General features: G+C 40.9%; 350 protein-coding genes, 3 tRNA genes, 1 rRNA gene, 1 other RNA gene, 3 pseudogenes, 1 riboswitch and 4 other annotated features (1 of these 363 running past the window's edge). Of the genes and pseudogenes, 282 read left to right on the top strand and 76 right to left on the bottom strand.

What is annotated here, in order from left to right:
• The 4 genes from NE664_04950 to NE664_04935 form a co-directional block, all read left to right on the top strand.
• A 16S ribosomal RNA gene (locus NE664_04950) occupies positions 1-111 on the top strand; the annotation flags it as partial.
• Positions 112-180: 69 nt separating this feature from the next.
• Positions 181-263 (top strand) — tRNA-Tyr (locus tag NE664_04945).
• Between the two features lie 1122 nt (positions 264-1385).
• Positions 1386-2639 carry a DUF4026 domain-containing protein gene (locus NE664_04940; protein ID MCQ4726010.1) on the top strand — a complete coding sequence of 418 codons (1254 nt, stop codon included), beginning with the start codon at positions 1386-1388 and terminating at the stop codon, positions 2637-2639.
• 744 nt (positions 2640-3383) lie between these two features.
• The gene (locus NE664_04935; GenBank protein MCQ4726009.1) at positions 3384-4001 is read left to right on the top strand and encodes a cytidylate kinase-like family protein; all 618 of its coding nucleotides are present in this window, start codon (positions 3384-3386) and stop codon (positions 3999-4001) included.
• 110 nt (positions 4002-4111) lie between these two features.
• Here the strand turns inward: NE664_04935 and NE664_04930 are convergent, their stop codons facing one another.
• From NE664_04930 to NE664_04920, 3 genes are all read right to left on the bottom strand, one after another.
• Positions 4112-4522, bottom strand: coding sequence for a hypothetical protein (locus tag NE664_04930; protein ID MCQ4726008.1), 411 nt, complete (start codon positions 4520-4522; stop codon positions 4112-4114).
• Between the two features lie 33 nt (positions 4523-4555).
• Positions 4556-5041, bottom strand: coding sequence for a YbaK/EbsC family protein (locus NE664_04925; GenBank protein MCQ4726007.1), 486 nt, complete (start codon positions 5039-5041; stop codon positions 4556-4558).
• A 159-nt stretch (positions 5042-5200) separates the two neighbouring features.
• Positions 5201-6280 carry a PTS sugar transporter subunit IIC gene (locus tag NE664_04920; GenBank protein MCQ4726006.1) on the bottom strand — a complete coding sequence of 360 codons (1080 nt, stop codon included), beginning with the start codon at positions 6278-6280 and terminating at the stop codon, positions 5201-5203.
• A gap of 207 nt (positions 6281-6487) precedes the next feature.
• Between NE664_04920 and NE664_04915 the strand changes: the two genes are divergently transcribed.
• A complete protein-coding gene (locus tag NE664_04915) occupies positions 6488-7684 on the top strand; it encodes a copper amine oxidase N-terminal domain-containing protein (protein ID MCQ4726005.1) in 1197 nt (398 codons plus the stop codon).
• 280 nt (positions 7685-7964) lie between these two features.
• On the opposite strand, the gene NE664_04910 is transcribed toward NE664_04915, so the two are convergent.
• Together NE664_04910 and NE664_04905 are read right to left on the bottom strand one after the other, a co-directional pair.
• Positions 7965-8477 (bottom strand): adenylate kinase, encoded by a 513-nt coding sequence (locus NE664_04910; protein ID MCQ4726004.1) that lies wholly within the window; start codon positions 8475-8477, stop codon positions 7965-7967.
• Positions 8478-8626: 149 nt separating this feature from the next.
• Positions 8627-9613 carry an MBL fold metallo-hydrolase gene (locus tag NE664_04905; protein ID MCQ4726003.1) on the bottom strand — a complete coding sequence of 329 codons (987 nt, stop codon included), beginning with the start codon at positions 9611-9613 and terminating at the stop codon, positions 8627-8629.
• A gap of 550 nt (positions 9614-10163) precedes the next feature.
• Between NE664_04905 and NE664_04900 the strand changes: the two genes are divergently transcribed.
• From NE664_04900 to NE664_04865, 8 genes are all read left to right on the top strand, one after another.
• Positions 10164-11228, top strand: a complete 1065-nt coding sequence (locus NE664_04900; GenBank protein ID MCQ4726002.1) for a TRAP transporter substrate-binding protein — start codon at positions 10164-10166, stop codon at positions 11226-11228.
• Between the two features lie 122 nt (positions 11229-11350).
• A complete protein-coding gene (locus NE664_04895) occupies positions 11351-11851 on the top strand; it encodes a TRAP transporter small permease (GenBank protein MCQ4726001.1) in 501 nt (166 codons plus the stop codon).
• Entirely contained in the window at positions 11851-13128 is a 1278-nt protein-coding gene (locus NE664_04890) for a TRAP transporter large permease (GenBank protein MCQ4726000.1), read from the top strand. The genes NE664_04895 and NE664_04890 overlap by 1 nt, the downstream gene beginning before the upstream one ends.
• A gap of 23 nt (positions 13129-13151) precedes the next feature.
• Positions 13152-14480, top strand: a complete 1329-nt coding sequence (locus tag NE664_04885; protein ID MCQ4725999.1) for a nickel-dependent lactate racemase — start codon at positions 13152-13154, stop codon at positions 14478-14480.
• Positions 14481-14530: 50 nt separating this feature from the next.
• Positions 14531-15235: an FCD domain-containing protein gene (locus NE664_04880; GenBank protein MCQ4725998.1), complete on the top strand. Its 705-nt coding sequence runs from the start codon at positions 14531-14533 to the stop codon at positions 15233-15235.
• A 20-nt stretch (positions 15236-15255) separates the two neighbouring features.
• Positions 15256-15912, top strand: coding sequence for an aspartate/glutamate racemase family protein (locus NE664_04875; protein ID MCQ4725997.1), 657 nt, complete (start codon positions 15256-15258; stop codon positions 15910-15912).
• Between the two features lie 320 nt (positions 15913-16232).
• Positions 16233-17627 (top strand): sodium-dependent transporter, encoded by a 1395-nt coding sequence (locus NE664_04870; GenBank protein MCQ4725996.1) that lies wholly within the window; start codon positions 16233-16235, stop codon positions 17625-17627.
• 128 nt (positions 17628-17755) lie between these two features.
• Entirely contained in the window at positions 17756-18592 is an 837-nt protein-coding gene (locus NE664_04865) for a deoxyribonuclease IV (protein ID MCQ4725995.1), read from the top strand.
• A gap of 545 nt (positions 18593-19137) precedes the next feature.
• Here NE664_04865 and glmS read toward each other — a convergent pair.
• The gene (gene glmS / locus NE664_04860; protein ID MCQ4725994.1) at positions 19138-20973 is read right to left on the bottom strand and encodes a glutamine--fructose-6-phosphate transaminase (isomerizing); all 1836 of its coding nucleotides are present in this window, start codon (positions 20971-20973) and stop codon (positions 19138-19140) included.
• A gap of 12 nt (positions 20974-20985) precedes the next feature.
• Positions 20986-22335 (bottom strand): phosphoglucosamine mutase, encoded by a 1350-nt coding sequence (glmM, locus tag NE664_04855; protein ID MCQ4725993.1) that lies wholly within the window; start codon positions 22333-22335, stop codon positions 20986-20988.
• A 320-nt stretch (positions 22336-22655) separates the two neighbouring features.
• Between glmM and NE664_04850 the strand changes: the two genes are divergently transcribed.
• Positions 22656-23543, top strand: coding sequence for a DMT family transporter (locus tag NE664_04850; GenBank protein MCQ4725992.1), 888 nt, complete (start codon positions 22656-22658; stop codon positions 23541-23543).
• Positions 23544-23571: 28 nt separating this feature from the next.
• Positions 23572-24510, top strand: coding sequence for a peptide-methionine (S)-S-oxide reductase MsrA (gene msrA, locus NE664_04845; protein MCQ4725991.1), 939 nt, complete (start codon positions 23572-23574; stop codon positions 24508-24510).
• 659 nt (positions 24511-25169) lie between these two features.
• Here the strand turns inward: msrA and NE664_04840 are convergent.
• The 3 genes from NE664_04840 to metG all read right to left on the bottom strand — a co-directional run bounded on the left by NE664_04840 (position 25170) and on the right by metG (position 30321).
• On the bottom strand, positions 25170-26180 hold the full coding sequence (locus NE664_04840) for a 3D domain-containing protein (GenBank protein ID MCQ4725990.1): 1011 nt from the start codon (positions 26178-26180) through the stop codon (positions 25170-25172).
• Positions 26181-27140: 960 nt separating this feature from the next.
• Positions 27141-27908 (bottom strand): TatD family hydrolase, encoded by a 768-nt coding sequence (locus NE664_04835; GenBank protein MCQ4725989.1) that lies wholly within the window; start codon positions 27906-27908, stop codon positions 27141-27143.
• Positions 27909-28359: 451 nt separating this feature from the next.
• Positions 28360-30321, bottom strand: coding sequence for a methionine--tRNA ligase (gene metG, locus NE664_04830; protein ID MCQ4725988.1), 1962 nt, complete (start codon positions 30319-30321; stop codon positions 28360-28362).
• 657 nt (positions 30322-30978) lie between these two features.
• Between metG and NE664_04825 the strand changes: the two genes are divergently transcribed.
• From NE664_04825 to phoU, 6 genes are all read left to right on the top strand, one after another.
• A complete protein-coding gene (locus tag NE664_04825; protein ID MCQ4725987.1) occupies positions 30979-31239 on the top strand; it encodes an HPr family phosphocarrier protein in 261 nt (86 codons plus the stop codon).
• Positions 31240-31393: 154 nt separating this feature from the next.
• Positions 31394-32338 (top strand): substrate-binding domain-containing protein, encoded by a 945-nt coding sequence (locus NE664_04820; GenBank protein ID MCQ4725986.1) that lies wholly within the window; start codon positions 31394-31396, stop codon positions 32336-32338.
• Positions 32339-32476: 138 nt separating this feature from the next.
• Positions 32477-33328 carry a phosphate ABC transporter permease subunit PstC gene (gene pstC, locus NE664_04815; GenBank protein ID MCQ4725985.1) on the top strand — a complete coding sequence of 284 codons (852 nt, stop codon included), beginning with the start codon at positions 32477-32479 and terminating at the stop codon, positions 33326-33328.
• Positions 33329-33380: 52 nt separating this feature from the next.
• Positions 33381-34238, top strand: coding sequence for a phosphate ABC transporter permease PstA (gene pstA / locus NE664_04810; protein MCQ4725984.1), 858 nt, complete (start codon positions 33381-33383; stop codon positions 34236-34238).
• Positions 34238-34987, top strand: a complete 750-nt coding sequence (gene pstB, locus NE664_04805; GenBank protein MCQ4725983.1) for a phosphate ABC transporter ATP-binding protein PstB — start codon at positions 34238-34240, stop codon at positions 34985-34987. The genes pstA and pstB overlap by 1 nt, the downstream gene beginning before the upstream one ends.
• On the top strand, positions 34987-35652 hold the full coding sequence (gene phoU, locus NE664_04800) for a phosphate signaling complex protein PhoU (GenBank protein MCQ4725982.1): 666 nt from the start codon (positions 34987-34989) through the stop codon (positions 35650-35652). The genes pstB and phoU overlap by 1 nt, the downstream gene beginning before the upstream one ends.
• 707 nt (positions 35653-36359) lie before the next feature.
• Here the strand turns inward: phoU and larA are convergent.
• Together larA and NE664_04790 are read right to left on the bottom strand one after the other, a co-directional pair.
• The gene (gene larA, locus NE664_04795; GenBank protein MCQ4725981.1) at positions 36360-37658 is read right to left on the bottom strand and encodes a nickel-dependent lactate racemase; all 1299 of its coding nucleotides are present in this window, start codon (positions 37656-37658) and stop codon (positions 36360-36362) included.
• Positions 37659-37871: 213 nt separating this feature from the next.
• Positions 37872-39320, bottom strand: a complete 1449-nt coding sequence (locus tag NE664_04790; GenBank protein MCQ4725980.1) for a nicotinate phosphoribosyltransferase — start codon at positions 39318-39320, stop codon at positions 37872-37874.
• 259 nt (positions 39321-39579) lie between these two features.
• Positions 39580-39817 (top strand) — a binding site (T-box leader).
• A 68-nt stretch (positions 39818-39885) separates the two neighbouring features.
• Between NE664_04790 and ileS the strand changes: the two genes are divergently transcribed.
• Positions 39886-43014: an isoleucine--tRNA ligase gene (gene ileS / locus NE664_04785; protein ID MCQ4725979.1), complete on the top strand. Its 3129-nt coding sequence runs from the start codon at positions 39886-39888 to the stop codon at positions 43012-43014.
• Between the two features lie 1179 nt (positions 43015-44193).
• Positions 44194-45018, top strand: coding sequence for a 3-methyl-2-oxobutanoate hydroxymethyltransferase (gene panB / locus NE664_04780; GenBank protein ID MCQ4725978.1), 825 nt, complete (start codon positions 44194-44196; stop codon positions 45016-45018).
• Between the two features lie 233 nt (positions 45019-45251).
• On the opposite strand, the gene NE664_04775 is transcribed toward panB, so the two are convergent.
• The 6 genes from NE664_04775 to serC form a co-directional block, all read right to left on the bottom strand.
• Entirely contained in the window at positions 45252-45806 is a 555-nt protein-coding gene (locus tag NE664_04775; GenBank protein ID MCQ4725977.1) for an XRE family transcriptional regulator, read from the bottom strand.
• A 477-nt stretch (positions 45807-46283) separates the two neighbouring features.
• The gene (locus tag NE664_04770; GenBank protein MCQ4725976.1) at positions 46284-47723 is read right to left on the bottom strand and encodes a TrkH family potassium uptake protein; all 1440 of its coding nucleotides are present in this window, start codon (positions 47721-47723) and stop codon (positions 46284-46286) included.
• A gap of 15 nt (positions 47724-47738) precedes the next feature.
• The gene (gene trkA / locus NE664_04765; GenBank protein ID MCQ4725975.1) at positions 47739-49091 is read right to left on the bottom strand and encodes a Trk system potassium transporter TrkA; all 1353 of its coding nucleotides are present in this window, start codon (positions 49089-49091) and stop codon (positions 47739-47741) included.
• A 116-nt stretch (positions 49092-49207) separates the two neighbouring features.
• Positions 49208-50458: a DUF1015 family protein gene (locus tag NE664_04760; GenBank protein ID MCQ4725974.1), complete on the bottom strand. Its 1251-nt coding sequence runs from the start codon at positions 50456-50458 to the stop codon at positions 49208-49210.
• 452 nt (positions 50459-50910) lie between these two features.
• Positions 50911-52086, bottom strand: coding sequence for a phosphoglycerate dehydrogenase (locus tag NE664_04755; protein MCQ4725973.1), 1176 nt, complete (start codon positions 52084-52086; stop codon positions 50911-50913).
• A gap of 21 nt (positions 52087-52107) precedes the next feature.
• Positions 52108-53196: a 3-phosphoserine/phosphohydroxythreonine transaminase gene (gene serC, locus NE664_04750; protein MCQ4725972.1), complete on the bottom strand. Its 1089-nt coding sequence runs from the start codon at positions 53194-53196 to the stop codon at positions 52108-52110.
• 558 nt (positions 53197-53754) lie between these two features.
• Here serC and NE664_04745 point away from each other — a divergent pair.
• The gene (locus NE664_04745) at positions 53755-53925 is read left to right on the top strand and encodes a hypothetical protein (protein MCQ4725971.1); all 171 of its coding nucleotides are present in this window, start codon (positions 53755-53757) and stop codon (positions 53923-53925) included.
• A 66-nt stretch (positions 53926-53991) separates the two neighbouring features.
• Here the strand turns inward: NE664_04745 and NE664_04740 are convergent, their stop codons facing one another.
• The 4 genes and pseudogenes from NE664_04740 to NE664_04725 all read right to left on the bottom strand — a co-directional run bounded on the left by NE664_04740 (position 53992) and on the right by NE664_04725 (position 58162).
• Entirely contained in the window at positions 53992-54207 is a 216-nt protein-coding gene (locus NE664_04740) for a DUF896 domain-containing protein (protein MCQ4725970.1), read from the bottom strand.
• A gap of 505 nt (positions 54208-54712) precedes the next feature.
• Positions 54713-55681, bottom strand: a complete 969-nt coding sequence (locus tag NE664_04735) for a 3-phosphoglycerate dehydrogenase (protein MCQ4725969.1) — start codon at positions 55679-55681, stop codon at positions 54713-54715.
• Between the two features lie 737 nt (positions 55682-56418).
• Positions 56419-57492: pseudogene (locus tag NE664_04730) on the bottom strand (collagen-like protein).
• A 172-nt stretch (positions 57493-57664) separates the two neighbouring features.
• Positions 57665-58162, bottom strand: a complete 498-nt coding sequence (locus tag NE664_04725; protein ID MCQ4725968.1) for a phosphatase PAP2 family protein — start codon at positions 58160-58162, stop codon at positions 57665-57667.
• Between the two features lie 169 nt (positions 58163-58331).
• On the opposite strand from NE664_04725, the gene NE664_04720 reads away from it, so the two are divergent.
• Both NE664_04720 and NE664_04715 read left to right on the top strand, forming a co-directional pair.
• Positions 58332-58586: a ferrous iron transport protein A gene (locus tag NE664_04720; protein ID MCQ4725967.1), complete on the top strand. Its 255-nt coding sequence runs from the start codon at positions 58332-58334 to the stop codon at positions 58584-58586.
• The gene (locus NE664_04715; protein ID MCQ4725966.1) at positions 58583-59764 is read left to right on the top strand and encodes a ferrous iron transporter B; all 1182 of its coding nucleotides are present in this window, start codon (positions 58583-58585) and stop codon (positions 59762-59764) included. Before NE664_04720 ends, NE664_04715 begins: the two co-directional genes overlap by 4 nt.
• Positions 59765-59881: 117 nt before the next feature.
• On the opposite strand, the gene NE664_04710 is transcribed toward NE664_04715, so the two are convergent.
• Positions 59882-60088, bottom strand: coding sequence for a hypothetical protein (locus tag NE664_04710; GenBank protein ID MCQ4725965.1), 207 nt, complete (start codon positions 60086-60088; stop codon positions 59882-59884).
• 261 nt (positions 60089-60349) lie between these two features.
• On the opposite strand from NE664_04710, the gene NE664_04705 reads away from it, so the two are divergent.
• Complete coding sequence (locus tag NE664_04705; GenBank protein MCQ4725964.1) at positions 60350-61969, top strand: recombinase family protein; 1620 nt, start codon at positions 60350-60352, stop codon at positions 61967-61969.
• A gap of 361 nt (positions 61970-62330) precedes the next feature.
• Here the strand turns inward: NE664_04705 and NE664_04700 are convergent, their stop codons facing one another.
• Positions 62331-63743, bottom strand: coding sequence for an SAF domain-containing protein (locus tag NE664_04700; GenBank protein ID MCQ4725963.1), 1413 nt, complete (start codon positions 63741-63743; stop codon positions 62331-62333).
• Positions 63744-64008: 265 nt separating this feature from the next.
• Between NE664_04700 and NE664_04695 the strand changes: the two genes are divergently transcribed.
• From NE664_04695 to lepB, 14 genes are all read left to right on the top strand, one after another.
• A complete protein-coding gene (locus tag NE664_04695; protein ID MCQ4725962.1) occupies positions 64009-65919 on the top strand; it encodes a sigma 54-interacting transcriptional regulator in 1911 nt (636 codons plus the stop codon).
• A gap of 275 nt (positions 65920-66194) precedes the next feature.
• Entirely contained in the window at positions 66195-67235 is a 1041-nt protein-coding gene (locus tag NE664_04690; GenBank protein ID MCQ4725961.1) for an alcohol dehydrogenase catalytic domain-containing protein, read from the top strand.
• Positions 67236-67265: 30 nt separating this feature from the next.
• Positions 67266-68540, top strand: coding sequence for a TRAP transporter large permease (locus NE664_04685; protein ID MCQ4725960.1), 1275 nt, complete (start codon positions 67266-67268; stop codon positions 68538-68540).
• A 31-nt stretch (positions 68541-68571) separates the two neighbouring features.
• Positions 68572-69606, top strand: coding sequence for a DctP family TRAP transporter solute-binding subunit (locus NE664_04680; GenBank protein MCQ4725959.1), 1035 nt, complete (start codon positions 68572-68574; stop codon positions 69604-69606).
• The gene (locus NE664_04675) at positions 69590-70267 is read left to right on the top strand and encodes a cyclase family protein (GenBank protein MCQ4725958.1); all 678 of its coding nucleotides are present in this window, start codon (positions 69590-69592) and stop codon (positions 70265-70267) included. Before NE664_04680 ends, NE664_04675 begins: the two co-directional genes overlap by 17 nt.
• A gap of 12 nt (positions 70268-70279) precedes the next feature.
• Positions 70280-70768, top strand: coding sequence for a TRAP transporter small permease (locus NE664_04670; GenBank protein ID MCQ4725957.1), 489 nt, complete (start codon positions 70280-70282; stop codon positions 70766-70768).
• A gap of 1 nt (position 70769) precedes the next feature.
• Positions 70770-71765, top strand: coding sequence for a 4-hydroxythreonine-4-phosphate dehydrogenase PdxA (locus NE664_04665; GenBank protein ID MCQ4725956.1), 996 nt, complete (start codon positions 70770-70772; stop codon positions 71763-71765).
• Between the two features lie 83 nt (positions 71766-71848).
• Entirely contained in the window at positions 71849-72685 is an 837-nt protein-coding gene (locus NE664_04660; protein MCQ4725955.1) for a ferrous iron transporter B, read from the top strand.
• A 581-nt stretch (positions 72686-73266) separates the two neighbouring features.
• A complete protein-coding gene (locus NE664_04655) occupies positions 73267-75594 on the top strand; it encodes an S-layer homology domain-containing protein (protein MCQ4725954.1) in 2328 nt (775 codons plus the stop codon).
• Between the two features lie 248 nt (positions 75595-75842).
• Entirely contained in the window at positions 75843-76715 is an 873-nt protein-coding gene (locus NE664_04650) for a radical SAM protein (protein MCQ4725953.1), read from the top strand.
• 18 nt (positions 76716-76733) lie between these two features.
• Complete coding sequence (locus NE664_04645; GenBank protein MCQ4725952.1) at positions 76734-77585, top strand: hypothetical protein; 852 nt, start codon at positions 76734-76736, stop codon at positions 77583-77585.
• Positions 77586-77590: 5 nt separating this feature from the next.
• Positions 77591-78721 (top strand): UDP-N-acetylglucosamine 2-epimerase (non-hydrolyzing), encoded by a 1131-nt coding sequence (gene wecB, locus NE664_04640; GenBank protein MCQ4725951.1) that lies wholly within the window; start codon positions 77591-77593, stop codon positions 78719-78721.
• 35 nt (positions 78722-78756) lie between these two features.
• Positions 78757-79227 carry a hypothetical protein gene (locus NE664_04635; protein MCQ4725950.1) on the top strand — a complete coding sequence of 157 codons (471 nt, stop codon included), beginning with the start codon at positions 78757-78759 and terminating at the stop codon, positions 79225-79227.
• A 262-nt stretch (positions 79228-79489) separates the two neighbouring features.
• A complete protein-coding gene (gene lepB, locus NE664_04630) occupies positions 79490-80074 on the top strand; it encodes a signal peptidase I (protein MCQ4725949.1) in 585 nt (194 codons plus the stop codon).
• Positions 80075-80365: 291 nt separating this feature from the next.
• Here the strand turns inward: lepB and NE664_04625 are convergent, their stop codons facing one another.
• On the bottom strand, positions 80366-80572 hold the full coding sequence (locus tag NE664_04625) for a DUF1858 domain-containing protein (protein MCQ4725948.1): 207 nt from the start codon (positions 80570-80572) through the stop codon (positions 80366-80368).
• Between the two features lie 72 nt (positions 80573-80644).
• Between NE664_04625 and NE664_04620 the strand changes: the two genes are divergently transcribed.
• The 3 genes from NE664_04620 (at position 80645) to NE664_04610 (ending at position 82748) form a co-directional block, all read left to right on the top strand.
• The gene (locus NE664_04620) at positions 80645-81223 is read left to right on the top strand and encodes a cyclase family protein (protein MCQ4725947.1); all 579 of its coding nucleotides are present in this window, start codon (positions 80645-80647) and stop codon (positions 81221-81223) included.
• Positions 81220-81816 carry a GyrI-like domain-containing protein gene (locus NE664_04615; GenBank protein ID MCQ4725946.1) on the top strand — a complete coding sequence of 199 codons (597 nt, stop codon included), beginning with the start codon at positions 81220-81222 and terminating at the stop codon, positions 81814-81816. The genes NE664_04620 and NE664_04615 overlap by 4 nt, the downstream gene beginning before the upstream one ends.
• A 188-nt stretch (positions 81817-82004) precedes the next feature.
• A complete protein-coding gene (locus NE664_04610) occupies positions 82005-82748 on the top strand; it encodes a DUF6198 family protein (GenBank protein MCQ4725945.1) in 744 nt (247 codons plus the stop codon).
• A gap of 111 nt (positions 82749-82859) precedes the next feature.
• Here the strand turns inward: NE664_04610 and NE664_04605 are convergent, their stop codons facing one another.
• On the bottom strand, positions 82860-84038 hold the full coding sequence (locus NE664_04605; protein MCQ4725944.1) for a PLP-dependent aspartate aminotransferase family protein: 1179 nt from the start codon (positions 84036-84038) through the stop codon (positions 82860-82862).
• 183 nt (positions 84039-84221) lie between these two features.
• On the opposite strand from NE664_04605, the gene NE664_04600 reads away from it, so the two are divergent.
• Complete coding sequence (locus NE664_04600; protein MCQ4725943.1) at positions 84222-85133, top strand: LysR family transcriptional regulator; 912 nt, start codon at positions 84222-84224, stop codon at positions 85131-85133.
• A 261-nt stretch (positions 85134-85394) separates the two neighbouring features.
• On the opposite strand, the gene ilvD is transcribed toward NE664_04600, so the two are convergent.
• The 4 genes from ilvD to NE664_04580 all read right to left on the bottom strand — a co-directional run bounded on the left by ilvD (position 85395) and on the right by NE664_04580 (position 90287).
• Positions 85395-87074 (bottom strand): dihydroxy-acid dehydratase, encoded by a 1680-nt coding sequence (gene ilvD / locus NE664_04595; protein ID MCQ4725942.1) that lies wholly within the window; start codon positions 87072-87074, stop codon positions 85395-85397.
• A gap of 62 nt (positions 87075-87136) precedes the next feature.
• Positions 87137-87895 carry an IclR family transcriptional regulator gene (locus NE664_04590; GenBank protein ID MCQ4725941.1) on the bottom strand — a complete coding sequence of 253 codons (759 nt, stop codon included), beginning with the start codon at positions 87893-87895 and terminating at the stop codon, positions 87137-87139.
• Positions 87896-88049: 154 nt separating this feature from the next.
• Complete coding sequence (locus NE664_04585) at positions 88050-89561, bottom strand: DUF445 family protein (protein MCQ4725940.1); 1512 nt, start codon at positions 89559-89561, stop codon at positions 88050-88052.
• Positions 89562-89615: 54 nt separating this feature from the next.
• Complete coding sequence (locus NE664_04580; GenBank protein MCQ4725939.1) at positions 89616-90287, bottom strand: redox-sensing transcriptional repressor Rex; 672 nt, start codon at positions 90285-90287, stop codon at positions 89616-89618.
• A 121-nt stretch (positions 90288-90408) separates the two neighbouring features.
• Between NE664_04580 and NE664_04575 the strand changes: the two genes are divergently transcribed.
• From NE664_04575 to NE664_04555, 5 genes are all read left to right on the top strand, one after another.
• On the top strand, positions 90409-92328 hold the full coding sequence (locus tag NE664_04575) for an ABC-F family ATP-binding cassette domain-containing protein (GenBank protein MCQ4725938.1): 1920 nt from the start codon (positions 90409-90411) through the stop codon (positions 92326-92328).
• Positions 92329-92349: 21 nt separating this feature from the next.
• Positions 92350-93024 (top strand): hypothetical protein, encoded by a 675-nt coding sequence (locus NE664_04570; GenBank protein MCQ4725937.1) that lies wholly within the window; start codon positions 92350-92352, stop codon positions 93022-93024.
• Positions 93017-95386 carry a homocysteine S-methyltransferase family protein gene (locus NE664_04565; GenBank protein ID MCQ4725936.1) on the top strand — a complete coding sequence of 790 codons (2370 nt, stop codon included), beginning with the start codon at positions 93017-93019 and terminating at the stop codon, positions 95384-95386. The genes NE664_04570 and NE664_04565 overlap by 8 nt, the downstream gene beginning before the upstream one ends.
• A gap of 8 nt (positions 95387-95394) precedes the next feature.
• Positions 95395-97170 carry a bifunctional homocysteine S-methyltransferase/methylenetetrahydrofolate reductase gene (locus NE664_04560; GenBank protein ID MCQ4725935.1) on the top strand — a complete coding sequence of 592 codons (1776 nt, stop codon included), beginning with the start codon at positions 95395-95397 and terminating at the stop codon, positions 97168-97170.
• 939 nt (positions 97171-98109) lie between these two features.
• A complete protein-coding gene (locus tag NE664_04555) occupies positions 98110-99249 on the top strand; it encodes an acyl-CoA dehydrogenase family protein (protein ID MCQ4725934.1) in 1140 nt (379 codons plus the stop codon).
• A gap of 613 nt (positions 99250-99862) precedes the next feature.
• On the opposite strand, the gene NE664_04550 is transcribed toward NE664_04555, so the two are convergent.
• From NE664_04550 to NE664_04540, 3 genes are all read right to left on the bottom strand, one after another.
• Entirely contained in the window at positions 99863-100576 is a 714-nt protein-coding gene (locus tag NE664_04550) for an SIMPL domain-containing protein (GenBank protein MCQ4725933.1), read from the bottom strand.
• A 587-nt stretch (positions 100577-101163) separates the two neighbouring features.
• A complete protein-coding gene (gene spo0A, locus NE664_04545) occupies positions 101164-101967 on the bottom strand; it encodes a sporulation transcription factor Spo0A (protein MCQ4725932.1) in 804 nt (267 codons plus the stop codon).
• Between the two features lie 437 nt (positions 101968-102404).
• Entirely contained in the window at positions 102405-102866 is a 462-nt protein-coding gene (locus NE664_04540) for a CYTH domain-containing protein (protein MCQ4725931.1), read from the bottom strand.
• A 121-nt stretch (positions 102867-102987) separates the two neighbouring features.
• On the opposite strand from NE664_04540, the gene NE664_04535 reads away from it, so the two are divergent.
• The 4 genes from NE664_04535 (at position 102988) to NE664_04520 (ending at position 107829) form a co-directional block, all read left to right on the top strand.
• Positions 102988-103551 (top strand): DJ-1/PfpI family protein, encoded by a 564-nt coding sequence (locus tag NE664_04535; GenBank protein MCQ4725930.1) that lies wholly within the window; start codon positions 102988-102990, stop codon positions 103549-103551.
• A gap of 237 nt (positions 103552-103788) precedes the next feature.
• Positions 103789-104319, top strand: coding sequence for a hypothetical protein (locus NE664_04530; GenBank protein MCQ4725929.1), 531 nt, complete (start codon positions 103789-103791; stop codon positions 104317-104319).
• 136 nt (positions 104320-104455) lie between these two features.
• Positions 104456-106558, top strand: a complete 2103-nt coding sequence (locus NE664_04525) for a glutamine synthetase III (GenBank protein ID MCQ4725928.1) — start codon at positions 104456-104458, stop codon at positions 106556-106558.
• Between the two features lie 344 nt (positions 106559-106902).
• Positions 106903-107829, top strand: coding sequence for a LysR family transcriptional regulator (locus tag NE664_04520; GenBank protein MCQ4725927.1), 927 nt, complete (start codon positions 106903-106905; stop codon positions 107827-107829).
• An 833-nt stretch (positions 107830-108662) separates the two neighbouring features.
• Here NE664_04520 and NE664_04515 read toward each other — a convergent pair.
• Positions 108663-110042 carry a Na+/H+ antiporter NhaC family protein gene (locus tag NE664_04515; protein ID MCQ4725926.1) on the bottom strand — a complete coding sequence of 460 codons (1380 nt, stop codon included), beginning with the start codon at positions 110040-110042 and terminating at the stop codon, positions 108663-108665.
• 401 nt (positions 110043-110443) lie between these two features.
• Here NE664_04515 and megL (NE664_04510) point away from each other — a divergent pair, with 401 nt between their 5' ends.
• The gene (megL, locus tag NE664_04510; protein MCQ4725925.1) at positions 110444-111637 is read left to right on the top strand and encodes a methionine gamma-lyase; all 1194 of its coding nucleotides are present in this window, start codon (positions 110444-110446) and stop codon (positions 111635-111637) included.
• Positions 111638-111970: 333 nt separating this feature from the next.
• On the opposite strand, the gene NE664_04505 is transcribed toward megL (NE664_04510), so the two are convergent.
• Together NE664_04505 and NE664_04500 are read right to left on the bottom strand one after the other, a co-directional pair.
• The gene (locus NE664_04505; GenBank protein ID MCQ4725924.1) at positions 111971-112342 is read right to left on the bottom strand and encodes a VOC family protein; all 372 of its coding nucleotides are present in this window, start codon (positions 112340-112342) and stop codon (positions 111971-111973) included.
• 22 nt (positions 112343-112364) lie between these two features.
• Positions 112365-113855: a hypothetical protein gene (locus NE664_04500; protein ID MCQ4725923.1), complete on the bottom strand. Its 1491-nt coding sequence runs from the start codon at positions 113853-113855 to the stop codon at positions 112365-112367.
• Positions 113856-113967: 112 nt separating this feature from the next.
• Here NE664_04500 and sfsA point away from each other — a divergent pair, with 112 nt between their 5' ends.
• The 4 genes from sfsA (at position 113968) to NE664_04480 (ending at position 117562) form a co-directional block, all read left to right on the top strand.
• Positions 113968-114657, top strand: a complete 690-nt coding sequence (gene sfsA, locus NE664_04495) for a DNA/RNA nuclease SfsA (protein ID MCQ4725922.1) — start codon at positions 113968-113970, stop codon at positions 114655-114657.
• Positions 114658-115044: 387 nt separating this feature from the next.
• A complete protein-coding gene (locus NE664_04490) occupies positions 115045-115179 on the top strand; it encodes a hypothetical protein (protein MCQ4725921.1) in 135 nt (44 codons plus the stop codon).
• A gap of 370 nt (positions 115180-115549) precedes the next feature.
• Positions 115550-116890 carry a Trk family potassium uptake protein gene (locus tag NE664_04485; GenBank protein MCQ4725920.1) on the top strand — a complete coding sequence of 447 codons (1341 nt, stop codon included), beginning with the start codon at positions 115550-115552 and terminating at the stop codon, positions 116888-116890.
• Between the two features lie 21 nt (positions 116891-116911).
• The gene (locus tag NE664_04480; GenBank protein MCQ4725919.1) at positions 116912-117562 is read left to right on the top strand and encodes a TrkA family potassium uptake protein; all 651 of its coding nucleotides are present in this window, start codon (positions 116912-116914) and stop codon (positions 117560-117562) included.
• A gap of 205 nt (positions 117563-117767) precedes the next feature.
• On the opposite strand, the gene NE664_04475 is transcribed toward NE664_04480, so the two are convergent.
• Positions 117768-118418 (bottom strand): Crp/Fnr family transcriptional regulator, encoded by a 651-nt coding sequence (locus NE664_04475; GenBank protein MCQ4725918.1) that lies wholly within the window; start codon positions 118416-118418, stop codon positions 117768-117770.
• Positions 118419-118509: 91 nt separating this feature from the next.
• On the opposite strand from NE664_04475, the gene NE664_04470 reads away from it, so the two are divergent.
• From NE664_04470 to rpoC, 4 genes are all read left to right on the top strand, one after another.
• Positions 118510-118782, top strand: coding sequence for a hypothetical protein (locus NE664_04470; protein ID MCQ4725917.1), 273 nt, complete (start codon positions 118510-118512; stop codon positions 118780-118782).
• 163 nt (positions 118783-118945) lie between these two features.
• Positions 118946-119269 (top strand): hypothetical protein, encoded by a 324-nt coding sequence (locus NE664_04465; GenBank protein MCQ4725916.1) that lies wholly within the window; start codon positions 118946-118948, stop codon positions 119267-119269.
• Positions 119270-120070: 801 nt separating this feature from the next.
• Entirely contained in the window at positions 120071-123952 is a 3882-nt protein-coding gene (locus tag NE664_04460; protein MCQ4725915.1) for a DNA-directed RNA polymerase subunit beta, read from the top strand.
• Between the two features lie 15 nt (positions 123953-123967).
• Entirely contained in the window at positions 123968-127537 is a 3570-nt protein-coding gene (rpoC, locus tag NE664_04455) for a DNA-directed RNA polymerase subunit beta' (protein ID MCQ4725914.1), read from the top strand.
• Between the two features lie 877 nt (positions 127538-128414).
• On the opposite strand, the gene NE664_04450 is transcribed toward rpoC, so the two are convergent.
• Positions 128415-129395: a copper amine oxidase N-terminal domain-containing protein gene (locus NE664_04450; protein ID MCQ4725913.1), complete on the bottom strand. Its 981-nt coding sequence runs from the start codon at positions 129393-129395 to the stop codon at positions 128415-128417.
• 342 nt (positions 129396-129737) lie between these two features.
• On the opposite strand from NE664_04450, the gene rpsL reads away from it, so the two are divergent.
• From rpsL to tuf, 4 genes are all read left to right on the top strand, one after another.
• The gene (gene rpsL, locus NE664_04445) at positions 129738-130154 is read left to right on the top strand and encodes a 30S ribosomal protein S12 (GenBank protein MCQ4725912.1); all 417 of its coding nucleotides are present in this window, start codon (positions 129738-129740) and stop codon (positions 130152-130154) included.
• A 214-nt stretch (positions 130155-130368) separates the two neighbouring features.
• The gene (rpsG, locus tag NE664_04440; protein ID MCQ4725911.1) at positions 130369-130839 is read left to right on the top strand and encodes a 30S ribosomal protein S7; all 471 of its coding nucleotides are present in this window, start codon (positions 130369-130371) and stop codon (positions 130837-130839) included.
• 143 nt (positions 130840-130982) lie between these two features.
• Entirely contained in the window at positions 130983-133073 is a 2091-nt protein-coding gene (gene fusA / locus NE664_04435; protein MCQ4725910.1) for an elongation factor G, read from the top strand.
• A gap of 281 nt (positions 133074-133354) precedes the next feature.
• Positions 133355-134548: an elongation factor Tu gene (tuf, locus tag NE664_04430; GenBank protein MCQ4725909.1), complete on the top strand. Its 1194-nt coding sequence runs from the start codon at positions 133355-133357 to the stop codon at positions 134546-134548.
• A 652-nt stretch (positions 134549-135200) separates the two neighbouring features.
• Here tuf and NE664_04425 read toward each other — a convergent pair.
• On the bottom strand, positions 135201-136382 hold the full coding sequence (locus NE664_04425) for a pyridoxal phosphate-dependent aminotransferase (protein MCQ4725908.1): 1182 nt from the start codon (positions 136380-136382) through the stop codon (positions 135201-135203).
• Positions 136383-136827: 445 nt separating this feature from the next.
• Between NE664_04425 and NE664_04420 the strand changes: the two genes are divergently transcribed.
• From NE664_04420 to NE664_04365, 12 genes are all read left to right on the top strand, one after another.
• The gene (locus NE664_04420) at positions 136828-137625 is read left to right on the top strand and encodes a GTP pyrophosphokinase family protein (protein MCQ4725907.1); all 798 of its coding nucleotides are present in this window, start codon (positions 136828-136830) and stop codon (positions 137623-137625) included.
• 3 nt (positions 137626-137628) lie between these two features.
• Positions 137629-138321 (top strand): metallophosphoesterase, encoded by a 693-nt coding sequence (locus NE664_04415; GenBank protein ID MCQ4725906.1) that lies wholly within the window; start codon positions 137629-137631, stop codon positions 138319-138321.
• Positions 138322-138336: 15 nt separating this feature from the next.
• Positions 138337-138780, top strand: coding sequence for a DUF3842 family protein (locus NE664_04410; protein MCQ4725905.1), 444 nt, complete (start codon positions 138337-138339; stop codon positions 138778-138780).
• A 66-nt stretch (positions 138781-138846) separates the two neighbouring features.
• The gene (locus tag NE664_04405; GenBank protein ID MCQ4725904.1) at positions 138847-139404 is read left to right on the top strand and encodes a manganese efflux pump MntP family protein; all 558 of its coding nucleotides are present in this window, start codon (positions 138847-138849) and stop codon (positions 139402-139404) included.
• Between the two features lie 479 nt (positions 139405-139883).
• The gene (gene nifJ / locus NE664_04400) at positions 139884-143420 is read left to right on the top strand and encodes a pyruvate:ferredoxin (flavodoxin) oxidoreductase (GenBank protein MCQ4725903.1); all 3537 of its coding nucleotides are present in this window, start codon (positions 139884-139886) and stop codon (positions 143418-143420) included.
• A 707-nt stretch (positions 143421-144127) separates the two neighbouring features.
• Positions 144128-144484, top strand: coding sequence for an arsenate reductase family protein (locus NE664_04395; protein ID MCQ4725902.1), 357 nt, complete (start codon positions 144128-144130; stop codon positions 144482-144484).
• A 101-nt stretch (positions 144485-144585) separates the two neighbouring features.
• Complete coding sequence (locus tag NE664_04390) at positions 144586-145029, top strand: ACT domain-containing protein (protein MCQ4725901.1); 444 nt, start codon at positions 144586-144588, stop codon at positions 145027-145029.
• Positions 145030-145051: 22 nt separating this feature from the next.
• Positions 145052-146293 carry a homoserine dehydrogenase gene (locus tag NE664_04385; protein ID MCQ4725900.1) on the top strand — a complete coding sequence of 414 codons (1242 nt, stop codon included), beginning with the start codon at positions 145052-145054 and terminating at the stop codon, positions 146291-146293.
• A gap of 6 nt (positions 146294-146299) precedes the next feature.
• Entirely contained in the window at positions 146300-147202 is a 903-nt protein-coding gene (gene thrB, locus NE664_04380; GenBank protein ID MCQ4725899.1) for a homoserine kinase, read from the top strand.
• 16 nt (positions 147203-147218) lie between these two features.
• On the top strand, positions 147219-148445 hold the full coding sequence (locus NE664_04375) for an aspartate kinase (GenBank protein MCQ4725898.1): 1227 nt from the start codon (positions 147219-147221) through the stop codon (positions 148443-148445).
• Between the two features lie 111 nt (positions 148446-148556).
• Complete coding sequence (locus NE664_04370) at positions 148557-149816, top strand: FAD-dependent oxidoreductase (GenBank protein MCQ4725897.1); 1260 nt, start codon at positions 148557-148559, stop codon at positions 149814-149816.
• Between the two features lie 247 nt (positions 149817-150063).
• Positions 150064-150489 (top strand): hypothetical protein, encoded by a 426-nt coding sequence (locus tag NE664_04365; GenBank protein MCQ4725896.1) that lies wholly within the window; start codon positions 150064-150066, stop codon positions 150487-150489.
• Between the two features lie 504 nt (positions 150490-150993).
• On the opposite strand, the gene hisC is transcribed toward NE664_04365, so the two are convergent.
• The 3 genes from hisC to NE664_04350 are packed head-to-tail and all read right to left on the bottom strand — an operon-like array spanning position 150994 to position 154594.
• Complete coding sequence (gene hisC / locus NE664_04360) at positions 150994-152067, bottom strand: histidinol-phosphate transaminase (GenBank protein MCQ4725895.1); 1074 nt, start codon at positions 152065-152067, stop codon at positions 150994-150996.
• A gap of 5 nt (positions 152068-152072) precedes the next feature.
• Positions 152073-153260, bottom strand: a complete 1188-nt coding sequence (locus NE664_04355; GenBank protein MCQ4725894.1) for a pyridoxal phosphate-dependent aminotransferase — start codon at positions 153258-153260, stop codon at positions 152073-152075.
• A complete protein-coding gene (locus NE664_04350) occupies positions 153260-154594 on the bottom strand; it encodes a glycosyltransferase family 4 protein (GenBank protein ID MCQ4725893.1) in 1335 nt (444 codons plus the stop codon). The genes NE664_04355 and NE664_04350 overlap by 1 nt, the downstream gene beginning before the upstream one ends.
• Before the next feature lie 163 nt (positions 154595-154757).
• Between NE664_04350 and NE664_04345 the strand changes: the two genes are divergently transcribed.
• From NE664_04345 to NE664_04285, 13 genes are all read left to right on the top strand, one after another.
• Positions 154758-157328, top strand: a complete 2571-nt coding sequence (locus NE664_04345) for a hypothetical protein (GenBank protein MCQ4725892.1) — start codon at positions 154758-154760, stop codon at positions 157326-157328.
• Positions 157315-158265, top strand: a complete 951-nt coding sequence (locus NE664_04340) for an ABC transporter ATP-binding protein (GenBank protein MCQ4725891.1) — start codon at positions 157315-157317, stop codon at positions 158263-158265. The genes NE664_04345 and NE664_04340 overlap by 14 nt, the downstream gene beginning before the upstream one ends.
• Positions 158237-159100, top strand: coding sequence for an ABC transporter permease (locus NE664_04335; GenBank protein ID MCQ4725890.1), 864 nt, complete (start codon positions 158237-158239; stop codon positions 159098-159100). Before NE664_04340 ends, NE664_04335 begins: the two co-directional genes overlap by 29 nt.
• Before the next feature lie 10 nt (positions 159101-159110).
• Positions 159111-160607, top strand: coding sequence for a hypothetical protein (locus NE664_04330; protein ID MCQ4725889.1), 1497 nt, complete (start codon positions 159111-159113; stop codon positions 160605-160607).
• Between the two features lie 3 nt (positions 160608-160610).
• Positions 160611-162392: a BatA domain-containing protein gene (locus tag NE664_04325; GenBank protein MCQ4725888.1), complete on the top strand. Its 1782-nt coding sequence runs from the start codon at positions 160611-160613 to the stop codon at positions 162390-162392.
• The gene (locus NE664_04320) at positions 162382-165099 is read left to right on the top strand and encodes a VWA domain-containing protein (protein ID MCQ4725887.1); all 2718 of its coding nucleotides are present in this window, start codon (positions 162382-162384) and stop codon (positions 165097-165099) included. The genes NE664_04325 and NE664_04320 overlap by 11 nt, the downstream gene beginning before the upstream one ends.
• 369 nt (positions 165100-165468) lie before the next feature.
• On the top strand, positions 165469-167037 hold the full coding sequence (locus tag NE664_04315; GenBank protein ID MCQ4725886.1) for a VanW family protein: 1569 nt from the start codon (positions 165469-165471) through the stop codon (positions 167035-167037).
• Between the two features lie 26 nt (positions 167038-167063).
• The gene (locus NE664_04310; GenBank protein MCQ4725885.1) at positions 167064-167549 is read left to right on the top strand and encodes an Lrp/AsnC family transcriptional regulator; all 486 of its coding nucleotides are present in this window, start codon (positions 167064-167066) and stop codon (positions 167547-167549) included.
• Between the two features lie 332 nt (positions 167550-167881).
• The gene (locus NE664_04305) at positions 167882-168691 is read left to right on the top strand and encodes a hypothetical protein (GenBank protein ID MCQ4725884.1); all 810 of its coding nucleotides are present in this window, start codon (positions 167882-167884) and stop codon (positions 168689-168691) included.
• Positions 168692-168701: 10 nt separating this feature from the next.
• On the top strand, positions 168702-169133 hold the full coding sequence (gene tsaE / locus NE664_04300) for a tRNA (adenosine(37)-N6)-threonylcarbamoyltransferase complex ATPase subunit type 1 TsaE (GenBank protein MCQ4725883.1): 432 nt from the start codon (positions 168702-168704) through the stop codon (positions 169131-169133).
• Positions 169130-169831 (top strand): tRNA (adenosine(37)-N6)-threonylcarbamoyltransferase complex dimerization subunit type 1 TsaB, encoded by a 702-nt coding sequence (gene tsaB, locus NE664_04295; GenBank protein ID MCQ4725882.1) that lies wholly within the window; start codon positions 169130-169132, stop codon positions 169829-169831. The genes tsaE and tsaB overlap by 4 nt, the downstream gene beginning before the upstream one ends.
• Positions 169832-169838: 7 nt before the next feature.
• The gene (gene rimI / locus NE664_04290; protein MCQ4725881.1) at positions 169839-170324 is read left to right on the top strand and encodes a ribosomal protein S18-alanine N-acetyltransferase; all 486 of its coding nucleotides are present in this window, start codon (positions 169839-169841) and stop codon (positions 170322-170324) included.
• Between the two features lie 7 nt (positions 170325-170331).
• A complete protein-coding gene (locus NE664_04285) occupies positions 170332-172743 on the top strand; it encodes an AAA family ATPase (protein MCQ4725880.1) in 2412 nt (803 codons plus the stop codon).
• Positions 172744-173283: 540 nt separating this feature from the next.
• On the opposite strand, the gene NE664_04280 is transcribed toward NE664_04285, so the two are convergent.
• Positions 173284-174456: a D-alanyl-D-alanine carboxypeptidase gene (locus NE664_04280; protein ID MCQ4725879.1), complete on the bottom strand. Its 1173-nt coding sequence runs from the start codon at positions 174454-174456 to the stop codon at positions 173284-173286.
• Between the two features lie 192 nt (positions 174457-174648).
• On the opposite strand from NE664_04280, the gene pheA reads away from it, so the two are divergent.
• The 4 genes from pheA to dnaB all read left to right on the top strand — a co-directional run bounded on the left by pheA (position 174649) and on the right by dnaB (position 179385).
• Positions 174649-175476, top strand: a complete 828-nt coding sequence (gene pheA, locus NE664_04275; GenBank protein MCQ4725878.1) for a prephenate dehydratase — start codon at positions 174649-174651, stop codon at positions 175474-175476.
• 14 nt (positions 175477-175490) lie between these two features.
• A complete protein-coding gene (locus tag NE664_04270; protein MCQ4725877.1) occupies positions 175491-177482 on the top strand; it encodes a DHH family phosphoesterase in 1992 nt (663 codons plus the stop codon).
• A complete protein-coding gene (gene rplI / locus NE664_04265; protein ID MCQ4725876.1) occupies positions 177483-177929 on the top strand; it encodes a 50S ribosomal protein L9 in 447 nt (148 codons plus the stop codon).
• A 106-nt stretch (positions 177930-178035) separates the two neighbouring features.
• The gene (gene dnaB / locus NE664_04260; protein MCQ4725875.1) at positions 178036-179385 is read left to right on the top strand and encodes a replicative DNA helicase; all 1350 of its coding nucleotides are present in this window, start codon (positions 178036-178038) and stop codon (positions 179383-179385) included.
• A gap of 709 nt (positions 179386-180094) precedes the next feature.
• On the opposite strand, the gene NE664_04255 is transcribed toward dnaB, so the two are convergent.
• Both NE664_04255 and NE664_04250 read right to left on the bottom strand, forming a co-directional pair.
• Positions 180095-180862, bottom strand: coding sequence for an aldolase/citrate lyase family protein (locus NE664_04255; GenBank protein ID MCQ4725874.1), 768 nt, complete (start codon positions 180860-180862; stop codon positions 180095-180097).
• Positions 180863-180879: 17 nt separating this feature from the next.
• The gene (locus NE664_04250) at positions 180880-181407 is read right to left on the bottom strand and encodes a DUF2148 domain-containing protein (GenBank protein MCQ4725873.1); all 528 of its coding nucleotides are present in this window, start codon (positions 181405-181407) and stop codon (positions 180880-180882) included.
• 295 nt (positions 181408-181702) lie between these two features.
• Here NE664_04250 and NE664_04245 point away from each other — a divergent pair, with 295 nt between their 5' ends.
• From NE664_04245 to NE664_04230, 4 genes are all read left to right on the top strand, one after another.
• Positions 181703-183115 carry an MATE family efflux transporter gene (locus tag NE664_04245; GenBank protein MCQ4725872.1) on the top strand — a complete coding sequence of 471 codons (1413 nt, stop codon included), beginning with the start codon at positions 181703-181705 and terminating at the stop codon, positions 183113-183115.
• 91 nt (positions 183116-183206) lie between these two features.
• Positions 183207-183905: a FadR family transcriptional regulator gene (locus tag NE664_04240; GenBank protein ID MCQ4725871.1), complete on the top strand. Its 699-nt coding sequence runs from the start codon at positions 183207-183209 to the stop codon at positions 183903-183905.
• Between the two features lie 316 nt (positions 183906-184221).
• Positions 184222-186201: a sodium-translocating pyrophosphatase gene (locus tag NE664_04235; GenBank protein ID MCQ4725870.1), complete on the top strand. Its 1980-nt coding sequence runs from the start codon at positions 184222-184224 to the stop codon at positions 186199-186201.
• A gap of 188 nt (positions 186202-186389) precedes the next feature.
• Entirely contained in the window at positions 186390-187061 is a 672-nt protein-coding gene (locus NE664_04230; GenBank protein ID MCQ4725869.1) for a DUF2461 domain-containing protein, read from the top strand.
• 639 nt (positions 187062-187700) lie between these two features.
• Here the strand turns inward: NE664_04230 and NE664_04225 are convergent.
• The 4 genes from NE664_04225 to NE664_04210 all read right to left on the bottom strand — a co-directional run bounded on the left by NE664_04225 (position 187701) and on the right by NE664_04210 (position 190381).
• A complete protein-coding gene (locus NE664_04225; protein ID MCQ4725868.1) occupies positions 187701-187877 on the bottom strand; it encodes a hypothetical protein in 177 nt (58 codons plus the stop codon).
• Complete coding sequence (locus NE664_04220) at positions 187874-188251, bottom strand: hypothetical protein (GenBank protein ID MCQ4725867.1); 378 nt, start codon at positions 188249-188251, stop codon at positions 187874-187876. Before NE664_04220 ends, NE664_04225 begins: the two co-directional genes overlap by 4 nt.
• Before the next feature lie 529 nt (positions 188252-188780).
• Positions 188781-189962 (bottom strand): diaminopimelate decarboxylase, encoded by a 1182-nt coding sequence (locus NE664_04215; protein ID MCQ4725866.1) that lies wholly within the window; start codon positions 189960-189962, stop codon positions 188781-188783.
• A gap of 47 nt (positions 189963-190009) precedes the next feature.
• The gene (locus NE664_04210; protein ID MCQ4725865.1) at positions 190010-190381 is read right to left on the bottom strand and encodes a tautomerase family protein; all 372 of its coding nucleotides are present in this window, start codon (positions 190379-190381) and stop codon (positions 190010-190012) included.
• Positions 190382-190569: 188 nt separating this feature from the next.
• Between NE664_04210 and NE664_04205 the strand changes: the two genes are divergently transcribed.
• From NE664_04205 to NE664_04160, 10 genes are all read left to right on the top strand, one after another.
• Entirely contained in the window at positions 190570-191577 is a 1008-nt protein-coding gene (locus NE664_04205; GenBank protein MCQ4725864.1) for a deoxyguanosinetriphosphate triphosphohydrolase, read from the top strand.
• A 106-nt stretch (positions 191578-191683) separates the two neighbouring features.
• Entirely contained in the window at positions 191684-193468 is a 1785-nt protein-coding gene (gene dnaG / locus NE664_04200; GenBank protein ID MCQ4725863.1) for a DNA primase, read from the top strand.
• Positions 193469-193537: 69 nt separating this feature from the next.
• Entirely contained in the window at positions 193538-194611 is a 1074-nt protein-coding gene (rpoD, locus tag NE664_04195) for an RNA polymerase sigma factor RpoD (protein ID MCQ4725862.1), read from the top strand.
• Between the two features lie 157 nt (positions 194612-194768).
• Positions 194769-195191, top strand: coding sequence for a copper amine oxidase N-terminal domain-containing protein (locus NE664_04190; GenBank protein ID MCQ4725861.1), 423 nt, complete (start codon positions 194769-194771; stop codon positions 195189-195191).
• A 2-nt stretch (positions 195192-195193) separates the two neighbouring features.
• Positions 195194-195889, top strand: a complete 696-nt coding sequence (locus tag NE664_04185; GenBank protein MCQ4725860.1) for a class I SAM-dependent methyltransferase — start codon at positions 195194-195196, stop codon at positions 195887-195889.
• Positions 195876-196679, top strand: a complete 804-nt coding sequence (locus tag NE664_04180) for a Nif3-like dinuclear metal center hexameric protein (protein ID MCQ4725859.1) — start codon at positions 195876-195878, stop codon at positions 196677-196679. Before NE664_04185 ends, NE664_04180 begins: the two co-directional genes overlap by 14 nt.
• Positions 196680-196691: 12 nt before the next feature.
• Positions 196692-198353: a nucleoside kinase gene (locus NE664_04175; protein MCQ4725858.1), complete on the top strand. Its 1662-nt coding sequence runs from the start codon at positions 196692-196694 to the stop codon at positions 198351-198353.
• A 32-nt stretch (positions 198354-198385) separates the two neighbouring features.
• Positions 198386-198728, top strand: an RNA gene (rnpB, locus tag NE664_04170) — RNase P RNA component class A.
• Positions 198729-199550: 822 nt separating this feature from the next.
• On the top strand, positions 199551-200552 hold the full coding sequence (locus tag NE664_04165; protein MCQ4725857.1) for a P1 family peptidase: 1002 nt from the start codon (positions 199551-199553) through the stop codon (positions 200550-200552).
• A gap of 568 nt (positions 200553-201120) precedes the next feature.
• Positions 201121-201546, top strand: coding sequence for a hypothetical protein (locus NE664_04160; GenBank protein ID MCQ4725856.1), 426 nt, complete (start codon positions 201121-201123; stop codon positions 201544-201546).
• Between the two features lie 625 nt (positions 201547-202171).
• Here the strand turns inward: NE664_04160 and NE664_04155 are convergent.
• Positions 202172-202546, bottom strand: coding sequence for a hypothetical protein (locus NE664_04155; protein ID MCQ4725855.1), 375 nt, complete (start codon positions 202544-202546; stop codon positions 202172-202174).
• Positions 202547-202808: 262 nt separating this feature from the next.
• Positions 202809-202991: riboswitch (cobalamin riboswitch) on the top strand.
• A 110-nt stretch (positions 202992-203101) separates the two neighbouring features.
• Here NE664_04155 and NE664_04150 point away from each other — a divergent pair.
• The 38 genes from NE664_04150 (at position 203102) to NE664_03965 (ending at position 240679) form a co-directional block, all read left to right on the top strand.
• Positions 203102-203872: a sirohydrochlorin cobaltochelatase gene (locus NE664_04150; GenBank protein ID MCQ4725854.1), complete on the top strand. Its 771-nt coding sequence runs from the start codon at positions 203102-203104 to the stop codon at positions 203870-203872.
• A gap of 8 nt (positions 203873-203880) precedes the next feature.
• Complete coding sequence (gene cbiD, locus NE664_04145; protein MCQ4725853.1) at positions 203881-205014, top strand: cobalt-precorrin-5B (C(1))-methyltransferase CbiD; 1134 nt, start codon at positions 203881-203883, stop codon at positions 205012-205014.
• Entirely contained in the window at positions 205011-205688 is a 678-nt protein-coding gene (cobI, locus tag NE664_04140) for a precorrin-2 C(20)-methyltransferase (protein ID MCQ4725852.1), read from the top strand. Before cbiD ends, cobI begins: the two co-directional genes overlap by 4 nt.
• Positions 205689-205690: 2 nt before the next feature.
• Positions 205691-206452: a precorrin-4 C(11)-methyltransferase gene (gene cobM, locus NE664_04135; GenBank protein ID MCQ4725851.1), complete on the top strand. Its 762-nt coding sequence runs from the start codon at positions 205691-205693 to the stop codon at positions 206450-206452.
• On the top strand, positions 206445-207440 hold the full coding sequence (locus tag NE664_04130; protein MCQ4725850.1) for a cobalamin biosynthesis protein: 996 nt from the start codon (positions 206445-206447) through the stop codon (positions 207438-207440). Before cobM ends, NE664_04130 begins: the two co-directional genes overlap by 8 nt.
• Positions 207433-208161 (top strand): precorrin-3B C(17)-methyltransferase, encoded by a 729-nt coding sequence (gene cobJ / locus NE664_04125; protein MCQ4725849.1) that lies wholly within the window; start codon positions 207433-207435, stop codon positions 208159-208161. Before NE664_04130 ends, cobJ begins: the two co-directional genes overlap by 8 nt.
• Before the next feature lie 11 nt (positions 208162-208172).
• Complete coding sequence (gene cobK / locus NE664_04120; protein MCQ4725848.1) at positions 208173-210158, top strand: precorrin-6A reductase; 1986 nt, start codon at positions 208173-208175, stop codon at positions 210156-210158.
• A complete protein-coding gene (locus tag NE664_04115) occupies positions 210130-211494 on the top strand; it encodes a cobyrinate a,c-diamide synthase (GenBank protein MCQ4725847.1) in 1365 nt (454 codons plus the stop codon). Before cobK ends, NE664_04115 begins: the two co-directional genes overlap by 29 nt.
• On the top strand, positions 211475-212569 hold the full coding sequence (gene cobT / locus NE664_04110; GenBank protein ID MCQ4725846.1) for a nicotinate-nucleotide--dimethylbenzimidazole phosphoribosyltransferase: 1095 nt from the start codon (positions 211475-211477) through the stop codon (positions 212567-212569). Before NE664_04115 ends, cobT begins: the two co-directional genes overlap by 20 nt.
• Positions 212569-213120: a bifunctional adenosylcobinamide kinase/adenosylcobinamide-phosphate guanylyltransferase gene (locus NE664_04105; protein MCQ4725845.1), complete on the top strand. Its 552-nt coding sequence runs from the start codon at positions 212569-212571 to the stop codon at positions 213118-213120. The genes cobT and NE664_04105 overlap by 1 nt, the downstream gene beginning before the upstream one ends.
• A 202-nt stretch (positions 213121-213322) precedes the next feature.
• Positions 213323-214078 (top strand): adenosylcobinamide-GDP ribazoletransferase, encoded by a 756-nt coding sequence (locus tag NE664_04100; GenBank protein MCQ4725844.1) that lies wholly within the window; start codon positions 213323-213325, stop codon positions 214076-214078.
• Positions 214079-214453, top strand: a complete 375-nt coding sequence (locus tag NE664_04095) for a bifunctional adenosylcobinamide kinase/adenosylcobinamide-phosphate guanylyltransferase (GenBank protein MCQ4725843.1) — start codon at positions 214079-214081, stop codon at positions 214451-214453. It abuts the gene before it with no gap.
• Complete coding sequence (locus tag NE664_04090) at positions 214450-214998, top strand: histidine phosphatase family protein (protein MCQ4725842.1); 549 nt, start codon at positions 214450-214452, stop codon at positions 214996-214998. The genes NE664_04095 and NE664_04090 overlap by 4 nt, the downstream gene beginning before the upstream one ends.
• Positions 214991-215962, top strand: coding sequence for an adenosylcobinamide-phosphate synthase CbiB (cbiB, locus tag NE664_04085; protein ID MCQ4725841.1), 972 nt, complete (start codon positions 214991-214993; stop codon positions 215960-215962). Before NE664_04090 ends, cbiB begins: the two co-directional genes overlap by 8 nt.
• Positions 215955-216980 (top strand): aminotransferase class I/II-fold pyridoxal phosphate-dependent enzyme, encoded by a 1026-nt coding sequence (locus NE664_04080; GenBank protein MCQ4725840.1) that lies wholly within the window; start codon positions 215955-215957, stop codon positions 216978-216980. The genes cbiB and NE664_04080 overlap by 8 nt, the downstream gene beginning before the upstream one ends.
• A 1-nt stretch (position 216981) precedes the next feature.
• Positions 216982-218466: a cobyric acid synthase gene (locus tag NE664_04075; GenBank protein ID MCQ4725839.1), complete on the top strand. Its 1485-nt coding sequence runs from the start codon at positions 216982-216984 to the stop codon at positions 218464-218466.
• A gap of 1 nt (position 218467) precedes the next feature.
• Positions 218468-218980: a cob(I)yrinic acid a,c-diamide adenosyltransferase gene (locus tag NE664_04070; GenBank protein MCQ4725838.1), complete on the top strand. Its 513-nt coding sequence runs from the start codon at positions 218468-218470 to the stop codon at positions 218978-218980.
• Positions 218977-219606, top strand: coding sequence for a precorrin-8X methylmutase (locus NE664_04065; GenBank protein MCQ4725837.1), 630 nt, complete (start codon positions 218977-218979; stop codon positions 219604-219606). The genes NE664_04070 and NE664_04065 overlap by 4 nt, the downstream gene beginning before the upstream one ends.
• Positions 219607-219876: 270 nt before the next feature.
• Positions 219877-220854 (top strand): TAXI family TRAP transporter solute-binding subunit, encoded by a 978-nt coding sequence (locus NE664_04060; protein ID MCQ4725836.1) that lies wholly within the window; start codon positions 219877-219879, stop codon positions 220852-220854.
• Between the two features lie 107 nt (positions 220855-220961).
• On the top strand, positions 220962-221381 hold the full coding sequence (locus NE664_04055; protein ID MCQ4725835.1) for a DUF1850 domain-containing protein: 420 nt from the start codon (positions 220962-220964) through the stop codon (positions 221379-221381).
• Between the two features lie 11 nt (positions 221382-221392).
• Positions 221393-223378 carry a TRAP transporter permease gene (locus NE664_04050; GenBank protein ID MCQ4725834.1) on the top strand — a complete coding sequence of 662 codons (1986 nt, stop codon included), beginning with the start codon at positions 221393-221395 and terminating at the stop codon, positions 223376-223378.
• A 151-nt stretch (positions 223379-223529) separates the two neighbouring features.
• A complete protein-coding gene (locus NE664_04045; protein ID MCQ4725833.1) occupies positions 223530-224075 on the top strand; it encodes a hypothetical protein in 546 nt (181 codons plus the stop codon).
• 11 nt (positions 224076-224086) lie between these two features.
• Complete coding sequence (gene mtaB / locus NE664_04040; GenBank protein MCQ4725832.1) at positions 224087-225379, top strand: tRNA (N(6)-L-threonylcarbamoyladenosine(37)-C(2))-methylthiotransferase MtaB; 1293 nt, start codon at positions 224087-224089, stop codon at positions 225377-225379.
• 159 nt (positions 225380-225538) lie between these two features.
• Entirely contained in the window at positions 225539-225778 is a 240-nt protein-coding gene (locus tag NE664_04035) for an IreB family regulatory phosphoprotein (GenBank protein ID MCQ4725831.1), read from the top strand.
• Between the two features lie 17 nt (positions 225779-225795).
• Positions 225796-226224 carry a Holliday junction resolvase RuvX gene (gene ruvX / locus NE664_04030; protein MCQ4725830.1) on the top strand — a complete coding sequence of 143 codons (429 nt, stop codon included), beginning with the start codon at positions 225796-225798 and terminating at the stop codon, positions 226222-226224.
• Positions 226225-226237: 13 nt separating this feature from the next.
• Positions 226238-226534 (top strand): DUF1292 domain-containing protein, encoded by a 297-nt coding sequence (locus tag NE664_04025; protein MCQ4725829.1) that lies wholly within the window; start codon positions 226238-226240, stop codon positions 226532-226534.
• 554 nt (positions 226535-227088) lie between these two features.
• Positions 227089-228759: a ribonuclease J gene (locus tag NE664_04020; protein ID MCQ4725828.1), complete on the top strand. Its 1671-nt coding sequence runs from the start codon at positions 227089-227091 to the stop codon at positions 228757-228759.
• Positions 228760-229493: 734 nt separating this feature from the next.
• Positions 229494-230255: a ribonuclease HII gene (locus tag NE664_04015; protein MCQ4725827.1), complete on the top strand. Its 762-nt coding sequence runs from the start codon at positions 229494-229496 to the stop codon at positions 230253-230255.
• Between the two features lie 9 nt (positions 230256-230264).
• Positions 230265-230630 (top strand): YraN family protein, encoded by a 366-nt coding sequence (locus tag NE664_04010; protein ID MCQ4725826.1) that lies wholly within the window; start codon positions 230265-230267, stop codon positions 230628-230630.
• Positions 230631-230632: 2 nt separating this feature from the next.
• Complete coding sequence (gene pgeF, locus NE664_04005; GenBank protein MCQ4725825.1) at positions 230633-231445, top strand: peptidoglycan editing factor PgeF; 813 nt, start codon at positions 230633-230635, stop codon at positions 231443-231445.
• Between the two features lie 2 nt (positions 231446-231447).
• Positions 231448-232761: a DUF512 domain-containing protein gene (locus tag NE664_04000; GenBank protein MCQ4725824.1), complete on the top strand. Its 1314-nt coding sequence runs from the start codon at positions 231448-231450 to the stop codon at positions 232759-232761.
• Positions 232762-232775: 14 nt separating this feature from the next.
• On the top strand, positions 232776-234101 hold the full coding sequence (gene der / locus NE664_03995) for a ribosome biogenesis GTPase Der (protein ID MCQ4725823.1): 1326 nt from the start codon (positions 232776-232778) through the stop codon (positions 234099-234101).
• Positions 234102-234707, top strand: a complete 606-nt coding sequence (gene plsY / locus NE664_03990; protein MCQ4725822.1) for a glycerol-3-phosphate 1-O-acyltransferase PlsY — start codon at positions 234102-234104, stop codon at positions 234705-234707.
• Between the two features lie 11 nt (positions 234708-234718).
• Complete coding sequence (locus NE664_03985) at positions 234719-235720, top strand: NAD(P)H-dependent glycerol-3-phosphate dehydrogenase (protein MCQ4725821.1); 1002 nt, start codon at positions 234719-234721, stop codon at positions 235718-235720.
• 225 nt (positions 235721-235945) lie between these two features.
• Complete coding sequence (locus NE664_03980) at positions 235946-237496, top strand: trypsin-like peptidase domain-containing protein (protein ID MCQ4725820.1); 1551 nt, start codon at positions 235946-235948, stop codon at positions 237494-237496.
• A 130-nt stretch (positions 237497-237626) separates the two neighbouring features.
• A complete protein-coding gene (locus NE664_03975) occupies positions 237627-238247 on the top strand; it encodes a stage V sporulation protein AA (GenBank protein MCQ4725819.1) in 621 nt (206 codons plus the stop codon).
• A 1-nt stretch (position 238248) separates the two neighbouring features.
• Positions 238249-238668 (top strand): stage V sporulation protein AB, encoded by a 420-nt coding sequence (locus tag NE664_03970; protein ID MCQ4725818.1) that lies wholly within the window; start codon positions 238249-238251, stop codon positions 238666-238668.
• A 1159-nt stretch (positions 238669-239827) separates the two neighbouring features.
• The gene (locus NE664_03965; GenBank protein ID MCQ4725817.1) at positions 239828-240679 is read left to right on the top strand and encodes a bacteriohemerythrin; all 852 of its coding nucleotides are present in this window, start codon (positions 239828-239830) and stop codon (positions 240677-240679) included.
• 562 nt (positions 240680-241241) lie between these two features.
• On the opposite strand, the gene NE664_03960 is transcribed toward NE664_03965, so the two are convergent.
• The gene (locus NE664_03960; protein ID MCQ4725816.1) at positions 241242-242510 is read right to left on the bottom strand and encodes a Zn-dependent hydrolase; all 1269 of its coding nucleotides are present in this window, start codon (positions 242508-242510) and stop codon (positions 241242-241244) included.
• Between the two features lie 733 nt (positions 242511-243243).
• Here NE664_03960 and NE664_03955 point away from each other — a divergent pair.
• The 16 genes from NE664_03955 to NE664_03880 all read left to right on the top strand — a co-directional run bounded on the left by NE664_03955 (position 243244) and on the right by NE664_03880 (position 265642).
• Complete coding sequence (locus NE664_03955; protein MCQ4725815.1) at positions 243244-243387, top strand: hypothetical protein; 144 nt, start codon at positions 243244-243246, stop codon at positions 243385-243387.
• A gap of 321 nt (positions 243388-243708) precedes the next feature.
• Positions 243709-244572, top strand: a complete 864-nt coding sequence (locus NE664_03950) for a hypothetical protein (GenBank protein MCQ4725814.1) — start codon at positions 243709-243711, stop codon at positions 244570-244572.
• A 328-nt stretch (positions 244573-244900) separates the two neighbouring features.
• A complete protein-coding gene (locus NE664_03945; protein ID MCQ4725813.1) occupies positions 244901-246940 on the top strand; it encodes a sigma 54-interacting transcriptional regulator in 2040 nt (679 codons plus the stop codon).
• Between the two features lie 262 nt (positions 246941-247202).
• Positions 247203-248393: a pyridoxal phosphate-dependent aminotransferase gene (locus tag NE664_03940; GenBank protein MCQ4725812.1), complete on the top strand. Its 1191-nt coding sequence runs from the start codon at positions 247203-247205 to the stop codon at positions 248391-248393.
• Positions 248394-248437: 44 nt separating this feature from the next.
• A complete protein-coding gene (locus tag NE664_03935) occupies positions 248438-249805 on the top strand; it encodes a Na+/H+ antiporter NhaC family protein (GenBank protein ID MCQ4725811.1) in 1368 nt (455 codons plus the stop codon).
• Between the two features lie 30 nt (positions 249806-249835).
• On the top strand, positions 249836-251014 hold the full coding sequence (locus tag NE664_03930) for an amidohydrolase (protein ID MCQ4725810.1): 1179 nt from the start codon (positions 249836-249838) through the stop codon (positions 251012-251014).
• Between the two features lie 148 nt (positions 251015-251162).
• Positions 251163-252359 carry a methionine gamma-lyase gene (gene megL, locus NE664_03925; GenBank protein MCQ4725809.1) on the top strand — a complete coding sequence of 399 codons (1197 nt, stop codon included), beginning with the start codon at positions 251163-251165 and terminating at the stop codon, positions 252357-252359.
• Positions 252360-252707: 348 nt separating this feature from the next.
• Positions 252708-253853, top strand: a complete 1146-nt coding sequence (locus NE664_03920) for an ABC transporter ATP-binding protein (protein MCQ4725808.1) — start codon at positions 252708-252710, stop codon at positions 253851-253853.
• Complete coding sequence (locus NE664_03915) at positions 253846-255429, top strand: ABC transporter permease subunit (protein MCQ4725807.1); 1584 nt, start codon at positions 253846-253848, stop codon at positions 255427-255429. Before NE664_03920 ends, NE664_03915 begins: the two co-directional genes overlap by 8 nt.
• Positions 255430-255824: 395 nt before the next feature.
• Positions 255825-258515, top strand: a complete 2691-nt coding sequence (locus NE664_03910; GenBank protein ID MCQ4725806.1) for a sensor histidine kinase KdpD — start codon at positions 255825-255827, stop codon at positions 258513-258515.
• Positions 258516-258529: 14 nt separating this feature from the next.
• Positions 258530-259177 carry a response regulator transcription factor gene (locus NE664_03905; protein MCQ4725805.1) on the top strand — a complete coding sequence of 216 codons (648 nt, stop codon included), beginning with the start codon at positions 258530-258532 and terminating at the stop codon, positions 259175-259177.
• A 555-nt stretch (positions 259178-259732) separates the two neighbouring features.
• Complete coding sequence (locus NE664_03900; protein MCQ4725804.1) at positions 259733-261487, top strand: potassium-transporting ATPase subunit KdpA; 1755 nt, start codon at positions 259733-259735, stop codon at positions 261485-261487.
• A gap of 15 nt (positions 261488-261502) precedes the next feature.
• The gene (kdpB, locus tag NE664_03895) at positions 261503-263557 is read left to right on the top strand and encodes a potassium-transporting ATPase subunit KdpB (protein MCQ4725803.1); all 2055 of its coding nucleotides are present in this window, start codon (positions 261503-261505) and stop codon (positions 263555-263557) included.
• A 14-nt stretch (positions 263558-263571) separates the two neighbouring features.
• Positions 263572-264222, top strand: coding sequence for a K(+)-transporting ATPase subunit C (kdpC, locus tag NE664_03890; GenBank protein MCQ4725802.1), 651 nt, complete (start codon positions 263572-263574; stop codon positions 264220-264222).
• 21 nt (positions 264223-264243) lie between these two features.
• A complete protein-coding gene (locus tag NE664_03885; protein MCQ4725801.1) occupies positions 264244-265137 on the top strand; it encodes a hypothetical protein in 894 nt (297 codons plus the stop codon).
• Between the two features lie 304 nt (positions 265138-265441).
• Positions 265442-265642 (top strand): hypothetical protein, encoded by a 201-nt coding sequence (locus NE664_03880; GenBank protein ID MCQ4725800.1) that lies wholly within the window; start codon positions 265442-265444, stop codon positions 265640-265642.
• A 542-nt stretch (positions 265643-266184) separates the two neighbouring features.
• Here NE664_03880 and NE664_03875 read toward each other — a convergent pair.
• A tRNA-Arg gene (locus NE664_03875) sits at positions 266185-266258 on the bottom strand.
• A 181-nt stretch (positions 266259-266439) separates the two neighbouring features.
• Here NE664_03875 and NE664_03870 point away from each other — a divergent pair.
• From NE664_03870 to NE664_03860, 3 genes are all read left to right on the top strand, one after another.
• Entirely contained in the window at positions 266440-267306 is an 867-nt protein-coding gene (locus NE664_03870) for an amino acid ABC transporter substrate-binding protein (GenBank protein ID MCQ4725799.1), read from the top strand.
• Positions 267307-267382: 76 nt separating this feature from the next.
• Positions 267383-268012, top strand: a complete 630-nt coding sequence (locus NE664_03865) for an amino acid ABC transporter permease (GenBank protein MCQ4725798.1) — start codon at positions 267383-267385, stop codon at positions 268010-268012.
• A gap of 9 nt (positions 268013-268021) precedes the next feature.
• Complete coding sequence (locus NE664_03860) at positions 268022-268744, top strand: amino acid ABC transporter ATP-binding protein (protein ID MCQ4725797.1); 723 nt, start codon at positions 268022-268024, stop codon at positions 268742-268744.
• Positions 268745-269491: 747 nt separating this feature from the next.
• Here the strand turns inward: NE664_03860 and NE664_03855 are convergent.
• The 4 genes and pseudogenes from NE664_03855 to NE664_03840 form a co-directional block, all read right to left on the bottom strand.
• A pseudogene (locus tag NE664_03855) lies at positions 269492-269593 on the bottom strand (manganese catalase family protein).
• Positions 269594-269869 (bottom strand): spore coat protein CotJB, encoded by a 276-nt coding sequence (locus tag NE664_03850; protein MCQ4725796.1) that lies wholly within the window; start codon positions 269867-269869, stop codon positions 269594-269596. It abuts the pseudogene before it with no gap.
• The gene (locus tag NE664_03845; protein ID MCQ4725795.1) at positions 269870-270184 is read right to left on the bottom strand and encodes a spore coat associated protein CotJA; all 315 of its coding nucleotides are present in this window, start codon (positions 270182-270184) and stop codon (positions 269870-269872) included.
• A gap of 336 nt (positions 270185-270520) precedes the next feature.
• Complete coding sequence (locus NE664_03840; GenBank protein MCQ4725794.1) at positions 270521-271615, bottom strand: Ldh family oxidoreductase; 1095 nt, start codon at positions 271613-271615, stop codon at positions 270521-270523.
• A gap of 272 nt (positions 271616-271887) precedes the next feature.
• Between NE664_03840 and NE664_03835 the strand changes: the two genes are divergently transcribed.
• From NE664_03835 to NE664_03795, 9 genes are all read left to right on the top strand, one after another.
• Positions 271888-273207: a DUF1576 domain-containing protein gene (locus NE664_03835; GenBank protein MCQ4725793.1), complete on the top strand. Its 1320-nt coding sequence runs from the start codon at positions 271888-271890 to the stop codon at positions 273205-273207.
• Between the two features lie 201 nt (positions 273208-273408).
• Positions 273409-273667: a binding site (T-box leader), on the top strand.
• Between the two features lie 96 nt (positions 273668-273763).
• Positions 273764-275422, top strand: a complete 1659-nt coding sequence (leuA, locus tag NE664_03830) for a 2-isopropylmalate synthase (protein ID MCQ4725792.1) — start codon at positions 273764-273766, stop codon at positions 275420-275422.
• 22 nt (positions 275423-275444) lie between these two features.
• On the top strand, positions 275445-276725 hold the full coding sequence (gene leuC, locus NE664_03825; protein MCQ4725791.1) for a 3-isopropylmalate dehydratase large subunit: 1281 nt from the start codon (positions 275445-275447) through the stop codon (positions 276723-276725).
• On the top strand, positions 276725-277219 hold the full coding sequence (leuD, locus tag NE664_03820; protein ID MCQ4725790.1) for a 3-isopropylmalate dehydratase small subunit: 495 nt from the start codon (positions 276725-276727) through the stop codon (positions 277217-277219). Before leuC ends, leuD begins: the two co-directional genes overlap by 1 nt.
• An 18-nt stretch (positions 277220-277237) precedes the next feature.
• Positions 277238-278311 carry a 3-isopropylmalate dehydrogenase gene (leuB, locus tag NE664_03815; protein MCQ4725789.1) on the top strand — a complete coding sequence of 358 codons (1074 nt, stop codon included), beginning with the start codon at positions 277238-277240 and terminating at the stop codon, positions 278309-278311.
• A gap of 655 nt (positions 278312-278966) precedes the next feature.
• The gene (locus NE664_03810) at positions 278967-279305 is read left to right on the top strand and encodes a zinc ribbon domain-containing protein (protein ID MCQ4725788.1); all 339 of its coding nucleotides are present in this window, start codon (positions 278967-278969) and stop codon (positions 279303-279305) included.
• A gap of 270 nt (positions 279306-279575) precedes the next feature.
• Positions 279576-280031 carry a MarR family transcriptional regulator gene (locus NE664_03805; GenBank protein ID MCQ4725787.1) on the top strand — a complete coding sequence of 152 codons (456 nt, stop codon included), beginning with the start codon at positions 279576-279578 and terminating at the stop codon, positions 280029-280031.
• Between the two features lie 327 nt (positions 280032-280358).
• Positions 280359-281321: a pyridoxal-phosphate dependent enzyme gene (locus NE664_03800; protein MCQ4725786.1), complete on the top strand. Its 963-nt coding sequence runs from the start codon at positions 280359-280361 to the stop codon at positions 281319-281321.
• 23 nt (positions 281322-281344) lie between these two features.
• The gene (locus NE664_03795; protein ID MCQ4725785.1) at positions 281345-282337 is read left to right on the top strand and encodes an ornithine cyclodeaminase family protein; all 993 of its coding nucleotides are present in this window, start codon (positions 281345-281347) and stop codon (positions 282335-282337) included.
• Between the two features lie 915 nt (positions 282338-283252).
• On the opposite strand, the gene NE664_03790 is transcribed toward NE664_03795, so the two are convergent.
• On the bottom strand, positions 283253-283813 hold the full coding sequence (locus NE664_03790) for a hypothetical protein (GenBank protein ID MCQ4725784.1): 561 nt from the start codon (positions 283811-283813) through the stop codon (positions 283253-283255).
• A 637-nt stretch (positions 283814-284450) separates the two neighbouring features.
• Between NE664_03790 and NE664_03785 the strand changes: the two genes are divergently transcribed.
• The 3 genes from NE664_03785 to NE664_03775 all read left to right on the top strand — a co-directional run bounded on the left by NE664_03785 (position 284451) and on the right by NE664_03775 (position 286137).
• The gene (locus tag NE664_03785) at positions 284451-285281 is read left to right on the top strand and encodes a YihY/virulence factor BrkB family protein (GenBank protein ID MCQ4725783.1); all 831 of its coding nucleotides are present in this window, start codon (positions 284451-284453) and stop codon (positions 285279-285281) included.
• Between the two features lie 81 nt (positions 285282-285362).
• Positions 285363-285785, top strand: a complete 423-nt coding sequence (locus NE664_03780; GenBank protein MCQ4725782.1) for a MarR family transcriptional regulator — start codon at positions 285363-285365, stop codon at positions 285783-285785.
• Positions 285786-286051: 266 nt separating this feature from the next.
• Positions 286052-286137, top strand: a tRNA-Ser gene (locus NE664_03775).
• A gap of 826 nt (positions 286138-286963) precedes the next feature.
• Here NE664_03775 and NE664_03770 read toward each other — a convergent pair.
• The 4 genes from NE664_03770 to NE664_03755 form a co-directional block, all read right to left on the bottom strand.
• Complete coding sequence (locus NE664_03770) at positions 286964-288265, bottom strand: lactate racemase domain-containing protein (GenBank protein MCQ4725781.1); 1302 nt, start codon at positions 288263-288265, stop codon at positions 286964-286966.
• Between the two features lie 26 nt (positions 288266-288291).
• On the bottom strand, positions 288292-289590 hold the full coding sequence (locus tag NE664_03765; GenBank protein ID MCQ4725780.1) for a TRAP transporter large permease: 1299 nt from the start codon (positions 289588-289590) through the stop codon (positions 288292-288294).
• 17 nt (positions 289591-289607) lie between these two features.
• A complete protein-coding gene (locus NE664_03760; GenBank protein MCQ4725779.1) occupies positions 289608-290123 on the bottom strand; it encodes a TRAP transporter small permease in 516 nt (171 codons plus the stop codon).
• Positions 290124-290187: 64 nt separating this feature from the next.
• Complete coding sequence (locus tag NE664_03755; protein MCQ4725778.1) at positions 290188-291261, bottom strand: DctP family TRAP transporter solute-binding subunit; 1074 nt, start codon at positions 291259-291261, stop codon at positions 290188-290190.
• Positions 291262-292072: 811 nt separating this feature from the next.
• Here NE664_03755 and NE664_03750 point away from each other — a divergent pair.
• A complete protein-coding gene (locus tag NE664_03750; protein MCQ4725777.1) occupies positions 292073-292762 on the top strand; it encodes a GntR family transcriptional regulator in 690 nt (229 codons plus the stop codon).
• Between the two features lie 502 nt (positions 292763-293264).
• On the opposite strand, the gene argH is transcribed toward NE664_03750, so the two are convergent.
• Both argH and NE664_03740 read right to left on the bottom strand, forming a co-directional pair.
• Positions 293265-294644 (bottom strand): argininosuccinate lyase, encoded by a 1380-nt coding sequence (gene argH, locus NE664_03745; GenBank protein ID MCQ4725776.1) that lies wholly within the window; start codon positions 294642-294644, stop codon positions 293265-293267.
• A 135-nt stretch (positions 294645-294779) separates the two neighbouring features.
• Positions 294780-296003: an argininosuccinate synthase gene (locus NE664_03740; GenBank protein MCQ4725775.1), complete on the bottom strand. Its 1224-nt coding sequence runs from the start codon at positions 296001-296003 to the stop codon at positions 294780-294782.
• Positions 296004-296215: 212 nt separating this feature from the next.
• Between NE664_03740 and argC the strand changes: the two genes are divergently transcribed.
• The 12 genes from argC (at position 296216) to NE664_03680 (ending at position 307221) form a co-directional block, all read left to right on the top strand.
• Positions 296216-297259 carry an N-acetyl-gamma-glutamyl-phosphate reductase gene (argC, locus tag NE664_03735; protein MCQ4725774.1) on the top strand — a complete coding sequence of 348 codons (1044 nt, stop codon included), beginning with the start codon at positions 296216-296218 and terminating at the stop codon, positions 297257-297259.
• Between the two features lie 15 nt (positions 297260-297274).
• The gene (gene argJ, locus NE664_03730) at positions 297275-298504 is read left to right on the top strand and encodes a bifunctional glutamate N-acetyltransferase/amino-acid acetyltransferase ArgJ (protein ID MCQ4725773.1); all 1230 of its coding nucleotides are present in this window, start codon (positions 297275-297277) and stop codon (positions 298502-298504) included.
• Between the two features lies 1 nt (position 298505).
• The gene (locus NE664_03725) at positions 298506-298766 is read left to right on the top strand and encodes a helix-hairpin-helix domain-containing protein (GenBank protein MCQ4725772.1); all 261 of its coding nucleotides are present in this window, start codon (positions 298506-298508) and stop codon (positions 298764-298766) included.
• A 13-nt stretch (positions 298767-298779) separates the two neighbouring features.
• On the top strand, positions 298780-300000 hold the full coding sequence (argJ, locus tag NE664_03720) for a bifunctional ornithine acetyltransferase/N-acetylglutamate synthase (GenBank protein ID MCQ4725771.1): 1221 nt from the start codon (positions 298780-298782) through the stop codon (positions 299998-300000).
• 18 nt (positions 300001-300018) lie between these two features.
• Positions 300019-300915, top strand: a complete 897-nt coding sequence (argB, locus tag NE664_03715) for an acetylglutamate kinase (GenBank protein MCQ4725770.1) — start codon at positions 300019-300021, stop codon at positions 300913-300915.
• 5 nt (positions 300916-300920) lie between these two features.
• Positions 300921-302102 carry an aspartate aminotransferase family protein gene (locus tag NE664_03710; protein ID MCQ4725769.1) on the top strand — a complete coding sequence of 394 codons (1182 nt, stop codon included), beginning with the start codon at positions 300921-300923 and terminating at the stop codon, positions 302100-302102.
• Between the two features lie 23 nt (positions 302103-302125).
• Positions 302126-303013: a fumarylacetoacetate hydrolase family protein gene (locus NE664_03705; protein MCQ4725768.1), complete on the top strand. Its 888-nt coding sequence runs from the start codon at positions 302126-302128 to the stop codon at positions 303011-303013.
• 20 nt (positions 303014-303033) lie between these two features.
• Positions 303034-303987, top strand: a complete 954-nt coding sequence (locus tag NE664_03700; protein MCQ4725767.1) for a 2-hydroxyacid dehydrogenase — start codon at positions 303034-303036, stop codon at positions 303985-303987.
• Between the two features lie 160 nt (positions 303988-304147).
• Positions 304148-304876 (top strand): ATP-binding cassette domain-containing protein, encoded by a 729-nt coding sequence (locus tag NE664_03695; protein ID MCQ4725766.1) that lies wholly within the window; start codon positions 304148-304150, stop codon positions 304874-304876.
• Between the two features lie 2 nt (positions 304877-304878).
• Positions 304879-305799 carry a SufD family Fe-S cluster assembly protein gene (locus NE664_03690; GenBank protein MCQ4725765.1) on the top strand — a complete coding sequence of 307 codons (921 nt, stop codon included), beginning with the start codon at positions 304879-304881 and terminating at the stop codon, positions 305797-305799.
• Positions 305800-305831: 32 nt separating this feature from the next.
• Positions 305832-306272, top strand: a complete 441-nt coding sequence (locus tag NE664_03685; protein ID MCQ4725764.1) for an NfeD family protein — start codon at positions 305832-305834, stop codon at positions 306270-306272.
• A gap of 16 nt (positions 306273-306288) precedes the next feature.
• Positions 306289-307221, top strand: a complete 933-nt coding sequence (locus NE664_03680; protein MCQ4725763.1) for an SPFH/Band 7/PHB domain protein — start codon at positions 306289-306291, stop codon at positions 307219-307221.
• Between the two features lie 1406 nt (positions 307222-308627).
• Here the strand turns inward: NE664_03680 and NE664_03675 are convergent.
• From NE664_03675 to NE664_03655, 5 genes are all read right to left on the bottom strand, one after another.
• Complete coding sequence (locus NE664_03675; protein MCQ4725762.1) at positions 308628-309965, bottom strand: butyryl-CoA:acetate CoA-transferase; 1338 nt, start codon at positions 309963-309965, stop codon at positions 308628-308630.
• Between the two features lie 120 nt (positions 309966-310085).
• Complete coding sequence (locus NE664_03670; protein ID MCQ4725761.1) at positions 310086-311207, bottom strand: 2-hydroxyacyl-CoA dehydratase family protein; 1122 nt, start codon at positions 311205-311207, stop codon at positions 310086-310088.
• Between the two features lie 12 nt (positions 311208-311219).
• Positions 311220-312485 carry a 2-hydroxyacyl-CoA dehydratase family protein gene (locus NE664_03665; protein ID MCQ4725760.1) on the bottom strand — a complete coding sequence of 422 codons (1266 nt, stop codon included), beginning with the start codon at positions 312483-312485 and terminating at the stop codon, positions 311220-311222.
• 16 nt (positions 312486-312501) lie between these two features.
• A complete protein-coding gene (locus tag NE664_03660) occupies positions 312502-313290 on the bottom strand; it encodes an acyl-CoA dehydratase activase (protein MCQ4725759.1) in 789 nt (262 codons plus the stop codon).
• 465 nt (positions 313291-313755) lie between these two features.
• The gene (locus tag NE664_03655; protein ID MCQ4725758.1) at positions 313756-314952 is read right to left on the bottom strand and encodes a cofactor-independent phosphoglycerate mutase; all 1197 of its coding nucleotides are present in this window, start codon (positions 314950-314952) and stop codon (positions 313756-313758) included.
• Between the two features lie 311 nt (positions 314953-315263).
• Here NE664_03655 and NE664_03650 point away from each other — a divergent pair, with 311 nt between their 5' ends.
• The 4 genes from NE664_03650 to NE664_03635 all read left to right on the top strand — a co-directional run bounded on the left by NE664_03650 (position 315264) and on the right by NE664_03635 (position 322263).
• On the top strand, positions 315264-315950 hold the full coding sequence (locus NE664_03650) for an ABC transporter ATP-binding protein (protein MCQ4725757.1): 687 nt from the start codon (positions 315264-315266) through the stop codon (positions 315948-315950).
• Positions 315951-315971: 21 nt separating this feature from the next.
• Positions 315972-318128 carry a hypothetical protein gene (locus tag NE664_03645; protein ID MCQ4725756.1) on the top strand — a complete coding sequence of 719 codons (2157 nt, stop codon included), beginning with the start codon at positions 315972-315974 and terminating at the stop codon, positions 318126-318128.
• Positions 318129-318142: 14 nt separating this feature from the next.
• Complete coding sequence (locus tag NE664_03640) at positions 318143-319423, top strand: ABC transporter permease (GenBank protein ID MCQ4725755.1); 1281 nt, start codon at positions 318143-318145, stop codon at positions 319421-319423.
• 1661 nt (positions 319424-321084) lie between these two features.
• Positions 321085-322263, top strand: coding sequence for a DUF819 family protein (locus NE664_03635; GenBank protein MCQ4725754.1), 1179 nt, complete (start codon positions 321085-321087; stop codon positions 322261-322263).
• Positions 322264-322460: 197 nt separating this feature from the next.
• On the opposite strand, the gene NE664_03630 is transcribed toward NE664_03635, so the two are convergent.
• Positions 322461-323516, bottom strand: a complete 1056-nt coding sequence (locus tag NE664_03630; GenBank protein ID MCQ4725753.1) for a nitronate monooxygenase family protein — start codon at positions 323514-323516, stop codon at positions 322461-322463.
• Between the two features lie 224 nt (positions 323517-323740).
• On the opposite strand from NE664_03630, the gene NE664_03625 reads away from it, so the two are divergent.
• From NE664_03625 to NE664_03570, 12 genes are all read left to right on the top strand, one after another.
• Entirely contained in the window at positions 323741-324196 is a 456-nt protein-coding gene (locus NE664_03625; protein ID MCQ4725752.1) for a MarR family transcriptional regulator, read from the top strand.
• Between the two features lie 27 nt (positions 324197-324223).
• On the top strand, positions 324224-325198 hold the full coding sequence (locus tag NE664_03620; GenBank protein ID MCQ4725751.1) for a ketoacyl-ACP synthase III: 975 nt from the start codon (positions 324224-324226) through the stop codon (positions 325196-325198).
• A 58-nt stretch (positions 325199-325256) separates the two neighbouring features.
• A complete protein-coding gene (locus tag NE664_03615; GenBank protein MCQ4725750.1) occupies positions 325257-325478 on the top strand; it encodes an acyl carrier protein in 222 nt (73 codons plus the stop codon).
• Positions 325479-325499: 21 nt separating this feature from the next.
• Complete coding sequence (fabK, locus tag NE664_03610) at positions 325500-326444, top strand: enoyl-[acyl-carrier-protein] reductase FabK (GenBank protein ID MCQ4725749.1); 945 nt, start codon at positions 325500-325502, stop codon at positions 326442-326444.
• A gap of 233 nt (positions 326445-326677) precedes the next feature.
• Complete coding sequence (fabD, locus tag NE664_03605; protein ID MCQ4725748.1) at positions 326678-327610, top strand: ACP S-malonyltransferase; 933 nt, start codon at positions 326678-326680, stop codon at positions 327608-327610.
• Positions 327607-328344, top strand: a complete 738-nt coding sequence (gene fabG, locus NE664_03600; protein ID MCQ4725747.1) for a 3-oxoacyl-[acyl-carrier-protein] reductase — start codon at positions 327607-327609, stop codon at positions 328342-328344. The genes fabD and fabG overlap by 4 nt, the downstream gene beginning before the upstream one ends.
• A gap of 12 nt (positions 328345-328356) precedes the next feature.
• Positions 328357-329592, top strand: coding sequence for a beta-ketoacyl-ACP synthase II (gene fabF, locus NE664_03595; GenBank protein ID MCQ4725746.1), 1236 nt, complete (start codon positions 328357-328359; stop codon positions 329590-329592).
• A 2-nt stretch (positions 329593-329594) separates the two neighbouring features.
• Positions 329595-330065, top strand: a complete 471-nt coding sequence (accB, locus tag NE664_03590; protein MCQ4725745.1) for an acetyl-CoA carboxylase biotin carboxyl carrier protein — start codon at positions 329595-329597, stop codon at positions 330063-330065.
• A 12-nt stretch (positions 330066-330077) separates the two neighbouring features.
• Positions 330078-330500, top strand: coding sequence for a 3-hydroxyacyl-ACP dehydratase FabZ (gene fabZ / locus NE664_03585; GenBank protein MCQ4725744.1), 423 nt, complete (start codon positions 330078-330080; stop codon positions 330498-330500).
• 15 nt (positions 330501-330515) lie between these two features.
• Entirely contained in the window at positions 330516-331862 is a 1347-nt protein-coding gene (locus NE664_03580; GenBank protein MCQ4725743.1) for an acetyl-CoA carboxylase biotin carboxylase subunit, read from the top strand.
• A gap of 207 nt (positions 331863-332069) precedes the next feature.
• A complete protein-coding gene (gene accD / locus NE664_03575; protein ID MCQ4725742.1) occupies positions 332070-332951 on the top strand; it encodes an acetyl-CoA carboxylase, carboxyltransferase subunit beta in 882 nt (293 codons plus the stop codon).
• The gene (locus tag NE664_03570) at positions 332944-333741 is read left to right on the top strand and encodes an acetyl-CoA carboxylase carboxyltransferase subunit alpha (GenBank protein MCQ4725741.1); all 798 of its coding nucleotides are present in this window, start codon (positions 332944-332946) and stop codon (positions 333739-333741) included. The genes accD and NE664_03570 overlap by 8 nt, the downstream gene beginning before the upstream one ends.
• 317 nt (positions 333742-334058) lie before the next feature.
• Here the strand turns inward: NE664_03570 and NE664_03565 are convergent, their stop codons facing one another.
• Together NE664_03565 and NE664_03560 are read right to left on the bottom strand one after the other, a co-directional pair.
• Positions 334059-335435, bottom strand: coding sequence for an MATE family efflux transporter (locus tag NE664_03565; protein ID MCQ4725740.1), 1377 nt, complete (start codon positions 335433-335435; stop codon positions 334059-334061).
• A gap of 249 nt (positions 335436-335684) precedes the next feature.
• Positions 335685-336488 (bottom strand): histidinol-phosphatase HisJ family protein, encoded by an 804-nt coding sequence (locus NE664_03560; GenBank protein ID MCQ4725739.1) that lies wholly within the window; start codon positions 336486-336488, stop codon positions 335685-335687.
• Positions 336489-336631: 143 nt separating this feature from the next.
• Positions 336632-336837: a binding site (T-box leader), on the top strand.
• Between the two features lie 78 nt (positions 336838-336915).
• Here NE664_03560 and thrS point away from each other — a divergent pair.
• The 5 genes from thrS to rpsT all read left to right on the top strand — a co-directional run bounded on the left by thrS (position 336916) and on the right by rpsT (position 340463).
• Positions 336916-338826 carry a threonine--tRNA ligase gene (gene thrS, locus NE664_03555; protein MCQ4725738.1) on the top strand — a complete coding sequence of 637 codons (1911 nt, stop codon included), beginning with the start codon at positions 336916-336918 and terminating at the stop codon, positions 338824-338826.
• Positions 338827-338870: 44 nt separating this feature from the next.
• Positions 338871-339005, top strand: a sequence feature (ribosomal protein L20 leader region).
• Between the two features lie 30 nt (positions 339006-339035).
• Positions 339036-339530 carry a translation initiation factor IF-3 gene (gene infC / locus NE664_03550; GenBank protein ID MCQ4725737.1) on the top strand — a complete coding sequence of 165 codons (495 nt, stop codon included), beginning with the start codon at positions 339036-339038 and terminating at the stop codon, positions 339528-339530.
• 39 nt (positions 339531-339569) lie between these two features.
• The gene (gene rpmI, locus NE664_03545; GenBank protein MCQ4725736.1) at positions 339570-339770 is read left to right on the top strand and encodes a 50S ribosomal protein L35; all 201 of its coding nucleotides are present in this window, start codon (positions 339570-339572) and stop codon (positions 339768-339770) included.
• A 30-nt stretch (positions 339771-339800) separates the two neighbouring features.
• The gene (rplT, locus tag NE664_03540) at positions 339801-340157 is read left to right on the top strand and encodes a 50S ribosomal protein L20 (protein ID MCQ4725735.1); all 357 of its coding nucleotides are present in this window, start codon (positions 339801-339803) and stop codon (positions 340155-340157) included.
• Between the two features lie 45 nt (positions 340158-340202).
• Complete coding sequence (rpsT, locus tag NE664_03535) at positions 340203-340463, top strand: 30S ribosomal protein S20 (protein ID MCQ4725734.1); 261 nt, start codon at positions 340203-340205, stop codon at positions 340461-340463.
• Positions 340464-340952: 489 nt separating this feature from the next.
• Here the strand turns inward: rpsT and sigK are convergent, their stop codons facing one another.
• Complete coding sequence (gene sigK, locus NE664_03530) at positions 340953-341621, bottom strand: RNA polymerase sporulation sigma factor SigK (GenBank protein ID MCQ4725733.1); 669 nt, start codon at positions 341619-341621, stop codon at positions 340953-340955.
• A 127-nt stretch (positions 341622-341748) separates the two neighbouring features.
• On the opposite strand from sigK, the gene gpr reads away from it, so the two are divergent.
• From gpr to NE664_03515, 3 genes are all read left to right on the top strand, one after another.
• Positions 341749-342735, top strand: a complete 987-nt coding sequence (gpr, locus tag NE664_03525; GenBank protein MCQ4725732.1) for a GPR endopeptidase — start codon at positions 341749-341751, stop codon at positions 342733-342735.
• Positions 342736-343078: 343 nt separating this feature from the next.
• Complete coding sequence (rny, locus tag NE664_03520; GenBank protein MCQ4725731.1) at positions 343079-344608, top strand: ribonuclease Y; 1530 nt, start codon at positions 343079-343081, stop codon at positions 344606-344608.
• Positions 344609-344797: 189 nt separating this feature from the next.
• Positions 344798-346378: a CAP-associated domain-containing protein gene (locus NE664_03515; GenBank protein MCQ4725730.1), complete on the top strand. Its 1581-nt coding sequence runs from the start codon at positions 344798-344800 to the stop codon at positions 346376-346378.
• Between the two features lie 109 nt (positions 346379-346487).
• Here the strand turns inward: NE664_03515 and NE664_03510 are convergent, their stop codons facing one another.
• A complete protein-coding gene (locus NE664_03510) occupies positions 346488-347498 on the bottom strand; it encodes a hypothetical protein (GenBank protein ID MCQ4725729.1) in 1011 nt (336 codons plus the stop codon).
• A gap of 173 nt (positions 347499-347671) precedes the next feature.
• Here NE664_03510 and NE664_03505 point away from each other — a divergent pair, with 173 nt between their 5' ends.
• The 37 genes and pseudogenes from NE664_03505 to NE664_03325 all read left to right on the top strand — a co-directional run bounded on the left by NE664_03505 (position 347672) and on the right by NE664_03325 (position 384217).
• Positions 347672-348319, top strand: coding sequence for a YigZ family protein (locus NE664_03505; protein MCQ4725728.1), 648 nt, complete (start codon positions 347672-347674; stop codon positions 348317-348319).
• A 357-nt stretch (positions 348320-348676) separates the two neighbouring features.
• Entirely contained in the window at positions 348677-348850 is a 174-nt protein-coding gene (locus tag NE664_03500; protein ID MCQ4725727.1) for a dihydroxy-acid dehydratase, read from the top strand.
• A gap of 23 nt (positions 348851-348873) precedes the next feature.
• Complete coding sequence (locus tag NE664_03495; GenBank protein MCQ4725726.1) at positions 348874-349785, top strand: 2-dehydropantoate 2-reductase; 912 nt, start codon at positions 348874-348876, stop codon at positions 349783-349785.
• An 804-nt stretch (positions 349786-350589) separates the two neighbouring features.
• Complete coding sequence (locus tag NE664_03490; GenBank protein MCQ4725725.1) at positions 350590-351318, top strand: YebC/PmpR family DNA-binding transcriptional regulator; 729 nt, start codon at positions 350590-350592, stop codon at positions 351316-351318.
• A gap of 556 nt (positions 351319-351874) precedes the next feature.
• The gene (locus NE664_03485) at positions 351875-352765 is read left to right on the top strand and encodes a LysR family transcriptional regulator (protein ID MCQ4725724.1); all 891 of its coding nucleotides are present in this window, start codon (positions 351875-351877) and stop codon (positions 352763-352765) included.
• Positions 352766-353253: 488 nt separating this feature from the next.
• Positions 353254-354348, top strand: a complete 1095-nt coding sequence (locus NE664_03480; GenBank protein ID MCQ4725723.1) for a cyclophilin-like fold protein — start codon at positions 353254-353256, stop codon at positions 354346-354348.
• A 33-nt stretch (positions 354349-354381) separates the two neighbouring features.
• Positions 354382-355137 (top strand): flavodoxin, encoded by a 756-nt coding sequence (locus tag NE664_03475; GenBank protein MCQ4725722.1) that lies wholly within the window; start codon positions 354382-354384, stop codon positions 355135-355137.
• Between the two features lie 25 nt (positions 355138-355162).
• Positions 355163-356215, top strand: a complete 1053-nt coding sequence (locus tag NE664_03470) for an alcohol dehydrogenase catalytic domain-containing protein (GenBank protein MCQ4725721.1) — start codon at positions 355163-355165, stop codon at positions 356213-356215.
• Positions 356216-356230: 15 nt separating this feature from the next.
• Entirely contained in the window at positions 356231-357838 is a 1608-nt protein-coding gene (locus tag NE664_03465; GenBank protein ID MCQ4725720.1) for a cyclophilin-like fold protein, read from the top strand.
• 41 nt (positions 357839-357879) lie between these two features.
• Positions 357880-359046, top strand: a complete 1167-nt coding sequence (locus NE664_03460; protein ID MCQ4725719.1) for a flavodoxin — start codon at positions 357880-357882, stop codon at positions 359044-359046.
• A 249-nt stretch (positions 359047-359295) separates the two neighbouring features.
• On the top strand, positions 359296-360015 hold the full coding sequence (locus NE664_03455) for a flavodoxin (protein MCQ4725718.1): 720 nt from the start codon (positions 359296-359298) through the stop codon (positions 360013-360015).
• A gap of 171 nt (positions 360016-360186) precedes the next feature.
• Positions 360187-361551, top strand: a complete 1365-nt coding sequence (locus NE664_03450) for an MATE family efflux transporter (GenBank protein ID MCQ4725717.1) — start codon at positions 360187-360189, stop codon at positions 361549-361551.
• Between the two features lie 141 nt (positions 361552-361692).
• Positions 361693-362364 carry a DUF4405 domain-containing protein gene (locus NE664_03445; protein ID MCQ4725716.1) on the top strand — a complete coding sequence of 224 codons (672 nt, stop codon included), beginning with the start codon at positions 361693-361695 and terminating at the stop codon, positions 362362-362364.
• Positions 362365-362624: 260 nt separating this feature from the next.
• Positions 362625-362738: pseudogene (locus tag NE664_03440) on the top strand (acetyltransferase).
• Between the two features lie 59 nt (positions 362739-362797).
• Positions 362798-363970 (top strand): iron-containing alcohol dehydrogenase, encoded by a 1173-nt coding sequence (locus tag NE664_03435; protein ID MCQ4725715.1) that lies wholly within the window; start codon positions 362798-362800, stop codon positions 363968-363970.
• A gap of 31 nt (positions 363971-364001) precedes the next feature.
• Positions 364002-364412: a cupin domain-containing protein gene (locus tag NE664_03430; protein MCQ4725714.1), complete on the top strand. Its 411-nt coding sequence runs from the start codon at positions 364002-364004 to the stop codon at positions 364410-364412.
• Between the two features lie 431 nt (positions 364413-364843).
• Entirely contained in the window at positions 364844-365635 is a 792-nt protein-coding gene (locus NE664_03425; GenBank protein MCQ4725713.1) for a C39 family peptidase, read from the top strand.
• Between the two features lie 392 nt (positions 365636-366027).
• Positions 366028-366399: a DUF3846 domain-containing protein gene (locus tag NE664_03420; protein ID MCQ4725712.1), complete on the top strand. Its 372-nt coding sequence runs from the start codon at positions 366028-366030 to the stop codon at positions 366397-366399.
• Between the two features lie 15 nt (positions 366400-366414).
• Entirely contained in the window at positions 366415-366741 is a 327-nt protein-coding gene (locus NE664_03415; GenBank protein ID MCQ4725711.1) for a hypothetical protein, read from the top strand.
• 9 nt (positions 366742-366750) lie between these two features.
• Complete coding sequence (locus NE664_03410; protein ID MCQ4725710.1) at positions 366751-367545, top strand: hypothetical protein; 795 nt, start codon at positions 366751-366753, stop codon at positions 367543-367545.
• 192 nt (positions 367546-367737) lie between these two features.
• Positions 367738-368139: a DUF3849 domain-containing protein gene (locus NE664_03405; GenBank protein MCQ4725709.1), complete on the top strand. Its 402-nt coding sequence runs from the start codon at positions 367738-367740 to the stop codon at positions 368137-368139.
• A 189-nt stretch (positions 368140-368328) separates the two neighbouring features.
• Positions 368329-369429, top strand: coding sequence for a DNA (cytosine-5-)-methyltransferase (dcm, locus tag NE664_03400; GenBank protein ID MCQ4725708.1), 1101 nt, complete (start codon positions 368329-368331; stop codon positions 369427-369429).
• 2 nt (positions 369430-369431) lie between these two features.
• Complete coding sequence (locus tag NE664_03395; protein ID MCQ4725707.1) at positions 369432-370097, top strand: antirestriction protein ArdA; 666 nt, start codon at positions 369432-369434, stop codon at positions 370095-370097.
• Between the two features lie 53 nt (positions 370098-370150).
• On the top strand, positions 370151-370489 hold the full coding sequence (locus NE664_03390) for a hypothetical protein (protein MCQ4725706.1): 339 nt from the start codon (positions 370151-370153) through the stop codon (positions 370487-370489).
• Positions 370490-370533: 44 nt separating this feature from the next.
• The gene (locus tag NE664_03385) at positions 370534-371457 is read left to right on the top strand and encodes a hypothetical protein (GenBank protein ID MCQ4725705.1); all 924 of its coding nucleotides are present in this window, start codon (positions 370534-370536) and stop codon (positions 371455-371457) included.
• A gap of 53 nt (positions 371458-371510) precedes the next feature.
• Positions 371511-372473, top strand: coding sequence for a DNA adenine methylase (locus tag NE664_03380; GenBank protein MCQ4725704.1), 963 nt, complete (start codon positions 371511-371513; stop codon positions 372471-372473).
• 15 nt (positions 372474-372488) lie between these two features.
• Positions 372489-372797 (top strand): hypothetical protein, encoded by a 309-nt coding sequence (locus NE664_03375; protein MCQ4725703.1) that lies wholly within the window; start codon positions 372489-372491, stop codon positions 372795-372797.
• Between the two features lie 15 nt (positions 372798-372812).
• The gene (locus tag NE664_03370) at positions 372813-372992 is read left to right on the top strand and encodes a hypothetical protein (GenBank protein MCQ4725702.1); all 180 of its coding nucleotides are present in this window, start codon (positions 372813-372815) and stop codon (positions 372990-372992) included.
• 101 nt (positions 372993-373093) lie between these two features.
• Positions 373094-374158 carry a hypothetical protein gene (locus NE664_03365; GenBank protein ID MCQ4725701.1) on the top strand — a complete coding sequence of 355 codons (1065 nt, stop codon included), beginning with the start codon at positions 373094-373096 and terminating at the stop codon, positions 374156-374158.
• A complete protein-coding gene (locus NE664_03360) occupies positions 374148-375038 on the top strand; it encodes a class D sortase (protein MCQ4725700.1) in 891 nt (296 codons plus the stop codon). The genes NE664_03365 and NE664_03360 overlap by 11 nt, the downstream gene beginning before the upstream one ends.
• A gap of 155 nt (positions 375039-375193) precedes the next feature.
• The gene (locus NE664_03355) at positions 375194-375493 is read left to right on the top strand and encodes a stalk domain-containing protein (protein ID MCQ4725699.1); all 300 of its coding nucleotides are present in this window, start codon (positions 375194-375196) and stop codon (positions 375491-375493) included.
• 22 nt (positions 375494-375515) lie between these two features.
• A complete protein-coding gene (locus NE664_03350) occupies positions 375516-375839 on the top strand; it encodes a CAP domain-containing protein (protein ID MCQ4725698.1) in 324 nt (107 codons plus the stop codon).
• A gap of 92 nt (positions 375840-375931) precedes the next feature.
• Positions 375932-381715: a SpaA isopeptide-forming pilin-related protein gene (locus NE664_03345; GenBank protein ID MCQ4725697.1), complete on the top strand. Its 5784-nt coding sequence runs from the start codon at positions 375932-375934 to the stop codon at positions 381713-381715.
• 60 nt (positions 381716-381775) lie between these two features.
• Positions 381776-382123, top strand: a complete 348-nt coding sequence (locus NE664_03340) for a DUF3852 domain-containing protein (protein MCQ4725696.1) — start codon at positions 381776-381778, stop codon at positions 382121-382123.
• A gap of 215 nt (positions 382124-382338) precedes the next feature.
• Positions 382339-383424: a nuclear transport factor 2 family protein gene (locus NE664_03335; protein MCQ4725695.1), complete on the top strand. Its 1086-nt coding sequence runs from the start codon at positions 382339-382341 to the stop codon at positions 383422-383424.
• Between the two features lie 25 nt (positions 383425-383449).
• Complete coding sequence (locus tag NE664_03330) at positions 383450-383851, top strand: pyridoxamine 5'-phosphate oxidase family protein (GenBank protein MCQ4725694.1); 402 nt, start codon at positions 383450-383452, stop codon at positions 383849-383851.
• A 57-nt stretch (positions 383852-383908) separates the two neighbouring features.
• Entirely contained in the window at positions 383909-384217 is a 309-nt protein-coding gene (locus NE664_03325; GenBank protein ID MCQ4725693.1) for a winged helix-turn-helix transcriptional regulator, read from the top strand.
• Between the two features lie 17 nt (positions 384218-384234).
• Here the strand turns inward: NE664_03325 and NE664_03320 are convergent, their stop codons facing one another.
• Entirely contained in the window at positions 384235-384555 is a 321-nt protein-coding gene (locus tag NE664_03320; GenBank protein MCQ4725692.1) for a helix-turn-helix transcriptional regulator, read from the bottom strand.
• Positions 384556-384665: 110 nt separating this feature from the next.
• On the opposite strand from NE664_03320, the gene NE664_03315 reads away from it, so the two are divergent.
• From NE664_03315 to NE664_03245, 15 genes are all read left to right on the top strand, one after another.
• Positions 384666-385292 carry a 4Fe-4S binding protein gene (locus tag NE664_03315; GenBank protein MCQ4725691.1) on the top strand — a complete coding sequence of 209 codons (627 nt, stop codon included), beginning with the start codon at positions 384666-384668 and terminating at the stop codon, positions 385290-385292.
• A 2-nt stretch (positions 385293-385294) separates the two neighbouring features.
• Positions 385295-386164 carry a Sir2 silent information regulator family NAD-dependent deacetylase gene (locus NE664_03310; protein ID MCQ4725690.1) on the top strand — a complete coding sequence of 290 codons (870 nt, stop codon included), beginning with the start codon at positions 385295-385297 and terminating at the stop codon, positions 386162-386164.
• 2 nt (positions 386165-386166) lie between these two features.
• A complete protein-coding gene (locus NE664_03305; GenBank protein MCQ4725689.1) occupies positions 386167-387024 on the top strand; it encodes a protein-ADP-ribose hydrolase in 858 nt (285 codons plus the stop codon).
• Positions 387025-387145: 121 nt separating this feature from the next.
• The gene (locus NE664_03300; protein MCQ4725688.1) at positions 387146-387667 is read left to right on the top strand and encodes a DUF4259 domain-containing protein; all 522 of its coding nucleotides are present in this window, start codon (positions 387146-387148) and stop codon (positions 387665-387667) included.
• 26 nt (positions 387668-387693) lie between these two features.
• Complete coding sequence (locus NE664_03295) at positions 387694-388539, top strand: DUF6045 family protein (GenBank protein ID MCQ4725687.1); 846 nt, start codon at positions 387694-387696, stop codon at positions 388537-388539.
• Positions 388540-388570: 31 nt separating this feature from the next.
• Positions 388571-388864, top strand: coding sequence for a DUF4314 domain-containing protein (locus NE664_03290; GenBank protein ID MCQ4725686.1), 294 nt, complete (start codon positions 388571-388573; stop codon positions 388862-388864).
• Between the two features lie 14 nt (positions 388865-388878).
• Positions 388879-389244, top strand: coding sequence for a hypothetical protein (locus NE664_03285; protein ID MCQ4725685.1), 366 nt, complete (start codon positions 388879-388881; stop codon positions 389242-389244).
• A 17-nt stretch (positions 389245-389261) separates the two neighbouring features.
• Positions 389262-389588 carry a hypothetical protein gene (locus NE664_03280; protein ID MCQ4725684.1) on the top strand — a complete coding sequence of 109 codons (327 nt, stop codon included), beginning with the start codon at positions 389262-389264 and terminating at the stop codon, positions 389586-389588.
• A complete protein-coding gene (locus tag NE664_03275) occupies positions 389524-390117 on the top strand; it encodes a hypothetical protein (protein MCQ4725683.1) in 594 nt (197 codons plus the stop codon). The genes NE664_03280 and NE664_03275 overlap by 65 nt, the downstream gene beginning before the upstream one ends.
• Positions 390114-391925, top strand: a complete 1812-nt coding sequence (locus NE664_03270; GenBank protein MCQ4725682.1) for a DUF87 domain-containing protein — start codon at positions 390114-390116, stop codon at positions 391923-391925. Before NE664_03275 ends, NE664_03270 begins: the two co-directional genes overlap by 4 nt.
• Positions 391926-391987: 62 nt before the next feature.
• Positions 391988-392323: a hypothetical protein gene (locus NE664_03265; protein MCQ4725681.1), complete on the top strand. Its 336-nt coding sequence runs from the start codon at positions 391988-391990 to the stop codon at positions 392321-392323.
• A 22-nt stretch (positions 392324-392345) separates the two neighbouring features.
• Positions 392346-393296, top strand: a complete 951-nt coding sequence (locus NE664_03260; GenBank protein ID MCQ4725680.1) for a C40 family peptidase — start codon at positions 392346-392348, stop codon at positions 393294-393296.
• 15 nt (positions 393297-393311) lie between these two features.
• Positions 393312-393665 carry a hypothetical protein gene (locus tag NE664_03255; protein MCQ4725679.1) on the top strand — a complete coding sequence of 118 codons (354 nt, stop codon included), beginning with the start codon at positions 393312-393314 and terminating at the stop codon, positions 393663-393665.
• Between the two features lie 18 nt (positions 393666-393683).
• Positions 393684-394400: a hypothetical protein gene (locus tag NE664_03250; protein MCQ4725678.1), complete on the top strand. Its 717-nt coding sequence runs from the start codon at positions 393684-393686 to the stop codon at positions 394398-394400.
• 21 nt (positions 394401-394421) lie between these two features.
• A complete protein-coding gene (locus tag NE664_03245; protein MCQ4725677.1) occupies positions 394422-394694 on the top strand; it encodes a DUF6103 family protein in 273 nt (90 codons plus the stop codon).
• A 20-nt stretch (positions 394695-394714) separates the two neighbouring features.
• On the opposite strand, the gene NE664_03240 is transcribed toward NE664_03245, so the two are convergent.
• Entirely contained in the window at positions 394715-395332 is a 618-nt protein-coding gene (locus tag NE664_03240; protein ID MCQ4725676.1) for a hypothetical protein, read from the bottom strand.
• A gap of 148 nt (positions 395333-395480) precedes the next feature.
• Between NE664_03240 and NE664_03235 the strand changes: the two genes are divergently transcribed.
• The 7 genes from NE664_03235 to NE664_03205 all read left to right on the top strand — a co-directional run bounded on the left by NE664_03235 (position 395481) and on the right by NE664_03205 (position 401857).
• The gene (locus NE664_03235) at positions 395481-396674 is read left to right on the top strand and encodes a HipA domain-containing protein (protein ID MCQ4725675.1); all 1194 of its coding nucleotides are present in this window, start codon (positions 395481-395483) and stop codon (positions 396672-396674) included.
• A gap of 108 nt (positions 396675-396782) precedes the next feature.
• Positions 396783-396998, top strand: coding sequence for a hypothetical protein (locus NE664_03230; GenBank protein ID MCQ4725674.1), 216 nt, complete (start codon positions 396783-396785; stop codon positions 396996-396998).
• 131 nt (positions 396999-397129) lie between these two features.
• Positions 397130-397540: a hypothetical protein gene (locus NE664_03225; GenBank protein MCQ4725673.1), complete on the top strand. Its 411-nt coding sequence runs from the start codon at positions 397130-397132 to the stop codon at positions 397538-397540.
• A gap of 65 nt (positions 397541-397605) precedes the next feature.
• Complete coding sequence (gene mobL / locus NE664_03220; protein MCQ4725672.1) at positions 397606-398967, top strand: relaxase MobL; 1362 nt, start codon at positions 397606-397608, stop codon at positions 398965-398967.
• A 12-nt stretch (positions 398968-398979) separates the two neighbouring features.
• Positions 398980-399837 carry an amidoligase family protein gene (locus NE664_03215; protein ID MCQ4725671.1) on the top strand — a complete coding sequence of 286 codons (858 nt, stop codon included), beginning with the start codon at positions 398980-398982 and terminating at the stop codon, positions 399835-399837.
• A 12-nt stretch (positions 399838-399849) separates the two neighbouring features.
• A complete protein-coding gene (locus tag NE664_03210; protein MCQ4725670.1) occupies positions 399850-400314 on the top strand; it encodes a hypothetical protein in 465 nt (154 codons plus the stop codon).
• The gene (locus tag NE664_03205) at positions 400283-401857 is read left to right on the top strand and encodes a DUF3991 and toprim domain-containing protein (GenBank protein MCQ4725669.1); all 1575 of its coding nucleotides are present in this window, start codon (positions 400283-400285) and stop codon (positions 401855-401857) included. Before NE664_03210 ends, NE664_03205 begins: the two co-directional genes overlap by 32 nt.
• Before the next feature lie 63 nt (positions 401858-401920).
• Here NE664_03205 and NE664_03200 read toward each other — a convergent pair whose 3' ends face one another.
• Positions 401921-402253 carry a helix-turn-helix transcriptional regulator gene (locus tag NE664_03200; protein MCQ4725668.1) on the bottom strand — a complete coding sequence of 111 codons (333 nt, stop codon included), beginning with the start codon at positions 402251-402253 and terminating at the stop codon, positions 401921-401923.
• 106 nt (positions 402254-402359) lie between these two features.
• Between NE664_03200 and NE664_03195 the strand changes: the two genes are divergently transcribed.
• The 7 genes from NE664_03195 to NE664_03165 all read left to right on the top strand — a co-directional run.
• A complete protein-coding gene (locus NE664_03195; protein ID MCQ4725667.1) occupies positions 402360-402920 on the top strand; it encodes a flavodoxin family protein in 561 nt (186 codons plus the stop codon).
• 189 nt (positions 402921-403109) lie between these two features.
• Positions 403110-404651, top strand: coding sequence for a type IV secretory system conjugative DNA transfer family protein (locus NE664_03190; protein ID MCQ4725666.1), 1542 nt, complete (start codon positions 403110-403112; stop codon positions 404649-404651).
• Complete coding sequence (locus tag NE664_03185; GenBank protein MCQ4725665.1) at positions 404576-405031, top strand: type IV secretory system conjugative DNA transfer family protein; 456 nt, start codon at positions 404576-404578, stop codon at positions 405029-405031. Before NE664_03190 ends, NE664_03185 begins: the two co-directional genes overlap by 76 nt.
• Positions 405024-405284 (top strand): helix-turn-helix domain-containing protein, encoded by a 261-nt coding sequence (locus NE664_03180; GenBank protein MCQ4725664.1) that lies wholly within the window; start codon positions 405024-405026, stop codon positions 405282-405284. The genes NE664_03185 and NE664_03180 overlap by 8 nt, the downstream gene beginning before the upstream one ends.
• Before the next feature lie 752 nt (positions 405285-406036).
• On the top strand, positions 406037-406231 hold the full coding sequence (locus tag NE664_03175) for a hypothetical protein (protein MCQ4725663.1): 195 nt from the start codon (positions 406037-406039) through the stop codon (positions 406229-406231).
• A 5-nt stretch (positions 406232-406236) separates the two neighbouring features.
• The gene (locus NE664_03170; protein ID MCQ4725662.1) at positions 406237-406491 is read left to right on the top strand and encodes a hypothetical protein; all 255 of its coding nucleotides are present in this window, start codon (positions 406237-406239) and stop codon (positions 406489-406491) included.
• 9 nt (positions 406492-406500) lie between these two features.
• Positions 406501-406506: the beginning of an ABC transporter substrate-binding protein gene (locus NE664_03165; GenBank protein MCQ4725661.1), read on the top strand. Its footprint extends 426 nt past the window's final position; 6 of the gene's 432 nt are visible here — the first part of the coding sequence; the start codon lies at positions 406501-406503; the stop codon falls past the right edge of the window.

The following is a 406506-nucleotide window of genomic DNA, read 5'->3' as shown; positions in this document are numbered from 1 at the left end:
AGTCGGTGACCTGACCTGCAAAGGGAGGAGCCGCCGAAGGTGAAGCCAGTGACTGGGGTGAAGTCGTAACAAGGTAGCCGTATCGGAAGGTGCGGCTGGATCACCTCCTTTCTATGGAGACATGGTTTAGAATACGCTGTTTATTTTTCAGAGTTTGACATAAGTGCAGACTATAATTTTGGATGGGTTCCCGAGTGGCCAAAGGGGCCGGACTGTAAATCCGCTGCATATTTGCTTCGAAGGTTCGAATCCTTCCCCATCCATTTGTTTAAAAGAACAGTACATTTTGTATTGTTCTTTTTTTATTGCTAATGAAATATGTGTTTTTATAAAATGAAAATAATACGCAATCATGGTGTGTTATTTTTGATATATCTGTATTATTTTATTTAAACGTATGGTTTGGATTATTACTTTAATATAATAATATTCATAGTTGTATAGCTTAGGCAAGAACATAAGGAAATACAGTATGCGTACATTGTTAGTAAATTATATATGATTTTTTCGGACGGAAGAATGTTTTTTATAAACGGAGATCAATTTATATTCAAAATATAAAAGGGAAAGTGCGGGCGTAGTACGCCGTATATTATTATGGAAAATCCATGCGTTTGTAAAATATGCTGTTTTTGTAAAAACAATTCGTTAGCTTCAGTTTACAAGAGCACACGCGGTTTTAACGGACGTTAGCGGCGCAATAGCTGTGTTAAAGCCGCTTGCCCTAGGAACCACTGCGCCTGCTCGTTTTGCCTTGATCTTGCGCCGCTAACATCTGCTAAAACTCTCTACCTCACAAGGAAAAAAATTTTTGCAGTTCAAGGCGCATATGCGCCGGCATAGCGGCTCCTATGACAAGCGTATGCAAAACAGAAATGCGGAAAATTTTTCCTTGTGTGGCGTGTGTGCCCTTGTAAACTGAAGCTAAGTATAAGATAAGATCATATGACTGCTTGTTTTGAAAGTTCAAAGAGGCTTATATTCAAAGGCATATAAAGAACTGAATTTTTAACAAAGATGTGTCGGCTGTGGCGCATGCCAATTTTCGTATTATTAATTTGAATAATCATGATTTAAGGGGAAATAAAAGGCGTTTGGGATGAGGAGGATTTATAAACATGAACCTATACCCCTATGAAAGTTTGTAAATCCGACATTGCTTTTACTGTTTCGTTAATTATTGAATACTGTTCGTATAAAAATTGTGCCTTAAAAATCAGCGGTTATAAATTCTTAACTTGATTAGGCGGGAAGACTATGTTATATTGACTTTAAAACTAAAATTTGTAAAATTGTTTGATAAATTAAACTTTGCCGTAAGTATGCGGAAACGATTTATAAAACTTCCGCCGCTTTTTAAACGGCATTACGAGGAGGCGCGGCGTATGGATGGAAAAGAGTTGTCATATATGATGGCTGTTCCGAAAAATGTTGATGATATTATGGATGCTGACGGTATATTTGAGCGGCTTGAAAATATTTCGGATGCGGAACTTATTTCAAGGAACGTTAAGCAAAATAAAGCTGAAATAGATGTGGTATATAAGGGCGTTAAATATACTGTGCAATTTTATGTAGTAGCGTTTAACATGCCTCAAATGTACAGGATACAGCATCTGTTTCCGGATTTGGACGCCGAAGCGGTCGAAAATACGGAAGTAGGCCTTGGATTTATTATGGAGTTTTCTGACAACTATCTTGATTCTTACCATTTGCAGCTTAAAATTATAGACGCCGCTGTGCCGGAAAAACTTGCGGTGTTTGACGACAGTTCGGAGAAAGTGCTGTCAGGCAAATGGGCGGCTATGGCGGCAAAATCCGTTGTTCCTCCCGCGCCTAGATATATTTATACAGTGCAGGCCGTGTTGGGGGAAAATGACAGCGTATGGCTTCACACGCACGGATTGAACAGGTGCGGAATAACGGAGCTTGAAATACTTGACTCTTCAAAAGATACATATAATATACATTATAATGTCATAGAAACAATGGCAAACAGGATGTTGGAGCTTGACGAGCCATTGGAAGAGATGGAGCCTATGTTTCTTGCAAGGCTCTCAAGAGACAATATTTTTGTTACGACGATTGTTCCGTGGGAAAAAGCTGTGGAGATGTATAAAGACGATATAATAGGCGGGAAAAAAGACAGGACGGAAGGGCACAGTGAAAATACGCATGTTATATTTGTATACAACTCCGAAGAGGACTTTAAAAGCGGCAATATACGACCTGTAACGGACTATACAAGAGAACTTGACGAGAACCTGATATATATGGTTACAAACGCCGAAACGGCAAGAATGGCGGCTTTAGCGCGGGAGCGTATCGAATATTTGTATAAAGCCGTTTTGAACGATGAAAACAAAGCACTTGTGAAAATAGCTTTAGACGTTGACGACGAATACAGGGATGAAAATAATTCAAAGGAACACATTTGGTTCCTGCTTAAAAGTTTTGAAAACGGCATGCTTACATGCGAATTGACCCAGGAGCCGTATTATGTAAGCGGTATGCATGAAGGAAGTACCGGAACATATGGCGTCAATGACGTAACTGACTGGATTATATATGCTCCCGAATATCGTATAACTCCCGACGATGTTTATCTTATGGAGCTTGAATGTGGGCGGGACGATTGATTTTAGCATGGGAAAAGTTTTTAACTGTACGCTTTATTCGTACAATGGGAATGAAAACGTTAGTTTTTGGCTATTCCTTCTTTTAATTATATAAAAAATGCAGGCGCTTTCTATATAGGAACTTGCGCCTGCATTTTTTATGCTTCAATGTTTATCTTAAAATTCACGCCGGTTGGGAAGGTTAAAACCTTCGGTTTTTTAAACTGAAAACGGGTTGGTTTTTCCGGCGTTTAATGAATTGTATTTTTCAAAAAATTTACTGAATAAAACAAAAAAGCAGCCTGGTATTCTTTTTGGCCAGGATGCTGCCGTGTTACAAATATTTAATTATTTGCTCAGCAGTAAATCAGTCGATAAGATATAAACATTCTTCAATTAATTCAGGTGTTATAATAACGTTCATAATTAACATCTCCTTTCCAAATTACAGTATATGATTTAAAAAATGAAAAATTACTGTTGACAGAAATTTTTCTGCCGGGCGTATAACGGAATAAATGACAAGGGGCTTTTTATTGCCCGGCGGTCAGGCAAGTTTGGTTTGAGTATCGATACTAACTTATCTGACATAATTAATATACCATAAATACATTAAGTTTACATAAATAATAAGTGAATTTTTTGTAAATTTTATTTTACTTTTCTATTGCGAAAATCACATAGTGAAAATAAAATTTATAAGGAATTTTATTTATGTTTGTGATATAATGAATATATCCTTAATTTTAGAAAGGAGTTTTATTTATGGATAAAATTATTATTACTATAGGAAGGCAGTACGGAAGCGGCGGAAAAGAGATTGGAGAAAAGATTGCAAAAGAACTGGGGATCCCTTTTTATGATAAAGAACTTTTAACGGCCGCCGCCAAAAAAAGCGGCATATGCGAGGAAATGTTTGAAAGCCATGATGAGAAACCGACAAGCAGTTTTCTGTATTCGCTTGTTGTGGGAAGCTATGCAAGCGGACAGACTCCTATGAACCATAAACTTTTTTTGGCTCAGTTTGACGCAATTAAAGAAATTGCCTCGCAGGGAAGCTGCGTGATACTCGGAAGATGTGCGGATTACGCTTTGGAGGACGATCCGGACGTTATTAACGTGTTTATACATGCGGATAAGGAAACCCGCATAAAAAGGGCTGTTAAATATTATAATGTTGAGGAGGGCAAGGCCGAAGACGTTATTAATAAAACGGATAAGCAAAGGGCAAGCTATTATAATTTTTATTCCGGCAAAAAATGGGGAAATACAGGCAGTTATGACCTTTCCGTAAACAGCGGATTTATAGGGATTGACAACACCGTTAAAACAATAATCGATTTTGTAGAAAAAAGGAAAGAATTTAAAAAATCTATGAAATAAGTTAATCTGAAATAATAGTACATAAAAAGGCGATTGCGGAACAGACCGTAAACGCCTTTTAATTTTATTTACGGTTTTTGTGCGGGAAGGCGCCCAAAGTTTATTACGGGCTATTCGATTATAAGATTATAATACTCTTTTCCGCTGTCTGTAAACGGCTTCGCATATACTCTTTTTCCAATAACGGACTGAAGTTTTTGAATATTTTCCAATTCGCCGCTTCCTAACTCCATATAACAGAAGGAGCTGCTTATGCCGTTTAATTCATCGTAAAAATCCGTTGCAAACAGACAAAATTCATCCAACAAAGCTTCAAACGGAATTTGCGCAATATTTTGGGGAGAGCCTTCGCTTTCACCGTACAGCTCGGGCTCATGTTCAAATACAAGTGATGAAACATAAATAATTTCTTCTTTATTATTAAGGTCGGAAGGGTTTTTTGTTGCATAAATACCGTCTTTAACTTTTTGATAACGGGAAGAATTATACTTATTCGGCGTAAAGTTTTTAAAATTTTTCATAATTAAATACCGTCCTGCAAGCACAGATAAATTTTATATCTCTTCAGTTTCCTGCCAGCCCTTGCATACGTCGATCCATTCTTTGGCCTTTGATAGGGCGAAAAGTTCGGCGCATGTAAGCTCTATAGCGGAATTGCTGCTTCCGCATGCGGGAAAAACGGTTGAAAACCTTTTTAAGGATATGTCTGTATATGTTGCCACATTTTCAGGCACGCCGAAAGGGCATACGCCTCCTATAGCGTGGGTTGTAAATTCCAATACTTCTTCGGGGGTAAGCATTTTGGCTTTTACGCCGAAAAATTCTTTATATTTTTTATTGTCGATTTTTGCGTCGCCTGCGGCACAGATTAAAATGCAGCGGTTATCTATTTTAAATGAAAGCGTTTTTGTAATGCGCGCCGGAATAACATTGGCGGCTTTTGCCGCAAGTTCGACGGTTGCGCTGGAAACCGGGAATTCTATAATATCGCTGTCACGGCCGAATTCGGCAAGGTATTTTCTCGCATTTTCTAAAGACATTTTTACCACTCCTAATTTAATGTTACATTTAAAACGGCATATAAATAAAAAAGTTTCGGGATTTTGAAAACAATATTCCTGTTTTTATGTCTATAAAAAAACCATATCAAAAATATACTGTTTTTTCAATAGTAATTTTGATATGGAATAATATTTTATTTAAATTTCAAGTTTCATATCGCCAAACTTTACCCATGCTTTTTTTCGCATAAGTTCGCTTATTGCAAGAGTAAGAACAGCAGGAAGTATGAAATGGAGGGAAATTATTTCAAAAAACAAAAGGGCGTGCGGCGTAGTGCCGCTCATTGTCTGCCAAGTCATTATCTGCCCTACAAGGCCGCTTGTTCCCATACCGCCTCCGGCAGGATTATTTTCCATTTTAAAAACGCATGTGCCGAGCGGGCCAAGTATTGCGCTTGCGAGAGTGGGGGCGATCCAAATGCGGGGATTTTTTACTATGTTCGGCACTTGGAGCATACTTGTTCCTATACCCTGTGCAAAGAGGCCGTCCCATCTGTTTTCTTTGAAGCTTGCAACCGCAAACCCAACCATCTGGGTTGAACAGCCTATTGTAGCCGCCCCGGCCGGAAGGCCGGATAAGCCGAGTATTATAGAAAGCGCGGCCGAACTTATAGGAAGGGTAAGCGCGCATCCCATAACAACCGATATTATTACACCCATTAAAAACGGCTGAAGTTCTGTTGCAACGTTTATTGCGCTTCCCAGCCAAGCCATGCCGTCTGAAAGCGGAGGGCCTACAAACACCCCTGTTATACTCCCGGCAATTATTACGGCCATAGGCGTTAATATTATGTCTATTTTGGTTTTGCCTGATATGACAAGCCCTGCTTCAACGCCGACTACTACTGATATAAACGCGCCTAAAGGGTCTCCTGCCCCTGAAAGGACTATGGCTCCGGTTTCGCTTAAAAGGGAGCCGTTAACAAATGCGGCGGCATTTGCTCCCATAAGCCCCGTAACTGCCGATGAAAGTATTATTAGACGCGGCGCCCCCATCGCATGGGCTGTGCCTATGCCTATTGCCATACCTGTACACACAGAGGCTATAGTTCCTATGTTTACAATAAAAGCTCCCGCATCCCCGCCTATTATTCCGCCTATCTGCTTTATAATAAGCCCTACAATAAGCGTGCAGAAAAGCCCGTGCGCCATTCCGTTGAGGGCGTCTATAAAATACCTTTTCAATATTTTCTGAAATAGTGTTTTCTGTGAGTCCATACCAATTCCCCTTATTATAATATATATATGTGTATATACATGTTGCCGGCGTATACTAGGGTATCATAATATTTAAGTATTATCAATAGGTTTTTACAACAATTTTTTTCTGTAACGCAATTATCATGAAAACGTAATATTCTTTTTATGACTAATTAGGTATGTTATGGTATAATAATAAATAAAAAGGTGGGAGATGGTAAAACAATGAAAAAACGGTTTTTAATTAAAAATATTATTTGCACAGCCGCCGCCGCGCTTGCGCTTGCTTCCATGGCATATGCAAAGGAAGCGGACGTATATGTAAACGGAATTAAGACCGAGTCCGTTTCACCGCAGTATAAGGATGAAATGACTTTGGCGCCTATTAGGACGATTGCAACAGGAATAGGCGCGGAAGTGACATGGAATGAAAATAAAATTATAGTTCAAAAAGGCGATCAAACTATAACTTTTATACCGGGAATTTGGAAAGCCTATATTAACGGCGTGGAAAAAAGAATTACTTATCCCGTATATATAGATAACGGGACTGCTTATGCCGAAGTAAATGATTTGGCAAGCGTTTTAAGCTGTAAAATCGTTTACTCCCAGGAGAAGAACAGCTATGAAGTTACGCTTCTCGGGGCGCAGTCACAGGCAAATGCACAGCGCCTTGAGGCCCCGAAACTTATTATAGAAGATCGCGATCCAAACATATTTTCATATCAGATAAAATCAGGCGGGGTTACGCTGGATAAGATTACCCCGTATAGGGCCGTATGGGATAACAGCGAAGAAGTTTTGAACAATATATACAGGGCTCAGTTGGAGGAGAAGTACAGATTTTCTTTTGAAGGGGCAAAACCGGACAGTGTTACTGTTAAGCGTGAAGAGCTTCTCGAATACAGCGAAACAGAACCGGAGATATATCCTTCCGACGTACAGGTAAAGGATATGGGAGATTATTATGAGTTTATCCATGAAACGGATACCGACGAGTCAAGGATCTATATTATAGACGCGTCATGGGGAAGCAATACGTTTGAATATATGTTTGTGGTTGACAATGTCAGGGTTATCGAGGCCCTTGAAGGTGTTGAGGAAATAATCGGCAAAAAAGATGTTGTCGACTATACTATTGCCGGAGGATATGTATACTACATTTCTGGAAAAGACAAAACGGAAATCCATGAGATGCTCCTTGACGGTACGGAAGATTGTGTTATCGAAACATTCCCGAGTGATGAAAGGATAACCGGAAGCACGAAAATAACGTCGGAATACGACGGTGAAGTTATTAAATACAGCCTTCAGGAAACCGGTATATATGGAGACAAGGACGATTCGGAATACAGTGTTCCGGAGAAAGCAAGGAATTACGAGCTTGATTTAAAAACCAAAGATCTGAGAAGGATTTATTAATGCAGTAAGTTAAAAAGAAAAACGGCGTTTCAGACAGAGCAATCCCCTGCAATTTGTAAGTGATAATACAATTTGCAGAGGATTTAATTTTCATCATATCCCGATTTTATATTTATAATGCGGGAAAGCCGTTAAGTTAATTTATTTTATCCGACAAGTTGGATATAATGGATGAGGTTTTAATTCGCTAATTTTTGAGGTTGGATTTTATCGTATGTATTTTATAAAAAACTTGAAAAATAGACGTAATTCCCGAAAACAGGAGCAGTCAAATTGGATTTTACAGCCGAATTTCAACGTTGTACGGTTCTCTTATTAAAATATAGTTGCAGTTATGCTTTTGACAAAGATTTAAACACCGTTCATTTTCATTTAATGCAAATTCTTTTGTATACCAATCGTCATTCAAGCGGCGTTCTATTTCATCGGCATGGTTTTTTATATCTGAAAAATGATTTTCAATATAGTTTTTATCCATAACAAGAAAATAACAGCGGATTTCATTTAAATATGTTTCTGAAAAACCGCATTTCCAGTCAAAAGGGATATAGCAGCCTTCAACGATTAGGTTTTGCTTGTTTTCGATTGCAGTTTTTATAATTTCGCGTACAATTTTCCATAAATATGTTTCCAATTCTTTGTCGTCTTCCGGCGTCAGTTCAGTATTTCCGCTTCTTATTAACCCCATTTTTAAAAGATCGATTGACAAGTAAGGATATTTGTATATTTCAAGGAGTTTTTGCGCAAGCAAAGTTTTTCCCGAATGGGATGTTCCGTCAATTAAAACAATCATTTAGTTTCCTCCTGCAATTTCATACTTTGTGGATTGAAGGGACGGAGATTAATACGGCATATTATGGAATGTATTTTTATTTAATATAATCCGGAGTACGGCGGATTTTAGAAATACGGCCTGAATTCGGTAAAGGCGGGATTATAGTTCTAATTTGCGCTGTATAAATAAATTCCGTTTTCCGGCTGTTTTTTGATTTTGCCTTCTGCAAGAAGGTAATCTATATGCGCAATCGTTTCGCCGACGGCGAACCATTTCTGGTGCATCGGAAACTCCTGCCAGTTGCGCCCGCGCATCGACCACTGCATGCGGCCGGCTGTGTCGTAAGCGTTTATACCCGGATTTTCACATATAATTCTGTAACATTCCGCAAGCCTTAATTCATGGTGTTTTAATATTTCTTTAATACGGACATAAAAATCCATATCGTTTTTACGATGGCCGGGAAGAGCAGTTTCAACGTCGATTTTTTCAATTTTTTTAAGGCTGTCGATATAATTTAAAAGCGAGTTTTCGACATGGCTCCAGAAAGTAATATTAGGGGTTATGTCGAAAAGTACATGGTCGCCAAGGAAAATCAGTTTTTCGCTTTCAAGATACAGGCACATATGGCCGGGCGTATGCCCCGGAGTGGATATGCATGTAAATTCATATCCGCCGACGTTGATTTTATCTCCGTCTTTAACCGTTACGGCTTCAAAGCTCTCATCAGGAGCAAAAGCGCGGGCAGGGTTTGTCTGCCTTAAAATAGGGATTTGATCGGCCGGGAACCCTTCCGATATGAATTTCCTGTCTATAGCGTCCCATGATTCCCCCTGAATAAAGTTAACAAAGTATTCGTAATCCGTCTTATCCATATATATATTTGCGCCTTTGGGCATAATTGCTCCGGCAAGCCCCACATGGTCGCTGTGAAGGTGCGTAAGGAACATTTCTGTTTTTTCCATATCTATTTCCAGTTCGTGGAGGCCTTCTTTTAAAGCGTTATAACATTCTTCGATATTAAACCCAGTGTCGATAATAAGATTTTTATCTTTTGTTTTAATAACGTAGCAATTCAGGTTTTTAAGCGGGTTATTTGGAAGCGGCACATATATTTTGTATATATCCGGATTTTTGTATATTTGTTCTGTCATTTTTAACCTCCTGAGTATTAATTAATTATATTATTTTATCATGATGAAGGACATACGTAAAGGAGAGAAGAAAATTTGGCCGGGAAACGGCAAAAGGAAGCGGGTTTATAGACGGAGGCCGGAAAATAAAGTAAAAATTCATAAAGATATACTTTATAGTAATATTTTTACTATAATTCAAGAGCCGTTTATTATTTGGGATTGTACTTGTGATCAAGTTAATTGAGGAACGCCAAATTCGTAAAAAATTAAATTGTAAATTTACTTAAATTTAACTTTTTATATTAAAAAAATAAGATTTAATTAAACTTGTTCACAACTTTAGTTGTCGAAGTGTGCTTATTGTAGGGATTTAAAAAAAATATACTGTTATTTTTGTCAAATAAAGGGAAAGTTGTAAACAAGTTATGTACAAGCGGAAAAAAATGACTTAAAATTTGATCAATACATAAGCCGATAAAGCGGCGGCAATCAACAAATCTGCCACACGCTTAAAGGCTTGATGTGATTAAATTGGGTAATTTTATATTATTTAAGGAGGGCAACATTTATGAAAAAGTTTATCGGCGTTTTTTTAGCGGCAACAATGGCGCTTTCATTAGCGGCTTGCGGCGGCGGCGACGCTTCAGCTCCTGCTGAAGGCGAAACAACACAGACGGAGGGAGAAGCTGCCGGAGACGGCGGTGAAACTGCCGAGGTAGAAAACACGGGTGAGGTTATTAAAATGAAACTTGCTAACCCTAACCCGGTTGGCGACGTTAAGGATCTTGCGGCTATCAAATTTGCGGAGCTTGCAAAAGAGAAAACAAACGGGCAGGTTGAAATAACGGTTTACTCAGGCGGACAGCTCGGCGACGCAAGGGATACAATCGAAGGGCTTGGGCTCGGCACAAACGAAATCGTAATTGAAAGTATGGGAACAACAGACGCTTACACTACTCTTGCCAGCATCGACGCCGTTCCGTATATGTACAGGGACTATGACCATTATGAAAAGGTTATGTTCGGAGATCTTGGCAAACAGATCAGGGAAGAAGTCGGCGAAGCCGGCGGATTTAAACTTCTCGGCGCAATGTACAGGGGCGCAAGGGTTTGTACGACAAAGAAACCTTTTACAACTCCGGAAGAGTTAAAAGGTTTAAAAATCAGGGTTCCTAACCAGCAGATTTACATAGATACATGGAATGTTCTCGGAGCGTCTCCGACGCCTCTTGCTTTAACGGAAACATTCACAGCTTTACAGCAGAACACTGTTGAAGCTCAGGAAAACGCTACAATCGAATCATATGGCTTTGGATTCTATGACGTTTGCGATTACCTTGTAAAAACTAACCATGTTTACTCAACGGACGTATTTATTTTCAACAGGGACTACTTCAACAACCTCCCAACAGATATCCAGGCAGCGCTTGAAGAGGCGGCTATGGAAGCTTCTGAATACAGAAATGAAATTTCTCTTACAAAAGAAGCTGAATATGAACAGATGTTTAAAGATAAAGGCGTAGAAGTTATAGAAATTGACGTTCAGCCGTTTATGGATAAATGCGAAGGCTTTGTTGATGAATATTATCCAGAATTAGCCGACTGGGCTAAACAGATTGCGGAAGTGCAGTAATTAGCATACGGCATCTTTTAGGTGTGAGGAAAGGGAATTTATATTCCCTTTTCTTTAACCTAAAAATGGATATTTATAAATTTTTTTAAATAATTATGCATAGTTAGGGGCGGGTGAGTTAAATGTTAAAGGCATATTCAAAGTTTATGTCTATACTGGAAAAAATCGCGCTTGTAATTGTCGGCGTTATGATGATAATTATGGTTGCGGTTATGGTTTATCAGGTAATACTTCGCTACTGTTTCAACAATTCTAATATTTGGTCTGAAGAACTTGCAAGGTTTTTATTTGTATGGGTAAGTTTAATGGGTTCGTTTGTAGCGGTAAGGCGTAACAGCCATCTTAAAGTTGAATTCATAGTTAACCTTTTAAAAGGCAAAGCAAGAAAATATTTTACTCTTATAATCGATATTGCAGTTATCTTATTTTTAATTTATTTGCTTCCGTTATCATATGAGCTTACGTTAAGCACATTTAAGAACATATCTGCCGGCCTTAAAGTTCCAATGGCTGTCGGATATGCGGCTATACCTGTAGGCACGGTGCTTATGATACTTGGAATGATTGAGCAGATACTTATTAAACTTGCAGGCAAAGAAGATGAAAGCGAGGCGGGCAAATAATGAATGTTGGTGCGTTACTTATTATATTACTTCTTGTCATGGCGCTTTTAGGCGTTCCAATCTGTTTTGCGATGGGAATTGCAACACTTGCGGCCCTTATTTTGGGCGACATGCCGGTTATCGTTTTGGCGCAGAAAACATTTACCGGAATGGACTCTGTCGCGCTTCTTGCAATCCCGTTTTTCATGATTGCCGGAAACCTTATGAGCGGCAGTATCAATAAAAAACTTATAGCTTTTGCAGATGCAACAATAGGCTGGGTTAGGGGCAGCCTTGCAATCGTTTCCGTAATTTCTTCGGCTATATTCGCGGCAATTTCAGGCAGCGGCGTTGCAACGGTTTCGGCTATCGGCGGCAACATGATCCCGGCTATGAAAAAAGACGGCTATCCCGGCGGGTTCGCGGCGGCTGTGTGCTCGGTTGCGGCTATATTGGGGCCTATTATCCCTCCGTCAATTTTCCTTATAGTTTACGGCAACGCTACGGAAACTTCAATCGGCCAGCTTTTTATGGGCGCTGTTTTCCCGGGAATCGGCCTTGCGCTTGTACTTGTCGCATATGTATTCCTTTATTCAAGGAAGCATAATTTCCCGGCACACGAAAAGTCAACGCCTAAACAGATTGCAAGGGTAACAATAGACAGTATTTGGGCTCTTGTAATGCCTATACTTGTACTCGGCACGATATTCCTCGGTATCTGTACGGCGACTGAAGCCGCGGCCGTTACATGCGCATACGCTCTTTTTGTAGGGCTTTTCATTTACAAAGATCTTCGTCCTAAGGATCTTGTTTCGATTTTTGCCGAAAGCGGCGTTACAACTGCTACAATACTTATACTTATCGGTTTTTCTAAAGTTTCAAGCTGGGTTGTTGTTGCAAGCGGACTTCCGGACGCCCTTGTTCAGGGGATGCTCAGCATAACAAGCAACAAATTTGTTATATTGTTCCTTATTAATATACTTTTGTTTATTGTCGGCATGCTTATGGATGCAAACCCTGCAATCGTTATGCTTACGCCGCTCCTTCTTCCGCTTATTAAGGAACTCGGCGTTTCAACAATACATTTCGGCGTTGTTATGGCGCTTAACCTTTGTATCGGACTTGTAACTCCGCCTGTAGGCACATGTATACTTTTGGGCAAGACAATTTCGGGAGAATCGCTGGAAAGCACCCTAAAGGCCGCGTTGCCTATGATTGGTTTAAGCATCGCGTTCCTTATGGTAGTAACATATGTGCCGGCGCTTACAACTTGGCTGCCAAGCGTACTGTCCAATTAATGGTTTGAAAAGAGGTTATTAATATGAATATTCCTAAAGTTATTAAGGCTGTTCAAAAATACAACCAGCCGCAGATTGACGACGTAAGGGGCGAAACAAAGCGGCTTTTGGATGAATTTGACCTGTCAAGGAAAATTAAACCTGGGCAAAGGATAGCTATAACATGCGGCAGTCGTGGCGTTTGGGGCCTTGTTGACGTTGTTGCACAGACGGTTGAAGAGGTTAAAAGGGTTGGCGGAATACCGTTTTTAATCCCAGCAATGGGAAGCCACGGCGGCGCCACAGCCGAAGGCCAAAGGGAAATGCTTTTAAGCCTTGGATATACGGAAGAAGCTGTAAAAGCTCCTATTATTTCGTCAATGGAAACGGTAAAAATCGGCGAAACTGAACTGGGAACTCCCGTATACGTTGATAAAAATGCTTATGAGGCCGACGGCGTTATAGTTATAAACAGGATAAAAAAACATACGGAACAGGAAAACAAAACAGAAAGCGGCCTTCTTAAAATGATGACGATAGGCCTAGGCAAACGTACAATGGCGGCCTATGTACATTCATACGGCGTTTGGGGGCTTATGAACATAATACCTGCAAACGGGAAGTTTGTTGCAAACTGCCCCGAAATGAACGTTATATGCGGCATAGCTCTTTTGGAGAACGCCCGCGACCGTGTAGGCTACCTTGAAGTTGTCGACAATAAAGATATACCGGAAAGGGAAGTCGAATTATTTAAGATGGCAAATGACATGTACCCCTTCCTTCCTTTCCAAGTTTGTGATATGCTTGTTATAAAACGGGGCGGCAAAAATATAAGCGGTACAGGTATGGACTGCAATATGATTGGCCGTTTCGGCGTTTGGGGACTTCAGGAACCTGAGAAATTTTATGCAAGCGGCTGCGAAACCCTCGGCCAGCCATATCCGCTTATAGAGATTATCGCGCTTTTGGATCTTACCGATATCAGCCACGGCAATGCAATCGGAATGGGGCAGGCGGATATTATCACAAAGAGGTATTTTAATAAAATAGATTACAAAGTAACATATACAAACGGCAAAACGACAACATTCCTTGATAAAATAAAAACGCCGTTTGTTGCCGAAACCGATAAAGACGCGGTTGAAGTCGGCCTCAGCTGCCTTAACGGCCTTATGGCGCTTGAAGGCAAAAAGACTGAGGATAATGTTAAATTCTGCGTAATCGACAGCACGTTGCATGAAGGCCAGTTCCTTGTTTCAAAAGGCTTATATGAAGAATTAAAGGAAAGGGACGATATAGAGTTTATCGGCGATTTCAGGCCTTTAACTTTTGACGAGGCCGGAACCCTTCTTGATAATCCTATATCACACTGATATTTATGGAAGAAGAGGAAAAAAAACTAACGCGCGGCGAAATATATGAAATGATAATTGACAAACTGGTTGAGATGATACAGGAAGGCAAACTGCGTCCTGAGGAAAAAATATTTTCGGAAAACCAGCTTTCAAAAAATCTAAGCGTTTCCCGCGCCCATGTAAGGGACGTTTACAGCGCGTTAAGCATACTCGGCATTGTTGAAAGCAGACAGGGCGAGGGAACATTTTTTAAATCGTCCGACAGTGAAATGGCGTATAAAATGCTGTTTATAATGATGCATATGGGAGCGACGTCTATTGAGGATATAATGGAAGTAAGGCAGATAATCGAAATAGGCGTTGCCGAAAAGGCCGCCGTGAACCGTTCAAGCAGGGACGTTTCCGACCTTTTGAACTGTGTAAGGCGTATGGAGAAGTGCGTTGACGAAAGCGAGCTGTCAAAACTTGACAGCGAGCTGCACAAAATAATCGCAAAAGCTTCCGGCAACACTCTTTTAACCGGACTTTCCCAAATAATATCAGGTTATACTATAAAGGCAATCAAAGAACACTGGAATTATATTGTCCATGACAAGGATCCTGCCGTTAAAAGGCGTACTTTTGAACAGCATGAAGAGCTTGTTAATGCGATAGTTAATAAAAAGCCTTATATAGCGAAAGTAATTGCGCAGGAGCACCTTTCATTTGTGGAAGGAAGCCTTGCCAGATACTGGCAAAAATCACAGTCAAAAAATAAAAGCGGGTTAAAGTGAAAGGAAAAGAGGGACTTAAATTGCATAAAATTGGCGTAATTAACACAAGCGCCGTAACTTTGGATACGCTTACGGCTCTTTTTTCGGAGATACTTCCAGGCGTTGAGATAATAAATATAGTTGACGACAGCCTTTTAAGGGAAGTTAAGGCTGTAGGCCATATAACTCCCGACATAATTGCAAGAATGGCGGGATATGCCCTTAACCTTGAAAAAATGGGCGTTGAAGCTATACTTAACCAATGCTCGTCGGTATCTGAAGCCGTAGATGTAATTGAGAAGATGATTTCTGTTCCATATATTAAAATCGATAAGCCTATGGCGGAGAAAGCCTGTAAGATCGGAAGAAATATTACGGTAATAGCGACAGTAAATTCGACAGTTAAGCCAAGCTGTGAGCTTGTTGAGAATACGGCTGTGGAAATGGGCAGGGATGTAACTGTTAAAAGGCGGCTTGTAGACGGCGCTTTGGATGTGCTTATGAGCCAGGGCGGAAAGGAAAAGCATGACGCTTTGGTTCTTAAAGCCATTGAAGAAGAGGCGGACGCCGCCGACGTAATAGTTCTTGCGCAGGGCAGTATGTACGGCATGCTGCCGCTTGTAAGCCATATAAGTGTGCCGGTGCTTGCAAGCCCGAGGATAGCCGTTGAATATTTGAAAGATATGCTGGACATTTAGCGGTATATGGCGGTAAATCTTAGATTCATGTTATTTGCTTTAAATGCAGATTTTGCTGAATAAACAGCATAACGCCGGTTTTTTGATAAAAGACAGGCTTATGTATAAATGCGGCCGTATAAGATATTTTTTGCCGCGGCAACACTCTTTTTCATAATTGACCGCCGTTTCGGATATTATAATCCGGAACGGCGGCATATTTTTTATAAAATATCTAACGTAAAAGCGATTGTTTTTATTGAAAAATAAATTGTTATGTGGTATTTTATTAAGATATTACCAAACTAAAGAATATATTTAAAGGAAGGATGAGGGAACGTATGTCAAGTAAACATACACACAAAAGGGGCGAGTGGAGCAGCAGTTTGGGATTTATACTTGCGGCTGCCGGTTCCGCCGTTGGATTGGGAAATATATGGAAGTTTCCGGGCAGGGCTTATAACGGCGGCGGCGGAGTATTCCTGCTTGTTTATATTTTGATTGTTGTTTTTATAGGATCTGTTGCAATGCTTGCAGAGTTTACAGTCGGAAGGAATACAAAAAGCAATGCGGTGGGAGCGTTTAAGAAACTCGGACCCAAATGGAGGATTGCCGGCTGGCTTGGAATTATAACGGGATTTATAGTTTCGTGCTACTATATACAGGTTGGAGGATGGGTGCTTGATTATATAATAGCTTATATAACGGAGTCACAGGCGGTTTATGCGGATCCGCTTAATTATTTTTATAATATGCTGGGACAAAACGGCTTTCCTGTGATGAGCGCTATCGTATATCCTGCTGTATTTTTAATTGTATGCGTTGTCGTACTTTTAAAAGGCGTTTCGGGCGGTATTGAAAAGTTTAATAAGGTTGCGATGCCGGGCCTTTTATTACTTCTTATAGTTCTTCTTATAAGAAGCCTTACGCTTCCCGGTGCGGAAGAGGGCATTAAATACATGTTCCATATTGATCTGAGCTATCTTAATGCAGGCACTGTTTTGTCAGCGTTGGGACAGGCGTTTTATTCATTAAGCCTTGGCCTTGCTATCATGGTTACATATGGCTCGTATCTTAAAAAAGAAGAAAATTTAGAGAGAAATGTTGGCATGATATGCTTTTTTGACACGTTTGTTGCCCTTACGGCTGGCTTTATCATTATACCGGCGGTATTTGCAACAGGAGTGGAACCGGGCATGGGCGGCGGATTTGCTTTTGCATCCCTTGCGGGCGTATTTGAACAGATGACAGGCGGAGCGTTTTTCGGAGCTTTATTCTATTTGCTTCTGCTTTTTGCCGCGCTTACGTCTGAAATTTCCATAATAGAAGGTACAGTTGCCTTTGTAAGCGAGGAATTTCACGTTGACAGGAAGAAAACCATAATCATTTTATCTGTTATAATGTTTGTAATCGGAATATTCTACACATTAAGCCAGGTTTATTTGCCTATAAAAGGAATTTGGTTCGATTTTGTAAACGGTATCCAGTATCCGTCCTTCGGAAACTTTATGGAATTTATTACCGACAGGTTTACAATGCCTCTCGGCGCATTAATATTCTGTATATTTGTCGGCTGGAGATGGGGAACAAAAAATGCCGTTGCCGAAGTTAGGCAGAACGGAATGTTCGAATTTAAGCTTGCCGGAGTTTGGAGCGTTATGGTAAAATTTGTAGTTCCGGTAGCTATATTTGCAATACTTGTATGCGGCCTTGTATTCGGCATGTCGATGAGTTAATTGATAAAAAAGCTGAAATGGTGTATCATAATAATATGGTACGCCATTTTTTGTTTGAAAGACGAATACGTTTTGTATTTCGTAAAAAATCGGCAAAACCATAAATATTAATGTATAAGGAGAAAAATATGTTAAAAATAGGATGCCATTTGTCATCTTCTAAGGGATTCTGTGCCATGGGTGCGGACGCTTTAAAAATAAATGCCAATACGTTTCAGTTTTTTACAAGAAATCCCAGGGGAAGCAAGGCGAAGGAGATTGATGCAAGCGATGTGGAGAGGTTTATCAAAATTGCGCATGATAATAATTTCGGAAAGATAATAGCCCATGCCCCATATACTATCAATCCATGTTCAAATAATGAAAAAACAAGGGAATTTGCATGGCAGACTATGGCCGATGATTTAAAGCGCATGGAGTATCTTCCTGGGAATTTATATAATTTCCATCCGGGAAGCCACGTTGGCCAGGGAAGCGAAGAAGGGATCAGGCTTATTTGCGAAACGCTTAATTCTATACTGTTTAAAGACATGTCGACAACCGTGCTTCTTGAAACAATGAGCGGCAAAGGTACGGAAATAGGGCGAAGCTTTGAAGAAATACGCGCAATAATAGACGGCGTTGAATTAAAAGATAAAATAGGCGTCTGCATGGATACATGTCATATACATGACGGAGGGTATGATATTGTAAATAACCTTGAAGGCGTGCTTGACGAATTTGATCGTGTTATAGGCATCGGCTATTTAAAAGCAGTGCACCTAAACGACAGCATGAACCCCGTCGGCAGTCATAAAGACAGGCATGCAAAAATCGGACAGGGGGAAATAGGCCTTAACGCTCTTGTCAATGTTGTTAACAACCCAAGGCTCCAAGGCCTTCCGTTCTGCCTTGAAACCCCGAACGAATTAGACGGATATAAAGCGGAGATTGAACTTTTGCGGGGATTTTATGCAGGCGGTTAATGCATGGTGATAAGGAAATAAGCGCTACGGCATGTTGCAAAGATATATGTTGAAGAGTTGGACAACTTTTTGGATAAGATAGGTTTACGGGAAGGAATATGTGGACAACATGAGCCCGTTATTGGTTACTGCTGTTTTTGGTTTTACATAGCGGGTATGGCCATTATGCAGATTCAGTTTACAAGGGGACACACGCCCACAAGGAGAAATTTTCTTCATTTCCGCGTTGCATATGCTTGCCATAGGAACCGCTGTGCCGGCGCATATGCGCCTTGAACTGCAAAAAAATTTTTCATTGTGAGGTCGGTGAGTTTTAGCGGACGTTAGCGGCGTAAGAGCAATGCAAAGAGGAGCAAGGCGCAGCGGTTGCTGCGGCAGGCGGTTTTAACACAGCCATTGCTCTGCTAACGTCCGTTAAAACCGTGTGTGCTCTTGTAAATGAAGCTAAGGCCTAAGGCCCGTATATAAATATGAATGGAAGAGTATAACAAATAACGGCCTGTATCGCATTTTAAATGCAATACCAGGCCGCTTTTTTATTTATATTATTCAACTGTTACCGATTTTGCAAGGTTTCGCGGTTGGTCAATGTCGGTACCGAGTTTTTTGGCAACATAGTATGCAAAAAGCTGGGTGGTAACGTTTGCTATTACAGGGGCTGTAACCCAACTGCTGCGCGGAACATATATAATGTCGTCAACTTCGTCCTTAAAGCCGTCGTTGCCTTCAAGGGCTATAGCGATAACTTTAGCCCCCCTGGCTTTAACTTCTTTAATGTTTGAAAGGGTTTTCTCAAACAAATCTTCCTGAGTAAGCATGGCAATAACAAGAGTGCAGTCCTCAATCATGGCGATAGGGCCGTGTTTGAGTTCTCCGGCGGCATAGGCCTCGCTGTGGAGATATGCGATTTCTTTAAGTTTCAGCGAGCTTTCCATACTCACAAGGTAGTCTAGCCCGCGGCCGATGTAGAACACATTTTTAGACTGTATATATTTATCGGCGAGTTTTTCTTCTATTATGCTTTTTTGAAGTACCTGTGATATTTTGGACGGAACCTGGCGGAATTCCTCTTTATATTTTTTAAATTCATCGGCGGTGATTTTTCCTGTTTCCATTGCTATATGGAAACATATAAGTTCCATAGCCATAACCTGCGCCGTAAACGCCTTGGTAGACGCAACGGAAATTTCAGGCCCTGCAAGTATATAAAATACGTCGTCCGCTTCCCTTGCTATTGAACTGCCCACAGTGTTGACTATTGCAAGCACACGCGCGCCGTTCTTTTTGGCAATCCGCAGGGCTTCAAGGGTGTCGGCCGTTTCGCCGCTTTGGGATACGACGATTAAAAGCGTATTCTCGTCAATTATAGGATCTTTATACCTGAATTCGCTTGCAACATCGGCAAATACCGGTATCCTTGCAAGTTTTTCTATTAAGTATTTCCCCATAAGCCCCGCATGGTATGCCGTGCCGCATGCAACAACATATATCCTGTTTATTTTTTCGAGATCTTCTTTTTTCAGGTTAATACCCTCGAGATCTATAAAGTCTTTGCTGTCGGGCATACGTTTTGACAAAATATCCTGAACAATTTTAGGCTGTTCGTTTATTTCTTTTATCATGAAATGTTCATAGCCGTCTTTTTCGGCGGCGTCAATATCCCAGTTGACTTTAAATATGTCGTGGTGTACGGGTTCTTTGTTGATATTATATATATCAACGCTGTCTTTTTTAACAACCGCGACTTCATCGTTGTCAACAAGGTAAACGTCCCGTGTGTGGTGGAGTATTGCCGGAATATCTGAGGATACAAAATTTTCGCCTTTGCCAAGCCCGATTACAAGAGGGCAGTTTTTCCTTGCGGCAATTATCGTATCCGGGTGATCCCTGCAAAGTATGGCAAGGGCGTACGCCCCTTCGATTTTGTTTAAAACCATGAATACGGAATCAAAGAAAGAGTTGCCTTGTTTATAGTAGTAATCCATAAGATGGGCTACGGTTTCTGTGTCCGTATCGGATACGAATTTGTAGCCCTTTGACGATAAATCTTCTTTAATATCCATATAGTTTTCTATTATCCCGTTATGAACGACCGCTATCAGTCGGTCGCCGCTCATATGCGGGTGCGAGTTTATGTCGCTGGGCGCGCCGTGGGTTGCCCAGCGGGTATGCCCTATGCCTACTGTGCCTTCAATAGGATTTTCTTCAAGCTTTTTTGCAAGGTTTACAAGCTTGCCGCGGGATTTAATCATATTTATTTTCGTACCGTTATGGACTGCAATCCCGGCGGAATCATAACCCCTATATTCAAGCTTGGTTAAACCGTCCATAAGTATGGACGGGGCCTGTTTGGAGCCGATATATCCAACTATGCCGCACATTTTAAAACCTCCTTACTGAAGCTTTTTTTCTATAAGCAGTGCAAGCTTATTTGCCTCATTATTCATCAATTCTATGTTTTTGCCTTCAATCATTACCCTTACAAGGGGTTCGGTTCCGCTTGTGCGTATGAGAACTCGGCCTTCCCCGGCAAATAATTCTTTTACTCTTTCTATTGCTTCGCGGATTTCCGAAACTTCCATAAAGGTGTTTTTCTTTGCATTATTTACGCGTGCGTTAACAAGCACCTGCGGAAGGGATTCCATAACCTTAGCAAGCTCAGACGCTTTTTTTCCGCTTTCCTTTAAAACGGTCAGGACCTTGATGGCGGTAAGCACGCCGTCGCCGGTTGTATTGTCGTCTAAAAAGATAATGTGGCCGGACTGTTCCCCGCCTATATTAAAGCCGCCGTTTATCATTTTTTCCAGAACATAACGGTCTCCTACGTTTGCCTGTTCGATATTAACGCCGTGTTTTTGGCCCATTAAAATAAAGCCCAGGTTACTCATAACAGTGCCTACAATCGTATTGTTTTTAAGGGTGCCGTTATTTTTCATGTAAAGCCCGCAGATTGCAAGAAGTTTGTCGCCGTCTATAAGTTCGCCGTTTTCATCAACCGCAAGACATCTGTCGGCGTCGCCGTCAAAAGCAAAGCCTATATCGGCCCCGTTTTCGACTACGAATTTTTTTAGATCCTCCATATGGGTCGAACCGCAGTTTTTATTTATATTTGTGCCGTCGGGGTCGTTATGGATAATACACATGGACGCCCCGAGGTTGAGTATGGAAATGGGGGCCGCTTTATATGCCGCGCCGTTGGCACAGTCGAGGGCGACTTTTATGCCTTTAAGGTTGGCTGTCGTTGATTTTGTAAGAAATTCTATATAGTCCTCAATAGCGTCGTCGCAGATTGATTTTGTGCCTACAAGCGCGCCTGTGGGCTGAGGGATACTGTCAAAACTATTAAAAAGCAAATCCTCGATTTCGTCTTCAAGATTATCGTGAAGTTTATATCCGTCTTTATTAAAAAATTTAATACCGTTGTATTCCACCGGGTTGTGGGATGCGGAAATAACAACGCCTGCATCCAGGCCGTACCGGCGTACCAGATAAGCGACAGCCGGGGTCGGTACAATTCCGGCAAGCACGGCGTGAGCGCCAACGGAACATATGCCCGAAACAAGTGCGCTTTCAAGCATATCGCCGCTTATACGGGTATCCATTCCTACAAGTATTCTGGGTGCATGGTCAGTTTCTTTGGTAAGAACATATGCGCCTGCGCGTCCGAGGCGGTATGCAAGCTCTCCCGTAAGGTCGGTGTTTGCAATGCCCCTGACTCCGTCTGTGCCAAAAAGCTTTCCCACAGAAATTCCTCCTTAAAATAAATATGTAAAGCTAACTAAACTATTATATCATTTAATGTTATCAGCGACAACAAATTTATTTATTTTATGCCGCCGCATAATTTTATATTGCATATGAAGCCAAATGTCGCCGTACTGCAACAATGTTTTGCGTATTTTAATTTTAAAAAGCGTAAAAAATAATTCTGTTTATTAATGCATGGCGTTTTGTATTGGGTTAAATGCCAAATATTCATTGAAAACCGACGCGTTTTAAATTGACGTTTTATTCCATGTGTTATATCATTCGGTTAATATGAATTTTAATTGGGGGGATTGCATTGGAAAACAGCAGGAAATACCTTATATATACCCACATTGCGATTGCTATGTTTGGTAGCGCAAGCCTTTTTGGGAAGCTTGTGCATCAGCCGGCTCTGGTAATAGTTGCGGGAAGAGTTTTTTTTTCGGCATTGGCTCTTGGCATATTCTTTGCATTTAAGCGGATTTCTGTTAAAATGGAAAGTAGGAAGGATTATATTTTAATGCTTCTTTTAGGCGTTATACTTGCGGCACATTGGATTTGTTTTTACAGGAGCATACAAGATTCTACAGTTGCCATCGCGCTTTTAACTTTTTCAACATGCCCGATATTTACAACTTTTATAGAGCCTTTTTTCTTTAGGCAGCGTATAAGGATCAGAGATATATTTACGGCTTTGGCAACGTTTGCGGGCGTCTTATTTGTCGTGCCTAAGGGCGATATATCGGGAGGCATGCTTTTGGGAGCTGTTGAGGGTATTTTTTCGGGTATAACGTTTTCTTTCCTTTCGATAATAGAAAAGATGTGTATTGTGAAATATAAAGGGTATGTTATATCTTTTTATGAGCAGTTTGTTGCTTTTTTTGCAGTGCTGCCGTTTGTAATGGTCACGGGAATAAGCGGCATGACCGTTATGGATTTAAGCATGCTGGTTATTTTGGCGCTTGTTTTTACTCTGCTTTCAAGAACGCTTTTTATAACGGGGCTTAAAGGAATAAGCGCCCAAGCGGCCGGAGTAATAAATAGTTTAGAACCATTATATGGAATTGTACTTGCAGCCGTGATATTGGACGAAATACCTTCGGCGGGAGAAATTTTCGGCGGAATTATCATACTTTCGACAGTGATGTATTCTTCATTTTCGACTGTAAGGGACAGTTCAAATGGTTTAGATGCAAAGGGATAGAATAAATAGTTTAAGAGGTGAGAATTAAATGGCAGTTATATATTTAGCGGGCGGATGCTTTTGGGGCACGGAACATTTTTTTAAACAGGTAAAAGGCGTTACGGGAACATCTGTGGGATATGCCAACGGAACGACGGAAAATCCCAAGTACGAAGACGTGTGCGCAGGGACGACCGGTTTCGCGGAAACGGTAAAGATTGAATATGATGAAAGATTGGCGCCGCTTTGGTTTCTTCTGGATCTGTTTTATATGACAATCGACCCTACGAGCCTTAACAGACAGGGCAACGATTTCGGAACACAGTATAGGACGGGAATTTATTATGTTAATGAAAACGACAGGGAAGTTATAGAAAATTCTATAAAAGATTTAGGCAAAAAGGTGGAAGGGAAAGTTGTTATTGAAGTAATGCCGCTTAAAGTGTTTTATGATGCGGAAACGATGCACCAGGATTATTTAAAGAAAAATAAATTCGGATACTGCCATATAGACCGCTCTCTTTTTGAACTAGCCAGAAATGCCGTGCCGGAAAGCAAGAACGGATATAATTACAGGCATGAACTTATGAAGCTTGAGCAGTACAATGTTACGCAGTATGGGGCTACTGAAAAACCCTACGGAAATGAATATTGGAACTGTTTTGACGACGGGATATATATAGATATTGTAAGCGGGGAGCCGTTATTTACTTCAAAAGATAAATTTTTCTCAGACTGCGGCTGGCCGAGTTTTTCAAAAACCATAAACGAAAAAGAAATAACGGAAAAGGCCGATTTAGGTTACGGCATGGAACGCACTGAAGTACGGGGTACGTCAAGCGGGGCGCATCTTGGGCATGTATTTGACGACGGTCCGGAGGAAAGCGGCGGGCTGAGGTACTGCATAAACAGTGCGGCGGTTGATTTTATACCGAAAAGCGAAATGGAAAACAGGGGATACGGTCGCCTTCTGTATCTTTTTGAGTAAGAATGTTTGATATTGCCTAAAGCAAGACATATTGTTTTGCGCATTGGGTGCGTAATTTGATAATACAAATTATATATCTTAACGGTTTTGTAAGATAATACGGACGTTTGATTTTGATCTGCCGACGAAAATCAATGCCGGCTGATTAAGGCAAAAGAATGGGTATTTAGTTTACAATGTTATCATAGATAAAACCGGTTTATAATCGGATACAGGATATGGATTCTCTCATAAAGGTTTGCCAAATCGTATTATTTTCTTAAGTTTTCATAGATCCGGTTTACAAAAGCACACACGGTTTTAACGGATGCCAGCGGTGCAATAGCTGTGTTAAAGCCGCTTGCCGTAGGAGCCGCGGTGGCTGCGCGTATTTGGATCTGCCCGTAAGCCGCCGACACTTTTCTCAACCCTTTAATTCCGTATGGAGAAATTTTTTGTTATTCAAGGCGCAAATATGCAGGCATGCCCGTAGGCAGGTATACGAACCGTGTGAGAATCATGGCGCGGAGCGTTCCCCACGGGGGAATCCGAAATTTTGGTTAGGTATTTGCAGCTCGGAAGAGCAGAAAAATTTATAATTTGGCGTGCATATGTTCTTGTAGACTGAAGGCAACTGCAAATAAAAAAACGGAAGGATTTAGCCCTTCCGGTTTTTTATTTTATTCAAGTATATAAACTGTAACATTGCGCCTTCCCCAACTGAAAGCTTCATTAACCGTATCATAGCAGAGGTCTATTTTATTGCCTTTAATTGCGCCGCCTATATCCGCCGCAACGGCATATCCGTATCCGGGTATATAAACTTCTGTGCCGAGAGGTATAACGTTCGGATCAACGGCTATAACGCCTTTGGTTGCAAAAGCCCCTGTATATGTGTAGTCGCTGCATCCGGCATCAAACCTTGTATAGCCCGTAGCGGTTACATTGAGGGCGCTTTTGTATGAATATCCCGCAATTTCGCCGCTTGCGGCTTTAGTTTCGGGTTTCTTTGTTTCTTTTACTTCCGGAACTTCGCCTGTGCCTATGTGGATTATTTCTTTTACGGGAGTTGCCGAAACGGTTTTTCCAATCTCTTCGGATTCGATAAGCTCCGCGCCTTTGTATGTGTTTTTAACCGTTATGGTTGCAACGCCTTCGCTTCCCGCCTGTTTAACTTCCTTTGTGCCTTTCGGAAGGGCGTCTGTTTCGACTGTTTCCGTTTCAAACGGTATATTTGTGGTTTCGGTTAAGACAACTTCTTTAATTGTTGAAAGCTTTATTTCAAGATTTTTGCTGATCCTTGTTGATTCGTCTACATTTTCGGGGATGAATGATGAGCCTATGGTTTTTTCGTAATCTTTAAGAAGCTCGCCTACAGTGTCTTTGTTTGTATAAACTATTCTGGGCGCATCGTCTATTACGATATAAACGGGTATTGCGCGTTCAATGTTTATTACGTCGTTATTTTTTAATTCGGCAGTAAGCTTTTTGGAGATTTCATCTTCCTCGCCTAAAGTTATACCGAGTTCATCGAGGAGTTCCCCGACAGTTTCTGCATTTGTAGTAACTTTTTCATCATAATCAAGGTCTATAACCTGAACTGTCTTTTCATCAGAGTAGGCTGAAACTGTTCCTGTGCAGATTATAAGCGCGGCAAGCACCATAATGAGCACTTTAAGTTGTTTTGTCATTATTTACCTCCTTAGAATATCCAAAACATAAACGTCTTTTGCGGATACCTTTTTAGTTATTTTTGACCATTTTTGCAAAGATTAATCACTGGCAGGAAAAAAGGATATATACTATATGCATATACCCTTTATTAATCTTTACTCCTAGTATATTAACACATTTGTAACAATTATGCAACAAAATCGGAAAAAAATTGCCCATACGATTAATTTTTGTTAATAATTAATGCTTTTGTCATGTATATAACGTATATAATGGGCGGTGTTATTATAATTTTAATAAATGAAAAAATTGCGATTTAGTAATAATCACAATAAAAAACGGAAGATTTTACATTGAAAAGAAATTTGTTTTTTTAGGCGGCATGGGAGAATATAAAGTTGGCTTTGGGATTAATTTTACAAAATTTTAATTGATATGCGGCAGAAATTTGAAGTCGGCAGTAACTATAATTATAAAGTTTTAAAAGGAATGATGAGGATACAAGGTGTGTTTTAAGTTGAGAGAAAGTTAATAAGGCCTTCGATTTACAAAGAAAATAAACGGCATGAAACGCATAAATGCGGCGATAATGACGTTATGCGTATCGGAATATATTCCGCACATGCTTTGCCGCATTGAAAAAACATGTATTTCCGGCACACAGACGACGGCATTTTGAATTTTTTGCGATTAATGGCCGCGTATTGATGATAAATTGAGGCATAGGTTGCTAGAAAGCAGCATAAATAAATACTGCCGGAATTGGATTTTTAAGATCTCCATACAGAAAAACGGAAGAAATTAAAACGTCATGCATGTGTGATTTTATAATTGAATGTGCGTGCATTAAATATAAACTGTGCGTGTTCAAAAGGAAAAATAAAAAACAGTACGGATGCAAGCAGTATTACAAACCGTACTGTACGCTTATATTTTTTACAGCGCGGATAAGAAAGGATTTATCCGCCGCAAATATTTCAGGCATTGGATATGTTAAAAAGCTTTACAGCGTTATTTTTTGTTATTTCCGCAACTTCCTTATGCGGTATATTTTTTATTTGCGATATTTTTTCCGCAATATATTCCAAGTACATCGAATTATTTCGTTTGCCGCGCATAGGCGCCGGGGCGAGATAAGGGCAGTCGGTTTCGATAACTATTTTTTCGATGGGTACTGCTTCCGCAACTTCAACTGTTTTTCTGGCGTTATTATATGTTAAAACGCCGCCTAAGCCAATATAAAAACCCATTTCGATGTAATCAAGGGCCATTTGAGCGCTTCCGCTGTAACAATGTATAACACCTTTTGAAACGCCGCTTGATTTTATTATGTCAAAACATTCCTGTGCCGCGTCGCGGCTGTGGATTATAACCGGAAGATCAAGTTCGTCGGCAAGCTCAAGTTGCCGTTTAAACCAATAACGCTGTTTGTCACGCGGTGAAGTATCATAATAATAGTCGAGGCCTATTTCGCCTATGGCAACTATTTTATCATTTTTAGAGTAATCCCTTAAAAGGTTTATATCGCTTTCGCATGTTTTTTTTGCATTATGCGGGTGTATGCCCACAGCTCCGTATATAAACGGGTATTTTTTTATCAGTTCCAGCGTTTTTTTTGCAGAATCGATACTTTCGCCTGAATTTAGGATTAAATCTACATTTTTATTATGCATTTCTGTTAAAAGCTCGTCACGGTCTTGGTCAAACCGTTCGTCGTCATAATGTGCGTGGCTGTCAAAGTACATAAATATAAAACCTCCTGTAACAAATAGCGGCTGTCAGCGGTAACGGAAACAGCGGAACTATTTTATAAATTATGAGGGACATTTTTCAAAGCGAAAAACAATATTGGTTTAATCAAAGAGTTATTTTGCACTTTGGCGGCGCCTAAAGCCGTAAGCCTGAAGAACAGACATGCCATGACTGCAAAATACAGCTTAAAATCAATAAGGCCGCCTTTAAATACATGTATTAATAACGCGTTTCTTTCGGTTTGGGACGTATATACGTCTTATCGGCTATATGCAGGAAGGACGCAGATATTTCTGCCGCTTTAATGCAAATTTACGGGCGGTTTCGTAAAATAACGGGAATCCATATCAGCAGTTCAGACAACAGGCCGCCGATACCGTAATAACGGCGGGCAGCCTGGTTTTTCCGTTTTATATCCTTGTTTAAACCTTGCGGGTTAAATAATTACCTGACTTCAAATCCTCCGCCGAACCCTTTGTCGTTGGAAACAAGGGATAAGTTTCCGTCGGCGTCCTCGGCACAGAGTATCATGCCGTGGGAAACTTCGCCCATCATTTTTCTTGGGGCGAGGTTGGCGACGACAACAACCTTTTTGCCTGCCATTTCTTCAGGGGTATAGTATTTTGCTATTCCGGAAAGTATTGTCCTTGTTTCATCGCCCATTTTAACTGTGTTTTTCAAAAGCTTTTTAGAGCCTTTCACGGCTTCGCTTGCAATAACTTCTCCGGTTACAAGCTGTATTTTGGCAAAGTCGTCTATGGTTATTTCGTTAAATTCCTCTTTGCCGTTTTCTTCTTTTGCCGTTTTGTTCGCAATGCTTTCGGCCTGTGCGGCTTTAAGCGCCGTTTCAAGTTCTTCAAGTTCTTTTTTCATATCGATGCGCGGGAAGAGCGCCGGGCCTTTCTTAACTGTCAGATCATGTGCCATAAGCCCCCATTTGCGTATTGAATCCCACTCCCTAAGCCTTTCGTCGTTTATATTAAGCTGCTGCCATATAGCTTTTGGCGCATTGGGCATAAACGGCTGAAGCATAATTGATATAATACGTATGCTTTCCGCCACGTTATAAAGCGCGCCTGCAAGAAGAGGAGTTTTTTCGGCGTCTTTGCAGAGTACCCATGGCTGTGTTTCGTCAATATATTTGTTTGTGCGGCGTATAAGAGCCCAAAGCTCGCTGAGAGCGTCGCTGAAGAGCATTTTATCCATATAGCCTTCAAATTTTTTAACTGTTTCGCCTGACGTTTTGATAAGGTCGGTATCAAATTCCGTAGAATCCTGTTCATAAGGCAGTGTGCCGCCGAAATATTTTTCAATCATGCCGACAGTCCTGGAAACAAGGTTTCCGAGGTCGTTTGCAAGGTCTGAGTTAATGCGCTGTATAAGGGCTTCGTTTGTAAAATTGCCGTCCTGGCCGAAAGCGACTTCCCTTAAAAGGAAATAGCGTATTGAGTCTAGGCCGTATTTATCTACAAGCACCTTAGGGTCCACAACATTTCCTTTGGATTTCGACATTTTTCCGCCGTCTATTATAAGCCAGCCGTGGCCGAACACCTGCTTTGGCAGAGGAAGATCAAGGGCCATAAGCATTGCCGGCCATATGATTGTGTGGAAACGGACTATTTCTTTTCCGACAAGGTGCACGTCGGCCGGCCAGTATTTTTTATAAAGCTCGTCATGCTCCGTGCCGTAGCCTAAAGCGGTGATATAGTTTGAAAGAGCGTCAACCCACACATATACTATATGGCCCGGATCAAAGTCCACAGGGATGCCCCATTTGAAAGAAGTACGGCTTACGCAAAGGTCGTCAAGGCCCGGTTTTAGGAAGTTGGAAATCATTTCTGTCTGTCTGGACTGAGGGGATATGAAGCCGGGGTTATTTTCTATGTGTTCAATAAGCCTGTCCTGATATTTTGAAAGCCTGAAGAAATAGCTTTCTTCCTTAACTTTTTCGACTTCGCGTCCACAGTCGGGGCATTTCCCGTCGACAAGCTGGCGCTCGGTAAAGAATGTTTCACATGGAGTGCAGTACCAGCCTTCATATTCGGATTTATATATATCGCCTTTGTCATAAAGAGCCTTAAATATTTTCTTTACTGCTTCAACGTGGTAATCGTCGGTTGTGCGTATAAATTTGTCATATGATATATCGAGATCCTTCCATAAAGCTTTTATGCCGTCGACTATTTTATCTACATACTGTTTGGGGGTTACGCCCTGGCTTGTAGCTATTCTTTCGATTTTCTGTCCATGTTCGTCCGTTCCCGTTAAAAACATTACGTCATAGCCCCTGAGCCTTTTATAGCGCGCCATGGCGTCGGCCGCCACAGTGCAGTATGAGTGGCCGATGTGGAGCTTGTCGCTTGGGTAATAAATAGGCGTTGTTATATAAAACTTCTCACCGTTCAAAATAATCCCTCCGTTTATAAATCTGCTGAATAAATGTGGTTAATCATGTTATGATAGGTATTATATCTAATTTAGCATAAAAAAGCAAAAAAATTTAAAAAAAGGCTTAGATTCGGTTTACAGGGGCATACACGCCACACAAAGAAAAATTTTCAAAATATCGCTGCTGCATACGCTTGCCATAGGAACCGCTATGCCGACGCGCGTGGCTTTGAACTGCAAAAAATTTTTCCTTGCAAGGCTGTGAAATTTTAACTGACATAAGCGGCGTAAGAGCAATGCAGCGACGAACAGACGCCGATGAGCCAATGTCAAATGGTTTTAACACAGCAATTTCGCCGTTAATATCCGTTAAAACCGTGTGCGCTCTTGCAAACTGAAGCTAATTTCCCGCTTAATATCTGCATGAGCGGTATTTTGTTTAACGGCGCCGCGGTTTTGAAAGCCGCCGCCGCGATGCGGTACGGTTCAGGCCGCATTATCCGTTTTGTTTTGCTTATTGCGGCGGCAAAGGCTGTGCGGGAACAATATTTAAGATTGCTTTTATTTTGATACATAGGGATTTTTGCCGTATTTTATAATTTTCATGATTGAAAAACATATGTACATATGTTAAATTATAATCACGGGGAGAAGAAATATAGGAGGTATGTTGAATTGGTTGAAAAAAGAGTTAAAATAGTTAACCCGAGCGGTATGCATGCAAAAGCGTCGGCGCATTTTATTTCCTTCGTTTTTAAATACAAAAGCGATATTAAAATTATAAGCGGCACAAAGGAAGCCAATGCCAAAAGCATACTCAACCTTATTATGCTGAGCCTTAATTACGGAGACGAAGTTATACTCAGGGCCGAAGGAAAAGACGAACAGCAGGCTGTCGATGAAATCTCCGCATTTATGGAAAATATGCGCGAGTAAGTAAAAATAATGTAAAATATATTTAAGTCCGTCAGGTTTTAAGCCTTTCGGGCTGTTTTTTATTTTTACAAATATTTTGCAATAAACAGCGTTTGGATTTTACAAGGCCGCATTATCATTGTCACTGTAAATAAACAAAAGGAGAATGATAAAAATGAAGAAAATATTAAGTGCGGTTTTAATGTTGTCAATGTGTACGGCGCTGTTTGCAGGATGTTCGTCAGGCAGCGACACACAGGCGTCTGCCGAAACGGATTCCAATACGCAGGCCGAAACTTCTGCCGATGGCGGCGATGAAGAAACCGGGGTCGGCGGCTTTGAAGGCGAAATTTCAGTTGTTTCAAGGGAAGACGGCTCAGGCACAAGGGGCGCTTTTATAGAGCTTTTCGGAGTTGAGGAAAAGAATGACGCCGGAGAAAAGGTCGACATGACTACTGAAGAAGCAAGCATTACAAACAGTACCGCCGTTATGATGACTACAGTGGCGGGCGATGAAGCGGCAATCGGTTATATTTCCCTCGGCTCGCTTAACGATACGGTTAAAGCGCTTTTAATCGACGGGGCTGAAGCAAGCGTAGAAACGATTAAAGACGGTACATATAAAATTTCAAGGCCGTTTAATATTGCAACAACAGACAATGTTTCGGAAACCGCACAGGATTTTATAAATTTCATTTTAAGCGATGAAGGTCAGGCTGTCGTTGAGGAAGCTGGATATATTTCAAACGGCTCGACGGGGGCGTTTGCAGGCGGAAACGTAAGCGGAAAAGTTGTTCTTGCCGGTTCTTCGTCGGTAACTCCCGTTATGGAAAAACTTAAAGAGGCTTATGTTGCGTTAAACCCAAATGTTGAAATAGAAGTTCAGCAGAGCGATTCTACAACGGGCATGAATTCTGTAATCGACGGCATATGCGACATAGGAATGGCAAGCCGCGAACTTAAAGACAGCGAAAAGGAAGCGGGGCTTAAAGATACGGTTATCGCAATCGACGGCATTGCGGTTATAGTGAACAATGAAAACCCAATCGGCGATATGTCAAGCGAAACTGTTAAAGCTATATATACAGGCGAAATTACGGACTGGAGCGAAGTACAGTAATCAAAGGTACGGGCCGCCTGCCTTTAAAGGCAAGCGGCCTGAATATTGTTTGTAAAGCCGGCGGCCGTGTGAAGGCGGGCTGGGTCGGTTTTGGCAAAACGGTCCTGAATAATATAAAAATATGCGCGGGGATTTTTTATGAATAAAGTGAATGAAAAAATAGCTAAATATATTTTCCTGATTGCCGCCTGCACGTCGGTTATTGCGGTGGCTGTAATATGCATTTTCCTTTTTGCCGGCGGGCTTCCGGCCATAGGGGAAATAGGGGCGGCGGATTTCCTTTTCGGCACGAAATGGAAACCCGGCAATAACATGTACGGGATACTCCCTATGATTTTAGGCAGTATATGCGTTACGGCGGGAGCGATAGCCGTGGGCGTGCCGATAGGTATTTTTACGGCGGTTTATATGGTTTATTTCTGTCCGAAACCGGTTTATAAAGTTATGAAGCCGCTGACTGAACTTATGGCCGGCATACCGTCGGTTGTATACGGTTTTTTCGGCCTTGTGGTTATGGTGCCGCTTATAAGGGAGGTATTTGACTGCAAAGGAAACGTAATGCTTACGGCGATACTTCTTTTGGGAATAATGATACTTCCTACTATTATAGGCGTAAGCGAAGCCGCCATAAGGGCGGTGCCGGGAAAATATTATCAGGGCGCGTTGGCTTTGGGCGCTACAAAAGAAAGAAGCATATTTTTTGCCGCCCTGCCGGCGGCCAAATCGGGAATACTTGCCGCCGTAGTGCTCGGCATAGGACGTGCTATAGGCGAAACAATGGCTGTGATAATGGTTGCCGGAAACCAGACGATGATGCCTAAAGGAATATTAAAAGGCGTAAGGACAATGACGGCGAATATAGTACTTGAAATGGGATACGCCGCCGATCTCCACAGGGAGGCGCTTATTGCAACGGGCGTTGTGCTTTTTACATTTATACTTATTATAAATCTTGTGTTTGCGGCGTTAAAAGAAAGCGGGGAGAGATAAAATGGATACGGCGGATACAGTCGGTGGCGTAAACTTGGCAAAGACGGCTAAAATGACAAATAAGCCCAAGGCGAAAAAAGATTTAATCAGCGTTCTCCTTAATTTACTTGTGAAGTTATCGGCTTTTTTAACGGTGGGAGCAGTCCTGCTTATAATAGGATATATAGTAATGAAAGGGGCGCCAAACTTAACGGCGGATTTATTTGCATGGGAATATACGTCGGATAACGGTTCATTGATGCCGGCGTTGGTAAATACTGTTTTTATGATTGTAATCGCGCTTATTATATCGGCTCCCATAGGTATTGCGGCGGCGATATTCCTTGTTGAATACTCGTCGCAGGGAAGCAGGCTTGTTAAAGTAATCAGGCTTACGGCGGAAACGCTTTCGGGAATACCGTCGATAGTTTACGGGCTTTTCGGGCTTTTGTTTTTTGTGACGGCGCTTAAATGGGGAATGTCGCTTATAGCCGGGGCATGTACGGTTGCGCTTATGATACTGCCGCTTATAATGAGAACGACGGAAGAGGCCCTGCTTTCAGTGCCTAAGGCGTACAGGGAAGGAAGCTTCGGGCTCGGCGCCGGAAAACTGCGCACAATATTCAGGATTGTTCTGCCTTCTGCCGTTCCGGGAATAATGGCGGGGATTATACTTGCCATAGGGCGTATAGTTGGCGAAACGGCCGCGCTTATGTATACTGCCGGCACTATCGCTGAGGCGGCAGGCGGAAAGGATTTCCTTTTCGATTCTACAAGAACCCTTGCGGTTCATATGTATAACCTTTCCTGCGAGGGGCTTTTTATAGATAAGGCATATGCCACGGCCTTTATACTTTTGATTGTTGTGATTGCGATAAACATGCTTTCTGGATTTATAGTTAAGAAATTTTCCAGGGACGGAGGAAAATAATGGATAAAATAACGGTTTCAAACCTTGATTTATATTACGGCGAATTTAAAGCGCTCAAAAACATAAACCTTAATATACCGGAAAAGGAAATAACTGCCTTTATAGGCCCCTCCGGATGCGGAAAAAGCACGCTTTTAAAATCAATCAACAGGATGAACGATATTGTGGAAGGGTGCAGGATAGAAGGTGAAATACTTTTAAACGGCGTTGATATATATAAGGATATTGACGTAAATATTTTAAGAAAAAGAGTGGGCATGGTGTTTCAAAATCCAAACCCGTTTCCCATGAGCGTATATGACAATATAGCATTCGGGCCGAGAACCCACGGCGTTAAAAATAAAAAAGAGCTTGACGCAATCGTTGAAAAATCGCTTCGTGACGCGGCTATTTGGGACGAAGTTAAAGACCGCCTGAAAAAAAGCGCGTTAGGCCTTTCGGGCGGACAGCAGCAGAGGATATGTATAGCCCGCGCCCTTGCCGTACAGCCGGAAGTTTTGCTTATGGACGAACCTACAAGCGCGCTTGATCCCATATCTACCCTTAAAATCGAAGATCTTGCGGCAGAACTTAAAAAGAACTATACCATTGTTATGGTTACCCACAATATGCAGCAGGCGGCGAGGATTTCTGACAAGACGGCATATTTTCATTTAGGTGAAGTAGTGGAATTCGGCGAAACGGAACAAATTTTCTCTATGCCGAAAAATAAACGCACAGAGGATTATATTACAGGGAGGTTTGGTTAATGAGAAAAAGGTTTGCACAGCAGCTTGAAATCCTCAACAGCGAAATGGTTGAAATGGGCGAGCTTTGCGAGAAAGCCATTAAAAACGCGGTACACGGCCTTGTGACCGGTGAAATGGGATATTCGAAGCTTGCGCGTCAGATGGCAGGAGAAATTGACGAAAAGGAACGATCGATTGAACAGCTCTGTTTAAAAATGATACTTCAGCAGCAGCCGGTTGCCGGGGATTTAAGGCAGATTTCCGCGGCGCTTAAAATGATAACGGACATGGAAAGGATAGGCGATCAGGCGGAGGATATAGCCGAAATAACACAGATGAACGATATTTCAACATGGGCTAAAAACGTGCCTGTCGCGCAAATGGCAAGCGTCGTTATGAAAATGGTTACGGAAAGTATCGACGCATATGTGGACAAGGATCTTGTTTTGGCAAAAAAAGTTATTGACGACGACGACACCGCCGACAGTTATTTTAACGAAATTAAAAACGAACTTATCGGCCTTATAACTAAGGACAGTAACTGCGGCGTTTATGCTATAGATTTGCTTATGATTTCAAAATACCTTGAAAGGATAGGCGACCATGCTACAAATATTGCGGAATGGGTTGAATATTCCGTAACGGGAATCCACAAAGGACAACACGACCAGTTGGGGCTTGTATAATTGCGCATACATGCTTTAGCTGATTTTTGATAAAGTGTATTGGCTGACGGTTACAATAATTCTTATATGCAATTTCCTCCAAATTTGCATGTTTACCCAATCCGCGGCCTATACATCTCGGGCTTTCTGTTTATTCTTCCTCCCAAGAGAATAAATACGAGGCCTTTTTTATTTGTACTGAAGCAGACGGTGCAAACGGAACTAACCGGAGTCTATGAGATTTGCTTTTATATTATAAATATGAGGTTTTGCTTTTTTCGCTTTGGATTTTTCAGATATCATGCATAATGGTTTTACGGATGCGGAATGGTAAGGACAGTTGCCGAGTTAAGGCCGCCATTAGCTGCTTAAAAGCAGTGAAAATGCGTGCCGAAGATGTGTTAAATAGTTTTGGGGCTATACTGTGCCGTTATGCCGGACTTACCCGTACATGCTTTGTAAACCGGGGTATAAATAATTTAAAATCGAAGGATATGTTAAAAATCAAATATGCTGACGCTGATTTGCGAAGTGTATAATAAATGAAAAGGCGTTTTATCCACGAGAAATTAACAGGATAAAACGCCTTTATAACTGGTATTACCTATTTTTTGTGAGAATATTACTTGCTTTTACAATCAGTATTCTTTACTTTGTAATCAGCCATACTTTGCTATAAAATGCACAGTCTAAATGCATGGTATGTACCGAACATATATTGCGCCCGTTTAAATGTTCATGCTTGCCATTGTGTTGGCGGCATAAGGCATTATGTATGTTGAAAGCTTTTCTTTACCGGTAAGCTTCTTGGCCAATTCTATGGCGTCTTCAACAGTTTCTGCCGTGTGAATGTCTGTTTTGGCAAACATTTCCGGCTTCATGCTGGATACAAGTATAAAATGGATTTGTGTCGCCACTTCAAAAAGCCTGAATCCCGTGAAACGTCCTATGCCGTAATTATCACGGAGATATATTTCCCTGTCAAGCATGTTGTCAAATTCAAAGGCGAATTTTTCGGTGTCGGGGTTGCCGAAACCTTCGCGGCATTCGGAAACAAGTATAAGAACGCCTTCTTTCGGCTTAATGGCGCCTATGGCGTTAAATACGGGTTTAACTCCCTGATAAAAGTTTATATCTTTTGGGTATCCGCAGGCAGAAGCTATTACGAGATCTGCTTGACGGTCTATTTTTACGCCGTCGATTTTTTTAACCAGCGCCGCCGCTTCCTCATGGGCTTTAATAACGTCGCCCGAGAAACATGCCGCTATTTTTTGTTCGCTGTTGACAACCGAATTTACTATGAAAGATATTTGTGCGAATTTTGCGGCTTCTATCATATCCATGTTAAGAGGATTGGTTTCGTCAAAAATACCGCAGGCGCAGGTTTCTATTGCTCCGCTTCCGGCCGGACCTGGTTTAAAATACATTTTATGGTTGTAGTTTATTGTGGAACGGCTTGAAATTCCCGGAAGTACGGTTTTCCTTCCGCCGCCGAACCCGGCTAAGAAATGGAAAACAACGCCGCCGACAAGTATCCTATGATCGCACGCCATAGCATGGGCATTAACCTGCATAACGTTTCCGTATGAAGAAACGCCGGTTTCCACAACTTCTCCGTCGCAAAGGTGGTTTTCTATCCGTATGCGTTTATAAAGATCCTCGCCGATAAGATTGATAAAATCTTCTTCTTCCTGAAGTCTGTGGGTGCCCACAGCGGCTATAAAAAGTATATCGCTGTCTTTAACGCCTATTTTATTGAGCTTTTCGACTAATATTTTGCATATAACGGCAGGTTTTGACCAAAGCCTTGTAACATCCGGAACAACTATGCATACTGTCTGCCCGGCCTTAACTATTTCTTCCAATTTAGGAGAGCCGATAGGGTTTTCAATGGATTTCCTTATTATTTCTTCCTCGTCAAGGCAAGGGATATCAACTTTATTTGGCTCAAGGACTTTTATTACATCTTCCTGAGGATATTCAAAGTCAATGTTTCCGTCGCCGTACCTGAAACTGTATTTAGCCATTTTGTTTCCCCCTTTGATAACAATAGACTGTAAATAAATGTAATAATATAATTCTATAATATCATTTGATAATTTTCATGTCAATTAATATATTCTCAGTATACTCGGATGCTGGAAGGAAGATAAAAAACGCCTTTTCAGGCGTTTAAAAGGTTTGTCGGTATGTTTTTATATTCGGTTTTCCATAAAGCGTAAAAGTTTTTTTAATACGCTTTATTTAAACTCCCTAATCATCCTTTCACGGAGAACATAAAGCTCCTCGGACAAATCGACAGGCACTGTGTGGGGGTTTGCCAAACGCCTATGCTCGTCCCAAAGGGTATTGAGCTCTTTTTGCGCGTATTCCCTGATTTCCATTGTTTTCGGCGAAGTATATACGCATTCGCCATTAACGAATACAGGTGTTAAAAGTTCCCTTAAATAATATGAACCGGGTTTGAGCTCCATCCTTTTCCATGTTGCCGTTTGGTCAAACAGCGTTAAAGGGTTGTTTTCGTCATAAGTTTCGTGTTCAAGGGTTATAAGGTCTGCTTTAATTTTATTTGTGGTTTTGTCATAAATCCTTATTACTTTTTTAATTCCCGGCAGGGTCACTTTTGAAGGATTATTTGAAAGCTTTATTTTAGGCACGAATTCGCCGGTTTCGTCAGTTTCGGCCGCAAGCTTGTAAACGCCGCCGAAAGCCGGACAGTCGTCGGAGGTTATAAGTTTTGTGCCGACGCCCCAAAGGGTTATTTTTGCTCCCTGAAGTTTAAGGCTTGCAATAAGGTTTTCGTCAAGGTCGCTGCTTGCGCTTATAATTGCGTCTTCAAATCCGGCGGCGTCGAGCATTTTTCTCGCCTGCTTTGATATATACGCAAGATCCCCGCTGTCAAGGCGTATTCCGTAGCCTTTAAGTGGATAGCCGGCTGCTTTCATTTCTTTAAAGCATTGTATAGCGTTCGGTATTCCCTGCTCAAGGGTATTGTATGTGTCCACAAGAAGAAGGCATGCGTCAGGAAACTTTTTTGCGTACGCCCTGAACGCTTCAAGCTCGCTTTGGAAACTCATTACCCAGCTGTGGGCATGGGTGCCCTTTACAGGCACGTCAAAAAGCTGGCCTGTAAGCACGTTGCTTGTGCCTACGCAGCCTCCTATAACGGCCGCCCTTGCGCCGTATGTGCCGGCGTCCGGTCCCTGCGCCCGCCTAAGGCCGAATTCCAAAACTGGATCTCCGCTTGCCGCCCATACAACCCTTGCGGCCTTTGTCGCTATAAGGCTTTGATGGTTTATTATATTTAACAATGCCGTTTCGACAAGCTGCGCTTCCATAATCGGCGCTTTTACCTGGAGTAGAGGTTCCATAGGGAAAACTACGGTTCCTTCCGGTATTGCCAGTATATCGCCTGAAAATTTGAAGTTTTTAAGATAGTTCAAAAATTCATCGTCAAATATGCCTAGACTTTTAAGGTAATTAAGCTGGCTGTCTGTAAATTTGAGATTTTTAATATATTCAATGGCCTGTTCAAGTCCACAGGTGATTGCAAAGCTTGCGTTTGAGGGATTTATCCTATAAAAAAGGTCAAAAACAACGGTTTTATTTTCCTGCGGCGAATTAAAATATCCCTGCATCATTGTAAGCTCATAAAGGTCGGTTAAAAGAGGCCAATTCTGAATATCCATGTGTATATACTCCTTTTTATAATATAAACATAACTATAAATAAATTAACAAACATTATACTCCGATTTTGCGGATATTTCAAACATATTTTTTAAAATCGCTTTCTGTTTTTAAATTCACCCCTTTACAAAAGAGGTTTAATAATATATAATCTAACGAACAGCATCAAGTTTTATCTTATTGCGGCAAATTCTCTTTGCCCGTCTGTTTTGCGAATAAAAAATCGGCGGCAAAACCGCCGTGACAAATATTTATATGTTAAAACGCAGTGATAAGGACAGTAAGCATTTTTCAAAAGCCAAAGCGAGGCGGGGAAGGTGGAAGCCCGCCGCAAGTAGGAAATGCCCAAAATCACCTTTTAGCGGCGCAGGCGAAATATTTAAGTAGCCGGCGACGGTTTTCCCTCCGTTAATCGGGCGGCGCTGTTTCGGCGCCTTCAAAGAGGGCATAATATATTTATGCCAATTCAGGTGGTACCGCGATCCCTCGTCCTGTATTTGCAGGACGGGGTTTTTTTATTGTTAATTAAGTTTTTAATATATTTATTATTTTAGGAGGAAAAGAAATGTACAGCAAAGTATCAACGAACCTTGACTTTGTGTCCAGAGAAAAGGCAATACTTGATTTCTGGAAAAAGAACGAAATCTTTAAAAAAAGTACCGAATTAAGATCCGGCGGCCCTAAGTTTACATGGTATGAAGGCCCGCCTACCGCCAACGGCAGGCCGCATATAGGCCATGTTATTACAAGGAGCGTTAAGGACATCATATTAAGATACAGGGTTATGAAAGGATATGATATTGTCCGCAAAGCGGGCTGGGATACCCATGGCCTCCCGGTAGAGCTTGAAGTCGAAAAAATGCTCGGCCTTGACGGCAAACCGCAGATTGAGGAATACGGCGTTGAGCCGTTTATACAAAAATGCAAGGAAAGCGTTTGGAAATATAAGTCCGAATGGGAGGACATGAGCGACCGCGTCGCTTTCTGGGCTGATATGGACTCCGCTTATGTAACGTACCACAATAACTATATAGAAAGCGTTTGGTGGGCGCTTAAAAAGATTTGGGACAAAGGCCTTTTGTACAAGGGACATAAAATCGTGCCTTACTGCCCTCGCTGCGGGACGGCTCTTTCAAGCCACGAGGTTGCTCAGGGATACAAAGACGTTAAGGAAATTTCCGCAATTGCAAAATTTAAAGTAAGGGATGCGGAAAACGAATATATACTCGCATGGACGACAACCCCTTGGACCCTTCCGTCAAACGTTGCCCTCGCCATGAACGAGAAGGAAACGTATGTTAAAATAAAAAAAGACGGCGAATTTCTCATACTTGCGGAAGCTCTCCTTAAATCTGTGCTGGGAGAGGACGCCGACTATGAAGTTGTTGAAACTAAAAAAGGCGCTGATTATGTGGGAGTGCGCTATTGGCCGCTTTTTGACTTTGTGGACGACGATGACAAAGGTTTCAGGGTTGTAACGGACGATTATGTTACGCTTACCGACGGTACGGGCGTTGTACACATTGCGCCTGCATTCGGTGAGGATGACGCCCGTCTCGGACGTAATTACGGCCTGCCTTTCCGCCAGTATGTGGACAGCCAGGGACTTTTTACAGAAGAAGTCAAACCATGGAAAGGCGTATTTGTTAAAGACGGCGACAAAATGGTGCTCGAATATCTCAAAGAAAAAGGGACTCTCTTTGCCGCTCTTAATTTTGAACACAGTTATCCGTTCTGCTGGAGGTGCGATACGCCGCTTCTTTATTATGCAAGGGATACATGGTTTATCGAAATGACAAAGGTAAGGGACAGGCTTGTTGCAAACAACCGTACAATAAACTGGTATCCCGACAATATAAAAGAGGGCCGTTTCGGAAAATTCCTCGAGAATGTTATCGACTGGGGATTAAGCCGCGAACGGTATTGGGGAACTCCGCTTCCCGTTTGGGAATGTGAATGCGGATGCCGCCATGTAATAGGCAGTATTGAAGAACTTAAATCAATGAGCGACGACTGCCCGGATGATATTGAACTTCACAAGCCTTTTATTGATGCGGTTCATATCAAATGTCCGGAATGCGGAAAGCAGATGACAAGGGTTTCGGAGGTTATAGACTGCTGGTTTGACAGCGGCGCAATGCCTTTTGCACAGTGGCACTACCCATTTGAAAATAAAGAGCTTTTTGAATCGCGTTTCCCGGCGGACTTTATTTCGGAGGCCATAGATCAGACAAGGGGCTGGTTCTATTCGCAGCTTGCAATATCAACTTTGCTTTTTGACAGCACGGATTATAAAAACTGTATTGTTTTGGGCCATGTGCTTGACAAAAACGGAATTAAGATGAGCAAGCATAAAGGAAATGTTGTGGATCCATGGTATATACTCGACAAGCAGGGTGCGGACGCTATCCGTTGGTATTTCTATGTCAACAGCGCTCCATGGCTGCCATGCCGTTTTGATGAGGATGCGGTGAGCGACCAGCAGAGGAAGTTTATGGGAACTCTTTGGAACACATACGCTTTCTATGTGCTTTATGCCGAAATTGACCAGTTTGATCCTACAAAGTACAGCCTTGAATACGACAAGCTCCCTCCGATGGACAAATGGGTGCTTTCAAAGCTTAATTCGGTTGTTAAATATGTTGACGAATGTCTTAACTCTTATAAAATTACGGAGCCGGCAAGGGCTATGCAGGAATTTGTGGACGATCTCAGCAACTGGTATGTAAGAAGGAGCCGCGAGCGTTTCTGGGGCAACGGCATGCCGCAGGATAAAGTTAACGCATATATGACACTTTACACTGTTCTTGTTACAATGAGCAAGCTTGCGGCGCCGTTTGTTCCTTATATAGTTGAGGACATATATTCAAACCTTGTAAGGACTTTTGACAAAAATGCCCCTGTAAGCGTGCATCTTGCTGATTATCCTTATGTTAAAGAAGAATGGATTGACAAGGAACTTGAGGCTAACATGGATACGGTTCTTCAGATTGTAGTGAAAGGGCGCGCCGCAAGGAATACTGCAAACATTAAAAACCGTCAGCCAATCGGCACAATGTATGTCAAGGCAGAAAAAGAACTTCCTGAAATGTTTGTAAATACGATAGCTGACGAGCTTAATGTTAAAAATGTTGTGTTTACACAGGATACGGACGCATTTGCAGGATACAGTCTCAAACCTCAGCTTAGGACATTGGGGCCTAAATACGGAAAACTTGTTCCGAAAATCGGACAGTTCCTCGCTTCATGCGATTCAAGTTCATATGTTGCCGAATTTAAAAAAGGAAATTCAATTACATTTGAAATTGACGGTACTGAAATTAACCTTGCCGAAAGCGATGTGCTTATTGAAACTACGGAAAAGGCCGGCTTTATTACGGAAGGCGATTTAAAGGTGACGGTTGTGCTTGATACGAACCTTACCGACGAACTTATCGAAGAAGGCTTTGTGCGTGAAATTGTAAGCAAAGTGCAGACAATGAGGAAAGAAGCCGGATTTGAAGTTATGGACAGGATAAATCTTTATTTTGCAGGCAATGACAAAGTTAAATGTATTGCCGAAAAGAACGGAGATATGATTAAAGGCGACGTGCTTGCCGACAGCATATCTTTTGACGGCTTAAAAGGCTATGAAAAAGAATGGAATGTAAACGGTGAAAAGGTAACGATAGCCGTAGAAAAAAACAATAAATAATAAACGGACGTATCGGCTGACTTCCATAAAAAAGGGAATCCCCCGTATAATTTAGTTATACGGGGGATTTTCTATTTGCAGAATACAGAAAATGAAGCGTATTGCCATTATAATACGGCGCAATAAATTCATCCGCTTTACTTATGACGACGCTTTCGGCTGTTTTTATAAAGACAAGGGTATCTGTTTTAAATATTGGATACGCTTTATCGCTATTTAAATTCTCAAAGGAGTTTTTTTCTATTTTTCTTCATGACGATTTATCCGCTCATGAACGTTATTATGTGAAAATCTGCGCTCATAATCGCATATTTGCTTCAGTTTACAATGGCGCACACGAAACGCGGGGAAAAATTTTCAACATTTCCGTGCCGCATACGGTTTGCATACTTGCCTGAAGGCATGCCTGCATATTTGCGCCTTGATTAACGAAAAATTTTATCCATGTGGAGTCAAAAAGTTAAGAAAGGCATCAGCGGTTTAAGGGCAAGGAGAAAGCATGCAGGCGTTGCCGGCGAGGCTTCAAATGCTTTTGACGCCTATATTATTCCGTTAATGCCCGTTTCCAACAGTGTATGATCTTGGAAACCGAAAATAAGTATTTTAAATATAAAACGTTTGATTTTATTTAGTAGTACGAATGTATAAAAATTGCATACAACGGCAAAAATCTTAGGGCGGAGGATTATGGCATCGGTATGATTAAGGAGTTGTTTTTATGTCGATATAGTGGATTTGACCAACTTTAAAACAGTATATACTGCATTTTTTGTTATATTATTGGTAATTTTGACTGTTTCATATTTTACTTTGTACGTGGCCAATGAAAAATGTTAAATTTTAAACAAAATTTTACAAAAATAATTTGAGTTAATTAAAAAACTTCGGCATAAATATCATTTATTTTTATCGTTTTGTGAGTTATAATGATAATAAGTCTGTTGCCTAAGGCTTACAAAGAGTGTGCATGCCGGGACGGATGTTCCGCTGCGCTTATCTTCATGCGGAAAAGCCGCATATTTCCTTTTTGCGTACAAGCCGCGGTTTAAAACAAAGGCGGATACTTGACGTATGTATATCGGAAAGCGCGGGATGTCCGCATTACTGTGTACAGGTTATGTGAGATAAGGCAAATGTTGGCTTTATATAGTTTTTTTATTTTCAAGGGGGAAATTTTAGATGAAAAAGAAAATCACAGTTCCAGAAATCATGGCAACAAAAGGCAGCGACAAAAAACTTTCAATGGTTACGTGCTATGATTACACATCGGCAACGCTTGTAAATGCATCTAAGGTAGATATGATTCTTGTAGGCGACTCTTTAGGCATGGTTATGCTTGGCTTAAAAGGCACTGTAGGCGTAACGGTAGACGATATGGTTTATCATATTAAACATGTTGTAAAAGGCGCTCCTGACACTTTTGTCGTAGGCGATATGCCTTTTGGCGCATACAACGGCGACATAAACAAGGCTGTTGAAAATGCAACAAGGATTTTCGCTGAAGGCGGATGTGACTGCGTTAAAATGGAAGGCGGCATGAACGCCGTTCCTTATATTGAAGCTGTTGTTAAAGCAGGTATCCCTGTAATGGGCCACATTGGTTTAACTCCTCAGTCCTCAGCTATGATGGGCGGTTTCAAGGTTCAGGGCAAGAGCAACGCGGCGGCTTTACATCTTCTTGAAACAGCTAAGGCTGTTGAAAAAGCAGGCGCTTTCCTTATCAACCTTGAAGGCATGCCATCCGGCGTTGCTAAGAAAATTACAGAAGAACTTACAATCCCTACAATGGGTATCGGCGCTGGCCCTCACTGCGATTCACAGGATCTCGTATGGCCTGATATTTTAGGAATGAGCGACTGGGTTCCAAAATTTGTTAAGAAATATGCTGATTTAAGGACAATCGTAATCGATGCCCTTGATACATTCGCTGATGAAGTTAACACAGGCGCATTCCCAACTCCTGAATATTCATATAACACAAAAGTCGAAGGCTTTGAAGAGTAATTAAAACTATAATAAATCCACATATTATTTAAAAACAGCATTAAAAAACGCTGTAAAAGGCTGCCTGAATTTTAGGCAGCCTTTTTTAATACATAATAATAATTATATTGAGTTATTTATTTCATTCCGTTAAATATATATTAGGCATACTGCGTAAGAGGTTAAGTGAAAGACGTATATATGCTTACGGATGTTTAGCGCTTGCGGGAAGTATATGTATTTTAAGCGTTATTTTAATATGAAGGCGGAGTTATACATATAAGCGCCGTAGCTTCTTCGTCGTTTGGGTTAAACGCCTTGTGTGGAATATTTTGGCGTATATAAATACTATCGCCTTTGTAAAGTTCTATATTTTCATCGCCGAGATCGATTATGAGCGAGCCGGAAAGCATGAGTATACATTTTTCGGCATTTGTATGCACAGAATAGTCGTCGCGGCTCCAGCTTTTTCCTTTTACCTTTATTTCTATTATTTCAAGCGCAACAGGCTCGATTTCACTTGAAGAAGTCGGAGTTAAGAATTCATAAACTATGTTGCTTTTAGGGAAAAGCACTTTTCTGCGCTGATCAACCCTTACTACAACGGCATGCTTTTCGGTGTCGTCAAGAAGCGTAAACATAGGCACCTGAAGCGCCGCCGATATTTTCCTGAGAGATGAAATAGACGGATCAACAATTTCCCTTTCTACTTGCGATATATAGCTAGAAGTAAGCCCGGTGGCATCAGAAAGGTCTTTAAGCGTAAGTTTTTTGCTTTTACGCGTTTCTCGTATTTTCTTTCCAAGCATAAAATTCTCCTTTATATTTAAACAATTAAGAAATACTTTATATTATAATTTGTCTATATACTAATAATAAACGTAAACAGCCACGATTTCAATATAAAAATAATAAAAAATTAAATTTATATGTCGAATTATGATGTTATGTATCGAGAATATTTATGCGAGTTAACATATTTATTAATTTATACTTTAAAATATTTAAGTGTGTATTTATTATATGGTTAAATTATTAAATAATACTTTATTTTTTAAGTGAAACTGTCAAAAATTATAAGGCAATTTGATATAAATTTTTTTTATGGCTTTACATGAATTTTATGGCAAAATATGGAATTAAAGGTGTTTTTATTGATGGAAATGGGCTTATATGTCTGTGGAATAAGAAAAGTTTTTGGAACTAAGGTATGTTTTAAGAGTGTAATGTTATTATGGGGCAAAAATAAAACGGACTGCATACGAAAGCAGCCCGTTTTTGGCTTATTAGTTTTTTTTCCAGGCTCCAGGCGAAAACAGAAGCAGAAGCGGGAAAATTTCAAGCCTGCCCGCCAACATGTCGAACATAAGCACAATCTTTGAAAGCGGAGAAAAAATGGAAAAATTTCCGGCAGGGCCCACAAGGTCAAGCCCGGGGCCGGTGTTGTTTATGGTTGCGACAACAGCCGTAAAGTTAGTTGTAAGGTCGTATTCGTCAAAACCGATTATGAGCACGGATATGCCAAGTATAAGCACATATGTTATCAAAAAGATATTGACGGACCTAAGCTCTTCATGAGGTATTATTTTCCCATCCATTTTAAGCACTTTAACACTGCGCGGGTGTATTAGGTATGAAAGTTCTTTTCCTACAGTTTTAATATAAATTATAACCCTTGAAACTTTAATGCCGCCGCCTGTGCTTCCGGCACAGGCGCCTATACACATTATAATAACCAGCACTGTTCTTGAAAACTGAGGCCATTCGCTGAAATTAACAGTGGAAAAACCTGTTGAGGTCATAAGGGACGAAACCTGAAATATTGCATGCTTTAAATGATACCAAAAATTGCCGTCGACAAGGTGAAGGTTTATTGTAATCAGGGCAACCGCTATAATCATTATAAAGAAATAGCATTGTACTTCTTCGATTTTGAATGCATCGCGCACGCGTCCGAAAAGCAGTACATAGTAAAAACTAAAATTAATAGCGAACAGGAACATGAATAAAGCCGTTACCATCTGAACATAAGCGCCGTAGCTTGCCATACTGTCGTTTAATATTCCGAACCCTCCCGTACCGGCTGAACCGAACGTAATACATATGGCGTCGAAAATAGGCATATTTCCAGCTGCAAGGACTAAAAATTCTATTATTGTCATTACAAAATAAATAGCGTATAGTATAAACGCCGTTTTTTTCATTTTAGGGGCGAACTTACCTATGGAAGGGCCGGGGCTTTCGGCACGCATCAGGTGTATTGTCTGTCCGCCGGCAAGAGGGAGGATTGTCAATATGAATACAAGCACTCCCATACCTCCTATCCAATGAGTAAAGCTGCGCCAAAACAGCAGGCATTTTGAAAGCGCCTCAACATCCGATAATATGCTTGCTCCGGTTGTTGTAAAACCTGATACGGTTTCAAATACGGCGTCTATAAAGTTCGGGATCTCACCGCTTATATAAAAAGGCAGGGCGCCGATAATGCTTAGGACTATCCAGCTAAGCGCTACGGTCACGAATCCTTCGCGTGCAAAAAAAAGGGAATTTTTCGGCTTTTTTCGCATCATGATATATCCGCCTATTAAACATGCGACGGAACATACCGCAAATATTACGCCTGTCCGTTCGCCGTAAACGATGGCGGTTAAAAGCGGAAGTATCATAAAACTGCCTTCAAGGAATATAACCCAGCCTATTATATAAGATATAATTTGAAAATTCATAATAACCTCTAAAAATTAAATAATATTATTAATATCTGTAAGCCCTTTGTGGGTTGTAACAACTATAACCTTATCACCGACTTTTATGCTGTCTTTGCCCGAGGGTATAATAAATTGTTTTCCTCTTTGTATACTGCATATAAGGAGATTATCCCGCGTTTTTAAATGTTCCAATGGCACGTCGGTTACTTTTGAGTTTTCGGCTACGATAAATTCAAGCGCTTCAACCCGGTTATCGCACATGCGATAAAGCGTTTCGATATTGCTCCCAAGGGAATTTTGTTTTGCGCGTACATAGCGTATTATGTGTTCGGCAGTTATATTTTTTGGATAAATAACGCTGCCTATAGGGATGCTCTTTATAACCTCTTCAAATGAAATATGGTTAATTTTTGTTATTAGGCGCGCATTAGATATATGGTTTACATAAAGCGACAACATAACATTTTCTTCATCCATATCCGTAAGCGATACAAAAGCGTCGGTTTTTTTAATGCCTTCTTCCATTAAAAGCTGCTGGTCCGTGGCGTCGCCGTAAATAATCATTGCTTCCGGCAACAGTTCGCTGAGCAGTTTGCAGCGGTTTAGATTATGTTCTATTATTTTTACTTTAAGCCGCGACTTTAAAAGTATTTTTGTAAGGTAATATGCTATTGTGCCTCCGCCGGCAATCATAACGGACGATATGCGTCTGTTATTAACGCCCGCCATTTGGAAAAACTGTGCGGACCTGCCAACGGGAAGTATAACCGAAATAATATCGCCCGCTTCAAGGCATGAATTTCCGTCGGGAATAAATACGCTGCCGTTATGCTCAAGTATGCATATAAGGGAATTCATGTTTATTTTTGAGGGAAGTTCCCTTATTTTAATGCCGCTTAATATTGAACTTTCGGGAATTTTGAACCTTATGAGGTTAACGCGGCCCTGTGAGAATGTATCTACGTCTATAACCGATGAAAACTGAAGAAGCCGCGCCGTTTCCTCGGCGGCCGCAAGCTCGGGATTTATTGACATGGAAAGCCCGAGTTCTTCCCGTATGAAGGCTATTTCCTCGTAGTATTCGGGACTGCGTACCCGCGCTATAGTTTGACAGTTTCCGGCTTTTTTGGCTATAAGGCAGCTTAACATGTTTATTTCGTCATGGTTTGTAACGGCGATTAAAAGATCGGCGTTTTCAACTCCGGCTTCTTTTTGTATATGATAGCTTGTGCCGTTTCCTATAATGCCTTTTATGTCGAGGGTTGCAGATATATTCTGCAGCCTGTCGCCGTCTATGTCTATCATAGTTATTTCGTGGCCTTCGTCATTGAGCTGTTCCGAAAGGGTATAGCCGACTTTGCCGCTTCCTACAACAATAATTTTCATTTTTTCCTCCGTTTAATCAAGGCTCTTTGTATGGCAATTAATTTTGGCCTGTATTAAGAAACCCTTTCAAATGAAAGGGGGTCATGCATAGAAATTTTATGGAAAAGTGCGGCGTTTTAGCCTTTTAGCGAGTGTATCAGCAGACCGCTCCTGAGCTTAGGCTCAAACCATGTGGACTTAGGAGGCATTATAAGTCCTTTGTCGGCAATTTCCGTCAGTTCTTCCATAGAAGTCGGGAACATTGAAAATGCAATTTTCATTTCGCCTAAGTCAACGCGGCGTTCAAGTTCTTCAATGCCCCTTACGCCGCCGCAGAAATCAATGCGGCTGTCTGTACGGGGATCTCCGATTCCGAGTATCGGTGAGAGAAGATTGTTTTGCAGTATGGAAACGTCGAGGGCGCCGACAGTATCGTCAGGTATATTTTCCGGATCCGCCGTTAAAATATACCACTTGCCGCCGAAATACATGCCGAATTGGTGGGGCATAATGGGTTTAAAGGATTTTCCGAAATTATACGGCATAATAAAAAACTTTTCCGTAACTTTTTCTATAAATTCATTTTCCGAAAGTCCGTTAAGATCTTTGACAAGCCTGTTGTATTCCATTATTTTAAGTTCGCTTTGAGGGAATATTACCGAAAGGAAGTAATTAAATTCTTCGCTTCCGTTATAGCCCGGATTTTCTTCCCGGCGTTTTAGCCCCACTTTAACAGCGGACGCCGCCCTGTGGTGTCCGTCGGCTATATAAAGGCACGGCACTTCCTTGAATAATTCGACGAGGTTTTCTATTGTGTCTTTGTCGTCTATTACCCAAAGCGTATGGCTTACTTTATCCCAACATCTGAAGTCATAGGCCGGCTCATGGCTTGATATCCAGCTTTCCGTTATATCTTTTATACTGCCGTTATCTTTATAAGAAAGGAATATCGGCCCCGTATTTGCATCGCATGCGTCAACGTGTTTTATCCTGTCTTCTTCTTTTTCGGCGCGGGTAAGTTCATGCCTTTTGATAACGCCGTTTATATATTCGTCTATCGGGACGCATGCGACAAGCCCTGTCTGGCTGTGTCCGTCCATAGTAAGGCGGTATAGATAAAGGCAGGGACTGCCGTCCTGTATTAGGAGGCCGTTTTTAACCATGCTTTCTAGGTTTTCGGCGGCTTTTTCGTATACTTCCGCGCTGTAAGGATCTGTGCCTAAAGGAAAATCCACTTCAGCCCTGTCAACATGAAGGAAAGAAAGGGGATTTCCTTCCGCCGTTTGTCTTGCTTCGGCTTCATCCATAACGTCGTAGGGCAGAGCGGCTATTTCCCGCGCTTTGTCGGCGGTTGGGCGTATAGCTTTGAACTGTCTTATTGTAGCCATTAAAAACACCTCTGAATTTAATAATTGTTTAATCCGTATTTACAGGCTGAAAATGCGGAAAGTACATAATATTTAATGTTTTCAGCCGTTTTGATTTAAGCCGCCGTACAGCAAATACGGCGGTTTATTAACATCTATTAAATTATAATACCATATAACGGTAAAAAATCCAATAAATAAAGGCTGATTTTATTAGCGGTTAAATTAAGAAGCCTGTTATATATCCGCATATGTTGCCGTAAATTTTGAAGGCTCCTGATAATGGAAAAACGACGGCAGCCGCGGGACATTTGATTTTGAGTCGGAGCACGGCGCATATTTTAATTATGAAACAAGTGGAAAAACTTTTTTACGAAAAAAAACCGGCTTAAAATGATTAAAAATGATTTTAAGCCGAGGTTATATTTACTTTATTTTACACATTCAAATACAAGCGTTAAATGATGTTGAAATTATTGTTCCCTTACAATCCTTGCTTTTTTAACTCCGGGAAGCGCGCGAAGTTCAGCCAGAATAGTGTCGTTTTTGCCGCAAAGGCTGTCGAGGTCTATAATTGTGTACGCCCATTCGCCTTTGGATTTGTTAATCATATTGTCAATATTTAAGTTTTCTTTTGCAAATATTGCCGTCATGGAACCAACCATGTTAGGTATATTCTGATGTGCGATGGTAATTCTTGCTTTGCCTGTATAAAGCGCCTCGCAGTTAGGGAAGTTTACTGAGTTTTTAATTGTGCCGTATTTAAGGAACGCTTTAATTTCAATAGCGGCCATTTCCGCACAGTTTTCTTCCGATTCCGGAGTAGACGCTCCGAGGTGCGGTATTGCAAGCACGTTGTCAAGGTTTAAAACTTCTTCACTTGGGAAGTCGGTTATGTATTTATCAACAACGCCGTCGGCAAGGGCTTTTTTAAGCGCCGCCGTTTCTACAAGGCCGCCCCTTGAGAAGTTCAAAAGCCTCGTACCTTTTTTCATCATGCCGAAAAGCTCGTCGTTGAACATATTTTTTGTGTCGGCGTTAAGCGGCACATGAACCGTTATGTAATCGCACTGCGTAACGATTGAAGCTATGCTGTCTGCAAGTTCAACTTCGCTTGAAATGCTCCATGCGGAGTAAACCGAAAGGAACGGATCGTATCCTATAACTTCCATGCCGAGGGCAACGGCGGCGTTTGCAACAAGCACGCCTATTGCTCCAAGGCCTATAACGCCGAGCTTTTTGCCTTTTATTTCAGGGCCTGCAAACTGTTTTTTGCCACTTTCGACAAGTTTGTCGATATTTTCTTTGCCTTTGAGGCTGTTTGACCATTCTATTCCTTCAACTATTTTTCTTGATGAAATTAATATAGCGGTTAAAACAAGTTCTTTAACTGCGTTTGCATTAGCGCCCGGGGTATTGAATACAACTATGCCGTTTTCACTGAATTTGTCGATAGGTATGTTGTTTGTTCCTGCTCCGGCGCGCGCTACGGCAAGAAGAGAGCCGGGAGCTTCATATTCATGCATTTCAGCGCTCCTTACGATTATGCCGTCGGGATTTTCCGTTTTATCCGAAATTGCGAAAAGATCCGGCGGAAGCTTTGCGAGGCCTTTTTCCGATATAGCGTTAAGCGTCAATATATTATACATTTCTGTTTCCTCCAATTTAGATTATTTATTTTCAAGTTCAAATTTACCCATAAATTCAACAAGCTTTTTAACGCCTTCAATAGGCATGGCGTTATACATGGATGCCCTCATGCCGCCGACTGTGCGGTGGCCTTTAAGATTTACAAAGCCTTTTGCTTTTGCTTCGGCGATGAATTTCGCATTTAATTCTTCCGTAGGAAGTACGAACGGTGCGTTCATAAGTGAACGATCTTTGGGAACAACCGTGCCTTTGAAAAGCTTTGAATTGTCAAGGAAATCATAGAGGACGGCCGCTTTTTCCTCATTTATTTTCTGCATTGCTTCGACGCCGCCCATATTTTTAACCCATTCAAACACAAGGCCGGCAAAATATATCGAATATGTAGGAGGCGTGTTGTAAAGGGATCTTTCTTTTGCATGGGTTGAATATTTAAGCATTGTAGGAGTAAAATCCATTTCGTTTCCTATAAGGTCATTTCTGATTATAACGACTGTAACGCCTGCCGGGCCGAGATTTTTCTGCGCTCCTGCAAATACAAGGCCGAATTTGGTAATGTCATATTTTTCGGCAAGTATGTTTGAACTCATGTCGGCGGCAATAGGAACTCCGTTTGTATCCGGTATTTTACTGTCTGGAAAATGTGTGCCGTAAATGGTGTTGTTAAGCGTCATATAAAAATAATCGGCTTCTTTATCGAATTTGGACGGGTCAAGTTCCGGTATGTAGTTAAAGACTGTATCTTCGGAAGAAGCCACAACATTAACTTTTCCGTACCTTTCGGCTTCAGAAATGGCTTTTTTGCTCCATTGCCCGGTTTTAACAAAGTCGGCTTTGTTGTTTTTATTCATAAGGTTAAGCGGAATCATGGCGAACTGTGTGCTGCCGCCGCCCTGAAGGAAAAGCACCGTATAGTTGTCAGGTATAGCCATAAGCTCCCTCAAAGTCGCTTCGGCGCCGAATATGATTTCTTCATAATCTTTTGAGCGGTGGCTCATTTCCATAACGGACATACCTGTATTTTTATAGCACACAAATTCTTTTTGTGCTTTTTCAAGAACTTCCAAAGGAAGCATTGAAGGACCTGCTGAAAAATTAAATACTCTGTTCATATATATTCCCCCTTGAAATAATTGGCATAATTTTATATAAAAAAACTTCCGTCCCAAAAGCCGCCGTAAAAGCGTATATCTTTGGGACGGAAGATATTCCTCCGCGTTGCCACCCGAATTGACATGTATAAACATATCCTCTCATTGCCGCTTTAAAGGGCGGACCCTTCCGACTCGTCGCCGGCAACTACAAAAGTGGAACGCCTGATATACGCAAACCCGGTTTTCACCAGACACCGGTTCTCTGAATAAGCCTTTTCAGGTTTAGCTTTTGTCATTGTTATTTTAGCTGTGTACATTTGTCTTTTAAAAAGTAACTGATAACGATTATATCACAACAAATTATTTTTGCAATAGGTTTTTAAAATTTTACAAAAAACATATATTATTTTTTTGCAAAACGCCTTAATTTTGATAAAATTTCATTATTTTGAAAGTGGAAAAACCTTTTTGACATAATTTTTTCAGGAATTATTAACAGTTTAAAATTTAATTTTTGTAAAATAATAATAAAGCATTTTAATGTTTAAAATCAATTAGAGAAAGGCGGTAAACAATATGAAAAAATTTACAACAGGCGTTGTATTGGGAGGGCTTATGGCCCTTGCAGGCACAGAATATATGCTTATGAATAAATCGGCCAAAAGAAAAATGGTGAGAAAAGGCAAGAAGGTTTTAAACAAGGCGGAAAACATGATTGACGATATTTCAAACGGAGACGTTTGGTAAATTAATAATGACTAAAAGAGGCCGGAAATTCCGTTTTCTATTTGCGGGAGATTTCCGGCCGTAATTTTATTTTTTCTTTTTTAAAGGGCTTTTGGATCCGTCGCTTTCGACAATTTCTATCCTGTCAAGCTGGGAACGGAGATTTTGCCTGAATGCGTTTATATATTCCCTTCTCAAAACGTCCCTTTCAGCTTCTTCCTCTTTTGTAAGGCCGACTGTTTTTGCTTTTTTAGCAAGCTCGTTAATTCTCGATGTGACAGATAATTCCTCATTTTCGTTCATATGAAAACCCCCGTTTCATTGGTTAAAGTGATTATAATATATCATACAAATATATGCTTTACAATATTATAAGCTTCCGATTTGTTCGATTATGACCTAATAATTACGATTAGCAGTGTCTGCTGACAAACTCGGAAAGGTTATATAATGGATAATACTGCGGGTTTAATTCTTTATGATTGGTATCGGGAATGGAAAATGAAAAATGACGAAAATATTTCAAATTTCGGTTTAAAGGATAAATTCCATATCGGAAAAATGTGTGAGCAAACAAAATAAATCGTAGGATTGGAATAAATTTGAGCCTTTTCGCAATTCCGGAAAAGTAAATTTGTTCAAAGATTTTTAACCGGGAGCAAGATAGTATATGCCTGAATTTTTTTAAGATAAAAGCTATTGAATTTGGTACGTATGAAAGGATTTTTGCCTATAGAATCGATATAAAGATACTTTTTAAATAAAAACCCTGCGTATTGCTTTAAAGGGCGTTACGCAGGGGGGTGGTTCAGCTCAGGATTTCTTTATTAACTATGTTATACGGGGTTTTGCCGCCGAGAAAGGCGCATATACCGTTCATTGCTTCTTCAAACATATTTATCCTCACCTGAAGGGTTTGTGTTCCGACGTGAGGCGTCAAAACGGCGTTGTCACATTCTTTAAGCTCGCGGCTTACGTTTGGCTCAAACTCGAAAACGTCAAGCGCCGCGCCCTTCAAAGTACCGTTTTTCAGGGCTTCGACAAGCGCGGATTCTTTAACGACCGGCCCCCTTGCGACATTTATAAGATAGGAGCCTTTTTTCATTATAGAAAGCGTTCTTTCGTTTATAAGGTGATGGTTTTCGGGGGTGTAAGGCATATGGAGGGAAACGCAGTCGCATTGGGAAAGAAGTTCGTCAAGAGGGAGATATGAAACCTCCAGATGTTTTTCGTCCTCTTCGTTTAAGCGGTACGGATCATAGTATTTAACGTCCATTCCCAAAGCGAGGGCCTTTTTCGCAACGGCTTTTCCGATTCTTCCAAATCCAACAATACCAAGGGAGTGGCCGAATATCTCGGTTCCCACGTCGGAAAATGCAAAACGCGGCCATTGGCCTTCTTTGACGCTTTTATCATATGAGGCTGTATTTCTCATAACAGTCATCAGAAGGGCTATTGAAAGTTCGGCTGTTGCTTCTGTTACTGTATTAGGGGTATTTATAACGGCAATATTTTTTTCGGTTGCATATTTTACGTCGATACAGTCAAAACCCACGCCGAGGTTTGCTATAACCTTTAGTTTTTTTCCGGCGTCGATAACTTCTTTGTCGGCCGTGGAAAATATGAGAAATATGCCGTCGACATCGCTTATATGCTCCAGTATTTCGGATTTTGAAAACTGTAGTTTTTCTTTGTCGGGACAAATGAATTCAAGCTGGTTTTTAAACGTTTCTCTGCATTTATCAGGGACCCATTGGGTTAAAAGTATTTTTTCCATTGTATTCTCTCCTTTGCATCTGATTTTCCGGTTATTAAACGCTGTTTGTAAATACGAGTTTATTTTCTGTTTAATTGTATTATATATGTAAAAAATATGCAAATATTTATTGCATTTAAAAAGGCAGGTTTTGGAACCTGCCTAGATTTGTTTCAATAAAAACGAGGTATCTTTTTTAATTTAAAATATTGTCATTACTGTAGACGTATTATTGTAAGCGAGCAGTCCGTTATAACAACTTCATCGCCTTCAAGATACACAGTGAGCCTTATCGGCGCATCGGTTACGAGTATTGATGTCGAAAGGGTGACGCTTGCGGATTCTCCTGTCGATCTGAAAATATGACGTGAAGGGGAACCGGGTATAAGAGTTCCGTCTGAGCGAAGCTCTATTGTTATTGACGTCGGTATTGTGCTTCCGGAGCTGGCAACGACTGTGCAGTGGAAGAAAGCCTGATATACGCCGTTGTTGACTATGCTTATTTCAGTTGTTCCAGGCGTGTAATCAAAGGACTGTGAGTTCACATATGGGCTAGCGGTAAATTTAATTTCGCCTACGCCTGATATAATTTTTGGATCTGTGTCCACAATAGCTAGGGATTGAACTGTTCCGCCGGCAGCGCCGCGTGGGATCGTAAAATTAAGGACAGCGTCTTGGCTTGTTCCTGAATTGGTGATAACTACATTTGTTCCAGGTTCACCGGTAGTAACTGCTCCGACAGTAATCGTTGCCGCCTCGCCCTGAGGCCCAGTTTCACCCTGAGGACCTTGAGGACCGGTTTCGCCCTGAGGCCCTTGAGGTCCAGTAGCGCCGGTTTCACCTTTAGGCCCCTGAGGCCCGGTAGCGCCAGTAAATCCGCGTTCACCCTGAGGCCCCTGAGGTCCGGTTTCACCCTGAGGACCTTGAGGACCGGTTTCGCCCTGAGACCCTTGAGGTCCAGTAGCGCCGGTTTCACCTTTAGGCCCCTGAGGCCCGGTAGCGCCAGTAAATCCGCGTTCGCCCTGAGGCCCCTGAGGACCGGTTTCACCCTGAGGTCCTTGAGGTCCAGTAGCGCCGGTAAATCCACGTTCGCCCTGAGGCCCCTGAGGTCCGGTTTCACCCTGAGGCCCTTGAGGCCCGGTTTCGCCCTGAGGTCCTTGAGGTCCAGTAGCGCCAGTTTCACCTTTAGGCCCCTGAGGCCCGGTAGCGCCAGTAAATCCGCGTTCGCCCTGAGGCCCTTGAGGTCCGGTAGCGCCGGTAAATCCACGTTCGCCCTGAGGCCCCTGAGGCCCGGTTTCGCCCTGAGGCCCTTGAGGTCCGGTAGCACCGGTAAATCCACGTTCGCCCTGAGGACCGGTTTCACCCTGAGGTCCTTGAGGTCCAGTAGCGCCAGTTTCACCTTTAGGCCCCTGAGGTCCAGTAGCGCCAGTAAATCCGCGTTCGCCCTGAGGCCCGGTTTCGCCCTGAGGCCCTTGAGGTCCGGTAGCACCGGTAAATCCACGTTCGCCCTGAGGTCCGGTTTCACCCTGAGGTCCTTGAGGTCCAGTAGCGCCAGTTTCACCTTTAGGCCCCTGAGGCCCGGTAGCGCCAGTAAATCCGCGTTCGCCCTGAGGCCCGGTTTCGCCCTGAGGCCCCTGAGGCCCGGTTTCGCCCTGAGGCCCTTGAGGTCCGGTAGCACCGGTAAATCCACGTTCGCCCTGAGGTCCGGTTTCGCCCTGAGGTCCTTGAGGTCCGGTAGCGCCAGTAAATCCGCGTTCACCCTGAGGTCCCTGAGGCCCGGCCGGTCCGCGTGCTCCCTGAGGCCCCATAGGACCTCTTGGCCCCTTAGGGCCGATACAGCAGCATGAACTGCATGAACCGCAGCATGAACTGCCGCATGAACATGAATTGCCGCAGCATGAATTATGATTATTTTCATTATAATAACTTGCCATTTTAAACATGTCCCTTTCATTGACTGTTTCTATAATATATGCATGGAAAGGGACAAAGGTTATTGTTTTGTTAAAGAATTATAAAAAAACCGACATATCCTGTAATTGCACCAACCGCTGCACCCCATATAACATCTCTTGGGTAATGCACGCCGGTTAGAACGCGGGTAAGGCATATTATAACGCTTGTTGCGCCTAAAAGTATTCCGGCAGGCGGATATATATAATATACGGCAATAGATATTATAACGGAACTTGTGGCATGACGGCTTGGGCATGCTTTCCCGGGAGAATGGGGGAGAAGAGGCTCAAATTCGAGTTCTTCAAACGGCCGTTTTAGATTAAGGCGGCTCCTTACTGCCGAAACAATAAAAAAGTTAAGCCATGGTATAAACGCTACATAAAATACTCTTTTATCCATATTAACTGCAAGATAGATAAGGGTTAAATAAAATCCCCATGTTGTAACAAGCGGCATGCGTTTGTCCAAAAACAGCACGGCTTTTTTTAATTGAGGGCGGGAATTTATATAGTCTATTAATGCATACATATAATGTTTGGTTTCCATAAAATATTCCTTTCAGAAAATATATTTGCCTGATAAAGATGAGAACAGGCTTGTATTTTAATACGGTATTCCTAATTTTACTATATAATAATTTTTTTTGCAAAATGTAACAAGTTTAAGTTGTCGTTTATATAATGCTAGTAACTATCTAAATTCAGGGGGTAAATATATGCCCGATATAAGTTGCCTTTCAAAAGCGGAGATGCAGAAGGAATATATTATCGTAGACGTTATAGGCAGCACGGAAGAAAGAATACGGCTTTTCGATCTTGGTTTTTCGCCGAAAAGCAGGGTTACGCCTTTATATAAAGCAATGTGCGGCGGTACAACGGCGTTTCTTATTAAAGGGACGCTGATTGCAATAAGGCAGGAAGAGTGTGAAAAAATACTTATAAGCGTGCCTTTCAGGGGGGATGGAATGTGAACGGAAAGCATGTTATAGCTCTTGCCGGTAATCCGAACACAGGAAAAAGCACTATATTTAACGCTTTGACGGGGCTTAACCAGCATACAGGAAACTGGTCGGGAAAGACTGTTGCCAATGCAAGCGGTTTTTTCAGCCATAAAGGCGTTGATTTCAGGATTGTGGATTTGCCCGGTATTTATTCGGTTTTAAGCGATACGGCCGAGGAAAGATGCGCAAAGGAGTTTATAGTAAACGAGAAGCCTGATATGGTGTTGGTAGTAGCGGACGCCACTTGTATTGAACGAAACCTGAACCTTTGCGTGCAGGTTGCAGATTTAACGGACAATGTTATATTGTGCCTTAATTTAATGGATGAAGCAGACAAAAAAGGAATGGAAATTGACGTTGACAAACTTTCGGAATATTTGGGAATACCCGTTATACCTGCCAGCGCAAGAAACGGGGAAGGGATCAAGGAGATCAAAGACATGGCAGTGGATATTGCTTTAGGCAGGAAGAAGGTTAAGCCCTTAAAAGCGGGAATTTCGGAACTGAAATTTGACGAAGCCTGCCTGAAAACAATTTCCATTGCAGAAGAAGCCGCAAAAACAGCGGTAATAAAAGATAAAAAAGAAAGCCTTCAGGTTATGGCCGACAGGATAATACTTTCAAAGAAATTCGGAATACCCGTGATACTTCTTGTGTTGGGGATAGTTTTTTGGATTACTATCGTCGGCGCTAATTATCCTTCATCGCTTTTAATGGAGTTATTTGCAAAAGGCGAAGCCGCGCTTAAAACGAATTTGGCGTTCCTTCCGCCGTGGCTTTGCGGGATATTGGTTGACGGTATGTTCAAAACGTCCGGATGGGTAATTTCAGTTATGCTTCCTCCGATGGCCGTTTTTTTCCCGCTTTTTACATTTCTTGAAGACATAGGCTTTTTGCCGCGTATTGCATTTAATCTGGACGGCTTATTTAAAAAAGCGGGAGCCCATGGCAAACAGTCGCTGACAATGATGATGGGGTTTGGCTGTAATGCCGCGGGGGTTACGGCCTGCCGTATTATCGAAACGCCGAGGGAGAAGCTTATGGCGATTATAACGAATAATTTTGTGCCGTGCAACGGCAGATTAGCGCAACATATAAAAGGGCGACAAAATTATTCCCAGGCGCATACATGCTTTATGATTACATAAGGCGACGTTTTTATGAAACGGACGGAGAGGAAATAATATGGCCGCGTTAAGGGTTTTATTTTGTTATGGGCGAAAAATAAAAGCTCCCGTATTCTGTACGGAAGCTTTAATGTGATATTAAGTTTTGCTTTTCGGCAAGGTTAAATTTTTTATTATAAGATCGACAACGGAAACTTTTTGCCGTGCAGTCAAATGAGAATAGGATCTGTACAGTTCCCTTTCTATTACGGAAGCATGAAATTCATTTATTCCGCTTTTTAAAGAAACCGGACGGCAGTTGGGAATTACGGTAACGGTTATGTTTCGGATTTTAACGTTTCTCATGGCAGCCACCCAATATGTAAATGATATTTTATAATATGAATGAAAATTATGTCCTATTCTTTTTAGGAAAGGGTATGGGGAATAACCGTTTTAATTTCGTCATAATACAATAATATAAAATAATTGTAAAAAATTTATTTACGGCAGGTTTGAAATATAAGCCTTTAAAAGATCTGTATAGCCGCAGTTAAAGGCGGCAGTTTTTATGTATTTACCGTAAGTAATAAAAATAATCGAATATAGAAAGCCGGTGTAAGAAAGGTGAAATTTTTTATATACAGCAGAAAATCAGTATATACGGGCAAAGGCGAATCGGTTGAAAACCAGGCGGAAATGAGCAGGCAGTATATATTTTCAAAGTTCGGAAACGAGGAGGAGTGCAATATCGTTGTTTATGAGGACGAAGGGTTTTCAGCAAAAAACACAAAAAGGCCAGCATTCCAGAAAATGATAAGAGATATGAAGGAAGATAAGCCCGATTATGTTGTTTGCTACCGATTGGATCGCATAAGCAGAAGCGTAAGCGATTTTTCCGCCCTGATTGAGGAACTTAATGATATGGGAATTTCTTTTCTGTGCATAAAAGAAGAATTTGACACTTCAAAACCAATGGGCAAGGCAATGATGTATATTGCTTCTGTGTTTGCGCAGCTTGAAAGGGAAACGATAGCGGAGCGGGTGAGGGATAATATGCTTATGCTTGCCAGAACGGGCAGATGGCTGGGAGGCAATACGCCGACGGGATTTACTTCTGAAAAAGTACGGGATGTTATTATCGACGGAAAGGAAAAGACATCTTGCCGGCTTAAATTTGACAATGAAGAAATAGAAAAAGTAAAAATAATATTTGACAAAATGCTGGAACTTCATTCTATAGCGGGCGTAAGCAAATATTTGATTAAAGAAAACATAAAATCGCGGAACGGAAAATTTTTTTCTCCTGTCAGTATCAGGGAAATACTGTCGAATCCCGTATATTGCATTGCCGATAAGGAAGCGAGGGATTATTTTGCGGCGCAAAATTCCGATTTGTGTTTTGAAGAGAGCGAGTGTTCTCAAAAGTATGGCTTGATTTCATATAATAAAAGGGACTACAGAAAAACGAAAGCGCCGCGGAAATCAAAAGACCAGTGGATTATTGCCATAGGAAGGCACAGAGGCATTGTTTCCGGCAAGAAATGGGCGGAAGTTCAGTATTTGATGGATACAAACGGTTTTTCAAGAAGCGAAATGAAACTGCATAATGATTATTCTCTGCTTTCGGGGCTTATATTCTGTAAAAACTGCGGCGGGCGTATGTACGCCAAGGCACATTCTAAGATGAAGGAAAACGGAATTTTTTATTATATCTGCCAAAATAAAATGCGCGGCGGAGTTTCGTTTTGCGGAAGCGGCAACCTTAACGGAAGGCAGACGGACGATATTGTATGCGGACATATTGCGCAGTATATGCAAGGGGATTCGGATATATGCAAAATACTGGAAAAACTTAAACGCGATATAAGGAACGAAAGCGGAAAAGACGCTTTGGATATATTGGATGCAAAGATAAAAAAATGTAAGGACGAAACGGAAAATTATATGGAAACATTGTCCACAGGCGGTTTGGGAGAGGTTTTTATTCAAAAGGTGAATAAAAAAATAACGCTTTTGGATAAAGAAATAGAACGGCTGGAAGCGGAGAGAAAGAATGTCATGTCGGCCAAAAACAGGCTTGGCGGCAACAGTATTGAGCTTGCCGAGGCGGCTGACGCTTTATCGGATTTAAAAGGGAACTTTGACAAATTTGACGTGCATGAAAAAAGGGTTTTAATCCGAATGATAGTTCAGAAAATTGAGTGGGACGGAAAAGATTTAAATATTTTTGTTTATGGAAATTAAATAAATATACATTAAAATCGGCGTTTTGAATGTAAAAATACCGAAAACGCCGACAGAGTTTATTGCAATACAAAGGTGTGCAGATAGAGCTGGCCGGTTTGGCCTGAAAAATATTCCGCTGCCGAAAATGCCGGGGCATGTTTATGCAGGCGATAGGTTTTGTATGGCTTATGCTGTGATTTATAATTTTTTATCCGTTCATTTTAATATAAAGCGCATGACATTGTTTTATAATCCGCGCTTGGAGTTTGTGCGGCAGAAAGAAAAAATAAAACGCCCCGCCGCAAAAAAAAATATATGTTTCGGCAGTAAAGAGGGATTTATCTGCCGGATTTGCAGCGGGGCGGGGCGTAATCGGATATTATTTATTAAAAGTATTTTCCTGTTCTTCCCTTAATTTCCATAAAGTTGTTTCGCTTCTGTCTTCAATCATATCATATGTAATAATTTCGCCTGCTTTAATATCCCTTACGGCTTTGTTGCCTGTTATCATATGTGCCGGGACAGGGTTTCCGGGGGCTTTTTTTGTTGCCGGTATGATAGTTGCTTTAAGCCTTAAGTCATGATCGTTGCCTAATGTATCGCCTGCTTTGATGTCTACAAGAGCGGTTTTTACAAGATCATAGTTCGGAACGTATTCAAGCGATCCTGTGTCAAGGCCGAGAAGCTCCATTGTGAGTATTGTTGTTGAAACTTCAACGCCGCAAAGGTGGTAAGGACGGTAAATTACCGCAGTTGAACGGTCATAATTAGGTATCTGGCCTTTTGTTGTAAGTATATAGTTTGAATATGCGTTGTCGCATTTTACAACCATAAATACGCCGCCGCCCATTCCGCTTTCATCGTGGCGGCGCATGTTTGTATGTACGTCAATCATGCCTTCTTCGTCATATATGCCGTTATTTTTCTTAGAGCAGTATGCAACTGGCAGTTCGGTTATCCTGAGCGAACCTTCGGTGAGGGAATGGCTTACAGGCTTGAGGCCGGTAGCGTTTGCCATCATTGTAAGTTCACAGAGGTCAAAGGCGCCTGTACCGGGAAGGGCGTCAAGTATCTCTTTTCTTTTGGCAATATATTCTTCGGCTTTGCCTTCCGGTATCATTTCAAAATATTTGATATGGCTGTCGGGAATATCAACCTTACAGTCCTCATGTACCGTGATTCCGTCGGCGGCGATTGAAACGGTTTTATTTTTTTCATCAAGTATAAATTCGCCGTCGCGGGCCTTGCCGGCGGAAATAACAGTAAGGCCTATTGTCCTTGCCCATTCTACCAATGCCATAAGAAGGGCGGGCTGGTCGCCGTCTACAGGGGAATAAACAGTTCCGAGGTCTTTTGCTTTTTTCTTGAGTATCGGGCCTATAACGGAATCCATTTCTTTGCTGATAGCCGCAACTTTTTTACCTTTTTTGATTGCGTCAAGGCAGATTTCGGCGCCTACTTCGGGAACGCCCGTGCCTTCTGCAACAACATTGATACTTGGTATGTCGTTAACCATCATGGAATTGTCGGTATAGACATATTTGCCATCTTTAATAAGTTTTTCCGCTTCGGCGGCGTCGTTTGAATAAACGATTAAGCTTTCGTCAATCTCGGCTTTGATAAAAGCATTTTTTGCGTTTTCAAGGTTTTTGTCGGCTACAACGCATACTTTAAGCTGTTTTGTATATTTTTGCTGCGTTACTACAGCCGTGCCGAAATGTCCGGCGCCTATAATCGCTACGAGAACATCGTCTTTTTTGGGGCTTGCTTTAAATAAATGGTGATATAACATATTTTTTTCTCCTTTCGATTGTCAATAGAATTTTTATTGCTTTGGTTCGTTGTTTTTATTTAGAGCAATTTTTGTGCCAACAGCATGCAGTTGTTTACGATTTGGCATTTTATATAAAAATTATCTTATATTACACATAAAACGATGTTTTTTGTGTAATATTTGCATGTCTGAAACCTATATTAGGATGTTTGTGTTGCAAAAGGCGGTGTTGTGATGTATTATATGCAACATATTAAAACGGTTGCTGAGGAGGAGGATTTTTATGATAAAGATACATTTTATTTCACCGTACCCGGAATTGAGAAAGACTATAGACGCGGTTTTTGAAAACCACAGGTTCAGCGGGCGTATATCAAAGACGGTTTCCGTTGTTGCCGTAAATGAACTGCCCGAGATTAAGATTGGAAACTGCGATGTTATTATTGCGCGCGGATATGCCGCGCAATATCTCGTTGAGGAAGGAATAAATATACCTGTTGTGGATATTGATATATCCGCTTATGATGTTTTCAGATCCGTTCAGGAATGCAGCAGCCTTTACAGCCCTAAAAAAATAGCGTTTATAGGATTCTACAGCGCGTTTTCGGGCGTTGAAAGTTTTACGGAAATGCTTGGCTGTCAGGTTAAGGTTTATGTGCCGAAAGATTATGACGAAATCGACAGAATTTTAAAGACGGCGTTGTCCGAAGGATGCGACGCTGTGGTTGCCGGGCAGTATGTCGTTAATAAAGCAAAAAAAATGAGGATTAATTCCACATTAATAAGAGTTGGGGAAGAAGCGGTTTACAGGGCTATAGACGAGGCCGTCAGAACATATGAAATAGTTACCCAGGAAAGGATTAAAAGCAAGGTTTATGAAATTATAACGCACAACTCCAAAGACGGCATACTTTATATAGGAAGGGACGGCGATATTCAGGCGTGCAACCAGGTAGCGCTTGATATGTTTGGAGTTGCAAGTTCGCTTTATACTTTGGAGAACAATTTTCCGCAGCTTTTTGAAGGATATAAAAGAGCCCTCGAAAAAGGCGAAGAAATAGCAGGGGAACTTAAAAATATTAAAAATATAACAATTTCCATAGACTATGTGCCCGTTGTAGACGGAGGGCGGGCAGAAGGCGTCGTTATTACGTTTCAGAATATAACCAAAGTTCAGCAGATTGAAAGGGATATAAGGAAAAAACTCAGCGACAGGGGGCTGTATGCCAAAAATGAGTTTTCGGATATTGTACATGAGAGCAGTGTTTTGGATGAAACTATAGAGATTGCAAAAAGATATGCCGTTTCATCTTCCAATATAATGCTTGTAGGCGAAACCGGAACGGGAAAGGAAATATTTGCTCAGAGCATACATAATGCAAGCAAAAGGAAAAAGGGCCCTTTTGTGGCCGTAAACTGCGCGGCATTTCCCGAGAACCTGCTTGAAAGCGAGCTTTTCGGATATGTGGAGGGGGCTTTTACGGGAGCGGCAAAGAAAGGGAAAATGGGACTTTTTGAATTGGCGCATAACGGAACGATATTCCTTGACGAAATAGGAGAGATCCCAATGAGTATGCAGAGCAAGCTTTTGAGAGTGCTTCAGGAAAAAGAGGTGAGGCGTATCGGAGACGACAAAGTAACGTCGGTTGACGTAAGGATAATTTGCGCCACAAATAAAAATCTCAAAAGCATGGTAATAAAAGGGGAATTCAGGCAGGATCTGCTTTACAGGCTGGATGTGCTTAAAATATTCATACAGCCGTTAAGGAAAAGGCGGGAAGATATTCTTCCTTTATTTAATATGTCGCTTGAAAAAATATGTTTCAAAGGACAGCAGGCTGTTCCGGAACTTGATCAGGACGCACGGCAAATGCTTTTGGAATATTCGTTTCCCGGGAATGTAAGGGAACTTGAAAATATTGTCGAAAGGGTAAACGTAATAAGGCTCGGCGAGAAGGTAATATCTTGCGAGGATATGAAAAACGCTATTTATCCCGACGATGTTTCGGAAGAAATTTTTTACGGCGACAGCGTTTCGAAACCGAAATATGTCAGAAGCAGTGAAAATGAATCGGAAAAGATTATAAACGCCCTTGAGGAATGCGGCAACAATATGACAAAAACCGCAAAATATCTCGGTATGGACAGGAGCACTTTATGGAGGAAGATGAATAAGTACGGAATTCAAAAATAGAAAACGTTGCGTAATGTTGCATGATGCGTTGTCTGAATTTCTGCAACAAAAATGAAAAGCGGAATTACGTCGATAAATAAGTTTTGCTTGTGTAATATGACTAAGAAAGTCATTTTTAGTTTGTTCAATTTTTTAACAATTACAAAAATGAATAAATGGCACAGATTTTGCTGTATATAAGCGCATATATAAATTATTGAATGTGGAGCCTGATTTTTAGGTTCCCGATTAAATAATATGCTTGGTTCGTTTTATAATTAAAAAGGAGGAAAAATATGAAAGATACAATGTTTGGCGTTTATAAAGAAACAAAAGGGCCGGGAGCCGTTTGGAGGGAGGATCTGCCTATACCGGAGTGCGGCGAAAGGGACGTCCTTGTTAAAGTAAGGGCTACCGCAATATGCGGTACAGACAGCGCGCATATATATCCGTGGGGTGCATATGCCGAAGAAAGATGCCCCGTACCGTATGTTTTCGGACATGAATTCTGCGGCGATATCGTCAAAGTCGGCAGTAAAGTAACGGAATTTAAAGAAGGCGACAGAGTTGCCGGCGAAACTCATATACCATGCAACACATGCCCCATGTGCTTGTCAAACAGAAGGCATAACTGTGAAAATATGAAAATTATAGGAGTACATACGCCGGGATCGTTTGCGGAGTATATAGCGTTCCCAGCCGACTGCGCTTTTAAAATCGACGACAGCATAAGCTACGAAATAGGCGCGCTGCTGGAACCTATGGGCGTAGGTATGCATGGCGTTTCAAGAGCGGACGTAAAAGGCAAAACAACCGTAATTTACGGCTGCGGGCCGATAGGCCTTATGGCTGTTGCGGCGGCAAAATTTAAGGGAGCAAGCAAAATAATCGCTATCGACGTTGTAGACAGCAAGCTCGAAATGGCAAAAAAAATGGGCGCCGACGTAGTTATCAACAGCAAACAGCAAAACGATCTTGAGATTGTTTTAAAAGAAACAAACGGAAGCGGCGCCGACGCTGTTATTGATTACACCGGAAACAATTTCGCTATACGGGCAGGCTTCAAGCTTGTGAGAAAAAGCGGCACGGTTGTTCTCGTAGGCCTGACAAGCGGCGAAACTCCGCTTGATTTGGCAAATGATATTATATATAAAGAAGCGGCTGTTTACGGGGTTACCGGAAGGCTTATGTATGAAACATGGGACGAATGTCTTGAAATGCTTAGATCAGGTTTTGATTTAAGGCCGCTTATGAGCGGGCCGTATGCCCTTAAAGACTTTGAGAAAGCTTTTGAGGCCGTTAAAACGGCTGTTGGAAGGGTAGTAATGATACCATAATTAAATTTTACAACATAAGGAGGTAGTAAGATGGATGTTTTGGTGCTTATGGCAGTTTTTTTCATACTGCTGTTTTTAGGGGTGCCTATTGCGTTTTCATTGTGTTTATCGGCTTTATTTTATATGATTGGTTTTTCGGATGTGCCTCTTATTATTATAGGGCAGCAGATGCTTAAGGGCGTGGATTCATTTACGCTTATGGCCATTCCGTTTTTTGTTATAGCCGGCGGGCTTATGGAATCCGGCGGTATTTCGAAAAGGATTGTTAATTTTGCAAGGACTATTGTCGGCTTTGTCCCCGGCGGGCTTGCCGTTGTTACAGTGGTTGCCAGCATGATATTTGCGGCTATGACAGGCGCCGGAGCCGCTACAACGGCGGCGGTAGGCGGCATTATGATACCGTCTATGGAAGAAGAAGGCTATGACGGCGGATATGCAAGCGCTGTACAGGCTGTGGGAGGTATTTTCGGACCGCTTATTCCTCCCAGCATACTTATGGTGCTTTACGGAGTCGCTTCCGGAGAGTCCGTTGGCGATATGCTTATGGCGGGATTAATACCGGGCATATTTTTAGGACTTATTGTTATAGCCGTTGTAATATTCCAGTGCATAAAGAAAGGCTATAAGGGAGTCGGCCGTTTCAGCCTTAAAACTTCGGTTAAGTCCTTTGGGCAGGCGTTTTGGGCGATACTTGCCCCGATAATAATACTCGGCGGCATATATTCGGGATTTTTTACGCCTACGGAAGCATCGGCGGTATGCTGTTTTTACTGCCTTATAATAGGTTTATTTGTCTACAAGGAATTAAGGCTGGAAAATCTTTTGAGCGTTGTTTTTAAATCCGTAAAATCAGCGGCCGGCATAATGCTTATTGTTGCGGCCACACAGGCTTTCGGATGGGTAATTACAAGGGCGGGCATACCTCAAATGGTTGCCGAGGCGTTTACATCCGTAATCGGAAGCCCTACTGTATTTATGCTTGCCGTATGCTTTATACTTTTGATTGCGGGATGCTTCATAGACGCCGTGCCGGCGCTTTTGATTTTTGCTCCTATTTTGATACCTACGGCTCTTGAGTACGGAATTTCATTAATCCATTTCGGGGTTGTTATGGTTGTTGTGCTTTGCATCGGCCTTGTTACCCCGCCGGTTGGACTGAACCTTTTTGTAGCGTCTTCTGTTGGCGGCCAGCCGGTACATAAAATTATACCGCACCTTCCGGTACTTATAGGCGCTATTTTAGTCGGAGCGGTAATAATCGTTTTCGTTCCGGCGTTGTCAACATTTTTACCGTCACTTTTATAATATTTAATTTATTTATTTAAGGAGGATACTTATGAAAAAATTATTTTGTTTAGCAGCAGCGTCTGTATTGGCGGCAAGCATGCTTGCCGGATGCGGCGGCGGAGAAACGCCGGCTGAAGGCGGAAGCGGAGAAACTATAAGCCTCAGCGTTTTTTGCGGGTCTATAGCTGAAAATACCCCAACCGGCGACGCGCTTAAAGAGATGGTTAACTATATAAATGAAAATTCCAACGGTACGCTGGAAGCTACGGCTTACTATGATACGGCTCTCGGCGACGCTACTTCTATGGTTCAGGGGCTCCAGCAGGGAACTATTGACATCGGAGTGACGGGAACGTCATACTTTACAGGGCTTGTGCCGGAAATTTCAGTTTTTGAACTTCCTTTCCTTTTTGACAATTTGGATCAGGCAAGGGCGGCTACAAGCGGCGAAGCGGCTGAAAAGATCTTTGATATGTTTGAAGAAAAAGGGATTATAGGAATTTCATTCTGGGAAAACGGTTTCAGGCAGCTTTCAAACAACGTAAGGGAAATAAACGAACCGGCGGATCTCGAAGGCATTAAAATGAGGACTCTACCCGCTACTATACAGGTTGAAACATGGAAAGCCCTCGGCGCGCTTCCTACAACTATCGACGCCGCAGAACTTTACACGGCTCTCCAGCAGGGAACGGTAAGCGCTGAAGAAAACCCGCTTCATGAAATAGTTTCAAGGAAGTTTTATGAAGTGCAGAACTACATAACCCTCACAAGCCATGTTTATACGCCTCAGTTTATGGGAGTAAGCGCAAAAACATGGGAAAAATTAAATGATGAACAAAAACAGGTTATAATGGATGCGGCAAAGGTCGGACAGGAAGCTCAGCGTGAATTCAACGCCCAAAAGACGGAAGAAGCTATGCAGGTGCTCCTTGATAACGGCTGTGTAATAAATGAAAACCCTGATATTGAAAAATTTAAAGAAATAGCGCAGACTGTATGGCCTACATTTACAGATGAATACGGCACGGAGCTCCTTGACATAATTCAGGCGCAGAAGGAGGCAGGAAATGAGCAGAATAGTTGATTTAACGCTTCCTATTGTTGAACATTGGAGGTATGGAATTAAGTTTGAAAAGCCAATGTCGCACGCCAACCATGATCGTTGGGAAGCTACGGCGTATAATCTTCAGTCTCATTGGTTTACCCATATTGACGCCCCGATTCATCATGATCCCAACGGCCTTACGCTGGACGCATATCCTATTGAAAACTGGTGCATATCAGACTGCCTTGTGCTTGATTTTTCGGATATAGCGGACAATACGGGAATAACGTATGAAATGCTTGAAGAAGCAAATAAGCCGTTTAAAGACAAACATTATGACGCTGTTTTAATAAGGACGGACCGCGGCAGGAAAGTTCCATGGACAGAATATGATTTTTGGGATAACTCGCCTTATGTAACGGCCGACGGCGGGAAATGGATTAAGGAATATAACCCGAAGGTTGTAGGGTTTGATTTTCCTCAGGATTACGAGATAAGAAAGATAAGGACGGCAGGGCCTAAAGACCCTATTTACCAGCCTGTACATGAAATAGTTTTGAAAGAAGGGAAAATACTCATGATTGAGTATATGACAAACTTGTGGGAAATCAAATCGCCTACTTGCAAGCTTATTGCCCTTCCGTTAAATACAAAAAATGCCGACGGTTCCCAAATCAGGGTTATAGCCGTTGTTGATTAAGGGGGAAGAAATATGCCGGGATTTTTTCATAAATCAAGAAAATTTATAGAAGCGTTGTTCGGCTTTATCGGCATAGCTATGATTTTAATAGAAACGTACGCCGTATTTGCCAGGAACCTGTTTAAGACAACGGCTTCATGGTCTGACGAAACCCTTAAACTGTTGTTTGTATGGTCGATTTTCATTTGCTCGGCGCTGGCGTTTTTGTCGGATGATCTGATAGGCCTTGACCTTTTGGAAGAAAAGCTTTCCGAAAATAAAAAAGCTTTTACGATTCTTAAAACAATACAGTATTTGTTTGCATTTGCGCTTAGCGCATTTCTTTCGGCCCAGGGAGTTTCCATGATTATGACGCAGTTTGCGACGGGGGAAGTTACCCCTGTTGTACAGTATCCTTTATGGCTGATAAACGTCGGATTTTTAATCGGTTCGGTTTTAACGCTTGTATTTTCCGTTTATAAAATTTATCATGTTATTAAAGATTTAAAAAGGAGCGCATAATATGAGCGGAAAAAAAAGGATAGCGATTCTTTTGGGCGACGCGGCCGGAGTGGGCGCCGAGATTGTTGTGAAAGCTTTAAGCAGGGAAAAATATAAAAAAAGCTGCGTAATTCTTTTAATAGGTTCAAAGCCGATATTCGAAAGAGCCGAAAATATTGTCGGAGAAAAGATTGGCGTCGAATATATAAGTTCTATGGACGAATACGGTAACGGCAAAGACGGTATTTATTTTTGGGATTTAAACGACGTTATGCCGGAAGACGCGCCGTTTGCGGCCGTAAGTGAAAAGTGCGGCAGAAGCTGCATAAAGCAGATGGATTTAGCCGCCGGGCTTTATAACGACGGAATTATCAGCGGATTTGCATTTGCACCTTTCAATAAAGAGGCTATGATATTGGCCGGCTTGGGATGTGAAAGCGAGCATGAATATTTTGCGAAAATTTTCAGCCAGAACGGACCGTCCGGCGAAATAAACGCCCTTAACGGTCTGTGGACAAGCCGTGTGACGAGCCATATACCGATAAGCGAAGTAAGCGGAAGCATAACCGAAAAAAGCGTTTATGACGCCGTGATGCTTATTAGCGATACGATAAAAGCCAACGGCATAAAAAATCCGCGCATAGGAGTGGCGGCTTTAAACCCCCACTGCGGAGAAGGAGGAAAATGCGGCCGTGAAGAAATTGACGCGATTATTCCGGCTGTAAAGAAAGCCGTCGGAAACGGCATCGACGTTTCGGGCCCCGTATCTTCCGACGTATTGTTTATAAAAGCTTTTGACGGAGAATATGACGGCGTTGTTACGATGTATCATGACCAAGGGCAAATAGCCATGAAGCTGAAAGGCTTTTCAAAAGGCGTTACTATTGCCGGAGGAATAAAAGCGCCTATTGCGACATGCGCGCATGGAACGGCGTTTGATATTGCCGGGAAAGGCGTTGCCGAAAGCACGGCCTTTGAAGCGGCTGTCGATTGTGTAATAAGTATGTGCGGCAATTAATAAATATCTGAATAAATAATCCTCAAAGCCAAAGCGTATATTATCGCTTTGGCTTTATTTTATTGTGAAAATAAATTTATATTTTGATTTTAAACGGCCTTTTATGCGGCTTTACGGCCGATGGGAATATTATTGCTGATTCTTGCCGCATTTTTAGGACGGGCATAAAAAGTTGCCCTTTTGACAGGCGCGTATTCCCGACAATTATATTGATCGCGTCGGTATTCCTTGCGGGAGGGCAAAGCAGTTTTGCCGCCGGTATGTTTGTGCTTTTGATAATCGTAACGGGCATTATTATAACGCTGTTTTCTTCAAAATTACTTTCGGAAACAGCGCTGAAAGGAGAGCCGTCGTCTTTCGTTCTGGAACTTCCGCCATACCGGAGGCCGCAGATATTTCAAATTATAATAAGAAGCCTTCTTGACAGAACGCTTTTTGTTTTGGGCCGTGCCGTAAGCGTTGCGGTGCCGTGCGGGGCATTGATTTGGATAATGCAGAATGTAACGTTAGGAGATACAAGCATACTGTCAGCGTTCGCGTCGTTTCTCGATCCGTTGGGAACTCTTATGGGAATGAACGGGATTATACTTGCGGCTTTTATATTGGGACTGCCGGCCAATGAAATAGTTATACCTATATTAATAATGTACTATCTTCAAAGCAGTTCTTTAATGGAACTCTCATCAAATGCAGAAGTTTACGGGCTTTTTGTACAAAACGGCTGGACGCTTGTAACGGCGGTATGTGTTATTATGTTTTCGCTTAACCATTTCCCGTGCGCGACAACGCTTTTGACAATTAAAAAGGAAACGGGAAGTATAAAATGGACTGTATTTTCTTTTATATTCCCGACATTAGTGGGAATGACGATATGCATATGCATTAATGCTTTTTGCAGTCTGGGCGCAATTTTTATCTAATGGGCTTAGACAATATGCGCCGTATTTTATAACGTGGATTTTTACAGTGAAAAGGCTCTTCTGTCAGCAAGGCATTTAAATGCGAAAGCTTTGCAATACAAATGTGTATGCGGTTTATATAATGATTTGAAATCCTGATTTTCAGGCTTTAGGCCTTATTTAAAATCAGGATTTTTTATTTGCATTTTGTAATACGGTTTACAGTTTACAAGGACACACGCGCCAAACAAGAAAAAATTTTCAGCATTTCAAGCTTTATACGCCTGCTGTAGGAGCCGCGCGAATTAAACTACAAAAAATTTTTATCTTGTGAGGTTTGTGAGTTTTAACGGACGTTGGCGGCATAAGAGCAAGGCAAAGACGCGCATGCCAGAGGCTCCTTACGGAAAGCGGCTTTAACACAGCCATTTCTCCGCCGACGCCCGTTAAAACCGTATTTGCTCTTGTAAACGGAGGCTGTTTAAAACTTAAATAAATTGTAAGAATATCGGCGGATTATTTGTACAAAACCGATTGGATATGTGTTAAAATATATATGTGGCAAAATATTCATATTTAAATCTTTAAGGGAGGGGTAATTTATGAAAAGGAAAATGTCGGCGTTTATAACTGCGGCGGCTACAATAAGCTGCGCTACTATTTGTATGGCTTCGATAACATTTTCGGATATAAATAATGTGCCATGGGAAGGCGCTAAGAATTATATTGTCAAAGTTGCGGATCTCGGCCTTATGGTTGGTCAGGAAAACGGCGACGGTACGAGCGTTTTCAGGGCAAAAGACAAGGTTACATACTGCGAAACGGTGCAGCTTATATACAACATACTTAAAGACCAGGGGCGCGCTGAACCGTCGGAGGCCGTAACCGCTAAATGGAAAATGGTTATGGAGCGCAGCGGCATACCGGAATGGGCGCATGAAGCGACGGCATACTGCCTTGAAAACGGTATTATATCCGTTGAAGATATAGCAGGATTTGTCGAAACCGACGGCTCGGGCGAAAATGCGACGCGCGAGGACGTTGCGCTTATATTCGGAAGGGCTATTGACGAGAATGCGGAAGATGAAAAAGATTTCGGTTTTAACGACAGTTCAAAGATTTCCGAAAAGGCGGCGCCGTATGTAAATCTGCTTGCAGAGAAAAATATACTTGTAGGCGACAGCAATAAGAACTTTAACCCGGATAATTTTATAAACAGGGCTGAAATGGCAGTTGTGGCGACAAAAACATACGGTTTTATTTCAGGCGAGGATATAGACGTTTCCGACAGCTCTGTTTCCGGAACAGTAAGCGGACTGAATAAATCGGGGAATATAATTGAAATAAATGTGACGGGGAAAGACGGATCGCAGATAAAATTAAGCGGCGTTAAAGGCACGCCGATCAAAACCGACGCCGGAAAAACCGACATAGCGGATATTTCCGAAGGCGACGAGGTTACGCTTAATTATACCGGAAACTTTATAACAAGCGGCTCCGTTGAAAAAGGCGGCGCGAAATCCGCAAACGATTCAATAGTTACGGGAACCGTAAATAATATCACAAATAAGAAAATTGCCGTTAATCTTAACGACGGTTCGCAGCAGGCATACAATATTTCCGGCGCGGCGTCCGTAACCCTTAATGGAGAGAAAGCGTCAGCAGCCGATATATCAGACGTAATAGACAATGGGCTTACGGTTGACGTAACGGTTAAGCTTTCGGCAGGACAAGCGTCGGATATTGCGGCGTCAGGCGAAACAGGGGTTGTAGAGGGAACAATAAGCGACATAGACTCAAGTGAAGTGACAATTATGCGCACGCGGGGAAACGAGAAATCCTTTGACATAGCCGACGGCGTTAAAATTAAGCTGGACGGCAAAACGGCAAAAATAGGCGATATTTCCGATGCTCTTGAAAATGACAGCGAGCTTTTTATAAGGGCTGAACTGGACGATTCCAAAGAAGTTGAAAAGATGACGGTTTCATACTCGCAGTCGGGAGGTACGGCTAGCGGTATGATTAATAAGATAACGGACGAAAAAATCAGCCTTTCAACCTCAACGGACGATTCCACGGGATACTATTTTGAAGGCGCGCCGAAAGTCGTTTACGAAGGCGACGAGATAACGTTATCGAGCCTTGAGAGGAAAGTTAACGGCGGAACTGAAATATCGGCGACTGTTTATCTTAACGACCGGAAAAAAGTTACCAAAATCGAGGCCGTATCGGAAGAGGGAAAATATGTAACGGTTAAAAATCTCACGGATAACAACATTACTATCGTGACCGATTCCGGCTTTGAGAACGAATATCTGCTTGCCGATGACGTCGACGTTAAATACTCCGACGGCTCAAAGGTTAATTTCGGCAATTTTAAAGAAGTTTATATACCGGGCAAAACAAAAGTCAAGCTGACGATAAACAGCAAGTCTGTCGTCACACGGATTGTCGCCGATATAGATTCCGAAAGCTATGACAAAATTTCGGGAAAAGTTAAAGGCTTAAATGGCAACGGAATAAAAGTGGGCGGCAAGACGGTTTATTTCTCGGAAGACACGCTGTATAATGTGGATGGAAAAGAAACGGAACTCGACGAAATACTGGAAGGATATGAGTTCGGGGAAGAAATGGATGCAACTGTAATATTCTCGGAAGATATAGCGAGAAATGTAACCATAGAGATTACCTCTGTAAGCGGTAAAATTTCTGACATGAAAAAAGGCTATATAACGCTTTCATCATCAGAAGGCAGCAGGCAGTACCAGGTTGCCTCCGACGAGGAACTTGTTGTAAAATATTCCGATGAGAGCAAAGCCTATGATTTCCAGAACCTTTACGGCAGATGGTATACAAACGGCGAGGATTTTTCCGTTGAATGTATGGTCGACAACGGGGTTATAGTTAAAATCGAAGCTAAGAGGATTTGAATTTAGAGGCCGAATACCATAAAAAATGCTTAGGTTATAAATATGGCGGTTTTAGGACGGCGTGAAGCAGTTTTTGAGCCGTTATGAGCCTAAGGCATTGTGTTATGAACATATAGGCGTGGAGTTACGGCGGCATTTGAACGTAATGCCGCCGTAATTTATTAATTTTGCATATTTTTATTGATAAAAAGATATAAAAAAATTATAATATATTAAATATACAATTTTAATGAAAGAGGTATTTTTTAATGAGATATGAAGGCGTTGTTTACAGACCACCCAGCGAGGCAGGAAGCCTCATAATCCAGCTTACAATCGGCTGTGCAAGGAATACATGCACTTTTTGCGCAATGTTTAAAGATAAAAGGTTTAGAATAAGGAAATTAGACGAGGTTATAGAAGACCTTTTAATGGCGAGGAAATATTACGGGAACATCCGCGTAAGGAGGATATTCCTTGCGGACGGCGACGCGCTTATTGTTAAAACGAAAGACCTGCTTTATATACTTGAAAAGATAAAGGAAATTTTCCCCGAGGTTGAAAGGATTTCGGCTTACGGAGCTCCTGCCGACGTGCTTATGAAAACTGACGAGGAACTTAAGGCGCTTAAAGATGCGGGGCTTGATATGATATATATGGGAGCCGAAAGCGGCGACGACGTAGTTTTGAAAGACGTTAAAAAAGGAGCTACTTCCGCTGAAATTATTGAAGCGGGCATTAAAATCAGGAAAGCCGGCATGGCGCTTTCCATAACGCTTATTTCAGGCCTCGGAGGCCGGAACAGGGTTGAAGAGCACGCAATAAATTCAGCTAGGCTTATAACTGCCATTAAGCCGGAATACGTTGGGTTTTTGACTTTGATGGTGGAACCTGGAACGCCGCTTTATGAGGATCATCGTGCCGGCCGTTTTGAACTTTTGGGCCCGCGCGAGATACTTCAGGAAGTTCGGCTTTTTATACAGAACGTAGACGCCGAGGGAACTGTTTTCCGCTCCAACCACGCTTCAAATTATATATCGCTTAAAGGCACGTTTAACAAGGACAGGGAGCTTATGCTCCGCCAAATCGAACAGGCTGAAAAGAACGGCGTCTTTAAAGATGAAAGATACAGGGGAATTTAACGTCGGGCAGGTGGCGCAATGGCTTTTATAGGGATTATATCTGTTATACAGTTTTTCTTTGCGCTGATTGCGGCCACTGTTACAGGCAGGCGCGAATGGCTGATAACTCTTTTTTGGTGCATACCTACTTTTATGATGGCTTATACCGTTAACGACGGTATGGTGATTAACGGCCTTGTGATAGTTATTTCGTTTTATATGTTTTTTATAACCGCATATTCGCTCTGGGGGATAAAACTTTGGCATACCGGCGAAAGGAAAAACAAAAAAAGGGTGATAATCACACTGCTGTGCATAAATTTTGTTGTGTGTTCCTACTGCATTTATCAGTGCATAACGCTTGGATATTTCGGAAAATCCCTCGAGGCGCTTAACAAAGCTCAGCGGACGGTTGTTTCGATTATTGCCGGAGCGGGGGAGGGGGCGGTTATGCTTCCAGTTTCGGTTACGGCTTTGGACAGGTTTTTTTCAAAAAAAGAAAATTTTGTGCTTATACATTGCAGTCCTCTAAGACAGGGCAGGAAAAACAACGTTCAGTTCGGCGGAAGGTTTGCAATTAAAGGCGTGCAAAACGGCAAAGAATATATATTTAACATGACGCGCAAAGCTTTCCTATTATTAAAAAAACGGGAACACTTTATAATGGAGGCAAGAAGGGGAATACTGGGCGGCGTATATGTTCAGGGCGATTTATATAAAAACGAGAACAGAAGGAATAAAAGGATCAACAGGGTACTTATAAGGAGCGGTATTTTTGTTTTTATATCGGCGGCTGTAGTAATATTGTTTATTATCAGGATAAAGACTGGCGTTGGTTTTGGCCGAATGTTTGAAGAACTTTGGAAAGAGGTATTAAATTGGATAAAATAAAAGTTATGAGCGTTTTCGGAACAAGGCCCGAGGCAATTAAAATGGCCCCTCTTGTTAAAGCGCTTGAGAATGAACCGTTATGTGAAAGCGTCGTATGCGTTACGGCGCAGCACAGGCAGATGCTCGATCAGGTGCTTGAGATATTCAGCCTTAAGCCTGATTACGATCTTAATATAATGAAAGAAAAACAAACGCTTGAAACAATTACGACGAATGCCCTCACAGGGCTTTCGGAAGTAATGCGTAAGGAAAAGCCGGATATAGTGCTTGTACATGGAGATACGACCACCACTTTTGCCGGAAGCCTAGCGGCATATTACAGCCAAATAAAGGTGGGGCATGTGGAAGCCGGGCTTAGGACATACAATAAATATGAGCCTTTCCCGGAAGAAATGAACAGGCGACTTACAGGGGCTATTGCCGATTTGCATTTTGCCCCCACCAAGCTTTCGGCGATGAATCTCCATAAAGAAAATATTGACAATGAAAATATTTTTATAACAGGAAACACTGTTATAGACGCGCTTAAATCTACAATAAAAAAAGACTATTTGTTTTCCGTGCACGTATTAAATAATATAGACTTTGAAAACAAGCGGGTTATTGCCATGACGGCCCACAGGAGGGAAAACCTCGGAGCTCCGCTTGAAAATATATGCCGGGCGGTAAAGGCTGTTGCGGAAAAGTTTAAAGATGTGGAAGTTGTATATGCCGTTCATAAGAATCCGGCGGTTATGGAACCTGTTTACAGGATACTCGGCAACACGCCGAATATACATCTTACAGAGCCGCTTGATTTAAAGGATATGCACAATCTTATGAGCAGATCATATTTTGTAATGACAGACAGCGGCGGGCTTCAGGAGGAAGTTCCGAGCATGGGCAAGCCCGTTCTTGTTTTGCGCAATGTTACGGAAAGGCCGGAAGGCATTGAGGCCGGAACACTTAAGCTTGCAGGAACGGATGAAGGAAAGGTATTCGCCCTTGCAGAGGAACTATTGACAGATAAAGATATGTACAGCAAAATGGCTAAGGCAAAAAACCCGTTTGGAGACGGTATGGCTTCGGAAAGGATTGTGCAGGCTATATTGTATTATTTCGGAAAAAGGGGAAAAAGGCCCGATGATTTTGCGTAAGTTAAAATTAATAAACTGATTAAGGAGGCAATATAATGAAAGAAGAGAGAATGGCTATTTTATCCATGGTTGAAAAGGGCATTATAACTGTCGAAGAAGCCGAGAGGCTTTTTAATGCAATCGGCGGAAAAGGAAACGCGGATATTTCGGAGAAAATCAACAATGTGTTTTCCAAAGCGGGTGAAAGCCTTAGTTCTATTGCCAAAACTGTTAGTGAAAAAACGGAAAAACTTGTCGAGGACTCAAAACCGGTTATGAAAAAAGCCGGGGAAAAGCTTGACAAGGCTGTTGACGATGTAAAACCTGTTGTAAAAAAGGCTGCCGAAGCAGTTGCCGAAACTGCTGAGAACATTATTAAAAATAGGAATAAAAAGGACGACGATATTGTCGACGGCGTTTTTCATGAACATGATGAAAGTACAACCGACGAAGATTTTGAAGAGGATGTTACCATAATACCCGTTAAAAATGAGGAAGAAAAAGAAGAGGATAAAACACAGGAATAATAAAAACTTTTTCGGGCCAAAAAGCGCGACTATTTTTATAAATAATACGGCGTATACGGCGTTTGGCCGCATGTAAAGCTGGGCTAAGCGGCGCTCATTAATGGTTATTGCTGAAATTTTTTGATTAACAGGGCGGTTTTCCGTTAGAAAGGGTAAAGCCGCCTTAAATATTGTTAATTTTTTGTAAAATGGGAAGAAATAAATTATATTTTATGGTATAATCCTATATGACAAATTATAATTTTCGGTAGGGAGCATTAAAATGAATATGAAAGATGGCAATGGCAAGTCATATAATTATGAAGAAGATGACGAGGACGAAAAGAAAATCAACGTCAGGAAAGAAATTTTCAGCTGGATAAAAACTATACTGCTTGCGCTTGTATTGGCATACTGTATAAATACATTTGTCATAGTTAATGCAACGGTGCCTACAGGATCAATGGAAAATACAATTATGCCGAAAGACAGGATCATTGCCCTCAGGCTGGCTTACGATTTCGGAAAGCCTCAGAGAGGAGATATTGCCGTATTTAAATATCCTGACAACGAAAGCCTGCTGTATGTTAAAAGGGTAATAGGGCTTCCTGGGGAAACGGTTGAGATCAAGGACGGGCTTGTATATATTAACGGGGCTGACGAGCCGCTTGCCGACGAATATGTTAAGGAAACGCCTTATGGAGATTTCGGCCCGTACGAAGTGCCGGAGGGGCATTACTTTATGCTTGGCGACAACCGCAACGAATCTCTGGATTCAAGGTTTTGGATTAATAAATTTGTTGAAGAAGACAAAATACTCGGAAAAGTATATTTAAAATATTTTCCCGGGTTTAAGCTGCTTAAATGATAAAACTGTATGTTTATACAGTTTGACGAAAAATCTTGCACAAAAAAATACGTCTTGTTAAGAGGTAAAACTTTTTGCAAGGCGTATTTTTTGTTTTCAAAACAGATTAAATTTTCAATGTGCAGTTTTGACGGCAGGATTATACGGCAGAATACCTTTTTTATCCGCAAGGCGTTAATGAAACATTATAACGGAAGGAACTTTGCCGGACAATATGCTGCCGCTGATAAAATCAAAAACAATAAATAAAATACAATTTATCGTATGTTTAATAAAATGCTGAGTTAAGATCTATTTGTTTGCAAAATATGTGTTGATGTCGGCAACAAGCTTGTCAGCATCCATTCCGTGGACCATACTTGCCTCCTCCAACGTTTCGCCGGCTGACGACGGACAGCCGACACAGTGCATACCGGCTCCCATTAATACGGAAGCTACACCCCTGTCCATCATAAGAAGCTCGCCTATCTTTGTTTCTTTTGTAACTTGGTTTGCCATGAATATACCTCCTATTTATATAATTTATTGGCAATAATTATAACACATTTTTATAAAAAGGTGAACAGTATAATGATTGATATAAGCAGAAGTATAAACAAAAGAATAAAAGTTTATTCGGGAGATCCGAAATTTAATGCAAAGGAAGTTTACAGCATTGAAAAAGGCGATGAGTACAATGTTTCCGAAATAACAATGGGAAGCCATATGTCAACTCATATAGACAGCCCAAAGCACTTTTTTGAGGACGGGGTTTCCGTGGACATGCTTGATATAAATTCTATATGCGGAAAGGCTGTTGTTGTTACCGCTGAAAAAGACGTTGACAGTCGGTTTTTGAGAACCGTCGATATATCATGCGGCAGGGTAATTATAAGAACCGGCGGCAAATACGGACTGACAAAATGCGGAGCCGAATATCTTGCCCAAAACGGTATAAAGATAGTAGGAACCGACGGCATGGACATTGAAGCGGAGGGCAATAAATATTATGAAGCCCATAAAGCTTTGCTGGGAAACGGAGCGCCTATATTGGAATATCTTGATCTCGAAGATGTAGCGGATGGGGAATATATTCTTTATTGTCTGCCGCTGAAAGTTGAAGGTTTGGACGCTGTACCGGTGAGGGCTGTTTTGGAGGTTATATTATGAAATATGAATGGAAAAAAGAAGAAAAGGGATTATATGTTCCAAAAGATAAGGCTGAATTAGTAACAGTGCCGCAATTTAAATGCTTTATTATAAAAGGGGAAGGAGAGCCCGAAAGCGAAGATTTTTTGCAGAGAGCCGATGTTCTGAACAGGCTAAGCAATTCGATAAAGACAATGCCGAAGCGCGGTTTTATACCGGGAGGATATTATGAGTATTCAGTTTATCCGTTGGAAGCGGTATGGGAGTTTAAAAGCGGCGGCGTATATGGGGGGCGGTATACGCTTATGGTGCGCCAGCCTTCATTTGTAACTGAAGCAATAGCAAGGATGACTGTTACAAATATTATTTCTACGAATCCACATCCGTTAGCGAGCGAAGTGCAGTATACTACAATGGGCGGCGGTACGGCAGTGCAAATTATGCATACCGGATGCGGAGGGAAAGAGGAAAGTTTTGATGTTTTAAGACAGTTTGCAAAGCTAAACGGGATAAAGATTAAGGAAGATATATTTCATGAAATTTATATAAGTAATGCCAAAAGAACGGCGCCGCAAAAACTTAAAACTGTGTTAAGATTAATGGTTGAAAATTAAAGATTGTATTAAAATTAGGACAATTATCAAATTTTCAACATAAGAATACTGTATACGAAATTAAATTTTGTTAGAATTTAAAGTTAAAAAATTAGATATTTCTATTTATTTTTAGCTATATATGTGGTAATATTTCATATAAATTAATCAATAAATTTATATGAATTTACCAATATGAGGTGATATGTATGGAAATATCAGTTGACGGAAACGGATTTAATGCCGTTTTGAAGGGCAAAAAGAAAGTAAAATTTTCGAGGGAAGCGGCGCTTCTTATCAGCGTTCTGATTAACAGCATGGGCGTTGATATTATGAGCAGGAGCGGTTTCGGAATTGCCCAGATTTCATCTGTTCCTTATGTTTTCAGCAAAACATTTCCAAATATAACTTTCGGAACATTTAATTATATATTTCAAACGATGCTTATTGTATCTCTTATGGTTATAGGCAAAAAAATAAAAGCCGGATATGCATTCTCGTTTGTAGTTGGAATAGTGTTCGGAGTTATGCTGGATATACACAATTTATGGGTTTCGCTGCTGCCGACAGGGCCGGTGTTAAATATCATATATTTTGTTTTAAGCTATTTTATATTATGTACGGGGGTCTGCCTTGCAAACAACAGCATGCTTCCTATAATACCGACGGATACTTTTCCGCGCGACTTGTCGGTAATGCTTGGCAAACCGTATAATGTTGTGAAAACAACTTTTGATTTGTGCTGTCTTTTTACGACGGTTGTAATTTCGTTTGTCTGCCTGGGAAGGTTGGAAGCGGTTGGAATCGGAACGTTTATATTAGCTTTTACTATGGGCAAAGTTATTACTGTTATAAATACAAAAGTAAACAATATATTTGAGTTTTATAATGCCGTTAATCTTAAGTTTCCGGCAAAGAAATTAGCTTTAATCAGCCACATACACAGAATATAATTTTTTAAGGCCTGAAATATTAAATACTTTCAGGCCTTTTTATATTGAACGTTTAGTTTCGGTTTATTTTTATATACTCATAGAAATACCGGCTTAAACCGTCGATTTTAATTATAAAATCCCGCATGTTTCCATTGCATGCTTAATATCTTTTATAATATCATCCGGATCTTCAAGCCCTATGCTGAACCTGAAAAACCCTTTCCTGTAAATTTCAGGGTAATACGGAAGTTTGTCGCTGTTTTTATCATAGTAGACTATTAAGCTTTCAACATCTCCGAGTGAAACCGCGTGCGTTATAAGTTTAAGAGAATCAAGGAATTTTTGATGCGCTTTTTCATCGCCGATTATATCGAATGACATCATGCCGGAATATTGCCCGTTCATCAATTTAACAGCCCTGTCGTAATTCGGGTGGCTTTTTAGGCCGGGATAACATACAAATCTAACCGCACTGCATTTTTCAAGAAATTCTGCAACTGCAAGGGCCGACTCGCTGTGCTGTTTCATCCTGAGAGGGTGCGTTATAAGCCCTCTTGATATAAGCCATGCGTTAAACGGGCTTAAAATCCCGCCAAAATTTACCATTGCCAATTCTTTTATTTGATTAATAAGTTCGGCTTTCCCCATTACGCATCCTCCGAGGGAATCGCCGTGGCCGTTTATGTATTTTGTCATGGAATGAAGTTCAAGATCGGCTCCGTGCTTTAATGGGAATATACACACTGCGCCTGCAAAGGTGGCGTCAACTGACAAAAGCGCATTACTGCCGTGTGCAATTTTTGAAACTTCATCTATATCGCATATTCCTGTTGTCGGATTTCCTGGAGTTTCCACATGAATTAATTTTGTGTTTGACTTTACTGCCGACCGGACGGCTTCAGTATCTGTGGTATCGACAAATGTAACTTCAATATTATATTTTTCATTCAGATATTTTTTAAAAAGAAGGTTGGTAGCGCTGTAGCACACTTTAGATACAACGGCATGATCCCCTGAATTTAAAAACGTTATAAACACACCGGCCAATGCGGCGACACCGCTGGCAAAAACAGCGCATGCTTCAGCCCCTGTAATGGCGCAAAGCTTATCTTGAATTACCATTTGGTTTACATTCCTGTTTCGTGAATAAATGTTGCTGTTTATACCGCTCCAGTCAACAGGGGAGCCGTCTGTCGGTATTCTGTAGTTTGAAGTCATGTATATCGGCGTATTTATTGCGCCGAAAGTATCGTCTTTCCTTGTCCCGCCATGAACGGCTGCAGTTTGAATTTTCATACTTGTATCCATATCGTATACACCTCTTTACATTTATATATTTATTGACTGAAATATTTTAACTTGACTGTATTATACTATTTCTGTGTTAATCTGTAAAACAAATAGTAATAATTATACCAATCATAAAAAATGATTGAAACCTAAAACTTTCTTTACTATAATGGAGTTAACGCCATAATATGGAGGGGAAATATGGAAATACGTCATTTAAATACGTTTATTAAAATTGCGATGCTAAAAAATTTTACACATGCCGCAAAAAGTCTAGGCTATTGCCAATCAAATGTCAGTATGCACATTCAGCAGCTTGAACGGGAACTTGGCATACCGCTGTTTGACAGAATAGGAAAAAATGTGTCGCTTACCCAATACGGCGAAGAACTGTTGCCATACGCACAGAAAATAGTTTCTATGGCAGAATATATGGAAAACTTAATGAAAAAAGAAAATGAAATGAGCGGAACTGTAAAAATAGGCATTGTAGAATCATTATTCGACACCCTCTTTGAACCTGTACTGACAAGTTATCATAAAAGATTTCCGAATGTAAAAATAGATATTACGGTAGATGCGACGTCAGCATTGAAAGAAAAACTAAAGGAAGGCGCTATTGACTTTGCATGTTTGATAGATAAACAGCTTTCAAGGGCCGAGTGGAACTGCTTGTATAGCGAAAAAACCCCCATATTTATAATCGCTAATCCGCATAACATTTTGTTTAATAAAAAACATATAACTTTACAAAACTTAGAGAATTTGGAATTTATATTAATGGAGGACATGGCAAGTTACAGCCGGTATTTTCAGCAGTTAATGCATGAGAAAAATATAAAATACAGATCCTTTTTAAAACTTCAGAGCGCGTCAATGGCGCGGAAACTAGTTGAAAGCAGCGATTTTCTTTCTGTCCTTCCTTATTACAGTATTAAAAAATCTGTTATTGCGGGGAAAATAAAAATAGTAGATGCAGACGGATTTTCCCAATCACAGTTTGTACAGGTTATACTCCACCCTAATAAGGTTGTTTCGCCGCAGTCAAAAGGGTTCCTTGAAGAATTAGGCAAATACATAAAAAAGTTCGTTTCAACAGAAATACAAGATTAACGCATATTTTGCATTAATGATAAAGTTTTTACAAGCCGTATAAAGCTGAAAATATCAACTGCATTGCTGTTTAAAAGCGGAAACGAAGATAGAAATTATGATAAATTTTCAAAATTCCGCCGTATGAAAAATATGCGGATTACAATAGATAAAGGACGCCCCTATCTCAAGGCGCAGTATAAAATAATTTATCCTGCATGCCGTAAATAAATAGACAGGGCGTCCTTATATTGTTAACTTGTTATGAATTTAATTATATTATCAGAAATCAATAACAGCGCCTTTTGCCGCCGATGAAGCTACTTTTGAGTAAAGTTTGAGATAGCCGTTAGGAATTTCTTTTTCAGGACGTTTCCAGTTTTTCATCCTTTCTGCTATAACTTCATCCGGAACATGGAGTTCAAGCTTGCCTTCCATTACATTAAGGTAGATTTCATCTCCGTCTTCAACGATAGCGATTGGGCCGCCGTCAGCCGCTTCAGGAGAAATGTGGCCTACGAAGCAGCCGTTGTTTGTGCCTGAGAAACGGCCGTCTGTTATAAGGGCGGTTGAAAGGTTGAGCCCCATGCCGTAAAGGTATTTCATAGCTTTGTACATTTCCCTCATGCCTGGGCCGCCTTTAGGTCCTTCATAACGGACTACCACTACATGGCCCGGTTTAACTTTTCCGCCGAGGATAGCTTCTTCAGCGTCTTCTTCACAGTTGAAGCAGATTGCTTTGCCTGTAAATTCATATAATGAAGGATCAAATGCGCCCGGTTTTGTGATGCCTGTTTCAGGGGCAAGGTTTCCTCTGAGAACTGCAAGGCCGCCTGTCTGGCTGTAAGCGGTGTCAATAGTCCTGATAAGTTCTTTGTTTTCAGGATATGTGTATTTAACTGAATCAAGGCACTCGCCGAGAGTTTTAGCATTGGCAGTCATAACCGTGCGGTCAAGCATGTCGCCGAGATGCTGCATTACACGAGGCATACCGCCTGCGAAATAGAAGTCTTCAAGGCTCCAGTTGCTTGCAGGATTGATTTTTGCAAGCTGAGGAGTAGTTTTATTGAGTTTGTCGAATTCGTCGACAACATTAAATTCAGACTGAGGTATACCGGCTTCGATTGCGATTGCGCTCAAATGAAGAACGGCGTTTGTAGATCCGCATACGGCAAGGCATGCCTTGATAGCGTTTCTGATTGATTCTTTTGTGATGATATCGCGTGGTTTAATGTCTTTTTTAGCAAGCTCAACGCATTTGCGGCCTGTTTCATATGCGCACCTTAACCTTTCGGCGTAAACTGCTGGTATTACTGCGCTGCCTGTCAAACTCATACCGAGAGCTTCCGTTACGCAGCCCATTGTATTAGCTGTGCCGAAGAATGAACATGAACCGCATCCCGGGTCGCAGGCGTCAATGAGGTTGTCAAGGTCATCCTGTGTGATTTTGCCGGCCTGGAGCATACCTTTGGCTTCATCAGGGGATGTTCCGTCTGATTTTCTGCCGTCGAAAAAGATACCGCCGAGCATCGGGCCGCCGTTTATAAGGATTGCGGGCACATTAAGCCTTGCAGCGGCCATAAGCATACCCGGAACGATTTTATCACATGAAGCAAGAAGCACAACGGCGTCAAGCTGATGTGCCTGAACCATAATTTCAACTGAGTTGCAGATTATTTCCCTTGAAGGAAGGATATATTTCATACCGATGTGGCCCTGGGCAATACCGTCGCATGCCGCCATTACGCCGAACTCGCATGCTGTTCCGCCTGCCGCATAGATACCCCTTTTAACATATTCGGCAACCTGGTTAAGGTTGTAGTGGCCCGGAACAAGCTGATTCCATGAGTTTGCTATACCGATGCGGGGCTTGTGGCCGAGTTCGTCCTCCGAATAGCCCATGCCTTTAAAATAAGCTTTGCATGATAAATCCATAATTTCTTCACTGCGGAATTTTTCCATTTGTTTTTCCCCCTTAAAAAATAGCTGACTATATTGTAAGGCGCATAGCCTTTAAACCATAATTAAATATCCAATTCTTTTGTTATTGTTTTTGAAGTTTCGACAAGCGCTTTTGAGAGCGTTTCCATTTTAATTTCCCTGATACGGGCTGTAGGGCCGGTTAAACTAAGCGACGCTATTATGCTGCCTCTTTTATTAAAAATCGGCGCGGCAACGCAGCTTATGCCGGTTTCATATTCCTCATTGTCATAGGCGTAACCTCTTTGGCGTATAATCTCAAGTTCTTTATAGAGAATATCTTTGTCACATATAGTATTTGGGGTTATTTTCCTAAGTCCGAGGGATATAATATTGTCGGCGTTTTGCTTAGGCATAAATGCAAGGAAACACTTGCCTACGCCTGTGCAGAACAGCTCTTTTTTAGTGCCTATTTTTGTGTTGATGGAAATTGAGCTTGAGGACTCGGTTTTATCAATATATACTACAAACCCGTTTTCCTCAACTGCCAGAAGGCAGGTTTCCTGAAACATAAAAGAAAGCTTCTGTAAATGTGCGTTTGCGGCTTTTTTATAAATATTGTTTGACGAAACGGAACTTCCAAGCGCCAGCAGCTTTGCCCCAAGACTGTATTTAAGAGTTTCCGGATTTTGCTGAAGATAGCCAAGATTTGCCAAAGTGTTTATAAGGCCGAATACAGTGCTTTTACTCAAACTGAGCGAGGCTGATATTTCTTTAACGCTTTTTTCTATATTGCTGTTTTCAAAAAGCTCCAGAATTGCCGCGGCACGCTCTATTGACTGAATATTTTTTGTTTTTCCCATAAATACCCCTCAAATCTATACGGTATTACAAAACGCAATCCTTAAACTTCATATACAGTTTAACAAAAGTATAACATAAAGTCATTAGGTTGTTAACAACTTATGTTTTAATATGGAAGAAAAATTTTAACTGTTTTGTTTTTTTATTATTAGATTACCATATATAATTAATAAGGGCCGGGATAATTCCTATAAAAAAACCAAGTACGCCGCCCACGGCCGTTATTGTTTTAAATTCCTTATTTGCAATAGTGAAAGTAAGTTCTTCCATGTATGCCGGGCTGAAAGAATTTATTTGTTTTTCGACAATTTCGGCTATTGCCGAAGATGACAGAAGTTTTGGGGCGATTTTTGGTATAAGCCGCATATATACTGATATAATTACGCTTTTAACTGTTTCCCTGATTTCGTTCGGAGCTCTGTTTAAGGCTGAGAATACATTGGTTTTAAGGGCTTTGTCAACGGCTTTGTTTATATAGGGAAGCATCATTTCATATGTCTTTGGCGAAAGGACACTTTTCGTAATTTTTTTTGACAGCAAAGCTAATTTTTCATCGCAGTTTATGCCGAGATAATCAAGCATATCTATAGGGGACAGTATGCCGCGTTCTTTTATAAAATTTGTTAGGTTGTTTACAAGTTTGTCAATATTGCCGTCTTTTGCAATTTCTCCTGTCAGGAATGAAACGGTTTTGTTTATAGTGGTTTCGCGCATCTCGCCCGACGCGGCGACCGCCGCGTTGCCGACGGTTTTTTGAAGCATATGGTCAACAGCTGTGCTTACGGCGGCGTCGATTTCCGGCATATTTTTAGGATCGTTAATATATTTTGTTACGCCTTCGATTATTGAAACGTATATGTTGTCGGTTTTGACGAATATTCCGGCAAAAGGTCCCACAGTTTTTTTAATGGCCGAATCTATCTTTTCTTTTAAAATTTTTTCTGTTTCGGGATTTTCCGTTAAAGAAATGATGTAATTAACCGCGGGAGGGATTTTTAACGATATATAGTCTTTTATTTCCTGCACGGCGGAAGGGGAAAAGACGTCGTATAATTTACGTTCGTCATTTTTCAGCCCAAGGAGCCAATTCCAAATATTTTTTTCGATAAAAGCTTCGGCAGAGCTTCTGTCAATTTTTGATAGCGCATTTTTTAAAGCTTCGGAAATACTTTTATGATCTATATTTTCAAATTCTGATTTAAGAGCATTTTTTGCCTTTTCATAAACAAATGCGGAAATTTTTTCTTCGGTTTCTCTGGAAAATAATATTTTTTCTAAACCGGAGGATATATATTCGGAAATTTTTTGGCTTATATCAACATTGTTTCCCAAAAAACCACTTAAGATCTCGGAATTGTCTTTGTTTGATAATTCAGCCTTTTTAAACGCTTCGTCAATCATGTCGGAAATATTTTTTTTAACGCTTTCGCTTGAAAGGGAATCTGCAAGTATTTCATCTGTCAGTATATAATTTCCTACGGCTTGTCCGACGGTCGAAGCAATGCGCCCTTTTTCTTTGGGGATAAGCCCGGGAGAAAAGGGCATGCGCATACCTAGGAACATCTTTTGGCTGTGCGGGCGAAACAGCATTTTAATTGCGAGCCAGTTTGTAAAATAACCTATAACTGCTCCGGCCGCGGGAGCGGCTATTAAATTTATATCCATTTTTTCCCCTCCTTTAAAAATACAAAAAGGCCTGTTTAACAGGCCTTTTTACGGTTATTCAAAATCGTCTTTTTCATCGTTTTGCGTTTCGTCCGTTTCAACCTCATTTATCTTATAAAGAAGGGTCATAAGGCTGTCGGTTAAGTGTACGTTTTCAACTTTAACGTCTTTCGGCATCTGAAGATCCACATGGGAAAAATTCCAAATACCTTTAATTCCCCATTCGGCAAGGTCGTTGGCAACATTGCTTGCTTGGGAGCGCGGAAGGGTGAGTATTGCGACGTCGACTTTATTGTTTTTTACAAATTCCTCCATTTTATCAACGTCATACACTTCAACTCCGCGTATTGTCATGCCTATAAGGCGTGGATTTACGTCGAAAACGGCTGTAATAACAAAGCCGCGCTTTTCAAAATTGGTGTAATTAACAAGAGCCTGGCCGATATTGCCGCCTCCTACAACAATAAGGTTATATACTCTGTCAAGGCCGAGTATTTTTTTAATTTCGGTATACAGATATTCGACATTGTATCCATAACCCTGCTGCCCGAACCCACCGAAATTGTTAAGATCTTGACGTATTTGCGAAGCAGTTATATTCATTTTAGCGCTTAGCTCTTTAGAAGAAATTCTTGTAATGTCGCTTTCAAGCAGATCGCCAAGGTATCTATAATATCGCGGGAGCCTGTTTATCACCGCGCTTGAGATTTTTCTCTCACTATACATTTTAAACCACCCCTTAATTTAATAAAGTATAACACTTTAATCAATTTATTGTCAATGTTTTGTGTTTTATTTATTAGCATTTTCTGATATAATCTAAGAAATTTGAAAGGGGAGAGCTAAAATGATTCTGGCATGCAAGGACGTCAGCAAAGCGTTTGGAATAGATACTATACTGGAAAAGGTTACGTTTAACCTTGAAGAAAAGGAAAAAGCGGCCGTAGTCGGCGTAAACGGCGCCGGAAAAACTACGCTTTTTAAAATAATAACTGGGGAAACTTCAAAAGACGGCGGAGAAATATATATAAAGAAAAATGCCGAAATAGGCTACCTCAAACAAAATGCGGTTATAGAAGGGGAAAAAACAATATACGAAGAAACGGTGTCCGTTTTTGAAAAAATTATCGAGGACGAAAGGACGCTTAGGGAAATGGAAACGGAAATGGCGGGACTTTCCGGTGCGGAACTCGAAAAGCATATGCAGGAGTATTCGGCCCTTCAGCACAGCTTTGAGGAACGCGACGGATACAGTTATAAAAGCCGTACAAGGGGCGTTTTAAAGGGACTCGGATTTACACAGGAGGAATTTGACAAGCCTGTATGCCGGCTTTCCGGCGGGCAGAAAACAAGGGTGTATCTCGGAAAGCTCCTTTTGGCAAAGCCCGACGTATTATTTTTGGACGAGCCTACAAACCATCTCGATATAGAGTCCATATCATGGCTTGAGGACTATTTGAGGGGATATCAGGGAGCCGTACTCATAATAAGCCACGACAGGTACTTTATGGATCGGATTGTTACAAAAACAATAGAGATAGAAAATAAAAAGAGCGTTGTATATGAGGGAAACTACACTTTTTATGCAAAGCAGAAAGCCGTCAACCGCGAAATACAGATAAAACAGTATGAAGATCAGCAAAAGGAAATAAAACGACAAGAAGAAGTTATTAAAACCCTTAGAGCGTTTAACAGGGAAAAGTCAATAAAGAGGGCTGAGAGCCGTGAAAAAATGCTTGATAAGATTGAAAGAATCGAAAAACCGGAAAACCTGCCCGAAAAAATGCGCCTTACATTAACGCCGAGGATTACAAGCGGAAACGATGTGCTTTATGCGGAAAATTTGAGCAAAAGCTATCCGGGGAAGAAACTTTTCGAGGGTGTAAACCTCGATATAAAGAGGAAAGACAAAGTTGCGATTATAGGCCCGAACGGCGTTGGGAAAAGCACGCTTTTTAAAATGCTCTTGGGCAGGGAAAAAAGCGACGGCGGCAACATGCGTTTCGGTACAAATGTAAATATCGGTTATTATGACCAGGAACAGCAGGATTTTGACGAAAGAAAAACTGTTTTTCAGGAAATTTCGGATACTTACCCCACTTTGACAGGCGGCGAAATCAGGAATATGTTGGCTTCGTTTGTATTTGAGGGCGACGACGTGTTTAAACCGATAAGCGCTTTAAGCGGCGGCGAAAAAGGGCGGCTTATGCTTGCAAAAATAATGCTTGGAAAAGCAAACCTGCTTATGCTTGACGAGCCTACAAACCATTTGGATATGTTTTCCAAAGAAATACTTGAGGACGCCATAAACAGATATGAAGGCACGGTTATTTATATAAGCCACGACAGGTATTTTATAAATCGGACTGCAGAGAAAGTTTTGGAGCTTACGCCTTCGGGAATTATACAATATCTGGGCAACTATGATTATTATATTGAAAAAAAGACCGCCAAAGAGAAAGAAGAACAGCTCTTTGGAAGCGCTCAGCCGAAAAATGAGGAACATGGCGCGCCTTCCTCTCTTAAACTTGACTGGCAGAGCCAAAAGGAACAGCAGGCTAAGGAAAGAAAACATAAAAACAGGATATTGAAGATAGAAAAGGAAATTGAGGAGGCTGAAAACGCCGTTTCGGAACTTGAAAAGCGTCTTTTGGAACCTTCGGTTGCAACGGACGCATATGCGGCTCAGCAGATTTACGAGGAAAAAACCGCCCTTGAAGAAAAACTGGAAATGCTGATGATTGAATGGGAAGAAGCTCAAGAATGATAAATGTAAGGAAGTTTTAACATGGAAAATATACTGACAGGCATAAACAGGAATGAAGTTTTGAAATATCTCGGCTATAAAGGCGGCGGAGTTGATCCGGAAACGGAAAACGCCGTTAAGGAAGCGGGAAAAATGATTATTGAAAATGTCGTCCCCAGATTTATATACTCTGTTTTTGATATTGGCAGCGACGGTGTTTCGCTTGAAGGCACACTTTTTAAGCCTCTCGGAAACGATATTAAAAATATGCTTGAGGGGTGTGAAAAGTGCGTTTTGATGGCGGCTACACTTGGGGCGGGGTTTGAAGCAATGCTCAGGCGGGCGCAGGTTACGGATATGGCAAAGGCCGTTATACTTGACAGCTGCGCAAGCAGCGCCATTGAAAATGTCTGCGATAATATTCAGGAGATAATCAGAAAAAAGTTTGAAGAAGAAGGGCTTTATATAACCGACCGTTTCAGCCCGGGATACGGCGATATGCCGCTGAGCCAGCAAAGGGATTTTATAAATGTGCTGGATGCGCAGAGGAAAATAGGCCTAAGCGTAACCGGAGGGGGTATGCTTGTGCCGACAAAATCGGTTACTGCTTTAATAGGAGTAAGCAAAACTCCGAAAGAAATGAGGAAAAGAGGATGCGAATACTGTTCAAATTTTGACAATTGCCAATATAGAAAGGAAGGGACAATTTGTGGTTAAGGATTTATTTAAAAAGGATTTTATATTTTTGGACGGCGCTATGGGCACAATGCTCCAGGCAGGAGGGCTGAAACTTGGGGAGAGGCCTGAAATACTTTCAATAACGGAAAGGGATACTATATGCAGTATCCACAGGCAATATATAGAAGCGGGAAGCGACATAATTTATACAAATACGTTCGGGGCCAACCGCCACAAGCTTGAAGGCACAGGATATAGCGTAAGCGAAATAATAACGGCGGCCGTTGAAAACGGCAGGAAGGCATGCGAGGGTACGGGCGCATATGTTGCGCTTGACATAGGGCCGATAGGCGAGCTTTTGGAGCCTTTGGGGCCTATGGAGTTTGATGAAGCGTACAGCGTATTTAAGGAAATGGTGCAGGCAGGAGAAAGGGCAGGCGCGGATCTTATTGTTTTTGAAACCATGACGGATCTATATGAGCTGAAGGCCGGAGTGCTTGCGGCGAAAGAAAATACGGACTTGCCTGTTTTTGCGACAATGACTTTTGAAGAAGGCGGCAGGACTTTTACAGGCTGCACGGTTGAATCAATGGCCGCCGTCATGGAAGGGCTGGGAGTCGACGCGCTCGGCATAAACTGCTCTTTAGGGCCCGATGAAATTTTTCCCATGGCCGACAAGCTGTGCAGGCTGACGGATATACCCGTTATCGTAAAAGCAAACGCCGGACTGCCGGACCCCGTTGACAATTCATATGATATAACGGCGGAACTTTTTGCCGAACAGATGGAAAAATTCGCCGCGTCGGGAGTAAGGGTTATAGGGGGATGCTGCGGTACGACGCCTGAGTATATAAGGAATTTGAAATCTGTTTTTTCAAAGCTGAAACCCGGCAATATTCCGGCTAAAAGAGGGAGCGTTTTATGCAGTCCGTCCATGGTTGTAAATATTGACGGTGTGAGGGTTATAGGCGAAAGGATAAACCCCACCGGGAAAAAAAGGTTCCAACAGGCATTGAAAGAATGTGATATGGAATATATTGCCGAACGCGGCGTCGAACAGGCTGAAGCGGGCGCCGTTATACTTGACGTTAATGTGGGCATGCCCGGAATAGACGAAAAGGAAATGATGATAAAAGCCGTTAAAACCCTACAAAGCGTTTTGCCGCTTCCTTTGCAGATAGATTCATCGGATCCGGCGGCTATTGAAGCGGGGCTCAGGTATTGCAGCGGGAAAGCCATTGTCAACAGCGTAAACGGAGAAGACGAAGTAATGGAGAGGATACTGCCTATTGTAAAGAAATACGGCGCAAGCGTTGTAGGGCTTTGCATGGATTCCAACGGTATCCCGAAAACGGCGCGGGAACGAGTTGAAATAGCGGAAAGAATTTTAAATAAAGCCTTGAGCTTCGGAATTAAAAAAGAAGATATTTTTATCGACTGCCTTACTCTTACGGTTTCGGCGCAGCAGGAGCAGGCAAGGGAAACCCTCAACGCCGTCAGGCGCATAAAGGAAGAGCTGGGGCTCCACTGTGTTCTGGGCGTTTCAAATATATCTTTCGGACTTCCGAACAGGGAGCTTATAACATGCGGTTTCCTGATGCAGGCTATGGAAAACGGCCTCGATCTCCCTATTATAAATCCAAACCAGAAGGCTGTTATGGATACTGTTGCGGCATTTAAGGTTTTAAACGGCGAGGATATAGGTTCCGAACAGTTTATAGAGCGGTTTTCACAGCCGGTAGGGGAAACGCCGGAAATAAAAGACGCGGGAACAAAGCCCGCAATGGATATATATTATGCCGTTTCAAAGGGGCTGAAAGAAGAAACCGCAAAGATAACGGAAGAAATGCTTAAAACCAAAAGCGAAATGGAGATTATAAACGGCTATTTAATACCGGCGCTTGACAAAGTGGGAGAAAGGTATGAAAAACAGGAAATTTTCCTTCCACAGCTCATTAACAGCGCAAACGCGTCGTGCGAGGCTTTTGAAGTGCTGAAAAAAAGCATATTGTCTAAAGGAAGCGAAACTGTTTCAAAGGGGAAAATTATATTAGCCACGGTAAAAGGCGATATCCATGACATAGGCAAAAATATAGTTAAGGTTATACTTGAAAATTACGGCTATCAAGTTATCGACTTGGGGCGCGACGTTGCCGCCGAAAAAGTTGTTGAAGCGGCCGTTTCGGAAAACGTAAGGCTCATAGGATTAAGCGCCCTTATGACGACAACGCTTAAAAGCATGGAAGAAACGATAGCGGCGTTAAGAAAAAGCGGGCACGAATGTAAAATAGTAGTCGGCGGAGCCGTATTAACCGCGGAGTACGCAAAGCAGATAGGAGCAGACTTTTACGCTAAAGATGCAAAGCAGACGGTCGATGCGGCAAAGCAGGTTATAGGATAGGGGGGATTTTGTTGGATATCAGGGAATACATAAAGAATAATTTATTGATTTTTGACGGCGGTATGGGGACGTATTACGCCCAGAAAAATTCGTCGGCCATGGACAGGTGCGAGCCTGCCAACGTAAGGCGGAACGATTTAATATACGGTATACACAGGGAATATATAGAAGCCGGATGTAAAGCCGTTAAAACAAATACGTTCGGGGCAAACAGGCCGGCTTTCGACGGCGATGAAGAAACTGTGCGGGAAATAATTCAAAAAGGATATGAAACTGCATGCAGGGCAGCCGGGAACGACGTATTTGTTTTTGCCGACATCGGTCCCGTTGAAATTACGGGGGAAACGGATATTTCAGAAGAATATAAGTTTGTTGCGGATATATTTATAAACTGCGGAGCAAAAAATTTTCTTTTCGAAACTATGAGCGGGGACGAAGGACTAAAAGAAACGGCTGAATATATAAAAAGCAAAGCGCCAGACGCTTATATTATAACGTCCTTTGCCGTACAGCCCGACGGATATACCCGCGACGGACATTACGGCAGGGAACTGTTTGAAAACGTTAAAAAGTCCGGATGTATAGACGCTGTAGGCGTCAACTGTATTTCGGGGCCTTACCACATGCTGAATTATATTAAGGGGCTTGATATAGAAGGGATTACGCTGTCGGTAATGCCGAACGCAGGCTATCCGACGGTTATAAACAACAGGACGCTGTTTAATTCAAGTCCGGAATATTTTGCGGAGATAATGGCCGACATAGTAAAATGCGGCGCGGGCATTATAGGAGGCTGCTGCGGGACTACGCCTGAATATATAAGGCAGACTGTTGAAACAGCGGCGTCGGCAGCCGGATCGGTGAAAGAACTTACTGCAAAGGCCGAAAATAAAGACGAAAGGGCTGAGACAAACAACACCTTGTGGGACAAGCTGGAAAAAGGAGAAAGAGTAATTGCCGTTGAACTTGATCCCCCCTATGACGCAAATGCGGAGAAATTTATATTAAATGCAAAAAAGCTTAAAGAAACAGGAATTGACATAATGACTATAGCGGACTGCCCAGTCGGCCATGCACGTGTGGATTCAAGCCTTCTGGCATGTAAAATAAAGAGGGAAACGGGCCTTGATACGCTCCCGCACATAACATGCCGCGACAGGAACCTTAACGCGACAAAGGCGTTGCTTCTCGGGCTTAATATTGAGGGGATAAATAATGTGCTTCTCGTAACTGGAGATCCTATACCGACAGCCGAAAGGGACGAAGTTAAAAGCGTATTCAATTTTAATTCTAGGATACTTGCAAGATATGTTTCAAACCTCAATGAAACTGTATTTACATCGCCGTTTTGCATCTGCGGCGCGCTGAATGTAAATGCGCCGAATTTTGATATACAGCTTAGGATTGCGAAGGAAAAGGTCGAAAACGGGGTTAAAGTTTTTCTTACCCAGCCGGTAATGACTGAAAGAGGTCTTTCAAACCTGAAAAGGGCGTATAATGAACTCAATGCCAAAATACTAGGCGGTGTGATACCTGTTATGAGCTATAAAAACGCATGCTTTATGGATAACGAAATATCAGGGATAGACGTCGATGAAAAAATTATAGAGTTATACAAAGGCAAATCCAAAGAAGAAAGCGAAAAGCTTGCGGTTGACATATCGTGCGAAATTATCGGAAACATGGAACCGTACTGCCACGGCCTTTACATTATAACGCCGTTTTCAAGGGCTGATATTGTGTGCAGTATTATCGAGCGTATTAGGAAAGACAAGCGGCTGTAAACGGCGTTTAAATAATAATTTGATAAAATAACGGTTTGGTTTTAAATATACGGGCCTGCCGTATTTCTGCCGATGCTTTTGGCCGTAAGTACGTTTTTATCTGTGAAATTAATTTATGCGGTTTAGTTAAGCTTTGGGTTATTGGCCAAACTACGTTCCGAAGCGGGATTATGCCGCTTCGGAACGCGGAGCCGGATTAGCGGAAGTTTAGTATAAGCTTTGATTTTTGGTACAAACATAGAAGGGGACATGCTCCCGGCAAGGAAAAATTTTCCACATTTCCGTTCTGCATACGCTTGCCGCAGGAGTCGTTGCGCCGGCGCGTATGCGTCTAGAACCGCAAAAAATTTTTCCTTGCGAGGTCGGAGCGTTTTAACGGGCGTCGGCGGCGTAAGGCAAAGGCCTCAGACGCCGAGGCTCCTACGGCAAGCGGCTTTAACGCGGCTATTGCGCATATAACGTCCGCTGAAACCGTATGTTTCCTGTAAACGGAAGCTATAGAAATGTATGACAACATGCAGTTGCTATTATTGTAAATATTACTATATATATCCGGAATTATATATCCGTTTATTGTGCAAAAAATATATTTAAAATCCATTGACAAAATATCAAAATAGGAGTATATATTTATTATAAACAGATGGAAAGTATAACCTGCTTAAAGCAGGGTATATTTTTTGACAAATATTTAGCATGCTAATTATTTGTTATAAAAATATTTATTGAAGCTTTTCTCTGTCTGTAAAAATAAACAAAATAAAAGCTGTTTATGCCGAAATAAACGGTTTTTATTGGGCCTTTTATTCAAAAATGAAAGGCTAGGCGGCTGTAAATGCCGAAAACAGGCGCCGCAATTTGTGAATTTTACAACAACACAGTCAGGCATTGGGGCCTGAAGCACAAGGAGAATTTTATTTATTATTGGGGGTATTTTTTATGAACTTTGAGTTATCGGAAAAAGAAGCGCTTTTACAGAAAAAAGTAAGGGAATTTGCGGAAGAAAAATTACTGCCGGGCGTAATTGAAAGGGATGAAACAAGTTCTTATCCTATTGATCTTTACAGGGAAATGGTTGATATGGGACTTATCGGGCTTCCATATGAGAAGGAATACGGCGGACAGGGCGGAAACTACCTTGATTATGCTATTGCCGTAAAAGAGATTTCAAGGGTAGACGCGTCTTTGGGAATTAGTTTTTCCGTATGCACTTCGCTTTACGGCGGCAGCGTTTACAACTCTGCAAACGAAGAACAGAAAAAGAAATTCCTGAAACCTGTGCTTGAAGGCGGAGCTTTGGGATCGTTCGGTCTTACGGAGCCGAATGCGGGCAGCGACGCCGGAGGATGCGTAACCGTTGCGGAAAAGAAAGGCGACCATTATGTGCTTAACGGTGCTAAGTGCTTTACAACAAACGGGCCGTTGTGCGATTATATCGCAGTTTACGCTTTAACACAGCCTGAACTTAAATCAAAAGGGCTTTCATTATTCCTTGTTGAAAAAGGAACTCCCGGATTTACAATAGGCAAGGTTGAAAATAAAATGGGAATAAGAGCGGCTCAGGTTTCCGAAACGATATTTACGGACTGTGTTGTTCCGGCGGAAAATCTTTTGGGAAAAGAAGGCGACGGATTTAAAATCGCCATGAAAACTCTTGACGGCGGAAGGATTGGAGTTGCAGCGCAGGGCCTTGGAATTGCGGAGGGCGCTTTTGAAATAGCAAGAAAATATCTTATGAAGAGGGAACAGTTTGGAAAACCTCTTTATAAAAACCAGTACCTTGCTTTTAAAATGGCGGAACTTGAATGTGTTATTGATCAGGCAAGGCTTATGCTTTATAAAGCCGCCATGGACAAATCGGAAGGAAGGCCGTATTCGATTGCCGCTGCAAAAGCAAAGCTTCTGTGTACAAACGCCGCAATGCAGGTTACTACCGAGGCAGTCCAGATGCTTGGCGGCAACGGATTTATGAAAGATTACCATGTTGAAAGAATGATGCGCGACGCTAAGATTACGCAGATTTATGAAGGCACAAACGAAATTCAAAAGCTTATTATCAGCGGCGCATTGTTTAAATAAACGCTGATATAGTTTAAAGGCATAAAACGGGTAAATTATAAAAAAGACGGTAAAAGCGCGACATAGCTTTTCCGTCTTTTTTATATGGACTTTGAGAATTTTATAATTGCCAAAAATTTTACAAAAGTTATAGTATACGGCGCGTCTGTGGTTATAAACATATTAAAATAAAAAGTAGCCTCAGTTTACAAGAGTACACACGGTTTTAACGGATGTTAGCGGAGCAATAGATGTGTTCCGCTTTGCCATAGGCTCTGCAATGCCGGCCTGTCTTTGCCTTGCTGTTACGCCGCTAACGTCCGTTAAAATTCCCAGACTTCACAAGGAAAAAAATTTTTGCAGTTCAAGGCGCATGCGCGCCGGCACAGCGGCTACTATGGCAAGCGTATGCAACACGGAAACGCGGAAAATTTTTCCTTGTGGGAAGTGATCGCCCTTGTAAACTGAAGCTAATATTTATGCAAAAACCAAATATTATGATTGCAAACGGCAATCTTTTTAGTTTTTTATGTTTTTTAGTTAAGAAGAATAGCTAATTAGGCCGCGACGGTTTTTACACTGTGATATTTATGCCGCTTTTAAGCGGCTGTTTTATTTCACACCCAATTATAAATTAATAGTTGTATACTACTGTTAATCGCGCTGTTATTTCTATATCGTCATAGTAGATTTCGGTTGAAGCGCCGCTTCCGCCGTCCATATCGGCGTTTGCCGCCATACTTTTCGAGGACGCGGTTTCGTAAGAGTAGCCGCCTCCGTTTTCAGTTACGCTTACAGGCGCACCTATTGTGACGTTGAGGGCTCCGGCTATATATTCGGCGCTGGTTTTTGCGTTTGCAACGGCAAGCTCAAGAGCTTTTCCGTAATATTGCGATGGATTTTCAACTGAAAAGTATACGCCGTTATTTATGTTTGCTCCGGCTTTTGCGGCGGCGTCAATTACGTTTGTTATATTGTCAAGGTCTTTTGTTGTTACTGTAATTGTATTTGTTGCGGTATATCCTGTTATGGTTTGGCTGTTTGAATTTGAATAGTCAGGATATATTGAAAAATCGCTTGTCCTGAACTGATTTTCTGTAAAACCCAGTTCTTTAAGGGCCGACGTTACATTTTCCATTATTTCTGCATTTTCGCTTTGCGCCTTAAGAGACGTATCGGCGACAGTCCTTACGCCAAGTACAATTTCGGCAGTGTCCGGTTCGGCATATACCGTTCCCTTTGCGTTAACTGTAATTTCACGGGCATTGGTTTCGGCGGCAAAAACAGGAACGGATAATAAAAATACGGCGCAGCAGCATGTGGCTAAAGCAGATTTAAATTTTTTCATAATAATGCCTCCTTTTAAAACAGTAAAAATACACAGTTTAATCTAAGAAAAATTTTGTTCTTTGCGCCATGAAAAACAGGAATTGGATAAACGTAATTTTGTGGCGGATTTTTCTGTTTTTCATTGGTCTAAGAATAAAAATTATTATATATATTATAACTTAAAATAATTGGATTTTGTTCCTTAAAATAATAATTTTGTTTAAAAATATTTTATGCTTTGCAGCTTCATATATAGGAGTTGTTTGAAGATATGATGAAAAAGAGCACGGTTCCGTGTGTAAATGTTCGGCGGAGAAAAAGTGTGAGATTAATTTTTATTTTAAAAACAATGCATTTTTAAAATTCAATCAGCCATATTTTGCCGGTACACATTATTTAAGCAATTTTTGCTTAACATACAAATACAAAAAAACAGAATTACAGAATTACCTTCTGAATTGTAAAATAAATTATCATCCAATTCAGAAGGTATCCGGTAAGGTATGGGTTTTTATTGTATAAAGAAACAAAAGATACGATAATTAAATATAATATCAACAAAGTATGGCGAATTAATGAATCGCCATATCTTTGCTTGCATATGTTTTAGCTTGCTTTTTGTTCCAGCCTGAGCCTGTCGGCAATTAAGGCAATAAATTCGCTGTTTGTCGGTTTGCCTTTATGGTTATTAATTGTATATCCGAAAAGACTGTCAATAGCGTCGATTTTGCCCCTGTTCCATGCGACTTCAATAGCATGGCGAATTGCTCTTTCCACACGGCTTGGGGTTGTGTTGCATTTTTTGGCGATGGAAGGGTAAAGCTCTTTTGTAATATAGTTTAATACATCCATATCGTTAACGCTCATAATAATGGCTTCGCGCATGTAGTGGTATCCTCTTATGTGCGCCGGAACGCCGATTTCATGCAGTATATTTGTTACTTTTGTTTCAAGGTTATAGGCGTTTGTAAGGTCGGCTCTTACCGGTTCCGCAGCAATGGCCGAAGGGGCCTGTTGAGTTTGTGCCGGCGTTTGCCTGAATTGGCGGATCCTGTTTACAAGGGATTCCATGTCAAAAGGTTTAAGTATGTAGTAGTCGGCGCCAAGTTCAAATGCGCGGTTTGATATTTTTTCTTGGCTTAAAGAAGAAAGTATTATACAAATCGGCCTTTTTGCGATTTGGCTTTGATTAAGCTTATCTAAAAGTCCAAGACCGTCGAGGCGCGGCATAATACTGTCGATAAGGGCTATATCGGGATGGGTTTCATTAATCAGTTTGAATGCCTCTGTCCCGTCATAAGCAACGGCTACCACTTCAATATCGTCCTTGCTGTTAAGGTGGTTTTTAATCACATCGCAAAAATCCTTATTATCATCTGCAATTAATACTTTTATTCTGTTTTGATTCAACATAATCCCTCCAAGATTAAATTTTTGTTTTGACTTCCAAATTAAGATGAAATATTGGAAATTTTTTCCTCGTGTGGATAATTATAGATGTATACACCATTTTTTGCAATACTTATTATAACCAAATTATGGAAAAAAATATCCGATATTTTTGCATAATAAGACTAAATATAGTGGTATATTGTTTTTTTTACCACACAAAGTGTGTTTTTTTGTCTTATTATTAGGATTAATATCAATGTTAGAATATGCAGACTTATAAGGAAAAAACATTTAATGAATGAATATGCGGTCGATTAAAGTTGCTAAAAAATCTTTGCCAGATAAAAAACTACTATTTTTAATAAAAATAAATTAATAAAATACGCATGTTCTAATTAAAGGGATAAATTTTATAATTTTGTTAAAATAATAAGATGTCTGTTTATTATGCTTTTTTACTTATAGGCAGGGCGGCCGTGGATTGCTAAATATGAATTTTTATACATTTTATTGTCTGATATGTCAATGCCGAACCAACGTGGCGGCGCGAATGTTTCCATTTCTTCTAAACTGGAAAATTCAACTTCCGTGGTAATAAGGCCGTCAAGCTGCGAGTGGTAAACGTCAAGCTCGGCTGTAAGACCGCATTTAAGCGGTATATAATACCTTGTTTTAATGACAATGGATGTTTCGGATTTTTTTATTAGGCGCTCATATTGTTCTTTTGTAATGTTAAGTTCAAGTTCTTCACGAGAGATAAGCCCGTCGCCTTTTACAGTAAGCATATATTTACCGCTGTGATTTCTCAGCCTTATAACCGGTTCGGTTGAGATATAGCATTGGGAGATTTCAGCTTTTTTGAAGCCTTCAAGAGAAAAAGGTACTTTTTTTGTCAAATATTTTTTTTCGATTTCCATTTTGAGCTCCTTTATTGTTTTATATAGTTATTTTTTTACTGTAATCATTATTATAACAAATAATCGTATTGTTTTGTATATGCTTTTTGTATATAATATTTCATAAAGAGAGGTGATTGACTTGAAAAAAGTTTGTATATTTTTATCTGAAGGATTTGAGGAAGTTGAAGCAATTACTGTAATAGATTTGCTGCGCCGGGCTAAAATTGAGGTTGTAATAATTTCAATAAGTGAAAACGTACAAATTACGGGAAGAAGCGGAATAAAAGTTTTAACAGATCACACAATGCGTGAGTTAGACATATCGAATTGTGACGGAATTATACTTCCGGGAGGAATGCCGGGAACAGAAAACCTTTATTCAGATAAAAAATTATGCGAGAGTATTGTCAAATTCAATAATGAAGGCAAGCTTATTGCGGCAATCTGTGCGGCTCCCGTAATTTTCGGCAGGCTTGGTTTGCTGAACGGAAGGCGCGCATGCTGTTACCCGGGAATGGAAAGCGAACTTACAGGAGCCGTAATAGAAGAAAACAGTGTTGCTTCAGACGGGAATATAATAACTTCAAAGGGAGTAGGAACGGCAATAGATTTTTCCAAAGCTTTGATTGAGTATTTAGCCGGAATAGAAAAAGCACGGGAAGTAATGGAAAGCATTGTATATAAAAACGGCTGCAACATTTAGGGTGAGGTTATATTTTATGTATTTTTCTTATATATAAATGAAGGATGCGGTGATTTTCGGCAGTATTATAAAACAGGCGTATATTTTCTTAATATAAACGTATAAACCTTTTTTAAAAGGCTTTACTTGCCATAAAATCGTGTGGTATACTTAAGCGTATAATTTTTCAAAGTATCCCTGTAAAAGCGGCATAAGTGTTTAAAGCTTAAAAAATCAAGCCTGATTGGATGTTTTATAATGAATAAAATGCAGAAATATTTTATGTATAGGCAGAGCCTTATAGATCAATATTTAAAAGGCGATATGACAAAAAGGGAATATCTTAAAAAAAATTATGAAATGGTTATTAATAATGATATAGGACCATTTACTATTTTGGATTCGGTTGACAAGTGCCTTTATAATTACCAATATTATAATGCCCTTGCCAAAGAGAATAAAACTATGAGCGCCGAATACGGTATGGAATACGAAGTAAAAAAAGGCTTTAGGGAAAAAAGCAACTATTATTACCATAAGAAAGACCAAGCTACAAAGCAGGTACTGAAATTATTGGATTATAAAAATATAGAAGCTTATTTTGTTAAAGTGAGAAGCAAAGCGCTTAAAGGGCGGCTTTTTGAAATTGTATGCCGTGATTACGGCATGTACGACATGATATTACATTCAACCGATACGTCAATATTGGCTTCTCTCAGGGAGGAAGGCGTTTTCTGTGAGGAAAGCCGTATTTCGCTTATAGACGGATATGTGAATGCCAAATATTAAATAGTATTAAAGCCTGAATCGGCACGGTATTTATAATTGTTTTCATTTAGGCTTTCGGCGTTCACTGCAGCTAATTGTTTCGGTGAACGTCTTATTATATATAATGGTTTCATTATTAAAGGAAAGGAACGTGGCTATGGAAAAAATAGAATTGTCTGAAATTTACGGCATGAACGTTTTTAACGATATTGTTATGACTGAAAGGCTGCCGAAAAAAATTTACGAGGAATTGAGAAGGACAATAGAAAATAAAGAAAGCTTATCGGCTTCCGTTGCGGAAGTTGTTGCAAACGCAATGAAGGATTGGGCGATTGAAAGGGGAGCGACCCATTATACCCATTGGTTCCAGCCGATGACCGGGATAACTGCCGAAAAGCATGAAGCGTTCCTGACGCCTGTTGGGCACGGCAGGGCTATTGCGGAATTTTCCGGCAAAGAACTTATAAAAGGTGAATCTGACGCGTCGTCATTCCCTTCCGGAGGACTGAGAGCCACGTTTGAAGCAAGGGGATATACGGCGTGGGACTGCACTTCGCCGGCGTTTTTAAAAGAGGATGCGTCGGGGCTTACGCTGTGCATACCAACGGTTTTCTGCAGTTATACAGGCGAGGCCCTGGATAAAAAGACGCCGCTTCTGCGCTCGCTTGATGCGCTTAATACGCAGGTTATAAGGGTACTCAGGCTTTTCGGCGACAATGAAACCAAAAGAATTATAGTATCGGTAGGCCCTGAACAGGAGTATTTCCTTATAGATAAAGACATGTACAAAAAAAGGAAGGATCTTATATTTACCGGAAGAACGCTTTTTGGCGCCCATGCTCCTAAAGGCCAGGAACTTGACGACCATTATTACGGAAGTATAAGGGAAAATGTTGCAAGCTTTATGCATGAACTTAACAGAGAGCTTTGGAAACTCGGCATACCTGCAAAAACTCAGCATAATGAAGTTGCGCCGTGCCAGCATGAGCTTGCGCCTATATATACTGACGTTAACCTTGCAACTGACAATAACCAGCTTATAATGGAATCTATGAAAAGGATTGCGGGACACTTTAACCTTGTATGCCTGCTCCATGAGAAGCCGTTTGAAGGCGTGAACGGTTCGGGAAAACATAATAACTGGTCTATTTCTACAGATACGGGCAGGAATTTACTTAAACCGGGGAAAAAGCCGCATGAGAATTTATTGTTTTTGACAATGCTTGTGGCGGTTATAGAAGCGGTTGATAAGCATGCTGATTTATTAAGAGTGTCGGCGGCTAACCCGGGCAATGACCACAGGCTTGGGGCAAACGAGGCTCCGCCGGCAATTATTTCTATTTTCTTGGGCGACCAGCTTGAAGATATACTTGAGCAGTTGGAAAAAGGGGAACTTTCAAAAAGCAAGCAGGGTGAGGAAATGACTGTTGGCGTAAGCACCGTGCCATGGCTTAAAAAAGACGTTACGGACAGGAACAGGACGTCGCCTTTTGCATTTACGGGGAATAAATTCGAGTTTAGGATGCTTGGCTCATCAGACTCTATAGGATGTACAAACTATATCTTAAACTCTATTGTTGCCGACGTGCTTTCTGATTTTGCCGACAGGCTTGAAAAGGCAGACAACTTTGAGAAGGCTGTAATAGAACTTCTCAAAGAATCCGTGAAGGCCCATAAGAGGGTTGTATTCAATGGAAACGGCTACGGCAATGAATGGATAGAAGAAGCGGAAAGGCGTGGATTGCCTAATATAAGCTGTATGCTTGAAGCCATACCGGCAATCAAGAGCGAAAAGGCAGTTAAGCTTTTTGAAAAACACGGCGTGCTTACAAGGATCGAATGTGAATCCAGAGCCGATATACTTTATGAAGAGTATGCGAAACAGATTAATATTGAGGCAAAAACAATGGAGGATATGGCGCTCAAGCAGATAAGGCCGGCTGTTATGAAATATTCAAACGAGCTTTCAAAAACGGTTATAAACCTTATGGAGGCAGGCGCCGACCCTTCAACGGCAAGAGGAGTTCTAAACGAACTTGTTGACAAAACAGATGAATTTGACAGGGCGCTTAAAAATCTTACTGTTTTATTGAACAAAAACGGCGAAATATCCGATATGGCGGAAAAAGCGGCGTCATGCAGGAAAGAAATTGTTCCGGCTATGGAAGCTCTCAGGGCTCCGGCTGACGAACTTGAGAAAATGGTAGACGAGAAGTATTGGCCGTTCCCGACATACGGCGATTTGTTGTTCTACATATAAATAATATGTAAGAATAATTATAAAAGTATAAGATAAAAGGCATATGCGATTATAAAAGGCATATGCCTTTTTACTCTTCAAGATATAATAACTGTTTGATGTCATTTTTTTGATATTATGATATAATAATAAAGTGTTAAAATATAGGCAGTTTATGTATAAAAAATTAATAAACCGATATTTTGAAATTTTCTTGTAAAAAATATATCGTAAAGACAGTTTTGTATATATACCTCTAATTTATTGAGGTTTATTTGTCTGAATCGGAGGCGGGGAAGTTATATAAGAAGTTGTCTGCCGGGTGCGAGGGTATTATAGCGCCGTCGGCGGCGGGAGGGTAGTATATGACGTTTTTACAGCTTAAATACATCAGTGAGATTTATAACTGCGGTTCCATTAATAAGGCGGCGCAGAACCTGTTTGTTTCCCAGAGCAGCCTTTCAAGCTCTATCAGGGAACTGGAGCAGGAGCTTGGAATTAAAATATTTATAAGGAGCAACAGGGGAATAGTTTTAACCGAAGACGGCCAGGAGTTCCTTGTGCAGGTTAGGCCGATAATTGAACAGCAGAAAAAAGTCGAGAGGTTCTACAACGACAGATACGGCCATGAAACGGCAAAGCTTAATATCTCGGCCCAGCGGTATCCTATATGTACAAAAGCCTTTGTTGAGCTTATGAATATGGAAGAATGTGGCAAGTTTGAATTTTCATTTAAAGAAACCGATATGGATAAGGTTATAGAAAATGTTAAAGACAGAAAAAGCCATATAGGCATAATTTTCCTTTCGGATATGACCGAAAAATTTATGAACAGGGTGCTTAATGCAAGCGAAATTGAATTTAATGAAATTAAAAGGATCAAGCCGCATGTATTTTTAAATATAAACCATCCCTTAGCGGAAGAAGAAGAAATTAGCCTCAGCGATTTGGCAAAATATCCGTATCTTGTTTTTTCAAAAAAAGACAATACCAGTTCAAATTTTTCTGAAGAAGCCGTTTTTTCGGGTTCATACTGTTTTGACAAGATTATTTATATTAACGACAGAGCCACGGCTTATAACATACTGAGCCACAGCAAGGCGTTTACAACGGGAAGCGGCGTGCTTCCTAAGGGATATGTGCCGCCGGATATTAAAGCCGTGCCTGTAAAAGACAAGATAGATTACATGCGCATAGGCTGGATTAAGCTTAAAGAGTTTACTCTTAACGACAGGGCGGAAAAATTTATAAAGTGCCTAAAAGAGATGTTGGACGGGAAAGCGGTTGTATAGAGCATGCGGTTGGGTTTAATGTAATATAGGCACAGCGCAATAACTTTTTTGTCTGAAACGGTTTCATTGTTATTTCGGAGCATAGGCTTTTTTAGTGCGCAAATGATGCAAAAATTGTGGTTTATTCGGAAACGGCTAAAATCACATTTTAAATTTGAAGGAGAAATAAAAAAATTAACTTAAATTCAGCATAAGCGCATGCTATTTAAAAATATATTTTATACGTCTGCGGATGCGGATTGTGGGGAAACCGTATCAAACGCTGTTGTTATTAAACCGTACTGTTTTGCTGTTAAAACTTTTCGGCCTTAAAAGAAAAAGTTTTTTGACGTTTAAGTCATGGCTTTGTTGGTTTACGAATAAATAAATCAAAGCATGCAGTTTTAAATAAAGGTTACCGGTATTCCGTCGGCATATTAAAACTTATTATTATTTGGTTCAGGCAATTATTATGGAAAGTATAACTTTTTAATTTTAAAGCTGATTTTAGTTTTTGAAATTACGCTATATACTGCCGATTGCCATGTAACATGCCGGTTTTATAAGAAAAATAACGATTATAGCCAAATTCCGTTCTGTATTGTGGCAGGAAAACAAAAAAGCGGCAGTTTTAATTTATAATTATTAGTTCAATATGTTTTGGTTTTTAAAATGAGTGCAGGTCAACGGTAAAAAATGATATATTGTAAAAAAGACGGACAAAAACAATAGTTTTTAAACCGTCTTTTAAACTTTCGTTTATATCATGTCGTTAGATAAAAATTAGTTACGATATATTTCAGCATGCTTTTAATTTAATTACATAGTCATAATATTGTAAAAGTCTGTTTAAATCATGATTTGTCGACTGCTTTCCATTCCTTATAATCCCAAGGACGTTTTTTGATTATACCGTCGGCATAAGGTATAAATATTGAAATAACGGCAAAGGCTGCAAGCAGTATCTGATACCATAATAATGGGAAAAGGCTCAGAGGGCTTATCTGCGCGGATGCTTCTGCAGTAAGGCTGCATGCCAAAAGCACCTGTGCGCCGTATGGTATAAATCCCTGGAATATACAAGTCCACATGTCAAGAAGCGAAGCGCTTCTTCGTGGATCTACATGGAACTCTTCACAAATACCTTTTGCAATAGGGCCTGTGATAATAATTGCTACCGTATTGTTTGCAACTGCCATATCGGCGGCGGAAGCTATCGCGGCTATGCCGATTTCAGCCGAACGTTTTCCCTTTATAAGCCCTTTTATTTTTTCAAGGAGCCATTGAAGGCCGCCGTTTTTTGTTACCATATATGCAAGGCCGCCCGTTATAAGGGAAAGAAGGAAAATTTCCGTCATACCGGTAAAACCGCCGTAAATGCTCTGCACAAACCCTAAAGGGGCAATATCGCCGTAAGCTATGCCGATTATTCCGGCGATTATCGTTCCCGAACCGAGAGTCAAGAAAACATTAAAGCCCATAACGGCCATTACAAGCACGAATATATACGGAAGCACTTTGATAAAGTTATAGTCGAGGTATTCAAGGGGCACGGCTGTTTCCGGCTTGCCGAAAATAAGCAGAAGTATAAATGTAAGCACAGCGGCCGGAAGGGCTATAAAAAAGTTTACTTTAAATTTATCGCGCATTTCGCATCCCTGAGTTCTTGTGGCCGCGATTGTCGTGTCGGAAATAATTGAAAGGTTATCCCCGAACATTGCGCCGCCGATTACAGCGGCAACCATTAATGGCAGGCTCAGCCCGGCTTTATCGGCTGTGGCGATTGCAATAGGGCCGACGGCGCCGATAGTGCCCATAGACGATCCTGTTGAAACTGCCAAAAATGCGCTTATTACAAACATACCTGCCGTTATATATTCCGCGGGGATAATCGAAAGCCCGAGATTTGAAGTTGCTTCAACTCCGCCCATGGCGCTGGCAACGGAAGCAAAAGCGCCGGCGAAAAGGTATATAAAACACATGGTAAGTATGTTTTCGTCGCCGCATCCTTTTATAAAATCCGCCAGCTTTTCATCCATTGAGCCTTTGAACATTGCAAAGGCAACCATAACGGCTATTAAAATTGCAACGGGGGCGGGGAATTGGTAAAATGCCATTTCAACGCCTTTGCTTTGAAGTATAATGCCTGCCCCCAAGTAAATAAATATAAACACTAAAAACGGGATCAGCGCCGACCCGCGGGGCTTTGTGGTGTTGCCTGGTTTCTTATCCATAATACTTACCTCCTTTAAATATGCCGGGTTAATGATTATTATGATATGTAATTATACGCGTTTATAGTTTAAACAGCTCCATGTATTCAACAGTTTTTTGATTTTAGGAGCTGAAAAGCTATAATTTTTGTATATAATTAATATACCATATTTTATATGATTAGTGATAGAATAAAAAATATATAACCAGCTATCGGTTTTTTGGATAGTAGTTATATGATTTGCCGGCGGTATTTTTTGCGTACAATAATATTGGTATGCAATATGTATATAGTTATCGCAAAAACAGATAACTGGATATACATTTTTGCTATTAACACTTTTCATCCGTAATGTGGTATGGTTTAGTTAAGGAATTGAGATGATAACTGTTATACCGCATTTGAAAAGGAGTGTTGAATATGGAAAACTATAAATCTGGATTCGGTACAAAAGCCATACATGCAGGAAATAATAAAGACGATCGTTTCGGTGCGCTTACAATGCCGATTTATCAAACGTCGACATTTTATTTTAACAGCTGTGAAGAAGGCGGCAGGCGTTTTGCGGGAGAAGAGGCGGGATATATATACACGCGTTTGGGGAACCCGACTTCAAACGTACTTGAGAGAAAAGTTGCGGCGCTTGAATCAGGAGAGGCCGCGGCGGCAACGTCAAGCGGTATGGGCGCAATTTCATCAACGCTTTGGACAGTTGCGGGGGCAGGAAAGCATATTATCGCGGACAGCACATTATACGGCTGTACTTTCGCTCTGCTTGCACATGGCATGCCGAGGTATGGCGTTGAGGTAACGTTTGTAAATACTTCAAATCTTGATGAAATAAAGGCCGCGCTTAAAGAAAACACAGTTGCCGTATATCTTGAAACGCCGGCAAACCCAAATCTTAAAATTGCCGATATTTCGGCTATTGCCGAAACGGCTCACAGCTATAACAGTGAAATAAAAGTAATCTGTGACAACACTTTTGCAACTCCGTGCCTCCAAAGGCCGCTTGAGCTTGGGGCGGACATAGTCGTTCACTCCGCAACGAAATATTTAAACGGACACGGAGACGTTATAGCCGGTTTTGTAATAGGCAAGGCTGATTTTATAAATGAAGTGAAAATGTTCGGTATTAAGGATATGACAGGCTCCGTCCTTGGGCCTCAGGAAGCGTTTTTGATTTTGAGAGGCCTTAAAACACTTGAAATCAGAATGAAACGCCATTGCGAAAATGCAAGGGCAATAGCACAGTTCCTTGATAAACATGAAAAGATTGAGAAGGTTTATTATCCGGGACTTGAAAGCCATGTAAATTATGAAGTGGCCAAAAAACAGATGTCGGATTTCGGCGGTATGGTATCATTTGAGGTTAAAGGTGGAAAAGCTGCCGGCATGAAGCTTGTTAACGCGCTTAAGCTTTGTACGATAGCCGTAAGCCTTGGCGATGCGGAAACTCTTGTGGAGCATCCTGCAAGCATGACCCATTCGACATATTCGCCTAAAGATCTTGCCGACGCCGGCATACCAGAAGGGCTTGTAAGGCTTTCGGCAGGCCTTGAAAACGCAGAAGATATTATATATGACATTGAACAGGCTTTGAAAGAGATTTAATACACGCGGCAGTTTGCATAGTTGCTTTATGGAATTTGTGAAAATTAAACCCCTCGTTTACTTTTAATTTGCCGTATACGTTTTAACCCCTGCAAATGCGTTGCGGCGGCTTAATGAAGAAAAATGCCTCCCCCTCTTAAAAAGAAAAAGAGGGAGAGGCGCCTTTTTATTGAAACTTATACGTTTTCTGCAAGAGTACATGTCGCTATGTAACTGCCGTATTGTAGGGATTGCGGTTTATATACGTCAGAAAACGGCATATTTCAAAAATTTATCTGCACAAAAGCGTATCGTTTTATGTTGCTACGGAATTATGCCGCACAAAAATTATGGTTATTTTTTTGGAGGGATGATTTCAATCCAGTAATTATCGGGATCGCTGATAAAATAAATTCCCATGTCAGGATTTTCAAAACATATGCATCCCATTTCTTTATGTTTTTTGTATGCCGCTTCGTAATCGTCCGCCTCAACTGCCAGATGAAATTCATTTTCACCGAGGTTATAAGGCTCTTTCCTGTCACGCAGCCATGTAAGTTCAAGAGAAAAGCCTGTTTTCCCATCGCCGAGATAAACAAGTATCCATTCGCCTTCAGAAGGGCTTGTTTTGCGGCGTACTTCTTTCAGGCCAAGGGCTTCTTCATAAAATTTAATGCTCTTTTCGAGATCCAATACATTATAATTAAAGTGGTTGAATACAAACATATTTATTGCCTCCTTTTGAATATTAATGATTGTGGCCGCATCCGTCATGGTGGTGATGTTCATGAGTGCAGCAGTCATGGTCATGATCGCCGCCGTCATTTTCCGTTCTGTAATTAAACCCGTTGTCTGTAAAAATAGTGCCGGCCTTGTCGATAATCAGCAGGGCCTGTTCAAATGACGAAGCAGTATCGATGCCGTTTTTGATATAATCCATAAGTTCGTGTATATCCATGGCAATAGGAAGGCTTGCAATAAGCAGCTGCATTGCCGGTTTTCTTATGGTAAGCGGGAGTGAAGAAAAGTATCCGCGCATAAACGATAAAAAATTATCGAAGGCGTCGTTTTTGAAGCTTTCGTCTGCCGCCGGCATGTTCCTGTCCGTATTGAAATTAAATATTTCCCTGTTTATATCGCAGTAGAAGGCGTCGCGGACAAAGCCTTCCGTTGCCAAAATTTTTGCCGCGTCATCGTCAAACGTATCGTATGAACCGAGTTTTTCAAGAAGCGGAAGCTCTTTTTTGTTAATTTCGTTGGATTTGTCGATAACGGGTTCGATATATCCTTCAAGAAGTTTTGTAACTGTCTCGGTAAAAGCCAAATCGTCGGGGTTTTGCAGCATTTCACATACTTTGTGGTATACGTCGCCGTATCCGAAATTGCTTTCTGTCAGATCGTCAAAGGTAAAATTAAGATAATGAAGTATTATAAGGGAATTCGCCGCGTTTAATATTTCCTGACAATAGTCCTCTATTTCGGAAAGGCTGTCAAATATCCCGTCAATATCGTCAAATTCTTTTTCAAGTTCTTCGTCGTTAAGCTCGGATGGTTTTATACCGTATTTTTCTTTGAGGCTTTCGGCTATTTCTGGAAAGTATTTGCCGTAGTCCGGCGAACTGTCGGGAGCGCATGTATTTTTAAATGTTTCAAGCGAAGTTTTTATAAATTCTTTGCTTTCACCGCTGAAAGCCAACGAAAGGCTCTTTTCAACAAGACCGAAATATTTGTCGCGTCCCATTTTAAAAGGAACGCATTTAAAAAGCTGGCCCATAAAGCTTTTCTGTTCGGAAAGGCTTTCTGCATGCTGTATAAATTCAATACAGTCGGTATAGAACATGGAAAGTTCAATTTCTTTGTTTTTTCCGTCCATTTCTTTATATTTGCGCAAAGCCGTTTCATCGCTTATAACTGTTGAAATTATATTAAGCTGCGCAAAGTATCTGTAAATGTTTGAGTATATTTTGACTATGCCGTTTTTGATTTCAAATGATTTTTGCAGGCCAACGGACTTTTTTTCGCTGTCCTGCAAATTTTCGCAAAGTCTGCATGTTAATTCGTGTATATTTTCTTTAAGTTCGATTATTTCGCTGTGGACGGTATATTTTTCGGCAAAACTGTTTTCGCCAATATCCTCGCAGCAGCTTAACAAAAGAAGCAGGAAACTGCCGACGGCACAGTTATATATATATTCGGTTGACAGGCCTGTGATATTTTTTTCCAATTTGTTATTATCCATAAATTACTCCTTTCGCATTACGTATTATTATAGTGCATATTTTTCCCAATAACAATACTTTACAGCCCTTTTTTATGGTAGTATAATTTTTGCTTTAATGAGGAGGGAGCTTATGAAGTATTCAAATATTGTAAAAGGCATTTTTGTAAATAGGCCTAATCGTTTCACGGCAAATGTTATTATAGACGGAAAAGAAGAAAAGGCACATGTTAAAAATACCGGAAGGTGCAGGGAACTTCTGATTGAAGGCGTAGCGGCGGCGCTTGAAAAGAGTTCAAATCCCGGCAGAAAAACCGCATATTCGCTTATCGGCGTTTATAAAGGAGAAACTCTTGTAAACATGGATTCCCAGGTACCCAACGCCGTTGCGGCTGAAGCCCTTGCCGAGGGGAAGATTGAAGAAATCGGCGCGGTTGACTGCATAAAAAGGGAAGTAAAATATAAGGACAGCCGTTTTGACATATATTATGAAAAGGCCGGGAAGCGGGGATTTATTGAAGTAAAAGGCGTAACGCTTGAAAACGGAGGAGTCGCGTCGTTTCCTGACGCGCCTACGGCAAGAGGGACGAAACACATGCAAGAGCTTGCCGAAGCTGTTGGAGAAGGGTATGAAGCGGCAGTTTTATTTTTGATACAGCTTGGCGGTGTTGATACGTTCGTACCTAATTACGATGCGGATTTAAAGTTTTGCACGGCATTGAAAGAGGCGAAAGCCGCGGGAGTTAAAATTATGGCGTACGGATGTTATGTAAACATTGATGAAATAAAAATCGATAAAAAAATAGATGTAAAACTTCGGTAAAATATAAGCAAAATATCAGTGTTTTTGGCTTATTATATTGACATTTTTACAGAGTTTAATCATAATATAATTATAAATAAAAGGGAAGGGGCGGTTTAAATGGAAGCGCTTAAAATATGTTTCAGCATTATATGCCCGATAAACGATACCTTTTATTTTCAAGCAAAAAATTCAGTGTGTTTCGGCAGCCGTTTGTCCTTTGGGGCAAAACGGCTTTTTTAATGCTTTAAAATTTAAAATACGGGAGGGATTATTATTTTACAGATTAAAAAATCTAAAATCAATGACGAGTACATAGTTTATAACCCCCATAATTTTAAGCTTCACACGCACACAAGGCATAAACGCATAGCCGTTGTAATTAAAAACAACGTTGAACGGCATCGTATGCCTAAAAGCAAGGATTTGAGGATGCTTTACAGCCATATAAGGGTTACTGCAAACAAAAAGTATATTAAAATGATAGAAGAACGCATAGCGGATATATTGGCGGAGAAAAAGAACTTTGACAAGACCGCGTAAATTGCAAAATATTTGGCGCTGCTATTGGGGAAAATACCTCAAAGCGGCGCTTTTTTTATTTTATGCTGTTATTATTTATTAATGCGGATTCGATTTTAATTATAAAGCGGCAGTTTGCAAAACGGCAGTCAGTAAACCGTGCCATGCTGTTTTTGAGGCTTTATAATAATTCGCCGCCGGAAATTATATGGTTTGAATTATAAAGATTTTTTAAGCGCAAAAGGTTTTTAAGACGTTATTTCCGTATATATTTAATGGCGAACGGATTTTATATATTAAGATTTGCGCTTAAAATTGAAAGTATATTGACATATTGCAGTTTTGTGTTACTATATTCAGGAAATATTTGATAAGGCTTAGGAGGCTTTTTATGTTATTAAAAAAACAACAGCTTAATCCGACGAAACTCATAGCCCTCGGATATTGTGCGATTATACTTATCGGGGCGGTTTTGCTGACGCTTCCGATATCTTCCAAAAACGGCGTTATGACACCTTTTATTGACGCTTTATTTACGGCTGCAACTTCAACATGCGTAACGGGGCTGGTTGTTTATGATACATACAGCCACTGGTCTTTGTTCGGCCAGCTCATTATAATAACGCTTATACAGGTTGGAGGCATAGGGTTTATGACAGTGGCTATATCTGCCGTTTCGCTTACAAAAAGGAAGATAGGCCTTTCAAACAGGTATGTAATGCAGGAATCCATTGCGGCGCCTCACATGGGCGGAATTGTCCGCCTTACTAAGCTGGTTGTTTTCGGAACGCTTTTTTTTGAAATTTCCGGAGCGTTTTTGCTTTCATTCAAGTTTATACCGGAACTTGGGGCGCTCAGGGGAATATATTTTTCAGTGTTCCATTCGGTGTCGGCATTTTGCAATGCCGGAATAGATCTTATGGGATATTATTCGCCTTTTTCATCTCTTGTTACTGTCGGGAACAATTATTTGTTTTTGATTGTTATAATGGGGCTTATTATAGTGGGCGGTCTTGGCTTTTTTGTTTGGAGCGATTTGTTGGAGCACGGGCTTAAATTTAAGCGGTACAGTCTCCATACGAAGGTTGTTTTGGCCACGACAGTTTTCCTTATTATATTCGGCGCGGTTTTAATATATATTTTTGAAATGAAAGGGACTGCTTTTCAGGGTATGGAACAGCATCAGAAAGTGATGGCGTCTTTGTTTCAGGCCGTTTCGCCGCGGACAGCCGGTTTTAATTCCATTGATCTTACTGCTTTGACAGACTCCAGCCTGCTTTTAATTATATGCCTCATGATTGTCGGCGGCTCGCCCGGATCGACGGCAGGAGGAATAAAGACCACTACGTTTACTATACTTGTGCTGAGTATTGTTGCCGTTGTGAAAAGGAAAAAGTCGGTTGAATGTTTTTCACGAAGGATTGACGAAGAAACTTTCCGGCAGGTTTGCAGTATTTTAATGATGTATTTAATACTTGTAATGTTTTCAACAATGGCCGTATGCGCCATTGACGGGCTTGATTTTATGGCTGTGCTTTTTGAAACCTCTTCGGCGGTAGGCACAGTCGGTCTTACGCTGGGCATAACTCCTGAACTCAGCGGAGTTTCAAAGTTTATTGTGCTGCTTTTAATGTATTTCGGAAGGGTTGGCGGAATAAGCGTGCTGCTTGCTATTTCAAACAGGGTTCCGGCGGCTTACAGGTATCCGCAGGAAAAAATTGCAGTTGGATAATTGATTTTTGGAGGTAAAAACATGAAATCGATACTTATAATCGGCTTGGGACGTTTCGGCAGGCATATGGCAAAAAAATTCCTTGAGCAGGGAAATGAAGTTCTCGGAGTCGATATGGATGAAGAAAGGGTAAACGACGCTTTGGATGTTCTTACAAGCGCGCAGATCGGGGACGCCAAAACAGAAAGGTTTGTGGAACATCTGGGAGTGAGGAATTTCGATCTGTGCGTTGTGGCTATCGGCGATGATTTCCAAGGTTCGCTTGAAACCACGTCGCTTTTAAAAGAGTACGGCGCCAAATTTGTCCTTGCACGGGCGAGCAGGGACGTTCATGCAAAATTCCTTTTGAGAAACGGGGCCGACAGGATTGTTTATGCCGAAAGGGAAATGGCCGAAAGGCTTGCCGTAACATATGGCTCGGACAATATATTCGATTATGTCGAATTGACGGACGAATATTCTATTTATGAAATAAAGATTCCCGAAAGCTGGATTGGCCACAGCATTATCAAGCTGAATGTCCGTTCAAAGTACGGAATTAACGTGCTGGCGATCAAAAACGAAGGGGTTATCAACCCGGCCCCATGCCCGGAACATATTTTTTCGGATAAAGAAACTATGATTGTAATGGGCCACAATGACGACGTTGAAAAAATAACGCATTTAAAATAGCAATATTCGGCTGTAAGTTTTACCTGTGCAGAATGTTAGCGCGCCCCTGCTGAGCAGTATTAAAGCAGGGGATTTTTTACAAATAATGTAATGCCGCTTTTGCTTGTATTTTTGATTCATAAAGAGGGTGCGTTCGGATTTTAAAATATATCGTGCGGATGTAAGGCTTAAGCAAAACGACTGAACTGATTTTTTAAAAGTATAGTTATCTTTGAAGAAGTTTAACATTGCGGCGTTCCATTTCTATTACTCCTTCTTCTTTCAGATTTTTTATTTCCCTCATCATTGCGCTTCTGTCGGTGCAGATATAATCGGCAAGGGCGGTAACTGAAAACGGCAGTGTAAACGAACTGCTTTTGCGGTTTGCGGCAGTTATATTAAAATAGCATAACAGTTTGCCGCGTATTGTTCTCTGGCTTAAAACTTCAACGCGGCTGCTCATCAGCAGAAGCTTATCTGCAATCATCTTAAAAAGGTTCTGCACAAGGAGCGTGTGGTGGTTGCAGGCATTTTGGCATCGTTTTGTTATATGTTCGTAATCGAGGAAAAGTACGGTGCAGTTTTTTTGGCATAGTACAAATATACTGTCTTTGGAACTGCCTGAAAAAGCTATTTCTTCGCCGAATATGCTGCCGCTTTCAAGGGTTTCGAGTATTGATCTGTTGCCTTCAAAATCTATGCGCACCATTAAAGCAAGCCCGGATTCTATAATGCCGACCTGTGAGCTGTTTACAGAATAATCGCATATTATTTCGCCTGATTTAAATGTTTTTTTAATACTGCCGAAACATTCCATCATTTGTTTGTATTCTTCAGGCGTTATTTCGTTAAAAAGGCCGCAGTCACCAAATCCCATAAAATCACCTCTCTTGTTGCAAATGCAACAGTAAAAATATAGAATTATGGTATCATATATTTATATAAATGTAAATAAGGAGGTTATAAATATGGTTGACGTTATTGTTTTAAATGGAGAAATAGATGAAAACGAAAAAATGGCGTATGTTAATTACGGCAAAAAACAGTATCCGCACAGGGAAATTGAATCTGTCGAGGTATCTTTGGACGGTGAATTTGTGGATTTAAAGTACCGCTTTAAAAGCGCTCCTCCTTTTGAAAGGATAAGGAGGATTACGGGATACCTTGTGGGAACTACGGAAAGGTGGAACGACGCTAAAAGAGCCGAGGAGAGGGACAGGGTTAAACATTCTGTTTTTTGAAACGGCGGCATAAAGCATTTTAGAGATAAAATAAGGCATATTTTTGAATCCGGGGAGATTTTTTACTATATTTTTAGTAAAAGGTTAAGAATTTTGTTATGGTAATTTCCGTGCCAATTCGTTAAGCTTAATATATAATACTTTTACATAAGGGGGTATATATATGGCTTTAGGACTGATGGCGGTTTTTATGGGAATAATACTTGCAGTTTCGATTACAAGCATTATACTTTTGCTTGTTGTGACAAACCCGAAGGCTGTTACGTTTATAATTGGATTTACTGCCGTTGCGGCGTTATTCGTGGCATATATTAACGCGTCGTCGCGGCCGACAAATGACGTTGCGGGAATTGCGGTTTCATACTGTTTCGGTATACTTCCGCTTGCAGCGCTTGTTTTACGGTTTGGTTTTGGCAAATACGATACAGTTTCAAAGCTTCTTATAGGCGCGTCAATAGTTATAAGCGTAATAATGATAATAATATAATAAGAAAATATTGTTGCGCTGAAAAATCCGGCTTTGCAAAAGAAATACAATAAGCCGGATTTTTTGTATGCGTGTCGTTCGGTCTGCAAAGGATAACAGGTTAAAACAGCCATAAGCGGCCTGACGGCTGTATTAATTTTATACATACTTTTAAACTGCCGCATTGGCAGGACAATTTTTTGATATTTTTGGCGCAAATGCACATGCATAAAGGAAGGCGGAGCGTATCTAACGCAATATGGACGCAGAGGCGCAGTCGTTTCGGGAAATAAAATTCAAAAGCCCGTATGTGTATGCAAAGTTGAAAACAGATGAATTTTAAATGTAAATCATACTTGATATAAGCCTGATGTAAAATTTATGCAATTATGTTTTAAACCGGGACAAAGGGGAAATAATAAACGTGAAAAAGCGCCATATAGAAATAAAATACTAGCCATAAAGAAAAAGCCTTGACATAAAGGCTTGGTTTTGGTAAGATAATGAGAAGTCACCTAAGGTGGAAATGCATTATGTCTGCATACTTAGGTTGTATTATACCATAGGTATTTTAATATTACAATACAATAATTTTATATTTATAATAAAAGTGGTGTTTTTTACTAAAATTATCCGCTTGGAATATACTGTTGTTGTACAATATCTATATTTATATATTAAAAAAATAAGAATTTCTTGAAATTTTACGGCTTTTGCCTCGCTGCTGATCAAAGGTGGTGCAGGCAAAGGTCTAAGTCTGTTTAAGGAATTCTATATTTTGCGTTAGGAAGAAGTACAAATAAATCAAGGAGTGACGAAGCCATGGAGAAAAACAGGATTCACTCTGTCAAGCAGGGCGACGGAGTAAGAAAGAGCTATTCAAGGATTAACGAAGTTCTTGAAATGCCAAATCTGATTGAGGTTCAGAAAGAAAGCTACGACTGGTTTTTAAGGGAAGGGCTTAAGGAAGCTTTTGAAGATATTTCGCCGATAACAGATTTCAGCGGCAACCTTGTGCTTGAGTTTACGGACTTTTCTTTGGACAGCGAACCGAAATATTCCATTGAAGAATGTAAGGAAAGGGACGCGACTTATGCCGCCCCGCTTAAAATAAAGGCGAGGCTTAACAATAAAGAACTTGATGAAATTAAAGAGCAGGAATTGTTTATGGGCGATTTCCCTCTTATGACTGACACAGGAACTTTTGTTATCAACGGTGCTGAACGTGTAATCGTCAGCCAGCTTGTACGTTCTCCCGGCATATATTACGCTTCTGATTTTGACAAAGTAGGCAAAAAACTCCTTTCGGCAACAGTAATCCCCAACAGGGGCGCATGGCTTGAATATGAAACAGATTCCAACGACGTTTTTTACGTCCGTGTTGACAGGACGAGGAAAGTTCCCGTAACTGTCCTTATAAGGGCTCTCGGTTTCGGCACGGATAATGAAATAATACAGATGTTCGGCGAAGAGCCGAAAATTATGGCAACGATTGAAAAGGATCCGAGCAAGTCATATGAGGAAGGCCTTGTTGAAATTTATAAAAAACTCCGTCCCGGCGAACCTCCTACGGTCGAAAGTTCCGAAACGCTTTTAAGGGGCATGTTTTTCGACCCTAAAAGGTACGACCTTGCAAAAGTCGGAAGGTATAAATTCAATAAAAAACTTGCCTTAAGGAACAGGATTAACGGCGCCGTGCTTGCCGAAAACGTAGTTGATCCGATTACAGGCGAAATTGTCGCCGAAGCGGGAGAAAAGCTCGATCTCGAAAGGTGCGACGCAATTCAGGACAGCGGCGTCGGATACGTTATAATTGAAACGGAAGAGGAAAGGACAATTAAAATCCTCACAAACCAGACTGTTTCAATCGAGCCTTACATTTCGGAGTTCGGCCTTAAAGCCGAGGACGTAAATATTAAGGAAAAAGTTTATTTCCCCGAATTAAAGAAAATTTTGGACGAATTTACGTCTGCCGAAGAAATTAAACTTGCGGTTAAAGAAAGGCACAGCCTTCTTTTGCCTAAACATATAACTATACAAGATATTATGGCGTCTATAAATTATGTTATGCAGTTAGATTATGGTTTCGGCAATGTAGACGACATCGACCACCTCGGCAACCGTCGTATACGCTGCGTAGGCGAGCTTCTCCAAAACCAGTTCAGGATTGGGCTTTCCAGGATGGAAAGGGTAGTAAGGGAAAGGATGACAATTCAGGATCTCGACGTTGTTACCCCTCAGGCTCTTATTAACGTGCGTCCCGTAACGGCGGCCATAAAGGAATTTTTCGGAAGCTCACAGCTTTCCCAGTTTATGGATCAAAACAACCCTCTTTCGGAACTTACGCATAAACGCCGTCTTTCGGCTCTCGGCCCGGGAGGCCTTTCAAGGGAAAGGGCAGGTTTCGAGGTGCGTGACGTTCATCACTCCCATTACGGCAGAATGTGCCCTATAGAAACGCCTGAAGGCCCTAACATCGGCCTTATTAACTCGCTTGCAACTTTTGCCCGTATAAACGAATACGGATTTATAGAAGCGCCTTACAGGAAAATAGACAAATCCGGCGATGAACCAAGGGTTACGGACGAATATATTTATGTGACTGCTGATGAAGAAGAAAATTACATGGTAGCCCAGGCCAACGAACCTTTAACCGAGGACGGATATTTTGTCCATAGGAAAGTTTCCGGCCGTTACCGTGAAGATATTATAGAAGTTGACAGGAAGGAAATCCACCTTATGGACGTAAGCCCTAAGCAGATGGTTTCGGTTGCTACGGCTTTGATACCTTTCCTTGAAAATGACGACGCAAACCGCGCTCTCATGGGATCGAACATGCAGCGTCAGGCCGTGCCGCTTCTTGTAACGGATTCGCCTATAGTCGGAACAGGCATGGAATACAAAGCCGCAAAGGACTCGGGTATATGCGTTATTTCAAAACATGACGGCGTTGTTGAACGCGTTTCGGCAAACCAGATTGTCGTTAAGGCCGACAGCGGCGAGAGGGACGTTTATAAGCTTATAAAATACCAAAGGAGCAACCAAAGCACATGCCTTAACCAAAGGCCTATAATATCTATAGGCGAAAGGGTTAAAGCAGGGCAGATTATAGCCGACGGCGCGTCGACTTCAAACGGCGAGCTTGCTCTCGGAAAAAATCCTCTTATAGGGTTTATGACGTGGGAAGGCTATAACTACGAGGACGCTGTACTTTTAAGTGAAAAGCTTGTGCAGGAGGACGTTTATACGTCTGTTCACATTGATGAGTACGAGGCTGAAGCCAGGGATACGAAACTCGGACCTGAAGAAATAACAAGGGATATACCGAACGTGGGCGATGATGCGCTCCGCGACCTCGACGAGAGGGGAATTATCAGAATAGGGGCGGAAGTAAGGCCGAACGATATACTTGTAGGCAAAGTAACTCCTAAAGGGGAAACCGAACTTACCGCCGAGGAAAGGCTTTTGCGCGCTATATTCGGAGAAAAGGCAAGGGAAGTAAGGGATACCTCCCTCAGAGTTCCGCACGGAGCCACAGGCATTATAGTGGACGTGAAAATATATACAAGAGAAAACGGCGACGATATAGGGCCGGGAGTTAACCAGCTCGTGCGCGTTTATATAGCGCAGAAAAGGAAAATATCGGTTGGCGACAAGATGGCCGGGCGTCATGGAAACAAAGGTGTTGTTTCACGCGTGCTTCCCGTTGAAGATATGCCGTTCCTTCCAAACGGCAGGCCTCTTGATATTGTCCTTAACCCACTGGGTATACCTTCCCGTATGAATATAGGGCAGGTGCTTGAAACGCATTTAAGCCTTGCGGCAAACGTGCTTGGCTGGAAAGTTGCAACGCCTGTTTTTGACGGCGCGGACGAGATTGACATTATGGATACCCTCGAGATGGCCAACGACTATGTAAACACCGACTGGGAAGAATTTTCCGAAAAATGGAAGCCTCTGCTTGAAGGCGATATTTATGATGAACTTTATGAAAACAGAAACCACAGGGAAGCGTGGAAAGGCGTTAAATTAAGCAGGGACGGAAAGGTTGAACTCAGGGACGGCAGAAGCGGCGACGTTTTTGACAACAGGGTTACGGTAGGTTTTATGCATTATCTCAAACTTCACCACCTTGTAGACGACAAAATCCATGCTCGTTCAACAGGACCGTACTCGCTTGTTACACAGCAGCCTTTGGGCGGCAAGGCGCAGTTCGGCGGCCAGCGTTTCGGAGAAATGGAGGTTTGGGCTCTGGAAGCATACGGCGCGGCATACACGCTTCAGGAAATACTTACGGTTAAATCAGACGATATCGTAGGCCGTGTTAAAACGTATGAATCTATTGTTAAAGGCGAAAATATACCGGAGCCGGGCGTGCCCGAATCGTTTAAGGTACTCCTTAAAGAGCTTCAGTCCCTCGGCCTTGATATAAGGGTTCTCCGCGAGGATAAGACGGAAGTTGAGATAAAAGAATCTATAGACGACGTTGACGATTTAAATGTTACAATAGACGGTTTTGAAACCGACGACGATGAACTTAGAAGGCCTAACCCATATGCCGGCAATGAGGAAAATATTGAGGACCCGCTTGATTTCCTTTTCGGCGACGAGGAAATGCCCGAAAACGGCGGCGATCTCGACGACGATGATATTTTGGGCGACGACCTGCTGGACGTTGACGATGATTTTGATGATGAAGAGTAAGGGGGAAGTTAAAATATGGCAGCTCAAGAACAGGGCATAGTTTTTGATTCGATTAAGATAGGCCTGGCATCTCCTGAGAAAATCCGCGAATGGTCCAGAGGCGAGGTCAAAAAGCCGGAAACCATTAACTATAGGACGTTAAAGCCGGAAAGGGACGGGCTTTTCTGCGAAAGGATTTTCGGGCCCAGCAAGGACTGGGAATGCCATTGCGGCAAATACAAAAGAATTAGATATAAAGGCATTGTCTGCGACAGGTGCGGCGTTGAAGTTACAAAAAGCAAAGTAAGGCGCGAAAGGATGGGGCACATTGAACTTGCGTGCCCTGTATCCCATATCTGGTATTTTAAAGGCATACCTTCCAGAATGGGCCTTATACTTTCAATGAGCCCGCGCGCGCTTGAAAAAGTGCTTTATTTCGCAAGCTATATCGTGCTTGACCGCGGAGATACGCCTTTGCAGTATAAACAGCTCCTTACCGAAAAGGAGTTCAGGGACGCTTACGACAAATACGGCAATTCATTCAAGGTAGGTATGGGCGCCGAGGCGATTAAACAGCTTCTTATGGATATTGACCTTGAGAAAGAAAGCGTTGAACTGAAAAAACAGCTTGTTGACACAACAGGCCAGAAACGTATACGTATTATTAAAAGGCTTGAAGTTATTGAAAGTTTCAAAACTTCAAACAACAGGCCTGAATGGATGATACTTGACGCTATACCGGTTATACCGCCCGATATCCGCCCTATGGTTCAGCTTGACGGCGGAAGGTTTGCAACAAGCGATCTTAACGACCTTTACAGGCGTGTTATAAACAGGAACAACCGTTTGAAAAGGCTCCTTGATTTAGGCGCTCCCGATATTATCGTAAGGAATGAAAAAAGGATGCTTCAGGAAGCGGTCGACGCCCTTATTGACAACGGCCGCCGCGGAAGGCCGGTTACAGGGCCTGGAAACAGGGCGCTTAAATCCCTGTCGGATATGCTTAAGGGAAAGCAGGGGCGTTTCCGCCAGAATCTCCTCGGCAAACGTGTAGATTATTCAGGACGAAGCGTTATAGTTGTCGGTCCGGAACTCAAAATATATCAGTGCGGCCTTCCAAAGGAAATGGCAATCGAGCTGTTTAAGCCTTTTGTAATGAAAAAACTTGTTGAGGACGGCCTTGCGCACAATATAAAATCAGCTAAACGTATGGTTGAAAGGTTGCAGACGGAAGTTTGGGACGTTTTGGAACAGGTTATAACAGAGCACCCTGTTATGCTTAACCGTGCCCCGACGCTTCACAGGCTGGGCATACAGGCTTTTGAGCCTAAACTTGTTGAAGGAAGGGCGATTAAGCTCCACCCTCTTGTTTGTACGGCATATAATGCAGACTTTGACGGCGACCAGATGGCTGTCCATGTTCCTCTCAGCGTTGAGGCACAGGCGGAATGCAGGTTCCTTCTTCTTTCTCCGAATAACCTGCTTAAACCTTCAGACGGAGCTCCGGTTACGGTTCCTTCTCAGGACATGATATTGGGTATGTACTATTTAACGCTTGTTAAAGAAGGTGAAAAAGGCGAAGGCAAAGTATTCAAAGACGAACTTGAAGCTATGCTTGCTTATGACAATCATGAAATTACGCTTCACGCTAAGATTAAGGTAAGGCGTACTCTTGAATTTAACGGCGTCAAAGAGTCAAGGATTGTTGAAACAACAGTAGGCCGTATTATATTTAACGAGGCTATTCCTCAAAACCTCGGATATATCGACAGGACAAAGGATGAAGATAAATTCAGGTACGAAATTGACTTCCTTGTTGATAAAAAGGCGATTGGGAAAATTATTAACCGTTGCATAAATAAATGCGGTTCGACTGATACTGCGGAAGTGCTTGACAAAATAAAAGCCCTCGGTTTTAAATTCTCAACAAGAGGAGCCCTTACGGTTTCAGTTTCTGATATGGAAATACCCGCAACTAAACAGGCGCATCTTGAAGAAGCCGAGGCGGCGGTTGAAGTTATAACAAAGAAGTTCAGGCGCGGACTTATGACTGACGAAGAACGCCATAATAAAGTTATAGAGGCATGGAATATTGCCAATGACAAAATAACTGTAGACCTTCTTAACGGTCTTGGAAAATACAATAATATATTCATGATGGCTAACTCGGGAGCCCGTGGTTCCAACAGCCAGATCAAACAGCTTGCCGGCATGCGAGGGCTTATGGCCAACCCGTCCGGCGGTATTATTGAACTTCCTATAAAGGCTAACTTCCGTGAAGGGCTTTCTGTTCTCGAGTATTTTATTTCAGCTCACGGAGCAAGAAAAGGTCTTACCGACACGGCGCTTAGGACGGCCGACTCCGGGTACCTTACAAGAAGGCTCGTAGACGTTTCACAGGATATTATTATCCGCGAATGGGACTGTACTCCGGAAGGCAAAGAAGTTCCGGGGCTTTGGGTTTCAGCATTCCTTGACGGAAATGAAGTTATTGAAAGCCTTCAGGATAGGATTAGAGGCCGTTGGAGCGTTGAAAATATTGTTCATCCCGAAACAGGCGAAGTTATAGTTGAAGCCGATACAAGGATTACAAACGACCAGGCGGAAGCTGTAGAGAAGGCCGGAATTAAGAAAGTCCTTATCAGGACTGTGCTTACATGCCGCTCTACAATCGGTATATGCGCTAAGTGCTACGGTGCGAACATGGCAAGCGGACGTTCCGTACGGATCGGCGAGTCTGTCGGAATTATAGCGGCGCAGTCAATCGGCGAACCGGGCACGCAGCTTACGATGCGTACTTTCCATACGGGCGGTATCGCCGGAGACGACATCACACAAGGTCTCCCTCGTGTCGAAGAACTTTTTGAGGCAAGGAAACCAAAAGGACTTGCAATTATTTCGGAGTTCGGAGGTATGGTTAAACTTAACGAAACTAAGAAGAAAAGGGAAGTTACTATCACTAATAATGAAACAGGCGAAAGTAAAGACTACCTTATACCTTACGGTTCAAGGATTAAAGTTTTTGACGGCGACATTATAGGAGCGGGCGATGAAATAACCGAAGGAAGCGTTAATCCTCACGACATACTCAAGATTAAAGGCCTTAGGGGCGTTCAGGACTATATGATTCAGGAAGTTCAGCGAGTTTACCGTTTACAGGGCGTTGAAATCAATGACAAGCATATAGAAGTTATCGTGCGCCAGATGCTTAAAAGAGTTAAGATTGAAGAAAACGGCGATACGGAATTCCTTCCGGGAAGTCTTGTGGACTGGCTTACGTTTGAAAACACAAATGCGGAAATGATTGAAAAAGGCCTTGAGCCTGCAAAAGGCACAAGGGTGCTTTTGGGTATTACAAAAGCGTCGCTTGCCACGGATTCGTTCCTTTCGGCAGCGTCATTCCAGGAAACAACAAGGGTTCTTACGGAAGCGGCTATTAAAGGAAAGATTGATCCGCTTATCGGTCTTAAAGAAAATGTTATTATCGGTAAGCTTATACCGGCTGGAACAGGTATGGGAAGGTACCGCAATATTGATGTTGTTCCGGCTTCCGAAACAGAGGAGCTTACGGCGGCGGCTGAAAATGCCGAAGCATTGGATTATTGATAAAAATGCATGCAATAATGTTTGACTGTATTTAAAGCGGAAAGCCTTTCAAGCGTATTAAATTTACGCTTGAAAGGCTTTTTTATATGGATGATAAATATCATAAATTTTATTTGGGAAATATGCCCGCATGGTGTGAAATTTATATGAAAATCATATTCATTATTCGCTGTTGTGAAGCTTTGCTATGAAGCATATTTTTTAAGTGCTTACGTTTGGATTTTTTAGGGATATATTTTTTTGCTCCGCAATATGTGCTCTTATACATAATATTTTTTTATGAAAAGTATAATATTTTTTAGGAATAATATAGCTTCGCTTTACAAGGGCACGCGCGCTACACAAGGAAAAATTTTCCGCATTTACTTGTTGCACACGTTTGCTTTAGGAGCCGCTATGCCGGCGCATATGCACACTGAACTGCAAAAATATTTATTTGTGAGGGCGGAGAGTTTTAACAGACGTTAGCGGCGTAAGAGCAAGGGAAAATCGTGCAGGCGCAGCCGCTCTACGTCAAGCGGATTTAATACGGCATTGCGCCGTTAACGTCCGTTAAAACCGTGTGTGTTTTTGTAAGATGAAGCTAAAAACAGTTAAAACTGTTTTTTGACAAAAAAAGTGTTTGCTTGTAAACCATGCAGTTATAAAAGTACGATTTGGACATGAACTTAAAAGGCACCTTCTTGAAACAGATAAAAGAGATATATAAGTCTGCAAGCTTAAATGAGGTTTGGCATGAGATATTTTAAGTATTTCGTATGTAAAGTGACGGCATTTTAAATTGACTATTTATATGAGAGTTTGTTATTATCATACAGTTTTAATATAAAAAAACGGCCTGTACACAAGCCGTTTTTTATACTGCATATTTGATTAATTAGGCCTCAGTTTTGCTGTCGTCGTCAGCTGTTTTGTCGTCTGCATTTTCATCAGCGGTTGTTTTGTTGTCTGTATTTTCGTCGTCAGCTTTTTCATCATCAGCTGTTTTGTCGTCAGATGTTTCGTCAGTTTCTGTTTTATCTTCAACAGCGGCATTTTCATCAGCAGTCGTTTTGTCAGTTTCTGTTTCATCAGTTACTGCTTCATCTTTATCCGCTTCGCTTTCGGCAGTTTCTGATGTGATTGTTACTGTGCTTGTAGCTTCATCCCATGAAACTTCATATCCGAAAGTTTCTGCAACAACACGGATTGGAAGATATGTTCTTTCGTTTTCTTCGTTAATAACAGGAGCCGAAGTCATTGTAACGTTTTCTTTAGCGCCTTCTTTTTCAACAACAGCTGTTGTCGAACCGATTGTTAATGAAAGTGAAACACCGTCTTTTGTAAGTACGGAAGTGTTTGTATCGGCTTTCCATTCAAGGTCGCAGCCCATTGCGTCTGATACGGCCCTGAGAGGAAGTAATGTTGTATCGTTGTCGTCTATATAAGGAAGAGCGTCGTCGAATACGATATCTTTTCCGTCAACAACAACTTTTATTGTGCCGTCATTGTCAGAGTCTTCTGTTTTGTCAGTTTCCTCTGTACCTTCTGTTTTGTCGGTATCTTCAGTACCTTCTGTTTTGTCAGTGTCTTCAGTACCTTCTGTGCTGTCAGAGTCTTCTGTTTTGTCAGTTTCCTCTGTACCTTCTGTACCTTCCGTGCCGTCGCCTGTGCCTTCTTCGCCCTTTTCGTCATTTACAGTGCTTGAGCCGTTGGCATATTCGCTGCCTTCAGTAAGGATACCGTCGTTTTCGTCAACAATACCGTCGTCTTCGGTAACGACTGCAGGATCGCGCTGTTCATCTGCAAAAACATTGATTGATGCAACGCTGACACTCATTGCCGCAATTAATAAAGCGCTAATAAATTTTCTTTTCATAAATAAAACCTCCGATGTAAAAAATATTCTTATACCTCGTCTAATTATAACATCTTTAAAAAATTTTACAACAGAAAAATAAAAAAATATAGTTAATTTTTAAATCGCTATTTTAAAATTTTTTACACAAAGCGTTTAAAATCGGCATGGATTGGAAATAAATATTCAGTGTACAAATATATTGTAATATTTTTAAATTTGCTTGACTTTTTGGAATATAGGTGTTAGAATCTTACGGTGTCTGAATTTGGGCATCTTTAGTTATGCCCGCAGGACATTGTTGTTATTGTATTTAATATACGCAGGCAGAAAGTATTAATTTTGCAAGGAGGTGCACATTAGATGCCAACATTTAATCAGTTAGTTAGAAAAGGCAGGCAGACTGTAGAAAAGAAAAGCACTGCCCCGGCTTTACAGAAAGGCCTTAACTCCCTTAAGAAGAAAGCTACAGACATTTCTTCACCACAGAGGAGGGGCGTATGCACAGCTGTTAAAACAGCTACGCCTAAAAAGCCAAACTCGGCCCTTAGGAAAATTGCGAGGGTTAGGCTTACAAACGGTATCGAAGTAACAGCATATATCCCGGGTGAGGGACACAACCTTCAGGAACACAGCGTTGTGCTTATCCGCGGCGGAAGGGTTAAAGACTTACCCGGTGTTCGTTATCACATTATCCGTGGAACGCTTGACACTGCAGGCGTTGCAAACAGGATGCAGGCTCGTTCAAAATACGGCGCTAAACGTCCTAAAAAGAAATAATTTAATAAAGGCGGGCATATTCAGCGCATGTTAATATGCGCCGACTGCAAATGCCAAGCAGGGGACAGCCCTGGATATTTAAACAAGTAATGCCTTGTACAAACAATATACAATCTGCTTAAGCGTGGTATATAGATAAGTGTAAGGCATGAAACGTGTAACCGCATTGTACACGAGTACCTATGATTTAACTATTATTAAGGAGGGAAGAATCGTGCCAAGGAAAGGTCATGTAACTAAAAGGGAAGTATTGCCGGACCCATTATATAAAAGCAAAAACGTAACAAAACTTATCAACAGCGTTATGCTTGACGGCAAAAAAGGCGTTGCACAGAGGATTGTTTACGGCGCATTCGATAAAGTAGCAGAAAAAACAGGCAAAGATCCTATTGAGGCTTTTGAGGAAGCTATGAACAACATTATGCCTGTGCTTGAAGTTAAAGCGCGCCGTGTCGGCGGCGCAACATATCAGGTTCCGATGGAAATCAGGCCTGAGAGGAGAAGGACATTGGGCCTTCGCTGGTTAACGCTTTACGCAAGAAAGCGCGGCGAAAAGACAATGGAAGACCGTCTTGCCGGTGAACTTATGGACGCCCTTAACAACACGGGCGGCGCCTGCAAGAAAAAAGATGAAACACATAAAATGGCAGAGGCTAACAAGGCTTTCTCACATTACAAATGGTAATTTTTCGCATATGCCATTAAGGGCAGTGCAGTTTATAAGAACGTATCTGTGCTTGCCGGCGCTTGGAACTGCAAGAGCCGGCAGGATATTTTGTTTTAAAACCGCCGGTATGGGCGGGCAATAAATTTAAGGAGGAGTAATTTTTGGCTAACAGAGCATTTCCACTTGAAAAAACCAGAAATATTGGTATCATGGCTCATATTGATGCCGGTAAAACTACCCTCACAGAGCGTATCCTTTACTATACAGGCCGTAATTATAAGATTGGCGATACCCATGAAGGTACAGCCACTATGGACTGGATGGAGCAGGAGCAGGAAAGGGGCATCACAATTACGTCTGCCGCTACTACAGCTCAGTGGGAAGGTAATAGAATAAATATTATTGATACACCAGGACACGTTGACTTTACTGTAGAGGTTGAACGTTCACTTCGTGTACTTGACGGTGCAGTATGCGTTTTCTGCGCTAAAGGCGGCGTTGAACCACAGAGCGAAACAGTTTGGCACCAGGCTGACAACTACAATGTACCTAGAATGGCGTTTGTAAACAAAATGGACATTATGGGCGCTGATTTTTATAACGTAGTTGATATGATGAAAGACAGGCTTGGCTGTTCACCTGTACCCGTAGCGCTTCCTATCGGCGCCGAGGCTTTCTTTAAAGGTATTATAGACTTAATGGAAATGAAAGCTTATATCTATAACGATGACCTTGGCAAAGACATTTCTGTTGAGGAAATTCCCGATGACATGAAGGAAAAGGCACAGCAGTACCATGATGAAATGATAGAGCATATCGCCGAAACAGACGAAGCTTTAATGGAAAAATTCTTTGAAGGCGAAGAAATAACCATTGAAGAGTTAAAAGCGGCGTTAAGGAAAGCTTGCATCGCATGCCAGCTTGTTCCGGTTTTCTGCGGTTCCGCTTACAGAAACAGGGGCGTTCAGAAGCTTCTTGACGGAGTTATCGATTATATGCCTGCTCCTACTGATATTCCTGCTATAAAGGGCGTTGATCCTGCTACAGGCGAAGAAGTTGAAAGACATTCTTCAGATTCGGAACCGTTTGCGGCTCTTGCATTCAAGATTATGAACGACCCGTTTGTAGGAAAGCTTGCTTTCTTCAGGGTTTATTCAGGAACATGTGAAGCCGGATCTTATGTATATAACTCAGTTAAAGGCAAAAAAGAGCGTTTCGGACGTATTCTTCAGATGCATGCCAACCACAGGGAAGAAATCGACAAAGTTTATGCCGGAGATATTGCCGCTGCCGTTGGATTTAAGCTTACTACAACGGGAGATACAATCTGTGACGAAGACCATGAAGTTGTGCTTGAATCAATGGTATTCCCAGAGCCGGTTATTTCGGTTGCTATCGAGCCTAAAACAAAAGCCGGCAGGGATAAAATGGGTATTGCCCTTGCTAAGCTTGCAGAGGAAGACCCTACGTTCAAAACTCATACGGATCAGGAAACAGGCGATACAATTATTTCAGGTATGGGCGAACTCCACCTTGAAATTATTGTTGACCGTTTATTAAGGGAATTTAAGGTTGAGGCTAATGTAGGCGCTCCTCAGGTTGCTTACAGGGAAACATTCCGCAAGGCTGTTGACGTTGAAGGCAAATTTGTACGTCAGTCAGGCGGACGCGGACAGTACGGCCATTGTAAAGTTAAATTCTTCCCAATCGGTACAGACGCTGAAAATAACTATGAATTTGTTAACAGCGTAGTAGGCGGCGCTATTCCTAAGGAATATATACCGGCTATCGACAAAGGTATCCAAGAAGCTATGAACAGCGGTATCCTTGGCGGCTATCCTGTGCTCGGCGTTAAAGCTGAGGTTTATGACGGAAGCTACCATGATGTCGACTCATCTGAAATGGCATACCAGATTGCAGGTTCTATGGCATTTAAAGAGGCCATGAGAAAAGGCGACGCCGTTCTTCTTGAGCCTATTATGAAGGTTACCGTTACAGTTCCGGAGCAGTACATGGGCGATGTTATCGGCGACATTAACTCACGCCGTGGACGTATTGAAGGAATGGACGACAGGAATAATGTAAAGGTTATCCATTCATATGTACCGCTTGCAGAAATGTTCGGATATTCAACAGATCTCCGTTCAAGAACTCAGGGCCGTGGCAACTATGTAATGGAAGTAGACCATTATGAGCCGTGTCCTAAGAATATTCAGGAAAAAGTTCTTGCCGGAAGGAAAGGGAACGAATAATTAAAGCAATACGTTTTGCTGTATGCGGTTATATATTAAAATAAAAGCAGAGATTATATAGGGAATATATTGCCGGACTGATTTTCGGGCATATATATTAACGTAAAAATAGCGGATTTCAATTGTTAATTTTATGTATATATAACTTTGCTTTATATAAAAAACAGTTGCAAATCTGGAAAAATTTATATATAATTATTTTTGGAATGGTTCGCCTTTCAGGGCGTTCTGCGTACAGTGGAAAAAGCGAATCTCATATATTTATAAGGAGGATTTTCAAAATGGCAAAGGCAAAATTTGAAAGAACTAAACCACATGTTAACATTGGTACAATCGGTCACGTTGACCATGGTAAAACAACATTAACAGCAGCTATCACAAAGACATTACATGAAAGGTATCAGCTTGGTGAAGCAGTTGCTTTCGACAACATTGACAAAGCTCCTGAAGAAAGGGAAAGGGGTATCACAATCTCTACAGCGCATGTTGAGTATGAAACTCCTAACAGGCACTACGCACACGTTGACTGCCCGGGACATGCCGACTACGTTAAGAACATGATTACAGGTGCTGCTCAGATGGACGGCGCTATCCTCGTTGTTGCTGCAACAGACGGCCCTATGGCTCAGACAAGGGAGCACATTCTTCTTTCACGTCAGGTAGGCGTTCCTTATATTGTTGTATTTATGAACAAATGCGACATGGTAGACGACGAAGAACTTCTTGACTTAGTTGAAATGGAAATCAGGGAACTTCTCAGCGAGTACGAATTCCCAGGCGATGATATTCCTATCGTAAGAGGTTCTGCATTCCAAGCTCTTCAGGATCCTGCAGGCCCATGGGGTGACAAGATCGTTGAATTATTTGAAATTATTGACGAATATATCCCTAACCCAGAACGTGACGTTGACAAACCTTTCCTTATGCCTGTTGAGGACGTATTCTCAATCACAGGCCGTGGTACAGTTGCTACTGGTAGGGTTGAAAGCGGCGTTGTTAAAGTATCTGACGAAGTTGAAATCGTTGGTCTTACAACTGAAAAGAGGAAAGTTGTTGTTACAGGCGTAGAAATGTTCAGGAAACTTCTTGATCAGGCTGAAGCAGGCGACAACATCGGTGTTCTTCTCCGTGGCGTTCAGAGGACTGAAATCGAAAGAGGTCAGGTTCTTGCAAAACCGGGTTCAATTACACCTCATACAAAATTCAAAGCTCAGGTTTATGTATTGAGCAAAGAAGAAGGCGGACGTCATACACCGTTCTTCAATAACTATCGTCCACAGTTCTATTTCAGGACAACAGACGTTACAGGCGTTATCTCATTACCAGAAGGCACAGAAATGTGCATGCCTGGCGACAACGTTGAAATGACAATCGAACTTATCACACCTGTAGCTATGGCTCCTGGCCTTAGGTTCGCTATCCGTGAAGGCGGAAGGACAGTTGGCGCTGGTTCTGTTATCGAAATCTTCGAGTAAAATTTATTTTTGCCCACAGTTAATGCTGTGGGCTTTTTTGTGCGTAAAATTCATTTTGCTTTGCGTGCGAATATGGAAATACGCATAGTTTGAATCAAAGGGAAGAACCGTAGGATGTATTTTAATAAGACAGGGAATTTTACAGCCGCAGTGTTAATATATTAATATCCTGCTTTGTTTCATCATTTTATCAAACAAGGCGTAAGTATGTCTTATCGCAGGCAGTTCTTATAGGCCGCAATATTTTCGAATGGGGAATGTCAAACCAATTTGCACACTATAAACCTATATAAAAAGGTATTAAATAAAAAGCCTTATGGATTTAAATCCGGAAAGCAGTTTAAAAAACAGATTACTGCAACAAGACTGCGAAACCGGTATACCGGATGAAAATATAAAGTTTTGAGCAAGGAAAAAACAGTGAAGTATTTTAAACGGATCAGTATGTTAAAACGCTGTTTAATCGCAAAATATATACCATGTTTTACGGTTAAACAGCGTTTTGTGAAATCAATTAAATATTGAGGAAAAGAATCATATGGCTTAGGCTATCTGCAAACATATTGAAATATTTGGAGATGTAAATTTAAAAGTACAATGTTATTTTAAACAAAAAATTATTATAAAAGGCTTTTTGCCGTAATTATTGGCATTACTTAAAATTATAGTTTGCGGCGGCGGCTTTTTTCTTTAATTTTTCAAGGCGGTTCAACGCCTCGTTTAGAGTGTCCTCATTTTTGGCGAAGTGGAAACGTATGTAGTTATTTATGTTGTCCCTGAAGAAGCTGGACCCGGGAACTGCGCCGACTCCTACTTCCCTTGCAAGCCATTGGCAGAAGTTTATATCGTTTGTTACCCCGAATTCTGATACGTCAACCATTACATAATACGCTCCCTGAGGTTCGGTATAGTTTAATCCAATCCGCTTTAGCCCGTTTATAAAAATATCCTTTTTTGTACTGTAAATTTTCAAAAGGTTTTTGTAATAATCATCTCCGAAATTAAGCGCTGCAACTATTGCTTCCTGTAAAGGGGCCGCCGCCCCTACGGTGAGAAAATCGTGGACTTTTTTCGCCGCGTCAACTATATATTCCGGAGCAATGATATATCCTAAACGCCATCCTGTTATTGAATATGTTTTTGAAAGCGAATTGCAGGTAACGGTTCTTTCAAACATACCGGGAAGCGTGGAGAAATATATGTGTTTGTTGGGTTCGTAAACAATATGTTCATAAACTTCATCAGTTATAACGAATGTGTCGTATTTTTCTGCAAGGCCTGCAATTATTTTAAGTTCCTCAAGGGCAAATACCCTTCCGCTTGGATTTGACGGGTTGCATAATATGATTGCTTTCGGACGTTGTTTAAATGCGTTTTCCAATACGTCCGCGTCAAATGTGAACTCAGGTGGATTAAGCGGCACATATATCGGTATCGCTCCGGTCAGGATAGCGTCAGCTCCGTAATTTTCGTAAAACGGTGAAAACACTATAACTTTATCACCGATATTGCATATGGTCATCATAGCGGCCATCATGGCTTCTGTACTTCCGCATGTAACAAGTATGTTTTTTTCGGGATCGATTTTCTGCCCTGCAAAATGTCCGTGCTTTTTAGAAAGGGCTTCGCGCATACGTTGTGATCCCCAGGTAATTTCGTATTGGTGGAAGTTTTCATATACAACTTCCCTCAGCCTGTCCAAAAGTTCTTTTGGAGGGTTGAAGTCGGGGAACCCCTGGGATAGATTTACTGCATTATGCTCAAGGGAAATCCTTGTCATTTTTCTTATCATTGATTCGGTAAAGGTGTCTGTACGTGTGCTGATAGACGGCATTTTTATTCCTCCGATATATAAAATTAACGCCGCATAGGGGATTGAACACTTTGCAGGGCGCTTTTATTTAGAAAATGTATCATATTATAACATTATTAATTTCTAAAGGCATATATTTTTTATGTGTTCGCTGTTAAATATATAAAAACGGCAAAATATTAAAATATAAAAAGAACTTTACCCGACGGGATTGAAATAAAAGAAAAAACAGCGGCTGTGCCGGTATATATAATTATTTTAACAGCTGCTATAAAAAGTATTTTAAATGAAAAATCAATATTGGTCTACAAAAAATTGAAATATTTATTATGTGAGTAAAATTTTTACGCATTATGTTAAAAATAAAACAAATAACTTTCGTTGATAAATACATAAAAAAATAGTACAATAATAAATAAGGTTTGTAAATTTTGGTTTTAAATCTTTGCAAAGGGAGTTGTACCTTGTGAATGTAATTAATTGGAAGGAAATGCTTTATCCTTATGAACAGACTGTAGCCGAGCTTAAAACCAAGCTTGAGTACATAATGAATGAGTACAGGCTCCGCGGTATGTATTCGCCTATGGAATCTATATCGGGAAGAGTTAAAAAGCCGTCGAGCATTTTAAATAAGGCGAAGAAAAAGAGTATTCCCGTTGAAAAAATTGAAGATGAAATTGAAGACATAGCAGGGATTAGGATTATATGCCAGTTTGTAGAGGATATACCTAAGGTTATATCTCTTATACGAAGGCGCGACGGCAGGGATCTTACTATAGTTGAGGAACGGGATTACATTACTAATACAAAAGACAGCGGTTACAGGAGCTACCATATAATTATAAAATATGCCATTAACACCGTGGACGGCTACAGAGAGGTGCTCGGAGAAATCCAAATACGGACGCTTGCAATGAATTTCTGGGCTGTTACCGAACATTCGCTGAAGTATAAATATCAGGGCAATATACCGGAAGAGATAAAACATAGGCTTTTAAGCTGTGCAGACGCGGCCTTTAACCTGGATAATGAGATGTCTACAATAAGAAACGAAATAATGTATGCGCAAAGGCTCAACAAGCAGAAAGACAATATTGTCGCCGATATTATAGACCATATACAGAATATGTATTTTGTTGCGAAGCTTTCGGAAATGGAGGACATAAATAAACGCTTTGTGGGCCTTTGGAACAGCGGCGATATTGATAAGCTTAAGGATTTCCGCCAAGACTTGTGCGAAATGGCTAAAAGATACGGGGTGTGAAGTATGGCGGTTTTTGCAATAGGCGATCTGCATTTATCGTTTGCAAGGCCAAAGCCTATGGAAGTATTCGGCGATAGTTGGATACGCCATGCAGAAAAGATAGCGGATAATTGGAAGGCGGTTGTCGGGGATAAAGATACTGTTCTTATACCGGGGGATATTTCATGGGCCCTCAGAATGGATGACGCCGACGTTGACCTTAAATTTATACGCGGGCTTCCCGGAAATAAAATACTTTCAAGAGGAAATCATGATTATTGGTGGGGAAGCGCTTCGGGGCTTAACAGCAGGTATGCGGGCATGCATTTCCTTCAAAATGAGCATGTCGGATGTAACGGTATTGCTGTATGCGCCTCAAGGGGATGGATTATTCCGGAGGATGAAAAGTTTACGGCGGAGGACATGAAAATATATAAAAGGGAGCTTATTAGATGCCGTCTGTCGCTGGATTCGGCTTTATTTAAAGGATATAAGGAAATTTTATTTATGATGCACTACCCTCCGGCTTATTCATGGGCGCCGGAAACTGGATTTACAAAATTATTTGAGGAATATCAGGTTAAAAATGTGGTATACGGCCACCTTCATGGTGAAAAAAATTTTGGCGCAGGAATTACGGGGTATAACAAAGGCATAAATTATACTTTAGTTTCTTCCGACTATATTAATTTCTGCCCTAAAAAAATTATAGACTGATTTTAGGAGGAAAATATGGTAATAATGGTAGTAGACGGCCAAGGGGGCGGTATAGGGAAAGCGATTATCGAAAAACTTATCCCTGTTGTCGGAAGCGAACATCAGGTTGTCGCCGTTGGGACAAATTCAATAGCTACCAGCGCGATGCTTAAAGCGGGGGCAACAAATATAGCTACAGGCGAGAACGCCGTTAAATATAATGCAGAAAGGGCTGATATAATTATCGGCAGCCTTGGCATCATAAGCGCAAACTCCATGTTTGGGGAGTTGTCGCCGCAAATGGCAAATGCAATAAGCGAAAGCGAAGCAATGAAGGTTTTGATACCGTTAAAAAGGTGCGGCCTTTACGTTGTTGGCGTTAATACCGAATCACTGCCGAAAATGATTGATGAAGCTGTTGAAACAGTTAAGGATTGCATAAGCGGGCTTAAACATTCGCATCATAAACATTATCATTAGTTTTACATCAGTATAAGTATAAAAACGGCTTTAATAAATAAAATAAATATTTAGGACAGGTGAATTATGGGATTTATAACGGTATTTTTGATTGCTTTAGGGCTTGCTATGGACGCGTTTGCAGTTTCTATTTCAAACGGCGTTGCCGTTAAGTCGTGCGGCGGCATGCAAAGCTTGAAGGTAGGGGCCTTTTTCGGCGGATTCCAGTTCATAATGCCGATATTAGGATGGTATCTTGGAAGCAGCGTAAAAGAGTATATAGAATCTTTTGACCATTGGATAGCCTTTATACTGTTGTTTGTAATCGGCGCCAATATGATTAAAGAATCATTTTCAAAAGAAGAAATGCGCTGTGAATTTATGCTCTCTAATAAAAGGCTTGCAGTTCAGGCCGTTGCGACAAGTATTGACGCTCTTGCAGTAGGAGTAAGTTTTGCCGTGTTGGATACATATATTGTAAGCGCGGCGGCAATTATAGGGATTGTATGCTTTATACTTTCGTTTACCGGTATGGTTATAGGGAAAGCCCTTGGAAGCGTTTTTAAAGAAAGGGCGGAATTTTTAGGCGGCATAATACTGATTGTCATAGGTTTAAAAATACTTGCCGAACATACTGTCTTATAGTGCGGCGGCTGTCTTGAATTAAGTTAAGCGGGTTTTTAAATTATCAGAAAAACTTCAGCGTTTGCACAGCGCCGCAGATGTGCGTAAACATGTAAATTTCGGATTTCGGTCCCGTTTGCGGCACTGTGCGGGCCGACGGTGTTTATGCATTGATTTTTTATGAAGGAATGTGTCAAAGGCGCTTGATTAGGCGTTTTAGCGCAGAGCTGATTTTTGAAGCAAAGCTTTGCAGACTTACGCGCAGGAATTTATTGACAATATAAATTCGATTTTTAAGTATTATATAATTGCAGGCTATATTGTACCGATAAAAAACATCTTGAGCGGGTTCATATTGAAATATAATTTTTATTGTATTATAATTAGTCAAATATAAATTTTTACCAAAGGAAATCTGCCGTGCTTTGGCGGTTTTTAAGGCGTCGGCCTTGGGCGGCTTATTGATATAAAAACTATATAGATAAAGGAGTTTTGAGAATATGTCTAAAGTAATGAAAACTATGGACGGAAACGAAGCTGCTGCATATGCGTCATATGCATTTACTGAAGTAGCCGGTATTTTCCCTATAACACCGTCATCTCCAATGGCGGAAAAAACTGACGACTGGGCGGCAAACGGCAAAAAAAATATTTTCGGCCAGACTGTTAACGTTTTGGAAATGCAGTCGGAAGCGGGAGCGGCAGGAACTGTTCATGGTTCTCTTGCGGCTGGCGCATTGACAACAACATACACTGCAAGTCAGGGTCTTCTGCTTATGATACCCAACATGTATAAAATTGCCGGCGAGCTCCTCCCATGCGTGTTCCATGTTAGCGCCCGTGCGCTTGCAAGCCATGCGCTTTCAATTTTCGGCGACCATTCCGACGTTATGGCATGCCGCCAAACAGGTTTTGCAATGCTTGCATCCAACAGCGTGCAGGAAGTAATAGATCTCGGAAGCGTTGCGCATCTTGCTACGATTAAAGGCCGCGTGCCTTTTCTCCATTTTTTTGACGGTTTCAGAACGTCGCATGAAATACAGAAAGTTGAATGTATTGATTATGACGACCTTAAAAACCTTGTGGATATGGACGCCGTTAACGCTTTTAAAAGGAACGCGCTGAACCCTGAACACCCTGTGCTTAGGGGAACGGCACAAAACCCGGATATTTTCTTTCAGGCAAGAGAAGCCTGCAACCCGTTCTATAATGATATTGTAGGCGTTACGGAAAAATATATGGAAGAAATAAGCAAGCTTACAGGCCGCGAATATAAATTGTTCAATTACTACGGCGCTCCGGATGCGGACAGGATTATCGTGGCTATGGGTTCGGCATGCGAAGCTATTGAGGAAACAATCGATTATTTAACTGCAAAGGGCGAGAAAGTCGGTTTAGTTAAAGTACATCTTTACAGGCCTTTTTCCGCAAAGCATCTTCTTGCGGCGATACCTGAAACCGTTAAGAAAATTTCCGTGCTTGACAGAACTAAAGAACCGGGCGCGCTCGGCGAGCCTCTTTATCAGGACGTATGTACGGCTATGTTTGAAGCTAAGGAACAGCCTATGGTGCTTGCGGGACGCTATGGCCTTGGTTCTAAAGACGTAACCCCGGCGCAGTTTATTGCCGTTTACGAAAATATGAAGCTTGATACGCCTAAGAACCATTTTACAATGGGTATTGTTGACGATATTACAAATCTTTCACTGCCTGTTGGCGCCGAAGTTGACGTTACAGGCGACGACGGGACTATTTCATGCAAATTCTGGGGATTGGGTTCAGACGGAACGGTAGGCGCGAATAAAAATTCGATTAAAATTATCGGCGACCATACCGATATGTATGCGCAGGCATATTTTTCATATGATTCCAAAAAGAGCGGCGGCGTAACGCAGAGCCATTTACGTTTCGGCACAAAACCGATACGCTCGACATACCTTGTTAAAACCGCGGATTTTGTTGCATGCCATAAGCAGGAATACGTTACGCTTTACGATATGTACAGCGACCTTAAACCGGGCGGCACATTCCTTCTCAACACAGAATGGAACGAGGAAGAACTTAACGAGTTAATGCCGGCTAAAATGAAGAAATACTTTGCCGAAAACAATATTAAATTCTATACGATTAACGGCACCCATATAGCAAAAGAAATCGGGCTTGGAAACAGGGTTAACTCCGTATTGCAGGCGGCTTTCTTCAAGCTTGCAAACATAATACCTATTGACGAAGCGGTTAACTACATGAAAGAAGCCATCAAAAAGAGCTACGGCAAAAAAGGCGAAAACGTGCTTAACATGAACTTTGAAGCTGTAGACAAGGGAGTCGACGGAGCCGTTAAATTTGAGATACCGGCTGAATGGGCGGACGCACAGGAAAAAGAAACCGTATCCAAAAAAGAAGTGCCCGCATTTATTAAGGACATTGTATTCCCGATTAATGCGCAGAAAGGCGACATGCTTCCCGTAAGTTCGTTTAAAGGCCGTGAAGACGGAACATTCCCTCAGGGAACAGCCGCTTACGAAAAACGCGGAGTTGCAGTTGACTTGCCTGAATGGATTGCAGAAAACTGTATACAATGCAACCTCTGCTCTTATGTGTGTCCGCATGCAACAATACGTCCGTTCCTTCTTACGGAGGAAGAGGCTGAAAACGCCCCTGACACATTTAATACAATCGAAGCAAAAGGCATTAAAAATATGCCGGGGCTCAGGTTTAAAATACAGGTTGCGGCCCTTGACTGTTTAGGATGCGGCAGTTGCGCAAACGTATGCCCGGCTAAGAATAAGGCTCTTGTTATGAAGCCGGCGTCGACACAGAAACACCAGATAGCCAACTGGGAATATGCAATAGAAAAAGTAAGCGTTAAAGAAAATGTTATGGATAAAGGCAGTGTTAAGGGCAGCCAGTTTGTACAGCCGCTTCTCGAGTTCAGCGGGGCGTGCGCCGGCTGCGGCGAAACGCCGTATGCAAAACTTATAACGCAGCTTTTCGGCGACAGGATGTATATCGCCAATGCAACGGGATGTTCTTCAATCTGGGGTGGTTCCGCTCCTTCAACGCCTTATACTACTAATCATAAAGGACACGGGCCAGCATGGGCAAATTCGCTTTTTGAAGACAACGCCGAATTTGGTCTCGGAATGGCTATGGCCGTTAAGCAGATGAGGGCTGGCCTCAAGCTTAAGCTTGAGGAACTTAAATCAATACAAAGCTGCAAAATGATGACGGAAACCATTGACGAATATATAAGCACAATGGACAATGGGGAATTAAATAAGGCGGCTTCCGAGAAACTTGTTAAACTTCTTGAAGAATATAACGGAGAAAATGAAGAAGCAAAAGCCATAATAGATCATGTTCTTGAAAATAAGGATCAGCTTGCGAAGAAAAGCCAGTGGATATTCGGCGGCGACGGCTGGGCTTATGATATCGGCTACGGCGGGCTTGACCATGTGCTTGCAAGCGGCGAGGATGTAAACGTTTTCGTATTCGATACGGAAGTTTATTCAAATACGGGCGGTCAGGCTTCAAAAGCTACGCCGGCCGGAGCGATTGCCCAGTTTGCGGCAAGCGGCAAGAAAATTAAAAAGAAAGACCTCGGCATGATGGCAATCAGCTACGGATATGTATATGTTGCACAGGTTGCAATGGGAGCTAATCCCGCACAGCTTGTAAAAGCGCTCCAAGAGGCGGAGGCTTACCCTGGTCCTTCTCTTATAATAGGATTTGCCCCATGTATCAACCACGGATATAAAATGAGCGGAGCACAGACTGAAATCAAAAAAGCGGTTGATGCAGGTTACTGGCATATGTACAGGTTTAACCCTCTTCTTAAGAAAGAAGGAAAGAATCCTTTTATATTGGATTCACCGAAAGAACCGAAAGGAAATTTCCAGGAATTTATAAGGGGAGAAGTACGTTACAGTTCGCTTCTTAGAACTTTCCCCGGAATTGCCGACGAACTTTTTGAAAAATCAGAGGAAGACGCTAAAGAAAGGCTTGCCAACTATATCAGGCTTGCCGAAAACGGCTGATTTTAACAGGCGGCAGTTTCGCAATATTATTCGGCCGAGGTTTATGGACTTTGGCCGAATAATAAATAGTTCGCGTCCGTTTACCTCGGATTGGCGCCGGCATTATTTTTTAATTCAGGCTCCGGCGCAAAATATAGTTATGAAAATTCTTTAAATGGCGTGGAATACTCTTATGATTGCGAATAACGGAGTTTGCCGCAAGATGTGCCGAAACGAATTTTATAACATATGTTATTGCGATGTATTTAAACAACATAGCAGCCATTAAATTTGATATGGATTTTAAGGCGCCTAACGCCGGTATTAAACCGCCTTTAGGCGCCTTTTTAATGGGGATAGATAAAGGCGCGCAGGAAACGCGGTTTATGCCCTTGTAAACTGAAGCTGTTAATAGTTTAATTATACTTTCGGCGTTTAAATTATTTTGCTGTAATGGATGAAGCCGTAAATTTTATATTAAATTACGATATGCGGTAATATTTAAGAAATTGGGACCGCGGCATGTATGTGCTAAACAGTTTCCGTATGAAGAAGAAATACAAATTTGAGAAGGGAACGGCTTTTTAGCCTGAAATATTAATTTTATATTTGCCGGTTGCGCAAAAAAGGCAGGATTTTGCTGAATTATGTAATGTTTTTAATGATTTTTTCGTAACTTTGTGATATACTTATGCGAAAAGGCCAATTTTAAAACAGAGGTGGTTTTAATGTATTTATTTTTAGAATATCCAAAGTGTTCAACATGCCGCAAAGCAAAAAAATGGCTCGACGAAAACAAAATTGAATATACCGACAGGCACATTGTCGAACAGAACCCAACTTCTGAGGAGCTTAAAAAGTGGATTGAAAAAAGCGGAATGCCAGTTAAAAAGTTTTTTAATACCAGCGGCAATTTATACAAATCCATGCAGTTAAAAGATAAGCTTCCCGAAATGACGGAGGAAGAACAGATACAGATCCTCTCGACAAACGGCATGCTTGTTAAAAGGCCTCTTGTTATAGGGGGAGATATCGTTTTGGCAGGCTTCAAGGAAGAAGAATGGGACGCCTTAAAACAAGGGTGATATTTAATATATAAAATAAATTGCTTGAAAGCTCTCTGAATTCGTGCTATAGTCTACAGTAGAAAAACAAATGTATTTCACTTCGTGTGTGGAGGTTAGCTATGAGAGAAGATAAAAATTTTTATATTGTTGACAAGAGTGTGCTTCCAGAAATATTCCTAAAAGTTATGGATGTTAAAAATCTGCTTGAAAGCGGCAAAGAAAGGACAGTCCAGGAAGCTGTTTTGAAAGTAGGTATCAGCAGGAGCGCATTTTATAAATACAGGGATGCGGTTTTTCCGCTTTATGAAAATACGAGGGGAAAAACCGTGACATTTGCTGTGAAGCTTGACGATACAAAAGGAGTTTTATCCTGCGTGTTAAACGGAATTGCAGAAGCGGGGGCAAATATATTAACAATAAATCAGAATATACCGATAAACGGCATAGCTAACGTTACTATAACAATAGAAACTGACGCGATGGAAACGGATTTAGGGATGCTAATCAGCGAAGTGGAGAAGTTAAGCGGCGTTCAGTATTTTAAAATTATAGCAAGGGAATAATGACCTGTTTGGAGGTAAAGTTATGAAGAATATTGCAATTTTGGGGTTTGGAACTGTCGGAAGCGGAGTTTATGAAGTTGTAAAAGAAAATTCGGATGTTTTAAAAGATAAAACAGGCCACGATATATGCGTAAAGCGTGTGCTTGATTTAAGGAAATTTCCCGGACATGAAGTTGAAAGAATATTAACCGATAATTTTGACGAAATATTATCCGACCCGGATATCGACGTTGTAGTAGAAGTTATGGGTGGGATTGAGCCGGCTTTTACGTTTAGCAGGAAAGCTCTTGAAAAGGGGAAAAGCGTTGTAACAAGCAATAAGGCTCTTGTTGCGAAACATGGTCCAGAGCTTTTGAAAACCGCAAAAGAGAACAACGTAAGCTACCTTTTTGAAGCCAGCGTAGGCGGCGCTATACCGATTTTAAGGCCGCTTGCAGTCTGCCTTACAGCCGATAGGATTGAAGAAATATACGGCATATTAAACGGCACGACAAATTATATATTATCGAAAATGGCAAGTGAAGGCGAAGCCTTTGAGGACGTGCTTAAAACGGCGCAGAAACTCGGGTATGCCGAGGCCGATCCTACGGCGGACGTTGAAGGACATGACGCGTGCCGTAAAATAGCAATACTTTCATCTATAGCTTTCGGCGGGACTGTAAATTTTGAGGAAATTTATACGGAAGGCATTTCCAAAATAACTTCAGCCGATATAGATTATGCAAAAGAAGCCGGGCTGGTTATAAAGCTTATTGCAAGCAGCAAAAAGACAGAGTCGGGCGTTAAAGCTATTGTAAGCCCGTGCCTTTTAAGGCTTGAGCATCCGCTTGCAAGCGTTAACGACGCATATAATGCAATATTTGTTAAAGGGAATATGAGCGGCAATACAATGTATTACGGCAGCGGCGCAGGGAAACTCCCCACAGCCAGCGCTGTTATGGCAGACGTTGTCGACGTAATTTTGCATGAAGGCTCAACGGTCGCCGTGCATTGGGAATATAACAAAACGGTATGCGTTGAAAATATTATGGACTGCCCTGTTAATGCGATTGTACGGGCGGCATTTTCAGACAGGGACAAAGCGCGCGGCGCTGTTAAAGACATATTTGATGAAGCTGAATTTATCAGCGTTGACAAATACAGGGACGAATTTGCTTTTATTTCCGGAGAGCAGACTGAAAAAGGGCTTTTAGACAAGATCGAACGTCTCAAAATGGCAGGCTGCATAAGCGAAATTAGAAATGTAATCCGTATGGAGGGGTAATTTAAAATGAAACATATAATTGTGCCGGCGACTTCCGCAAATATGGGTTCCGGTTTTGACAGTATCGGCATTGCCTTTCAAAAGTATAACCACCTTTGGTTTATAGAGATAGAAGAAGGCCTTGAAATTTTAATTAACAGGAAACAGAAACTGAAAATACCTACGGATAAAAATAACCTTATTTATAAAACAATGGTTGGTTTTTATGAACTTATAGGGAAGCAGATGCCGGGAGTGCGGCTTATACAGGAGGACTACATACCTTTAACAAGGGGGCTGGGCAGCAGCGCGGCGTGTATAGTTGCGGGCCTTATGGCGGCAAATGATATTTCGGGATGTAATTACTCTAAAGAGGAGCTTGCGCAGATTGCCGCAAAAATCGAAGGGCATCCCGATAATTCAAATCCCGCTCTTTTGGGCGGTATGGTTGTAGGGGCGCTCGATAAAGAAGAAATGCGCCACGTTAAGCTTAAAATGCCCGAAAATCTTTCGTTTGCGGTTATGGTGCCGGATTTTCCGGTAGAAACAGAAAAGTCAAGGGGAGTCCTGCCATATACTGTAACTAGGAAGGACGCAATATTTAACTCATCAAGGGCGGCTCTTCTTGTAGCTTCAATGATAACCGGAAACATAGATAACCTCAAAATGGCCATGGACGACAGGCTCCACCAGCAGTACCGCCTTCCGCTCATTCCGGGTATGGCGGATATATTTAAAATGGCTGACGTCTTTGGCTCAAAAGGATCTTATTTAAGCGGCGCGGGACCCACGCTTGTAAGCGTGCTTACAGACGATACGGTAAGCGGTTTCTCAGAAAAAATGAACGGGTACCTAAGCACAATACCTCATAAATGGACTTTAGAGGTTTTAAAACCGGATCTTGAAGGGGCCAGAATTATATCAGAATAAGAATGGGGGAAATATTTTGTTAGTAGTACAGAAATACGGCGGCAGTTCGGTTGCCGATGCCGAGAGGATTTTTAATGTAGCGGGCAGGATTGCGGAGTGCTACGATCAGGGCAATGATGTGGTTGTAGTTCTTTCCGCACAAGGCGATACAACGGATGATTTGATCGCAAAAGCCGCTGAAATCGATCCGAATGCATCCAAAAGAGAAATGGATATGCTCCTTTCTACGGGCGAGCAGCAATCGGTTGCGCTTATGGCCATGGCTTTGAATAAAATGGGGTATGCCGCGGTTTCGCTTAACGCAATGCAGGTTGGGATAAGCACTACAAGCGAATATTCAAATGCAAAAATAAAGCTTATTAGCCGCGGCAGGATTGAGCAGGAGCTTGAAAGGAAAAATATAGTTATTGTTACAGGATTCCAGGGCATTAACAAATATGAAGATATTACAACTCTCGGAAGAGGCGGATCAGACACGTCGGCCGTTGCGATTGCCGCCGCTTTGAGGGCAGATAAATGTGAAATTTATACGGACGTAAACGGAGTATACACAGCTGATCCGCGTGTGGTAAAGGATGCAAGGAAAATTGACGAAATAAGCTACAGCGAAATGGCGGAGCTTGCTTCTCTTGGGGCAAAAGTACTTCATACGCGTTCTGTTGAGATAGCTCAAAAATACAATGTGGAATTGGTTGTGCGTTCCAGCCTGACAAGAGAAGAAGGTACGGTTATTAAGGGGGAAAACAGTGTGGAAAAGATACTTGTAAGCGGCGTGGCTTCCGACAAGGACGTTGCGAGGGTTACTATTGAAGGTATAGACGATAAACCGGGAAAAGCATTTGAAGTTTTTGCTTTGTTTGATAAAAAGAAAATCTCCGTTGATATTATAATACAGTCGATAGGCCGCGGCGGCACGAACGATATTTCATTTACTATTGAAAAAAGTTCGCTTAAAAATGTTATACAGCTTTTGGAAGAGTATAAAGAAAAATTAGGCGCAAAGAAAATAACGTTTGATGATAAGATTGCAAAAGTTTCCATTGTAGGAGCGGGCATGGCGACACATTCGGGCGTTGCAAGCCTTATGTTTGAGGCGTTGTATGACGCGGGAGTAAATATTAAGATGATTTCAACTTCTGAGATAAAAATTTCCGTGCTTATAGATGAAAAGGACGAAGAAAGCGCTTTAATTGCAATACATGACAAGTTTCAGCTTGCAATGCAGAGCTTAAGACAAAATTAAATATCAGCATAAAAGCCCGGACTAATCCCCGGGCTTTTTGTTTTAAGGAATAAATAATTCACAGTATGAATATATTAAACATATTTTGAATTATTATTCCGGAGGGAAATAATGAAAGTTATAGTTGCAGGAGGCGGATGGGCAGGATGCGCCGCCGCATATGAAGCGGCGAAATCGGGCGCGGAAACGACAATTTTAGAAAGAGCAGACAAACTTTTGGGAACAGGCCTTTCAGGCGGTATTATGCGCAATAACGGGCGTTTAACGGCAGAATATGAACTGACGGCAATGGGCGGGGGAAAACTTTTCGAGGTTATAGACAGAAATATTATCCACAGGGGCATAAATTTTCCCGGACATTTGCATGCCGACTTATACTGTGCCGAAAAAATGTACGGCGATATTGAAAGACTGCTTTTGGAAACAGGGGTTGAAATAAAATATTTTTCAAGGCTGTCGAAAGCCGTTGTGAAAGGCATGGAGATAATTCAAGCGGAAACGGACGACGGAACTGTATATAAAGGCGACGTATTTATTGACGCCACGGGGAGTGCCGGGCCTTGTGAAAACTGTATAAGATATGGGAACGGATGCGCCTCATGTTTACTTAGATGCCATGATTTCGGAGGAAGGATAAGCCTTTCGGCATTGGCAGGGGCTAGCCTTTACAACAGTGTAGGGCATGACGGAGGATTTGGGGCAATGAGCGGTTCTTGTAAAATTTATAAACGAACATTAAGCAGCGATATTGTGCGTGAACTGGATGAAAACGGTTTTGTGGTAATACCGGTTCCGATTGGAATGAGAGAAAACCATATTAACATAAAGGCATGCCGGCAATATTCCGACAAGAGTTATGCCGAAAATCTTATATTGCTTGACACAGGCGAAGCAAAGCTTATGTGCCCTTATTTCCCTTTGAAAAAGCTAAGACGTATAAAAGGTTTTGAAAATGCCGTATACGAGGATCCACAAATCGGCGGCAATGGGAACTCAATGCGTTTTTTTGACATGGTTAAACGTGATAATGCGATGAAAGCAGATAATGTAAAGAATTTATTTGCAGCGGGCGAAAAAGCCGGCCCGCTTGTAGGGCATACTGAGGCTATAGTTACAGGAACAATAGCCGGACATAACGCCGTGTTATGTTCAAAAGGCTTAGAACAGGCTGTTATTTCAAGAAATACGGCCATAGGAGAGGCAATAGCTTATGTAAACGATTGCGTGACGTCATACGACGGGCTGAAAAATAAATATACGTTTTCAGGTTCGGTTCTGCTGGAACATTTAAACGTATGCGGACTTTATACCAGCGGCTTTTCTGAAATTAAAGAAAGGGTCAGACGGGAGGGGCTTGAAAATATATTTTGACGGTTTTAAATAACGGTATGCTTTTTGAAATAAAGAAATGTTATGTAATGGTTCCGAATGAATTTTCTGGAACATGAAAACTTATTTGAAATAAATGAAAAAGCCTTCAGATATCCGGTTAATGTGTTGAAAAAGACGTTAATAAGCAGTATATTTTAGATGGGATATAGCTGTTTTAGAAAATCAGCGGTTTAATTTTTGATGTACGCCGATAAATTAAGCGATATTTTTATAAGGGTGACTTGTTATGAAAGTAAAATATAAATTTCAATCAAATATACCTTACAGCCTGCACGACATGAGGGTGTGCGGCATGGAAAAGGAAGGGAAAAAATCATTAAGGATTAATTTTGAGAACGGTTATGTGGAGTGCTGGGAGCCGTTTAAACAGGTAAATGGCTCAGTTATTATTGAGGACGTGGATTTTGATTGCTGCAAAGTTTATATTTTAAGTCCAAATGGCGGTTTTGGAAATTTTGACGGCGAAAAAATGGAACTTTTAAACTTTATAGAACGGTATAATCAATGTACTTTTGAATTTATTGATGAAACTTATGGTTACAATCAAGTAAATTATTCGGGTTATTTGTCGATACCGGATAAGAAAGATTTGATAGAATTTAATATTTCGATTTATTATGAAGGAAATATTGTTTATGAAACGGAAAACTGATTTCTTGGACATATTAATCATTGGTTTAGCAGGAAACTGCATGGAAGTCATGAAAAGTAAGTTTTCAGCATAACAGGTAAATAACGGTGTAATATGCGGTTCCCGCAGGTAAGATTTGATTTATTTGACTTTTATATTAACTAAAGAATTTTACGGTATTTTACTTTCAGGTTACAGGTCATATGCTCCGCCGGGTAGAGTTCTCTGTTCTTATGTTACCTTCAGTTTACAAGGGCATACACGGTTGAGAACAGTGTCGGAGGTTTAAAAGCAAGGAAAAAGTATGAGACGCGGCCGAAACGTCGTCAAAGGCTTTTGACTCATATGTTATGCCGCTAATGCCGTTTTTTACCGTGTATGTCAAATTGAAGGAATAATTATGAAAAAATATATTAAAGCTTTTAAAGAAAATGCGCTGTGCGGAAAATAATGTATTTTCCACAGGCGCATTTTACTTTTGGCGGATTTAATTTTTTAAATTTTAGCCGTTTGGACGTTAATCGGTTAACAGCCTGACAGTGACGATAAATACCTTTTGATAAAGTTAAGAAATATATCCATTTGCTCGTCGGTGCCGATTGTTATTCGAAGGAAGTTGTCTATACGAGGAAGATCGAAATACCTTATATAAATATTTTCTTTCTTTGCGGCTTCAAACAGGGATTTTGCATTTACATCCGGCTTTGAAGCGAAAACAAAGTTTGAATGGGATGGAAAAACAGTAAATCCAAGTCCTTTTAGTTCCTGTGAAAACCGTTCCCTTGTGCGAATAACCTTGTTAATCGTATTTTTAAAATAAGCGTCGTCTTCTACTGACGCTACACCTGCCGCAATGGCCACGCTGTCGATAGGGTATGAATTATAGCAGTTTTTAACGGCCTTTAAAAGGCTTATAAGTTCAGCGCTGCCGAATGCGGCTCCGATTCTCATTCCCGCAAGCGAGCGTGATTTTGAAAACGTCTGCACAACTATCAGGTTGTCATATTTATTTATCAGCTCGATAGCGCTGTATCCGCCGAAATCCACATAGGCCTCGTCTATTATAACTATAACGTCCCTGTTGTGATCCAATATATCTTCTATAAATCCGCGGCCTTCGCTTATGCCGGTGGGGGCGTTCGGATTTGGAAGAATAACGCCGCCGTTAGCGGAATAATAGTCCTTTGGGTTAATTATAAAATTTTTGTCAACAGATTTTGTTTCATACGGTACGTTGAAAAGTCGGCACCATACGGGATAAAACGAATATGTAATATCGGGAAAAAATATCGGCTTGTCCGAATTAAAAAACGCGAGATAACTTAACGCAATAACTTCATCGGAACCGTTTCCCACAAAAACTTGATTAACGTCAAGGCCGTGGTACTGTGCAAGGGCCTCCGTAAGCGCATAAGCGGACGAGCTTGGATAAAGGCAGAGCTTTTCCGCTTCAAATCCCTTTATTGCTTCAATTACTTTGGGAGAAGGCGGGTATGGATTTTCATTTGCATTAAGTTTTATAATATCATTGTTTTTGCTTTGTTCGCCGGGCGTATACGGCTCCACGGCGCGCAGTTTGTCGCTGAATGGTTTATTCATGTCGGTTACCTCGAAAATTTTTCTTTTAAAGCTTTGAAGCTTTCTTTGGAATTGATAATTGTTTCATAAGGTACGCAGTACGCCATCCTGAAATAGCCGGGGCATCCGAATGATGAACCGGGAACTATAAGAAGGCGGAATTCTTTTGCGGCTTGGCAAAAGGCGACGTCGTCGTCTATAAGGGCTTTGGGGAACACATAAAAAGCTCCGTCTGGACGCACAAATTCATACCCCAATTCCGTTAATATATCAATAACAGCGTCAAGATTTTTCTTGTATACTGATACGTCTACACTTTCGTTAAGGCAGTGAGGTATGACTTTCTGCCAAAGTGTAGGCGCATTTACAAAGCCGGAGATACGGTTTGCACAGCTGAGTGCGGAAACCATATCTTCAAAGCCGTCAATTTTATCATGGATTGTTACATAACCAATCCTTTCGCCCGGAAGGGACAGGCTTTTGCTGTATGAATATGCAATAAACGTATGGTCGTAGAAATCGGGCACGAAAGGTATATTAAAATCTCCGTAGAAAAGTTCCCTGTAAGGCTCGTCGCTTATGATATAAATTGGATGGCCAATTTCTTCTTCTTTTGCTTTCAGAATACCGCCGATCTTCGTTAAAGTTTCCGCCGAGTAGATAACGCCCGTAGGGTTATTAGGGGTGTTGATTATAACGGCTTTTGTCTTTTCCGTAAGCTTTTTCTCAAATTCTTCAAGATTTGGCTGGAAAGTTTCTTTGTTTGGCGATATTTCTACAATTTTTCCGTCATAGTTGCCGGCGTAAGCCCTGTATTCGCCGAAATATGGGGCGAATACAACCACTTCGTCTCCCGGGTTTATAATGCTTTTTAATATTATATTCAAAGCGGCGGCCGCTCCGGTAGTCATGACAATATTGTTTTCATTATAATCAGTGCCGTGGAGTTTATTGCATTGAAGGGCAAGCGCAAGGCGCACGTCTTCAAAGCCAAGGTTGTTGGGATAGCCGTGAAGGATATTCGGGCTTGTTTCTTCTAGAACTTTTATAACGGCGTTTTTTACGGATTTCGGGGCTTCGACGCTCGGATTGCCAAGGCTGAAATCATATACGTTTTCAGCGCCGTATTCAGCGGCCATTTTTTTGCCTTCTTCAAACATGGCCCTTACTGCCGAACTTCCTGATACAAAGGTCTGCATTTTATCTGATATCATTATTGATTACCTCCGTTTTCGTTCTTTTCAATATATTCTTTAACGGCTTTTGCCGGGTTTAAAGCTATTTTCGTTATTTTGCGGTTAACGCTTTTTATTTTAATATATTCATATTCCGCCATACGGAATATAGAGTTTACGGCTCGTTTTGTAGATTGGAAATGGGCGTGCGAAACAGGATTTTCCAGAAGCGTTTTTTTATAAAGCGCTTCTATATTTTTGGCAAAAGTTTCTTCCGAAAGGGATTCGGAAAAATTGCTGCCATGAGATAAAAGAATATCCCTTAATTCCGTATTTTCAAGTATTTCCAATATCTTGTGCGGCAGTTCGCTGTCATCGCTGAATACAATTCCCGTTTTGCCGTCTTCGATAACGCCTTTCAAACAGTCGTCTTTTTTTGCCACCACCGGAAGCCCCGCCGCCATTGCTTCAACAAATGTTAGGCCCTGCGTTTCGGATATGGATGCGCTTACAAAAACGTTGCCGAGTTGATAATACCTGCCTATTTCATCCCAAGGCTTTGCTCCGGCAAATATAACTTTGTCTTCGATTTTAAGCTCTTTTGCGAGGTGTTCGAGATTTTTTCTGTATGGGCCGTCGCCGACTATAAGGAGTTTGGCTTTTTTTTCTTTTTCAAAAACGTACGGCATAGCCTTAATAACTGTGTCAATGCTTTTTTCTTTTGCGATTCTTCCGAGAACAAGTATTATTTTATCGTTTTCGCCAAGCCCCATTGAATTGCGGAGCGTTACGGTTTCTTCGTGAGGATAATTGCCTTTTCTGAATTTGCTTATGTTTATGCCTGTAGGTATAACGTGGATAGGCTTTGTAACACCGTACTCAATTAATGAATCCTTAACTTTTTCTGTCGGTGCGACAATATTTGAAGCAAAGTTGCAGAAAAGCCTGCTGAACGAATGGGCCATATTCGGCGTTATAAGCGCGCCGTTGACAATGTAGTGGACATAGTCTTCATACATAGTGTGGTATGTGTGTACCATCGGTATGCCCAAAACTTTTGAAAGGGTTTTGCCAAACATGCCGAGTGAGAATTCAGTCTGTGTGTGTATTATGTCAAGTTTGAGTTTAGTTATTTTAGCAAGCTCCTTCGGAGAATACAGAAGCCCGAAACGGTATTGATGTACGAATATGCACGGCATGCTGGGCATGCGTATAACGTCTTTTTCGTTCTGATCCTTATTTTTTGGATCTTGAGGGGTAAATATATATACGTTATGGCCCATGGCCCTGAGGTTTTTGGCAAGCGTGAATGTTGAAGTAGCAACGCCGTTTATTTGTGGGAAATATGTGTCTGTAAATAAACCAATATTCAATTTTAAGTCTCCTTTATTAAAGGGATTTTTAAGAATAACTCAAAGTAATTTTAATACAAATTTATGAAATTAGCAACTAAAAGTATGTTATACTAAAACATATAGATTAACGATAAATTTACTGAAACATGTGAAAAAATTTTTAGTTAGGAGGGCATTTGTAATGAAAAGTAAAAACGGCAGGGGAGGAAAAAAGCTTCTTGCTTCGGCGCTTGCGGTTATATTGGTACTGTCGCTTATTATAAGTATTTTTGTTCCGTTTTTCGGCGGGCAGGCATATGCTATGACACAGACGGCGGAGGAAGTTGCTGTAGAGGAAGGAACGGTTTCCCAAAACAGAGCGCCGAAGGAACTGCTGCCGGGCTATATAGACGTTAAAGCTGAAATAGGGTTTGACAACCAGTATATAGTGGAAAAAAAGACTCCTTTCAGATTTATTGTTTCTAACAGCGGAGAAGACCTGAAAGGGGAACTCCAGATTAAAGTTTATACATATTATGATGACGACAGCTGGAGACCAAGCGAATATTCGGTTTACTATGTTCCTGTTGAAATAAACAAAGGCGGCGTAAAAGAGGTTGAAATTAACGCTTATGTGCCGGTTGTATCAAGTTTTTTTACTGTAAGCATTACGGATGAGAAAGGCGGCAGCGTCTACGTTAAAAATTTCAGCGTTTCTGCTAAAACTCCCGAAATGAGATGGACGGGCGTTTTAAGCGAAACGCCGGAAGAACTCGGTTATTTGGAGGAGCTTAATACAATATACAATGAAGAAACAAAATATTATGACGGCGTGGAGCATTTTAAGACAGTATATTTGGACAAAGACACATTCCCGCGGGACGCGGCCGTATTGGATAATTTCAGGATTTTGATTATAAACAATTTTAATACGCGTTCTTTAGACGAGGAACAGCTTGAAGCGCTTGAGGAATGGATATTTGGCGGCGGTACGCTTATCGTAGGCGCCGGAGCGGGAGCGAAAAAAGCAACCGACGGCCTCGGCGGAATATTTACCGTTAAAGGCGAAACGGATGTAAACGCCGTTTCGGCGTCCGTTATGGAAGTTGCGGGGGGAATAGATGCAAAAAGCGGTTCCATTAATGTAAACGGACTTAAACTTGACGGAGGAAACAATATTTTTGAAACGATGCCGTATGCCCAGAAAAAAGAAATAGGGGACGGCTGCGCAGTTTTGCTGAATTTTGATATGGGCGGCGCCGATATAAGAGAAATTGAAGGGATTTTAACCGTTTATGATTTAATATACAAGTCTGCCGTTCCGAAACTCCTTTCCATTGAAGAGGATTACAACGGTTATGATTATGATACAAATTACGCTCCGCCTTATAATTATATCGACAGGTTTGCCCCTCAAGGAGGAAGCATGCTTTCGGTTATGTTCATGATAATAGCGGCTTACATATTGCTTATAGGTCCGGTTATTTATATTGTTCTTAAAAAGAAAGATAAGCGTGAAAAGGCGTGGATTATTATCCCTGTGACGGCGGTTATGGTAACCGTCGGAGTTTATGCCTTGGGTTCCGGCAGTTATTACAGAAAAGGCATTGCAAATTTTGTTTCGGAGATAAAGCTTGAAAGCGGACTGCCGGCGGCGGAAGCAACCATATATGCCGGAATTAAATCGGGAAGCGGCGGCAACGTCAATTTTACCGCCGAAGAAAGCGTTTCGGTTTCGACATTTACCGATCCGTACTATTATGGATACAGCGGCGGCGATACGGCGGAAGAAATTTGTAAGGTTAAAGTAAATGCGGAAGCCAACCGGGCTGATTTAACTTTTTTCAATTCATCTATGTGGGATACAAACAAGTTTTCGATAAAGAAAAATATAGATATGGGAGGGGCGCTTACTGCCGATGTGGATTTTGACGGCAAAACATATAAAGGCGTTGTTACCAATACAAGCAATGTCGATTTTTATGACGTTGTGCTTGAAATGAAAGGCGGGTATGCACTTATCGGCGATTGCCTGGCAGGGGAAACTGTCGAAATAAACTGTGCCGAAACTGAACAGGCTTATACATATGATTTGTACGATACCATGAAGCAGATTTTTGGAGTGGACTATTATGATCCGTCCGTTTCAAAGGAAGAAATTTTTTCAAAATGGCTGCAAACAAGGCTTTTAATGGATTATTCGGAGTCTGCGGCATTCAGCCGTTATTCAATGAACGATGAAGAGATAGCTTTAAATCTAAGGCTGTTTGCATTTAACAATGATGAAATTATGGGCGGGGGAAAATATATTAACGGAAGGGAAGTTAATGAAGAATGGAATAACGTATTTGTTATGGAAGCGCCCGTTAAATATTCTCTTTCGGAAGATTGGGAAATACCGGCCGGATTTATTGAGCCTTTAAGCATACTTGACGAGGACGGATTTGAATGTGGCAGAGGAAGTTACGGAGGTTTCAGCGAATATATATATGTTTATCCGGCAGGGGAAGTGTACGCTGATTTTTATGTACCGGAATTTGCGGATGCATTTTCTGTTTCATGGCCTGTAAGCAATATGATGGAAGGCAGTCCGATGATTTTTAACGTGAAAATGCAGGATTGGGAGGAAATAGGAGACGATTTCTACGAAAACGTATCGGACTATACCGATGAAGGCGGTATTATAAAGCTTAAAGTTAAAGGCGTTGACGATGCGGAGCTTCAGATTCCGAGCATAGGATTGAAAGGGGGAAAAACAGATGCTGGAAATTAACGGCCTTGTGAAGTCTTACGGCAAGTTTACGGCTGTAAACAACTTGTCTTTTAAAATAGAAAAAGGCGCTGTTTTCGGTTTTGTAGGCCCTAACGGGGCCGGAAAAACCACTACCATGAAGATAATGGCAGGGCTTTTGGGCGCTACAAGCGGAAGCATTTTAATAGACGGGCTTGACGTTGTAAAAGACAAAAAGCTCTTAAAAGAAAAAATGGGATATATGCCGGACTTTTTCGGCGTATACGATAATCTTAAAGTGAGCGAATACATGGACTTTTACGCCGGAACATACTATATACCGTACAGCAAAAGGCCCGCTCTTATAGACGGATTGCTTGAACTGGTGGACCTTACAGAAAAAAAAGATTTCTATGTCGATTCCCTTTCAAGGGGAATGAAGCAGAGGCTCTGCCTTGCAAGGAGCCTTATACATGATCCCGAAATACTGCTGCTTGACGAGCCGGCAAGCGGACTTGATCCAAGGGCGAGGGTTGAACTTAAAGAAATACTGAAAAATCTCGGCTCCATGGGCAAAACAATTATAATAAGTTCCCATATATTGCCGGAGCTTGCCGAAATGTGTACGGAAATAGGGATAATAGACAAAGGCGTTATGAAAGCTCAGGGCACAGTACAGCAAATAATGCGTATGTTAAGCAAAAAACGCCGCATTGAAATTAAACCGTTTGAAAATATGGCGGGGCTTGTGGGAATTTTAAAGGAACTTCCTGATATTTGCGCCATAACGGAAAACAACGATACCGTAGAGATCGATTTTGAAGGAGACGACGCAAGGCTTGCCGCTATACTTAAAGAGCTTGTAACAGGCGGCATACCGATACTTTCATTTAGGGAAAGAGAAGGCAACCTTGAAGAAATATTTATGGAGATAACGGGAGGCGGACAAAATGATGCTAAATCCGATATTAAGGCGTGAAGCCCGGACTTCTTTAAGAAGTTGGAAAATATTTTTGGTAATATGTTTATACGTTGGATTTATAGCCGGCGTTTCATACCTGTTTTTGAAGGTATCTATGTGGTCGTCTGTATACAGCGGTTTTGACCCTAAATCAGTGATCGCGCTTTATGCTCTGCTATCGGGCTTTCAGTTTGGAGCGATCCTTATAATTACCCCCGCCCTTACATCAGGGAGCATAAGCGGGGAAAGAGAACGCCAGACGCTGGATCTGCTTATTGTAACAAAAATGAAGCCGTTTTCCATAGTGTTCGGAAAGCTTGTAAGCGGGATAGGAATTATACTGCTTCTAATAATTGCTACTATGCCCGTATATGCGGTTATGTTTTATTTCGGCGGCGTTAAGATTACGGATATATTGGTAATGACGGGATTTGTGCTTGCAACAAGCTGTTTTGTCGGATCGATGTCGATTATGTTTTCGTCTGTGTACAAAAAAACGATAGTTTCAATGATTGTAGTTTATATCATAACAGGTTTTCTTTGTTTCGGAACATGGATTCTTTTACTTGTATATCATGGCGTATATATCCAAGGGTATCTTGAACTTTATGATTATTTTAGTATAAAAGCGTTTTACGGCACGATGTTCTTAAACCCGGCGGCAGGATTTTTCTCTCTTGTTGACAGTCAGCTGGGCACGGGAATATTTTCCCAGCTTATATATAACTACGGATCTGGAACGGCTGCCATTGTGCCGATATGGATTGTAAATATTATTGCCGAACTTGTATTTTCGGTTATATTCCTAAAAATAGCGGCCGCTAGGATTAATCCGCTTAATAAGAGAAAGTAAGGTGCAATATATGGATGAATTTAAAAGTATGCTTTCGCCTTTAAAAAGGAAATTGAATATTGAAAAATGGCTGGGATATTTTTTAAATTCAGCCGTTGTATGCCTGGCCGTTATATTGCCGGCCATTATTGCGTCTAAATTTTTTTATATCAAAAATTTTAAATATATAATGGCCGGGATAATATGCGTATTTACGGTCGTGCCGTTTCTGCGCGTCGTCTTGAAGCCCGTTTCTTTTATGGAAACCGCAAAAGCCGGGGATAAGCTTGGGCTTGAGGACAGGCTTGCGACGGCTTATGAAATATTCGAGAACGGAAATGACGGAAACATCTGTATGCTGGCTGTCAGCGACGCTTTTGAACACGGCAGGAAAGCTGATTTAAGCAAAGCGTATAAAATAAAATTCCCCAAAAAGCCTGTTAAAATAATTGCGGCGCTTTTAGCCGCCGTTTTAGCGGCAGGATTTGTCGACAACCCTTATAAAGAGGATATAAGGCCTATGGTTGAGCCGCAGGTTAGGCAGCTTGAGGAAATAAAAAAAGTTTTAAACAGTGAGAAAGAAATCGGCAAAGAAGAACTAAATAAAGTTAACAAAGAAATAAATTCAATAATTAAAGAGCTTGAGCAGTCGGTTTCTAAAAAGGAGGCGCTTTCAAATCTTGATAAGGCGCAGCAGCAGATGAAGAACCTTGAAAAAACGGGAGCTGTGAAAGATTTGAAATCCATAAGCCAAAGCCTTGAAGGCAATGAAACGGGCGAAGCTTTAAAAAACGCTATTGAAAGCGGCGACGCCGGGCAGATTGACAAAGGCCTTGAAACGATGAATGAGAAAGCGCGAAACCTTACTGACGAAGAACTGGAGAATCTGCTCAAAGAATTAGGAAACGCCGCCGAAGGAATTGACGATCAGGAACTTAAGGACGCTTTGCAAAGTTATGCAGGCGAACTTTCTTCAGGAAATTTCAACAGTTCGTCAAACGGGCTTAAAAATCTTTCGGGTGAGATTTCTAAGGCGGTTAAGCAGAGTGAAAGCCTACAGAGCGCTGTGGACGATATTAATAAAACGTTAGCCGAAGCATCTGAAGCGGTACAGAACGGTTCAGGCCAAAATCAGTCAGGCTCCCAACAGCAGTCAGGAAAAGACGGCGTTGGGGGGCAAAACGGCCAAAACGGACCGGGAGGCTCAAACAGCGGAAGCGGACAGGGAGAAAACAACGGCAGTGGACGCGGCAGCGGACATGCCGAACCGGAGGCGGAACTTTCCCGCGACGCGCAAAATAAAGCCGGATATGACACAAAGGTTGAAGGAGCCGAAAACGACGGCGGTCAGACTGAAATGACAATGCATAAGGCGGCAGGCACGGAAGGCGGGCTTGTACCGTACGAGGAAGTTATAAGCGAGTATAAGGAAGAAGCGATTAAAAGCATTGAAGATTCTACCGTGCCGTACGGTATGAAAGAGCTTGTTGCGGATTACTTTTCAGAGCTTGAGAATGAGGGGGAATAAAATTTGAATTTCATAAACCCATTGGGATTTATTGCCCTTTTATCCGTTCCGGCCATAATACTTATGTATATACTCAAACAAAAGTTCAAAAAGCGGGAAGTTTCAAGCATGGTTCTTTGGAATAAAGCCATAACGCAGAGCGAAGGCCATAAATGGCGGCAGAAGCTTAAAAAAAATACACTTATGTTTTTGCAGATTGCGGCGGCTGTTTTGGCGTCGCTTGCGCTTGCAAATCCGTTTATATCGGCAGGCGGGGAACGGCTCAATTACATATTCGTGGTTGATACCTCGTTCAGTATGGCGGTCGAAGACGAGAACGGCTCAAGGCTTGAAAAGGCCAAAGACGATATATTGAATATTATTTCCGATTCGCCGGACGGCACATTTTTCTCGGTTGTAAATCTTGACGGATCTCCCGAGACAGTTTTAAGCAGTACAAATAAAAAGCAGGCGGCGCAAAAAGCCGTCATGCAGCTTGCGCAGACTTACGGCGGGCGGGATACGGAAGCTTTAATCCCGATTTTAAAGCAACTGCAAAGCGAAAATCCGGCAAATGTAATTATATTTACGGATAAAGCTCCTGAGGAACAGATTGAAAATGCGTCTATAAATATATATGGAAAAAGCGGCGTCAACTATGCCGTTAAGCATGTGAGCGAAAATAACGGAAATGTACTTGTTAAAGCCGCTGTGTATGGCAAGGCAGGCGGCACGGCGCCCGTAGCCCTTTTCGGAGACGGAGTAATTATCGATACAAAAGACGTTGAATTTACGGGCGCAAACGAAAGCGCCGATATTGTGTTCAGCCTTAACGGAGAAACATACAAAGAAATAACGGCAAAAATACTTTCGGACGACATTCTTTCGGAGGACAACAGTTTTACATATATACCGCAGGTTTCAGGCGTTAAAAAAGCCCTTCTTGTCACAGAGGGGAATATATTTATAGAAAAGGCCGTTTCGGTTATAGACGGGATAGAGCTTTATAAAAAACAGGGAACCGAAGGCGAAATCAAAGGATATGACATTTATATATTTGACGGCGTTTTGCCTGAGGCCATGCCGAAGGACGGCCATATAATGATTATAAATCCTCCTGAGAAAAGCGGAATCGCGGAGTTTGAAGGTGAAATCGATTTAAGCGGGATAACCGTGCGGGACGGAATTGCAGGCGGCAATGCGGAAAGCCTTTCTTTTTCGGCAAACGGCGTTAAAAAACTTGCAACGCCGTTGTGGGCAGAGGAAATTTTTGTTTCCGACGGCATTACGGCGGCATATGCAGGTGAAAACGGCGGTATAAAGACAGTTGTTTTCGGTTTTGACCTGCATAACTCGGATTTGCCGCTGAAAAAGGAATTTCCGATAATAATATATAATATAATGAGCTATTTTTCAGCAGGAGGCATCGGAACTTCAGGCTATATATTTGCAGGGGAAAACGCCGTTTTGAATATGGCGCCGAAAACCGTAAGCGCACAGGTAATATCGCCTTCAGGCGTTGCGGAAAATGTTACTCCCCCAAATTTTCAATACTCGCTGACGGAAGAAATCGGCGTATATACTATCCGTGAAGATTACGGCGGCGGTAAAACGGCAGAGTCATATTTTGCCGTAAATCCGGCAACGGAAGGAGAAAGCGATACGTTTAACATGGAAGAAAGCTTACAGGGCGGGGCCGCGGAAAATGCAAGGATTAATACGGGCATGAGCCTTAAAAATATAATGATACTGATAATGCTTATTGTGTTGGCAGCAGAATGGCGGGTGAATTGGCGTGGGAATTAGTATATCAAATCCGGCCGCGCTTGTGCTGCTTCCGGCCGCCATAGGTTTTATATGGTTTGCGGCAAGGAAGGACAAAAGTTTTAAAAGCCGTTTTATTTCGGCGGTCAGGAGCATTATATGCATGCTTCTTATATTCGCGCTTTCAGGTTTGGGAATTAACGTATATACCGACGTTTCGACAACTATTTTTGCCGCGGATATTTCAGACAGTATTAACTCAAGGCAAAAGGATGCGGAAAAGTTTATTAAAGACGCGTTGGCAAACAAAAGCGATAAGGACTACGCGGGAGTTATAGCTTTTGGCGGCAGCGCCGTTGTTGAGATAAATCCGGCAAAAGAAATTTTTATTGAAAACTTTACGTCTTTTGCGGAAAAAGACGCGACGGATATTGACAAAGCCCTGAAAACGGCTGTGTCTATAATGAGCGACGAAACCGAAAAAAGGGTTGTGCTGATAAGCGACGGCCTTGAAACGCAGGGAGAAGCTGAAAAAAGCGCCGCAAATTTATTTAACAACGGCGTTGCAGTAGACGCTTATATGCTTGAAAGCAATATAACGGACGAAGTTCAGGCGGCGGGCATTTCAACTCCTCCTTATATGGATAAAAATACAATGTACGATATAGAAGCGTCGGTTTTCAGTATGAAGGAAACGGCGGGCGCATTAAGGATTTACAAAGGGAGCAGCCTTGCCGTTGAGGAAAAGGTGAATTTGAGGAAAGGAGAAAACAATTTCATTTTTTCCGATATATCAAACGAAGGCGGCGGTATAATTTACAGGCTTGAAATCGAGGCGGAGGAAGATACGTTTTATGAAAATAATAAAGCGTACAGCTACACATATGTGGAGGATACTCCGAAGGCGCTTATTGTTGAGAACAAAGACGGAAGCGGCAGAGAACTTAGAAAAATACTTGAAAGTTCTAAGCTGAAGGTTGAAGTCATAAGCGAAAGCGAGGCACCCAAAAGCGTTGAAGGCCTTAATATATTCGACGCTGTAATACTTGCCGATATTTCGGCTGAAAATTTAAGCGGCGGCTTTATGGACGCCCTTGAAAGCTTTGTTAAAACGGCCGGCGGCGGACTGCTTACAACGGGAGGCGAAAACTCATACGGGCTCGGCGGCTATAAAGGTACTGCGCTGGAAAGAATACTTCCGGTGGACATGGATTTGGAAACGGAAGGGGAAAAGCCGGATTTAGGAATGGTTATGGTTATAGACCGTTCCGGAAGCATGGCCGAATCAAGCTACGGCCTTTCAAGGATGGAAATGGCAAAAGAGGCGGCCGTAAGGGCGGTTGAAACAATGGAAGAGGCCGACAGCGTAGGCGTTATCGGTTTTGACGATAAGCCGGTATGGTATGCCGAGATGCAGAAAATCGGCGGGAACAAAGCCGCTATATCCGAAGAAATAGGGAAAATACAGTCGGCCGGAGGAACAAGCATACTGCCTGCTCTCGAAGAGGCGTATAATGTTTTAAGCAAAACAGACTGCAAGACAAAGCATATCATACTTTTAACCGACGGGCAGGCAGAAACAAGCGGTTATGATTCCCTGATAGGAAAAATGAAGGAAAGCGGTATAACGCTTTCAACAGTAGCAGTCGGAAGCGGCGCTGACACGGCGCTTTTGGAAAGCCTTGCGCTTAACGGCGGCGGGCGTTATTATTTCACAAATGCTTTTACGGATCTCCCTCAGATATTCACAAAGGAAACTTCTCTTGCAGGCAAGGAATATATTAAAAACGGTAATTTCTATCCAAAAGCCGGGGATACGAGCGCAATATTAGACGGAATAGAAGAAACGGCGCAATTAAGCGGATATATAAGAACTACGCCGAAACCGAGAGCTGACGTTGTGCTTAAAAGCGACGACGACGAACCGATTTTGGCATCGTGGCAATATGGGCTTGGACGCGCCGCGTCATGGACAAGCGACGCAAACGGCCGATGGAGCGGGGAATGGCTCGGAAGCGACGCGGGCGTTAATGTGCTTAAAAATACAGTGTCGTGGATAATGCGTTCAAACATATCCCGGGAAGTGGTTTTCTCAGCCCGTAAAAGCGGAGAAGATGCTGTTGTAACGGCTTCTATGCCGTACGACGAAAATATAAAAAGCGTAACGGCTGTTATTGCCGGGGCCGACAACAGTGAGATAACCGTTGATATGAAGTCTGTTTCGCCCGGAATATACGAAGGTATCGCGGAAGGAATCGGCGAAGGAGGATATATAATAAGCCTGCTTGAAAGTATGAAAGACGGTACAAGCCGCGTTGAAAGGGGCGGATTTAATATCCCGTATTCAAAGGAGTACGATATGGCGGGAATAGAAAAGGGGAAAGCGTTAATTGAAAGGCTCGTTTCAAAAACGGGCGGGCGTATGCTTTCAGACCCTACGGATGTGTTTGAGGCAAAACATGAATCGGTTTTTAAAACTATGGATCTTTTTATGCCGTTTGTAGCTTTGGCGCTTATACTTCTGCTTTTTGAAATTGCTTTCAGGCGTTTTTCGGTTTTGAGCGAAAGGATAGAAAAGGCTTTTCTGAGTATTGCAAAGCATAACAAAAAACATAAGGATATGCAAATAAGCGAGCCCGTTAATCAAGAGCGCATTAAAAAGGAAGATAAAAGAACGCCTGAACCTCAAATGGAAGAAAAAGAGTCGACTTTGGATATGCTCATAAAAAGCAAAAAGAAAAGAAATTAATATGAAACTGTGTTAAAACATATTTTTCAATCTCATTTCGGCTGAAAGCTTAATCGTTTTGCCAAAAATATCAGCCCGTTGGTTTTAACTGAATTTCATTATGCCCCGGTTTTGCGGCGGACTTTACAGTACGCTTTAAGCCGGGGTTTTATTATGGATATTTTTAAACTCCTCTTTCATAATATTAAATATAAGTTATAATTTTGATTTTGTCTTGTATTCATTTTTAGTATTTATGAAATAATTATGGACACTAATATATTATGGCATAAAAATATTTTAAAGGCATATTTTTTGTTTTATATTGTAAAAAGATTAATTATTTTATATAATTATTGAAATAAGTCAAAAATCTAAAGGGGTAAAAAAATGGAAGGGAGCAGCAAGAAAGTTGCCGTTGGAGTTATAATTGCATTAGTTGCCGTTGCGGGAGCGGCCGGGGGCTTTTATTATAAGTATTCTACGGATCTTAAAATGAAGGAAACCCTCGGAGTTGATACGATTTATAACGGTATTACCGTAAACGGCAGGAATGTCGGGGGAATGACTAAAGAAGAAGCCGCAGATTATCTGCAAGGAAGCATTAATTCATCTTTGAGCAGTAAAATAATAACGGTTACAAACGGAAACGAAAGGTATAATATAAGTTTTGAAGATGTCGGAGCACAGTATGACGTGGATGAAGCGGCTGACTCTGCATATAAAGCGGCAAGGGACGGAACCCTTAAAGAAAGGTATAAGCTGTATGAAGATATACGGGAAAACGGGCTTGACATAAAAGCTGCAACCGTTTATAACGAGGAAAAACTGTCGGCTAAAATGGACGAACTGGACGGCCTTATTACGAGGGAAGCAAAGGACTCTTCCATGACCAGGGAAAACGGACGATTTGTTATAACGGAAGAAGAAAAAGGATATGAACTGGATACTGCCAAAACGAGAGCCGATATCGAGAAGCTTTTGGAAAACGGCGAAACGGGCACAGTTGAAGCCTATTGCACCGAAACGGAACCCAATGTCACAAAAGAAGAAAATGAAATGTCAACGGATCTTTTGGGCACGTTTTATACCGAATATTCAGGCGGGCCTAATTTGGGCAGGAATATCAATCTGGTTGTAGGATGCAATAATATTAACGGCACAATAGTAAAACCCGGAGAAATATTTTCCATGAATGAATCATTGGGGCCGCAGACATATGCAAACGGATACAGGAATGCGGCGGTAATAGTCAACGGCAAACTTGAAGACGGCCTTGCGGGCGGAGTATGCCAGATAACCACTACCCTTTACAATGCTGTTGTAAAAGCGGAGCTTGAAATTGTGGAAAGGAAAAACCATTCCCTTGCGGTTGGCTATGTGCCTTTGGGGCATGACGCCGCTATAGCCGGCGACTATACGGACTTTAAATTTAAAAACAACACGGAATATCCGGTTTATGTCGAAGCGTATGCAAGCGACGGAAAACTTGTTGCAAGTATATACGGCCATGAAACGCGCTCCCTCGGCCGCACGGTTGAGCTTGAAACGGTATATATAGGCTCTATCCCAAAGCCGCCTGAAAAAGTAACAGAAGATCCTGAACTTCCGGAGGGGGAACGAATTGTAACATATAACGGAAAAGTCGGGCACAAAGTTTCAACGTATAAAAAAGTTTCCGAAAACGGAGAGCTTATCAGCCGCGAATGGTTCTCGGATTCAACATATAAAGCCGTAGCCGACGAGGTTACCGTAGGCACAAAGCCGGCTGACGGGGAAGCTTTGGATGCGTTGGCTTCCGGTGATGAAGCGGCTGTGCCCGGAGCGGGAGCGGCGGAGAACCATGAAGGAAACGACGCGGTTGTATCGGATGAGAGCGGCGCTGAAAAGCCGGAGGAAGGCAATACGGACATATCAGGCGCAGACGCGGCGGAAAGCGGTTCCATATTTGAGCATTGATTATATTTAAAAGGAGAGGGAACAGAATGAGAGGAAAGATACTTCAGCTTATAGCAAAAAACAGCAAACTTACCCCGGAGGAAATTGCCAAAGAAATTAACGCGGATCCTCAGCAGGTTGCCAAAGAAATTAAATTAATGGAAGAAAACAGGGTTATATGCGGATATAATACGCTTATTAACTATGACAATACAGACAGGGAGCTTGTAACGGCACTTATAGAAGTTAAGGTAACGCCGCAGAGAGGCGACGGATATGATAAAATTGCCGAAAGGATATACCGTTTTGATGAAGTTAAAGCCGTTTACCTTATGTCAGGCGGCTTTGACCTGACGGTAATACTTGAAAAAAGCAGCCTGAAAGAAATTGCGCTTTTTGTTTCGGATAAGCTGGCTACGATTGATTCCGTAACAAGCACGGCGACACATTTTGTGCTTAAAAAATATAAAGACCATGGTATAGTTATCGAACGCGGCGATAAGAAAGACAGGCGTATGATTATTTCCCCATGATTTGGCTGTGCCGACGGATTTATATGTAAGAAAGTTCCGGCTTATTTGCGGGGATTACAAATGTTTCCAGAGGAACGGCTTGTAAAGCGTATAAGGGGAATAATAAAATTTAATATGTTTTAAGCCCCGATTTTTAAACTGAAATGTTGAAAATCGGGGCTTTTTACAGGATTATATATCGATGCTTGACATATACGGCAAGTCGTTATTTTAGGTATAATGTGTTTTAAACATTTTAAAAACAGTATTTTTCGGAATACTGTTTTTTATGCTGTTGTACTGCAAATAAAAAAATGGTATACTTTATAAAAATCGTGGCGCGGAGGTTAAAAATGTCATTGCTCGGTACAAAAGGGCCGCATAAGATAAATAATTTTATATTGGCGGCGGTTATAATACTGTTTACGGCCGTTATATCGGTATTGTATTCTTCAGGACTTTTTACAACGGAAACATTTCAGGAAAACGGCGATTCATATGTAAATTTAAGAATAAACGGAGAGGGCTTTACATATTCGCCAAACGGGGGCGTTTCAAAAGGATATACTCCATATAAGATTCAGGATGAAACTACATGTATAGCGGAGGAAAGCGGCAAATTTATGTTTGTAAACGAAAACGGGGAGAAAAGCGCCCTAACGCTTAGCGGGCTTCTTACGGATACTTCAAAATCTTCTTCCGACGGGAAATATACGCTTGTATTAGGCGAAGAAGGCGTTTTATATAATATAAAAATCTGGGACGGCAAGCCTCAGACATACGTTGAAATAGATACGGATATAGCGTCCGCGAGCTTTACGGGAAGAAAAAACGATATAGTTTATACTAAAAACGACAGTTCCCTTTATTATTTTTCAGGCTCATACAAAAATAAAGAAGAAAACGCCGTAAAGGAATTTGAAGTTGCGGACGGAAGCATGAACGTATTTTACATTCGGGGTGAGGACAAAGGAAAGCTTATTATGTTTAACGTCGGCAAAAAAACGGAAATAGACGACAACGTTTATGACATAAAATTCAGCGGCGGGACGCTGTTTTATATAAAGAATTTTGATAAAAAAGACAATGCGGGAGAGCTCTTTTATTTTAACGGGAAAGAAAGCGTGCCCGCAAATGTCAGGGCGGAAATTCTGTTGGATTAGAGGGGATATAATGATAATTGAAAGTTTAAATTCCGAAGAAACAAGAAATATCGGCCAAAGGCTTGGCCAAAAAGCCAAAAAAGGAGATATATACTGTTTAAGCGGCGATCTGGGCGTTGGAAAAACGGTATTTACTCAGGGATTTGCAAAAGGCCTTGGCGTTGAGGAAGAATACGTTACAAGCCCTACGTTTACGATAATTAACGAGTATTGCGGCAGACTGCCGTTTTATCATTTCGACGTTTACAGGATTGAAAGCCTTGAGGAAATGGACGACACGGGATATGAGGAATATTTTTTCGGCGGCGGCGTTTCTCTTGTGGAATGGGCTGAACTTGTAAAAGAACTTATTCCGGAAAACGCGGTTTGGATTAAAATAGAAAAGGATCTTTCAAAGGGCGACGATTACAGGAAAATAACTATAAGGGGCTGTGAATTATGAAAATATTGGCGATTGAAACATCGGGCCTTGTGGCCTCGGCGGCCTTAGTTGAGGACGGAAAAACCGTTGGAGAGTTTACAGTTAATTATAAAATGACACATTCGCAGACTATTATGCCTATAATAGACAGCGTAATTAAAACAACTCAGACAAGCTTGGATACAATAGACTATATAGCGTGTTCCAGGGGACCCGGCTCTTTCACGGGCCTTCGTATCGGCGCGGCAACGGCAAAGGGCATTGCCCACGGGATTAATAAACCTATTATACCTGTGCCGACGTTAACTGCTTTGGCATATAATATATTTAATACGGATTGTTTAGTATGCCCTATTATGGACGCAAGAAGACAGCAGGTTTATTCCGCCGTTTTTGAGTGGAAAGACGGGAATATTAAAACCGTATTGCCAGAGGATGCAAGGAGCATTGACGATTTGATAAGGATGGTTGAATATACGGGAAGAAAGGCTGTTTTTCTCGGCGACGGCGTTCCCGTTTATAAAGATAAGCTTGCAAAAAACAATAACTTCTTTTTTGCCCCTGCAAACTGCAATTTGCAGAGGGCCGCAAGCGTCGCAGCCGCGGCCGAGGCATTAGCGGCGGACGGCAAAGCTGTAAACGGGTTTGACTTTGCTCCTGTTTATTTAAGAAAAAGCCAGGCTGAAAGAGAATTGGAAGAGAAAAATACGGGGGCATGAATATAATATGATTGAAATAATACCAATGGAAGAAAAGCATATTGAAGATGTTTTGAAGGTTGAAGAAGAATGTTTCCATATACCGTGGACCCGCAGGGATTTTGAGAGGGAAATCAAGGAAAATAATATGGCCATATATAAGGTTGCTCTTGTAGACGGGCGGGTTGCGGGTTATGCCGGGATGTGGCATGTAGTAACCGAAGGGCAGATAACAAATGTTGCCGTAAGCCCCGAATTCAGGCGTATGGGCGTTGGCGAAGGGCTGATGCGGGAAATGATAAGAGAAGCCGAGGAACTTTCTATGATAGGCATAACGCTTGAGGTTAAAATCAGCAACGCCCCAGCGCAGAAACTTTATACAAAGTTTGGGTTTAAGCCGGAGGGTTTCAGGAAGAACTATTACAAGGACACCAACGAGGATGCAGTTATAATGTGGAAATATTTTGAATTTTATGAGGACTATGAAAAGACGCAGAACCCGGCAAAGGAGTGATATTCCCATGCAGTTTAACGAACTTGACTATACACGGCTGAACAGCTTTTGCAGCCCCGATACGCTCGGCTTTTCCAATACCGGCGAGATTGAGCCGCTTGAAGGGATAATGGGGCAAAAACGCGCTGTAGACGCTTTTGATTTTGGCCTTCAGGTTAAGAACAAGGGATATAATATATATATGTCCGGCCCGGCGGGCGTCGGCAAAACAACTTATGCCAAGCTGAGGACGGAACAGGTGGCATCCATGGAAAGGGTGCCTTACGATTGGTGTTACGTTTATAACTTTGACAATCCACGCAACCCGATAGCTTTGCGGTTTGAGCCGGGCGTCGGCCGCCAGTTTAAGGACGATATGAACGAACTTGTGGTTATTTTTGAAAGCGAGATACAAAAAGCTTTTAATACGGACGATTATGAGAAACAGAAAAATGAAATACTTAAATCGTTCGACGACAAGCGGGATGAAAAAATGCGCGCAATGGGAGAAGCGGCAAAAGAACACGGCTTTGCCGTTAAAAACACAAACGCGGGGATTTATTTCATGCCTATTGTTGAAGGCGAAGCGGTAAACGAAGAACAGTATGAAAAGCTCAGCGAAGAAGTAAAAGAAAAAATAAACAGGGAAAGCGACGTAATTCAGGAAATAGCGGCATGTATAATGCGCGATATAAGGGAAAGCGACAGGGAATGCCGCAAAGCCATAGACGATTTGGATTATAAGGTAGGCATGTTTGCGATAGGGCACCATGTTAATGCCGTTCAGGAAAAATATAAGGAATATGACAGGGTTCTTAAATATATAGAAGCCGTTCAGGAGGACGTGCTTGAAAATATAGATCAGTTCGCCCCGGCTGAAAGCGAAGAAGACGAAACTGTCGGCGCCCTGCTGCCTATGCTTGCTAAAAAACAGCCTGAAGACGTTACGCTGAAATATAAAGTAAACCTTATCATAGATAATTCTAAAACCGACGGCGCTCCTGTCGTTATAGATTTTAACCCGACATATTACAACCTTGTGGGCGAGCTTGAGTATGACAGCGAATTCGGAAACCTTACAACTGATTTTATGAAAATAAAGGCGGGGCTTTTCCACAAAGCCAACGGAGGATACCTTATACTTCAGGCGAACGATGTTTTAAGCAGTCCGTTTAGCTGGGAAACTATACGACGCGTTGTAAAAACAAGGGAAATTTCGATGGAAAGCATGCGCGAGCAGGTCGGCGGCATAGTGGCTCCCACACTTAAACCTGAACCGATACCGGTGAATGTAAAGGTTATAATCATCGGCAGCGCGTACTATTATGAGATGCTTAGGGAATACGACGACGAGTTTGATAAATATTTTAAAATACTTGCCGACTTTGACTATGAAATGAAAAGAGACGCGCAGAATGTAAAAGATTTTGCAAGATTTATAAGAAGCTATACCGACAAGGAAAAAATGCTTCCGTTTGACGCGGGAGCCGTGGCTCGGCTTGTTGAGTATGCGTCAAGGATTGCAGAAAAGCAAAATAAGCTTTCAACACGATTTAACCGTATAAGCGAAATTCTGTGCGAGGGCGAAGCGTGGGCCCATATGAACGGAGACAGGATTGTAACGGCGGAACATATCATAAAGGCTGTTGATGAGAAAGAACGGCGCGTAAGGCTGTATGAGGAAAAGCTGAACGAAATGTTTGACGAAGACGTCATTTTAATTGATACAACCGGAAAGAAAGTAGGGCAGATAAACGGCCTTGCAGTGATGGATATGGGAAGCTATTCATTTGGAAACCCTTCCAAGATAACGGCCACGACATATGTCGGCAAAAGCGGCATTGTAAACATAGAAAAAGAAGCGCAGATGAGCGGCCCTACTCATAACAAAGGCGTTCAGGTAATAACCGGTTACCTGGGGCAGACGTACGCGCAGGAATTTCCCCTTTCGCTTTCGTGCAGGATATGTTTTGAACAAAATTATAACGGCATAGACGGCGACAGCGCGTCAAGCACCGAACTGTACTGCATACTTTCAAGCCTTTCGGGCCTTCCGATAAATCAGGAGCTTGCGGTTACGGGTTCTGTTAACCAATATGGGCAGATACAGGCTATTGGGGGCGTGACATATAAGATAGAAGGATTCTTTGATTTATGTAAAAAACGTGGCCTTACAGGCACGCAGGGAGTTATAATACCGGAATCCAATATAAACGACCTTGTTTTGAAAAAAGAAGTTGTGGAAGCCGTGAAAGACGGATTGTTCCATATTTATCCTATAAATCATATTGATGAAGGCATTGAGCTTTTAACCGGCGTTCCGGCGGGGAAAACAGGCAAAAACGGAAAATACCCGCCTTCGTCCGTTAATGGGCTTGTTATGAAAAGGCTGAGAGAGTATTATAAAAAATCTTCAGGCGAAACTCAGGCCAGAAGATAAATATTAAAACAAGTATCTCGTCGGATTTAAGTTCCGGTTTGATTATTTTTTATATAAATCCATGCTGAAATTTTGCCTGTTGTATTTTGCGTCCAGGATACGGCGTTTAATGCCGTTAAGCCGGAAAGCGGGTTTTGAATCGACAAGGTGGAAAAGGCCGTCCCGTAACAATAACGGGGCGGCCTTTATTTTCGGCGCGGCGCGCCTTTGCCTAATGGCATGCGCGTTAACGCGTTGATTTTGTGGCGGAGGCCGTTTTTTCATAATAAGGGCACGCCGGTTCTTCCAAGAAAAGGAAAGAAGATTTTTTGGGTTCTTTCAAAAGGCACTTTCCGTTTTTTTGATGGCTGCAGTTAAGCGAGCAGTTTATATCCATATTTATCACCTCATGGATATGTTCCGCATTATTATTGCTTTTTAAACATTTATGTATTGAAGAATAAGATTTTTGCTTCTCTTAAAAATGGCCGTGTTACTTATGGCTGTATATAAAAAGCATATGAAAGGCCGGCTTAATTATGCTTAAATAAAGCGGGGCGTTTACAGCAGCCATTTTAATATCAGATGTTCGAACATTTCAAAGAAATTTATTTTTTCCATGCTTATGCTTGTAACAATATCGCTCCTTCCGATTTCTTCACCGTCAATGGAATAAATGATTTCGCCGACTTTTTCGCCTTTTTCAAAAGGAGCCGTTATATAATCCTGCATAACTATTTCTTCCGAAAATTCAGATGCTTCACCTTTTTTGACGGTTGAAGCGAATTCCCCGGCTATTTCGGTAGGGGCTGTTTCCTCGCTGCCCTTATAAACGTCTATATTATCCATTGCCGTGCCTTTTTCGCGCCCGTTCAATACGGTGAAGTTTGCAAACCCGTAGTCTAACAGCTGCATATCTTCCCTGAAACGCGCCGCGGAAGTCGGAGCGCCCATAACAACCGCAACAAGGCTCAAACCGTCTTTTTCAGCCGTTCCGGAAAGGCAGAAAAGAGCTTTGCCTGTGGAACCTGTTTTTAATCCAGTAGCGCCGCTGTACCACTTAACGAGTTTATTTGTGTTGCTAAGACCGAACTCGCTTTCGCCTTTGCGTGTTTTATGTATTATGGTATCCATCCATGTTGTGGCAAATTCGCTTACTTTAGGATGATTCTTAATTAATTCACGGCTCATTAAAGCTATGTCGTGGGCGCTTGTAACATGGCCGTCTGTGTCAAGGCCGCATGCGTTTTCAAAATTTGTGTCGTTCATGCCAAGCTCTTTTGCTCTTGAATTCATCATATCCACAAAGCCTTGTTCGCTGCCGCCTATATATTCGGCCATTGCAACGGAAGCGTCGTTTGCCGATGAAATGGAGATGCATTTTACCATTGTTTCAACGCTCTGCTGTTCCATAGGCTCTAAAAAAACCTGGCTGCCGCCCATTGAAGCGGCATACTCGCTTACTGTAACCATATCGTCCCATTTTATTTTTCCGCTGTCTATAGCCTCGAATATCAGAAGCAGGGTCATAACTTTAGTTACGCTTGCAGGCGGAAGCTTATCATGGCTGTTCATTTCGTAAAGTATATCTCCCGTGCTCGAATCCATTAAAATGGCCGATTTGCATGTCAGCCCCAAATCCGTTTGGTTTTCATAGGTTTTGCCGTATGCAAATACGGGAAGCATTAAGGCAAAAACGATGATAAGGGCTGTAAACGCTTTAATTTTTCTCATATCAAAACCCCTTAATTTTTTATTACTATTAATTTATGTTGACAGGGAGGATATTAATACATCGGGTTTGTTTTTTAGGACGCGGAAACTCCGTAAGCATTCGGAAAAAAAGTTGTTTATTGATGTATAATATGATAAAATGCTTTAGCATAAGGTATTTGTAAGCATTAATATTAAGGAGATGCAGGAATTTTGAAAATAGGTTATCTTGGCCCCGAGGGGACTTTTACGCATCAGGCGGCTTTAAAATATAAAAAAGATATTAAAAACGCGGATATAATACCGTATCACCATATACCGGACATACTGCGCGCCGTTGAGGACGGGGAAATTGATAAGGGTATAGTGCCTTTTGAAAATTCTATTGAGGGAACCGTGACTTTTACAATCGACGCCCTTATATTTGACGTAAATGTGGTTATAGACCGTGAAATAATACTTCCAATCAGGCATAACGTAGCCGCAAAAAAAGGATTGAGCAAGGTTGACGTTGAAAAAATTTTTTCGCACCCGCAGGCTTTGGCACAGTGCAGAAAACATTTAAATGAAGAGTTTAAGGACGTTGAAAAGATACAGACCGCATCCACGGCGGGGGCGGCGAAATACGTTTCCGAGTCGGACGGCAGATGGGCGGCGATATGTACTGACGAAGCGGCGGCAAAATACGGCCTTGAAATACTTGAAAAAGATATACAGGACGAAAACCATAATGAGACGCGGTTTCTTGTTGTTTCAAAGCAAGGCACGCAAAAGTTTGCATACGAAGGCAAAACAAGCATAGTTTTCGGAACCGAAAACCGCCCCGGGGAATTATATAAAATTTTGGATATAATAGCCATATGGGATTTGAATATGACAAAGATAGAATCAAGGCCGATGAAAAACGAACTTGGAAAATACGTTTTTTATGTAGACATGGAAAGCGCAAATGCGGCGGATATAAGCGACGCCCTTAAAATGATTGAAAGAAAAACGAAATTTTTTAAACATTTGGGAACATACCACACTATCAGACATTAATTGGAGGATTTTAAATGGACGGCGAAAATAACGGGGGAAATAACAAAAAAGCGGCTTTTATGAAAACTGCCGCCGCTGTGGCCATAGCTTTTGCCGTGTTGGGCGTTATTTTGATTTTTCCTGTTATGGCGGTTTTTTTGGCGGTTGTTTTTGTTATAGTGCTTGTAATAGTTTTCTGTGCGAAATTTGCGTTCGGCATAAATTTTAACGACAGTTCGGAAAGTTTGAACAACATGGCGGCGGCTATTGATATAACCGACATTGACGATATTAAAAGCCTCGTAAGCGTGCCGCTGCCGTTTGCCGTTGCAGACGGGAATAAACGCATTATACTTTATAACGACGAGTTTAAAGGCCTTATAAATTTTGAAACGTACGGAAGAACCCTCAATGAAGTTTTCGGCAAATTCGACGTCGGGGCGTATACACAGTTTTTTGACATTGGCGGCATGCCTTACGACGTATTTTGCGGGAATATTCCAAACAAAAAAAACGGCGGCGTTATGTATACAATATGCCTTGTAAATGTGTTTGAAAGGGAAGCGCTCAAAAGGGATTTGAGGAATAAGAAAACAATACTGGGCCTTATTTACCTTGACAATTATGAGGAAGTAACCGAGAGCGCCGACGACGCCCAGGTGCCGCTTTTAACGGCCCTTATTGACAGGAAAATCAATAATTATATATCTGGGTTCGGCGGTGTTGTAAAAAATTTCGAAAAAGACAGGTATATATTTGTTTTGACGAACGAAGCTTTAAATAATGCAAAGGAAAAGAAATTTGAAATTACAAATACTGTTAAGGAAACAAAAGTAGGAGATCACATACCGGTAACTTTGAGTATAGGGATCGGCATAAGCGGAGGCGGGCTTGACGCGTCGATGAAAAATGCAAGGGAAGCTATTGAACTTGCCCTGGGACGCGGCGGGGATCAGGTGCTGATTAAAGATGATGAAAAATACCAGTTTTTCGGCGGAAAAAGCGGCGAGGTTTCGCACAATGCGAAAATCAGGGCAAGGGTTAAGGCGGACGCTTTGGAAGGGCTTATAAACGATGCGTCAAACGTGTTTATAATGGGGCACAGGATGCCCGATTACGATGCTTTAGGAGCGGCGGCGGGAATGGCAAGGATTGTAAGGAGTCTCGGAAAAACGCCGTATATTGTTTTGGACTATGCGCCTAAAGGTATAACCCCGGTTTATAATGCGGTTTTATCATGCGAAGAAAACAGGGGGATTTTTATAAAAGGACGCGACGCGCTTGAATTATATGACGACAGATCCCTGCTTATAGTTGTGGATACTTACAGGCCGAGCCTTGTGGAAAACAGGGAAGTACTTAACGGCATAAAAAAAATAGTTGTATTCGACCATCACAGAAAAAGCGCCGAATACATTGAAAATGCGGTTTTAACATACCATGAGCCCTATGCTTCTTCAACATGCGAGCTTGTTACGGAAGTTATACGCCATATGGGGGATAAAGTAAGGCTCAAGCCCGCCGAAGCCGACGTTATATTAAGCGGGATTATACTGGATACCAAAAGTTTTTCGGTAAGGGCAAATACGGTCACGTTTGAATCGGCTGCATATTTAAGGCGCAACGGTGCGGATTCCATACGGGTTAAGGAGTTTTTCAGAAATGATTTTGAAGATTTTAAAATCAAATCCGAAACAGTCGGAAGCGCCGAGATCTATAAAGGCGGAATAGTAATTGCAAAGTGCGGGTATGAAACGGAAGGCGTGAGCATTATATGCGCCCAAGCGGCGGATGAACTGATGGAAATAAACGGCGTAAAAGCGTCTGTTGTGATTTCTAAAATATATGGTAAAATATATATATCTGCAAGGAGCCTAGGCGACGTTAACGTACAGGTTTTAATGGAAAAAATAGGCGGCGGCGGCCACCGTACAATGGCGGGATGCCAGTTTGAAAACATGGATATTGACGAAGCTTTGGAGAAAGTTAAACTTGCAGTCGACGAATACTTAAAGGAGGAAGAATAAATGAAAGTTATACTTCTTGCCGACGTTAAAGGCGTTGGCAAAAAAGGTCAGGAGATAAATGCAAGCGACGGATATGCGAGGAATTTCCTTATTCCGAAAAAACTCGGGATGGAGGTAACCGCCTCAAACCTTAACGACATTAAATTGAAGAAGCAGGCGGATGACAGAAGAAAGGCCGAGGAACTTGAGGAGGCCAAAAAGACAAAAGAAATACTGGAGCAAAACGAAGTTAAAATTGCCGTTAAAACGGGCGAAAACGGAAAGCTTTTCGGTTCTGTGACAAACAAAGAAATTGCGCAGGCTATTGAAAAAACAAGCGGCGTAAAGGTTGATAAAAAGAAAGTTGAGCTTGACGACCAAATAAAAATGGTGGGTACAAGGACGGTTCCGGTTAAGCTGCACCCGCAGGTAACGGCGGAGGTTAAGGTGGTTATTACAGAAGCGTAAATCAAACGCTTAGACTTTGCCGCCTAAAGGCGTAATTTTATCGGCACGCCTTATTTTCAAACAATTTTTAAGCAGAAAGCGGAAAAAATAAATTCAGGTGGTAAGAATGGAAGAAAATAACAGCCAAAATTCACATTTTCAAAGGGTTCCTCCGCATGACGTTGAAGCGGAGCAGGCGGTTTTAAGTTCTATGTTTATAGACAGGGAAGCCGTTGCGGCCGCAATGGAAACTCTTACAAGTTCTGATTTTTACAGGCCTGACAACGGGCTTGTTTTTGAGGCCGCTATGGAGCTTTATTCCGCGGGAAAGCCTATTGACATTATAACTGTTAAAAACAGGCTTGAAGAAAAGGGCGTTTTTGAGCAAATAGGAGGTATATCATACCTGGCCCAAATTTCTTCGGCTGTGGGAAGTTCTGTAAACGCAAGGCATTATGCAAGGATTGTAAGCGAGAAATCGCTTTTAAGGCGGCTTATAAAGACTTCCCAGGATATTTCCCAGGAATGTTATGAAGGAAGGGAACCTTTAAACCATATTATGGAAAATGCCGAAAAAGGCATTTTTGATATAATGAACGGCAGGAATACGGGCGAAGTGACGCATATACGCGACGTAGCCGTATCCGCATTTGAAAAAATTGAGGATATATATAAAAATAAAGGCGCCGTAACGGGAGTGCCGTCGGGATTTACGGATTTTGACGCTAAAACGGCAGGCCTGCAAAAAAGCGATTTAATTTTGCTTGCCGCAAGGCCGTCGATGGGGAAAACAGCCTTTGCCCTCAACATTGCGCAGAACGCCGCAATACGGCATAACGTCCCTGTTGCAATATTTTCGCTTGAAATGAGCAAGGAGCAGCTTGTTAACCGTATGCTTTGCTCTGAAGCAATGATTGACGCGCAGAAGCTCCGTACAGGCGATTTGACCGACGACGATTGGCCTAAGCTTATACAGGCAATGGGGCCGTTAAGCCAGTCCAACATATTTATTGACGATACGCCCGGGGTTTCGCCTATGGATATACGCAGCAAATGCAGGAGGCTGAAACTTGAAAAAGGGCTGGGATTAATACTTATAGACTATTTGCAGCTTATGAGCGGCGACGGAAAGTCGGATTCAAGGCAGCAGGAGATTTCATCAATTTCACGTTCCCTTAAAGCTATTGCAAGGGAAATGGACGCGCCGGTTATAGCGTTAAGCCAGCTGAGCAGGGCTTGCGAACAAAGGAGCGACCACAGGCCTATGTTAAGCGATTTAAGGGAGTCCGGAGCTATTGAACAGGATGCCGACGTGGTTGCATTCCTCTACAGGGACGAATACTATTTCCCTGACAGCGACGCGAAAAATCAAGCGGAACTTATAATTGCGAAACAAAGGAACGGCCCGACGGGTACGGTGGAGCTTGCATGGCTCGGACAATATACAAAGTTTGGAAACCTTTTAAAATCATATTAAACGGTATTTACTCCTAAAATCACCGTAAATCGCGGAATTGATTTAAAAATCCATGGGTCTATTTGTATTTGCCTTAAAACGGTATAAAACCATGTATTTTTTCTTTAACTGGCAACATATCAGAAACATATTAAAACTTATATGCGGACGTTGGACGGCAAATAATTTTTTGTGTGTTTTAAAAGACATATATAATATGAAATAACTCAGATGCAAAATAATTGCATTATGTGTGCAATATTTTATTAAGCGGATAGCTTTTTAACAGCAAATTATATGTGTTTTGGGTATGGAAATTTGCAAAGCGGATTTTAAAGTTTGTATTTTACAAGTTTTTCCGACTCGTTTGACTAGATAATAGAAAGATTTGTAAGCCGCATAAACTACGCGGCTTTAGGAAAGTAAGGATTGCCATAGTTTTGTTGGGCGTATATTTTGAAGAAAAAATAATAAAAGCCGTCGGCGTATAATTGCCTTCGGCTTTTTATTATTTTTAATTTTGTCAACTTCAATGCGCTTGAAAGCAAGCGGTTTTATAAATATTTTGTGAAATATAATTGGCGCCGCGATTTGCCATTTAAAATTAAAAGCTATGCATACATTAGGATTTTAGTCATGTTGTTGACAAACATAAATTTATAAATGGAATGTTTCAGTTTAAAGCTCGAATCATTTAACCGCTTAAACTGGTTTTTTGTGGAATGAATCCTTACTTAATTGAATTAAGCGATTTTATAAGTTTGCCGTAAGTATCGGCAATTATTTTGCAGTCGACGCCAACGGGCATGTAACGGAATCCCTGTTTAATCCGTTTTTCGGCGTCCTCTGCATTGCTTGTGAATATTCCGGCAATTTTTCCATGGCGTTTGCATGCGTCAAGCATTTTCTGTGCGGCGGCCTCTACCATAGGATCGTCGGTTTTTCCCGGTATGCCCATGGACTGGCTCATATCAAACGGGCCGAATATCAAAACGTCAAGCCCTTCCGTTGCGGCTATTTCATCTATATGTTCAAGTGCGGAAATATTTTCACAGTGGAATATAACAAGAGTTTCGCTGTTTTCCCGCTCCATATATTCGTTTATATCAAAAATTCCATATCCGCACGCCCTGTGGAATGAAACGCCCCTTTTGCCGTATGGATGATATTTGGCATATTTAACTGCATTTTCGGCGGCTTCTTTTGAATTTATCTGGGGGACATGTATTCCGTGCGCTCCGACGTCAAGCGTCCTTAGTATGAGGGATTCGCTGTTTTCACATACGCGCACTACAGGGGTCATGCCGCATGCTTCCGCAGCGCGTATCATCGGGATTGACGTTTCTGGGGAAATATATCCGTGCTCGCCGTCAAGGACAACAAAATCAAAACCAAGCAAACCGCATATTTCAACTATATCCGGCGAATTTATGGCGATGAATGTCCCGAAGGCAGATTCGCCGTTATAAAGCTTATGTTTTAATTTATTTTTAAACATATTGCCCTCCTTTGGATTTATCTGTCAAAATAAGGACTTTTTCCAAGGGTCGAAAGTGGGACTGCAAGTATTTTTTTAACGTCTTCGCCAAGGTAGCCGAGCCTTTTGGCGGCAACGCCGGCCGAAAACATAATCCTGTTGTCGATCCTGTTGTTTGCGGCAACCGATACCGCTGAACAAACGGCGATTCCAAGGTCAATGTCATCGTAAGCGCAGTGGCCGTTGTTTGCGGCCATTTCGGAACAGTCTTTATAGCCGCAGAAACCGCATGCGGGCACGCCTTTTGGCCCTCCCGTTGTGCCGATAAGCACAACAGCTCCCGATATTTCAAGGTTCTTTGCATCCCTTTCAAAAAATGCGGCGCCTGTTTCGTCAAAAAGCCGACGCATTTCAGCTATTACGGCGTCTTTTTCATCTTCTGTTATAATTCCGGTAACTATTTTGTCTATTCCCCGTGCTTTTGGCGCTGTCCTTGCAGCCGCGCACATTCTTTCTGCAGTGTTAAGTATTGTATTTTTTTCTGCTAGAGTTCCTCTGATAAACATATTGTTTCCTCCTTTGGCTGATGTTTTATATACATAATATCACTGTTAAAAAAAAGTGGCAACAGTTGACTGCTTTGCTAAAGTACAAAATATATAAGATTTAGGTATAAGAAGATTTTTGGCTTAAATTATTCAGGCAATATCTTTTGTTTTATAATGGCATAAATATAGAATTTTTATGTTATTATAAAAGTTTATTATTGCGTTAGTACCAAAATGGTGTTAGAATAAAAAATACTGCATAATTTGCATATGGCAGATATATGTAAAATGCACAAAGTAAGGAGGTAAATTAATGGAAGAAAATGTAAGAAGTATGGGAGCAAATGAAAATCCTTTGGGATTTGAACCGGTTAAAAAGCTGCTTTTCAGGTTTGCTGTTCCGGCTGTTGTGGCAATACTTGTTAACAGCCTGTACAATGTTGTAGATCAAATATTTATCGGCCAGGGGATTGGATACCTTGGAAACGCCGCAACAACTGTAGCTTTTCCGATAACGACGATAGCCCTTGCATTATCGATGCTTTTCGGTTCTGGCGCGGCGGCTTATGCGGCTATTAAACTCGGCGAAGGCAGAAACGATATTGCTGAAAAAGTTTTGAACAATTCTTTTGTTATATTGGTTGGAGTTGGAATAATAGTAGCGGTTGTGGGAATACTTTTTCTTGAGCCAATGCTTTACTTATTCGGTGCGGCGGATAGTTTTATAGAATATGCAGTTGATTACACATTTATAATCCTTATCGGTATGCCGTTTATGGTGCTCGGTTCGGGGCTTTCAAACCTTGTCAGAACAGATGGAAATCCAAACCTTTCTATGATTAGTATGCTTATCGGCGCCGCCCTAAATACAATCCTCGATCCAATTTACATATTCGTTCTCCATTGGGGAGTTAAAGGCGCGGCAATCGCTACTATAACAAGCCAGATAATATCCGTTGTTATAATAATGAATTATTTCACTAAAAAAAGCAGGATGCGCATTAAAAAGAGTTTGTTTAAGCTCGATTTGGGGCTTGTAAAAACTTTTACCGTTTTGGGGATTGCAAGTTCCACAACTCAGATCGGTATGACCGTATTGCAGGTTATACTCAATAAATCGCTTTTGTACTACGGGGATCTTTCTTCCGTAGGGGGAGATGTGGCGCTGAGCGCGATGGGAATAGTTTTAAAAGTAAGCGGTATAATTGTAAGTTTCAGCATCGGAATAAGCATAGGCATACAGCCGATTATAGGGTTTAACCTTGGGGCAAAACATCCGCACCGGGTTAGGGAAACATATACTTTTGCAGTTATGCTTGCTTCGGTTATTGCCGTTTTAGGCTGGGTAATGTGCGTGTTCTTTCCGGAAGCGCCGCTGAGCCTTTTTGGGACTGACGATGCAAATTTTGCGGAATTTTCATACAGATGTATGCGAATATACCTTTCGGCAATATTTCTTTCGGGATTTATTATTATCTCAACAGGTTATTTCCAGGCGACGGGGCAGGCTGTTAAAGCGTCTGTGCTGTCAATGATGCGTTCCCTATTGCTGCTTGTGCCTTTTATATTGGCGCTGCCTTTATTTTTCGGGCTTGACGGCATTTTGTATGCAGGCCCTCTTGCCGAGATTATAAGCTTTATAATTGTTTTATTCTTTTCAGTAGGCGAAATGAGGAAATTAAAGGCGCAGATTTCCGAAGAAAAGAAAGCGGCCGGCTTATATTAATAAAAATAGGTGCGTTAAGTTGACAAACATTTGACAATGGACTAAAATTATAATTGAAAGTGGGGCTGAAAACGACAAAGGGGATAGTGCTATGGAAATAAAATCTATACAGACAAAGAAAATCTATAAAAATATAGTTGAACAGATAATTTTCCTTATAAGGGAGGGCAGCCTTAAATGCGGCGATAAACTCCCTCCGGAAAGAGCGTTGGCCGAAATGCTTGACGTAAGCCGCGCGTCTTTAAGGGAAGCTTTGAGCGTAATGGAAATTATGGGCGTTGTCGACATCAGGCCCGGCGAGGGCTCTTTTGTTTCAAACCTTGACGTTCAGCCGTTTATTGCCCTTGTTGTGCCTCTTCTTTTAAAAGAGGACGGCCTTGAAGACGATCTGTTGGAGTTTCGTAAAATGCTTGAAATATCCGGGATAAGGCTCGTCTGCAAAAACGCCGAGAAAAATAGGGAGCTTCTTGACGAGCTTAAAAGTACGATTGATGAAATGGGCGAAAAGCTCGACGACGCGGAAGCGGGCGCAAAGCTCGATGTGAAATTCCATCGACTTCTTTTTTCGATGAGCAACAACAAAGTCCTTGTTAAAGTCCTGGATTACCTTGGATTTATTTTGGAACGCACAGTTAAATTTAACAGAAACGCTATACTTGTAAAACAGGAGCGCGCCGAACTTCTTCATAAATATCATACCGATATATACCTTGCTATTGTCAACGGCGATTATAAGGAAGCGGAAGCGGCTCTTGAAACGCATTTTGATTTTGTTCACAGCAGTTTGTAATTTTATATTGGTTTAAGCATGAAGCCAAAAATATTTATTGATATTTTTGGCTTTTTTGTTATTAAAATCCGGAATTTCGGAAATAATCGGATAATGTTTTTTAATATGCTTATCCGCGGCGTCTTATAGTTTGATATTAATTATATTTTTAGTAATACAACCAAAATGTTATTGAAATTACAGCAATAATATGGTAAAATTAACATTTGTAAAATATATAAATTTTTCAGCTATAGTAATAATGGTATAATGAATGGCAGTTAAATATTATAATAGGCTGAAAAATGTAAAAATTTAGAACGGGGGTTGTGAAAAAATGGAGAACATGGTAGTTTTAGCTCCTATTTTGGGAGTAATTGCGCTTGTATTTGCTTTTGCTTTAGCTTCTAAGGTATCCAAAATGTCTGAAGGGACAGACAGGATGAAAGAAATTGCAGGCTCAATTCATGAAGGGGCGCTTGCGTTCCTTACGGCTGAATATAAGATACTTATTGTATTTGCAGTCGTACTTTTTCTTCTTATAGGATTTGCTATCGGTTGGATAACTGCCGTATGTTTTGTGGTTGGCGCGGCGTTTTCAACCCTTGCCGGATATTTCGGCATGAATGTTGCAACAAAAGCAAATGTCAGGACGGCAAATGCGGCAATGGAAGGCGGAATGAACAAAGCCCTTTCCGTAGCGTTTTCGGGCGGGGCCGTTATGGGTATGTCGGTTGTAGGCCTCGGCCTTCTCGGCGCAAGCGTTATATTTATGGTGACGGGAAATGTCGAGGTATTATCGGGATACAGCCTTGGAGCTTCTTCGATTGCATTGTTTGCCCGTGTAGGCGGCGGTATTTATACAAAAGCGGCGGACGTAGGAGCAGACCTTGTAGGAAAGGTGGAAGCCGGAATACCTGAGGATGATCCGCGAAACCCTGCCGTTATTGCGGATAATGTAGGAGATAACGTAGGCGACGTTGCGGGCATGGGGGCTGACCTTTTTGAATCTTATGTCGGTTCAATCGTTTCGGCTTTGACCCTCGGCATTGTGGCTTACGGCGCAAGCGGAGCTGTATTTCCGCTTCTTCTTTCGGCGGTAGGCATTGCGGCGGCTATTATAGGCTCATTCTTTGTAAAGGGCGATGATAAATCAAGCCCGCATAAAGCTTTAAAAACAGGAACATATGTGGCGAGCGCGCTTGTTGTTGTGGCGTCTTTCATATTAAGCAATATGTTTTTCGGAAGGATGCATGAAGCTATCGCTATTATTGCCGGGCTTATTGTCGGCGTATTTATCGGTATTGTGACGGAGATCTATACTTCCGGAGATTATAAATCAGTTAAGAAAATTGCGGAACAGTCTGAAACCGGACCGGCAACAACGATTATAAGCGGGCTTGCGGTCGGTATGATTTCAACTGCCGTTCCTATTTTATTGATTGCAGTCGGAATATTTATTTCATATAAGGTTGCGGGCCTTTACGGAATTGCCCTCGGAGCGGTAGGAATGCTTTCAACTACAGGTATTACGGTTGCGGTTGACGCTTACGGGCCAATCGCCGACAACGCCGGAGGTATTGCCGAAATGTCGGGACTTGACCATTCCGTAAGAAATATTACGGACAAGCTTGATGCTGTAGGAAACACAACTGCCGCTATGGGCAAGGGTTTTGCTATAGGTTCGGCGGCTTTAACGGCTTTGGCGCTTTTCGTTTCATATGCGGAAGCGGTTAAATTAAGCGCTATCAATATTTTGGACTACAAAGTTATTATAGGTTTATTTATCGGCGGTATGCTTCCGTTCCTTTTCTCGGCGTTTACAATGGAATCTGTAGGAAAGGCCGCATTCCAAATGATTGAAGAAGTTAGAAGGCAGTTTAGGACTATACCGGGAATTATGGAAGGAACGGGAAAACCGGATTATAAAAGCTGTGTTGCTATTTCGACGCAGGCCGCTTTGAAAGAAATGCTTGTTCCAGGCATTATGGCTGTTGTTGCGCCGCTTATTGTAGGAATACTTCTTGGGCCGGGAGCGCTTGGCGGGCTTTTGGCGGGCTCTCTCGTTACAGGCGTTTTAATGGCTATATTTATGTCAAATGCCGGCGGAGCATGGGACAACGCTAAAAAATATATTGAAGAGGGCAATCATGGCGGAAAAGGCAGTGAAGCTCATAAAGCGGCTGTCGTAGGCGACACGGTAGGCGATCCGTTTAAGGATACGTCAGGCCCGTCAATCAATATACTTATTAAATTGATGACGGTTGTTTCACTTGTTTTTGCACCTCTTTTCCTCCAGTTCGGCGGGATACTTTAATATTGCGGATGCGTTTATTTATTAAGGACGCCGGGCATTAAATTTTTGCTTTGCATTTAAGCGGATACAGTTATGTATCCGCTTTTTTTGTCTGATTTTAAAATTTGAATTACAGTATTCCGGTTTGTTTGACATTTTGTTTATGCATAAGTATAATATTTAAAATATATTATTTGCGGGGGATTAATATGGGATACAATGAAAGCTTTACGGGGTTCCCACGGGAAATGATAGATTTTTTATGGGAACTGAGATTTAATAATAATAAAGAATGGTTTAATGCCAACAGGGACAGGTATAAATTGCTTTTAAAAGAACCTATGGATGCTTTTGCCGCACAGCTTGGCGAGGAGATATATTCAAGAACAGGAAAAATTGCTTTGCCTTCTGTTTCGAGGATAAATAGGGACGTGCGTTTTTCAAAAAATAAGGCTCCGTATCGTGACAACAAATGGATTGTTTTTAAAAGGGAAACGGGGGCATGGACGGCAAGACCGGTTATTTTTTTTGAACTCGGCCCGGATTATTATATGGTGGGGATGGGCATATATGAAAGCCTGCCCGTATATATGAAAGCCTTCAGGAAAAAAGTTGACGCTAACACGCCGTATTTTGAAAGGCTGGCAAAAAAATATAACGGCAACGAAAACTACAAGCTTGACGGCGATTTTTATAAAAAAAAGCTTGGAGATAAAAGCGAAGACGTTATGCAGTGGTATCAGAGAAAAGCAATTTCGCTGGTATATAAGCGTGAAATAGACAGTTTGCTTTTTGAAAGGGAGCTTATAGATTTTTGCGCGGGAGAATTTGAGTATTTGACGCCTCTTGTAGACTTTTTTGACAGTATAATGATAGAATAACGCTTTTGCAAGAGTATTTTACATTAATAGGTATTTTGTTATCGGTTCATACGGCGCCTAAATAATAAATTTTTGACTTTTTATTATTTCAGACGCTTTTTAAATAATGAAATAAATTAAAGTAAAAAAGCCCAAACTGCTGCTTAAAGAACAAGCGTGTCTGGGCTCATGGCTTATGAAAACATTTTAAAAGTTATAATTTTCTTTTTTTATATAAATCTTTCATTTGCATTTGTCGATTTGCTTTTTATGCCGAGCCGAATAAAAACAAATTATGATTAAAATGTTGTTTTAATATTTTTAGTATAAGGATTATGTTTATCTGATTATCCATAAATGAAGGATATATTTATTCTTTTCGGCCGGTTTCGGTTTACAAGAGCACATATGGTTTTAACGGGCTTTATCGGCGCAATAGGCGTGTAAAAAACGCTTGCCGTAGGATCGCCGTGCCTGCGAGCCTTTGCCTTGCTATTATGATGCGCCGACGCCTGTTAAAACTATCTGACATCGCAAAAGGAAAATTTTTGCAGTTTTAGACGCATATGCGCCCCCCAAGCGATCCTATGCCAAGTTTATGCCGCATGGAAATACGGAAAATTTTTCATTGTAGAGTGTATGTGCCATTGTAAACTGAAATTATACCTTTTTAAAAAATTTTTTTAAAATTAAAAAACCAACCATTGTAAAACCGCCGCCGAAGGAAGCTGTGGCGGGGCCTAAAATCGGCCCTAAATCCAAATCCATTATGAATGCGGCGATAAGAAGCATTATGCCGAGGACAAGAGATAAAACCCCGAAAATGATATTTTTCATGTCTTTCCACCGCCTTCAATATCTTCATCTTTTTGCCAAACAAAACTGTCGGCTATTTCCTGCACAGCGTCGTATGCGTTTTCTGATAAAGTATAGTTTGTAAGATGAATTAAACAGTATCTGTAGTCGTCTATAATGTAATACTGTTTTGTAACGGCGTCGCTGTCCTCTATTGTAAATATATACTCTGTATATCCCTGTTCCGTATAGGTGCCGTCGCCGTTTAGGGTAGCGTTGGTACCGTTAAGCTGGAATAAAAGCTGGTTCAGTATTGCGTCTTTGAATTTTGAGTGCTCATCGGCGCTGTACTTGTTTGAGCCTATATTAACGGAAATATTGTCGGGAAGCGTATCGTTTTCATGTCCTTCCTGCACATAAAAAATTTTTTCGTCGGTTGAATATTCATCTGACTTAATCCAGCCGTCCGGAACAGTGTAGCTTCCGGGAAATTTGTTTTCTTCAGATTTTGCGCCGCTTTATTCCTGTACGGTATGCGCGGTTTCGGCATCAGGCGTTTTATTTTCCGTTGTACCCTCGCCGCACCCTGTTAAGAGCAGTACTGTTATTATTAAAGAAAAAAATTTTTTTTTCATATGTAATCCTCGCTGTAAACTAAAAGTTATTATTACAGTAATTTATTTAAACCATTACGTATTAGAATATTTTGTTGTTACAGGCGTATATTTTGCCTCCGATACTCATTATATCCGCCGTGCAAACCGCGAACGGCGAAACAAAATAAAAAAGAAGCCAAAAGCAGGTTTGCACAGCAGTTTCTTATAATGATTGTTTAAGGCATATTGACGTTCATAGTAAATAAAGCGGTTTGCACTGATAATACAGATAAGCTTTCATACGTGTAAAAAGCGGGTTCGACAGCTTATTATAATTGTCCCGGTAAAGTTAAATTAAATATTCTTTAGGCAGATCATGGCTTGAGAATAAAAGAGGCGTAAGCGTGTAGGCATAGCTTCCGGCGTTTGTTATTGTAATTTTATCTCCTATTTTGGCCTTCGGAAGCTTGATGCCTTTTGCAACGGTGTCGATAGCGGTGCAAAGGTTTCCGCATAAATCGACTGTTTCAAGCTCTTTTTCATCGGTTAATATTGAGATTTCAAAAGCGTCTTTTGAAGTATACAGCGGTTCGCTGCTGAAACTTTCCGAAACGGGTATTTCCGTAAATATATCTCTCATTGACGCGCGGACAAAGCCGTTTAAACCGTTTTTTGCAATAAGGTATTTTTTGCCTCTTGACGTTTTTATATCGACGATCTCAGTTACATATATGCCGGCCCCGCAAAGCAGAAATCTTCCCGATTCCACAATAAGCCGTGCGTTAAGAGCGTCTTTATTTCTTGTGCAGAGCTCTCCGAAACCTTCTTTAAGCGTTGAAAAATCTAAATAAGCGTCGGAAGTTTTTGAATACCGATGGCCTATGCCGCCGCCGAAATTTATGAATTTTATATCAAAAGTCGGTTCCATGTTTAATTTTAAAGCCATATCATATACGTTGTTATAATAGTTTACCAATGTTTCGGCATTTAAAACCTGGGAGCGTACATGCACATGGATTCCCGTTATTTTTATGTTTTTGAGGCTTTTTATATATTCGCTGTTGTATAATAGTTCTTCATCCACGCCGAATTTACTGCTGCAGGGCGAGGATGAAAACATTGAAAAAAGAGGGTTGACCCTAAGCCCGACTTCCATTATAATGCTTTTTTCGGCGGCGTATGTATTAATAAGCGATAATTCGGAAAAGCTGTCTGCAGTTACAGTGCAGTTGCCGGCTGTTTTTTCTATATCGGCGCATGTTTTGCCGGCGGCCGAGTAATAGATATTTTCGGGCTTAATCCCACATTCGAGCGACAGCTTGACCTCATTTTTTGACGCCGCGTCGGAACCGACGCCGTTTTCGGCAAGAAATCCTATAACGGGAGGGAATGGGTTTGCTTTTATTGAAAAAAGTATTTCAGCCCCTTCAAGGGCGTTTTTGAGAATTTCAATATTTTTTTTAATCTGCTCTTTGCTGTAGATATAAAAAGGCGCTTCGTGGTTTTTAATGAATACTGATATATCGTTCATATCGGTTTCCTCCTAAGTTATGAAAAGGCCGTTTGGGACGGTGTTAATTAAACGGGTTCTTCAATATCGCTGGCGGGTATACCGCCTTTAATTCCCCAGTTTTCTGCGGGCTGTTCATTAAGGAAAATAAAAACATTGTCTTTTTTAAACATGGTTTTTTCATCAATGGCCGTTGTTAACGCGTCGTAAAGCTTTCTTTTAAATTCAACGGTGCGGCTGCCTGCAAGCTTTATTTCAATAAATATTTCATATGGATCTTTAAGTTCGAATAAATCCTGATCATAACGTATAACTTTAATATTGCGGTCCGTCGACTTTAAACCGAATACTTCGCGAACTTCGTCCAGAACTACGTTTTTAACAAGTATTGCCGTTTCTATTTTCCATTTATTGCCCATTTCTATTTGAATTACTGGCATTTTGGCACCTCCTCTTATATTAATTTATTCTACCCCAAATTAAACTATTCGTCCACATAATGACAAAATTGTCATTTACTTTTAATATTTCGGTCGGGCGTAAAAAAAGGATTTAGATAAAAAATGTAGTATATATATATTAAAGAGTTTTTTTGACGCCGGCAGTAAAGAGAAAGGGGGAACAGCTTTTGGATCTAAGGTATTTGCAGGAAGAAACGGAAATATCACGGCTCAGTAAATTTGCAGTTAAAAGCAGGTTTTCAAAAGGACGCGTTACGGAAGAAGAAAAATGCGATATACGGACGGATTTTCAAAGGGACCGTGACAGAATTATACATTGCAAGGCTTTCAGAAGGTTGAAGCATAAGACTCAAGTCTTTATTTCCCCCGAGGGCGACCATTACCGCGACCGTCTTACGCATACGCTTGAAGTTTCGCAGATTGCAAGGACTATCGCAAGGGCGCTGAGGCTTAACGAGGATTTGGCGGAGGCTATTGCTTTAGGGCATGATTTAGGGCATACGCCGTTTGGCCATGCAGGTGAAAAGGCTTTGGACAGGCTTTCCCCGAATGGGTTTGAACACTGCGAACAAAGCCTCAGGGTTGTTGACAGGCTTGAAAAGGACGGCAGGGGGCTTAACCTTACATGGGAAGTAAGAAACGGGATATTAAACCACCGCACTAAAGGAAACCCTCTTACTTTGGAAGGCAAAGCGGTTCAGCTTTCGGATAAGATTGCATATATAAACCATGATATTGACGACGCTATACGCGCCGGCATACTGTCGGCAGGCGATATACCGAAAGATATTACGGAGATTATTGGAAACACTGCCAGAAGCAGGCTTGACAGCATGGTGAGGGATACTGTTATCAACAGTACGAATAAAAACGATATTGTTGTGAGCGGAACTATGAAGAAAGCTATGGGAGATTTAAGGCTTTTTATGTTTGAAAATGTTTATACCGACGAACGCGCCGTTACTGAAGGCGAAAAAGTTGATAATATGATAGAAGCGCTGTACGGGTTTTTTATAAAAAATCCGGAAATGATGAAAACCGAATTCCTTTCCCTTATTGACGAGGGGGAACCGCTTGAAACCGTCGTATGCGACTATATTGCCTGCATGACGGACAGGTTTGCCATCAGCGTATATAAAAAGCATTTTATACCTTCTTCATGGAACATATATTAATTAAAAGAAATGACGGCAAATATTGTAATTTTATAAAATATATAAAAAAATAAAGGAAATCAAGGCCTTTTGTAGAAAAATATTTTAGAAAGGAGTAAAGCTTATTATGTTCTATTCACAGGAAATAGTTGAAGAAGTGAGAACCGGAAACGATATTGTTGATGTGATTGGCGGATATGTGCATTTAAAACAAAAAGGCAGTTCGTATTTCGGCCTGTGCCCGTTTCACAATGAGAGTACGCCTTCGTTTTCTGTGAGTGCGGATAAACAGCTTTACTATTGTTTTGGATGTGGGGCGGCAGGAAATGTTTTCAGCTTTATAATGCATATGGAAAACTGCGATTTTGTTGAAGCCCTCGCAAAGCTCGCGGACAGGGCGGGAATACCTCTGCCTAAGGAAGGGTATTCAAAAGAAGCGGAAGAAGCGGAAAAGTTAAAAAAAGAACTTTTGGATATACATATTGCAGCCGGACGTTTTTATTATTCATGTCTGAACTCCCCCGAGGGGAAAAGCGCTTTGGAATATCTTGAAAGGCGGCGTGTTTCGGTTAAAATACAGCGGAAGTTCGGCTTGGGATATTCTCCGGAGGGAAGGGACAGGCTTTTTAACTGCCTGAAGGAAAAAGGGTTTGGCATACGGGCCATGCTTAAAAGCGGGCTTGTTATGGAAAATAAGTTCGGCGGCGGTTATCACGACAGATTTTACGGACGGCTTATGTTCCCAATATTTGATATGCAGGGAAAGACGATAGGGTTTGGCGGTAGGATTATGGATAAAGGCGAGCCAAAGTATCTGAATTCGCCCGAAACTATGATTTTCAGCAAAAAAAAGAATCTTTACGGCCTTAATTTTGCAAGGGACACAAAAAGCAAAGAACTTATAATAGTTGAAGGGTATATGGATATGATAAGCATATACCAAGCGGGATACCATAACGTTGCGGCAACGCTCGGAACGGCTTTTAACGCCGAGCACGCTTTGCTTCTGAGAAAATTTTTTACGGATATAATACTTGTTTTTGACAGCGATCAGGCTGGTGAAACGGCCGCTTTAAGGGCGATACCGATACTTCTGTCGTCAGGGCTGCGGGTTAAGGTTCTTCAAGTGCCGGACGGCAAAGATCCGGACGAATTTATAAAACATAACGGCAGCGCGGAGTTTGGGAAACTTCTTGCAAACGCCGTTAATTATATAGAGTTTCAAGTCGGATGTCTGAGTAAAAAATATAATTTGGAAAATACTGAACAAAAAATGCTGTTTACAAAGGAGGCTTCCGAGATCCTTGCAAAACTTGAATCGCCTATTGAACGCGACGTTTTTGTTAAGGAACTTTCAAAAAGCACGGGCATATCGGAAATGGCTATATCCGGCGAAATTAATAATATACGGATAACAGCCGAAGAAAAGTTCGCGAAGGAAGCCGAGAAAAAGCGGATAAGAGTTTACGGCGGCAAAACTGCCGATAATACGGCTGAAAAATCGAAGGGCGTTTTGGAGGCGCAGCGCAGCATGATTTTTGTTTGCGCGACTCGGAATGAAATTTATCAAAAAGTAAAAAAATACCTAAAAGCACAAGATTTTATTGACGACGTATACATAAAGCTTGCCGGAATTGTTTTTGAAGAAGCGGAAAAAGGGAATACTATTTTTCCGGCGGATGCAGTTAATTTTTTTACTGACCCTGACGAGCAAAAAAAGGCGGCTGAAGTTTTTGCCATAAAATTTAATTATGACGGAGCCGGCGAACTTGAAAAAGCCATAAACGAATGTGTGAAGCTTATTAAAAGGACAAAAGCCGATATTCTAGCAAAAAATGCCGTTTCGGTTGAAGAGATAAAGGCTCTGATAGATCTGAAAAAAGAACTGGACAGCCTGTATATTTCTCTTTAAAAGGCATTTTTGTATAAAATTTGGCTATACGGATAAAATCTATTGATATTGGGAAAGGAAGGGTACAAATTGAAAACCCCGGAAGAAAACAACTTATTAACCCGCCTGAGGGAGCTTGTCGCAATCGGCAAGAAGAAAAAGGGCGTTTTGGAATATAAAGAAATTACGGATTATCTTGGCGACATTGAGCTTGACGCCGATCAGATAGATAAAATATATGAATATTTTGAAAGCCAGGGCATTGACGTATTGGGGAATATTGAGATTGAGGAAGAAGTTGAAAAAGATCTCGATTTATCCCTGCCCGAAGGGATTAATATTGACGACCCGGTTCGCATGTATTTAAAAGAGATTGGAAAAGTGCCTCTTTTGAGCGCCGAAGAGGAAATTGAGCTTGCAAGGAAGATGGAGGACGGCGACGAATATGCAAAGAAAAAACTTGCGGAAGCAAATCTCCGTCTTGTTGTAAGTATTGCCAAAAGATATGTGGGGCGCGGCATGCTGTTTCTCGATTTGATACAAGAGGGGAATTTGGGCCTTATAAAAGCCGTTGAAAAATTCGATTACAGCAAAGGCTATAAATTCAGCACATATGCTACATGGTGGATAAGGCAGGCAATTACAAGGGCAATAGCCGATCAGGCAAGAACCATACGTATCCCTGTGCATATGGTTGAAACGATTAACAAGCTTATCCGTATTTCGCGCCAGTTAATACAGGAACTTGGGCGTGAACCGACGGCTGAGGAGCTTGCAGTTGAAATGGCGATGCCTGTGGATAAAGTCAGGGAAATAATGAAAATCGCTCAGGAACCGGTGTCGCTTGAAACGCCTATAGGCGAAGAGGAAGACAGCCATTTAGGCGATTTTATACCTGACGACGATATACCGGCTCCGGCCGAAGCCGCCGCGTTTACGCTCCTGAAAGAGCAGCTTATCGAAGTCCTTGACACTTTGACCGAAAGGGAGGAAAAAGTTTTAAGACTGCGTTTCGGCCTTGACGACGGAAGGGCGAGAACGCTTGAAGAAGTCGGCAAGGAATTTAACGTAACAAGGGAACGTATCAGGCAGATTGAAGCAAAAGCTTTAAGAAAATTGCGCCATCCGAGCAGAAGCAAAAAACTTAAAGACTATTTAGAGTAAAATTTTTAAAGCGCAGTTGATTTAGGCAGGGAGGCGGTTTAATCTGTTTCCAGACTTGCCGACTGCGCTTTGTTATTTTTTCTGTCAAGCGCAAATCTGTTGCGGTGAAATCGGATAAAGGTTAAAATGTTATATATCAAAAAGGAGTGATCTATTAATGAAGAAATTTTTATCAATGCTTATAATATGTATCTTAACAATCGGCCCCGTAAGCGTATTTGCACAAGACAAAGGCGCGTCGCCGAAATCAGAAGAAGGAAACTACATAGAAGAAAAGCAGGTTATGATGCCCATAAGGCCCGTGCTTGACGCAATAGGAAGCAAGGCGCAGATAATTTGGGACGATAACGAAAAGAGCGCGACCGTTTTAATGGGGAGAAGGGTGTCCAAAATAACTGTCGGTTCTGATACAATGGTTTTAAACGGCGTTGAAATAGCCGTTGAAACGCCGGCCGAGATAACTGACGGCGTTCTTTTCCTGCCGCTTACGGATTTAGCTATGCTTATTGGTTTGGGAGAAGATAAGATCAGCTGGGACAGTGAAACGCAGACGGTTATATTAAATTATATCGGTGATTGACAATGGAACTTTCGGTTAGACTTAAAGCTGTCGCCGACGAGGTGAACGGCGGTATTATTGCAGATATAGGCACAGATCACGGATATGTGCCTATATATCTTGTGAAAACGGGAAAAATAAAAAAAGCGGTTGCCTGTGATATAAACAAGGGGCCGCTTTTAAAAGCGCGTGAAAATATAGAAAGGGAAGGCCTTAAAGACAAAATTGAAACGCGTTTGGGAAACGGTCTTTCCCAAATAGATGCTGGAGAAGTCGAAACGGCAGTGATTGCGGGTATGGGGGGCATGCTTATTATAGATATTTTAAAAAGCGGGGCATGCGTTGCCGAAAGCCTCAAACAGCTTGTTTTGCAGCCTCAGCTTGACATTGAAAGCGTGCGAAGGCACATACATACAATAGGGTTTAAAATTGTTAACGAAAAAATGGTGGTAGACGGCGGAAAATTTTACACAATTATAAATGCCGTAAGAGGTCAGGAAAAATATGAAAAAGAAATTTATTATTCTTTCGGAAAAATAAATATTGATAAAAAATGTCCCGTACTCAGGGAATATATTGCATACATGCTCAACAGGCTTTCGGAAATAGAAAACGGATTGAAATCAGCCGATACGGAAAATGCCGTTAAAAAAACCGAATACATAAAAAAGGAAATTGAATTGTTGAAGGAGGCTGAAGCGGCGTATGAAATGCAGTGAATTTATAAAACGCCTTGAAAAGTTTGCCCCTGTTGAATTGGCCGAAACGTGGGACAATCCCGGCCTGATTGTGGGGGACACGAAGCAGGAAATTAAAAAAGCGCTTGTTGCCCTCGACGCAACGCTTGAAGTGATAGACGAAGCCATAAGTTTAGGAGCCGATATAATAGTTACCCACCATCCGATGTTATTTGGAGCCGTGAAAAAAATTACGGATGAAACGCCGGCCGGAATAAAAATCATGAAGCTTATAAAAAATAACATAAGCCATTATGCAATGCATACAAATCTTGATATAGCTTTCGGAGGCACAAACGACAGGCTCGCCGAAATTATAGGGCTTAAGGATATTGAAATTCTCAGGGCAAGCTGCGAGCAGGACGGGAAAGAAAACGGGCTGGGAAGGATTGGGATTTTGGAAAATGAAACCGGATTTTTTGAATTTTCCCAAATGGTTAAAACCGCCCTTGGCCTTGACAGCATGCGGGTTGTCGGAAACCTTGAAAGAACCGTTAAAAAGATTGCGCTTTGTACGGGAAGCGGATTTGAATTTATGGAAGACGCCGTAAAAAAAGGCGCGGATGTTTATATAACGGCCGATTTGCGCTACCATGAAAGCCAAAAAGCCATAGAAAAAGGCATATGCCTTATTGACGCGACGCACTATGCCAGCGAAAATATTATTGTTCCGGTTATTTCCGGATATATACAGAGAATATGTTTAAATGAAGGGGTGAAAATGGAAGTTTTCAACTCGGAAGTTAACGGGCAGGTATTTAAAGATATTTAGGAGGCCATGCTGATGTCGGATAGAATTAATGTGATTGTAAACGGTAAAGAGATGACGGCCCCAAAGGGCATTACGTTTATGGAGCTTGCAAAACTGGCAGGCGATGATGAAAGGCGCTTTGTAATTGCAAAAAGCGGAAACGAGCTTTATGAACTTCTTTATACTGTTCAGGACAGTATGGACGTTGAATTTTACGACGTTACAAATATAGAGGGCATGCGGGTTTATACCAGGAGCGTTTCAATGCTTATGATAAAAGCGGCCAAGGACGTTTTGGGCGACGACACGCCGATTATAATCGAACATTCAATTAACAATAATTATTACTGCGAAATTAACAAGCCGGGATTCAGGGCGACTCAGGACGCGCTTGATGTAATCAAAAACAGGATGCGGGAAATTGTAGATGAAGATATACCTATTGAAAAATTTGTTATGTCTAGGGATGAAGCAATTGAAACAGCCATGAACAACAATATGCATGACAAAGCCCGGCTTTTCAGATATAGGAGGGCTTCAAATGTAAATTTATATGGGATAGACGGGTTTTTGGATTATTTCTATGGTTATATGGTTCCCAGCGCTGGATATTTGAAAATGTTCGATCTTGTTCCATATGAAAAAGGCTTCCTTCTGAGGTTCCCCAATAAGTCAAACCCGCATCAATATGAAGACTATGCTAATTTTGACAAGGTTTCTTCCGTATTTATGGAACAGCTCGAATGGTGCAACCTTATGAAAGTCAACAATGTTGCCGATCTCAACGACCTTATTGTTAACGGCGGTTTTGGACAGCTTGTGCTTATTAACGAAGCTCTTCATGAAAAGAAAATTGCCCAAATTGCGGACGCTATTCTTGAACGTAAAAATAAAGTTAAAGTTGTGCTTATTGCCGGGCCTTCTTCCTCCGGGAAAACGACGTTTGCACAAAGGCTTTGCGTTCAGCTTAGGGTTAACGGGCTTGTGCCGCACACAATAGGCCTTGACGATTATTTCGTAGAAAGGGGCCTTACTCCGTTGGACGAGGACGGGAAACCCGATTTTGAAGATATAAACGCCCTTGACATAGAGCAGTTTAATAAGGATCTTATGGGTCTTATAAACGGCGAAAAGGTTGAAATACCAAGCTATAATTTTATTTTGGGACAGCGCGAATATAAAGGGCGTTTCCTTCAGCTTGACAAGGACGATATTATAGTTATAGAAGGAATACACGGTCTTAACGACACTTTGACTAAGGACATACCGGACGAAAGCAAGTTCAGGATATTTATAAGCGCCATGACGCAGCTTAATGTGGACGATCACAACAGGATTTCAACTTCCGACAGCCGTCTTATAAGGCGTATTGTAAGGGATCATCAGTTCCGCGGCATTGACGCGGCAAAAACGCTTGAAACATGGCCCAGCGTAAAACGCGGTGAAGAAAGGAACATATTTCCGTTTCAGGAGAATGCCGACGTTATGTTTAATTCGGCTACAATTTATGAGCTGTGCGTTTTAAAGCCGTATATAGAACCTCTGCTTTTTAAGATTGACAAAACTTATCCGCAGTATATAACTGCAAACAGGATTATTAAATTTCTGGATTATTTCCTTGCGGTTGACAGCGGCTGTGTTCCCAATAATTCTATTTTAAAGGAATTTCTCGGCGGCGGCGTCTTTAAAGTTTGACACGGTTTTTGATATATGGTATAGTTTATTCGTGAGTAAGCCAGACGGCCGCCCTAACCTTTACGGCGAAGGGAGGAAAGTCCGGGCTTCACAGAGCAAAGGCGCCGGCTAACGACCGGTGAAGGCGACTTCAAGGAAAGTGCAACAGAAATAAACCGCCATATAATATATGGTAAGGGTGGAAAGGTGGGGTAAAAGCCCACCGCCCCGACGGTAACGCCGGGGGCTCTGTAAACCCCGCCTGAAGCAAGACATATTAAAGCGAATGGGGCTGCTCGTCCCGCTTTGGCAATTGTCGCATGATGATGCTGGCGACAGCATACCAAGATAGATGGCCGTTTAATACAGAACCCGGCTTATAGACTTGCTCACTTAAAAATCCCATGTTTTCATGGGATTTTTTATTTTATAATAATATATTTTATATGTTAGCTTCAGTTTACAAGGGCACATACGGTTTTAACGGACGTCAGCAGTGCAATAGCTGTATTAAAGCCGTTTGCCGTAGGAACTGCTGCGCCTGCCCGTCTTTGCCTTGCTCTTACGCCGCTGACGTCCGTTAAAATTCTCCGACCTTACAAGGAAAAAATTTTTTGCAGTTCAAGGAGGATATGCGCCGGCATAGCTGATCCTATGGCAAGCGTATGCAACACAGAAATGCGGAAAATTTTTCCTTGTGGGGCGTGTGTGCCCTTGTAAACTGAAACTAGCTGTGTTGCAATAATGCACAAACGGGGAAAAATGCACATAATAAATATGCCTGAAATTAAAAGGGTTTTAGGCCGTGGCCGGTATATTTGTGCGCAAATGCACGAGATTGACTGCAACAAAAAAAGTTGACTTTTTGTTAATGTGCCGTTATAGATATGGTCTTATTTAAAACAAAATTAAGGCTTTGACTATATTCACAAAAAAAATAATTATAAATTAAATTTTTTGGCATTATTTTTGCTTTATAACTATATAGAATAAAACTATACATATATAATTTTAAATAAAGTGGGTTTTATTGGTTTTTTTATAGTACACTTGCGCATAGGCAGACTGTTTTTGGTTCCCGTAGTTTTAAATTGGCGCCTCTTTTTAAAAAATACAAAACGGCAGTCAGGCGGGATAATAAATATCGTTTATGTCTGTAAAAACTGTGCGGCGGTTGTACGGGCTTATCGGCATATTAATTTGAGAGGGGTTTTTACTATGAAAAAAATTGAGCAGAACGACAAATTGGAAGTTATAAGCATTTATGATTTGGAAGAATTCAGCATAGGGCATGACGCCGATATGGAAGCTATTACGGGATGTACGGTTGTTTTGGCAAACAAACTTGATAATTTGGTTGCCGGCTCCGACGTTAGGGGCGGCGCTCCGGGAACGAGAAACCTTGATATAATAAGCCCTCTTAATTGTATGGAGTCATGCCAGGCCGTCGTGCTTTCAGGCGGAAGCCTTTTTGGTCTCGGAGCGGCGTCGGGCGTTGAAAAATGCATGGAAGAAAACAACATTGGCCTTCCGTTTGTAAACGTTACTTTGCCCGTCGTATGCCAGGCTATACTTTTTGACCTTGCTATCGGAAGCAAAGATATACGTCCTGATGCGCAAATGGGATATAGGGCATGCTTAAATGCTTTAAAGAGGGAAAAACACAATGATGGAAATGTCGGAGCAGGCGTGGGGGCTACTGTGGGAAAAATAAGTTCGCCGGAACAGATGATGAAAAGCGGGCTTGGCACATACTGCTATAAGAGGGGAGATTTGTTTGTAGGAGCAGTCGTAGCCTGCAATGCGATAGGAGATGTTGTTGATCCCGACACACAGGAAATAATAGCGGGAGCCCTTGGAAGGGATTTAAAATCTTTCCTTGATACTGAAAAATTCATAGGCGAAAACATTACAACCGAGGATTTCTATATGGGAAACACTACAATAGGATGCGTAATTACAAATGCGCAGCTCACAAGGCCTCAGGCGCATAAAATAGCCGCATGGTCGCACGACGGGATTGCTCGTGCGGTACGTCCTACGCATACAATGTCCGACGGGGATACGATGTTCTGCATGTCGACAAACGAGGTGCCTGTTGCAATGAATCTTGTCGGCACATTGGCCGTTAAAGCAGTTGAGAACGCGATTGCCAGCGCCGTTAGGAACGCCGAAACATTGGGCGGATTTAAAAGCCGTAAAGAAATTTTCGGAAAATAATTTAATCTGCGGCAAGCGGAGCGTTTCTGCTGGGAAGTGCGGCAGGACGGCATAATATATGCTGCTGTCGATTAAAAATTATACATATATAACTTGTATTGAAATAAATGTCCGCTGAAAAATAAAAATGCGGGAAAAACAGAAAGGCTGTCTTTGCATATTTGCATAGGCAGCTTTTTTATTGCGGCTTGTAAACTGATAATTTTATGAATATACAGTTAGGCTTTTTGTTTAAGGAGTTGGTTTCGGCACGCAATATAAATGTTTTTATAATTTAATACTGTATATTATGCTGTTGCAGCACAAACTTCATATGAGTTTAATCCCTTATATAAGAATTCGGCAAGTTGCGAAACGCCTGTTAATGCAGGAGGTATATGCGCAATTTTAATACGGGCATTAATAAATGCCGAAATAATGCCGCGGGCGGTAATAATATATTTCTGACGTTCATATTATTTATTAAACAAACGGTTTCAGGGGAATACATATGCGGGCAACAAACAGGTTTTTACGCTGTATAACAGAATATATCATTTTATTTTTTGTATACGGAGGCATATATTTTTTGATCGAATGTATATGGAAACGGGAAATATCTGATATACGCATGTTCATGCTCGGCGGAGGAATTTCGGTATTTCTCGGGCTTTTAAATAATATATTCGATTATGACACGGATTTCCTGCTTCAGTGCTTTATGGGCATGATGATTGTCGTGCTGGCGGAAAGCATACTGGGGTACAGATGGAATGTTGTAGAAGGACTTGGTATTTGGGATTATAATGATTTAAGGTTCAGCGGGGTTGACGGGCAGGTAAACCTGTATTTCGCTTTGGCGTGGTTTTTCCTGTCGGGAATACTGATAATTTTAGACGATGCGATTAATTATTACATTTTGGGATTTAAACCCGATACGCCGCCGTATTATTGCGCCCTTGGACATCTGTTGTTTAAAATGAAACCGAAAAAATGCCGCAAGGGAAGTTATTAGGTGGAATTATTAACTTTTGGGACGATTAAGTATATGAATAATATAATTTCTCAAAGGAAACAATGAGGCGTAATATTTACGAAAGGTATCTTAAATTTACAATGGAGTACACGCTCAATATGGTAAATTTTTCCGTTCTTTGTCGTTGGAAATATTTGGCCTACCCTTTGAGAAATGTTCCGTATTGTGATTCCAACACGGTTTATATGATTGTTTACGGGTAAGCCCGTATATTTTTCGCATTGAACGACAAAAATTTCTCAATGTGGAGTTGAGGAAGGCATTAACGGTTTTAAGAACAATAAAAAACAGGCGCGCGCCTACGAAGAGGGATAAAATGCTTTTGGCGCGGCTATAATGCGCTTATACGTTTCTAAACCGTAAATGCCGTTTTAAACTGAACGTAACTGCTCGATAAACTGAATTCAGCAAATTTGTATGGCTGTATGAGATAGCGCCATAATTCGATTAAAAAATCAATTGTCGGCTGCTACAGTAAGTTTGGGAGTTTTGACTGCCAGTACCGCTTGAAACGATTATACAAGTCTTTGCAGAACGGTTGTTTATTTGACGGAAATTTTGTAAATTATGAGTTGTCAAAATATAAAAATATTTTGTAAAATGATTATTTTGGTTTTACATTTTTTAGTTTTATATCAGACAAAGTATTCTCTTCCACCGTTCCCGTATAGATCTCGGGGAGGTCCGGAGCGCATTCCCTCCATTCGGGAGGTATCGGGAAGTTTGTAAGTTTGCCTTTCCATAATCCGCCGTCAGGATTGATAATCCCCTCAAAAGTCCAGCCTTCTTCCGCCGTGAAAGTTCCTTCCTTCCCCTTTACAGGACTCCATGTTCCCGTAAAAGTACCGTTTACGTTTGTTCCGTGAGATTTTACGGATACAGCCGTTTCTTTTAAGGGGATTCCCCAAATACAAATAAACAAGACAACAGGTATGAAAATGTAAACGAAGTATTTTACGGGCCGCTTTCCTTTTTTCATTTTATCAACTCCTTTGCCGTTAAATCATACAATTACAAGAGCAAATATCAAAACGCGGAATACAAAATCAACTTAACATTTTAATTTTTTAAAGAAGCGTTGTTTTATATTTGTAAAAAATCCGATTTATATTTTTATTTATTTTATCATAATTTCATGTTCTGATCAACTAAAGGCTGAATTTATTAAGACGCGGCATGCGCGAAAGTGAAAATGGGTTTTCAGTTATTTGTTTGACACTTTTAAATAATAATTGTAAAATATAATGAATAAACCAAAAGGCGCCCGGGATATGGCCGGGATAATAGGGAAGTTGGGTTAAAATCCCACGCGGTGCCGCCGCCGTAACTGCGTTGCCTGACATTTATGCCACTGTTTTTAACGGGAAGGCTTGCCGGGCGTTAAAGCATAAGCCGGAAGACCTGCCTTTTAACGGTTTGTTATGCGCTTAACGGGGCATTGGGCGCATGGCGTATTATTATTTTTCCGCGCCTTTTTTCTTTTAGGAAAAGGGCTTTGTTTATATAGCCCTAAAATTTGCAAAGGGGAAATATAATGAAAAAAGCTATACTTGTTGTAAGCTTTGGTACAAGCTACAAAGATACGTTTAAAAAAAATATAGCTGTCGTTGAAGACAGAATCAGGAAAGAGTACGGAGAATATGAAGTAAGAAGGGCGTTTACAAGCGGTATGATTATAAAAAGCCTTGCCGAAAAAGGTTTTTATGTAGACGATGTGCCTTTGGCCCTTAAAAAGCTGGAAAAGGACGGGTACGACGAGGTTTATATTGCGCCGACGCATATAATAGCGGGGGACGAATATGAAAAAGCGGCGGCTCTTTCCGAAGAATATAAAGACAGGTTCAAAGTTTTGAAAACAGGCCGTCCCCTTATATATTCTACGGACGATATGGAGCGGATTATTTCCGTTTTGATGAAAGAGATTAATATAGATAAAGAGTCGGCTCTTGTGTTTATGGGGCACGGCACGGAACATTATGTGAATACGGTTTACGGCGCGCTTGACTATATGTTCAAGGAGAAAGGATATGTAAATGTTTTTGTGGGCGCTGTAGAGGCGTATCCGAGTTTAGACAATGTAATCGGCCTTGTAAAGAAAGCGGGATATAAAAAGGCTGTTTTAACTCCGTTTATGCTTGTTGCGGGCGACCATGCGAACAACGATATGGCAGGCGATGAAAACAGCTGGAAAAGCGCGTTTACAGAAAACGGCATAAAAACCGACGTTATAATGAAAGGTCTTGGAGAATACGCGGGAATACAGGAACTGTACATAAAGCATATTAAAATGTATTTGGGAATATAGGTGGCATAATGCCTTTTGAATATTATATAACTAAAAACAATAAATCATACCGCTGCGGATATACAACGGGAAGCTGCGCGGTTATGGCGGCAAAAGCCGCTTTGGAATATCTTTTTACGGGCATAACGCCGGAATATTCAGGTTATACGACGCCGAAAGGAATATATGTGTCGGCTGGCGTTTCGGATCTGAAGATTGAAAACGGCGCGGTTTCGTGCTGCGTTATTAAAGACGGCGGAGATGACATTGACGTTACGGACGGATTAAAAATATACGCTTCCGTAAGAAAAATTGAAAACGGTATTTCGATAGACGGAGGGGAAGGCGTTGGACGGGTTACAAGAAAAGGCCTTGACTGCGAGGTCGGAGCAGCGGCCATTAATTCCGTTCCAAGAAGGCTGTTAAAAGAGGAAACTGAGGAAATTTGCAGGAAGTACGGATATACGGGAGGGATTGAAATTATAATTTCGGTTCCGAACGGAAGGGAAGCGGCAGAGAAAACATTTAATCCCAGGCTGGGTATAGAAGGCGGGATCTCAATAATAGGTACCAGCGGGATTGTGGAGCCGATGAGCACAAGGGCGATAATAGATACCATAGGCGCCGAGCTGAAGGTTATGAAAGGAAGCGGTGCGGAAGGATTTATTGCGGTTCCCGGAAATTACGGCGAAAATTTCATAAAAGGGATAAAAGGTCTTGAAGGGGCCGAAACTGTAAAATTTTCAAATTACGTTGGCGAGCTTTTGGATTTTGCCGCTGAATATAAATTTAAAAATGTTTTGCTTGCGGGACACATAGGGAAATTTGTAAAGCTTGCGGGCGGTATTATGAATACGCACAGCAGTTTTGCAGACTGCCGTATGGAGATACTTGCGGCGCATACGGCTTTATACCGAGGCGCCGATGTCTGCCGTGAAATTATGGCATGCACGACGACGGACGAGGCTTTGGAATTGCTTGAAAAATACGGAGTTTTCCATCAGATTATGGACAGCGTGGCAGGAAAAGCGGAATATTACGTTAATATGAGGACGCGCGGGTTTGTTTCGTGCGGCGTTATAATTTACAGCGATAAGCGCGGACTGCTTTCGGCCGGGAAAAACGGGAAAAAGCTTGTCGGCGAATTTGGAGGGGAAATATGATTAAAGGAAAGCTTTACGGAGTTGGAGTCGGGCCGGGAAGCGCGGATCTCCTTACTCTCAGGGCGGTTAAAATAATCGGTAGAACAAAGTGTTTAGCCGTTCCGAAAACAAAGGGTGAAAAAAACGCTGCGCTTGATATTGTTAAAGGAATCGTCAATACGGACGGAAAAGAAATATTATATATGGATTTTCCGATGACTGCCGATAAAGCCGTTTTAGACGGCTCGTACAGGGAAAAAGCCGTTATGATAGAAAGTATACTGGATAAAGGCGAGGACGTATGTTTTATAACCCTCGGCGACGTTTCCATATATTCGACGTTTTCATATATAGAACCGTTAATAAGGGAAAAAGGATTTGAAACGGAAATATGTCCCGGCGTGCCGAGCTTTTGCGCCGTAGGGGCAAGCCTTAACACAAGCCTTACCGTAAAAAACGAGCCGCTTCACATAATACCGGCGGCGTACGGAGGAATTGAACGTTTAATGGGGCTTAACGGCACTAAAGTTTTTATGAAAGCGGGAAAACATGTTGAAGAAATATTTAAGTGCGCGGAAGCTAAGGGATTTAAAGCGATGGGAATTGAAAACTGTACTATGGGGAACGAAAGGAAGGTTTTTGAAAATGCCGAAAGTTTCGGATATTTCACCACGATAGTTGTTAAGGGGGAATAATCATGGTTCATTTTGTCGGGGCGGGAAGCGGAGCAAAAGACCTTATAACCGTAAGAGGAAAAGAACTGATAGAAAAAGCCGACGTTATAATATATGCGGGGAGCCTTGTAAACAAAGAGCTTCTCGAATACAGGAAAACCGAAAGCGAAGTATTTAACAGTGCGGAAATGACCCTTGAGGAAGTTATCGGCGTTATTAAAAAGGCCGAAAGCAGAGGCAAAACTACAGTAAGGCTGCACACGGGGGACATGTCGATTTACGGCGCCGTAAAGGAACAGTACGATGAACTTGAGAGGCTTGGAATAGAATATGACGTTTGCCCCGGAGTAAGTTCGTTTTTGGCCGCGGCGGCGTCATTAGGAATAGAATATACCCTGCCGGGAATTTCCCAGTCTGTTATTATTACAAGAATGGAAGGGCGTACTCCCGTGCCGGAAAAGGAAAAAATCGAAACTTTCGCCGCGCATAATGCCACAATGGTTATTTTTTTAAGCGCCGGAATGACAAAAGAGCTTTCGCAAAGGCTTATAGAAGGCGGCTATAGCTATGATACGCCTTGCGCGATTGTATATAAGGCAACGTGGGAGGATGAAAAAAAGGTTATATGTACGGTAGGAACTCTTTCACAAACCGCCGAAAGGGAGAAAATAAATAAAACTGCTCTTATTATAGTAGGCGAGATTATAAACGGCGCATATGAACGCTCTAAATTGTACGATCCATCGTTTACAACGGGTTTCAGGCAGGGGAACGGAAATGGTTAACGTCATAAGCTTTACTTATAATGGTCATTGTCTTAACAGAAAGCTTTGCTCTGTTTTTGATACTTTCCGGAAATTTGAATTTGACGGCTCGTTTAAGACGGGTGATTTTGCGAAAAAATCGTTTGAAGAAGGCAGTCCGATGGTTTTTATAGGAGCGGCGGGGATAGCCGTTAGGGCGGCGGCGCCTTTTATTAAGGACAAGATGCATGATCCCGCCGTTATTGTGATTGATGAAAAAGGGCGGTATGTTATACCGTTGTTAAGCGGCCATGTGGGCGGCGGCAATAAGCTTGCCGTAACGATAGCCGATGCGTTGGGGGCGGTTCCTGTTTTAACTACTGCAACGGACGTCAACGGCTTATTTGCAGTGGATGTTTTTGCAGCGGAAAACGGTTTGGTTATAAAGGAAAGGGAATTGGCCAAGAAAATTTCATCCCTTATTCTGAAAGGTGAAAAAATACCTTTTGTAACAAGGCTTGAAGTATCTGGCGGTATTCCTAAGGAAATAAACTTATATTCCCCGGGAAATGACAATGGGACGGGATTTGTTATTTCCCCTTTTAAAGAAAATCCTTTTTTGAATACGCTCCATTTAATTCCGAAAAACGCGGCGGTCGGCATAGGATGCCGGAGGGGCGCAAGCGTTTATGATATAGAAAAAGCCGTATTTTCCGCGCTTGAAAGAAGTAACATCGACTTTTTGGCAGTTAAAAATATAGCGACCATAGATATAAAAAAAGATGAAAACGGCCTGCTTGAATTTTGCGGAAAATATGATATAAAACCCGTATTCTACAGCGCGGAAGAATTGAAAAATGCTGAGGGCGTTTTCTCCCATTCCGATTTTGTACAGGAAAAAACGGGAGTCGGCAATGTCTGCGAGAGAAGCGCGGTTTTATGCGAAGGTAATATCGTTGCGGGAAAAAGCGTTTTAAACGGCGTTACCACTGCAATTTCAATGAAAGGGGGCTCGGTTTGTTTTGAATAAGCTGTATGTTGTGGGGATTGGCCCGGGAAGTTTTGAAGATATGACGATACGGGCTTTAAACGTATTGAACGGGTGCGATGTAATTATAGGATATACCGTTTATGTGGAGCTTGTCAGGAAGTATTTTAAGGACGCCGAATTTTTGTCAACGCCTATGAGAAAGGAAAAAGAAAGATGTATTATGGCTTTGGAACAAGCCGCCAAAGGGCGAAGAACGGCAGTCATATGCAGCGGCGACGCCGGGGTGTACGGCATGGCGGGGCTTGTATTGGAGCTTGGAAAAGGATATCCGAACGTTGAAATTGAAGTGGTAAGCGGGATTACGGCGGCTTTAAGCGGAGGGGCTTTGCTTGGGGCGCCTCTGACACACGATTTTGCCGTTATAAGCTTAAGCGATTTGCTTACAAGCTGGGAAACAATAGAAAACAGGCTTAAAGCGGCGGCTGAAGGCGATTTTGCAGTATGCATATATAATCCTTCAAGCAAAAAAAGGGAAGGATATTTAAAAAAGGCCTGTGATATTATGCTGAAATATAAGGACGGCAGTACCGTGTGCGCCGCTGTCAGGAACATAGGACGCGAAGGCGTCGAAAAGCATATTTTAACCCTCAACGAACTCAGGGAGTATAAGGCGGATATGTTTACAACCGTTTTTATTGGCAGCAGTGAAACAAAGGAAATAAACGGTTTTGTAGTTACTCCGAGAGGGTACTCTTTATAAAGGGGAATTTTATGGGAAATATATTATTGTTTGCCGGCACAAGTGAAGGCCGTGAAACGGCGGAATTTTTAAACTGCATGCGCATAAGTTTCAAAATATATGTCGCTACGGAATACGGAAAGGAAATTATGCCTGAAATGGAATACGGGACGGTTTCAGCCGGACGGCTTGACAAGGAAGGCATAAAGCGGGAAATTTTAAATGAAAAGCCATATTTTGTGATAGATGCGACACATCCTTTTGCAAAAGAAGCGTCCGAAAATATACGGGAGGCATGTTCGGAACTTAACGCCGAATATATACGCCTTATACGAGGATATGACAATTTGGGGCGCGAAGGCATAGTTTATACGGAAAATACAGAAGAAGCAGTCGGGTACCTTAAAAATACCGACGGACGCGTATTTATCACAACAGGCAGTAAAGATCTGCCTTTGCTTTCGGCTGTTCCCGGGTTTCGTGAAAGGTTTGTCATAAGGATACTGCCGGAGCCGGAAAACCTTTCAAAAGCTTTGGGGCTTGGGTTTAAGGCCGAAAACATAATATGCATGCAGGGGCCGTTTTCAAAGGAAATTAACAGCGCCGTTATGAAACAGTATAACATTAAATATATGCTTACAAAAGAAACGTCGGGGCGCGGCGGGTACAATGAAAAAATCGAGGCTTGCAAAGACGCGGCTGTAACGCCTATTGTAATAGGAAGGCCGCGTGAGAGCGGATATTCGATAGAGGAAGTTAGAGAAATAATCGAAAAAAGGTTTCGCAAAGCAGACGGCGGGAAGAAAATAAATATAATAGGCGCCGGATGCGGAAACGCCCGCCTTCTTACAGTTGAAGCGCGGGACGCGGTTAAAAGGAGCGGGCTTATAATAGGCAGCCGACGCATTTTAAAAGACTTGGGCGCGTATAAAAAAAATTATGCGGAGGCCTATAAATCCGACGATATTTTAAATATAATCAAAAACAGCATGTGCGAAGAAATATCGGTGCTGTTTTCTGGCGATACCGGTTTTTTCAGCGGAGCGAAAGAACTTGCCCGCCGGCTTGAAGGATTTTGCGTTTCGTATTTTTGCGGTATTTCGTCGTTCGTATATTTTATGGACAAAATGGGAAAAAGCTACGAGGGGACAAAGACTGTAAGCCTTCACGGCAGGGAAACGGATTTTGTAAACGAAGTTTATGAAAACGGACGCGTTTTTATTCTCCTCGGGGGCAGGAACACGGCGGAATATGTATGCGGGAAGCTTGCCGAATACGGACTTGGTAAAGTTAAAATTTACGTTGGGGAAAACCTTTCATATACTAATGAAAAAATAACCGAAGGCACGGCGGAAAGCCTTAAAAATATGAGTTTTGAACCGTTGAGCGTTATGCTTGCGGAAAATACGGGTTTTAAATCAAGGCATATGTGTATAGACGACGGAAGTTTTATACGCGGCGAAGCGCCTATGACTAAAAGCGAGGTAAGGGCGGTGTCCGTTGCCAAACTTAAACTGCGGAAGGACTCGGTGCTGTATGATATAGGCGCCGGAACCGGAAGCGTAAGCGTTGAGGCCGCCCCATTCTGCTGGAAAGTTTTTGCAGTTGAAAAAAATCAGGAAGCTTTAAGCCTGATTGAAAGAAATTCTAAGCTTTTTTCAGTTTCAAATATTGAGATTGCCGCAGGAGAAGCCCCGGAAGCGATTAAACTGCTGCCGCCGCCTACCCATGTGTTTATAGGAGGAAGCGGCGGGAACATTGAGAAAATAATATCGGAAGCGTTGAATAAAAACAACCGCGCAAGATTTGTTGTCAATGCCGTTACTATTGAAACATTGTCGGCTGTTTTAAACTGTGTGGAAAAATTCAGTTTAATTGAAGAGGAAATATTGCAGATTAATGTTTCAAAGGCAAGGAAAGCCGGGAAAAGCCGTCTTATGAAAGCAAATAATCCGGTTTATATAATTTCGTTTGAAGGGGGAGGGGCAAATGAACAGGATACTTTTGGCGGCGCCTAAAAGCGGCAGCGGAAAGACGTTTATAACATGCGGCATAATACAGGCCATTATGAATAAGAAACTTAAAGTAAGCGCTTTTAAATGCGGCCCGGATTATATCGATCCAATGTTCCATGCAAAAATACTCGGCACTAAAACCGGAAATCTTGACACATACTTTTGCGATGACGACACGGTTAATTACATATTAAACGACAGTTCAAAGGGGTGCGATATAGCGGTAATAGAGGGCGTTATGGGATATTACGACGGTATGGGGGGAATAAGCGACAAGGCTTCTACATATGATGTGGCGCGCGCAACCGGAACGCCCGTTGTGCTGATTGTGGACTGCCGCGGGATGAGCCTTTCCATAGTGCCCATTATAAAAGGCCTTATGGATTATAAGGAAAACAGTTTTATTTCCGGCGTTATACTTAACAGAACCACTTACCATATGTACGCACGTCTTAAAGGCGTTATAGAAGAAAGCCTCGGAATAAAAGTTTTCGGATATATTCCGGATGTGAGGGAATTTACCATTGAAAGCAGGCATTTAGGGCTTATAATGCCGCATGAGATTAAAAATCTCAAAGAAAAGATAGATTCTATGGCTAAAAGGCTTGTTGAAACAGTGGATATCAACGGCATAATAAAAACTGCCGAAACGGCAAAAGACATGCCTTTTTCACCGCCGCATATACCGAAACTTGATAAAAAAGTGAGGATCGGCGTTGCAATGGATAATGTATTTTGTTTTTACTACAACGAAAACCTGACGATTATGGAAAAAATGGGGGCGGAGATTGTTCCTTTTTCTCCTCTTATGGACAAAGCCATGCCGGACGGGCTGGACGGGGTTATATTCGGCGGTGGGTACCCCGAACTTTTTTCTAAAGAACTTTCGGAAAACAGGCATATGCTTAAAAGCGTTAAGGAAACCCTTGAAGGCGGAACGCCCGTGTTTGCCGAATGCGGCGGATTTATGTACCTTTCCGATATGCTTGAGAGTGCAAGGGGCATTAATTATAACATGGCTGGATTTATAAAAGGGCACTGCTATAAAACCGAGCAGCTTAACCGTTTTGGATATGCTGAAATAAGAATTGAAAGGCCGTCTATTTTCGGAAGTGAAAAAACCGTTTTTAAAGGGCATGAATTTCATTATTGGGACAGCACGAATAACGGGGACGGAGCAGTTGCCGTGAAGCCTATGAGCGAAAAAAGCTGGAACTGTGCGCATGCGGGGGAAAACATGTTTGCCGGATTTCCGCATTTATATTTTTACAGCAATATTAAAGCCGTGTATAACTTTTTAAAAAAGTGTGGTGAAAGAAATGGAAATTCCGTGCTTTAAAGAAATACGCCCTTCCGACAGGAAGGAAATGGAGAAGGCCGCAAAAAGATGGGCGAATATTGCAAAGCCTATATATGGGCTTGGAAAACTTGAGGACGCCGTCATAAAAATTGCCGGTATAAGCGGCGCCGAAAGCGTCCGTGCAGATAAACCGGCGCTTGTGGTGATGTGCGGGGATCACGGCGTTGTTGCGGAAGGAGTGACTCAGACCGGCATGGAAGTTACTGCTTTGGTTACGGCAAATTTTGAAAAAGGGAAAACCAGCGCGTCCATAATGGCGGAAGTATGCGGGGCCGATGTTTTTGCCGTTGATATAGGCATAAACGGCGATTTTTGTTACGGACATGAACTTCTTCCCGGAAAAGTATGCGGCAGGAAAATTGCCAAGGGATCTAATAATATAGCCGTTACTGACGCAATGGATTTTGACAACTGCATAAAAGCCGTTATGTGCGGCATAGATATTGCGGGGGAACTGAAATCGAGAGGATACAACGTCATAGCCGCGGGCGAAATGGGTATCGGCAATACTACTTCGGCCAGTGCAATAGCCGCCGTTCTACTGCATAAAAGCGCTTCGGAAACAACGGGGAAAGGGGCCGGGCTTTCAAATCCCGTGTTTTTAAAAAAGATTGAAACGGTTAACAGGATAATCGGCAGGTTCCGCAAAAATTACGGCGATAATTTCAACGGGCTTGACGTCCTCAAATCTGTAGGCGGATATGATATTGCGGGAATGGCGGGATTGTTTCTTGGCGGCGGCATACATAAAATACCGGTTGTTGCCGACGGCTTTATTTCGGCGGCGGCGGCGATGTGTGCGGTTAACATTAATCCTGCCGTTAAGGATTATATGTTTGCGTCGCATATTTCAAAGGAGCCCTTCGGAAACGAAATACTTTCGCATATCGGGCTTGAGCCTTATATTGACTGCGGTATGGGTCTGGGAGAAGGTACGGGAGCTTTAGCGGCAATTCCGCTTTTTAATATGGCGGCGGAAGTTTATAATAAAATGATTACGTTCGGCGATCTGGATATGGAAAGTTATGTTGACTATGAAGGGGAAAGAAAATAATGGTTACATTTGTAATCGGCGGCAGCGGAAGCGGCAAATCGGAATTTGCCGAAAGTATCCTTGACGGATATAAAGGAAGGAAATATTATATAGCCACGATGAAAATTTATGACCATGAAATGGAGGAAAAAGCCGCGCGGCACAGGTACAACCGACGCGGAAGAAATTTTGAAACCATAGAATGTCCGCTGGACATAAGCGGCGTTAATATATCAGGCGGGGCTGTTTTAATCGAGTGTCTAACAAACCTTGCGGCAAACGAGCTGTTTTTAAACGGGCTCAGTTCCGACATGGTTTTTGAAAATATAAAAAACGGTATTGAAAGGCTTTGCCGACAGGCTTGTGAAACAGTTATCGTTTCAGGAGACGTATTTGAAGGCGGAGCGGCATATGGTACGGAAACAAAGGAATATATGGAAGTTTTAGGGAAAATAAACGGTTTTTGTGCGTCAATGAGCGATATGGTTATAGAAGTTGTTTATTCAATACCTATATACCACAAATATCCGACAGATACAGACGATATGTTTAATAAAGGACCGTATTTATAAACTGATTTTTTATGTCCTGCCGGATATATTCGATTTACGGCGCCGGGCGGTATTTTGAAGGCTCATAAGGCATGCAAACTGAAAGCAAAATTATGAAACCCAGAAAAAATTACGTCCGATTATTATACTGCCGTAAACCGAAAATCGTCATCTGGATATGAATTAAGTTCTGCCGAAATTTAAGAAATAAGGGTGGTATACAGTGGAACCGATAATTATCGCTTTTGCAATGTATTCAAAGATACCCGTTCCGAATGTGGAATGGAGCGATAAAAATATGAGGTATGCCCTTTCGTTTTTACCGCTTATAGGAATTGTTACGGGCATCGGATTTTATATATTATACTATATATGTACCTCTCTGGAATTTGCGGGGACGCTTAAAGGCGCCATACTTACGGCAGTTCCCATACTTATTACGGGAGGAATACATGCCGACGGCTATATTGACACTGTCGATGCGTATTTAAGCTTTGCCGAAAGGGAAAAGAGGCTTGAGATACTAAAAGATCCGCATGTCGGCGCTTTTGCGGTTATATATGCTATATTATATTTTATGCTTTATGCGGGATTTGCCTCCGAGATTGGAACTAGCGGGATTCATATGGTATGCGCCGGTTTTGTTACGAGCCGTTCTTTAAGCGGAATAGGGGCGTTGACTGTAAAAAAGGCAAAATCAAACGGGCTACTTCATGGATTTACCGAAAAAGCCGTTAAAAATAAGAGCGTTTTGATATTGTCGTTTTTTTTTATTGCTTCGGCGGGATATGTAATGTTTTTCAGCGTATTAAACGGCGCGGCTCTTCTGATTGTTTCGGCGGCCGTATTTTTATACTACCGAAATTTTGCGGTTAAGAATTTCGGAGGCGCTACGGGCGATTTAGCCGGGTATTTCCTTCAGATTTACGAGTTGTCGGTGTTGATAGTGGCTGTAGTTTTGGAGAAAGCGGCGGTATAAATGGTTTTTATAATAGGAGGAGCTTTCCAAGGAAAGCTTGATTTTGTCTTAAAAGAATATAATATTGCAAAAAACGATATATTTTTTGCGGGAAAAGGAGAAATTTTACCTGATCGGGAGATTATATGCGGTTTTCACATGCTTGTAAAGGACTGGCTTATAAACGGACTTGACCCCATAAACGAAACGATTCGCCTTATTGAAAATGGGAATATAAATATAATTATATCTGATGAAATAGGCGGCGGGATTGTGCCTGTTGATGCGTTTGAGAGGAAATGGCGCGAGGAAACCGGAAAATGCTCCTGTGCCGTAGCTAAAAAAGCCGGGCGCGTAATAAGGATATATGCCGGAATACCGCAGGTGATTAAATGAAGGTTATATTAATACGCCATTTTGCCACAAAAGGCAATTTGGAAAAGAGATATGTGGGAATAACTGACGAAGACATATTGGAAGCGTCGGCAAAAGACTATCCTGAATGCGGCGTTGTTTTTTCAAGCCCTCTAAAAAGATGCGTGCAGACGGCAAAAGCCATTTACGGATGCAGCCCTGTCATACACACTGGTTTGAGTGAAACGGATTTCGGAAAGTTTGAATATAGGAATTTTGAAGAACTGAAAAACGACTCTTACTATAAAAGATGGATTGAAAGCGGCGGAAAACTGCCTTTTCCGGATGGCGAAAGCATGGAGGAGTTTTCCGTCAGGACTGTTCGGGCGTTTTATGAATGTATCAGGGCGGCGGAAAATATGAAAGAAAAACGCGCGGCTTTTGTAATGCACGGCGGCAGTATAATGGCTGTTTTAAGCACTTTTACGGGCCGCTGTTTTTATAATTTCCATGTAAAAAACGGCGGCGGGTATATATGCGGGTTTGAAAACGGCCGCCTGAGTATAACGGGGGAAATAAATGTATAGTTTTATATTGCCGCTTGCGGCCGGTTATGCGCTTGACTTAATATTTGGGGATCCGCGGAACATACCGCACCCCGTATGTGCAATCGGATACGCCGTAAGCAAAAGCGAAAAGTTTATAAGAAGGATATTTCCCAAAACGGCGGCAGGAGAAAAAGCCGGCGGGGCGGCTCTTGCCGTTTGGATTGTTTTTCTCAGCGGGGCGGCGCCTTTTATAATACTGTATGCCGCGGAACAAATAAGCGTATATTTAAAGCTTGCGGCTGAAAGCGTTATGTGCTGGCAGTGCCTTGCGGCCAAATCGCTTAGGGATGAAAGCATGAAGGTTTATAAAGCCCTTGAAACGGGGGATATAGAGGCCTCAAGGAAAGCCGTTTCAATGATTGTAGGACGGGACACGGCTGAATTGGACTTTGACGGCGTGAGAAAGGCCGCCGTTGAAACGGTTGCCGAAAACGCTTCCGACGGCGTTGCCGCGCCTGCAATTTTTATGGCGATTGGCGGCGGGGTCGGCGGATTTATATATAAGGCGGTGAACACAATGGATTCTATGGTAGGCTATAAAAATGAAAAATATATAAATTTCGGAAAAGCCGCGGCTAAGGCCGACGATATTTTTAACTTCCTTCCGTCAAGGATTACGGCCGTACTGATGATTGTTTCAGCCGCTTTGCTCGGATACGACTGGAAAAATGCTTTCAGAATATTCAAAAGGGACAGGCTTAAACATGCAAGCCCTAATTCGGCGCAGACAGAGTCTGTATGCGCCGGGGCTTTGGGCGTGCGGCTTGCAGGCGACGCATGGTACTTCGGAAAGCTGTATAAAAAAGATTTTTTGGGAGATCCGTACAGGAAGATTGAAAATGAAGATATAATAAGGGCGAACCGCCTTATGTACACTGCCGTTTTTCTGCTTATGGTTTTGATTTCGGCGGTTTACGCCGTATTGGGGGTTAATTATGCATAAGCACGGGGGAGATATATACGGAAACAAAAATGTAATAGATTTTTCGGCAAATATTAATCCTTTGGGAATGCCCGAAGCCGTTAAAAAAGCGGCCTTAAACGCCGTATGCAAATCAACGGCATATCCTGACGCCGAATACAGGGAACTTCTGAAAGCAGTTTCGGCTATGGAAGGCGTTGAAAAGGGAAATATTATTTGCGGATGCGGCGCGGCTGAGCTTGTATTTGCCGCCGTTTATGCCATAAGGCCCAAAAATGCCCTGCTTGTCGTACCGGGGTTCGAGGAGTACAGGCAGGCTTTAAACGCCGTCGGATGCAGTATAGAAAATTATTATCTGAAAGAAGAAAACGGATTTATGCCGGATGAAGAAATACTGGAATTTATAAACGGCCGCACTGATATGGTTTTTATATGCAATCCAAATAATCCGACGGGTACGGTATTTACAAAAGAACTTCTTTTGAAAATAATCGACAGGTGCAGGGAGCACGATGTTTTGGCCGTGGTAGACGAATGTTTTAATAACTTTATGGAAAACGGGGAAGATTACACGGTTAAAGGCGAAAGCGGCGTGCTTGTCCTCAAAGCCTTTACGAAAATGTACGGTATGGCAGGACTTAGGCTCGGTTACGGAATAACGGACGACCGTTCCCTTCTGTTGTCCATGCGAAACTGTATACAGCCATGGAGCGTGTCGACAGTGGCTCATGACGCGGGACTGGCGGCATGCGCATGCACAGGGTTTGCAGATGCGGCAAGGAAAATTATATCTGAAGAAAAAAAATATCTGCTTGGAAATATTGTTTCCCTTGCTGAAAAAATATATGGAAGCGGCGGAAATTTTATTTTTTTCAAAGCTGAACCGGGATTATATGGCAAATTAATGGAAAAAGGGATAATGATTAGGGACTGTAAAAATTTTACCGGCCTTAAGGAAGGGTATTACAGGATTGCCGTTAAAAACAGGGAGGACAACGAAAAACTTATATCTGCATGGAAGGAAGTGGCTAAAGGCTGACATGGCAAAAGCAATAATGGTTCAGGGAACTATGAGCAATTCGGGCAAAAGTTTTATTACGGCGGGGCTTTTACGGGTTTTTGTGCAGGACGGATTTAAAGCCGCGCCGTTTAAAAGCCAGAATATGGCGCTTAATTCATATATTACCGAGGATGGAAAAGAAATGGGAAGGGCTCAGGTTATGCAGGCGGAAGCCGCGGGAATAAAGCCTGACGTGCGCATGAACCCAATACTTTTAAAGCCTACTACGGACGTCGGCTCACAGGTAATCGTAAACGGAGTTTCACGCGGAAATATGAAAGCGTCCGATTATTTTAAATATAAAACGAAGTTAAAAAAAGATATAATGGACGCGTACAAAAGTTTGGCGGAGCACAATGACATAATTGTTATCGAAGGGGCCGGAAGCCCGGCTGAAATAAACTTAAAAAACGACGACATAGTAAATATGGGGATGGCTGAAATGGCGGACTGTCCCGTACTTTTGGCAGGCGATATTGACAGAGGGGGGGTTTTCGCCCAACTTTACGGAACCGTCATGCTTCTGGAGGAACGGGAGCGTATGCGGATTAAAGGCGTTATTATAAATAAGTTTAGAGGGGACAGGCGCATACTTGAACCGGGGCTTAAAATGCTTGAAGATAAAATAAATATACCTGTTGCCGGCGTACTTCCGTTTATAAATGTGGATATTGACGACGAGGACAGTTTAAGCCCGGCGTTTGAAAAAAATGAAGCCGGAGAGATTGACATAGCCGTTATACGGCTGCCTAAAATAAGCAATTTCACTGATTTTAATGTATTCGGCTATATGGAAAACGTTTCGGTTCGATATGTAAGCAAAGCAAAGGATCTTAAAACGCCCGATATTATAATGCTGCCCGGAAGCAAAAATACAATTTCCGATTTGAAATGGCTTAGGGAAAACGGGATTGAAAACGCAGTGCTGAGGGCATATAGAAATGGAACCCCTGTTTTCGGAATTTGCGGGGGATACCAGATGCTTGGTGAAAAGATAAGCGACCCTTACAATGTTGAAGGCGGCGGGAGCATTAATGCAATGGGTTTGCTTCCTGTTGAAACGGTTTTTGCAAATGAAAAGAAAACAAAACAGGTACAGGGCCGCTTTGAAGATATAAGCGGATTTTTTTCATGTTTAAGCGGCAAGGAGTTTGAAGGCTATGAAATACATATGGGGAAAAGCAAAGCAAACGGAAATGCGCTTTCAAGGCTTAGCGGCGGAAAATATGACGGGACGTTCGGCGGCAACGCGGCCGGCACATATGTTCACGGCGTATTTGACAGCACAGGCTGCGCGGAAGCCATAATCAACGCCATATGCATGAAAAAAGGCGTTAAGTACAATAAATCGGGATTTGATTTGAAGGCGTATAAAGAAAAGCAATATGATATTTTGGCCGATATGGTGAGAAACAGCATGGATATGGAAATGGTTTATAATATTATGGGGATTGAGAGGCGGTAGATTGATACACTTATACTTCGGAAACGGCAAAGGAAAAACAACCGCCGCCGTCGGAATGGCAGTTAGGGCGGCGGGAAACGGAAAAAACGTCGTATTCGTGCAGTTTATGAAAGGTGCGGACACAGGAGAGATAGGCATATTAAGGAATACGGACGGAATATCTGTTTTAAGGAGCACGGAAGATTTTGGATTTTTCAGCAGTATGGGAGAAGATGAGAAATTCAGGCTGAAGGAAATACATAACGGCCTTATTAGGGAGGGCGTTCGTATGGCGGCGGGGGAAAACGGTTTTTTGGTTCTTGATGAAATTACACACGCCGTAAATTTCGGCTTGATTGATGAAAACATTGTATTTGAAGCTTTGAAGCTTTCGGACGGCGGTACGGAAGTTGTGATGACAGGACGGGATCCCAATGGATTTATGTTGGAATGCGCCGATTATATATCGGAAATAAAAAAGGTTAAACATCCGTTTGATAAAGGCATAGGCGCAAGAAAGGGCGTGGAATTTTGAAAGACATTGAATTTTTTCTTCCGGAAGATATTGAACGTCGCAGTTTTGAGATAATAGAGAGCGAGCTTACGGCTGAAATTGATGAGGAAAAAAAGCCGATCGTCAAAAGGATAATACATGCCACGGCCGATTTTTCTTATGAAAAAAGCCTTAAATTTTCCGAAGGAGCGGTTGAAGCCGGAATTGACGCTATAAGAAACGGCTGCGGAATTATTACGGATACAAATATGGCTAAAGCCGGGATTAACAAAAAGGCGCTCGAAAAATTCGGAGGGGAAGTTTACTGCTTTATGGCTGACAGCGACGTTTCACAGGAGGCGGCAAAAAATGGCACAACAAGGGCCGCCGCCGCCGTTGACAAGTCCGCCGGGATTAAGGGGCCGCTTATATATGTTGTTGGGAACGCACCAACAGCGCTTATAAGACTCTATGAACATATAAAAAACGGAACGATTATGCCGGCTATGATTATAGGCATGCCTGTGGGCTTTGTAAATGTTGTGGAAAGCAAAGAACTTATTATGGAACTAAGTGTTCCTTATATAGTGGCCGAGGGAAGAAAGGGCGGCAGCAATGTTGCGGCGGCCGCTGTTAACGCGCTTATATATATGGCGGGCGGCAGATGAATAATTATATATAAAAAACTTATAGCTATGCATAAATACCTATTGCGTGTTATAAATCATAAAAAATATAAAAGCAAATTAATACAGGCGTTTTTCGGATATTTGCAAATTAAACCGAAAATATGACTTATGCAATAAAAAAGATTGCCGTTTTAACATAATTAGCTTGAAAAGATGCTGAAAATGATATATAATCTAATAATTACTTATTGTAATAAATTAAAACTTCAAAAATAATGACGGCAAATTTTAGTATTGGGAGGTATATTTATGAAAAAGAAACTCGTTGCCGTAGTTGCAGGCGTGCTTGCCGCAGCTATAGCTCTTTCAGGATGCTCGTCAGACGCTTCTTCAGACGCGTCGGGCGGTGGAACAACAAAAATCAAGCTTGCAACAGGAGGCACAAGCGGAACATATTATGCTTACGGCGGCGTTATCGCACAGGCCGTAACGGACGCTACGGGCATAAGCTTTGACGTACAGTCGACAGGCGCGTCGAAAGCAAATATCGGCTTAATCGCAGATGGGGAAGTCGATATGGCCATCGTACAAAACGACGTTATGGATTACGCTTATAACGGCACGGATCTCTTTGAAGGCGAAAAAACTGAAAATTTCCAGGCTATGGCGGCAATGTATGCCGAAGTGTGCCAGGTTGTCGCAAACCCTGACGCCGGTATTGAAACGATAGCCGACCTTAAAGGAAAGAGGGTATCTGTAGGCGATGCGGGCAGCGGCGTTGAATTTAATGCAAAACAAATACTTGAAGCATATGGGGTTACCTTTGATGACATTGAAGTTCAGAACCTTTCTTTCGGCGACTCCGCAAACGCTATGAAAGATAATAAAATAGACGCGTTCTTCTGTACTGCCGGCGCTCCTACAACGGCCGTTATGGAGCTTGCAAGCACAAACAACATTAAGATACTCAATGTTGACGGAGCGGAAGCGGAAGCGCTTATTGCAAAATATCCGTTCTATACATCCTACAATATTCCAAAGGAAAGCTACGGCACAGACGAACCTATACAGACTGTTGCGGTTAAGGCGACATTCATCGTAAATCCGGAACTTTCGGAAGAAACCGTTTACAACATTACAAAGGCTATATTTGAAGGAAAAGAAATTATTGCCGAAGGCCATGTAAAAGGCACTGAAATCGATCCGGCATATGCTGTTGAAGGCGTTTCCGTTCCTTTCCATCCGGGCGCAGAAAAATATTTTAAAGAAGTTGGAGCAATCCAATAAAAGTTTTGCTTAAACCCAGAATTTCAGCGGTAAATAAAGCCGCAGTGGCCTTATTCGCCATTGCGGCTATAATTCTTTTAATACTGTTTTGGCCCGGAAAAACAGTATTGCAGCTACTTGACGGCGACAGCGGAAAAATTTACGCACAATATGAGTCGGAGGAGGGCGCGACCTTTTCCGTTTCATTTATACACTCTGTTAATAAAAGCGCTGTCGAGGAAGGCTATTATATTAAGGGGACGGATATATATCTTGACACATGCCTTTATAGTGCGTTCGGCGCCGGGGTTGCAACCGAAATTGAAGAGGGTCAGACGCTGTCTTACACAGACGATGGAAAAATGCTTATTTCGGGATTTAACCGCGAAATGGATAACCTTTCGTATATAGTCGGCACAGTGAGCGATCATATACTTAAGATTAACGATATGGAAATAAGCTTAAGGGATTTGTGTGGGCGCAACAGCGTCGTCAAATTTAAGGCTGCAAAAAAAAGCCTGTTTTATTTATGGAGAAATAACATATAGGAGGCTAAGAGATGTCTGAAAAAGAAGGAAAAAAAATAAAGGAGAAAGTTAAGGAACAGCAGGAAAAATTTGAAAAAAGAAGCGATACGACGGAACATATTATACATGAAGACGAAGAAAGAATGAAAGAAGTTCTTGCGGAATTTGACCGTGAAAGCAATACAAGGCATTTTTCTGGAATACCGAGCTATCTTGTTAAATATATGCTTGTGGCTTTTTCGATTTTTTCTTTATGGATGAACGTTTTCAGTTCTCTGCCGGAGCAGATAAGGCGCGCGTCCTTTGTCGGTATCGTTATTTTTATGGCTTATATGCTTTATCCTATTAAAAAGGGAATGGCCAAGAGGGTAAACTATGTGCCATGGTATGATTTTGTGTTGGGCATAGTAGGGGCAGGATGTTTTTTCTATTATGTAGTGTTTTTCAAAGAAATTGTCGCAAGGGCCGGGCGCAGCACGACGCTTGATATTGTTATCGGGATTGTAGGGATACTTATACTTATGGAAATATGCCGCCGTGTTGTCGGCATACCGATACTTGTAGTTGTTATATGTTTTATAATATATGCGTTTGCGGCAGATTTCTCGCTTAAAAGGATTATTTCGCACTTATTCTACACTACGGAAGGCGTTATAGGCACTCCGCTTGGAGTATGCTCCACGTTTATTGTGTTGTTTATACTTTTCGGTGCGTTTCTTGACAAAACGGGCGTAGGCCGGTTCTTTATTGAAATTGCAAATTCTATTGCAGGCTCGGCCACGGGCGGACCGGCTAAGGTTGCCGTTATTGCAAGCGCCCTCCAGGGCATGATCAGCGGAAGCTCCGTTGCCAATACAGTAGGGAGCGGAAGTTTTACTATCCCTATGATGAAAAAAACAGGATACCCGCCTGAATTTGCGGCGGCTGTTGAGGCGGCGGCGTCAACCGGCGGGCAGATAATGCCGCCTATTATGGGCGCGGCAGCTTTCCTTATGGCCGAAATGACAGGCGTGCCTTATTCTAATATCGTTATTGCGGCTATACTTCCGGCAGCCCTTTACTTTACTGGGATCTTCCTTATGGTACATTTTGAGGCTAAAAAACTTGGCCTCGTTGGGCTTAATAAAGACGACATACCGGGATTTTTTACCCTTATGTTTTCAAGGGGATACCTGCTTTTGCCGCTTGTTGTGCTTGTGTACTGCATGATGAACGGATATACGTCTTCAATGAGCGCCGTATATGCCATAATAACTTCTATAATTGTAAGCATGTTTAGGAAAGATACGAGGATGAGCGTTTCATCATTCTTTGAAGCGTTGGAAAACGGCGCAAGGAATACAATCGGCGTTGCGGTTGCATGTTCCATAGCCGGTATTATCGTTGGAACTGTTACGCTTACCGGACTCGGTATCAAGCTTGCCAGCGGGCTTTTGGCGTTATCGGGCGGCGTAACGATTATTGCGCTTTTCTTTACCATGATAGCATGTATTATACTTGGCATGGGTGTTCCCACAACGGCCAATTATGTCATTATGGCCACAATAACCGCGCCGATTGTCATAAAGCTCGGCATACCGATGCTTGCGGCTCATATGTTTGTTTTTTATTTCGGTATAGTTGCGGATATAACGCCGCCGGTAGCATTAGCGGCCTATGCGGGAAGCGCCATTGCCCACAGCAATCCGTTGAAAACCGGTATAACGGCGACAAGGATAGCTATTACGGCGTTTATAATACCGTATGTATTTGCGTTTAATCCCGATTTGCTTCTTGTAGACGGTTCGTTTACGCAGGCATTGTTTATACTTATAACGGCGTTTATAGGTATGCTTGGAATTTCCACAGGCATGGAAGGATTTATGCTGGGAAGGCTTAAATTATATGAAAGGCTGATTTGTATTGCAGGCGGCATTACCCTTATTATTCCGGGGGCGGTGACCGACGTTATCGGCATAGCGCTTATTGCGGTTATATTTATTAAACAGAAATTACAGTTGAAAAACGTCAGCGCATAAATAAAACGGCGCGCCTTAACGGCGATGTATATTGCAAACGGATTGTTTTATATATCTGCCGCCGTGGGGCGCGCCTTTTATATTGCAGCGCAAATTTTTTAAAGCATTTTGCCTTTATATATGATATAATCGTTAAAAGGGAGGTGCGTCCATGGACTATGAGAATGAAAAAGACGTTGAAAAAGATCTGGAATTTTTAAAAGAAACGTATAAAAAGTATTCATATGACGCGGATATAATGGAAGAAGCTTTTAATTCGACTTTTTTTAAGTATGTTGACAAGATAAAGTTTTTTGCCGGAGGAATGGACGTAATTTCCGTTTTTGACAATAAAGTTAATATGGCTGAAGCAGTCAGGAACAATGTCGCTTTAATTATAAAGAGGCTTGAGATATATATAAACAGCGGATTTGATGAAAACTGCCTTCAGGAGTTCTATCTCAGGGAAGGTTTTAAAGGGGAAACTATTAATATTACTTTTGGCGAGGCCAGAAAGATATTTTATGAAAATCAGGAGCTTAGCGTAAGCGACAGGAATGAAATCGAACAAATGGTTGACCTTGTTGAGGAAGTATACAGCTCTGTTGATACTAAAAAGAATAAATGGCACAGGCTGCGCCCGGTTATTATGTGGGTGAGCGGGAAAGATGTTGAAACGGGGCTTTTGTTTCTTTCACTTATACAAAAAATTAATTAATGAGGTTTAATATGAGAAGCGTTGCAAGTTTTGCACTTGGCTGCAAAGTTAATCAAGTTGAAAGCGAGGCTATTGCCGAAGCATTTGCAGAAAAAGGATATAAAATTGTCGGCATTGACGAAAAGGCGGATATATATGTTATAAATACATGTACGGTTACAAATTTCGGAGATAAAAAAAGCCGTCAGCTTATACGGCGCGTTAAGAGGCAGAATCCCGACTCTATTGTTGTTGTTGCCGGATGCTATGCCCAGACGGCGGCTGAAGAAATTAAAAAGATTGACGGAGTAAATATTGTTATGGGCACGAAAGGGCGCAATTCCGTTGTTGACGAAGTTGAAAAATATTCGTTTGAAAACGGGATTGTCGATACTGTGGGAGATATAATGTATGAAAAGGTTTTTGAACCTATCTCGATACACAAGCTTATGGGAAGGACAAGGGCATATATAAAAATCCAAGACGGATGCAGCCAGTTTTGTTCATACTGCATTATCCCGTATGCAAGGGGACCCGTAAGAAGCAGAAAAGAAGAAGATATTATTAAAGAAGTTGAGATGCTTGCGTCAAACGGCTTTAAGGAAGTTGTGCTTACGGGCATACATGCGGCAAGCTACGGCAAAGAACTGCATACTACAAACCTTTTGGAACTCATTAAAAAAGTCCACGACGTAAACGGCATTGAACGGATAAGGACAAGTTCTATTGAGCCTAACATAATAACGGAAGATTTTATGACGGAATTAAGCTCTTTAAGTAAAGTGTGCCGCCATTTCCATTTGTCTCTTCAAAGCGGCTGCAACAGGACTTTAAAAGCCATGAACAGGAAGTATACGGCCGAAAAATATTATAACGCCGTTGAAATTATCAGGAAATATTGGCCCGACGCCGCTTTAACTACAGATATTATAGTTGGTTTTCCGGGTGAAACGGAAGAAGATTTTGCTGAAAGTTATGCTTTTGCTGAAAAAGTGGGATTTTCAAAAATACATGTTTTCCCATATTCGCCTAAAAAAGGCACTCCCGCCGCCGAAATGGAAGGCCAGATACCGCCTGATATAAAAGAAAAAAGGGCCGAAGCGCTGATAAGATTGAGCAATGAAATGGCCGGCCGGTTTATTTCGGGTTTTGTAGGGAAAAATGTGGAAGTTCTTTTTGAACAAAGGCCGAAAGAAGGATATTTTGAAGGTCATACGTCAAATTACATTAATGTGATTGTTAAAAGTGACGACGATATTAGGAATAAAATTTTAAGCGTTAATATAAAAAGTGCAGAGAATGAAAAGGCTTTTGGCGAGATTTAACGAAAAGTAGGATATTAATTATATAGTATTTTATTAAATAAAGTTGCATAATGTGTTGATTTATATTATCATAGATAGTATATTGATTAGTTCGGTTATTTATTTTTGAGTTAGTATTGCGGAGCGTGATTTGAAATGGACAAAAACCTGAATGAAACTATGCAGTTCGACGGTTTCTCAAAAGAATTGGACAACGAGGCGAAAAGGATAATCTTAACTGTTTACGAAGCTCTTAAGGAAAAAGGCTACAACCCGGTTAACCAGATTGTGGGATACATTCTTTCAGGGGATCCAACGTATATCACCAGCTACAACAACGCCAGGGTTCTTATACGCCGGCTGGAAAGGGATGAGCTTTTGGAAGAGCTTGTTGAAAATTATATTAAGAATAACGGATAAGTTTAAGGTGTGGTATTTTGCGTATTTTAGGTTTGGATTTAGGCAGTAAAACCGTAGGCGTTGCAGTGAGCGATCCTTTCGGCTGGACTGCACAGGGGCTTGAAATTATCAGAAGGAACAGTGAAAACGAATATAAACAAAGCCTTGGACGGCTGGAACAGATTATCGGAGAGTACGAGGTTGAAAAGATTGTGCTGGGCTATCCTCTGAATTTAGACGGCACTGTAAGCGAGCGCTGTTTGAAAACCGATGGGTATAAAGAGAAACTTGAAAGGCGGTTTCCGAAAATACCGGTTATACTGTGGGATGAAAGGTTAAGCACAGTAGCGGCGGCCGGATTTTTAGCGGAGGCGGGCCTTGACAGCGCAAAACGTAAAAATGTAATTGACAAGATGGCGGCTGTGTATATACTGCAAGGCTATCTTGATTCTATAAAAGACGAATGAGGAGATTATAAAGATGGCTAACGACGAATTTGAAGAAGAATTTGAAACTATTATGTTAACAGATGAAAATGGCGACGAAGTTGAGTTTGCGGTTATAGACGCTTTGGAGTTGGACGGGAACAGCTATATACTTGTGCTTGAGGCTGAGTTTATAGACGATGAAGAGGCGTCTGCAATGATACTTAAAAAAACGGAGGAGGAAGGCGACGAGGTTAGCTATGAGCTTATTGAGGACGACGCTGAGTTTGATAAAGTAGCGGAAGCTTTCCAAAACGGCAATGATGATTATGATGTTGAAATCGACGGATAATATCGTTAAGTATTAAAATTTGAAATTAAATATCCAAAAAACGGTTGCTGCATAATAATAATGCATTTTGCAGTTTTATTTTCATGGACAAATTATTAAAGCTTAAATTTCTCTGATTGCCGTATTGCGGAATATTTGGGCGATATGGCGGTGTTGGCAGTTATGTGACAGATGAGTTTAAGTTTTATTAATTGTTTTTTAAAGCATAATTCGTATTTAAAATCAATTCAAAATATTAATTTTGTATCAAAGCTCTGTTTTCCATTAAAAACTATAAATATGTATTCTGTTATAAACGTATGACGTATTATTTGGAAAATCTGGCTTTGCGGATTATGGTTAATAAGGACATAATTTCTTTAGGCTTTGTTCGGCTGCATATGGCAGGAAAAGAAGGAGCGGGCCGGCGGTAAATATAAAACATATATAATGCGTTATTTTACCCATTTATACATGGGTTTTTTATGTTGCATATATTTTAACGTATTTGGGATAATTAATAAAATAAATTTATATGAAAACGGAAAAATATATTAAATAAAGGAGGAATTTTTTTGGCTTCAAAAAAACCTAAATTAAAGGTTATATCCTTGGGCGGCCTGCATGAGATCGGAAAAAATATGACAGTGTTCGAGTACAACCAGGATATTATTGTTGTGGACTGCGGGCTTGCATTTCCGGAGGACGATATGCTCGGAATTGACCTTGTAATCCCCGACATAACTTATTTAAAAAAGAATATCGATAAAGTTAGGGGCATTGTGCTTACCCACGGACATGAAGATCACATAGGCGCCCTTCCGTATGTTTTGAAGGAACTTAATGTTCCTGTTTTCGGAACTCTTTTGACACTTGGGCTGCTTGAAAATAAGCTGAAGGAACACGGCCTTGTGGACTGTACGACACGCCATGTGGTTGTGCCGGGGGAATATATAAAGCTTGGACAGTTTAAAGTGGAGTTTATACACACAAACCACTCCATTGCCGATTCGGTTGCCCTTGCAATTACAACGCCTGTCGGCACGGTTATCCATACGGGAGATTTTAAAATCGATTATACGCCTATCGACGGCGACGTTTTAGATATACACCGCTTTGCCGAGCTTGGTAAGGAAGGCGTACTGCTGCTTATGAGCGACAGCACTAATGCGGAAAGAAAAGGTTTTACAATGAGCGAAAAGTCGGTGGGGAGCGTTTTTGACAAAATATTTGACGATACTCCTAACAACAGGATAATGGTTGCGACGTTTTCATCAAATATTCACAGAATACAGCAAATAATAAATTCCGCACACAGGACAAAACGTAAGGTTGCGATAATCGGCAGGAGCATGCTGAATGCGGTTAAAACAAGCATGGAACTTGAATATTTGAGCATACCGCAAAATACGCTTATAGATATATCGGAAATCAAAAATTATTCCGATGAGGAACTTGTTATAATAACAACCGGCAGCCAAGGGGAAACCATGAGCGCGCTTTCAAGGATTGCATCGTCGGAACACAAGCAGGTAAGCGTTAAACCTAATGACAAAATTATAATAAGCGCTTCCAGCATACCGGGAAATGAGAAAAGTATACTTAAAGTTATAAACGAACTTATTAAAAAGGGCGCGGACGTTGTATACGGCGGAATGGAGGATGTGCATGTATCGGGGCATGCAAGGGAAGAGGAACTCAAACTTATGCTTGCTCTTACAAAACCGAAGTATTTTATGCCTGTACATGGAGAATATATACAGCTTTCTGCCCACAGGAAACTCGGACTGAGTATGGGAATTCCAAAAGAAAATATATTCCTTATGAACATAGGCGACGTTTTGGAACTTTCCAAAAAAGACGCTAAAATTAACGGAGCCGTACAGAGCGGCCAAGTCCTTGTGGACGGGTTAGGCGTCGGGGACGTAGGAAATATAGTTCTGCGCGACAGGAGGCATTTAAGCGAAGACGGGCTTATGGTTGTGGTTGTAAGCATGGAAAAAGAAAGCGGGGCTATACTTGCGGGGCCTGATATTATTTCCCGCGGTTTTGTATATGTAAGAGAAAGCGAGGATTTAATGGAAGGCGCAAGAAAGGCCGTTTCCGAAGCCCTTTTTGACTGTGAATACACAGGAGGGGCAGGTTGGAGCTATATTAAAAACCTCATAAGAGATACTTTAAGGGAATATGTTTGGCAGACCACAAAGAGAAGCCCTATGATACTTCCTATAATTATGGAAGTTTGAGAACTTGCCGTAGGGCTGATATAGTTGTATTGGGCAGTTAGTTTCAGTTTATAAGATGGCGGGCGTTAGCGGAGCAATAGCCGTTTAAAATCCATTGACACAGGATTCTCGGCGCAAAAGAGCATTTGCCATGCTCTTTCGCCGTCGGCATCCGTTAAACCTATCCGCCCTAATAGGGGGAAAATTTTTGCAGTTCAATGTTCATATGCGCGGCACAGCGGATCCAGCGTCAAGCGTATGCAGCATGGAAATGCTGAAAATTTTTTCTGTTGGGTGCGTATGCCATTGTAAACTGAAGCCATATAACAGAAAAATATTGAGATTACTTAAATACAGATGCAGTTTCTGCATTTAATACGGAACTCCCGTTTTATGAACGCATTTTAGGCGTCAAAGCGGGAGATTTTTATTTTTATATGAGGTATGACTGTACTGAGAGAAAATAAAGCCCTGAAATGGTGTTGTGCGATTATAAAAAAATGTTTTTATGTATTCGCAACATATCCGAAGCGCATGGGAATATACTGCATGAAGCGTCATGGCTGATAAAATGTGTTTTTTGAACGGTTTCCGGTCTTATGACATACGCCTTTGATTTGGAGTTATAAACCAAGCTGTTTTTAGCTATGTATTATAATGCAGCGATTTTATATTTATTAATCCTTTATTAATCGTGTGAACATAGACAAACCCTCTTTTTTTGTGTATACTTAAAAAAGAAAGGCGGATTTAAAGTGGAATCTATTGCGTATATTAAATGTAAACTGAATAATATAAATATAACCGAAATACCGGAGGCGGTTAAAGAATATAAAAGCGACGAACGAAAAGGAGTTGCCGCCGCCGTTGAATCGGCATTAAAAAGATATAATAAATATATTGCCGAACAAAAACGCCTTGATGAAATGTCCGTTTATGAAAACGAATGTTATAATAACGGCTGTATATATGTGGCCGGGATAGACGAAGTCGGACGCGGGCCTCTTGCCGGGCCGGTGGTCACATGCGCCGTTATACTTAAAAAAGGCGCTAGGATTGAAGGCGTAAACGATTCTAAAAAGCTGTCAAAGGCAAAGCGTGAGGAATTATATGAAGTAATAGTAAAAGAAGCCCTGGATTATTCCATAGGGGTTGTATCGCCGGCGGAGATAGACGAAATAAACATACTTCAGGCGACGTATAAGGCGATGAAAATATCCGTTGACGGACTAAAAATAAAACCTGATTTTTTGCTTGCGGACGCCGTTACAATACCGGAAATTTCCGTAAAGCAGAAAGGCATTATAAAAGGGGACGCGAAAAGTATTTCGATTGCCGCCTCAAGTATTGTTGCAAAAGTCACAAGGGATAGGATGATGGAGGAATACAGCGTTTTGTACCCTGAGTATGATTTTGAAAATAATGTCGGATACGGTTCTGCAAGGCATTTGGAAGCTATTAAAAAATACGGTATAACGCCGATACACAGAAGAACTTTTTTGAAAAACTTTTTATAAGGAGCGCTTATGTTTGCCAAGAAAGAGAATAAAATAAAAGGGGATTTCGGTGAACGGCTTGCCGTTAAATATCTTAAAGGCAAAGGATATAAAATAATTGAAACTAATTTCAGGCTTAGAAGCGGCGAAATTGATATAATAGCCAAAGACGGGGACTATATTGTATTTGCGGAAGTTAAATTCAGGGAAAACAACGACTACGGCGAGCCTTGCGAAGCTGTGGGATACAGGAAACAGCGCAAAATAATTAATACGGCAAAGGCATATATCCAAAAAAATGAAATTTATGATTTTGGATTTAGATTTGACGTTATAGAAATACTTAATGCAGATAAATCGGTAAGGCATATTATAAATGCATTTGAGGTGTTTTAAATTTGAAACTTTACGAAAAAGACGGGGTAAAATATTTTAAATTTGATAATATTGAAAAACTGGGATTTGTAAACCATTGTTTTTCAACAAGAATCGGAGGAGTCAGCGAAGGTTGTTTTGAAAGCCTTAACCTTGGATATTCAAGGGGCGACAGAAAAGAGGCTGTAACTGAAAATTTCCGACGCATATGCACGGCAAACGGCATGGATTATAAAAAGCTTGTTTTCGGAAGTCAGGTTCACGGCAATAATATCAAAAGAGCCGGTATTGACGACTGCGGATGCGGCGTTGTGTTCCAAAGCGGGATTTCGGGGTTCGACGGGTTTGTAACAAACGAACCGTCCGTAGTGCTTGTTACGTTCCATGCGGACTGCGTACCGATTTTTTTTGCGGATCCCGTTAATAAAGCAATAGGGCTTTCACATTCCGGCTGGAAAGGCACAGTTTTGGATATGGCGGGGATGTCCGTGAGAAAAATGCAGGAAGAATTTGGTTCAAAGCCGGAGGATTTAATTTGCGCCATAGGGCCGAGCATAGGAAAATGCTGTTTTGAAGTTGATTTGCCTGTGGCGGACGAATTTAAAAATACTTTGACGTTTTCTTCGGAATATATTGAAAGGAAAGAAAACGGAAAATATATGGTTGACCTTTGGGGCATCAATAAAAGGCTTTTGACAAAGGCCGGAGTTAAGGAAGAAAACATCGAGGTTACAAACGAATGTACTAAATGCAGCGGCGGGCTTTTTTATTCGCACAGGAAGATGGGAGACAAGCGCGGCAGCCTTGCGGCCCTGATGTCTATTAGGGAGTTTTGAAAGTGAAGAAAAAAGAAAACGTAATTATAAAAGTTGAAAAAGGCAGTATTGCAGAAGAACTTGGCATAGAGCCGGGCGATATATTGGTTGCGGTTAACGGGCAGGAAATACTTGACGTTTTTGATTACAGGTATCTTATAAACGACGAATATATAGAGATGACTGTTAAAACGCGCCAGGGTGAAGAATGTATTGCCGAAATTGAAAAAGACTATGACGAAGATATCGGCATTATTTTTGAAAGCGGCCTTATGGATGACGCGAGAAGCTGCCGAAATAAATGCATATTCTGTTTTATAGACCAACTCCCTAAGGGAATGAGAGAAACTCTGTATTTTAAGGACGACGACACAAGGCTCTCATTTTTGCAGGGGAATTACTGTACCCTTACAAATATGAGTGAAAGCGATATTGACAGGATAGTTTATTATCACCTGTCGCCTATAAATATATCGGTTCATACAACCGATATGGAACTTAGAAAGAAAATGCTTAACAACAAAAACGCCGGACTTGTTCTTGAAAGAATGAAAAAACTTGCCGCCGCCGGTATCGAGATGAATTTGCAGATAGTCTTGTGCAAAGGTATAAACGACGGAGAAAAGCTTGACAGTTCCATTAAGGATTTGGCGGGTTTCTATCCTCGTGCAAAAAGCCTTTCGGTTGTGCCTATAGGACTAACAAGGTACAGGGACGGGCTTTATCCTATGGAACCGTTTGAAAAGGATGATTGCGCCGAGGTTATTAATTCCGTGAAAAAATGGCAGAGCAGCCTGAAAAAAGAAATAGGGAGCAATTTTGTGTATGCGTCTGATGAATTTTATTTAACGGCGGGGATTGATTTTCCGGAATATGGAGAATATGAGGACTTTCCGCAAATCGAAAACGGCGTAGGCATGATTGCGTCAATGAAAAAGGAGTTTATGGATTATTTTGGAACTCTCAAAAGCAATCCGGAAATAAACAGAACTGTTTCCGTAGCTACAGGAACAGCCGCATTTGAGTTTATAAAAAGCCTTTCAAAAATGATGACAGACAAGTTTGAAAATTTGAGAATAAATGTTTTTGCAGTACAAAATGATTTTTTCGGCGGCAGGATTTCCGTTTCGGGCCTTTTATGCGGCTGCGATATAATAGGGCAGTTAAAAGGGAAAGAACTCGGGGAATTTTTGTGCCTTCCCCAAAATGTGCTGAGAAGCGGCGAAGAAGTATTGCTTGACGATATTACTTTGCGCGATATTGAAAGGGAGCTTGGCGTAAAAGTCAGGATTACAGGCGAAAGCGGCGAAGATTTTATTAAAACCATATTGGATTAACGGAGGATAAAAATATGAGCAAACCCATAGTTGCAGTTGTCGGGCGTCCGAACGTGGGAAAGAGCACATTGTTCAATAAGCTTGCAGGAGAAAGGATTTCTATAGTACAGGACAGGCCGGGCGTTACGCGCGACAGGATATATGCCGATGTGGAATGGCTTGACAGGAAGTTTACGCTTATAGACACCGGCGGTATGGAGCCGGGAGCAGAAGATATAATATTGAAGCAGATTTTGCAGCAGGCTGAAATAGCTATTGAAACAGCCGACGTAATATTGTTTGTATGCGATATAAAACAGGGCGTTGCAGACGACGATATACAAGTGGCAAATATGCTGCGCCGAACAAAAAAGCCGGTAGTGCTTGCCGTTAACAAAGTTGACGATATGAGGCGCGAAAATATGGATGTATACGAATTTTACAGTCTCGCAATAGGCGAGCCGATACCTATTTCAGCAGGCCAGATGCTGGGGCTTGGGGATCTCCTTGACGCCGTTATAAGCGAGTTTCCGCCTGAAGAGGCTGAGGAAGAGGAAGAGGAGGCAATAAAGGTTGCCATAATAGGCAAACCGAACGTAGGCAAATCGTCGCTTATTAATAATATATTGGGAGAAGAAAGGCTTATCGTAAGCAATATACCGGGCACGACAAGGGACGCTATAGATTCGCCCGTGGAGAAAGACGGGCAGAAATTTATATTTATAGACACAGCCGGAATGAGGCGGAAAAGCAAAATAAAGGAAGATATTGAGCGTTTCAGCATTATACGCGCCGTAGCCGCCGTTGAAAGATGCGACGTTGCCATACTTGTAATAGACGCAAACGAGGGAATTACGGATCAAGATACGAAAATTGCCGGGATAGCCCATGAAAGGGGAAAAGCGGCAATTATTGCCGTAAATAAATGGGATTCCATTGAAAAAGACGATAAAACAATGAATAAATTCCTTAAAGACATAGGCAATGAGCTTGCATATATGCCGTACGCCCCAAGGGTATTTATATCCGCAAAAACAGGGCAGAGGGTTAATAAAATGCTCGAAACGATTAAGACGGTGCATGAGAACCATGCTTTAAGGATAAGCACGGGGCTTTTAAACGATGTGCTTATTGAAGCTATGGCAATGCAGCAGCCTCCGAGCGATAAAGGGAAACAGCTTAGAATTTATTATGTAACTCAGGTAAGCGTTAAGCCGCCTACGTTTGTACTTTTTGTAAACGACAGACAACTGCTCCATTTCAGTTACAGGAGATATATTGAAAATCAGTTCAGGGAAGCCTTTGGGTTTGTTGGAACTCCTATACATTTTATTGTTAGGGAAAGGAACGAGAAAAATTAAATGTTTAGAGTAATCTGCGTTTTAATCGGCTATTTTGTAGGATGTATACAGTCCGCTTACGTTGTGGGAAAGTTTAACCATGTTGACATAAGACAGTACGGCAGCGGGAATCTCGGCACCACAAACGCTCTCAGGGTATTGGGCAAAAAAGCCGGGGCAATTACTTTCATATGTGATATTTTAAAATCGGTAATTTCTTTTGCGGTGTGTTACAAATTATTCGGCGGGAATATTATGGCGGGCGTTTATGCAAGCTTTGGCGCCGTGCTCGGCCATGATTTCCCGTTTTACCTCAAATTTAAAGGAGGAAAGGGGATAGCGGCGACTATAGGTATGACGCTTTCCCTTATTGTAACTTTTAACCCGCTTATTGCCGTTATTACATATACGGCCGGTATTATAGGCATAGCGGCTACAAACACCATATCGGCCGGATCAATAGTTTTTTCTGTTGCCATACCTGTTGCCTGCTTTATATTGAAAGCTCCGTATGAGTTAACGGCTGTTACGGCTTTTATGTGCGTTCTTGCGATTTATAAACACAGGTCAAACATTGAAAGGCTCAGAGCCGGCACTGAAAACAAGTTTATCAAAAAAAAGGATTAGGAGGTTTTTACATGAAAAATGTGGCGGTAATCGGTTCCGGCAGCTGGGGAACCGCTTTGGCTGTTATGCTTGATAAATATGGACATAAAGTTACTATTTGGTCGTGGAGAGAAGAAGAAGCGCAGGCCATCAGGAAAGACAGGGAACATAAAGAATTTCTTCCGGGCATTGAAATAAGGGACAGCATAGGTATTGAAACAGATCCGGAGAAAGCGGTTTCAAACGCCGACATAGTTATAACGGCTGTGCCGTCAAAATTTGTAAGGATTAATATGGAAAAATTCTCGCCGTTTCTTAAGGAAAACCAGATACTTGTTAATGTAGCCAAAGGCCTTGAAGACAACAGCCTTATGAGACTTTCGGAAGTGATTAAAGAATGTGTGCCGCAGTGCAAAGTATGTACGCTTGTGGGACCCAGCCATGCGGAAGAAGTCGGTCGTGATATACCTACTGCCTGTGCGATTTCATGCTGTGATATGGAAGTTGCAAAGATGGTGCAGAACGAATTTATGAACCCTAATTTCCGTTTGTACACAAACAGCGACATGATTGGAATGGAACTGGGAGCGGCCCTTAAAAATGTTATAGCCCTTGCGGCAGGAATGAGCGACGGTTTGGGCTTCGGCGACAATACAAAAGCCGCTCTGATGACCAGGGGCATGGTTGAAATCAGCCGTTTGGGGATAGCTATGGGCGGAAAAGCCGAAACATTTATGGGCCTTTCAGGTATTGGAGACTTGATAGTTACATGCACAAGTATGCATTCAAGGAACAGGCGTGCCGGAATTATGCTCGGTGAAGGGAAGAGCCTTGAGGAAACGCTTAAAGCGGTTCATATGGTTGTGGAGGGCGTTAATACGGCAAAAGCGGCATATGACCTTTCAGTCAAGTATAATGTTGACATGCCTATTACGAAGGAAATCAACGAAGTGCTGTTTTGCGGAAAAGACGCTCGTAAGGCTGTAATGGAACTGATGTCGCGCGTAGGAAAAAATGAAAGCATCGGTTTTTGAAAAATAAATTTTTAAGCGCGGGGAAAATGCGCCCGCGCTTTTTATTTATGTAGTTATCTTTCGGCGGCCCGCTGTAAAAAGTAAAACTTTTATAGTTTATAATGGATTTAATGCTGTTTTTTCAAAATGGGAAATTATTAAAAGAATATTAAAGAATATTTAATTGACTGATTGTTCGGACGGGCATATAATTAAAATCAAATTGACTTTTTTAAGGAGAAACGTATGAAAAAATTTCTATATGCGCTAATTGTGGCAATAGGCACAGCGGCCTTATTGCCTTTTAATATATTTGCAGGCAGCCGTGAAATCAAAATACTGATCGACGGGGCGGAATTGAATATTCCAGCCGAATACGGTCATCCGTATTACGATGAATACGAACGCGTACAGATACCGATGCGATATATAGCGGAGGTATGCGGATATGAAGTCGAGTGGGATGCGGAAAGCCAAACTGCTGATATAATTACCGATAAAGGCATTATAAGCGTTGAAACCGGTTCCAAAGAAATGAAAACTCCAAGCGGTACGGTTTATATGGATACGGCGGCGTGTGTAAACAGCGACGGCAGGATATATATTCCACTGCGATATGTTATGGAAGCTGCAGGGCTTGAAGTTACATGGAAGGCTGAACGTGACTGCGACATAATTTCGATTTCAGGCAGTTCTGCTCTGCCTTTTGATAAGCCTATGACTCCGAAAGAGGTTTCAAAAAAAGCTTCGCCGTCAGTATTTTATATTGAAGTTAAGCAAGGCGGCAATGTAACAGGATCGGGAAGCGGATTTTTTATAAGCCCGGACGGTACGGCCGTTACAAATTATCATGTTATCGAAAATACTACGGATGCGGTTATAACAACAACAGACGGAGAACAATATCCTGTGGAAAGCGTGCTGTTTTACGATATATCTAATGATATTGCGGTTCTTAAAATTTCGGATAAAGCCGTAAGCGGAACAGTGAGGAAAGAGTTCCCGTATTTGGAAACGGCAGATTCCGACAAGGTTGAAAACGGAGATAAAATTTATGCTATCGGTAGCCCCAAAGGCCTTCAAAATTCCATAACTGACGGCATAATCAGCAATAACCAAAGGGTAAGCGACAACGGACATTTATATCTTCAGATTTCCGCTCCGATATCTTCCGGAAGCAGCGGAGGGGCGCTCCTTAATGAACATGCCCAAGTTATCGGCATAACGACGGCAAGCGTTAAAGACGGCCAAAACCTTAATTTAGCCGTCCCAATTAATTTAGTTACAAACGGGCTTAAAAATGTGAATGAAATACCGTACAGGGAAGTATATGAGACCGAATTCAGAAGATTTATAGAAGGTTATACGGCTGAATTGGGAGAGAGGCTGTGGGAAGAGGACACAAGCGGCTCTTTGGCCGTAAATTATATTGACAGCGGAGATACGTTCATCGGCTCCTTTGAAAGGTACGACGAGATAGATTTTTATGAGTTTTTTACGCCTATACCTGTGTACGCGACTGTTTCGGGCGGGGCGTTGTTTGATGCAACGGGAAACAAAAGTGAGGACGATAAAATTAAGGCGTCATTTATATTTACTATTAATAAGGAAGTGAACGAGCCGTATTTGACAGGCGAGATGGTTTCCGATGACAATGGCAATATGGTTAGGATTGCGTCGAAAAAATATCTTGAGCCCGGCAAATATTACATAGCCGTTTTACAGTCAGTTAACGACAAAAATGCATGGAAAGATAAAAATTATTTCTTGTATATGACTCTTGAGGCGGCCGAATAACTGAAAAACTGCGAAAATACTTATTTTGTATTTTTGCAGTTTTTTTTATTTGGGTTTTAATAGAAACTTCCCGGACGTATTTTTTGCGCCATATAAGGAATAATAAGGCTTAAAGAGGTGAATGAATTAAATGGATGTGTATATAAAACCTGTTAAAAAATTTCAGGCTAAGGGGAAAAAAATAATTTACTTAAAAGATATTGCGGAAGTTTACTGCGAAAATATCAAAAACGACTCCTTAAAAAACGCTATAGTTTTAAGGATAGAGCAAGGATGCAAAAGGGCTAATTATATTATTTCAGTTATGGACATGGTAAAAGCCGTTACTAACTTAGAGCCGAACGCAACGGTTGTTAATATGGGAGAAACTGATGTTGTAATTGAATTTGCGGAAAAGCCGGCAAAAGAAAATAAACTGCTTACAATAATTAAAATAGCGGCTGTTGTTGTAATATTATTTTTTGGCGGCGCAACCGCAATAATGAGTTTCCATGCCGACGGCGAAATACCGAAGGTTATGAGCAGTTATTATGAAATGTTTTACGGCGTTGAAAATGAAACGCCTTATGTACTGGAAATACCTTATTCAATAGGGCTTGCAATCGGTATCATAGTATTTTTTAATCATTTCAGCGTTATTAAGATGACGGAAGATCCAACGCCGATTGAAGTGCAGATGACAACATATGAAAAAGAAGTTATAGAAAACCAGATCGAAACATTAAACAAACAAAAGGAGAATAAAAACTGACATGTTTAATAACATAGTTCTTGCCGTGATCGGATTATCCTCCGGAACAGTTGTGGCAGGAGGCATATTTGCGTTTATTGCTATAATAGGCGTTGTGCCAAGGCTTGCACAAAAAACAAAAACAGAAAAATATATTATGATATATGAAGATGCTATTACGTTAGGCGGTATTTTTGGGTGTACGACAATGTTTTTAAAATATTATATACCTATAGGAAATGCCGCGGCCGTGATTGCGGCCGCGGCTATAGGCGTATTTGTCGGCTCTCTTGCTGTTTCGCTTGCCGAAGTTATAAATGTTGTGCCGATTTTTATGAGACGCGCAAGGCTTAAGCAAGGCCTGTCGTTTTTTTTGCTTGCGCTCGCAGCCGGAAAACTTATTGGTTCCCTTGTATATTTTTTTGTGCCTGCATTTAATTAAATAAATATTTTGCAAGCCTATACTTTCAGTTTATAAGTGCAGACACGTTCCGCTTGGTAAATTTTTTAATTTCCTGGGCTGCAAATACTTGGTTAGGCTCTTGAATTTTCTTTGGGAAACTCTGTGCGCCGCGATTTTAACATGATTTGGATATTTGCCTATGGGCAAGCCTTTATATTTGCGCCTTGAATAACAAAAAAATTATCCATGTGTAGTCGTATAGTTGAAAACGGCATTAGTATTTTAAGAGTAAGTAAAAATTACGTAAGCGCAGCCAAAACTATGTCAAATGCTTTTGACGCCGATATTATGCCGCTAATGCCGTTTTAAACCGCATATCCCATTGCAAATTGAAGGCGCTTATTTATAGTAGGTTTTTGCGCCGTGATTTGGGAAAAGAAATAATATTTATTGCCTCCGGGCAGCTATGTCTACACTGTTGACGACAAAAAATCCGTTTGCAATCGCATATATGCCGGATAGTGAAGATGAAAGAAATGGCAGGATTATATAATTAAAAAGATATTTTACTATTTTTACCCAAAGTTCCTGTTTGAAATATTTATTGCGCAAGAAAGTTGTGTTCAGAGAAGTTTTGACGCGTTCTTCTTTAAACATTTGAATATGCGGGTTTTAATTGACTAAAGAGTTATTGTTATTTTTGATAATTTCTTGACTGATTTTTATAAGTATAATGGTTTTTGTTCCGTTTGCCGGTTCCAATAGGATATAAATATATAATCGTGTTTTCCGAAATCTTTTAATATTGGGATTACTGTATTTTTCGGAATAACTTATTGACATTATATCTGTTTTGGCATTTTATTTTCTGTATTTTTCTAATGCGGGTATAAAACAAAAAGTTCGTAATGTGAAATATCAAATGATTTTGCCCGAAGTTCCTATAATATGCCTTTTAGCCTCAAAATAGAGTAGAGCGTTTTTAATCCTTATTTGAGAGTGCAGCCAGTTTTTTCCATATGCTTTTAAAATAATCGGTATATGAACCGGTTGAGAGTAAATTTGTTTTTAACGAACTTGCCGAAATAATATGAGAATATTTAAAATGAAAGCAAAAGCGTTTTCCTTGCCCATACGTCCGGTTAGTGATATGATAATACTGCAAAATAAGAGTATTAATAATAAAGGAGAGAATTAAATGTGGAAGGACAGTTACAGCTTAGGGGTTGAACGTATTGACAAGCAGCATATGGAGCTTTTCCGTGTGACGAATGATTTAATACATGCTGTTGATGAAAACGCCGGAGCCGAGGACTATAAAAATATTATCAAATTTTTGAAGGATTACGTTGTATACCACTTTAAAGACGAGGAGGAATATCAGGCCTCTGTTGGGTATGAAGGGATAGAAGAGCATAAGGCTGAGCATCGTGAGTTTACAAAAAAAATTGCCGTATATGAAAAAGAACTTGAAAAGACAGGTTTTAATATACATACAATGAAAGAACTTGCAGGGCATTTAACGGCATGGCTCATATATCATGTTGCGGACGCCGATCAAAAAATTGTTTCCGGAGATAAAGGGGGAAATGCTGAAAAGCATTTTGACATGTGCGTTGAACTTTTTTCAGACAGCGCCATGGACGTAATGGAGAAAATGGCCGGTTTCAGCCGCGAAAAAATTATACATAAAACAGTTGTTAACCACAGAATTAAAGGCGATATATTTATAGGAATAGAGATTATCGGGGATTTAAAGGGAAGAGCAGTATTTGCATTTTCAAAAGAGCTGTCGTTAAATCTTATAAGGATTTTAACTTCAATGGAATTGGAAGAAGCAGACGAAATGGTGCGGTCGGCGCTGTGTGAAATTACGAATATATCATGTGGAAAAGCGTCGATAGAGCTTGCAGAAAAGGGAGTGAATTGCGATATAAAAACTCCGGTTATATTGGACAATTCATTAAGCGAAACGGAAATAAACGGGATGTTTATAGATACAGGCTCCGGCGGGCTTGAGGTTATGGTATTTGTTGATGAAATGGCATAAATATTGTAAGGATGGGCGATATGGTTTTATGTTTATTGATTTTATAAAGCTTAATTGCACTGCAATAACTTAGTGTTTAAAGCACATGCTTGGCTTCGGTTTACAAGTGAATAAGTGCTCCATGGGAAAAAAATTTCCATACTTCCGTGCTGCATATACTTGACGTAGGAGACGCGGCGCATTGATCTATAAGGATTCTTTCTTCGTAAGGCCGGAAATTTTTAACGGGAGTTGGAGGCATAAGAGCAAAGCAAAAGCGCGCAGTTGCAGTAGATCCTACGGCAAACGGCTTTAATACGGCTATTTCGCCGCTAACGCCCGTTAAAACTGCGTGTATGCTTTTTTAAACTGATGCTATTTCGGGTTTAAAACAATATTTTTTAACGCCGGTTTAAAATTGATCTATGAATTTTGTTTTATAAATAAAATCAAACGGGCCGGGCGCATATTTAAATAAAATGAATAATACGTCGGGCAATGCTCCTTAACATACAAAAAACCGGGCAGTTTATAATCTGCCCGGAATAACGGAGTCAATATGTAATTTTATGAGATGATAGTATTATAATCCTTGTTTATCAAGTTTTAATACGGCATTTAACATAACCGACGCTCCGTCTGTACATTGTTCAACAGACGTATGTTCAGGCTCACAGTGTGACAGGCCTTTATCAGAAGGAACGAAAATCATAGTTGTAGGAAGCATGTAAGAAACATACTGCGCATCATGGCCGGCGCCTGAGTTAATATCCATATGCGATATATTAAGTTCTTCGGTTGCTTCTCTAACGTATTCAACAAGTTTCTTATTCCAGTAAACTGTGTCGCGGTTCCAGCCGAGTACAACTTCGCAGTCGCAGCCCTGCCATTTTTTCTCAGGCAGTTTTAAGAGTATTTCGCGGACCTGATCGAGAACTTCGGGCTGTGTATGGCGAACATCGATTGAAAAATCAAAATAATCCGGAATAACTGTGTTTACACATGGGTGTATAACGACTTCTCCCGTTGTATAAACAAGATCCTCGTGGCCGAGTTTATCAATTTCTTCATGAAGATAGCAAAGCGCTTCGGCAGCCGCATGGAATGCATCATGACGTTTTTTCATTGGGAATGTGCCCGCATGTGCGGCAAATCCGTAAAATTTAACCCTGTAAATCATCTGTCCTAAAACGCATGTAACAACGCCTACATTTTTTCCGGCGTCTTCAAGTATAGGGCCCTGCTCTATATGAAGTTCAAACATTGCTTCGTACTGTTCAGGATTTAATCTGTTTTTAGCGTCGCCTTTAAATTTAAATGTTGAGAGTTTCTTGCCAAAAGTCATTTCCGGATCCAGGATTGATTTGGAAGCCATCATTTTGTTGTACTCAAAATTATCCCTGAATCTTTCAGGCATATAATCATGACATACAATTCCTGAGCACATCATACACGGAGGAAACTCGGAGCCTTCTTCATTTGTCCAGATCATTGCCGTTAAAGGATGTTTATGCTCAATGCCTTCGGCTACAACAGTCTCGAGAACTTCCATTGCGCCCATAACGCCGAGTATACCGTCATAGTTTCCGCCGTTTTTAACCGAGTCGCAGTGTGAACCCATAACAATCCTTTTAGCGTTTGGATCTGTGCCGGGGATTGTTGCGTACATATTTGCAAGATCGTCAGTTTCAATTGTTGCGCCGATTGCTTCCATGCGTTTAACAAACTCTTCCCTTGCCATTAAAGCTTCGGGTGAAAGTGAATACCGTGTTATACCGCCGTGGCCTGCATCACCGAATTTAGAAAATGTTTTGATTTTGTCTTCCATTCTTGCCGCATTACATTTGTACATATACATTCCCGCCTTTCATATCGTCTTATACTGATTGGTTATACAAAATTTACATATATATTTTGAACACTGCTGTTATGTATGTTATATATAGCAATAGTTGTGCCAAATAAATTTTTTAAGAACAAAAAATAAACAAATATATTGATAAATAGTCGCCTATATGTGCAGTTTTGCATAAAAAAACTAAATGCGGCCTGATATATAGGGTTCAAAGTTAATGTAAAATTGCATAAATATGCAAAAAAACATTAAAATAAAAAATAAATATTTTTCCGATTATAAAAATCGTTAGATTTAAACCAATCGTTAGTATACAAAGTTTATGCGAAATTACATTACAGTATTTCGCAACAGGACTGTTTTTACATGTAAATGTAAGAGAAAAGAATTGTTATGCATATTTGCATGGAATGATTTAATGCATGATATAAAAGATTATTAAAAACTGTAATGAATTTTGTATTTACACTGACTATATAATAAACATAAAAACTGGTTGTTAAAGTATTTGTGTATGTGTTTGGGCATTCGTTTTTAAAGAATCGGTATTTAATGAAGAAGAAGTATGTGTAAAACTGGCATGGCTATTAATTTTCCTAAATTGGTATAGAGATTGACTATATTTAAATGAGGCTGTAAAAATAGCCGTATATTAGGGTATGCTGTATGGTACGCTTATCCTAATGTTTGGACGGAGAATACTATATATTTTAAACCGGGAGAGAGATCGATGCTTGAGCCGAATATGACATTCTATATGATGCCGGGACTTTGGCTTGACGGCTATGAGGTTGCCATAACGGAATGTATACGCATAACAGAAAGTGGAGCAGAAACAATTACGAAGTTTCCGAGAAGGCTTTTTATTAAGTGATTTTTTAATGAAATTTTATCGAACAGCGGGATATATTTTTATATCCGGCGCTTTATTTTTTGATATTTCTAATTTTGGCTGTGGTTTAATAAAATTAACTGAATTTATGATGTAATATTTATTTATATTGATGAAAAATCAAATTTATATTGACAATATAAATCGTACTGCGGTATCGTTGTTAATATAAACGGATGACAAAATACTATTAGATTTTTATGATGCGGGCAGAAGCGTCGTTAAGATGTTTCTATTTTATGGTATAATGCTATTAAATTATAATAAACTTTAAATGAAAAATAAGCGGCGGAGGATGGCAATTTGCTTGTATATTTTCAAAATAACCCGGATTTTTCAGGCAGTGAAAAGAAAAAAGTTATAAATATGCCGTTTTATTACGGAAATTTTGAGTTCAAACTGCTTGACTGCTATGAATTTCCTAAGGGCGTTGTGCTTGATATTATATGCCTTCTGGATTATGATATTTTAAAAGATTATCATTTAAAATATAATGTGCGCGAAGAAGAACTTACAAGCAGTGAAATCAACGAGGCGATGATGAATAAAGCAACTCCTGATTTTACGGCTGTGGAACTTTATGCAGACGAAAACCTGGTTTCAAAAGAGATAACGAACGAAGGCGGCGTATATATAGCGGGATATTCAAAATATACGGAAAACAGCATACCTGTAAAACTTGTTGAAGAATATGACTTTCTTAAAGGCGATAATAAAGCTTTCTATTTTGCGAGACTGCATGCGGCATATTGCGGTACACGCAGATTTAGTTTGGATACAGCCAATACGGTATGTTTCAAGGTTATAGAAAATACTCCTTTCTATTGGATCAATTATAGGTTTTCCGTTAGTTTAAGCCATACTGAAAAAAATACATTTACCATAACGCATCCTGAAAACAAGGGAAAATATAACGTTAAGCTTGAAGAGGCGGTTAAATACCTGTTTGATATAATCCTCCTTGCGTTTTCAACAGATCCGCCTTTGCCCGAACGGCAGCGCCTTGTAATTGAAAATACCGAAACAATTAACATGTATAATTTTGCCATTGAAAATTTTAGTCCAAATTTCTCATATATTGCCGTAAAAAATTCAGATACGGCAAATTTAAATTTAAAAGGAATAGAGTGTACGGGCAAAAAATATAAGCTGGTTAAAGTTGTTTAATATTGCTTAAGAGGATATTGGCGATGAAGAATTTATAATGCTGCGTTTAACGGCTGTAATGGCGGAACCCTTGGAGGTTTGCTTACGGCAGGCGAAAAATACGATTTGGATGAAGCCATTGAAATTGTCCGTGAATTTTTAAATTAACAAATTGTTTAAGCTAAAAAACATTGTATCCAAATTAGGATGTAAAAACTCCGGCGTTAAAAAATGCCGGGGTTTTTCTTTAATAACGGACATTTTATTGCCCTTCTTCTTTTTATAATGCGGCTATGGTATAATTGAAATATAAATTTAGGGAAAAAACTTGCTTTTTGGAGGGGTTCGGATGAAAAAAGAGATCGCTGTATTTACAATATCTGAGCAAGTGGGCAGTTTTTATAAAGAGCAGCTTTACGATCTGTTTGGAGAGCGTATTTGCGTATCGACATTCAGCGTTGAAAAAGGAGGATCATACAATAATATAGCCGCCGATTTGTATCTTGTAGCCACAACTTCTTCCGATACGTTCGATTACGTAATGTCTTTTATTCCCGAGGGGGCTAAAGTGGTAGTGTCAAATATTACTTTCAGGAAAGAAAGCCTGATGGAACTGGCTGTTTTTCCTAAAGGGACAAAAGCTCTGCTGGTAAATTTGAGCGTAAATATGGCGATTGAAACTATATCGGATCTTAACAGATTTGGTATTACAAATATTGAATTTTATCCGTGTTATCCCGGAATGAAGAAATTCCCGGATACCGGCCTTGCAATCACGCCCGGGGAAAGGAGATATGTGCCGAAAGGGATTAATCGGATAATCGATATCGGACATAGAGTATTTACTGCAAACACAGTGTTGGAAATTGCATTAAAGCTGGATTTTACCGAGTTTATTGAAAGTGAAAAATACAGGGATTATATACAGTCGCTTGCTGAGGTAGATTACAGTACCAACACTTTAGCTTCAAAAAGTTACAGTATGGAAAATAAATTTGAGATTCTGCTGGAAGCGGTGGACGAAGGTATTATCGGTGTTGACGGGGAAGGAACAATTTTTGCGTTTAATCGGCTTGCAGGCCGCATTTTAATGATGGAACAAAGTTGGGCTGTCGGAAGGAAAGCGGATGAAATACTGCCGTTTTTTAAAGATATTATATTGAAGCGCGCGTGTGCCGAACCTGAAACAAACCTTGTAAAAATTAAAGGCGTCTATTTGAATGTAACGACTGCTCCGATTATCAGGGATAAACAATATATGGGAATATTCCTTTTAATACAGCGTTTTTCCGACGAAGAAAATAAACAGCACAAAATGCGGACACAGATGATGGGGCGCGGATGTAATGCAAAATATACGTTTGACGACATAATCGGAGAAAGCCCGGAAATGCTGAAAGCCAAAAATATTGCCGGCAGAATGGCGCAGGCAGACGGGGCGATTCTGCTTACAGGGGAAAGCGGCACGGGAAAAGAACTGTTTGCCCATGCGATCCATATGAGCTCCGCAAGACGGAATATGCCGTTTGTTGCCGTAAACTGTGCGGCCCTTCCGGATTCGTTGTTGGAAAGCGAATTATTCGGATACGGCGACGGAGCTTTTACAGGGGCGAAAAAGGGAGGCAGGATTGGGCTTTTTGAATATGCTCATATGGGGACTGTATTTTTGGACGAAATAGAAGGAATGAGCCCTAACTTGCAGGTAAAGCTTCTGAGGGTTTTACAGGAAAAAGAAGTAATGCGGATAGGCGAGAATAAAATCATTAATATAGATGTGCGGATTATTGCCGCTTCAAACGAAAATATCAGAAAAATGGTAGATATGGGCATGTTCCGAAAAGACCTGTATTACCGTATAAATACATTTCCTATTGATATTCCGCCGTTGAGGGAAAGAGGAAACGACGTTTTTATGATTATGGAGGAAATAAAACGAAAATGCGGGGCGCATTTTAAGCTGAGCGAAGAAGCGGCGGAGGCGTTTTTACAGTATAGTTGGGACGGAAATGTAAGGGAATTGCAGAATATAGTGGAATACTTAAAATTTACGGATTTGGATACGGTTGGATATAGCGACCTGCCGGAGGCGCTTAAAGAAGGGCGGCATAGGAATTTGAGGACTGTGTCTGTGCATGGAACGGAAAATAAAAAGGGAGAAATAAAAAAAGATTTGGTGCTCGAAATATTGCTTGAAAGCGAAAGGAAGGGTGTCCATGCCGGAAGGAAAACTATTGCGGCCGCATCTTATGAAAAAGGATTTCCTTTATCGGAACAGCAGGTAAGGGGAATAATGAAAGAGCTTGAAAATGAAGGCCTGATTATTATTGCCAAAGGAAGGGCCGGCACAAAACTTACTGAAAAAGGGAAGAAGTATAAAGGTTACATATAAAAATGGTTAAATGGTTGTAAAAAATGGTTAAATGGTTATTAATATCCAATTTTTTATAACCATTATTTTTTTGGTAATAAAGAAGAATATATGGAGAATGATAGTTTTATACAGGAAATATAGGATTTAAAAAAGAAAAATATGCAGAAAAAAGGAAAAGTTGTTTTGGCATGTTTATTGCTGTTGTAAAAAGTAACTACGTAGTTTGTATATAATCAATATATTTTAAGCAATATGTCAGCATGAAGGATGGTGTAAAAAGATGATTTATAACTTTGACGAAAGAATTGACAGAAAAAATAATAATGCCGCTAAATTTGAAGAAGCGTATCTGCATTTCGGCAGCAACGACGTTATTCCGCTTTGGATTGCGGATATGGATTTTAAAACGGCGCAGCCTATAATCGACGCTGTCAGGGAACGTGCTGAACAGGGTATTTTCGGATATACGTCCCGCCCTGAGGAATACTTTAAACTGATTGCAAAATGGCAGCAGAGGCAAAACGGATATTTGCCGGATGTAAATAAAATGGCGTTTGCGCCTGGAGTTATACCGGCAATGCGTATGATACTGAATTTGTTCACACAGGAAAACGATAAAATACTTATACAGTATCCGGTCTATCACCCGTTTACCGATTTGGTTCAAAACAGCAGCCGCCGTATTGTGCCGAGCAGGCTGATTTTTGAACATGGAAGATATACTATGGACTATGACGATTTTGAGGAAAAAGCAAAAAACGGGGTAAAATATTTCTTGCTCTGCAACCCGCACAATCCTGTGGGCAGGTGCTGGAGCAGGGAAGAACTCAAAAGGGTTGGGGATATTTGCGTAAAGTACAATATAAAAGTAATTTCGGACGAGATACATTCCGATTTAATGCTGTTTGGCAATAAGCATACGGTGTTTGCTTCTATTTCGGACGAGATAGCAAGCCTGACGACTACATGTATTGCTCCGAGCAAAACTTTTAACTTGGCGGGGCTTCAGTCTTCAACAATTATTTTTCCGAATACAGTCTGCAAAGAAGCGTATGAAACTCAGCTGAAAGCTATGGATATTGCCCGGAATAACTGTTTCAGCCTTGTTGCGACTATGGCGGCTTACGAACACGGCGAAGAATGGCTTACCCAGTTGAAACGCTATCTGGAAGGCAATATGCGGTTTATCGGGGATTATTGCCGCGAAAATATTCCGTTTTTTAAACCGAACCTGCCGGAGTGTACTTATTTATGCTGGATAGACGCAAGGGATACCGGCATGACAGACGACGAATTATTTGATTTTACTGTCCGGAAAGCAAAAGTTGCATGCAGTATGGGCGTTCAGTTTGGTAAGGGAGGCGAAGGATTTTTGAGGTTAAACGCCGCGTGTCCGAGGTCGACGCTTGAAGATGCATTGGGAAGGATTAAAGCCGCCGCCGCTGATAATCCAATACTTTGTAAAAAGTGAAGAAGGGATTTTTGGAGTAACGGATATAAAAAGGAGGAAAAACCATGAGCGAAAACAATATGAAGCAAGATAATAACTCAAGCCAGAAAACGTACGGTTTCTGGGCATTCACTCCGATACTTGTATTTTTGCTGATTTATATTGGCGGAGGTATCGTTTTTACATGCATGGGAATGGAAACCCCTTTTAAGCAGATTCCAAGGGAAGCGGCATTGTTAGTCGGCATAGCCGTTGCGCTTGTGATGAACCGAAAATTGAATATAGAGGATAAAGTAGAGATGCTGGCAAAAAATGCCGGGCAGACGGGCGTAATGTCTATGGTGATGATTTTCCTTGTGGCCGGGGCTTTTTCGGGAGTATGTTCAGCTACGGGCGGGGCGGATTCTGTGGTAAATATGGGGCTTACGTTTATTCCGAAACATTTTTTGGTCTCAGGTATCTTCATAGTTTCGTCTTTCCTTTCCACTGCAATGGGAACTTCAACAGGCACAACCGTAGCGCTTGCGCCGATTGCCGTTGCGGTTTCAGAAGCAGCCGGAATATCTCCTGCTATTGCGCTTGCGGCGATGAGCGGCGGCTCAATGTTCGGAGACAATCTGTCGTTTATTTCCGATACGACTATTGCCGCAACAAAAGGCGTGGGCGCCGAGATGAGGGATAAATTCAAGATGAATTTCCTTATTGCAGTGCCGGCGGCAATTATAGCTGTTATAGCATACTCCACAGTGCACGTTTCAGCAGACGGCATTGGAGAAATAGGATCTTATAACTTTATATATATCCTTCCTTATGTGACGGTACTTGTAACCGCCCTGATGGGTATGAACGTTCTTGTCGTGCTTTTTATTGGCATCGCAATGGCCGGGGCAATAGGCCTTGCCATGGGCAGTATTACGATACTCGGGATTTTCAAGGCCTGCGGAAGCGGCATGAGCGATATGCTTTCAATCGCAATTACATGTATTTTAATTCGCGGCCTTATTGGTGTGATCCATGAATACGGCGGTATTGAGTGGTTGGTTAAGACTGTTTTGAAACTGGCAAAGTCAAGAAAAACGGCGGAATATTGTATTGCGTTTATGTCGGCGATATTATCTTTGGCGTTGGCCAATAATACGATGGCTATAATTATTTCCGCCCCTTTGGCAAAAGAAATTGGGGAATCTTATCATATTTCTCCAAAACGAATGGCAAGCCTGCTGGATATTTTCGGATGCGTCCTGCTGGAATTTGCGCCGCATACGGGCAGTATGGTTCTCCTTACAACCCTTGCGGGATGTTCGCCTGTGGATATTATGGCGGGGGCTTACTATGCAATGGCGTTAGGCGTATGCGCTGTAATTACGATACAGTTCGGCCTTCTGCGTACAAAAGAAGAAAAGGCGTTTGACATGAAAAAAGAAAGGGCATAAAAAAAGCAAAATGGGAGGTGTAAAGTTAAGATGGATTTCTTTCAAAAAGCAAAGGAATATCATGAATATATGAAAAATATCCGCGAGCAGATTCACATGTATCCGGAATTGGGCGGGGAAGAAATAAAAACCGGCAAATTGATTATGAAAGAATTGGATTTAATGGAAATTCCATATCGTTTCGGATCCGCAAAAACGGGAATTGTTGGATTGATACAAGGCAAAAAAAAGGAAGGCAAAACAATTCTGCTTAGAGCCGATATGGACGCGCTGCCTATTCAGGAATGTAATGAAAGCCATTATAAATCAAGGCATGACGGAATTATGCATGCATGCGGGCATGACGTCCATACGGCAATGCTTTTGGGCGCCGCAAGAATATTGAACGGCATGAGAGATGAGTTAAACGGCAATATAAAACTGTGTTTTCAGCCTGCTGAGGAAGCGTCGTCAGGAGGGGCACAGCAGATGGTGGAGGAAGGATTGCTGGAAAATCCTAAAGTTGATTTTGCAATGGCGCTTCATGTGGAGCCTCAGTTCCCCATTGGAAGCTGCGGACTATCGGACGGAGCCGTGACGGCGTTTCCCGATTTTTTCTCATTGACTTTCCGCGGCAAAGGAGGGCATGGTTCGCTTCCTCATCTTGCTGTTGATCCCATTGCCCCGGCGGCGGAAGCTTATACAATGCTGCAAGGATTAAAAAATAAAGTAGATCCGCTTGAACCATGCGTTATACAAGTATGCATGTTCCATGCGGGGACGGCGCAGGCCGTCATACCGGACACATGTACAATAGAAGGCACGGTACGCGTTTTCAGCAAAGAGGCCGGAACGGTTGTCAGAGACGGAATAGAAAAAATAGCCGAGGTGGTATGCGGAATTTACGGCACTTCATATGAATTGGATTACAGACGAAGATGTTTTTCCGTTATAAATGATGAAAAGTATACTAAATGCGTAAGGGACAGCGTAAAAGGGTTTTATGAGCTTGGATACAGGAAAAATAAAGATATGGGCGGGGAAGACTTCTGCTTTATCAGCGATAAAGTGCCGTCGGTTTATATTCCCATAGGGACGGCTAACGACAATCCAAAAACGCAGTACCCGGTGCATAATCCGTATTTTGAGATCGACGACAGGGCGTTTGAAATTGGCGCGGCGACTTTGGCAAAATGTGCGTTTGATTTTTTAAGCGGGCTTTTTGACTAGACGCTTTTACAGCGAATGAACGGATATTTTAAAAAATTTTATAATTATTCTGTTAGTGGAAAATAAAAAAGAGGATTTTGGAAAATTACAATTTATGCGGTTTGAATATTTAATTTAAACTTGATTAAAAAATTAAGGAGCGGAATATATGGAACATAAGTATAAATACGGTTTTGCAACAAGGCAGATACATGCGGGTCATGACAAAAATACATACGGGGCGCTTTGCCCTCCCATTTATCAAACCTCTACATTTGCATTTGGTTCTGTAGAGGAAGGAGGAGATCGCTTTGGAGGCGCAAAAAGCGGGTTTATTTATACGCGTCTGGGAAACCCGACGAACGAATTGCTGGAAAAGAAGATTGCATCCTTGGAAAACGGCGAGGCGGCCGCGGTGACTGCATCCGGCATGGGGGCCATTTCAACGGCGATCTGGTCTTTAATAAAAAGTGGGGAACATATTTTAGCTGATGAAACGTTATATGGATGCACATTTGATTTAATTCAGCACGGGCTTAGGAATTTTGGCGTCGAGGCTGACATGATTGATTTTTCCGACATTGAGAAGGTGAAACAATCCATACGGCCTAATACCGGTATTGTATATTTTGAAACTCCGTGCAACCCCACGCTTAAAATTATTGATATAAAGGAAGTGACGGAAGCGGTAAGAAGCATAAAAAAGGATATTATTATAATAGTTGACAATACATTCGCAACGCCGTATCTTCAACGCCCGTTGGAAATGGGAGTTGATATTGTTGTACATAGCGCAACAAAGTATCTTAACGGACACGGGGACGTAATTGCAGGGGCTATTATCGGAAGTGAGGAAATTATTTCCCAGTGTAAAAAGCACGGAATTAAAGACATGACGGGGGCGGTTTTAAGCCCGTTTGACGCATTTCTTATAAACAGGGGGCTTAAAACTCTTGATATCAGGATGGAAAAGCATTGCCGAAACGCACAAAAGCTTGCCGAGTTTTTGCACGGGCATCCGGCTGTTAAAAAGGTATATTATCCGGGGCTTCCGGATTTTTCGGGACATGAAACGGCTGCCAAGCAAATGAAAGGCTTCGGAGGCATGATTTCGATTGAACTGAATGCGGACAAAAAACGAACCGCGGCATGTATAAACGCGTTAAAGCTTGTCGCCATAGCGGTAAGTTTGGGAGATGCGGAAACACTGGTTGAACACCCTGCGAGCATGACGCATAACGCTTATTCTAAGGAAGAACTTGAAGCTGCCGGCATTTCCGAGGGGCTGGTACGAATTTCGGTGGGGTTGGAGGACATAGAAGATATTATTGAGGCGTTTAGGGAAGGCCTTGACGAACTGATTTAATGTTTAAAAGTTTAAAAGGAACGGACGTTTTAATTAGTTGAAGGGAAATTAAATTTGACGGTTGGTTAAAAGCAAAAATTTTATTTTTATCAGGTTAAAAAGATAAAAGCCGCGGCTGGTATTAAAAGCCGCGGCTTTTATGATATATAAAGGATAGACGGAAATTTAATTTACGGCCTTACGTTTGGCGCATGTACTTAAATACGCCGGTTTATATAACCGTTAAAATTTTATATTATGTATTCATAATCTGAAGCGGGCAATCTTAATACAAAATTAATGTATTATGCTATAAGATACTGACTATAAGATACAGTTTAGATTTTCCGCAAACGGGGAGGTTGCATAATGATTGTTATTGACAGCGTATATAAATCGTATAAAAATAAATCTGTTTTAATGGATATTAATTTGACGATAAAGGACGGCGAGTGCTTTGTGCTCATAGGAGCCAGCGGGTGCGGCAAAACGACGCTTTTAAAATCAATAAACAAGCTTAATTCGATTAACAAAGGAACGATACAAATCGACGGAGTGTCAATTAACGACATACGCGAAAGCGATCTTCCTAAAAAGATTGGTTATGTCGTTCAGGAAAACGGGCTTTTTCCGCATCTGACTGTAGGTGAAAATATAGAGCTTGTGATGAAGCTTGCAGGTTTTCCGAAAGATAAAATATACGACAGAGTTGACGAAATGCTGACGATGGTAAACCTTTCGCCTTCGGAGTATAAGAATTTGTTTCCGGTGCAGCTTTCAGGAGGACAAAGGCAGAGGGTCAATGTTGCGAGGGCATTTGCGTCAAACCCGCCTTATATACTTATGGATGAGCCTTTTTCCGCCCTCGATCCCGTTACAAGGGCCGAGCTTCAGGACGAGGTGTATGCTTTACATAAAAAGCTTAATAAAACAATAGTGTTTGTAACGCATGATATGAATGAGGCGATAAAGCTTGCCGACCGTATATGTGTGATAGAAAACGGACGCATAGCTCAATGCGACACCCCCGAAAATATACTTAAATATCCAGCAAATAAATATGTTGAGGAATTTATAGGCAAAAATAAGCTTTGGAGCAACCCTGAGTATGTAAAGGCGGAAGATATAATGCTTAAAAATCCGGTTCGTTCTCCGAAAGAGTTTAGAGTAAGGCAGGCAATATATAAAATGAGCCACCATAATGTCGACAGCCTAATTATTACGGATAAGGGAAAGCTTCTGGGTATAGTGTGGCTTGAAGAAATGCAGAAAATACAAAATAAAGAAGATCCTGTGAGCCAATATATTTCTGAAGATTATGTTTCTGTGTTTACGGATACGACTCTTAAAAAAATAATTTCAACTATTGACTATAACATATCTGGGGTAATACCGGTTATAGATCATAATTATATGTTGAAAGGCTTCTTAACAAAAGGGCGGCTGCTTTCGACATTGAGCAGACAGTTTACGCCTGAAGGTTCCGCAGATGAAAGGAGTGGTATAATTGAGTAGTTTTATTGAACTGTTTATGAGCAGAAAAGAAGAGCTTCTTCAGCTTTTTATCGAGCATCTTAATATGACTGCCATTGCCGTATTTATATCGCTTCTTATAGGCGTTCCTTTGGGCATACTCATTACAAGAAACAAAATACTTGCAAAAGCGGTTATAGGATTAGCTAATGTAATGCAGTCGATACCTTGCATAGCTCTTTTGGCATTTTCAATACCTTTTGTCGGAATCGGCACAAAACCTGCAATATTAATGGTTATAGTGTACGCTTTGCTTCCTATAATAAAAAATGCTTATACGGGAATTATGAGCATAGACCCTAAAACAATAGAGGTTGCAAAAGGGCTTGGAATATCTAAATGGAAACGCCTTTTTAAAGTTGAGCTTCCGATAGCGGCTCCCTTTATTATGGCGGGTATAAGAATTTCAGCGGTAGCGGCCGTGGGCACCATGACCATAGCGGCGTTTGCAGGCGCCGGAGGACTCGGCTGGTTTATAAATCTCGGTCTTAATTCAAGAAACACAATGCTTGTTCTGCTTGGTGCAATTCCGGCTTCCGTATTGGCGCTTTTCCTTGATTTTATACTTGGAAAGCTTGAAAAGGCCTTAACGTCCGAAGGGCTTTTGCCGGCGGAACAGATACAAAATATTTCGAAGAAAGAAAGAAGAAAAAAGCAGTTCGGTATCATGTTCGTATGTTTCTTATTGATTGCGGCGCCGGTAGTTTCGTCTGTACATAAGACGTTTGCGTCCGCTGGCGAAAAGAAAATCGTTATAGGCTCAAGCAACTTTACCGAAGCTCTTATATTGGGATACATGTATAAGGATCTGGTCGAATCAAATACTGATATTAAAGTTGAGCAGAGATTTAACTTAAACGGCGCTTCCGTATGCTTTGACGCCCTTGACACCGGAAATATAGACATGTTTGTTGAATATACGGGAACGATACTTTCAAATATGCTTCATCGTCCGATTGATTCAAAAATTCCCGATGAAATATATGCCGAAGTAAAAGAATTTATGGAGTCGGAGCACAATATACATACCTCGGAACCTTTAGGATTCAACAATACATATGTTATGAGCGTTACGCCTGAAATTGCGGAAAAATATAATTTGGAAACTCTTTCACAGCTTATAGACGTTGCGCCGGAGCTGAGGCTGGGATGCACCGTTGAATTCATTCAGAGGGAAGACTGTCTTCCGCTTTTCGAGTCGGAATATAATACGTCGTTTAAATCGAAAGACGGCCTTGACGCAAGTATAAGATATGCGGCAATAGAATCTGGAGAAGTTGACGTAATAGACGCGTTTTCAACAGACGCACTATTGGCAAAGAGCAACCTTGTTAAGCTTGAAGACGACATATCGTTTTTCCCTCCGTACTACGCTGTAAATCTTGTAAGGAATGAAGTTTTGGAAGAATATCCGGAGCTGTCGGAAGCGCTTTCCAAAATGGATAATATTTTAACCGAAAGCGATATGGCCGCGCTTAATGCGGAAGTTGATATCGACGGAAAAACGCCTGAGGATGTAGCGCATAATTTCCTTTTGGAAAAGGGGCTTATTAACTAATCTGAATTAATATAAAAAGGCTGTTCATAAGAACAGCCTTTTTTAAGGCTAAAAGCAAGGCAAACTTATGACATATAATGCTGTGCCGCAGTATAATGTTCTATATAATAAAGTAAAGAGCTTATGGCTTTGATTTTTATGCCATCTTTATTATAATTTAAATGTATTAATACTTTCTTTACTCAATATATAGGATAATAAATTAAAGGGCTGTAATATAGCGCAAAGCGTAAAAGTCTTGTCTGATTTTCGGGCATATGCCGAAACTTAGAAATCGATATATTTCGGATATGCGTTTAATCGAATTTGGATATTATAATCATAAAAAAGTTAATATATGATTTTTTCAAAATATGTTCTGCATGAAATATTCTGCTTAAAAAGGGAGTGACCAGATGAGTCAAAGAAGGCCGACGTCTGAAGAAATTTTGGAGTCTATCAATAGGAAACAGCAAATCGATAATATGGGAAAGCTTAAAATATTTTTCGGTTATGCCGCCGGCGTGGGGAAAACGTATGCAATGCTGGAAGCGGCGCATGCGGCTAAAAATAACGGCAGGGACGTTGTAATAGGTTATATTGAAAAACATTCGCGTCCCGATACTCTTGCGTTGTTGGAAGGGCTTGAGGAAATGCCCGTCAGGGAAATCAACTACAAGGGGGTAGTATTAAAAGAATTTGATATAGACGCGGTTCTGGAAAGAAAACCGCAGCTTGTTCTGATTGACGAGTTGGCTCATACAAATGCAGCCGGAAGCAGGCATATGAAAAGATACCAAGATGTTTCGGAAATACTGCGTGCCGGAATCGACGTATACAGTACGGTAAATGTCCAGCATTTGGAGTCGCTTCATGATTTAGTGGCCTCGATTACGGGGGTTTCCGTAAGCGAAAGAATTCCGGACGACGTTTTCGACTCTGCCGCTCAGGTTGAATTGGTTGATATAGAGCCGGACGATCTTATTGAAAGGCTTAATGAAGGAAAAGTATATAAGGAGCATCAGGCTAAAAGGGCGCTTGACCACTTTTTTATAAAAGAAAATCTTGCGGCTTTAAGGGAAATTGCCCTTAGACGTACAGCAGACAGGCTTAACAGGACGGCTCAGAAAGAAGGGTATGAAAATACAGCGAGGGCGGGAGAGCATATACTCATTTGTCTTTCCAGCGCCCCTTCCAACGCAAGAGTAATACGCACTGCCGCACGTATGGCGGAGGCTTTCCACAGCAGTTTTACGGCCCTGTATGTAGAAACGTCCCAGTCTAAAGAATTAAAAGGGGAGAACCTCAAACGTCTGAAAGAAAATTTTCACCTTGCGGAACAGCTTGGCGCTCAAATAAGCACCGTTTACGGCGACGAGCCTGCAATGCTGATTGCAGAGTATGCAAAAGTCAGCGGAGTAACGAAAATTGTTATAGGCCGGACAAACCACAGACAGAATATGTTTTTCGGCAGTAAAACAATGGTGGATAAACTTACTGAATTGGCAAGCAATATAGACGTTTATATTATTCCAGATCAGCAGCCTGCTTTTAAAAATAAATACAGAATTTTTTCAGATGGCAAAAACAGTGTCAGCGCTGCCGACGTTCTAAAAACTATTGCCCTGATTGTATTGGCAACGGCGATTGGTTTTGCTTTTTATTTTGCCGGTCTGAGGGAAGCAAACATTATAATGATTTATATTCTCGGAGTTTTGATTACTACTATTGTTACAAAGGGGCATATGTGCGGCGTAATTTCGTCGTTAGTCAGCGTTATAGTGTTCAATTATTTTTTCACGGAACCGAGATATTCTCTTCAGGCAAGCCCGGATTATCCTATTACGTTTCTAATTATGCTTCTGACAAGCGTTATCTCAAGCACGCTTGCAACAAGGGTAAAAAAACAGGCGAGGCAGGCTTCGCAGAAAGCGTATTATATCGAGATATTAATGAGCAGCAGCAAAAAGCTTCAGCAGGGGCATAGTGATAAAGAAATTTTAAGCATTGGCGCCAAACAGCTTGAGGCTATTTTGGGAAGGCCTATTTTGTATGCTATTTCAAACGGCAGCAACGAATTGAAGTTTTCCGTCGAGCCAAAAGAAAAGGCGGAAATGCTTGATAAACTTACTGTTGAGGAAATAGCGGTTGCGCAATGGGTAAGGAAAAATAACAAGCATGCGGGGGCGACAACAAATACTCTTGCAAATGCGGACAATTATTATATATCTGTAAGGGGAATGCAGGAAGTAATGGCGGTTGTGGCCATACCTATCAAGTGTTACCCTGAGCTGGACGCTTTTGAAAAAAACCTGTTGATAGCTATTTTAAATGAATGCGGTATTATTATGGAAAGAAGAAGGCTCAGCATGGAAAAGCAGAAAATAGAAATGGAAACGCATCAGGAAAGACTGCGGTCAAACCTTTTGCGGGCAATCTCCCACGATCTGCGCACTCCGCTTACAAGCATAAGCGGTAATGCGGACGTACTCATGGAAGAAAGCGTGGTCCTTGCCGAAAGCAAAAAACAGGAACTGTACCGCGCTATTTACGACGATGCAATGTGGCTTGTAAATCTTACTGAAAATCTGCTTTCAATTACAAGGATAGACAATGGAACTGTAAAGCTGAAAATGGAAGCGCAGCTTTTGGAGGAAGTATTTGCAGAAGCGCTGAGGCATGTTGACAGAAGGATAAAAGATTATATTGTAAAAGTCAATGTTTCGGACGATCTGCTTATGGCAAAAATGGATGTCAGGCTGATTATACAGGTAATTATAAACATTGTGAACAACGCCGTTAAATATACTCCTTCGGGTACTGAAATTACATTGTCTGCCGAAAAGAAAGGGAAAATGGTAAGCGTCAGTATCAGCGATACCGGACCGGGTATCAGCGACGATACAAAAAAACATTTATTTGATATGTTTTATACGGCAAGCCATGGGAAAAGCGACGATAGGCGGGGGCTTGGCCTTGGGCTGAACCTTTGCAAATCTATTATTACCGCCCATGGCGGTGAAATCTTTGTTACCGACAATGAACCCCAAGGGTCTGTTTTTACTTTTACTCTGCCGCTGGAAGAGGTGAAAATTGCAGATGTATAAATCAAAAGCTTTAGTTGTTGAAAACGACATTGGAAACGCAAAACTATCAAATTCATTCTGCTTGTACAGGATTAGGAGCTTTAAATGGAACATTGCTGTATAAGCCTGAAGTTGTGATATTGGATTTGGATATACCGGGCAAAGACGGCATAGACACTATTAAAAAAATAAGGGAATCTTTTAAAGTTCCTATTATTGTCGTGACAAGCGAAAGCGACAGTATGGATAATGTAAAAGCCCTTGACGCTGGCGCCGACGATTATCTTACAAAGCCGTTCAGTGTGGATGAATTTTTGACAAGGATAAGGGAAACTGAAAAAAGAAATACTTCTGAAAGCCAATATGTCAACGGGAAATTTGGCATATATGAAAACGGACGCTTAAAGATTGATTTTTTTACGGGAAGCGTTTATATAGAAAATAAGAAGATATATTTGGGGCGGATAGAATACCAACTGCTGTGCCTAATGGCGAAAAATACAGGCAAGGCTTTAACTTATAATTATATATTAAGCGAGGTTTGGAAAAGCACCGGTTCGTCAAAATCATCTTTATTAAAAGTTTTTATGTCAAAGCTTAAGAAAAAAATCGAAAAAGATTTCTCCAATCCGCAGTATATACAGACATGTATCGGCGTGGGATATAGGATGGTAAGAATATGAAGTCAGAATAACCGACCGCCGCAAAACCATGAAAAAAGTGGTTTTGCGGCGGTTTTTTATATTTATCTGAAATATGGGAAACGCTCCGGATTTTCGGAATATTTATGTTTTACTGTAATATGAAATGTACGGAAGCTGAAAAGAGGGATTTTTAAGTCGGTACGCTTGGGCCAAAGATGTTGTTCTTTAGGACCTGCCGTCTTGCGGCAGAATTGTTAAATATAATCTTAATGCAATATTAACGCCGGCGTAACTTTGTTAAGACCATATTGATAAGAGAATTGCTAAAATAAATCAGTAAAAAATAAAAAAGTATATCAAAGGAGGAAACAGTTATGCTGGACATTATTATGTTGGCAGTTCTTGCAGGCAGCTGCGGGCTTATATATTTGCTCATAAAATGGTGCAAAAAGCAAGTCGAGTCCAATGATTGATTATATAAGAGGAGGGAATATAATGATTATTCTTGGTGCGATTGTAGTTATTTTAGGAGCTTATCTTGTATATGCCCTTGTGAACCCTGAAAAATTTTAAAAATTTAGGAGGAAGTTTAATATGCTGGAATTATTGTTGACGATAATTATATTTTTGATTCTCGTCATTCCTGTTGGTACTTATTTATATCATATAACCGCAGGGAAAAAGACTTTTGCGGATCCTGTTATGAATAAGGTGGACGGAGCCATTTATAAAGTATGCGGCATAGATCCCAAAAAAGGAATGACATGGTGGCAGTATGCCGCGGCTCTGCTTCTTACAAATGCAATTATGATATTTATAGGATATATTATTTTAAGAATCCAGAGTATAGCCCTTTTTAATCCTAACGGCATTGGAAATATGGAGCAGACTCTTTCGTTCAATACGATAATAAGTTTCATGACAAACACTAACCTTCAGCACTATTCAGGCGAAAGCGGGCTTTCTTATTTATCTCAGATGACTGTAATAGCGTTTATGATGTTTGTTTCGGCAGCCAGCGGATATGCGGCATGCGGAGCGTTTATCAGGGGACTTGCCGGAAAAACAAAAGACGACGTAGGAAACTTTTATTCTGATCTCGTAAGGGTAACGACCCGTGTGCTTCTTCCGTTTTCGTTTATCGGGGGACTTCTCCTTGTTTGGCAGGGAGTTCCGCAGACATTAGGGGGAAATATTGTAGTCGATACGATTGAAGGAATGAAACAGACTATTGCAATGGGGCCTGTAGCCGCTGTTGAAATTATTAAACACCTTGGTACAAACGGAGGCGGTTTCTTCGGAGCCAACTCGACTACGCCTATGGAGAACCCAACTATAATTACAAACCTTATTGAGCTTTATTCAATGATGATACTGCCGGGTGCATGCGTAGTTACGTTCGGCAAAATGGTCAGGGACAGAAAAAAGGCTATAGCTTTAGAAAACGGATTGCCTGAAACTTCTTCAAAACCGGATTTTGCAACAAAGATATTCGGAAGGGAAGGAAGATCCATATTCCTTGCCATGGGAATAATATTTGTTATTGGATTAAGCGTATGCTTTTGGGCAGAAAGCCAAGGAAACCCCGCTCTTGCCGACGTTGGGCTTTTGCAGTCTATGGGAAGTATGGAAGGCAAGGAAGTTCGGTTCGGTATAGCACAGTCGGCTATGTTTACGACAACGACGACGTCGTTTACAACAGGCACTGTAAACAATATGCATGATACGCTTACGCCTTTGGGAGGCATGATACCGCTTCTTCATATGATGCTCAATGTCGTATTCGGCGGCAAAGGCGTAGGACTTATGAACATGATTATGTACGCCGTGCTTGCGGTGTTCATCTGCGGTTTGATGATAGGACGTACTCCCGAATATTTGGGCAAGAAAATAGAAGGGAGAGAAATGAAGCTTACCGCGCTTTGCATCATTATTCATCCGTTTTTAATACTTGCATTTTCGGCTATTGCCGTTGCCACATCAGGAGGTTTGGAAGGAATAACAAATCCTGGTTTCCACGGATTGTCGCAGGTTCTTTACGAATACGCATCGTCTGCCGCAAACAACGGTTCGGGGTTTGAAGGCCTTGCGGACAACAGTTATTTCTGGAATATTACAACCGGCCTTGCAATGTTCTTCGGAAGATATTTATCAATAGTTATACAGCTTGCAATAGCAGGTTCTTTAATGAAGAAACGTTTTGTAGGGGAGTCGGTAGGCACTTTACATACGGATAATACAGCGTTTGCCGTTATATTGGTATTTGTGGTATACATTTTTGCAGCGCTTACATTTTTCCCTGCTTTGGCTCTTGGACCTATTGCAGAACATCTTACCCTTTGGTCATAAGGAGGAAAATATATTATGAGTAAAAATGAAAATAAGAAACTGGTTACGCCTGAAATATTCCATCAGGCAATAATCGGTTCTTTTACAAAACTAAATCCAAGATACATGATGAAAAACCCCGTTATGTTCGTGGTTGAGGCCGGATGTTTTGTAACCCTTATACTCTCGATATTCCCTAACCTTTTTGGGGACATGGGCGGAGATAACATCCGTTTATACAATATAATTGTTTGCGCAATATTATTTGTAACGGTGCTCTTTGCAAACTTTGCGGAGTCTGTGGCGGAAGGCAGAGGAAAGGCGCAGGCCGCAAGTTTAAGAAAGACGCAGAAAGATACGAAAGCGAGAGTTATTAAAGAAGACGGATCGGAAAAAGAAGTTATTTCAAGCCAACTTACAAAAGGCGACGTCGTTTTGGTGTATGCCGGGGAAATAATCCCCGGAGACGGCGAAGTTATAGAAGGAATAGCTTCGGTTGACGAATCTGCAATTACAGGCGAATCCGCTCCTGTCGTAAGGGAAAGCGGCGGAGATTTCTGCTCCGTTACGGGCGGTACGACAGTAGTTTCAGACTGGCTTAAAATACGTATAACGTCGGAACCGGGAAACAGTTTCCTTGACAGGATGATAGCGCTTGTCGAGGGAGCTTCAAGGAAAAAGACGCCTAACGAAATAGCGTTAAACACACTGCTTGTTTCTCTTACGATAATATTCCTTATAGTAATAGTTACCCTTTATCCAATCGGGCTTTACAGCGGCGTTCAGCTTCAAACTTCAACGCTTATCGCCCTTTGCGTATGCCTTATACCGACGACAATAGGCGGCCTGCTTTCGGCGATAGGAATTGCGGGTATGGACAGGGTTACGAGGTTTAATGTTATCGCAATGTCGGGCAAAGCGGTAGAAGCATGCGGCGACGTTGATACTATGATACTTGATAAAACCGGTACTATAACATACGGAAACCGCCTTGCGGCAGACTTCATGGCAGTTGAAGGCGTGGATCGAAACGATCTCATAAGATGCGCCGCTTTGGCTTCTTTACAGGATGAAACGCCTGAAGGGAAATCCACTCTTGAGCTTGCAAGAAGGCTTGGCGACAACAGCGCTCTTTCGGACGGTTCGCAGTTTATTGAATTTACGGCTCAGACGCGCATGAGCGGCGTTGATTTGCCGAACGGCACGAAAATAAGAAAAGGCGCGTCGGACTCTATTGAAAAATATGTAAAAGAACTTGGAGGCAAAATACCTTCGGACTTAAATGAGAAAGTTGCAAAAATATCCAGTCTTGGCGGCACGCCTTTGACAGTAAGTGAAAATAACAGAATATTAGGCGTTATTTATCTGAAGGATACGGTTAAGCCCGGAATGGCGGAAAGGTTTGAAAGACTGCGCGCTATCGGCATAAAAACAATTATGTGTACGGGCGACAACCCGCTTACAGCCGCCACTATAGCAAAAGAAGCCGGCGTAGACGGATTTATTGCGGAATGTAAACCTGAGGATAAAATAGACGTAATTAAAAAGGAACAGGCTGAAGGCAAAATAGTCGCTATGACCGGCGACGGTACAAACGACGCTCCGGCCCTTGCTCAGGCTAATGTCGGCCTTGCTATGAACAGCGGCACGACGGCTGCCAAAGAAGCGGCGAACATGGTGGATCTTGATTCGGATCCTACAAAAATACTTGAAGTTGTTGAAATCGGAAAACAGCTACTTATTACAAGAGGAAGCCTTACAACATTTTCGATTGCAAACGATATTGCCAAATATTTTGCAATAATACCGGCTATGTTTATGGCTGCCATACCTCAGCTTGGCGTTCTTAACATTATGCATCTTACGACAAGATACAGCGCTATATTGTCGGCGCTTATATTCAACGCAATAATTATTCCTTGCCTTATTCCTTTGGCAATGAGGGGCGTTAAATATCGTCCTATGTCGTCGGGAAAAATGCTTGCAAGAAACATGCTTATATATGGATTGGGCGGTATAATTACGCCGTTTGCAGGTATTAAGATAATAGATATGATTATTGCTCCAATACTTTCGCTTATAGGATTTTAAGGAGGCATTTTGATATGAAAGAATTTCTGCACAATACAAGGAAAGCTTTTTTAGTAACAACAGCTCTTTTGATTATATGCGGGCTTATATATCCTTTAGCATTAACGGGAGTGTCGGCTGTTGTATTCCCTCACCAGGCCAATGGAAGTCTTATAGTGGTAGACGGAAAAACAGTTGGTTCTGAAACAATAGGTCAGGAATTTACAGAAGACTATTTTATGTGGGGACGTCCTTCGGCATATCATTACAATACATATACCGAAAATGAAGACGGAGTGTCGGTATACAGCGACGGTACGGAGTTTGCAGGCGTAAGTTCAGGTTCCAACAACTATGCTCCTTCAAATGAAGCCCTTTCGGAAAGGGTAGCTGCAGATATGGAAACATTCCTTGAACGAAACCCGGACGTAACGGCCGAAGAAGTGCCGACGGATTTATTAACAGCTTCGGGCTCAGGGCTTGATCCTCATATTTCGCCTGAATCTGCAAAGGTACAGATACCGCGTATAGCAAAAGCTTCTGGGCTTAGTGAAGAAGAAATAGAAAATATTGTATCGGCGCATACCGAAGGAAAATTATTCGGCGTTTTCGGCGGGGAAACGGTTAACGTCCTGTTGGTAAATATTGATATTGCCAAAGCTATGGGATTAATTTCCGCCGAATAAAACAGGAGGATGATATAATCCATGTTTCCATACAAAGAGGCGTCTTGTATCCGGGAGAATGAATCCCGGGTACAGGACGGCTGTTATGAAGAACATGCACCGGGAAAGAATTTCGTTGTATTAATTACGGGAGTATATAAAAATTTCGGCTTTGAGGAACAGCCGGTTGTATGCGGATTAATGCAGAGTAATAAGGTTAATGTAATTTACCCTAATACTGTTATTGACGTATCCACTCTGCTCTCCATGGCAGACGATATTATGGCGCGGATTAACGAGGACTGGACGTTATATGCCGCAGGTACTTCGGAAAATGGCGAAACGGTTTATATAAACTCAAGCTATGAGGAAAGTGAGATCTTGGTAAAGCAAAGTTCCGTTTCCGGAGAAAATACGGATGTAATGAACGATTTGTGCTTTCAAGTTACATGTCCGAATAGAGAAACTGCCGAAAACCTTTTAAATATACTTAACAGTCTTAATTGGAAAACTGGTATTATTATATCGGAATGGTCAAATTTGGATTTCCTGAAAGAAAATAAATTTTTAATAGATACGGAAATAAGAGGATACTTTTGTTATGCCGCGATACAGGAAGATTCTGACGCCGATGATTATTTTGATTCGATAAGTTTTTCAAATAAAGTTGTGATTTGGGAGGCATTTTTGAAATACGGTTTTTCTCCGTTGGAGTTTGAATGGCTTACTTCGAGAATATATAATGGAATGGTTTGCAGGCGTATGGAATGGGAAATGGCTCTTTGGAAAACCGTTGACAGACTTGGCTTTTCTTTAGTGGTGAAGGAAAATTTGTTCCAGCTTTTTGACAATAACGGCAAAAGACTTTATTTCAGCGTGGAACATAAAAATTCAGCGGAAAAGGCTTTAATGAAAATACTGTTTCCGTTAAACTGAAGAAAATTAAAATAATGTATGAATCTTCGTCGCTTATAATATCAACGATATATATACTTGACATCGGAAAATTTGATTTTTCCGATGTTTTTTATTTGTGAAAGAATAAGCGTGTTCTATTGAACAGTATATTTTAATTGTTTTGGATTTGCAGGGAATTTGGTTATCGGATATTCTCGTATTTTAATATGTTTAGAAATTCAAAAACTGTAGAAACATTTATTTTATCTTAATTACTCCATCATTTTCTTTTTCCAATTTTCATTTTGTATGTGTTAATCTATATAAAAAGGAGGGAAAAGCAATGACGGCTATAATTCAGGCGGCGCATAAAATTGAAGTTAATTTTCACGATACAATAGTTGAGTTTATGGAACGGCACCCCTATATTGCTTTTGCAGCCGTTTCTATAGGGATGCCTATATGTGTTTTAGCTTTGGTTTTCGCCGGAACGGCAGCGTTAATATTGCCGTTTGTATATTTATTATCTTCGGTTTATATATAAGATTTTGCGGGGAAAAAGATACGGCTTGTAAAAAACGGGAAATAACCGTTTAATACATATTTGTCTTGAAAAATAAAGCTTTGATAAAATTTGTTAGAAGCAATAAAAAATAAATTAGGACAGCAAGAAATTTTATTAGCATATCTTGAAAAGAGGTTTACCGATTTATTGGTAAATAATATTAGTTTCCGTTTATAAGGGAGCACAAAGTTTTAACGGACGTCAGCGGAGCAATAGCTGTGTTAAATCCGTTTGACGTAGGATCCGATGTTCCTGTGCGCCTTTGTTTTGCTCTTACGCCGATAACGCCCGTTAAAATTCTCCGACATCACAATGGAAAAATTTTTTGCAGTTCAAGGCGCATGTGAGCCGGAATTGCGGAACCTATGGCAAACATATGCAACACGTAAATGCGGAAAATTTTTCCTTGAGGGGCGTGCATGCCCTTGCAAACTGAAACTGAATTCGATAAAAATAATTTTAAGGGAAACTAAAATGAAATATAAAAAAACGCCATTCTTCAAAGAATGGCGGAAAACCGACGTTCCCGAGAGGATTCGAACCTCCGACCTACCGCTTAGGAGGCGGTCGCTCTATCCTGCTGAGCTACGGAAACATATTTTGTATGACGCTTATATATTGTAAATGCAAATCATGAATAAGTCAAGCGGTTTTTTGAAAAAATTTAATATTTTTTGATTATTCTGCTAAAGCTTGACAAAAAGGCTTTAGTGCTTTAGTATGATAATGTAAAAAAGATATCTTCAAAAATAATTTTGATTTGGAGGGCGTTGATTATGAAAAAGAAGTTTTTTACAGCCGCCGCAGCTATAGTGATGGCGGCAGGAGTTTTGGCAGGATGCACATCTTCTCAGCCTGCCGCTGATGAAACACAGGATCAGAATACACAAGCAGAAGACGGAAGTACGGATGAAAGCAAGGGCGCGGAAGGCGAAACGGCCGATATCGGATACGATAAGGTTTTAATAGGCCTTGACGACACGTTTGCGCCTATGGGCTTTAGAGACGAAAATAATGAACTTACAGGCTTTGACGTGGAGCTTGCCCAGGCTGTTGGGGAAGTTCTTGGCATTGAAGTGGAGTTTCAGCCTATAAACTGGGACACAAAAGAAACTGAACTTAATAACGGCAATGTGGATCTTCTTTGGAACGGATATTCAATTAATGAAACAAGAAAAGAACAGGTGCTTTTTTCGAGGCCTTATCTGAACAACAGACAGATAGTGCTTGTGCTTGCCGACAGCGATATAAATACGCTTGCGGATCTTGAGGGAAAGACTGTTACAACACAGACTGCTTCAAGTTCGGAAGAAGCTATTTTTGCTAAAGAAGGCCTTAAAGATACTTTCGGAGAGTATGTAACGTTTGCCACATATGACGAATGTCTGCGTGATCAGGAAGCCGGAAGATCCGACGCTGTTATTGCGGATGAAGTGCTTATACGTTATTATATAGCAAACCACCCTGATACAGAGTACAGAATACTTGACGAATACATATCCGATGAGGAATACGGAATCGGCGCAAGGAAAGAGGACACCGCTTTAATTGAAGCTATAAACGGCGCCCTTGACGAACTCAAAGAAAATGGCAAAGGCGCTGAAATTTCAACAAAGTGGTTTGGCGAGGACATAATGCTTTAACATTTAAGTGAAAAGAAAAACTGAATTTAGCCGTCGTTTATGACGGCTAATTTTTTGAAACGGAAAGGATAAGCTTATGAGTTACGTTGGCCAAATTTTAGAAGGATTAAATTTAACGCTGGGGGTATTTTTACTGTCCCTTGCACTGTCTTTGCCTTTAGGCGTTATAGTCGCGGTGCTGAGGCTTTCAAAAATTAAAATAATCAGCAAAATAACATCGATTTATATTTGGGTTTTAAGGGGCACGCCGCTTTTACTGCAAATTATGGTTGTTTTTTTCGGTTTGCCTACGATTGGGATTAACCTTGGAAGGTTTAATTCAATTATATTTGCTTTTGTTTTAAATTACGCGGCTTATTTCGGGGAGATATTCCGTTCCGGCATACAGTCTATTGAAAAAGGGCAGAGGGAGGCCGCAAGCATACTCGGCTTTTCACCGCTTCAAATTAATGTTAAAATTATACTGCCGCAGGTCGTTAAACGCACGCTTCCATCGATCGGCAATGAGGTTATATCCCTTATTAAAGATACATCCCTTGTATATGCCGTAGGACAAAGCGATATACTTAAATTTGCCAAAGGCATTGCCGTAAGGGATGCGACTCTTCTGCCATATGTTATTGCGGGATGTATATATCTTATACTTACATATGTTATAACAAAGGTGTTTGAGGCGATTGAAAAGAAGGTTGCTTATGACGAGTAGGAGGATATTATGCTTCTGAGTATTAAAAATTTATATAAATCATTTAACGACACGGTTGTGCTTAACGACGTCAATTTTTCTGTGGACGCGGGAGAAGTAGTGTCGCTGGTTGGCCAAAGCGGCGCGGGCAAGACGACGGTGATGAGGTGCGTGGCCGGCCTTGAAAAATGTGACGAAGGCACAATAGAAATAAACGGCAGGTTTATCTGCCGAACTTCAAACGGTACAACATCGCATGCCGACAAAAAAGAATTGGCTGAAATAAGAAAAGATATAGGAATGGTATTTCAAAGCTATCATCTTTTCCCACATTTAACGGTTATGGAAAATGTAACCCTTGCTTTGACGGAAGTTTATAAAATGTCGAAAACAGAAGCAAACCTTGTGGCAGTGAAAATGCTTGAAAGCTTAGGGCTTGGAGAAAAAGCAAACAATAAACCTTCACAGCTGAGCGGAGGACAGAAACAAAGGGTTGCTATCGCCCGAAGCTGCGTAACAAATCCAAAGCTTTTATGCTTTGATGAACCGACGGCAGCTTTGGACAGTGCGCTTGTAACGGAAATTGTGAAAATAATACGCCGCTTCGCTTCGGAAAACGGAATGGGAATACTTATAATCAGCCATGACGAAAGGTTTGTGCGGGATGTATCCGACAGAGTGTTGTTTATTGAAAAAGGCAGAATAACAAAAGAACTTACGGCGGAAGAATATAAAGCTGTGATGAGGGAATGATTTAATAAAATTTCCGCAGTGCAAATGATTCGAATATCGGGGAGAATACTGTCATGTTATTTTGCACGTCATATATTTTAAGACAGAAATATTAAACCGGTTCGGCCGATATATGTTTTATAACATGGTAAATCGCGCGTACCGGTTTTGTTTTTTTGCGTTGGTAATATTTTGTGGGATTTAAGCGTTTGAAGGGCAGGGGCTTTTCGGCTTGATAAAACGATTTAATGATTTTATGTTTTTTTCAGAACATATGCTTTATTTAATGACTTTAAATGTAATTTTGACATCTTAATGCGCCGCCCGGATTTGCGGTAATTTGTTTTTTAAAAGTATTCGGCTTACGTTTGGAGAGGGGGAAGTTAAATTAAAATATTCGATAAGCGGTTTTAGCGTGCAAAGGACTCCAAGCATGGTTAAGGGATATGTAATTTTTCTATTAGGTAGCTTAAGTTTACGGGAGTACAACAACTGTTGCGCCGCAGACGCCCGTCAAAACTCTTACACATCACAAAGTGGAAATTTTTTGCAGTTCAAGGCACATATGTGTCGGCACAATGATTCTAAGGCAAGTGTATGCAGTGCAGAAATGCAGTAAATTTTTCATTGAGGGGCGTGTGCGCTATTGGAAGCAGAAACTATATTCAGTTTATAAGGCTGTATTTTCTGCTGTTTTTTGAATATATAAAATATGCCAATACGTTAATTGCGCGTGTATATTAAACGGCTTAACGGCCATATCTTTCAGCCATATGCACCGCCATACTGTTCTATCATGATTTTGGCAAGACGTGCGTCGGGATTTTTGATTTTTACCGGGAATTCAAGCTTTTTTTCATATATCCACATTTATTTACACCTCATTTCATAATTAAAACAGTTCTGCCATGGCCATGGGTTATCGTCCCACTGCCATATGTCTTCACAGCGGTTAAGGCTCCTCCATGAACATACGGGACCTGAGGATTTTTCATATTTAAGGCGTACTGTGTCAGCCGCTTTTATAATTTTATTATATTGTTCGATTGCCTCTTTGTTTGTTGGATGAGTATTAAGATAAAGGGCAAGGTCAGTCGCCATAAAATCAAGCTCGGTTAATGTTTTTAAAAGTTCGTCGCGTTCCATTTAACAGCACCTCTCTTCCGGGTATCTTTTTTTCCTGTAAGGCTGAACAAGGACGGGGAATATTGTGCCGTGGCAAAGGGCTTCTTCAGGGGAAAAAAGTGTGAAATCCTCCTGATAAGGCACATATGCCTGCGCATAACCTGTGTGTTCGACTATACATTCGTTACATTCCGCCGGTTCATAACAAAAATCAAGCGTTGTGTTTGCACATGCATTGTTTGTTTTACATTCCCTGTCAACACACTGCCTGTCGCATTTTTTCTGAGTTGTGCCGCAGCCGAAAACTTTGTAGAAATCATCGTAATTCTCTGTCAATTTGAAAACCTCCTAATATCTGGTTGCAATTTATACTATGAGTAAAAAACTGAATGTGTTACGGCTGAGATAAAAAATGCGGATGATTTTAAGAAGTATGCAAAAAAATATACCGGCATATTAAAATAGTTTAAACCGGCGTATGGCGCGTTTATTATATAAAGCGTTAAATTGAGAATGATATTTTTTAAAAAATTTTAAGTTTATATTGTTACAAATCCCCCTGACAAGGCTCGTTATGCACATTAGCCGTCAGGGGGATTTTTGTGGTCTGCATATTTAATATAAACCGCCGCCTGAAATATATCGAGGCTTAAGGCAGTAAATTTGTTTAGTTTAAAATTCTATTTTTCCGAGAAAAGCGTCCATATCGACGTCAAATTCTTCGCATATCAGGCGCATTTCCTTAATTGTGTTTTCATTAACCGGGATACCTTCTTTTGCGCGTTTTTCATATGCTTCAATTTCTTTTTCTCCATGGGTATAAATTCTTGTTTGTCCCTCGGCTTTGGGCGACTGTCTTAATTCTTCAAGGAATTTCGATAAATGCGCTTTTATATCGTCTGGATTTCCGAAAAGGTTCGGATTTATGGCAATAAAACTATGGCATGTCCCGCCGGTAGAACCTATATGAGTATGGTTTGAAGTAAGGCCCTGTGAAAGTATTGAGGAGAATATTTCGGCTATCATACCGTTGCCGTAGCCTTTATGTCCGCCGTATTTTTCGGTAGAGCCGCCTAAAGGAAGTATTCCGCCGCCGTTTTTTTCGTTTATGTTTAGAAGTATGTCGGCCGCATCCGTGCTGTCAACGCCTTGGGAATTAAGTGCCCAGCCTTCGGGAAGCGGCTCGCCTTTTTTATTGTAGACTTCGAGTTTTCCTCTTGTTACGACTGTGGTGGAAGCGTCGAAGAAAAAGTCGTAAGGATCGGCCGGCATCGCTATGGCTATAGGGTTTGAACCAAGCATTGCCATTCTTCCGTATGTAGGAACCATTATGGCTTCGCTGTTTGTTGTGGATATGCCTATAAGGCCTTCGTCGCAGGCAAGTTTTGCGTAATAGCCCGCAATCCCGTAGTGATTTGAATTTCTTACTGAAATCATGCCTATACCGCTTGTTTTAGCTTTTTCGATTGCTTTTTTCATTGCAAAGTGACCTACGAGCTGGCCTACGCCGAAATGATTGTCGATTACTGCGCTTAATGGCGTTTCGTGCACAATTTCCCATTTGCTGTTCATATGTATGCGGCCGTTTTTGATAGTTTTATAGTAGAGCACCATTCTTTGAACGCCGTGGGATTCTATGCCGTACATATCGCTCATAAGCAGTACGTCTGTAATAATTTTGCTTTCTTCGTCAGTAAAACCGAACCTGGAAAACACATGGTTGCTGAAATTTCTCATTTTTTCATATTGAATATTTATATAAGCCATTTTTTCCTCCTTATTTTTGTAGAAAATTTAGAAATGCCAAAAACCCTATATTGACTACACTTGATAATTATACTACAATATCTTTTAGTTGTAATCAAAAAATGTCGTTTTTCACTATTTTATAATGCATTAAAACATAAAAGTGGAAAACAGCCGGGCGCGGGGGGATTTTTTCTATGCCGATATAACAAGGATATGGTTCTGTTAAAGTTTCCATACTATAAATTTATTGGATATGTTTTTAATAAATAGATTATTTTTGGGGTGAAAAAATGGGAAGGCAGACGAAAAAAAAGTACCGTTGGGTTTACTTTGTGTCTATTTTAATCGGTGTTTTTGGAGTTCTTTTAGGAGATTGGCGCACTATACCGGCGGGCTTTGAAGCCATATTTTGGAATAATGATATTCTTATAACAGACTTTGTGGCTATTGCGGGAACAGCGGCGGCTTTTGTAAACGTTTCATCAGTTATGCTGTTTACTGCGCTTCTGCTAAGATATAATAAAATGCCGATGAATGGGAAATGCCTGTTTACAATCGGGCTTATGGCGGGGTTTGCTTTTTTTGGAAAGAATATATTTACCATGTGGTTTATACTTATGGGGAGTTATCTTTTAAGCGTCGTAACAAAAGAAAAATTCAGCAAATATCTGATAAGCGGGCTCCTTGCAACTTCGCTTGGACCGATTATAAGCGTTGCATATCTGCATGAAGGGATAAATATTATGGGAATTACCGTTTCTATAGTTGCCGGGCTTGCAATCGGATTTTTTGCGCCTTTGCTTGCGGCTCATACAAACGGTATATTAAGAGGGCTTAGCCTTTATAACGGCGGTTTTGCCGTTGGGCTTCTTGCAATTATTATTGTTCCGGTGATGATGGGTTTTGGGTTTGTGTTTGAAAATACGACGACGTGGGCTACAGGGCTTAATTTTGAGTTCGCCGTATTTTTATACTTATCCGCTCTTGTGCTTCTTATTGCGGGATACTATACGGATCCGGAAAATTCGTGGAGAAATTATAAAACGCTGCTTAAACGTCCTGGCGTTGCAAAAGACGATTTTATTGAACTTGACGGAATAGGCGCCGTACTTTTAAATATGGGCGTAAATATTATAATATGCACGACATTTATACTTATAATAGGCGGTGATTTGAACGGTCCTACTCTCGGCGGTATTTTTACTGTGGCCGGTTTCAGCGCTAACGGAAAGCATGCCGGGAATATAATACCGATAATGCTCGGGATATTGCTTGGCGCCGTCATAAGCCCTACGGCAACTCCGCAGACATATGGTATACAAATGGCGTTTTTCCTGGGCACTACGCTTGCTCCGATGGCGGGGACATATGGTTTCTGGGCAGGTATACTTGTGGGCGTTGTTCATTCGTTTGCAATTTTGCATATCGGCGTGTGTTACGGCGGGGCAAATCTTTACAACAACGGTTTCTGCGGCGGGGTCGTTTCGGTTGCGCTTTATCCTTTTTGCCATAAATTTTTCAAAGCAAATACGTTCAGCGATCCTTCGCAGAATATGGGAAGGAACAGAAATAAGAATTTGAAAGCCGATTCGGCGGCGGTTCAGCAGTAAATTAAACGGATGCCCGTATGTTTTTAATTGATATTTATAAACTTTTTTGCGGCGTTTTTATATGGAAACAAAATAAACCGCGGGCTATGGATTATTCGGTATTTTAAAAATTTGATTTGGAGTTTGAAAGAAGAAGCAAAAAATGTATTGACAATCGGTATTTGTTGTGATAGATTATCTATCAACGAACTAAATAACTTTTACAACACTGTGAAGAGGAATAGTAAGCTTTTTGAGTTTTTCAGAGAACTGCCGTTTGGTGCGAGGCAGCAAAACAGGAAAAGCCGAACTCGCCTTGGAGTGATCCGCTGAAAGACGTTTTGTCGGTAGGTGGGATCGGGAGTCGCCCGTTACAGTGACAGGATATACCAGTTTTTTGTAAAACCTGTATCCTATTGAGAGTGCCTTGTTTAAGGTAAATCAGAGTGGTACCACGGAAGTTTAGCCTTTCGTCTCTATATACGGAGACGAAAGGCTTTTTTATTTAGCGAAAAGGCGCAGGAAGGTTGTAAGAGATGTTCAAAATAATACAGTAAAAGCAAAGGAGCCGATAATTATGATGAACTATACTAAGTACCGTCCGTATCCGACAATGAATATGCCAAACAGGAAATGGCCCGACAATGTAATAACGAAAGCCCCTTATTGGTGCAGCGTTGACATGCGGGACGGGAACCAAAGCCTCGAGATACCAATGAGCCTTGGAGAAAAAATGGAGTTTTTTAATTTCCTTGTAAAAACGGGATTTAAGGAAATTGAAATCGGTTTTCCGGCGGCCAGCGATACTGAATATGAATTTGCAAGGAAACTTATTGAGGAAAACCTTATTCCGGATGACGTGGTGGTGCAGGTTTTAACGCAAAGCAGGCCGCATATTATTAAAAAGACTTTTCAGGCTTTAAAAGGGGCAAAAAAAGCTATTGTGCATCTTTATAATTCGACTTCGACTCTTCAAAGGGATGTCGTTTTTGGAAACAGTATGGAAGAAACTACCGCTCTTGCAGTGGAAGGCGCAAAGCTCCTTTTAAGTGAAGCCGACAAAATGCCCGAAACAAAGTTTATGTTTCAGTATTCGCCTGAAAGTTTCACGGGAACGGAGATGGACTATGCCGTTGAAATTTGCAATGCCGTAATCGACGTTATTAAACCGACTCCTGACAATAAAATGATTATAAATCTGCCTTCGACAGTTGAAATGGCTACTGCAAACGTATATGCGGATCAAATTGAATATTGCAGTGAACGGCTTAAACGCCGCGACAGCGTTATATTAAGCCTTCACGCCCATAATGACAGGGGATGTGCCGTTGCGGCTACTGAACTTGCATTAATGGCCGGGGCCGAAAGGGTTGAAGGTACGCTTTTCGGAAATGGCGAAAGAACGGGAAACACGGATATTATGGCCCTTGCCATGAATATGTTTTCACAGGGAATAGATCCGTGCCTTGACTTCAGCGATATAGACGCCGCTGTCAAAATATATGAAAGGACTACAAGGATGCCGGTACATCCGCGGCACCCATATGCAGGTTCTCTCGTGTATACTGCCTTTTCAGGTTCGCATCAAGACGCCATAAGGAAAGGCATGGAAAGAATGAAAGAACATCCGGACAGATGGGAAGTTCCGTATCTTCCGATCGATCCGAAGGACGTGGGCAGGACGTACGATCCTATTGTAAGGATAAACAGCCAGTCAGGAAAAGGCGGGGTTGCGTTTGTGCTTGAACAAAACTATGGCCTTTTCCTTCCAAAGGCATTCCAACAGGATTTCAGCTATGTCGTTACGGGATTTTCGGATGAAAACCATAAAGATGTTGCGCCAAGCGTAATACGGGATATATTCTTTAAAGAGTATGCAGATTTGAGAAGCCCCGTTTCTGTTGAAAAGTACAGGGAAGCTGAAGTTTATGACAATGGGGATATAATGGTTAAGGCCGGAATTACATATAATGGGAAGGAAGTCGAAATTACCGGCGTCGGCAACGGCATTATTGACGCTTTTACACATGCCGTTGAAAAATATCTTGATATAAAGCTTGAAATAGTGGATTACCGCGAACATTCCATGGAATACGGAACGAAAGCAAGGGCCATATCATATGTTCAGATCAAAAATGACAAAGGACAGGTAGGTTTTGGAGCGGGCACGTCGAGCAACATAATAAAATCTTCGCTCCGTGCCGTTGTGAGCGCTGTTAATAAGATAATAAAATAATACTGTACAGGGGGTTTTTTAAATGGGAATGACAATGACTCAAAAAATACTTGCCGCACATGCGGGGCTTGAAAGCGTTAAGGCAGGGCAGCTTATACAGGCAAAACTTGATATTGTTATGGGCAACGACATTACAACGGCTGTAGCCATACCTGAATTTAAAAAAACAGGCGCGAAAGACGTATTTGACAAAGAAAAAGTTGTTATCGTACTTGACCACTTTACGCCGAACAAGGACATAAAAGCGGCTGAGCAGTGCAAATGTTCGAGGGAATTTGCATGGGATAAGGATATTAAGCATTTTTATGACGTAGGCGAAATGGGTATCGAGCATGCGCTTTTGCCTGAAAAAGGCATTGTTGCGCCGGGCGACGTTATTATCGGCGCCGACAGCCATACATGTACATATGGGGCTTTGGGAGCGTTTTCAACCGGTATAGGCAGTACCGATATGGCTATAGGAATGGCCACGGGGGAAGCATGGTTTAAAGTTCCGAGCGCAATTAAATTTGTGCTTACGGGAAAACCGGCAAAATGGGTGTCCGGCAAGGATATTATACTTCATATTATAGGCAAAATAGGGGTTGACGGCGCTCTTTATAAATCAATGGAGTTTACGGGCGACGGTATACAGTACCTTTCAATGGACGATAGATTTTCTATGGCTAATATGGCTATTGAAGCTGGTGGTAAAAACGGCATTTTCCCTGTGGATGAGAAAACAATAGAGTATGCAAAAGCGCATACAACAAAAGAAATAAGGATTTTTGAAGCCGATGAAGACGCGGAATATGACGAAGTAATAACTATAGATTTAACCTCCCTCAGGCCTACGGTTTCTTTCCCGCACCTTCCGGATAATACAAGGACAATAGACGAGGCGGAAAAAGAGCATGTTGTGATTGACCAGTCGGTTATAGGGTCATGTACAAACGGAAGGCTTGAGGATATGAAAATCGCCGCGGATATTTTAAGGGGAAAGAAAGTTAATAAACGCGTAAGGACTATTGTTATACCGGCCACACAGCAAATATACCTCGATTGTATTAAGCTCGGATACGCTGAGGATATTATAAAAGCCGGAGCCATATTCTCAACGCCTACATGCGGGCCGTGCCTTGGCGGACACATGGGGATACTTGCGGCGGGAGAAAAGGCTGTTTCAACAACAAACAGAAACTTTGTCGGAAGAATGGGGCATACGGAAAGCGAAGTTTATCTTGCAAGCCCTGCCGTTGCGGCGGCAAGCGCATTGGCCGGTTATATTGCGGACCCTGAAAAAATTGTAGGAGGTAATAAATAATGGAAGCTAGAGGAAGAGTTTTTAAATACGGCGATAATGTTGATACTGACGTTATAATTCCGGCAAGATACCTTAATGTTTCTTCCGGCAAGGAATTGGCAAAATACTGCATGATTGACATAGACAAAGACTTTGTCGGCAAAGTGAAAAAAGGAGACATAATTGTTGCCGATAAAAATTTCGGCTGCGGTTCGTCAAGGGAGCATGCTCCGCTTGCCATTAAATGCGCCGGCATAAGCTGCGTTATAGCGTCGACGTTTGCAAGGATATTTTTCAGAAATTCCATTAATATAGGCCTTCCGATACTTGAGTGCGACGAAGCGGCAAAGGATATTAAGGACGGCGATGAAGTATCAGTTGATTTTTCAACGGGAATTATAAAAAATGAAACGACCGGGAAAGAATACAAAGCGGAACCGTTCCCTGAATTTATGCAGAAAATCATAGCTAAAGGCGGACTTGTGGAGTATACAAAAGCAAAGGTTAACGGATAATATGTGGGAGGTTTAATAATGGGCGTTTATAATTTGGCTGTAATTAAGGGCGACGGAATAGGCCCTGAAATTGTTGGAGAAGCGCTGAAAGTCCTTGACAGGATAGGAAATAAATTTGGGCATGAGTTTAACTGTACGGAAGTTTTGGCCGGGGGATGCGCCATTGATTCAGAAGGGGAGTGTCTGCCTGAAAAAACCGTTGAAGTATGCAAGAAAAGCGACGCCGTTATATTAGGGGCTGTGGGAGGCCCTAAATGGGACAATCTTGAAGGCGGCAAAAGGCCCGAAAGGGCGCTTTTAGGGCTTAGGGAAAAACTTGGGCTTTTTGCAAACCTCAGACCCGCTATAATCCATAATGCTTTAAGCGATGCGTCGCCTATTAAAAAAGAGATTGTCGGCGACAGTTTGGACATACTTATTGTTAGGGAACTTACCGGAGGAATATATTTCGGCGACAGGGGATACAGGGAAGGCAAATACGGCGTTGAGGCCTATGATACGGAAGCGTACAGCGAAAGGGAAATAAGAAGGATTGCCAAAACTGCTTTTGAAGCGGCTATGAGCCGGAATAAACGACTTACAAGCGTTGATAAGGCGAATGTTCTTGAAAGCAGCCGTTTTTGGAGAAAAATAGTTATTGAAGTATCCAAAGAATATCCCGAAGTCGAACTTGATCATATGTATGTTGATAATGCCGCGATGCAGCTTATAAGGAACCCTAAACATTTTGATGTTATTGTAACTTCAAATATATTCGGCGATATACTTTCCGATGAAGCAAGCCAAATTACAGGTTCTATAGGTATGCTGCCAAGCGCAAGCCTTGGGGAAGGCTCATTTGGAATGTATGAGCCTATACACGGATCGGCTCCCGATATTGCAGGAAAAGGAACAGCAAACCCAATAGCCACAATACTTTCTATGGCTATGATGTTAAGGTACAGTTTCAAGCTCAATAAAGAGGCAGAAGCTATTGAAAATGCAGTTGCAAAAGCCCTTGACAGCGGAAGCAGGACGCTCGATTTGGCCGGAGATGGCAGCCCGTATGTTTCTACGGAAGAAATGGGAAGGATTATAGTTGAAAATATATAATTAATCAGGTTGGACGGTCGCTTTTGTTAAGGCGGCCGTTTTTTGCCGGCATAAGTTTGTTGAGAGTAAAAATGTATTATATGCCGACGTGTAATAAGATATTTTACTATGAAAATCTTCGGTTTATAAGGGAATAGACGCTTAACATGATAAATTTTTCCGTCTTTCTGCTTTGCAAGTATTTGACGGAATTCGCGGATTTTCCTTTGGAAAATGCCGCGTTCCGTTTCTCTAAATCGTTTTATACATTTGCCTGCATTTTGTGACTTGAACAACAAAAAAATTTCTCCATGCAGAGTTGAAGAGTTAAGGACGGTATCAGAGGTTTAAGAGCAAAGAAAAGTATTTATGTGCAGACGAAACGGCATTAAATGCTTTTGACAACGCTGTGACGCTAAAGCTGTTATCAAAGGTGTATACTCTTGTAAACTAAAAGCGGCAATGTTAAAATTATATGGAAATAATCTGAAGGATAGCTTTTATAATGCTCTATTTTTTACGGTATATTATGTTTATTGGAAAAATACAGTTGTATAATTATTTATGATGTAATTTTGAGGTATTATACATGATTAGTCAATTTTTTTGATATTTGTATTGAAATAAGCTTAAATATTGAATATAATGAGGTTAAAAAATAAAAAGGGGCGGTTTTATGGATCCTTATTTTCTTGGGGTTATTATAGGTTCTTTAATTTCAGGAGCTATTGTAGGAGCTATACCTGCCATAGCCGGCAGTGTGAAAGGGAAAATAGGTTTGGCGTTGGGTGGATTTTTTGCCTGCCTTGTTTCATCCGTTATATTAGGGCTTATACTTTCAGTGCCTGTCTGCGCAGTATTTATGTATTTTATATTTAAAAATAATAAAAATGTTTCGGAAAAAAACATGAAAGATGATTTTATACATATGCCCGGAACATATTGTGCGAAATGCGGAGAAATGTTGGACGAGGGTTCTAATTTTTGCCGCAAGTGCGGAAACAAACTTAATTAAATTTTTAAAAAGCCGTTTTATAAATATTAACGGCTTTTTACTTTATTCATAAAAATCCATAAAGCAGTTAAAAAAACGTCGGTTTTATTAAATGTAATAATTTAAACTTTTTTTGCAACGAGAAAAATTTTATCCGTCAAAATGCTGAAAATGAAATGAAAATCCAAAACGGTTTTTTGTAGATAGATTATAAATGTAACGGTTACATTTTGTAAGGTTTTTGGAAAATGGGCTATTTACAAAAGTGTTTAGAAGCTATATCATATGTTTATGGATAAAAATGATATTAAAATAAGCGATACGTTTTTAAGAGTTGCCTCAAAGCTTTCTGAATTTGATGATAATTCAAAATGTAGGGTTGAGGATGAAGAATTCGTAAATACGGAAATGAAAATTGTAAAACTAATTAAGGAACACGACGGCATCCATATAACCGGTATTGCGGAGTTGCTTGGAGTTACAAAAGGGGCCGTTTCACAGGTGACTAATAAGCTTGAAAAGAAGGGAGTAATAGTAAAAGAGAAAGATATAAATAATTTGTCAAGAATTATTCTCAAGCTTACGCCAAAGGGCGAACAGTTATACGACGTGCATGAAGCATTCCATGCTGAGCTTAACGGTTTGATCGGTGAAATGCTTAAAAATTCCTCTGAAGAAAATAAAGCTTTTCTTAAAAATTTATTAGACGCAGTTGAAACAAAAATATTGAAAATACATATTGATTAGCCTGAAAGGCTGCTTTAATTAAAATATGGTATAAATGTATATTGTTTTTGATTTTCATATATTTGAATGAAAATAATTTATGCCGGTTTTATACGGCGTGTCTGTAGGAAGGTATATTAATCAGATATAATACAAAATGATAATTGAATTTAGGAAGGGGTGTTTTTATGCATAGTGTATAGAAGCTAAACATAATTATAATATGGAGCGGTAATAAGTAATTTTATAGTATATTTTTGTTAAACAAAGCGAAAGTTTAGAAGCTGAATACAAACAGAAGGGGATTTATGTAAAAAGTGTATAGTAGTTAAACATAAGGAGGTTGTCATGGTTAATTTGGAAGATATTAAATGCGCCGCGAAAAGAATTGCAAATTATGTGCACAGAACTCCGATTCTACATTCAGACAGTATAAGCAAAATGGCGGGAACAGATATATACTTTAAATGTGAAAATTTGCAGAAAACCGGTTCTTTTAAAGCGCGGGGGGCGTTTAACAGGCTTCTCATGCTGACTGATGAAGAAAAAGCAAGGGGAGTGGTTTGTTATTCATCGGGAAACCATGCGCAGGCCGTAAGCTATGCCGCTTCCGTATTAGGCATAAAAGCATGGGTATTTATGCCGGAAACAGCGGTTGCGGCCAAGGCGGCGGCGTGCAGGGGATACGGAGCCAAGGTTATCCTTTATGGAAAGACAGGAGCCGACGCTTATCCAAAAGCAATAGAATGTATGAAAGAAAAAAATCTTGTGTATATAGACCCTGTTGAGGATTACGGAATAATGTCGGGACAGGGAACGGCAGGCCTTGAAATAACCGAAGATTTGCCGGATGCAGACGCAGTTTATGTGCCTGTCGGCGGAGGCGGGCTTATAACAGGAGTTTCGGCCGCCGTAAAGTCCGTTTTACCCGGCGTAAAAGTTATCGGCGTCGAGCCTGAAAATATGAATTGCGTAGGCGCTTCGTTTGCAGCTGAAAAAATAACTAAAATTGAAAGGAAATATTCTATTGCCGACGGACTGGCAGGGGATTCTCCCGGTGAAAAGGCTTTTGAGGGCGTAATTAAAAACGTTGATGAAATGATTACCGTTTCGGATGATGAGATTGAAAAGGCCCTTACGCTTATTATTTACCGTACGAAAATGTTTATAGAGCCGTCGGCGGCGGTTGCGCTTGCAGGATTAATGAGCGGCCGCGCATTTAAAGGAAGAAAAAACGTATGCCTCCTTTCCGGAGGAAACGCGGATTTAAAAATTATGGCTGATATATTTGCAAAAAATGCAGTGAACTGAAAAAGAAAAGAGGGATAATTATTATGAAAACATTGCTGTTGAAAAAGGAAGATATAGAAAAAATTGTAAGTATGAAAGACGCCATAGACGCGGTAGAGGAAGGGTACAGGGCTTTTTGCAGCGGACAGGTTATACAGCCGGAATATATAGCTATGCCGTTTGACGCTCCGAGGGGAGAACTTGATTTTAAGGCCGGTTATTATTCGGGAAATGAAATAATTTCTTTAAAAGCTTCTTCGGGAGGATACATAAACAACCCGTCAAGTTATGGTCTTCCGGCGGGGATGAATACCGTTCTTCTTTGGGACGCAAGAAATTGCGCGCTTCTGTGTATTATGGAGGGCAGCTATATAACAGGATATAGAACGGGGGCGGCCGGGGCTGTGTCGGTGAAATATCTTGCCAGAAAAAATTCTGAAATTGTAACGTCGATAGGTACGGGAAATCAGGCGAGGAACCAGATCAGGGCTGTCAGCCATATAATTAAAATTAAAGAAATACATGCTTTTGACGCTTTTGCGGATTCGATGGAAAAATTTAAGAAGGATATTGAAGGTGAACTCGGAATACCTGTAATACTTGAAAAAACAAGCCGGGCGGCCGCCGAAAAGGCCGATATACTTATTACTACAACAAGAGGCAAAGGGCCGGTTATAGATGCGTCATGGGTAAAGCCGGGTACGCATATAGTTGCAATCGGCACTGACATGAGGGGAAAACAGGAATTTGATCCGGAAATATTCAGGGGCGCCAAAATTATAAACGATTCTATAGAACAGTGTGTCAAAAAAGGCGAAACATGGCATCCTATTGACAAAGGAATAATTAAAAAAGAAGATATTTATGCAGAAATCGGCGAGATTGTTATAGGTAGCAAGCAGGGAAGAACAAATGATGAGGAAATAACCATATTTGATTCTACCGGTATGGCTATACAGGATAATATGCAGGCTTACAAGCTCTATAAATCGGCATTGGATAAAGGCATCGGCACTGAGTTTGAATTTTTTAAATAATCGGAATGGATTACATATATCCATATAAGGATGTATGTAGTCCGAGAAAAATAAATTTTTGAGTAATTTTATCCGTATTGCCTTTGAGAATAAAGAACACATGGTTCATGTTTATTAAACATTCGGCGTTGATGACGATTGCGGCAGGTATATTTAACTTGCCGCATTTTGTATGGGCTCAAGGTCGGCGGCAGTTCAGGCATATAAAAAATTTTAATTTGCAAGGCGTAACGCCCGTCTTAAATATAGGAAGTTATTATACGGAAATTATACGAAAATGGTTATTTGAGTTAACATTATTTTGAAGTTATCAATTATCCATGTTAAAATCGATGATAGCTTCAGTTTACAATGGAACACACGCCCAACAAGGAAAAATTTTCCGCATTTCCGTGTTGCATACGCTTGCCATAGGATCAGCTATGCCGGCGCATATTCGTCTTGAACTGCAAAAAATTTTTCCTTGTGAGGCCGGAGAGTTTTAACGGATGTCAGCGGCGTAAGAGCAAGGCAAAGGCGGGCAGGCGTAGCGGTTCCTACGGTAAACGGCTTTAACACAGCTATTGCACCGCTGACATCCGTTAAAACCGTGTGTGCCATTGTAAACTTAAGCTATTTGTAACTCAAATAACAAAAAATTTTTCCATGCACAGTCAAAGAGTTGAGGACATCATCAATGATTTAATAACGGTAAAAAGCCGCCGAAACGGCCACAAATACTTTTGAATACCGATATTATAATACTGTTTTCAACCGTATTTGCCCTTGTAAACCAAAAGTATAAATATACATTAAAAATTAACTGCATTATTTTTAATCCGTTCGAACTTCTCGTTGATTTATGTCATTATGTTTCATCATATTCTGTTTTATTATATATTTTTGTTTCTTCCCAAGCGGAAATTGATTTGACAGTTAACCTAAAAAATCATCCGTTATCACAAAAGAGCTATATTTATATCCTACTATATGGGTTGTCAGCCTGCCAAACAGGGCCATTGCTTTTTCACAATCCTGCTTATCCATAATTGTAAAATGATAATCTTCACTGCCGCCGTCAAAATTGACAATGTACAGGTCTTTTAACTGTGCGGAAAGTTCCGCAAGCCATTCAACAATACAATCGTTGCAAGAGAATTTTTCCTTATTAACGGTAAACGAAAGGCCGCGCGCTGCTTTAATATTTTCAATATAAATAAAAAAGTCATCTAAATCAGGTGCGCCCGCATCAGAAGAAATAAAATAATATTGTTGTTTCAAAAGCTGCTTATCGGCATCGGCAACGTTTCCGAATGGATCGGCCTGATCTGTATCTTGTCCCGAAAGCACATACAGCACATCAGGGATGCCGCCATATTCATCTTCCGCATTCTCCATGCACTCTTTACACCGTTTAAAAACCATTTCATTGCGGCCGCAAACTATAATATCGCAAAACTTTTCTAATGCCTCGGATTGGCTTGAATTAAGTGTCATTATTTTCCCTCTTCTTCCTGTTCTATAACTTTTTATACTTAAATTTTTTCATGTCCCTTACAAAGCTTATATCGTCATTGTCTTAAAAATAGTTAAAAAATGAAGTTAGCTTCAGTTTACAAGGGAATACACGCCGCACAAGGAAAAATTTTCCGCATTTCCGTGTTGCATATACTTGCCATAGGATCAGCTATGCCGGCGCATATTCGTCTTGAACTGCAAAAAATTTTTCCTTGTAAGGCCGGAGGGTTTTAACGGATGTCAGCGGCAGAAGGGAAGGCAAAACGGGCAGGCGTAGCGGTTCCTACGGCAAACGGCTTTAAAGCTATTGCACCGCTGATATCCGTTAAAACCATGTGTACCCTTGTAAACTGAAGCTATGCAGGCTTCTCCTTCCGGCAAGGGCGCTAACCGTGGGAGAATAACGGCGCGCGGCATGTTCCAAAGGGAGAATTAAAGAGTCCGGTAAAGTATTTGCGGTTCCGAAGAACGGAAAAATTTACTGTTTGGAACAAGTATTCATTTGTAAAATAAAGACGCCTAATGATTAAATATCAAAGTTATAAATCACGGTTATTTAATTATTATATTGTTTATGATAATATAATAAAAAGTATAAAGGCTTTGAGGGGATATTATGGTCATAGAAAAAACTGTGTTTTTTATAAGGGAAATTATAAAAAGATACTTTAAGGATAAGGTGGGCGACAGCGCGGCCGCCTTGACATATTATTTTATTTTTTCTTTTTTTCCTATTGTAATTATGGGAAGCACACTTCTCGGATATGCGGATATTTCCACGGCCGAACTGTCAAATATGCTAAGCGGCATACTTCCTAAGGATGTTATAAAAATCGTAAATCAATACATTATTTATGTAACTCTTTATAAAAGCAAAAATCTGCTTATGGTAAGTATATTTTTCACGGTATATTTTCCGTTAAGGGCAATGTCAAAAATTATGAGCGAGATAAATATGGCTTATCAAGCTGAAAGCAAAAGACCGCTTTTTGGGAGAATTTTGCTTATAATTGTGTTCGCTATGTTTTTTGCGGCAGTATTTTTATCTTCCGTTGTAATGCTTGTAGTAGGGCGAAGGATACTGATGTATGTTTCCGAGTTTGTAAACATTTCCGAAGAATTTATTGATTTTTGGGTTCCGGCGCGATTTTTTGCTTTGGCGTTTATTTCCTTTGCCGTTATAACAATGCTTTATTGGATTGCGCCGGAGTGCAAAATCAAATTGAGGGAAGCGGTGCCCGGAGCGGCGGCGGCCGTTTTGGGGCTGATTTTTGTTTCATGGATTTTTTCTTATTATGTTGAAAACATAGGAAGCTACAGTATAGTTTTTGGATCGATTGGCGCAATTATTGTATTGCTGCTGTGGATTTACCTGATGGTTACCATAATTATTATGGGCGCCGAGGTTAACAGCGTATTAAAAATAATAAAGGAAAGAAATTTTTGATAATTAAAATTTGACATAACGGGTATTTTTTTATATAATATTTTTATTGCTATTTATTTAGAAATCGGGGAATGAAAAAGTATGGAACTTAAAGAGTGTATAAATTATCTGCTTACAACGGCACAGCATAATGTTTTCCAATACCTGAGCATTAGGCTTGCAAAATACGATGTAACGCCTTCCCAGTATGGCGTTTTAAGCTGCCTTTGGGGAAAAAGCCATGCAACCCCAAAACAAATAGCTGAAACTTTATGCCTTGAAACTTCTACTATTTCAGGCGTGCTTGACAGGATGCAGAAAAAAGAACTTATCGACAGGGTAATCAATAAAGAGGATCGCCGGGAAGTTCAGGTTATTATAACAGAAAAAGGCCGCGCTCTTCAGGAGCCTATTACTGAAATTATAGATTCTGTTAACGAAGAGGTTTTGAAGGATTTTACTGTTGAGGAAGTTGCTCAAATCAAAAATGCCTTAAGAAGGATTGCTTCTGTGGACTTTACATAAGCTTGACGGTTCTGCCGGATTAATAAAAGTTAGGTATTTCCGACATAGGGTTTTATATTTATTATATGGAGCAAGGCACATCAGTATAAGCAGGAATCTAAAGGAGAATTATACAATCTTTAAAAAGGAGTGTAATAATTTCCGGTAATTTTTAAAATTTTTATTGCAGAAAATGTAAAATAGATGTATAATAGTATTCGCGGTTTTTGAAGCGGCATGAATAATAAAGCTTTACAGCCGTTTATAATTTTTACATAGCTTTTAGTGGAAGCGTATCGAAGAGGTCATAACGAGCCTGACTCGAAATCAGGTTGTCCTCCGGGGCACGTGGGTTCGAATCCCACCGCTTCCGTATTATTCCGCCTTATTAAGGCGGTTTTTTTATTATGTGTTTATCTTCAGTTTATAAGGTTGCGTATGGTTTTAATCGGCCGCAGAGGCGCACCAGATGCTTTTAAATCTACTTGCCGTAGGGTTGCGGCGCCTATGCATTGTTGTTTTGTCTTATGCCGATGCTGAAGGTTAAAGCTCTCCGGCTTTCACAAGGGGAAATTTTTCGCTGTTTAAGGCGTATATGCATGTGTTAAGCGGCTCATACAACCAAGCGTATGCAGTGCCTAAATGCGGAAAGCTTTCCTTGTGAGGCGTGTGCGCCATTATAAACCGAAACTATCATAATTTTATAGGAATATGTGTTAATCTTTAACATTGATGTATATTCTAAAGTCGTATTATTGCATTTATATTCTGAAAATTTTACTTTGATATAAAGGAAATGTTCCGAAAAACGCCTAAATAGTTTGCACTATTATAAACTAAAGGCGTATTTTTATATAATACATTACAAAATTGATGGGTTTAGTAAATGCATAGAAATATCATGGCGCGATAAATAAGCAGGAGAAATTTGGAAAATCATATTTTATAAATCGAACGCCGTAAGATTAAAGCAACTCGGATATATGGCTAAAAGGCGCAAGAAGGCAGCCGTTTGAGCGGCTGCCAAAGGAGGGGACCCGCATAAAACCAGCGGGAACAGAGAGTTTTACAAAAATATACTGTCTATGTGCATTTAAACATTTTAAGAAAGCGTTGCAATTAAGCGGTTTTCGGCAAAAGGAAGACAGACGTAATATGTTAAGCGCATTAAACCGCGGGTATATGTAATGTAATGACGTTTAAATGCTTAGGTTTCCGTCACTGTCGAATTCCAGGTTTTCAAGTTCTGAGATTATTTCGAGGTTTGGATTTGATTTTACTTCGTCAATCATTGCTTCGGAAACATATATATATTCCATTTCAAGTGTATTTTTTATCCGTATAATTCTTACATTTTCCTTGTCAATCTCATTGCAGCTTTTTATGCAAAGCTGGATTGCTTCACGGTCGTTGGCCATTATCATTGGGATTTTTGAAAAGTCGAGCACTGTTGAAGTTATAGTATTGGGATATGTGGCTTCCAAATTAAGTTTATTATATAGTTTTTGGCTTATAACATCGGCCATTCCGATACCGTGGGCATTTCCATGAGTTTCTTCCGTTAACCGAAGGACGGCTCTTTTTTGTGCTTTTATGCCTCCTGTGGCGTATGGTGTTGCAAATGTGCCGGTGATATTGGGATCCATTCCTTCGCCGCTTATATTTTTGCCGAATTCGTCCGTTATAAGCACGTCGCAGTCGTCAAAATAAATGCGCGGAAGATAGTTAAACGATTCTTTAAGAAGTTTCGGTTCCTCGCTGTCTATTTCGTCGGGAGTAAGGGCGACAAGCCGGCATGTTTCGTCAAAGCTGTTTTCCAATATTGCCAGGCCGAAAAGTATAGGGGCGTTTTTCATAATTATTCTGCCGAAGGCAGGCACAAGTTCGGCCATATATTTAAATCCGTTTTTATGGCAGCTTTCCGCGCCCTGCTGTTTGCCCAGGCCTATTGTCATAATTTTCATAAGGCCGCTTTCATATTCGCCCCTGAAAGCCGTGTGGGCTTTAATTCTACCGCAAAGTATGATGCCGTCGGATTCATATGCGTTCTTGTCGATTCTAACTTCCAATTCTTCGGGTCGCTTGTCGCCTATCGTCGTATGGCCTATAACTACGGTTTCCATAGACGACTTTATCGGGCATCCTACGCTTTCTTCAGTAACTCCGAGAGAGGAAAGTATTTCAAGCTGGCCTTCTGCCGTAGCTCCTCCATGACTGCCCATGGCAGGTACCACAAAGGGATTTGCGCCTTGGATTTTGCAGAAATCGGCGATGGATTTTATTATAATCGGAATATTGCTTATGCCTCTGCTGCCGCAGGTTATGCATATATTCATTCCAGGTTTTATTTTTGAAGCGAATTTATCATTTTCAAGTTGAGTGGATATTACTTTTTTAATATCTTCTTTGTCGATTTTGGGACGTGCGAACTTTTGGTGGACTTTTACCATTTTCGGTATTTTTATATCTTTCAATAGTTCGGATATAACTCTGTCGGACATTTTAACATCTCCTTAACTTAAATTTTTTAAACGCCGCTTGCGCCGAAAAGCCTTGGAAGTATAAGCGATATATCGGGGATATATGTGATAAGCATAAGGGCTATTAATGTTGCTGCAAGAAGTGGCAGGAGCGCTTTTACTATATCGCTTATATTTATTTTGGCTATGTTGCAGCCTACGAACAGATCCAGGCCTACAGGAGGGGTGATAAGGCCTATAGCTAAGTTTACGACCATTATAATTCCGAAATGCAGCGGGTTTACGCCTACTGAATTTGTAATCGGCAGCAAAAGCGGAACGAGCACTATAATTGCGGAGCTTGCGTCGAGGAAACAGCCCGCAATAAGAAGCAGTATGTTGATAAGCAGGAGTATTATTATTTTATTGCTTGTTGCAGAAGCAACCCAACCGGCAAGTGCGGCCGGGACTCCCTGACTTACCACTACATATGAGAATGCGGAAGCGCCCATAATTATAAAAAGTACCGTTGCAGAGCCTATTCCGGCTTTTGTAAGCATTTTCGGAATTTCTTTAATTTTTAGTTCTTTATAAAAAAACATGCCGACTACAAACCCATAAACGACAGATACGCCGGCGGCTTCTGTAGGGGTGAATATTCCGCCGTAAATGCCGCCTAATATGATAACCGGCATGAGTATTGCAAAAAACGCGCTTTTAAAAGCTTTCCATATTGTTTTTAAATTCCTTTTTTTCTGTACACCCCTGTAACCGTGTTTTTTGGAAATGAAATAGTTAAGGGCTATCAAAATAAGGCCGAACAATATGCCGGGAAGGAATCCTCCCATAAACATATTCCCTACGGAAACCTCTGCCTGCACTGCATATACAATCATAGGTATTGACGGGGGAATTATTATGCCTATCGATCCGGCGGTTGCCATAAGGGCGGCGGCGTATCTTTTATCATATCCGGCTTCTATCATGGCAGGTATAAGTATTCCGCCGAGGGCGGCGACTGTTGCGGGGCCGGAACCTGATATTGCCGCAAAAAACATACTTGTTATAATTGCCACAACGCCAAGGCCTCCTGAATAGGAACCGACGACTTCATCTGCAAAGTCTATAAGCCTTTTTGAAAGGCCGCCTGTTTCCATAAGCGAGCCCGCAAGCATAAAAAAAGGTATGGCAATAAGCGAATATGAGTCCGACGCGGCATACACAAGCTGTGGCACAAGTGAAGGCGGCAGCTTTCCGACGGCGAGTATTGATATAAGAGCCGAAAAACCGAGGCTTACGGCAATAGGGACGTTCATAATAAGAAAAATAACAAAAGTTATTAAAATAATCGGTACCATTTGCGACATCGTAAAACCTCCTTCCTTTATAATAAGCCTTCCGATATATGCATTTCTTCATTGTCTTTCCTGTTTTTTATATCGTCGATAAGCGCCTGTATAATCCTGATGATTGTAAGGGAGAAACCGACTACAAGGGATATGGAAACGTAAGCAATCGGCATCCTTAAAGCTATTGTCGTTTGCTGCGTTGCAATTTGTTTCCATGTTACGCCCGCCGAGAAGTAAATCATTATAACGCAAAATGCAATTACTATAAGGTATGATATAATTGAAAGCGCAAACTTTGCTTTTCGTGGGAAAAGGTTTACAACGGCGTCTACGCCCATATGGCTTTTTGTCCTGAATGCAATGCTTATGCCCAGGCATGAGCTCCAAACGAATAACGCCCTTAAAACTTCCTCCGACCATGGCAATGAAAAATGGAGAATGTATCTTGTTATTACCTGTATAAAGCATATAAGAGTCATTGCTATAAAGGCTGCCGACAAAAGAGTCTCTTCAATATGGTTAAAAATTTTTATAAAAATGTTGTCTTTCATTTTAAACCCCCTGTTAAAAAAGTTTTCCCGGCGGAGGTACCGCCGGGATTTAAGGAATAAATGTTTATTTGGCGGATGCTTTTTCTATTTCGTCTATAAGGCCGTCTACAAGGTCGGCGCCTAAAATTTCCCTGTATGAATCGTATACGGGCAGCGCCATTTCTTTGAAAGCGGCTTCCTGTTCGGGCGTAAGGGTAATTATTTCACAGCCTGCATCTTTGAAAGCTTCTACTTTTTCAGCGTCGGTTTCTGTAATAAGTTTATTTATGTATTCGGCCGCTTCTTTTGACGCTTGAATGAATATTTCTTTGTCTTCTTCGGATAAACCGTTAATAAGGTCTTTGTTCCACATTATAAACGCCGGATCCCAGCAATAAGTCCAATCGGTTATATATGGGCATACTTCATAAAGCTTGTTGGAATCTATGGCGGCAACAGGGTTTTCCTGTCCGTCTACGGTTCCCTGCTGTATGGCTGTGTAAACTTCTGACATATTAAGGATTGTAGGATCCGCCCCCCAAAGTTTGAATGAGTCTATAAGGGAATTTGCTTCGGGAACCCTTATTTTTAAGCCTTTAAGATCTTCTGGGGTTTCTACGGGACGTTTTGAGTTTGTAAGCCACCGCATGCCGTTTTCGCATATTGAGAAAGAAATACATCCTGAATCTTCAAGCCATGTCATGGCCTCTTTGCCGATTTCACTGTTGTTAAGCACTTCAAACCCGGTTTCCTTGTCAGGGAACATAAACGGGAGCGAGAATACGGCAAATTTTTCATTAAAGCCTTGATAGCTGAGCCCGGAATGGATCATAACATGCAAAGCTCCTGTGCCTGTCATTTCAACAATAGAGCGGTTGCTGCCGCCCGAAAGGGAGCCTGAAGGATATGCCTCAATATCATATCTGCCGCCTGTTCTCTCGTAGAGCAAATCGCCTAAATATTCAAGGCCAAGCTGCCAAGGATGTGTGTCGTTAAACGGATGCGAGGCAAGAAGCACCTCGGTTTCAACGTTTCCGCCGGAACCTTCAGACTGTGCGCCTTCCGTCGAACCGTCGGAAGAACCGCCGCAGCCTGCAAGCGCTGAAAGCGTTATTGCGCATGTAACGGCGAGAGCGATAATTTTTACCATTTTCTTCATAATATAACCTCCTCATAAAAATTATAATAGGATAATGACATAGTATCTCTATTTGTTGAAAATTCGATTTATCAAAAAGAGATCCTATGTTGGATTTAAAATATCACCATTTAAACAGTATGTCAATTTAAAAAGAATAAAAATCTTTTTTTTGACATTTTTAATTAAAAATACTATTATTTTTGTGTAAAACATACAATTTATTATTAGTGATTTATATGGTATTATAATTTATAACGGTTTTGAGCCGGCAATATATCATGTTAGAATAATATATTATAGAGATAAACATATTATGTATTTTTTGAAAATTGATAGTATGTCTTTCGTATGAAAAATATAAAGATATTTGTTATCGTATCGGAGGAAGCAGGCAAAAGAAAATGAAATATAGTTTTTCAAGGAAAAAAATTGGTATTCGCCAAAAAAATATTCTATGAAAAGATTTTAACTAGTATGACTATATTTTTCATAAAATACAGTCATATTTTTCTATATCCGAGAATGTGTTAACAAATTATTTGTTTCATAGGAAAAGCGCGCCGTATAATGGATGACAAACTTATTAAAAAACGCATAGTATTTTGTAAATGGCGGCAGGATGATTAAAATGCGAAATAGTACGGAGGTAAAATCGCGGTTATATAATCATGTAAATATATTCAACATATTTATGGACGACGGAAGAGAAATTAATTATAGAATATTCTTGTAATTTTATATGATTTTGTTAAACTGCAATAAAGATCAAAATCTTGAATTTGAATTTTTTATAATGTATAATAACTGCATTAAACGGAGAGGTGATCTAATGGGAATTTATATTTCTCTTGCGGAAGAAACCGCTGAAAAACTGAAAAATATGATTTTGGCGGAAGAAATATATAAGCCGGGGGAAAAGCTTCCGAATGAAAGCAATCTCGCCTCTCTTCTTAATGTGAGCCGAACGTCTATCAGGGAAGCCGTAAAAATTCTAATTGCAGGCAACATACTTGAAATTAAAAGGGGAGTCGGAACATTTGTAAAAGAAAACCCCGGGTTGGCATCTAATTTATTCGATATGATATATCTTAACGACAAAAAACAGGATTTAAAAGACTCCCTTGATTTAAGGCTTATATTGGAGCCGGCCATGATTAAAGCAACTATTGATTTTGCGACTGAGGAAGAGCTTGAAAGCATTTTTTATTATGAAAAGCTATGCCGTGAAGCATGCCTTTCAGGAGAACCTTATAAAGAACTTGACACGAAATTCCATAAAGCTTTAGCTACTGCTTCGCATAATAAAATATTTGAACAGCTGACGCCGCTTTTGCACCAATCCATAACAATCATCCACAATTCAATAAAAGATAAAAAAATTATAGATTCCTTTACAGAAAATGCCGTTATTTACCACAAAAAGATAACAGAGTGCATAAAGGAAAGAGATTATGCAGGGGCGGAGCTGTATTCGCGTATTCATGTATATAATGCTTTGAAAAATATAAATTTGATATAGACGGTATTTCTGCACGCAATGTAATATGAAAGCGGAATTTTAGGATTTAAAGATTAAATATATTTAGGGATTTACTTATATATCTATGACATTTAAAGGCGTCGATTTTTATACTCAAAATCTTTGCAGGCAATATTATAAATGAATTTTAAGGCCATTTGCATATAGTTTTTTATTCTAAAATATGTATGTCATACAGCTTAAATTATATATCTATAAACAGCAAAAGCAGGCAGAGTTAATTTACAGAAACATATATCGCAATTTTATGTATATAAATATGGCAGACAGTTTAATGATATTTCCGTGATTCCCGACGCTTTGTTATCCATTGAGCAGTTGAAATTGATGACTCTATATAAAATTAGCAATGCCCGCCGCCTTAATCAGGCGGCGGGCTTATTATAATTAAAGAATATTTATTCGGTTCCGTAATTGAAATATATGGCGTATTATTGAAAAATATCTGAAAAGGCCTGATTTTTATTTAAAACAAGTCTTTTTAAAGAGAAGCAAAATATTTTTCATTTATAAGTATTAATTTTTCGATATATTCTTTTGAAGGGCCGCCAGGGACATTTCTTGCTTCGACGCATTTCTCAACTTTAATGGCGTCGTAAACGCTTTCATCAAATACCGGGGATATTTTTTTATACTCTTCGATGGAAAGGTCGTCAAGGTTTGTATCGTTATTTATGCAGTAAAGCACAAGTTTTCCTATAATCGCATGAGCGTCGCGGAAAGGAACTCCCTGTTTGACAAGCCAGTCGGCGGCGTCGGTTGCATTTGTAAAACCGCCTTTCGCGGCTTCATACATATTGTTTTTTCTTACCTTAATGGTTTTGACCATATTTGTAAATACGGGCAGACACATTTTTACGGTGTCTATAGCTGCAAATACGCCTTCTTTATCTTCCTGCATATCTTTATTGTACGCAAGAGGGAGCCCTTTCATAGTTGTTAAAAGGCCGATTAGATAGCCGTATACGCGGCCTGTTTTGCCTCTTATAAGTTCTGCCATATCCGGGTTTTTTTTCTGCGGCATAATACTTGAGCCTGTTGAGTAGGCGTCGTCAAGTTCTATAAATTTAAATTCATGACTGCTCCACAATATAATTTCTTCGCAAAAACGGCTTAAATGCATCATAAGAATTGAAAGTGCATTTAAAAGCTCTATGCAGAAATCCCTGTCGCTTACACCGTCGAGGCTGTTGAGCGTTATGCTGTCAAAACCGAGGGCTTTCGCAACCATTTCACGATCCAACGGATATGTCGTCGCTGCAAGCGCGCCGCTTCCGAGAGGCATAATGTTTGTGCGTTTGTAAGTATCGGAAAGCCTTTCATAGTCGCGTTTAAACATTTCAACATAAGCGAGGACATGATGCGCAAAAGTGATTGGCTGCGCCCTTTGAAGGTGAGTATATCCGGGCATTATTGTATCAGTGTTTTCTTTTGCGGTATTGTTAAGGGATTTGCACAGTTCTGTTATAAGGGACTGTATTGCCGTAATTTCTTTTTTAATATACATTCGTATATCAAGGGCAACTTGATCGTTCCTGCTGCGTCCTGTGTGAAGCCGCTTTCCGACGTCGCCTATACGCTCTATAAGTATTGTTTCTATATTCATGTGAATATCTTCGGCCTTTTCATCGAATTCTATTTTGCCGTTTTCAATATCTTCAAGTATTTCTTTTAATGTCCTGCCTATAAGTTCGGCGTCGCTTTCGGATATAATGCCCTGCGCTCCGAGCATTGCGGAATGAGCGATGCTGCCTGTTATATCTTCTTTATACATGCGCCTGTCAAATGAAATGGAAGAATGGAAATGGTCCGTAAAACTGTCAGTTTCCCCTGTGAACCTTCCGCCCCATAACTTGCTCATAATATAATCATCCCTTCTTTAAATATATGAATACTATTTATTTGGCGTAAACTATTTGACATAAAAAATCAAGGCTGCGGACGCCGGAATTAAATTAATGTATTCCGGCAAATCCGGCCTTGATTATTATTTTAATTATTTATTTTCGTTCGCCTGTTTCATCATTGCGCGCACTTTAAGAGGAAGGCCGAAGAGGTTGATAAATCCGTCGGCGTCCTTATGATTATAAAGCTCGCCCGTTGTAAAGCTTGCAATAGACTCGTTGTAAAGCGAATATGGGCTTGTCGATCCGGCCGGGATAATATTGCCCTTGTAAAGTTTAAGCCTAACTTCTCCCGTAACAGTTTCGTTAACCGAATCAAAATATGCCGAAAGCGCTTCGCGAAGCGGCGTAAACCATTCTCCGCTGTATACAAGTTCTGTAAATTTTGTAGAGCATATTTCGTTCCAAGCTTGAGTTTGTTTGTCAAGGGTGAGGTATTCAAGTTCCCTGTGGGCATAGTAAAGTATTGAGCCGCCGGGCGTTTCGTATACTCCGCGGGATTTCATGCCTACGACACGGTTTTCGCAGATATCCTGTATGCCGATGCCGTTTTTGCCGCCTATTTCATTAAGCTTTGTAAGAAGCTCAACAGGGCCTGCTTCCTCGCCGTTAAGTTTTGTGCAGATACCTTTTTCAAACGTAAGCGTTACATATTCAGGCTTATCCGGAGCCTTTTCGGGAGAAACGCCGAGCTGAAGGATATGGTCGTAATTCGGCTCGTTTGCAGGATCTTCAAGTTCAAGCCCTTCGTGGCTCAAATGCCAGATATTACGGTCGCGGCTGTAGCTGTCGCCTTTTTTGACAGGGGCTTCAATGCCTCTTTCTTCAAGATATTTAACCTCGTCCTCGCGTGACTGCATTTTCCAGGTGTCAAGCCTCCATGGGGCGATTATCTTAAGATCGGGAGCGAGCGCTTTAACCGTAAGTTCAAAACGGACTTGATCGTTGCCTTTGCCCGTAGCGCCGTGGCAGATAGCCGTAGCGCCTTCTTTGCGGGCGATTTCCACAAGCCTTTTTGCAATTATAGGCCTTGCCATTGAAGTGCCGAGAAGATATTTGCCTTCATAAACGGCGTTTGCCTTAACGCATGGGAAAATAGCGTCGGTAATAAATTCTTCCGTAATATCTTCAATATAAAGTTTGCTTGCGCCGGTTTTGAGCGCCCTTTCCTCAAGGCCATCCGTTTCCTTGCCTTGGCCGACATTGCCGCATACGGCTATAACTTCTGCATCGTTATAATTTTCTTTAAGCCATGGGATTATAACTGTTGTGTCCAAACCGCCTGAATAGGCAAGGACAATTTTTTCTTTTGACATTGAAATTACCTCCTGAGATATGTACTTTTTTCACTATAAATTTTTTGTAAAAAAATAATTTTTTGCCATTTTTAATGCTGTACCAAATCATTATACATGCTATAATAAAAATATTCAATTATTTTTTTAAAAATCTTGCATATTATTAAAAAAGTATGTATAATTATGAAAATCATAATTCTAAAAAGTTTTATAAATGGGGGTAAAATATTATGATTAAAGCGGGAATAGTAGGGGCTACAGGATATGCGGGAAATGAATTGGTACGCATACTTATGCAACATCCTGAGGTTGAAATCAAAACGATGACCGCTCACAGCTATGTAGGGAAAACCTTTGATGAGGTCTATGAAAACTACAGGGAAATTAATGAAACGGTCTGTTGTGAAATGGATATGGACAGGCTTGCCGATGAATGCGACGTTATATTTATGGCTTTGCCTCATGGCGTTGCGGCAAAAGTTGTTACGGAAGACATACTTGAAAGGGCAATGGTTATAGATTTCGGGGCGGATTTCAGGCTTAAAAACGCCGATATATACGAGGCATGGTATAATGTTAAGCACGAGGGGCGCGAACTTTTGGAAAAAGCCGTATACGGGCTTTGCGAGGTAAACAGGGACATTATAAAAGGCAAACGGCTTGTTGCGAATCCGGGATGCTACACCACATGTTCCATACTTTCCTTAAGGCCGCTTGTTGCGGAAGGCGTTATTAAGACAAATTCGATTATTATAGACGCAAAAAGCGGCGTTACAGGAGCGGGCCGAGGGCTTGCGCTTGCAAATATGTTTGACGAATGTAATGAAACGGTTAAAGCATATAAGATCGCCGGCCACAGGCATACGCCTGAAATTGAGGAACAGCTTTCATACGCTGCAAAAGACGATATTGTTTTAAGTTTTACGCCGCATCTTATACCTATGAACAGGGGAATACTTGCCACATGCTATGCGGAGCTTAAAGAAAAAATGTCTTATGATGAAATAAAGGAAATTTACGAAAAGTATTACGGCAAAGAGTATTTTATACGCCTTACGAAAAGAGGGGTTTTCCCCGAAACAAGATGGGTTAAAGGCTCGAACTTTTTGGATATAGGCTTTGCTGTTGACGAAAGAACAAACAGGGTTATCGTCGTGGGCGCTATAGACAACCTTGTAAAAGGCGCGGCGGGGCAGGCTGTCCAGAATATGAACATACTTTTTGGGCTTGATGAAAAAACGGGATTAAGCTTTGCGCCTATTTTCCCGGCATAACGGAAGGGTGATATTATGTTCCGTGTAATCGACGGCGGGATAACCGTCCCTGAAGGCTTTAAGGCTACGGGAAAACATATAGGCATTAAAAAAGTTAAGAAAGATTTAGCGCTTTTAACAAGCAGTGTGCCGGCAAAAGCGGCGGGAGCATATACGACAAGCCTTGTTAAAGCGGCGCATATTTTATGGGATAAGGAAATAACCGACCGCGGCGGCCTTGTAAAAGGCCTTGTATGCGTAAGCGGCAACGCCAATGCATGCACGGGCAAAAGAGGCGTTCAGGATAACGCCGATATGGCGGAGTGTTTTGCCGGATGCATAGGGGCAAAAAAAGATGAGATACTTACGGCGGCAACGGGGATTATAGGCCTTGATATGCCGATGGATTTAATTAAGGCGGGTATAAAAGGAGCTTACGGAAACCTGTCTAATAAACGGGAGGAAGCAAAAAACGCCGCCGCCGGGATTATAACGACGGACACATTTTTAAAAGAAATGGCTGTTCAGCTTAATGTTGCCGGAAAAACCGTTAAAATCGGAGCCATGTGCAAAGGAAGCGGAATGATACATCCCAATATGGCGACAGTTTTAAGTTTTATAACGACCGATATAAATATCAGCCATTCTCTGCTTAAAAAGGCTCTTATATATTCCGTTAAGGAAACGTACAATATGATTAGCGTGGACGGGGCGACAAGTACGAACGATATGGCTGTTATAATGGCTAACGGATTGGCGGACAATGAAGAAATAAACGAAGAAAATGAATTTTATGAGGAATTTTGTGACGCTTTGTATTTTATAAACGAAAAATTCGCACAGGACATTGTACATGACGGCGAAGGAGCGGGAAAGTTTATACAAGTTAATGTTAAAGGGGCAAAAAGCGACGCGGACGCAAGGCTTCTTGCAAAAAGCATTGTAACGAACAACCTTGTAAAAACGGCTATGTACGGCGAAGACGCTAACTGGGGGCGTGTTATTGCCGCCATGGGTGCAAGCGGCGGATATTTTGATCCTTCAAGGGTAAATATGAGTTTTGTAAGCGAAAAAGGGTCTGTACTTTTAATGGCCGGCGGAGAGCCTGTACATTTTGATGAGAATAAAGCGGCCGACGTTTTAAGCGAAAGGGACATAACGGTTGACATTGAGCTTGGCGACGGCATACATTCGGCTAAAAGCTGGGGCTGCGATTTAGGGCATGAGTATGTGAGAATAAACGGCGAATACCGTTCGAGGACATAATATGGCGGATAATAATAAAAGCGGGTTTAAGGTAATTCCCGGCGTAGGCAAGGCCATGGAGCAGGATTTTATAAGGCTTGGCTATAAATGCGTTGATGATTTGAAAGGTCAGGATCCGGAAAAAATGTATGAAAAAATGTGTGAAATAGAAGGATGCAAAGTTGACAGGTGCGTATTATATGTTTACAGGCTTGCGGTATATTTTGCGGAAAATGACAAATACGATCCTGAAAAGCTTAAATGGTGGAATTGGAAATATTAAGGAGGATTATTATATGAAGGTTATAGACGGTTCAGTTACGGCTCCTAAGGGTTTTTTGGCCGCCGGGGCGGCTGTCGGCATAAAAAAAGGCGTTAAGGATTTAGCGCTGATTAAAAGCGAAGTACCGGCCGTATGCGCCGCATGTTTTACAACGAATGTTGTGAAGGCGGCTTCTGTTTTAAGGAATATTGAAATATTAAAATGCGGCGGAAAAATAAGCGGCATAGCCGTAAACAGCGGAAACGCCAACGCATGCACAGGTGAACTCGGGAAAAAAAGCAACGAGGAAATGGCAAAAGCATATGCCGACGCAATAGGCGTAACGGCAGAAAGCGTTTTAACTGCATCTACAGGAGTTATCGGCGCGGAATTTCCTATTGATACTGTCAGGGAAGGCGTTAAGAAAACGGCTCCGACGCTTGGGTATTCCAGGGAAAATTCCCTTCTTGCGGCCGAAGCTATAATGACCACGGATACATATTCAAAAGAAGTTGCGGTGCAGATTGAAATAGGCGGAAAAACCGTAACTATAGGAGGCATTGCAAAGGGCAGTGGAATGATACATCCCAATATGGCGACAATGCTCGCTTTTATAACTACGGACTGCAATATTGAAAAAGAAATGCTTCAAAAAGCTTTAAGCGAAGATATAGAAGTTACATATAATATGGTTTCGGTTGACGGCGACACATCGACTAACGATACGGTTGTCGTACTTGCAAACGGGCTTGCGGGAAATGAAGTTATAGACGGCGATACCGAAGAGTATAAGGCGTTTAAATCGGCTCTCCATTATGTTAACGAACGTCTTGCAAAAAACCTTGTGCGCGATGGGGAAGGCGCTACTAAGTTTATAGAAGTGAATGTGGCAGGTGCAAAAACCTGCGGCGACGCAAAAATAATTGCTAAAAGCGTTGTGTGCAGCAGTCTTGTTAAAGCGGCTATGTTCGGCGAGGATGCAAATTGGGGGCGCGTACTTTGCGCTATGGGATACAGCGGTGTAAAATTTGATCCAGAAAAAGTCGATATTGTTTTCAAAAGCGCAAAAGGCGATATATTATTGATGGATAACGGTACTCCCGTAAATTTTGACGAGGGAAAGGCCGCCGATATATTAAGCGAAAAAGAGATAACAGTCAATATCAAGATTTCGGAAGGAAACGAATGTGCGGCGGCATGGGGCTGTGATTTAAGCTATGACTATGTAAAAATAAACGGCGATTACCGCAGCTGACAAAAGGGGAGTATCAAAATGGTTGCAAAAAAACAGATTATTCAGGAGAACATAGCAAAAGCTCAGATACTTACTGAGGCTTTGCCGTTTATCCAAAAATTTTATGATAAAACAATAGTTATAAAATACGGCGGGAGCGCACTTATAAATCCGGAAATTAAAGAAACTATTATCAAAGATATTGTGCTTATGAAAATGGTCGGCATGCACCCTGTAATTGTGCATGGAGGCGGGCCTGACATCAATTCGTTTTTGAATAGGCTTAATATAGAATCTAAATTTGTGGACGGTCTTCGGGTTACAGACGAAGAAACAATGGAAGTTGCGGAAATGGTTTTAAGCGGTAAAATAAATAAACAAATTGTAACCGATATTGAGATGCATGGAGTTAAAGCCGTAGGCATAAGCGGCAAAGACGGCGGGACCGTAAAAGCGAAAAAAATCGAGAAAAACGGCGTTGATTACGGTTGTGTAGGCGAAATAACAAGCGTTGATCCGTCTCTTTTACAGTCCATTATATCTTCGGGCTTTATACCTGTTATTGCCCCAATCGGAAAGGACGAAAACGGAACAAGCTACAACATAAACGCCGATTATATGGCTGTTGCGATAGCCGGGAGCCTTAAAGCGGAGAAGCTTGCGTTCCTTACGGACGTTGAGGGAGTTATGAAAGACGTCGGCGATCCTTCAAGCCTAATGAGCTTTATAAAAGCGGACGAAGTCCAATCGTTTATAGACGACGGCACAATCTCTGGCGGCATGATTCCGAAAGTGCAGTGCTGTATGAGCGCCGTGAAAGCAGGGGTTAATAATGTGCATATACTTGACGGAAGGGTTGAGCACTGTCTTATACTTGAAATTTTTACGCCGGAAGGCATCGGCACTATGATTGAGAAAGGAAATGATAATAAATGAGCAGAATGGAAGAACTTGCCGCAAGAGGGGGAAAGGTTGTTATGAATACATACAGCCGTTTCCCGATAGCGTTTGACCATGGAAAGGGGATGTATGTGTGGGATGCCGACGGGAAAAAATATCTTGATTTTGTTGCCGGGATTGCCGTCAATTCGCTTGGCTACGGCCATGAAAGACTGGGGGAAAAAATAGCCGAGCAGGCTATGAAACTTATTCATGTTTCGAACCTTTACTATACGGAGCCTCAGATTAAACTTGCGGAAATGATTTGCGAACACAGCGGTTTCGACAAAGTATTTTTTTGCAACAGCGGTGCGGAAAGTATTGAAGCCGCATTGAAAATATGCCGTAAGTATGCTTCTATGAAGTCAAAGCCCGGACGAGATATAATAACCATGGAACATTCTTTTCACGGCAGGACTTATGGGGCTGTTACTGCAACAGGGCAGGAAAAATATCAAAAGGGCCTTGCTCCATTGATGCCCGGTATCAAGCATGTGCCGTTTAATGATATTGAAGCCTTAAAAGCGGCGGTAGATAAAAATACATGCGGCATACTTCTGGAGCCCGTACAGGGCGAAGGCGGCATACATCCGGCTGATAAGGAGTATTTGCGGGCTGTAAGGAAAATTTGCGATGAAAACGATATAGTTCTTGTATTTGATGAAATACAATGCGGCGTAGGGCGATGCGGGGAGCTTTTCGCACATCAGGCGCTTGGAGTAACGCCTGATGCGGCAACTTTTGCAAAAGGGCTTGCGGGAGGCGTGCCTATTGGAGCGTTGATGGCTACAAATAAGCTGGCCGAAGCGTTTAAACCGGGAGATCATGCGTCTACTTTCGGCGGCAATCCGCTTGCAACTTCAGCCGGCACGGTTGTGCTTGACGAGCTTTTTAATAACGGCCTTTTGGAAAATGTTAAAAAACAGGGCGAATATTTAAAAAATAAACTATTGGAATTAAAAGGGAAATATCCTATAATAAAAGATGTACGGGGCATCGGGCTTATGCAGGGGATTGAGCTTGGCATACCCGTGGCGCCTGTGATTGCCGAGTGTATAAATAACGGCCTTCTGCTTGTAGGAGCCGGAACAAACGTAATCCGTTTTGTGCCTGCATTGATAGTAAAAAGCGGGGACATAGACGAAGCTATGCGGATACTTGAAAAGGCAATAGTCCATTTGTGAAAAATTGAAAAGGGGATTTATCTATGAAACTGGTTACATATCTTAAAGACGGGACGGAGTTTGTCGGAGCAGTTACAAAATGCAGGCAGAAAATAATTCCGCTTAAAGAAAACGGGTTTAATTATAGTACGATGATTGAACTTATAGAAAAAATAACTGACGAAGAAAAGGAGAAAATTAAAAAACTTGCGGACAGCGGCGAAGGCGAAGGCAGGCTGTTTATGAAAGACGTAAAAATACTTGCGCCTATACCGGAACCGAAACAGGATATTATATGCTTGGGAATAAATTATATGGAGCATGCCGTTGAGTCTGTGAGGTATAAAAAAGAAGCCTTCGACGGCACAAGGGAATTTCCGGTTTATTTTTCTAAAAGGGTAAACAGGGCAAGCGGCGACGGCGATGCAATACCTAGCCACAGCGACATAATTGAAACCCTCGATTACGAAGCTGAACTTGCTGTTATAATAGGAAAAGATGCAAAAAATGTTTCAAAAGAAAAGGCTTTTGAATATGTTTTCGGCTATACCGTAATTAACGATGTAACGGCAAGGGAACTGCAAACGAGGCATAAACAATGGTATTTCGGTAAGGGATTGGACGGCTTTACACCAATGGGCCCTGTGATAGTAACAGCTGATGAAATAGCGGCTCCGCCTGTTTTGACAATTAAGTCATATGTTAACGGTGAATTAAGGCAAAATTCAAAAACAGATTTATTAATACATGATATAGCGTATATAATAAACGAACTTTCACAGGGGATGACTCTTAAAGCCGGAACAATTATAGCAACGGGCACTCCGGCAGGTGTTGGCATGGGCTTTGTGCCGCCTAAGTTCCTTGTACATGGAGATACCGTGACATGTGAAATAGAAGGTATTGGAAAGATTACTAACACAGTAGAATAAAAATTTTTAGGGAGGTTTATATGGACATTGTTATTATTGAACCACTGGGAATTTCGTTGGATAAAGTTAAAACTGCCGTTAAACCGTTAGAGGACTGCGGCCACAATGTTAAATACTATGAAACCCGCACAGAAGACGTTAATGAATTGGCGGAGCGCGGCAAAAGCGCGGATATAATCATTGTCGCAAATCTCCCGTTAAGAAAAAATGTTATTGAAAATTGCGGCAGGCTCAAAATGATTTCCGTTGCATTTACGGGGGTCGACCACATAGATACAGCATATTGCAAAGAGCGCGGAATAACTGTATGCAATGCTGCTGGGTACAGTACAAACGCTGTAAGCGAGCTTGCTTTCGGACTTGCGATTTCAGTTTTAAGGAATATACCTAAATGCGACGCTGCTGTCAGGAACGGAGGAACAAAAGCCGGGCTTGTGGGGAGCGAACTGTTTGGCAAGACTTTCGGCGTTGTAGGCACGGGCGCAATCGGAAGCCGCGTATGCTCTATAGCAAAAGCATTTGGATGCGATGTTATAGCGTACAGCAGGACCGAAAAAGAAGAAATCAGGAAGATGGGAGTTAAATATGTCCCGCTTAAAGAACTTTTGGAAACAAGCGATATAGTTTCTCTGCACGTTCCGGCAACAAGTGAAACAAATAAGCTTATAGGTAAAAATGAAATAGGATTAATGAAAAAAAATGCTGTATTGATAAATACGGCAAGGGGAGCCGTTGTAGACAGCTCAGCTTTGGCACAGGCGTTGGAGAGCGGGGCTATTGCCGGAGCCGGCATTGACGTATTTGAGGGCGAACCGCCTATAGATAAAAATCATCCCATTTTAAACTGCAAAAACACAGTTATAACGCCTCATGTTGCGTTTGCTTCAGACGAAGCTCTATATGCAAGAGCCGGTATTGTTGTTGAAAATATTATTAAATGGGAAAACGGTTCCGTTCAAAATTTAATATGCTGACGATAACAAAAAAAACTGTTGTATTTGCAACAGTTTTTTGTTTTAATTTACATTAGAATAAAATACAGATAAATGCAAATAATGCCAAAAGGTTGACGGTATTTGTCAGTATTGGTATAATTTATAGAATTAGTATATACATTAATTAAGGAGGAAAATAATGTTAGAGCTGAAAAACATTTCCTACACTGTTGAAGGTGAAAAGGATATAATAAATGATGTAAGCTTAAAAATCGAAGACGGAAAATTTATTGTAATCACAGGTCCGAACGGAAGCGGTAAAAGTACGCTTGCAAAAATTATTTCCGGGATTGTTAAGCCTACAGGAGGGAAAATACTTTTTGACGGCGTTGATATAACAGACATGGGAATAACAGAAAGGGCGAAAATGGGCATAAGCTTTGCGTTTCAGCAGCCTGTAAGGTTTAAAGGCGTTACAGTTAAGGATCTTATTGATTTGGCGTCGGGAAAAAATCTTTCTACTGCCGCGGCATGCAATTACCTTTCCGAAGTAGGCCTTTGCGCCCGGGATTATATTGGGCGCGAAGTAAACGCGTCCCTTTCAGGCGGCGAACTTAAAAGGATTGAAATTGCAACTATAATTGCGAGAAGCACAAAAGTTTCGGTTTTTGACGAGCCGGAGGCAGGAATTGATCTTTGGAGTTTCAAAAATTTAATTGATGTTTTTGAAAGGATGCATAAAGAAATAAAGGGGTCTATAATTATAATTTCTCATCAGGAGAGGATTTTAAGTATAGCCGATGAAATTATTGTGCTGGCAAACGGCGTTATATCATCAAGAGGCAGCAAGGATGAAATAATGCCGGCGCTTTTGCAGGAGGCTGAAATGGCGGCCGGAAACTGCAAGTTTTTTCAGGGGGGAAACTAAAAATGGTTAAAGATATAAAAAGCATATTGCTTGAAGAAGTTTCAGATCTGCATGGAGTACCGGCGGGAGCTTATAACATAAGGCTTAACAGCCGGCTCGACAGCCGCAGTTCAACAGCGGATATAGAAATTGTAAGCAAAACGGACAAAAGCGGTATTGATATAATAATTAAGCCGAATACTAAAAACCAGAGCGTGCATATACCGGCTCTTGTTACAGAGTCGGGGATACATGATTTGGTATATAATGATTTCTATATAGGTGAAAATGCGGATGTAGTTATTATTGCAGGATGCGGTATTCACAATGACGGAAGCGAAACAAGCGAGCATAACGGAATTCACAGGTTTTTTGTCGGAAAAAATGCAAGGGTGAAATATGTTGAAAAGCATATCGGAAGCGGCGAAGGCACCGGTGAAAGGATTATTAATCCTCAGACTGTTGTTGAGGCTGAAGAAGGCAGTTATGTAGAATTTGAAACAACGCAGCTTAAAGGAGTCGATTCTACAATAAGAACTACTACTGCACGTGCAAAAGCCGGCGCGACAGTTATAGTTAAAGAAAAAATATTGACTCATGGAAATCAGTATGCCGAAACAAGATTTACAATAGATATGGATGGCGACGACTCAAGCGTCAGCCTTGTTTCACGTTCTGTAGCTAAAGATAAGTCAAAACAAAAATTTGTTTCGGTAATAAACGGAAATGCGCGTTGTGTCGGACATTCGGAATGTGACGCTATAATTATGGATGACGCCGTTGTTACGGCTGTGCCGGAAATTACGGCGAATAATGTCGACGCATCGCTTATTCACGAAGCGGCTATCGGCAAAATTGCCGGGGAACAGATTATTAAGCTTATGACTTTAGGCTTAACGGAAGCCGAGGCAGAAGCTCAGATTGTGAACGGTTTCCTTAAATAAACCCGTATTTTAAATGGGAGGTGCGGTATATTATGGGATTTAATTATGTTATATTTTGGCTTATAATGTTTGCGATTTTTGTTATCGCCGAGCTTGTTACCTCCGGGGCTCTTATTTCGATTTGGTTTTGCTTAGGTTCATTGGCGGCAATGGCCGCCGCTAAGGCGGGCACGGGATTTATTGTGCAGATGGTTGTTTTTGTAGTTTTTTCTACAGCTTTATTAATACTTACAAAACCATTTATAAGGAAAGTCCTTAAGTTTAATCCAGAACCTACAAATGCCGATGCAATTATAGGCGGTGTAGGCGTGGTTGTTGAAACGATTAACAATATAGAAGAAAAAGGCGCAGTTAAGATTGACGGTAAAATCTGGACAGCAAGGGCGCTTGATGATAATATTATAATTAAGGAAGGCAGCAAAGTTAAAGCGCTTGAAATTAGGGGCGTTAAACTTTATGTGGAATTAATTTAAAAGGGAGGGCTAAAAGATGCCGGCATTTATCATTCTAGCAATTATTATACTGATTGTTGTAATTATTAACTTGAGAATTGTACCGCAGGCATATGTTTATGTAGTTGAAAGGCTTGGGGCATACCATGCCACATGGGGGACGGGTTTGCATATTGCAATACCGATTATTGACAGGATTTCAAAAAAAGTTAACTTAAAGGAACTTGTTGCGGATTTTCCGCCGCAGCCGGTTATTACTAAAGATAACGTTACAATGCAGATTGACACTGTAATATATTTACAGATAACAGATCCCAAGCTTTATGTTTATGGCGTTGATAATCCGATTAGGGCTATTGAAAATCTTACGGCTACAACTTTAAGAAATATCATCGGTGATTTGGAACTTGACCAAACGCTTACTTCACGCGATATAATCAACAGCAAAATGCGTATGATACTTGACGAAGCTACAGATCCATGGGGTATTAAAATTAATCGTGTGGAGCTTAAAAACATTATGCCGCCTAAGGAAATACAGGATTCGATGGAAAAACAGATGAAAGCGGAGCGAGAGCGACGCGAAAAGATTCTTCAAGCTGAAGGCGAGAAGAGAAGTGCTGTTCTTGTTGCCGAAGGCGAAAAAGAAAGTATGATATTAAGGGCCGAAGCCGCCAAAGCGGCCGCTATACTTCAGGCAGAGGCGGAAAAAGAAGCTATGATTAAAAAAGCCGAAGGCGAGGCTGAAGCGATACTTAAAGTTCAGCAGGCGACGGCTGAGGGTATTAAAATGATTAATGAAGCCGAACCGGGCGAAGGCGTTATTGCAGTTAAAAGCCTTGAAGCTTTTGAAAAGGCCGCCGACGGCAAAGCTACAAAGATTATTATACCTTCGCAAATCCAGGGGCTTGCAGCTCTTGCAACATCCATTAGGGAACTTGTTGTTGAAGATAAAGAAAACATCAATTAAATGGGACTTGTTTTAACCATTAGAAGTTTAAAAATCTAAGTGGAAAAGAAGCGGATCGGTTTATATGACGGCACTATTTCTATAAATCTGATCAATTAAAAAGCCGTGGTTTTCAAGATATAAAGTTTTGAAACCGCGGTTTTTTGTTATCAGAAGTATAGGCGATTAAAACAATCGCTGATTTATTTTGTAAAAAAGTCATTGATTGAAAACTGGAAATATAATTATATGATTTATTTAAATTTTCATATAGAAAGTCCGATTATACGCATAAATACAATATTTAAGAACTATTTATCAACTAAAAAAGCAGCTATTTTACCATGAGTTTACTATGATTGAATGAGCTTTGATATGACAGAAAAACAAGTGAGATTGAACAAAACTTTGTATCTCCCTTTTACATAACCAAAATATCATTTTACTATACGTTTTAACAATTTTTTGCTTTCTGTCATCTCGAAAAGAAAAATAATCATGGATATTTTTAATATATAATATGGAATAGCTGTTCCAATAAGTGCCTATAAGAATAAAAATTCTCTCGTTACTCAAAGCAAATCAAACTGCTGATGATTGTCAGAAAACACGCATATCTTACAACTTTAAGTGTTTCCGCCATACACTTTGATAAAATGTACGGATTTCTTTTGTCTTTTACAATAAATTTTAAAATATTATATGAAGGCAGTTATTTATATAAGGAAAGTTCTGTTTGCTTTATAATGTTAATATATGAAATACAATTGAATTTCTGTTTTATGCCTTAACTACGGCCGATTTGAATTATATACATAAATACAGTGTGTCATAGTTTTTGACAATCTGCGCGTTGGGGCAGTAATTGAAACGGTTTTTGTTATCCATATTAAGTTTAATGATTTAATCTGAATATACTTGTATGATTTGAAGTTATCTTCAGTACACAATGGTATATAGGTTGATGACGTAATTAGCCGACTAATAGCGGCGTCAAAAACGTTTGACGTAGCTTTTGCTACGAATGCATGCTTTTTCCTTTCTCTTAAACCGCTAATGCCGTCATCAACTCTTTGACTCCAGATAGGGGAATTTTTTTGTTATTCGAGGCGCAAATGCGCCGGCTTACCCATAGGTAAAGGCGTGAACAGCGTGAGAGCCGCGGCAAGCAGCGTTTTTCAAAGGAAAATTCGAGAGTTTACAGGCAAGTATTTGCAATGCCGAAGAACATAAAAATTTGCCATATGGAGCGTATATACCCTTGTACACTGAATGTATTAAAATTTAAAACATAGTATATAGAATATTATTTTTCGATTTTCGCAATGTTAAAAGGCGTTGTTTTTAACAAAAATATGTTAAAAACAACGCCTTAAATCATTCGTAAAATTTAGATTTTAAGTTTTTGCTAATATTGTGAAAAATAATTACTTCTTGTTTGAAGCTCTCCAGATACCGAATTTTTCTGCATCTTTGATAAGGCCGTCACGGAAATCAGGATGTGCAAGGTTGATTATTGCTTCAGCTCTTTCCCAAGTTGAAAGTCCTTTCATATTTGTGCAGCCAAATTCTGTTGCAACATAGTATGTGAAGAAACGTGTTAATGTAACGTTTGTTCCAGGTGTGAAGGAAGGTACGATCCTTGATTCAACTTTGACATTGCCGTCTTTATCTTTCCTTGTAGCTGTTGAGTTAAGGCAAACAAAGCCTTTTCCGCCTTTTGAACGGAATGCGCCGTAAATGAAATCCCATTGTCCGCCAACGCCCGAAATCTGTTTTGGACCTACAGATTCGGATGAAACCTGTGTATAAAGGTCGATATGGAGGCAGTTATTTACTGCAAATACTTTTTCATTCTGGCAGATTACGAACGGATCGTTTGTATAGTTTGCAGGAAGTTTCATGCAGCCTTCGTTTTTGTCGAGGAATTCATAGAGATCTGACGAACCCATGGCAAATGTGTAAACCATTTTGCCTTTGTTGAGCTGTTTGTATTTGTTTGTTACTTTTCCGGCTTTTGCAAGGGTCATAAAGGAATCCATCATCATTTCAGTATGAACGCCGAAATCGTTGAAATCTGATTTTGCAATAGCCTCGCCGATTTTGTCAGGGATACCGCCGATACCAAACTGTAAGCAGCACCTGTCTTCAAGTTCATTCATTACATTCTCGGCAATCTTAATGTCTGCCTCGCTTGCAGCTCCTTTTCCGAGAGATTCGAGAGGCTGATTATTGCCTTTAACTATTGCGTTAACCTGTGAAATGTGGATTGCAGTGAATTCTCCGCCGTATACAACAGGGAATGACTCGTTTTCTTCGATTATTACATAATCGCAAACTTCAAGAAGACCCGGAATGTAAGAGCAAGTTGTTGAAGTGTTGAAATAGCCGTTTTTATCCATAGGGCAGCATGCAATAAAAGCAACATTCATTCTTCTTGTCCTTACAAGACGGTCAAATTCATGGTAAGCGCCGGGAATATGATATGCATGCTGTTTGCGTGACTGTGCTGTTAATGAACGGTCGTCGATATCGAATACTTCCTGGTTAGGATCAACCTCAAAAACTTTCGTATCCATTTTAAGTGTACATGTTTCGATATGTATGTCGTGGAGCTCATTTTTCCTTTTTGCCAATGCGGCGTCAAGAGCAGGAGTGATTGTAACGAATTCGCCGTAGTAAACCCAGTCACCGTCTTTAACTACTTTAACCGCTTCATCTGGAGTTGTAAGTTTTGCTTGATATTGCTCTTGGAAATTTGTCATTGTAATATTCCTCCCTTTTAATAAATAAAAAGCTATTTGAAATATCAATATTAAGGCAGTCAATATCTGCCTTTAAAACCGGGGAAACTTTAATTTCCCCGGAAACATGAACTTTTTATATTAAAACATTTCAACAAAGCTTTGAACCCTTGTCCTAAGCTGTTCCATTGAACCTGCCTGCTGGTCTACCTCTATCATAAGGCTCCTTATACCCTCGTTATTAAACTGCTGATAATAGATTGGGTAGTCAAATTCTTCCGGATCGCAGAATTTCATCATGCATACGATTACGGCGTCGGCTCCGGTCTTTTTAACCATATCAATAAGCATTGGCCCTCTTACTTTGTCACGGTCTGTAGCGAGGGAACAGCCGTACATATTCTGCCATTGTTTTGCAAGGCGCATAAGAGGTTCTTCGCCATCCGGAACGTCAACGCGGAACTGCCTTGATTCCTGAGCAAGGTCGTCGGCAACAACCGTAAGGCCGAATTCTTCAAATATATCAAGCATTGAGTCAGGCTCGGCAGTGATACCTGTGAGAATTACTTTTTTGCCTTCAGCAGGCTCTTTTGGCATTGCTTTAAGCTCTGCAATAAGCTCCTTCACAACAGCAGTATGTTCTGCCTTATCCATAAAGAACCTGGATTTAATAACCGCATGGCGTTTTGCGGGAGTTATTGTTTTGGAATAGTCGCCTGCAATTTCGGTAAATTCGCGCATAACTTTGCGGTTTTCGTTGTAAACGTCTATAGCGGCGTTTATAGCTTCATTGGTAATTTTTACGCCGAGTATGTTTTCAAGTTTTGAACGTATGAGTTTATATTCTTCAACAAGGAAGTCGTTAGCGGAAGGCAGATTCCTGTTTTGAGGATGAACAAACTGTATTACAGGTGAAGCGCCTTTCCATTTTTGTCCCATACATTTTAATGTGTCGCAAGGAGAAGAAATTACAACGGCTGAAAGAATGTCGTACACGCCGTCGATTTCCATTTCCATTACGGACTGCATTATTGAGCATGCAAATGCCGGAAGATATGTGTTGGCTTTTGAAATTGTTTTCTGTGCTTTACCCCAACAGCCGACGGGAAGCACGCCGGCAGCGTATATGATTTCTTCAGGAGCATATACGGGAAGTACGCCGACTGCTTTTTTGCCTGTTTTGGACATAAAATCTTCAACGGCTTTTTTAGGATTATCTGAAAGTGCTTTTAAATTTGATATTATAGTATCTGCTTTACTCATTTTAACGCCTCCTTAGTTAGACTGGGCAGCTTTGTTCTGCTCCATAATTTCAGCCAAAGCCTGAACTCGTGTGTCAAACTGTGCAGGCGAGAAGTTACGAGGATCTGTCTGGTCGCCGTCGAAGCTTACATACGGCACGCCTGTCCTCTCCTTAACTATTTCGGCTGTTTCAACATTGAGGAAACTCATAAGCTTGCAGCTTCTGTTAAGGTGGTAAGCGATACCTGTTGAATTTGTGCTTGTAAGCACGTCGCTGATAACATTAACTTTGTTTTCAAGGCATGTATTGGAGTACATCTTGCAGTAGCCGACAGCCATTTCGCGCAAATCGCCGACTTCATAATGGATGCTCCATGCTCCAGGATACGTAGATCCTACCATGTTGCAGCCAAGGGATTTAAGCGATTTGTATGTATGCGAAAGGTATGGCCAGCATGCAATGCCTTCCCATGCAATACGATATTTTTCTCCGCCTTTGAATGCGTCTTCGCCTCGTGCAGCTTTGGCTTCGAGCTCTTCGGCAAGGGTTCTGAATGTGTCTTCAGCGGCATATTTAGCTCTTGCGCAAACGATAAGGGCCATAAAGTTGAACATGTCGAAGCCGTTAAGGGGCGACGGAACGGTAGCGGCCATGCCCATAGCCCTGTCCCATTCATGAACTGAACGCTGAACCTGTTTTTGAACTTCGACAAATTTATCATAGTCAAATTTTTTGCCTGTAAGCTCTTCAAGCTGTTTGATAGCGTAATCAAACTGATCTACAATGTAGGTTTTTGTATATTCAGGTATAGGCCATGTGTGTACATAAGGAACGTCAATTATAATGTAAGGGATATTGAGTTCCACAGCGATATTTTCATACCATTTAAGAAGGGTATTGCAGATGTTGTTGCATGTGATTATAACATCCGGCAGTGGGATCTTAGGAGCCGGACAGTTTTCGAGCGCTTCAGGAGTAACGCCTGTTTTTGCCTGCTCAACAAGCAGATCCATATATGCAAGGTTGATCCTCGCATAGGAGCAGATGTCAAGGGAATAGCCTTTCCTTTCGGCGATCTCAATCATATCGAGCGCGCCGTGCTTTGCACCGACGGCCGCGGCATGGTTTTCAGGATAAATCATGTGTATGCCCATAACTTCGCAAAATTCGCTTGGGGCAATAGAAGAAGACCAGCATACAAGTTCGCCTTTGCTTCTTGCATTCATCGCATCCTGATAAAGTTTGTCCTGATAGTATGCCAATTTTTGTTTTGAAGTCATACCTTCTGTTTCAGTCATTACAATCCCTCTTTCCTTATTTAGTATTTGATTTTTTTGCTTCGTCATAAGCAAATAATGCGGCTCCCAAAGCGCCTGTAATCTGTGGGTTAGGCGCGACTATTACGGGGCGTTTAAGCTCGCGGCTTATCGCTTTTACAACGCCTGCATTCTGAGCGACGCCGCCGCCCATTACAACGTCGTTTTCAAGGCCTGTCCTATATGCTAGGCCGCAGGCTTTGCTGGCTACTGACGCATGGACTCCCGCAATTATATTTTCTTTAGAAACCCCGTTTGATAAATGTGAAATAACTTCTGACTCCGCAAAAACAGTGCATGTGCTGCTTACGCTGACAACTTCTGTCGCACGGCTGTCGTAATCCGCCATTTCATCAATATTTATTTCAAGCACCCTTGCCATAACGTCAAGAAAGCGACCGGTGCCGGCGGCGCATTTGTCGTTCATAAAGAACTGGCTTACGGCGCCCCTTGCGTCAAGGCGTATAGCCTTGGCATCCTGGCCGCCTATATCTATTATAGTTCTTGCTGTTGGTACGAGGTGAAAAATACCTTTGGCATGGCAGCTTATTTCGCTTATTTGTTTATCCGCTTTTTCAAAAGCAAACCTTCCGTAGCCTGTGGCAACGATTTTTGACATGTCGCCAAGCTCAAGGCCGCTTGTTTTTAACGCATCTTCCAGAGCCCTTTGCGGGCCCGATGAACCTGTGCCGAACTGTATAACACTGGCAGCAACGATATCGGTTCCGTCTTTAAGTATAACGACTTTCGATGAAGCGGAACCGATATCAATTCCCATAGAATACATTAAGACACCTCCTTAGTTTTACATTTAATGTATTTTTCTTACCGAATTTTACGACAAAATATAACATTTTGTTATCCAATTAACTATGTTATAAAATAACCGTATTTAATATAATCTATACAAAATTTATTATATCCTTTTATGGGTTAAAAATCAATAGGAGCAACCCATTTTATTTATGGGCAAAGTATACAAATTGCCGTTGGAACATGCTGAATGTGATAAATCAGAAAGCATTTATTTGTTAAATATTTATCTTTTTTGTTATTTTTTTATCTTATTTTATTACTTTTTACAATAAAAATAAATATCATGATATTGTTTTTATGCGGTAAGACCGCGCGTTTTAATATTTTTTTGCATTAAAATCAATGGTTTTAATAATAACACAGTGAAGCGGCAAAAGTTTTTTTCAGTTTGGCTTTTGCCGCGTACTGAAATAACTTTTTTCACAAAATATTACACTCATTTTAAAAATTCTTTATAAAGTTCCAGTCCGTTTTTAAAATATATGTTTGTAAGTTTTGCCTCTTCCTCATCGAATTTGTCGCGCCCGTTTACCGGCGCGCCGCTTCTGTAAATCATAAACGGAACGGCGTCTCTCGCATGGGTTTTTGTGGCTATAGGCGTCGGGTGGTCGGGCATTATAAGGATTGTATATTCTTCGCCCATGTTTTCAAGCTGTTTTGTGAGAGGCCCTATTATTTGTCCGTCAATGTATTCTATTGATTTTATTTTATTTTCGATTTCTCCGCGGTGGCCGCATTCGTCCGGAGCTTCAACATGTATATATACATAGTCTGCGCCGTTTTTAAGCTCGTTTAGCGCGGCTAGGCATTTATTTTCAAAGCTGGTGTTTATATTGCCGGTTGCCCCTTCAACTTCAACAACATTAAATCCTGTTGAAATGCCTATGCCCTTAATGAGATCCACGGCTGATATGACGGAGCCGTTAAGGCCGCGTATTTCTTTGAAATTAGGAATTTCAGGCTTTGTACCTTCGCCCCAGAGCCATATTGAATTTGCCGGATTTAGGCCGCGGCTGCTCCTTGACTTGTTTATAGGATGATCTTTAAGTATGTCATAGCTTTTGCTCATAAGCTCAAACAGCCTGCCGTTTTTAGGAACGTAATCGGTTATTTTCCTATCGGAAATATCATGGGGAGGCGTGAGCCCAAGGCCGCATGGGCCGTTATGCCATATCATACAGTGCCTGTAGCTTATGCCGGCAAAAAATTCTATTTCGTCGGTTTTAAATGCATCGTTTACTGCCGATATAAGTTCAGCCGCTTCGGCGGTGGTTATTTCCTGGCTGCTGTAGTCTTTCATTGTTTTTTCGGCGTATTTTTCATCATCGGAAAGCGTAACAAGATTGCATCTGAATGCAATATCCGTTTTTGCCATGTCAATGCCTATGCTTACTGCTTCAAGCGGCGAACGGCCTGTGTAACATTCGGTTGCGTCGAACCCCATTGCGGCAAGGTTTGCTACGTCGCTTCCTGGAGATAGGCTGTCAGGCACGGTTTTTACAAGGCCCATTGTAGAAGTTTTTGCCATCCTGTCCATGTTAGGTTTATAAGCTTTCATCATTGTAGTTTTGTTTCCAAGGCTTTCAAGCGGATATCCGGCCATGCCGTCGCAGAGCATAACGATATATTTCATATTAATTTCTCCTTTTGATATAAAATTTAACCTTATTTATTTTAGGAAAATTATAACCCATAAGGAATATAAATTCAATAAGAAAAGAACAAAAGTCTTTGTACAGCGGCCAATTTCTTTTAAGAAAAAAGTAATAATTAATTAATATATTTCTGGTAGAAAGAATGTCCGCTATATGATAAAGTAAAATAAAATATTTTCGATTTATTTGAAACAAAATATTGTTTTCGATTGTCTAATATATAATGAAGGGAGGGGTACTATTGGGTGAAGACGTAATCAGGATCAATAAATTAAGAAAGGTTTACAGAATGGGCGATGAAAAAATTGTCGCTATAAATAATGTTTCTTTGAATTTTATTAAAGGTGAAATATGTTGCTTGCTTGGGACTTCCGGTTCTGGCAAAAGCACTCTTTTAAACTTGATTTCAGGCCTTGAAAAGCCAACTAAAGGCGAAATAATTATACATAAAAAACATATTGAACGAATGAATGAAGATCAGCTTGCAAAATTCAGGCAGGAATATATTGGGTTTGTGTTCCAGTCGTACAACCTTTTGGGGACGTTGACGGCGCTTGAAAACGTTACGCTGCCCCTTATATTTAAAAAAGTGCCCGTTAAAGAGAGGAAGGAACGGGCGATGGAGATGCTTAAAGCCGTGGGGCTTGAGGACAGGGCGAACCATAAGCCGTCGCAGATGAGCGGCGGGCAGCAGCAAAGGGTTTCCATAGCAAGGGCTTTTGTAAATAACCCGCAGGTTGTTTTTGCCGACGAGCCGACGGGAAACCTTGATACTAAAACGACTTACCAAATGATGGATTTGATGATGGACTTGGCCCAGAAAAACCGTCAGACGGTTATTATCGTAACCCATGATTTGGAAATATCTGTTTATGCAGACCGTATAATCCATCTTATGGACGGCAAAGTAGATAATATTAAGGTAAATGAAAACCGTGTTGTCAACAGCAGTGAACTTGCAGGAATTCATCAGTAGAAAAAGGACGGGGGAATAAAGATGGGAAAAAAGCTTAAAGCTTTAATGGTGTTTTTAGTTGTACTGCAAATGGTGTTTGGGGGAATGGTTAACGCTTTTGCGGAAGAAAACGAGGAAGATAAGGAGCCGGCAGGCCAGCCTAACGTAACCATTGTGAACGGTCCTGTGTTTGACGTTGTTGCAGGCGAAGTTAATGAGGTTAACATCAATGTTAAAAATTTAAGTTCAAGCATTGCAAAAAGCGTTGTTCTTATGCCCAAATTTGCTGAAATAACCGATAATCCATTAAAAATAACGACAAAGAGCGGTTCAACAAATATAGTTGGCATTTCAGGAAACGCAAGCCAGACAATAACGCTTTTGGTGGATGTTGACAAAACGGCTCCAACGCAGACATATACTGTGGATATCAAATTTTCGTATTTTAATACAGACGGGGTAAATTATGATTCAACATCCACGATTTATTTTAAAGTTAAAAATGTAAATACTGAAGGAAGCATGCTTTTGGAAAACTTTTCATTGGAACCTGACGGCCTTGAAGCCGGGGGAACCGGTAAAATAAGCGCCGTTGTGAGAAACCGCGGGCCGCTTAATATTTACGATGTTGAAGTGTCTATTTCGGATCTCGATCCGGCTGTGATTTCGGCAGTTGGAGAAAGCAGCAAAAAATTTCCGAACTTTCATGCCGGAACACAGGAAACAGTTTCGTTTAACCTTTCGGCAGGGGCCGAGGTGGCGGCGGGAAGTTATCCGGTTACTTTTAATATAGTCGGTAAAGATGAAAACAATAAGGAATATAAGATGTCGCAGAAATACTACGTTTCTGTCGGCGGCAGTTCTTCCGGAAAGAAGAGCGAACTTGAAATAAGGAACCTTGCCGAGCCTGAAGGAGTATACGGCGTTAATCAGAATTTCGACGTTGCATTTGAACTTTTCAATAAAGGCGATGCAGAAGCCAAGAATATTAAAGTAACCGCTAAGGAATACGGCGAGGGCGGAAACATTGTGCCCAAAAGTTCAAGCGTAATATCTGTTGATAAGCTTGAACCGGGAGCTTCATGCCCGGTGAGTTTTACGTTTGCGGCTACAGGGGCGTCTGTAACAAGAAATTATACTGTTGAACTTGCCGTTGAATATGAACAGAACGGCAAAACCGTTACGTTTAACCAGTATGCGGGAGCAAACGTATCAAATCCCGATAATGATAAAGAGGATGAGGACAAAAAGGAAAGTAAGCCCAAAATAATCGTAAGCGAATATAAAGCAGATCCGATTATTGTAAATGCTGGGGAAGAATTTGACCTTTACATGACGTTTTTGAATACTCACGCCGTTAAGAATGTTAAAAATGTTAAAATGTTCCTTACAATGGCGGAAGAAACTTCAAAGGATACTGAAAGCACAGGAAACGTATTTACTCCTGTTGACAGCAGTAATACATTTTATTTTGATTCCATACCTTCAAAAGGAACGGTTACAAAACAAATGAGGCTGTTTACGGTTCCCGATGCGCAGCCTAAGACATATACGCTTACGGTAAATTTTGAATATGAGGACGAAGAAGGAAACGAATATACGGCGACGGAACTTTTGGGAATAAACGTACAGCAGATGACAAAAGTTGAAACAAGTGAAATTGCCATGCCTCCGACTGCCGAGGTTGGAATGCCTGTTTCGCTGTATTTTGATTTGTATAATACGGGAAAAGTTGATTTAAGCAATCTAAAAGTCGTTATTGAAGGCGATATTGATACGACAACGAAAAGTGTGTATATAGGGAACTGCAAATCGGGAGAGAGCAGTTATTACGAAGGAAGTTTCTCTGTTTTAAACGAGGGTGAAAACAATGTTAAACTGACGATCTCATACGATGATCCAAGCGGAAAAGTTATCGAAAAGGTTTCTGAATACACAATAACGGGAACGGCGCCTGTTCCGGTGGACGATATGATGATGGAAGGCGAAGATATGAACATGGAAGGCGGGCAGAAAATGCCGGTTTCCATAAATGCGATAATAATTTCTATTATAGCGGTTATAGCGGCGGCAGTTATAGCTGTGATAATATATAAAAAGATTAAACACAAAAAAGCTGAGAAGTACATAGAGGCTGACGACGACATTTTCGACGACGAAGAAACGGACGGCGGCGAGGATAATAAATTAGACCGGTAGGAAGAAGGTGTGCAATGAGCAGCTTTGATATTATAAGCATGGCTATCCGTAACCTTTGGAAAAGGAAGCTTAGAACTTTTCTTACGGTGCTCGGCGTTGTTATAGGCACAGCTTCCATAGTTGTTATGATATCTGTCGGCATCGGCATGAACGAAGGCTATAAGGAACAGGCTGAACAAATGGGAAGCCTTAATGTAATTGACGTTTACACCCCATGGAGCAGCGACAGCGGCAAGAAAGTCCAGCTTGATACAAAAACTATTGAAGAAATCAGGAAAATACCGGGGGTTGAGGCTGTAAGCCCGACGATTAACGAATATTTAACGATTATAGACGGCAGGTATGCCGCCGGGGTAAGCGTCGTAGGAATAGATCCGGCGGCAATGGAAGCTATGGAGTATAAGATCGGTTGGGGACGCCCTCTTCAGGAAGGCGACAGCATGGCATTGGTATTGGGGGCTTATGCTAAAGAAGAGTTTTATAACCCTAAACAAAGCAGCAGATACAGATACAGCCAAAGCAACAATATAGAAATTAATCTTGAAGAAGATAAATTTAAAATTACGACTGATAGCGGCTATGGCACAAACAATGCCGACAACAGTATTAAGCCAAGCAAAATAGAGATTGTCGGCGAGATGGATCAAATGGATCAGAATGCGTATAATTCTTTTATGCCTATAAAGGATCTTGAAAAGCTTATTGACGAAAGGGACAAAGCCCAAGATGTGTCTGCAAAAGATAAACGGAAAAAAGGCATTTATGACAACCTTAAAGTCAAGGTTGAAAATATGGAAGATGTCGATTCCGTTCAGGAAAAGATAAAAGATATGGGATTTGAAGCGAGCAGTTTGAAGGAGTATCTTAATTATATGCAGGAAACAAGCAGGATGCTGCAGACAGTCCTTGGAGCAATAGGGGCTATATCCCTTCTCGTAGCGGCTATAGGTATAACTAATACAATGGTTATGAGTATTTATGAAAGAACAAGGGAAATAGGGGTTATGAAAGTTATCGGCGCAACTTTATCCGATATAAAGAAACTCTTTCTTACAGAAGCGGCTTTTATAGGATTTTTAGGCGGGATTGCGGGAATAATAATAAGTTTAATAGTTTCAAAAATCGTAAATATTGTTGCTGTCGGTATGGGGCAGGCTTCAAATATTTCACGCATACCGATATGGCTTGCTCTTGCAGGAGTAGTTTTCGCTACGTTTATAGGGATTTTGGCCGGTTATCTTCCGGCGAAAAGGGCAACGAATCTAAGTGCGCTGACAGCTATAAGGACAGAATAGCAGCAAAGCTATAAGTGGATAAAGATATTGCTGAAGGACGTTTTGTACATCAAAACGTCCTTTTTATATTGGAATTTTTGAATTTTGCCTGAACATGCGGGATTTTATCTTTTGGATAAAGTTTGTCTGCGGCAAGTCAATATAGAAAAATTTAACCGTTTGATAATATTCGTTTTAAACAAATTGTTTAGTTTCTCATTCAATTGTGCATATCTTTTACGGTAAGTGGAAGCGTTGCAGTATGCAGTCAAAAGAGATTTCGGAAACATCAGGCTGAAGTTTTATGATGTTTTGCATAATTTTATAATGCCATTTTTGTATATGGACAGTAAATATTAACATATATTAAAAAAATGATTTATAAACATATAAAAACGATATGTACATAGTGTATGTTTTTGAAAAATATAACTAGGCTAATATGTATAAAAATCGGCCTATATTATGTTGGATATAAAAAAATATAGTGAATAATTCACAATAAAGATTTGCTTATAAGAACAGAAATGTAAAACTTTTGTTGTTGAGGCAGGTTTATAGGATCTTATAATTGACTGTATAGTTACAATAGCGTTTAACATTAGATTAACAAACAGGTTTGTTATGAGTAATAACAGGATTTTTAACAAGGCGCGCACATATGATTATGAAATAATATTAAGAGGGGGCACAAGAATGGAATGAGTAGGGAGCACTGATTTGTAAATATGAAAGCAAAGCCTGTATGATATGGTTTTGCCAGAGTATTTTATACATGGTATAAGATGCCTGCGGCAGTTTTTAATATGACGAAAAAATAAAAGATGTCGTTATTGTTGCAGGAATCCAAAGGGAGAATATCTATGTATACAGACAAATGCAGAACTTGCAGAAATATTGGAATTTGATGAAATATCGGGACTGCTTTGTTAATACTGTGTCATTTTGAATTAATACCACACATATATGCTTAAAATGACGGCAGAAAAACATCGGTATGTTCTTCAAAAGGTATTGTATGGATGTTGCGGGAGAAAACAGCCGTTACAATCAATAGTTTCCAAAATTGTGCAAGCATGGCTTAGCGGCAGGCAATAACTTTTCTTAAATGAAACGGCGTAAAAATGTAAAATGGGTTCTTAAAATAATGATACGGCCGATAATTAGTCTGAAATACGGCTTTTCAACAATAAGTGACGTATATACGGCATAGTTTAACGATATGACGAAATTATTTTACAGAACTTTAGACAAATACAGACAGCAAAAGAGAAAATGATATATTTGAAATGCGTTTGCTTTGAATGATGCGGAATTTTGAAATATTGTTTCTGTTACTGGCTGTTTGCCTATCAATAAGAAAAGCGGTGCAGACAATTACATATAAAATTTAGCGTATTTTATATGCCTCCGCGTATTGGCGCCGGTATTTTTCCCGTTTTAAATATGTTGTATTCAATATAAATGCTTTTTTCAGCATTTTCCGGCAAACGAAAACAATGCGGGGAAATCGGCGGTGCGGGCTGTTACCGGTGTCTGAGAGTTTATGATTACGGCAGAAAAAGTATAAATTTTTTCCGATTTATTTGAGGAACAGTTTATCCTAACTGATAAAAATTGTGTGTTCGCTTTTAAACAAATGACTGTTTATAAGCGATGTGAGGGAAAAGGAAGGTGGTTTAATGATAACATCATCTGAAGGTTTTCTTGGTTTTTTAATTGCAACCATGGCAATAATTTTTTATCTGGAAAAGAAATATTCTGAAAGCAAATTCTTTAAAATAATTCCTTCAATGGTTGTTTTAATGCTTGTTGTAGCGCTTGCGGCAACATTTAAGGTGTTTGACGGAACGGCGGAAGGCGTTGTGGCGGCTCAAAATGTTATGTATTCAACATTTCTGCCCATGATGCTTACAATGTTTATGCTTACATGCGATATAAGGCATATTTTTAGGCTTGGGCCCAGAATGATATTGTCGTTTTTGAGCACTACGGTTTCAGTTCTGGTTGGATTTACGGTGGCATATCTTATTATGAAAAATTATCTGCCTGAAAATGCGTGGGGGTCGATTGCGGCAGTTACAGGTTCGTTTGTTGGTGAAACTATTAACATGCAGGCCGTGGCTTCCACGTTTGGCGTAGAAGGCGTCGATTATGTATATGCCGTTATGATGGACACGGTAGGTATAACAATCGTACTTTCGGTAGCTATGATGCTTATACCTCGCACAATGGCGTGGAATAAATTCTTTAAAGCATCTACAGACGGTATTGACGAAATTGCAAAAAGGATTGAAGAAGCTAATAAAGATCTGGATAAATCAGCTCCCAACATGCTTGATTACTGTATACTTTTTGCAGTAGGTCTTATCGGGACGGCCGTAATTAATTTTGTTATACCATATATCCCGGAGGTTAGTTTCCTTTCGGCAACCGGATGGAGGGTAGTGCTTTCCTCACTGCTTGGTATAGCTCTTGGATTAACTCCTGCACACAGGCTTAAAGGCGCGCAGGAAGTGGCAAAAGTTTTCCTTTATTTAAGCCTTTGCATTACAATGTCATATTCAGATCTCAGCCAGTGTACTGAAGCGCCGCAATTTGTTGTTCTTGTTCTTATAATGCTTGCAGTAATGTACATTGTATGGCTTTTGCTCTGCAAATTGTTCAGGTTTGACTGTTTCACCGCTTCGGTTGGATTTATGGCGAATTTCGGCGGTACATCGTCGGCTCCGGCGATTGCGGCTGCACATAATCCGAACTGGATTTCATTCGGCATACTGCTTGGATTTTTCGGAGATCTTGTCGGAACGGGAGTAGCCATAGCTTTTGGGAACTTCCTTAAATATCTTTCTATGATGTAACGCCGGTTAACTGTTATAATTGGGATGGTATTATTTGCCGCCGCTTGGGTGAAAGCGGCGGCGTTTTATCTATTATTACAAATAGTTTTTGTACTGTCTGCCATATAAATAAACGTGCCTGCCGTATCAAATTGCGGCGGGCACGTTTATTTAATCTATAATAATGTACTCTTATAATTTTTATATAATAAATAATTTTATTGTGTAAGTTCTTCAAACAGTTTTTTTACTGTAGTAATTTCGTTTATCCTATATGCGTTCTCACCGCAGAAAAGCAGCGAGTCCTCCGTTTTGCCTTCGGCGGCTTTTATTAAAGCCATGCTTATGCAATATGGCGTTGTGGCAGGATTGCAATGATCCATACAGTTAAAACATTTTGTAACTTTTTCGTTTGCCAGTTCGCGTTCTTTAACAAATTTGTTTCTGATAGCGCGTCCGGGCATTCCTACGGGGCTTTTTACAATAACTATATCGTCTTTTTTTGCATTTACATACGTCATTTTATATTCAAGGGGAGCGTCGCATTCTTCTGTTGCAACAAACCTTGTTCCCATCTGTACTCCGTCGCATCCTAAGGATATATAATGGTCAATATCGTTTCTGTCGTAAACCCCGCCTCCGTAAACAACGGGTATTTTGCGTTTATATTTTTCTTCAAAACTTTTTACATATTCAATAATACTTTTAACTTCGCCGTCATATTCATCCAAAGAAAGATTTTGCGCTTCTTCGGCGGAAAATCCTAAATGGCCGCCTGCTTTAGGACCTTCGATTACAACGAAGTCGGCTACTTTTTCATATCGTCTGTCCCAGAGCTTAAAAAGAACTTTTGCGGCTTTAAGTGAAGAAACTATCGGTGCAAATTTTACCGCCGTATCTTTTAAAAGCATAGGCAGCTCCGTTGGGAGGCCGGCGCCTGAAATGATTAAGTCTGCGCCGTTTTTCACACAGCACTCTACATATTCGGCGTAATTTTTAGAGGCGCGCATTATATTTACCCCTATAATTCCGCCTTTTGATATTTCTTTTGCTTTTTTTATATGGTATGCAAGCGCTTTTAAATTGGCTTTAAGGGAATTTTCCATGAATGTTTCATCCGTATACCCGGGCTGGGCCGCCGATATAACACCTATGCCGCCTTCAGCGGCAACTGCCCCCGCAAGACGGGAAAGGCTTATGCCAACGCCCATTCCGCCCTGTATTATAGGTACGGACGCAATTAAATCGCCAATTATGAGAGGCTTTAGCTTCATATTGTCATCTCCTAAACTTTGATTGTCAAATTATTTATTTAGGGTAAATATATTATATATTACCCATAATGTCAATAATATTGGATTATATTGTATATAATACATTCAATATAATCGGCTTATGACATATTTTATGTACATTATAACCATTGACGGCGGGCTTAATTTTAATTATACTTTGAATATCAAAATATTTGATATTCTTAGCTTTTTGGGAGGAAGTTATGTCGGAAACATTCAACGTTATTAATGAACTTATGGTTGACATTTATAACGATATTTTAAAAATCGAAGAAAATGCTTTCAAGGACAGCCGTTTTAACGATGTTTCCATAACAGAAGTACATACTATAGAGGCCATTGGTATGTACGAGCCAAAAAGTATGGGAGAGATAGCAAAGGCGCTTAAAATAACTGTCGGCACACTTACCGTAGCCATTAATAACCTTGTGAAAAAAGGGTATGTGGAGCGTTACAGAAGCGACAACGACAGGCGCGTTGTAAAAATAGGGCTTACAAAGAAAGGCAGGCTCCTTTTCAGGGTGCATTTAAGCTTTCACAGGGCTATGATTAATAAATGTGTAGAGGGCCTGACCGGCGAACAGGAAGAAATTTTAACCCAATCGTTAAAACGTGTAAGCAGTTTTCTGAAGGAGCATTATCATCTGTTGGAGTTATAATAATTTATTTTATTAGGAGCAAAGCTTATGTATTTTTCAAAAATTGTTTCAACAGGTTCATACCTGCCGGAAAAAATCATTTCAAATGATGATTTATCAAAGGTTGTCGATACGAACGACGAATGGATTGTGTCCAGGAGCGGCATCGGGAACAGAAGGTTTTCGCATGACGAAAATACATCAAGGCTTGCTGCAAACGCAGCAAGAAATATACTCGGCAAAATTAATAAAAGCCCGGAGGAAGTAGACCTTATTATTGTAGCGTCGGTATCGGCCGATTACATAACGCCTTCCGTAGCATGCCTTGTCCAAGCTGAAATAGGGGCTGTAAATGCAGTTGCTTTTGACGTCAACGCTGCCTGTACGGGATTCGTATTTGCTTTGTCCACAGCAGACAAATTTATAAAAAGCGGAGTATATAGAAATGCGCTTGTTATAGGAGCGGAGGTTCTAAGCAAGTACCTTGACTTTAACGACAGATCGACATGCGTGCTTTTCGGCGACGGGGCAGCCGGCGTGTTTATTGAAAGAAGCGAAGAAGAAACAGGATTGATTGCAGAAATACTCGGAAGCGACGGAGCAAAGGGCATGTCGCTTACAGGAGGATATTCGCCGGTTGTCAATGTGTTTAACGACGGTGAAAAAAACTATGATATATATATTAAAATGGACGGAAAAGCAATATTTGATTTTGCTACGCGCAAGGTTCCTAAATGCGTTAAGGAACTTATGGAAAAGGCGGGGATTGATAACGGCGATATAGATTATGTTCTTCCGCATCAGGCAAACAGCAGAATTGTCGAAATTATCAGCAGAAAACTTAAAATACCTATGGATAAATTTTATATAAATATGTATAATTATGGGAATACCTCTTCTGCAAGCATACCTATTGCGCTTAACGAAATGGCTGAAAAGGGATATTTAAAAGAAGGAACAAAGCTTGTTATATGCGGCTTTGGAGCAGGGCTTACATGGGGAGCCGCATATTTGAAATTTTAAAATGGCTAATAAATAAAATTTATTATAAAAATTATCTTAAAAATTAGGAGGAATTAAAATGGAATTTGAAAAAATCAGGGAGATTATAGCGGAACAGACAGGCAAGGATATTGAGGAAATTACAATGGAAACAAATGTAAAGGATGATCTCGAAGCGGATTCTTTGGATCTTTTCCAGATTATCAATGACATTGAAGATGAATTTGATGTTAAAATTGAAAATGTTGAGGACATCAAAACAGTTGGCGACGTTGTTAAGTTGGTTGAAGAAAGCAAATAATTTTAGTTAGGTGGAAACGACATGTATGCAGACATATGTAAATTGCTGAATATTAAGTATCCTATTATTCAGGGAGCTATGGCATGGATTTCCGATTCTTCCCTCGTTTCGGCAGTTTCAAATGCGGGAGGACTCGGCGTGCTTGCAACAGGACATCTTGACGGCGAAGGATGCAGGGAAGAAATTAAAAGGATAAGAAAAGCCACAGATAAGCCTTTTGCGGTTAATATTATGCTTTTAAGCCAGTTTGCAGATGAAATTGCACAGGTAGTATGCGAAGAGAGAGTTCCCGTTGTTACTACGGGAGCGGGAAGCCCCGGGAAATATATGAAGGCTTTTAAAGAAGCCGGGATCAAAGTTGTCCCTGTTGCGGCGTCGGTTGCTATTGCAAAAAGGATGGCAAAGGACGGAGCCGACGCAGTTGTGGCTGAAGGATGCGAATCCGGAGGCCATGTCGGGAAAATTACGACTATGGCGCTTGTGCCGCAGGTTGTCGATGCAGTCGATATACCTGTTATTGCAGCCGGAGGAATTGCCGACGGACGCGGAATTGCGGCGGCAATGATGCTCGGCGCAAGCGGCGTGCAGATTGGGACAAGGTTCCTTGTGGCAAAGGAGTGTACAATACATCAAAATTATAAAGACAGGATTATTAAGGCAAAAGACATTGACACCACAACCACCGGCCAGTCTACAGGACATCCTGTAAGGGTTATAAGAAATAAGCTTGCAAGGGAATATGAAGCCCTTGAAAAGAAAAACGCCCCGGTTGAGGAACTTGAAGAACTCGGCAGAGGAGCTTTAAGGCGTGCGGTTAAGGAAGGCGATATGGATTTTGGTTCTGTTATGTCGGGGCAGATAGCGGGCCTTGTTAATAAAGAACAAACGGCGGCTGAAATACTTGAAGAACTCTACGGCCAATACATCGGTATTTTGAATAATTTTTACAAGCAGCACACCGTCTAAAAAGCGTGCATGTATAATTATGGCAGAGCGGCGCCAAACTCTATGATGCCGCCGGTTTAATATTAAAATCCGAATCAATTCGGGCGGACTTTTGCGTGGAAGTTTTAAAGAAATATACAGAAGTTTTTTACGGAATATTAAGATATGATTTATGTTTATGCGGGGTATTTTAGAAATACCCCGTATTGTAAATAGGGATAATAATTTGGGACAATATTCGAGGGTGTGGAAAAATGAAAATTGCTTTTATGTTCAGCGGCCAAGGTTCGCAGTATGCAGGCATGGGCAGGGAATTATACGAAAATTTTGAATGTGCGAAAGAAGTTTATGACACGGCTGATGAAGCTCTTGGCTTTAAAATAAGCGAAATTATATTAAACGGCGGCGAACAGCTTGATAAAACAGAGTTTACTCAGCCCGCAATATTGACGATGAGCACAGCGGCTCTCAGGGCGCTTGAAGAAAAAGGAATTAAAGCGGAATATGCGGCGGGGCTAAGCCTTGGGGAATACTCGGCTTATGTTGCGGCGGGGGCTTTTGATTTCAAAGATGCGGTCGGCCTTGTAAGGAAAAGGGGACGTTTCATGACGGAAGCGGTACCGGAAGGCGTTGGGGCAATGTATGCCGTTATGGGACTTGAAAGGGATATAGTGGAAAAAACTTGCGATGAAATTACAGCAAAAGGCGGTTTCGTTTCGCCGGCAAATTACAATGCCCCGGGGCAGATAGTTGTTGCCGGGTATGCAGAGGACGCGCGGGAGGCGGCTGAAAGGCTCAAAGAATGTGGGGCTAAGCTTACGGTTAAGCTTAATGTAAGCGGGCCTTTCCATACGGCGCTTTTAAAACCGGCAAGCGATAAACTTGCCGCCGAGCTTGAAAATATAGATATACATAACATGAATATACCGGTTCTGACAAATGTAACGGGCGATGTTGTAGATGACGAATCTTTAATTAAGCCATATTTGATTAAACAGGTTATGAGCCCGGTAAAATGGGAAGATACAATTAAAAAGCTTTATGAAAAAGGCGTCGATACTTTTATAGAGATTGGGCCGGGAAAAGCTCTTAACGGTTTTGTTAAAAGGACTTTAAAAGGCGTTAAAATATTAAATGTAGAGGATATGAAATCTCTTGAAAAAACTTTGGCGTCATTGGAGGTATGAAAATGCTTAGAGGTAAAACGGTTATTGTAACGGGAGCCGCAAAAGGTATAGGAAGGGCTATTGCTAAAAAATTTGCCGAAGCGGGAGCAAATATCGTGCTAAATTACAGAAGCAGAATAGACGACGAAATAGTTAAAGAAATAGAAAGCTTCGGCGTCGAGTGTATGCCATACAAGGCCGATGTAAGCGATTTTAAGGAAGCGGAAAGTCTTGTAAAAGCCGCAAAGGAAAAGTTCGGTTCTGTGGACGTGCTTGTTAATAATGCGGGAATAACAAAAGACGGGCTTATTATGCGTATGAGCGAGGACGATTTTGACTCAGTTATTAAAACAAACTTGAAAGGCGCTTTCAATACGATACGCGCCGCTTCCAACATTATGCTTAAACAAAGAAGCGGGGCGATTATAAATATGAGTTCCGTTTCGGGCCTTATCGGAAACGTAGGTCAGGCAAACTACTCGGCTTCAAAGGCAGGCTTAATTGGTTTAACTAAATCGGCGGCGAGGGAGCTTGCGGCAAGGGGCGTAACCGTTAACGCTATTGCGCCCGGATTTATCTCAACGGATATGACGGCTGTGCTGAGCGATAATATAAAAGATGAAATGATGAAAAATATTCCGCTTAAACGTTTCGGAGAAGCAGAGGACGTAGCAAAAGCTGCGGTGTTCCTGGCGGAAAACAGATATATAACAGGCCAGGTCCTCAATGTGGACGGCGGTATGGTAATGAACTAGGAGGTACTTTTTATGAAAAGATGCGTTATTACCGGTATAGGTGCGGTAACTCCGTTGGGAAACGACATTGAAAGCTATTGGAACGGACTTAAAAATGGCGTATGCGGTATAGATTACATCAAAAAATTCGACACGGAAAATTACAAGGTTAAAGTTGCGGCTGAAATAAAAGACTTTGATGCGGAAAAATATGTTCCTAAAAAAGAACTTAAGAGAAACGATATGTTTTCTATTTACGGCATTGCGGCGGCTATGCAGGCATTTGAGATGAGCGGTCTTAAAGAAGGTGATATAGATCCGGATCGCTTTGGCGTCATTGTTGGAAGCGGCATAGGCGGACTTTTTACAATGGAAGAACAAATCCTTAAAATGGGTGAAAAAGGTCCTTCAAAGGTTTCGCCTCTTTTTATACCTATGACAATAGGAAATATGGCGTCCGGAAATATTGCTTTAAAATTCGGTGCAAAAGGCATATGTTCTTCAGTTGTTACAGCGTGCGCAACAGGAACAAACTGTATCGGCGAAGCTTACAGGAATATCAAGCACGGTTATCTTGATCTTTGTTTTGCAGGCGGTACGGAGGCGTCGATCAGCGGAATCGCAATTGCCGGATTTACAAATCTTACGGCGCTTTCAACAGAGCCGGATCCGAAAAAGGCAAGCAGGCCTTTTGATAAGAACAGGAGCGGTTTTGTAATGGGCGACGGCGCGGGCGTACTTATGCTTGAGGAATTGGAACATGCGCTTAAACGCGGAGCTAAAATATACGGCGAGATTGTGGGATATGGCGCGACTTGCGACGCATATCATGTTACGGCGCCTTGCCCTGACGGCGAGGGAGCGGCAAAGGCCATGGAAATGGCTATGAATGAAGCCGGTATTAAACCGGAGGACGTTTCATACATTAATGCGCACGGAACGGGAACACATCATAACGATATTGGGGAAACAGTGGCTATTAAAAGAGCTCTGGGCAGCGCCGCATACAAAGTGCCTGTTTCTTCAACGAAATCCATGACGGGCCATCTTCTCGGAGCGGCCGGAGCTGTTGAAGCAATAGCTTGCATATGTGCGCTTGACAATAATTTTATACCTCCTACGATAGGATATGAAACGCCGGATGAAGAGTGCGACCTTGATTATGTGCCGAATACAGGCAGGGCGGCCGAGCTCAGATACGCGTTATCCAATTCCTTGGGCTTTGGCGGCCATAATGCAGTTTTATGCTTTAAAAAGTGGGAGGGCTGAACATGGAATTTAACGAAATTAAAGAACTTATACAAATTATAGATACGTCAAAGCTCAGAAGCTTTGAACTTTCAAATAACGGCACATTCATTAAAATGAGCAAAAATATCGTAGAACAGCCTGTTTCCGGCGGAATACAGAATCAGACATATACTGCTGAAGAAATAAAGTCCGAACCTGCAATGGTTACAGAGGTGTCAGAACAGTTTGAGAATGGAAATGGAACAGCTGTTAAAGGCGGGAATTCTGTTACAGCGCCTATAGTGGGAACATTTTACGCAAGCCCGGCGCCTGATAAGCCGAGTTTCGTATCTGTGGGAAGCAAGGTAAAGAAAGGCGACGTGCTTTGTATTATTGAAGCCATGAAGGTTATGAACGAGGTTGTAAGCGATTTTGACGGCGAAGTGACTGAGATATGCGCCGAAGACGGCGATTTGGTAGAATATGGAATGAAACTGTTTACAATAGCGTAAGGAGGGTATAAAATGGATGATATAAAGGGCATAATGTCTGTCCTCCCGCACAGGCCGCCATTCCTGCTTATAGACAGGATTGAAGAAGTAATACCGGGCGAAAAGGTTGTGGCGGTTAAGAACGTAACCATGAACGAACCTTTCTTTGTCGGACATTTTCCGCAGGAGCCGGTTGTGCCGGGCGTACTTATAGTTGAAGCTATGGCGCAGGCAGGAGCGTACGCCGTTTTGAAAATGGAGGAATATAAAGGAAAAACGGCATATTTCGGCGGCATTGACAAAGCAAAGTTTCGCCAGAAGGTTGTGCCCGGCGATACTTTACGGCTCGAAGTTGAGATAATAAAGCTTAAAAAAATAGCCGGTATCGGAAAGGGTACGGCTTATGTAAACGGCAAAAAAGTATGTGAGGCCGAGATTACATTTATGATTGGATAATTGAGGTGGTTTTATATGTTTTCAAAAATACTTATTGCCAACAGGGGTGAAATTGCAGTCCGTATTATACGCGCTTGCAGGGAAATGGGCATTAAAACTGTGGCTGTATTTTCCGAACCTGACAGGGAAGCGCTCCATACCCAGTTGGCGGATGAGGCCGTTTGCATCGGCCCGGCAAAAAGCAAGGAAAGCTACCTTAATATGCAGAATATTATAAGCGCGGCTGTTGTAACAAAGGCGCAGGCGATACACCCAGGGTTTGGGTTCCTTGCGGAAAACAGCGTATTTGCCGGTATGTGCGAAGAATGTAATATAAAATTTATAGGGCCCAAAGCCGGCGTTATTGATTCGATGGGCAATAAAAGCAATGCAAGGAAGCTTATGATTGAAGCCGGAGTTCCTGTAATTCCGGGAAGCGACGGAGTTATAGATACGCTTGAAAAAGCAAAGGAAACGGCCGGCCGGCTCGGATATCCGGTAATGGTAAAAGCTTCTTCAGGCGGCGGAGGAAAAGGCATCAGGATTGTCAGGCAGGAAGAAGATCTTGAGAAGGCGTATGAAAGTGCAAAGAGCGAAACAAAAGCCGCTTTCGGCGACGATACAATGTATATGGAAAAAGTAATTGAAAATGCCCGCCATATCGAAATACAAATATTAGGAGATGAATTCGGGCATGTGATACATCTCGGTGAGCGCGATTGTTCCATACAAAGGAGAAATCAGAAAGTGCTTGAGGAAGCGCCTTCTCCCGCTCTTGACGAGAATGTGCGCAAAGCTATGGGCGAAGCGGCTGTTAAGGCGGCTAAAGCCGTTGGATATGAAAGCGCCGGTACGATAGAATTTTTATATGACAAAAACGGCAATTTCTATTTTATGGAAATGAATACCCGAATTCAGGTTGAGCATCCTGTTACGGAAATGGTGACGGGAATTGATATTGTAAAGGAACAGATTAAAATTGCGGCCGGAGAACATCTCCAAATAAAACAAAACGACGTTAAAATTAAAGGGCATGCCATTGAATGTAGGATAAATGCGGAAAATCCTGATAAAAATTTTGCGCCGTCTCCCGGTGAAATCGATTATATGCTTGTTCCCGGAGGGGGAATGGGAGTGAGGATTGACAGCGCCGTTTATCCGAAGTGCAAGATACTTCCATACTATGATTCTATGATTGCAAAAGTAATAACATATGGAAATACAAGACAGGAAGCTATTGAAAAAATGCGCCGCTGTTTGTATGAGTTTGTTATTGAAGGCGTTGATACTAATATTGAGTTTCAGGAAAAAATACTTACAAACAGTAAATACCAGGCCGGTACATTTGACACCGGATTTATAGCCGATGAGATCATAAAATAATATTATAAATTATATCTGCCTATGGTTTTACAGGAATACCGCCGTTTACTGTTTTATATGTAAACGGTATATGGCATGTTTTAACGACGGTAATATTTTGTTTTGCGCATTTGACGCTTGCAGAATATGGTTTGCCGGTATTATTGAGAATATCTGTAAGGCTTTGGGCGTTGGAATAATCAATCTATATAATAGCAGGTGACCTGAATGAAGCTTTTTAAAAAGAAAAACTATATAATTCTGGGCCGTTCGCCGGAAGACGAGGGCGTTTCCGACAGAAATGAGGAGCCTGTCGTTCCCGACGGTATGTGGGTTAAATGCAGTTACTGCAAAAAGCTTATATACAAAAAAGAGATGAACGAACTTAAAATCTGTCCAAAATGCGGAGGGCATTTCAGGCTTTCGGCAATGGAACGTATTGCCGTTACATGCGACGAAGGTTCATTTATAGAATATGATAAAAACATGGGGGCAAAAAACCCTATGGATTATCCGAATTATGAAAAGGTTATAGAGAGTGCAAGGGCAAAAAGCGGCATAAAAGACGGCGTAATAAGCGGACGAGGAAAAATTAACGGCGAGGATGCTGTTATAGCTGTTATGGACAGCAATTTTATGATGGGATCTATGGGTTCTGTTGTCGGCGAGAAAGTTACCAGGGCCATTGAGCGTGCCACTGAAATGAGACTTCCGGTTATCATATTTACCGTTTCGGGAGGAGCGAGGATGCAGGAGGGGATAATTTCACTCATGCAGATGGCCAAAACAAGTGCGGCCCTAAAAAAACACAGCAATGAGGGCCTGCTTTATATCTCGGTTATAACTGATCCGACAACGGGAGGCGTAAGCGCAAGTTTTGCAAGTCTTGGAGATATTATAATTGCAGAGCCAAGGGCGCTTATAGGCTTTGCAGGGCAAAGGGTAATAGAAGGCACTATCAATGAGAAACTGCCTGAAGGATTCCAGAGCGCGGAGTTCCAGCTTGAACATGGATTTATAGATAAAATTGTAAAGCGCACAAAAATGAAAGACGTTTTAAGTAATCTTATAAAGCTGCATAAACAAAAGGAGGCGGGCTTTAATGAGTAATGCTTCGGAAGTTTTAGCAAATGCAAGGAAGGTTACAAGGCCGACTTCTTTGGAGTTTATCCGCGAGATATTCGACGGATTTATTGAACTGCACGGCGACAGATGTTTTGGCGACGACAGGGCTATTGTCGGAGGAATAGCAAGCCTTAAAGGCAGAGCGGTTACTGTGATTGGCGTTCAGAAAGGCCATACTATAGAGGAAAATATCAAAAGAAATTTCGGGTCTCCAAATCCTGAGGGTTATAGGAAAGCTTTAAGGCTGATGAAGCAGGCTGAAAAATTTGGCAGGCCGGTAGTTTTCCTTATAAACACGTCAGGCGCATATTGCGGTATTGGCGCTGAGGAACGCGGCCAGGGAGAAGCTATAGCCAGATGCCTTTTTGAAACGGCAGGAATTAAAACTCCGGTTATTTCTATTTTTATAGGCGAAGGCGGAAGCGGAGGGGCTTTGGCGCTTGCCGCAGGCGACAGAGTTTGGATGCTTGATAACGGAATGTACGCAGTACTTTCTCCGGAAGGGTTTGCCAGCATACTTTGGAGAGATCCTTCAAAGGCTGGGGAGGCGGCCGAGCTTATGAAGTTAACAGCTAAGGATCTTATTAAAAACGGAGTTATAGAAAAAATTATTCCCGAAGCTCCGGAAGGAATCGAAAATAACCTTAGATTTACAACCGATATTATAAGGGAAAGCCTTATCAACGAATTTAAAGTTCTATGCGCAATGGACAAAGACGAACTTATCTGCAAGAGATATGAAAGGTTTAGGAAGTTCGGCGAATTTGAGGAATAATTAATTAAAGGCTTGTATTTTATTAATTGCGAATGACATGATTTTATACGTGTTTATGCAATATTCAAAGCTAAAGCCTAATGGATAAATAAAAGTTTATGTATATTTAAATACAATGCCGCGCTGTTTTTTGTTTGCGGAATTTAATATAAAATAGACGGTAAATTAATAGACAGTTTATAAAGTATTTGTTTGTAAACTGTAAACGAAATAAATTTAAAATTTTAAAGGCTTGGAACTTAGTTCCAAGCCTCAGATTGTTTTCATAAAAATATTGAACTTAGTCGGCACACTGCGTTTTAAATTTTTCGGCCTTTCTATCTCCAGATATATTTCCATTTTCCGCTGTTTATCCTAAGTATAAAAAGAATGCCGCGTATAAATATGTCAATACCTACCGCAATCCAAATTCCTATTAACCCTAAACCGAAAGGATATGCCATCACATACGCAAGGCCTATACGGATAACCCACATACCTATTATGCTAACCCAAAGCGAGAATTTTACGTCGCCGGCGCCGCGGCATATACCGCTTGCTACAACGGAGATTGTAAAAAATACTTCTGTTACAAGCGTCATGCGAAACGTTATGGTTCCCAGTGATATAACATTAGGATCAGGTGAAAACAGTCCGAGCACAAAGGGTGAAACTATAAACATCGGAACGCATATTGACAATATAAATATACTGTTTATTTTAAGTATCAGTCCGGCAAACTTATCGGCAAGCGAATAATTGTCAGCTCCCAGCGACTGGCCTACAAGGGCCGTTGCAGTTGAAGCAAATCCGTATGCCGGCAGATACAGCAGGCTTTCTATGTTATTTGTTAAGTAATGTGCCGCCAATGCAACGGTGCCTAGGCGCGAAACTATACCTGTCAGCGCTACCTGGCCTATAGAAAGCGTGCTTCTTTCAGCCGCAACGGGGATACCGATTGCCAACAGTTTTTTTAGGTTTGATATAGATACGCGGTAATCGCCTTTTATTGAGATCTTTACAGGCGAGTTCATCCGTACTATAAATATGAGCAGAAATATTGCCGCAAGTATTTTAGATATAAGCGTCGATAAGGCGGCGCCTTCGACTCCTAAACCGGCTCCGAATACGGACATTCCGAACACGGAACGCGTTGGATATATAAGCAGAAAGTTTCCTATTATATTGGCGATGTTTGCCGCGGCATTAATCAAAAACGGCGTTTTTGTATTTCCCGCCGCCCTGAAAATAGAGGAAATAGTTACCGCTATTGCTTGGAAAATAAATGTAAAGCCATATATGCGCATATATGTAATGGCCAGGGGGATAACGTCTTTTTCGGCGCCGAGCCAGTAAGGAAGCGATCCGGATACTGCAAGCGTAATTAAAGACAATATAAGTCCAAGTATAACGGCAACTGTTATGGACTGCCGCGTTATGCGTTTAGCCATGATTTTATTGCCTTCGCCAAGACTTCGTGCAACAAGAAACATAGAGCCGGCGCTTGAAGCCGTTATAAAGCCGTCAATAAGCCATATGGTTGATATGTTTATTGCGATGCTTGCAGTAGCCGCCGCGCCGATAGAGCCGACCATGGCTGTATCTATAAGCCCCGCAAGCGAGGTTAAAAGCTGTTCGGCTATTGCCGGAACTGATAATGACAACACGGTTTTTACGGGCTTTTTGCCAAGTTCGGTTATACTTTGTTCAGCCATAAATTGGCTCCTCCTTCCGCTAAATACATAACGTCGCTTATAATTTCTAATAATACAATGCAGGTTAAGGACGTGTATTGTTAAATTGATATAAAGAAAGCTTATCAAAGCTGATTTAATATACGGGACTTATATGAATTAGGGCCGTATTTATAAATTATGTTGTAAACTAAAAATTTATTGCCTTTGTTATGCCTTTAGAATTATGTTAAAATCCGTTTTGAGCAGGCTGGTATGTAATTGCGGCTGTTATATTTTTATAAACGACGGTTTCCTGTTTTCAAATATTGTAATGTATTTAAATCCACATTTCCTAAGCACATGATATGCTTTATCGAAATCGGCGGCAATATCTTTTGGTACGTGCGCGTCGCTTCCGACGGTTATTATCTCCCCGCCGAGTTCCCTATACCTTTTTACAAGCTCGGCCTGAGGATGGCAGTGGCCGAGACCGTAACGGAACCCGGAAGTATTAATTTCAATACCTTTCCCTTTTTCTATAAGCGTTTTTAATATTTCGTCGGTTATAAAGCTGAATTCGCCGTAATCCATAGTTCTGTCTTTAAATCCGCCGTATCTGTTTATAAAGTCTATATGCCCGTAGACATTGAAAAAGTCCGTATTTTTTACATTGTTAAGCACGTCTTTGAAATATCCCGCATAGGCTTCGTGTTTTGATTTGCCTTTAAAAAACTCGTCGGTGCAAAGGTCGAATTTATCGACGCAGTGGGTTGAGCCTATTATGAAATCATAATAATTTCTGCATGCAAGTTCTTCTATAAGGCCGTAAACATGGGGCTGTATTCCTATTTCAACGCCTGTCCTTATGACAATTTGGCCGTTATATTTTTCTTTAAGGCGCGATATTTCACAGGCGTATTTTTCATAGTCAAATAAAAAAGGAAATTCCGGATCGGGATAGTCAAAATCTATGTGGTCTGTAACGGCTATTTCCTTTAAGCCGATATTGATTGCCGTTATTATATTTTCCTCAATGGGTGTGCTGCTGTCGGAAGAAAAGCTCGAATGTGTGTGGTAATCTGCATAAAACATTTTAAATCATCTCCTCAAATGGAGAGTATATCATATTTTAAGTTTTAATCCATATATTTTTAAAATTTTTGCCGAAACTTTGCGTTTTTTTATTTTTGCAATTTGCCTTGACAGCATAGTTTTATGTGATATAATCAACAGTAGTTAAAGCGATGATGGGAAAAGTAGTTTTGCAGAGGGTTTTTAAAGAGAGAAAATGACACGGCTGAAAGCATTTTTATTAACCGGCAAAACGAAGACTGCCCCGGAGCGGCTCTAATCAAGCACGCGCGGCTGCGTTAAAGGCCATAATGAAGAGGTTTTATACAATTAGGGTGGAACCGCGGGAATAACAGCTCTCGTCCCTTTTTCTCAAAGCATGGGAAAAGGGCGGGAGCTTTCTTATGTTTTGGGATATAAATTTATTTTTGAAAGGGGAATATTTGAAATGGTTAAAGTAACTTTAAAAGACGGCGTAGTTAAAGAATATGAAAAGGCGGTAAGCGTACTTGAAATAGCCCAAAGCATAAGCGAAGGCCTTGCAAGGAACGCATGCTGCGGTATTGTAAACGGGGAAACGGAAGATCTACGCTTTGTGGTTGACAGGGATTCGGAAGTCAGCATATGCACTTTTGATGATGAAGAAGGGAAAAAGGCTTTCAGGCATACGGCAAGCCATATAATGGCACAGGCTGTGAAAAGGCTTTTTCCTGAAACAAAGCTTGCTATCGGTCCGTCCATAGCCGACGGGTTTTATTATGATTTTGACAGGGCAACGCCTTTTACAGAGGACGAGCTTGAAAAAATCGAAGCGGAAATGAAGAAAATTGCAAAAGAAAATATTGAAATAGAACGTTTTACGCTCCCTCGCGATGAAGCCGTTAAGTTTATGGAGGAAAAGGGCGAACCTTATAAGGTTGAACTGATTGAGGATCTGCCGGAAGGCTCCGAAATTTCATTCTATAAACAAGGCGACTTTACGGATCTTTGCGCGGGCCCCCACCTTATGTCTACGAAGAATGTTAAAGCCGTTAAGCTTATGAGCGTTGCCGGTGCATATTGGAGGGGAAGCGAAAAAAATAAAATGCTTTCGAGAATTTACGGTACTGCTTATACTAAAGCAAGCGAGCTTGAGGCGTACTTAAACCTTCTTGAGGAAGCTAAAAAGCGCGATCACAGGAAATTGGGCAAGGAACTTAAACTTTTCGCGCTCCTTGATGAAGGCCCCGGTTTCCCGTTCTTCCTTCCTAAGGGCATGGTGCTTAAAAATACGCTTATGGAATATTGGAGAGAAATACACAAGAGAGCCGGATATGTTGAAATTTCAACGCCTATTATATTAAGCAGGAAGCTTTGGGAGAACAGCGGCCACTGGGATCATTACAAAGATAATATGTACACGACGGTTATTGATGATGAGGACTTTGCCGTTAAACCTATGAACTGCCCGGGCGGCATGCTTGTTTACAAACAGGATCTTCATTCATATAGGGATCTTCCCATGAGGGTTGCGGAAGTTGGCCTTGTACACAGGCATGAGAAAAGCGGCGCCCTTCACGGGCTTATGCGTGTGCGCTGTTTTAACCAGGACGATGCGCATATATTCATGACAGAAGAACAGATACCGGAAGAAATAAGCGGCGTTATAGCTCTTATTGACGAAGTTTACAGGCTGTTTGGCTTTAAATACCATATAGAACTTTCAACCCGTCCCGAAGACAGCATGGGAAGCGACGAAGCATGGGAAACGGCGACAAACGGCCTTATTGCGGCTCTTAAAGCAAATAACATAGATTATGTTGTAAACGAGGGCGACGGTGCGTTCTACGGGCCTAAAATTGATTTCCACCTTGAAGATTCCCTTGGCAGGACATGGCAGTGCGGCACAATACAGCTTGATATGCAGATGCCGGAGCGTTTTGATCTTGAATATACTGCGGCAGACGGTTCAAAGAAACGTCCTGTCATGATACACCGAGTATGTTTCGGATCTATTGAAAGGTTTATAGGTATTTTAATTGAGCACTTTGCAGGCGCGTTTCCTACATGGCTTTCACCTGTGCAAGCTAAGGTGCTTTCGATTTCCGAAAAATATGAAGAATATGCCGAAAAAGTTGCGGGCGAACTTTCAGCCGCCGGCATAAGGGTTGAAACCGATTTAAGGGCGGAAAAAATCGGTTATAAGATAAGGGAAGCAAGGAATGAAAGGATACCTTATATAATCGTTGTCGGAGAAAAAGACCTTGAGGCAGGCAAAGTTTCCGTAAGGACAAGGGCAGGCGGAGACGAAGGGCAGAAAGATTTGGCCGAAGTTATCTCAAGGATGAAAAAAGAAATTGAAACAAGGGAAAATAATTGAATTTTATATTGACTTGTGAATTAAGATGTGATATACTCCCAGAGGTAACAAAGTAGAAGTATCCACTTCTCACCTTGCAGTTTAAGCGGCAACGGTTAATACAGAACTTTGATTTGCCTTTGGGGCGTATTATGATGTTTTGAGAGTGGATAGTTTTCTATCCACTTTTTTTATATTCTTTTGGGAGGTGCAGTGCGATTACTGAGTTAATGATTAACGAACAGGTTAGGGATAAGGAAGTAAGGCTTATTGATGATGAAGGAAACCAGCTTGGTATTGTTTCATCTAAAGAAGCGCAGAAGTTGGCGGACGAGAGGCATCTTGATCTAGTTAAGATTGCCCCAAATGCAAAACCGCCTGTGTGCAAGATTATGGACTACGGGAAATACAGGTTTGATCAGGCGAAAAAGGAAAAGGAAGCCAAAAAGAAACAAAAAACCGTAGACGTTAAGGAGCTTCGCTTATCTCCAAGTATTGATACTCACGACGTTCAGGTTAAGGTGAAAAAAGCTATCGAATTCCTTAAAAACGGTGATAAAGTCAAAATAAGCATACGTTTCAGGGGAAGGGAAATAGGACATTCCAAAACTGCTGTAGCTATACTTGAAAGTTTCGCTAACGACATTTCCGAATTCGGTGTTATAGACAAAGCGCCTAAAATGGAAGCAAGGAGCCTTGTTATGTTCCTGGCTCCAAAGGTATGATAAATTACATTTTACGGTTATTTAAGGAGGATATAAATTATGCCTAAGTTAAAAACAAAAAAAGCAGTTGCAAAACGTTTTAAAGTTACCGGAACAGGTCAGCTTAAAAGACATAAAGCCAATACTCAGCATATTATGGGTAAAAAATCAACTAAGAGGAAAAGGAATTTAAGAAAGTCTACATTAACAGACAAGACTGTTTTGAATTCAATCAAGAAGAAATTGTTACCGTACGTTTAATACTGTCAATATGATTAGGAGGAAGTTACAATGGCAAGAGTAAAAGGTGCGCTTAATGCGAGAAAAAAACATAAAAAAGTTTTAAAATTAGCTAAAGGTTACCGCGGGGCAAGGAGCAAACAGTACAGAACTGCAAAACAGTCTGTAATGAAAGCCATGGCTTACGCTTTTGCTGGCAGGAAACAGACGAAAAGGGAATACAGAAGCCTTTGGATTACAAGGATTAACGCTGCCGCAAGGCTTAACAATATATCTTACAGCCAGTTAATGCACGGCTTGAAATTGGCTAACATTAACATGAACAGAAAGATGCTCGCAGATTTAGCTGTCAGCGACGCTGAAGGCTTCACAAAGTTGGTTGACACTGCTAAGGCTAAATTAAACTAATACTATAACGGGAATTTATATAGATTTTATTAGGAGGAAAAACACGTGGCAAACATTAAATCTGCAAAGAAAAGAGTTAAAGTTATAGCAAAGAAAACATTAGTTAACAAAATGATTAAATCAAGCACGAAAACTGCTATGAAGAAAGTTATCGTTGCGGTTGAGGCTAAAGATAAAGAAGCGGCTCAGGCGGCTTTAAAAGGCGCAATCAGCGCTATTGACAGGGCGTATTCAAAAGGTATTTTAAAGAAAAACAGCTGTGCAAGGAAAAAATCTTCACTTACAAAGCTTGTTAACAGTCTTTAATTTGTAAATTTTATTAAAAACCTCCGAACATTTTTGCGGATACACAGGCCGCATGGATTTTTCGGAGGTTTTTAATATGGACAGGATATTTTCTGCTGTGTAATAAAATCTGTGGTCAGCCTATGCAGGCCGATACGACGTTATCGAAAAACAAACTTTATAAACGCAGTATACTTCTTAAAAATAAAAAGTGGTTCGTGTTTTTGAATATTGCCGAAAAACTTTAAAAATGCAAATTAAAAGAACATGAAATTTATCCGAAGCATTTTGACATGAAATTATCGGCGGCAATATAATTCCTGATTTTAAAGAGGCTGAAGTTTGGAGAAAGTGAAAAGAGGATATTTGATTTTCAGAAGAGACGTTTCGGAATTAGTCTTGAAAGTATATATTTTTTTGAAAGATTTTAATTTGAAAGGTTTTTAATAAAGATTACGATGTTTAACTGCATATGTATTGCCGAAGCGTTCAGCTTTCGGCTTTTTATTTTTACTCTTCACAGCACATTGCCGTGTGGAGTTTTTTTATCGCCCGTTTTTCTATTCTGCTTACATAACTGCGTGATATGCCGAGAAGCTTTGCGATTTCACGCTGAGTAACTTCTTCTTTTCCGTATAATCCGTACCTTAGTTCTATAACAAGTTTTTCCTGGGGCTTGAGGCAAGTTTTCATATTTTCATACAGGCTTTTTATATCAAATCCCAAGTCAACCGCATCGCTTACCGTTTCTCCGGTTTGGCTTATAACGTCTAGTATAGTTATTTCGTTCCCTTCTTTGTCACTGCTTATCGGGTCTTGAAGATACACATCGTTTATATATTTTTTTGTGGCTCTGAGGTGCATTAAAATTTCATTTTCTATACATCTGGCTGCATATGTTGCCAAACGTGTATTTTTGTCAGGATTAAATGAGGATATTCCCTTTATAAGCCCTATTGCCCCTATTGAAATTAAATCCTCGCTGTCCTTTGCGGCGGAATATTTTTTGACTATATGGGCTACAAGCCGAAGATTGCGTTCTATTAATATGTTTCTGGCTTCCGCATCCCCGTTTTTAAGCAGTTGGATGTATTTTTCCTCCTCCTCGGGCGAAAGTGGCTGAGGGAAGGAGTTGCTGCTATTGTAGGAAAAGGTGTATCCGCTGTTATTGTCCGACAAACAAACACCCCCAAAGGCTACCTTGAATATTAATATATTCATCTGCGGCTTTTCCGGTTACAAAAATAAATAAAATGTATAGAATTTTTTTATACAGACAAAATAACGGCAAGGTGGTGTTAATAAAATGGATAAAAAACAAAAATTTTCCGTCAGGACAGATTTGGCCGTGGAAGCCCGAGAAATAATTGAAGAAGAAAAGGGCGATATTGACGACGGCATAGTTGTAAATACCGAAGAAAATGAGTATATGGATATAACAACCGTTGAAATTATAAACGAAAACGGAAGCAGGGCCATGAGCAAACCTCTCGGAAGTTATATAACAATAGAAAGCCCCGGCCTTAGAGAAAACGATCCGGCATGCCATAAGGAAATAACAAGGAAGCTTGCTGAATGTATTACCGAGCTTTGTTCGGCGAAAAGCGATTCTACATTTCTTATTGTCGGCCTTGGAAACTGGAATATTACTCCGGATGCACTCGGTCCTAAGGTTGTTAACCGCATACTTGTTACAAGACATATGTTTGATACCCTTCCGGAAGAACTTGACGGAGCGGTGAGGCCGGCCGCAGCCGTATCGCCGGGAGTAATGGGCATAACGGGGATTGAAACGGGCGAAATAATCAAAGGCATTTCGGAAAAGATGAAGCCCGATATTGTTATTGCCGTAGATGCTTTGGCGGCAAGGCGCTCGTCAAGGATAAACGCGGCAATACAGCTTTCGGATACCGGTATTATACCGGGAAGCGGAGTGGGAAACAAAAGGCAGGCTCTTAATGAGGAAACTCTCGGAGTGCCGGTTATAGCTATAGGAGTTCCGACTGTCGTAGACGCGGCAACCCTTGTTAACGACACAATGGGAAGTATGCTTAAAGAAATGGCCAACGCCGTTGAAGAAGGCAGTGAATTTTATGAAATGCTTGAAAGCATAGATGACGAGGACAGATATCAGCTCATATATGATACTTTGACTCCATATGCAGGCAATATGTTTGTAACGCCCAAAGAGGTTGACGCGGTTATTGACAGGCTTGCAAAAATTATTTCCGACGCTATTAATATATCCGTCCATAACGGAATGACTATTGAAGATACTGCAAAATTTATGTAAATAACATATTTGCATTAACTTTACGCATATTCATACAAAATATATTAAAATATACTTTTCCGATGCTCAAAATAGCAAATCAAGACTGTTTTTGGCGCTGATGACTGAAAAGAAATTATTATGCCTTAAAATAAAAGCCCATTTTTTAAGGGCTTTTTTTGATATATAATTATAAAAAATACAAATTATAATGTATATTTTTTGTGCATATTTGGATATAAAGGTAAAAAAGACGTAAATCAACCTTGACATGACTATTAAAAAGAATTAAAATTAAAAAGGCGTACTTTACGCCGTTATTATGAATTTTACTAAGGAGGTGTTTCCCATAGACCCATTAATCATGTCAATTATTATTGGAGTTATTGGAGTGGTACTAGGCTTACTGATAGGCTTTAACTATAGAAAACACATTGCAGAAGCAAAAATCGGCGTAGCTGAAAGCAGGGCGGAAAAAATAGTTGAAGACTCCAAGAAGGAAGCGGAAGCAAAGAAAAAAGAAATTCTTCTTGAAGCAAAAGAAGAAAGTTTACGTACTAAGAATGAATTGGAAAGGGAAGTTCGTGAAAGAAGAAACGAACTTCAAAGAACTGAACGCCGGTTGATCCAAAAAGAAGAAACCCTTGACAAAAAATCAGATTCATTTGAGAAAAAAGAGGAACAGCTTAACAAAAAGCTTGACGAGCTTGAAAAACAAAGGGAAGAAGTTGAGGCGATACAGGAAAAGCATCTTCATGAGCTTGAACGAATTTCAGGACTTACATCTGAAGAAGCAAAAAATTACCTTTTAAGCACAATAGAAAACGATGTGAAACATGAAGCTGCTATTATGATTAAAGATATTGAATCCAAAGCGAAGATTGAAGCGGAAAAAAGAAGCAGGGAAATAGTCGCAAACGCGATACAAAGATGTGCGGTTGATCATGTTACGGAAACCACCGTATCGGTTGTACAGCTTCCGAATGATGAAATGAAGGGCCGGATTATAGGCCGTGAGGGCAGGAATATACGGGCTCTTGAAACTTTAACGGGAATAGACCTTATAATCGACGATACGCCGGAGGCGGTTATACTTTCGGGATTTGACCCCGTAAGACGAGAGGTTGCGAGGATTGCCCTTGAAAAACTTATTGTGGACGGAAGGGTGCATCCTTCGAGAATTGAAGAAATGGTCGAAAAAGCCAAAAAAGAAGTTGAAGTCATTATCAGGGACGAAGGAGAAGCGGCTACATTTGAAACAGGCGTTAACGGGCTTCACCACGAACTTGTACGGCTTCTCGGAAAACTTAAATACAGGACAAGCTACGGTCAGAACGTACTTAAACATTCTATAGAGGTTTCGCACCTTGCTGGGCTTATGGCTGCCGAAATCGGCGTTGATGTTAATATTGCCAAAAGGGCGGGCCTCCTCCATGACATAGGAAAAAGCATTGATCATGAAATGGAGGGGTCGCATGTAAGCATAGGCGTTGGACTGCTTAAAAAGTATAAAGAAAACCATATTGTTATAAATGCCGTTGAGGCCCATCATGGCGATGTTGACCCTCAAAGCATTGTGGCTGTGCTTGTCCAGGCGGCGGATGCTATTTCAGCCGCAAGGCCGGGGGCCAGAAGAGAAACTTTGGAATCATATATTAAACGGCTTCAGAAACTTGAAGAAATCGGAGATAATTTTAAAGGCGTTGAGAAATCATTTGCAATACAGGCTGGCAGGGAGCTTAGGATTATTGTTATACCTGAAGATACGAATGACGAGGGGCTTCCTGTGCTTGCAAGGGAAATCGCTAAAAAGATTGAAGACGAACTGGAATATCCAGGGCAGATTAAAGTCAGCCTTATCCGCGAAACGCGTGCGGTTGAATATGCAAAATAAATATATTTGAATTTTAGGACAGCCGGTTTTTACGGCTGTCTTTTTACTTGTTGTAAGTATGTATAGATATTTGAAGCTTCGGGATTTGTAATGCAATTTGCAATTTTTAAAATTTGTGTTATAATTATGTAACAGATTCGTATTATTAAATTAAAATAAAAACAATAAATAATATCAAGGAGTGAAGATATGAGAGTGGTTTTAAGAAGAATTTCCGCTTTTTTAATTGCCATAACTATAGCCTTGCCCGTATATGCGGCAAATGAAATCAAAAGCAGTTCTTGGTCTGAAGCCATTATAAAAGAAGCGTCAAGGAACGGATATGTGCCCGACGACTTGCTTCAAAAGGGCGATAAACCAATTACAAGAGAGGAACTTTGCAGACTTATAATGAAATTTTATTCGGTATATACAGGAAAAGAGATAAAGGCGGAAGGGAAATCCCCTTTTACGGACGCTTCAAGCCCTGAAATTACAGCGGCTGTGAATTTAGGTTTTGTTTCCGGTGTCGGCAAAGACAAGTTTAACCCGAACGGCCAGGCGACAAATGAACAGCTTGCGGTTATAATGTATAAGCTTATCAACGAGCTTTCCGTACCCCTTGAAGGGGTTTTTGAAAGCGACGGCAAGTTCAAAGACGACGCAAGTATATCGCAATGGGCTAAAGACGCTGTAAATGTACTTAAAAAGAACGGTTATATAAGCGGGTTCGACGGCAACTTCAATCCCCAAAAAGCCGCCACAGTTGAACAGGCGATAGTTATATTGTCAAAGATACCTAAATCCGGTGCAGATGAAAACAAAGGAAAACAGGAAACGAATCAGGTGCAAAAGCCTTCGGCAGAACAACAAAGTAGCTCTTCCGGCGCGGCAGATACAAAGCCGACTGAAAGCAGCGGGACAAACGCCGGTGAATCGGAAAAATCTGAGGAAAGCGGCAAAGCTGACGAACTTGAACCGATTGCGGAAATATTTACGATTGGCGACGTATCATTTACAATCGGCGATAATGTTGAGGATGTTAAAAGCGAATTGGGAGAGCCTGACAGGGTGGACAAAAATCTATACGGTTTTGACAGGTACATATACAATTCGGATTACAGCCGTTTTTTAATGGTGGGCATTGAAAACGGCAAAGTAGCTGAAATATTTACAAATTCGAAAGGATTTAAATTTGCTAACATTTCGGATTCAACGATGTATTCGTCTTTATTTGCAAGAAAATATGTAAGCCTTTCATCGGAAAAAGCTGTTTACCATGGAGATGGATTTTATTACACGGTATACTTTGACGCGGAAGAAAATAATAAAGCAGATTCTATCCATATTATAAGGGAAGGCCTTGAAGGCGACGCAAAGTTTTATACTGCTGAAAATGAAAAGTATGTCGAAAACGAATTATTTGATATGATAAACAGCGCCCGGGTTAAGCACGGACTGCCTGTGCTTATAAGAAACAGCGCTTCAGACGGCGTTGCTAAAGAACACAGCAATGAAATGAATACTCTTGCAAAGGGAAGCTATACAAGCAAAAATGGCCTTACTCCCTTTGCAAGAATGACGAACGCCGGCATAAATTTTACGATGGCAGCGGAAAATATATGTACTACGGCAACAGGCGACGCAATTAATATTTATGGATGGTTTATGAACAATATTTCAACGAGAAGCAACATCGTTTCAGACGATTTCAATGAAATCGGCATTGGCTGTTCAGCTTCAAAAGTATTGAACCGGTTTTATACTACAACCGATTTATTTAAGGGTTAAATAATAAGTATAATATAGGGGGTGTGCAGAAGCACACCCCTGAATACTTCAGCTAAGCATTTATACTATATTATAAAATTTATATTCATATATGGCCTTTGGGGACAGATTACTTGCAATTATTGCAACTGCCGGGCGTATAGGTCGCGGTGCCGTTTGCGTCCGATGGCACATAGTAGCTTTGCGGAGCGAAAAGGTTTGTGGGGAAATCAAGGCTGTCAAAGAATGCGCAAGGGTCTGACGTTTCCGGTGAAATTACCGTACATTCTTCCGGTATGCAGACTCCGCAGCTTTCCACGCACATATTTGAAATCCTGAAGAGCCTTACAACAGCAAATAAGCCTATTGTTGTGTTAACCCCTATCGGAGCAAGGTTCTGGTTTGAGGGCCCGCAGTCTTCCGGGCTTACTGTGCCGCAGTTGCAGTTGCAATTACAGTTACAGTTGCAATTGCATCCGCAGTTTTTACTGCATCCGCAGATTGAATTATTATTGAATGAATTTGTATTTAATACATTATTATTTACATTGCCGCATCCGCAGTCGCATGGGACGCATGTGCAGCAGAAGGCATTATTTGCCCCTCCTACATTGGTGCATGGGTAGCGAAGCGAAGCCGCAAGAAGTACGGCGTTTGTGTCGATGCTGAGGAACGGGCCGTTGTGGTCGCATCCGCAGAAAAGCTCATTAAATGAATTTACTCCGCATAAATCGTTGCCTCCGTAAAGGGAAAGGCTTGTTGTATAGGTGTTGAATGCCGGTGCGGAATAAATTTCGCGGTTGTCATTATCATAGAACTTTAGGATATATGAGAATGTGAACCTGATTTTAACGTCCCATGTTCCGTTATTAAGCGGATTAGGAGACTTGTTCAATACTGCAATATCGCTTACGCATATGTTGCATGCGTTTACAGACACAGCGTTTGCAGGCGGGACAAGGGTTTCGCCTTTTGGCGAAGGTTTGCAGCAGCCGGGCCCTCCGGGAGCGGCAGCTTTTGCAGGGCCGATCATTGACGGCGTTAAGCAGATCTGAAGGCGGCACTGGTCAAATATTTTTTGGGCTATAATACACTCGTTTGACTGGTTTCTGTTTTTTGCACAAATTTCAAAATCTTCCATGGTTTTTCCTCCTTTATTAGAATGGCTTAGCTATTAAGCATTCTGATATATATTATGTTTGAGTTTGGATTAGGTGCATTTCGTCCATAAAATTAATCGATATTTTTATTTTTATGACAATTACTTTGTTGATTGAAACGATAAAATAGCTTATAATTTACAAAGGTGATTATATGGAAAACTTTAAAACGGTTCTAAACTTGGGCAGCGCTGAAATTGTAGAAAAAAAGTCAAGATTTATTGCCAATGCAATGCCTGTTAAAAGCGAAGAAGAGGCAAAAGCTTTTATAGAAGAAATTAAAAAAAGATATTGGGACGCCCGACATAATGTGTTCGCATATCAGATAGGGCTTAAAAACGGAGTGCAGCGTTTCAGCGATGACGGCGAACCTCAGGGTACTGCCGGGATGCCTGTTTTAAATGTGCTTACTGGAGAGGATATAAAAAACTGCGTTATAGTTGTTACAAGATATTTTGGGGGAACACTGCTTGGTACAGGAGGCCTTGTAAGAGCCTACGGAAAAAGCGCGAAGGAAGCTTTGTATAACGCGCAGATAGCGGAAATAGGCGAATATTGCGAATTTGAAGTTATATGTGATTACAGCCTCCAAGGGAAAATACAGTATATGATTATGGGTGGGCAGTATGTACTGAAAGATATTGTTTTTACGGATACAGTTAGATTTGTTGTTTTGGTAGGCGATGCCGTAAAAGATAAGTTTTTAGATAGAGTGACGGATATATCAAACGGCAAGGCGGATGTAAACGAGATTAGAAAGGTTAAAGGGGCGATGACGGAAAAAGGATTTATTGAAATTTGAGGTTTTTATACAAGCATATAAACTATATTTTCTGATACGTTCCTTTTTATTTTTAGAATTTACTACGGGTATGAGCCGATAAGTCTGTTATAACAGGATTTAATAAATATATTATGCAGGTTCATATAAAACACGGTAAAATTTTATATCTGTGGATATTGTAATCGGATCGGTTTTTTTGAGATGTGTGTTTAACTTATAATAGGTTAGTTGTAATTGAAACGCAGAAATGGCCTGATAAAACTTCTTTACGGTTGTTTTTAACAATATAATAAAACAAAAGATGACTATATATATTAATTCGTTATGGATATACATAACAAGTTAATAGTTTACGAATGTTAGTTAGGTGATAAAATGACGATAGATGTGTATAAAAAAGAACTTACGCTCCATGTAAGCGATGAAGAATTGGAAAAGAGAAAAACGCAGTGGAAATATGAATCGAAAGTTCAGGAAGGGTATCTTGCCCGATATGCCGCTCAAGCGCGTTCGGCGGATATGGGAGGCATTTTAGGCTGGAAAAATTAACAAACGGTTAAAAGGAGGGTATTATGAAAATAAATAAAGCGGCCATAATCGGATTTGGGGCTATAGGTTGTGTTTACGGAAAAAAGCTTTATAAATTAATGGGAAATAATTTTGCAGTCGTAGCCGGAGGAAAAAGAGCCGAAAGACTCAGGCAAAACGGGGAAACGATAAACGGGGAAAAAATAATGCCTTTTGTTGTTGAGCCTGATAACAAAGGATGGAAGGCAGATCTTATTATTTTTTCGGTTAAAAATTATCAGCTTGACAGCGCCATTAACGACGTTAAAAATTTGGTAGCTCCAAGCACGGTTATTCTTACGATTATGAACGGAGTTTCAGCCCGGGAAAAAATAAGCGTGGCTTATCCCAATAATACTGTTCTTTATGGGCTTAGCAAGGCCGATTCAGAAAGAACGGAAGATGGAATTAACTGCACATGGGAAGGCGTTATACAGTTCGGAGAGGCTGACAATACTGTTATGAGTGATGAGGTTAATGCAGTTAAGGAACTTTTCGATACGGCTACAATTCCAAATGAGGTATGTGTTGATATGCTTAGGGCTATTTGGATTAAATTTATGCGAAATGTGAGCATGAACCAGCTTTCGGCTATAACAGGAGCGACTTATGGCGGTTTTATTAATATACCTGAGTTGAAAAAAGCTTTAAGGGAAGTTATGGAAGAAGTTATGTCTGTTGCCCAAAGGAAGGGAATAAACATTACTAAAGATGACATTGATGAATCAGTTAAAGCTATATCGGGATCCGATCCGCTTGGGAAAACATCTATGCTTCAGGACATAGAAGCCAAGCGCAAAAGCGAAGTCGACAGCTTTTCGGGAGTGATTATTGAGGAAGGGAAAAAGCTTGGAGTGCCAACGCCTTGGAACGATAGAATTTATTTGTTAATAAAAATAAAAGAAAAACTATATTAAGTGTAATGAATTTTAGTATTATATATAAATTAACGGAGTGTTTGAAATAAGGCAGTAATTTTTCAGCGGCAATAAGTTTATTTTAGCACAAATTGCGTTTTGCCTATCAAAATAAGAAATATCCGTCATTTGGCAAACGGATGGATTTTGATACGAGTTAAAGGTTTTAAAAAAGGGTATAATGGCGTGTAATTAAAAAATTGCACGCCATATTTGTTTAACTGCGGAATATCTATGAAGGCAGGCCTAAATTTTAAAATCGGCGTATTTAGCGGCGGTTAATATTGTGGAAAATTATACAGGTTTTATTAACGGAACTTTATTTGTTTTTTATTATTGACAGTTCGCTTAGGTTTACATAGTCATACAGGGTTTTAAACGGCGGCAGCGGCGCATTAGCCTGTTAAAGCCGCTTGGAGCTGGGTTCGCTGCGCCTGTGCATTTTGCCCTATTCTTATGCTGTTGCCTCCGCTTAAAACTCCCCGCCCTCACAAGGGAAAATTTTTGCTGTTCAAGGCGCATATGCATAGGAACAGTGGAACCGGCCCCAAGCGTGTGAAACACTGTAAATCGAACCTATTCATATCTGCCGTATATTATTTACCGGCTTCAATGGAAGGAAAGTTTTTTTGCCATAAAATTATTTTAATTATATGTCAGGTATAGCTTATGTTTTACAAATATAAACTAATTTATTATAACCTTTATAACTTACTTGTAAAGGATTTTATTTTTGTGTATAATTAATCAGATAAGCCAAATTGGCCGGTTTAAGTAATTAAAGAGTTTTGAGGAGGAAATTAAATGTCGGGACATTCAAAGTTTGCCAACATTAAACACAAAAAGGAAAAAAATGATGCTGCAAAAGGCAAGATTTTTACTATGCTTGGAAGGGAAATAGCAGTTGCGGTTAAAGCCGGCGGCCCAGATCCCTCAAATAATGGTAAATTACGCGATGTTATTGCGAAAGCAAAGAGCAACAATATGCCTAATGATACTATTGAAAGAAGTATTAAAAAAGCATCGGGTGCTGATGGGAGCGTTGATTATGAAAATGTAACATATGAAGGCTATGGACCTAATGGCGTGGCGGTAATAGTAGAAGCGCTTACTGATAACCGCAATCGCGCCGCTGCTAATGTCAGGAACGCATTTACAAAAGGCGGAGGCAATATGGGAACAAGCGGATGTGTTTCGTTTATGTTTGATACAAAAGGCCTTATTGTTATTGATAAAGAAGAAATAGATATGGACGATGACGAGCTTATGATGATTGCCCTTGATGCAGGGGCAGAAGATTTTGCAGTTGAAGAGGACAGCTATGAAATTACAACCATGCCTGATGATATAGGCGCGGTGCGCGAGGCGCTTGAAGCGGCAGGAATACCTATGGTAAGCGCTGAAGTGACTATGATACCGCAAACATATACAGAGCTTACAAATGAAGAAGATATTAAGAAAATGAATAAGCTTCTTGATCTACTTGACGATGATGATGACGTTCAAAATGTTTACCATAATTGGGATGAGTGATCAAAATAGATGACATAGCTGCAAAGCCAGTAAAATCAAGGCTTCCAGCGGTTTTTGAGGGCGATTTTCAAAGCCCCAAAAAATCCAGTTTTATAGATGACATAGCGTTTTTGGAGTCAAAAAACGCTTTTCGGGCAGTGAGATAGGCAAATCTCACTGCTTTTTTTCGTTTCTGAAAATCGACAAAAAAGTGGTTTCCCAAAATATAACCATTTTTTGAAAAAATTTTTTCGACAAATTTTGGAAGGGGGTGATAATCTTGAAGGAAAATGTCATTAAAGTGCTAAAGATTTTTTTTCAATAGTATTGTTATTTTATTCAGCAAATTTCATGATGATACTTGAGTAGTTATGAACCAGTTTTTTGTTTTGACTAGAAAAACAGAAAAACTTAAATATAAGTAATAGGTAATTGCTTTAATAATGATATGTAAAGATATAGATTGAAGCAATTCGCTGTTTTTGAATATAAATACCTTCAAAGAATGCTAAATAGTACAATTGCTTTTTAAGCATGGATACGATAAAATTGTGTTAGCAAAATAGGAGGTGGTATAATGGAGATTCGAGTACTTCGATATTTTTTAACTGTTGTGAGGGAAGAAAGTATTACAAAAGCTGCTGATGTTTTACATATTACACAGCCTACTTTGAGCAGACAATTGTCACAGATGGAAGAAGATATGGGTGTAAAACTGTTTCATAGAGGAACAAGAAAAATTTTACTTACAAATGAAGGATTATTGTTGCGCCGTCGTGCAGAAGAAATTTTGCAATTAGTGGATAAAACAGAACGAGAATTGACGGAACAGGATGAAATGGTTGAGGGCACTGTATCAATTGGCTGTGGAGATTTAGGAGCAGTGCAGATGCTCCCTGAGTTATTTCGCTCTTTTCATGAGCGATACCCTGCTGTAACATTTGATTTATATACGGCTACGGCTGATCATGTAAGAGAGCAAATGGAACATGGTTTAATTGATATTGGTCTTCTTTTGGAACCAATAAACATGGAGAAATTTGAATTTATTCGTTTAAACAACAAAGAACAATGGGTTGTCGTAATGTCGCCAGATTCTCCTTTAGCTAAACAAAATTATGTAACGTCTTCAGATTTAATAGATGTTCCTTTAATTCTCCCAAGAAGATTAAATGTTCAAAGTGAATTGGCAAGTTGGTTTGGAAATGATTTTAATAAGTTAAATATTCTCTTTACTAGTAATCTATCTGCTAATAGTTCTATTATGGTATATCACAAATTAGCTTACTCTATTATTATTAAAGGTAGTATTTCTTTGTGGGATCAGGAAAAGGTTACTTACCGACCGCTTTATCCAGAACTTACTGCAAGCAGTATTTTGGCATGGAAACGTCAACAGCCATTTGGTTTGGCAGCGTCGAAATTTATTGAACATATAAAAGAAAATTTTGCAATACAAGAACATTAAAATTAAAATGCCTATCAACCAATGCCTGATAGGCATTTTTTTATATATATAATAAGTATTAGACATGAAAAAATCTTCCAATTATAATGTAAGTGTAGTTTGATAGAGTGTAATTCTCATTTGACTATACTTACATTTTTTGTTAAATGCGTAAAAAGAGTACTCAAAAGGCATATAAGCAGTTTCAAATAAATTTGGAAATAAAAAGAAGAAAAATAATGATGGTACTATGGGCTATAAAGAAATGGATTTACAGTGTGTTGCACAATTAGGAGTACTTCTAAAACAGGTATAGATTTACATACATAAAAATGTTTTGAGAATCTTACAAAAAGGAAAACAAATACATATCGAGAACACATCCAAATTCTCCGTAGGTGCAGATATCAATTATTAGACGAAATTCATGCAAAACAGCAGTTGTTGGATCAGCTGGACGATATGATTTATCAACTAGAAAAACAAAGTTTAAAAGGGGGTATAAATTGATGAAAAAAGTGGTAGTGATTTTATTGTTATTTATTGTGGCATATTCATTTTCCGCTTGCCGTAGTCAGAATGAATTGCAGTTGGAAAGCAGCAGTCAGCCTGCTTTAGAATTGGAAAGCGGTCAGAAAGAACCGGCGGAAAACACACAAGAAAGAATTTTAATTGCTTATTTTTCTTTAAAAGAAAACGTAGAATATTCAGATAATGTTGACGCCAGTACGTCAGCTAGTTTGGTGGTAGATAACGATGAACTGTATGGAACTACAGAATATGTAGCAAAATTGATACAAGAAAATGCTGGTGGTGATATTTATAAAATTCAAACGGTAGAATTATATCCATCTGTTTTTGATGATGTTGTTGATCAAAATCATGAAGAAGCGGATCAAGGCTTTTTACCAGAACTTATAGAAAGCGATTTAGATATATCAAAGTACGATACCATATTTATAGGGTATCCAATTTGGGCTACTAATGCACCGCAAGCTATTTTTTCTTTTTTGTCGGAATATGATTTATCGGGAAAAACGATTATTCCTTTCTGCACACATGATGGTTATGGCGCAGGCAATAGTTATACTAATATAGCAAATGCTGTTCCTAACGCTGAAAAAGTTGTGGATGGCATTGCAATTGAGGCTTCTGATGTGCTAGAAGCTACAAGTACCATAGAACAGTGGCTCAGTAATATTGGATTTGAAAATAAAAGCAATGAAGGTTCTCAAGCAGATGGAACAGATATAACAATCACAATAGGCGATGTCGTGTTAGATGGAGTGATATATGATACTGCACTTGCAGATGAAATTAAGGAGTATTTTCCACTGACTGTTTCAATGGTCGGTTATGGTGGAAGGGAATTTTATGGAGGAGTAGAGTTTTATCCTGAAAATCTGGAAGGTGGTCAAAGAAATTTTGAAAATGGTGATATAACATACTGTGAGTCACATCACAATATGGCAATATTTTATGCACAGACAGATCATCCTGAGCTTTCAGTGGACGTAATTCCCATTGGCAAGGTTACTTCCGATTTAGCTGTTTTTGATGAGTTTGAGGAAAGTATTGATGTTACATTTGCTTTAGCAGAGTAATTTATTATTCATTATATGTGGAGGTAGTTAGATATGAAAAAATTTTTTTCGTTTATTTTGGCTGGCGCAATGGTAATTTCTTTGTCAGCATGTGGTGATACAAAAAGTCAAGAAAGTTCACAACAAGAATCAGTGTCAGGCAGTGCTCAATCATATTCAGAAGAAGTATCTTCAAAGGAACAGTCGCAGGATGAAGATTCTTTCGCAGAAATATCATCTACATCAGAAAATAATACTAGTATATTGGTTGCATATTTTAGCTATGCAGAAAACGCAGAGTTGCCTGAGGGTGTTGATGCTTCTACCACGGCAAGTATTCAGTTATGGAATAATGAGCTGACTGGCAATACAGGTGTAGTTGCCAATATGATTGCAGAAGCAACGGGAGCAAACCTATTTTCTATTCAAACTGTAGAAAAATATCCGGATTCCTATGACGAAACCATTGATAAAGGACAAGAAGAGCAAAGTGCTGATGCACGACCAGAATTGTCAAATCTTCCTGAAGATTTGGATCAATATGATGTAATATTTCTTGGATTTCCAAACTGGTGGGGTGATATGCCAATGGCAATATACAGCTTTTTAGATTCAGTAGATTTATCTGGAAAAACAGTAATACCATTTGTTACATCTGGTGGCAGCGGATTTTCCAATTCAATCAGTGCCATTAGAAGTATGGAACCTGAGGCAACTGTTCAAGAAGGGCTATCTATTCGTGATGCAAGTGTAGCAGAAGCGCAGAATGATATTGATGATTGGTTGACTCAATTGGGATATACAGAATAACTATGATACAAAAGGAGGAGTTAATATGCAACATAATATGATGAAAGCCGCTGTATTGGTAGGACCAAAAGAAATCAAAATGAAGGATGTACCTGTTCCTAAAATGGAACCAGGCATGATTGAAATTAAAGTTTCTGCCTGTGGTGTTTGCGGAAGTGATATCCATATGTGGAAAACTGGAAAAGGCTGGTATGAAGGTGATCATTCTGATTTTATCATGGGACATGAATTCTGTGGTGTTGTTACAAATCCTGGTGACAGTTGTTTTCAAATGGGTGACAGAGTTGTATTTTGGGCAAATTTATACTGCGGTCAGTGTGATATGTGCAAAGTTGGAAAAGAACATCTATGCAGAGATGTGAATGGCACAAATTATATCGGATTTGTCTGCAATGGAGGTTATGCCGAAAAATTTGTTGGTAAAGCAATGAATGCATATAAACTTCCAGATACGGTTTCAGATATAGCAGCAGCATTGATTGATCCACTAATGGTTGCTTATCATGCAGTGAAAAATTCAGATATTAGATTAAACAGTAAAGTGTTGGTCGTGGGTAGTGGGATTATAGGACATTTGATCGGATGCTTAGCAAAAAAGGCTGGCGCATCTTTTGTGGCAATGTCTAAAGTGAATGATGTAAAAATAAGAAAAGCGCAAGAATGCGGAAGTTTTGATGCTTTCTTTGATGGAAATGATATGGAAGTACAAGAAAAAATGCTGCAGGCAACAAATGGCGGCTTTGATGCAGCATTTGAGGCAGTTGGTTCAGGGGAATCTTTGCAGACTTGCATAGATAGTGTAAAAGCTGGCGGAGAAGTGATTATGATTGGAAATTCTATGGAGGATAAAGTTGATTTCTCCATGAATCAGGCTGTGCTTCATGAGATTCGTCTGCATGGAAGTGTTTCATGTACACGCCGAGAATTTGAAGAAACCATCGAGCTAATTTCAAATGGAATCATTGATCCGGAGCAATTTGTTACAGATATTCTTCCATTGGACCAGTTACAACATGCATTTGAAAGATTAACGGCAACAGATGATCCTGTTTTGAAAATGGTTGTAAAGCCCTATTAAAAGGAGGGGGTAAAAATGAGAAAAAGAAACTTTATGCTTTTTGTTACAGGATTATTGACTGCTGTAATGTCTGTACCTACCTTTGCAGCGGTGGAAGATACAGGATTTTCTGATGTATTCGCAGATGCGTGGTATGCAGACGCAGTCATGTATTGTACAGAAAATAGCTTAATGAGTGGCACAGACGAAACGGCATTTTCTCCAAATGAGTCTATGACAAGAGCAATGCTTGCAACAGTATTATACCGTATGGATGATAGTCCATCAGTTACAGGAACAGATCATTTTACAGACACAGAAGAGGATGCTTGGTATTCTGATGGAGTTTTGTGGGCATCCCAAAACGGGATCATAAGCGGTTATAACAACGATACTTTTGGTACAGAAGATGCTGTAACAAGGGAGCAGATTGCAGCTATTTTGTGGCGTTACGCTGGAAGTCCGGAAACTGATGTAAAAGCAGATTTTTCTGATGAAGAACAGATTTCATCATGGGCAAAGCAGGCAGTGGATTGGGCACAAAGTAGTGGATATATGAGCGGAACAACAGGCAACAGATTTAACCCTGCTGTAAATGCAACAAGAGCGGAAGTAGCCGCGGTATTAATGAGATATCAGGCTGGACAAAATGTATTTCCTTCTGAATCGGATACAGATGCAGAGCAAAATGTTCTGGTGGCGTATTTTTCACGTTGGGGGAATACAGACTATGGAACTGATGTAGATGCAACTACTTCTGCGAGTATTGTATTAAATGACGGGCAACAAGTAGGCACAACAGAACTGTTTGCTGAAATGATACAGGATGAAGTAGGTGGCGATTTGTATTTGATACAGTCCTCAGAATCATATCCCGTTGATTTTGATGATGTTGTAGATAAGAATCATGAAGAACAGGGAGAAAATTTCAGACCCGAACTAATATCTGAAGTGGATTTATCGAAATATGATATTATTTTTGTGGGATATCCTGTATGGGCATCTTCGGTACCTACTCCTGTTCTGTCATTTTTGGAAAGTGCAGACCTTTCGGGAAAAAAGATCATTCCGTTTTGTACACATGATGGATATGGGGCAGGCAGTAGTTATTCTGAAGTAGAACAATCCAGCCAAAATGCAACGGTAGAACAGGGGCTTGCATTGGAGGCATCAGAAGTTTCTGGAGCCCAAGAAACGATAGATAATTGGTTGAAAGGTCTAGAGCTGAATAATCTGGAATCAAACAATCATCTTGCTGAAGAACAGACGAAAGTATATATCACCATTGGAGATGCAGTTTTGGAAGGCATTTTATATGACAATAGTATGGCAGAACAGTTTATATCACAGTTGCCACAAACGATTTCAATGTCAAACTATGGAGGTCGAGAAGTATATGGAGGTATAGATTATGATATTACAGTAGAAGGTGAAGGACAGTTATATTTTGATAATGGCGATATTACATATTGCCCAACCAATAATACAGCAGCAATTTTCTATGCACAAACAGACCATCCTAATTTAACCATGGCAGTTTATCCAATTGGACAAGTAACCTCTGATCTTTCTGTGTTCCATGATTTGCCAAACAGAGTAGATGTTTCTTTTGAGGTGGCGGATGAAATCAGCTCTAAGTCATAAGCTTAACATAGCAATTAAAAAATAAAAAGGGGGAAAAATTAATGCGAATTTTGAAACATATTTTAATGATTGCTCTGATATTTTTAATGGCGTTTTCAACAATGACAGTTGCTTTTGCGGCAGTTGAGGATACAGGATTTTCTGATGTATCTGCAGATGCGTGGTATACAGACGCAGTCATGTATTGTACAGAAAATAGCTTAATGAGTGGCACAGACGAAACGGCATTTTCTCCAAATGAGTCTATGACAAGAGCAATGCTTGCAACAGTATTATACCGTATGGATGATAGTCCATCAGTTACAGGAACAGATCATTTTACAGACACAGAAGAGGATGCTTGGTATTCTGATGGAGTTTTGTGGGCATCCCAAAACGGGATCATAAGCGGTTATAACAACGATACTTTTGGTACAGAAGATGCTGTAACAAGGGAGCAGATTGCAGCTATTTTGTGGCGTTACGCTGGAAGTCCGGAAACTGATGTAAAAGCAGATTTTTCTGATGAAGAACAGATTTCATCATGGGCAAAGCAGGCAGTGGATTGGGCACAAAGTAGTGGATATATGAGCGGAACAACAGGCAACAGATTTAACCCTGTGGGAAATGCAACAAGAGCGGAAGTAGCAGCGGTAATAATGAGATATCAGGTTGGACAAAATGTATCTCCTTCTGAGCCAGAAATGGATGTAAATACGGATACAGAGCAAAATGTTCTGGTGGCATATTTTTCTTGTACAGGAAATACGGAAGGAGTAGCAAACCGCATAAGCAGCATTTTGGATGCAGATTTATATGAGATTATTCCTCAAATTCCATATACTGATGAGGATTTAAACTATGGTGATGATTCTAGTCGTACCAGTTTGGAGATGAATGATCCAAGTGCAAGACCTGCAATTTCAGGAAACATAGAGAATATGGATGAGTATGATGTTGTCTTTATTGGCTATCCTATTTGGTGGGGTGAAGCACCAAGAATTATAAACACGTTTTTGGAAAGCTATGACTTTAGTGGAAAAACAATCATTCCGTTTTGTACTTCTGGTAGCAGTGGTATAGGTTCCAGTGCACAAGAAATTCAAAATTCAACTGAAAATGCAGTATGGATGGATGGTCACAGATTTGGAGCAGGTGCAACGGAATCAGATGTAAGATCTTGGATAGATGGTCTGGAAGTGGATTTTGTAACTTTAGCTAATGATTAACTTAAGATCATGGAAACCTGTATTTGAAGGGAATCGCTTGTTAATTGTGAGAAGTCAAATGCACATTTTTTCTTAATTAGAGAAAAAATGTGCATTTTTCATGCTTTTTGGGCATAATTAAGAATTTAATATAGGTATTAGTTATTGATTTGTGCTTGGTATATAATAAGAATAAAAAGACCGTTGATAAAGGTCAATAAAGTCTGTTTCTAGTATTATTCGTTACAAAAAGATAAGGAGGTATATGGCATGAAAAAACAGGTGTTACTTATTTTGTCTTTCATTTTTCTGTTTTCATTTGTAGCATGTAGTTCAGAAGATGAAGAATCAATATCAACAGCCTTAAATCAGACAGATAAGGATTTCCTTTTATATGAAAAAGATGTTCAAATAAATGAATCTGCATTACCACAAGAAACTTCTGATGGAAATAGTGTTCTTATAGCGTATTTTTCCTGGGCAGATAACGCTGTGGTTGAAGGCGAAACAGATGCAGTAACTTCTCCTAGTGTAATTGCCCCTGGTAATGTTGCCCAGATGGCGTACTGGATAGAGGAAGAAATTGGGGGAGATTTATTCTCTATTCAAGTGACACAGCCGTATTCCAGTGATTGGGATGCATGTTTGGAAAGAGCTAATCAGGAGCGTTCAGATAACGCAAGACCAGAATTAATAAAAACTGTGGAGAACATGGAAGGCTATGATACAGTATTTCTTGGCTATCCTAATTGGTGGTATGGTGCTCCTATGGCACTTTTATCTTTTATGGAACAAAATGATTTGTCTGGAAAGAAAATTTATCTGTTCTGCTCGCATGGAACAGGTGGTCTTGCAAACAGTGTTGAGGATATTAAAGAAGTGCTGCCTGAAAATGCGCAATTATCAGAAAATGTGTTTGATATTTATGAGGAAGATGTGCCAAACTCACAAAATGATGTGATCAGCTGGTTGGAAGCATTAGGATATTAGAACAAACTCATAAATGAAAAAGTTTACTATGGAAAAAGAAAAATATATTTCCGGCATTGTGAAACATCATCGACGAAACATACACCTGAAATATTTTTCTAAAATGAGCAATCTGTCATCGCAGAAAAGCATGAGAAGATATGTTTAGTTTTATGATAAAGGAAAAAAGCATTGCCGATTACTTTTGATTTAAACAAAGAGGTGTATTTGTTGTTTAGCAATCAATCATTGAAGAAATTATTAATTCCATTGGTGATAGAACAAATTTTGTCTATTATGGTTGGGATAACAGATACCATAATGGTTTCTTCCGCAGGAGAAGCTGCCGTTTCTGGTGTGGCTTTGGCAGATATGATAGATTATTTTGTTATAACAGTATTAGCTGCTGTTGCGACTGGAGGCGCGGTGATTGTTTCGCAATATATTGGCAGAGGTCAAAAGGACAAAGCGAAAGAGTCAGCAGGTCAACTGCTATTAATATCTGTAATCATATCTATTGGGATTATGGTGTTGTGTTTGTTGTTTCGGTATAGTTTGCTGCAAGTGCTTTTTGGGCGAGTTGAAGATAATGTAATGAGATCTGCTATGATTTATTTTTCTATTACTGCGTGTTCCTTTCCTTTTCTTGGCATTTATAATGCTTCAGCAGCATTATTTCGTTCTATGGGAAAAACGAACATGACAATGTATGTTTCGTTGTTTATGAATATAGTAAATATCATTGGAGATTTCATTGGTGTACAGATATTTCATGCCGGAGTTGCAGGGGTGGCTGTTCCTACATTAATTTCAAGAGCATTGTCAGCAATAATAATGACAGTGTTGGCATTTAATAGGAACTACTTAATTTTTCTTTGTTTCAAAAATATTTTTACATGGAAACAGGATTTACTGCAAAAAATTATGCGTATTGCTGTTCCAGGTGGAATTGAAAATGGTTTGTTTGCTTTGGGGAGAGTACTCGTTACCAGTATCGTATCCCTTTTTGGCACAGAACAGATTGCAGCTAACGGAGTAGCAAACAGTATCGATCAAATTGCTGTTATGGTTGTGAATGCAGTCAATTTAGCAATGATTACCGTGGTGGGACAGTGTATTGGAGCAGGACTGCCAGATGATGCCCAAAACTATACAAAAAAACTGATGAAGGTATCTTATGTTTCTACCGCTTTATTAGGTGGTATTGTTTGTATACTATTGCCACTTATTTTACAGTTTTATCATTTATCGGGAGAAACGCTGCGATATGCTGCAATACTGATTGTGATGCATAATATATTGGCATTTGTTCTTCATCCAACATCTTTTAATTTGGCAAACAGCCTGCGTGCATCAGGAGATGCAAGTTTTACAATGTTTGTAGGAATTGGCTCAATGGTGCTGTTTCGGCTTGGTTCTGCTGTTTTTTTCGGTATTGTACTTCATTTTGGAATTATTGGCGTTTGGATTGCCATGGGCATGGACTGGCTGGCAAGGTCTATTGCGTTTTGCTACCGATATAAGAGCGGAAAGTGGAGAACAATGAAAAGTATTTGAAGAAAAAATTATGGAAATATCAATCCATACTTTTAAGGCATATTTAGGAATTTAATATAGGTATTAGTCACTAAATAAAGAATGAGATATACTTTTATAGTAAATAAATGAAAATGTTTCATATATAAGGGGGGATTATGATTGAAACCCAGAATGATACAAAAAATGTTCATTGACATATTTATGACAATTTTGCTCCTGTGTCAAATGCCATATATGCTAATTGGAGAAATTGCTCATGAATGGATAGGTATTGCAATGTTTATACTGTTTATTTTGCATCATATTCTAAACTGGAGATGGTATAGGAGCCTTTTGAAAGGAAAATACACAATGCTTCGGATTGTTCATACAGTCATAAATTTTTTCGTGCTGTTTTGTATGATAGGATTAATGATTAGCAGTGTTATCATATCAAGAGAGGTTTTTTCGTCTCTTCCGATTGAAGGAAGAATGGGATTTGCAAGATTGCTTCATATGGCGTCAGCATATTGGGGATTTATTTTCATGAGCATACATATTGGTTTGCATTGGGGAATGATAATGAATTTGGGGTCAAAAGCATTGAAACAAAAGAAGCTATGTAAGGCACAGATTTTTATGTTGCGGATTATTATATTTTTCATTTGTATCATTGGTATTTATGAGTTTTTAGAAAATGACTTACTGTCTTACATGTTTTTAAAAAATCAGTTTGTATTTTTTGACGTAAATCAACCACTACCAATATTTTTAATGGAATATATCTCAATGATGGTATTCTGGATTTGTATTTCCTATTACACAGCCAAGGTGATAAAAAATAACAAATAAAAGTAAACGAGAGAAGGTATGGAGCAAAATGGATATTTTTAAAAGAGAACTTTCAGGAGCAGTGATTTCTCCGCGGAAAATAAGATTTTCCATTGATTTTAGACAGAATAAATTTGGCTTTACAATTAACAACAAAACTCAATCAGCTAGATTACAGAGATCCGAAAGTGAGAGAAATTTTATCAGATCTGTTTGGTAAAGAAATTGACCAAACAATTCTGCTGCTACCGCCCTTTTATACATATTTTGGGCTTGATACTAAAATTGGAAAAAATGCTGTGATTGCCGCAGGAAGTGTAGTGACAAAAGATGTGGCACCAAATACCATTGTTGGCGGAAATCCGGCAAAGTATATGAAAACAATTCCTTTATGAGAAAGGTATCGAGGCACTGTTTTTATAAATTTAAAATGAAATGATCAGGAGGTTTCAAAATGAGTTTTCAAATGTATGTACCTACAAAGATTTTATTTGGAAAAGGACAGATTTCCAATCTTCATTTGGAAAAAATGCCAGGAAAAAAAGCATTGATTGTAATTTCTAACGGAAAATCGGCTAGAAAAAATGGCTCTTTGGATAAAACAAAAGAGCTGTTACAGCAATCTTGCATAGATATGGTTATATTTGACCAAATTATGTCAAATCCGCTTAGGTCTACAGTAATGGCAGGAGCAGCTTGTGCAAAAGAAAATGGCTGTGACTTTGTTGTAGCCATTGGAGGCGGCAGTGTGATGGATGCTGCAAAGGCAATCGCGGCTATGGCAACAAATGACGGCGATTTATGGGATTACATATCAGGTGGAACAGGAAAAGGAAGAGTGCTTCAAAACGAACCGCTTCCTGTTGTGGCTATTACTACTACTGCAGGAACAGGCAGCGAAGTGGACCAATGGGGCGTCATTTCCAATGAAGATACAAATGAAAAGATAGGATTTGGAGGATATGATTCACTATTTCCCCAAATTGCTGTTATTGATCCTGAGCTGATGAGATCTGTTCCACCTGAATTTACTGCATATCAGGGCTTTGATGCATTGTTTCATAGTGTTGAGTGTTATATATCTAAAGCTGCAAACACAATGAGTGATATGTATGCAATAACAGCAATTGAAAATATTGGTACTTACTTGCCTCGAGCAGTAAAAGATGGTTCAGATATGGAAGCGCGAGAGCATGTGGCTTTTGCCAATACACTTTCCGGTGTTGTAATGACCATAAGTGCATGCACAAGTGAGCATTCTATGGAACACGCCATGAGTGCTTATCATCATAATCTTCCTCATGGTGCTGGACTTATTATGATATCAAAAGCTTATTTTACTCATTTTATTGAAAAACACACCTGTGACGAACGTTTTATTCGCATGGCACAGGCTTTAGGTAAAAAAGATGCAAAAGAACCAATGGATTTTATTGCAGCACTATATGATTTACAGAAACAGTGTGGTGTATCGGAGCTTAAAATGTCAGATTATGGATTAAATCCAAATGAATTTATGACTTTGACACAAAATGCACGCGAAACAATGGGAGGGTTATTTGCCTGTGATCCTGTTACTCTTTCTGATGCAGATTGTGTATCTATTTTTGAAAAATCATATCGTTAATGAAAATGTTATTTAAAAAGGAGAGTATATTATGGAAAAACCTTTAATTGATACAATTTTTGATATAGGAGAAATCAATCCATTTAGCCAATATTTTATTGGGCAGAGCTACTTAAAAATGCTCACTACAGAAGGTGTTGCCATTGGAAATGTAACATTTGAGCCAGGATGCCGCAATAATTGGCATATTCACCATGCAAAAAAAGGTGGCGGACAGATTTTACTTTGTACTGCTGGATGTGGATGGTATCAGGAATGGGGTAAACTTGCACAAAAGCTGCATTCAGGCGATGTAGTTGTTATTCCGCCAGAGGTTAAACATTGGCACGGTGCATCGTCAGATAGTTGGTTTTCCCATTTGGCAATAGAAGTGCCTGGAGATGAAACCAGCAATGAATGGTGTGAAGCAGTGACAGATGAGGAATATATGAAACTAAAATAAGTTGTAAATGTCAATGAACGTTATTTTATAAAAATGGTGCAACTACTGTTTTTTGCTGAAGTAACTTAAATAATACAAATAAGCAAAAAATCAAGTTTTACTTGCAAATTTCAGCATAAATTATTCAGTGGAGGAGAATAGGTTAAAATTCCGTCTCCTCTATTTTTGTTCTGCGAAGACAATATGAATAGATTTAGACATGCTTAATAGGCATTTTGTTGAATGAAAAATAGGTATTGGACATTGGTTTGCATATATATTATCCTATTTTTGATAAAACGATATACAAAAAGAAAATGGTTGATAAGAATTTCATTTAGTATATTGATAGGCTGAATATGAAAGTTATATTATTTTTCTTTATTGATGTTTATTGATTTTATATGGAATTCTCATCAAGCAATAAATATGTGATAATAAGGAGAATCCCTATGAAAAAATTTTATTTATTCATCATATGCTTATTGTGTGTGTTTTTGACAGGAGGTATCCAAAAAGCTTCGCAACAGCATCAAATGAATGCTTTACAGACAGAAAATATTAATGAGAAAATATATTCCGAAAATATAGATGTTTTTGAAGATTCTAGAAATACACAGAAAGAAAATGCGAAATATGCAAAAATTGATGATTTCCCAATTGTAAATCAAATGCCCGAGCTTCCTACAGGATGTGAAATTACTGCATTAACTATGGTGTTGGAATATTATGGTTTTCCGGCTGAAAAAACAGATTTAGCATATAACTACCTTCCTATTGCTTCAGCATCTTTTTATTATGATGAAGAAAACCGCTTATGTGGACCAGACTTGAATGAATATTTTGTTGGTGATCCAGGAACTGTTGGAGGATATATTTGTGGGACAGAAGCAATCTGCAAAGCTGCAAATGATTATCTAAAGGCACAAGGTAGCTCATTACATGCCATTGATATTTCAGGCGTATCATTTGATGAATTATATCAGTTTATTGAAAATAAAACACCAGTTGTTGTTTGGGTGATGCTTGAAATGGCTATACGCGGTGAGACAAAAGGGTGGTATACACAATTAGGTGAATATGTTGAATGGAGTACCAATGACCATGGAGCTGTTTTGATTGGGTATGACGAAGAAGCAGGAACTATTGCTGATCCAATTTGTGGTGAAATACAATATAGCATGCAACAATTTGAAACTGTATTTTCTTCCCGTGGAAATAAATGTGTTATTTTAAAAGATTAAATTGTAGTTATTATTTGGTTGCTAAAGTAAGTAACGGAGGTTATAAAGAATTAAGAAATAAATTTATATTACTATACCAAGGGACATCTAGATTCTTTAGTCATAATTTTTATCAAATAATGATGGGACGAGTGATCAAAATAGATGACATAGCCGCAAAGCTAGTAAAATCAAGGCTTCCAGCGGTTTTTGAGGGCGGTTTTCAAAGCCCCAAAAAATCCAATTTTATAGATGACATAGCGTTTTTGGAGTTAAAAAACGATTTTCGGGCAGTGAGATGAAAAAAAATCTCACTGCCTTTTTCAGTTTTCAGAACTTAACGAAAAAGCGATTTTCAAAATTACAACCCTTTTTTGAAAAAAATTTAAAAAATTTTTAAGGAGGTGAGAAACATGAAGGAAAGCGTCATAAAAGTATTAAAAGTAAAGCCACATGAACATCCTGAAGTCTATATGCTGAAAAATACATTGGAAGCAATGCAAGAAGCAGTGGGAGGATATATTGACATCGTAGGATTAGATGACAATGTATGCATCCTATTAAATGATGAGGGAAAATTAATTGGATTGGAAGGTAATAGGAGAATCGGCAGCGATATCATCGTTGGCGATTTTTTTGTTTGCGGCAGTGATGAAGAAGGAAACCTGACATCATTGAGTGAGGAGGAGTTGGACACATACACAAAAATTTTTTATGAACCACAAGAGTTTACAAAAGAAGAAATAGAAGAAACGGCAGTAATTGAATTTTACACATTTGAATAAGGAGGATGTACAGTTATGAAAAATATGAAGACAGAACCAAGTGAAAAAACAATTATTTACAGAACCCCAAGTGATCCTATTGAAATCACAGATGAAATGCTGGAGAATGCAGAGATCAATCCTAATGAATTGGTAGATATCATTCTTCAAAAGGGATGCATCATTATAAAGCCAACAAGTGTGCTTGGCAGGTTACCAGAGGATCTGCTTTTGCTTTATGAAGAACTTGGATTTTCGAGAGAAATGGTGGAGTGTGTTTTTACAAAATATGCTGAAGAAGCAGGAGGATTCGATGCTTTGGTTGAACAAATCAAAAAAGAAAGAAATGTGGCATTGTGGTAAGGTGAGAAAATGCGAAAAATAACAGACTTAAGAGGAATCAAAGATACCGCCAAAGTATTCCTGCACATGAAGATAGAAGAAACAAAGTTTTCGCCGTTGGTCATCAAGCATCCGTTTACAGATTCAGCGATGGTTTGTCTGTCGCAGACTGACGGCGAAATTGCCTTTGCCAATATTATGGAAGACACAAAGGCATTTACCCTATGGAAAGAACAAGTGGAAAAGCAGATCGATACTGCGGAAGATGTGTTTGGGGTATACCACCTCGTACCGGAAAGAAATCCGGCGGCGAAGCCGTTTTTGCGAAGCAAAAATACTGACCTCATGACAAAATCTTATCTGCTTGCTTTTTTAAAATATGCGGAACCATACTTGTCCAGAGAAGATTTTTCCAAAATGCTTGCAGACATCTGGATTCGGACAGAAGCACCTAATCTTGATCCCAACTTCAAGCAGAAAGAACTGCTGGATCTGTTCCGTAAATCAAAACAGGAGGAGATGATGACAGAAGATGAAATAGAAACACTGCGAAGCCTGCCGGAAACAGTATCGGTTTATCGAGGCGTGACTTCATATAATGCAGGCAAGGTCAAAGCCTTGTCTTGGACACTGGATCAAAAGGTTGCCCAATGGTTTGCCAATCGATTTGGAGAAAACGGTACTGTTTATGAGGCGGAAATTTCAAAGGAACATATTTTAGCGCTATTTAAAGGAAGAAATGAATGGGAGGTGATTGTGGAACCAGATCACTTGCTTCAGTTATCAGAAGCTTTGGAAGAAAATATGGAAGAACCACAGTTATAAAAACGTGATGGCGGGAACATGAACATTCATGTTCTTTTTTTATGTCAGAAAGGAGAAGGAAATGAAAAGAAAGTATCCCCAGAAGAATAAACAGCGACCAGCGAAAAAACTTCCGCCGGAGAGCAGAGTCCAACCTAATAAAAAAGTAAAGTATCACAGACGCTCTGATCAGATTTACGGGAGGTAATCCATATGGAAAAAGCATCCCATAAAGCCAATACACAGTGTGCTGAAGACATTGGAAAAGCCATCAACAGTCATTTCGATGGTTTTCATTACCATACAGGCTTTGAGAAAGAACTTATCAAAACCTATGGCATGGAGCGAGTCAAATATGTTGTTGCTTATAACATCCAGCAAAAGCTTAACGATGGAAGGATCAGCAAAGAGAATAAGACCTGGGCATTGCAGAGCCAAATGAACCAAGGCGAAGACAACCCCAAACCGGAATATACGATCCATACCCACAGCGGCTTGTTGGATTTATTTGCCAACAGTATTCGAAAACAACAGCTTACCCATGAAGCAGAAGAAAACATGAAAGGTGGTGATGCCGATGAAATAGAAGAAACTGATATGGATATGCAGTTATAAGCAAAGAAACAAGGCGGAGCAATCCGCCTTGTTTCCGTTTTAAGATTCTGAAAACAAGCCCATAAGACAAACCGAATCGGAGCAGAAAGCTCTCTTTTCACTGCCGTCTTACAGGTTGTTGTATGTTACCTCAGAAAAAAGGAAACGTCAACAGCATGAAAAGAAAAGACAGCGAAAGGAGAAATGTGTATGTATTTTTTGGATTTTTTTGCTGGGATCGGGTTGTTCTGTTTGGGACTGGAGCAGGCAGGCTGGACCTGCAAAGGGCATTGTGAGATAGACAAATATGCCAATATGAGCTATCAGGCGATGCACCGCATAAAGGAGGGAGAGTGGTTTGAAGAAGACATCACCAAAGTCAGTGCCCAAAGCCTACCAGATGTCGATCTTTGGACAGGCGGATTCCCTTGCCAGGATGTCTCAATGGCGGGGGAAAGGAGAGGATTATACGGAGAACGAACTGGCTTGTTTTTTGAGTTTGTTCGACTCCTCAGAGAACGAGGTTACCATAAACCCAGATGGCTTATCCTTGAAAATGTTAAGGGAATCTTTTCCTCTGGCGGAGGCTGGGATTTTGCCATTGTTCTATGTGAACTGGCCGCATTGGGGTACGGTGTGGAATACGCGCTTGTCAATTCCAAAGACTACGGTGTACCCCAAAGCAGAGAGCGTGTGTACATTATCGGAGATCTTACAGGAAGAAGTACCGGAAAAATATTTCCTCTCAGAAGTCCAGGCAAGACAGCTCCTGCACAGATTATTGGAGGTCCGCAGGGAAGCAGGATCTATGACACAGGAGGTGTTTCACCAACTATCACTTCTGGAACAGGAGGATTAGGCGCAAAAACAGGTTTATACTTTGTTGCAAAGGATGAGCAAAGCGGTCTTGTGACAAAACCATACAGCGGCACCATTGACGCAAGCTATGGAAAGGGCTTGGGATGCCGACAGCATAGGACAGGCATTTTGGAAAGCAGACTGCCAAGAGCTTTGCTGAACCCAGGAAAAGAAAAGACAAGACAAAACGGAAGGAGAATCAAAGAAGAAGACGAGGAAATGTTTACACTTACGGCATCTGATATTCATGGAATCCTTTTGGATTCCCGTATCCGAAGACTGACACCATTGGAAACATTTCGTCTGCAAGGGGTACCGGATGCATATTTTGAAAGAGCAGCCAGCGTATGTTCAGACGCACAGCTGTATAAGCAGATCGGAAACGCAGTCACAGTGCCTGTGGTACGAGCCATAGGCGAAAAAATAGCGGAATATTGGAAAGGGGAAAAATAAATATGATTCAAGTGACTTTTTGCAGTAAACAACTTTTTGAAAAGAAAAATGAGGTGGATGTTTCTCTCAGACTTCCTGCAGATGCAGAAACCATGAAACGATATTTGGAAGCAGCTGGCGTTAGAGATATGGACGATCTTTTGATCGGTGATTTCAGAATCCATGAGCTTTACGCATGGAGCTGTGGAGAATATCAGGAATGGGACAAAGCTGATCTGAATGAGCTGAACTATCTGGCAGCAAGACTTGAGGAATTGTTTGAGGAAGACCAGGATGAGCTGTATTGTGATTTATTGGAAATGCATCAGCCTCAAAGTGCTGCTGACATGATCAATCTATCTTATGGTTTCGACAAAGTATCTTATGATCCTGCAATTCGAAACAATCAGGAATTGGGAGAACACCTTGTAAAGAACAATCTTTTTGTGATTCCAGAAGATATGAAATCATTTGTGGACTATAACAAGGTGGGACAGCTTTATCTTTATACCATGAAACATTCGAAAGACGCTGGCATGATGCAAGTCGATGAGAATGGTTGTATCTGTGATAGTCACAAGGAGCAGGAAAGATATGGTTATTATGACGGAGTGAATGTTCCAGAGGAATATATGATTCTGACAGAAGAAGTTTTTGAAGATCAAGCACAGCAGCATATTCAAAGCTGAGAACAGACAGAGGGTCTGTTTTTTTTATTACTTATTATAAGGAGGAATATTATATGATTCGTTTGTATGTGGCAAGTGAAAAGTTGGTAAAAGAGGAAAAAGACATCTGTGTCAGATTGGTGCTTCCGGTAGAAGAAAATGAAATCTGGATTGCCCTTGAGAAAACAGAAATGGAATCATTGGATGACTGCGAGATTTCAGATGTAGAGTGTGATGTGGAAGAAGCGCAGGAGTTTTTGTGTTCTTTGGAAATCAGCAGAGTCAATATTTTTGAACTGAATGTTTTTGCCGGTCTTCTTTCCGCATTGCCAGAAGATGAATTGATGCTTTATCGAGAGAAATTAAAAGATAAGCAGCCCAAAAGTCTCGAAGAAGCCATTTATGAGATTTGACGCAGGCAGAAAAAATTGCAAAGGAGGTGCAGCCGTTGAATGAAGTGATAAAGCAAATGCAGAAAAGAATTGTGGAAGGCATACAGCTTCCAGATAAGAAACAGCAAAATCAGTTAAGAAAAGATGTGGAACAAGCACTGCAGGAAAGCATCAAGGATTTAGCAGAGCATGGCGGCGGACCACAAGCAGAAGACAGGTTTTGGAAACGATTAGAGCATATTGCAGCCAAAGAGCCGAAAAATCGAATCATATATCAGAACTATCAGGATATTAGTTATTTCTGGCAGTATACAGAAAACTGGTACAGCTGCTATCCGCCGAACTTGAGCGAGGAAGAAAGAGAAAAAGCTCTTGGTTACGCGGAATTTAAAAGAAAAAACGTGGAAGACAGAGAAAGGTATATGACCGTCTATTTCCCATGCGGCAGAATTGGTTTGAAAGGTTTTTTTGTAGACAATAAATTACCTGAAAGCTGTGGGCATACGGTTTATGGAGTTTATTGCGAAAATGAAAAAACATATACCATAGGAGAAATACTTGAAAAACTGCCAAAAGAAGAAATGGATGTATTTCAGCTCAACGAGCTATTCTGCAGGTTTGATAAGCTGCCAGAGGAAATGCAGCGTGTATATGGCTTGACGCTTCCATTAAAAGAGCCGAGAACAGTAAAAGAAATGATCGACCTGATGGACCATCTTTCGGAAGTCTGTGTGGTAAACGGCATCCAAAATGAAAGACAGTTAGGTGAGTTTTTGGTAGAAAATGAACTTTTTGATGTTTCATTTCCCGATGAAGTTTTGCCATATCTGGATTACGCAAAAATCGGCAGGGAACATATGCAGACACATCAGGGGAAACTCATTCAAGGTGCGTATGTGGAAGATACTTCCGCTGATAATGTAAATCAATTCAGCCAAGAATCAAACGAAGAAAATGACCAAAGTGATGATTATGAAATGAAGCTGTAACAGGAAGGAGTGACAGAGATGGATAAAGGCTCATAGAAGTGAGGCGATGAAATATGGTAAACAGTATGATTCCATGGATTGGTGGAAAACGATTGATGCGTGAGTTCCTCATTGCACGTTTCCCACCGCATTATGATAAATATGTAGAAGTATTCGGTGGTGCTGGTTGGGTTCTTTTCGCCAAAAAGCCGGAAAGGTTCGAGGTGTATAACGATGCCAATTCCAATCTGACCAATATGTTCCATGTAGTAAAGCATAAGCCCATGAGCTTTGTAAAAGAGCTTGGCTTTTTGCCGCTGAACAGCAGAGCCGAGTTTGATCTGATGCTGGACTGGCATAGAAAGCAAGATTTTTCACTGCCATATCAGACAGAAGAAATGGCACTGGCAAAGATTTGTCTTTCCCCTATAGATTTTCGGGAGTATAAAGAACTGATCACAACACAGGCTGAACTGGGCGATGTGAGGAGAGCAGCTACATTTTATAAGCTGATCCGCTACAGCTATGCGGCAGGTGGAAACAGCTTCAATGGTCAGCCGGTAAATATCGCCCAGACATACCGCACCATATGGCTTGCCAACCGCAGGCTGAATGAAAACGGCGTGAAGAGTGACAGTGAGATTTTGATGGCTGGCGGAAATCCGGGCAAAGGCGTGATCATACAGAATAAAAGTTTTGAGGTCATCATCGCTTTGTATGACAGTCCAATGACTTTTTTTTATCTTGATCCTCCGTACTATGGAACAGAAAAGCAGTATGAGGAGCTGTTTACATTGGAACTGCATTATCTGCTCCGTGAAGTGCTGGGGAAGATAGAAGGATTTTTTATGCTTTCATACAATGATTGTGCGTTTATCCGTGAGTTGTATAAAGATTTTTATATCACGCCTTTTGAAAGACTCAACAGCATAGCACAGAAATATACACCAGGAGGTATGTTCAAAGAACTTGTGATTACAAATTACGATCCAAATCTGAGATTAAACAGTCAGCCAAAACAGCTGACACTGTTATAAAAAGGAGGTATTGATATGACAATCAATTGTTTTAAAACGGTCAGTGCGAAGGGGTTGATTTATCTGCCTGTGGCACTTAGAAGATTCGTTGGAATCCATGAGGATGATGTGGTGCAGATAACCGGAAGGGGCGGGATCATTTTAATCAATAAGGCTGAAGTGACTGCGGAGAATCCTGTGGAGGTGCTGCAGGCAGATTTCCAAAAAGAAAAGGAGGATGCGGAAAAAGAACGAGATCAGATCAAAAATAGAATCAAGCAGTTGTTAAGCGAAGGAAAGTCATTGGATGAAGTATTGGACGAAGTCCTTCGCTTTTTGTTTTGAAAAGGGGTGACAAACATGGACATTGAAAAAGCATTGAGGCAGTATCAGAAAACAAAGGATTTTTCTGATGACTGCCAGAGGAAAAAAACAGAACTTTTTACTGATTTTCATGTTCTCCCCGATGACCTGACCATAGAACGCATGGTACTTGAGGAGAAAAGGAAAGAATTAGAAGAAAGGAGGGAATCCGTATGAAAAAAGCAATCTTATGTCTGATTGCGGCAGTATCACTGCTTCTGCCTGTATCGGCTGCGGCTGCTCCTACAGAAACTGGGGTGTCTGCTCAAGAAGCATCTGTGCAGGAAGCATCAGCTACTGACAGTTCTTTGCCTGTACCCATTTCCGTGGAAAGGAAGAACATAGACGGTGTGGAATATCTGATAAAGGTTTATGATCTGCCGACAGATACACCACAGAAACAGCTGGTGGAAGAAGACTTTGTATTGGAAGACTTCTTGTTCAGCTATATCACTACGGATAAACAGATCAATGAGAATAAGGACACCAAAGAAGTTACAGAAGACGCCAAGGCAGAAGGCAGTTCTAAAAATCTGGAAGAAGTCATCAAACTCTTTCCAGCCATAAAACCTTATGATAAAGACGGATATCAAGGTACATTGACACTGGATACCGGCAGTATCGTTACAGAGGTTGCAGGCTATACCACTAAGAACTATACGGTGTCTGCCACAAAGGAATACCCAGGTTTGATGTATGCCGATCCTTCTTACGTTTCCCAGTCAACAGTAAAAGACGGATATACATTGCCATTGACCAATGTCAGCTGGACCGTTATGGGAACATCCCTTGCCGGAGATACTTTGGTACCCACAGAGTATAAGGCAGTAGCCACTTATTCCAAAACATTCAGCTCGCAGGTGCCTACGGGCTATGTGTCCACAGCAAGGTACAAAGGCAATGTAACAAAGACAACGGCAGATACGGCAACCTTTACCATTACTTACGCAGGAAAGCTGGTGGAAAATGGAATGCCGCCAGTATTAAAAGCAGTAACAGGTATTATTTCGGTACTGCTTTTGGGCTGTGCCATTGCCATGCTTTTGCTTTATCTGAAAAACAGGCAAGGGGCGGATGTGTATAATCTCATTGACAAAGAGTATATCTGCATCGGAAGACAAAATGTCAATCCAAAGCAGCCTGTAATTGATTTGAATGAGTTTGAGGACTTGATTCAAAGCAATGTATTCCAGTTTGTGCTGGACAAGAAAACAACAAAGGCGCTTTTCGGCAGGAACATCAGTGTGACCTATAAAGACATGACAGTAAAGCACAGAGTCAATGAGAAAAAAGGAGAATATCGATTTGAACTGGATTTGGGAGGTGTGTTGGATGCGGAATAGAGTGAAAAAGTTTAAAATTTCTGTCCCAAGCATTATAAAAACAGTAATGGTTTTCCCTATGATTTGCGGAGCTCTTTTCTGCGTGCCAGCTTATGCTCTTGACTCGGATTTGAGCTACAATTACAAAACAGAGAATCAAGAGGAGTTTGTTATTGTGGGAAAATCCAATATCAACATCCAAGGGGAGATACCGGATTATCTCAGGGATATTTATGATGTATCACCGCAGACAGTCTATGATTCAGAGTATGGGGCAAATGTGGTGGAGCCAAATGCACCATCCATTAACAACACTACATACGCACCAACCAATGCACCAATCAATCCTTATACCCAAAGTCCAAACAGTCTGATTACAGGTACAGCCTATGGCGGGGGGACCAGTGGAAGCTATACGGCGAATATTTCCTCTGACGGCTATGTGACAAATGAGATTCCGGAACAGGTATATGACGAAGTTCTGCAGTATCCCTTAACAACCATTGAGCAGGTGCGAAACAGCGATGGGAGTATTGGCGTATTGAAGATTCCAGAAATTGGGCTGACGGTAACTGCCTATGACGGTGATACCTTCACAGCGATGAAAAAAGGTGTGGGACATTTGGCTTCCACTTCCTGCTGGAATGGAAATATCGGTTTGGTAGGACATAACAGAGGTACCAATGACTACTTTGGAAAACTGAAAAAACTGGATATTGGCGATGAAATGACCTATAGCACAAAACTTGGCACAAGAACCTATGTGGTAAAATCCATTACAAAGATTGCCGATACGGACTGGTCAAAACTTCAGTACACCAGTGACAACCGTCTGACATTGATCACCTGTGTGGAAGATGTAGGCGATCAGCGTCTTTGCGTGCAGGCAGTGCAGAAATAATCTTTTGCTTGCAGTGTAAATGGTTTTCCAATATAAATGATATTGAAAGGAAAACAAGGGGAAGGAGGCGAAATAAATATAGAAAGACTTTGACAGAGTATACGGTTTCCAATTGATTCAAAATGCAGTGAAAAAGAAAAAGGAGCGTGAAAAATATGAAAAAACGATTAGCAGCCATATTGGCAGCCACAATGGTATTAGGTACAGCACCAAGTGCTTTCGCTGCTGACCAGATCACAGTTACAGTTGATGGGGAAAAGGTCAATTTTGAGGATCAGCAGCCAGTGAATATTGATGGTCGTATCATGGTTCCAATCAGAGATGTGGCAGAAAAAATGGGCTGGGAATTTGAATGGTTCACATATTACGGAGATACGGTTGTAGATGGCACATTCCAAATAGAACATTCAGCTATCTTTACAAAGCCGATTGCATCTACTGATAGATATTACTAACGCTGAACGAGAAAAGGCAGGATTGAATCCACTTAAGCTGGATGATTCTCTAATGAAAGCTGCGGATGTGCGAGTCAAAGAAATGGGAGAAAGTTTTTCACATACAAGACCAGATGGCAGCAAATATATAACTGCGGCACAAGAAGCTGGGTATTCCGGTAGTTATGTAGGAGAAAATGGCAGTGCAGGCAAAAGCACAGCAGAATATATAGTCAGCTCGTGGATGAACTCGGAAGGACATCGAGAAAATATTTTGAATCCAAATTATAACTATATTGGAGTTGCTTACAACTACAATATAGGCTCTGAATATGGCAGTTATTGCATACAGATATTTGCAAGATAACAAATAGAAGTGAATAGTGCAGGCAAAAAAGAGATACAAAAATCAATTGTATCTCTTTTTTAATGCCAAAAATCAATAAGGAGGGAACCTAAATGTGTAAAACAAGAAGAATCATTGCTTTTTTGCTGGCGATGCTCATTGCCATTCCAACAATCTCCTTGTCAACGGTTCGCGCTGCAGAAGAAGGCAGTGATATCACCAAAATTACTGTTGTTAAAGGCAAGGATATCAATGATATAAAATATGATGGAAGGAATGTATTACATTCCTCTGCGTGGTGGTATGACGAGGAAGGCAATAAAAATCCAGCATTTTGTGTTGATCCCAATAAGGCTGGTTCTGGAGAATACTTTGCTGGAAAGTATGACTTGAATGTGGCTGGCGCAGAAACAAATGAAAAAATTGCCGCCATCATCAATAACAGCATTCCATATAAAACGTATCAGGAATTAGGTGTAAACAGTGAAGAAGAAGCCTATGCTGCTACAAAGGCAGCCATTTGGTGCGTGATTGGTGTATCGCAGTACACAGACCGAGGAAAATGGAATGCACCCGATAAACCACAGGTGACAGCTTTATTTAACAAACTGGTTGATCTAGCCTTGAATAATCCAGAACCAGTAAAAGCTGCGGTATATGGCACAATTAAAGTAGATGAAGAACCAGTGGAAGAAGAAAACTACTTTGTACAACGCTTTCAAGTGCAGGAAACAAGTAATTCTGGAAAGAAAATCACGAAGTATAAAGTCGAATTGACTGGCGATTATCCAGTTGGAACAATCATCACAGGTGAAGACGGCATCGAAAAAACACAGTTCAAAGGTGATGAAACATTTGCGATCCGTATTCCCAAGACTTCTGTCCCTGTTGGTGGCAGTGTGGAAGCAAATGTAAAGATTTCGGCAAATCTGTATTCCAATGTTATCTTGATTGGCAAACCTTTGAATGGCTTGGATGGCAAAGTACAGGATATGGAAATTGGGATGCCGAACCAGCCCATTACTATTAATGACAAAATGGTAATTGGAGTATCAGATATTCCTGGTAATCCGGGTGATGGCAAACTAAAAGTCATCAAGCTGGATGCCACAGATAATGCAACCCCTTTGGCAGGTGTAACATTCGATTGTTATAATGCACAGGGGCATTTAATTGATACAGGTACCACAGATGAATCTGGTATTTGGGAACCGAATATTACGGAGTCTGGTACCTATACGGTAGTAGAACGCTCTACCAATAATAGATATCAGCTGACTGAGCCAACCACTTTGGTCATTACGGTAGAGCCGGATCAAACAGCAACGGCAACATTTCGTGATTATCCGCCGCATATTGTGGTGACAGAAAAAGAAGATGCAGAAACAGGTGAACCTATTCCTGGCGTGCAGTATGAAATCATGCAGATCGATGGAAAAGGTGCATGGAGAGCAACAGGCAAAACCGATGCAGAAGGAAAAATCACATGGCAAGATGTACCAGACGGTACCTATCTTGTCAGAGAAGTATCCACTGTAGAAGGATATATCTTGGATCAGACACCTCAATATGTAACCGTAAGAAATGGACAGGCTGCCGGATTAAAATTTTTGAATAGTAAATTTCCAGGCTTGACTATCACCAAGATCGACCAGCAGACAGGCGAAGTCATTACTGATCCAGCTACTTTCAAAGTAGAACAGGTAGATGGCAGCTACACAACCACAGTCACAACAGAAAATGGTGTTGCTACACTGAAAAATGTACCTGTTGATACATATAAAATCACAGAAGTAACTGCACCTAAAGGATACGCATTGGGTGATTGCCCTCAGACCGTATATCTTGGCAAAGACAAGAATATTCAGGTGGTTATGAAAAATCTGAAAAAACCTGTGCTTACCATCGAAAAGATCGACGGACAGACAGGTGATGCAGTACCAGGAACCAAGTTTGAAATTAAGAAATCCGACGGAACTTTGATCGGTACCGTAACAACAGGTGCAGATGGTAAAGTAACAGTTGGTATGGACGGTGGCGAACTTGGATACCTCGATCCCGATGTTTATACCGTAACAGAAGTTTTTGTACCAGAGCCTTATGTACTGACAGGCGAACATCAGGATATCAGACTGAATGCAGGTGATAACAAGTCCTTGTTATTTGCAAACCTTGAAATGCCCAGCATCACCGTTGAAAAATACGATGAAGAAACAGGAGAAAAATTGCCTGGCGCGCAGTTTGCTATTTATGAGCAGGCAGACACCGCACGTCCTGTAGTAGAGGGTATGACTGACGAAAACGGTAAATTTACATCCGGCTATCTCAAACCCGGTACTTATGTGGTCAAAGAACTGAATCCACCTCCTGGATATATGTTATCTGATAAAATAAGCCCTGACAGAGTGATCGTTGCCAAACCTGGCGATGGTGAAATCGTCGTAAAGGTAGACAATATCAAGCTGCCAGAACTGACAATCAAGAAAATCGACTCTGTAACCAAAGAGCCGATTGCGGGTGTTGTGTATGAAGTCAAAGAAGTGGATGATACCAGCGTACAGCCCACAACAGTGACTACCGATGAAAATGGTACGATTGTGATTCCTTGGCTGAAAGCAGGTACTTATGAGATCACAGAAATTTCTACGCCGAAACCCTATATTTTGAACAGTACACCGCAAAGAGTCAAACTGGAAGCAGGCGATCAAAAAACACTAATGTTTGAAAACATCAAATACCCTACATTGATCATCGAGAAAACAGATTATACAACCAACAAGGGTATTCCAAACACCACATTCAAGATCGAGCATGAGGAAGACGATGGTGCAATTACAACAGTCGGTACATTCAAGACCGATGAAAATGGCAGAATCAAACTGCCGTATGTAGAACCTGGCTGGTATATCGTAACAGAAACCATTCCGGCACAGGGATTCCAGAAACCGACAAACCCTGTAACTCGTATTTATCTGAACCCTGGCGATAACTCTTATCTGAAGGATGATAATATCGCAGGTGGTGGCACTGGTGGCGCAGACGGCGGTACAACGACCGACGGTATTGAAATCACAAGTGGGAATGATTATGAAGTCGTAGACGGCATTGTCAACTATCCACTGAATAGTTTGGTCATCAAGAAAGCTGACGCCAATACAGGTGAAATGCTGGATGGTGCAACCTTTGAAGTATTCAGAATCACAGGGGAAACAAGTGGTCAGAATGGCAAACTGATCTGCACGGCAACAACTGATCATTCCGGTGTTATTGTTATCACTGGATTGGAAGCAGGTGCTTATGCGGTCAGAGAAACAAAAGCACCAAATAACTACATCATCGCAGAAACAGATATGCAGACAGTCAATATGAAAGCAGACGGAACATCTGTTGTGGAAGTAGTATTCCGAAACTATCCTTACGGCTCTCTGCTCATCACAAAAGTGGATGCCTTGACCAATAAACCATTATCCAATGCCACTTTCCAAGTAACAACAGGTGATGGAACGGTGGTTGGCAATAGTAACGGTATGTATACTACAAACAGCGATGGCGAAATCCTGATTCCAAATCTGAAACTAGGCAGTTATGTAGTAACTGAGCGCATTGCACCAGAAGGATATGCCTGCGATACAAAACCGCAGACCATTGAAATTGGTACAGATGGTGCTACATACAAAGTGCATTTCCAGAACCAGCCTATGTGCTCTCTCGTGATTTTGAAGAAAGACGCAGATAGCGGTAATCCATTGTCTGGTGCGCAGTTTAAGGTAACAACATCCAAAGGCGATGTCATTGGAAGAAACAATGGCATCTTTACCACAGACAGCAATGGCTCCATTACGATTTCTGATCTTGCCAAAGGCAGTTATATCGTAGAAGAAGTAAAGGCGCCGGATGGCTATGTGCTGGAGGAGCAGTCCAAAACCATTGCGCTGGATTATGGCAAAACTTATACATTGGAGTTCACCAATAAAAAGATGACTTCTCTTGTCATTAAAAAGGTGGATTCCATCAGCGGTGAACCGCTTGTTGGAGCAAAATTCTTCGTGGAGAAACAAAACGGGGAACACGTAGGTGAATATACCACAGATAATACCGGTACCATTCTGCTTCCGACACTTGATCCGGATTGGTATGTGGTAAGAGAAACAAAAGCGCCGGAAGGCTACATCATGGACGAAACACCAAAAACAGTGGAGGTAAAAACGAATGTGCCAACAGTGGTAACATTTGAAAACAAACCGCTTTCAGGAATCAAAATCGTGAAAACCGATTCTGAAACAGGGGAACCGTTGGAGGGTGTATCTTTTGCCATCGCAAAAATGAATGGCGAAAAAATCGGAACTTTCAAAACAGATAAAGAAGGTATGATTTATATTTCAGACCTTGAGGACGGTTACTATACTGTAACAGAAACAGAAGGTTTGGAGAATTATTACTGGGACAAAGAACCGAAAACCGTTGAGGTTAAGTCTGGAAAGCAGACTATTGTGGAAGTGGAAAATCAGCCATATTCCGGTTTGGTCATTGAGAAAACCAACAGCAGGACCGGCGATCCTATCGAAGGTGTAGAATTCCTTGTGACAAAATTCAACGGTGAGCAGATCGGATACTATGAAACAGATAAATCTGGTTTGATTGTCATTGAAGGTCTGGAAGAAGGCACATACTTGGTAAAGGAAACAAAAGAAGCCAAAGGATACAAACTTGACAGCGAAGCCAAAGAAGTGGAAATCAAAGACGGCAAGAGAACGACATTAAAAGTGGAGAATGATCCAATGTCTTCTGTATTGATCCATAAAATCGACTCTGTCACAGGAGAAGGTATTCCAGGAGTGAAATTCCTGTTATATGACAGTGACAATGAACCAATCGGTCAGTTTGAAACAGATGACGAAGGCTATATCTGGATCAGAAAAGAATTGCCAGAAGGCAAGTACAAACTCAGAGAATTAGAGCCTGCAGAAGGATATATCTCTGACAACAGCGAGAAAACATTCTATGTGCAGAAAGGCAGAACAATAGAAATCGAGTGGGAGAATACACCAGAAGTCGGTCAGATCGTCATTACAAAACGCTCTTCTGAATTCAATGAACTGACAGGTCTTCCCGCTGGTTCTCCATTGTCCGGCGCGGTATTTGAAATCTATAATACCACAGGAAATTTGGTAGATAAGATTTCTTCTGGCAGCAATGGTGTTGCCGCATCTAAGGGATTGCCTGTAGGTGTCTACACCATCAAAGAAGTATCCGCACCAAGATATTACGCTTTGAATGATAAAACACTTTTGGCAGAAATCAGGCACAACGGTGATATCGTCAGATTTGAAGTGCTGAACAGCAGCATTTCTTTGAACTTGACCGTTCAGAAAAAAGGACCAAATGCCGCATCTCCTGGACAGACCATCCAGTATGACATTTATGAAGTGCAGAACGGCTCCTCCGGCACTTTGGAAAACTTCTATATTCATGACAGGATTCCAACAGATGCCACAAGAGCTTTGAAGATCGTCACAGGCACATATTCTGAAAGAATGTATTATAAGATCACTTATAAAACAAACTACAGGGATTATCGTGTGCTTGCGGAAAATCTTCTGACAAAGAACAGCTATGAATATAGCCTCTATCCAAATGTACTTGGATTGGCAAATGGGGAATATGTAACAGATGTGCGTCTGGAATTTCCACAGGCAAGCCCTGGTTTTAAGATGCTTGAAAATATGTCTGTCTTCTGTCAGGTGATGCCGAATATGCCGAAAGACTACCGCATTGTCAATAGAGCAGATGTTGGCGGAAGATACGGCAATGAATGGGAAAGCGCAAAGACCAGCTGGAACACAACGGTGTGGACTGTGAATACACCGCCAGTAACGCTTCCCAAAACAGGTTATTAAAAATATGATTTCTGGGGCAGTCGGAAGACTGCCCCTTTTCTACGAAAGGAGAGAAGAACAATGGCAGTAAGATGGAAAAGAGTATTTTTGCTGACAATGGTTGTGCTTATGGCAGTGATCTTCTTCGCACCGCCAGTATTTGCGGCACCGGACAGTGGTCAGGTTTCCACAGCCATTGAAAGCACATGGAAGACAGCAGCTGGTCAGATCAAAACCGTAACCAATAATGTGATATTCCCGGTGGTGGACTGTGTGCTGGCGATCCTGCTTTTTGTCAAATTAGCTATGGCTTACTTTGATTACAAAAAACATGGCGAATTTGATTTCGCGCCAGTGGCAATCCTGTTCTTTGGTCTAGTGTTTGCCATTACAGCACCAACTTATATCTGGAATATTCTTGGGATTTAACAAAAATAATGAAAAAATTTTATTTGAGCGCAAATGCTCTGAAATCATTGAAATCTCAAAAAGGTATCCTTTTAGAAACTGCCCAATAGTATCATTGCGGTAACCATAGCACTTGAAAGTGCGTACTTTTCTTATTCTTTTCTTTCTATTATGATGAACCTGTAAGAAAAAAGAAACGCAAAAAATCAGCAATATTTTTTAAGGAGGAAAAGAAAATGAAAAAGAACACTGTTATTTTAACAGCTGCACTAATCAGTGCATTTACTGCCAGTACAGCATTTGCTGATACCACTGTGAAATTTCGAAAAGCAGTTGAAGAGAAAGGCGGCACAGTCGTATGGAATAGCCAAAACAGAAGCGTGACCGCTGAGGTTGATGGAAAAACAATCAGCTTTACTGTTGGAAGTGGAAAAGTGGTCGTTGATGGACAGGAAATAAACGCAGAAACGACAATTGTAAATAACAGAACGATGGTTTCAACAGGATTCATTCGTCAGTATGTTACAGGAAATAACGAAGAAGCAGAAATGAGCCATACAGAAAAAGCCATTGCTTTGATTAACAGCTTTGCAAGCGGAGATACAACTGTAGCTGATGAATTAATGGCGGAAGGATATATTCAGCACAATCTGGCATATGGCACCGGAAGAGAAGCATTTAAAGATTCTATTCGTTATCTTGCTTCCGCACCAGAAGAAACAACGGTAAATAATATTCGTGCCTTTGAAGATGGAGATTATGTATTCCTGCAGACAGTTTATAATTTTGCAGGTGCTGGAGAACAGGTAGCTTTTGATATTTTCAGATTTGACGAAAATGGAAAAATTGCGGAACATTGGGACAACCTCGCTTCATTAGCTGAGCCAAATCCTTCAGGACATACGCAGATCGATGGTGCAATGGAGTTAAAAGATTTGGATAAAACAGAGGAAAACAGAACTCTCGTGAAAAACTTCCTTTATGATGTAATGCAGGGGAATAATCTTGAAAAAACTCCAGAGTACTTTGATGGTGATACTTACATTCAGCATAATACTGGTATTGCAGATGGTGTTTCTGGATTAAATGAAGCCTTGGCAGCTCTTGCTGAACAGGGAATCGAAATGATTTATGACGAAACACACATGGTTCTTGCACAAGGTAATTATGTTTTGGCAGTTAGTGAAGGTACTTTCGGCGGTGCTCCGACCAGCTATTATGACCTTTGGAGAGTTGAAGACGGTAAGATTGCTGAGCACTGGGATGTAATGGAAACCATTGCAGATCCTTCCACATGGGCAAATGAAAACGGTAAATTTTAATTTTAATCTTTAGGAGGTAAAGAATATGAAAGAAGTTGTAGAATTTTTACAGGCAAATCCAGTACAGTATCTTGCTACAGTGGGCAGAGATGGAAAGGCAAAATGCAGACCATTTATGTTCTGTTTTGAGAAAGACGGAAAATTATGGTTTTGTACCAATCATACAAAAGAAGTGTATAAAGATATGCAGGAAAATCCATATATTGAGGTTTCTGTTTCCAGCCCTGAATACGCTTGGATCAGACTCAGCGGCAAAGCGGTATTTGAAAATAACATGGAAGTAAAAGAAAGCTGTATGGCAAATCCTATTGTGAAAGGACAGTACAAAACAGCGGATAACCCCATTTTTGAAGTCTTTTATCTGGAGGATGCAAAAGCAGTCATTGCTGATTTTTCTGGGAATCCGCCAAGAACATACCAGTGCTGATACTAAGAAAGGGCAGTATAGTGACTATGCTGCCCTTATAAATATAAGAGGAATGAAATGAATGATATAGAATATCAAAATTTACCGAAATGCCCTGTTGAAACAACCTTGCTGTTTTTAAAAGACAGAGAGTGTATCATTCTATTGGGATATATACTCTTGGGCGTTTTGGAAAGCAGTGAATTGCAAAAAATGACGGCAATGTCAGAAAAAACATATCAAAAAACTTTGGATACTTTATGGAAAAACGGATTAATCACTTGTGAGAATGGTATTTTGCCTACAGAGTTAGGGGAAAGTTTGAAACCAGTGATTTTAGCAATGGCTGAATGGGGAGAAAAATATAAAACACAGCAGAAAAATTAACTGCTGTGTTTTATAAATTATACAAATTTCTTTTTATATTCAGTACCCCACATAAACATAGAGTCTAAAATAGGCTTTAAACTATAGCCGGTTTCCGTAAGTGTGTATTCTACCCTTGGAGGAACTTCGGGATATACTTTTCTCGTTAAAAGACCTGCTTCTTCCATAGAACGAAGATTGCTGGTCAGAACTTTCTGTGTAATCCCTGTTACAGAATGCATCAGTTCATTAAAACGTTTTGTTCCTTCCAGAAGATCGCGGATAATCAGTACTTTCCACTTATTTCCGATAAGCTGTAATGTCATTTCTACCGGGCATTCGGGTGCTTCTTTTGTCATAAAATCACGTCCCTTATTTCTTATGTTTATTCAATAGTATCAAATTGGATGTATATACTTAATTATACTATTGGGATAAAATCTGTCAACGAATTTATGGAGATGAAAAAATGAGAACAATAGATTACTTGAATATGTTAAAAAATGAAATACATTCTGCTGTTTTTGCAACTATCGATGAAAACGGACTGCCTTGCACAAGGGCGATTGATATTATGCTTGCAGATGAAGCGGGTATTTATTTTATTACTGCTAAAGGAAAAGCATTTTATCATCAGCTGATGGCACAAAAATATGTTTCTATCAGTGCCATGACAAATGGAAAAGATTCTCTGAGCAAAAAATCCATTACGGTACAAGGAAAAATTAAAAATATTGGGCAAAGCCGTTTAGATGAAGTGTTTAGAGAAAATTCATACATGGAAGAAATATATCCAACAGAAAAAAGCAGAGCCGCACTTGAGGTGTTTTGGCTTTATGAAGGAGAAGGCGAGTTTTTCGATTTGTCTTCTGTGCCGATTTTTCGGGATACATTTTCAATCGGCAATGGCAAAGTAAGCCAAAAGGGATATTTTATAACAAATAAATGTCGTGGATGCAAAATATGCTACGCTAACTGCCCTCAGAAGTGTATAGATATTAGCGTAAAACCTGTTATGATCCATCAGGAAAACTGTCTGCACTGTGGGAATTGTTACGATGTTTGTCCCTTTGGAGCCATTGAAAGGAGGCTGTGAATATGAGCAAATGGAAATTAAAACAAAATCTTACATTGGATGAGAAAATTCATGCCTTGAAAGAACGAATTGATTCTGCAGAACATATTGTCATTGGTGCCGGTTCCGGACTTTCTACAGCAGCAGGATTTACTTATGGCGGCAAAAGATTTGAAGAGAATTTTGCTCCTTTCATTCAACGATATGGGCTGAAAGATATGTACTCAGCAGGTTTTTATCCATTTCTAACACAGGAAGAAAAGTGGGCGTATTGGAGTAGGCATATTTATTTGAACAGGTATGACGTAGAAAAAGGAAAACCATATTTGGATTTATTGGAGTTAATAAGAGAGAAGGACTACTTTGTTTTGACTACCAATGTGGATCATCAATTTCAGTTATGCGGTTTTGATCCAGAAAGAATATTTGCAACACAAGGGGATTATGGTCTTTTTCAATGTGCGAAAGCCTGCCATAAAAAATTATATGATAATGAAAAAATCGTGCGCGAAATGATAAAAGAGCAATCAGACTGCAAAATTCCATCATCTCTCGTACCAAAATGTCCTGTCTGTGGAGGAAATATGGAAGTCAATCTTCGCTGTGACCAATATTTTGTAGAGGATGAAAATTGGGAGGAAGCAGCACAAAGATATAATCATTATTTGGCTAAAAATAAAAACGAAAAGATACTGTTTCTGGAGCTCGGTGTGGGTGGAAATACACCGGTCATTATCAAGTATCCATTCTGGGAAATGACAAGCCAGTGGAAAAAATCATTTTATGTGTGTATCAATCTAAATGAGGCATGGGCACCAGAAGAAATCAGAAGAAAGTCATTATGTATCGATGGAGATATCAAAGAGATATTGTCAATTTTGAAGGAGTGTTAAATATGGATCAAAAAGAAAGGCTTGATTATTTGGTTCAATACTTATGCCAAGATTCTATCGTATATAAAGATATAGTGGTAAAAGATGAACAAAAACGACAGTTATTACGTTCACTTATGAATATACGTGTGCCAAAACCTGCATCTAAGAAATTTATTCAGATACAGGATGAATTTTTACAGGAGGAGGCAGTTGAAAAAGGAGTTGTAAAAACCGACGATTTGCCAACGGTGAAAGAAATGCTGAATGTTCAGTTTCCTTTTGCAGATCGTATCTGCCTTTGGCAGGAGGATATTACAAGACTAAAAGCTGATGCCATTGTAAATGCTGCGAATTCTCAAATGCTTGGGTGTTTTGTTCCTTGCCACAGATGTATCGATAATGCCATACATTCATCAGCTGGAATACAGCTCCGTGCAGAATGTATGGAATATATGGAGGTGCAGAGGAAAAAGTATGGAGAAGACTATGAAGAACCGACAGGTCAAGCGGTGATAACTTCCGCATATAATCTTCCAAGTCGATATGTGATTCATACAGTAGGACCTATTGTAAAAGAAGAACTGACACAAAAAGAATGTGACCTTTTGAAAAAGTGTTATCAGTCTTGTCTGGAAGTGGCTGAAAGAAAAGGTTTAAAAAGTATTGTTTTTTGTTGTATTTCAACAGGAGAGTTTGCTTTTCCCAATAAGGAAGCAGCACAAATAGCTGTAGAAACCGTTGTTGAATTTTTGCAGAACAGTCAAAAGATTGAAAGGGTTATATTTGATGTATTTAAAGATGAAGATTTCAAAATATATCAAAAAATTTTAGAACTCAAAGAAATTAAATCTCATCTTACAAGCAAGGAGAAAAAATAGAATTTGTTTATTACACAATGGCAGTTGAAATATGGAAATGAAGTCAGAAAAATAGATATGAATTGAGCCTTTATTCTAAATAGAATAAGGGCTTTTTTTATGGAAAAAAGGAGGAATGATGATGGGATGCTGGGGTGTAAAAGCATTTGAATCAGATGAAGGTCTGGATGCCTTGGAATGGATCAGAAACCATATTCCGGAAGACGGCTGTCTGCACTTAAAGGAATTGTTGGATCAGTTAAAATTAGACGAATGGTGTAGACCGCCTGCTGCGGAAAACGGAGAGTCCCACAGCAGCACAATGCTGATTGCGGAACTGATGGAAAGCTTTCAAAATGGTACTATAGAAGAATGGGAGTATCTCCCGAAAAACTCCTTTGAAAAAGTGGTTTCGTTTCTTGTGGAAAAGGAATCCGTTAAAGAAATGCGTGAGTATCTTTCCAAAACATTGGAAACCGCTAGGGAAAATGCACAGAACAATCAATGGAACGGATGGTTTGAAGAAACCAACTGGAACAAATGGCAGGAACATATGAAAAGCCTGATTGAAACTATGCGTAAAATTTTGGAGCAAGACGGAGATGTGCTGGAACTGATACCCCAGACAAAACAGGAGATGTTAGAGGATATAAAAATGGAATAGAACAGAAAAAGAAGGTGATGAAAAATATGTTTGGCTTAGACTTCGCCGTAGATGGTGTGCTGGATCAGTTCTGTGACTGGATCTACGGCAAACTGATCACATTCTTCGGTGAGTTTTTCAGTATGATTAATATGATGGGTGCAGAACTTTTTGAGCTGGATTGGATCAAAGCAATCCTGCTCTTTTTTTATTATTTCGCCTGGGCGTTGTATATCGTTGGGATTGTAGTGGCTGTGTTTGACACAGCCATTGATGCACAGAGAGGAAAAGGAAGTTTTCAGGACTTGGCGTTAAATATCATCAAGGGTTTTTTTGCCGTCAGTCTGTTTACTGTAGTACCTATTGATCTTTATGTCTTCTGCATCAATCTGTCAAATGAACTGATTGGCGCCATTGCTGGTATGTCGGATTCACCAGGAAAACTTGGTGCCATTGCCACTATGGTGCTGGGCAGTTTTGAAACACCTGGTGCTAATGTGGTGGTGTCTATCGTGTTTGTCATACTGATTGGATATGCGTTCATCAAAGTGTTTTTCGCAAACTTAAAACGAGGCGGTATCCTTCTTGTCATGATGGCAACCGGCAGTCTTTATCTGTTCAGTGTGCCAAGAGGATACAGCGACGGATTTGTATCCTGGTGCAAACAGGTGGCAGCGTTTTTACAAACCATTGTACTGGTTGCAGGGCTGGTTACTTATAACGCAAATATGCTGCTGGGCATCGGATTGATGCTTTCCAGCACAGAGGTACCGAGAATCGCACAGAACTTTGGATTGGATACCAGTATGCGTTTCAACGCAATGAGTACGGTATATTCCGTAAATTCCGTAGTCAATATGGCACGTAATGTAGGAAGGATCGCAAGCAGATGACCTGAAAAATTATTATAAAGGAGTGAGTTCTATGAAGTGGGTAGATAATGGGAGAAGAATGGCGGAAAGAGCAAAAGAATTGTTCCCACCAGGTACAAGAATTCAATTAATTCATATGGATGCTCCATATAATCCAGTGCCTGATGGAACAAGAGGAACGGTCAAGTTCGTGGATGATATGGGAACCGTATTTCCTGATTGGGATAACGGCAGAGGTCTTGGTGTGGTATACGGTGAGGACAGTTTCCGAAAGCTCACACCAGAACAATTGTTGGAAGAACAGCAGAAAGAAGACGTGGATGAGGACATGAATATGGGAATGTAAGGGAGGTTTTTGAAATGAAACTGGTATATATCTGTTCTCCATTAAGAGGAGAACCGGAAAAAAACATAGCAAAGGCGAACGAATACGCCAGAGAAGAAGCAATGAAAGGGAACTGTGCCATCGCACCACATTGTGTTTTCACACAGTTTTTGAACGATGAAGTGTCAGATGAACGCTGGCTCGGACAGGAAATGGGGAAAGCACTTCTTTGCAGGTGTGATGCACTTTTGGTTTGCGGCAATGTGATTTCAGAAGGAATGCGTGAGGAAATCAAAATTGCCTATGAGAACGGCATTACTGTTTTAGGCAGAGATTTGTCCATTGCGGATATCGAAGATGCGGTGTTTGGAGAAACAGAACAGTGCTGTGAGATGGTATAAAAGGCAGGTGAGAAGCGATGTATATTTATCCGGAAAACCTGAAAGGCAAAAGCACCATGTTCCTTTGGACACTACGAGATATGCTGATCATCATCATAGGAGCAGTCCTGTCCGCTGTCTTTGCGGCAGCTTTGGACTGGATTGTGCCGGGGGTAATGGTTGGAGTGTTCGCCTTTTTGACACTGCGTATTGATAACGAGCTGAATATCTCAGACTATATCCGCTTTGCCTTTCGATTTTTTGTGACAACACAACAGATTTTTTATTGGAGGTTTGCCGATGACAAAAATGAGAATTGGAAAGAAGAAATCCACCAGAGAAGAAATAGGCGCCAGAAATATTGATGCACTTGGCGTGGAAACATACGGCAATGAGTATCTGGTTTACTTTCTGGTACAGCCGGATAACATTGCGGTACTATCAGAAACGGCAGTAAAAACAAAAATCATGGCGATGTCCAGTGTCATCAAAGGGCTGGACTCCATTGAATTTTCCTGCATCAATTCCAGAGAAAACTTCGACCAGAACAAAATGTTTTACAAAGAGCGTCTGGAGGAAGAAGAAAGCCCCAAGGTGCGAGAAATATTGGAAAAAGACCTGATCCATCTGGACAGAGTGCAGATACAGACAGCTTCCGCAAGGGAGTTTTTGTTTATCCTCCGCTTTCGCAACTATAATCCAGAAACAAATGAGGTACAGACAGGCATCAGCAGAATGACGAAGCTGTTGAAGGATGCAGGATTTTCCTATCGCCAGGCAAGTAAGGAGGACATCAAAAGGCTCTATGCCGTTTATTTCGTACAGAATATCACGCAGGTATACTTCGATGACTATGACGGCGAGAGATTTGTAAAGGGGGATGAATACCGTTGAAAATCAGCAGAACAAAGAAAACAAAAGCCTATATTCCCAAAACGGAAGAAGAAAAAGAGCAGGTCAGGATCAAAGAGTTTTTGGATATGTGCGCACCTTCTGTGCTGAAGTTCTACCCTGATTACTATATCTGCGGCAGCAGTTTCAGAAGCACATGGGTGGTGCGTGAATACCCAACGGACACAGAAGAACAGGCACTGCTCAGGCATTTAGGTGACCGTTCCGGCGTTACATTAAGAGTCTACACCAGACACGTTACACCAGCGGAGGAAAGAAAAATCATTTCCAACGCAGCCAGCAGGAACAGAATGAACCGTTCTTCCGGCAACATCCAAAAGGAGATTATTGCAGAGTCAAACTTAAACGATGTCATGAACCTGATCGCACAGATGCACAGGGACAGAGAACCATTGGTACATTGTGCTGTGTTCATTGAAATATCTACGCCTACACTGGAGAAGCTGAAAGAAATGCAGGCAGAAGTGGAGGCGGAGCTGACACGTTCAAAGATATCCGTAGATAAATTATTTCTAAGACAGAAAGAAGGATTTGAGAGTACACAGCCCTGCGGAAACAATGCTTTCCATGAGCAGTTCGAGCGCGTCATACCAGCAACCAGCGCCGCCAATCTCTATCCCTTCAACTACTCCGGCAAAGCCGATCCGCAAGGCTTTTATATCGGGCATGATAAGTATGGAAGCAATCTTTTCATTGACTTTCAGCGAAGGACCGATGATAAAACCAATGCAAATGTCTTGATACTTGGCAATAGCGGACAGGGCAAAAGTTATCTCATGAAACTGCTTCTTTGCAACATGAGAGAAAGTGGAATGGATATCGTTTGCCTTGATCCAGAGCTGGAATACAAAGATTTGGCAGTCAACATGGATGGCTGTTATATTGACTTGATGGAAGGCGAGTACATCATCAACGTACTGGAACCAAAACGCTGGGAGGAAGACAGCGGTTCCGTACTGCCAAGACATATTTCATTCCTTCGTGATTTTTTTCGTGCCTATAAAGACTTTACTAGTGCGGAAATCGATGTTCTGGAAATCTTTCTGGAGAAACTATACGAAAGCAAAGGCATTACAGAGGATATCGACTTTTCAGAATTAAAACACACAGACTACCCGGTGTTGTCAGATTTATATCATCTGGCAGAACAGGAACTGAACCAATACGAAGAAAGAAGGGGGAATATCTATACCAGAGAAACAGTCAGGGATTTATGTTTGAAACTGAAATCCATCTGCATTGGTGCTGACAGCAAGTTTTTCAACGGACACACCAACATCACAAGCAATCGATTTATCTGCTTTGGCACAAAGGGCATTACAGATGCGGATACGGCGATACGAAATGCTATGCTGTTCAATGTCCTTTCTTTTATGTCTGATGCCTTGATGTCCAAAGGGAATACGGCGGCATTTATTGATGAGCTGTACCTGTTTTTGACTAACATGACTGCTATCGAATACATTCGAAACGCCATGAAGCGTGTGCGTAAAAAAGGCAGTGCCGTCATCATTGCCAGCCAGAATATCGAAGATTTCAACAGAGCTGATGTGAGAGAAATGACAAAACCCATGTTTGCCATTCCAACACATCAGTTTTTGTTTAACCCAGGGAATATCTCCAAGAAGGAATATATGGAAATGCTCAGGCTGGATGATTGTCTGTTCGACCTGATCAGCAGTCCTTTAAGAGGTGTCTGTGTGTTCCGCCATGGCTCAGAAGTTTACCATCTGGTGGTAAAAGCACCGCAGTATAAAGAGGATTTGTTTGGCAGTGCTGGAGGTAAGTAGAAATCAAAAAGAAAAAACACTAAACCTATCAAAAAGAAAAAACATAAAAGGGAGAGATTTACATGATGAAAGACGCAAGAGATGAAGACTTTGAATTGGCAGAAATTGATAATGTGGTGGTGATTTTTACCAATGCACGTATTGATCGAGATACGGTGCCTTTTGATTTATACTGCTATGATGTCAGAGAGTCAGAGGGCTTTAGTGGCGATCCAGTTACGCTGGAGAAGGTTGTTTCCATAAATCACTGGGGTACCATTTTATCAAAAAAACCGTTTCCTTTGGAAGATGATGCATACTATCCGTTAAAAGACGGCATCAATTATCTGGGTGAAACCTGTACGATGGATGAGTTTATGGAAATGAATCCAGAAGACGAAATGGATGTTATGTTTTAAGAAATAAAAGAAGGTGAGGCAAATGGCAAGTCCTATGGCAGTTGCCGTTATGACGAAGAAAGCACTGGAGCTGGCAGAAGACAAACGAGTGCGGACATTGCTGGCAAGTATCGTGGCAGGTATTGTAATCGTGATGCTGATACCGCTGCTTGTTATGGTTTCTATCTTCAATACACAAGCAGGATTCAGTCAGGAGGTGGCAAGAATTGTATTTGATGGCGGACCTATTCCCACAGACATTGACGCGGAACTTTCCAAAGCCATGGAAGAAATGATTGATGCCTTTGAGGAATTGGATCAGACAATAGAATCATTGGAAGAAGAAGGATTTGACGATATCAAAGTCAAGTCCTTTTTTTATATCCTCTATTTTACAAAGGATCTGACAGATTTTGATGAGGAATTCTATGCGGGCTTTGTGGATTGTTTTATGGGTGAAAAAGAAGATGACGAGATTTATGAGGAACTGGAAGACTACCTTTCCTATACGTTTACGAAAACAGAAAAGATGGAAATCCGAAATCTATATCTCTTTATCAAGTATGGATACTATGCGACAGACAAAATCACAGGCATTCCTGGGGAAGCATTCAACGATGCCACATTCGCACAGTTGATGCAGGAAGCCACGAAATATATCGGCTTTCCTTACCAATGGGGCGGAAGTACTCCGGAAACCAGCTTTGACTGTTCCGGTTTTGTGTGCTGGGTATATACCCATTCCGGAGTCCATAACCTGCCCAGAACAACCGCACAGCAGATTTATAACCAGTGTACACCGGTGTCAAAAGACGAGGTAAAGCCAGGAGATTTGGTGTTTTTTACAGGAACATATCAAAGCAGCAACCCCGTAACTCATATTGGAATCTATGTTGGGGACAATCAAATGCTGCATTGCGGCGACCCCATCGGCTATGCAAACTTGGGGAATTCCTATTGGGTGAAGCATTTTTATGGATTTGGCAGATTGTAAAGGAGTGTGAAAAATATGATGAAAGAAATTACAGTAGGAGAATTGAAACAGATGCAGGAGAAGGAAGGCATTGTATTTCAGGGATGTGGTGGAGAACTGCAGGAATGGGAAGATGGTGTCAATGAATTATTGACAGAATCAGGCATTCTGTTGGACGGTGATACATTCAAAAATGTATATGCTTTTGAAAATGAAGGACTGACCAATCTGTTTTTTGATATGGAGGGCGTCAAACTAAATATGGGTAAGCTGGCGATCTGGAGGATCAATACCCACCAGCAGTTTGGCGGTACATGGCTCAGTGATTACCTGACAAATAAATTTGAAATGGGAGAAGAATTAAAATCTTCTATGGAGCCGGAACTTTAAGAAAAGGGGTGAAACAGTATGAAGCAAGAAAGAAAAACACATTTTGAAAGTTTGATGGCAAAGCTGGAAAACTTCCGTGAAGAAGAAATCCGAGTGCTGCAGGAATATCTGGAGCCGGTTTTTGAGGTAAGAGAAAAAATATTATCTTCGTTTTCCAATGAAAAAGCAAGCAGCAGATTCTCCGTTGGAGAGATTTCGGATGAGCTGATGTATGTGAATTTGTTGGAAGATCTGCTTCAGACAGATGAGAGGATATCAGAATGCCGAATGGATTTTGATGCCTGTGACATGATCCTCTGCCATAAGCAACCAGAACATTCCTATAACAGCATGAAAACATCAGAGCAAAAATATGAAGGCACAGCAGCCCTGAATCTGTTTTATCGTGAGTTGGGAGATGCGATGTTTTACTATAACCCTGATGAGCCAAACAAAGGCTGTGTGGTGATCGAGAAAGTCATTTCTCTCAGTGATGAGGACTTCTGGTTCTTTGGAGAAAACATCAGGCAGGAGGCTTCCTTCATTACGGATAACGCAGAACTGCAGTATTTTGATCAGCAGATGACGTTGCACTGCCTGTTTATCCAAAAAGAGGATGCGGAGTTTGGTGTTTTGATCAGCCGTGATGAAAAAAGCGGTGAAGTTTATTCCGGCTATCTGCCGAACTTGGATCAGTTTCAGGAGATTGAGTGTGAGATTTCAGAAAAAGAAGACTGCTTGGAACCGCAGATGTGACTGCAGAAGGAGGTGGGGGTCATGAAACTTTCTGCGATACAGGTGAAGTTTGAAACCAGCAAGTACTTGGCGCTAAAGCGATATGCGGCAAAAAAAGAAGTATCTTTGGAGCAGGAACTGGAAGAAACACTGAACAGGCTGTATCGAAAACTGGTGCCGCCAGATGTCCGTGAGTATATAGAAGAAGGCGATGAGATAGAAAAAACAGGGAAACCAAAAGTAAAAAAAGAGGAAAAAGAACCAGAGAAAGAACAGAATCAAGCAGAACAGCCGCAGAATATCCAATCCGTTTAAGGGAAAGAGAACAGCTGGTATCAGCTGCTCTTCTCTGTGATAAACCGATTCAGATATAACCGAAAGACCTCCTGATCCGTTTCCAAATCCCGTGACAGGAAGCGTTTTGTGATTTCTATGATAAAACCTTGCCAAAACAACTGCAGTAAGGAACAGGGAAGAAAACATTGGATCAGTGCCTGCTGGAACTGTTCCCATACATCTTTGCCCAGAAGTTCAACGAGTTTTTGTTCTGTCTGTTCCAGATCGACAAGATCGACAGTCCCTTGGTAAGTCGATACAGTTTGATTTTGGAAATCAGTTAGTGCCTGTTCCAGCAATGTATCTGCCAACGCAGTCCAGGAAAGCTCCTGCTGGGTAAATGGCTCCTGACAATCAAACATTGGTATGGAGCCGTTATTGTTTTCTAAATCAACCAGTATTTTCTTCTGCAGTTTGGAAACGGCTTGATAAATTTTCTCTTCCAAAATACAAAAATCTGTCTGAATGATCAAATGAAAAAACATGGATAAATAGTAATCCAATAGATAACTTTTTCGACCAAAAAGTTGATGAAATTCTTTTGCGGTACGAAAAATATCTGAGAACGCTGACGTGTTTTCGTCATGATGCGAAAGAAAATGTTGAAAAATATCCATAAATAAAAACCACCTGTTCACCAAAGTCGGCAAAGCCGCTTGTGGTATATAAACTCTGTTGACGAAAGGTGTCAAGAAGAAAATGAAAAGTAGTTTAACATTTTAGAAAATAAATATGATATAATAAAATTCAATGTAGGAGGTGAGAATGATGAAATACATTTTGATGCATAGAGAAATTGAAGTTGCAGAAATTGAGTTGGATGAATTATCCCATATTACAAATATATATGAGGTGTACGCAGAAGAACATTTTCCTGTGGGAACCCTTGGAAAACATGGCGTTGATAAAACTATGCTGGCAAAGTGGTGGGCAAAACGTTCTATACCTGCAAGCCGTTCAGGTATAAGGGAAACTTTGGATTTGCTGCATATGTCAGTTCCACAAGAACTTTTAGCAAAATGTTATGGACTCAGTCTCTCCGATCAGTACTGGATATCCCCAAAGGATAAACCGTTGATGTGGAAGGAAATAAATTTTTTCGATCATGATTTTTCTGAAGATGTAGGAAACCTTTTGTTCGGATATGGTGAATTTTCAGACAGCATGAGTTTGATTTCACCAGATAATACGTCTGATGGTCAGTTGATTAAGAAGTGGAAGATTGCAGATGGAAAAAGAGTTTTAATCAAAGGCGGAAGTAATCCATACCAGCAGGAACCTTTATGCGAAGTCATTGCTTCTCAGATTGCGGAAAGGTTATGTATCCCACATACGAAGTATACATTGCTGTGGGAGCATGAAAAACCGTTTTCTGTCTGCCAGGATTTCATTACTTCTGAAACGGAATTGGTATCCGCTTACCATATCATGCAGAGCAGAAAGAAGCCAAATGATCTTTCGGACTATGAATTTTATCTAAGTTGTGTAGAACAACTTGGCGTAAAAAATATCAGAGAGCAGACAGAGAAAATGGTTGTTTTGGATTTTCTGATTGGAAATGAAGACAGGCATTTCAATAACTTTGGCTTGATTCGAAACGCAGTTACATTGGAATGGATTGGTGTTGCACCTATTTTTGACTGTGGAACATCACTGTGGTATAACACACAGGAAAGTCTGATCAAGCCGCTTTCTCCCAATCTGCCAGCCAAGCCTTTCAAGAAAACCCATAGGGAACAGATCAAACTGGTAAAAGATTTTTCATGGATTGATCTCAAAGCACTAGATGGCATGAAAGAAGAAATAGAAGAAATCCTATCCCAATCACCTTACATCAGCAGAGAACGTAGGGCAGTTTTATGCCATGCGTTCTGCCAAAGAGCAGAACTACTGGGAGAGATTGCAAACGAACACACGATAAAAGAGGATATTTCACAAGAAAATGATATGATTTTCTAATCCAGAACAACAGAATAAGCAAAACAAAGAGTAGGCGAGCCGAAAAGGTTCGCCTTTTTTTGCACCCTGTTTGCCCTTGTGTGCCACTTTGCAGAGCAGGTGGAACAGTTGCAGGGCAAGGCAGTTTGGAGCGAATTTGCCCCGATTTTGGGCGAAGGGAAAAAGAGGGTGCTTGGAGCAAGTATCTGCAAGGGAGGGCTTTGCCAGATGCGAAAAATGTTTGCAGGTGAAAGCCAGCCATCAAACGGGCTGGCATTTCCTCAAATCACCCGCAGTGCGGGGATTTTTTGGCTCTCAAAGCTGACATCAAAATTAGAAGGCTGACATCAATCAGAACATTTTTCCAAGAAGAGATACATCGGAACTCTTAGAAAAGACGGGATCTATCCTTTGTTTTGACTGACATCAAGACTGACATTAAACCGATTTTTACAGTAAAAAGGAGTGAGTTGCCAATGGATGATAAAAAGAACAAAATAACTATTCGTATATCTGATGAAACATTGAGAAAATGTGATGAAGGTATGCGCATATCAGACTGCAAAGTACGAAATGATTTTATCGAAAGAGCCATCGAGTTTTATTCTGGATATGTTTCGTCGCAGACACATACGGATTTTTTATCTGATGTGATATTGGAGTCCATAGCAGGTATCGTCAAAACATCAGAAAACCATTTGGCACGTATGCTTTTCAAAATTGCAGTGGAGATGGCAAAGTTGGAAAGTATGCTTGCCGCTATCAATGACATGGATGAGGTAACCATGCGAAGACTTCATATTCGATGCGTGAATGAAGTAAAAAAGATCAACGGCATTCTTACCATGGAAGAAGCCGTGAGGTATCAAAGAAGTGATGAAGAATAAGACTCCACTGTTATAATCTCATACAGTGTGAAAAATGATACAAATACTCAGAGGTAGGTGATGCTATGCCAAGACTTGTTTTTACACCAAGATATCTAAAAATGCAAAAGCCGTCAAAAGTAAAAAATTATGTGAAGTATGTTGCCACAAGACCAAATGCAGAAAAGTTTGAGGTGAATCAGTCCCAAACAGAAGCTACGGAACACCAGAAGAGATGGATCGAAAAAGAACTGAAAGCACATATAGAATTGAGAGAAAGTTGTGAACAGGAGTATGAAGACTACTTGCAAAATCCAACAAAAGAAAACGCTGCGGACCTGATCAATAAAATTGCGGAAGAAGGTTTGGCAAGGGAAGGCAGCATGGAAAACTATGTGGGCTACCTTGCCAAAAGACCAAGATCAGAACGAGAAAAACAGGGACACGCACTGTGGAATGGTTCTGATAAAGAAATCGATCTAAATCAAGTGGCAAGAGAAGCTGCGGAACATAACGGCAACATCTGGACATTCGTGCTTTCCTTAAAACGAGAGGACGCTGCCCGATTGGGATATGATAATGCCGCTATGTGGAGAGAACTGGTGCGAGGCAAAGCACCAGAGATTGCAAAAGCAATGGGAATTCCCTTGGATCATTTTATGTGGTATGGTGCTTTCCATAATGAGGGGCATCATCCTCATATCCATCTGATGTGCTATTCCAAAAATCCAAGAGAAGGATATTTGGGCAGACAGAACTTGATGAAGCTGAGAAGTTCTTTTGCCAATGAGATATTCCATGATGAGCTGTATCACATCTATGAGCAGAAAGATGAAGTCAGGGACGAACTGAAAGGTTACTTTGACAGAAAACTGAAACAGGCAATGGCAATGGAAGATACAGATCATCCAAAAGCGGAAGCCTTGCTTTGGGAGTTATCTCAAAAACTGAAAACGGCAAAACATAAAAAGGTTTATGGCAGGCTGGAGAAAGAAAATAAAATACTGGTGGATGAAATCGTTAAAGAAATCAGCAAGGACAAAAAGATTTCACAAGCCTATGAAAGCTGGCTGGGATTGAAAGACGATATCCTTTCTACATACCAGAATCAGGAACGTGCCAGAAGAACCCTTGCGAAAGAACCGGAGTTTCGTAATATCAAAAACATGGTTTTGAAATCTGCGTTGGAGCTTTCTGAAATAGATAAAGCAACCAAAAAAGATTCAGAGGAAGAAAATCATGAAAAAGTAAATGCAAAAGAAAGCTGGGAGGAAAGAACAAAAAAGTTTCATCAAATGCAGGCGCAAAAACAGTTCCTGCTTCTGATGAAACACATCAGCCATATGATTGAAGAGGATTATGACAGAAAGAAACAACAGATTCATGTGGATAAGAAGCTGATGCGTAAGATCATGGAAAAGAAAGAAGCCCATGGACAGAAAATGTAAGGAGGGAAGCGAATGAGATGGAAAAAATATGGTGTTGAGATGGATATGACAGGGATCACAAGGAAAGCAGCAGCAGAAATACTAGCAGAGCAGTTTCAGACTGCGTCTGATTTTTGTCTGGAGGACAATGGATACCATGTGCAGGATCAAAACCAAAGGCTGTGGCGTATCCTTCCATCTGACTACATCAAAGCAGAAAAATATAACGGCGAAAAAGTGGTGGGAGCAAACTATATGTACCAAGTGAAGTTGCTCTCACCATTTTTATATGAAAATGAGTTTCCAATGCTGGAAAAAGCCTTGGAACAGTTGGAACTACGAGGCGCCATCGCCAATGACTCCACGAAAATAAATCTTCTTCTGGATGTCAGCGGTATTGAGAACTGGGAGAAGTACCAGACCAATCTGGAAAATCTTTATGAGAGCAAAGGGAAATTATTCCAAAAAGCGTTAGACATTCCCTTTTCACAAGTGGCAGACACCAGTCAAGGTAAAGAGAGCGGTATCATTTCATTTCCTTATTTCAAAAGCACACTCCATCAAAAAGAACTGCTCAGTGATATTCAGTTCGCACAGATCGTCAGCAGCTTTGCGGAAAACAACCGCACTGTCAGCCAGAAGAAAAGTGAGAATCAAAACGATAAATTCATGATGCGTACTTGGTTGGTGCGAGCTGGCATGGTAGGCGAAGAATATAAGTTTGCAAGAAAAATGCTGACAAAAAATCTGGAAGGCAACTCCGCATGGCAGAAGATGATGGAACCAACGGAAATCGAATCAAAAGAAGTCTGCAATCAGGCTCAATCAGAAGAAATGATGGATAACCCTGTAGAGGAACAAGTAGTTAGTGATTTGGAATTGGAAGTATGAGGGGGATGAAATATGGTTTATTTATTGACTTACGATGGATATATGAAGGAAGAAAAGCTACAGGAGATTTGTCCATCAGCAAAACTGTTTATGCAATGCGGTCTGAAAGACTGTTCATTGGAATTCCACAGGTTTTATGAAACCGCCATGCCCACACTGGAGGTTGGAGATGAAATCGTGCCAGCAGTCATTTGGAAGTTGGAAGAATCTGATTTACAGAACATGGAAGCAATTTACCCCAATGAAATCTATCAAAAGACAAACTGGAACCTGAAAACAGAAAAAGGTGTTTTGGATGTGATGGTTTTTCTGATCAGAGAAACACCATTTGCATTCCCAAAAGAAAAAGAAGTGGAAGCGATGGAAGAAGCGTATGAGGAACATAGCTTTGATTACAGCTATGTGGAAAACGCTCTGGACAGGGCAAAGGACAGGGAGGAAACATATGGCACTTTATACCCAGGAACAGATCGATAAGGCAAACCAGACCAATCTGGAGGAATTCCTTCAGCAAAAAGGAGAACACCTCAGAAAAACGGGAAGTGAGTCAGTGCTGATCTACAAAGACTCCACAGGAGAGCATGACAGTATTTCCGTCAGAAGAAACCGTTGGTATGACCATAAAAATATGCGAGGCGGCTATCCACTGAAATTTATGCAGGAGTTTTATGGCATGAACTTTCGCACTGCTATGAAAGAACTTCTGAACGGAGAAGAACCAGAGCTTGGCAGGAAGAAAAACACCGAACAGGAAAAGACAAAAGTGAGTGAAGAAACTGAAGTCAATGGTAATACAGCCAAATGCGAAGATGGTACTAAAAAATCAGAGTTCAAACTTCCTGAAAAAGACGGCAATATGAAACGAGTATTCGCCTATCTTTTAAAGACAAGATTTCTGGATAAAGATGTGGTAAAAAGTTTTGTAGAGCAGAAAACACTTTATCAGGAAAAGGAACACGGCAACATCGTTTTTGTTGGAACAGATAAAGACGGTGTGCCAAAGTCAGCTTGTAAAAAATCTACAGCGGAGCAGGCAAAAGGATTCCGAATGACCGTTGCCGGCTCTGACTGCAGGTATGGTTTCTGCTGGCGAGGGGATAGCAACAAGCTCTATGTGTTTGAAGCTGCTATCGATTTGATGTCATTTATTACATTGAAAAATGGTGACTGGAAGACGGACAATTTTCTGGCACTGGATGGACTTTCACCGAAGCCATTACTGCAATTTTTGGAAGAACAAAAAAATATCCATGAGATTTTTCTCTATCTGGATTACGATGCGGCAGGCATTGAAGCTTGTGATAAATTAAAGGATATCCTCATTGAAAAGGGTTATGTGGCAGAAAAAATCAAAAGGGAATGCCCTCTCTATAAAGACTGGAACGAGCAGCTGAAGGCGGAACATGGTAAGGTGCCTATTCTTCCACAGTCACATCCGAAGAAAACAGCATACCATGTTGCGGTCAGAAAACTTGGTATCCTAAATGCCGACACAGAAAGCCCATATATGAAATGGCGTAAACAGGAATATGAAAAATCAGGTTCCTCTTTTTATCTGGAACAGATTAAAAGAGATTTCAAGCAAGCAGAAAAATCGGTAAAGAAAGGAGAAGCTGACACAAAACCACTCCTTGCCAGCATTCTTCGTATGGCAGATTTGTCCGTCTGCTTGATGTGTGAAATGAAACGAGATGAGAACTTGCCAGAGTTGACTATGTACCAAACCGCCATACAGGAATTGGAAAAGGCATATAAACCATATCTGGATAAAGCGAAAATGGATCGACGCATACAGGAAATGAAAGAAGAGATGGAACACTTGAAAACCATTGAGGTTCAAGAACAGCCATCTCTTTTTGTATGGGCAAAAAATATGGCAGATATGGCAATGAGAGCCATTACCTATGTGGAAACAGAGTATCTACAGGAACTGGAAAGAAAAAATAATTTTACGAAACAGAAAATGGAAGAACAAAAAACAAAGTCAGATTCCGTTGAGCAGATGGAGTTGCAGATGTGAGGCTGAATCAATGAAGAATATAAAAATTGTAGATAGAGTTCCTATAAACGGAATAGTATATTTTTATTTTTTATGACTCTCTCCCCAAATACAAAGTTGATCTAATATCTGCATTAAGGATTGCCCTTTATCTGATAAACTGTATTCTACCTTGGGTGGAATTTGTGGATATTCTTTGCGGATAATAAGCTGATCTTTTTCCAGTTCTTTTAAAGCATTGCTAAGTGTTTTATGAGAAATTGATTTGATGTAACGTTTTAATTCATTGTAACGAACAACTTGAAATTCCATTAAGCAATAAAGAATGACCATTTTATACTTCCCGCTGATTAAAGACAGCGTGTAGCTAAATCCTGTATCTTCAAAGTTTGCGTTTTCAATATAATTTTTTATCAATGCTTACACTATCCTAAAGTATAGTATCTAACAAAAATGTGCGTACTTCATATAGTATATATGTATTGTTATAATTATAGCATAAATTTTAGGGGGTGTGTTGTTGATGCACAAAAAAATATGTATCTTAAACGGAAGTCCTCGCGCCAATGGTAATACAAAAGAGTTGATAAAAAGTTTTACACTTGGAGCTACTGAGTCAGGACATGAAGTTGTATGTTTTGATTTGCAGAAAATGAATATTCATAGTTGCTTAGGATGTTGCAAAGGAGGTAAGGAAAAATCAAGTCCATGTGTACAAAAAGATGATATAGAACAAATTTACTCAGTATATGAAGAAGCGGATGTTGTGGTGTTAGCTTCTCCTATGTATTATTGGGGAATATCAGGACAGTTAAAATGTGCTTTTGATCGACTTTTTGCAGTAGCGGAATTAAATACGAATTATGAAAATCCAAAAAAAGATTGTGTTTTACTTATGTCTGCTGAAGGTAACACAGAAGAAAACTTTGCACCTGTTTGTGCATTTTACGAAGGTTTAACCTCTCATTTAGGATGGAAAAATCTTGGGATAGTTTATGCTGGAGGCAATATGAATGTTGGAGATATTTTAAGTAAACAAAATCAGCTTAAAGAGGCAAAAGAATTGGGTAGATCAATTATTTAAAAACATTATTTATTTTTAAACAGGTAATAGCAGAAGAATATGCTATTGCCTGTTTTTTATATTGAAAATTGTATATTTGGATATAAAAGTTATTTTGAGAATAAAAGAAAAGACATGAAGAAATGGGAGGCTAAATGAATGGAGAATTTATGGAAGTTGATGCCGCTGCTATTGATTTTCGGTGCCTTTATGGTTTGCATGCTTTTGATTGACAGGAAGTCTTTGAACATCAAAAGCAAGACCGTAGGTGATGGACAGCATGGCTCTGCCAGTTTTGCCACACCAAAGGAAATTGATGCGACATTTCAAAGAGTGAGATATGAACCACAGGTCTGGAGGCAAAAGCCTTCTTTTGACCTGCCGCAAGGCATCATCATTGGATGCAATATGATGAAATTCGGAAAAAAGAAAACAGTCACAGCAATCGTGGAGGAAGGAGATGTTCATGCACTGATGATTGGTGCTGCTGGTGTGGGTAAAACAGCCAAGTTTTTATATCCAAATCTGGAATACTGCTGTGCGTCAGGCATGAGTTTTGTCACGACCGATACGAAGGGTGACCTCCTGAGAAGCTACGCTCCCATCGCAAAAAAATATTATGGCTATGATATTTCGGTGCTGGATTTGAGAAATCCAACCCAAAGCGATGGTTTCAATATGCTTCATATGGTGAACCATTACATGGATGAATATTTGCAGACAGACTCTCTTGTGGCAAAGGCGAAAGCGGAGAAGTACGCAAAAATAATATCTAAAACCGTTATGAATTCCGGTGGCTTTGACTCTGCCAACGCAGGACAAAACGCCTTCTTCTATGATTCGGCGGAAGGATTGATCACTGCTGTGATATTGGTGATTGCGGAATTCTGTTCGCCCTACGCTCTTACATTAGAACAGGAAAAGAGAAAACAGAAAGCATTGGAAGAACGTAAAAAAGAAATAGCCCAGATGAGAAAAGCCTGCATTGACAAAAACATAGATTTTTTGCCGAAAGCGCAGGAAGTAAATAGTCGAGAAGTGGAGGCAATGATTTTATTTCAGCCAGAGGAACAGGAAGAAGAAAAAGGCGAAGAAAGGCACATCATCAGTGTGTTTAAATTGATTCAAGATTTATTGGGACCATCGGAAGTGAAAGGCAAAAGTCAATTCAAGCTGTTGATGGAACGTCTTCCGGAAGAACATAAAGCAAGATGGCTGTCTGGTGCCGCATTGAACACTTCAGACCAGGCAATGGCGTCTGTACTCTCAACAGCATTGTCAAGGCTGAATGCTTTTTTAGATTCTGAAATTGAACAGCTGCTCTGCTTTGAAACGAAAATCAATACGGAAAAGTTTTGTAGAAATAAGTCAGCAGTGTTTTTGATTATGCCGGAAGAAGATGACAGCAAATATTTCCTCATTTCTTTGATTGTACAGCAACTCTATCGAGAAATGCTTTCCATTGCTGATGAAATGGGAGGAAAGCTGCCAAACAGAGTCATGTTCTTCCTTGATGAGTTCGGTACACTGCCAGCCATACAGTCTGCGGAAATGATGTTTTCTGCCAGCCGTTCCAGACGAATCAGCTTTGTGCCTATCATACAGTCATTGGCACAGCTGGAAAAGAACTATGGTAAAGAAGGTGCGGACATCATCTTGATAACTGCCAGGTTTGCATATATGGCGGCTTTGCACCAAACTCCGAAGCAGCAAATGTATTATCTAAAACATTGGGGGATAGGACAGTTATGACAGGCAGTATCTCGCAAGGCAGAGATAAATCCAAGTCATTGCAGATGATCGGGAGACCATTGATGACACCAGATGAGCTTAAGATCATGCCAAAAGATACGTTCATCGTCACAAGAACAGGCGTAAAGCCAATGAAAACAAAGCTAAAGCTGTTTTTTGAGTGGGGGATCGAACTGAATGAAACATACCCAGTGCGTCAAGCAGTGGTGAGAAAGGTGCATTACGCCAACAAAAAGACCATCGAGGAAGCCATTGCAAAAAAATATGGGCTTCCTAAAAATCCTCTCCAACAGCCCATTAAACGCCCAATGCAGGCACAAGATAAGCCGTTGCGAAGCATATACCAAAACATGAAAGGAGTGGAAAAAAGTTATGATTGACAAAATGAAGGTCTATCAAGACACAGAGCTTTCCAGCAAAGCCGTATCTGTTTATTTATATCTTTGCGAACGTGCAGAAAAAGAAACAAAAAGCTGCTATCCCTCCATGAAAACCATAGCGAAAGATCTGCATCTTTCTTTGGCATCAGTAAAGCGTTCCATTCAGGAATTGGAAAGAAGTGCATACATCAAAAAAGAAAATCGGTTTCGTGATAATGGAGGCAAAAGCAGCAATCTCTATTTCATAAAATGAACTTTGAAAAAAGGACAAAAAAATACCCCCTTAAAAAACGATGAAAAAACGCCAAGGGGGAGGTATGTCTTCTGCGTGAACTATGGTATGGCTCAACGTGAGCCGAGAATGTGAACTATCCATTTTAATAGTTGACATAGTATACAGAAAAAGAAAGATAGGTTATAAATAATATATAAATCGGAAATGTAGATATTAAGTTGCTATGACATATCAGAAAAGTTGTATATATTTATTATTTTAACAAATTTATAATTGTGACTATTGAATAGAAGTAAAAATAAAGACTATAACTTATTGTAGCTAGTAATAACAACATGAAACTGTTTGAGTTTATAAAAAACATCTAACCACATGTGATTAATTATACAATTGTATAAAACAGAATTGAGCTACCCTATTTTGAATAGTATTTTTCTTTGAATAATAAATATAAAGATACATTATTATTGTGAAGTATTGAGTCTATGTTATTATGTTGTGTCTATTATCTTTAATTTAGTGTTGTTTATAATATTCAATAAATTTTTTATTTCTTCTTTTTGATATAAAATAGACCATAATATATTGACAAAATTTCAATAATATGATAACTTTTTTTGTGTTAGTTATAACTAACTGTCAATTATATATTTAAAGTTTCTAAAATTCAACCGAAATACCATTTGGTTAGTATATACTAACTAAAAGAAGTGTTCAATAACTGAGAAGAGAAATTTGGGATAAGTTTACTTATTTGCGTATTGGGAATTATGTTAGGAGGATTTAGTCGAGATAATTTAGTAGAGGAAAATATAAATTTTGCTGAAACACAACAAGAGTTTATAGAAAGTGCAGACCAAAATAATATGATGGTAAAAGTACCTAAAGATATTTATGGTGTTATTTTGACAGCTATTCCTTTGCCTAGTATCTATGCTATTACAGGAGCTCCATTGCAATTTTAGTAGGAATGTATCTTGGTTCTGTAACTGCTATTGAAAATTCTGTAATGAAATCAATGTATCCTGAGTTGATAAATGTACCTACTGATTTTGTGGACAAAATGGACATAAATATTGAAGTAATACTCAAGCTTGATCCAGATGTTGTAATATATTTGGCAGACTATAAAAATCAATATGATGTTATGACTGAAGCTGGAATTACTGCAGTTGGAGTTACAACACAGGCAAAAGGTAATGCTCTTAAAACTATAGAAAGTTAGCTTAAGGTAATTGGC

It is taken from the genome of Anaerotignum faecicola, assembly GCA_024460105.1.
GTDB lineage: Bacteria > Bacillota > Clostridia > Lachnospirales > Anaerotignaceae > JANFXS01.
Note: the sequence above shows the minus strand (reverse complement) of the source record. Positions and strands in the feature narration are given on the sequence as shown.

Bases quoted from the DNA above. Each gene is read 5' to 3' on its own strand.
- dnaB (MCQ4725875.1), top strand. From the start codon at position 178,036: ATGGAAGAAAATAACAGCCAAAATTCACATTTTCAAAGGGTTCCTCCG.
- larA (MCQ4725981.1), bottom strand. From the start codon at position 37,658: ATGGCTAAATACAGTTTCAGGTACGGCGACGGAAACATTGACTTTGAA.
- NE664_03420 (MCQ4725712.1), top strand. From the start codon at position 366,028: ATGAAGGAAAGCGTCATAAAAGTATTAAAAGTAAAGCCACATGAACAT.
- NE664_04895 (MCQ4726001.1), top strand. From the start codon at position 11,351: ATGTTAAAGGCATATTCAAAGTTTATGTCTATACTGGAAAAAATCGCG.
- NE664_04475 (MCQ4725918.1), bottom strand. From the start codon at position 118,418: ATGGGATTTGGTGACTGCGGCCTTTTTAACGAAATAACGCCTGAAGAA.
- NE664_03425 (MCQ4725713.1), top strand. From the start codon at position 364,844: ATGAAAAAATTTTATTTATTCATCATATGCTTATTGTGTGTGTTTTTG.
- NE664_03275 (MCQ4725683.1), top strand. From the start codon at position 389,524: ATGACAAAAATGAGAATTGGAAAGAAGAAATCCACCAGAGAAGAAATA.
- NE664_04190 (MCQ4725861.1), top strand. From the start codon at position 194,769: ATGAAGAAATTTTTATCAATGCTTATAATATGTATCTTAACAATCGGC.
- NE664_03640 (MCQ4725755.1), top strand. From the start codon at position 318,143: ATGAGCAGCTTTGATATTATAAGCATGGCTATCCGTAACCTTTGGAAA.
- rplI (MCQ4725876.1), top strand. From the start codon at position 177,483: ATGAAAGTTATACTTCTTGCCGACGTTAAAGGCGTTGGCAAAAAAGGT.
- NE664_04480 (MCQ4725919.1), top strand. From the start codon at position 116,912: ATGAAATCGATACTTATAATCGGCTTGGGACGTTTCGGCAGGCATATG.
- NE664_03195 (MCQ4725667.1), top strand. From the start codon at position 402,360: ATGCACAAAAAAATATGTATCTTAAACGGAAGTCCTCGCGCCAATGGT.
- NE664_04035 (MCQ4725831.1), top strand. From the start codon at position 225,539: ATGCAGTTCGACGGTTTCTCAAAAGAATTGGACAACGAGGCGAAAAGG.
- NE664_04460 (MCQ4725915.1), top strand. From the start codon at position 120,071: ATGGAGAAAAACAGGATTCACTCTGTCAAGCAGGGCGACGGAGTAAGA.
- NE664_03755 (MCQ4725778.1), bottom strand. From the start codon at position 291,261: ATGAAGAAAATGGTAAAAATTATCGCTCTCGCCGTTACATGCGCAATA.
- NE664_04340 (MCQ4725891.1), top strand. From the start codon at position 157,315: ATGCTGGAAATTAACGGCCTTGTGAAGTCTTACGGCAAGTTTACGGCT.
- NE664_04095 (MCQ4725843.1), top strand. From the start codon at position 214,079: ATGGTTTTTATAATAGGAGGAGCTTTCCAAGGAAAGCTTGATTTTGTC.
- NE664_03960 (MCQ4725816.1), bottom strand. From the start codon at position 242,510: ATGTACAAATGTAATGCGGCAAGAATGGAAGACAAAATCAAAACATTT.
- der (MCQ4725823.1), top strand. From the start codon at position 232,776: ATGAGCAAACCCATAGTTGCAGTTGTCGGGCGTCCGAACGTGGGAAAG.
- NE664_03880 (MCQ4725800.1), top strand. From the start codon at position 265,442: ATGACGGCTATAATTCAGGCGGCGCATAAAATTGAAGTTAATTTTCAC.
- NE664_03970 (MCQ4725818.1), top strand. From the start codon at position 238,249: ATGTTTAATAACATAGTTCTTGCCGTGATCGGATTATCCTCCGGAACA.
- NE664_03565 (MCQ4725740.1), bottom strand. From the start codon at position 335,435: ATGGCTGAACAAAGTATAACCGAACTTGGCAAAAAGCCCGTAAAAACC.
- NE664_03790 (MCQ4725784.1), bottom strand. From the start codon at position 283,813: ATGACACTTAATTCAAGCCAATCCGAGGCATTAGAAAAGTTTTGCGAT.
- NE664_03515 (MCQ4725730.1), top strand. From the start codon at position 344,798: ATGAGAGTGGTTTTAAGAAGAATTTCCGCTTTTTTAATTGCCATAACT.
- NE664_04710 (MCQ4725965.1), bottom strand. From the start codon at position 60,088: ATGAGAAACGTTAAAATCCGAAACATAACCGTTACCGTAATTCCCAAC.
- NE664_04840 (MCQ4725990.1), bottom strand. From the start codon at position 26,180: ATGACAAAACAACTTAAAGTGCTCATTATGGTGCTTGCCGCGCTTATA.
- NE664_04505 (MCQ4725924.1), bottom strand. From the start codon at position 112,342: ATGTTTGTATTCAACCACTTTAATTATAATGTATTGGATCTCGAAAAG.
- NE664_04610 (MCQ4725945.1), top strand. From the start codon at position 82,005: ATGGAAATATCAGTTGACGGAAACGGATTTAATGCCGTTTTGAAGGGC.
- NE664_03655 (MCQ4725758.1), bottom strand. From the start codon at position 314,952: ATGAAATATATCGTTATGCTCTGCGACGGCATGGCCGGATATCCGCTT.
- NE664_04450 (MCQ4725913.1), bottom strand. From the start codon at position 129,395: ATGAAAAGAAAATTTATTAGCGCTTTATTAATTGCGGCAATGAGTGTC.
- NE664_03630 (MCQ4725753.1), bottom strand. From the start codon at position 323,516: ATGAAGCTAAAGCCTCTCATAATTGGCGATTTAATTGCGTCCGTACCT.
- NE664_04700 (MCQ4725963.1), bottom strand. From the start codon at position 63,743: ATGTTATATCACCATTTATTTAAAGCAAGCCCCAAAAAAGACGATGTT.
- rpmI (MCQ4725736.1), top strand. From the start codon at position 339,570: ATGCCTAAGTTAAAAACAAAAAAAGCAGTTGCAAAACGTTTTAAAGTT.
- NE664_04570 (MCQ4725937.1), top strand. From the start codon at position 92,350: ATGGAAAATATACTGACAGGCATAAACAGGAATGAAGTTTTGAAATAT.
- tuf (MCQ4725909.1), top strand. From the start codon at position 133,355: ATGGCAAAGGCAAAATTTGAAAGAACTAAACCACATGTTAACATTGGT.
- argH (MCQ4725776.1), bottom strand. From the start codon at position 294,644: ATGAGCAAGTTATGGGGCGGAAGGTTCACAGGGGAAACTGACAGTTTT.
- NE664_03210 (MCQ4725670.1), top strand. From the start codon at position 399,850: ATGGTTTATTTATTGACTTACGATGGATATATGAAGGAAGAAAAGCTA.
- NE664_04105 (MCQ4725845.1), top strand. From the start codon at position 212,569: ATGGTTACATTTGTAATCGGCGGCAGCGGAAGCGGCAAATCGGAATTT.
- fabD (MCQ4725748.1), top strand. From the start codon at position 326,678: ATGAAAATTGCTTTTATGTTCAGCGGCCAAGGTTCGCAGTATGCAGGC.
- NE664_03480 (MCQ4725723.1), top strand. From the start codon at position 353,254: ATGAAAAAAGTGGTAGTGATTTTATTGTTATTTATTGTGGCATATTCA.
- NE664_03405 (MCQ4725709.1), top strand. From the start codon at position 367,738: ATGGAAAAAGCATCCCATAAAGCCAATACACAGTGTGCTGAAGACATT.
- NE664_04760 (MCQ4725974.1), bottom strand. From the start codon at position 50,458: ATGGCTACAATAAGACAGTTCAAAGCTATACGCCCAACCGCCGACAAA.
- NE664_03570 (MCQ4725741.1), top strand. From the start codon at position 332,944: ATGAGTAATGCTTCGGAAGTTTTAGCAAATGCAAGGAAGGTTACAAGG.
- leuD (MCQ4725790.1), top strand. From the start codon at position 276,725: ATGGAAGCTAGAGGAAGAGTTTTTAAATACGGCGATAATGTTGATACT.
- NE664_04165 (MCQ4725857.1), top strand. From the start codon at position 199,551: ATGAAAAAAATTGAGCAGAACGACAAATTGGAAGTTATAAGCATTTAT.
- NE664_03865 (MCQ4725798.1), top strand. From the start codon at position 267,383: ATGAGTTACGTTGGCCAAATTTTAGAAGGATTAAATTTAACGCTGGGG.
- fabK (MCQ4725749.1), top strand. From the start codon at position 325,500: ATGTATGCAGACATATGTAAATTGCTGAATATTAAGTATCCTATTATT.
- NE664_03930 (MCQ4725810.1), top strand. From the start codon at position 249,836: ATGGATTTCTTTCAAAAAGCAAAGGAATATCATGAATATATGAAAAAT.
- NE664_04365 (MCQ4725896.1), top strand. From the start codon at position 150,064: ATGAAAGTAAAATATAAATTTCAATCAAATATACCTTACAGCCTGCAC.
- NE664_03470 (MCQ4725721.1), top strand. From the start codon at position 355,163: ATGCAACATAATATGATGAAAGCCGCTGTATTGGTAGGACCAAAAGAA.
- NE664_03725 (MCQ4725772.1), top strand. From the start codon at position 298,506: ATGGCGGATAATAATAAAAGCGGGTTTAAGGTAATTCCCGGCGTAGGC.
- NE664_03625 (MCQ4725752.1), top strand. From the start codon at position 323,741: ATGTCGGAAACATTCAACGTTATTAATGAACTTATGGTTGACATTTAT.
- NE664_04755 (MCQ4725973.1), bottom strand. From the start codon at position 52,086: ATGTATAATATATTGACGCTTAACGCTATATCGGAAAAAGGCCTCGCA.
- NE664_03265 (MCQ4725681.1), top strand. From the start codon at position 391,988: ATGATGAAAGACGCAAGAGATGAAGACTTTGAATTGGCAGAAATTGAT.
- NE664_03765 (MCQ4725780.1), bottom strand. From the start codon at position 289,590: ATGTCGCAAATGGTACCGATTATTTTAATAACTTTTGTTATTTTTCTT.
- NE664_04905 (MCQ4726003.1), bottom strand. From the start codon at position 9,613: ATGACAGAACAAATATACAAAAATCCGGATATATACAAAATATATGTG.
- NE664_03805 (MCQ4725787.1), top strand. From the start codon at position 279,576: ATGGATAAAAATGATATTAAAATAAGCGATACGTTTTTAAGAGTTGCC.
- NE664_04180 (MCQ4725859.1), top strand. From the start codon at position 195,876: ATGAAATGCAGTGAATTTATAAAACGCCTTGAAAAGTTTGCCCCTGTT.
- NE664_04310 (MCQ4725885.1), top strand. From the start codon at position 167,064: ATGAGAGGAAAGATACTTCAGCTTATAGCAAAAAACAGCAAACTTACC.
- NE664_03560 (MCQ4725739.1), bottom strand. From the start codon at position 336,488: ATGTTTTATGCAGATTACCACACACATTCGAGCTTTTCTTCCGACAGC.
- NE664_03780 (MCQ4725782.1), top strand. From the start codon at position 285,363: ATGGAACTTAAAGAGTGTATAAATTATCTGCTTACAACGGCACAGCAT.
- NE664_04870 (MCQ4725996.1), top strand. From the start codon at position 16,233: ATGTCAAGTAAACATACACACAAAAGGGGCGAGTGGAGCAGCAGTTTG.
- NE664_04915 (MCQ4726005.1), top strand. From the start codon at position 6,488: ATGAAAAAACGGTTTTTAATTAAAAATATTATTTGCACAGCCGCCGCC.
- NE664_03345 (MCQ4725697.1), top strand. From the start codon at position 375,932: ATGTGTAAAACAAGAAGAATCATTGCTTTTTTGCTGGCGATGCTCATT.
- NE664_03475 (MCQ4725722.1), top strand. From the start codon at position 354,382: ATGAAAAAATTTTTTTCGTTTATTTTGGCTGGCGCAATGGTAATTTCT.
- NE664_03415 (MCQ4725711.1), top strand. From the start codon at position 366,415: ATGAAAAATATGAAGACAGAACCAAGTGAAAAAACAATTATTTACAGA.
- NE664_04670 (MCQ4725957.1), top strand. From the start codon at position 70,280: ATGCCGGGATTTTTTCATAAATCAAGAAAATTTATAGAAGCGTTGTTC.
- NE664_03615 (MCQ4725750.1), top strand. From the start codon at position 325,257: ATGGAATTTGAAAAAATCAGGGAGATTATAGCGGAACAGACAGGCAAG.
- NE664_03315 (MCQ4725691.1), top strand. From the start codon at position 384,666: ATGAGAACAATAGATTACTTGAATATGTTAAAAAATGAAATACATTCT.
- pstB (MCQ4725983.1), top strand. From the start codon at position 34,238: ATGGATAAAATAACGGTTTCAAACCTTGATTTATATTACGGCGAATTT.
- NE664_03670 (MCQ4725761.1), bottom strand. From the start codon at position 311,207: ATGAGTAAAGCAGATACTATAATATCAAATTTAAAAGCACTTTCAGAT.
- NE664_03850 (MCQ4725796.1), bottom strand. From the start codon at position 269,869: ATGGAACGCGACGAACTTTTAAAAACATTAACCGAGCTTGATTTTATG.
- panB (MCQ4725978.1), top strand. From the start codon at position 44,194: ATGAAAAAGAAAATCACAGTTCCAGAAATCATGGCAACAAAAGGCAGC.
- NE664_03335 (MCQ4725695.1), top strand. From the start codon at position 382,339: ATGAAAAAGAACACTGTTATTTTAACAGCTGCACTAATCAGTGCATTT.
- NE664_03290 (MCQ4725686.1), top strand. From the start codon at position 388,571: ATGAAGTGGGTAGATAATGGGAGAAGAATGGCGGAAAGAGCAAAAGAA.
- NE664_04130 (MCQ4725850.1), top strand. From the start codon at position 206,445: ATGGTTAACGTCATAAGCTTTACTTATAATGGTCATTGTCTTAACAGA.
- NE664_04685 (MCQ4725960.1), top strand. From the start codon at position 67,266: ATGGATGTTTTGGTGCTTATGGCAGTTTTTTTCATACTGCTGTTTTTA.
- NE664_04680 (MCQ4725959.1), top strand. From the start codon at position 68,572: ATGAAAAAATTATTTTGTTTAGCAGCAGCGTCTGTATTGGCGGCAAGC.
- NE664_03235 (MCQ4725675.1), top strand. From the start codon at position 395,481: ATGATGAAATACATTTTGATGCATAGAGAAATTGAAGTTGCAGAAATT.
- NE664_03490 (MCQ4725725.1), top strand. From the start codon at position 350,590: ATGTCGGGACATTCAAAGTTTGCCAACATTAAACACAAAAAGGAAAAA.
- NE664_04525 (MCQ4725928.1), top strand. From the start codon at position 104,456: ATGGAAAAAATAGAATTGTCTGAAATTTACGGCATGAACGTTTTTAAC.
- pstA (MCQ4725984.1), top strand. From the start codon at position 33,381: ATGACAAATAAGCCCAAGGCGAAAAAAGATTTAATCAGCGTTCTCCTT.
- NE664_04590 (MCQ4725941.1), bottom strand. From the start codon at position 87,895: ATGGGAAAAACAAAAAATATTCAGTCAATAGAGCGTGCCGCGGCAATT.
- NE664_03885 (MCQ4725801.1), top strand. From the start codon at position 264,244: ATGTTTCCATACAAAGAGGCGTCTTGTATCCGGGAGAATGAATCCCGG.
- NE664_04280 (MCQ4725879.1), bottom strand. From the start codon at position 174,456: ATGAGAAAAATTAAAGCGTTTACAGCCCTTATCATCGTTTTTGCCTTA.
- NE664_04745 (MCQ4725971.1), top strand. From the start codon at position 53,755: ATGAAAAAATTTACAACAGGCGTTGTATTGGGAGGGCTTATGGCCCTT.
- NE664_03370 (MCQ4725702.1), top strand. From the start codon at position 372,813: ATGGACATTGAAAAAGCATTGAGGCAGTATCAGAAAACAAAGGATTTT.
- NE664_04285 (MCQ4725880.1), top strand. From the start codon at position 170,332: ATGCAGTTTAACGAACTTGACTATACACGGCTGAACAGCTTTTGCAGC.
- NE664_03455 (MCQ4725718.1), top strand. From the start codon at position 359,296: ATGAAAAAACAGGTGTTACTTATTTTGTCTTTCATTTTTCTGTTTTCA.
- megL (MCQ4725925.1), top strand. From the start codon at position 110,444: ATGGAAAACTATAAATCTGGATTCGGTACAAAAGCCATACATGCAGGA.
- leuB (MCQ4725789.1), top strand. From the start codon at position 277,238: ATGGGCGTTTATAATTTGGCTGTAATTAAGGGCGACGGAATAGGCCCT.
- argJ (MCQ4725771.1), top strand. From the start codon at position 298,780: ATGAAGGTTATAGACGGTTCAGTTACGGCTCCTAAGGGTTTTTTGGCC.
- accB (MCQ4725745.1), top strand. From the start codon at position 329,595: ATGGAATTTAACGAAATTAAAGAACTTATACAAATTATAGATACGTCA.
- NE664_03685 (MCQ4725764.1), top strand. From the start codon at position 305,832: ATGGGATTTAATTATGTTATATTTTGGCTTATAATGTTTGCGATTTTT.
- NE664_03260 (MCQ4725680.1), top strand. From the start codon at position 392,346: ATGGCAAGTCCTATGGCAGTTGCCGTTATGACGAAGAAAGCACTGGAG.
- NE664_03740 (MCQ4725775.1), bottom strand. From the start codon at position 296,003: ATGTCAAAAGAAAAAATTGTCCTTGCCTATTCAGGCGGTTTGGACACA.
- glmS (MCQ4725994.1), bottom strand. From the start codon at position 20,973: ATGTGCGGCATAGTTGGATATATCGGCTCCAAACAGGCCCCGTCCATA.
- tsaB (MCQ4725882.1), top strand. From the start codon at position 169,130: ATGAAAATATTGGCGATTGAAACATCGGGCCTTGTGGCCTCGGCGGCC.
- NE664_03690 (MCQ4725765.1), top strand. From the start codon at position 304,879: ATGGTTAAAGATATAAAAAGCATATTGCTTGAAGAAGTTTCAGATCTG.
- NE664_04645 (MCQ4725952.1), top strand. From the start codon at position 76,734: ATGGCTTTTATAGGGATTATATCTGTTATACAGTTTTTCTTTGCGCTG.
- NE664_03965 (MCQ4725817.1), top strand. From the start codon at position 239,828: ATGTGGAAGGACAGTTACAGCTTAGGGGTTGAACGTATTGACAAGCAG.
- NE664_03240 (MCQ4725676.1), bottom strand. From the start codon at position 395,332: ATGGATATTTTTCAACATTTTCTTTCGCATCATGACGAAAACACGTCA.
- cbiD (MCQ4725853.1), top strand. From the start codon at position 203,881: ATGCCTTTTGAATATTATATAACTAAAAACAATAAATCATACCGCTGC.
- NE664_04345 (MCQ4725892.1), top strand. From the start codon at position 154,758: ATGAAAAGTAAAAACGGCAGGGGAGGAAAAAAGCTTCTTGCTTCGGCG.
- NE664_04335 (MCQ4725890.1), top strand. From the start codon at position 158,237: ATGATGCTAAATCCGATATTAAGGCGTGAAGCCCGGACTTCTTTAAGA.
- sfsA (MCQ4725922.1), top strand. From the start codon at position 113,968: ATGAAGTATTCAAATATTGTAAAAGGCATTTTTGTAAATAGGCCTAAT.
- NE664_04010 (MCQ4725826.1), top strand. From the start codon at position 230,265: ATGTTTGCCAAGAAAGAGAATAAAATAAAAGGGGATTTCGGTGAACGG.
- NE664_03945 (MCQ4725813.1), top strand. From the start codon at position 244,901: ATGAAAAAAGAGATCGCTGTATTTACAATATCTGAGCAAGTGGGCAGT.
- NE664_03840 (MCQ4725794.1), bottom strand. From the start codon at position 271,615: ATGGCTTATATAAATATTCAATATGAAAAAATGAGAAATTTCAGCAAC.
- NE664_04665 (MCQ4725956.1), top strand. From the start codon at position 70,770: ATGAGCGGAAAAAAAAGGATAGCGATTCTTTTGGGCGACGCGGCCGGA.
- NE664_04465 (MCQ4725916.1), top strand. From the start codon at position 118,946: ATGGCTTTAGGACTGATGGCGGTTTTTATGGGAATAATACTTGCAGTT.
- NE664_04585 (MCQ4725940.1), bottom strand. From the start codon at position 89,561: ATGGATATAAATTTAATAGCCGCTCCCGCGGCCGGAGCAGTTATAGGT.
- NE664_04740 (MCQ4725970.1), bottom strand. From the start codon at position 54,207: ATGAACGAAAATGAGGAATTATCTGTCACATCGAGAATTAACGAGCTT.
- NE664_04650 (MCQ4725953.1), top strand. From the start codon at position 75,843: ATGAGATATGAAGGCGTTGTTTACAGACCACCCAGCGAGGCAGGAAGC.
- NE664_04620 (MCQ4725947.1), top strand. From the start codon at position 80,645: ATGATTGATATAAGCAGAAGTATAAACAAAAGAATAAAAGTTTATTCG.
- NE664_04060 (MCQ4725836.1), top strand. From the start codon at position 219,877: ATGAAAAAGAAACTCGTTGCCGTAGTTGCAGGCGTGCTTGCCGCAGCT.
- NE664_04720 (MCQ4725967.1), top strand. From the start codon at position 58,332: ATGCCCGATATAAGTTGCCTTTCAAAAGCGGAGATGCAGAAGGAATAT.
- NE664_03305 (MCQ4725689.1), top strand. From the start codon at position 386,167: ATGGATCAAAAAGAAAGGCTTGATTATTTGGTTCAATACTTATGCCAA.
- NE664_04930 (MCQ4726008.1), bottom strand. From the start codon at position 4,522: ATGAAAAATTTTAAAAACTTTACGCCGAATAAGTATAATTCTTCCCGT.
- NE664_03245 (MCQ4725677.1), top strand. From the start codon at position 394,422: ATGAAACTTTCTGCGATACAGGTGAAGTTTGAAACCAGCAAGTACTTG.
- rny (MCQ4725731.1), top strand. From the start codon at position 343,079: ATGTCAATTATTATTGGAGTTATTGGAGTGGTACTAGGCTTACTGATA.
- NE664_03635 (MCQ4725754.1), top strand. From the start codon at position 321,085: ATGATAACATCATCTGAAGGTTTTCTTGGTTTTTTAATTGCAACCATG.
- NE664_04385 (MCQ4725900.1), top strand. From the start codon at position 145,052: ATGAAGAATATTGCAATTTTGGGGTTTGGAACTGTCGGAAGCGGAGTT.
- NE664_04425 (MCQ4725908.1), bottom strand. From the start codon at position 136,382: ATGCCGTCTATCAGCACACGTACAGACACCTTTACCGAATCAATGATA.
- NE664_03900 (MCQ4725804.1), top strand. From the start codon at position 259,733: ATGCTGGAATTATTGTTGACGATAATTATATTTTTGATTCTCGTCATT.
- cobI (MCQ4725852.1), top strand. From the start codon at position 205,011: ATGATTAAAGGAAAGCTTTACGGAGTTGGAGTCGGGCCGGGAAGCGCG.
- fabZ (MCQ4725744.1), top strand. From the start codon at position 330,078: ATGGATGATATAAAGGGCATAATGTCTGTCCTCCCGCACAGGCCGCCA.
- NE664_03295 (MCQ4725687.1), top strand. From the start codon at position 387,694: ATGTTTGGCTTAGACTTCGCCGTAGATGGTGTGCTGGATCAGTTCTGT.
- NE664_03395 (MCQ4725707.1), top strand. From the start codon at position 369,432: ATGATTCAAGTGACTTTTTGCAGTAAACAACTTTTTGAAAAGAAAAAT.
- NE664_04885 (MCQ4725999.1), top strand. From the start codon at position 13,152: ATGAATATTCCTAAAGTTATTAAGGCTGTTCAAAAATACAACCAGCCG.
- NE664_04045 (MCQ4725833.1), top strand. From the start codon at position 223,530: ATGGACTATGAGAATGAAAAAGACGTTGAAAAAGATCTGGAATTTTTA.
- NE664_03920 (MCQ4725808.1), top strand. From the start codon at position 252,708: ATGATTGTTATTGACAGCGTATATAAATCGTATAAAAATAAATCTGTT.
- gpr (MCQ4725732.1), top strand. From the start codon at position 341,749: ATGGATAAAAAACAAAAATTTTCCGTCAGGACAGATTTGGCCGTGGAA.
- NE664_03465 (MCQ4725720.1), top strand. From the start codon at position 356,231: ATGAGAAAAAGAAACTTTATGCTTTTTGTTACAGGATTATTGACTGCT.
- NE664_03705 (MCQ4725768.1), top strand. From the start codon at position 302,126: ATGAAACTGGTTACATATCTTAAAGACGGGACGGAGTTTGTCGGAGCA.
- NE664_04675 (MCQ4725958.1), top strand. From the start codon at position 69,590: ATGAGCAGAATAGTTGATTTAACGCTTCCTATTGTTGAACATTGGAGG.
- NE664_04940 (MCQ4726010.1), top strand. From the start codon at position 1,386: ATGGATGGAAAAGAGTTGTCATATATGATGGCTGTTCCGAAAAATGTT.
- NE664_03330 (MCQ4725694.1), top strand. From the start codon at position 383,450: ATGAAAGAAGTTGTAGAATTTTTACAGGCAAATCCAGTACAGTATCTT.
- NE664_03320 (MCQ4725692.1), bottom strand. From the start codon at position 384,555: ATGACAAAAGAAGCACCCGAATGCCCGGTAGAAATGACATTACAGCTT.
- NE664_03255 (MCQ4725679.1), top strand. From the start codon at position 393,312: ATGATGAAAGAAATTACAGTAGGAGAATTGAAACAGATGCAGGAGAAG.
- NE664_04225 (MCQ4725868.1), bottom strand. From the start codon at position 187,877: ATGAAAAATATCATTTTCGGGGTTTTATCTCTTGTCCTCGGCATAATG.
- NE664_03170 (MCQ4725662.1), top strand. From the start codon at position 406,237: ATGTATCTTGGTTCTGTAACTGCTATTGAAAATTCTGTAATGAAATCA.
- NE664_04900 (MCQ4726002.1), top strand. From the start codon at position 10,164: ATGAAAAAGTTTATCGGCGTTTTTTTAGCGGCAACAATGGCGCTTTCA.
- NE664_03495 (MCQ4725726.1), top strand. From the start codon at position 348,874: ATGAAAATAAATAAAGCGGCCATAATCGGATTTGGGGCTATAGGTTGT.
- NE664_04415 (MCQ4725906.1), top strand. From the start codon at position 137,629: ATGGCGGTTTTTGCAATAGGCGATCTGCATTTATCGTTTGCAAGGCCA.
- NE664_04500 (MCQ4725923.1), bottom strand. From the start codon at position 113,855: ATGGATAATAACAAATTGGAAAAAAATATCACAGGCCTGTCAACCGAA.
- wecB (MCQ4725951.1), top strand. From the start codon at position 77,591: ATGAGCGTTTTCGGAACAAGGCCCGAGGCAATTAAAATGGCCCCTCTT.
- NE664_04410 (MCQ4725905.1), top strand. From the start codon at position 138,337: ATGGTAATAATGGTAGTAGACGGCCAAGGGGGCGGTATAGGGAAAGCG.
- NE664_04635 (MCQ4725950.1), top strand. From the start codon at position 78,757: ATGAAAGAAGAGAGAATGGCTATTTTATCCATGGTTGAAAAGGGCATT.
- NE664_04725 (MCQ4725968.1), bottom strand. From the start codon at position 58,162: ATGGAAACCAAACATTATATGTATGCATTAATAGACTATATAAATTCC.
- leuA (MCQ4725792.1), top strand. From the start codon at position 273,764: ATGATGAACTATACTAAGTACCGTCCGTATCCGACAATGAATATGCCA.
- kdpC (MCQ4725802.1), top strand. From the start codon at position 263,572: ATGAAAGAATTTCTGCACAATACAAGGAAAGCTTTTTTAGTAACAACA.
- NE664_04355 (MCQ4725894.1), bottom strand. From the start codon at position 153,260: ATGATATCAGATAAAATGCAGACCTTTGTATCAGGAAGTTCGGCAGTA.
- rplT (MCQ4725735.1), top strand. From the start codon at position 339,801: ATGGCAAGAGTAAAAGGTGCGCTTAATGCGAGAAAAAAACATAAAAAA.
- NE664_03510 (MCQ4725729.1), bottom strand. From the start codon at position 347,498: ATGGAAGATTTTGAAATTTGTGCAAAAAACAGAAACCAGTCAAACGAG.
- dcm (MCQ4725708.1), top strand. From the start codon at position 368,329: ATGTATTTTTTGGATTTTTTTGCTGGGATCGGGTTGTTCTGTTTGGGA.
- rimI (MCQ4725881.1), top strand. From the start codon at position 169,839: ATGATTGAAATAATACCAATGGAAGAAAAGCATATTGAAGATGTTTTG.
- NE664_03835 (MCQ4725793.1), top strand. From the start codon at position 271,888: ATGGGAAGGCAGACGAAAAAAAAGTACCGTTGGGTTTACTTTGTGTCT.
- argJ (MCQ4725773.1), top strand. From the start codon at position 297,275: ATGTTCCGTGTAATCGACGGCGGGATAACCGTCCCTGAAGGCTTTAAG.
- NE664_03975 (MCQ4725819.1), top strand. From the start codon at position 237,627: ATGGATGTGTATATAAAACCTGTTAAAAAATTTCAGGCTAAGGGGAAA.
- NE664_04530 (MCQ4725929.1), top strand. From the start codon at position 103,789: ATGAATAAAATGCAGAAATATTTTATGTATAGGCAGAGCCTTATAGAT.
- ileS (MCQ4725979.1), top strand. From the start codon at position 39,886: ATGTACAGCAAAGTATCAACGAACCTTGACTTTGTGTCCAGAGAAAAG.
- NE664_04245 (MCQ4725872.1), top strand. From the start codon at position 181,703: ATGGAAGAAAATGTAAGAAGTATGGGAGCAAATGAAAATCCTTTGGGA.
- accD (MCQ4725742.1), top strand. From the start codon at position 332,070: ATGAAGCTTTTTAAAAAGAAAAACTATATAATTCTGGGCCGTTCGCCG.
- NE664_04210 (MCQ4725865.1), bottom strand. From the start codon at position 190,381: ATGCCAGTAATTCAAATAGAAATGGGCAATAAATGGAAAATAGAAACG.
- NE664_04305 (MCQ4725884.1), top strand. From the start codon at position 167,882: ATGTCATTGCTCGGTACAAAAGGGCCGCATAAGATAAATAATTTTATA.
- NE664_03665 (MCQ4725760.1), bottom strand. From the start codon at position 312,485: ATGACTGAAACAGAAGGTATGACTTCAAAACAAAAATTGGCATACTAT.
- dnaG (MCQ4725863.1), top strand. From the start codon at position 191,684: ATGTTCTATTCACAGGAAATAGTTGAAGAAGTGAGAACCGGAAACGAT.
- NE664_04050 (MCQ4725834.1), top strand. From the start codon at position 221,393: ATGTCTGAAAAAGAAGGAAAAAAAATAAAGGAGAAAGTTAAGGAACAG.
- NE664_04090 (MCQ4725842.1), top strand. From the start codon at position 214,450: ATGAAGGTTATATTAATACGCCATTTTGCCACAAAAGGCAATTTGGAA.
- NE664_04540 (MCQ4725931.1), bottom strand. From the start codon at position 102,866: ATGGAAATCGAAAAAAAATATTTGACAAAAAAAGTACCTTTTTCTCTT.
- fabF (MCQ4725746.1), top strand. From the start codon at position 328,357: ATGAAAAGATGCGTTATTACCGGTATAGGTGCGGTAACTCCGTTGGGA.
- rpsL (MCQ4725912.1), top strand. From the start codon at position 129,738: ATGCCAACATTTAATCAGTTAGTTAGAAAAGGCAGGCAGACTGTAGAA.
- thrS (MCQ4725738.1), top strand. From the start codon at position 336,916: ATGGTTAAAGTAACTTTAAAAGACGGCGTAGTTAAAGAATATGAAAAG.
- serC (MCQ4725972.1), bottom strand. From the start codon at position 53,196: ATGAACAGAGTATTTAATTTTTCAGCAGGTCCTTCAATGCTTCCTTTG.
- NE664_04890 (MCQ4726000.1), top strand. From the start codon at position 11,851: ATGAATGTTGGTGCGTTACTTATTATATTACTTCTTGTCATGGCGCTT.
- NE664_03785 (MCQ4725783.1), top strand. From the start codon at position 284,451: ATGGTCATAGAAAAAACTGTGTTTTTTATAAGGGAAATTATAAAAAGA.
- NE664_03860 (MCQ4725797.1), top strand. From the start codon at position 268,022: ATGCTTCTGAGTATTAAAAATTTATATAAATCATTTAACGACACGGTT.
- NE664_04250 (MCQ4725873.1), bottom strand. From the start codon at position 181,407: ATGTTTATCAGAGGAACTCTAGCAGAAAAAAATACAATACTTAACACT.
- NE664_03710 (MCQ4725769.1), top strand. From the start codon at position 300,921: ATGGAAGAACTTGCCGCAAGAGGGGGAAAGGTTGTTATGAATACATAC.
- NE664_04235 (MCQ4725870.1), top strand. From the start codon at position 184,222: ATGGAGAACATGGTAGTTTTAGCTCCTATTTTGGGAGTAATTGCGCTT.
- NE664_04315 (MCQ4725886.1), top strand. From the start codon at position 165,469: ATGGAAGGGAGCAGCAAGAAAGTTGCCGTTGGAGTTATAATTGCATTA.
- NE664_04820 (MCQ4725986.1), top strand. From the start codon at position 31,394: ATGAAGAAAATATTAAGTGCGGTTTTAATGTTGTCAATGTGTACGGCG.
- NE664_04865 (MCQ4725995.1), top strand. From the start codon at position 17,756: ATGTTAAAAATAGGATGCCATTTGTCATCTTCTAAGGGATTCTGTGCC.
- NE664_03680 (MCQ4725763.1), top strand. From the start codon at position 306,289: ATGCCGGCATTTATCATTCTAGCAATTATTATACTGATTGTTGTAATT.
- kdpB (MCQ4725803.1), top strand. From the start codon at position 261,503: ATGAGTAAAAATGAAAATAAGAAACTGGTTACGCCTGAAATATTCCAT.
- NE664_03190 (MCQ4725666.1), top strand. From the start codon at position 403,110: ATGGTTTGCATGCTTTTGATTGACAGGAAGTCTTTGAACATCAAAAGC.
- NE664_04520 (MCQ4725927.1), top strand. From the start codon at position 106,903: ATGACGTTTTTACAGCTTAAATACATCAGTGAGATTTATAACTGCGGT.
- NE664_03410 (MCQ4725710.1), top strand. From the start codon at position 366,751: ATGCGAAAAATAACAGACTTAAGAGGAATCAAAGATACCGCCAAAGTA.
- mtaB (MCQ4725832.1), top strand. From the start codon at position 224,087: ATGAGAAGCGTTGCAAGTTTTGCACTTGGCTGCAAAGTTAATCAAGTT.
- NE664_03180 (MCQ4725664.1), top strand. From the start codon at position 405,024: ATGATTGACAAAATGAAGGTCTATCAAGACACAGAGCTTTCCAGCAAA.
- NE664_03435 (MCQ4725715.1), top strand. From the start codon at position 362,798: ATGAGTTTTCAAATGTATGTACCTACAAAGATTTTATTTGGAAAAGGA.
- NE664_04775 (MCQ4725977.1), bottom strand. From the start codon at position 45,806: ATGCTTGGAAAGAAAATACGAGAAACGCGTAAAAGCAAAAAACTTACG.
- NE664_03645 (MCQ4725756.1), top strand. From the start codon at position 315,972: ATGGGAAAAAAGCTTAAAGCTTTAATGGTGTTTTTAGTTGTACTGCAA.
- NE664_03940 (MCQ4725812.1), top strand. From the start codon at position 247,203: ATGATTTATAACTTTGACGAAAGAATTGACAGAAAAAATAATAATGCC.
- NE664_03285 (MCQ4725685.1), top strand. From the start codon at position 388,879: ATGAAACTGGTATATATCTGTTCTCCATTAAGAGGAGAACCGGAAAAA.
- NE664_04555 (MCQ4725934.1), top strand. From the start codon at position 98,110: ATGAACTTTGAGTTATCGGAAAAAGAAGCGCTTTTACAGAAAAAAGTA.
- thrB (MCQ4725899.1), top strand. From the start codon at position 146,300: ATGAAACATATAATTGTGCCGGCGACTTCCGCAAATATGGGTTCCGGT.
- pstC (MCQ4725985.1), top strand. From the start codon at position 32,477: ATGAATAAAGTGAATGAAAAAATAGCTAAATATATTTTCCTGATTGCC.
- NE664_04615 (MCQ4725946.1), top strand. From the start codon at position 81,220: ATGAAATATGAATGGAAAAAAGAAGAAAAGGGATTATATGTTCCAAAA.
- tsaE (MCQ4725883.1), top strand. From the start codon at position 168,702: ATGATAATTGAAAGTTTAAATTCCGAAGAAACAAGAAATATCGGCCAA.
- NE664_03795 (MCQ4725785.1), top strand. From the start codon at position 281,345: ATGAAAACATTGCTGTTGAAAAAGGAAGATATAGAAAAAATTGTAAGT.
- NE664_04255 (MCQ4725874.1), bottom strand. From the start codon at position 180,862: ATGTTTAAAAATAAATTAAAACATAAGCTTTATAACGGCGAATCTGCC.
- NE664_03430 (MCQ4725714.1), top strand. From the start codon at position 364,002: ATGGAAAAACCTTTAATTGATACAATTTTTGATATAGGAGAAATCAAT.
- NE664_04485 (MCQ4725920.1), top strand. From the start codon at position 115,550: ATGTTATTAAAAAAACAACAGCTTAATCCGACGAAACTCATAGCCCTC.
- infC (MCQ4725737.1), top strand. From the start codon at position 339,036: ATGATTAACGAACAGGTTAGGGATAAGGAAGTAAGGCTTATTGATGAT.
- NE664_03650 (MCQ4725757.1), top strand. From the start codon at position 315,264: ATGGGCGATGAAAAAATTGTCGCTATAAATAATGTTTCTTTGAATTTT.
- NE664_04490 (MCQ4725921.1), top strand. From the start codon at position 115,045: ATGCCTAAAAGCAAGGATTTGAGGATGCTTTACAGCCATATAAGGGTT.
- argB (MCQ4725770.1), top strand. From the start codon at position 300,019: ATGGTTGCAAAAAAACAGATTATTCAGGAGAACATAGCAAAAGCTCAG.
- cobT (MCQ4725846.1), top strand. From the start codon at position 211,475: ATGGAAATTCCGTGCTTTAAAGAAATACGCCCTTCCGACAGGAAGGAA.
- NE664_03310 (MCQ4725690.1), top strand. From the start codon at position 385,295: ATGAGCAAATGGAAATTAAAACAAAATCTTACATTGGATGAGAAAATT.
- NE664_04790 (MCQ4725980.1), bottom strand. From the start codon at position 39,320: ATGGATATTCAGAATTGGCCTCTTTTAACCGACCTTTATGAGCTTACA.
- NE664_03760 (MCQ4725779.1), bottom strand. From the start codon at position 290,123: ATGAAAGACAACATTTTTATAAAAATTTTTAACCATATTGAAGAGACT.
- lepB (MCQ4725949.1), top strand. From the start codon at position 79,490: ATGAATATGAAAGATGGCAATGGCAAGTCATATAATTATGAAGAAGAT.
- NE664_03980 (MCQ4725820.1), top strand. From the start codon at position 235,946: ATGAAAAAATTTCTATATGCGCTAATTGTGGCAATAGGCACAGCGGCC.
- hisC (MCQ4725895.1), bottom strand. From the start codon at position 152,067: ATGAATAAACCATTCAGCGACAAACTGCGCGCCGTGGAGCCGTATACG.
- NE664_03340 (MCQ4725696.1), top strand. From the start codon at position 381,776: ATGGCAGTAAGATGGAAAAGAGTATTTTTGCTGACAATGGTTGTGCTT.
- NE664_03375 (MCQ4725703.1), top strand. From the start codon at position 372,489: ATGACAATCAATTGTTTTAAAACGGTCAGTGCGAAGGGGTTGATTTAT.
- NE664_04270 (MCQ4725877.1), top strand. From the start codon at position 175,491: ATGGACGGCGAAAATAACGGGGGAAATAACAAAAAAGCGGCTTTTATG.
- NE664_04185 (MCQ4725860.1), top strand. From the start codon at position 195,194: ATGGAACTTTCGGTTAGACTTAAAGCTGTCGCCGACGAGGTGAACGGC.
- NE664_04550 (MCQ4725933.1), bottom strand. From the start codon at position 100,576: ATGAAAAAATTTAAATCTGCTTTAGCCACATGCTGCTGCGCCGTATTT.
- nifJ (MCQ4725903.1), top strand. From the start codon at position 139,884: ATGTCTAAAGTAATGAAAACTATGGACGGAAACGAAGCTGCTGCATAT.
- NE664_04390 (MCQ4725901.1), top strand. From the start codon at position 144,586: ATGAGAGAAGATAAAAATTTTTATATTGTTGACAAGAGTGTGCTTCCA.
- NE664_03910 (MCQ4725806.1), top strand. From the start codon at position 255,825: ATGAGTCAAAGAAGGCCGACGTCTGAAGAAATTTTGGAGTCTATCAAT.
- NE664_04605 (MCQ4725944.1), bottom strand. From the start codon at position 84,038: ATGGATACAAGTATGAAAATTCAAACTGCAGCCGTTCATGGCGGGACA.
- NE664_04470 (MCQ4725917.1), top strand. From the start codon at position 118,510: ATGGTTGACGTTATTGTTTTAAATGGAGAAATAGATGAAAACGAAAAA.
- NE664_04910 (MCQ4726004.1), bottom strand. From the start codon at position 8,477: ATGATTGTTTTAATTGACGGAACATCCCATTCGGGAAAAACTTTGCTT.
- NE664_03675 (MCQ4725762.1), bottom strand. From the start codon at position 309,965: ATGACAAATTTCCAAGAGCAATATCAAGCAAAACTTACAACTCCAGAT.
- NE664_04405 (MCQ4725904.1), top strand. From the start codon at position 138,847: ATGGGATTTATAACGGTATTTTTGATTGCTTTAGGGCTTGCTATGGAC.
- NE664_03810 (MCQ4725788.1), top strand. From the start codon at position 278,967: ATGGATCCTTATTTTCTTGGGGTTATTATAGGTTCTTTAATTTCAGGA.
- NE664_04835 (MCQ4725989.1), bottom strand. From the start codon at position 27,908: ATGTACTTTGACAGCCACGCACATTATGACGACGAACGGTTTGACCAA.
- msrA (MCQ4725991.1), top strand. From the start codon at position 23,572: ATGGCAGTTATATATTTAGCGGGCGGATGCTTTTGGGGCACGGAACAT.
- NE664_04880 (MCQ4725998.1), top strand. From the start codon at position 14,531: ATGATAATTGACAAACTGGTTGAGATGATACAGGAAGGCAAACTGCGT.
- NE664_04230 (MCQ4725869.1), top strand. From the start codon at position 186,390: ATGGGATACAATGAAAGCTTTACGGGGTTCCCACGGGAAATGATAGAT.
- NE664_04370 (MCQ4725897.1), top strand. From the start codon at position 148,557: ATGAAAGTTATAGTTGCAGGAGGCGGATGGGCAGGATGCGCCGCCGCA.
- NE664_03935 (MCQ4725811.1), top strand. From the start codon at position 248,438: ATGAGCGAAAACAATATGAAGCAAGATAATAACTCAAGCCAGAAAACG.
- NE664_03485 (MCQ4725724.1), top strand. From the start codon at position 351,875: ATGGAGATTCGAGTACTTCGATATTTTTTAACTGTTGTGAGGGAAGAA.
- NE664_03620 (MCQ4725751.1), top strand. From the start codon at position 324,224: ATGTATTTTTCAAAAATTGTTTCAACAGGTTCATACCTGCCGGAAAAA.
- NE664_04735 (MCQ4725969.1), bottom strand. From the start codon at position 55,681: ATGGAAAAAATACTTTTAACCCAATGGGTCCCTGATAAATGCAGAGAA.
- NE664_04935 (MCQ4726009.1), top strand. From the start codon at position 3,384: ATGGATAAAATTATTATTACTATAGGAAGGCAGTACGGAAGCGGCGGA.
- NE664_03380 (MCQ4725704.1), top strand. From the start codon at position 371,511: ATGGTAAACAGTATGATTCCATGGATTGGTGGAAAACGATTGATGCGT.
- argC (MCQ4725774.1), top strand. From the start codon at position 296,216: ATGATTAAAGCGGGAATAGTAGGGGCTACAGGATATGCGGGAAATGAA.
- NE664_04330 (MCQ4725889.1), top strand. From the start codon at position 159,111: ATGGATGAATTTAAAAGTATGCTTTCGCCTTTAAAAAGGAAATTGAAT.
- NE664_04175 (MCQ4725858.1), top strand. From the start codon at position 196,692: ATGTCGGATAGAATTAATGTGATTGTAAACGGTAAAGAGATGACGGCC.
- NE664_04080 (MCQ4725840.1), top strand. From the start codon at position 215,955: ATGCATAAGCACGGGGGAGATATATACGGAAACAAAAATGTAATAGAT.
- NE664_04515 (MCQ4725926.1), bottom strand. From the start codon at position 110,042: ATGGATAAGAAACCAGGCAACACCACAAAGCCCCGCGGGTCGGCGCTG.
- fabG (MCQ4725747.1), top strand. From the start codon at position 327,607: ATGAAAATGCTTAGAGGTAAAACGGTTATTGTAACGGGAGCCGCAAAA.
- NE664_03700 (MCQ4725767.1), top strand. From the start codon at position 303,034: ATGGACATTGTTATTATTGAACCACTGGGAATTTCGTTGGATAAAGTT.
- NE664_04240 (MCQ4725871.1), top strand. From the start codon at position 183,207: ATGGAAATAAAATCTATACAGACAAAGAAAATCTATAAAAATATAGTT.
- leuC (MCQ4725791.1), top strand. From the start codon at position 275,445: ATGGGAATGACAATGACTCAAAAAATACTTGCCGCACATGCGGGGCTT.
- NE664_03500 (MCQ4725727.1), top strand. From the start codon at position 348,677: ATGACGATAGATGTGTATAAAAAAGAACTTACGCTCCATGTAAGCGAT.
- NE664_03750 (MCQ4725777.1), top strand. From the start codon at position 292,073: ATGGGAATTTATATTTCTCTTGCGGAAGAAACCGCTGAAAAACTGAAA.
- NE664_03505 (MCQ4725728.1), top strand. From the start codon at position 347,672: ATGGAAAACTTTAAAACGGTTCTAAACTTGGGCAGCGCTGAAATTGTA.
- NE664_03355 (MCQ4725699.1), top strand. From the start codon at position 375,194: ATGAAAAAACGATTAGCAGCCATATTGGCAGCCACAATGGTATTAGGT.
- NE664_03250 (MCQ4725678.1), top strand. From the start codon at position 393,684: ATGAAGCAAGAAAGAAAAACACATTTTGAAAGTTTGATGGCAAAGCTG.
- NE664_04575 (MCQ4725938.1), top strand. From the start codon at position 90,409: ATGATTCTGGCATGCAAGGACGTCAGCAAAGCGTTTGGAATAGATACT.
- NE664_03280 (MCQ4725684.1), top strand. From the start codon at position 389,262: ATGTATATTTATCCGGAAAACCTGAAAGGCAAAAGCACCATGTTCCTT.
- NE664_03225 (MCQ4725673.1), top strand. From the start codon at position 397,130: ATGGATGATAAAAAGAACAAAATAACTATTCGTATATCTGATGAAACA.
- plsY (MCQ4725822.1), top strand. From the start codon at position 234,102: ATGTTTAGAGTAATCTGCGTTTTAATCGGCTATTTTGTAGGATGTATA.
- NE664_03770 (MCQ4725781.1), bottom strand. From the start codon at position 288,265: ATGTCCGACAGAGTTATATCCGAACTATTGAAAGATATAAAAATACCG.
- NE664_03800 (MCQ4725786.1), top strand. From the start codon at position 280,359: ATGGTTAATTTGGAAGATATTAAATGCGCCGCGAAAAGAATTGCAAAT.
- NE664_03325 (MCQ4725693.1), top strand. From the start codon at position 383,909: ATGAATGATATAGAATATCAAAATTTACCGAAATGCCCTGTTGAAACA.
- phoU (MCQ4725982.1), top strand. From the start codon at position 34,987: ATGAGAAAAAGGTTTGCACAGCAGCTTGAAATCCTCAACAGCGAAATG.
- NE664_03460 (MCQ4725719.1), top strand. From the start codon at position 357,880: ATGCGAATTTTGAAACATATTTTAATGATTGCTCTGATATTTTTAATG.
- ilvD (MCQ4725942.1), bottom strand. From the start codon at position 87,074: ATGGAAAAATTCCGCAGTGAAGAAATTATGGATTTATCATGCAAAGCT.
- cobK (MCQ4725848.1), top strand. From the start codon at position 208,173: ATGGGAAATATATTATTGTTTGCCGGCACAAGTGAAGGCCGTGAAACG.
- mobL (MCQ4725672.1), top strand. From the start codon at position 397,606: ATGCCAAGACTTGTTTTTACACCAAGATATCTAAAAATGCAAAAGCCG.
- NE664_04920 (MCQ4726006.1), bottom strand. From the start codon at position 6,280: ATGGACTCACAGAAAACACTATTTCAGAAAATATTGAAAAGGTATTTT.
- NE664_03360 (MCQ4725700.1), top strand. From the start codon at position 374,148: ATGCGGAATAGAGTGAAAAAGTTTAAAATTTCTGTCCCAAGCATTATA.
- rpoC (MCQ4725914.1), top strand. From the start codon at position 123,968: ATGGCAGCTCAAGAACAGGGCATAGTTTTTGATTCGATTAAGATAGGC.
- NE664_03175 (MCQ4725663.1), top strand. From the start codon at position 406,037: ATGTTAGGAGGATTTAGTCGAGATAATTTAGTAGAGGAAAATATAAAT.
- NE664_03955 (MCQ4725815.1), top strand. From the start codon at position 243,244: ATGCTTGAGCCGAATATGACATTCTATATGATGCCGGGACTTTGGCTT.
- NE664_04150 (MCQ4725854.1), top strand. From the start codon at position 203,102: ATGAAAAAAGCTATACTTGTTGTAAGCTTTGGTACAAGCTACAAAGAT.
- cbiB (MCQ4725841.1), top strand. From the start codon at position 214,991: ATGTATAGTTTTATATTGCCGCTTGCGGCCGGTTATGCGCTTGACTTA.
- NE664_04115 (MCQ4725847.1), top strand. From the start codon at position 210,130: ATGAACAGGATACTTTTGGCGGCGCCTAAAAGCGGCAGCGGAAAGACG.
- megL (MCQ4725809.1), top strand. From the start codon at position 251,163: ATGGAACATAAGTATAAATACGGTTTTGCAACAAGGCAGATACATGCG.
- NE664_04215 (MCQ4725866.1), bottom strand. From the start codon at position 189,962: ATGAACGATATATCAGTATTCATTAAAAACCACGAAGCGCCTTTTTAT.
- NE664_03695 (MCQ4725766.1), top strand. From the start codon at position 304,148: ATGTTAGAGCTGAAAAACATTTCCTACACTGTTGAAGGTGAAAAGGAT.
- NE664_03580 (MCQ4725743.1), top strand. From the start codon at position 330,516: ATGTTTTCAAAAATACTTATTGCCAACAGGGGTGAAATTGCAGTCCGT.
- NE664_03205 (MCQ4725669.1), top strand. From the start codon at position 400,283: ATGGCACTTTATACCCAGGAACAGATCGATAAGGCAAACCAGACCAAT.
- NE664_04770 (MCQ4725976.1), bottom strand. From the start codon at position 47,723: ATGAATTTTCAAATTATATCTTATATAATAGGCTGGGTTATATTCCTT.
- NE664_04655 (MCQ4725954.1), top strand. From the start codon at position 73,267: ATGAAAAGGAAAATGTCGGCGTTTATAACTGCGGCGGCTACAATAAGC.
- trkA (MCQ4725975.1), bottom strand. From the start codon at position 49,091: ATGAAAATTATTGTTGTAGGAAGCGGCAAAGTCGGCTATACCCTTTCG.
- NE664_04695 (MCQ4725962.1), top strand. From the start codon at position 64,009: ATGATAAAGATACATTTTATTTCACCGTACCCGGAATTGAGAAAGACT.
- NE664_04075 (MCQ4725839.1), top strand. From the start codon at position 216,982: ATGGCAAAAGCAATAATGGTTCAGGGAACTATGAGCAATTCGGGCAAA.
- NE664_04395 (MCQ4725902.1), top strand. From the start codon at position 144,128: ATGTATTTATTTTTAGAATATCCAAAGTGTTCAACATGCCGCAAAGCA.
- NE664_04690 (MCQ4725961.1), top strand. From the start codon at position 66,195: ATGAAAGATACAATGTTTGGCGTTTATAAAGAAACAAAAGGGCCGGGA.
- cobM (MCQ4725851.1), top strand. From the start codon at position 205,691: ATGGTTCATTTTGTCGGGGCGGGAAGCGGAGCAAAAGACCTTATAACC.
- NE664_03390 (MCQ4725706.1), top strand. From the start codon at position 370,151: ATGATTCGTTTGTATGTGGCAAGTGAAAAGTTGGTAAAAGAGGAAAAA.
- NE664_03985 (MCQ4725821.1), top strand. From the start codon at position 234,719: ATGAAAAATGTGGCGGTAATCGGTTCCGGCAGCTGGGGAACCGCTTTG.
- NE664_04155 (MCQ4725855.1), bottom strand. From the start codon at position 202,546: ATGAAAAAAGGAAAGCGGCCCGTAAAATACTTCGTTTACATTTTCATA.
- NE664_03215 (MCQ4725671.1), top strand. From the start codon at position 398,980: ATGAGATGGAAAAAATATGGTGTTGAGATGGATATGACAGGGATCACA.
- NE664_04600 (MCQ4725943.1), top strand. From the start codon at position 84,222: ATGGAAATACGTCATTTAAATACGTTTATTAAAATTGCGATGCTAAAA.
- NE664_03660 (MCQ4725759.1), bottom strand. From the start codon at position 313,290: ATGTATTCTATGGGAATTGATATCGGTTCCGCTTCATCGAAAGTCGTT.
- NE664_03300 (MCQ4725688.1), top strand. From the start codon at position 387,146: ATGGGATGCTGGGGTGTAAAAGCATTTGAATCAGATGAAGGTCTGGAT.
- NE664_03870 (MCQ4725799.1), top strand. From the start codon at position 266,440: ATGAAAAAGAAGTTTTTTACAGCCGCCGCAGCTATAGTGATGGCGGCA.
- NE664_04580 (MCQ4725939.1), bottom strand. From the start codon at position 90,287: ATGTATAGTGAGAGAAAAATCTCAAGCGCGGTGATAAACAGGCTCCCG.
- NE664_04925 (MCQ4726007.1), bottom strand. From the start codon at position 5,041: ATGTCTTTAGAAAATGCGAGAAAATACCTTGCCGAATTCGGCCGTGAC.
- NE664_04025 (MCQ4725829.1), top strand. From the start codon at position 226,238: ATGGCTAACGACGAATTTGAAGAAGAATTTGAAACTATTATGTTAACA.
- NE664_04625 (MCQ4725948.1), bottom strand. From the start codon at position 80,572: ATGGCAAACCAAGTTACAAAAGAAACAAAGATAGGCGAGCTTCTTATG.